The sequence below is a fragment of the Winogradskyella poriferorum genome (genome assembly GCF_036553625.1).
GTDB lineage: Bacteria > Bacteroidota > Bacteroidia > Flavobacteriales > Flavobacteriaceae > Winogradskyella > Winogradskyella poriferorum.
Genome location: NZ_JAZHOU010000001.1, coordinates 807401 through 1268773, shown reverse-complemented (window position 1 = coordinate 1268773; position 461373 = coordinate 807401). Strand labels below are relative to the sequence as shown.

Below are 461373 nucleotides of genomic sequence, written 5' to 3'. Positions count from 1 at the left end.
TAGCAGATCAAGAAGAAGAATAAAAATAACATTTAGAAAATATATAAAAGTCGTTTAATTCGTTTCTTCGCAGAACATTAATTATTCGACTTTTTTAAATTAAACACTATGGAAAATACTGTAAAAATTACAGCAGCAGAAGTAAACAAGCTAAGACAGGCAACTGGTGCTGGTATGATGGATTGTAAAAAAGCTTTAGTTGAAGCTGGTGGTGATTTTGATAAAGCCATTGAAGTATTACGTAAAAAAGGACAAAAAGTTGCAGAAAAGAGAGCTGACAGAGATTCGTCTGAAGGTGCTGCTGTGGCTAAAATAAATGCAGACAACACTTCTGGTGTTGCTATTGTATTAGGTTGTGAAACTGATTTCGTAGGTAAAAATGAAAACTTCGTGAAATTAGCTAACGATCTTGCTGAAGCTGCATTAAACTTTGACTCTAAAGAAGATTTCTTAGCTTCTGATTTTGGTGGTATGACAGTTGCTGAAAAATTAGTTGAGCAAACTGGTGTCATCGGTGAAAAATTAGACATCACTTCTTTTGAAAAATTAGACGCACCATTTGTAGGACAGTACGTTCACATTAACAAAATTGCTGCTTTAGTTGGTTTATCTGCAAAAGTAGATAACGCTGATACTTTAGTAAAAGATATCGCAATGCAAGTAGCTTCTATGGGAGCAACTACATTATCTTACAAAGATTTTGATCCTGCTTATGTAGCTTCAGAAACTGAAGCTCGTATTGCTGTAATCGAAAAAGAAAACATAGAATTAGGTCGTTTAGGTAAAACATTAAAGAATGTTCCTAAGTATATCTCTATGGCACAATTAACTCCAGAAGTTTTAGCACAAGCAGAAGAAGATGCTAAAGCTGAGTTAAAAGCTGAAGGTAAGCCAGAACAAATCTGGGATAGAATCTTACCTGGTAAAATGGAGCGTTTTATTTCTGACAACACAACTTTAGACCAAGAGCAGTGTCTATTAGATCAAAAATTCATTAAGGACGAAAAGAAAACTGTTGCTGAATACGTTAAGACATTTGGAGATGTTGAAGTAACTGGTTTCAAACGTGCTTCAGTAGGATAATTAATTATCCTAAATAATTTATAAAGTTAAAAGCCTTTCAATTTTTTGAGAGGCTTTTTTTTGGCTTTTTTTTCACTTTTACAGATGCTAATAATTATGTAGCTTTGTTCAACTTTCAAAATAACCATGAAATACAAAAGAATTTTACTTAAATTATCTGGCGAAGCCTTGATGGGAGAGCGTCAATACGGTATAGATCCACAACGTTTAGCAGAATATGCTCAAGATATTAAAACAATTACCGACTTGGGTGTAGAAGTTGCCATTGTTATTGGTGGCGGAAACATATTTAGAGGAGTTGCTGGTGCCAGTAATGGAATGGACCGTGTACAAGGAGACCATATGGGAATGCTTGCAACTGTTATCAACGGATTAGCATTGCAAAGTGCTTTAGAAGACGCTGATATACCAACTAGACTTCAAACTGCCATAAAAATAAACGAAGTAGCAGAACCTTTTATAAGACGTAAAGCGATGCGTCATTTAGAAAAAGGGCGTGTGGTTATCTTTGGTGGTGGAACAGGTAATCCATATTTTACAACAGATTCTGCAGCTGTACTAAGAGCAATAGAAATTGAAGCAGATGTTATTTTAAAAGGCACACGTGTTGATGGTATCTATACTGCAGATCCAGAAAAAGATAGTAGTGCAGTAAAGTTTGATCATATTACTTTTGATGATGTTCTTAGAAAAGGATTAAAGGTTATGGACACTACCGCGTTTACACTTAGTCAAGAAAATAAATTACCAATTATAGTATTTGATATGAACAAAAAAGGGAACTTACTAAAAGTAGTTTCTGGTGAGACCATAGGTACAGAAGTTAACCTTTAGGTTTTGGCTTAACTTTTGATAACTCACAATTAAAATTTAAAAATTATGGACGAAGACATTCAATTTATATTAGATTCTGCAAAAGAAGCAATGGATAATGCTGTAAAGCATTTAGAAAAACAATTGGTAAACATTAGAGCTGGCAAGGCAAGTCCTGCTATGTTAGGCAGTGTAATGGTAGATTATTACGGATCTCAAACTCCTTTAAACCAAGTTGCAAACGTTAATACACCAGATGGAAGAACAATTTCTGTACAGCCTTGGGAAAAAAGCATGTTACAAGAAATTGAGCGTGGTATTATGTTAGCCAACTTAGGTTTTAATCCTATGAATAATGGTGAAACCATCATAATCAATGTTCCGCCATTAACAGAGGAACGAAGAAAGGATTTAGCAAAACAAGCTAAAGCCGAAGCTGAGGATGCTAAAGTTGGTGTTAGAAATGCACGTAAGGATGCTATGAATGATATCAAAAAATCTGATGTTTCGGAAGACCTACAGAAAAATGCAGAAATCGATGTACAAGAACTTACTGATTCTTACGTTAAGAAAATAGATAAAATCCTTGATGTAAAAGAAAACGAAATTATGACGGTATAATAAGCCTCATTTTTTTCTTTTTTTAATTGGTAAGAGTAATACCAATCTGAAATTTGTTTCAGGTTAAAAGCAACGTGTTTTATTTAGCTTTTAATATTAATCCATTTGCATGCTTAAGCAGTCTCTTGCTATTATTTTATTTTGCTTTGCGACATTTTGCATGGCACAGAATCCTGTTTCTAAAAAAAGTGATTCTGTTAAAATAGCCAGAGACTCTATAAAAAAAGCTGAATTTCTTAAGAATTTAGGAAATGGCTTTTTACCTACTAATTTTTTTGATTTAGACTTAAGGTATCTCATAAAGTTTAATCAATATGAAGGTTTTAGAACTGGTCTAGGAGGTACCACCAACAAAAGCTTTTCTGATCGTTATAGAGTAAACGGATACCTTGTTTATGGATTTAAAGACACTAGGTTTAAATATAGTATTGGTGGAGGATTTAGAGTTAATGAATCTACCAACACATGGATAAATTTATCGTATACTGATGATCTAAAAGAAACTGGTAGCTCAACGTTTTTAACAGACAAACGCTTCTTTACCTTTTTTGAGCCCAGACTTCTAAACATTGACTTATTTCACAGACACATCACAAAATCTATTGGTGTACAGCACAAAATATCTAACCACTTATTATCTGAAACGCAATTTTCAGCAAGCAAAATCAATCCTACATACAACTACAGTTTTGTATTAGATAATGAGTCTTTTAACACTTTTGATTTAAGCACAGCTAAATTTAGTTTGCAATGGAGTCCTTTTAGCAAATTTGAACTAAAAGAAGATCAAATTGTAGTAACCAGAGATGGTTATCCTAAATTTACATTACAATTCACTCAAGGTTTTAAATCTGTTTTTGGTAGTGACTTTAATTTTTCTAAACTAGATTTTAGGACTATTCAACAATTTACGCATAGTAATGAATCTAAAACGAATATTACGCTTGTGGCAGGTATTGCAGGCGGCGAAACACCACTAACACATTTGTATCATGCCTATCCAAATAATATTACCAAAGAAACCATATTACAACGTTTTTCTGTAGCTGGTCTTAATAGCTTTGAGACCATGTATTTTAATGAATTTTTTAGCGACAAATTCTCTACCCTTCAGCTAAAACATTTCTTTAGACCATTTAAGATTACAGAGCGTTTTAAGCCTCAATTAGTACTTATTTCTAGATATGCGCTAGGAGACATGAAAAGCATCAATAGACACCAAGGAATAACCTTTAATAGGCTGAATCATCTCTATTCTGAATCTGGTTTTGAGATTAACAGACTTCTACTTGGTTTTGGATTGAGTTTTGCCTATCGATATGGTGCATATCATCTTCCTAATTTTGAAGATAATATTGCTTTTAAGTTTACTTTTAATATCTCTTTATAGAAGAATTATAGTAATAAAAAAAGCCCTTCCAAGTTCTGGAAGGGCTTTTCTAATAGATATTATTTGATTTTGTTACCATCTTTATCAAAAAAATGATATTCAAGATATGTGTAAGCATCTCTAGGTATAATTTTTACCCATTTTTTGTGTTCAAAGAACCACTTTGTACGTACTGATGGATACCCTTTGGTTAAAAAGGCTGCTATAAAAGGATGTGCATTTAAGGTTATCTTTTTATAGTCTTTTTTAATAATCCTTTCTAGGTCTTGCTTAATACGTTGCACTACTTTAATTGGTGCTTCTATTTCGTCTCCACCTACGAGATTAGGATTTTCTTCTTTAGTTTTAATATTGCGCTCTGGCCTAACGCGTTGTCTGGTAATTTGCACTAAACCAAACTTACTCGGCGGCAATATTTTATGCTTTGCTTTGTCATCTTTCATCTCTTCACGGAGATGGTTGTAAAGTTGTTTTCGGTTTTCTGCTCTGCCCATATCTATAAAATCAACTACAATAATTCCTCCCATATCTCGGAGGCGTAGTTGACGGGCAATTTCTGTTGCAGAAATTAAATTTACTTCTAAGGCTGTGTCTTCTTGGCTTTTTTCTTTGTTAGAACGGTTACCACTATTTACATCTATAACATGCATAGCTTCGGTATGTTCTATAACAAGATAAGCACCTTTAGCCATAGAAACGGTTTTTCCAAAAGAAGTTTTTATTTGGCGTTCTATGCCGTATTTTTCAAAAACCGGAATACCATTTTTGTAGTACTTTACAATTGACTCTTTTTTGGGTGCAATTTTTTGCACGTAATCTTTTACTTGTATGTACAATTCTTCATCATCTACAACAATACCAGAAAATGAATCATTAAAAATATCTCTAAGAATAGAAGATGCTTTATTCATTTCACCTAAAACTTTTGTTGGGTGATGTGCTTTGTACAACTTTTTACACATTGCTGTCCATCTCGTCAGCAAGTTCTGTAAATCACTGTCTAGCTCGGCAACTTTTTTGCCTTCTGCTACAGTACGAATAATAACACCAAATCCTTTGGGAGTAATACTTTTTACTAATCGTTTTAGTCTGTCTTTTTCTTCTTGAGATTCAATTTTTTGAGAAATCGAAATTCGGTTAGAAAAAGGTACCAAAACAATATATCTACCTGCAATAGACAATTCTGAACTAATGCGAGGTCCCTTTGTAGAAATTGGTTCTTTTACTACTTGTACTAAAATTGATTGATTAGACTTAAGCGCATTGGCAATACTGCCATTTTTGTCTAAATCTTTTTCAAACGGAAAGTCTTTAAGACTGTAATCTCTTAATTTTCCTGTGCTTACACGTTTAATGAATTTTAAAAGCGAAGGTAATTTTGGCCCAAGATCATGATAGTGTAAAAACCCATCTTTTTCGTAGCCTACGTTAACGAAAGCTGCGTTAAGTCCTGGAATAACTTTGCGGATTTTAGCAATAAAAATATCACCTACTGCAAAGTTATTATCCTCTTCATCTTTATGTAATTCAATAAGTTTTCCATCTTTTAATAAGGCAAAATCAACAATATCTGAACTCGATCTTACGATTAATTCTTTGTTCATGATGTTAATTTATATCTATCTCTTAATTGAGGTAGATGGATTTTACTAAATTATTTGACACAGGATTCCGATAATATATATCGGAAAATCCAAACAAATTAAGATGTACTCTATTAAATACACTTAATTTTATATCAAAGAACGTTTTTTAAAACTGAAAAAAGTAGTCTAAAAACTACTTTTTCCCAGCTTATTTCTTTTTGTGACGATTAGCGCGTCTACGTTTTTTACGCTTATGCGTCGCTACCTTGTGTCTTTTTCTTTTTTTACCACTTGGCATAATGAATAATGCTTTTTAAATTAATATTTTTTTTAATGTTTTTAGTTTACTTCAACATTAGATTTTACACCTTCTAAAAATACTTTAGCTGGTTTAAAAGCTGGTATGTTGTGAGCAGGAATCTTAATCGTAGTATTTTTTGAAATGTTACGACCTGTTTTCTCAGCTCTTGTTTTAATTATAAAACTTCCGAAACCTCTTAGGTAAACATTATCTCCACTTTCTAGTGATGATTTTACTTCTTCCATAAAAGTTTCTACCGTAGCTTGTACGTCACCTTTCTCCATACCTAATTTATCAGATATCTTAGCTACTAAATCGGCTTTTGTCATTGTTATTAGTTTTAGGGTTACTATTAAATCTTAAGGGATGCAAATATAGGTAATTTAATTTCAATATTTCAAGCGTAATTAATTAAAATTTAACGTAATAAAGATTTAATTTTGTTGAAGCATTTAAAAATTCAATGGATTTTAAAAACAAACTAACTTACTGGTATTCAAACAATAAAAGAGATTTACCTTGGAGGAACACTCAAAATCCATACCATATTTGGCTCTCAGAAATAATTTTGCAACAAACACAAGTTAAGCAAGGATTACCTTATTATGATGCTTTTATTAAGCAATATCCTACTGTTTTTGATCTTGCGAATGCCTCTGAAGAAGAGGTTTTGAAATTATGGCAAGGGCTTGGTTATTACTCCAGAGCAAGAAACCTTCATACTACTGCCAAGCATGTAGCTTCTGAATTAAATGGTCATTTCCCTAATAATTATAAAGACTTATTAAAGCTTAAAGGTGTTGGCGATTACACTGCAAGTGCTATAGCCTCAATTGCATTTAATGAAGTGGCTGCTGTAGTAGATGGTAATGTCTATAGGGTTCTATCTCGTTATTTTGGTATTAAAACTCCGATAAATTCAACCGATGGTATAAAAGAGTTTAAAAAATTAGCCTCTAACCTTATTGATAAAGAACAGCCTGCAAAATTTAATCAAGCTATTATGGAATTTGGCGCTACGCAATGTAAACCCAAAAATCCTAATTGTACTGTTTGTCCGCTAAACGATAGTTGTATTGCGCTTCAAAAAGATATGATTGAGTTTTTACCTGTAAAGCTGAAGAAAACAAAAGTGAAAACCCGATTTTTTAATTTCTTAGTATGCATAGACAACAATAAGAACACATTTCTTGAAAAAAGAACCTCAAAAGGTATTTGGCAAAACTTATATCAGTTTCCTTTATTAGAATCTCATAAAAGTTTGTCTTCAGAAGAATTTCATTTGCTTAATACAGAAGATTCTGTTTTAAATAATTTAAAATTTGACTATTCCTTATACAATACAGAAGATAAAGTTCATAAACTATCGCATCAACATCTCTATACCAAATTCTGGATTATTGAAACCAAAGAATTACCAAATAATAGTATTGCCATAAAAGAGATAAAAAATTATCCCGTCCCTGTATTAATTAGCAGCTTTATTGAAGCTTTTAATTTCAATGATCTATAAGAATCACATTTTTTTCTTAATTTTAAATGTGTGATTACAAATTAAGTAACTTTGTAAGCTAAAACAATTTATAATTATGTCAGGAACATTGAATAAAGTAATGCTAATTGGGCATTTAGGAGATGAAGTAAAAATGCATTATTTCGATGACAAAAACTGCGTTGGTCGCTTTCCTTTAGCAACAAACGAAACCTATACAAACAAAACCACTAATGAGCGTGTTACTAACACTGAGTGGCACAATATAGTGGTAAGAAATAAGGCGGCAGAAATCTGCGAAAAATATCTTACTAAAGGAGATAAAGTATACATTGAAGGACGAATTAAAACCCGAAAGTGGACTGATGATAAAGGTATGGAGCGTTACTCTACAGAAATACAGTGTACAGACTTTACTTTCTTAACAAATAAAAATGAACAGCAACAGACACAGTCATCTGGTGCTCAACAACAATCTCAACCTCAACAACCTGTGCAAAATAGCGTTACACCAGAAGAGGATGACGATTTACCATTTTAATTAAATTAGTTTTATTTTGGATCCAGAACCCTCGGTTTTAATTTCAAATTTAATAGTCACCAATACATCTTTTATAACCAGTATTATTCTGCTTGTTATATTATTAGCTTGTTCTGCATTGATTTCTGGTGCCGAAGTAGCACTTTTTTCATTAACCAAATCTAATATTGATGAAGGTCTAGAAAACAAATCTGTAAACATGCAGATTATTGCCAATTTATTAGAACGCCCAAAAAAACTATTAGCAACTATTCTTGTTGCCAATAACTTTATAAATATTGCCATAGTATTACTATTTGCATTTATAGGCGAAACACTTTTTAAAGATGTTACCAATACAATTATGCGATTTCTATTAGAAGTGGTCTCTGCTACTTTTCTCATTTTATTATTTGGTGAAATTATCCCTAAGATATACGCAAGTAGAAACAGCGTAAAGTTCGCTTCATTTATGGCAAGGCCTTTAAGAGTATTAGATGTTATATTTTCTCCAATAAGTCTTCCTATGCGTTATACTACGCTCAAAATTCAGGAACGATTTGGTAAACAGCGTTCTAATCTTAGTGTAGACCAACTATCACAAGCTTTAGAACTCACTAACGATGAAGATACCACACAAGAAGAACAAAAGCTTTTACAAGGTATAGTGTCTTTTGGTAATACAGATACTAAGCAAGTAATGCGACCTCGAATGGACTTGTTTGCCTTAAATATTGACACTCCTTTTGAAACTATCATAAAAGAAATAGTAGACAATGGGTATTCAAGAATCCCTGTTTACGAAGAAAGTATAGACGATGTTAAAGGTGTTTTATATGTTAAAGATCTTTTACCTCATCTCAACAAGAAAAAGTTTAATTGGACAACGTTATTAAGAGAACCATTCTTTGTACCTGAAAATAAAAAGTTAGATGATTTAATGGTAGAATTTCAAACTAAAAAAGTACACTTAGCCGTAGTTGTTGATGAGTATGGTGGTACCTCTGGTTTGGTCTCTCTTGAAGATATTATTGAAGAAATCGTTGGTGATATAAGTGATGAATACGATGATGAAGACTTAGTCTTTACAAAGCTTGATGATGACAATTACAGTTTTGAGGGCAAAACACCTCTTAAAGATGTGTATAAAATACTTGATTTAGAAGATAACGAAGCAGAGAATTTTGAAAATAGAAAAGGAGAAGCAGAAACATTAGCTGGTTTTGTTTTAGAAATATCAGGTGGCTTCCCAAGAGTTGGAAGTAAAATAAATTTTAAAAATTACGTTTTTACTATTGAAGCCCTTGAACGCAAACGCATAAAACAAATTAAACTTACAGTTTTAAGATAAACATTCAAGTTTAAATTTATAAAGACTTCTGCTACAGTAAAAAATTATATGAAACGTATAGTACTACCAATAATTAGCTTGTTTATATTAGGTTGTGGCAATGATCCAATACCAAAACCTAAAGCATATTTGCGCTTAGAGTATCCAGAAGCTGAATATAAAAAAGTTGAATCTTCATTACCTTTCACTTTTGACAAAAATGCTTTGTCTGCTTCGGTTTCAAAAGCTAAAAACTCTGGAAACGTTAAGGGTATAAATGTAAAATACCCTTCTTTAAAAGCTACAATTTATCTCAGTTACAAAAATGTTAATAAGCGTAATTTAGATAGCTTATTAAGAGATGCCCAAAACCTTACACAAAAACACACAATGAAGGCAGATGAGATAACTTACAAGCCTTTTGAAAACCCTAAAGAAAAAGTCTATGGTATGTTATATGAGGTAGGTGGAGATGCGGCTTCTCAATCTCAGTTTTATGTTACAGATAGTACAAATCACTTTTTAAGTGGTTCTTTATACTTTTATGCTAAACCTAATTACGACTCTATTTATCCTGCGTCTGAATATCTTAAAAAAGATATTAAACGCTTGATGGAATCTATAGAATGGACAGAGCATTAATAATGAAAATATACAAATAAAAAAAGCAGCCAATTGGCTGCTTTTTTTATTTGTATAATGATGAGAATACTTAGTCTTGATAAACCCATTCACCACCCATTTTTATAACAGCAAAATCTTCAGTACCGTTACTACCATTGTATATATCAATAGTAACAATATATTTTTGCTCTTCTTCCGCAGATGGGTCTAATTCGTCTAAAACAACACTTATAGCATCTAAAACCATAGCATTAGTCCACTCTGCTGGGTTTCCTGATCTTCTGTCCATATTACCATAGTTTTCCATACTTGTTGTAGCTTCTGGATAAACAGAACCTAATTCTGCAACTATAGTAGCATAATCTCCAGGAGTCATTGTGTATCTTATTGTGTTGTCTGGTACCCAAACACCATCTTCGAAACCAAATTGTAAAGTTGTAGAAACTACACTCTCGTGACCTGACCATACACCATTCATGTACATGTAAGAATTACCTCTTATTTGAGCTCCACTTGAACTTGAGTAATAATCATAGATTACTAATAACTCATCTTCTTCTTGAGCATAAGGGAATGTTAATTCTAAGAATGTTGGTAAGTAATTGTCTGGCGGAATAGAACTTCCGAAATTATCGTACTGACCTGGTTGACCAGAACCTTCACCCATAGAATCAAAATCATTAGAGCTTAAGTAATAAACACCTTCAACAGCTTCCCAAGCACCACTTGTATACACAAAGTACTCACCTTTAGAGTTTGTATCTCCAGTAGCACCTAATGTCTTTATTTTTAAGCTTTCGATTCTCCATCTTGCAGCATCAGAATCCGTAGACTCGTATCTAAAAGCAACATTAACAACTTGTCCGTCATATGCAGAAAAATCATAATCTTCTGAAGATGCCATATCACCTGTTGCAGGATTTGCTAAAGTAATTTCGTCCCAAGTAGCAGCTAATACATCACCTGAATAATCTGTAGATACATATATCTTTAATAAAGATGCATCACCAGCATAATCTAACTCTTGAGTAATTTGAAACTTAAGATCACTTTCTCCTGTTAAATCAATTGTTGGAGATACTAACCACTCTGTGTTTGCAACTTGACCACCGAAGTAACTGTTACCTTGAACATAACCTGATTGAGAAGTCCAAACTTCGTCACCACCAAATTCTTCAGCAACTGTCCAACCCTCAAAACTTCCTGCAAAGTTATAAGATACTAAGTCTGCTAAACCAACTTCTGGCTCTTCAGTATATTGGTCATATTTAGCTAAAACTATTTGTCCTTCTACTGGACTAGCAACTTGTGCATCAAGAATTGCTGGTATTTCATTTGTTGCATCTACATCTGGATAAAATCCAAAAGCATCACTTCCTGCAGTTGCATAATCTGAGTTTGTAAACTCGTATATGTCAGCATTTGTGTAATCACTAACACCTTCTGCACTACCAATATATAAGTCGTATCCAACTAATACTTGAGAACCTTCTCCCCAAAATGGATACATTTCCTCTAATAATTGAGGTATAGAGTCCTTAGCTTGTTGTTCTGAGTCGAAACTTCCAAAACCTAAACCTAAGGCATCATAATCATCACTAGTTAACGTGTAACTATCAGTACCAACAATTGGATCAGCACTAGTATCTAAGCCATCATAGATGTCTTCCATTGGATTACAACCTACGAAGATTGTTCCAAAAATTGCTAAGCAATAAAATATTCTTTTCATTTTAATTGTTTTTTTTAAAAGTTAACTCTAAGACCTACACTGTAAGTTCTTCCTGGACCAAAATAAACTTGCGCTGTTGAAGCTGTACCGTCTATATCATTAGCATCTGAAACATACTCTGTGTTAAACACGTTGTTAATTTTACCTGTTAAAGTAGCTTCAAATGATCCCATTTGGAAGGTATGTCTCATACCTAAATCAAATAAGCCAAAATCAGGAAGTTTCCAAACATCATTTGTATTACTACTACTTCTATTAGTAACATCATAAGAAGCATAGTTATCACCTGCAAAATTATAATCTAAATAAATATTAGATTTTGGTGCTAATTTGTAATCAGCTCCTAAAGCAAATGTAGTTTGTGCAGCATCACCTACTTTAATACCATCTGCATATACTTCTATAGGATCTCCTACTTGCTCACCTGCCTGGTCTCTAACAATTGCAGAAACATTACTTTTCCACTTCCAATCTCCTAAAGAAGCCATACCTGTAACTGTTAAATCATCAGTTGCTTTATATCTGAAATCCAATTCAATACCTTGGTGTAATGCATCTATACCTAAAACATTGTAAAAGAAGATATCATCACCTGTTCCTATTGATCCAGAATAAGATTTATCTAACCAATTTGTGTAGTAAATATTAACATTAGCACTTAATTTCTCACTACGGAAACCATATCCTAACTCAGCACTAAATACCTTCTCATTAACTGCATCTTCGTTAGCATCAATACCATCTTCATCTAAAAATACAGAATCTAAAAATGGAGGTCTTGAGAAGTAACCTACATTAACAAATATATTGTTTTTAGAATCTAAATTGTAGTTACCACCACCTTTGAAACCGTATCCTACAAAATTAACAGCATCTGATGATCTACTACCAGTTATAGTATTGTTCATATATTCTTTTTGTTTGTAACTACTGTTAGAAACATCAGCTGCTACAAAAATATTGAAGGCATCAGTAACTTGATATTCCGCTTGACCAAAAAGTCCATATCTTACTACGACACCATCATAGTCTTTATTATACTTATCCCCAACTTTTAATGGTTTTCCGAAAGCAAAAGTATCTGTTTCATTATCTAAAAAGAATTGACCTCCTAATAAATCATCAACTTGGTACCAGTGAGATCCAACATAGTAACGACCATCAAAACCACCAGAAATAGTCAAGTTATCATTAACTCTATTCTTATATGTAGATAAAACTCCATACCATTCGTGAGAGTTTCTAGAAGAAGATATGATATCTGTTGAACCATTTACACCATTAGCTCTGTTCTCTTCAACAATTCTATCGAAATCAATAGGTTGTAAACCTGATGATCCTATTCTGTATTCATCCGAACCAATCTTAGTACCTTCATCCCTTCTACCACCACCTGAACCGAAAGAAGCATACAATGCAGTAGATAAAGCCGATTTATCATTTATATTCCATAAGTGATTTATAGACATTTGAGGCTTGTGGTAAAAGTTGAATGATTGGTGGTAAACCTCTCCGTTTTTATATCCCCAATCTTTGTTTGCTCTTCTTGGACCTGAGTCAGTACTTTGAAGCTCTGCTATTGTAGAACGGTTATAACGCTGACCATGCTCTTGCTGAGCACCAAAGGCCGTAAAAGATAATCTGTGAGCATCATTTATTTGTTGAGATAAGCTAACAAAATAGTTATATCCTGAAAACTCTGTACCGTCTACATAACCTTCACCTCCGATTTTTGAGGCACTAACTGTAGCAGCAAATCCTTTGTCTGAAAGACCTGTTGAATAAGTCATTCCATATTTTAAATAACCATTGTTAGCTACGCTAGATATAATACTCCCACCTTTTACAGCATCGGTAGTTTTTGTGATAATATTTATAGTACCACCTACTGAAGACACTGCCACTTTAGAAGCTCCTAATCCTCTTTGAACCTGCATAGTTGACGTTACATCTCCTAAACCAGCCCAGTTACTCCAATATACTCTACCATTTTCCATGTCATTTACAGGAACACCATTAATCATTACAGCAACGTTTTCAGAATCAAAACCTCTTAAATTGATTCTACCGTCACCATAACCACCACCTGCTCTGGTAGCATAAACACCTGGTGTAGCTTTTAAAATTTCTGGAAATTCTTGAGTACTTAACTTTAAAGCAATCTCACTAGCTTTAATTGTAGAAACCGCTACAGGAGTCTTTCTGTCAACTGCAACAGAAGCTACAATCATTATTTCATCAAGACCAACCTCACTAGATACTAAAGTTATTGTACCTAAGTCTGCGTCTCCATTGTAAGCTATAGTTTGGCTAACATAACCTACATAAGAGATTACAACCTCACCAGAACCAGACTCTGCAGTAATTGTAAAATTACCATCAAAATCAGTTGTAGTACCATTGGTAGTCCCTTTTACTATAACATTAGCTCCAGGTAATGGCGAATTCATATCACCATCAATCACTTTACCTTTAATGGTACTTTGAGCATACATAACTGTTGAGAACAAAGTCATAACAGCAATACATAATAAATAATTAAATTTTTTCATTATAAAATTTAAGTTAATTGGTTTTTTATCAGCGCAAAATTACGCATTACTCTAGCTGTAACATTAACTTAATGTTAACAATTAGGCGATGTGAAGTTAATTATAATATTACCAGTATTATGCATGCATAATTAAAATTTGTTAATTTTTTTTAACAAATTTTAACAATTCTTCTTATAAAAGTCCACTAAATTTTGAGTTGATGCATCATGTGAACCCAAAAAGTTAGTATTTGTTAGCTCGTTTAGTATCGTCTTTGCTAATTGCTTACCTAACTCAACACCAAACTGGTCGTAGCTATAGATATTCCAGATGATACCTTGCACAAAGATTTTATGTTCGTACATTGCTATTAGCTTTCCTAGACTTTCTGGTGTTAGTTTTTGAATTAATAGTGAAGTTGTTGGCTTATTACCTTCAAAGATTTTAAACGGAAGTAATTTTTGTTTTTCTTCTTCCGAGAGTGTTGTTTTTTCTAGCTCTTCTAATACTTCCTCTTCTGTTTTGCCATTCATTAATGCTTCTGTCTGAGCAAAGTAGTTAGACATTAATTTATCATGATGATCTTTATCTCCATGAAGCGATTTGACAAAACCTATAAAATCAGCAGGTATCAATTTAGTACCTTGATGTATTAGTTGAAAAAATGCATGTTGCGAGTTTGTACCTGGTTCTCCCCAAATAATAGTACCTGTTTGATAGTTTACATTATTTCCTGCTCTATCTACATGCTTCCCATTACTCTCCATAATACCTTGTTGTAGATAGGTCGCAAACTGATTTAGATACTGCGTATAAGGAATAATTGCTTCACTTTCGGCATTAAAAAAGTTATTATACCACACTGTTAGTAATGCTGAAATAACAGGAATATTCTCTTCAAAATCGGCTGTTTTAAAGTGCTCATCCATTTTATGAGCTCCAGATAATAAGCTTTCAAAATTATCGTATCCTATTGCTAAACTAATAGATAATCCTACTGCACTCCATAATGAAAAACGACCTCCAACCCAGTCTTTCATTGGGAAGATATTGCCTTCATTAATACCAAATGCTTTTACACTCTCTATATTAGTAGAAACAGCAACAAAATGTTTAGCAATAGCATCTTCTGGCAATGTTTCTAAAAACCAAGCTCTAATAGAGTTGGCATTAGATAGTGTCTCTTGTGTTGTAAATGTTTTAGAAACAATAACGAATAAGGTTGTTTCAGGATTTAAGTCCTTAATAACCTCTTTGTAATGATCACCATCTACATTACTTACAAAATGTGTATTTAAATGATTTTTGTAATATTGAAGCGAGTCTACAACCATAGCTGGCCCAAGGTCTGAGCCTCCGATTCCTATATTTACAACATCTGTTATTGATTTCCCGGTGTGCCCTTTATGACTACCACCTAATACAGTATCGGTAAAATCTTTGATTTTTTGTTTTACTTCATAAATTTCTGGGATTACATTAACATCTTCTACATAAACTTTAGCATCTTCTTTAGCTCTTAATGCTGTGTGCAATACTGCTCTTCCTTCTGTTGCGTTAATGATATCACCTTCAAAATACTTTGAAATAGCATCTTTTAAATCCACCTCATTAGCCAGCTCAATTAGAGAATTGAGTGTTTCTTTGGTAATTCTATTTTTTGAAAAATCTACATAAAAATCTTCCCACTTAATTGTTAGTTCTTCTGCCCGTTTTGGGTTAGACTCAAAAAGCTCTTTTAAGTGTATGGACTTAATGGTTTCAAAATGGGCTTGTAATTTTTTCCAAGATTCTGTTGCGGTTGGGTTTGTAGATTTAAGTGCCATTATTGTATGTCTGTTGTTTTGTCTTCTGTTATTGTATTTTCAGCATTTTGAGTCTCAGTTTCTAAAAAGAAAATATTATCAAGTCGTTGCTTTACAGGCTTGATATACTCTAAATATTTAGTCTTTAGACTATCTGAAATTGGTTCTGCTTCAGGCAATTTTTGCTTAAAAGGATCTACTTGTTTTCCGTTTTTCCAAAAACGATAGCAAACATGTGGACCACCTGTATTCCCTGTCATACCTACCCAACCAATTATATCTCCTTGTTTAACATACTGCCCTTTTTTTACATTTTGAGCTTTCATATGAAGGTATTGTGTGGAGTATGTTGCATTATGCCTAATTTTCACATATTTACCATTACCACCTCGTCTTGTAGATTCTATTACTGTTCCATTTGCGGTTGCCATAATTGGAGTACCTACAGGAGCAGCAAAATCAGTTCCTTTATGTGGTCTTACTTTGTAGCCATAATAAGCAATTCGTCTATTAAGATTATATCTAGATGATAATCTACCAAATTTTACTGGCATTTTTAAAAACGCTCTCCTTAGGTTTTTGGCATCTTCATTAAAATAGTCTACAATATTTTTAATAGAATCTGTTTTAAACTGGAAGGCATACAATGAATCACCATTATGTTCAAAATAAGCCGCTTTTACATTATGCACACCTGCATAAATAGTATCGTTTATGTATTTGTCGGTATAAATCACCTTAAACCTATCACCAGGCTGTAAACGTCTAAAATCTATAGTCCAGGCATAAATATCGTCTGCCATTTTATAGGCTAACACCTGACTTAAACCCTTATTCTCTAAAGTCTCAGAAATATTATTTTCTATAACACCTGTAGCTGTTTTCTCTACGTAAGTAATAGGCTTTGTGCGTGTATATGCCTTAATAGAATCTTTAAAATCAATAACGACATAGTCTTCAAGATTTTGCTGATAAATAAACGTAGTAGGCTTTTTTATACTGTCATTAACTTTTTCCTTATCGTATAATAAAGCATAAGGTTTACCAACTTGAAGCTTTCTGGCAATATCAAAAGTGTCTTTAGCTTTCTCTGCTATTTGAAAAATCTCTGGGTAACCAATATTATTTCGCTCTAGAATTATACCAAAAGTATCTCCTTTCCTAACGGTATCTCTTTTAAACTCAAACTTTGTTAAATCAAACCCGAATTCTAATATTTTTTCTTCCTGTTTCTTCTCAGCAATTTCTTTTTTGTAGTTCTCTGCTGAATTATCTTCTTTACATGCAACGAAAAATACCGTAAAAACGGTAATTACTATTAATCCTTTTAAACGCATTAATTGCTAATTATATATTATTTCCCCAATTTTCTAATTCTTCTTCTGACCACAAATCTGGAAAGAAAATACGCCTTTGATATCTTGGATGCATGTATTTTTTCCAGTCACTTCCTCCAGTTGCTTCTCCATCTCCCATACCACTCTCAATATAATGTTTTGCAGCATTGTAATGTGCCATTACCCATGTTACGTTAACCGTATAATCATAATGACGCATTGCCTTTACCAAGTCTTCATCTTTTTGGTCTTCTTCTGGCAGTTCTTTAAAGCGCGTCCATAGATTTTTGGTGTTATACTTTTCCATAAATCTTAAGAACTCGTCTTTATAACGCTTTTCAAAATTAACTAAAAGTGTAGATTTTTTACCTGTACTATGATCTTTTCCTGCGGCTTGCCAATATAAATGCTCAAAGGCATGTGTATATGGTGTATTTCTATCAATATTAGCTCTAAATCTATAGTCTATTAAATTTATCAGTTCAGTAGAAGCGAACTCAATAAGACGATACTGAGCACTTTGAAAACCACTAGCTGGTGTTAGCGTATATCTAAACTTCATGTACTGCTCTACTTCCATACCTTCTCTCATAATATTGAAAGAGGTTGTAAGCATATCGAAATATCGACTAATACGCATTATTTTACTTTCAAAGAAAACAACATCGAGATTTTCTTTTTCTGCTACTTGAGAAATTTCCCAAAGTATCATTTTAAAAATAAGCTCATTGATTTGATGATATGCTATAAAAACCATCTCATCTGGAAGCGTAGTACGCTGTATCTGAAGGTTTAACAGTGCATCTGTTTGTATATAATCCCAATATGTAATCGGCTTGCTATATAGCAAGCCGTATAAATGGTCATCTGTATCTTGGTCTATTTTAACATACTTCTCTTGAAGTTGTTTTAAAATCTCATCGAAATTCGGTTGGTCTGGCATAAATTAATTATCAAATACTATCGGAAAGGAGTGTTTTAATCCTTTAAATTGCACTAAATCTGCACGCAGTGAACCAACTGCTAAATCTGCTTTTATTTTTAGTGGAATTTTATTTTTATCGGCACTTACCCACAAAGTTAAACTTTCTTCTTCTTTAAACACACGTCCAGCCATAACATATGGTCTAAACTTTAAAGACTTCACCTTTATATCAGAATCATTGATATCTACTTTAATGGTTTCTTTACCTAAATACTTAAGCTTAAAACCATAGTTTTCTTCATCAAAAAACATATTGGTTGTTATTTCATCTCCAATTTTTAAATCATCAATATTTATACTATTTCTTAGATAGTAATACATCGATACCATGTCTTGTACATCTTTTTCTGTTGATATCGTTTTTGTTTTTTTATGCTTTTTGTTGTTAACAATAGCTTTTTGTTCCTGATGATTAAACTCAATCTCTATATCTTTAGTGTGTCCACCTTCATCAATCTTTCTTATGAATTTATATGGAACACCTGTTTCTTTATCAAAATAACTCTCATAGCGATCTCTTACCTTAAAGAATAAATTAACCGCTCCTGTTGTTTTACCTTTTCCAACAACATGGTAAACGGTTTTACCATTAAGCTTTTTTTCATCAACTTTTAGAGTAGCTTCACCAGCCTTAAACCAACCACTATAGCTCATTTTAAACTTAAACCATTCACCTGATTGAAACGCAGGATCTTGCTGTGGGTTTGGTGCGTTGAGACTAACTAAGAAAACTAATATTGTGAGTAAATATTTCATAATTTTCGATTTGTAAATTTAACTAATGTAACTCAATTTTTATGTTACATTTATCTTAAATACAATTACTATTCCAAATCTATTAAAACCCTGAAATACAAGCAAAAACATTAGGTTAATTTATTGTTTCCTCGGTTTAATGCGCACATTTTAAATGTTTTTCAACAATAAAGAAGAACAAACCAAAGCGCAAAAAGTATTGAAGCAATTATTTTTAGTGTCGAAAAATTTAGGATTGGTATTCTATTTAGCGCGTTTAAAAACTCTATTTCTAAACGCGCTAAATTTTTATAATGTTCCTCGTTTTGCCTGCTCCCTCTCTATTGACTCAAATAAGGCCTTAAAGTTACCTGCACCAAAACCACGTGCTCCCATTCGCTGAATGATTTCGAAGAATAGGGTTGGTCTATCTTCAACCGGCTTAGTAAAAATTTGAAGTAAATAACCTTCCTCATCTGCATCTATCATGATACCAAGTGATTTCAAAGTTTCAATATCCTCTCGTAATTCGTGACTAAACTCTTCCAATCTTCCTGGCACAGCTCTGTAATATTCTTCTGGTGGAATGGACAAAAACTCCACTCCTCGCTTACGCATTTCTGATACTGTTTTTATTATATCATCTGTTGCGACAGCTATGTGTTGCACTCCTGGTCCTTCGTAAAAATCTAAATATTCTTCAATCTGAGAACGTTTTTTACCTTCAGCAGGCTCATTAATTGGGAATTTTATTCTTCCGTTACCATTACTCATCACTTTACTCATTAATGCTGAGTATTCAGTATGAATTTGTTTATCATCAAACGATAAAAAGTTTACAAATCCCATAACGTCTTCGTACCATTTTACCCAAGTATTCATTTCGCCCCAACCTACGTTGCCTACCATATGATCTACATATTTAAGACCTACTGGCTCTGGATTATAATCTGACTCCCACTTTTCGAACTTAGGCATAAAGACTCCGTTATAATTTTTGCGCTCTACAAACATGTGCACGGTTTCACCATAAGTGTAAATTCCTGCTCTTACAACCTCTCCAAACTCATCAGTTTCTACTGTTGGCTCCATATAGGATTTTGCTCCACGTTTTGTGGTTTCTTCGTAAGATTTGCGAGCATCTTCTACCCAAAGAGCTACAACTTTAACACCATCACCATGCTTTACGATATGATCGTTAATTGGATGCTGAGAATTTAATGGTGTCGTGAGCACTAACCTTATCTTGTCTTGCTTTAACACATAAGACACTGTGTCTTTACTACCAGTTTCTAAGCCTTTGTAAGCATACGACTGAAAACCAAATGCTGTTTTGTAAAAGTGAGCAGCCTGCTTGGCATTACCTACATAAAATTCCACATAGTCTGTTCCTAATAAGGGAAGGAAATCTTGTGCTCCTTCAAATATTTTTTCTAATCCGTAGTTTACTGATTTTATTTCTTTACTCATATCTTTTTAGAATAGAGAAGCTAGAATAGAGAAAAAAGATGACTTACAATTTGTTTTGAAAACTCATTGTCATTTTTTGAAATTCTGCTATTTTATCTTCAAGTGATTTTAATTGTTCTTTATTTAAATAATTTCTTTTGTTTGCTATTATTTTAGTTGTGTTTCAAGTTCAAATGATGAACCTAATGAAATATCTATAAAATGAGAAAATGACCTATCTGTTCTTGAAGAACCTTCAGCAATATTGCTCGGAATTGAAACTGAACACCTATTAATTTGAGATACCAACCCGAATTTTTCTTCGTTTGGAAAACTTTCAGTTGCTTTAAAAACATCATCTACAATCTCCATCCCTAAACTCCAAATCTTTAGATTCTTGTAGTTATGTCTTTTCATATGCTCTTTTCTATTCTCTCGTTTCTAAAATCTCAACTACTCCAGCCACGATTTATAATAATCTTCATCGGCAATTTTTAAGGCATCTTCTGTAACCTTTAACGGCTTAAAAGTATCTACCATAACTGCCAATTCATCTGTTTTTACTTTACCGATACTACGCTCCATAGCACCTGGATGCGGACCATGAGGTATACCTGCTGGATGCAAGGAAATATGACCTGCTGCAATATCATTTCTACTCATAAAATCGCCATCAACGTAGTACAACACCTCATCGCTATCTATATTGCTGTGATTATATGGTGCTGGCACAGCCAATGGATGATAATCGTACAAACGTGGCACAAAACTACACACCACAAAAGCATCAGTTTCAAATGTTTGGTGTACTGGTGGTGGTTGGTGCACACGACCTGTTATAGGCTCAAAATCATGTATAGAAAAAGCATAAGGATAGTTATAACCGTCATACCCAATAACATCAAAAGGATGCGAAGCGTAAACCATTTCTATAATTTCGTCTTGCTTTTTTATTTTTATTAAAAAATCACCAGACTCATTATAAGTTTCCAACTCTTGTGGCTGACGCAAATCGCGCTCACAAAATGGTGAGTGCTCTAACAACTGACCGAACCAATTTCGGTAACGTTTTGGTGTGTAAATTGGTCTGTAAGACTCTACTATAAATAGACGATTATCTTCGGTATCGAAATCCATTTTGTAAATAACACCTCTTGGTACTAGTAAATAATCTCCGTATTTAAAATCTAAATTACCCAACATAGTACGCAACTTACCTGTGCCTTTGTGCACAAAAATAAGCTCGTCCGCATCTGTGTTTTTATAAAAATAATCTCTTGTAGATTCTTTTGGTGCAGCCAGTATAATGTTACAATCGCTATTAGTTAACACTATTTTCCTACTGTCTAAATAGTCGTTTTCTGGCTTTACTTTAAACCCATGCAAACGGTACGATTGTATGTTATTTGCTTTAGCAATTTTTGGTGCTACACTGTATTGCTTTCTTATTTCTTTTACTTGCGTTGGTCTTTGCTCGTGGTAACTATTGGTTGACATACCATCAAAACCTATAGTACCAAATAACTGCTCGTAGTAAAAGCTGCCGTCTGGTTTTTTAAACTGCGTGTGGCGCTTTGGTGGAATTTTTCCTAATTTATGATAAAATGGCATTTTGTTTTCGTTTAATTGTTGATTTGTGTATTCGTTTAATTATCGTAAACGAACAACGTTTTAAAGGTACAAAAATTAAGAGATTTCTGGCTTAACAGAAAAAACAAAAAGGGTGTATTTATTCTGGATTCCTTTTGATAAGGAAGTGTAGATAAAGTTTTAAGTTTTCCCAGAATAGTGTCATTGTGTTACAAAGTTTATAAAATTTAGTTTAAAACCAAAACCCTAGATTAAAAAACCAGTAGTCTTCTCCTGTTTCTGGCGAATAAGTGTACTTAGCCTCTAAAGGACCTATAAATGTTTCTAGAGAATAACCCAATGCATAACCAGTATAGTCTGGTGACGTAAACCAGTTGCCTGTTTCAAATAATCCATTTTCTACATTAGCATAGTTTGCTGCTAAAATTATATGATGATTTTTTAGCCATTCATAATCTAATGTAAAGCAAGACTTTACAAAGCTATTACCTGCTATATCAAAGAAGTCGTAACCGTAGAAACTGTAAAAATTGTTTATAAAATTATCTGCATATCCGCCTAATGCAAAACCGAGTGTAGATATTGAATTATCACCTAAAGTAAACCCTCCACTCGCTTCTGTCTTTAGCGCAACTTTTTTACTAAAACTAAAAGCATAACCTAAATCTGCCTTTGCTATAGAAAAAGGCTCAAAACCTGAGATAAAATCTGATGCATTGAGATACCAATGAAAATCACCACTGAAATACGCACCACTTTTAGGAAAAATTGGATGACTGTAACTATCATATTTTAATTTTCCGAATACACTAAAATAATCAGTGTTTTCAAACTCAAAATCATCCTCTTGGTTTTCTGACAGTAGTGTTTCTGATGTTATTTTTAATCGCTTATGTTCACCACCTAAGCGTAAAGAGAAGTCTTTTCTAAATAGTGTTTGTACATATAATTGATTAGTAAAATCCTGAAGCTTTGCATCAATTTTATTCAGATTGTCTAAAAAAGGTGAATCTTCTTCTAATGCTAATTGAGGGTTTATGTTTTTACTAAATTGATTGAATCGCGATTTTACACCTAAACTTATATAAAATCCCTTGTCTATAAAATAATCGAAATTAAATCTAGAATTATCCCCAAGTATAATATCTAAGGATGCTATATCATTATCAAAAAGTAACCTTTTCTTTGTAAGGTTTGCTAAAATGGCACTTTTATACAACCCATCATAATGTATACCTAGTTTTAAAAATGTTTTTGCTTCTGATTCTTGGATTTTGCCATAAAGTTTAAATTTATTTACACTATCGGTTGGTTCAAGCTGATATCTAAATGTTTCAAAATTGTTTGTTGCTATAACATTGTTTATTCTCTTTTTAAAATCATCATAGCTTAATGTTTCATTTCCTCTCAGTTTTAGTTTCCCTAAAAGATATGATCTTGTGTAACGCTCATTACCGTCTATGGCAATTGACTCTATTTTTAAACTATCTATAATTTTGAGTTTAGGACGATTTGTACTTTTGGTTTGTGATTTCTTAATTTCATTAAGTGCATCTATATGATCTAGAGCAGCTGCCTCACCGTTTGCAATAATATCTTCCCCTTCATCAAAAGAAAGTACTGAAAAATTAGCAATATCTGGCTTTATGTAAATATCTGCCATCTTCGCTTTATCTTTCATGGCATTGATGGTTCTAAAATTATTAATCTGCAATAGTATTTCTGGTGCACTTTTTAAGGCTTCTCTATCTCTTAAATCATCTTGAACATCTACACCAATAATTACATCCATACCCTTAGCTTTCAATTCTTCAATAGGGAAATTATTAGTTACACCACCATCTATTAAAATTTTATCATCTATGGTTACCGGTTGAAAAATAGAAGGCAGCGCACCACTAGCAGTCACTGCTTCTGCCAATCTACCCTTGTCTAAAATTAAGGACTCACCTGTTTCTATATTAGTTGCCATACAGAAGAAAGGAATCGGTAGTTTTTCAAAATCTCTAACTTCATTCACTGGAAGCATTAATTGATATAAAAGATTATATACATTCTGACCTCTTGACAAACCTGAAGGCAACTTAATTTTGAAATTATCAAACGGTAGACTTACTACATACTTCTCTTCACTTTGCCGCTCATAAAAAGATTTTGATTCTCTGGGAAACTCATCATTAATAAGTTCATCAAAATCTACTGTATTGAATAAATCTTCTAACTGCTGACCAGAATATCCTGTAGAATATAAGGAACCAATTATAGCTCCCATACTCGTACCAGCTACATAATCTATTTTTATACCTAAACTATCTATGACTTTTAGAGCTCCAATATGCGCAAATCCTTTTGCTCCACCTCCACTTAGCACCAGACCAACTTTTGGTTTTTTAGTCTCTTGAGCATTTACAGTATTGTTACCAAAAAATATTTGAAAGAACAACAGTACATAGAAGCCTGTTTTAAGATAATATGTTAGGTTTTTTTTCAACTTATTCTTTATGATAATAATTATAAACTTTACTAGCTCTAGAGACACCAACCACAGCTTCTAGTTCATCTAGTTTAGCATTAGCAATTCGCTTAACGGTTTTAAACTGCTTCATTAAATCGATAATGGTTTGTTCACCAACACCAGGAATGTTTTCGAGTTCTGTTTTTAGAGCTCCTTTACTACGTCTGTTCCTATGATGTTCTATCCCAAAACGATGTGCTTCGTTACGTAATTGCTGTATTATTTTTAGTGTTTCGCTTTTTTTATCTAAATATAAGGGAATTGGATCATCTGGATAGAATAATTCTTCTAAACGTTTTGCAATTCCTATAATAGCTATCTTTCCTCTCAACCCTAAGATATCAAGACTCTTTAAAGCCGATGATAATTGCCCTTTACCTCCATCTATAATTATAAGTTGAGGCAATGGCTCATGTTCGTCTAGCAAACGCTTGTAACGTCTGTACACCACCTCTTCCATTGATGCAAAGTCATCTGGACCTTCAACTGTTTTTATATTAAAATGACGATAGTCTTTTTTACTTGGTTTCCCATTTTTAAAAACCACACAAGCTGCTACCGGATTTGTTCCTTGTATGTTTGAGTTGTCAAAACATTCAATATGCCTTGGCTCTTCAGACAATCGTAAATCAGCTTTCATTTGTGCCATTATTCTATTGGCATGACGGTCTGGATCTACTATTTTTATTTGCTTTAGCTTATCCATTCTGTAATACTTAGCATTACGTTGCGATAAGTCTACCAAACTTTTTTTATCACCTAGTTTTGGTACTGACACCTTAACTTCTTCTCCTAAATCTACCTTAAACGGCACAAATATTTCTTTAGAATTAGAGTTGAAACGCTGTCTTATTTCAGTTATGGCAATTTCCAGCAATTCTTTATCAGATTCCTGCAATTTTTTCTTCAACTCTAAAGTGTGCGACCTTATTATGGAACCATAGCTTAATTGCAAAAAATTGATATAAGCATATGTCTCATCACTTACAATTGAAAACACATCAACATTGCTAATCTTAGGATTCACAATGGTAGATTTTGCCTGGTAATTTTCTAAAATTTCTAGTTTCTCTTTTATTTTTTGAGCATCTTCAAACTGCATAGCTTCAGCATATTGGCGCATTTGCACTCTAAACTGTTGTAATGAATCTTTAAAATTACCTTTCAAAATTTCGCGTATAGCAACAATATTAGCATGATACTCTTCTTCTGTTTCATAGCCTTCACAAGCACCTTTACAATTTCCGAGGTGATACTCTAAACAGACTTTGTATTTACCAGCTTCAATTTTTGATTCTGACAAATCATAATTACACGTTCTTAATTGATACAAACCTTTAATTAAACCGAGTAAGGTTTTAACGGTTTTCATGCTTGTGTATGGCCCAAAATATTCCGATCCATCCTTAATAACGCGACGCGTTGGAAAAACTCTGGGAAACCGCTCTTTTTTTACACAAATCCAAGGGTACGATTTATCATCCTTAAGCATTACATTGTACTTAGGCTGATACTTTTTTATAAGGTTATTTTCCAACAACAAAGCATCGTTCTCAGTTTCGACCACTATGTGCTTTATAGAGGCTATGTTTTTCACCAAAACACGTGTCTTCCCATACTCGTGATTTTTTGTAAAATAACTACTTACTCTTTTCTTGATATCCTTCGCCTTTCCTACGTAAATCAGCTTATCGTTAGCATCAAAATATTGATAAACACCAGGTTGGTGAGGTAGTGTTTTTATCTGTATGTCTAAGGTGGTTTCTGGCATTATTTCAAAGGTAACAATTCATTAAAGTAATTATGTATTTTGAATTAACTTTATGACTATCTTGCGCAACTTTTTTAAAAAATAAAATAGACTATGAAGAAAGTTTTGGGACGTGTTGATAAAATTGACTTCCCCGAATTACATCTAAGAAATATTGATGTAAAAATAGATACTGGTGCTTACACCTCTGCCATACATTGCTCTAAAATAAAAGAAGAGGATGGCAAGCTTTATTGCACTTTTGAGAGCAAAGAACATCCTAACTTTAACGGCAAAGAAGTCATCTTTGAAAATTATTCTTTTACAGATGTTAAGAGCAGTAATGGGCACAAAGAAAATCGTTATAAAATTAAAACTACTGCGATATTCTTTGGAAAAAGCTATAAGATTAACTTAACTTTAAGCACTCGAGACGATATGAGATTTCCAGTCTTAATTGGCCGCCAATTTCTAAAACAAAAATTCTTAATCGATGTAGATTTAGAAAACCAATCGTTTAAAAAAACTACTGATGAACATAGTCATTCTATCGCGTAATTCGCAATTATATTCTACTCGTCGTCTTATTGAAGAAGGCGAAAACAGAGGGCATGATGTAGAAGTTATAGACCCTTTAAAGTGCGACATAATTATAGAACAAGAAAAGCCAACCATATACTACAAAGATCGTTATTTAGATTATGTAGATGCGGTTATTCCTCGCATTGGTGCTTCTGTAACTTTCTATGGTTGTGCAGTTGTAAGACAGTTTGAAATGATGAATGTTTTTACGACAGTAACTTCTGATGCTATTATAAGAAGTAGAGATAAACTACGTAGTTTTCAACGGTTATCTAAAGCAGGTGTTGGTATGCCTAAAACTGTTTTTACTAACTATTCTAGAGATGTTGAAGAGGTTTTAGACCATGTTGGCGGACCACCTGTAATTATAAAATTACTTGAAGGTACACAAGGACTTGGAGTTGTTTTGGCAGAATCTAAAAACGCAGCAGAATCTGTACTAGAAGCCTTTAACGGACTACAAGCCAGAGCACTAGTACAAGAATTTATAGCTGAAGCAAAAGGTGCAGATTTAAGAGCATTGATTGTAGATGGGCAGGTTGTAGGCGCAATGAAACGACAAGGAAAAGAAGGCGAATTCAGATCTAATTTACATAGAGGTGGTAAAGCTAATTTAATTAAACTAACAGAAGAAGAGTTGAAGCTAGCCATAAAAGCAGCACGAGCATTAAAACTACCTGTATGTGGTGTAGATATGCTACAATCTACCAGAGGACCTTTAATTATGGAAGTTAACTCAACTCCTGGACTAGAAGGTATTGAAGGAGCTACACAAAAAAATATCGCTCGAGCAATTATCACATACATTGAAAGGAATAGAAGGTAATTTTTATTAAAAAGAGACTCCTGTTATAACGGAAAAAGGGCTTATGAGCGAAAAGGAAGTACTACATATTTTAGGAAAAAAAGTTGCACTTGGTGAAAGTGCCAAAGTTAGTTTTAGTGTTGCTAAACTACACACGCAAAACACCATTGAAGTTCCTGTTATCATTGAGCGCTCAAAAAAACCAGGACCAACCGTTTTAATTACTGCTGGCATACATGGTGATGAAGTTAATGGTGTAGAAGTTGTGCGTCAAATCATTTCTAAGGGTATTAATAAACCTAAAAAAGGAACTATTATCTGTATTCCTGTTATCAACGTTTTTGGGTTTATACATATGGATAGAGAATTCCCAGACGGACGTGATCTTAATCGTGTGTTTCCAGGTGCTAAAAGTGGCTCGTTAGCAAGCAGAGTTGCTCATAAACTGATGACGGAGATTGTACCTCACGCAGATTTAATATTAGATTTTCACACAGGCGGAGCAGACCGTTTTAATGCTGCTCAAATTCGAATTATTAAGAATGAAGTTATCTTAGATGAACTTGCTCAAATTTTTGGAGCTCCTATAATCTATTACACTAAAAATCTTAATAAATCCTTTAGAAATACCTGCTACAAACTAGGCATTCCTATGCTTTTGTTTGAGGGTGGTAAATCTTTTCATATAGACAATACCGTAACAAACACAGGTGTTAATGGCACTAAACGTATTTTGAATCATTTGGGTATGCTCAACCGAAAATTCAAAGTCTCTAAACCTAAGAAAAACTGTATTAAAATTTTAGACAGTAAGTGGATAAGAGCTAATCATTCTGGCATGTTTAAAGCTACTGTAAATGTAAATACAGTTGTAAAAAAAGGTGACGTCTTAGGACATATTACAGATCCTTATGGTAGTTTCAATCATTTTGTGAAAGCACCTAACAGTGGTTATATTTTCAATGTGAATGAGTCACCAATCATTTATCAAGGAGATGCCATTTTTCATATTTCTACAAAGCTGCAGCAATGACAAAATCTGAGCTACGCAAAAAATACAAAGCTTTACGAAAATCGCTTAGCTTAGACCAAATTGATGACTTCAGTCTTGCCATTGCAAATCGATTACTTCAACTTGATATTTGGGATAAATCCTTCTACCATATTTTTTTGAGTATCGAAGAACAGAAAGAAGTAAACACAGAATACATCTTAAACATTCTAGCAGGAAAAGATAAAAACATTGTAATATCTAAAAGTAATTTTGAAGATGCTTCTATGACCCATTTTCTTTTAACGGATAATACCACTATTAGAAAAAACGACTACAACATTCCTGAACCTGTAGATGGTATAGAAATTAATTCAACTCAAATGGAAGTTGTTTTTGTACCGCTTTTAGCATTTGATAAAACCGGAAACCGAGTAGGTTATGGCAAAGGTTTTTATGACAGATTTTTAAGTGAATGTAAACCCGAAACTATAAAAATCGGGTTATCGTTTTTTGAAGCTGAAGAAGAAATCTTTGAAACTTCAGAGAAAGATATTAAGCTAGATTATTGTGTAACTCCGAATCGAGTGATTCAGTTTTAGAATTAGACTCTTCCTTAAAAGCCTTCTTATTAAACACAATTAAAATACCTATTCCTGTACTAATAGCAACGTCTGCGACATTAAAAACAGGATCAAAAAAAGAAAAGTACTTTCCACCAATTATTGGCAACCATTCTGGCAAAACACCACTCCAAATTGGGAAATGCAACATATCTACTACATTACCGTAAAAAACACCTGTATAACCACCATCTTCAGGAAGAAAATCAGCCACTTGCATGTGACTATCTCCAAATAAAACTCCGTAAAAAACAGAATCTAAAATATTACCCAAAGCACCAGCAAAGATTATAGAAATAGCAAAGATTAATGTTCTAGATTTTTTCTTTTTGGTGACATCTACTAACCAAAAAGCAATACCTGTAACAGCAACAATTCTAAAAAGTGTTAAAATAAGTTTTGCTGATTTATCTGAAATAAAAGTAAAGAAATCACTCAGTTTAGTTCCCCAAGCCATGCCATCATTCTCCACAAAAGCGATTTTAAACCATGAAAACACAGTGACATCATCATTTAAAGCAAAATGTGTTTTGATATATATTTTACTAATCTGATCAACTAGTAAAATAAGAATAATAATTAATGAGGCTTTTTTTAAAGACATAATAAAAAAGCTTTGAATTCAATCCAAAGCTTAGGTTTTTCTATATAAAAATTCTAAAATAGAATTTGTGTTTATTTCTGCATATTCTTAGCTTCGATACTAAGGGTTGCGTGCGGTACTAACTTTAATCGTTCTTTGTTGATTAACTTACCTGTTACACGGCAAACACCATAGGTTTTATTTTCAATTCTAATGATAGCGTTTTTTAAGTCTCGAATAAACTTTTCTTGGCGAATCGCCAAAGCCGAGTTTGCTTCTTTACTCATAGTCTCACTACCTTCTTCAAAAGCCTTGAAAGTTGGTGACGTATCGTCTGTACCATTGTTATGGTCGTTCATATAAGCACTTTTAATCAATTCTAAATCGTGCTCAGCTTTATCAATTTTTTCTTGAATTAAAACTCTGAATTCTTCTAAATCCTTGTCAGAATATCTGTTTGTAGTATCTGTTGCCATAGTGTTTTTAATGTTTTTGTATGAACAATTTAGTATTTACCTCATCAAAAGCAATTTCTATACCATCATTCAAATTGTCCATTAATTGTAATTCTTCGGTCAATGTCTCCGACTTAATATAATCTTCGTTAGAAGCGATTGCTGCTGCTACTTGTGCATCATTTTGCAACTGAACATCAATGCGGTCTGTAACTTCAAATCCAGAATCTTTACGTAAATTTTGAATACGGTTTACGAGCTCACGTGCAATACCTTCCTTACGCAATTCTTCTGTGATTGTAACATCTAAAGCCACCGTTAAAGCACCTTCATTTGCAACAAGCCATCCTTCAATATCTTGAGACGTAATTTCAACATCATCAAGTCCCAAATTAATGTTTTTTCCGTTAATTTCAACGTCTAAATTTCCGTTTTGCTCGATTTTTTTTATGTCTTCTGCCGAAAACGCACTTATTGCACTGGCTATCAACTTCATATCCTTACCAAAACGTGGCCCAAGTGCTTTAAAATTTGGTTTTATTTGTTTTACTAATATGTCCGAAGCGTCTTCTAAAAGCTCAATATTCTTAATATTAACTTCGTGTTTTATTAAATCTTCCACAGCTTTTATTTCTTCCTTTTGTTGTTGATTATCAATAGGAATCATAATTTTTTCAAGTGGCTGACGAACTTTGATTTTCTCTTTTGCTCTTAACGACAATACTAAAGAAGATATTGTCTGTGCATTTTCCATTTTGCGCTCTAATACTTTATCTATAGCACTTTCATCTGCTTTAGGAAACTCTGCTAAGTGCACACTCTCAAAACCTTCTTTTTGGGTAACTGCATTAAGGTCTAAATACAATCTATCCATAAAGAATGGCGCAATTGGCGCACCAAGCTTAGCGATGGTTTCCATACACGTATATAGCGTTTGGTATGCCGAAATTTTATCAGCTTGGTAATCACCTTTCCAGAAACGTCTTCTACTTAAACGCACATACCAGTTACTTAGATAATCTTGTGTAAAGTCTGAAATGGCTCTCGCAGCCTTTGTTGGCTCATACTCGGCATAATATTCATCTACCTTTTTGATTAAGGTATTTAATTCTGAAAGAATCCAACGGTCTAACTCCGGTCTTTCATTTAGAGGAATATCTGCTTCTTCATATTTAAAACCATCTAAATTGGTGTATAAACTGAAGAATGAATACGTATTATATAACGTTCCGAAGAACTTACGTTTTACCTCTTCTACACCTTCAATATCAAATTTTAAGTTGTCCCAAGGGTTGGCATTACTAATCATATACCAACGTGTAGCATCTGCACCGTGATTTGCTAGAGTTTCGAACGGATCTACAGCATTGCCTAAACGCTTAGACATTTTTTGCCCATTCTTATCTAAAACCAATCCGTTAGATACAACATTTTTGTATGCCACAGAATCGAAAACCATTGTTCCGATAGCGTGCAATGTATAGAACCAACCACGTGTTTGGTCTACACCTTCTGCAATAAAATCTGCAGGAAATGCTTCTTTCTTGTCAATGAAATCTTTGTTTTCAAACGGATAATGCCATTGCGCATAAGGCATAGAACCAGAATCGAACCAAACATCTATTAAGTCGCTTTCGCGTTTCATTGGTTTTCCTGAAGGTGATACTAAAACGATTTTATCAACTACGTTTTTATGCAGATCTATTTTTTCATAGTTTTCTTCAGACATATTACCGACTTCAAAATCGGCGAAAATATCTTCAGACATCACACCTGCTTCAACAGCTTTTGCAATTTCAGCTTTTAACTCTTCAACAGAACCTATGCATAATTGTTCTTTACCATCTTCAGTTCTCCAAATTGGTAATGGAATTCCCCAAAAACGTGAACGTGATAAGTTCCAATCGTTAGCATTAGCCAACCAATTACCAAAACGACCTTCACCTGTTGATTTAGGTTTCCAGTTTATGGTTGTATTTAACTCGTGCATTCTACCTTTTACGTCAGTTACTTTGATGAACCAAGAATCTAACGGATAGTATAGAATTGGCTTATCTGTTCTCCAACAATTTGGGTAGCTGTGCTTATATTTTTCAACCTTAAAGGCTTTGTTTTCTATTTTTAATTTAATGGCAAGTTCTACATCTACAGATTTCTCTGGTGCTTCGCCTTCATTGTAATATTCGTTCTTTACGTACTTACCTGCAAACTCGCCCATTTCTGGTCTAAATCGACCTTGTAAATCTACAAGTGGCACTAAATTTCCATTGTCGTCCTTAACCAACATTGGCGGAATTTCTGGTGTTGCTTGTTTTGCAACCAAGGCATCATCTGCACCAAAGGTTGGCGCTGTGTGTACAATACCTGTACCATCTTCAGTAGTAACAAAATCTCCAGAAATTACTCTAAAGGCATTTTCAGGATTATCGTTTGGCAACGCATAATCTAGCAGTTGTTCGTACTTAATGCCAACTAAATCTTTCCCTTTGAATTCTTTAACGACGTAGAACGGAATCTTTTTATCGCCTTCTTTGAATTCTATAAGTTCTGGCTTGGTTTCTACTTGCTTGTATTTTCCATCGAACTGTTTGCCGACAAGACTCTTTGCCAACACCACATTTATTGGTTTGAATGTGTATTGGTTGTATGTTTCAACTAAAACATAATCAATCTTTGGCCCAACCGTTAAAGCTGTGTTACTTGGCAACGTCCAAGGTGTAGTCGTCCAAGCTAAGAAATGAATATCGCCTTCATCTTGAAGGAAATCTGGTAATGTTTCCGCTATCGCTTTAAACTGTGCGACAACTGTTGTATCTGTAACGTCTTGATATGTTCCTGGTTGGTTAAGCTCGTGCGAACTTAAACCTGTACCTGCTTTTGGCGAATATGGCTGAATGGTGTAGCCTTTATACAACAAATTCTTATCATAAATCTGCTTTAACAACCACCAAACGCTCTCCATATATTTGGATTTGTAGGTAATATATGGGTCATCCATATCTACCCAATAGCCCATCTTTTTGGTAAGGTCGTTCCAAATATCTGTATAACGCATTACGGCTTTTTTACACGCTTCGTTGTATTCTTCAACCGTAATTTTAGTCCCAATATCTTCTTTGGTAATGCCTAATTCTTTTTCAACACCTAACTCTACTGGCAAACCGTGTGTATCCCAACCAGCTTTACGCTTCACTTGGAAACCTTTCATTGTTTTGTAACGTGGAAAGATGTCTTTAATAGCACGTGCTAGTACGTGGTGTACGCCTGGCAAACCGTTAGCAGAAGGTGGTCCTTCAAAAAACACGTAAGGTTCTTTGCCTTCTCTGGTAGTTACACTTTTTTCGAAGATATTATTAGCTTCCCAATAGCTGTTGATATCCTCAGCAACTTTTGGCAAGTTAAGTCCTTTATATTCAGGGAACTTTGTACTCATTATTCGCATTTCTTTTCGAGGTGCGAAATTAAGGATTTATGCGTAAATGATAGGTCTTAAACCAAAAAAAAGCTATCAGATTTGTCTCTGATAGCTTTTTTAATTAGTTCTTAGGGTGAAAAATTTACTTTACTATTACTTTTTCTGTAATTGTTTTATTTTCATCAGATAATTGAACAACATAAACACCACTCATGTAATTCATTGTACTTAACGTATTTTGAGTACTATATGCTTTTAAAGTTTGTGTTAAAATCTTACGTCCTTGGATATCAAACAAACTCAATTCTGTATTATTTGATATTAGACCTTTTATAATTATTTGATCTAAGGCATTATCACTGAGTATATCTATATTTTCTAAATTAGTTTCATTAACAGACAACACATTATTTTCAAACCTTAAGTAAAAGCGTCCTATACCTGATAAATCAGAATTAGGTGTAAATGTATAATCATTAGTATTTAACAAGGTAAAGGTATTTGTCTGAGCGTCCTCTAAATATACATTTGATGTAACATCAGAATCTACCATACTAATTGTTAACTGCTCTCCTTGAGCAGCATTAACACCCAATGGCACAATGGCATTATTAGAAACATCACTGTAACTAATAGCCTGTACAGCCATATTTTCACCGAGGTTGTCCTCAACTAACATTGAGTAGATTGAAAACGTTGATGACACTTCACCAAGGTGCGCTGCATCATATCCTACATCTAAACCTAAACTCGCATTGTTTGTGATATAAAAATCAGTAATAAATGCATCTGTATTTTTACTTAGTTTTATTCCTGTATGTGAAATTGTAGTCATTGTTCTTCCTGCAATAAAGTCGTCTGAAGAACCATTAGCTCTCATTGAAGGTGTAAAGGTTATATTTCCGCCACCTGTCTTTGAGGACACGAAGAAACCTTGACCTGGTGCAATTAATGCATTTGGATTTGCATCTGAATAACTTAAGTTCCAGATTTTCCAATTACTTCCATCACCATCATCTGCATCGTAACCATAAACACCGGCTGTTTGCGTTTCAAACTCAGACATATTAGCCGCTAAGAAATCTGCCAATTTGATATACGATGTATAAGGGTTACCTATAAGATTCCATCTTTGGTAAGCTGGTCCTGAATTTGCAATAGCAACGTCTGTTTGATCCGTCTTAGCTGATCCATTAAACGTAAATGTACTAGCATTTGTAGAGGCTGCTCTGTATCCACGAGCTGCTTCTAAATTAAGTACATCTGATGTAGAATAGGTAACATAAGCGCCTGTAGTTTTATCAAAATGACCAAACAGATATAATGTTTCTTCAGGATTCATAAGAATATTACTGTTATTAGCTGCAAAGTCGCTGAAGCTTTCACCATTAACAGGCGGAGCTATTAAATCATTACCGTTAGTGTTTGAATTAACAAAACGATGATACTTTAAATTACCCGTTACACTTCCTTCCACTAATAAACTTGCAAATTCATTTGAATCTGAGTTTAAAACAAACTCTCCATTATTAACAATATTACCGTTTACGGTAACTGAATTTGCTTTGTCGATATTTAATGTCGCACCAGATGCTACATGTACGTTATTTACGTTAATATCTGAAGTTACATTAAAAGTACCATCTAAAATAAAAATATCTTCTGTAGCGGTTAGGTTGCTCGGTGGATTTGGTGACCAAGTACTGCTACTATAAAGCAAGCCACTGAAGATATTGACTGTATAATCTTCATACTCACCACCATTATTTCCATCGTAGCTCATCGCACAAGGATCATTTGGTGTCCAATAAGTTCTTGAAGCTACACGCATACGTGTATTACCAGACAATGCTGATACAGGCACAGCAAAACTACCTGTAACTGTAGAATTATGAGGAAATAAATCATCACCTTCTGTGGTACCCCAAACACGCTCACCAGAATCTTCGAAATCTCCATCTTGATTAAAATCAATCCAAATACTGTGTCCTGACGTTTTGTTCCATGGATGCGTATTTACCAGTGTTATTTCAATATTAAAATTATCACCTGTTCTTAAGTTTGGAATTGTTAATCCATCATCTGTATGATCTGAATAACCATTTACATCGTCATTTTGATTACTTGAATTTGATAAAATATTGGTAAATCCAGAGTCACTAAGTTGAAAATTACTCATGTAAAAATCATCTGGATAATATGCAACTACAGGATCACAATAGTTGATTGCTGTTGTTGAAAAATTAGCTACTGAACTATAGGCTGATTCACCCGTACCACAGTCTGCATTAACTTGTAATTCATAAGTTGTAGAAAGTGTTAAACCAGAAATTACAATTGAATTTGTAAATGCTGTCTCTGTTATCCAAGAGGTTGACCCAACCTCTCTATATCTTACATTAAAAGTTACATCATTTATATCATCCCATGAAACGTTAGCCGTTGTTGTACTTGGAACAACATTTATGTTCGAAGGTACTGACAGTGTATTTACCGTAACATTTTGTGTTGCTGTATCTGTACTTGTTCCATCATCAAAAGTCCATGTAATGGTACCTGACTCACCAGGATTATATGTTACAGCATCTGTTGTTGTTGCTGTTACTTCCACACAAGCATTATTTATTAACGTTGGAGCTTCAACCGTAATACTGCAATTACTTACAATATCATCTAAAACTGGCGCAACAAATGGACTTGGTGATGCATTAGGTTGCACAGTAACTGTTGCTGTACATTTGCTTTCATTACCGTCATTATCTGTTACTGTTAAGGTAACTTCTGTTATTTCACCTACATCAGAACAGTCAAAAGTATCATCACTAATCTCTAATGAAGCAATACCTGCTGATCCACCTGTAGAACCATTATTAATATCTGAAGCTGTAATTGAAGCCGTACCATAAGAATCTAAAGTAACCGTTATATCTTGACAGCTTGCAACTGGCGGATTTGTAACTAAAGCTCCTACATATTCTATTTTGACAATCATACCAGGATTTGTAACAGACACACCACTCGTAGAAGAAGGTCCTGAAGTACCACCACCATTATCGGTAACAGCATAAATTGTTAATCCATCTGGTGAAACTGCCAAATCTCTATATCTATCGTTAGAAGAATGCCACTCATCATACACGTCGCCAACAACATCATCTCCGTTAGCAGAAAGTTTTGCTCTATAAATAGTACCTTTCTTTAAGGATGTTACTAGTAAAGATCTTCCCCATCCTGGAATATTTCCATTTTCATGTATATCTATACTTGATGGAGCAACGGTTGGCCATGTAAACCAACCACCTGAAGGATCTGTTGCAATAGTACTATTATACGTACCGATTGGTGGCTGAAAATTTGTTGGTACATCATTTGCTGTTGGATAAGACTCATATTCTGTTGCAGTTTCAGCTCCTGCCGGACAGTTATGATCGCTAAAAGAACCAGCATTACAACCACCTCCTAAAGAAGACCAGTTACAATAAGTATAAGCCATGTTATCATAATAACCTGCTATTTCTGGCCATCCGTAATTTTTTCCTTTTTCTACAACATTAATTTCATCATCTACTTTTGCACCATGCTCTGAATTAAAAAGTGTACCGTCGGCAGCAAAAATAATCCCTTGAGCATTTCTATGTCCATAAGTATAAACATGGCTTTGAACACCATCTAGAATTGGATTGTCTGACGGAATACTTCCATCTAAATTTAAGCGTAGCGTTTTCCCAGGATAATTATCATAATCTGTTGAAGATGTTGGTAAAACTTGAGATAAAATAGGGTCACAAGAATAATCGAACTGATTTGCTCCTTGATCTCCAATGGTATAATATAACTTTAAATCTGGTCCAATAATTAAACGGCCAGAGTTATGATCTGCACTACCAGGCAAGCCTTCTATTATTGTTCCGTTAGCGTCTAACGATGTATCTTCTGATAAGCTATTTGTATTATTATCATATACTAACCTTACAATTCTTAATTTAAGACCTCCATCGTTGTACGTATAAGCTGCATAAACGTAATTATTGGTTGTGGTCGTTATGTCTGAATACAATGCTGGATGTATTGCCATTCCCATAAGACCTCCTTGTTTAGCATTTGCCACTTTACTAGACAAATCTATCATCACGCTAGGCGAGCTTGTATAGCCATTAGGATCTACTCTAACTATTTTTTCACCAACCCTTTCAGTTACCCATAAATAATCATCTGGTCCGTATGTAATTTCCCAAGGATAATCCAAGGCATTGTCTGGAGTTATTTTAGTTGTATTCCAGTCTGAACCAGCCGTTGTAGCTGTTGGACTTGGCGAAAAAGCGGTTTGAGCTAATAAAACATTAGTACAGACAAGCCATATTAATAGTAAAGGTTTTTTCATTTTTATATTTTAGATTAAGAAGATTTTCAAAAGTTATTTAATAATTATTTTTTTTGTAATTACCACCTTGTTAGAGGTTGTCATTTTAACAACATATGTTCCTGTACTCAATTCCTCCAAATTATACTCTGAATACTCTGAATTAAAAGCCGTAGCTTTCTCATATACCAATTGACCAAGGGTGTTATATACCGTTATATTATCAATATCTAGTCTATTAGGATTTAAGACTATTATCTTATTATTATCTGAAGCAAATATTAATTTGACATTTTCAAGTTCTTCATCTGATAGCGTTAGTGTGCTTGAATTGTTTTGAAAAACAATATCGAATCGATTATTAAATTCACCTGATTCTGATGTAAACACATAAGCCTGATTAGACGTTAAGTCGTGATAATTATCGGTTAGATTATCTCTTAAATAAACGTCTTGATCTTCAGGAAAATCCTCAAAATCTGTTGCTTTTATTTCAAAGACGCCTTCGCTTCCTACAGATAGATGTAAGTCTATTATCTTATCTTGATTGATTTGGCTATAAGCCTGAATCATCATTAGTTCTTCATCTAACATTAAACTTAAATCTGTTGCGTAGGACTCAGTATTTCTTGAGTCATATCCATAATCATAGTCATCTGTTGTTTCTTCACTAAAACCAAGTAAAAGTTCACGTCTAAAATCATTACCGATTTGCGATTTGAACTCTAATCTTATTTTGCTCATAACATATTCGTCTTCGACAGATGAACTACTATCTGTACTTTGAGTAATACCTCTAAAAAACACAGATCCATTATTGTAGCTGCCATCTGCATCAGATTCTTTAATAAATACACGTTGCGAATTATTAAACTCTATATTACCATCAGCAATGACTTCTGTAATAAATCCTTGCCCAACTGGTAAATATCTTGTAGGTATTTTTGTTCCGTCTTGGTTTCCGTTGTTTGCACCTTCTATACCAACAAACTGATATGCTCTTACTGAACCTGTTTTATTTACGGTAGCATACCCTCCGTTATACTCATTTAAGATGTGTGATGATCCACTCCATTGTTGCCATAAATACAAAGTACCCTCTATAACACCAATGTTATCATCAATAAATTGATGTATGTCTAATGCACTTGGATAAGGGTTTCCTAATAAACAATCTGTTCTTGATACTGCTGGCACAGAGCCTAACCCTCCCGTATCTGTAACACTTATCAAAATTGTTCCATTATTTGGCTTTCCTTCAAAAGTATATTCCGTAAAAGCTCCTGTTCCTTTTTGAGTATAACCAACACCAGGAGACAACTGATAGTTCTCATCGAAAGATAGCCAATCATAATAAGTAACACCACTTATAAAAGAATAAAGCCAATACGTACTTACTTTTCCATTCTCATGGTAAGCAGAAGTAAATTCCAATGGATTTCCAAGAGCATCTTTTAATGTATTTAGGGCAAAAGATGAATTGTTAGCATTATGAGAGGATCCATTATTATCTGTTAGGGAGGTACTACTTTCCGCACCAACAGGTGATGCCCAATAATTGTAATAGTATTGGCTGATTACACCATCTTGTCTTCTAAAGATTTTTCCGGTAGACGAGCTTGTTAAATCGCTTTCTGTAGTCTGAATCAATTGTGAATCGCCCTCCAAATCTATAGTTCCATTTAATGCTAAATACCACGAGTTTGTTAATGCATTATCTCCACTTACGGTAAGAAGGTCATTTACAATTAGACCAAGGTTGCTATGAGATTCTGTAGTAGATATTTCGTTATCTATCTGAACTACACTCCATGATTTATTTGAGCTTACATCTTCTATATCCCAAACATCTCCGTGCTCCCAAGTGGCTTCGTCTGACCAATTACCGTCTTGTATGGTTTTATAAGGAAGTGGTGCTGTTTGAAAATAAATATTTTTAATGTTATAGAGTTTTGCACCTGTAAGGTCTAAAGACGGTGAGACTTTATTATCTGTAACATCATCCTTATAACCATCCATTTTAAAATATCTTACTAGGTTGCCTCCTATTGAACCTATATCTTTTGGCACAATCATTCCTTGATCAAAACCAAGAGCATCATTCAATTCCTGATAAACCATTTTCTGAAGTTCTTCATTAGAAAGGGCTATGTTAAAAACTCTAGCCTCATCTATTTCTCCTTTGAAATAAAGCTGCGAGCCAGTATTTAAAGGTTTCCTTCCTATTCTATATATAAAGTCTGGTGAGGAACTTAATACCGCACCTGTTTCTGATGCGTTAGAAGCTACTTCTTCACCGTTAATATATACTCTTAGTGTATCTCCTGAATCTAAACCATTATAGGTTACTGAAACATGCACCCACTCGTTTAAAGGAAGAGTCTCTGTTGTCGTTATCGTAGAACTTCCGTTTAGATACACCTGAACGCTTCTATTACCCAGAATAGATATGTAAAAATTGGTTTGTCCCATAATTACACCTTCTGTACTAAAATCACTATCTAATTTGACCCAAGCCATCTGTGAGACTTCGTTAATACCTTCAACAAGGTTAACCAATTCCTCAACATAGTCATTTCTACCATCAAAATACAAGCTGTAAGAGTCTTCAAGATCTCTTGGAGATCCAAAAACTGATTCATCCGTGTCAAAAGAACTTAAAAGCCCATCTTTGTCGGCATCTATTGAACCATCAATAACACCATCATTATCTGCATCAAGCGCAGTATAAATTGTAGTATCAATATCACTACCATTAGTTGTATCATTTAATGGGTCATTGCTGTCAACGTCTAAATAATCGGGAATTCCATCTCCATCTGTATCTACAGGATCTGGATATGTAAATGTACCATGATCATTGGTTGAAATTGTATCGACATCGTCATCATTATCATCCATTATAGAAAGAATACCATCACCATCAGGATCATCATTCTTAATATTTTCAACCGTATCTTGATAGTCTGTACCATCACCTATTCCATCTCCTGAAACGTCTATATCACCAAAACCATCATATTCAACATTATCAAAAATACCATCATTATCACTATCTAAATCTAAATAATCAGGGACTCCATCTCCATCACTATCTATAGGAACAAGAGATTCGTATGCATCGTGTACTCCATTTCCATTAGCATCTACCCATGGATTTGTTGTGTCATTGAAAACGGTAGCATCATAATTGTCATCAATTAGTCCAAGTTCTACAACATTAGGTATACCATCATTATCGTTATCTAAATCAATTGCATCCGCAACACCATCACCATCTAAATCGCATAATGTTTGCTTAACAAAAATATCATCAATAGCTAGATCATTTCCTAAACCACCTAAATTTGCGTTACTTAATTCTACTGTAAATTGTGTGTATGTAGTAGTAAAACTAGCTGAGACCTCTACCCAATCTCCTGCAGGACTTGTAGGTGGTATTTCACCTGAGGCTTGTGAAGCTATTACATTACCGTTAGGGTCATAAATGGTTATAATTACATTTGGTCGCTCTCGAGTAGCTAATTCTGTTGGGTCTATATCATCTCTGTCAATATTTATTGCGTAAAAACCAAATTCAATAGGAACATTTGCTGTAGCTCCTGTAATCATCTGACTATAAAAGACACCAGGATTTTCGTCTGCATTAAAAATTGCCATCCTACCATTAACATCTCCAGGTGTATGATCTTCACCAGCATACCAATAATCTTCTGCCCAATTTGAAATATCGGTATCGATACCATCTGCTACATCATCATCGTTTGTAATTGTATAATGAACAGTATAATCCCCATCATTAACACTTTCTGGATTAAAGGTTGATGGGCACGCAACGCCTGTTCCATCCTCATAACAATAGGTTGTGGTAACACCTGCATAGTTACCGTTAATTTGTACACGATTTGTACCTGCACCAAAGGTTTCATTAAGAAACACCAAATCTGTAGTTGTGGCATAAGGATAGGTTGTACAAGTATTAGTTTCTTCGGTATCAGTAATCCCGTCATTATCGTCATCTTCATCTATATTATCTGGCACCCCATCTCCATCAGTATCTGGGAAAGTCTGAGCGCCTTCTCCTTCAATTAAAAACGTAAATGGATTCTCGTCTGGATCATCAGATAATACAGAAACAGTACTTGAGATTGTTCCAATTGTAGATGGATTGAATGCTAAAACAAATGTTGTAGACTCATAAGGAGCTAAGACTGTAGATGCTGGTTGCTAACAACAGTAAAGTCGGCTGAGCCAGCAAGCGTTACATAAGGTGACGTTAAGGTTAAATCCAAAACACCATCATTTGTAATTTCGAAGGTTCTTTGTAATGCACCAGAGTTAATATCATATATACCAAAGTCTGTAAAGTTATTGGTTGAAGTGGTTACTGCACCAAAAGCAATACTATTTCCATTACCTAATAACTGAATATCTTGTGTTGTAGCATCATTCAGTATTTCAACTTGATAATCTTCGAATTCTTCAGGCTCAGCTCCATTACCACAAGGTTGGTTAGAAGAATAGTATCTTCTTGCTCCAACTCTCATTACCGTATTACCAAGTAATGCACCATTGGGTACTGTGAAGGTTAAATCTGTTAAACCTTCACCACCAATATCTCCAACTAATTCTCCAGCATCTAAAAATGATCCATTTTGATTATAATCAATATATATAGACCAACCCATATTACCTCCATTAACAGTTATAGACCCTGTGTAAGATGTATTTCTTGTAAAGTCTGCTGGCGTTAGATCTAAATAGCTTGCATAACCTCCATCATCTCCCGAAGTATTATTTATAGTATTAGTATCTCCCGCTATAGTAAAATTAGTTATGTAATGCGTACCACCAGAAACACTTGTTGGCTCACAATGCCCCAAGTTAACCACTACATTAACTGTAGCGGTATCACAATCGTTATTAGCATCGCATAAATTATATGTAAAGCTATCAGAGCCCATAAAATCTGCGTTTGGTATGTATTCAAAAACACCGTCAGAAACTTCAGTTACAGTTCCGTTTGTAGGTGCAGTATTCAGAGCATAGTCGTCTCCGTCAGTACCATCAGAAGTTCCAATATTGTCATTAGCACTTACATCTACCTGATTAGATACACCTGACGTACTATTTTTAATCACAGTAAGAGAATCATCTCTCGTAAAAGGGTCTAAAATAGTTGCACCCGTAATATTAAGAGTATAATCTTCAACTTCTGCTCTATATGTAAAATTACATGCATCTGATGACATCACACCTTCATTACCACTGCATGAGGAACAATATGAAGCCGCAATCCTTAAAACAGCGGAACCCGTTAACGCACCAAAATCAATAGTTATATTTCCAGTAAAGGTTTGCGAAGCGGTTCCGTTATTTACATAACCACCAGAGTCATATACTTCCACATAATTTCCTGTTCCATCATAATCAATCCAGAAACGCATTTTAAGGTCTCCCCAAGTTTCTTTGGTATTTGTAGCTGAAAACGCATATGTGTTTCCTGCCGTAACATCAACTGATAATGCTGTATGATCTGAGTATTGACCTTCGGCAACACTATTATTATTTATTGTAGAGGCAGCGTCACCTGTAATGGTGAAATTACTTATTCCAAAGTTATTCCAGTTTACCATCCCAGAAGGTGTACACTGTGCGTTGGTTTTAAAAAAAGTAAGAAAAGAGAACAGCAGAATAACTGTCCTTATATAGAAAATATAATTCTTTTTCATAGGCTAAGCGATTTAGTGAGGGATGAAACAAAAATATGTAATCGATTGTAATTTTAACACTTTAAGCCTTAGGAAAACACGTTAACCTGTTAATTTTTTCCGATTAAATACCTATTTCTGATTTTCAATAAATTTTTCGCAAAAAAACTCTGATTTATTGAGAATTACTCAACGAATAACACCTTTAATTTCAGACTTTTACCTAATTTTTAAAAAAATCATCGAAAATTAGCCTAGTAAATTGTAAAAACAGCCCTTTTTTCTCCTGAAACAAAAAGGTCGTTTACTTTACATAAACGACCTTCGATTTTAACTAATTGATTATAATTTTCTTACTAAGATTGAGATTGTTTTCCGTAATCAATTGAACGACATACACACCTGTACTTAAGTTTGGTAAATTAAACTCATTATAAGACTGGCTAGTTATATCTGAAAATGAATGCACTATTTTACCTGAAACATCTATAACATTTATACCCTTTAATTGTTCGGAATTTGGATTTAAAACCACAAGTCTTTCTCTACCACTAGAATAGTAAAGCTTTAATGACTGTAGTTCTTCATCTATTTGAGAGAGTGTATTTGATGGGTTTTGAAAAACTATTTCTAGACGATTGTTATACTCACCATTTTGAGTATAAAATTCGTAAGGTTGATCATTTCTTAAATCATAATACTCATTAGTAAGATTATCTCTTAAATATATTTCTTGATCTTCATCAAAATTTTCTAACTCAGTTAACTTTATAGTATAGTTATGATCTCCTGATGACCTCAATACTAGCGGAACAACTTTATCTACAGTAACTTCTGCAAACGCCTGTATAGCCATAAGCTCGCCGTCTAATACAGTTGCTAAATCAGAATCATTAAATCCAGCATTTTTAGCATCATATCCATAATCATAATCATCTGAGGTATCACTACTAAAACCAAGTAACAATTCTCTTCTGGTTTGTGGTCCGTCAACAGAATTAAACTCTAATCGCATTTTTTGCATAAGAGCTTCATTAGAGTTTACGGTTGTTTTTGCTATAGCTTCCGATGAGTTAGGGTTACCTCTAAAAAATACAGAACCCGAGTTGTATGAACCATCTGCATCCGATTCTTTAACAAATACACGTTGATTATTATTAAAAACAACATTACCATCTGCCACAATCTCTACAATAAAGCCTTGAGATACTGGCAGATATCGAGATGGTGTTTTGGTACCATCTTGGTTTCCATTAGAATCTCCTTCTACACCAACAAACTGATAAGCCCTTACAGCTCCAAGCTTATTAACTTGCGCATAACCTCCATTGTAGTCATTTAATATATGAGAACTTCCACTCCATTGTTGCCACAGTTGCAATGTACCATCTATAACACCTTCATTATCATTTATAAATCTATGGATATCTAATGCTGATGGATAAGGATTTCCTAACAAATAATCCGTTTTGGAAACTGCGGGAACTGAACCATCACCTCCAGAATCTACTACAGGAATTACTATAGTACCATTATTTGGTTTGCCTTCAAAAATATACTGCTGCTCTGAGTCCGCAACTCCGGTACCTTTTTGTGTATATCCTATACCAACTCCAATAGTATCATTTTCATTAAAGGATTGCCAATCGTAGTATGTCACTCCATTGATATACGTATACAACCAATATCTACTTATTTTTCCTGTTTGATTGTAAGAATTAGTAAATTGAAAACTAGAACCATCACCTTTTTTCAGCATATTTAATTTAAACCCTGAGTTATTTGAGTTATTGGTTTCTAAGTTATTATCTGAATATGCTGTAGCACTCATAGAACCAACAGGAGATGACCAATAGTTATACCAATAGGCACTTGAAGCTCCCTCTTGTCTTCTTTTTATTTTTCCGTTAGAAGATGTGACTAAATCACTTTTTATACTTTGAAGCAATTGTGAGTCTCCTTTTAGGTCTAATACCCCTTTGAGGCTAAGCAACCAAGTATTGTTTATTACATTATCCTCTTCAACATTTAAAATACCATTTTCATTAATTATTAAACCAGAACTTGTATATGACGCTGATAGGTTGATCTCATTATCTATTTCTACAATACTCCAATCTTTAACACTATTTAAATCTGTTATATCCCACACATCTCCGTGTGTCCAAGTATCTACAGAAGTCCAATCTCCATTTTGTATTGTACTATAAGGTAATGGCGCAGATTGATTACATAAATTTTTAATATTATAAATTACTGCACCAGAATTTACGTCTATAGAAGGTGTTACTTTATTATCTAAAATATCATCTTTAAAAGTATCCATTCTGTAATATCGAATAAGGTTGTTCCCAATATTATTAGCAGAAATATCTTTAGGTATTATTTTACCTCTATTAAAGTTTTGACTCTCATCTAATTCTTGATAGACAATCTTTTGAATTTCATCCTCTGATAAACTGGTATTAAAAACTCTAACCTCATCTATTTCCCCTTTAAAATACTGTTGTTGACCGGAGTCAAAAGGCTTTCTTCCTATTCTATAAGTATCTTCCGCAGAAACTGGAATGCTACCAGAAGCATTATTACCTGAAGCTACTTTTTCTCCGTTAATGTATATCTTTAGTCTTTCTTCTGAAGCCTCACCATCATAAACCGCAGTAACGTGCGTCCATTTATTATACTCAAGTTTTGCAGAAGAAGGTACTTGAATTTGAGCATTACTAAACATTTTTAGTCTAACTTTCCTAGAAGCATTCACAAAAACCCGAAAGTTTCTCTGACCCATAATTGCTCCTGTAGAACTAAAATCTTGGTCAATCTTCACCCATGCCATTTGCGTTACTTTAGTTAAACCTTCTACAACATTAGACGCTTCTTCTATGTAATCGTTTCGTCCATCAAAGCTTAAACTCAACGAGCCATTTTCTATGTCTCTTGGCGACCCAAAAACAGTACTGTTTGTATCAAAACTATCCAATATCCCATCTGCATCTGTATCGGTAGAACCATCTAACAAACCATCATTATTATCATCTAGATACCAATAAATAGTATTGCTAATATCGCTACCGTTAGAGATATTATTACTAGCATCGTTGCTAAATAAATCTAGATAGTCTGGTATGCCATCACCATCTGAATCTAAAGGAATCGAATAGCTTGAAGTTCCATGGTGACCTGTATTATTATCTAACAAATGAAGTATGCCATCTCCATCCTGATTATTATCTATTGTATCTGTAGAAGCATCAATGTAGTCTCTACCATCACCTGCTCCGTCTCCATTAACATCAATATCTCCTAAACCATCGTATTCTACAGAATCAAAAACACCATCATTATCACTATCTAAATCTAAATAATTTGGCACTCCATCTCCGTCAGAATCAATAGGGTTTACATTCTCGTATGCATCATGCACTCCATTTTGGTTAGTATCAGACCAAGGATTTGTTGAGTCGTTATAAACTGTAGCATCAAAATTATCATCTATAAGTCCTAATTCAACAACATTAGGAATACCGTCATTGTCATTATCTAGATCAAAAATATCTGCTACTCCATCACCATCTAAATCACACAAAGTTTGTTTTACAAAAATATCGTCTATAGCTAAGTCGTTTCCGATACCACCTAAATTAGCATTACTCAATTCTACAGTAAATTCAGAATAAGTAGTCGTAAAACTTGCACTTACTTCAACCCAATCTCCAGCAGGACTTGTTGGTTCTATTAAACCTGAAGTCTCTGAGGTTATAACATTTCCATTAGGGTCGTAAATCGTAATTACAACCTCTGGTCTAATTCTAGAAGTTACGTCTGGCGCATCATCTCTATCAATATTTATAGCATAAAATCCAAATTGAACAGGCACATTAGGTGTAGCACCAACAATAGACTGGCTATAAAATACACCTGGTTCTTCGGTTGCATTAAAAATTGCCATTCTACCATTAGTATCTCCTGGAGTATGATCCTCACCAGCATACCAATAATCTTCTGCCCAGCTTGCTATATCTACATCTATTCCATCATTCACATTATTATTATTAGTAATGGTATGGTGTACTGTATAATCTCCGTCATTAACACTTGTTGAATTATATGAAGAAGAACAAGAACCTGTGCCATCTTCGTAACAATACGATGTTGTTACACCAAAATAATTACCATTTATTTCTACTCTGTCTATACCAGCGCCAAATGTTTCATTTAAGAACATTACATCTGTTGTAGTAGACAAAGGGTTTGCATTGCACAAAGAGCTTTCTACACTATCTAAAACTCCATCGTTGTCATCATCTAAATCAACTATATTCGGAACACCATCTCCATCAGTATCTGGAAACGTGTTACGTCCCTCACCTTTTATCGTAAATGTAAATGGATTTTCATCAGGATCATTTGACTGAACAGACACTTCTGCAAAAACAACTGTTGTGGAAGATGGATCAAATTCTATAACGAAACTTGTAGATTCTCCATTAGCTAACACCACTTGTGATGGTTGACTAATTATAGAAAAGTCTGAAGATCCACTTATCGACACATACGGAGTAGTCAATGTTAAATCTGACTCACCTTCATTAGTAATTTCGAATACTCTTTGAATTGCACCTGAGTAAACATCGTAAGTTCCAAAGTCTGTAAAATTTGAATCAATAGTTGAGGTATCTCCATTAGAGATTGAATTGTTATTACCAAATAGAGCAATATCTGGATCACTTGATGAAGATGAAGACCCAAAATTTATTAGATAATCTTCTACCTCTCCATTTACCCACTGAAAATCACATGATGTAAAATTTGTATCACTTCCACCTCTTACAGCTACTCGCATTTTTGACAAAACCTCATCTGCTGTATTCGGTACAGGTATACTAATTGGCACGGTTACCGTTTTATTTCCACCAACATTATTTGTATCCTGAAATGTAAACAAGAATCTTTCTCCAGCATCCTCATAATCGTTATCAGAACTTTCATTAAAATTTAACCAAACTGCAACTGTATTGACATTTGTGTTCCATCCATTTAAAGTAACATTTATACTACCTGTTAAAGTTTCACCCGTAGGAATATCTGATGCCGCAATACCTGAATAATATGTGTAGCTTCCTGTAGAGCCAGAACTACTGTTATCAATTCCTGCTAAAGAAACATTTGAGATATAAAGTGTATTGTAATTATTAATATTGGCAGGTTCACAAAACAAAGGTGCTGTTTCGGTAGATGATCCACCACCTCCAACAAAATTAACGTCATAATCTTCCACCTCACCTGCTTCCCAACCATAATCACAAGATGTAAAGGATGTTCCGCTTCCTGTTCTCATGCCAACGCGCATTCTTGCCAGACCATTTTGAACATTAGAAGGAATAGGAATACTAATAGGTACAGTTATGTTTTTCTTTCCTCCAGTACTATTAGTATCTTGGAAAGTGAATAAGAAGCGCTCTCCACTATCTTCAAAATCATCATCTTCTTCATTAAAATTAAGCCAAATCACTACAGTATTAACATTTGTATTCCAGCCATCAATTTTCACTTTAACAGTACCTGTCAATGTTTCTCCTGCAGTTATGTCTGTCGGCGACACATTTGAATAATAATTATATGATCCGGTAGGGCCACCACTACTTTTATTAATCGTACCAATTGAAACATTAGAAATGTAGTTGGTATTGTAGTTATTAATATTTACTGGTGTGCAGTACTGAGCATTTAACTTTAGAAAGGTTAGGGCACAAAACAGCGACAATAACCAAACTAATTGATTTTTAGCAGTTTTCATAGGTCAAGATAATAGCAATAAGGATGAGATACTTGAGGGAGAGGACTATCCTTTTAATAAACAAAAAAATATAAATTCTTCAATTATGGGAACAATTATAGGAATAAAAAAGATGAAATTCTAATAAAATCGGCATTTTTTGTCGATAAAAAGCATTATTTATCCGATTAAGTGTTTTGTTTGTAGGAAAAATAAATCATAAAACACTACAAATCAGACTAATATATTTACTAAGTCTTCAATTTTAGATATTAACTGAATTTTTATAGACGTATGCTTTAAACTTATTTTATTGTATTTAGATACAAAAATTGTTGAAAAGCCCAATTTTTCAGCTTCAAGTATGCGTTGCTCCACACGTTGTACTGGTCTTATTTCGCCAGACAATCCAACTTCTGCTGCAAAACAATAATCGCTAGGCAAGGCTACATCTTCATTAGAAGACAAAATTGAAGCTACCACCGCTAAATCTATAGCTGGGTCATCAACAGAAATACCACCTGTAATATTTAAGAAAACATCTTTAGCACCCAGTCTAAAACCTGCACGTTTTTCTAAAACAGCCAATAGCATGTTTAATCGTTTGGCATTAAAACCAGTAGCTGATCTTTGTGGTGTACCATAAACTGCTGTACTCACCAAAGCCTGCACTTCTATCATTAAAGGTCTTAAACCTTCTAAAGTAGCAGCAATTGCATTACCAGATAATTCCCCATCTTTTTCTGAGATAAGTATTTCTGATGGGTTTGAAACCTCACGTAAACCAGAGCCTTGCATTTCGTAGATACCAAGTTCGTTTGTTGAACCAAACCTATTTTTATGAGCTCTCAAAATTCTAAACACATAATTTCTATCTCCTTCAAACTGCAAAACCGTATCTACCATATGCTCCAAAATCTTAGGACCAGCAATGTGCCCATCTTTGGTTATATGACCAATTAAGAGCACTGGAGTTGCTGTTTCTTTGGCAAACTTTATGAGTTCTGTAGTACATTCTTTTATTTGTGAAATGCTTCCTGCTGAGGATTCTATATAATCGCTATGTAAGGTTTGTATAGAATCTATAATCACCAAGTCTGGCTCTACAGCCTCTATTTGCTTGAAGATGTTTTGAGTTTTGGTTTCTGTAAGAATGTAACAGTTGTTCTCTTGAGGATTAATACGCTCTGCTCGCATTTTTATTTGTTTCTGGCTTTCTTCCCCAGAGACATAAAGGGTTTTATAAGGCAAGCTCAACGCTATTTGAAGCAACAATGTACTTTTACCAATGCCAGGCTCACCACCTAATAGCGTTAAGGACCCTTGTACCATCCCACCACCTAATACACGATTAAACTCTGCATCTTGCATGTTTAATCTTGCTTCTTGTGCTGTATCAATCTCATTAATCTTTAGTGGTTTTGACACTCGCTTTGAGGTTGATGAAGAAGCTGTTTTCCAGCTACTTTTTTCTGGTTTTTGAATGACTTCTTCTGCAATGGTATTCCACTCCTTACAAGAAGTACATTGTCCTTGCCACTTGGCATATTGTGCACCGCAGTTCTGACAAAAAAATGTTGTTTTAACTTTAGCCATTAAATTTCTCTGCTTAATTACCCTCCTTTTCTTTGTTTTCTTTCTCGGCTTTAGCTTTCTGTTCTTTTTCTGCCTTAGCAGCCTCTTTTGCGGCCTCTTTTTCTTCCTTTTCTTTTTGCTTTGCTAGTTTACGCTCTTCTTTTTCAATCTCTTTTTCTAATTCCATCAACTCAATAGTACCATTAAGCTCTTCTAATTTTGAAGTTATATAGTCTATAGTTATAAGTTGTGTTTCTTCTAGCTCTAAAGCGTCTTCGTAATGCTTAATGGCTTTTTTTGTGTCTTCATTTTTTTCTGCATACATAGCTAAATAATGACTGCCTAAAACAGACTCTGGATATAACTTTTTTGCAAGCTTACCTATTGCCTCTAAAGATTCTAAATCTTCACGCTCTGCTGCAGCTTTCCTTATTTTTTCAAACTCTTCTTCTTTTATAGGCTTTACTATACCAAAAAGATCTTCAATTCTATCATAACGCTCTACCAGATAATCATCTAAAGTTCCTTCATAAGGGATTACTTTCTCTTCTAATTCTTTTTCACGAAGTGGTTTGTATAGCTCAAAAATTTTATCAAAAGATCTTGCTATTGCACTATTTACTAGAGTATAATGTGTTTCGTTTTCAAAATCATCGAAATAATAAGTTAAATACTGATTTTTTACCGCAGAAATTTGCTCATTGGCACTTAAGACAGCTTCCCTTATATATGGCAAATCCTTATCTGATGTTGCCATGTAGTAAAAAATATCATCTTTAAAAAACTCTAAACGCTCGCCTAAATAATCTCTAACAGTACCAGATAAATCGGGACTTATACATACATAAGCGTTAAACAACGGATCCTCTTTAAACAGGAAAGAATTGATAAAATTACCCATTAAGTCGTGCCCAACTGCTATTTTAAATTTACTAAGGTTATATCGTTCTTCTAAAAAAGGAATTAATTCTTGAGATACAAAATTGTGAAATCTTAAACCTGATTCTTTTGGCAAACCTGTAACTTCATCACAATAGCCATCATACCGTCTATCACTACCTTGTACCACACCGACTACTATTGAGCCTGGCATATCGTCAAAGTAGGTTTGAAAATCTACTTGACCAGCAATAGGCTCAAATAAATAATCGCCATCAAAAACAATGATTAAAGGATACATAACCTCTGACGATGGATCATAATTTTTAGGTAATTTTATTTTTAGTTTTCTTACACTATTAAGATTAGATGAGTTAATTTCTTTGTAACTAATCTGCGCAAAAAGCGGTAAGCCTATAAGCAATATAAGTACTATTATAACGGTTTTTGTAAACGAAATGAAGTTTGGTTTTTTATTATAAAACATTTCAGAATTTTTAAGTATTGTTATCATTTCTGTTTCGTTTTAGTTTTTTAATTCATCTTGAATTTGATACATCTTATCTAACATCATTTCTTTATCAATATATTGAGAAGGCTCTAGCATTAAACCAGACTTATATTGTAATAGTGCTTTACTAAGACTACCTTCTTTCTCATAGTACATACCCATATAATATGCGCTTAACATTGATTTTGGGTACTCTTCTTTTACTAATAGAGCAAGATTTTCTAAAGATGTTAGGTCATCTTTTTTCTTGGAAGCCGCAGCAATAGCTCTAATATCGTTTTCTGTAAGTTGTTTTTTAAACCCATAGAAGTATTTAATATCATCGTACTTTTTTATAAGGTAGTCGTAAGGTGACCCTTCGTAGGTTAGTATTTTTTCTCTGTATTCTTTGCCATCTATTGGCTTATAGAGAGTGAAAATTTTCGTTAATGCCTTTGGTATACCCATACCTACTAAAGAATAGTGATTAGCATCATCAAAGTTGTGAAATGTATACTTTAACTTCTCGTTTTCTACAGTTTTTAGTTTTGCATCACACTCTACCACTTCTGATTTTATCGCTTTAAAATCCTCACTTCCTGTAGCTAGATAATAGAAGGTTTCCTCTTCTAAACTTGCAAGTTGTGGTTTGATTTTATCTACAACACCTTCTTCTAAATCTGGGCTTAAACTAATATAAGCTCTAAATAAATCTTTATTTTTTAAAAGAAAATTATTAATAAAATTAGCACCTTCATCATGGCCCACAACAACTTTAAAGGCAGACACTCTATATTTACTTTCTAAATAAGGAATTAATTCTTTTGCTAAAAACATATAGAATTTTTCACCATTTTCTGTAAGATTGCCTGCATCATCATACTCAAAGTCTGTGCTTCTATATATTTCTTGGTTAACACCCACAACAAAACACTCTGGTATATCTTCCCAATATGCTTGATAATCTACATTACCTGCAACTGGTTCAAAAAGGTAGTCTCCATCTAAAACAATAATTAGAGGATAAACACGCTCTGCTTTTGAATCGTAATTTCTAGGTAATTGAATTTTTAACTCTCTTGGACTATTTAATTGGCCTGAGTGTACTGTTTCCATTTCACCTTGTGCAATACCGTTAAAAAAAACACATGTAAGAAAAAGAATATTGAAGAATTGCTTCATAGTAGGTTGTGATCTTAAAAGTTAAAGCAAGGTAAAAAATATTTCTATATACCTACTTTCTTTCTATTGTAGATTGGGAGATAGATTAAAGAAAATCCTCCAAGTATAATGATTATTATAGTTTGCGTAGACCACATTATCCAACCAAAAGCTCTACTTGGATCTTCGGCTACACTAAATAAACTAAAGGCTATTACTATAGCTTCCGGAAAAGAACCAATGCCACCATTGGTTGCTGCAATACTAAAACTTGCTAAAATAAATCCTATTAAAATTGCAGCTAAGGGAATATTCGCTATTTCTGGCAATGCAAATGTGGTAATATAAAACATAGACAAATACATTACCCAAATAAAAATGGTGTGCAAAATAAAAGGCCATTTTTTCTTCATTTTAAAGATACTAAGCACACCTTCTACCAAACCACCAATAAATTCTTTGATTTTTAAAGCAATTTTTGAGCTACTTCGAATAATAAAGAGATATATTAAAACTGCCAAGCCCAACAAGATTAACGCTCCAAATATTAATGTTGAAGAATTAAACTTATTGGCAAAAAAGCTATAAATAAAGTCAAATTCTAGCACCAAAGCTAAACCTATAATTAAAAAAAGCATTATGGTGTCTGCAACACGCTCAGCAACTATTGTTCCAAAACCTTTTTCAAACTGTATCCCTTCATAATTTGTTAAAATTGAAGCCCTTGCCACTTCACCTGCTCTAGGTATCGTTAAGTTTATTAGATAAGCTGAGTATACAGACATAATGCTATTTACTAACTTTGGTTTATAGCCCAAAGGCTCTGCCATAAAAAGCCAACGATGCGCTCTAGACAAATGACTTAATACACCACAGATTATACCAGTGACTATCCAAAAATAGTTAGCATTCTTAAAATACTGAATTAGCTTTGAAATTGATATTTGAGACAATGAATACCACACCAAAACCACACCTAAGAGCAAGGGTATAATAACTTTTAGGATGGACTTGAGTTTGCTCAAACAATATTACTTTAGAAGATTGTTAGCTTCATTTGGAAACACTAAAGATGGTTTAAAAACTTTAGCTTCTTCAATATCCATAAAAGCATAAGTAATTAAAATTAGAATATCTCCAACAGCTACCTTACGTGCTGCGGCACCATTTAATGTAATTTCACCACTGTTTCTAGGCCCAGGAATACAATAGGTTTCTAGACGCTCACCATTATTATTATTAACAATTTGAACTTTTTCTCCTTGTATAATATTTGCAGCATCCATTAAATCCTCATCAATAGTTATACTACCAATGTAATTTAGGTCTGCTCCTGTACATTTTACACGATGAATCTTAGATTTTACAACTTGAATTTGCATGAGGCAAAGATAATTAATTTAAGGCGATATTATCTATAAGTCTTATATCACCAGCATAAGCAGCAATAAACGCTCTGTATGTCTTTTTTGTTGATTTTCTTTTTACTGGTTTTAAGGTGTCTGTGTCTGCAATAATAAAATATTCTAGCTCTAACAAAGGCTGTTTCTTAAATTGCTTTTCAACCCATTCCGTTACATTTTTAGCACTTTTTGTGCCAAACTTAATTTTGGCAGACTTTAATGTTTCATAAATAAATGGAGCCACCTTACGATGATTTTCTGTCAACCTCGTATTTCTAGAGCTCATAGCCAAACCATCATCTGCTCTATGAATTGGGCATCCTATAACCTTTACTGGCATATGATTTAATTCTACAAGCTTCTTTATAATCTGTAATTGCTGAAAGTCTTTCTCTCCAAAATAGGCTCTATTAGGCTTAATAATTTCAAATAATCGCTTCACAATAGTACCTACTCCGTCAAAGTGGCCATCTCTAAAAGCACCTTCCATTTCATTTTCAAGACCATCAAACTTAAAAGACTGTGATTTTACATCGTCTCCATAAATATCATCCACTGTAGGTGCATAAACAATAATTTTGTCGTCACTTACTGTCTTTAACAAAGCCACATCTGCCTCCAAAGTTCTAGGGTACTTCACTAAATCTTCTTGGTTGTCAAATTGGGTCGGATTTACAAAGACACTAACTACAGCAACATTGTTTTCGGATAACGCCTTCTCAACTAAAGATAAGTGACCTTCGTGGAGTGCTCCCATAGTTGGCACAAAACCAATAGCTCTGTTTTTGGCTTTAAAACCATCTATAATTTTAGATAATTGAGATTTATTATGAAAAACTTTCACTTTAGTAACAAAAAATTAACGCGTGCAAACATAATATTTTACTGGCAATCTGCACAAATTTTTGTAATTTTGCATGTTTTTTACTCTTAATTTACAAAAGCAGAAGATTTTATGAAAGATAAACGAATATTGTATGTGTCCTCGGAAGTAGTTCCATATTTACCAGAAACAGAGATTTCTTCAATGTCATTTGAAGCTCCTAGAATGGTAAACAAACAAGGAGGGCAAATACGAATATTTATGCCACGCTTTGGTAATATTAACGAGAGAAGGCATCAATTACATGAAGTAATTAGACTCTCAGGTATCAACCTAGTTATTAATGATTTAGACATGCCATTAATCATTAAAGTTGCTTCTATACCAAAAGAGCGCATTCAAGTCTACTTTATTGACAATGAAGAATACTTTAAAAGAAAGGCAACTTTAACAGACGAGGACGGAAAACTTTTTCCAGATAATGATGAGCGTGCTATTTTCTTCGCTAAAGGAGTTATAGAAACTGTGAAAAAATTAAACTGGGCACCAGACATAATTCATGTAAACGGATGGTTGGCGTCATTATTACCATTATACCTTAAAGAATTTTATAAAACAGAACCTTTATTTACAGAAAGTAAAATAGTTACCTCTGTATACAATCAAAACTTTGAAGGCACGTTAGATAAAGGTATGATAGATAAGGTGAAATTTGATGGTTTGGAAGAAGATGTTATAAAACCATTAGAAAAACCAGATTACATTAACCTAATGAAAGTTGCAATAGACAACTCTGATGCTGTAATTAGAGGCTCTGAAGAATTACCAGAAGCATTAGACAGCTACATTAATGATTTAGAAAAACCTGTATTAGATTTTCATTCTATTGAAGAATTTGCCGATCCTTATACTGAATTTTACAAAGAAGCTGTACTAAACAGTTAATTATATTTATGAAGAAGAATAAACTTGCCCTTAACTTTGCTGTTCTTGCATTAATCGTAATGAGTTTTATAGCTTGTGATAGCGATTTTAATAATTTAGAGTCTGACGTTTTAAATAGCGGTGTAGCAACTAATTTTGATATTTTAAACAACAATTATGATGTCATTACATACTCCAACACTTTAGGACCAGTTCAAACTAATAATGGTATAGGTCTTAGTACACTTGGGTTATATGACGACATTTACGGTAGAGTAACATCTAGCTTTGTATCTCAAGTTGGTTTGTCTTCTTACTCACCAACTTTTCTTGGTAATGCAAATGAATTACAGATAGATTCTGTTGTTTTAACTCTTCCGTATTTTTCAGGAGTTACTGACATTGACGAAGACAACAACATAACCTACAATGTAGACTCTATTTTTCCAGAAGGCAGCTCCTACAGTCCAATAAAATTAAGTATCTATGAGAATAATTATTTCTTAAGAGATTTTGATCCAAGTGCAGAATTCAATGAAGCACAAGCTTATTTCTCAAATAAAACAGCCTCGACCTCAGAGGCAATTGCTCCACTTGAGGGAACAGAATTAATTTTTATAGACAACCCTAACGATGTTGATCACGTATCTCTTAACTCATTAGGAAACATAAATATTAACAAACAAGGTTTTATATTAACTCAGACTATAGAAGGCGAAGACGGAGAAGAAGATACCACTACAACAACATATGCACCTCCTGGTATTAGATTAAAATTAGACCATCAGTTTTGGCAAGAAAAAATAATTGACAAAGAAGGAGAAGCTGTATTAAGTAATGCTAACAATTTTTCAGAATATTTTAGAGGACTTTATTTTAAGGCAGAGGCTGTAAATAATGACGGAAGCTATCTTATTCTAAACACAAACTCATCAAATGCAAATATTACCATCTATTATAGGACCACTACAATAACCCAAGATGATGACGGAGAAGATATAATTACAGAAGAAAGACAAAATTTCGAACTAAACTTTAGTGGTAATAAAATTAATTTTTTAGAAAATAATTTTAATGTATCAATTCCTAATGGAAATGAAAATACTGGAGACGAAAGGCTGTTTTTAAAGGGTGGAGAAGGCTCTGTTGCTAAAATCAAATTATTTAATGGCGAGAATATAGATGACGATGATGATACAATGAACACCTTTGAAGACTGGAAAAATAAATTTGTTGAAACCGAAAACGGAAAATTTAAAAGTATTAAGCGATTGGTTAATGAGGCCAATTTAGTATTTTATGTAGACCAAGACTATTTAAGTCAATCAGGTTTATACGGACCAGAAAGAGAGCCAGACCGTTTATATATTTACGATGTTGAGAACCAAATTCCACTAACAGACTTTTTTGTAGACGTAACTAATAATAGCCTACCTTATTTTTCAAAATATAATCATTTAGGTCCACTACAACGCGAAGGAGATGAATCAACAGGCGAAGGAATAAAATACAAGTTCAGAATCACAGAACATATTAACAATTTACTTATTAATGATTCCACAAATGTTGAGCTAGGCATTTCTGTTTCTTTAAATGTTAATCTGGAAGAGCTCGTTCAACAACAAGTTCAAACCAATGACGGCTCAGAATTAACAGTTCCAATAAGTTCAGTCTTATCACCTAGAGGAACAGTTTTACATGGAAATAATACTGCAGATGAAAGTAAAAGAGTATATTTAGAAATATATTATACATGTCTAGATGAAGACTGTGATGACGAGTAGTTATCAAACCAACAATAATCAAAGTATTTAAAATTAATCTATGTGTGGAATAGTCGGATATATTGGTCATAGAGAGGCTTATCCTATTGTAATAAAAGGACTTCAAAGATTAGAGTATCGTGGTTATGATAGTGCTGGTATTGCACTTTATGACGGTACAGACATAAAACTCTCAAAAACAAAAGGGAAAGTATCTGATCTCAAAGAAAAATTAGAAAATGAAATTTCGACTAGCGGCACCTTAGGCATTGGTCACACACGATGGGCTACTCATGGTGTTCCAAATGACGTAAATTCGCATCCACATTATTCAAATTCTGGTGATTTAGTTATAATTCACAACGGAATTATAGAGAATTATGATTCTCTAAAAAAGGAGCTCATTAAACGTGGCTATACATTTAAATCAGATACTGATACCGAGGTTTTAGTAAATCTTATTGAAGATGTAAAGAAAAATGAAAATATTAAACTTGGTAAAGCCGTTCAAATCGCCTTAAACCAAGTTATTGGAGCATATGCAATAGCGGTTTTTGATAAGAACAAACCAAACGAAATTGTAGTAGCTAAACTTGGTAGTCCATTAGCTATAGGTATTGGAGAAGATGAATTTTTTATTGCCAGTGACGCTTCTCCATTCATAGAGTTTACCAAAAATGCTGTTTATCTCGAAGATGAACAGATGGCTATTATTAGAAGAGGCAAAGATATTAAGGTAAGAAAGATTAAAGGGGATTCACTTGTAGACCCTTATGTTCAAGAACTTCAATTAAATCTTGAGCAAATAGAAAAAGGTGGCTATGACCACTTTATGCTTAAAGAAATATACGAACAACCGGAAGCTATATTAGATACTTTTAGAGGAAGACTCCTCAGTTCTGAGGCAGTAATAAAACTTGCTGGTGTTGAAGACAACATGAAGAAATTCCTAGCAGCAGACAGAATCATTGTTGTTGCTTGTGGTACCTCTTGGCATGCAGGTTTGGTTTCAGAATACATTTTTGAGGATCTAGCTAGAATACCAGTAGAAGTTGAATATGCTTCAGAATTTAGATACAGAAACCCTGTTATTACTGAAAAAGATATTGTTATTGCCATCTCTCAATCTGGAGAAACTGCAGACACGCTAGCTGCAATTAAATTAGCAAAATCAAAAGGAGCTTTTGTTTTTGGAGTATGTAATGTTGTAGGATCTTCAATTGCCAGAGAAACAGATGCTGGTGCGTACACGCACGCTGGGCCAGAAATCGGTGTGGCTTCTACAAAGGCATTTACCACTCAAATTACGGTATTAACACTGATAGCTTTACGATTAGCTAGAGCAAAAGGAACTATATCAAGTTCTGAATTTAGACACCATTTAATTGAGCTAGAAACTATACCAAGTAAAGTAAAAGAAGCTCTTGAATCTGATGGCTATGTTGAAACTATAGCAGATATATACAAAGATGCCAAAAACTTCTTATATCTAGGAAGAGGATACAACTTCCCTGTAGCTTTAGAAGGAGCATTAAAACTAAAAGAGATTTCTTATATCCATGCAGAGGGTTATCCAGCTGCAGAGATGAAACATGGGCCTATTGCTTTAATTGATGAGCAAATGCCTGTAGTTGTTATCGCAACAAAAAAAGGGCACTATGAAAAGGTTGTAAGCAACATCCAAGAAATAAAATCTAGAAAAGGTAAAATCATTGGTATAGTTACCAAAGGTGATCAAAGTGTAAAAGAATTAGCCGACCACGTTATAGAGGTACCAGAAACTATCGAATGTCTTACACCACTTTTAACCACAATTCCTTTACAGTTACTGTCATATCATATTGCAGTAATGTTAAACAAGAATGTAGATCAACCTCGAAATCTTGCAAAATCTGTTACGGTGGAATAGATTATTAGAATTTAAAATTATTTAAAATAAGCCTTAAAATTGTGAATTTCGCAATTTTAAGGCTTTCAATTTTCTAAATATTACTATGCACGCATAATTTTTTGAGAAATTCTTACCTAATTTTCATATATTTATTTAAATTGGCATCGAATAAATTAACTAATTCTCTAAAATGAAGACAATCTTAAAGCTTTTTACATTACTTTTTTGTGTGACATCTTTTGCTCAGACCACAGTAAAAGGTAAAATTTCTGATGACACTGGGTTACCCTTACCTGGTGCTAATATTGTAATAGTAGGCACCAGCACTGGTACCGTTTCGGATTTTGATGGCAACTACACCTTATCTGTAGATCAAAACCCACCATTTTCAATTCGTGTAAGTTATACAGGTTTTGAAGCTCAAACTATCGAGATAACTAGTAATGAACAAACTGTTGATGTCACTCTCAAAGAAGGCAACTCATTGGATGAAGTTGTTATTTCTGCTTCTCGTACACCAGAGCGTATTTTTGAATCTCCTGTTACAGTAGAGCGTTTTGGACTAAAAGAAATTAAAAATACGGCTTCAATAGATTTTTATGATGGTTTAGAAAATCTTAAAGGCGTTGACATAAACACTAACAGTTTAACCTTTAAATCCATAAACACAAGAGGTTTTGCTACATTCGCTAATACACGTTTTATGCAATTGGTAGATGGTATGGACAACACTGCCCCGATCTTTAATTTCCCGCTTGGAAATTTAATAGGTATGACTGAAACCGATGTACAAAGTGTAGAGTTACTACCTGGTGCTGCTTCGGCATTATATGGTGCAAATGCTTTTAATGGTATATTATTCATGCGCAGTAAGAACCCTTTTGATCATCAAGGCATAAGCGGATACCTTAAAAGAGGAATTACATCTCAAGAAGCAGCAGGAGATAATGACTATACAGATTTAGGTATTAGAATGGGATATAAATTCAGTGAAAAATTTGCCGCTAAAGTTAATTTTGGTTATCTAAAAGGAACTGATTGGTTTGCTATTAATGAAGCTGACAAACTCAATCGAGGGTTAAGTAGATCTGACACAGACTATGACGGAATTAATGTATATGGTGATGAAGTGTCTACAAATATTAGAGACGCTTCAGGTCTTGGTATTATCCCTGATGTAGAAGTTAGTAGAACAGGTTACAATGAAAGGGATTTAACCAACTATAATGCAGAAAGTATTAAAGCTGATTGGGGACTTTACTTCCGCCCGTGGGAAAATGATTTCGAAATCCAATATGTAGGTAAAGTAGGCTCTGGTAATACTATTTACCAAGGAGCTAACAGATATAATATCAAAAACTTTTTCTTACAACAACACAAACTTGAAATTAGAAATGACAACTTCTTCGTAAGGGGTTACGTAACCGAAGATAAAGCTGGTGATTCTTACGATATGGTTTTTACAGGTATTAATATTAATCGTTCATGGAAAAGTGATGCTGATTGGTTTGGTGATTATATTCAAACCTATGCTGGCATTGAGCTTTCCGGAAACCCGCAAGGTTTAACAGAAGCGGAAAAACATGCAGCAGCAAGAGCTGTGGCTGATACAGGTAGACTCATACCTGGTACACCAGAATTTCAAGCTGCGTTTAACAGAATTACGAATGACCCTGACTTAACTACAGGATCTAAATTCCAAGACAATTCAAAAATATATCATGCAGATGCCAATTACAATTTTGGAGACTTAGTAGACTTTGCTGAAATCCAAGTTGGTGGATCATACAGGAGATACCGTTTAAATTCTTTTGGAACAATTTACACAGATAATGACGGCCCAATTAACTATTCTGAAGTGGGTGTTTATACACAATTACAACGATCTTTAGAATTATCTGAAAGTGTAGAATTAAAACTTACAGGTTCTTTAAGATATGATAAATCAGAATTATTTGATGGATTTTTCTCACCTAGACTATCGGCAGGTTTTACAATCAATCAAGACCACAACATAAGAGCTTCGTTCCAAACAGGATTTAGAAACCCAACAACACAAGATTTATATATTGGATTAGATGTTGGTAGAGCTATCTTAATAGGTGGTGCTTCAGATAACCCAACAAGAGATATAAGAAATTACGACCTTAGCACAACTGGGACAGCTATCACTGGTCAGACAAACATTGATTTTGATGGTACTGGTGCATATAATAATTCATTCTTAGCATCATCTGTTTCAGACGGATTTGCTAATACCGGAAACCCAGCAGATCTAGTTATAGGAAATTCTAACTTAGCAAAACCAGAACAAGTAAGTTCAATCGAAGTTGGTTATCGTGGTAAATTAGATGGTATAATCATAGATGCTTCTGCGTACTATAACCAATACAAAGACTTCCTGGCTAACGAAACTGTAATCGCTCCTTTTTATGGTGATGTAGAACTAACTCAAACATTACCAGATGGTACGCCATTAGCTGTAGCGGCAATTGCAAGTGGTGATTTTCAAGCTTATCAAACATACACAAACTCAGACGAAACTGTAAGTTCCTATGGTGCAGCAATTCAAGTTTCTGCAAAAGTATTTGATGATTTTGACATAAGCGCAAACTATACTTACTCTAAATTAGATTTTGATGTAAAACAAAATCCTGATTTTAGAACTAACTTCAACACACCAGAACATAAAGTAAAAGCATCTTTTGGTAAAACAGAACTATTCAAAAACTTTGGTTTTAATGTGTCTTGGAGATGGAGTGATAATTATTTCTGGGAAGCGTCTTTTGGTGACGGAGATGTACCTTCTTTTAATGTTCTTGATGCACAAATCAACTTTAGAGTACCTAGCTTAAAATCTACTTTCAAAGCGGGTGCCACTAATTTATTACAGGACGAATACTTTACTGCATTTGGCACAGGTTTTATCGGTTCTCAATATTACGTGTCTTGGACTATTAATAATTTATAATAACGGAAAAGAAAATTATGATGAAAAAAATAAAATATATCACTCTATCACTACTAACCTTGGGTATGGTAGCTTGTGAAAACGAACTAGTAGAAGATTTAAGAGACAGAAATAGCTTTGACTCTGAACCATTGCCAGAATTAACTGCAGGATCAGCAGATTTTTCAAACTTTGTTTCAATTGGTGCTTCTTTCACAGCTGGTTTTACAGACAATGCCCTTTTTATTGCTAGTCAAGAGAATTCCTTTCCAAACATAATGGCTAATAAATTTGCTAATATTGGAGGAGGTACATTTACGCAACCTTTAATGAATGATAATTTTGGTGGTTTAGCTGTTGGTGGAATGAGAATAACTGACCCTAGATTAGTATTTGGCGGAGCTGGCCCAGTTCCTCTTGAGGCTGTTGTCGGACCAGTTACCGTTTCAACAGATATAGCATTGAATAATCCAACAGGTCCATTCAACAACTTAGGAATTCCTGGTGCAAAAAGCTTTCATTTAGTAGCTCCTGGTTATGGTAATTTGGCCAATTTCCCTACGGCAGCTAATCCTTACGCTGTTCGTGTAACAGGTAATGCACCTAATGCTAGTATTTTAGAGCTAGCTATGGCTCAAAACCCAACATTCTTTTCAATTTCTGAAGTTGGAGGAAATGATGTTTTAGGTTATGCGTTGTCTGGAGGTGATGGGTCAAACCCAATAACCGATACTGCAACCTTTAATGCATCTCTTAATGCTCTTGTTGCTGGTTTAACCTCTACTGGTGCTAAAGGTGTTATTGGTAACTTACCTAACATTACAAGTTTATCACATTTCACAACCGTACCTCACGATCCGCTAGATCCAACTAATGAGACTTTTGGACCTTTGATTCCTACATTAAATGGAATTTTTGGACAAATAAATTTAGTTTATGAAGCTCTTGGGCAACCAGACAGAGCCATTGTTTTCTCAGAGAATTCAGCTAGCCCTGTTGTTATTAAGGATGAAAGTTTGGTAGATATATCAGCTCAAATGACAGCTGCATTTAATGCTAGCCCTACATTCCCGTCTTTTATTCAATCTTTAGGATTGCCAGCAGCAGCAGCACCATTAGTAGCAAATCTATTAGGTTCTACATATGGACAAACGAGACAAGCAACTACAGAAGATTTATTAGTTTTACCTAGTAGCTCTGTCATAGGTACTGTAAACTCAGATTTCTATACGTTTTTAACATCGCAAGGAATACCAGCTACTCTTGCTGGTCAGTTTTCTGTTGAAGGAATTACATATCCATTAGATGATAAATGGGTCTTGTTACCATCAGAACAAGCTGAAATTGCTACCGCAACTCAAGCGTATAATTCTACAATTTCTAATGTAGCCAGCTCAAATAATTTAGCATTGGTTGATCTAAACTCAATATTGGAGCAAGCTTCAACCTCAGGAATTATGTTTGATGACTATAATTTAAACACAGACCTTGTTTTTGGTGGTCTGGTAAGTTTAGATGGTGTACACTTAACAGCAAGAGGCTATGCTTTAATGGCTAATAGATTTTTACAGGCTATTGATGCAACTTATGGCTCTAATTTTGAGGCTTCAGGAAACATGGCAAAAGCTGTTGATTTTCCAACAAGTTACTCGGCAACATTACAATAAAAAATATTTTACCATGAGCATAAAAACGCACTCTGTTCGAGTGCGTTTTTTTTATTTAAAAAAGCGGTGGTTTTTTTAAATAAAACTATATCTTTGCAGCGCGAAAAATGCACGTATTCAACATAAAAGAAAAGTGGTGTTTTTCAGATTTAAATTATTGCAAAACAAAAACATATAAGTAATGTCAAAAGTTACAGGTAAAGTTGCACAGATTGTAGGTCCAGTTATCGATGTAGAATTCGATTCTGGTGCAGAACTTCCAAAAATTTATGATTCGTTAGAAATTAGCAACCCAGATGGTTCTAAGCTAGTATTAGAAGTACAATCTCACATTGGTGAAGACACTGTGCGTACTATTGCAATGGACTCTTCTGATGGTTTAAGTAGAGGAACTGAAGTTGTAGCAACTGGTGCTCCTATCCAAATGCCAATTGGTGATGATGTTTACGGACGTCTGTTCAATGTAATTGGTGATGCAATTGATGGGTTAGGTGATTTACCTAAAGCTGGTGAGGCAGGTTTACCTATTCACAGACAAGCTCCAAAATTTGAAGAATTATCAACTTCTACTGAAGTTCTATTTACAGGTATTAAAGTAATTGACCTTATTGAGCCTTATGCTAAAGGTGGTAAGATTGGATTATTTGGTGGTGCTGGTGTAGGTAAGACAGTATTAATTCAGGAGTTGATTAACAATATAGCAAAAGGTCACGGTGGTTTATCAGTATTTGCTGGTGTAGGTGAAAGAACTCGTGAAGGAAATGACCTTTTAAGAGAGATGTTAGAGTCTGGTATTATTAAATACGGTGATGACTTTATGCACTCTATGGAAGAAGGCGGATGGGATCTTCAAAAAGTAGATAAGTCTGCTATGAAAGATTCTAAAGCAACTTTCGTTTTCGGTCAGATGAATGAGCCTCCTGGAGCTCGTGCTCGTGTAGCATTATCAGGTTTAACTATCGCTGAGTACTTCCGTGATGGTGCTGGCGACGGGCAGGGAAAAGATGTATTATTCTTCGTTGATAATATCTTCCGTTTTACACAAGCTGGTTCTGAGGTATCTGCATTATTAGGTCGTATGCCTTCTGCGGTAGGTTACCAACCAACATTAGCAACTGAGATGGGTGCAATGCAAGAGCGTATTACATCTACTAAAAAAGGTTCTATTACATCTGTACAAGCGGTATACGTACCTGCAGATGATTTAACAGATCCTGCTCCTGCAACAACGTTTGCTCACTTAGATGCAACAACTGTATTATCTCGTAAAATTGCTGAGCTTGGTATTTATCCTGCGGTAGATCCTTTAGATTCTACTTCTCGTATTTTAACACCAGAAATTTTAGGTGATGAGCATTATGCCTGTGCACAACGCGTAAAAGAGTTATTACAACGTTATAAAGAATTACAAGATATTATTGCTATCCTTGGTATGGAAGAATTATCTGAAGAAGATAAATTAGCCGTATCTAGAGCAAGACGTGTACAACGTTTCTTATCTCAACCTTTCCACGTAGCTGAGCAGTTTACTGGTATTCCTGGTGTATTAGTAGATATTAAAGAAACTATTAAAGGTTTTAATATGATTATGGATGGTGAGTTAGATCACTTACCTGAAGCAGCATTTAACCTTAAAGGTTCTATCGAAGAAGCTATTGAAGCTGGTGAGAAAATGTTAGCTGAAGCGTAAACTAATAGTGCGATATGAGATTTTAGTTGTGAGAACTTCTAATTACTCATTACTCTATACTTAATACTAAAAATTATGTACTTAGAAATTGTATCACCAGAAGCGACTTTATTTAGTTCAGAAGTTGACTCTGTAGTAGTACCAGGTGTAAATGGTGAGTTTGAAATGTTATCTAATCACGCGCCTGTAGTTTCTATCTTAGGTGAAGGTATTATTAGAATAAAAACTCACTCGCAAAGTCATCTAGTATTTGATGAATTACATGGAGATGTTGTTCCTCACATCGATGACAAAAAAGTTCTTACAGTAAGTATTAACTCTGGAACTATTGAGATGAAAGACAACAAGCTAATTATATTAGCTGATTAAGAAATAACATTCTTTCAACATAAAAAAGCGCTAAACACTATGTTTGGCGCTTTTCTTTTATAGCTGATTTAAAATAGAATCCATTATCCATGCAGTGTGTGTTGCGGTTTTACCTGTAGAAGGATGCTCAATACCTAATTGTAAATGCTTCACCATATTTTCAACATGATATTGTTGAATGTGCTTAGGGTTTTCAATATAAACTTGTTCTATTTTATCATTCGTTATTATTTCAATTGGCTCTTCACCAAATACAGAAAATGATAACTCACCATCACTACCAACAATCCTAACTTTATCTTCGCGTTTATAAGTACCAAAACTCCACATTCCAGTTCCTATTATACCTTTATCATGTTCCCAAGATGCTGAAATAATGTCTTTTGCCGAATACAATTGCTGTTGATTAGACGAAATACCTTTTGCTTCTTTTACGTCGCCTAATAAATCTACAAACAGGTCTAATCCATGACTAGCCAAATCATCAAAATAACCTGCTGGTGCAATGTTAGCATCTGTTCTCCAATTATAGGTCTTTGATATATCTAATTCGCTTGGCGTGCGACTTAAAGACCAACTTATATGCCTTACACTACCTATTACCTTTTCTTCTAATAGCTCCTTTACTTTTTTAAATCTTGGCAAGGATCTGCGATAATAGGCTACAAATAATGGAAGCTCGCGTTTTTCGAAGATCGTTTGTATTTCAAGACACTCTGCATAACTCGGTGCCATTGGTTTTTCAATACAACATATTTTGTTTGCTTGCGCAACCTTCATGGCATAATGAAGATGCGTATCAGGTGGTGTGGCGATGTAAATTGCATCAATTTCAGAATCATTTATCAATTCATCTGCATCATTATAGTAGCGTGGTACATTATGTCGTTCAGCATAATCTTTAGCTAGCTCAAAGTTACGTCGCATAACAGCAACAAGCTCAAAACCTTCAGCCATTTTATAGGCTGGTCCACTTTTAACTTCAGTGACATTGCCACAGCCAATAATTCCCCATTTAACAGTTTTTGCCATTCTACAACTGCTTTACAGCTTCTAATTCTACCTTAAGTTCTTGAAACATGGTCATAATACTACTTAACTTCAACTCCTTCTCATCGTACTCTTGCGTATTAATACAACATGTAAATTCCCAAAGTTCTAAAATCGTTTCTTTTGACACAAAATAAGGTTTGTAAGATTTATTATCTGAGCTTAATAATAGTAGATTCTCATCATCCGTACTATAAACACGCTTATAGACCAAACCATCATCCTTTGTTAAAACAATATATGTTCTGCCGTTTTTAATATCATTAATATTTTCGACATACTTTGCTACGACAAAAGCACCATCCTTAACCGGTAACATAGAGTCGCCTTTTATAGGAAAGGCACGGTGTGTTCCCGTAGGTAAAAACGGTAACTTTATTTTTTGAAGTTGTTCTATATATTCCGGATCATCATAACCAGATAAATATCCTGCCGAAGCCTTTGCCGGAATGATTTCGATTAAATCTTCATTGTCTTCATTAACCGTTACAGGAAACAACACGCGCTTATTGCCTATCTCAATAAAAGAAGTATCCTTCGCCTTCCGTAAATCTTTACGAACGAGAATATCTATAGGAATATTAAAATAATTTGACAGGTCTATTAAACGCTCAATTGGCGGTTCGCTTCGTCCTTCTTCATAAGATCCTACCATTGAGCGTGTCCATCCTAAATCGTCTGCAAAACGCTCTTGAGATAGCTTCTTTAAAGACCTAAGGTGTTTTATGTTGGCTTGTATTGGCTTCATCGAAATAATCTTAACATCATTTACTACAAATATAAGCAATATCAACTACATATAGTAGCTAATTTTGTTAGTCCCATGTATTTAAACTGTCATACATATTACAGCCTGCGTTACGGCACCATAAAACCTGAGCAATTGCTTGCTATTGCTTCAGAAAATGGTGTTCAGACTTTGGCGCTAACCGATATTAACACGACCTCAGCATGCTTAGATATTGTACGATTATCAAAAAAATACAAGGTAAAACCTGTACTTGGTGTAGACTTTAGAAATAAGGCAGAGCAACAATTTATTGTCATCGCAAAAAACAACCAAGGCTTTCAAAATATAAACGCATATCTATCAAAATTTCTTCATAATCAAGACTTAAAAATTCCTGAGCAACCTGACGACGTTTTAGAAGATTGCTTCATCGTCTATCCTTACCAAAAAGGAAAGCATTTTGAACTTAAGCAAAACGAATTTTTAGGAATTACACCTAAGGACCTCAACCAATTAAAATTTTCTAAATGGAATACGCATAGAGATAAGTTAGTCGTTTTAAAAACGGTGTCTTTTCAAGATAAAAAAGGATTTAATACACATCGTTTACTTCGTGCCATAGATAACAATACGTTATTGAGTAAACTCCCAAAATCTGAAGAAGGAAATGTCAATGATATAATGCTACCTTATGATGAATTATGTCAACTTTATAAAGATTACCCTTCTTTATTAAAAAACACGGAACAGCTATTAAACACTTGTGCTATTCATTTTGATTTTGAAAACCCACAGCCCAAAAATCAGAAATGTCTAACCGCTAACGAAACCAACGATTATACATTATTAGAGCAATTAACCTACAAAGGCATTTCTTATAGATATGGAGATAATCCAGATCCTAAAATATTCGAGCGCATTAAAAAAGAGTTAGATATTATTAAACAAAAAAGGTTTGTCTCTTACTTTTTAATCAATTGGAAAATTTTAGAATATGCGCGCAGCAAAGGCTATTACTATGTTGGTCGCGGTAGTGGAGCCAATAGTATTATCGCTTATTTATTGCGTATTACAGATGTAGATCCTATTGAACTCGATTTGTATTTTGAGCGTTTTATCAATCTTTTTAGGCAAAACCCACCCGATTTTGATATTGATTTTTCATGGAAAGACAGAGATGATATTACTGAATTTATATTCAAAACCTTTAAAAATACAGCTCTTATTACAGTCTATAACACCTTTAAATTTAAAGCTTCCGTACGCGAATTAGGTAAAGTTTTTGGGTTACCAAAATCTGAAATGGATAACCTAACACGTGGTAAGTTTAATTTTAATCAATTAGATCAGCTATCTCAACTCGTACTCAAATACAGTAAATATATTGAAGGTTTTCCGAATTATTTGGGCATACATGCTGGCGGCATTTTAATTTCAGAACAGCCCATTCATTATTATGGAGCAACGTTTATGCCTCCAAAAGGATTTCCTACCACACAATTCGATATGGTTGTAGCAGAAGATATTGGTCTGTATAAATTCGATATTTTAAGTCAACGTGGCTTAGGAAAAATTAAAGATGCTGTAGAAATCATAGATCAAAATTATAACAATCAATCCCCTTTAGACATTCATGACATTAAACGTTTTAAAGAAGATGAGCGTATAAAATACTTACTAAAAAACGCCAAAGCTATTGGTTGTTTTTATGTAGAATCTCCTGCCATGCGTATGCTGTTAAAAAAATTACAGGTAGATAATTATTTGGGGCTAGTAGCCGCAAGTTCGGTCATTAGACCTGGTGTTGCAAAAAGTGGCATGATGCGACAATATATTTTGCGCTATCGCTATCCTGAAAAACGAAAAGAAGCGCATCCTGTATTACAAAATATTATGCCAGAAACCTATGGTGTTATGGTCTACCAAGAAGATGTTATAAAAGTTGCTCACATGTTTGGCGGATTGGACTTGGGAGAATCCGATATGCTACGACGTGGTATGTCTGGTAAATTTAGATCTCGCGAAGAGTTTCTTAAGGTAAAACAAAAGTTTTTTGATAACTGTATTGCTCGTGGTGAATCTAAAGAACTTACGACTGATATCTGGCGGCAAATAGAAAGTTTTGCTGGTTACGCATTTGCAAAAGGTCACTCAGCTTCTTATGCCGTAGAAAGTTATCAAAGCTTATTCTTAAAGGCATACTATCCGCTCGAATACATGACAGCTACCATTAATAATTTTGGAGGTTTTTATAGCACGGAACTTTATGTACACGAAGCGAGAATGCATAACGGTATTATTGAAGCTCCTTGTATAAATAACTCATACAACCAAGCAATTATCAAAGGTAAAACTATCTATCTGGGTTTTATGTTTTTGCATGCCTTAGAAGCTAAAACTGTACAGCGTATAGTTACAGAACGTGAGAAAAACGGAAAGTTTCAATCTTTAGATGACTTTATAGAACGTATTCCTATTTCCGTCGAGCAAATTTCAATTCTAATAAAAATAAATGCTTTCAAATTTACAAAAATCAATAAGCGTGAACTGCTTTGGGAAGCTCACCTAAAAATTAGCAAAACCATAATTCAAGAGCATGTCGTAACGCTATTCAAAACCAGACGCATTAATTATAATACTCCAGAATTGCCTAGTACAGCTTTAGAAAATGCTTTTGATGAATTAGAACTATTAGGTTTTCCCCTTTGCAATCCTTTTGAGCTTTTAGAAAACACCTCTTTAAGCAAATTAAGAGCTAAGCATTTGGAAAAGTTAGAAGGCAAACTAGTAATCATAGAAGGTTATTTAATTACAACCAAAAACACCAAAACAGCAAATGGAAAATTAATGCACTTTGGCACTTTCTTAGATCGCGATGGAGATTTTTTAGATACAGTACATTTTCCTCCAATTGCCTCTAAGTATCCTTTTAGAGGAAAAGGCATTTATGCCATTACAGGAAAGGTGATGATAGAGTTTGATTGTGTCTCTATTGAAGTTTCAAAATTAGAGCGTTTAGCAATTATTGAAGACCCACGTTACGCTGTAAAATCAGCAAATCCAACATTTCAAAGAAAGAAAAGTTTTAACGATTTGAAAAAGACACATGATCCGATTGGATTTCAAAATAGAATATCAAAAAATAATACCACCAATGTCACTTCGAGTGATTTGTGAAGCATGAGCAAATTGTATCGAGAAGTTTTTATCCATAGCGAAATTCTCGATACAACAACTTTTTCGCTAAGGCTACAAAATTGCCACTCGAACTGACGTCAATTGTAAAATATAAGAATGAACAACAACCGTAGCATCGTGCATATGGATTTAGACACTTTTTTTGTGTCTTGCGAACGCTTAAAAGATAGTCGTCTTAATGGTAAGCCTGTGCTTATTGGTGGCACGAGTGATAGAGGTGTCGTGGCTTCGTGCAGTTACGAAGCTCGTAAGTTTGGTGTACATTCTGCTATGCCTATGCGTATGGCAAAACAGCTTTGTCCAGAAGCTATTATTCTAAGGGGTAATTCTGGTATTTACACCAAATTTTCTAATGATGTTACCGACGTCATCAAAGAAAGCGTACCGTTTTATGAAAAAACCTCTATTGATGAATTTTATATAGACCTCACCGGAATGGACAAGTTTTTTGGATGCCACAAATTAGCTTCAGAACTACGCCAACGTATTATTAAAGAAACCGGACTTCCTATTTCGTTTGGATTATCGCTCAACAAAACCGTTTCAAAAATTGCAACAGGCGAAGCCAAACCTAATAATGAAATTAGAATTCTTGCAGGTACCGAAAAACCATTTTTAGCACCTCTTTCTGTAAAGAAAATTCCAATGGTAGGTAATGTCACTTACAAAGCACTTTGTGATTTGGGTGTGAAACGCATTAAAACCGTCCAAGATATGCCTATGGAATTAATGCATAAAGTATTGGGTAAAAACGGGCTTTCTATTTGGAAAAAGGCCAACGGTATAGATAACAGCCCTGTAATACAATACCACGAACGCAAATCTATTTCTACAGAGCGCACCTTTGGGCAAGACACCACAAATATTCATAAGCTTAAAGGACTCGTTATTGCCATGGCAGAAAACCTGGCTTATCAGCTAAGACGTGGTAATAAACTAACAGCCTGTATTACCTTTAAGATTCGGTATTCCGATTTTCAGACCTATACACAGCAAAAGCAAATTCCATATAGCGCTATGGACCATAACATCATTCCTGTGGTTTTAGATTTGTTCCAAAAACTTTATAACCGTAGATTATTAGTCAGACTTATTGGTGTAAAGTTTAGCCATTTGGTAGAAGGAGGTCATCAAATCAACTTGTTTGAGGATAATGAAACACACCTCAACTTAAGTAAAGCTATGGACAAAATGCGTGAACGTTTTGGTGACAGAGCCGTAATGTCTGCTGCAGGAATGGAAGCCAAAACCATTAGTCGTTGGAATCCATTTACTGGTGAGCCTCCTCCTCTACTTGCTAATAGACATCGCTAGTTAATCCTCTACATATTCTAAGATATCCCTCGGTTGACAATCTAGTGTTTTACAAATAGCTTCTAAAGTTGAAAATCTTAAAAAAGCACCGAATCTTGCTATCTTTACAAAATGCAAAACACATTTTCCACCATAGCACGTTACACCTACTCTTCTGAAGCCGAAATCATAAAAGGTCGTCTAGAAGCTGAAGGCATTAAAGTTTTTTTAAAAGATAATATTACCATAGATACCGATCCATTAGTGAGTCAGGCTATAGGTGGTGTAAAATTGAAGGTTTTAGCCAAAGATGAAAGCAAAGCGAAAGCTGTTTTAAATTCTATTTCGGCTTATGCTTTAGATGATAATGGCAATGCTGTTGCCTGTTCTAATTGTGGTAGCAATAAAATTAGCCTCTACTCTACTATTAATAGTTTTAAATCCTTGGTTCATTTTATAATAGGTTTTGTTTTTGGCTCACTTCCGCTAAGCGCACGTTACGAGTATAAATGCGATAATTGCAACACTATTGTTAACTTTAAAAAGCAATAATCCTATCATAGGCTTGTTTTAACCTAGACACTACAATCTCAATTTCATCTTCATCTAAATGCCCAAAACCAAACCGAATAGCACAAGTATCTTTATCTTGGTATAAAATTGTTTTTGGTAAAAACACATCTAAAACTTCAGCTTCATTTGCTAATTGTACCAGAGAAATCTGCTTTATAAATTTCAACCAAATTGCTAAACCTCCTGAAGGTTTTTCAAACTGAATAACATTTTTAAATTGTTGTTTTAGAGCATCACACAAAACATCTCTTCGTCTTTTGTAGGTTACAATATTCTTCTTTAAAAGCCTGTAAATTTCACCTTCAGCAATTAATTCCGATAGCATTTGCTCTTGTATAATATCGCCTTGCTCATCTAAAAGCGTCAAATAATTATGAGCTTCTGCAATAAGATTTTCGGGAGCTACAACAAATCCAGATTGAAAACTTGGAAAAAACGACTGTCCCATTTTACCCAAATAAATCACCATACCATCAGAATCTGCCGTTGCCATTGGAAGCATTGCAGAACCATCGTACTGAAAATCATAATCGTAATCGTCTTCAATTATGGCAAAACCATAATCTTTAGCTAGCTCTAATAATTGAATACGTCGTTCTGCACTTAACGTTTTTGTAGTTGGGTAATGCCTATGCGCACTTACATACACACATCGAATTCGATTTTTCACAAAATGCTGCCTTATATAATCTACATCGAGACCGTCGTCATCCACAGGAATTGTTCTAATCGTAGCTCCTGCTTCCTGAAAAATAGTGTTAGACGCATAATGACTCAATTGACCAACCAAAACCAAATCGTTTTGCTTTATCAGCAATTGCGATACTATGTAAAGACTCATTTCAGAGCTGCGTGTATTCAGAAGGTTACTGGGCTTTATATGAAATCCTCGTGTGGCATTGAGATAATTACACAATTGTGTTTTAAATACTGAAGTTGATGACGTTGTGATTCTGTTCCATTTTTGAATTAATGGTTTACGCTTCATAGCTGCGCTATACCATCTCGAAAATTGATGTGTTGGATGCAAGCGTAAATCTGGCTTACCATCATTAATAATGTATTTAGCTTGTGTTTGTTGAAGATTAGTCGCCAAATGAAACGACTGTTGAAACGGAAAACCAGCTTCCTTAGGATAATGATACGCCTGATGCACTTGCTGTGTAGAGGCTTTAATTTTTGCTGTGGCTTGCTCTGGTAGCAACACAAAAGTGCCTTTATTCGCAATGATTTCTACCCAACCTTGAGATGCCAACTCATCGTAGATTGCAACGGCTGTGTTTCGATGGACCTTTAATAGTTGACTTAATATCCTTGTGCCTGGTAATTTTGTACCTTTTATCAGATAACCACGCTGAATAGCATTTATAATTTGCTGAGAAACTTGAACATAGACAGGTTGCACGATAGTTTTATCGAAACTAATAAGCTGTTTTAAAACTGCTTCAACCGGACTATTCATTCTTTTAAAAGTGGACTATTTTAATCGTCCGGAAAGTTACGACTTTTGCACTTTCAATTTAAAACAAGATATGAGAAAAAAGATTACCCCTTTTGCATTACTAATTATGGCTGTTTTTCAGCTTAATGCACAAGAAGTTACACAACAATTAGATTCTGTTACTTTAACTGGTACACGTATCGATTTACCTTTTAAAGAAAACTCAAGAACGATAAACATCATTACATCAGATGCTATTAAAAAAAGTGCAGCTGTAAATCTTGCAGATCTATTGCAGCAAGTGGCTGGTGTAGACATCAGAAGACGTGGTACAGGTGGCAGCCAAGCCGATCTTTACATAAGAGGTGGTGGTTTTGACCAAACACTTCTACTAATAGATGGTATAAAAATGGATGATGTACAAACCGGTCATCATAGCATGAATGCTGCTTTACCAATAGAAGTTATTGAGCGCATAGAAATTATCAAAGGTCCTGCCGCCAGAGTTTTTGGTCAAAATGCTTTTAACGGAGCTATAAATATTGTGACTAAGAAAAACCTGAAAAATTCAACATCTGCAACTATTGAAACTGGATCTTTTGGACAACTTAACGGTAATGTTACTGCTGGTGTAGATTTAGAAAACTCATCGCATATTGTTCATGTTGGCAGAGTGACTTCTGAAGGTTACCGAATTAATACGGATTACGACAATGCCAATTACTACCTAAAAAGTACGTTCAATAAAAATGCACAAGCTATTGAAATGACAGCTACATTTCTTGAACGCAAATTTGGTGCACAAAACTTCTACACAACCAATCCTACGTTTAACGAGTACGAAGAAACGCAGAATAGCTTAATTGCATTTGGTACAACGTTTAGAACTGAAAAATTTAAAATTCAGCCAAGAGTTTACTGGAAACGTAATCAAGATATCTTTCTATTACGACGAGATGAGCCAGATTTTTATAGAAACATGCACATTTCTGATAAAATTGGCGCGGAAACAAATGCCTCTTACACTTCAGAATTAGGTGTAACTGGTTTTGGAATAGATCTTTCTAAGATTTACCTAAGAAGTAACAACTTAGGAGACCGTAACCGTTTTATGGCTAATGCATTCTTAGAGCATCGCTTTAGTTTGCTAGACAACAAACTAGACATTACACCTGGTGTTGCTTTAACGTATTTTTCCGATTTTAAATTTCATGCATTTCCTGGTTTAGATGTTGGTTATGACATTACCAACAACTTCAAGGTTTATGGTAACATTGGTTATACTTACCGAGTACCAACCTACACCGACTTATACTATAACGATCCTGTAACCACAGGAAATGAAGATCTAGAACCAGAAGAAGCGTTTGCACAAGAGCTTGGTTTAAAATACATCTCACCAAAACTTACAGCTAGTATCGCTGTATTTAACAGAGATGCAGATAACCTAATCGATTATGTAAGAACATCTGTAACCGAAGATGTATTTACTGCACAGAACATTACCGAAGTTAACACCAAAGGTTTAGAGTTTGATGCTGCATACAACTTTAATATGAGCAACTACAAACAAACTTTAGCGTTTGGATACTCGTACTTAGATGATAATATTTCAGATCAAAATGAAGAATTATCACGCTATTCACTTAATACGTTGAAGCACCAATATATTACGCGATTAAGCACTCAGTTGTTTAAAAACGTAAGTCAAAACATTGTTTACAAATATGCTGAGCGCACCACAGGACAAACCTATAATGTTTGGGATACCTCAATTGCTTTCAGATTTAATCAAGCGGAATTTACAGTAACAGCTAGCAACATTTTTGATGCTGACTATATTGAATCTGGCTTTACACCAATGCCTCCAAGCAACGTGTTATTTGGTTTACGATATACGTTTAAATAGATAGAAAACAACATATCCCACTATAAATCCTGTCCTAACCGACAGGATTTTTTTGTTGCTATTGTAACAAAACTCAAATAAGTGCTACATATTATATGTAAGCTTATCGCTACATCCGGAATAGCGATAAAATTCAACCATCACATTCTTATCAAGGCTTTTATCCTTTAAAAATGTATCCTTTAGTTTAGAATTTATTGTAAGGTATTTCAATTAAAAGTACTAGATTTAACGCTATGAACATCTTTAGAAAGCTATTCAATTTTTTTCAGGCTAAAGCTAATACCATGATTGATAATCAGTATGAGCTTGAAGATGCCATTGAAGAACAACTGAATCGCTTAAAAGAAGAACTTTCTTACACTACCGAGCATCTAAATAAAGTAAAAGCGCTAGCAATTCGTGTAAAAAATGATAATGACGAATATGCCACTAAAGCAAAAAAAAGCGAAGATGAAGCTGTTGCTATTTTAAAAAAAGTACAGCTCAATCAAATTGATGTTTATGAAGGAGATCGCTTAGCCAGAGAAGCTTTGATAAAAAAAGAAGCATTATTAGCAAAAGCGAAAGCTACAGCAGCAGAACGCGATAAATTAGATTATAAAGTTGAATTGTTAAAAGGTAATGTAGCGATGATTCAATCAAACATATCAGACTATGAAAAAGAGCTCGATACTTTAAAAGCTGAAATTAAACTAATTGAAGCTGAACAAAACATAAACAAACAAATGACACATCTTAATGCTCAAAGTATTGATGATAGATTGAAATTTTTAAAAGAAAAAAAACAAGAATTTCAAGACTTAAAAGAGCAACCAGATGATTATATAAACTTAGACAACGATATTGATTTCACACTAGATGATTCGGTATCTAAAGCTAACGAAGAACTAAAAAAATTAAAAGAACAATTAGGTATAAAAAACAATAATTAATCCGTTATTTTACCAAACTCACTCAAAATGAGTTCATTTTAAAACATAAAACATTGGAACAGTATTTAGACATCGTATTCTCACAAGTTAACATTACGCTCAGCATTTTGTTAATCATCTTGATTTTATATTGGCTCGTTACCATGTTTAGTGGTATTGATTTCGACTTAGATGTCGATGTAGATATCGATGTAGACATTGATGCCGATGTAGATATGGAAGTCGAAAGCGGACTGGAAAGTGGCAACATAGATTTTCAAGATGTTAGCAATGTAGAAGTAGACCGTCAGCATGTCGTAAACAAAAGAACACGCAATTTAAAGTGGTGGCAGGTTGTATTAATCTATTTCAACTTTGTTGGCTTACCATTTATGTTCACCTTTACTTTCTGGATTTTTAACTGGTGGCTCATATCTGTTATAACAACGACGCTAACCAACAGTTACGATACCAGTTTTGGATATGCTATTGTTTTACTGGCAATAATACCATCATTGTTTCTTACAAAAATCGTAACCGTTCCTTTTAAATCCTTCTTTAAAAATTTAAATAAAGACGGTGATAAAGCTATTGACTTCATAGGTTTAGAAGCAAAACTTCTATCTACTATTTCAGGAGAGAAAATGGGCAATGCCGAAGTTATAGTCGATGGAAACGTTATGACGATCTATGTAAAATCTTTAGACACATCAGAACTTAAATTTCATGAAAAAGCACTAATAATTAAACAATCCGAAGACAAAAACTACTATTTAGTTGCAAAACCAAACCTTAATTAACATTTAAAAACCAAATAAAAAACCATGGAAGGAATCTTACCTCTTATTTTAACCGGACTGGGAATTATTTTATTCCTAATCATTGTGTATTTCGCAATCATTGCGATGTTTTACAAAAAAGTACCACAAGGCCAAGCACTTGTCAGAACAGGTTTTGGTGGCACAAAAGTAGCCACAGACAAAGGCTTGTACGTGGTTCCTGTATTTCATCGTGTGGAGATTATGGATGTCTCTGTAAAGAAAATTCAAATAGAACGTTTGGGCACAGAAGGTCTTATCTGTAAAGACAATATGCGTGCAGATATCAAAGTTGCCTTTTTTGTTCGTGTAAATAATGAAGTAGAATTTATTAAGAAAGTAGCACAAACTATAGGTGTAGATCGTGCCTCTCGCATAGAAACTTTAGAAGATCTTTTTGAAGCGAAATTCTCTGAAGCCTTAAAAACAGTTGGTAAGAAGTTTGAATTCATCCAATTATATGAAGCGCGTCGCGAATTTAGAGACGAAATTGTAGACATTATTGGTACAGATCTTAATGGTTACACGCTAGAAGATTGTGCTATCGATTATTTAGAGCAAACAGCAGTTACACATTTAAAACCAGATAACATCCTAGATGCAGAAGGTATTAAGAAGATCACTGATCTTACTGCTGAGCAAAATATTAAAGCCAATTTAATAAAGCGTGATGAAGAAAAAATCATCCGTAAACAAGATGTAGAAGCACAAGAAGCTATCTTAGAATTAGACAAGCAATTGGCTGAAAAAGAAGAACAACAAAAACGAGAAATTGCTAACATAAAAGCTCGTGAAGAAGCTGCAACTTTAAAAGTAGCAGAAGAAGAGCGTTTAAAATCTGAAACTGCACGTATAGCAACCGAAGAAAAAGTAAAGGTTGCCGAAGAAAACATGCAACGTCAAATCATTGTTGCAGAGAAAAACAAGCAACGTACAGATGCTATAGAAAGCGAGCGTGTAGAGAAAGACCGTTTATTAGAAAGAACCGAAAAAGAGCGTATTGTAACGTTAGCTCAAATTGAAAAAGAGAAGGTTGTTGAAGTTGAGAAAAAGAACATTCAAGATGTTATTAGAGATCGTGTTACGCTTGAGAAAGGTGTGGTTGAAGAGCAGGAAAACATGAAAGACATCGAAGCTTTCAAAACTGCTGACAGAGCAAAACAAGTGGCAATAACTAACGCTGAAGCGGCTGCACAAGAAGACTTAATAAAAACGATTAAATCTGCTGAAGCACAGAAAGAAGCTGCAAAACAAAAAGCTGAGGAATTAAACATAGAAGCACAAGCGCAAAAAGAAGCGAGCGAAAAAGAAGCTGAAGCTCGTAAAACCCTTGCGGAAGCAAAAGCAAAAGAGGAAGCTACAATTGGTATGTCTGAAGCACAAGTGATGCATGCAAAAGCTGAGGCTAGCGAAAGACAAGGTGTTGTTGATGCTTTAATCATTCAGAAAAAGGCAGAAGCAGAAGCGAGCGGAATTACTGCAAAAGCAGAAGCTAAACGTTTAGAAGGATTGGCAGAAGCACAGGTTATTAAAGAAAAAGCGATGGCAGATGCTTCAGGAATTGAAGAAAAAGCTGAGGCTATGAAGAAGTTAGATGGTGTTGGTAAAGAGCACGAAGAGTTCAAACTTAAACTTGATAAAGAATTACAGGTTGACCTTGCTAAAATCAATATCCAGAAAGAAATTGCTGATGCACAAGCTCAAGTAATTGGTGAAGCGTTAAGAGCTGCTAAAATTGATATTGTTGGTGGTGAGACTATGTTCTTTGAGCAAATTATAGGACAAATAACAAAAGCCAAGGGTTATGATCGTTTGGTACAACACTCAGAAACTGTAAGCGAAGTAAAAGACGCCATACTTAGTAGCGATGATGTAAAAGGAAACCTACTCGATAAAGTAAAATCCTTTGCAGATAAATATGGTATAAGTTCAGAGGATATTAAAAACTTAACCATCGCCAATTTACTGAGCAATCTACAAGATAAATCTGATGATAAAAGTGAACAAACCATGTTAAGTAATCTATTCAACCTTGCAAAAGGCATGGGATTATCTAACAAAAAGATGAATGATTTATAAAAGTTGTAGGGCTGTTTAAAAAAGAGAACTTTTTTAAACAGCCCTTTCTATAAACCTTTAAGAGACGAGTAGTTAATTATGTCTCCTCGAGCGCAGTCGAGAGGTTTTAATTAAAATTTTAAACATAATTAGGTCTCAACTTTAGTTTATCCTGAGCGCAGACGAAGGGCTCGACCAGACATCAAATTTGTGATGATATTTTGAATGCACTATAAAGAACTTTTATAAAAAATGGCAGACAACCAAACTGATGATAATATAGCTTTAGATTCTGGAACTTACGAAATCATTCAGAGTCGTTTACTAAAGCAAAAAAACGATTTACAAAACCGTTTACATCGCCTTAACGAAGCGCGTAAAACCGTTTTTGGATCCTTAGAAACACAGCTTATTGCTAACGATCGCATCAATACGGAGAACAACTGTATTGCCAGAGATATCGTTTCTATAGGAAACCAAAGCTTATTTGGGTATAACGTGCATTTTGGACTACGTACGTCTATTTCGTTGAGTGATGTTTTTAGCGTTTATCAGTTTCAGCGACAAGAGGATGCTCTTAGGTTTGAAGAAAGTCCGACAGGATTGCAAATTATTGATGATCCTGTGTTTAAAAACGACTTCGAAAATCTATATAAATATTATCGAAATACCATTTTTTCAAAGTTTGCCATTATTGGTAATTACCTCCACATGGTATTTCAGTTAAGCGAATCGGTTTCGGATATAAAAACATTCAAATGGCTTATTAAAGGTAACACTTTAGAATATGTAGATAACCGCAGTGAGCACGAATACAAATATCCTAAACAATATGATTTTATCTGGAATGAAGCTGGTCGTGATCATCAACGCAATGGAAAACATGCACATGTTTCTATACTAGATAAGGTTTTTGTTGAAACTATTGGTGGAGATTTAACTATTAAAGTCGAAGATAACACAGACGATGGCAAAGGTATTTACAGCGAAGATGTTGAGCATAAAGACCAAACCTTAGATGATGGTCAGTACCGTTATGCCGATTTGGGAAATCTTATTGTTTTAGAAATAAAACCATTTCAAGAACAACCACGATATTTTGTTTACAACCATAAACTTAAAGTTGTTGAAAAAGTGGATTCCATAGCACAATCTGCTGTTTTATTACCAGACGATCAAGGTATTATTTTCCCGAGTGGCTACTATTTACAAACTGGTGAATACAATGTGTTTTCAAACACAACGTTTCAATTAAAGTTTCAACAAAAAATAACCTCACCTAACGGAGAAGATCACCTATATATTTACTACGATCCTAAAGAGGCTGTTTATGTCTTAATGTCCTACAACGTTATTGAACAGGAAGTCAAAACACCTATTATCTGTAATGGATTTACAATTTTAGATAATGGTGAACTGTGTTATTTCCGCACTGAAGAAGAACAAACCAAGCATCACATGATGCAAATATGGCAAACACCATATTTAAAAGGCGATATTATGCCTTCAGAGCATCAAGACACGTTACTTTATAAAATTGGGAATAAGGATATTGTTAAGGCCATGGCCGAAACCAATGAGCTTATCACTCTACTAAATAAAGAAGATAGCTATGATGGGTTGTATGATGATATTGCACGAGTATCTAAAGATATCTTAGATGCTTATTATTGGATTTCTAAAGAAGAAACTCAACAGCTCAATATACCTTTGGCTGAAATTAATAAAGCCTCTAATGCTGCCATAGATGAATTTGAAAAGGTAAAACAATTACGCAAACAAGCTGAGCAAGAAACCCTTTCCATTTCTAAGAAATCTGAAGAGCTTTTCAGTAAAATTAAAAGCACGTCTTTTAAGTCCATTAACGATTTTGTAAATCTGCTAACACAATTGCGTTCCATAAGAGGTGAGGCTATTGGTTTGTACGAAGTTCGTTATGTCGATCATGATTTCATTAAAGGCATTGAAGCTCAAATTTTGGAGCAAAACGACACCATTTCTAGGCGTGCAACGACATTTCTTCTAGATGATAAAGCGTTAGAACCGTACCACAATGCCATTAACGAAAAGCAAAAAACATTAGAGGAGTTAAAAAAGGTTATTGAGATAAAAGCCTTAGAGGAAGAGGTCAATAAAATTGCAGAAGATTTAGAACTGCTTATCGATATTGTATCAAATCTCGATATTGAAGACACCTCGCACTCCACTAAAATTATTGAGAATATCTCTCTGATTTTTGCGACAATCAATCAGGTTAAAGCAGCAATTAAAAATAAATTAAAGGCTGTTGGTAAAAAAGAAGCGCAAGCCGATTTTACTGCGCAACTCAAGCTTATTGACCAAAGTATCATCAACTATATTGATATAGCCAACACACCTGAAAAATGTGATGAATTTCTCACTAAGGTTTCTATTCAACTTGAAGAATTAGAAGGTAAATTTTCAGATTTTGAAGAATACATTACTCAAATTATTGAAAAACGAGAAGAGGTTTATTCGGCTTTTGATAATCGTAAATCCAGCCTTGTAGAAGCTCGAAATAAAAAAACAATTGCCCTACAAAATGCTGCACAACGCATTATAAATGGCGCACAAAAAAAGGCACAATCTTTAGAAGATATTGCTGCAATAAATGGCTATTTTGCCAGTGATCTTATGATAAATAAGGTACGTGACATCATTGGTCAATTAAAAGACCTTGGCGATATTGGTAAATCTGAAGCCATAGAAACAGCGCTTAAAGTCGCGCGTGAAGATGCATTACGAAAACTAAAAGATAAAAACGAACTCTACGAAGATGGAGACAACGTTATAAAATTAGGAAAGCACAAGTTTGGTGTTAATAAACAGCAATTAGATATAACTATCGTTTTTAAAAATGATGAATTATACTATCATCTTACAGGTACTGATTTTTATCAAAAATTAAATCATGAAGTGCTTAATAACTCAAAAGACATTTGGAATCAAGAATTAATTTCTGAAGATCAACAAGTCTATAGAGCGGCTTATCTTGCCTACAAGATGTTCTCTACTGGTGATAAAACAGCACTAAATAAGCTAAATGATGCTGAGTTACTAAGCCATGTACAAGATTACATCAGTGGTGATTATTCAGGTGGTTATGTTAAAGGTGTTCATGATTTTGATGCCACGCAATTTCTAAAAGTTCTATTACAAAAACATCAGGAATTAGATTTATTAATCTATCCACCAAACGTGCGTGCTGAAGCGCAATTTTTCTGGAATAATCTTTCAGAAGAAAACCTAAAAGCATACAACCATGACTTAAAAAGTGCTGGTGAGGTTTTGGCTGTTTTTCCAAACAGCAAGGAATATGATTTTATCATTGATGAGCTAGCTGAAGACATTCAAACTTCAAGAAAAATTGAGGCTAATAGTGCCAAAACTATTGCAGAATACCTTTTTAACGAACTCAAAGACAATGACACATTTACGATTAGTAGCGAAGCTATAAAACTAAAAGATGCTTTTGAAAAGGAATTAAAAACTCAGAAGGCTACCGAAAAATTCAAACAACGTCTTAACGATAGTGCTACTCAAAAAGATCGCATAGAATTGGTAAAGCATTGGGTTTCGGCATTTGCAAAAGCAAATGAAAATACATTAGTTCCTTATGTAAATGAATGTGTAGCCTGTATTCTATATAAAAACAATAGCGCTTCTAATACTGCTGTTGCAGAAACTGAAATTAAAGATTTAAAAGGCGTTCATCCTAGTATTGTTGATGGCACCTTTCAATTTAGCTATCATAAATTCTCTGAAGAACTAGAGCATTTTAATAGTGTAAAAGTTCCTGCATTTTCAGCCTTTAAATCGGCTAAACATGAGGTTATAGAACAACTCAAGGAACAGTTGAGATTAGATGAATTTAAACCTCGCGTATTAAGTTCTTTCGTAAGAAACAAACTTATAAATCAGGTGTATTTCCCACTTATTGGAGATAATTTAGCAAAGCAATTAGGTACAGTTGGCGACACCAAGCGTATAGACCGCATGGGTTTATTGTTACTGATTTCACCACCTGGATATGGTAAAACGACATTAATGGAATATGTAGCCAACAGACTTGGCTTAATATTCATGAAAATTAATGGTCCTGCCATAGGCCACGAAGTTACCTCTGTAGATCCTGAAGCTGCAAATAATTCTGCTGCCAGAGAAGAGCTAAAAAAACTAAACTTAGCTTTTGAAATGGGTGATAACGTAATGTTGTATTTAGATGATATTCAACATTGCAATCCTGAGTTTTTACAAAAGTTTATCAGTCTATCCGATGGTACACGTAAGATTGAAGGTGTTTACCAAGGTAAACCTAAAACTTACGATTTAAGAAGTAAGAAGTTTTGCGTTATCATGGCTGGAAATCCATATACCGAAAGTGGTGAAAAATTCCAGATACCAGACATGCTTGCGAACCGTGCAGACATATACAATTTAGGTGACATTATTGGAGACACAGCCCATTTGTTTGAGTTAAGTCTTATTGAAAATGCCTTAACAAGCAATCCTGTTTTACAACAATTAAGCACCAAATATTTTGATGATGTGTATACCTTAATTGATCGTGTACAACATAACACAGCAGACGCAGAGCTTAAAGGTAATCATAGTAACCAAGAGGTTGCAGATTATGTTTCTGTGATTGAAAAAGTTATTAAAATAAGAAACACAGTCCTCAAGGTTAACGAGACCTATATTGCCAGTGCAGGTATGGAAGACAGTTATCGTACAGAGCCTAGTTTTAAGCTACAAGGATCGTACAGAGACATGAACAAATTAGTTGCCAAAGTAGTGCCTATAATGGATGATAAGGAATTACAAACCTTAGTGTTGTCGCACTACGAAAACGAATCGCAAACCTTAACTAGCGCTGCGGAAGCCAACCTTTTAAAGTTTAAAGAACTAAGCAACTCGCTTACTAAAGAAGAGCTACAACGTTGGGAAGACATTAAAGTGATTTTTGCAAAAAACAATAAACTGAATATTCTAGGTGGACAAAACCAGATGTCGCAAATTATAGCACAGATGGCTGACTTTACAGATAATATTGAAGGTATAAAAGAGATACTGAGACAAGGATTTTTAGACAAAAAATAGGATTTGATAATAAATACAAGAGGTTGTCAGGTAAGTTAAGTTTTGTCAATCTGAATTTATTTCAGATTCTAAAAAAGTATAAAATCAATTCTCTGAGATTCTGAAACGAGTTCAGAATGACAGATTATCATAATTTTCAGACAACCTCTATCTTTTCACCATAGGATTTACTAATCAGCAATAAGTTATTTTTTATCATACAATTTAAACCAATTGGTAACGTTTTCTTAACTTTGGCACTCTAAAGTTTTAACTGTTGCAATTAGACCTTCAAGACATACCACGCGTAAAGACAATTACGAAAGAAGATTTCATTAAAAATTACTTCAAACCACAAAAGCCTGTGGTTATTGAGCGTTTTATTGAAGATTGGCCTGCCTACTCTAAATGGAGTTTAGATTACATGAAAGACGTTGCAGGAGATAAAACCGTACCGCTTTACGACGATAGACCTGTAGATTACAAAGATGGTTTTAACGAAGCTCATGCTAAAATGAAAATGAGCGATTATGTAGATCTTCTAAAACGTGAGCCTACAAAATTCAGGATTTTTCTTTGGAATATTTTGAAAGAAGTACCTCAACTACAAAAAGATTTTAGCTATCCAGATTTTGGATTACGATTAATGAAGGGCTTACCAATGCTATTTTTTGGTGGTAGAGATTCGTACACTTTTATGCACTACGATATTGATTTAGCTAATATCTTCCACTTTCATTTTGAAGGTAAAAAGCAAGTCATTCTTTTCGATCAAAAGCAGAACAAATATTTATATAAAGTTCCGCATTCGCTTATAACCAGAGAAGATATTGACTTTGCTAATCCAGATTTTGAAAAATGGCCAGCATTAAAGCATGCCAAAGGTTGGGTTTGCGATCTTAATCATGGAGAGGTATTATACATGCCAGAAGGTTATTGGCATTACATGCGCTACTTAACACCTGGTTTTTCTATGAGTTTACGTGCCATTGCGCGTAATCCTAAAAATCTAGGAAAGGCCCTTTATAATATCTTTTTAATGCGAAATTACGACAACCTAATGCGTCGTATAAAAGGGCAAAAATGGATTGATTGGAAGAATGAAAAGGCCATAACCAACACAAAGCCTTACGTTTAATTTTCTGACATACAATCTATTTGTATATTTGCGCACATTTTTTAAAAAACTCAAATCATGAAAAATATTGTTTTAATAGCAGCATTGTTATTATTTAGTTTTGGAAATTCTCAGGCATTTGAAGGTAAAGGAGATCAAAAATTTCAAGTTGGTGCTAACTTTCAAGATGAAGCTACAGGTATTAACCTTACTTACGATTACGGATTAGGAGAAAATATCTCTATTGGTGTTTCATCGTCTTACGCTTTAGGTGTTGATGATGTCATAGCTGATGTTGCTGATTTTGGAGATCGTTTTGACTTAAAAGCAAGATTTAACGCTAACCTTGGCAATGTTATAAACATTGACCCAAACTTTGACCTTTATCCAGGACTTAGTCTTAGCTTAAAGAATTTTGGTGGTCACATAGGTGCACGCTACTTCTTTTCTGATGGTTTTGGTATTTATACCGAAGCGGCTTTCCCACTAGCAAAGTATGATGAAGACGTAGATTTATTTTACAACCAATTTACATTTAATATTGGTGCAAGTTTTAATTTGTAACTACTGTGATTCTGAACTTGTTTCAAAGAATCTGAGACACTACAGAAGTAAGATGCTGAAATATACTTCGACTTCGCTAAGTGACCAAAGCTCATTGGAACAATTCAGTATAACACAATAAACTCAAAAGAGGCTGTCTTAAAAGTCTAAAATCTGTTATTCCGAATTTATTTTAGAATGACAGATTTTTAGTTTGTTTTAGAATCTGAAACGAGTTCAGATTGAGAAAACACTGACTTTTTAGACGGCCTCTTTTTTTTATAAATATTCATTGAGTTTTTGATAAACAAGATGGCTTTCCCATCCTCTATACAGTAAGTAATCTGCTACTTTTTTCTTTTTCTTGTATATGTTTTTTTCGTTGACTTGTGCTATGCGTTTTTGGGTAAGTTCGTTTAAAGTTTCAAAATAATCCGCTTCATCAATTTCTTTTAGAGCTACATCTATGGCGTACTTTGATATGTCCTTAAATTTCAATTCTCTAACCAACCGGTTTTTTCCCCATTTTTTTATTCTGAATTTTCCACGTACAAAAGCCTTTGCAAACCGTTCTTCATTCAAAAAATTGTGGTCTATAAGATGAACCATAATTTTGTCTATAGCCTCAGGAATCATTTTCATATCCTTTAACTTTTTCCTTACGTCTTTATGGCAACGCTCTTGATATGCGCAGTAATTTTCTAGCTTTTTTTGCGCTTCATCGACAGTATAGGTGGTTTGTAGGTTCATTTAGCGAAAATAACAATTTGTTAATACCTTGCAAAAGTATAACTACCTGCTAATAAGGTAACTTTAATTTGCATTTGTTAATGGTTAATAGTTAATCCGAATCCCTATGAAAAAAAATTACTACCTATTCCTCTTACTATTTTTATGTGCTTTAAATTTTGGTTTTTCACAAGTTAAAATTGCAGAAGTAAATTTTGAAATCCCAGGAGGTTATACAACAAGTATACCCGAGTTTACTGATTTAGATCAGGACTATTTTATAAGGACAGATGGCTCCAATACAACAGGAGAAGTATTTACCAATATTCAAGGAGACTTTTATTTTCATGCTCAAGATATAAATGGGGAAGACGCAACTCTAACCCTACCTGTCAGTCTATTAATTGATGATGTCAATATCATTGGATATGAAAATTTGGAATTTCGCATTTATTTGGCAGAAGATGATGATGGAGCAAATGAAGATTGGGATGAACCTAATTATGTGCATTTTAAATATGATATCGATAACTCTGGAACATTAACAGATTTGCTTTGGATTGAAAATGATGGATCTCAATTTAATTCCGCACCATTAATTGATACGGATTTTGACGGAACAGGAGACGGAATAGAAATAACTGATAATTTTGAACAATTTATCGAGACTATTGTTGGCAGCGGGAACTTACTAGATATTGAAATTGAATTTAATTTAGATGACGGAGATGAGGATATAGCTATTGATAGCATTGAAATTTGGGGAACACTCGCAACATGCACAGCAACAGCCACTTGGGATGGAACTGCATGGGATAATGGAGTAGGTCCAGATGCTAGTACTGCTGCTATAATAAATGGTCCCTATTCTACAGGAGTCTCTGGGAGTTTTACTGCTTGCAACTTGGAAGTTAATGCTAATTTAACCATTGACAATGGAGACTTCGTTGAGGTTGTAAATGATGTAACCGTTAATGCCGGACAACTTACCACGGAAACTCAAGGCAGTTTTGTACAACGAGGAAATAACTTTGTTCTTGCCGGAACTGGCCAGGCAGTTGTCATTAAATCTACAACTCCAAACACTGAGGAGGATTACACTTACTGGAGTAGTCCAGTTGATAATATTACTATCTTAGAAGGTCTTACAGATGCAAAACCAAATCGACGTTACACGTTTAATGCAAACAATTATTTAGATACAGATGGAGATGAAATAGACGATGACGGTAATGATTGGCAACCCGTAGGAGACACTGACATAATGGTGGCTGGTAAGGGTTATATTTCTATGCATGGCCTATTCATACAACCATTAGGCACATCCTATGATTATTTATTTGAAGGTGCATATAACAATGGAGACATTACTCAGACTGTACCATTTAATGCACTTAACACCTTAAACCATTGGAATTTATTGGGTAACCCATATCCTTCTGCCTTGGATGCATCTGCATTCTTTACAGCAAACAGTTCTGTGGTTGCTTCTGAACTTTTCATGTGGTCACAGGTTAGCCCACCCGATGGTGCAAATCCTGGTAATGAAATATTAAATTTTAATTTAGCCGATTATATTACCATTAACTCCTTAGGAACTGCAGGTAATGGTACAACACCAGCACCTCAACCTAGAGTGCCTTCAGGACAGAGCTTCTTTATTTCATCAACCAGTCCTGGAAATGTTACATTCACTAATTCCATGAGAGTAGGTGGTACAAATGTAAATAACGACTTCTACCGTATTAATCAACAAAATAATTATGAAGATATAGAAAGGCTCTGGATTAACCTTAGTTCTGATATTGGTGTTTATAGCCAAATATGTGTAGCTTATGCTGATAGCGCCACAGATGGTTATGATGGCAAAGGTATTGATACGGAACGTAACTATGCAGGCAATGCAGGTTTATTGTACTCTATGGACAATAATAGCGGAGGATTTTATGTCATTCAAGGAAAATCTAAAAATAGCCTTAATGAGAATGAAGTTATTAACCTTGGTTTTGCTTCTTATTTATCAACAGCTGAACTATATTCTATTTCCTTATCAGATTTTGAAGGTGAGTACTTAGAAAATAATTCTATTTTTCTCAGAGATAATCAACTAGGTATTATTCATGATCTTAAGTCTAGCGACTATCAATTCTTATCTGCGGGAGGTGATTATGCAGATAGATTTGATATTATTTTTAACGAAAGTACTCTATCTAATACAGAGTATACTAACTTGGTTGATAGTTTTACAATTACTGAGATGCCTGATAGTTTAGTCAAATTTTCATTATCTAATAGTTCATTGACTTTTGATAAGATTGAAATATATGATGTGAAAGGAAGAAGAATATATAGTCTTAATGGCACTTCTAACTTAGAAGTACATAAGTTATCAAATATTACAAATTCTATTTTTATAGTGAAAGCTCATATCTCTAACGGTAAGGTCATTACCAAAAAAGCGATAATGAAATAAAAACCCAAAAGAGGAAAACTAAAGAAAAGTCTCATCTCAACAATGAGGCTTTCTTTATTAAAAACTATAATTCACAGCTACTATTAAGTTACATCCTGCAGCAGATATGCCAGAGGAATAAGGTCTGTAACGTTGGTCTGTAATATTTTCTAGACTTGCTGTTAAAGTTAACTTATCTTTCCATTGGTATTGTGCTCTTAAGTTCAGCGTATACCAAGAAGGCGAATACGGCTTTCCATCGTCATCTTTAGCATATAAATAATCTTTAGAATACTCTGATGGCGCTAACTGATTAAAAGACAGCTCGCTATTATATACCGCAAAGACATCAAATTGTAACTTTTCTTTTTTCCACGTAAGGTGAGTGTTACCAAAATTAGGAGCCACATGTCTTACAGGAACTTCTATACCATTATCATCTTCAGTACCACCAATAACATTATACTGTGACCGTAGCTTTAATGCCTTAGAGAAATTTACTTCTGCACCAACTTCAAAACCATAAATCCAGGCTTTAGAAGCATTTTGTATGGCTTGCACTGAGCTTAATTCTCCATCATACACTATTTCAGTTTCGCCATTAATATCAAAATCTCTTCTAATTAGTGCGTTGTCTAAAAAGGTGTAATAGGTCGCCATGTCTAATACAACTTTGTTTTCAAAATTTAGCTTTAAACCTAATTCTCCTCCATAGGCGTATTCTGGTTTTAAATTGTTGTTTGGCACTACCACAGATCCTGGTTCTGAGTCAAACACCTTTCCAATATCATCTATATTAGGTGCTCTAAAAGCGGTTGAAGCATTTAGCTTCCATTGAATCATTTTGCTTGGCGACCAGGTGATACCTGCTGTACCTGTTAATGCTCCTGTATTAATATCGGCTTTATTAAATGGAAGATTTAAAAAGACATTGTTTTCAGTAAAATCTGCTTTAGCAATTATTTGATTGTACCTTAAACCTGATTGAAACACAAACTTAGAGTTAGGTTTATATTTTAAACTTGTATATGCTGCAATAGACTGCCAAGTAGCGCCATCTGGATAACGTGTTACGGTTGCTGAATTTTCATTTGTAATGATGTTTTTATCATACCCATCAGAGTTTACAGTATTGTGCAAATATTCTATACCATAAAAAAGGCTTGTTTTACTACTTAAGTCCTTTTCTAAGTCTACATTAAACGAAATTGCATCTACATTCTCTGCACGTACAGATCTAATATCGGATTGAAAATCTCTGTCTTCTCTACTCTCTTTAAAGTTTTGATAGGCTAAGGTAGTTTGAAGCTTGTCATATAAATTAGAGCTACTACTGGTTTTTGTAACCTGAAAATTACCCATAAACCATTGCTGTGGACCATAATTCCATTCGGCAGAACGTAATATTTCACCTCGTGGCCTTATCAACCTGTCATACCTTGAATAGTCTGAAGTTGTGGTAAAAAACAACCCTAAATCTAATTTAAGATTGTCTTTAGGTTCGTACCTTACCTTTTGCATAAGGTTTATCTGGTCGTAGCCAGTAGGTTTCTGCACCTTTGGGTTACTATTGGTTACAATAACATCCTCACCGTTTTGCCTTATGACATATTCTGGTCTTAGGTATTCATTTGGTCCATGGCTTCCCATTCTTAAGTCATCAAAATCTGTATAACTAACGTTAGTTGAAAAGGCCCATTTTTTATAGCCTAAGTTAAAATCTAAATGTGTTGTTTTTTCGTTATTAGCACTAGCGTAACGAAGCATGGTATTTCCACTTATTACAGACTCATCTCTATATGACAATTGTGGTTTTTTAGTATAAAAACTCATAACACCACCAATAGCATCACTACCATAAACAACAGAACCAGCTCCAAGCGTTACTTCGGTATTTTGAACAGATAAAGGATCTATTGATATAACATTTTGTAGATTACCTCCTCTAAAAATGGCATTATTCATTCTTACACCATCTACACTAATAAGTAATCTATTTGTAGAAAAACCGCGTATCATTGGGCTACCACCTCCCATTTGACTTTTTTGAATAAAAACGTTGCCAGTATTATCTAAAAGATCTGCGCTTGTTTGCGGATTGGTAAAGGCAATTTCTTTAGCGTTTACCGCAACAATAGATTGTGGAATATCTTTTTTGCTTTGCTCGAATTTAGATACTGAAATTACAATTTGCTTAAGCCCTTCTACTTTAGGTATTAGATATATAATGTAATTGTTTTCAGAAATCTCTACTTTTCTTAGCTGCAATGGTTCATATAATAGGTTTTTAAAATAAATAACTTCCCTATCATTAAACTTATTTAGATTAGCATTACCATCAAAATCTGTAACTTCATATTTTGTTTGTTGCAAATTATATAATGAAACACCAGAAATTGGTTGGTTTGTACCCTCTTCTAAAACCGTAATGGTTTGGGCATTTATACCATTATAACATAGGTACAAAATGGCACTAAAAATGACACTAATTTTTAGTTTTATATACTTGGTCATTAAAATCTTTTCGTAAAAATTAGCTCAATGAAATACTTCATTTAACACTTGTAATGATTTTGGTTTCTTAAATCCATCCAAATGTAACTCAAAATAATGCAATAGGACATTTAAAAACTCTCGCCTTTGTTTTGCATTGATTTTAATACCGTTTAATGCATCAAAATTTGTGCCCAATAATCGTTTTAAGAGTGTTAAATTTTCGCCAGAAATAGAGTATATACCATGATTGATAGATTCAAAAATCCCAGACTCCATATTAAAATATGGATAGTCTATATTTTTACTGTCTGGCAAAAAGCCAAGGTAGCGCGTTAACTTTAACAAAAACAATAAATGAAAATTAGAAAATTGATCTGCGCTATCGAGATATTGTAAAGCTATTTCGAGATAATTAAATAATGCTTCGTTTTTTTCTTCTTCCTTTAAAGTATTAGAGAGAACTTCTGAGAGAAACAGTGCTATAGAGCTTTTGTATATATTGGAATGTACTGAGTGATATATGAAGCTAAACTTTACTTCTTTTATACCCTGTAGTGATCTGTTGGTTTTAAAATTTTCTTCAAAATAAAGTTGAGATAAAGCTTGATAGTAAACTGTTTTGCTACTACCTTTTTTTGATTTTAAAACACCTCTTAAAATATAAGTTACAACACCTCGCTCTTTAGTGTAACATTTTACAATAAGATCATTGTCCCTGTATTTTAATTTTGAAAGAACAATACCTTGATTTTTTGTTAGCATGTTATCTTACTATGAGAACCTTTAAAACTTTAGTTTCAAATGAATCTAAATCTGAAATCATTATTAGGTAAACACCTGTTCTTACAATAGAGTTACCTAAATTTTTACCATTCCAAACGGCTGTACCACCATCTATAGCAAAATTATAATTTGCACTCGAGGATCTAAGGTTTATATTAGACTGAGCTTCAGCAACGAGGTTACCTTCGATATCAGTAATCTTAATGTTTACATTTTCAGTCAACCCACTGATTTTAATACCTTTATTAATATCATTCAAATCATTAAAACCAAGTACATTATACTCTGGTCGTACTGGGTTTGGGTATACAAAGGCATCTTCTAACGTTTCTTCTGGCTTTGATCCACCCGCTCTAAATGAGAGCATACCTTTTATTGTAGCAATATATACTATGCCGTTATTAGGATCTAAAGAAATATCTGTAACACTATTAGATGGCAATGGAGAGTTATCTTTTGTAAAGTGATATATGGTATTTTGACCATCTGGTGAAAAATAAAACACGCCAGAATCTACTGTAGCTACCCATTTATTATTAGAACCATCTGCCTCAATATCTGTTATGGTCTGGGACTCTAACAATTCTTGTGCAATACCATCTTCTAGAATAATTATTGAGTTTAGAGTAGGGTTAGGATCGTCAAAAAAGCCAGATGTATTAAAAAGTACTCTAAGTCCTGAGAAGGTTCCTATCCATAGTTGATTCCTATTATCTATTTCTAGAGCTGTTACTCTGGGAAAGGGAAGGTTTTGTTCTTCCGATGTTAAATTTTTAAGTGGATTAGCTAAGTTCTCATTATAAGCATACAAACCATTAGAATAACCTCCAATCCATTTTGTCCCATTATTATCTATAGCTATATCAAAAAAGCCAAACTCCCCTAACAATTCGTCTTCAATAATAGATGAAAAATCGAAACCTTGCCAACTTCCGGAATTTGGATCATAAGACTTTAAAGGATTAGGTGCTCTCGCAGTCATAGTCCATAAAACACCTTCATCATCAAAAGTAGAAGCCGAAACTCTTACGCTTATAACCTGTGGAGCGTTTGGTACCACTAAGGACTCTAAGCCACTGTTCTCTTGATTATATAGTATAGTTGGTTGAAAGTCATTTATTTCTAAAATTCCATTTTGAAAGGAACTTACAAAAACTTGATTTGGGTTAAAGGGATTTACAGATATTTGTGATAAGTTCCTTGCCCCAAAAACACTATCAAAAGGTATATTGTGCCAGACCTCATCTTTTAGATAACTTAATCCTCTAGCTCGTTGTGGCGCAGGATCAAAAGCAGTAGTGTAGTCCCCAAAGCTTGCCCAAACGACTTCAGACTCAGCATTAAGCTTAAATATTTCATTCATTAGAGGTCCGTTTGGTTTAACTTCTGTGTATATTAAACCTGCTTCATTACTGGTTTTTAAAACCCCAAATTTTTCTGTACCTATATAAATTTCATCATTAACTTGAGCGGCAGAAGTAAAACGAGTATCAAAATCATCATTGTTAGAATATGTCTCTATGAGTTGTGCAGCCTCATTATAAACCTGAACTGTGTTAATACTTGAGATAATAAGATTATTATCATTAACCTCTGTATCTAAGGGTGTGAATGGTAAAACAAAAAGTTGGGTAAAACTCGTATTTGTTATTTCAAAAAAGGCCCTATTTGCTCTAATAGCATAAGCTAAATTATCTACCGTATTAATCTTTAAAAAATTACCACCTATAACAGTTTGCCACTGCGAGAAGTCTATGAGGTTAGGGTTGTTTAAATCTGCCTTTTTTAATCCATTTCCACTAGAACACGCTGCAAAAATTTCGTCATTTAAAATTGTAACCTGATTTACTATAATTTGTGAACCTCCACCTCCTATGTAATAAGTATCCCCAAACTCTAATCTTGCTAAATCATAAACAGATATACCATAATCTGTTGATATGTATACTAAACCATCGTACTCATAGAAGTGATTGATAGATTTATTATCTGGTGTAATGTTTTCTTTTTCTAAAATATCAACCACAGACAACACCGAGTTATCTGTTTCAGAGTATACTTCTATTAAACCTGTTTCATAACCGACAACCAAGTATTGAAATTCTTCACTATAAAGAATAGTTGTAATCTGCTCACCAGACAACCCTTCTACGGTAGTAATTGTTTTTATTTCCTCAGTTAATGTATCATATTCAAAAACAGCATTTTGAGCCGCAGCATATATCTTGTTAGTACCACTAACAACATCTACAATATCGTTATAAGAAAAATGTGCTTGCCATAATGTAGAAAAATCTTGTGCGCTAAGATTAAGAGATAAACTAAGAAAGAATAGTAAAAATTTAAAAACAGTTTTATGCATTATAAATTGTTTGCTCAAATATATTTAATAGTAACGATAATATTGCACTAATCATATAATATGTAACAAAAAAAAGCTTCCACTAGTAGTGGAAGCTTTTCATATTTTAATTTTATAAATTATATAACTCCTTGAGCTAACATTGCATCAGCAACCTTAACAAAACCAGCTATATTAGCCCCTCTTACATAGTCAACCGTACCATCATCGTTCTTACCATACTCAACACAAGAATCATGTATATCTTCCATGATATCCTTTAATCTTGCATCAACTTCTTCTCTTGTCCAGCTTAAACGTAGTGAGTTCTGACTCATCTCCAATCCAGAAGTTGCAACACCACCTGCATTCGATGCCTTACCTGGTGCAAATAATATTTTTGCTGCATGAAACTCATGTATAGCTTCTGGAGTAGACGGCATATTAGCACCTTCAGATACGCATATACAACCATTATCAATTAAAGTTTTAGCCTCTTCACCATTTAACTCATTCTGAGTAGCGCAAGGAAGTGCTATATCACATTTAACAGACCAAGGTCTTTCTCCTTTGAAAAATTTAGCGTTTGGATACTTATCAACATACTCACTAATTCTTCCGCGTTTGTTGTTTTTAAGATCCATTACAAATTGTAATTTCTCTGTGTTTATTCCTTCTTCATCATAGATATAGCCGCCAGAATCAGAAAGTGTAAGTACTGTTGCTCCTAACTCTATTGCTTTTTCTGCCGCATACTGTGCTACATTACCAGATCCTGAAATAACTACTTTTTTACCATCAAACGAATCGTCTCTAGTCTTAAGCATATTTTCAGCAAAATATACATTACCATATCCTGTTGCCTCTGGTCTAATTAAAGAACCTCCCCAAGATTGTCCCTTACCAGTTAAAACTCCTGTAAATGTATTTCTCAATTTTTTATACATCCCAAACATAAAACCAATCTCTCTTGCTCCTACTCCTATATCACCAGCTGGAACATCGGTATTATGTCCTATATGCCTGTATAATTCTGTCATGAAGGCATGGCAGAAACGCATAATTTCGTTATCTGATTTTCCTTTAGGATCAAAATCAGAACCACCTTTACCACCTCCCATTGGTAAAGTGGTTAAACTATTTTTAAATACTTGCTCAAATGCTAAAAATTTAAGAATACTAGCATTTACTGTAGGATGAAAACGCAAACCACCCTTGTAAGGTCCAATTGCAGAATTCATTTGCACTCTATAGCCTCTGTTGACCTGAATTTCGCCAGAATCATCTACCCAACTTACTCTAAACGAAATTAGTCTCTCTGGCTCTACCATTCTTAAAAGAATGTTTTTACCATTATAAATTTCGTGCTTGGCAATGTAAGGAATAACTGTCTCAGCTACCTCTTGAACCGCCTGTAAAAACTCAGGTTCGTGCCCATTTCGCTCTCTTACAAGATCTAAAAAAGCTTCAATTTTATCTTTCATATAAAAAATCGTTAAGAAATTGTGATTTATAGGGTGCAAAGATACAGTATCTTTAAAAATAAAGGCTTATTTTTTTTATATTCTCAAATATTTTTTAAATATTCGAACTTTGTAATAAAATTCTTCTCCTTAAAAGAAATCTGCATTTTATCCGTTTTATTTTGTAGTTCGTCGAGTTTTTATATATTTGTTCGGCAATCGCTTAATCACAAGTGTTTTATGGTAAGACATATTAAAAAATTAATAACGTTGTTTGGATTGATATGTGTAGTTCAAACCTCTACAGCCCAATTGGGTTTTTCTCACGAAATAGGTGCATTTGTTGGAGCGGTTGCGTTTCAATCTGACTTTGGTGTTAGAAACAATTTTGAAACTAATTCTGGAAATACAGGTATTGCCTTAGGGATTGTTCACTACATTAATTTTGCTTACCGAGCAGATTGTAACTGCTACACAACTGACACTTATTTTAATGACCACTTTAAGATTAGAAGTGAAATATCATGGAATAAAACATCTTTAGAACATTTTGGTGAGTGGGTAGAAGATTCTAGAAACAGCATACAAGCAGACCAATTAAGAGCACACACTGGTGAAGCTCAAAATTGGGATATTGGTATGCAATTAGAGTATTTTCCTAGAAGTATTAGAGCTTTTTCTGCTGGTGAATTTTCTTTTGCTCCCTTTGCTGCACTTGGTGCTCACTTTGTATCCTTTAATCCAGATGTAGAAACAACTTTTGGAGATGGTAATCCTCAGAATAATGCTAATTTTTACAGCTATTGGAACGATGTTTCTGGCGGCGATCCTTTCATTAGTACAGAATCTGGCTCTACTTGGTCTGTTGTTGCTAGTGTTGGTACACGTTACAAACTAACTGTATTGTCTGACTTATTCGTAGAATTAAGATGGCAGTATTATTTTGATGATTTTATTGATGGTCTAAATCATAAGTTACCTTCTAACAAAGCAGATGATTGGAATCTTTGGCTAAACTTTGGTTACATTTACTACTTAGATTAACATTGAGTATTTAACCAATTGCCTGTTTTAAATCATTTATAAGGTCTCCCTTATCCTCTATTCCAACACTCAATCTAATTAAGGAATCTACTACTCCTGTTTTTTCTCGTTCTTCTTTTGGTATACTTGCATGTGTCATACTTGCAGGATGACCAGCTAAAGACTCTACTCCTCCTAGAGACTCAGCCAAAGTGAAGATTTTGAGGTTTTCAACTATTTTAATGGCTTCCTCATAATTGTTTCCCTTTGTGGTAAATGAAACCATACCACCAAAATCTTTCATTTGCGATTTTGCAATGTCATGATTAGGATGATTTTCAAAGCCTGGCCAATATACGTTTTCAATTTTTGGATGACTCATTAAAAACTCAGCAACTGTTTTACCATTTTCACAATGACGCTGCATCCTAACATGTAATGTTTTTATACCTCGTAAAACCAAAAAAGCATCCTGTGGACCACAAATAGCACCACTTGCATTTTGAATAAAAAATAGCTTCTCTGCTAATTGTTTATCTCTAACAACTAAAGCTCCCATTACCACATCACTATGTCCACCTAAATATTTAGTTGCTGAATGCATTACAATATCTGCACCCAAGTCTAATGGTTGTTGCAGATATGGAGTTGCAAACGTATTATCCACCGCTAACAACAGTTTATATTTTCTAGAAATTTCTGAAACAGCTTTTATATCAATGATATTCATCATTGGGTTTGTTGGAGTTTCCACCCAAATAAGTTTGGTCTTTTCATTTATATAATTCTCAATTTTATCTAAATCACCCATTCCTATGAAGTGAAACTTGATTCCAAAATCCTCATATATTTTGGTAAAAAGTCTGTATGTACCACCATACAAATCATTTGTAGAAATCACCTCATCACCTGGCTTTAATAACTTTAATACTGCGTCAATCGCTGCTAATCCTGAACCAAAAGCCAATCCATAATTTCCATTTTCTAAACTTGCGAAAGATTGTTCAAGAGCATGTCTTGTAGGATTATGCGTTCGAGAATACTCATAGCCTTTATGGTTACCTGGTGATTTTTGAGCATATGTAGTGGTCTGATAGATTGGTGGCATTACAGATCCATAAGCTGCATCGTGCTTTTGACCTCCATGAATAGTTTTTGTGTTAAATTTCATTATAATTTCTAAATGGTTTATCTTAATCGTGGTAACTTTACAGAATAAAGATTCTTTAAGGCATAACAAATTTAATCTATAATTCGTTCTTAAATAAGCACTACAACACCTTTAATGAATGATTAACAAAAACCACATTTCGCTTTTATTTCTATTCTTAACTTTAATTTTTTCATGTAGTAATGAAACTAAGACTGTAAGTTTTGAAAACAATTCATATGAAAATCATTACGAAGCTGATATTTCTGTTTCTATTGATGAGGCTATTGGCAATAGTGAAGTAAGTAAGATTATAAACTTTAAAATAAAAGAAGCTATCATTTCAACACTAAGTGATGTCACAAAAAAAACTAGTCTAGAGTCTGTCTTAGAAGATTTTGATACTGAATTTATAACTTTCAAAAAGCAATTTCCTGAAGCGTCTCATCCTGCTTGGGAGCTACATATAGAAACCGAAAAGGTATATCAATCTGAAGAAATTATAACTTTATCCATTAACACCTATGAATTTAAAGGTGGTGCTCACGGAAATGATAAAATTAAGTTTTTAAATCTTAATGCTAATACAGGCGAGGTTTACAAACTTAGTGACATTATAGATAATTCAGACGATTTTAAAGCACTTGCGAAAGACCATTTTTTAAAATCTATTGATGCCGCTAAAGAAAATAATCAAATAGAAGATTACTTTTTTGGGAAACCATTTCAGTTACCTGAAAATATTGGCTTTAGTGACGATGGTTTAGTATTCTTATACAATGTGTATGAAGTTGCCTCTTACGACCAAGGTTATACCGAGTTTGTTATTCCGTTTGATGCGGTTGAATCTTATCTAAAAGTTGAATAAGCATTCTATAAATATTAGCATTAAAAGTCCGTTCTTTGCAACGCTATAAATACAAGCTCATTAAGCTATGAAAAAAATCTATCATCTAAGTACTTGTGACACTTGCAAAAGAATAATTAAAGAACTTAATCTACCTGAAGATTTTCAGTTTCAGGATATAAAGACCGAAGCTATTACAGAAAAACAGATTGAAGAAATGCGTAGCTTAACTGACAGTTACGAAAGTCTTTTTAGTAAACGTGCGAGACTGTATAAAGAGCTAGATTTAAAGAACAAATCTCTTACAGAAGACGATTATAAAAACTACATAATAGAGCACTATACTTTTCTTAAAAGACCTGTAATAATTTTTAATGGTACTATTTTTATTGGCAACTCTAAAAAAGTAGTTGAAGCGGCAAAAAAAGCAATACATGGATAGTAGAAAGTATGCGTTAGTTGCACTGTTTACGGTACAGCTTTTATACGGTCTTAACTATACTATTGCTAAAACCGTGATGAACGAAAATTATATTAAACCGTTTGGTTTTGTACTCCTTAGAGTTATAGGTGCAACGGTTCTATTTTGGTTAATAAGCTTCTTTTTTCCTAAAGAAAAAATTGAAAAGAAAGATTACATCAAATTTGTAGTTGCCGCAATATTTGGTATGGTGGTTAACCTCTTATTCTTTTTTAAAGGGTTAGAATATACATCACCTATACATGCCTCTTCTATAATGACTATTATTCCGGTGATTATCCTTGTACTTTCCTCCTATTTTCTAAAAGAAAAAATAACATCAAAAAAAATTGTAGGTATCGTCATTGCACTATGTGGTGCCCTTGTTCTAACCATTTACGGAAAATCTGGTAGAGCAGGCGACAATGTACCATTGGGTAATTTACTTATACTAATCAATGCTATTTCGTATAGTATATACGTCATTCTAATAAAAAAACTAACCGAAAAATATCATCCTGTAACATTTATAAAATGGTCTTTTTCAATTGGTTTAATAATGCTAATTCCTTTCGGTTACAGTGAATTAGGAGAAGTACAATGGAATTCATTTACACCTTATATTACATTCTCTGTAATCTTTGTTGTTATTGGAGCAACATTTGGCACTTATCTATTAAACCCATACGCACTCAGTCAGTTAAAAGCCTCAACTGTTGGGACTTTTATTTACCTTCAACCTGTTATCGCTGCACTTTACGCTCTTGCTGTTGGAGCAGACTTTATAGATGCTATAAAAATCGGTGCTATGGTTCTTATTTTTACAGGTGTTTATCTGGTATCTGTAAAACGAAAGCAAAAAAAGTAGTTTGTCTCTTAATTCTGAAATATTTAAAACCGTTGATTCTATTCCTAAATTCTATTGGGACAGTCTTAATTGTACAAACAATATTTATTATTCTCCAGAGTTTTTAAAGGCTTTTGAAATTGCAAATACAGATATTGAGTTTAATTATATTTTTATTTTAAAAGATGGAGAAGCTGTAGCTTTTGCTAACACTCAGATTGTAACTATTGGTATAGAAACTATTACAAAAAACATTGCTATGTCTCATAAATTGAGGAACATAGTGAATAACCTGTTTTGTAATAATCACATCAAAGTGTTGTTTTGTGGCAATGTGTTTTTAAGTGGTGAATATGGCACATTTTTAAAGGAAGGCGAACCTAAGGTAGAAACTTTTAAAGCCATTGCAAAAGCTGTAAAAAAACTCTATTGCTGCAAACGTCTCAGTACTATCTTTATTAAGGATTTTGAAGACGAATCACTCTACATTACAGATCATTTAAAAGCTTTTGATTATGCATCTATGCATGTGGAGCCTAACATGATTATTTATCTCGATCCTACCTGGAAATCTTTTGAAGATTACACTTCTGCATTAAAATCAAAATACAGAGTAAAAGCCAATAGAGCTGATGCAAAAAGTGAGTTACTAGAGGTTAAAAATTTCAGCAAAGAAGACATCGAATTCTACAAAGACGTATTACAAAGCTTATACCAAAATACCATAGATAATGCAGATTTTAATGCGCAAATACTAAATCTAAACACCTATACACATCTAAAAAACACTTACAAAGACAACTTCATTGTTAAGGGTTATTTTCTGGATGGAAAGCTTGTAGGTTTCTTATCTGCAATGCAAAATGCTGACCATCTTGATGCGCATTTTATTGGTATAGACTACTCAAACAATAAAGAATATGCAATCTATCCTAGAATTCTAAATGACTATGTTCGCTTAGGAATAGAAACTAAATCCTCTCAAATAAATCTTGGTAGAACAGCTTCTGAAATTAAGAGTACACTTGGCGCACAACCCAAGACTTTAACCTGTTATTGCAGGCATAAGTACGCATTACCAAATAAAATTCTTAAGCAATTTATAAAGAATGTTCATATAAAAACATTCAAGCAGCATCAACCGTTTAAGTAACCTTAAATCTCAAGTGGTTTCGGTCTCACACCATGCTTCCTAGTATCTTCTTTGGTAAGCACTTTATAGTTTTCAGACTTAGGAAATGTATGTGCCAACTTTAATAATTCGTCTGGCAAACCTGTCAGTTTTCTAGCCTTTAAATCTATCCATGCACCTTGCATTTCGCAGTAAGCCAAATTCTCTCCTTTATGGTTATAAAAATTATGTTCAAACATAAAAAGCATACCATCTTCACTCAAACCAGAAACTTCAATAGTAACTGTAATTGGCGTACCAATAAAGGACTCCTTAAAATAGTACATATGTTCATAGAATACTACAGGTCCAATATTATGCTTCATAATTTCTGGCATAGAAAAGCCTTGTTCGCTAAAAAAAGACATCCTTGCATGACTCATAAAATTAGTATACGCAGAATTGGCTAAGTGACCATTGGCATCAACATCGCTCCAACGGATTTCAAATTGTTTTTTGTACATGGTAAATTTTTGGTTTTGATAAACAAAGTTAACAAACCTTATTATGCACGCATAAGAGTTTCTAAAAAATTTAAAATAATTTCAGAACCGCTGATTTTTGTACCTTTGCCCAACTTTAATCGCATCTTTTAATGATACAATCCATGACTGGTTATGGGAAATCAGTTTTACAACTCCCAACCAAAAAAATATCTATAGAACTAAAATCACTTAACAGTAAAAATTTAGACGTTAATGCACGCATGCCTTCTATGTATCGTGCCAAAGAATTAGATATAAGAAAACTTCTGGCTAAACATTTGGTTAGAGGAAAGGTAGATTTTTCACTTTATGTTGAAATTACTGGTGAAGACACCAGCTCTAAAATCAATAAAACAGTAGTAAAAGAATACATAAAACAACTGAAGGATGTGGTTGATGGAGATGACGTTGAGCTGCTAAAAATGGCTGTTCGTTTACCAGATGCTGTAACTACAGAGCGTGACGATATTGATGAAGAAGAATGGTTGAAAATTGCCGAAGGTATCAATGAAGCTATCTCTAAAATTGTAAACTATAGAAAAGACGAGGGCGCAATTTTGAAACAAGATTTTACCGATAGAATTACAACATTAAAAGAATTACTAAACCAAGTTATTGCAATGGATCCTGAGCGTATTGAAGGTGTTAGAGCGCGTTTAGAAAAAGGCATTGCAGACATTAAGGAGAAAGTTGATGAAAATCGTTTTGAGCAAGAGCTAGTTTACTACATAGAAAAGTTTGACATTACCGAAGAAAAGGTAAGGCTAGACAATCATTTAGATTACTTCATTAAAACCCTGAACTCTGATGATTCTAACGGAAAAAAACTAGGCTTTATCTCTCAGGAAATAGGTAGAGAGATCAACACTATTGGTTCAAAATCTAACCATGCACCTATGCAAAAGCTCGTGGTGCAAATGAAAGATGAGCTCGAAAAAATAAAGGAACAGTTATTGAATGTGCTTTAATTAAAAACAAACTACGTGTCTAAAGAAGAATTAACAAAACAAGGCAAACTTATCGTGTTTTCAGCACCTTCAGGTTCTGGTAAAACCACAATTGTTCGTCATTTATTAAAACAGCCCGAATTAAATTTAGAGTTTTCAATATCTGCCACCTCTCGTGAACCTCGTGGTAACGAAGAGCATGGTAAAGATTATTATTACCTCTCGCTAAAAGAATTTAAAAATAAAATTAAAAATGACGAATTCTTAGAGTGGGAAGAAGTATACAGAGATAACTTTTATGGCACTCTAAAAACGGAAATTGAACGTATTTGGGCACAAGGAAAGCATGTTATTTTTGATATTGATGTTTCTGGAGGCTTGCGTATAAAACGAAAATTCCCAGAGCAAACCTTAGCAGTTTTTGTAAAACCACCAGACTTAAACGAATTGGTGAGACGTCTGAAAGATCGTGGCGAAGAAAGTCCAGAAAAAATTAGTATGCGTGTTGCCAAAGCACCAGCAGAATTAGCAACTGCTCCACTTTTTGATACAATTGTTGTTAATTCTAACTTAGACGAAGCTCTAGAAAATGCTTATAAGTTAGTATCTGATTTTATTAAAAAATAAATATTAATCTGTCACTCTGAACTTGTTTCAGGGTCTTAATTTTTTAAATAGATGCTGAAACATGTTCAGCATGACAAAATATTATGAAAATAGGTCTTTACTTCGGAACATTCAATCCAATACACATTGGTCATTTAACGATTGCAAACCATTTGGCTGAACACAGCGATTTAGACCAAATTTGGTTTGTAGTAACACCTCAAAGTCCATTTAAGAAAAAAAGTAGCCTTCTAGATAATAGACAACGCTATGAAATGGTTTACCGAGCAACAGAAAGCTATTTAAAATTAAAACCTAGCGATATAGAATTTGGATTAAAACAACCCAACTATACCATAGACACACTTATCTATCTTGAAGAGAAATTTCCTGATTATGAATTTGCCCTAATCATGGGGGAAGACAATTTAAAGAGCTTTCATAAATGGAAAAACTATGAGTTAATACTAGAGAATTACAGCGTTTATGTATATCCTCGTATATCTGAAGGTAAAACAGATACTCAGTTTAAAGATCACCCAAAAATTCATCATGTGGCAGCTCCAATAATGGAATTATCTTCAACATTTATTAGAAATTCTATTAAAGAAGGTAAAAACGTTCGTCCTATGTTACCTGACTCAGTTTGGGAATACATAGACGAAATGAATTTTTATAAGTAAAATTTCTACGCAGGCAGGAATCTCTTAGCTTTAAGACTTATACCATTTGAGATTTCTGGTATTGCTTTAATGAAAGTTTTGAGATAAAGGATAGAGATACTGAAACAAGTTCAGCATGACAATTTATACTTAAAAATGATAAAAAGCATTTTCTAAATGCTCAATCTTATAGGCTTTGTTTTCTTTAACAATGGCAATAATATCGAACCTAACCTCAACATCTAAGTCGTTTTCGGTTACATATTCATCAACTGCTTTTACCAGGTTTTTTATTTGTTTTGGCTTTACAAAATCTTGAGGATTTCCAAATTCTAACGAACTTCTGGTTTTTACCTCAACAATTGCCAAAATATCATCTTTTTGAGCAATAATATCAACTTCAGCTTTGTCAAAACGGTAATTACGCTCTACAATATCGTAGCTATTTTCAACTAGAAAATCTACTGCTAATTGCTCACCTTTTTTACCAAGTTCGTTGTGTTGTGCCATTTTATTCCTGCGAAAGCAGGAATCTCTAGCCTACTTTCTTAATTTACAAAAACACTTATTTAAAGTGCAAATTACTTTTATCTTTCCCAACCTTCAACTCCACTTCTCTACCCAGCACTAATGCTCTATTATCTTTTTCATGTCCGGCTGGCATATTAAAAGCTATTGGAAAATCATATTCTTCAAGAGCATCTAATATCAATTGCTCTATCGATGTGCCCCAAAGCGTTGTGTTTTTTCTCAACTTAGACATATCACCAACAACTAAACCTTTAAGGTTTTCAAAATAACCTGCACGCTTCATACTTTGTAGCATACGATCTATATGATATTTGTACTCACCTATTTCTTCAATAAAAAGAATTTTTCCAGAGGTATCTAAACTTGTATCAGAACCTAACATAGTGTGCAACATGGTTAAATTACCACCAATTAATTGCCCTTTTGCTTCACCTTCTCTATTATATTTAGAACCTTCTAAATCATAATTTTTAGGCTTACCGAATAGTGCTGCTTTAAACGTATCTACAGACTCTTGCACTTCTGAGATATCTTTTGTTAAGCTCACACACATTAAGGCATGCAAAGACTCAAAACCTTGGTTGTGTAACTGATTATGTAATGCCGTAATATCACTATAACCGATAATCCACTTAGGATTCTCTTTTAGTTTTGTGTAGTCTAATTTATCTAAAATCCTTACTGTACCGTAGCCTCCTCTTGCACACCAAATGGCACTAATTGTTGGATCGTCCATAGCTTTTTGCAAATCTTCGCAACGTTCTGCATCAGTACCTGCAAAATGATTAGCCTTGCTAAACACATGTTTACCAACAGTAGCGTGCAAATCCCAACTTTTTAGTAAATCGACAGCCTGTTGCACTTCTCGTTCTCTGTTTTTTAGTATTCCTGAAGGTGCTACAATAGCAACTGTATCTCCTTCTTTCAGGTATGGAGGCCTAATTAATTCTGATGTCATTTTCAAAGTTTCCTCTTGTTTATTTTGACCATGTAAAACCAAACACAAAACTAGTGTAGCTGATAACAATATATACAAAAAGCGTTGTCTATATATCATATTTTGGGCTTTATGTAAATGTACATTTTTTTTCTAAATAGCCTTTATATTACGTACTTTTGTGGCTTCAAAATTTTCTAAAAACATGTCAAAGAGATATACCATAACAGCTGCTTTACCTTACACTAATGGTCCAATTCACATTGGTCATTTAGCAGGTGTTTATGTACCAGCAGATATTTATTCGAGATATTTAAGATTAACAGGTAATGACGTTGCTTTTATTTGCGGTAGTGACGAGCATGGTGTTCCTATTACCATTAAAGCAAAAAAAGAAGGTGTTACACCACAAGATATCGTCGATAAGTATCATGCTATCATCAAAACTTCATTTGAAGATTTTGGTATTTCTTTTGACAATTATTCGCGTACCTCAGCGAAAATTCATCATGATACAGCTTCAGAATTCTTTAAAACACTTTATGACAAAAATGAGTTTGTAGAAGAAGTTTCCGAACAACTTTATGATGAAGAAGCGAATCAGTTTTTGGCTGACCGCTTTGTTATTGGTACGTGTCCAAAATGTGGTTTTGAAGAAGCCTATGGTGACCAATGTGAGAATTGCGGAACCAGTCATAATGCTACAGACTTAATAAATCCGAAGTCTGCCATTACAGGAAACACACCAACGTTGAAAGAAACCAAACATTGGTTTTTACCTTTAAATAAGCACGAAGAATTTTTACGTGAATGGATTTTAAAAGGACATAAAAAAGACTGGAAACCTAACGTTTATGGTCAAGTAAAGTCTTGGATTGATGACGGATTACGTCCAAGAGCTGTAACCAGAGATTTAGATTGGGGAATTCCTGTGCCTGTAGAAGGTGGAGAAGGTAAAGTACTTTATGTTTGGTTCGATGCTCCTATTGGCTACATCTCTGCCACCAAAGAATGGGCAGAACGCGTAGGCAAAAACTGGGAAGATTACTGGAAAGACGAAGACACCAAACTGGTACATTTTATAGGTAAGGATAATATTGTGTTTCACTGCATCATTTTCCCATCAATGCTAAAGGCTGAAGGCTCATACATTCTACCAGATAATGTGCCTGCTAACGAGTTTTTGAATTTGGAAGGCAATAAACTTTCAACTTCAAAAAACTGGGCCGTTTGGTTACCAGAGTATTTAGAAGATTTTCCAAATCAGCAAGATGTGTTGCGTTATACCTTAACGGCTAATGCACCAGAAACTAAAGACAATGATTTTACCTGGAAAGATTTCCAAGCCAGAAACAACAATGAGTTGGTGGCTATTTTTGGTAATTTTATTAATCGTGTTGCTGTACTGACCAATAAATATTATAATGGCGAAATTCCACAACCAGCAGAATTTAAAGCTATAGATGAAGAGACCTTGGCAGCTGTTAAAGCGTATCCTGCTGTTATTTCTAGTTCTATTGAACGTTACCGTTTTAGAGAAGGTAGCCAAGAACTTATGAATTTAGCACGACTTGGTAATAAATATTTAGCAGACGAAGAGCCTTGGAAAACTATAAAAACAGACGAAGAACGTACTAAAACCGTAATGTTTGTCGCTTTACAAATTGCTTCGGCATTAGCTGTATTAAGTGAACCGTTTTTACCGTTTACGTCTAATAAATTAAAATCAATTTTAAACCATCCTGAACTTGATTCTGAACTGACTTGGGAAGACATTTCAACAAAAGATGTTTTACTTCCTGCAGGTCATAGCATTCAATCTGGAAAACCAGAATTATTATTTTCTAAGATTGAAGATGAGACCATACAGAAGCAATTAGATAAACTTGAAGCTAGCAAAAAAGCCAACGAAGCTGCTAACAAAAAAGTAGAGCCTCAAAAAGAGGAAATTACTTTTGATGATTTTACAAAATTAGACCTTCGCGTTGGTACTATTTTAGAGGCTGAAAAAATGCCAAAAACTAAAAAATTACTGGTTTTAAAAGTCGACACTGGTATCGATACACGTACTATTGTTTCTGGTATTGCAGAAAGTTTTTCACCAGAAGATGTTATCGGCAAACGTGTTACGGTTTTAGTCAACTTAGCACCAAGAAAATTGCGAGGAGTAGAAAGTCAAGGTATGATTTTAATGACTGAAGACGAAAGTGGCAATTTAGTGTTTGTAAATCCAAATATCGACGGAGTTTCTAATGGATTGAAGATTAGTTAAGGATGGAACATCTTGTTAATTTCGTTTGTGGAAAAACACAGCTTTCATCATCTTCTATAAAAAACACGATAAAACTACTCAACGAAGATTGCACTATTCCTTTTATATCTCGTTATAGAAAAGAAGCAACTGGCAATTTAGATGAAGTTGAAATTGGCCTGATTGTTAAGTTTAAAGAAGAATTTGAAGCTTTAGAAAAACGAAAAGCATCCATTCTAAAAGCATTAGAAGAACAGGATGTCTTAACGGAAAAATTGAAGCAAAGTATTGAGGACGCTGAAGACTTAACCACGCTTGAAGACTTATACTTACCCTACAAGAAAAAGCGAAAAACTAAGGCTGAAACTGCTCGTAAAAACGGCCTAGAACCTTTGGCTAAAATTATAATGAGCCAAAATGCTAACGATATAGAATCTATTGCTTATAAGTATGTAAAAGGGGACTTATCATCTACAGAAGACGCATTAGAAGGTGCCAGACATATTATTGCCGAATGGATTAACGAGCGTACAGATATTAGAAACGTATTAAGACAGCAACTAGAACGGTTTGCTCAGATAAGCACTAAAGTTGTTAAGGCAAAAGAAACCGAAGAAAAAGCACAGAAATTCAGAGATTATTTTGATTGGTCTGAAAGTTTAGGTCGCATTCCATCTCATCGCTTGCTCGCTATATTACGTGCAGAAAGCGAAGGTTTTATTAGAGTAAAAATTGAAATTGATGACAATAAAGCCTTAGAACGTATAGACAGAAAAATTATTCGAAGCAACAATGCTTGTGCAGACCAGTTAGAATTGGCAATTTCTGATGCTTATAAGCGCTTACTTTTTCCATCGCTAAGCAAAGAAGCCTTAAATGCCGCTAAAGAAAAAGCAGACGATGCTGCTATTTCTGTTTTTGCGAAAAATTTAAGACAGCTTTTATTAGGTTCACCTATTGGCGAAAAACGTGTTTTAGCTATAGATCCTGGATTTAGAACTGGTTGTAAAGTGGTTTGTTTAGATGAAAACGGTAACTTAAAACACAATGAAACCATCTATCCGCACGCACCAAAAAATGACTGGTCTGGTGCTTTAAAAAAACTGGCTTCCCTTACCGAAGCGCATAAAATTGAAGCCATTGCTATTGGTAATGGTACAGCATCGAGAGAAACAGAAACTTTGGTTAGAAAAATTCAGTTTAAGAATGACGTTCAGGTTTTTGTAGTCAGCGAAGCTGGTGCAAGTATTTACTCGGCTTCAAAAATTGCACGAGATGAATTTCCTAATTACGATGTTACTGTAAGAGGTGCCGTTTCTATTGGTAGACGTTTACAAGATCCTTTAGCAGAATTGGTAAAGATTGATGCCAAATCCATTGGTGTTGGCCAATACCAGCACGATGTAGACCAAACAAAACTACAAAAACAACTTGGTGTTGTGGTAGAAAACTGTGTAAATGCTGTTGGTGTTAATATTAATACAGCAAGTGTTTCGCTATTAAGCTATGTATCTGGTATTGGACCTAAATTGGCAGAAAATATCGTCAACCACAGAACTGAAAATGGTGCGTTCTCATCAAGAAATTCAATAAAAAAAGTACCGCGTTTGGGTGGAAAAGCTTTTGAGCAATCGGCTGCTTTCTTAAGAATTAAAGAGGCTAAAAACCCATTAGATGATTCTTCTGTACATCCTGAAAGTTATCCTATTGTTGAAAAAATGGCTAAAGACGAAGGCATTTCAATTAAAGAATTAATAGGAAACAAAAGCCGACTTCAAAATATCGATTTAAAAAAATACTATACTGAAACCGTTGGTTTACCAACACTACAAGACATTGTAAAAGAGCTTGAAAAACCTGGTTTAGACATTAGAGAGGAAGCGAAAGTTTTTACTTTTAATCAAAACATAAAAACTATAAACGATCTTCACGAAGGGCAACTTTTACCAGGTATTGTAAATAACATTACCAACTTTGGTTGCTTTGTAGATATTGGCATTAAAGAAAGTGGCTTAATTCATGTTTCAAACCTAAGCGATAGCTTCGTCAAAGATGTTAATGAGCACGTACATCTGCATCAACAAATTATAGTAAAAGTGCTAGATGTTGATGTGAGCAGAAAACGCATTCAATTGAAATTGCATAAGTAGAATTTTGGGAAACAACGCAATGATTTTTATTGTCTGTAAATTCTTATATTGAAACTTTTATCAACCATCTTAAATTAACTAATGGACGGAATAAGAATAATACTCATCGTCATTGCTGCTCTGATTATAATCATGAATCTATTTATTAATTTTTCTAATATTTTTAAAATAGTTTCTTACTGCTTTAAATCAAACACTTTAAACCAATACTGGAGTTTATTTTTTAAAAACTGTGTTAGTGGTAGAGCTCTTATCTCTTCGATATTTGCCATAATTATAGCTGTTGTAATTTTTATTATTATTACACCTTTTGTTCTTTTTAGACGTGCTACTATTGGCAAAAAGACTGCTGCCTTAATTGAAGAAGGCATCTTATTTGAGTATCAAGATTTAAACTTAAGCGATAAAAACGTTCATTTTAATTCTAACTTAGAATCGCTTACAGGCATTTCTTTAACTAATGATTTAGCAGCAACAGGAAATGTAAAAATAGACGCTACTTTGGTTATTAGCGAAATACAAACCAAAGTACAAGCTGAGGACAAGACATTTTCTTTTAAAGCTATGCATAATATTACCTTGAATGATGGTAAAGATGCTATTGTACCTGTTTTTATAACAATTGACCAAAAAAGTCATCCTGTTTACTTTGTTTATAATGAAATGCACAAAAATCAATTCAATAAGATAAATAGCAAACTTTACAGCAGAGGATTTAAGTCTATCTATTTTTCAATTTTACCGATGTAAGTTTTTTTCGATTAAAAAAAGAAGCCACTCAATTTTAAATCTAAAAGTCTTTTAGGTCTTTACACAAAAGCCATAACCAATGATGGTACTTTCATTTCTGAAGAGAAAACCATATCTTTAGAATAAAAATAATTTCTATGAAATCAACAGTAAGACTCGGTTTTAATTCATTTTTTTCGGTAATATTCTTATGTATATTAAACTTCTCTTTCAGCCAAGAAGAAGAAAAACTTGTTAAGTCATACACAGACTATCATAAAACTGCCAGAGAGATCGTTTACTTACATCTCAATAAGTCTACTTACATAAAAGGTGAAGATATTGGCTTTACAGCTTATGTTTTAGACAAAAGAAATAAAAAACCTTCAATCTACACTTCTAATCTTTATGTGATCATTGAAGATTCTAACAATACCATTGTAAAACAAAAGTTAGTACGTGTAAATGAAGGCGTAGCTTCTAACATTTTTGAAGTTGATTCTTCTTTTAGTTCTGGCACATACAGCATTAAAGCCTATACCAATTGGATGCTTAACTTTAATGAAAAGAACTATTATACAGAGACTATACAAATCATTGATCTTGAGGACAATGTTAAAAAAAGTACCGCTTTAGATGAAGAAGATATCGATGCTCAATTTTTACCCGAAAGTGGTCATTTACTGAATAATGTAACTAATGTTGTAGGTGTTACTATAAAAGACCAAAACGGCTATGGTATACCAAATGCAAAAGGTGAAGTTATTGATAGCAACAAAGATCTTATAACAACCTTTGAAACCAACCAATTTGGTATAGGTAATTTTCAACTAATGCCAAAAATTGGAAACACCTATTCTGTAAAAATTAAGACAGAGAGCAAAGACTATGAGGTTAGTCTCAATCAGAAAATAGAGCAAAAAGGCATCATTCTGAGTTTAAATAAACTAAAAGATAAAATATACATCTCTCTGGAGACTAACAATGAAACCTTTAATACCATCAAAAATCAAAGGTACACGTTAATGATTCATAACGGTGTTAGTTATAATTTAATTGATGTTTATTTTACAGACAATACGGTTATAACTAGTGTTCTTGATAAAAACACTACCTCACCTGGTATTAATATTGTTACGCTACTCAATGCAGAAGATAAGCCTATTGCAGAACGCTTATTTTTTAATCATCATGGTATAAATGTGTTAAAATCCAGTACCATAAACACTTCTAAAACAAAAGACTCTGTTACGTTTAATATAAACTTTAAATACTTAGATCCAAGCCTTAAAAATTCCTTTAGTGTTTCTGTTTTACCACAAGAAACCAAAGCATACAACAGAGAAAATAATATTATTTCTTCAACTTATTTAGAACCCTATGTTAAGGGAGTTATTGAGCAGCCTAAATACTATTTTACAGATACAAACCAAAAAAAAGAGTATGAGCTAGACAACTTATTAATTACACAAGGTTGGAGTAGTTATAATTGGGATGATATTTTTAAAGGTGCACCAAAATTAAGCTATGAGTTTGAACAAGGTATTACAGTAAAAGCCAACGCAGCACCTAATAGCAATGGTACTAATGACCAATTGATGTATAGTTTAAATAATGAGGGATTTATGATTTCTGAAGTAAATCCAAAAGACTCCTATTATTGGATATATGGATTATACCCAGAAGACAATACCACCATTAAAATGTCTAAAATTACTGAAGCAGATGGACTGAAACCTGCATCTATGTATGTGCAATTTTTTCCTAGCACAATACCGCAGCTCAATAGCGATGATTCCGATTTAAATTTTATTGAGGAAAAAACACTTAAACTAAAACGAAATAATTACACTAAAAATAACTTTTTGAAGAGCTCAAAAAATCTACAAGAGTTAGATACTGTTACCGTAGTTTCTAGCCCAATACTAGAAAAAAGACTTAAGCAACATGAGCTGAGCACAGACAGGTTTGGAAGAGTTACTGTAGTTGATGAACAAGATGAAAACAATCTCATTATGCTAACTGACTACATAGACCAAAGAATAAAAAGCGAAAGAATAAGAACCCAAAACAGTAACGACTCCTCTTTTGCTATAGGCAGGTTTCAAATAAACTATTTTTTAGACGATGTACTCTTAACAGATCCAACCATTTTAGAAGGTATATTTTTAGCTGATATTGAGTCTATTGAGTTTAATAGATTTGGTATCGGAGATGGTTATAGAAGTCCTAATGGTTTTGTGAAAATTTACACAAAAAAGTTGCCTTCAACAAGGTATGACAAGAAAACTACCAAAGCATACGAATTTCCTTTAACCTTTAGTGCTGATAAAAAGTTTTATATTCCAAAATATAAACTATATCAAAATGATTTTTTCAAAAATTATGGTGTTATAGATTGGAAAACAAACCTTACAACTAATAAAAATGGTACAGTGACTTTTAAAATTGCAAAACCAAAGGTACCTGTAAGTATCTATATAGAAGGCATTGCAAATGATGGGTCTCTCGTAGCTGAAGACAAAAAAATCTCTTTAGACTAACTAGATTTTATAAGGAGCCTTAATGCTAAAAATAGCATACCACCCAATCTACAAACACCCATTACCAGAAGGGCATCGTTTCCCTATGGAAAAATATGAATTATTGCCACAGCAATTACTCCACGAAGGTACTTGTAGTGGCCATAATTTTTTTGAACCTGAGAAACCAAATGACAAATACATTGTTGCAATACACGATCCGGAATATTACTATGAACTAGTTAATTTAACATTAGATCAACGAGCAGCTAGAAAAATAGGATTTCCATTGAGCAGAGCATTAGTGGAGCGCGAAGTCATCATTGCAGATGGCACCATAAAAGCCAGTGAGTATGCCTTAAAACATGGTATAGCAATGAACATTGCTGGTGGCACGCATCACGCCTATACCAATCGTGGTGAAGCGTTTTGTTTACTCAACGACCAAGCAATTGGAGCTCGATTTCTTCAAAACAAAGGATTAGCAAACAAAGTTCTTATTGTAGATTTAGATGTACATCAAGGTAATGGTACTGCAGAAATTTTTCAGAATGATGATTCTGTATTTACATTTTCTATGCATGGCAAAAGTAACTATCCATTTAAAAAAGAATTGAGCGATTTAGATATCGCATTAGACAATGACACCAACGATTATACCTATCTCAAGATTCTAAAAGATACACTTCCTAAACTTATAGATGAGCAACAACCAGATTTTATCTATTATCTTTCTGGTGTAGATGTTATTGCTTCAGATAAATTAGGAAAACTCGGCATGAGTGTAGAAGGCTGTAAAGAACGTGACCGTTTTGTTCTACAAACTTGCAAAGACCATAGTATTCCAGTAATGTGTAGTATGGGAGGAGGATACTCAGCAGACATAAAAATCATTGTAAATGCACATGCTAACACCTACCGATTAGCACAAGAAATTTTCTTTTAAAAATTAACTCTAAAAATGAGATTTGGCGTAATCCCTAAGGATTGCTGTTTCACTTCTGTTACAGCATTATTATTAATACGGTAAAAACTATTTATAATATTTTCACGATTTAAAAGATTCCATACAGAAAGTCCCAGATTAGCATTGGTAGCTGTGCTTAATCTAAAATTATACAATGCTGAAACATCTACTCTTAGATAATCTTTAAGTTTTGAAGAATTAGTCCTATTGTAATTAATTTCGCCATTACTAAGTTCGTTTCCTTCAATAGGTATTGTTGTTGGTCTGCCAGAATTCCAATTTAAACCTGCAGATACTTTTAACTTACCTGAAGTGTAATTTGTACCAAGTGTAATAGCGTGCCTAATATCATAGTTACTTGGAAAAGTAGACTCTGGTGAATCACTAAATGTATAATCGCTATTCATAAATGAATAACTAAGCCATGAATTGAAATTATTTAAACGTTTTCTAACTATAAAATCGAGACCTCCCACTTCATTAAATCCGCTTGTTCTTACAAATTCATATTGATTTTGAAATCCTTGGCTTTGCGTAGTAATTCCCTTAATCTTTTTATAATATCCTTCTGCACTAACCAACCATCCATTTTGGCTGTAAGACAAACCCAACGACGCTTGACGACTTAGTATTACAGGAATATCGTTATCGTTAGACAACTGCCATCTACGCTTTTCTATACCTAAAAAATCATTCTGAAAATTTATAATCTGAGAACTATTTTGATGTTTAAATTCACCTAAAACTTCAACAGAAAAGAAGTCTAAAAACTTATGAGAAAAACTCAATCTTGGCTCTAACAGATGTTTGCTAAACTTATCTATGTAATTGTACCTTATTCCAGAAGTTATATTCGTATTTTTATCATTAGACTTATATGAAAGCTGCGAAAACACACCATGCGTTCTCACCACCTCAGACACCAATAACTTAAAACGTGGTACATCTACATCATCTAAATTGGTCATCTTAGTTTCTACAAAATGGTAACCACTTAGTAATTGAAACCTGCCATTAAATTTATGATTTGCCTTTAGTTTTAAACTGGTTTCAGATATCTTATTTTCCTGCAAAAATCGTTGCGAATCTAAGAGATTGGCATTAATAGATTTTAGCTTATAATCTGTTTCATAAGCTTCAAAAACGGTTTGCCATTTAGTGTTCCAAACCTTGGAATACGAAATCGCTCCTGCAATACTATGTTGAGACAGGCTACTTTCTCTGGAATCCTCAATAGCATCAATCGTTGTGTTTTCATTAAAAACCAACTCATTGGTTGCGTTTATAAAATTGACTCTTAGTATTTCGTTTTTATTTATCTTATAAATCCAACGTAAGGAGGCATCATAAAAATCGAAAGTTTTATCAGAGTTTGTAATACTCATGGTATTATTTTCTACTTCTGTGTCTTGGGATATGCGCTCAAAAAAGTTATTGTAGGTAGGAGTCTCAGTAAAATCGCTTAAAGCTTTTCTGGCCGCAACTTGCAATGAAGATTTTTTGCTAATAGGAACATCTACAAAGCCATTGGCATCAATAAAATTTACACCAATGTTTCCATTAAAAACCTTATTAATATTTTTATCGGTTTCCATAGAAATTGTTCCCGAAACACCATCTGTAAATTCTGTAGACGACCCATTTTTGGTTAAAGAAACGCGTTGTGTTATCTGAGGATTAAACATGGAAATAAGGCCGAAAAAATGACCAGATTGATACATTTTTATATCATCCCACAGAATTAAATTCTGGTCGTGAGATCCGCCTCTTATATTAATATTAGAAACCGTTTCATTAATACTTTGTATGCCAGGAAACGCTTGTACAGCTTGTAAAACATCAGTTTCTACCAAACCAGGTAAGATGTCAAATTCAGAAACCTTAATCTCAAAAGAACCATTACTTAGTTTATTGATTCCTTTTACGATGTAACCAGACACCATTACTTCTGAAAGTTTTTGCAAATCAAAAGCTGGATTGTTAGCTATAACCAAAATCATATTATCTTCAGTAATTTGATACTGAAAATCGGTTTGAATTTCTAAATAGCTCAACGCTTCATTTAAGGAAAGTGTACTCTTTGGTGGCTCAACCAAAATACCAGAAACAGCATCTTCGGCATAATTAAACTGAACTTTATAGTGCTGTTCTAATATTGATAAAATTTCGGACAAAGATATCCTGCTCTCAGTCTCTTGTGAAAAAGCACAGAAAGAAAAATTAAAACTAAGAAGTAGTACTAGTATGTACTGCCTAATCTGTATCGCCATAAATTAGCACTTGGTTGGATGAACTAATTTTATAGGTTAAATTCATGGGTTGAGTTATGGCAGAAAGGGCTTTTTCTAAATTTTTGTGAGTAAATCCACCTGAAAACAATCGCGTTGTTTTGGTGTCTTTAAAAGTGACTTTTACACTAAATTGACGCTCTAACTCAGAGACAACTTCTTTTAAAGGAACAGATTTAAAGCTACTTCTATTTTCAATCCATTCTGGCTGGGTAGCTCCTACCTTATCTTGACTAAATTTATTGTTTAATATGCGATACGTATCGCCTGCCAACAACTGTCTTGTAATGGTATCTGATGAGACTTTTACGATACCTTCATAACAAATAACTTCAAAATAATCTGGTCTTGCTTTTACATTAAATTCAGTACCAACAACCGTTACAACACCTTGTTTTGTTATAACATCAAACGTTTTTCCTTTGGCTACTTTAAAATAGGCTTCACCTTTAAGATTTAGCTGCCTATTATCATACCACGAGTCTTTATCATATGTAATTTCTGAATCTGCATTCATTGTTACACGAGACAAATCAGGAAGTTTAATAGTAGTTTTTTCAGCGAATTGCGTATGTTGTTCAACTATGCTATCATTCATAAACATGGTAAAATAAATTGCCAAGCCAATAACCAAAACACTTGCAATTCTTAACGCTGGTTTTAACCAGTTAAGACGTTTTACAGACGATCTTAATTTATACTTTGCTTTAAAGGTTTCAAAATCGTCAACCTTTGAAAATTCTGAAGCTTTAAAGTACTTAGCTTTATCAATAATTTCTTGATTGAAGGCAAAGTCTTCTCGCTTACTAAATGCGTCTTTCTCAGTATCTGTAAGGTCGTTATTTAGCCATTTATTTAATAACTTATCTTCAATCATAAATTTGCTCATTAAACATATAACAACTCAGATTTCAAATCTCCTGATTATTTTATTTTAAAATTTTCAAGCTCCTTTTTCAAAATATTAAAAGCGGTATAAATTCTATATTCCACTACCTTTTGGGTAACTCCCAGCATATCGGCAATTTCACTGTGCTTCTTTCCTTCAACCTTACTTAATAAAAAAGCCACACGCTGCTCTTCCTTTAAACTGGCGAGTACACTTTTATATTTTTCCAAATATTGCTCTTGCTCCATAATAAATTCTGGAGTTTCGTTTGTGTACTGTTTTGATTTGGTTTTTTGGTAGTTTAAAACCACTTTTTGATGTTTAATTTCGTTAAGCATCAAATTATTTGCAACCGTAAACAAAAAAGACTTAGCCTTAGCAAAAGTTACCTGCTTGCAATTATCCCACAACTTTATAAAAGCTTCTTGTGCTTTGTCTCTTGGATTATACTGAGAGCCGTATTTATAATATAGAAAATTGTGAACATCATCTGAGTATTTATTATAAACACGCTCAAATGCCGCTTCTTCACAAATATTATCGTTAAGACTTTTAGACAAGGTTAAAAAGTTTTGTCTAAAGGTATATAAATATTTTTTTGAAAAAAGTTCAGTAGTTTTTAAAAGTGAGTTGTTATATATTAAATGGCAATAAAAACTTTAGTCATTATGAAACTCAAAACATTTTTAATCCTTTTTGTTATCACTTTCGCTTTTTCGTCTTGCAGAAAAGAAGAAAGAGAGTTTATTCAAACACCTGAAGAAGAAATTTTAGAGGCCAATACAAATGTCGCTGCTCTTATTAAAAGAACTGCTTCTAATGATGGCTCTTTAGATAATATAGTTGATAGAGCAAATTGTTTTGATATTGCTTTTCCTTACACTGTAAATGTTAATGGTGTGGAAATAGACGTAAATTCGGCAAGTGACTATGCCGTTATTGAGTGTGTTTTTGACCAATCTGAAATTGACAATACATTAAACATTGAGTTTCCTATCACAATTGTTTTATCAGATTACTCAGAAGTAACCATAAACACTTTGGCAGAATTTGAGTCGTACACTGATAGTTGTAATGGAGAAAATGAATATGATGATGATATAGAATGTATCGATTTTACATTTCCTATTGAAGCTTCAATATTTAACCCAAATAATGAACTATTAGAAACTATTACAATTGAAAATGATAATCAACTTTTTGATTTCATAGATGATCTTGATGAAGACAATATAACCACCCTAAATTTTCCCTTAACGTTAATCTTATTTGACAATTCTGAAGTTGTAATCAACAATTTTGATGAATTGGAAATAGTGATAGACTATTCTATTAATTTATGTGATGAAGATGATGACTATGATTATAGCGATGATGATTGTGATGACTGTACACCATCACAATTAGAAGATTTACTTATTAGCTGCACCGATTGGGAAGTTGATAAACTTGAGCGCGATGGAAATGATTACGACAATGCATACAATGGCTACGAGTTCAACTTTTTTAGCGATGGCACTATGTCTGTGTATTGGAACTCCATAATAGAGTATGGTACATGGACTGCTAGTGGCTCTGGCAATACTCTCGAAGTTTTAATTAACGTCCCAGCTTTACCATTATGCAATAACAATTGGATTTTGCACGAAATAGAAAACTGTTCTGACGAAACAAAAATAGACCTAAGAGTTGGCGATGAAGACAGATTACGTTATGAAAATAACTGTAATTAATAACAAACCTTAAAATCAATTAATTATGAAAACAAGATTTTTTTACAGCATTTTATTAATGATGAGTTTTTCATTAATGTCTTTTACATGTTCTGATGACGATGATGGAAGTAATTCGGATAATTCGCAAGAAATAGCTCAAATTGAAACAACCGTAGAATCTGGAGATTGGGTAATTACAAGCTACATAGACTCAAGCACAGATGAGACCAACGACTTTAATGGTTACACTTTTACTTTTGGAACCAACGGTAGTATTACAGCCACTAACGGTAATACAACTTACAATGGCACTTGGTCTGTTACCGACAGTAATAGTAATGATGATAGTCCAGACAGTGACATAGACTTTAATTTATCATTTCCTGTACCTGATGATCATGATTTTGATGATTTAAATGACGATTGGGATATCATTAGTCACAGCAATAACATGATTAGCTTAAGAGATGTTAGTGGTGGAGATGGAAGTGTAGACACTTTAATATTTGAAAGAAATTAATTAGAAAGCACCAAGCAATGCGCAAGTGGATACTAATATTGGTTATTGCAATAGTTGTAGCAATTTTTGGCTACAATTATATATACCAAGACCACAGAGATATTGAAAGTGAACAAGCAGAATTCACGATGACTTCTTCGGAAATAAATCAATTATTTTCTGAAAATTCTACTTCCGCTGAACAAAAATTTTTAAACAAAACTATTGAGGTTTCAGGATTAATAACAGATATCAATAGTAATGATATAACTATTGACGATAAAATATTCTGTCAATTCTCAAACAATCTTGAAACCTCATTAGAAAAAAATGAAAACATAAAAATAAAAGGACGTGTTATTGGTTATGACGATTTGCTAGAACAAGTAAAACTAGACCAATGCACTATTATTAACCAATTAAAATAAAAAATCATGAAGAACAATTACTTTCTAAAAACAACTGCTCTACTAGTGTTAGTCTTGCTAAGTTTTTCAAGTCTTAACGCTCAAGTAAGAATTGCAAAGCTAGATCCTGCAACAAATTCTGTTACATTAAAAAACTACGGTAGTACAAACGTCCCAATATCTGGTTATTGGTTTTGTAACTTCCCTGCATACGGACAAGTTAGCTCTATGACTTCTGTGGCTAGTTTAGATCCTGGTGAAGAAGTAAATATTGCGAGCTCAATAAACTTTGCAGTAGCCGATGGAGAATTTGGTCTATACAACACCAATAGTTTTGGTTCTTCAACTGCAATGGAAGATTACATGCAATGGGGAAGCGCAGGTCACCAAAGAGAATCTGTTGCCGTTGCTAAAGGGATATGGACAGCAGGTACATTTGTAGATCTTACTGCACCTTTTGCTTATAGTGGCTCAGGCACAGAAAATGGTGCTGAACAATGGATAACGTTCAGAAGTGTTAGAATCTCTAAACTAGACCCAAGCACCAACTCAGTAGCGCTTAAAAATTTCGGATCATCAACTGTAGATATTTCAGGATATTGGTTTTGTAATTTCCCAGCCTACGGACAAGTTAGCTCTATGACAAGTACAGTAATGTTAAATCCAGGAGAAGAAATAAATATTGCAAGCTCAGTTAATTTTGCCGTTGCTGATGGAGAATTTGGACTTTACAACACTAACAGTTTTGGGTCTGATACCGCAATGGAAGATTACATACAATGGGGAAATGCAGGTCACCAAAGAGAATCTGTAGCAGTAGCTAAAGGTATTTGGGATGCTGGCACTTTTATAAATGTTGCTCCTCCTTTTGAATATACAGGTAATGGTTCGCAAGATGGTGTGGCTTATTGGAGTACACTTGGCATTGAAGATTTTGAGCAAGTTGGGAATATAACACTATATCCAAATCCTTCAAATTCTATACTCAATGTTCTTGTTCAAACCACTGGAGGAAATAGTACTATAGAGGTTTATAATATTCTTGGTGAAAAGGTTATAAGCCAGGAATTACTAAGCGCAGCAACAAAAATTGATGTTTCTGATTGGAATAGTGGTGTATACTTAGTTAAAATTTCTTCTGATAACGGAGAAGAAACTAAACGATTTGTAAAGCAATAAACCAAACAGTTTTAGCTAGAGAATAATCCGAATTACATAATTTAATTATTTAAAAATGAGATGCTTACATATACTCATCATGCTATTGCTATGCCAAATTTTAACGGCTCAAGGAGATGATTTACTTAGCGAAATTGACACAGATTCTAATGGAGACCAATATGCAACAGCAGCTTTTAAAGGTCTAAAAATCGTAAACTTTGAATCTACCAAACTCGTTGCAAAACAAGAGTTGACCTTCATGGTTTCGCACAGATTTGGTAGCATCGAAAATGGATTTGATAGCTTCTTTGGACTAGATGATGCTGTTACCAGACTAAATTTTGTTTATGGTATCACTGATGGAGTAAATATTGGTGTATCTCGTAGCTCATTTCAAAAAATTTATGAAGCTTCAGCTAAATACAGACTAGTAAGACAAAAAGAAAATGGGTTTCCATTTACCATAGTTGCCTATAATTCGATTTTAATAAATACCGCATTAGAAAAAGAAAATTTACCGAAGTTAGAATTTAGGGATCGTCTAGGATATACAGCGCAATTGCTTATATCTAAAAAAGTAAGTTCAAAATTGTCATTGGAAGTGGCACCAACATTTTTTCATGACAATTTTGTGGCTTATGACGAACAGCACAACTCGCAATATGCTATTGGTTTTGGAGGACGACAAAAATTAGGCAAGCGTTGGTCTATAAACCTAGATTACGGATGTCATCTTAACAGAGCTGATGGCTCACCTTTTAAAAATCCACTTTCTATTGGTTTTGATTTAGAAACTGGAGGACACGTATTTCAAATGCATTTTTCTAACGCTCAAGCCATGAATACCAATGGTTTTTTGGGGCAAGCCACAGGAGATTGGAGCGATGGCAACATCTATTTTGGGTTTAACTTAAGTCGTGTGTTTTAAAATTAATAGTTATGAAATTTAAATACCTCTTATATTTTGCAAGTTTATTCTGCTTTACAAACTGTTCTTACAACAGTGAAGATGACTTAACAGAAGCTATTATTATTGAAGAATTTGTAACCTACGAAGACAATATAAAATCTATAATAAACACCAATTGTATTTCATGCCACAATAGTCCTCCAATTAACGGAGCTCCAAATTCTCTAGTAACCTATAACGATGTGGTAGATGCTATAGAAAACAGAGATTTAATTGGACGTATTTCTACCACAGATGCTGGTTTTGTAATGCCGTTTGGAGGTCCAAGATTACCACAAAACTTAATAGATCTTGTTATTCAATGGGAACAGGAAGGTCTACTAGAAAACTAAAGTAATATGTTATGAAAAAGATCATATTTTTAGCACTATTCTCAATAAGCATAAGTGCAATCGCTCAAAGCAAATACCTAACCAAAACAGGTCAATTAAATTTTGAAGCCTCTGTACCTTCTTTTGAAGAAGTTGCTGCAAAAAACGAATCTGTAACAGCTATATTAAATACCGAAAATGGGGAATTTGCAGCCTTAGCTTTAGTAAAAGGCTTCCGATTCAAAAATGCTTTGATGGAAGAACACTTTAATGAAAATTATGCCGAATCTGATGAGCATCCAAAAGCTACTTTTAAAGGAAAAGTTGATGGCCTAGATTTTGACAATTTAAGTAATGAAGAAAGTAACACTTCAATTGATGGTTCATTAACATTTCATGGAGTCACAAAACAAGTTGAAGGCATTCCTTTAACCCTAAAAAAGGAAGATGAAAAAATTATTATTTCAGGTAATTTTAAGGTGTTAGCATCAGATTTTGAGATTGAAATTCCAAAAATTGTTGCTAATAAATTATCTAACGAAGTTGATATAGATTTTAGGTTTGAATTGGTTAAAAAGTAGAATTCTATTCTAAAACCAAAAGCGCTAGTTAGTACTAGCGCTTTTATAAAATCTAACGTTTATTACGTTTTCTATGCTCTCTACGCTTCTTCCAAGGTGCGTTTTTCTGCCAGTCACCAGCCATAATACAACCGTAAGGCATCACTTCGTCAATGACATTGCCTAAACCAAATTCGTTCATTTGTGCTCTAACAGCTTTCGCATTTTTATAAGCACTAGGTAACTCAGTAATATCAATTTCCTCAGAAAAGAACCTCACATCCAATCCTCGTGTCTCTTCTTTAAAGATCTGCATTATGCTTCCTGTTTTGCTTTTTCTATGTTGAGTTCTACTTACATTTCTACCAGCTCCATGTGGTGCAAAACCTAAATTGGTTTTTGTTGTAGCACCTTCAACAATCAAAACAGGTTCAGACATATTTAAGGGAATCAATCTCGGACCAGTAATGTCTGGCATAAACTTAGCATCCAATGGTGTCGCTCCTTTAGCATGGTAAAACAAGTCACCATCCTTAAATACAAAGTTATGCTCGTTCCAATATCTGTTTTCAACTGCAATCTCTAAGGTTTCAGCTACCGCATTATGAATCACTTTGTGATTGGTTTTGGTCCATTGTCTTATCACCTGTAAAGCATCCCAATAGTTTTGCCCTTCTTCAGTATCAAAAGGAATCCAAGCATTTTGCGCTTTAGTATCCGGAGATAAATCGCGTCTAAAACGTTCTGCAATTTTCATCCCTTTACCATACAATTTCGCACCAGGACCTCTAGATCCGTGATGGGTCACCAACATAGTATTTCCTGTCTTTTTAGACCTACCAACAAATAAGAAATGATTACCATCACCTTGAGTCCCTAAATGCGAGCGTGCTATTTTTATCATTTCCTTATCATTCAATAACACATTATCCTCAAAAGCATTTAATAATTCCTTAGGGAATCTAAATTGTGTATTTCTATCGCGTCCACCTGGTCCAAAATGTGTGTTGGTATGCGCAGCATCTAATACAGCTTTAGGATCTGACTTACCAAAATCCGTCAACATTACCGAACAACAAATATCGGCACTATGCATTCCTGGATGAATGGCGTTTTTAGCTACAGCAACACCTCCAACAGGAATGGTACCGTCTGGTCCTGCAGGGCAGGCATCTGGCATAATGGCACCATCAACCAAGGTTGGAGTTTTCATTAAAGTCTGCATAGAATTTATGACTTTAGATACATTGTCTTCTTCCAATTCATTTTCAGCTTTTATATTGATGGAAAACTCAATTGGCTTTTGATGCAATCTCATAGGATCTGGCAACTTAAACTGTTCTAAGTAGGCAGATAAAGCTTCACCTTCTAGAGCATTGGTATTAATATGTTCTATAGCCTCTTTCATCCATTTTCCTTGTCTGTAACCTAAAGCGATTAAATCGTGTCCTGTTATTTTAGTTTTCATATTTCTATTTTCTATTAAGCTCTGCCAGCTCCTTAGTCTGGCAGAGCACTACTTTGAAGTCTGATTCCAAAAGACTTCTTCTAAATTATTCTATAATTATTTATACAACTTTATCTGCACAAGACGAACTTGCAAATGCATAAGGTTTGGCCTTAAACACAAAGCCCATTCCTAATATGTAACCCATAGCATCTTTCAGTGCCACGTTAGATTGAAACTTAGGGTCTGTATTTATATCAGCATGTACTTCAAGTTCTACGTTGTAAGCTTCAAGAATATTGCATATAGCATAAGCTACTTCAACAGACATTGTTACCTCTTTAAGCATACGTTCTTTAAGGCCAATTTTTGTGTTACCCTTTAGGTTTCTGATAAACATAAAACCACCTTTACCTTCGCGTATCACCACAACTACTGTTGCATAAGCAATATAATCTTGGTACGCTTGTGAATCCGAACCCACACATATCTTTAGGCGATGTCCTGCCTTTTGCTCTCTAACAATAGCATCTTTCACAAGTTTGGTAATAGGCTCATCAAATACCTTACCGCTCATGTTTCTCCATTTTTGCTGAGTTAGTTTCATGATTTCCACTTTTTAGTTATACAATTTATTAGCGGAACAGACAGGAATTGAACCTGTATCGCCAGATCTTCAATCTGGTGCATTGACCAACTTTGCTACTGTTCCTTTTTAAGCGTCTATCAAGGGTCGAACTCGATCTTAGAGGATATACCTCTTGTGCGATGAACTTGTACTGAGCTCAGTCTAAGTATTACACTATAGACACTATTTTTGATAACCTGAATAAATTTGAACCATTACCTCAAGAGTCAAAGTCTTGAATGCTGCCATTACACCACAGGTTAATATTGTAAGCTCAATAGGATTCGAACCCATACCTCAAAGTCCGTAGCTTTGAATGCTATCCATTACACCATAAGCTTATTGTACTCCACCCAAGACTCGAACTTGGACTTAAAGGTGCTTAAAACCTTTGCCTCTTCCATTTGGGCTAGTGGAGCATTTGTACAGGAAGAGAGATTAGCTCACATCATTTCCATTGTTTTATGTGTTCGTGAATGCTGTGCATTTCGAACTCCCAATTTCTCGATTCTAAATCGAGTGCGTTTACCATTTCGCCATTACTGCAAACTGTTGAGGTAATAGGGATCGAACCTATGACTTTCACGATGTAAGCGTGACGCTCTTCCACTGAGCTATACCTCATTTTGTACTCCGTAAGGGAATTGAACCCTTAATTCCACATAGAAAGTGCGGCGTCTTAAACCATTTGACCAACGGAGCGTTTCGCAGTACCGACGAGATTCCCTTCGACTGCGCTCAGGGTAAACTTCTCATCTCTTGTTCTGTTTTGCAGTACCGACGAGATTCGAACTCGCAACTTCTCGGGAGACAACCGAGTGCTCTACCATTGAACTACGATACTATATTGTGGGAATTGAAAGATTCGAACTTTCTAAGTACAATACAACTGTTTTACAGACAGTCTCAGCTCTCCAACGCTGACGAATTCCCAAATTTGAGACAAGAATGAGATTCGAACTCATAAAAAACAGAGTTGCAGTCTGTTGCCTTAACCCTTCAGCCATCTTGTCTTTAAAATCGGCAAACCAAGGTCTGCCGATTTGTTATTCCGCTTTCTTTTTAATTACAAGAAATTATTCAACCGATTCTGAAACCAACTTTTTGGTTGTGTTTCAGTCTCTTTTTTGGCCTGATTTTCTAATATTCTGTTTTCGTTTGCCTGTGCTTTTCTTTTCTTTTTTACACGAGACAACACATTTTCAACAAAACTTATAAAATCATCATTCAACGCTAACTGCTTTGCTTCTTTTAAAGCACGTTCTGCGTCTTCAAACTGAGCCATACTTTCAAACAATTGGCCTTGTGCCAACGCTATACCAGCCTTATCTATACCTTTTACAGTTTTGGCAAAATCAATAACTTTTTGAGCTTCTTCAAAGTCCTCATTATTGGTTAATAACCGTATGTAGTCTGGATAAATATCTGTTAAATCCAATCTGCTCGCTAAAGCACTTTCGAAATATGTCTTGGCTGTTTCGTAATCACCCAATTGCTCTGCATATACTTTTGCCATTAAGTGCAACGCTTTAGCATTTTCTGGGTCGTAAGACAAAGCGTAGTGTAATGCTTCTACTGCTTTTTCTAATTCCCAAGGGTAAGCTTCAATTGCTCTAAACAAGTGTATATTTTGTAATATATTTCCCATTTTTCCTTTATTCAATAGTTAATACTGTCTTAAACGCATCGCCTTTAATGGATGCTTTTAAAACTGTTTGTTTTTGATTAAATCTTAATATTGAGACATAAAAAAATCCGAAACAGTTTTATTGCTTCGGATTTTTTTTCTGGAAGATGATCTGTCTATTTATAAGCAGATATTTCAGAAATATACCGAAGCCATTTTTTATACGACTCGAGGTCACGTTCAACCATACTTGTTGGCTGGTTAAAATTTTGAAATGCTATACAATACTTTAGCATGGCTTCTTGTTTTTGTTGTTATTGTTTTAAATGCGAATCTGTTTGTTTGATTCTGCGGTGCAAATATAAAGTTGAATTTTTGAAACTTCCAAATAAAATTTCAATTTAATTTATTGATTATCAGATATTTATATTTGTTTTTAAGCAAAGAAAATCCTGTCCGCTTTATGCAGATACTTGAAGGTTTTTCGCAAACGTTTGTCTCCCAATTGCTTAATCTTCAAAGCTTATATTTTAGTTTTTAAAATCTTGTTTCAATTAGTTTCGATTTTTTTTTCAGTTTTCATGTTTATTCCTATCAATCGCTATGTTTTTAGATAAAAAAAGCGTCCAATTTCTTGGACGCTTGTAATCTATAATAATGGTTTAAGTCTAAATCATCTGTTAATGATGACTAAAATAGATACATAACGTCCTTTCTCGTTGAAATAATTCGATACTATTTCCGCGATAATCCCACTGACACATCAGTGATTTTAGTGCTTTATGTACTATTGTTGTTCTCATTAGCGCTACAAATATGAAATAATTATGACGTAAAATCAAAATTCATGTCCAAATTAGATTAAATATGAATAATCAAAATCATCAACTATTAACTAAGTTTTAAGTTATTAGTTATTATTTTTATAGAAAACTAAAGGGTTATGTTATCAAAATCAATAGAAGCTGCATTAAATAAACAAATACGTATTGAGGCAGAATCGTCTCAGGTATATTTAGCAATGGCCGTTTGGGCCGAAGTAAAAGGGTTAGAAGGCATCTCAAATTTTATGTACGATCAGTCTGATGAAGAGCGTGAGCATATGCTGAAGCTGGTGAAATTTGTTAATGAGCGTGGTGGCCATGCACATATTTCTGAGTTAAACGCACCTAATGTAACCTTCAATTCGTTTCAAGAAATGTTTCAAAAGCTTTTAGAGCATGAGGTGTTTGTGTCTGAGAGTATTAACGAACTTGTTCATATTTCTTTACAAGAAAAAGACTATGCCACACACAACTTCTTACAATGGTATGTCGCTGAACAAATTGAAGAAGAAGCTGTTGCCAGAACCATCTTAGACAAAATAAATATGATTGGAGATGATAAAGGAGGGCTCTATTTATTTGACAGAGATATACAGCAATTAACCGTAAGCTCTGCTGCTCAGACACCTGGAGCAGGTATTTAATGTTAAAGTTTATTTAGAACAAATTAAAATAGTTATTTTTGCCCAGTTGATTTTTAGTCAATATGGGCAAAAAGAAAAAAGATAAGAAGCTTAAAAAAGAACGCATTAAAGTTCTTGAAACTTCTGGTATAGAAACTTTAGGCAAAGTAAAGTCTAAATGCTGCAAGAAATATAAAAAGGCAGAACACAAACGTTGCAAAAAGTGCCCTTGCTTTGATCTTCTTAAAAAAGTTGCATAAAGACGTTTAGTTCTGTAATGTTTTATGGTGTATATAGACTTACATATACATGAAATATACTTTTAGCGAATTTTCTACAGGTGCAATTTTTAATATTGGTAATTCCGATGACCTTACTCCATTTAAAAAAGCGCAACAAATTAATCTTTACACATTTATCTGGGCCAACTCTCAACCTGTAGAGCTTGTAATAGACAGTGTTCCTATTACGCTACCAGCAAATCATATTTTAGCACTTACACCTATACAATACATACAGTATATTAGTGGTAGAGATGTAATTTTATATCAATTTAACAGAGAATTCTACTGCATAAAAGATCATGACCAAGAAGTGAGTTGTGCTGGAATGTTATTTTTTGGAAATACTAATATTCCAATAATTAGTCTAGACGAAAAAGAACAACAGAAATATAAAACATTACATGAAATCTTTATTGACGAGCTAGAAACTAAAGACAATATACAAGCCGAAATGCTTAGAATGTTGATGGGTAGATTTATAATTAAAAGTACACGATTACTTAAAGCAAAAGAAGGCATTATCGAAACTCCAAAAAGTTCTAAAGTAGATTTGTTGAGAGCTTTTAACGTATTAGTAGAACAGCACTTTAAAGAAGAACATAGTGTGTCTTTTTATGCTGAAAAACTCTTCAAGTCACCCAAAACGCTCTCTAACAATTTCGCAAAGCTTAACCGTAGTCCGTTACAAATTATTCATCAAAGAATTGTTTTAGAAGCTAAACGATTACTTACCTACACAGATAAATCTGCAAAAGAAATTGCTTACGACATCGGTTTTGATGACGCTTCTCACCTCAGCAGATTATTTAAAAAATACACCTCTCAATCGCCTTCTGAATTCAAAAAAACACTTACCACTCTTGCTTAGGAAAAATTGACAAGATTAAGGGTAAATTCTTCATTCTATTATATTACCTCATACTTCATCTTTGTAGTGTAATTTTTAAACTATAAAAGATGAAACATTCCATTAAATCAATATTCAATCTTATTGAAATATTCGCAAAAAGCCCTAGACGTATTGCAACAAGCAAATTATCTAATACGCATTGTGAGCATGAGCAATTGCATGATTATTACTGCGACGCAGAAAAACCACACATTAACCCTTAAGGAAATAATGACATGTACAAGGGAAGTATTTTCATTCTATTACTTCCCTTTCTACTGCAACTTTGTACCATCAAAAAAAATTAAATAACAATCGCTGATTCATTCAGCATAAAAAATTAAAATTATGAGCACATTTAATGTACCAACAAGAGAAAACGTTAGTGAAAACAACCAAGCAATTTTTGACAACCTTAAAAAAGCTTTAGGATTTGTACCAAATTTATACGCAACTTATGCGCATAGCGATACTGCTTTAGAAAACTACTTAAACTTTGCTAATGCAAAGACATCTTTATCTGCAAAAGAAAAAGAAGTTGTAAACTTAGCGGTAAGCCAAGTAAATGAGTGTATTTACTGTTTGTCTGCCCATACAGCGATTGGTAAAATGAATGGTTTTACTGATGAACAAATTTTAGAGTTAAGAGCTGGTTTTTCTACTGTAAATAGCAAATTAGATGCTTTAGCAAAATTAGCAAAAAACATTACAGAAAATAGAGGTCGTACAGATGCTGATGTTTTAGAAAACTTCTTTAACGCTGGCTACACCAAAGCTAATTTAATAGATACCATTTCTTTAGTTGGTGACAAAACCATCTCTAATTATGTACATAGTACCACACAAGTACCTGTTGATTTTCCAGAGGCACAGCCACTGGAAACTGAAACTGTATAAAAAGAAAATTCAGAAGTATTCTTTATAGCGCAACTTTGATTGAGTTGCGCTATTTTTTTTAAAAGTCACACACCTATTTATATTGAATTTTATTGATATTTAACTAAAATAATTTATATACAATTAATAGTCACACTATATTTATGCGAAAACATTATCTATTAGTTATAGATTTCTTTTTTATTTGTTAGTAAGATACTTTATAAATATGATAGCATCAGACCAATGGGTAACCTACATGTGTATTTTACTAGCAGTTTATGCTTTAGTTATACTCTATTTTGTAGTACGTGGGGCACGTAAAAACATAGATATTAAAGACTATGCTGTTGGCAATTTAGGTTTTCCAGCTTGGGTAGTTGGTTTATCTTTAGCTGCGTCTATGACGAGTGCAGCCACGTTTATAATCAATCCAGGTTTTATTGCACTTTATGGTTTTTCAGGCATTATTTCTTTTGCACTTGTTTTACCTATTGCTGCATTTATTTCGCTCATTGTATTTACTAAAGGTTTTGTAAAGCAAGGGAATGCAGTAAAAGCAACAACAATGGCCCAGTGGATTGGTAAACGCTACAATAGTAAAAACTATGCCTTTTTCTTCGGAATTATTGCCTTGCTTTTAATCACTTTTATTGTTCTGATTAATGTAGGATTAACACAGGTTATTTCTAAAGCATTGAACGCAGATCCTTTTTATGTTTTACTTTCTATCACAGCTTTTGTATTTGGTTATATGATGTTTGGAGGTGCAAATTCTATGGTTTACACCAATACCATTCAGGCTATAATTATGTTTATTGTGGCTTTGATTTTAATAGGTTCTGGTTGGGAGTTCTTTTCAGGAGGTATAAGTGGTATAGTAGAAAAACTCAATGCAATTGATCCAAATCTCACCAAACCAACTAATGAAAGTAGCTTTCTTTTTAGAGATTATTTTGAAATTATTGTTACACAAATCGTCATTGGTGTTGCTGTCGTTTGTCAACCTCATATTATCACCAAATCGCTTTTATTAAAAGATTCAAGTAAAATAAACACCTATTTAGCTAGTGGAATTATCTTTATGATTGTATTCTTTTTGGTAGTAGTTGTAGGCCTTTATGCAAGAATCAGTTTCCCAAATTTTATGGTGAACGGCAACACATTAAAAATGGATGAAATTATTCCAACCTATGTGGTTACCAAGTTTTCGGTTGGTGTAGGTTTAATAATTGTTGTTGGCTTAATTTCAGCAGGACTTTCAACTTTAGAAAGTTTAATTCAATCGTTGTCCATTACTATTACTTCAGATATTATTGATCCTATTTCAAAACATAAGCTAGGAAACAAAACTATAATGGTAAATAAAATAGTGATTGTAGGTCTGGCAGTTGTGAGTTTTGTTTTAAGCTGGCAACAAATTAAGTCACCAGATGTAAGTGTAGCTATTTTTGCTCAAAATGGTGTCTATGCCTATTTTGCCGCAGCTTTTGTTCCTGTATTGTTCGGCACGTTCTTAAAAAATGTAAGCACGCGCTCTGTACTTATAGCTAGTATTATAGCAATTATCGTGCACTTTGGCATTTACTACGGAAGATTAACACCTTACATGCAAGAACCTGTAAACAACCCTGGAGTATCTGCTGCTATCGGCATCGTTTCTTCGTTAATTATAGGATTCGTATTTTACAAACTAGATTTAAACAAACAACGTGAACACGCTAGACTGGACAGCTAAATGGGCAGATTACACGCCAAATAAAATTGCACTTACCTCTTACGATAGTGGTGAGCAGTATTCCTTTAGCGATCTTAATACTTACGCTAATCGTTTAGCAGAAAAGTTTAAAAGGATAGGGCTGCAAGAAGGAGATAGAGTCGCCATTTTAGCTGAGCATGGCTTAGAATACATTGTTTTATTTGTAGCTTGTCAACGCCTTGGGATTATTCTGGTGCCTTTGAATTATAGGTTTCCAGTTAACGAAATTCAGAAGCTGATTTTAGACTGTACTCCTACGCTTTTTATTTATAGTTATAATCATTTTGAAAAATTTGAAGAGCTTAACATAACAAGTAAGCACATTTTCAACATTAAAGATGTAAGACATTTTTATCTTGACGACACTATAAATGTTGAACCTAGAACATACAAAATAAAGGAAAGTAGTCCCCTATTTATATTCTATACTTCTGGTACAACAGGTCGCCCAAAAGGCGTCATCTACACCAATAAAATGCTGTTTTGGAATAGCCTGAATACGTCCATGCAATTGGGTATTACGTTTAGAGATTCTACCATAAACACGCTTCCACCCTATCACACTTCGGGTTGGAATGTGTTTTTAACACCATTGTTGCATAAAGGAGCACATATTGGAATGCTAGAAAAATTTGACCCAAAAAAGGTACTTCAGCTTTTAGAAGCCAATAAAACAACACTTTTTATGGCATTGCCGACTATGTTGTTAATGATGCAAAAAGACCCAAGTTTTAAAGCCATTAGCTTAAAAAAATTACGATACATAATCTCTGGCGGTGAAAAGGTCCCGCCAGAATTAGTGTCGCACTGGAAAACCGAAAAGAACATTTATATAAGGCCTGGTTATGGACTCACAGAAGCAGGTCCGAGTATTACCTCGCTTCACCATAAAATGGCACAATTAAAACCTAACTCCATAGGAAAGCCTAACTTTTATCTCGAAACTAAAATTGTAGATAAAAACGGAAAAGTAGTAAAAAACAACACGATTGGTGAGCTCTGTATTAAAGGAAACATTGTAACTCCTGGTTATTGGAACAATTCGGTAAAAACCAATAACAACATTAAAAGAGGTTGGTTGTTTACAGGTGATTTTGCCTACAGAGATCATGAAGGCTATCTTTACATAAAAGGGCGTAAAAATGATATGTATATTTCTGGTGGAGAAAACATTTACCCTCAAGAAATTGAAACACATCTTGAAGCTCTTGATGGTATTAGAAAAGCAGTTGTACTGAGCGTAAAAGACGAAAAATGGGGCGAATGTGGCATTGCTTTTGTAACCCCTACCAATAAAGCGTTAACAGCTAAAGATGTTAGAGCACTTTTAAAAGATAGATTAGTAGCTTATAAACATCCTAAATATATCTTTTTCTTAGACGATATTCCATTAACAAGTATTGGTAAGGTGTCTAGAAAAAAATTATTGAAATATTTCAATTCGGTAAAAATATAACACAGATGAAACAACTAAAATTAGTTCTATTATTCACACTAATTAGTACTTCAATTTTTTCACAGCAAGAAACAAAACCCATGAAAGAAGTCCTTTCAGAATACAAGTTCGAAACAAAATCAATCACCTTAGATAGCTTAAATATTAGCTATGTAAAGGAAGGTAATGGAGAAAAAACACTGTTGTTTTTGCATGGCTTAAGTAGTAATTCTGATGCGTGGTCTAAAAACATTGAAGCCTTAAGTAAAAACTACACGTGTATTGCTTTGGATTTACCTGGCTATGGCAAGTCTTCTAAACCAAAAGCAGACTATACATCTACATTTTTTGCTGATGTTACTTACCAATTTCTGCAAAAATTAAAATTGAAAAACGTTGTTTTAGTGGGTCACTCTATGGGAGGACAAGCCAGTATAAAACTTGCAACTACACACCCAAATGTTATTGATAAACTCATTTTAGTGGCACCTGCAGGTATAGAGAAGTTTACTAAAACCGAAGGAGATATGATAAAAAGCATCTACACCGCAGATATGGTGAAACATACTACAAATGAACAAATAAGAAAAAACTATGCCCTGAATTTTTATAAGCAACCAGAAGATGTTTCTAAAATGATTGAAGACAGAATAAAGATAAAGTCCTCTTCTGATTTTGATGCACATTGCGAAGCTATTGTAAAAAGTGTTTCTGGAATGATTGACGATCCTGTTTTTGAAGACTTAAAAGATATCAGCCAAAAGACATTAGTCCTCTTTGGAAAAAACGATATGCTTATTCCAAATCGTTACTTTCATCCAACTTTATCTGTGGAAAAAGTTGGCGAAATTGCAGAAGAACAAATCAAATCGGTAACTGTAAAATACATTGATGAATCTGGTCATTTTGTTCAATTTGAAAAACCTGAAGACGTTAATTTATTAATTAGGGAATTTGTAGAAGAGGATTAATTATTAATCATATAGCGAAAATGATAATGAGATGTTCCATGTGACCATTGAAAAACAATAAATATTAACACATGAAACAAAAACTCAAAAAATTTACAGAGTTTAGCAAAACCATTCTACCTCACGAAGCTAATTACCTTAAGTCCGTAATCCAATTTACTGACGACGAAAAACTTAAAATTATAAATCTTTTAATCTCTAACGCTTTGTCTAAGTTAGAATTTAAAGATTTTGATACCGCAATAAACAAAAGAAAGTATTCCTACATTAAGGACTGGGTAGAAAAAAAGCTAGCCAATATCGATGTAGATGCCACCATAGACTGGCTCATTACCTTAAAGAAGAAAATACTCACGGATGCCATTACCTCAAATGAGGAACTAGAGTTTCTTCAGTATGTTATACAGTATAAAACTGTTGAATATAATTTTCAAAGTCTTTACGGACTTGCTAAAGAATACAAATCTTATTTATTGGTAAGAATGCGCTATAAAGACCATGAGATCATCGCAGATTTTTTGAACAATTACGAATCAGCCTATAAAAAATCTATTGCCATACATGAAAAACTTTATGCAGCAACTACCGAAATTACAAACCAATATACACTAAATAACAATGAGACAAAGCACTTAGAATCTTGGCTTTTCGAAGTGTTTAATGACGAAACTCTTGATGGAAAAAACAGATATCAAGCCTTTGTTCTATTAGCTTTTATGTATACTAACTATAACGAAAACAACAAGTTAAAATCTTTGTTCGATGAGATAGATGTTCATTTTAGTAAAGGCGAAATGTACTCCAGACGTCTACTCTCAAATTATTATGCTAGTAGAGTGTTGCTGCATTCAAAACAAAATGAATTTAAGGAAGCAGAATATTACGGATACCTCTCTATTCGTCAAAACAATAATGATACTTTGATGTATGTAAACAATTTGGCAGCAATTTTACTTCGTAATGGCAATCCAAAACAAGCTTTTACACTTTTTGAAAACTATAAAGACTTGTATAGAGATGTCCACAATTACCACCAAAAAATTGGATTTTGTTCGTATTTAATAAGAATTCATGCTGAATTGGGTAAAGCTGAACTCGCAGAGGCTACTGCTAAAACCTTTCTGAAAAAATATAAGAGCGAAGTGCTTCAACATCGCTGGCATCATTTTTTCACCTCTTATATTAATATTTTAATTGCTAAAGAGAAGTATGATGAAGTCTTAAAATTGTCTTCAAAATTCAACCTTATTGAAAGAGAAAAAGAACGTTCAAGAAAAATAAATTATGTGCCAAATGTTTCATGGAGTATTTCGCTTTCAAGATACATGGAAGGTAAAATAAATTCAGATCGTTTGCTTGATGAAATCAAAGAACCGCTAAAGCATATTCAACCTACTTTAAACCAAAAACAATTGATGTTTAAGGTTATAGATAAGCTATCTAACAACCTTCCTGAGGCGTTTTTAAAACTAAAGTCACACATCTAAAAACACCCAGCAAATCACTGTTTAACAAGTGCTTAAATAAGTTTTGTTTTTAACAACGTAGATAAAGTCACATTTTATTACTCACTTTTTTAAGCGTACATGTTTACGATTTCATAATAGATTGCAGTAAAATGTAACTAAACAACTAATCTATAATCATGAAAAAATTATTACTATTACTAACCTTTATTGGCTCTCTGTTGGCTGGTGCTCAAAACACCGGAAAAATAGAAGGGAAAATAACTCTTGAAGATGGCATGCCATTATCTGGTGCCACTGTTTACATTAAATCTTTAGACAAAGGAACTGTAACTGATTTTGATGGAAAATATACCATTGATGATGTTACTGCAGGTACTTATGATATTTCCTTTTCTTATGTTGGATTTGAAACTATAACTCAAAGTGTAACAGTCACTGCAGGACAAACCACAACTACTAACGTTTCTTTAAAAGAGTCTGACAGTATGCTCAATGAAGTTATTATCACTTCGAGCAAGCAACCACAAAAAATTACAGACGTGCCAGCATCTGTAAGTGTTATTAGAGCAAAAGATATAGAAGAGTTTCCGAGTTTTAATATTGGTGAACTTGCTGCAAGACAAAAAGGTGTAGATTTTGTTCGTACAGGTGTACTAGGTACAGGTATAAATATCAGAGGGTTTAACTCGGCTTTTAATTCTAAAAATCTTCAGGTAACTGACGATCGTATTTCTATGTTAATTGCAACAGGTTTACCATTTGGTACATTTTCTACAGTAACAAAAGATGATATAGAGCGCGTAGAAATACTTTTAGGACCAAACGGAACATTATATGGGCCAAATGCACATAATGGTTTGGTAAGTACTATTACAAAAAACCCAAGAACATCAGAAGGAACCACCTTAGTTTTTGGTGGTGGTAGCCAAAACGTTATTACTGGTCGTTTACGTCATGCTCAGGTAATTAATGATAAGCTGTCTTATAAAGTACATTTAGAAAGAACAGCTGGTAGAGAATTTCAGTATGTAGATTCTGTATATGTTGGCACAACAGCTTACACAGAGAAGAACTTAGATAGAGATTTTGACTTATTAAGATATGGAGGTGCAGTACACTATAAAACAGGTAAAAAATCGGAATTAATAGGATATTATGGGCACAGTAACAATACTAATTTAGGTGTTACTAATGCTGGTAGAAACCAAATAAAAGACTGGACTATGGATTTAGCTCAGTTAAAATTTGTGTCAGATCGTTTCTTTGCAAATGCATATTATACTTGGAGTAGAACTGATGAAACGTACGCTATAAATCAACGTACACAAAACTACGTGTCATTTATTGAGAACGGTTTTTCTGAAGAAGAATCTTGGAGACGTGCGTTATATGAGCAATGGGTACCCGCTTTTGGTATAGCTATTCCTAGAGGAGCTTTATTCAAAGATGCTTCAGAGCGTTTTAATGCAGAAGCCCAATACAACAATAATTGGGGAGATTTTTATCTTACTGTTGGAGCACAATATCAAAAAGATATGGCAGACTCAGAAGGTACTTATTTATTAGACCAAGATGGCCCTATAGATATAGCTCAAACAGGTGTTTATGGCCAATTTGAATACAAAATGGATTCTGGTTGGAATTTCTTATTAGGTTTACGTGCTGATAACCATGATTTATATGGAACCAACTTCTTACCAAAAGCTGCCATTACTAAATCTATTGACGCAGGTACATTTAGATTAACTTATGGACGAGGTATGGCTGTACCATCTATCCTAAACCTAAAAGGCAACTTATTTGGTGGATTAGTTTTAGGTAACGGAGAAGGTTTTACATTAAGCAACGGCAATACTGTGGATGCCCTAGAAGTAGAAACTATAAACTCTTTTGAAGCTGGTTTTAAAGGTCAATTATCGGATAAATTATTTTTAGACACAAGTGTGTACTATAATATGTCTGAAAATTTTATTAGTCCACTTCGTAATATTGTAGATGCAGCAAACAATGTATATGCAACGCACATAGGTGATACACCAATAGATGAAGTATCACCAGGTGCAAGTGCGTCTCCTTTTCTATTAACGTACAGCAATTTTGGTAGTGTAGACACTTACGGATTAGACATAGGGTTAAATTACTATTTCTCAGACGCTTTTAGAACTTCTCTTAACTACTCTTACTTTGGCAGAAATTTAGATACTGATGATTTAGCAAATGATGGAAACCTAGACGGTGTGGTTTTAGAAAGTGAATTACCGATTAACACACCTGCTAACAAATTTACTTTAGGTTTACATTATAATAAGAATAAATTCTATGGCGCAGTTTTTGGCCGTTGGATAGAAGATTATGACTTCTTTTCTGGTATTAATGTAGCTGCTGAAACACAAGACTTAGATGGAGACGGTGTTAATGAAATTGTAGAAAATGCCAGAGTTGGAAGAACATGGAACTATGGTCCTTTAGGAGGATTTGTTGTAGATGCCAACATAGGGTACAGCCTTAACGACAATGTATCTTTTGGTCTAAATGTAACAAACCTATTTGATACTGATATGAGAGAGTTTGTGGCATCACCTGCTATAGGACGTTTAATTTCATTCGAACTTAAATACAACGTTAACTTTTTTAAAAACAGAAAAAATAACGACGATTAAGTTTTAAAAGATGTCAAAAATTAAAGTCAATGACATAAGCCTAGACTATGAAGATTATGGTAGTGGTAAAGTACTACTTATGCTTCATGGTTTAGGTTCTACAAAAAAAGACTGGGATGCCCAAGTACCGTTTTTCTCTAAAAATTTTAGAGTTATAGCTGTAGATCTAAGAGGTCATGGTAATTCTACAAAACCACAAGATGCATACGGTGTACCTTTAATGACTGAGGATATTAAATGCTTTTTAGATGCTTTGGGTATTAAAAAAGCAACTCTAATAGGTTTCTCTATGGGAGGAGCTGTAGCTTTTGACTTTGCAGTAAAGCATCCGGAGTATTTAGATAACCTTGTAATAGTCAACAGCGGTCCAGATTTTAATGATATGGGACAAATAGGCGAAGACTTACTCAATGGTCGAACAAAGTTTCTAGAAACCAAAGGTCTTAATGCTCTAGCCAAAGAAATTTCATATAACATGTTTCCTGAGGCATCTCAAGTAGATTTAAGAAACGAATTTGAAGAACGCTGCAAACAAAATGACTACAATGCTTATTACAAATCCTTTACCACTTTAATGAATTGGGGTTTAGGCAAAAAGCTAAAAGAGATAAAAACTAGAACATTAGTAGTAGCTTCAGACATGGATTATACACCAGTTTCTTTTAAAGAAGAGTATGTCTCAAGACTACCAAACGCAACATTAGTAGTCATAAAGAATTCAAGACATGGTGCTGTTATAGATCAACCAGAGGCTTTTAATAATGTGTTGCTAAATTTTTTAAATGATGAATAGAGTTGCACTAATTACAGGAAGCACAAGTGGTATAGGTCTTGGGATTGCAAAACATTTTGCAAAAGAAGGTTACGATATTATGTTTCATGGCTTAGAAAATAATGGTGGTGAGATTGCGCAATCTGTAGCTAAGGAATACAATGTTAAAACTTCTTTTTCTAATGCTAATATGTTAGAAGCAGAAGCGATAGAAAATCTGGTAAAACAAACTATTGAAACATTTGGTGGGCTTCATATATTAATTAATAATGCTGGTATTCAATTTGTATCTCCTATTGAGGAGTTTCCAAATACCAAATACGAGAACATCATCGCTATAAATATGAATGCCGCTTTCTATGCATCTAAAGCTGCTTGGTCTCAAATGAAATCGCAAAATTTTGGAAGAATTATTAATATTTCTTCGGTTCATGGTTTAAGAGCTTCAGAATACAAAACGGCTTATGTAGCAGCAAAACATGGTGTTATTGGCATGACCAAAGTAATGGCATTAGAAGGTGCAAACCATAATATAACATGCAATGCCATTTGTCCTGGTTACGTAAAAACACCTTTGGTAGAAGGACAAATAAAAGATCAAGCCAAAGCGCATGACATGTCTGAAGAAGAGGTTGTAGAAAAGGTAATGCTAAGAAAGCAAGCTGTAAAAGAGTTTGTACCATTAAAAGCAATAGCAGATATGGCATTATTATTAGCAAAAGACAGTTCTACAACAATTACAGGTACATCCTTCGCATTAGATGGTGGTTGGAGTGCTCAATAATGAATAATAATAGGTATTCTATAATTTGATTAAGAGTTAGTTAATTGGCAAAAAGTATTATTTCAAATTATTAAATACAATTTGCAAGTAAAAAGCTTGCAATATACAAGACATCAGAAGAATCTTTTAAGTGTTTCATTTATCTTCTGATGTCTATTTTTATGTGATTATACCTTTACTTTCCTAACATTAACAGTTCATTACAAACTACTTCAGTGGTGTAGCGTTTCATGCCATCTTTATCCTCCCAGGAGCGTGTTGTTAGTTTACCTTCAATGGCTACTTCTCTGCCTTTGGTTACAAATTTTTCAACGATTTGAGCCGTTTTTCCCCAAGCTACAATATTGTGCCACTGCGTATCTGTAACTTTTTCTCCATTGGCATTTTTGTAACTTTCGTTAGTAGCGATAGAAAATTTTGCAAGCATTTTACCAGACTCAAGGTTAATGATTTCTGGGTCGTTTCCTAAATTACCAATCAACTGTACTTTGTTTTTTAATGTGTTCATGTGTTCTAAATTTTATATGTTAAACAGTTAATACAATTGAACCTTCAATGATTCAACACTGCAAAGATGAGATGACTAACAAATTTTAGTCGGTAGTTACCTATTTAATTTCGTTTGTAAATGTTTGTAGTCGTTTGTAAATGGTTAACACTTTGTTATTATAGGCTTTTATTGTAGATTTCAGTTTATTTTATAATACTTCCGTTTATTCGGTAGTTGTGAGCAAGCTAACCAAAAATATGGAAATAAAACCTAAGATTGGATTTGACAAAATAAAATTCGGAATGTTTAGAAATGAAATAATTGAAATTTTAGGCAGACCTGACCGGATATTGACGGATGAATATGACGAGAACGAACAAAAACTTGAATGGAATAAATTAAAAATACGTCTTACTTTTCAGCTGGACGAAAATGACCGATTAACTTACCTCGTATCTAAAAATCCAAATTTAAATTATGCTGGACAAAGACTTATCGGGATTGAAACAGAAATCGCAAAAAATAAAATCCTAAAGGAATTAGCAACTCAATGGGAAGTTGAGAATTATGATTTTTTTCAAACGCACTTCCACGAACCGAATTGGTTAACTCTTCATTCGGAATTTGGAGAAATTGATGAAATCGAAATGGGAGTTCCATTTAAAAACAAAAACGAATATGATTGGCCTAAATAATTGACTTTATGACTACTTTCTTAAAAATATTGAGAATATTATTGATTTTGATTTTAGGATTTATCGTAATTGTATCTTCGATTTTCATTTTTGATAGATATGTTACGAATCCGCATATGAAAGGTATAAGTCCAGTAGATATAAAGCATATAATCATTTATCTCGTTTTACCATTGTTAATAATGATTTTCGGAATAAAATTTATAGAAAAGAAACGGAGAAAAGCCAGCTCACAACAATAGCTATACACAATGGCTTGGGTTAGGGCTGAAATGAAAGGTTTGGTTTTTTTTACTAATTTTACGATTGAAAAATAACGAAAGTGCTTATTTGCACGCCACTGTGCATAGCCAGACCGTTAGCAACAAGCTGAAAACATCCCGTAAAAATAAAATGAATAGAATTCTAATAATATTATTTCTGACTTTTAACTTTTGTGCTTTTGGACAAACTCAGCACGAAATGCACAAGGAAGCGAGTGAAGAATATAAAAAGTCTGATATTGAATTAAATAATGTTTATCAAAAAATACTGACTGAATATAAATCTGACTCAACTTTTATTGACCGACTAAAAAAGACACAAAGAATTTGGATTACTTATAGAGACTCTGAATTGGAAATGAAATTCCCAGCTGAAAATAAACAAGCCGAATATGGAAGTGTTTATCCAATGTGTGTTTCTTTGTTTTTAAAGGAACTGACTGAAGAGCGAACTGAAAAATTACGGATTTGGTTAAATGGGATTGAAGAAGGCGATATGTGTTCAGGTTCAGTTAAAACGAATTAAAAGCCAGTTGCCAACAATGTATAACCGCAATTACAGCAAATTCGACTATCCTTCGACTATGCTCAAGACAAACTTAAACAAATCCACTCGGAATTAGCTACACTGAACCCAAAGGTTTGCTAACGTCAGTTCTTAACCGAAAATCATTAGCTTTAAAACCGTAACTAACTTTTATACAATACCTTTAGCAGTAATTAGAATGAACAAAACAGATAAATCAAAACATAATATTTCAATTGCTGCGATTAAGCGTTCTACGTTTAAGCCATATGACTATGAATTGACAAAATTCTATGAATCAAATTCTGAATTCCCATACCGTGGAATGGAACTTGACTTGACTGAAAATGAACTGATTATTTGCTCAACAGTTGTTGATTCCGAAAATTATAGTGTTTTGACAACTCAAAAATTAATAACTAAAGAAAACGGAATTAAAAATATTGGGAATTTAATTGGCGCAAAAGACAAACTTTATGGAGATTTTAAAGGCTACAAAGACAAGTCATACACATTTGGATTTGTAGAACTGAATAATGGTATGGATTTTAAATATTTTATTGAAACAGGAAAAGCTTCTATGATTATGATTTACGGAGTTAGAACTATCATTCGAACAGAAGAAATGACTGAAAAAAATATTCAAAACTCTATAAGAAATTGGAATAGACAAAATGAAAAGAATGAAAAATAACTACCGCCAACAATGTATAACCGCAATTACAGCAAATTCGACTACCCTTCGACAAGCTCAGGGCAGGCTCAAGCGAATCCACTCGGAATTAGCTACGCTGAACCTAAAGGTTTGTTAACGTCAGTTCTTAAACGAAAATCATTAACTTTAATACCGAAATTGACGGTTATACAATACCGTTGTAACGCATTTAAATAAATCACAATTGAACAAAAGTCATAAATTAGAAACTCTGACAACTGAAATAATAAAGCGGGATTTTATGCTGATTAATTCATCATATTTTTCAGAAATTGTTTATGACGAAAACCGCAGATTTTTTGACTTGTATTTGAATGTAGGTACTAATGGAATTCTAGAAAATCATGTAAAAAAATTTAATGAACTAATTGAAAATCTGAACGAATATCTGATTAAAATTAGTATGTATTTAAAATCGACTTACTCAAACTCTGAAAAAAAGAAAGCGGCTGAACTGAATGAAAAAAAGCTGAATATTAGTGTTGTTCAGATTTTAGACGACAACAAAGACTTCGATACGGTTATAGTTTGCGAAAAAGAATACAAATATTTTGGAATTTTCAAAAGAAACATTTCTGTAAGAACCGAAATTAAAAATAGTCGAATTATAACCATGGAAAGAAAAAAAGATACTTTAAAGGAAAATTAGAGATGACTGAATTTATAATCATACTAATTTTAATCATCGTTTTTGGAGCTTTTTTATATTGGGCTTATTTGCCAGATTATAGGAGAAATCCAAAAGAGTTTTGGCGAACTTTAATCGGAATGCCAATTGGAATGTTATTTGGTGGAATTGGATTTAATGATTTAAACGAACGAATCAAAAAATGGGCAGTTGGAGATAAAAATGAAAAAAAAAGAAAAATAAAAACGTGTTACAACAATGTATAACCGCAATTACGGCGGATTCGACTACGTCCGAATCCACTCGGAATTGCTAACGTCTGTGCTTAACCGAAAATCATTAACTTTAATCCCGTAACTGACGGTTATACGAGACCGTTGTAGACAATTATCCCATATGAGAATATTACTAATTATCCTATTAGCTGTTCTTTCCCTTAATTCGTGTATGAATGAACAAAGCAAAGAATTGGAATTAAATGACCGAATAGCTGAACTCGAAAAAATGAATAAAAAGTTGTCTGATTCGTTGAACAAAATGATGGAAAACAGAATTTACAATACACAACTTATTGCAATACCTGAAAAAACAGAGGTAACTATGGGTGTGCCCAACAAGTTAAATATAGTAATGCATACTTTTCTTCCTTATCCTAATTATAAGGTTTACCGTATGAAGGGCAATAATGAAAAAGAAATTCTAAAAGAAAATCTAACTAAACCAAGTTTTGACTTAGAGTTTATTCCAAGAGCAAATGAAAAAACTATTGTGAATTATTCGGTAGTAATTGACTTTAATGGCAAGAAAATTGAAATCCCAAGTCAAGTTTCTTATGAGCCAGAAAAATAAAAAACTGGTTACAACAAAGCCTATAATTAATTGCAGCTTAATTTACTCACGGGAGTTTCAATCTTATTCATTATCTTTCGATTACGGCAAAAAAATCACAACTACTTTTCCGTTAGCGTTACACACTAACACATTGTAAGCAGTTAGAATACATGAACAAAAAAATTAAAAGCACCATAATTGCAATTGGGATTCCGGTTGTTTATGCAATCCTCGTCCGAATGGCATTTGGGATGAGACTAAAGACCTGGGATGATTATTTTCAGGTAATGTCTACAACTTTTTTATTTTTCCTTCCTACAATAATTGGTGCTCTAACCGTGTACCTATCAAGCCAGGAAAAAGCAAAAAGTATTGCTTACAGAATATTTACACCTTGGGTTCCTGTTTTATTATTCTTATTTCTAACATTGGCTTGGGGAATTGAAGGTTGGGCTTGTTGGATAATGATTTTGCCTGTCTTTTTATTAGCTGCATCCATTGGAGGACTATTTGGTGGTTATTTAAAAAACTACAAAAAAAATGACCGACTAAACATTTCGCTATTAGTATTATTACCGTTTTTAGTTGGGCCAATAGAAAGTATTATTGAAACGATTCCGGCAACCTATAAAGCCTATACCTACATAGATATTGATGCTCCTGCAGAAAAAATCTGGAATAATGTAACACGTGTAAAAGAAATTCCTGTAGAACAAGATAAAGGCTATCTTACAAGAATGCTTGGCTTTCCCAGACCTGTAAAAGCAGAATTGAATTTTGAAGGAGTTGGTGCATACAGAGAAGCTATTTTTACAAAAGGGCTTGTATTCCACGAAACTGTAACAGACTACGAAGACAACAAAAAAATGGTGTTTTCTATAAAGGCATATCCACACGAAATACCATCAACCACTTTAGATGAGCACGTAGTTATTGGTGGAGATTATTTTGACGTTTTAGATGGCACCTACGAACTCGAAAAACTACCAAACGGACTACATCGTTTGCATTTATACAGTCACTTTAAAATGAATACAACTTTTAATTTCTATGCTGGTTGGTGGGGAAAATGGATAATGAAAGACATTCAAAACAACATTTTGCAAGTAGAGAAAAAAAGGTCTGAGATTGGATAATGTCTACAAATAATAAAAATATAAAACTGCAATTGTACTTTAAAACCCTAAAGAAATAGTATTCTTATAGCCTTACTTTTAACTTTATAATGAAACGTTTGCTCAGCTACATCTATCCCGTGACCAAAACCATCGAATCCAAATACAGCGGAAAGCTAGAAATTACATGGTATAACGGAAAAAAACATCTTAACTCAGCGAACGCTAATTATAGTTATGGTTCGCTACAACGCATTTTAAAGTTTGGGTTAAAAAAGATAGATCTTTCCAAAGTAAATTCAGTTTTAATTTTAGGATTAGGAGGCGGAAGTGTCATTGAAACTTTACGACAAGACTTTAACTATTCTGAACTAATTGAAGCTGTAGAACTTGATCCGGTAATAATAGATATCGCCAAAACAGAATTTGGTATAGAACAGAACGAAACATTAAAAATTCATTGTGCAGATGCCTATGAATTTGTTAAAGACCACTCAAAAACATTCGACCTCATTATTGTTGATCTTTATATAGATTTAGATGTTCCAAATAAATTTCTGGATTTTGAATTTTGGGATCATATTTTGGCACTAAAAAATTCATCTGGCTCCATAATTTTCAATGCTGCAGTTAAGATTTCAAAAGCTGATAAAATCATTTCGATTTCAAATTACCTGAAAACAAAAGTATTCAAGGTTGAGCTTTACGACAATGTTAACAAGACTAATACCCTCATTATTGCAAAAGGCTTGTAAATATTTAAAAATTACAAAATATTGATACTAGCATTCTGTAATTACAATTTACATTTATAAAAAATAAAGACATCGTAAAACTAAACTTAATCTTGCAGTAGCAAAGTATTAATTATTAACTTCACTACCTCAAACGAACTAAAAACCAATGAATTTTTTAGAAAAATTACCAGACTTAATCCTCTCTGGTATATTACTTTTCTTTTGGAATAAATATATAGTAACAACATTAGTGAAAAAAGTTGTACAACTAAATCCAGATAATGATTGGTTGGCAGCAAATCAACATATTTTTATAAAAGGATTTCAAACTTTTTATTGGACTTCTTATATAATGATAATAATCGCATTTTTAGTATCCGAATAAGTACATATGAAAACGTATTACATAAAAAAAGAAGGCATTGATGACTATGTAAACAGAGAAACAAAGAAAAAAATGAGGATTAGTGCAATTGGCTTTTTCATTTTTTTCATTCTAATGTTTGCTTTTACATATTCGTACGGAGTACACAAAATTCTAATGCTGCCACTTGTTATCTTTTTTCTAATCATTTTGGGTGTACTCTACACATCGAGTTTGTCTCAAAATAAAAATTTAATAGACCTTACTTGCTTTGTTTTTTCAGAGGAATCAGTATCAAAATTACTAGATAAAGAACAGCTTAATTTAATGAACAAAGTAGGCGTCTCAAGAAACGAGCATAGGTATGGTGTAAAGTTTAACAAAACCATTAAGTTTAGCAATATTGAATCTACTACGATAAAAGCAAATGAAATAGTTATAAAATCTAAAGATTACGATTTTACAACTGGTAATGGTAAAATTTCAATACCTAAAGAAATTGAAGATTACGAGACTATTAAAGCCGAAATTATAAAAAATGCTGCTACTTACAAGTTGAAATTAACTGAAAACACTAATGGTTAGAATTCTAATATTTATATCCTTTTTAGTTTTTAGTTGTAAACGTAAAGACAACCATAATATTGACGGATTAAAGTCTACAAAAGGTATTACAGCATTAAGCATTGTAAAAAAAGCTACAGACACCATAACTAACTGGCAGCTTTACAAAGATTCTGAGTTATTGTTTAAAAGCAACATTATAGAATCTAATCGATATACTGCAAAAATTAAAAAATCGGATGCGTACAAGAGCCTTACTCTTAAACTCTTTTCGGACTGTAATAACGACATTATTAATCGAGAAATAGTTTTAGCACTCAACGATAAGCGATTTGCTACTTTTAGAAATGAAAATACAGTACGCTCTCCCTTCCCAATCGAAAAACATATTATAGATAGAATAAGAATGGTAAAGCCAAAGGAAACCTTTGAAATTATTTATTCAGACCCATATTTTAAAAATGGAATTTCTATTGGTTTTTTAGAGCTGACAGAAGAATAAGACATAAAAAAAGCACCCCTTTTTAGAGGTGCTTTGTGTTGGCTATTAATTTTAATAGTTCAATGGATTATATTAAGATTCCCCTTAAAAATCTTAACGTTTCAAAGATATAGAATAATACCTAGATAAATGGTAATATTCTATAAGAAAAGTCTTTCATATTTTTTTGTAAACATTTGTAAGCTAATATTTTGTAATTTGTGTTATTACTAAAAACAAGCCTATGCAAAGAAAATGTCCTGAGTGTGGAGATAGAATAATTGGTAGAGTAGACAAAAAGTTTTGTAGTGACAGTTGCAGAAATGCACATAATAATCGCATTAACAAAGACTCTAAAAACCTAATTAGAAACACTAATAACAGACTCAGAAAAAACTATAGAATCTTAGAAGCACTCAACCCAAATAAAAAGACCAAATGCTCTAGAGCCAAACTTATAGAAAAAGGGTTTGATTTTAACTATTTTACAAGCATATACACCACAAAAGCAGGAGCTATATATTACTTTGTGTACGACCAAGGATATTTACCTTTAGAAGGAGATTATTATGCTTTGGTAAAACGAGATGATTAGCCTTTCGTTGTGCTGTTCCAGTTTTCTCCTTTAAGCTCTAAAGCTGCCTTAAGAATATCTTTTTGACTAATCTGACCTACCAATTTACCATTTTCTACTATTGGAAAACGTCTGCGCTTAGAGTTTAAAAATTTATTAGCAGCATCAAAAACATCCATGTTGCCATCAATGGTTTCAACATCTCTCGCCATACGTTTTTCTACATTATCGTGTTCTAAAGGCATGTTATAATAACGACTTTCACTAAGTTGTTTAAGACAATCCCCTTCAGAAATAATACCAACCAATTCTTGCCTGTCATTAACTACTGGGCCACCAGAAATCTTATACCTTATCAAAGATTCTACAACCTCTTGTACCGTTTGGTCTGGTTTAAACGTTATAAGATTTGTAGACATGTAGTCTCGTACTTTTAATGCTGTTGCTGGTGCAGTATTCTGTTGTTGCTTACGTGCACCTTGAAAACTTTTTATTCCCATAACATTTAAATTTTAGTGTTTATTTAAAGTTACTGAAAATTAATTGGTTAGCAAAATGAAAAAATTCTTAAGCAATTGTTACGTATTTTTAACTTAAAATTATTCTCAAATTTTGAAGAAAAAAATTAGCATCATTGGTTGTGGTTGGTTGGGTTTTCCACTTGCAAAAACCCTTGTAGATAAAGGCTATATTGTAAAAGGTTCTTCAACATCAAAAGAAAAACTAAAAACGATTAGTGATGCCAATATTGAAGCTTTTCATATTGTATTAAATGAGGATGGTGTAAGTGGTAATTATATTGATTTTTTAAAAGGAAGCGAATCGGTTATCATTAATATTCCACCTGGCTTAAGAAGAAATCCTAATAAAAATCATGTCGCAGAATTACAGCATTTAATTCATGCTATTGCATCTTCCAACATTAAAAACGTTATTTATATAAGTTCTACTTCTGTTTTTAAAGATGAAACCCACTTTCCTGCTTATAATAGCAATTCTATACCAAACGCAACCTCTAATAGCAGTAAACAACTTATTGCGATTGAAAATTTGTTAAAGAAAAACAACAATTTTAATACAACTATTATTCGGTTTGGTGGCTTATTTGATTCGGAAAGACACCCAGCAAAATACTTAGCAGGTAAAACAAACCTCTCTAATCCAAAAGCTCCTGTAAATCTTATTCATAAAGAAGACTGTATTAACATCATTACCTTAATACTAAAACATAATATATGGAATGAAGTATTTAATGCAGTACATCCTAATCATCCAACAAAAAAAGACTACTATACATCCTATTGTAAAAAGCATCAATTAGACTTGCCAAAATTTAACGATGCAGAAAAAAATGAAGGAAAAATAATAGAAAGTACAAATTTGGAACAGCTTTTGACATACAGTTTTAAACAGGCACTATAGAAATTAATAGTTTATTAAGAGCTATATTCTCAAAATTTTATAGTTTTAGCCCTCAAAATTTATATTTATAATGAAACAAATTACAATTGCAATTGTTATGCTTTTCTCGGTAAGTGTTTTTGCCCAGACTAATGCAGATTTAAAAGCACACTACGAGACTTATTACAAGGAGATGAAAAAGCAAGGTGATGTGCAAGGTATTATTAACGCCTTAACACACCTTAATATTTTAGAGCCTTCTGTAGCAAGAAAAGACACCTTAGCATATTTATACCTTTCTGAAGGTAAATACTTGCAAGCACTTAACACTATTGGTGTAGAAAAAAACGATTCAGACTCTGATATGAATGTTGAAGTAAAAGCTTTAGCACTCAAAAATCTTAATCAGCCTAAACTAGCTTTAGAACACTATGAGGTTTTATTTAAAAGAGAACCAAGCGTTTATTTAGCTTATGAAATGGCAGACATGAAAATTCAGGTAAAAGATTTAGCTGGTGCAAGGTCTAATATTGAGTATGGTCTTGCTAATGTAAAAGATGACATGAAACGTGCTTTTTACGAAACACAGCAACCTTATGAGACCTCTATGAAAGCTGCACTTTTATGCTTAAAGGGGTTATTAACGTTTACCGAAAACAGAACAGCGAATGTTGATGCCGCAATTAAACTTATGAATGATGCATTAGCTATTGATCCTAATTTTAACCTTGCAAAGGTTAGCAGACAAGGTTTAGAAAGCCAAAAAGCTCAGCAAGCACAAGCTGCTGCAAACAAAAAGAATTAAGTCATTTTTTTAAAATGCTTTAAATAAAAAATGCTGCCAAACTAGGCAGCATTTTTTGTTTTACTATGTAGTTTTTTAGTATTCAGATTGTATTTTCTCATAGAAATCACGTTCTAATTTTTTATTAATCTGATAATTAAGATTAGAAAATGCAACCAGTACCTCTTTCACACTTTCAAGTTTTAGCTGGTTATCAATATTGTCTAATGTTAAATTTTCGTTTAGTCTTAAAATCGACGTTTCAATAATTGCAGTTCTAGAAATTATTGGATTTGTAGAAAGTATTGGAGGTGTTTTTAACTTAAGAGTATCTATAAACCCTTTTAAAAGCGCCTTATCTCCATTAAAGAAAGACAAATCTGCTTTTTTAAGATAATTAACTTGTATTGCTAATTCCTGATATTTATCCCAAGCTGAAACAGCATTTTCACCTCTCGTACTCAATACGTAATCTGTATATTTAAAGCCTTCAATAGCTTTAGCGTTTATAACAGGCTGTTGTGCTTTATCTTCTTCAGTCTTAAGTTCAGAAGATGGCTTGTCCTCACCACAATTGAAAAGAAAAAGAAAACATAGATTAAGAAGAATAAGCCCAACTCTCATAAAACAAATTATTTGCTGTAAATATACTGAAACTAATATTTTCAAATTATAGTATATTCTTAAAATATAGATTATCAACTTTTTACTTAAACATTGATTTTTTTGAAAATTTTAATTTTTGCACACCTAAATTCTTCATATTTTTGAGAATACTTTAATTACACTTATGTCTTCTAGAATATTAATTATAGGTGCTTGCGGCCAAATAGGCACGGAACTCACCTCAAAGCTTAGAGAAATACATGGCGTTGAGAACGTTATAGCCAGCGATATCAATACCAGAAAATTAGATTTGGTTAACTCTGGCCCTTTTGAAATCATTGATGCCAAAAATTTTAATGCCATTAAAGATTGCTGTATAAACTATAATATAGATACAGTCTATCTTATGGCTGCGCTTCTAAGTGCTACTGGAGAAAAATATCCTATGGAAGCATGGGATCTTAATATGAATTCGCTTTTTCATGTTTTAAACCTAGCAAAAGGAGGCACTATTAAAAAAGTATATTGGCCTAGCAGCATTGCTGTTTTTGGTCCTACGACACCTAGAGACAACACACCTCAGCATACAATTTGCGAACCAACTACAGTCTATGGTATTACCAAACAAGTTGGTGAGCGTTGGTGCGAATACTACTATAAGAAATACGGTGTTGATGTAAGAAGTATACGCTATCCTGGTATTATAAGCCATAAGGCTATGCCTGGAGGAGGTACTACTGATTATGCAGTAGAAATTTATCACGAAGCCATTAAAACAGGAAACTATAATTGTTTTCTATCTGAGAATACAAGTTTACCAATGATGTTTATGGATGATGCTATAAAAGCAACGGTAGATTTAATGGAGGCTCCTGCAGACAATTTAACTATTAGGTCTTCTTACAATCTTTCTGCGATTTCATTTACACCAAAAGAGATTTTTGAAAGCATAAAACGTCATATTCCAGATTTTAAAATTACTTACAGCCCAGATTTTAGGCAAGCCATTGCAGATAGTTGGCCATCTTCTATTGATGATTCTATAGCACGAAACGACTGGAACTGGCAACACAGTTTTGACTTAGATGCTATGACAGAAGTGATGTTAAAGGAATTAAATAAAAGATATGCTAATGACTAGACTTAACTGTCTAGTTTACATAATTTTATTATATTTGGCGCTTTAAAGCCTCAAATGTTTGCAAAAGTTAGAAAAAGAGAGGTGTTAATCCCTTTTTTTTCCTTTTTACTTCTCAACCTACTTGTTCTATTTCTATGGGACCAATCTGTTACTGCTCAAAAATTAGCATTACAGAGACGCGTGCACAACTCTGGCGAACTTCTTTCTAAAAAGTTTCTTTCTATAATTAAAAGAGATATACAAAGTCTTGAGAACTTAAAATATAGGTTTGAGATTACCAATGGCGACTATTTTAACTACTGGGAAAATGATGCCGAATTACTTTTACAACAAAATGCATCCTTTAAATTCATTGAGTGGATAGATGACTCAATGATAATTAGAAAAATAAACCCAACAAAAGGGAATGAGGCTGCAATTGGTTTAGATATTTCTAAAATAGACTATCGACGCGACGAGTGGATTAGACATAGTAAGGATGGCTCAACAAACATTACACCTTGGTCTAAAATGACTCAGGGTGGACATGCCTTTTTAGTAGATGTACCTGTTTATTTTGATAATAAATTTAGAGGTACAATAACTGCTGGTATGGATTTTAAAAACAATCTTGATGCCTTTGCAGAAAATCTACCAGATTATAGTATTGAAATGCGAGACGAGAACAATAGCGTTTTTTATACACAAAATCAACCTCAGGAACAGGTTATGAGCCAAGACTTTGTTTATACTAACGTTTTTAAAATAGATACTTTAGATAATCAAAATTGGTCGATTAAAGTTACTCCTGCCTCAGCAAGTTTCTTAAGCGATAAAAGCTCATCCATTAACTACATGTTGCTTTTTGGTTTAATCTTGTCTACCTTAATGAGTTTACTCATTTATTTCTATTTAAGAGCAAAACGAGAAGCCTTAAGAGCTCTTAGAGCTAATAAAAGATTAAAAGTAACAAACGAGAAACTTAGTAAACAGAGAAATAGAGCTGAAAAAGCCTCTAAAGCTAAAACAGAGTTTCTATCTAATATGAGTCATGAAATAAGAACTCCACTAAATGGTATTTTAGGATTAATACAATTAGTGAAGAACTCAAATAAACGTGATAATTATGATCATTATATAGATTTAATGGATCAATCTTCTAAAAACCTTTTAGCCTTAGTGAACGATGTTTTGGAGATAGATAAAATTGAGTCTGGAAAAGCTAGCTTAAACGAGGTTACCTTTAAACCAAGTGAAGCGGTATCTACCTTAGTAAGTCAGTTTAAAGATGAATTTGAAACTAAAAATCTTTACCTAAACCTTAGCTCTGTTTCTAACTCTAATCTCTCTGTAATTGGAGACCAAGGTAAGTTCAATCAAGTCATTATAAACCTAATAAAAAACGCTTTAAAATTCACAAGTACTGGTGGTACCACAGTAATTTACGAAGAGACTTTAAAAAATGATGGTGTATTTATAAGTATTAAAGTATCTGACACAGGCATTGGAATTCCCCAACACACACTTTCCAAAATTTTTAAAAGATTTACACAAGTAGATCAAGGTATTAAGAAAAAGCATGAAGGTAGTGGTCTTGGCCTTGCTATTAGCCAAAATTTAGTTGAGTTAATGGGCGGAAAAATTTCTGTCGAAAGTAAACTTGAAGAAGGAAGTACATTTCAAGTTAATATCCCTTTTAAGCTATCAGATATAGAGGCGAGTGATATTAATAATGATAAAATTTCAGATCTCAATTTTTCTGAATTAAAAGTATTAGTCGTTGATGATAACAATATTAATATCCTTGTCTTAACCAAGCTTCTGGAAAACCTTGGAGTTAAATCAGAGCAAACCAATGATGGTATTTCGGCAGTAAAGATGGCAAAAAATAAAAATTACCAACTAATTTTTATGGATATACACATGCCGCAAATGGATGGCTATGAAGCTACAAAACTCATAAAAGAGAATAATCCTGAAACACTAATTATAGGACTTTCTGCAGATGTTACGACACAAACAATCAACAAATCCTTGTTATATGGTATGCAGGATTATTTAGCAAAGCCCTTATCTCAGGAGAAATTACATCAATTATTAATTAAGTACTTCTCGAGCAACAATAACTAACTTATAGGACTTATTGTTTTGGGTTGACTTATAAAGGATATGAAACTCAATTTTTAATATTAGTTGCGCGGATAATTAAAATGTAGAAAAACAAAAAAGCCTGATAACATTATCAGGCTTTTTTTGCTCCTCAGGTTGGGCTCGAACCAACGACCCTCTGATTAACAGTCAGATGCTCTAACCAACTGAGCTACTGAGGAAGGTATTTTTTCGCTTTAGCGAGCGCAAATATAAATTATTTTTTAATCTCTGCAATATGAAATCTAAATTTTTTTATTGAGTAATTGCTTTAAAAATATCATTTCCGTTTGCAAATAGTACTAACGCTATTAAAATAAAGAAACCAACGATTTGTGCACGCTCTAAGAATTTCTCACTTGGTTTACGACCAGAGATCATTTCATACAGTAAAAACATTACGTGTCCTCCATCTAATGCAGGTATTGGTAATAAATTAAGTATGGCTAGCATAATTGATAGGAAGGCTGTTAATCCCCAAAAATAAGGCCAACTCCATACAGGTGAAAATTGATCGTAAATAGCTTTAAAACCTCCTAAGCCCTTATAAGCTCCTGTGCTTGGGTTAAAAATAGCCATTAATTGGTCACCATAGTTACTTATGGTTTTAGTAAACTTTCGCCATCCTGCCCCAAAACTTTCACCAAAGCTGTACTCTTTTCTAAAAATATCATAATATCCTAATTCTTCAAATCGCTTAGGATTATTATAAGGTCTAATACCAAACTTACCATCCTTATCAAGCTGAAGTTCCATGGTAGATTTGGTGTTGTCTTCATGCAGAATTTCGGCAGTTACGCTTGTGTTCTTTAAATCTTTTACTATTCCTTTAAGTTGATCGTAATATTTTAATGGCTTTCCATTAATACTTGTAATAACATCTCCTTGTTTTAAACCTTTTCCTTTGTTTAAAGAAGAATCTGCAACTTTACCAACCATAAAAGGAATTCGGTACTCAAAATTAGTTTTTACACCACTTGCAGAATACTGTCCTAAAAAATCTTCCGGTAAATTAATAGTTTGTTTTTTACCATCTCTGTTTATTGTAATAGTCTGCGCCTTTATTAAATTATATCCTATATCAGAATCATTAATTATAGGTTCATCATTAATGGCAATTACCTTATCTCCGGTCTTAAAACCAAGGTCACTTAATAACGGGTTTTCTATAGAATAACCATCTTTTAAGCTATCTACCTTAACATCTGAATCTCCATACGTAAAAGATACAGCTACGTATATAACATAAGCCAAGATAAAGTTTACCGTAACACCACCAAGCATAATAATTAAACGTTGCCAAGCTGGTTTAGATCTAAATTCCCATGGTTTGGGTGGCTGTGCCATTTGTTCCTTATCCATGCTTTCATCAATCATTCCGGCTATTTTAACATAACCTCCTAAAGGCAACCAGCCAATACCGTACACGGTATCTCCTATTTTCTTTTTGAAAAGCGAATACTTTACATCAAAAAAGAGATAAAATTTTTCAACCTTAGTTTTAAAAAGCTTTGCTGGTATAAAGTGGCCCAACTCGTGTAGTACGATAAGAAGGGATAAACTTAGTAAGAATTGGGATATCTTAATTACAAATTCCATGTAGTCATTTTCAAATTTCGATTGACAAAAGTAATGTTTTAAAGGCATTTAGAAAATAAATGTATTTCCAAACAGAATATTTTTAACAATGAATTATAAATCATACCGTTACAGTCGTATATTTCTGTTAAAAAAATTCACGAAAATTTACCTTAATCGTATCTTTGCAATTCATAATTTTTGAAGCTTAACTTATGTCTTTCCTCTCATTCTTTAAAGAGTATAAAAAGTTTGGAATATTCTTTTCAGTATTGTCTATTATCATATTGGTAATAATTTATAATATTTTAAATGTTGATAAACCCTTACCCATCTACCAACCTGTAAATTTTGAAGCAAAACTGGTAGATAGCTCAATTCAGCACATAGAGAAATACCATACCGTTGCAGATTTTAAGTTAGTAAATCAAAATGGTGATACAATAACCCAAGACACCTACAAAGACAAAATTTATGTCGCTGATTTTTTCTTTACAACTTGCAGAACCATTTGTCCTATTATGACAGAAAATATGGTAACAGTGCAAGAAGAAATCCTTAAGTATGATGATGTTATGCTATTATCACATTCTGTAACTCCCGAAATTGATAGTGTTGCGCAACTAAAAAAATACGCTAAAGAAAAAGGTGTTAATGATAATGTCTGGAACTTAGTTACAGGAGACAAAAAACAAATCTATGATTTGGCAAGAAAATCTTATCTTGTAGTAGAAGATGATGGCATGGGTAATTATGGAATGGTACATACCGAAAATTTTGCCCTAATAGATAAAAAAAGACAAATTAGAGGAATTTACAATGGAATCAGCCAAGGTGGCATTGATTCTTTACTTCAGGATATTGAAATTCTGAAAAAAGAGTACACACAATAGTTTCTTAATTCTTTTTAAGGCTGAAATTTTTGCCTTATTTTTGCTTCTTTAAATTCAATCTAAATAAGGATAAGCTTGACACTTGCAGACTTAAAACGTGGCGAACAAGGTATCATCAAAGATGTATCTTCTATACATATTCCATTAAAACTTCTTGAAATGGGTTGTTTACCTGGTAATGCTGTAGAGCTTGTACAAGTTGCACCTTTTGCAGACCCAATGTACCTTAACATTAACGGTACCCATTTGGCAATTAGAAAAGAAACTGCAATACACATCGTAATAGAAATAGTTAATGGGTAAGCAGATAAATGTTGCATTAATAGGAAATCCTAATACAGGTAAAACTTCGGTGTTTAACGCTTTAACTGGCCTAAACCAAAAGGTTGGTAACTATCCAGGTATAACAGTTGAAAAAAAAGAAGGTATCTGCAAATTACCACGTGGTGTTAAAGCGCACATCATAGATTTACCAGGAACGTATAGTCTAAATGCATCTTCTCTTGATGAAAATGTGGTGATTGAGTTACTGCTTAACAAGAATGATAAAGATTTTCCTGATGTTGCTGTTGTTGTAAGTGATGTAGAGCACCTTAAACGCAATCTGTTACTATTTACCCAGATAAAGGACTTAGAAATACCAAGCATATTGGTTATTAATATGTCTGATAGAATGGCTTACAAAGGAATTTCTCTAGACATTCCTTATTTAGAAAAGCAACTAAACACCAAAATTGCACTCGTAAGTACCAGAAAGAACAATGGAATTTCCGAACTAAAAGAACTAATCACCAATTATAAAGAGCTTTCAACTGAGCCCTGTATGAATGCATCTTCTATAGACGAAGCTTATTTTAATAACCTTAGAGAAGCATTTCCAAATCAATTGCTTTATAAGTTGTGGTTAGTCATTACTCAAGATGTAAATTTTGGTAAAACGGATAGGAAAACCATTGAAGATGTTTCTAATTTTAAAACAAAAACCAATGCAGATTTAAAACGTCTGCAACAAAAAGAAACCATTAAACGGTATCAGTTTATAAACGATACGCTAAAAAAAGGGCAAACTATTGACCTTAAATCTGCCAAAGATCTAAGAATTAGGTTCGATAGAATTTTAACGCACAAAGTTTGGGGTTATTTAATATTCGGAATCATATTACTAACCATTTTTCAGGCAATTTATGATTGGTCTGGTGTACCAATGGATTTTATAGACGAATCTTTTGCTTCATTAGGTGAATGGGTAAAAAGTATTTTACCAGAAGGAGCTTTCACAAATTTGTTAGCCGAAGGCATAATACCAGGTTTGGGTGGTATCGTAATTTTTATACCTCAAATAGCCTTTTTATTCTTGTTTATTTCCATTTTAGAGGAAAGCGGTTATATGAGTCGCGTTGTGTTTTTAATGGATCGAATAATGCGCCGCTTTGGACTTAGCGGAAAAAGTGTCGTACCATTGATGTCTGGAACAGCATGCGCAATTCCTGCTATTATGGCAACACGTAATATTGAAAGTTGGAAAGAACGCCTTATCACTATCTTGGTAACACCTTTTACAACTTGTTCTGCAAGATTGCCTGTTTATCTCATCATTATTTCACTGGTAATACCTGAAGGAAGAGTTTTAGGACTGAGTTACCAGGCACTTACACTTATGCTTTTGTATTTAATAGGTTTTGGCGCTGCTGTTGGATCTGCCTGGATATTAAATAAAGTTCTAAAGATTAAAAGCAAATCATTCTTTGTAGTAGAAATGCCTAATTACAAAGTACCGCTCATAAAGAACGTAGCGTTAACCGTATTAGAAAAGACAAAAGCCTTCATTTTTGGCGCTGGAAAAATCATTTTAGCGATTTCTATTGTGCTTTGGTTTTTGGCTTCTTATGGACCTGGAGATGATTTCAATAAAGCAGAAGAAATTGTAACAGAACAACATGCGTCTGATAATCTTTCTGAAGAAGAACTTGAACAAAAAGTAGCTTCTTACAAATTAGAACATTCTTTTATTGGCATTACAGGTAGAGCTATTGAACCTGCCATAAGACCTTTGGGTTACGATTGGAAAATAGGTATTGCTATTGTTAGCTCATTTGCCGCTAGAGAAGTATTTGTAGGTACACTTGCAACTATCTATAGTGTTGGTAGTGATGAAGAAGAAACCATAAAAAACCGAATGGCTGGCGAAGTGAATCCTATTTTGGGTGGACCATTATTTAATTTCGCATCAGGAATTTCCTTATTATTATTTTATGCTTTCGCAATGCAATGTATGAGTACACTCGCCATTGTAAAACGTGAAACCAATTCTTGGAAATGGCCTTTGTATCAGTTAGTAGTAATGAGTGCTTTTGCTTATATTGTAGCATTGGCGGCTTTCCAAATCTTAAAATAAGTGAACGACATTATTCAGAACATACTAGTATTTTCAGCATTGCTTGTCGCTGTAGGATTTTTGGTTAGAAAATTCATCTGGAAACCTAAAAAAGCATCGAGCAAGTCCTGTGGCTCTGATGGTTGTGGGTGTAGTTAAACAATTACTTCTCTATAAACCTTTCAGGAATAGCAAAGGTTGAAGCATCCACATCAACAAATTCAACGTTGCTCAAATTTGCAAAACCTATTTCTTTACCAAGCCCTTTTTCTTTGGTCCACTCGTAGTATTTCCAACTGTGTGGCACAGGAATACCATCAATAGTTTTGTAATCCTCATAACCAATAGCATGTGGATCAGCCTCTGCGGCTTCTAAAGATTTATTTGCCGTTACTATGTAACCAGCGTAATCAATTAAGCTGGTTTCAGGATGACTGTAAATAACATACCAATCATCTGGCGCATCGCCAACATCGCCTTTAAATGATAAGTGCTGCGCATTGTAAGCCACATCATTTAATTGCAATTGTCCTAAATCTTTTAAAACCGCACCATCATCACCTATTTTTGATGGAAACAACAAGAAATACATCCATGTGTAAGCATCAAAACGTACTGCTTTCTCATTTTTTAAGTCTGGTGAGTGAAAGACCTCACTTCCATAAAAATAGATGGCAGTTCCATCGTTTAATTCAATTTTTCCTCTGGTTGAATTGGTTAAAAAAGTCATTCTACCATTCAGTCGTTCATTGCCACCAAAGTTAATCACCATATCAAGTGCGATAGCATCGTGAGACAAGAATTCTGATTTTTTATGTGCTTCTTCAATCTTATCTAACCAAGTCAAATCTTTTTTAGTTTCGACTATTTCAGTTTGAGTTTCGATAATCTCCTTTTTTTCTGAAGTTTCATTCTTACAGCTTACAACACTCAATAAGACAAAGAATAAAAATGGTAATAGTTTCTCTTTCATAACATTTAAATTGAAAGCTAAAATTATAGCACACAAAATAATTAAAGGCATTCAGGTCTTGTTTTATGAAAACTTTAGTACATCCTGCCTCTCTTTTAAATCGCATTGCTTTCTATAAAATAACAAATCTCATAAATTACTTCTCTAAAATTCATTAACTTTGTTAACGTGAGTAAACTGATTGCCATAGTAGTATCAGGAATTGTACTTATCCAAAGTTTTCAGATAAGTATAGATGATATTATGCAATTAGATGAACTCATTGAGCACGCTCAGTTTCACAAACAAGAGTATGGAGACAACTTTTTTGTGTTCCTTTCTAAACATTATGGTGAGCAAAAAGTTACACATACCGAACATAATCATAAAGAACAAAGTGAGCATGAACAATTGCCGTTTCAATGTCAAGGCCACTTCGTCTCAATTTTAGCAATTGTTCAAACTTCATTTCAACCTTCTATCGACACTTTTGAAATTGCCACTAGTTCTGAAACTAATTTTCATTATTTAAATCTTTACGCTTCCTTAAGCGATACACAGCTTTTTCAACCACCAAAACACGCATAATTCATTTTAAAATTCATCCTGTTTTCAATTATGGACAGGTACTTTTCAATTTTATTATTATGAATTATGTTAGAAAAAATCATAAAATCAAGCTTAAATAATAAGCTTATTATTTTCCTTTTTACAGCATTTATTATTGGTTTCGGAATTTTCTCTTTGACCCAAATTCCTATTGGCGCTGTACCAGATATTACCAATAACCAAGTACAAGTGATTACCACATCACGAAACTTATCAACCCAAGATGTTGAACAGTTTATTACCTATCCTGTCGAGCTAGAGATGGCAAATTTACCAGGCGTAGAAGAGATAAGATCAGTTTCAAAATTTGGTCTTTCTGTGGTAACCATTGTTTTTGAAGACAATATGGCACCTATCTACCAAGACAATTAATTGCCGAAAAAATCAAGTCAGCTTCAGAAGTAATTCCAGATGGTTTTGGCTCGCCAGAAATGGGACCAATTACCACTGGTTTGGGCGAAATATACCAATACATTTTAGATGTAAAACCTGGTTACGAAGACCAATATTCCATTACCGATTTGCGCACCATCCAAGACTGGATTGTAAAACGACAACTCTCTGGTATTCCTGGTGTAGTAGAGGTTAATACTTGGGGCGGATATTTAAAGCAATACGAAGTTGCCATTAACCCAAACAAGCTAAATGCTATGAATATTTCGGTGTCCGAAATTTATGAGGCTTTAGAAAAAAACAATAGCGTTGCTGGTGGTGGATATATTGAAAAAACTAATGAAGCCTATTTTATTCGTGGCGAAGGTTTGGTTAAAAACCTCGAAGATATAGAGCAAATCGTAGTCAAAAACGAAGGCGCACCAATTTACATAAAAGACGTTGCTAAAGTAGGTTTTGGAAGCGCTACACGTTTTGGTGCTATTACTGGTAACGGTGAAGGCGAAAAAGTGCTTGGGCAAATAATGATGCTTAAAGATGGTAACTCTAAAGCTATTATAGACGCTGTAAAAGAACGTGTAAAAGACATACAAAAAAGCCTACCTGAAGGTGTTTATATCAACGGATTTTTAGAACGTAGCGAACTGATTGGTAAAACGACCTTTACCGTATCAGAAAATCTAATTTTAGGATCATTAATCGTCATTTTTGTTGTGGTTTTATTACTCGGTAATTTACGCTCAGGTTTGGTCGTTGCGTCTGTTATTCCGTTGAGTTTATTATTCGCCATTTCACTAATGAACATTTTTGGTGTAGATGCCAATTTAATGAGTCTTGGCGCGATAGATTTCGGAATTATTATTGATGGCGCAGTGATTATTGTCGAGTTTATTGCTTTTAGAATAATTACCGAAAGTGAAAAACTAAAATTACTCACAAAAGAAGCAAAACAGTCAGAAATCGATCAAATTACATTAAAAAGCGCCTCAAAAATGATGAATTCTGCCATTTTTGGACAATTAATCATCTTAATAGTCTTTATTCCAATTTTATCATTAAGCGGTGTAGAAGGTAAAATGTTTAAGCCTATGGCGTTGACATTCAGTTTTGCGTTAGTTGGTGCAATGTTACTTTGTCTCACTTATGTTCCAGTAATATCATCATTGTTTTTGAAACCAAAAAAGCCGAGCGAAAAAAACATTTCCGTTAGGTTAATGAAAGCACTTAATTCTTGGTACAAACCTTCTATTAATTGGGCTTTGCACCACAAGAAAACAGTGGTAAGTTTAGCCGGAATTTTACTAGCTATCAGCATCTTTTTATTTAGTAAAATGGGTGGTGAATTTGTGCCAACTTTAGATGAAGGTGACTTCGTGATTCAACCTGTTTTAAAGACAGGAACATCGCTTGGAAAAACCATCGAAATTACCACCAAAATCGAAAAAACACTGTTAGAAAATTTCCCTGAAGTAGATCAGGTAGTAAGTCGTATTGGTGCTGCCGAAGTCCCAACAGATCCAATGTCTATGGAAGAAAGTGATGTGATTATAAAACTGAAACCAAAGGACGAATGGGTAAGTGCCAAAAGCAAAGACGAATTAGCCGATAAATTTAAAGAAGCACTAAGTATAATACCTGGAATGGAAGTCGAATTCACACAACCTATCGAAATGCGATTTAATGAGTTAATTACTGGTGTTAGAGCTGATGTAGCTATTAAAATTTTTGGGGAAGATTTATCCATTTTAGCCAATAAAGCAGACGAAGTCAAAGAATTAATTAAAGATGTTGAAGGCGCTTCAGATATCATCATTGAAAAAGTTGAAGGTTTACCACAGATGAGCGTGTCTTTCAACCGAAGTAAAATTGCGCGTTACGGACTGAATATTTCGGATATTAATCAAATAATTTCAATGGGATTTGCTGGCGGAACTGTTGGACAAGTATTTGAAGGCGAAAAGCGTTTTGATTTAGTGATGCGTTTAGACCAAAACAATAGAAAAAATTTAGCCAGTCTTCAAAATTTATATGTCGATACACCAAGTGGAACGAAAATTCCGCTTAGCGAATTAGCAGAAATCACATACACCACTGGACCTGCAAAAATTTCAAGAGATGACACTAAACGTCGTATTGTTGTTGGTATTAACGTGCGTAATCGAGACCTTCAATCGGTTGTAGATGATGTTAGAACTATTCTTGATCAACAACTCAAATTACCTGTTGGCTACAACATAACTTATGGCGGACAATTTGAAAATTTACAAAGCGCCAAAGCGCGTTTAATGATTGCTGTGCCAATCGCTTTAGCATTAATTTTCTTACTGCTGTATTTTGCATTTGGCTCAGCAAAAGAAGCTTTATTAGTATACTCGGCTATTCCATTATCTGCTGTTGGTGGCGTATTGCTTTTATGGTTACGTGATTTACCGTTTAGTATCTCGGCAGGTGTTGGTTTTATTGCGCTTTTTGGTATTGCCGTACTTAATGGTATTGTACTTATCGAGCATTTTAAAGAACTAAAAGATCACGGTATGGATGATATTGAAGAACGTATAAAACGTGGTACTTCAGAGCGTTTGCGACCTGTTTTACTAACCGCAGCAGCTGCTGCTTTAGGGTTTTTACCTATGGCGGTTTCGACCAATGCTGGTGCCGAAGTTCAGCGTCCGTTAGCAACCGTAGTGGTTGGCGGATTAGTTACTGCAACCGTATTAACCCTAATCGTATTACCTGTTTTATATGCGAGGTTTGAAACTAAAAAAGAAATCAAAATGAATAAAACTGCAATCGTTACCATTATCGGTTTCTTTTTTATGATGAATGCTAACGCTCAAAATCCATTAACCATTGAAGAAACCTTAGCGTTAGCTATAGAAAATAACGCTAGTTTAAAAGCTTCAAATCTTATGGTAGACGAAAGTAATGCTTTAATAGGAAGTGCTTTTAGTTTTGAAAAAACGTCAATTTATTACAATTATGACGAAAATAATTTAGCCATAAATAACCAACCCTTAAAGGTGTTTGGTGTTGCTCAAGATTTTAAGTTTCCAACGGTATATTTTGCCGAAAAGAAAACCAATAAAGCAAAAGCTAGTTTAGAAAAAACACATTACAATCTTCGGTTTTTGCAATTACAGCAAGCTGTTTATGCCAACTATTATCAGTTGAGTTACGCTAAAAACAAAGCGAAAACTTACAAATACTTAGATAGTCTGTATCAAGATTTTGCCAATAAATCTAAACGTCGTTTTGAACTTGGCGAAACCAATTATTTAGAAATGATTACCGCCAAATCCAAACAAAAACAGTTAGAAACCTTGTACAAACAAGCCTTAAAAGAAGTTGCTTTTTCTAAAGAGCAATTAAAAAGTGTTGTACAAGTAGATAGTTTAGAGATTGTAGACCAACCACTTGAACAGTTACAAATTGAAACTATTTCAATACAAAACAATGTTGGTTTTCAATACTTTGAACAAGCTAAAAACTATCAAAACGCCATCTATCAACAGGAAAAACAAAACTTGTTACCAGACATTAGTGTAGAGTATTTTCAAGGTACAAATGACCAATTAAATACCAATTTAAAAGGCTATCAATTCGGGTTAAAAATTCCGTTGTTGTTTTCTGGCAATGCTTCAAAGATAAAAGCTTCAAAAATTGCTAAAGACATTATTACAGAGCAACAGCAAGATTACAAAACCAAGTTAAACACTAAGTACAATGCACTTTTGGCGACTTTAGCACAATATGAGGAAGCTGTCAATTACTATAATAATGAAGGTGAAGAGCTTAAAAATCAAATTATAAAAACCGCAAACCGTACGTTTAAAGAAGGTGAAATTGACTTTTTTCAATACATACAAAGTCTTGAAACCGCTAGCGAAATTGAATTATCGTACCTAGAAAATTTAAACGCTTACAATCAAACGGTAATACAAATTAACCACTTGACATTAAATATCAACTAAAATGAAAGCCCATAATGAGCATTTGACAAATAAAGACCAACAACTTTAGAAAAGTAAATAACCGAACCAATGGTTCTTGAAAATTTTAAATCTATGAAACATATATATATACTTCTTTTTTCGTTTTTATTTTTAGCCTGCGGAAACAAAGAAAACAACACTGAAACCGTTGAAAACACAGCAACAAAAAACAATATTATAACCGTAACTAAAGCTCAATTTAAAAGCGAGCAAATGGTTTTAGACACTTTAAAAATACTTGATTTTTCAACAGGAATTGCCGTTACGGGAATGATAGACGTGCCGCCAAAAAACAAATCGAGTATCACAACTTTTATTGGCGGATATATTACAAACACACCTCTTTTAGTTGGTGACCAAGTAAGAAAGGGACAACTTTTAGTGAGTTTAAAAAATCCTGAGTATGTTGAAATTCAGCAAAACTATTTAGAAATCGCAGAGCAACTTAATTACTTGAAAGCTGAATTTAACAGACAAAAAACGTTGTTTGATGAAAAAATAACTTCAGAAAAAAACTACCTAAAAGCACAAAGCACTTACAAAAGTAGTTTGGCTACTTACAACGGACTAAAGAGAAAATTACAAATGATGAATATTAGTCCAACTGCTGTAGAACAAGGAAATATGACCTCAACCATTAGTCTTTACGCACCAATTAACGGAAATGTCACTAAAGTAAATGTAAGTAATGGAGCTTATGTTGCGCCAAACGATGTGATATTAGAAATTGTAGATATTGACCATATTCATTTGGAATTATCAGTCTTTGAAAAAGACATTATGCACATTAAAAAAGGTCAAAAAATACTCTTTAAAATTCCTGAAGCTTCAGAAAAAACTTTTGAAGCAGACGTGCATTTAGTTGGAACTACCATTGATGAAACTACAAGACGAGTTAAAGTTCACGGACACGTAGATAAAGACTTAGCCAATTTTATTGTTGGTATGTTTGTAGAAGCTAACATTATTACAGACAGTAAAAAAGGTGTTGGCTTGCCAAACGAAGCTATTGTAAGTGAAGACAAAAATAATTATGTGCTTGTTTTAGATGAAATAACTACTGATGGCTATCAATTTAAAAAGCTAAAAGTAAACATAGGTCAACAGGATGAAAATACTTCAGAAATTTTAAACCCTAAAGCTATACAAAACAAACAAATATTAGTTAAAGGTATAGGAATGCTACTGGAAGAAGGTGGCAAAGGTGGACATAGTCATTAAATGTAACTATAAAATTAAAAAGTCATACACCTTCTTATTTCTTAAAAAACTTAAACCTTCTTTAAGTAGAGGTTTTTTGCGACACTTTGCGACACTACAATTTCTGTGTCTTTAAGTTGAATTTTCACAGAGTTGTCATAAGGCTCTTTGTGTATTACTGTGATCATAGTACCAAGCGCAATACCATTACTATCTAAATACTGAAGAAATGCTGTTGAAGTATCATCTACACCAACACATTTATAAGCAACACCAATGTTAGCCTTAGCCAATACAATTTTGTCTATATGCTGAAAATTACCATCCTTGTCTGGTATTGGATCTCCATGAGGATCGTGTGTTGGGTGTTCTAAAAACGCATCGAGTTCATCAATGAGTTTATCAGACTTTATATGTTCTAGATGTTCTGCAACTTCATGCACTTCATCCCAAGTAAAATTTAGTTTTTCAACCAAAAACACTTCCCAAAGCCTATGCTTTCTAATAATATTTACAGCAACGCGTTTCCCTTTTTCTGTCAGCGTAACACCTTGATACTTTTTGTAATCTGCATAATTTTTTTCAGACAACTTTTTTATCATGTCTGTTGCAGAAGATGCTTTGGTGCTCATAGCCTCTGCAATTGCATTGGTATTTACGTTTTCTGTACCATTGCTACTTAAATGGTATATGGCTTTAATATAATTTTCTTCGGTAAGTGTTATCATCGTTTTTTCGCTATACACAAATATAGTAAAGTTATTATTCTTAAATAATTTTTAGACTTATCTAAATTTGTTTTTATATTTGCTAAAAATATAATTTACGTGAGGCGATTAATAGTTTTTTTTCTATTCTCTTTTCTGCAAGTTCTTGCAGCACAGAACACCTACTCTATTTCTGGAAAAGTAACGAGCGAAAATCTGCCGCTACCTTATACTAATGTTATTTTAGATGGCACTACTAAAGGTGCTATTACGGATGAAAATGGAAAATTTATCATCACAAATGTTTCTCAAGGCACATATAATATTGCCGTTTCGTTCACAGGATTTACAACTCAGAAAAAGAAAATAGTAGTTTCTAATAGTGATGTTGTCATTAATTTTGAACTTAACCAAAGTGACGCACTAGATGAAGTAATTGTTACAGGAACACTAAAAGCAGTATCACGTTTAGAAAGTCCTGTACCTGTTGAAGTTTATTCAACAACATTTTTAAAAAAGAACCCAACTCCAAATATTTTTGAAGCATTACAAAATGTTAACGGAGTAAGACCTCAACTAAATTGTAATGTTTGCAATACAGGCGACATTCATATTAATGGTTTAGAAGGACCTTACACCTTGGTAATGATAGACGGAATGCCTATTGTTAGTGGTCTATCAACCGTTTACGGCTTATCTGGTATTCCTAACTCGTTAATCGAACAAGTTGAAATTGTTAAAGGTCCTGCTTCTTCACTTTACGGTAGCGAAGCTGTTGGTGGACTCATAAATATTATTACCAAACTGCCCGAAAATGCACCACGCTTTTTTGCCGATGGCTTTGTAACGGGTTGGGGAGAAGCCAATGTAGATGTTGGTTTTAAGTCTAAAGTTGGCGAAAAAGCCACAGTTCTTTTTGGCGCCAACTATTTCAATTACAGCAATCCTATAGATAACAACAATGATAATTTTACGGATGTTACCTTACAAGATCGTATTTCAATTTTTCAAAAATGGAACTTTGAACGCGCAAACAATCGGAAATTTTCATTAGCAGGTCGCTATTTTTACGAGGATCGTTGGGGCGGAGAAATGCAATGGAATCCTAGCTACAGAGGTGGAGACGAAGTTTATGGAGAAAGCATCTACACGTCTCGATTTGAGCTTTTAGGAAACTACCAACTTCCAATAAAAGAAAAGGTAAACTTTCAATTTTCATACTCAGACCACGACCAAAATTCGGTATATGGTAACACGCCATATTTAGCACAACAACGTATTGGTTTTGGTCAGTTTATTTGGGACAAAAAAGTAAACAAACACGATTTACTTATTGGTACTGCCCTACGCTACAACTATTATAATGATAATACCACAGCTACCGTAAATGCAGATGAAGTTACCATACCTTCTCTATTTATTCAAGATGAAATAAATTTTACCAAAAAGCAAAGCGTATTACTAGGAATGCGATATGATTATGACAGTAGGCACGGAAATATTTTTACACCTCGAATTGCTTACCGTTTTAAGCCTACAGAAGATGATATTATTAGGTTGAATGCTGGTACAGGGTTTAGAGTTGTCAACTTATTTACAGAAGATCATGCTGCATTAACAGGCTCAAGAGAAGTTGTTATAGAAGAGGCTTTAAAACCCGAAGAATCCTATAACATTAATCTCAATTATCTAAAAAAACTCTACCTCAACAACGGAATGATGTTTACGTTTGACACATCTGTTTGGTACACCTATTTTACCAATGCTATTTTACCAGATTACGATACCAACCCAAACCAAATAATCTATGATAATCTTGATGGTCATTCCACTTCAAAAGGGATAAGTTTTAATGCTGATGCTGTATTTGGCAGTGGTATAAAAGCATCTCTTGGCGCTACCTACCAAGATGTATCACAAACCGAAAATGGCACAACCACAAGGCAAATCCTTACAGAACGATTCACTGGAGTTTGGTCGTTTTCATACAAACACTATCCAACAAACTTAACCTTAGATTACACAGGAAATATATATGGACCAATGCGATTGCCATTACTTGGTGAGCTAGATCCAAGACAAGAATATTCGCCAACATGGAGCATCCAAAATATTCAACTGACTTATGATGGTTTTAATAATTTTGAAATCTATGGAGGTGTTAAGAACTTACTCAACTGGACACCTAACAAAGGAAATCCGTTTATAATAGCAAGAGCTGATGATCCATTTGACGAAAATGTACAGTTTGATAATGATGGTAATGTTGTACCAACTGCTAACAATCCGTATGCCTTAACTTTTGATCCTTCGTATGTGTATGGTCCAAACCAAGGCATAAGAGCATTTATTGGATTACGATATAAATTAAATTAATAAATGAATTTTAGTACTTTCACATTAAATTTTAAACCATGAAAAAAGCATACTATCTTATATTACTTATTGCAACATTTTTTAGCTGTAAAAATGACACCAAAACTAACGGTAAGCTAAACGTTGTCACAACAACAACAATGATCACAGATTTGGTAAAAAATATTGGTGGAGATGCTATTAATCTTCAAGGTTTAATGGGTAGTGGAGTCGATCCACATCTATACAAAGCCAGCGAAGGTGATGTTTCTAAACTAACCAATGCAGATATAATATTTTTTAATGGTTTACATCTTGAAGGAAAGTTGGTTGATGTTTTTGAGAAAATGGAAGGTCAAGGCATAAAAACTATTGCCCTCGCCGAAAAAATACATAAAAACGGATTGATTGGATCAGAAAATTTTGCCTCTAGTTACGACCCTCATGTTTGGTTTAATATTGAATATTTTAAAGAATTCACCAAGCAGGTAACCAATGCGCTTTCTGAAGAAGACCCAAAAAACAAGGACCTTTACAAAGCCAATGAAAAAGCTTATCTTTCTGAATTAGATAAACTTGAAGAGGATATAAAAGAAACAGTAAATGCTTTACCTAAAGAAAAAAGAATATTAGTTACTGCTCACGATGCTTTTAATTATTTCGGCAGAACTTATGATTTTAAAGTTGTGGGCTTACAAGGGTTGTCTACTGTAACTGAAGCTGGTGTACAAGATGTACAAAAGTTAGCTTCATTTATAATAGACCATAAAGTCAAAGCTATTTTTGTTGAAAGCTCTGTTCCTAAACGTACTATTGAAGCTCTTCAAAAAGCTGTAGAATCCAAGGATTATGAAGTCATCATTGGTGGCACACTTTATTCTGATGCTTTAGGAAATGCCGGAACTCCTGAAGGTACTTATCTTGGGATGTACAGATATAATATTAAAACGATTGTAAAAGCTCTACTTTAAATGAAAACATTAGCCGTAAAAGTAGATGACCTCACTGTAGCTTACAACTACAAGCCAGTACTTTGGGATATCGATCTAGAAATTCCAGAAGGTGTACTTATGGCTATTGTTGGGCCAAATGGTGCAGGAAAATCGACTCTTATAAAATCTATTTTAGGGATTCTTAAGCCTATTGCTGGCAGTGTAAGCATTTACGGAAAACCTTATGAAAAACAACGCAAACTTGTAGCTTACGTGCCTCAAAAAGGTAGTGTAGACTGGGATTTTCCTACTACAGCTTTAGATGTTGTAATGATGGGAACTTATGGCAGTCTAGGCTGGATAAAACGACCAGGACAGAAAGAAAAAAAAGCAGCGCTTGAAGCCTTAGAAAAAGTTGGAATGCTTCCTTTTAAAAACCGACAAATCAGTCAGCTTTCTGGCGGACAGCAACAACGTATTTTCTTGGCCAGAGCCTTGGTGCAAAACGCATCTATCTATTTTATGGATGAGCCGTTTCAAGGTGTGGATGCTTCAACCGAAATAGCAATTATTAATATTCTAAAAGCCTTACGAAAAGCAGGAAAAACTGTTATTGTGGTGCATCACGATTTACAAACTGTACCAGAATATTTTGATTGGGTTACTTTCTTAAACGTGAAGAAAATTGCCACAGGACCAGTTAAAGACATCTTTAATGATGATAACCTCACTAAAACTTATGGTATTAATTATAAAGTGAGTATACAAGAGTAGTGGTTAGTAGGTAGTCATTAATGGATAGTCTGAAAGCGAATAATTATGAAGAATATTAAATTTCAATTTGAAGATTTAAAGGTTTACAACAAAGCGTTAGACTTTATAGACTTAGTCTATAAAATCGCTGACACATTCCCTAATTCAGAGAAGTTTGGTCTTTCTTCTCAATTTACAAGAGCCTCTGTTTCTATCGCATTAAATATAGCGGAAGGCTCTTCTGATACCGACAAACAATTCAATAGATTTCTGCAAATGGCTTTAGATTCAGTAAATGAGTGCGTTGTTTGTTCTACTATTGCTAAAAGACAAAACTATATTTCAGAAGACATAGAAAATCAACTTAGAGAAAGACTAGTTGAATTATCAAAAATGATTACAAGTCTCCAAAAATACCTCAAAACAAAAATATCCTCTAACGACTAACCTCTAATAACTACATAAAACTATAGACTTAATAGAATACATAGAACTCGTCTTTACAGACTACACACTAAGAACCATAACACTTGGTACTGCCATCCTTGGTGCAGTAACAGGAATGTTGGGAAGTTTTGCTGTGCTTAGAAAGCAGAGTTTACTTGGTGACGCTATTTCTCACGCGGCTTTGCCTGGTATTGCAATTGCGTTTTTAATTACTGGTGCAAAAGACACAAATACATTACTGCTTGGTGCTTTAGTCAGTGGTCTCATCGGTACATTTTGGATTAGAGGCATTGTCACCAAAACGCATTTAAAATCAGACACAGCTTTAGGTCTAATTCTATCCGTCTTTTTTGGCTTTGGAATGCTATTACTCACATTTATTCAAAAGCAACCCAATGCCAACCAAGCTGGTTTGGATAAATACCTTTTTGGCCAAGCTGCAACTTTGGTAGAAAGCGATGTTTGGATGATGGCTATCGTCACAGGAATTTGTCTTATTGTAATGCTAACCTTTTGGAAAGAATTCAAAATATTACTTTTTGATGCTGACTACACCAAAACCCTGGGTTTTAACACTAAAACCATAGATATTCTCATAACCAGTTTCATTGTACTGGCTATTGTACTTGGGCTTCAAACCGTTGGTGTAGTTCTAATGAGCGCTATGCTTTTAGCACCTGCTGCTGCTGCAAGACAATGGACCAACAGTTTGTCTAAAATGGTATTTTTAGCTGCTATTTTTGGTGCATTTTCAGGTGTGTTTGGTACAGCTGTTAGCGCAAGCCAAAACAATTTATCAACTGGCCCTGTAATTGTTATTGTTGCAGGTGTTTTTGTATTGTTTTCTTTTGTTTTTTCGCCTAAAAGAGGACTCTTATTTAAGCAAATTAGATTTGTGAAAAATCGTCGAGATTTAGAACTTCACAAAACCTTGGCGTTTATGTATCACATTGCCGAAACACACGATAATATTTCACATCCGCACACCATAAAAATCTTGAATAACTTTCAAGGATATACAAAAGGTACGCTTCAAAAATTAGTGGATAGAGGTTTTGTAGAACTCGATGGCAATATGTGGCACCTTACGGAAGAAGGTTTTAAAACTGCTTCAAATTTATACAACCAACAAAACGCATCTGATGAATAACGCTCAGTTAGAAATACAATTAATTGCAAGTTTGGTTGCCATTGCCTGTGCCATTCCAGGTACATTTTTAGTACTTAGAAAAATGGCTATGATAAGCGATGCTATAAGTCATTCCATCTTACCAGGAATTGTTATTGGCTTCTTTATTTCGCACGACTTAAATTCGCCATTACTCATTCTATTTGCTGCCTTAACTGGTATAATTACAGTTGTGATTGTTGAGTATATTCAAAAAACAGGATTGGTAAAGGAAGATACTGCCATTGGCTTGGTGTTTCCTATTCTCTTTAGTATTGGTGTTATATTAATTGCTAAAAACGCCAATGATGTGCATATAGACACTGATGCTGTTTTGCTTGGCGAACTCGCTTTTGCGCCTTTTGATAGGTTGATTGTTGGCGGAACTGATATTGGCCCAAAATCACTTTGGATAATTGGCACTATTCTTCTTGTTACTGTCACGCTTCTTATTACCTTTTTTAAGGAACTAAAACTTAGTACTTTTGACAAAGGTCTTGCTGCTTCACTTGGGTTTTCACCTGCCATTATTCACTATGGCTTAATGTCTGTATCTTCTGTAACTACTGTTGGTGCTTTTGATGCTGTTGGTGCTATTTTGGTTGTTGCTTTAATGATTGCACCTGCTGCTGCGGCTTATCTTTTAACTACAGATTTAAAAAAGATGCTGGCCTTGGCTATAGGTTTTGGTGTACTGAGTGCTGTTTTAGGCTATTGGGTTGCACATTGGCTAGATGCTTCAATTGCTGGCTCAATAACTACCGTTTTGGGCTTAGTTTTTCTTATGGTATATCTTTTTGCGCCTTCAAAAGGTATTATTGCTGTGATGTATAGAGAAAGGCAACAGCGCACAGAAGTTTCTTTGCTTACATTTTTGTTGCATTTAAAAAATCACGATGACCTTTCTGAGCGTCACGTAAAACACCTTAACGAGCATATTAATTGGCAAAAAGTACGCTCTAAAACTGTGTTGGATTTAGCTCAAAAAAACAATATGATTGTTATAAAAGACGATATCGTTTCACTTACCGAAAAAGGCGATGCCTTTACCTCTAAAGCTATAGATTACATCATTACCAACGAAGATGCACAGATTGAGGATATGAAAGATGATTTCTTTTTGTTTAGAGGTTAAGTGTTATTCAAACTGCATTTCAAAAATAATGTAATGTTCAAGGTTGAATTTATCTCCCCATTCTTCTGGCGGAATACCTTCTTTTGTTAACTCACAATAAAATAAATAGCCAGGATATTTAGGGTCTTTATAAGGCAAAGTATAAACCAATAACGGAAATGATTTTCCTAATTGAAAATTCGTTTCATTTCCATTAGATAAATCTCTTGCAGAATAGCTATTAGTCTCTGTCGTTTTATATTTTCTATTAATGCTTAAAAGCCCTTTAAATTTAACAAACAACTGCAAACTATCATTACTCACTTTTTCAGTTATAATATTGAAGGAAAGTGTATCTGACTCTATTCTTCTTGGATGATTTTTTAGATTAATAATAGTATCTATTTTTGTTAATTTTTTATTCCAGTATTCTTTTGAAACAAGTGTAAAGGTTTTTCCTTTTAGATTTTTGTTTGAAATATTCACTTTATAAAAATCAATATTCTTCATAAGCAAATAATCTTGAAATTCTTCAGATGCTACTCCGTAATCGATCTTTAGTTTTAGTGAGTCTTGATTTTGAGAAAAGCAAACCGTAAAACTCAATAAGCTTAATAAAAACAATGCTTTCATAGTATATTTTTTTTAGAAATTAGAATTAAGTTTTATGAGCTCCTTTTTCAGTTCGCTTAAAGACACCTCCTTAAAATCAATATCCTGTTTTGAAGTCGCTCTTATTCTTAACTCTTTAAGACCTAAAAATATTTTATCGCCCTTTTTCTTTATACCTAGTAGAATAACCTCTTCGTTAACAGGCACTAAACCAAAATCGTAAAATCCGTTTGATGTTCTACTTGGCAGAATTGAGCTTATCGACTTAAAAATCAGCTTAACATTGGCATCTTCAGCATTACTAATGTTAATGTTATATTTAATCTTACTTTTTCTGCTGTTTATAAAACGGTCGCAATTAATCCAACCAAGGCTCGTGGCTGAAAGTGTATAACGCTCAAGGTCTGATTTGCTAATTTCTGAAATGGATTTTTCTTCAATCTCTTTCTGAACTTCTTTTTTGTTTCCAATGATTAATGCAGAATCTTGTTGAACAATCATTCCAGATGTTCTGGTGACAGGTGTTGAGTTTTCACTACCAAATATTCTATAAGCTATAGGAAAACGGTATTTAACAGCAACATACCTGCTATTTTTTTTGCCAGGAACTACTTTTGGAAACAATTCTAAAACTCTTATTGCTTCTTTAGCAAGCGCATCATACTGAGATCTGGCTTCTATTTTACCGATGTTTCCTCGCCTATCAATTTCAAAGGAAACGTATATATTTTCTTTGGTTGTTAGGTTTAGCCTCTCTCCTATTTCATAATTAAATTTTCTAGCTACAAACTTTGTTATTTCTTCATTAAAACATTGCTTTAATTGTTCATTATCTCCTGGCTCGCAATTAGGATGTCTAGGCATTACATCTAAAAGCTCAAAGTTTGAATAGCTGTCAGTATTCTCATAGTATTCACTAGACAAACTAACTTCTTGTGATGTACTTTTAAATTGACCTGTGATAATCTCTGTAGATTCTGGCAAAATCCAATTCATCACTCCATTAGTTTTCAATCCATTAAAAAGTTGCATATCCTTCTTCCCCTTATTGTTAAACACAATCTCTAATTCTTTGCCTGGTTTTAATTTTAAATTAGAATCGTTCTTTTTGGCTTCTATATATAACATTCCACCTGTTTCTAGAATTTGGTCATCAGATTTTGTACTCAAATCTGCCAAGATTATATCTGAGAGTTTATAATACTCCGTAACTTCTAAGCTAACATTTCCTGTCACCTCTTTTTGGGTTTTAGAATTAATAAAGGCATTGGCAGGTATTGAAATTTCGGTGCCTTCTTTTAAGGTGACTATATAATCTTCACTAGCATTAAAAGATGTTATTTGTGCTTCCTTTTTAATTGAATTGAAAAAGGATTCCGTGTTTTTGGAAACTAGTTTGGTAGCTTTATCAGCCTTACTTTCTTTCTGAACTTTTTGCTGTGCTTTTTCTATCTCAATAAGAAGATTTGGATTGACAAAAATGGTGTCGCTTTCCTTTTTAAAATCATCATTTTCTGGAAATGCTAATTTGAATTCTTCTATCGTGTAACGACCAATTACTTCTTTTATAATGGTATCTTTTACAATTTCAACACCGCCAAAAGCTTTGGTTTTTTCTTCAAGAAGAATCTGCTTTTTATAATATTTAACTGCAATATATTTTGGGATAGAATCTGCTAAAGTTTCATTTACAACTGAGTCCTTAACAATCTCAAAAGAGCTATTGTTATCGCTTTGCTTTTCTTCGCTTTGGGCACTAAAAAACAAACTGTATGCTACTATTGAAATTATAATTAATAGAGCAAATCCACCAATATATTTTAGCCATTTGCTTATGAGATACTTATTCTTCGAGGTTTTTATTTCTTCAAGCAATTCTACACGCTCAATCCCTTTTATAATTGTTTGGTGTTCTTTAAAAATCTCATAGAATGTTACGTCTGTTTTAAGTCTGTTTTCAAAAACCAATCTTTCAGTTTCAGAAAGGCTATTATTTAAATATGCGTTGATTAAATCTATATCTTTTTCCATAGTATTTCCGAATTAAGATTGAACAGTTTTTGTTTGAGTTCTGTAGATGTCTTTTGCCTTTTGTAGGCATTTGTACTTTTGGTTTTTTGCAACTTTTTCGCTTTTAAATCGCATTTGCTCTGCAATAACCTTAAAGGTCATTTTCTTTACATAAAACCATTGTAGTAACTGTTGACATCGTTCTCCTAATTCGCGAAACGCTTTTTCTGCCGACTTGTATTTTTGCTCTTCTAAAACAGCATCAAATATTGAAACTTCTTCACTCTGTAAATTATGTAGTTCTTGTTTGGTGAATTTTCTTTGCGTGTCTTTCCAAACAAATCGAGATACTGAGTAGAGATAGGTGTAAAATGAAGATGTAAGTTTAAAATCTGATTTTTCCAGATTTCTGTTTAGAATGATTAACGCTTCCTGAAAAACATCATTAGCATCTGATTTTGTTCCATTGTTGGACAGGATGAGTTTTTCGATACGTGGATAGAGTTTGTACAACTCCTTAAACGCTTTTTCGCGTTTGCCATTTTTAAACAATGCCATTATTTTGTCGTCGCTCATAAGAGTGGTTTATTTATTAATGGCGTTTTGTTTAAAAGGTCACCTAAAAATTATTTTTTATTCGATAAAGAGTCGTTATCCACCATCTCAATATCTGGCTTTTTATAAGTACTTGGATGCTCTAATATTCCTAAGTTAGAATCTGGATTTTCTTTAGTATTAATAGTCAGCTTTATAATTACATAAGCTAACACAAAAACAAATATTATACTACTGATAAACCAATACATTGCTTAATTTTTGGGTTATTCGTCATCTCTGTTACTTTTTATTTTATTGTAAATTCTTTCAATAAATAGAAAAGCAATTAAAACAACGACAGTAACAAAAGTTAATACTACGAGCTTACTAGAATTTATTATACCTTCATTTTTTAAATCTTCATAAATAGATAAGCCACAAAAGAGCACATATAAAATAAGACCTATTTGAACAGAGACATATTTTTTAATGAAACCCATTACTCGCACTTACTTAGACTACTTAAACCCTCTCTCTTTCTGAATGTGCTCGTAAGCCTCTTGTACTTGTCTAAATTTTTCTTCGGCACCTTCCTGGTGTTCTTTCCCTAAATGACCTACACGATCTGGATGGTATTTTTTAGCCATTTTTCGGTATGCTCTTTTAACCTCTTCATCCGAAACCGACTTGTCAACTTCTAAAATTTTGTAAGCATTATTTGTCATGTCATAGAACATGGCTTTGATACTTTCAAAATCTTTTCTGCTAATGCCTAGATAACCAGACATGGTATAGATTTGCTTTATCTCTACCTCTGCTACATGACCATCTGCCTTTGCGATACCAAATAAAAAATGAAGTAATTGTAAACGCGAAGCATGATCCATCATTTGTTTAATCTGCAAGCATACCTGACGCATAGATATATTTTGCTTAGAAATACGTTTAAATAATTCAAAAGCATGATTGGCTCTCTCCTTACCATACATATTTCTGAATTGCTGACGCACAAAGTCTAGTTCTCTTTGGTCTTGTTTTCCATCTGCTTTTATAATGATTGATGCTAAAATCAATAAACTAACCTCAAAATCTCCAGACTGCGTTTGTGGTTTTTGATCTCTGCGTGTTTGTTTTGGTCGCTGACGATATGGATCGCGATTTCGGTTTCTACCTGTTTGTCGTTCTCCTATTAGAGGTGTTCCGTTGTCAGATAAATTATCTACAAAACTACCTAAAGCTAGTCCTATAATAGCTCCTATTGGTCCTCCAAAAGACCAACCTATTGCTCCTCCTATCCACTTTGCAAAACTCATATATTAACTATAGATTTTATGAATGCATAAATATACTATTAGTTAGTGTATTACTTCTATTAATTGTTACACATTTGGTATCTTTGCACTTTAAAATTGATAATTAAAAAGAATAAGATATGTATCCAGCAGAATTAGTAAAACCAATGCGTGAAGATTTAACAAACGTAGGTTTTGAAGAATTACATACAACAGAAGCCGTAGACCAAGCCATAGCAAAAGAAGGTACAACATTAGTGGTTGTTAATTCGGTTTGTGGATGTGCTGCTGCTAATGCAAGACCAGGTGCTCGTATGAGCCTAGAAAATGCAAAACGTCCTGATAATTTAGTGACTGTTTTTGCCGGTGTTGATAAAGAAGCAACTAACAAAGCTAGAGAGTACATGATACCTTTTCCACCGAGCTCACCAAGTATGGCATTATTCAAAGATGGTGAATTGGTACACATGCTAGAGCGTCACCATATTGAAGGAAGACCTGCGGAATTAATAGCAGAAAACCTTATGGATGCTTACAATGAGCATTGTTAATAAACAAAACACTTTATAACAAAAACCACGAATAGTTTCGTGGTTTTTTTGTGCTTAATAGGCATTGATTTACTTTTGTGTTATGCAAAAAATTTTGGCGTACCCTCTTACTATTTTATATTTTATTTGCTTTGGATTAACCTTGGTAATATTTCATCCTATACAATGGTTTTGCAAAAATGTGTTCGGATACCAAGCTCATAAAATTAGTGTAGATTGGCTTCAGTTTTTTATAATGCGAAGTCTTAATGTACTAGGCACCACATTTTATTTTACTAACCCTTATACTGTAGAAAAGGATACTCCGCTAATTATTGTAGCCAATCACCAAAGCATGTATGATATACCACCATTAATTTGGTATATGCGAAAACATCATGTGAAATTTATTAGTAAAAAAGAACTTGGCAAGGGCATACCGAGCGTATCTTACAATTTAAGACATGGAGGTTCTGTACTTATAAATAGAAAAGACGCATTAGGCTCTATAAAAGCTATTGAGGATTTTGCTCAACGCATTGAAAAAAATAAATGGGCTGCTGTTATTTTTCCTGAAGGTACAAGAAGCCGAGATGGTAAACCAAAAAAGTTTAAAACAAAAGGCTTACTAACAATGATAAAGCATGCTCCAAATGCTTTAATTGTACCCGTTACCATTAACAATTCTTGGAAAACACTTAAATATGGGAAATTTCCAATGGGTTTAGGCGCAAATATTTCTTTTTTAGTTCATAAACCAATACAGGCTAAGCAATACGAAGATAAGCTTGAGTTAATTCGTATTGTTGAAGCCCAAGTTATAAGCAGTATTGATAGTGAATAAAAATAACATAATAGCATCAACGAAACTCTTTGTAAAAAATGAGCTTAAATATGCTGAAGGTGGACACGATTGGTTTCACATCTTAAGAGTATATAATAATGCCAGATTAATTGCAAAAAATGAAAATGTTGACCTTCTGGTAGTAAAACTAGCCGCTTTACTTCATGATATAGCAGATCCTAAATTTAATAATGGAGACGAATCCATTGGCCCAAGAAAGGCAAGTGAATTTTTATTAAGTATAAATGTAGACAGTGTTATTATTGAGCATGTAACTCAAATTATCGAAAACATGTCTTTTAAAAATTCGTTTGATTTAAATACGTCCTTTACCTCCAAAGAAATGGAAGTCGTACAAGATGCAGACAGGTTAGACGCCATTGGAGCTATAGGTATTGCACGCTGTTTTAATTATGGTGGATTTAAAAACAGAGCTCTGTATAATCCTGATATTTCACCAAATCTTAATATGACTAAAGACGAATATAAAGCATCCGAAGCACCAACTATAAACCACTTTTACGAAAAACTTCTTCTTCTTAAAGACCAGATGAACACAAAAACAGGAAAACGTATAGCCTTAAACAGGCATAAGTTTATGGAAGATTATCTAAAACAGTTTTATGCAGAGTGGGAAGGTGAAAAATAAAACCTATTACTGAACCATTAATTTTACTTCACTTCTATATTTTGAAGCGCTTTTACCTGTAAATTCTTTAAACAATTTATTGAAATGTGAGAAGTTATTAAAGCCACACTCAAAACTAATATCTGTTATACTCATTTGACTTTCTGTAAGTAGTTTAGTTGCATGTACAACTCTATATTCATTTACAAGTTTGGTAAATGTTTTTCCTGTTACTTTTTTGAAATATCTACAAAAAGCAGGAACCGTCATACTCACCTTATCTGCTATTTCATCTAGACTTATGTGTTCTTTAAAATTTTCGTTTATGTGTTTAAAAATTGTGTCAATTTTTGCGCTGTCTTGTGGTTCTGTTTCAAACCTATAACCATCTGCATTTAGAATCGTATAATCTTCTGCCTTAGCTAAACTGTGTAAAATTTCAAGAAGAACAAGTATTTTTTTGAATCCTTCTTTTTCAGATAGCTTTTCAATTTTTTTACCAAGCTTTTGTTTAGTAGGAATACCGAAAAGTATTCCACTCTTTGCTCGTTCAAATAAACTATTAATTTTTTCCATCTCCGGAATATCAAAAAAATGCTTACCTAAAAACTCTGGTTTAAACTGAACAATAGTTTCTGTTCCATATACAGTAAGTCTGTCTGTAAAACCATTATGAGGTAAATTAGATCCAATAAGTAAGAGTTGACTGTTATTAAAGTAAGATAAATGATTACCTATATGTCGCTTTCCCTTTCCTTTATTAACATAAACCAATTCAATCTCTGGATGAAAATGCCAAAATGGTTTCTTTTCACCTACATATGCTCCATGCTTAATAACTTTCATAGAGCTCCCAAATTCTGGGCTAATTTTTTCTAGTATAGGTTTTCTTGTACTCACTGCTAATATTTTAGTACAAAGTTACTGTATTAAAAAAATCAAACATATATAAAATTACCACTATTATATACTATTTTAACCACATACCTCTTTAAAATTTTATTTTGGGTTAATTTTACATATAAATATGCCAAAATTGTTGTTTTCAGCTACCTCCTATCATAATACATTTGTAGTGTTAATTCAGTTTAACCTTAAAAAAGGAAAAAGATGAAAACATTAATTAAAAGTATTTTGGTAGTAGCAGTGATGTTGGGAACATACACAAGCTATGCAAGCGAGACCTTAAAGGATTTACCAACATTTAAATTTGTAAATGAAGGGCATAATCTTTCTGTAACTAATGATTCGGGTGAAGTTATTTTTAGTGGTCGTATTAAGCATGATGGAAATCTAGTTAGACTTTTTGATTTTAGTCAACTAAGCAATGGAATATATACTGTAGAAATCAGTAAAGATTTTGAAATTGAAGTTGTTGATTTACAAGTAACTAACAAGAGTGTTAAAATCTTAAATGACACCCAGACAAAAATTTATAAACCTGTTGTAAGAGCCGAAGAGGGAGTTGTTATCGTTTCAAAAATTGGTCTTGACACCAATAACATGGACGTAGAACTTTACTTTGAAGATGAGCTAATACATAGTGAAAATGTTGAAGGTAAAGATGTCTTAAACAGAGTTTATAAATTAGATAAAACCGTTAAAGGTGAGTATACAGCTGTTATTAAATCTAATGGCAGAGTATACACTAAGAATTTTAGGATATAAATTTTGATTGTTTATATATTAGTTATTTTTTTACTTCGGAAGTGGGCTTTATGCCCACTTTTGTTTTTTAGAATAGTTTCATTTGACCATCCTTGTACTGCTGGTGCAAACTGGTATTGAGCTTAGGCATAGTCTTCCCTCTAAAGTATTTTAACCTTGCCAAAGCCATCAAATCACTAATTTGTTTTGCCATTTTCCCTTCTCCTTTCATTCTTACACCGTATCTACTCTCGTTTAGGGTTCCTCCATGACAGTTTTTAATTTGATGTAAGACTTTATCTGCTCTATCTGGCATCTTTTTTTTAATCCAGTCTGTAAAAATTTCACCAATAGCTCCATTTAGTCTAACAACTGTATGTGCAATACTTAAAGCTCCAGATTCAGACACAGCCTTAGCCATTGGTAAAATTTCATGACTATTAATAGAAGGGATTATTGGAGCTAACATTACATTTACAGGAATACCGTTATCACTCAGTTCTTTAATGGTTTGAAGTCTTCTTTTTATAGTTGCGGTTCTTGGCTCTAAAATGCGTCTTGTGTCTTCAGATAGCGATGTTATAGAGATATTTACTGCAATTAAATTGTCTTTTGCTAGTGCTCTTAGAATCTCAATATCTCTTAATATTAGCGCATTTTTTGTAATAATCCCTACAGGATGTTTGTATTTTAAAAACACCTCTAAGCACTGTTTAGTTAATTGAAACTTCTGCTCTGCTGGCTGGTAACAATCCGTATTACCAGACATGACTATGGTATGTGCTTTCCAGCTTTTCTTTTTTAGGAGATTTTCCAAGAGTTTTGGCGCGTCTTTTTTTACTAAAATTTTACGTTCAAAATCTAAACCTGCACTAAAACCCCAAAACTCATGACTATTGCGAGCGTAACAATAAATACATCCATGCTCGCAACCTTGATACATATTCATAGAATATGCCATACCTACATCTGGGCTCTCTACTTTGTTGACTATGGTTTTAGGAAATACATTAAGATATTGTGTCTTATTCTTATCTACAACCTCGCCTTCTTTATGGCAATATTCTAAGAAATCATCACGCATTTCGTGAGATAACTCAAAAAAACGGTTATGGATGTTTCGTTGGGCACCTCTACCTTTAATCACATCTTTCCTTTTCATATTGTAAAAGTAAAATGAAAGACACAGGATAGTGGCTACAGAATGTAGTATTAACGATAACAGAATCTCTTAAAAAAAGTCTGTTTTAAAAAAAAGAGTTTTATTTATTTCCCAGGAAAATCAGCTTTGCGCTTTTCTAAGAATGCTGTTGTACCCTCTGTAAAATCTTCTGTACCAAAACAGTCTCCGAAGGCTTTTATTTCTACATCATAACCATTAACACCATCTTTGTAATTGGCATTCACAGCTTTAATAGCCTCTGAAATTGCAACTGATGAATTACGCATTATTTTACCTGCAATACCTTGGCAAAACTCTATCAGTCCTTCTTGCTCTACAACATGGTTTACCAAACCGTAACTCAAAGCCTGATTAGCATCTATCATGCCAGCTGTCATAATCATTTCCATAGCTCTACCCTTACCTACTAACTGAGATAAACGTTGCGTACCACCATAACCAGGTATTACTCCCAATGATGTTTCTGGTAAGCCCATTCTGGCATTGGTACTTGCAACCCTAAAGTGACAAGCCATTGCTAATTCTAAACCGCCTCCAAGTGCAAACCCATTAACGGCTGCAATAACAGGAGTACTTAAATTTTCTACAAAATCGAATAGAAGTTTCTGACCTTGTGCTGCTAATTTCCCACCTTCTTCTACATTAAAATCCGCGAATTCACTAATATCTGCTCCTGCTACAAATGCTTTTTCTCCACTTCCGGTAACAATAATAACCTTGGTGTTTTTGTCTTTATTAGCCTCGTCAAAAGCATCGTGCAGTTCTTGTATTGTCTCTTTATTTAACGCATTAAGCTTTTTAGGTCTATTAATAGTGATGATTGTTGTTCCGTTTTGATAGTCTGTAAGTATATTGTTATAAGACATAATATTTTATTGATTTAATATGTAAAAACCTGAAGATATTCAGGATGATAAGGTCATTCTTTAGGAAACGCCACAGTAAACGTCGTACCTTTTCCTTCTTGTGATGTAAAGGTAATACTTCCTTTGAAGGTTTCCACAATATTTTTTACCATTGCCAGTCCTAATCCCATACCACTTGACTTTGTGGTAAATTTAGGCTCAAATATTTTTGATTTTGTTTCTTCTGCAATACCATTACCATTATCTTCTACAGTGACTTTTACTTCAGACCCTTCAGAAAATACTATAACTTTTATACTTGGATTTTCTTTTTCTTCAGGTATGGCCTGTATTGAGTTTTTAACCAAATTAGTCACAACCCTAATAAGCTGTGTACGATCAAACTTAGCTATAATCTCATCTTCTTTAGCTTCAAAAGAAATATAATCTTCATTAAAAATGTCTAATGCCAGTTTTACAATATGAACAACATCGAGATTTTCAGATTTTTGAGCTGGCATTTTGGCAAAGTTTGAAAATGCAGATGCTATAGAGCTCATAGTATCTATCTGTTGAATTAACGTATTACTGTACTCATCTACTTTTTGATGAATATTCTCATCGCTTGGGTCAAATTTACGCTGAAAGCTCTGTACACTCAACCGCATTGGTGTTAGTGGATTTTTAATTTCGTGCGCTACTTGTTTTGCCATTTCTCTCCAAGCTTGCTCACGTTCGCTTGTAGCCAGTTTCACAGCACTTGCCTCAAGCTCATCTATCATACTATTATAAGAGTTTACAAGTGTTTCTATCTCTTCGCTAGTAGCTTCAACTTTTATTTTTTTATTTCGCTTTTCGAGTCTTGTTTCATTCATCTTATCACTTATTGTTTTAAGTGATTTTGTTATATATTTTGAGATAAAATAAGCAAATACAATAGCTGCTAATATCATTGCTAAATAGGCGTAGCCTAGACGCATTAAAAACTCATTGAGCTCTTTATTCAAAAAATCATCATTTTCTAAATACGGCAGATTGAGTATAGCTAAATTTTTAAACTTACCATCTGTGATGTAAGAGTAAGAAGATTGAAATATTTGTCCGTTTTTTTCTTTTTTAAGAACATAACGATGCTCTGCTGTGTTAGATAATGCATTAAGAACATCTGCATCTAAACACTGTTCTGTAGTATCTCTTTGAATGGTGCGCTTAGAACTTTTAAGTAATTGACCATCTAAATTGTACAAATTTACTTGTAAGCTATGTATGGCGTCAATATCAAAAATAGCATCCTTAAAAATTAATGGAATATTTTCTGTAGTAACAGGATAAGTAGTCTCTTGTACAATAAATTCTATACTCTTCCTAATAGCCTTTTCTTTACGCTCTAATCGCTCTCTATGGTAATCTCTAGCCTCTTCGTTGTACTGATATATTGTAACTGCCGCAATTAATACAGATGCTAATAATACCAGAAGTATCATAGCAATAAATATTCGAGATCTTAAAGAGAGTTTTTTAATCTTCATCAGCTTATTAATGGACTAAATATAGCAATAATCAAGCCAATTAGACATCTGGATTTTTTTCGCGTATGCGTTTATAAAGTTTAAACCCTAACATTATAAGTATCCCAAGAACTACGATACCAACAACACCAAAAATCCAATTAATGGTACTTTTTAAAATAACCAAAAAGACTACTGCAAAAAGAATAAAGGTTGCTCCCTCATTCCATATTCTCATAAAATTTGAAGTTACTTTTACTTCATCATTTTGAAGTTGCTTATAGTAAATATGAGTTTTGAAGTGGTAAATAAATAGTAAAACTACAAAGGCTAATTTTACATGCATCCATCCTTGCTGAAACCAACTAGGCATTAAAATCATTAGCCAAATCGCAAATAACGTTGCAAGAATTGCTGATGGCCAAGTAATAATAAACCACAAGCGCTTCGCCATAAGCTTTAGCTGCTTTCCTAGAATTTCCTTTTCTGGTGATGGTTTATGAAACGCTTCTATTTGATATACAAACAATCTCGGAATGTAAAACAAACCTGCAAACCAAGTGATAACAAAAATGAGATGTAGTGATTTTATGTAATTGTAGTATTCCATAGATTTATTTTGTCACCCTGAACTCGTTTCAAGGTCTATCTTATTTTTTTATTAGATGCTGAAAATAAATTCAGCATGACAAATTTAGACTTAATCCTCAACAAACAAATAATTCAACTGTTTAGAATTAAAGGCTGCATTAAATGCTTTAATTTCGTCATTAAGAATTGTGTTAAACTGAGACAATTGGGCTTCAATTTTTGAAGTCAATTCATTTTTAACAGCAACGTCTTGGTCGGTTGGCGCAAAATCTCCCATGCTTACCAAAGCATTGAGATGCCCTAATTTATTGGTCAACTTAATCGGAAAATTCAAAGGATCTTGACCACTTCTATTTTTAGTTTGGTATAATTCCTTTTCAATGTTTGAAAGTTGCTCTTCTAAAGCTTTGGCTTTTTCCACCAGATCTTTCACATTTTCATCGTCTTTGTATTGTTTTTGAAATGCACTTAACTGACCATTAATATTTCTAATTTTTTTGATAGATTTATGTGCTTTGTCCATAGTTTCGTTAACATCTTTTACAAACTGAAACTGTTTTTCCATATCAGCAAGCGTGCTTTCTGCCCTTGGATCTGCAAGAATCGTAAATGGCTTTGATTGCTCATTTCCATTGACATTTAAACTCACTTTATACTCACCAGGAATTGCTCTTGGTCCTTCTAAACTTGCCCACCACAATATCATACCTGGTAAACGTTCTGCTCCATCATAGGTCATATCCCAAACAAACTGATTTGCTCCATTTTCAACTTTAAGCATATTCTTTTTGTCTTTGGTTGAAAATGTTTTAATAGTGTCTCCTTTTGTATCGAAATAGGTTAGAGATACTTCATCGTCTTCCTTATAATCTTTTAAATTGAAATACGTGATAACACCATTTGGATGATTAGCACCAGACGTTAAACTACCACTTCTTCCTCCACCTCGCATTCTGTAAGTGTCTTTTGGTTGAAATAAAACTGTTTTACTTAAATCTGCATCGTATAATTGATGAATTACGGTTAAATCATCTATCATCCAAAGACTTCTACCTTGAGTCGCCACTATTAAGTTATTGTCTTTTATGGTTAAATCGGTTATTGGCACTATTGGTAAATTCAATTGAAATGGCTTCCAGTCTTTACCATCGTTAAACGAAATATACATTCCTGTTTCGGTACCTGCATACAGTAACCCTTTACGTTTTGGATCTTCTCTTAAAACTCTCGTAAAATGCTCTCCGTTAATACCATTAGTGATTTTTTTCCAGGTTTTTCCGTAGTCTGTGGTTTTGTATAGATAAGGTGCAAAATCACCTGTTTTGTATTTTGTACCAGCGACATAGCAAGTACCTTCATCAAAAGCACTTGGCTCTATACTATTAATCATCATCCAATCTGGCATACCTTTAGGTGTGACATTGTCCCAGGTTTTACCACCATCTTTAGTAACATGAATTAAACCATCGTCACTACCAACCCAAAGTAAACCTTCTTTTAAAGGGGATTCTTGTGCTGCAAAAATAGTACAGTAATATTCTACTGAAGTATTGTCTTGTGTTATTGGTCCTCCTGAAGATTTTAATTTTTCCGGATCGTTTCGAGTTAAATCTGGACTAACGATATCCCAAGATTGTCCTTCATTTTCTGTAACATGAACGTGCTGAGAAAAGGTATACAGTCGGTTTGGATTATGCTTAGAAAAAATAATCGGAAAATTCCATTGAAAACGATACTTCATGCCTTCTGCACCATGACCCATTGGGTTGTCTGGCCAGACATTAATCGCTCTTACAGTTCCTGTTTTATGATTCACTCTTGTTAAGAATCCATCGTAACTTCCTCCATAGACAATATCGTTATCCTCAGGATCTACAGCAATGTGTGCAGATTCTCCACCCGCTGTACTTTCCCAATCGTCTTCCGTAATAGCATAACCATCGGTACGATGCGGAATTCTTATTGTAGAATTATCCTGCTGAGCCACATATATACGATACGGAAAGGCATTATCTGTTGTTACTCTGTAAAACTGTGATGTTGGTTGATTGTGATAGGTACTCCAGGTTTCACCACCATCGTAAGTAACTTGTGCTCCTCCATCGTCACCAATAATCATTCGGTCTGGATTTTCTGGAGCAATCCATAGATCGTGATGATCTCCGTGTGGTGCGTTATAGGTGTTAAAATTTTTGCCGCCATCAGTACTTTTATGATAGCGCACGTTAAGCACATAAACTGTATTTACATCTTTGGTATCTGCATAGACTCTGGTGTAATACCAAGCGCGCTGACGTAGTTTTCTTTCATCATTAACTTGTGTCCATGTTTCACCACCATCATCACTGCGATATAAACCACCTTGGTCTTTATTTTCAACAATCGCCCAAAGGCGTTGGTTATTTATTGGCGAAACTGTTATACCTATAATACCCAAAATGCCTTCAGGAAAACCTTTATTAACCGATATTTCTGTCCAAGTTTCTCCACTGTCTGTACTTTTCCACAAAGCTGAACCTTCACCACCAGAACTTAAACTGTAAGGTGTTCGTTGTACGCGCCAAGTTGAAGCATACAAAATCCTAGGATTTGTAGGATCCATGATTAGATCTACAACACCAGCATGTTCATTTGAAAACAAGGTTTTTTCCCATGTTTTTCCGCCATCTGTACTTTTATAAACTCCACGCTCTTGCGTTGGTTTGTAAATATTACCTAAAACACCAGCATAAACAATATTGTGATTGGTAGGATGAATTACTATACGAGGTACATGTCTACTTTTAGACAAACCAGATGCTTTCCATGTTTTACCAGCATCTACACTTTTCCAAATACCATAACCAGAAGACACATTACCTCTTACTGTTTTTTCTCCACCACCAACGTAAATAACATTTGGGTCGCTCTTAGAAACAGCTATGGCTCCAATGCTTCCTCCAAAATATCCGTCTGATATGTTTTCCCAGGCACGACCTCCGCTTGTAGTTTTCCAAATACCTCCACCAGTAGCTCCAAAATAATATAAGTTAGGTTGATTTGGCACTCCTGTAACAGCAGCACTTCTTCCACCTCTAAAGGGTCCGAGCAATCTGTATTCTAAGGCTCCATAATCGGATTCTTGAAAGTCTTGTGATTGAAGATTTAAGCTAAAACATGCTATTAAAACAGCTAACAAATAAGGTGAAAATCGCATAAAAATTAGTAGTTGGTTAAAGAACACTAAAATTACGGATTTAAAATTATTATACTTCCTTCGGTATTAACTTTAACTTTACTTCTCTGTGTAAAAAGTAAACGGTAACTATGGTTGCTAAAACGTCTGAAATTGGAAAAGACATCCAAACACCAAGTTCACCATAGAATCTTGGTAGAATAAAAATTAAAGGTATAAAGAAAATTCCTTGGCGAAGTAATGTAAGTAATAAAGCTGGTGTTGCTTTACCTATAGCCTGAAAATATGCTGCGCCAATAAGCTGAACACCAATGATTGGTGTTGCTGCAAATACCCATCGCATGGCTGGTGGAGTTTCTTTTAATACTTCTGTATCTTGTGTAAAAAGTTGAGTTATAGTATCTGGAAACAACATTAAAAAAACAAATATGATGGCTGCTAAAGCGACTCCGTACTTAATGGCTGTAAGAATAGATTCTCGTACACGCTTATATTGTTCTGCTCCATAATTATAGCCTGCAATTGGTAAAAACCCTTGTGTGATTCCATAAACTGGAAATAATGCAAACATGAGCATTCTACCTACAATTGCGTATGCTGTTACAGAAGTCTCACCTCCCAAATTGAATAAAATATTATTCATTAATAAATAAGTAACGCTCACTATGGCTTGTCTAGCTAAGGTTACAAAACCTAAACTTCCTATCTCTCTTATAATTGGAAAGTTTAACTTGTAAAAACAATCTGTTATTCTCAGCTCTGAATTTTTAGATAAAAAATACCAAGTTATAAACGCCAAACACAGCATGTATGAGCCTGTTGTTGCCCATGCCGCACCATGCATACCATAGCCCAAAACTTTTATGAAGATATAATCCAAAAGTAAATTGCCAATAGATGGAATCATCATGGCATACATAGCAAACTTAGGCTTTCCTTCTGCTCGTATTACGGTGTTTCCCATCATACAAAGCGCCAAAAAAGGCACACCATACAATACGATGATATAGTAAATCCGAGCAGGATCAAAAATAGCTCCTTTACCACCAAATGCTGGTATTATAGAATCTACAAAATACAACCCTGGAATAACAAATGAAATTGTAAATAAGAGCGTTAAGGTTATTTGATTTCCAAATGTAGTTAGTGCTTTTTCTCTGTTATTTGCTCCAAGTGCTCTAGAAATAATTGAAGAACCACCAATACCAATAGCCATACCCAAAGCCGCAATAAAAAACGACACTGGCAAAACCACATTTATCGCAGCAATAGCATTAGGCCCAATCCAATTACCAACAAAAATAGTATCTACAAGAATGTTGAGTGACATTACCAAAATTCCGATAGAGGCTGGTACAGCTTGCTTTACCAGCAATTTACCTATTGGTTGACTCCCTAAATCTTGTGAGGACACTTTAGCCATTTATTACACTGCTAAAGTTTCAGATGTTGCCCATTCTTCAATCATATTAGTTAATACTTGTGCAAAATCATCTCTGTCATTAAGACAAGGAATTACCGTAAACTCCTTTCCGCCTACTTCGTGGAAGATTTCCTCACCTTCCATGGCGATTTCTTCTAAAGTTTCTAAACAGTCACTAACAAAGGCTGGAGTTACAATGGCCATTTTTTTAACACCTTCTTTTCCCATTCGCTCAATGGTTCTATCAGTATATGGTTTTAACCATGGATCGAAACCTAATCGAGATTGAAAGGTTGTAGAATACGTTCCATTTTTAAGTTTTAATTTTTTGGCCACATTTACTGTTGTAATTTCGCATTGATGACGGTAACAAAACTCATGTTGAGGGCTACCCATTTTAAAACAACATTTACCATTCATTTTGCAGTTGCCATTGGTAATATCGCTTTTTCTTATGTGGCGCTCTGGCACACCATGATAACTGAATAATATGTGTTCGTAATCTAAACCGTCTAGTTTTTCGGCAATACTTTGCGCTAAAGCTTCTTTGTAATCTTCTCTATGATAAAATGCAGGAGTTCTGGTTATTTTTAATTGCGAAAAGTGCTCTGCAACCAACTCGTCTACCTTTACGTCAATCGTTTCAGTAGTTGCCATAGCAAATTGTGGATATAGTGGGATTGTCTTTACTTCGGTACAACCTTTATCAACCAGTTCTTGCAGTCCTTTTTTAATACTCATACTTCCGTAACGCATGGCCAAAGCAACTGGATAGTCTACCTTATTCTGTACTTTTTCCTGAAGTCTTTCAGACAACACAATTAATGGCGAACCTTCTTCCCACCAAATTTTTTGATATGCTTTAGCCGAAGCCTTTGGTCTGGTATTTAAGATGATTCCTTTTACCAATAATGTACGTGCCCAAAGTGGAAGATCTATAACGCGTTCATCCATTAAGAATTCATCCAAATACTTTTTTACATCTTTTGGATTAGGACTATCTGGCGAACCTAAATTAACTAGTAAAACTCCTTTTTTCATATTCACTTTTTCTTATAACAAAAATACAACCCTTTCGTAATAGAATAAAATCACTTGTATTAGTTTTATTTATAATGCTATGTTAAATACTGTTTTCACTTTTTTTGAGTTGTTATATTTAACAAGGAATATCCATGATTTTAGTTTTTAAACGAGTTTTGATGATGGAGCATGGCTATTTCAATGATTTAAATATCTTTACAAGTCCTGATTATAAAGTACAAAATGAAAAAAATTCTTACAGCCCTAATATTTACAATTTCAATAACAGCTTTTTCTCAACAACAATATCAAAGTCTACTTTGGGAGATTTCCGGTAACGGCTTAGAAAAAACGTCGTACTTATATGGCACAATGCATGTAAGTAAAAAAGTAGCTTTTAGATTAGATGACGTGTTCTACAAAGCGCTTAATGAGAGTGAGTGTGTTGCATTAGAATCTGACCCTATCACATGGCCAGGTTTTAACTATGACATGATGATTGATGAAATAGCCTTTTATAGCAATTACAGGCAAGGGTTTTACACCAATCTTTTTAAGCTTACTCATCCTGAAGAAATGGCTGTTAGAGCTTCGGTTAGAATGGATAATGGCGCTGTAAATGCTTATTTGTATAGAAAAAGTAATGCCGCAGATAATTTTGAAGAAGAAACGTATCTGGACATGTTTATCTATCAGGCAGGAAAGAAAAATGGTAAAGAAATTTATGGCTTAGAAGATTTGGCAGAGTCTCGTTACCTAACCACCAAAGCAGCATACAACACCAATAAAAAAGATATAGATCCTTGGTTACAGAAACTATACGCTAAAGAGAATCCTTATCTCATACAAGAAAATCTTTATCGCGACAGAAACTTAGATCTTTTAGACTCTATAGGAGCAGGTTCTAACACAGAGTTTTACAGAGAAAACATGCTCTTTATCAGAAACGAGAACATGGTAAACTCATTGGTGGATTTAATGCCTAAAAAATCTGTTTTTGCTGGTGTTGGCGCAGCACATTTACCAGGTGAAAAGGGAATGATTAATATGCTTCGTGAAAGAGGTTATACTGTTAAAGCTTTAACATCTGAGCAAACTGATTTTAGTAAAACCGAAAAAACAAAGCTAGACAGCCTTTTTATAGAACCTATTCTAAAAAAGCACATTACACCAGACGGTTTTTTAAGCTTAAATACTTATGACGAATTACGCGAATTCTCTTATGGTGGACAAAAGTATTATTTAGATCCAGATATGACAAATGGTGCTTATTTAACAGTAAACAGAATTAGTCGTTTCACTTATTTGCCAAACGAAAAAGAGAACATGACACTTAAGGAAATAGACGATTTATTGTATGAAGATATACCTGGTGATATTGTAAAGAAAGAAGAATTAAAAGAGCCTTATCCTGGACTAAGTATCGTAAATAAGACTAAAAAAGGTGAATTTCAGAAATACCATATTTACCAAACACCTCTTGAAATCATCATTATAAAATATGCAGGTCGTAGCGATTTTGTGCTTAAACATGAAGCCAAAATATTTAACTCAATAGATATTAAAACACCTACAGATTCTATAATAACGTTTGTGTCTCCTGCTAAAAAGTTTCAAGTTAAGTTTCCTGAATATTACGTTACCAGTAACATGGCTAATAAAGGAAAAAAGCTATTAGAAGGTTATAAAGATGATGCTTACTATTTTGTTGAAGAATCCACACTTCATGACTTAAGCTATATCGAAGAAGACAGCTTTGAAGCTAAGTACTTCCATCATGCGCTTTATTTAAATTATAAACTTGAAGAAGCTGAAGGTGGATTCAAAAGAGGTGATTATAAAACTTATGAGTCTCGTGCTGTCTTAGATTCAACATCTGGTAAAAATTTACACTTAAAAACAATTGTAAAAGATGGTAGTTACTACCTTTTAGGTTATGTTGGCACTAATACTGATGACAAAACTGAATTTTTTAAATCTTTTAAGTTCAATAAAACAGATTATTCAGGGTTTGAGAAATTGGTAGATACTTCACTTCATTTTACAGTAAACACCAATGCCAAATCTCCGTTACCAAATCCTTATGGTTATGGGTACTATGGCTCTAATAAAGACGATAAAGATTACGAAGAAAAAACAAAATCTACTACCTACTCTACAAAAGCCAATGAGCAAATAGAAATTACCCGAACCAAATTTCATGACCTACAAATGTTTCACAACATTGATAGTCTTTGGCAAGATGTAGAGCGAAAAGCTAATGGTGCTACACGTTACTACACACCACGAAAGAAATTTAGAATTTTCAATAGGTCTAAGGCTAAAAAAGATGACATCTATTCTTACTCGTTTAAGTATACAGATAGCAATAGTGCTAAGCAGGTTATGGTGAAGAACATCCTCAAAAAAGGTGTTCTTTTTGAGCTAAAAACATTAATAGATTCTATTAGTGGACCCTCTAAATTTGTAACTGAATTTTACGATTCTTTTACTCCAATAGATACCTTAATGGGTAAAGACGTACTTAAAGATAAAACCCGTCAATTTTTTGAGGCTCTAAAAGAAAATGACAGTATTATTTTAGAATCTTATAGTCTTATTAAATTCAAAAAATACAACAGTAGAGACATCGTTTCTGTTTTAAAAGATTTTGAATTCGATAAAGAACGTTTAAATATAAAGTCGTACTTAGTAGGTCAACTTGTTGAGATAGATCTTAAAAACAATCTAGACTTTATAAAACAATTGTACTACGATAGCTACTCAGATCCACAAACCCAGTCTGCGATATTAGAAGGTTTATTTGACACCAAGAAGAAAGAAAACTTTGAGTTGGCTATGGATTTAATGGAACGCGATTTACCACTTGGTGGTATTGGTAGCATTTTTTATAGCTACGCAAAGAAAGATTCTTTAGAACTAAAAGCCGATTTGTTTCCTGAAATTTTACAGTACAGCACTATTAGCGAATACAAGGAAGCACTTTACGGATTGTTGGCTCGTGTTAAAGATTCTGGCTTGGTTAAGACAAAAGATTACAAAAAATATAAAAACCAGATAATAAATGACGGTAAGATTGAAGTAAAACGCAGTCTAAGTAACAGTGGTTATGGTTACTACTCTGATGATCTATCGACTTACGTTGATTTAATTTTTCCTTATAGAAATGAACGTACTGCCAAAGACTTTTTTGATAAAATGCTCAACGTAGAAGACACATCAGCACTAACAAGGTATTATGTGCTATTGGCTAAAAACAAAGAAAAAATCCCAAGCGAATTAAAGGAGAAGTTGCTAGAGGATGAAGAAAATCAATACAAACTTTTAGAAGAACTGGACGAGGCCAAGCTCTTTAATTCTATAAAGTCACTTAATATTAGTCAGCAACAATTTGCAAAATCTAAACTGTTAGGTAATGCAGATTATGAGAAAGAAAAGGACTCTCTCGTCTTTTTAATGAAACGCGATTTTAAAACTGATAAAGGCAATAAAGATGCCGTGATGTACTTCTTTAAAATAGATAAAGATGATGACTACTCTGGTAAGTCCGAAGTACTACATTACATCTCTTTTATAAAACCTAAAGACGGTAAAAAACTCGTTGTAGATTATTATGATATCAGTAATAGTTATGGTACCACAGTTGATGAAACCAAAGAACTAGACGAGCAAATTGAAGAAATTATTAATCTTGCCATTTACAAAGACCGAAAACGGGTAACACCAACCTCACGTGGTTATAATGGGTATTATGATTACTAACAACGTTAAATCTTAATATACAGAACGAAACTATGGAAAAAATATTAATCTTTATTTGTCTATATATAGGATTAATTTTCTTCCTAAAACTCATTAAGTTACTGATTCTAAAGAACCTTTCAAAAAAGCAAAATAGAACTTTTAATATAGCCTATTTCATTTTATGCTTTCTTGTTCTTTATCTATTAATCATTTTTTAATAAAAAAATGTAATCTATAATTTCTAACTAGAAGCCGTAATATACTTTTTAGGCGTCGTCCCAAACTTCTTTTTAAATGCCGCTATAAAATGACTGGCTGTACTGTAACCTACCTTTAACCCAACCTCATTAACATTATGGTCGCCAGACTCTAAAAGTTTGCGAGCCACTTCCATTTTATAGTCTAATAAAAAGCCATAAACTGTATCACCATAAATCTGCTTAAAACCTTCTTTTAGTTTTTTGAGGCTTAATCCAATAGTTTCTGATAACTCTTGTAAAGTTGGAGGTTCAGCCATATTAGCTATAATAATATCTTTTGCTTTTTTAAGTTTTGCCACATTAACCTCATCGACTAAAAATGGACATTGCTCAACATCCGCATCTTCATTTCTGTTAAAATACAAACTCAAAAGCTCATAAACTTTGCCTTTAAAATACAGTGGTTTTATCGTTTGGTTAAGGTTAAAACTTATCATCTGATTTAGCACCACTGCCATAGATGGATTGATATTTCCGTCTGTATAGTACTTTTTGTTTTTATTCTCATCCGATAAAAAGGTTACATAGTTAGCATCTTGAGAAAAGAGGCTATGAAACTTTTTTATAGACATTACAAAAGATACTAACCAAGAGTGTGGCTGCATTTCTAAATGAATTGGCAAATCGCGTTGCGGATTATAGAGCAGTAAAGATGTTTCTTCTTTAATATTTAGTGTATACGTTCCGTTATTAAACACAAAATTAGCTGAACCTTTAGTGCAAAAATGAAATTGTATATAGGTGCTATCAATCTCACGCTCAAGAATTTCAACAGCATTAGCTTCATTTTTGTGTGTTAATACAAAAAAGCCCTCCTCAATAAAAGTTTCATCAAAAGTACCTTTAGCGACACTTTTCGATGGCGAATTTTCTAATTTCATTTTCTTCTTATTTAGATTCGTTCTAAACAAAAGGCTATAAAACCCTTGATTTTACTGTAAAAATATGACAAATATCATGTTTTTTGAAAAAACAACCGTAAAAAACCAGAAACGACATTTAAAGTTCTTTTAGCGTTATTTTTTTTGTAGCATCAAACATAAATTTGCTTTGTTAATTTCCGAGTCAGGTAAACGAGCGAATGCAACAATACAAAAACACATACTTTTATGCTATTGGTCTCAGCTATCAAAAAGCTGATGCCGAAGTGCGTGGTCATTTTAGCCTAAGCGATTCTGCGAAGCAAAACCTATTAGCAGAAGCCAAGCAAAATGGGATAGAAAGTCTTATTGTAATTTCTACTTGCAACCGAACAGAATTATACGGTTTCGCAGAACATCCATACCAACTTATACATCTGCTTTGTGAAAACACTAAAGGTACTGTAGAAGAGTTTCAAGATGTGGCTTATGTACATAAAGGTAAAAGCGCCATACATCATATGTTTAGAGTTGGCTCTGGTTTAGACAGTCAAATCTTAGGTGATTTTGAAATTATAAGTCAGTTAAAATTTGCTGCAAGAGCTTCAAAAAAAGAAGGCTTATTAAATTCGTTTACGGAGCGTCTTGTAAACTCTGTAATTCAGGCAAGCAAACGCATCAAGAACGAAACCGAATTATCCTCTGGTGCAACATCAGTATCTTTTGCCTCTGTTCAGTACATTATGAACAATGTAGAACGTATTTCAGAAAAAAATATTCTACTTTTTGGTACTGGTAAAATAGGACGAAATACTTGCGAAAACCTAGTAAAACACACTAAAAACTCGCACATTACGCTTATTAACAGAACAAAAACTAAAGCTGAAGAAGTCGCAGGAAAATTCAATCTTATTGTAAAAGATTACGAAAATCTTGAAACAGAAATTAACAACTCTGATATTGTTATTGTAGCTACAGGTGCTCAGAATCCAACGGTTTTTAAAGATTTAATTACCACAAAAAAACCACTATTAGTTTTAGATTTATCCATCCCAAAAAATGTAAACGAAGATATAACAGAGTTAAAAAATGTATCTTTAGTACATATGGATGATTTGGCTAAAATTACGGATGACACTCTAGAAAATCGAAAAGCTTTTATACCAAAAGCCGAAGCTATTATTGAGGAAATTATGGCCGATTTTAATACATGGCTAAACACCTTAAAGTTTGTACCTACAATACAAGCCTTAAAACATAAACTTACCGATTTTAAAAATTCGGAATTAAATACACAGCGCAAAAAATTAGCCGATTTTAATGAAGATCAGGCAGAACTGATTACCAACAACATTATTCAAAAAATAACCAATCAGTTTGCGCACCACTTTAGAGAAGACAACGATACGTCTGATGAGAGTTTAGAACTCATCAAAAAAATATTTCAGCTAGAAGAAACTTCACAGAATGAACTCACTTAGACTTTTTGAATTGAAGCGAAAATTAGATATTTTTTGTTCTTTTGAAAGCTTTTTTGAGTTACATAGCCTTAGCTACGGAAGAAAAAAAGATAAAAATAGGGCGAAAAAGAGCAATTTTTTAGCCGATTGAAAAAGTGTAAATGAGTTCAAAATCTAAAATTATTCGCATTGGCACACGCGATAGCCAATTAGCACTATGGCAAGCTAAAACTGTACAATCACAGTTAGAACGCTTAGGCCACAAAACCGTATTAGTACCTGTAAAATCAACAGGAGATATTGTACTTGACAAACCGTTATACGAATTAGGTATCACAGGTATTTTTACCAAGACTTTAGATATTGCTATGCTCAATGAAAGCATTGATATTGCAGTACACTCACTAAAAGATGTTCCTACAGTTTTACCAAAAGGTATTGTACAAGCTGCTGTTATAAAACGCGGCAATGTTAACGATACCTTGGTGTTTAAAAACAATGAAGAATTCTTATCTGCCAGAGACGCTGTTATAGCTACAGGTAGTCTTCGCAGACGTGCACAATGGCTTAACCGCTACCCAACACACAAGGTTGAAAACATACGTGGCAATGTTAATTCAAGATTGCAAAAACTTGAGGATAACGAGCATTGGAATGGTGCTATTTTCGCTGCAGCTGGTATTGGCAGATTAAATATAAGACCTGAAAACGCTATCAATTTGCATTGGATGATTCCTGCACCTGCGCAAGGCGCCATTATGGTTACTGCTTTAGAAAAGGATGAAGAGATCCTAGAAATTTGCCAGGAAATTAATCATGAAGAAACTCAAATTTGCACAGCAATTGAGCGCGAATTTTTAAATAGATTAGAAGGTGGTTGTACAGCACCAATTGGAGCCTTAGCCTTTATTAAAAATGAAGAAGTCAACTTTAAAGGCATTCTTCTAAGTAAAGATGGTACCAAAAAAATTGAAGTTGCTAAAGTTGTGCCTTTAGGAAAGCATAACGATTTAGCAGAATTTTGCGCAAACTATATTATTGGTAAAGGTGGCAAAACACTTATCGACCAGCTTCATAGAAGCAAGCAAGAAACCAATATCTATTCAACAAAAAAATTAACAGACGACCAATTGTTATTGTTTCATAATGACGTTGTTGCAGACAGTAATGATGCGATTAAAATCAGCCTAAATCGTATTCCAAAAACAGTTGTCCGTAATGAAATTAAAAATGTAATTATTACCAGCAAAAATGCGGTTGAAGCTTTGCTTCATAATTTTTCGGCAATAGAGTTACAATTCAAAAATATTTACTGTGTAGGCAGACGTACGAAGCGTTTGGTTGAAAAACGAATAGGCAAAGTCACACACACAGAATCTAATGCTAAAAAATTAGCCAACTATTTGGTTGAATATATAGAAGGCACAGAGGTTACCTACTTTTGTAGCGACTTACGTTTAGATGATTTACCTAATATTCTATCTGAAAACAATATTACAGTTAACGAAGTTGAAGCCTACCAAACCAAGTTTGATGCTGATAAAGTTGAAGCCAATGTAGACGGAGTTATGTTTTATAGCCCTTCAACTGTTGAAAGCTATTTAAAACAAAATAAAGCTTCTGGTATAGCATTTTGTATTGGAGAAACTACCGCAAAAGCGGCAAGTCAGTATTTTGAAGATGTTCGTATTGCAAAAGTACCGACTGTTGAGAGTGTTATTGAGTTGGTGAATGAGCACTATGTATAAGCCCATCCCAACCTTCCCATTGGGAAGGAGACCAGACCTAGCAGGTTTTTTAAACCTTGCAGTTCTATAATCTTAGATTAACTAAGGTTAAAATAAATTGCTAAATCATGCTAAAAAAGCTTGAATGCAATTATAAAAATGTTTAAAACTAAGACCTAATTAAACTAGATTCTTGCTGAAGTTTATCTTGAGCGATAATCGAAAGGCAAGAATGACAGAACTATGATAAAGAACGATTTATACCTAAGAGCATTAAAAGGAGAAACTGTAGAGCGTCCACCAGTTTGGATGATGCGTCAAGCTGGTAGATACCTTCCAGAGTTTATGGAAATTAAGGCTAAATATGACTTTTTTACGCGTTGTCGTACTCCAGAATTGGCAAGTGAGATTACCGTGCAACCTATTCGTCGCTATGGTATGGATGCTGCTATTTTGTTCAGTGATATTTTGGTGATTCCACAAGCCATGAATATTGAAGTAGAAATGAAACCTAATTTTGGTCCTTATTTACCAAACCCTGTGCGTTCTCAGAAAGATGTGGACAATGTTATTGTTCCAGATGTTCATGTTGAGCTAGATTATGTAATGCAAGCTATAAAAGCTACCAAAGAATTACTTAACAACGAAATTCCGCTTATTGGTTTTGCAGGTTCGCCATGGACAATTTTATGCTACTGCGTGCAAGGGCAAGGTTCTAAAAACTTTGATAAAGCTAAAGAGTTTTGTTTTACAAATCCTGTTGCAGCTCATAATTTACTTCAAAAAATAACAGACACTACTATTGCTTACTTAAAAGCGAAAGTAGCTGCTGGTTGTAATGCCGTTCAGATTTTTGATTCTTGGGGAGGCATGCTTTCTCCTGTGGATTATCAGGAATTTTCTTGGCAATACATTAACCAAATCATTGAAGCTTTAAAAGACGATGCTCCTGTAATCGCTTTTGGTAAAGGCTGTTGGTTTGCTCTAGGTGAAATGGCAAACTCTAATGCGTCTGCTTTAGGAATTGACTGGACATGTTCTGCTAAAAACGCACGTTACTTAACTGGTGGAAATATTACATTACAAGGTAATTTTGACCCAACACGTTTATTTTCACCTCCTAGTGAAATTAAGAAAATGGTGCACCAAATGATTGATGAGTTTGGAAAAGATAAATACATTGTAAATTTAGGCCATGGAATTTTACCAAACATTCCGCTAGATAACGCCAAGGCTTTTATTGATGCTGTGAAGGAATATAGAAGCTAGCCCATCCTAACCTTCCCTGAGGGAAGGAGCTGTTATTACTACTAAATTTTAAATATCTTGTAGGCTATAAATAAAGATTTGATAGATCTGATTTATGTAACATAGTAGAGCTCAAAACGTCTAGTTATATAGAGCTAAAGTTTAATTAAAAAGATTCCTGCCTTCGCAGGAAGTATTATGATACAAGACATATTTAGAGGACTTCAGGTTTATACAGATGCTTACGGATTAATTTCAAAATTAAAATTGTGGAAATACTTCGTTATTCCTGTAATAATAAGCGTTGTTGTATTTGCTATGATTTTTGTTTCAGCTTACGGATTGTCAGATAATCTTGGAGAATGGATGGCTGGCATTTGGATTTGGGAAACCGGAAAAGCAACGTTTACAGCCATTTCAACATTTATTGCTGGCATTGTCATTTTTGCAATAGGCCTAATCCTCTACAAGCACATTATAATGGCATTGTCTTCGCCTTTTATGAGTCCAGTTTCAGAAAAGATTGAAGCTTACTTTACAGGCAAACCTGCCAAGAATTATGTGAGTACTAATTTTAGCAAACAACTGGTTAGAGGCATTAGAATTGGTTTACGAAACCTATCTAAAGAACTGCTTTATACATTACCAATATTAATACTTAAGCTTATTCCTGTTGTAAATATTTTTTCAACCGTTTTACTCTTTTTAGTTCAGGCATATTATGCAGGTTTTGCCAATATGGATTACACACTCGAGCGTCATTTTAAGTATAAAGAAAGTGTTGCGTTTATAAGACAGCATAGAGGTTTGGCTATTGGCAATGGTATTGGTTTTTTACTATTATTACTCATTCCTGTGGTTGGTGTTATTTTAGTGCTGCCTTTGAGCGTAACCTCAGCGTCAGTAATTGCTGTAGACTTATTGTTTGATGATGACGAAGAGATTGGTTTTGAACCTTTTGACAAAATAGATCTTAGCTAATGATATTACGTTTTAACGATTTTGAAATTAGTGCTGTACACGAAGGTGATGCCTGGAAGATTTGCGACTTTTGCGTTGCGAATTCAGATCGATTAAAACGCTTTTTTCCATTAACGTTGCAACAGAATTTAAACCCAACTTTATCACAATTATTCGTAGATAAAAAGGTGAAACAATTCAGAAATAACGAAGAATTTTTATTCACCTTAAAGCATTCTGTAAGCCAAAAACTAGTTGGCCTTATCTACATTAAAGAACTGAATTGGGACGCCAAACAAGGCGAATATGCATATTGCATAGACTACATTCAAAAAGGCAAAGGGCTAATGTCTAAAGCCATTGCAGAACTCAATAAATACGCGTTTAACACACTGGGTTTAAAAACCCTTCAAATTATAACGCACAAAGACAATATTGCCAGTGCTAATGTTGCTAAAAAAAATAATTTTGTGTGGCAAAAAACACTCATAAATGAATATACTCCTCCTGGTGAACAACCTTTAAATATGGAGTTATATGAATTATATAAATCATAGATTTTGAAAGACAAATTTTACAACTATATACAAGAATTACAAGATACCATAACCTCTAAACTTGAAGCTATTGAGGGCAAAGCAAAATTTCAAGAAGACCTTTGGAAACGACCAGAAGGTGGAGGTGGCAGAACTCGTGTGATAGAAAATGGTAATGTATTTGAAAAAGGCGGAGTTAATATTTCTGCTGTTCATGGTGCGTTACCAAAAAGTATGCAAGCCTATTTCGGTGTTAAAGATGCTGATTTTTTTGCTTGTGGATTGAGTCTTGTTATTCATCCTAAAAGTCCAATGGTGCCAACCGTACACGCTAATTGGCGCTATTTTGAAATGTATGACAAAGACGGCAATATTGTAGATCAGTGGTTTGGTGGCGGACAAGATTTAACGCCTTACTATTTGTTTGAAGAAGACGCAAAACACTTTCACCAAACTTGTAAAACTGCTTGTGATAAACACAACACAGACTTCTACCCAAAATACAAAGCACGTTGCGATGAGTACTTCCATAATGCACACCGTAATGAAGCTCGAGGCATAGGTGGATTATTCTTCGATTATTGTAAAGCAAATGATGAAATGACCATGGAAAACTGGTACAATTTCATTACTGAAGTTGGTGATAGTTTCTTAGAAGCTTATGTCCCAATTGTTGAAAAGCGTAAAGATTTGTCATACACTCAAGAACAACGCAATTGGCAAGAAATACGTCGTGGTCGTTATGTAGAATTCAATTTAGTACACGACAAAGGCACACTTTTCGGACTTAAAACCAACGGACGAATTGAAAGTATTTTGATGAGTTTGCCACCACATGTACAATGGGTTTACGACCATCATCCTGAAAAAGGAAGCGAGGAAGAAAAACTGATTGATGTTTTACAAAATCCTAAAGAGTGGGTTTAGTTCTACTGCCAAACTGTAGAAGTATCTAAATTATTTTTTAGTTCGTTAGATCTGTGGAATAATCTGGCTTTTAATAGCAATCGTCTGCCTTCAGGTTGCCTTGTGTAAACCAATTTGGTTTTTCCCATGTGTTTTACCCAATGCTTCAGAAAGCACTGTGCATCCTCTTTATTTTTACCAAAAACTTCTGGAACTGGATAGAAATTTTCAATATTAAATCCCTTTTTGAAAAAATTGGTGTTAATGATGATATATCTCGGAGATGCCACTGGCTCTAAAAGTTCAGTTAAGGTTTTAACAAAAAAGGCTTCTTCATAATTACTAGCACCTTTTAAATTACAAACCACAGCATTAGAGACTAATTTGTGCGTGTAGACTTTAATACTATTTCGATCTGTATTTAAAAGTTGCATCTCATCCATAGTATCTACAATTGCTAATCCCATATTTTTGATTTTTCTGTGTAAAAATCCATGTCTTAAGTAGTAGACTGTAGCCTTGTAAAGTTTATAACCGAAATAAGCCAAGGCAATACAGCCAACAACCTTTAATCCAGAAAGAATCTCTGGTGGAGCTGTGAGATTAAAAGCTAACAAAATACTACCGAAAAAGAATACCACTAAAGCCAAAACTATCTCGATGACAATTAATTGAGATGCTTTTGCAAAATAGAACTGTCGTTGTGCTTTAAACTGAGGCGTTTTAAAATCTTGAAGTTGTACTTGTCTGGTTAATTTATTGCCTTCACCTATTGAGTTTTTCCAATTCACAAAGGTCTGCGCTCTTCCCACAGCATTGGTCACACTTGATGCATTTAAAGTCTCTAAATCTTCTACCGATATTTCATTTGGAATACCCAAACGTTCAAAACCATTTGTGATATATGGTAATTTTGTGTTGGTAATACCAACAAAGGCCTCAAACCTTCGCTTTAATAATTCTAACTCTTTTCCTCCATATTTATCCGTAGGATCAATGCAAGCCAAATGCCAAATGTTACTGGTTTTTTGAGGATTATTTGCATCTCTTCTAATGGCTCTTCCTCTCATTTGGTTAGACGACACAAAAGACCCAACAAAAGAAGCCAATATTAAACTGTTTATAGATGGTGCGTCCCAACCTTCGCCAAGCAAGGCTTTTGTTCCTATTAAAACTTTAAAAACACCATCTTCAAAAAGCTTCGTAATGATGCCTACAAGGGCTTTTCTTGCTTTATCATATCCTGTAACTAAAACAAAATTATCGTCACCTTTTAAGGTTGTAAATACATACGAATTTTCATTACCATAGGATTCAATAGCGTGCATTTTTGAGTAATGAATTACAACAATAGTACCTGTAAGTACTGCCAAATCCTTGTTATCTACAGAGCTCGTTCTCAGATAATGAAAAATAGGAACAACACCTATCTTATTAATTTGCTCAAAATCTTGATTTGAAGTGTTTAAGAATTCTTTCCGAACATAGTCCGTTAACACCACACAGCGTAAGTCATCTTTAAGCAAGAGTCGTTCTGAGTTTACAATTTCTACAATACTTTCAAGCTTACTAGGACTAAAGGCCAATGATTTGTAAACTGTATCATTACCTGATAAATTAACCTTGTTTTTTTCTAAAAGATTAAGTTGTCTTAATTGTTTTTCGAGTTTTGAAAGATATTCTTCATAATCTTTAAGTTGTTCTCTGTCTTCAACTAAAAGGTTTTGCAACAGAATTTCTAACCATTCAATATCTAACTTTGGGAAACTAACATTATCTGTTTTACTCAATCCTAAAATGCTCAATCTATAATTATCTACAGGAATATTAACGGCATTAAGCGTTATTAGTAGTGATGAAAAAAACGTGGTATTGGCATAAATTGCATCTTCATAATCTTCTGGATTGGTGTAAAAGCGATGATTTTCAATAAGCGAAATAAACGTCTCATCACTTAACAAATCTGCTTTTAGCGTTTCAATATTATCTCTATATTCTTGAATGTGATGCAAATCAGAATCATACGGTTTTGAGAAGTAAACAAAATCTTGATGTGGACTCAAATCCTTTTCTCTTATAAGACTTGGTACTGAGATTTCATCATCAACATCACCACAGAGCGTAAAATATTTACTCACCTCTAAACTCGAACTATCATAAGGTGGTGTTGCTGTTAATGCCACTATAAAATAAGGTTTGCTCTTTTTTAGAGCGATTAAACAGTTCCACCATGCATTTTTTAAATGATGTGCCTCGTCTAAAACGAGTGTTTCAATATTGTGCGTTTTAAAAAATTCAAGAAAATCCGTTTTATCCTCAAATGATTTGTAAAATGAATGCAGAGACTGATAGGTAGAGAATGTAATATCGCTTGGATTTTTCACATCAAACGAAAAGGCTTCAAACGCCTTGTTATCTGTAAAAAACGACTGCAATCTATCTTGCCATTGATCTCTAATAGTTAATGTTGGCGCAAGAACAAGCGTCTTTTTTCCTATTCGCCTTAAAATTTCAATACCTAAAATAGTTTTACCAGAACCAGGTGGTGCAATAACATGAAAATGCTGATCTGAAATGTGTGTCTCAAAATTATCTAATAGTTGCTTTTGGTAGCTTCGCCAAGGAAATTGAAATTGTAAAAGACTGAGACGTTCTGACACTCTTAAATGGGTTATATTGATTAACTTTGTATTTGCTAAAAATAAGCATATTCACTTTTATATTCAGATTTACAATTATGTTCCCAATACGAAGAAACCGAAGATTAAGAACAAGCGAAGCCATTAGAAGTTTAGTTAGAGAAACTTATATAACGCCAAATGATTTTTTGGTACCGCTTTTTGTGGTTGAAGGCAATGGTGTAAAGGAAGAAATTGCTTCTATGCCTAATTACTATCGTTTTAGTCTGGATTTACTTAAAGACGAAGTAAAAACACTTTGGAGTTTAGGGTTAAAATCGGTTTTATTATTCGTAAAAGTTGATGATAAATTAAAAGACAATAAAGGTACTGAAGCATTAAACCCAAATGGATTGATGCAACGCGCTATACAAACTGTAAAAGCCGTTTGCCCAAATATGTTGGTAATGACAGATGTGGCTTTAGATCCGTTTTCATCTTATGGACATGATGGAATTGTAGAAAATGGTAAAATTATCAATGACGCTACCGTTGAAGTTTTAGCCGAAATGAGTATTTCTCATGCTGAAGCTGGAGCAAATTTTGTAGCACCAAGCGATATGATGGATGGTCGTATTCTTGGTATTCGTGAGGCATTAGATCAATCTAACCTAATTGATGTTGGGATAATGAGCTATTCGGCAAAATATGCCTCGGCTTTTTATGGTCCTTTTAGAGATGCTTTAGATTCTGCACCTGTAGATATGGTAGATGTGCCAAAGGATAAAAAGACGTATCAAATGGATTTTGCTAATCGTGAAGAAGCGCTTAGAGAAACCGAAATGGATATTAACGAAGGAGCAGATATTGTTATGGTAAAACCAGGACTTTGCTACTTAGATATTGTGAGAGATATTAAAAATAATTTTGACGTGCCTTTAGCTGTGTACCAAGTATCTGGCGAATATGCTATGCTAAAAGCCGCAGCAGAAAAAGGCTGGTTAGACCATGATGCTGTAATGCTAGAGCAAGTTACATCTATTAAGCGTGCTGGTGCTGATATTATAGCAAGCTATTTTGCTAAGGATGTTGTGAAATTGATTTCGTAACTTAGCATTAACTTAAACCAAAAAAATTAATGGGCTTACTCATATTCTACGCTATAATTTCTATTTTCTTTTCCTTTTTGTGTTCCATTCTCGAGGCTGTATTACTCAGTATAACACCAACATTTATTAATGTAAAAAAGAAAGAAGGCAAAGCTTATGCCAGCGATCTAGAAGAATTAAAAAAAGATGTAGACCGTCCGTTAATTGCTATTTTAACCCTAAACACGATTGCACACACAGTAGGCGCAATATTGGTTGGTGTACAAGCTAAAGTGGCCTATGCAGAACTTTACGGAAACACTAAAAGAAGTATTCTTGGTATCGAATTAACTGAAGATGTTATGGTAGGTATTGTTTCTACTGTAATGACTATACTAATTTTAGTTGCTTCAGAAATTATCCCTAAAACCATTGGTGCAACCTTTTGGAAACAACTCGCCAACTTTACAGCAAAAGCACTTAATGTTTTAATATTTCCATTAAAATGGACTGGTATTTTGTGGGTTTTACAGCTTACCACAAAACTAATTGGAGGTAAAGGTCATGGCAGTGTTTTGAGTCGCGAAGGATTTGTTGCAATGGCAGATATAGCTCACGAAGAAGGTGTGTTTGAAGAAAGTGAAAGTAAGGTCATTAAAAACCTTCTTAACTTTAAAGAAGTGCAAGCCAAAGACATTATGACTCCTCGTACAGTCTTAAAAACTGAAAACGAAACGATGACCGTTAGAGACTTCTTTGAAGCCAACTCTAATATTCGTTTTTCAAGAATTCCAGTGTATACAGAAAATCCTGATAATATTACTGGCTTAGTTTTAAAGGATGAAGTGTTTAAAGAAATGGGATTAGGTAATGGTGATAAATTACTGTCTGAAATTAAGCGAAGTATTATTATCGTAAACCGAAGCCTTCCTATTCCAACATTGTTTGAACAACTTGTTGAAAGTCGAAATCACATGGCTCTTGTAGTAGATGAATATGGCTCTGTAAGCGGCATCGTAACTATGGAAGATGTGATTGAAACCTTACTTGGACTAGAGATTATGGACGAAAGCGATAACGTATCAGACTTACAAATGCTTGCCAGAAAAAGTTGGGAAAGCAGAGCAAAGCGTCTTGGCTTAATAGACAACGACAATCCTGAAAATTAATGGACACCTGCTATGTTGAAACTCCGCTTGGTATTACCAAAATTGTTGGTGACCAAGATGGCATTACTCACGTTTCAATATTAGATAACTCTGAGAACACTTCCGATAATATTCCTGAATCGCTTTTAGAATGCGTCACTCAGCTTAAAGCCTATTTCAACAACCAGCTCAATACTTTCGATTTAAAATTAAATCCTGAAGGCACAGATTTTCAAAAAAAAGTCTGGAAACAACTATCTAAAATCCCTTACGGAAAAACCATTTCTTATCTCGACCTTGCCAAACAACTTGGTGATGCTAAAACCATACGTGCTGCGGCAAGTGCTAATGGCAAAAATCCGCTTTGGATTATTGTACCTTGTCATCGTGTTATTGGCACAGACGGAAGTCTTACGGGTTATGCTGGTGGTTTACACCGTAAGCAATGGCTGCTCAATCACGAAAGCGAATACAAGCAACAGACGCTTTTTTAAATCCTATTTTTACTATATTTAGAATTCTTAAATCAATCAGATGAAATGAGCCTAGACAATAAATTTGATATCAACAGAAATAATAATGGCGAATTCCATCTGACATTTAAAAAACAATAAATTTTAGCTGATGAAATTCTTAAAAAAACTACTTAAATTTTTAGTTATACTTATTGGACTAACTGTCGCTATACTTTACATAACAGATACAGATTACCTACTAAAAGCGGTACGTACAATTTACTTAAATGGTCATAGCACAGCCTTCCTTGAAGACTACAAGTACTTTGATAATAAAGAAGTAAAAGCCAGCGATAATCCAGAACCTTGGCCAAACCACAAAGATTATAATTCTGTAAAACCAACAGATGAACTCTCTAAAGCCAACAAAGATTGGGGAACTATAGCGTATGTAATCATTAAAAATGATAGCATTTGGTTTGAAGAGTACTACGATGGTTTTGGCGAAGACTCTAAATCTAACTCTTTCTCAATGGCAAAAAGCTATGTGTCTGGAATGTTAGGTAAAGCTATAATGGATGGTTATATTAAAAGTTTAGATCAGCCTGTTTGTGATTTTCTTCCAGCATTTTGCGATGATAAAGCCAAAAAAATGACCGTCGGAGACTTAAGCAGTATGGCATCTGGCACCAACTGGGACGAAGCTTATTATTCTCCATTATCTATTACAACTCGCGCTTATTTTGATGATGACTTAGCCAAAGTAATGAATGGCCTAAAAATGGATACAGAACCAGGACAAGCCTTTAAATATGCTAGTGGTGATACACAAATGCTAGCTATGGTTATTGAAAAAGCAACAGGAAAAAAACTATACAAATATTTAGAAGAAAGCTTCTGGAAACCTCTGGGAAGTGAAAACGATGTGCTATGGCAAGTTGATAGCGAAGATCATGACTTGGTAAAAGCCTATTGCTGTATTGCCGGAAATGCAAAAGATTTTGCGCGTTTTGGAAAGTTATATAAAGACCATGGCAAATGGAATGGGAAACAAATCTTAGACTCAGTCTTTGTTGCTAAATCCATTACTCCTCGTTTTGCTGAAAGTCCAGAATATGGTTACGGATGGTGGATGAAAGATGTTAATGGAAAAAGCTTTAAAATGATGCGTGGTCACTTAGGTCAGTATGTTATCGTACAACCAGAGGACAATGTAATTATTGTAAGGTTAGGACACCAAAAATCACCAGACGCAGGCATTGGTGCTTTTACTTATGATATTAGTTTATACATTGATGAGGCTTATGAAATGTTAGGTTTATGATTTCAATACTAAATTGATTTAATGGAAAAACCTCTTTCAAATAAAAATGTTTACTATTTATTAATAGGAGCATTTTCACTATTCCTTTTTATTGAATTGAGCTATTTTTTAGGTTTTATTTTCAGAGATTTACTTATAATTTCTAATCAAAATCCCCTTTTAATTTTCATCTTAAATGAAGGTTTAGAATTTTTTTCTTTTATATCATTTGTAATATTTGGCTTAAGATTTTTATCTAGAAAGAGTTTTACAAATAAACAAATTCGATCAGTGACAATTTTTGTGATTATGTCATTTGTACTAACCCATGTATTACAAGCTTTTTTTAGAGCTTTTGTTGATTTAGAAAAAACAAGCTTAGAACGTTTTGAAAATTACGTAAGCTACTTGAATAAGCACTCCATATTATATCTTATAGCTTCTTTACTAAGTTATTCTAAATATATAATTTTTGCTTTAATTTTATTTAACTACCTTAGAGTCAATGATTTCAAAACTCAATCTTGAAAACATATTATTCTTAGATATTGAAACTGTTCCTGAGACGGAACACTTTTCAGATTTAGACACAACCAAACAGAGTCTTTGGGAAGCTAAATCTAGATACCAACGTAAAGAAGAGTTCTCGGCTGAAGAGTTTTATGACAGAGCTGGCATTTGGGCAGAGTTTGGTAAAATCATCTGTATTTCTGTAGGGTATTTTAAAATGGAAGGTGATATCCGGAATTTTAGAGTAACTTCTTTCTATGGTGAAGAAGATAAAATTCTAAAAGATTTTAAGAACCTCATCATTTCTCATTTCAGCCAAAACAAGCATTTGCTTTGTGCGCATAACGGTAAGGAATTCGACTTTCCTTACATAGCAAGACGTATGATTATTCATAATATAGAATTGCCATACAAACTCAATCTATTTGGCAAAAAACCTTGGGAAGTACCTCATCTAGATACTTTAGAGTTATGGAAATTTGGTGATTATAAAACCTATACTTCTCTAAAACTACTAACCAATGTATTAGGGATTCCTTCACCAAAAGATGACATAGATGGTAGTGAAGTTTACCGAGTGTATTACGAAGAAAATAATATTGACAGAATCATAACTTATTGCGAAAAAGACACTGTGGCTGTGGCTCAAATTTTCTTGCGCTTACGAGGAGATGAATTGCTTCATGACAATGAGATAAAGCATATATAATTAATTATATCGCTCTAATTAAATTATACTAATTCGATATTTTTCATACCAAAAGCCTGAAAGTAAATTTTCCAGGCTTTTTGATTAACAAACTAATAAAAAAGATTACTCTTTAATAAATCGTTCTATTTTGGTCTTTTCTCCAATATTCACTTGAAGTATATATAATCCATTTTCAAGATTAGAAACATCAACTGTAGACGTATAACGACCTTTAGCAACTGTTTGCCCTAACATGTTTATAATTTCGAATGTCTGAGCCTCATAGCCTACTAAATCTACATTTAGTATGTCTTTTACAGGATTTGGACTCAATTTTAAATATTGATTAGGGTTATCTAAAACTATACCTGTGTTATATAATTGATTAGAACTTGTTGAACCTAAACAGAAATTAGTAGTCTCTGAACTTGTAAAAGAACCTCCAGATGCTAATGTTGCACCTGTGTCGGAATTTGTAAGTGTATAGGACCCATTTCCATAAGCACAGCAAATACCATCACCATAAGTATCAGTAATTACAAAATCATAACAACCAGAATCTAAACACCCAACATTAATATTTAATGTAGAACCATCTGCTTGCGAACCATAAGTTCCTCCAGAAGCTACTGTACTTCCAGAATCATCAATTAGACTCCACGCTGTTTCTTCTGGATAGTTGTCAAAGGTTATTGAAAGTGTTACATTAGAACAAGACCCAGAACCTCCACCTGTAGAAAGGCTAACAGCATCTACAGCCATATCTCCTTGCCAGGTTGTTCCTGTAACTCCATTAAATCTTAATTGAATACTTCCTCCAACGTAAGCGGCTAAGTTTACGCTAGCTGTTTGCCAAGAATTACCTTGGTTACCAGATTCACTCCAAACGCTAATCCAAGTTGACCCATCGTCATCACTTAATTCTAATGCCAAGCTTCCCATAGAAGTTGCACCATACATATGATAATCAAATTCAAATGTTGCCTGACTTGCAGAAGTTAAATCAAAACATGGAGAATTTAAAATCGCACGTTTTGTAGAGTAGTTTGGTGATGAAGACTCCATGTAAATATAATATGAACCAGAATTTGCACTTGAAGGTCCTGTATTACTTGATGGAGTACTACCACTTCTTAAAGTCCAATTGAAATCATCTCCAGAACTTTGTGACCAAGCTCCCAGTGTATTTTCGAAACTCTCAGAGTATGGGAAAGAAGAGATTCCACCCGAACAACCTGATCCACTAACTGGATCTAATGTTGTAACATTAATCGTATTACTAGCTGATGATACATTACCTTCAGCATCAAAAGCTGTAACATAAAAAGAGTAGGTGGTACTCTCTGATAAACCTGTTATGTTTGCAGATGTCGAAGTAACAGTACCTATTGAAGAACCATTTGAAAACACTTCATAACCTGTTACACCAACATTATCTGAAGACGCATTCCAAGATAAATCAGTTGTAGTTTGCGTTGTGTTTGAAGCTGTTAAGCTCGTTGGTGCTGTTGGTGCTTGCGTATCTGATGCGTTATCAAAAACATTAATATCATCTATAGTTGCATCTCCTGTGTATGAAGTTCCTGTAGTATTTTGAAAACGTAACTGAACTGTACTGTAACTTGCTAAACTAACTTCGGCTTCTTGCCAAGAATTACCTTGATTTCCAGAAAGGCTCCAGATGGTTGTCCAAGTCGACGACCCATTTACTTTAGCTTGTAACCTTAAGGTTCCCATAGCCGATCCATACATATGATATTGAAAAGTCATTGCTGGATTGGTAAGACCACTTAAATCAAAACAAGGTCCTTCTAAAATTGCTTCTTTTGAAGGGTAGTTTGGACTTGAAGCTTCAGTATAAACGTAATAAGTACCTTCTACAGCACTTGAAGGTCCAGTACTACTTGATGGTGTTCCAGCAGAATCTCTGGTCCAATCCATATCATCATCAGAGCTTTGAGACCACGCTCCTAAACTACTCTCAAACCCTTCAGAATATGGAAAAGAAGATACTGTTGTACTACAATCTAAAACAGACTGCGTTGTTGTAACATTTAACACAGAAGACTGAGCAGAAGTGTTTCCTGCGGCATCATAAGCCGAAACTCTAATAGCATATGTTGTATCTGGGGTTAATCCTGATATCGTAATTGATGTTCCTGATACGCTTCCGTATAAAGACCCATTAACATAAACATTGTAACCTGTAACACCAACATTATCTGAAGAAGCATTCCAACTAACGTCAAATGAAGATGAACCTATGTTTGATGCCGCAAGACCAGATGGAACACTTGGAGCCTGATCATCAACACTTCCTCCTGCAGCTAAAACTGCCGCATAAGCATTAACAAGTCCTGCTCCAAATTGATTGGCATCACCTACACTTTTAGTAGTTGTGTATAATATATTTTCAACTTCACTCTTAGTAAGGTTTGGATTTACAGAAAGTACCAGTGCAGCAACCGCAGAAACCTGAGGAGTAGCTCCCGAAGTACCACCCATAGAATCGCTATAATCACCACTATACCAACCAGCACTACCTACTCGATCTAATGTTCTTAAACCATGAGTACCTGTAGAATACCATTGACCTCCTTGCTGTACCCAATCATCATCACTTGGCGCAGCAATATCTAAAGCAGGACCATAATTACTATACATACTTCTTCCTCCATCACCAGAAATACCACCAACTGCCATAACATTTGGCAAATTGGCAGGATAACTTACACATGTCTGAAAATCATTACCAGACGCAATCATTATTAAACATCCTTTTCCATTACGTCCACTATTTGCAGCGTAAGTAAATGCATCTGTTATAGAAGATACATTGTAAGTACAAGAACCAAATCCCCAAGAATTAGAAAGTACATCTGCTCCTTGATTTACAGCCCAGGTAATACCATCAGCAACATCGGCATTTGATGTATTAGGATCAAATATATTTATACTAAAGGTACTTGCACCTGGAGCAATTCCTGCTGCACCAATAGTATTGTGCTGTGCACTAATTAAACCCGAAACTTGTTGACCATGACCATCTCCACTTGTAGAAGGTGTTCCGTTTCCATTATTTGCTGGTGTATAACCAGTTAAAAGAGTAGGCATATCAGGATGAGCCTCTACACCATCATCTATAACCGCAACAACGATACTAGAGTTTCCTGTTGTAATTCCCCAAGCTTCAGGAGCGTTAACATCTATATCAGCTACTAAGGCCTTACCATCTACTGATCCACCTGTGTTATTTAAGTGCCAGGAATCGCTATACATAGGGTCATTAGTGGATTTTACCAACTCTACTTTAAAATCTGGTTCACCCCATTTTAAAACATCCATTTCATGAAGTTCTTGTATAAGATTTAGTTGATTTTCAATTTCGTCAACTTTAAGCAAATATGTATCCTTATTAACAATATTCTTTATTAATTGGGCACCATATTCATTTAAAACTGATGAAATGTCTTCCAAATCTACTCCTTCATTTAAACGAATAGTTACTCTTTTGGTAAACCAAGCCTGCTTATCACCAATCATAAATGCTGGTAACACATCGTACGCACCTTCATTTTGAAGTCCGTAAGAATTTAAAAAAGCTTTACGCTCTTCAAGAGTTTGAATAGAATTTAAGTTGTTGGTAGATTTTAAAATAATCACCCCTTTTTTATCCATTACGCTAACTTCTTTAGAATCTCCATTAAGCGAAAGTTTATTTATAAAATTTTGCTTTGTGCTTTCTGGTACTATATCATTGTTAAAATAAATAGCTACTGAACTATAGTCTGGTTGCATATAAACCTTACCATTTGTATCTATATAATATAGGTCTGAATTTTCTTTAGTCCAGTCTTGAGCATTTATATTAAATATAATGCCTAATAAAAAGGTAACTGCCAAAAATGATTTGAGATTAGTAAAAGCTTTTTTCATAAAAATAAATAGTTTAATGGTTAATATTTTAATAATTCTTTAACAAATTATGAAAATTGTTAAAGAATTTTAGTTTTTACGAAAACGTTTTCGACAAAATACATTCGCTTTAATTATTATTGCGTTTTTACCGTAAAGCATTTGAAGAAAATGACTACATTTACTTATGACACATAAAAAATTGTTGAGCATAAAGGACTTAAACATTTCTGCATTTAAGTCTCGTCAAGAGCACAAAATTATCAGTAACATTTCCTATGATTTATTTGAAAATGAAATTGTAGCTGTTGTTGGTGAATCTGGTTCTGGAAAATCCGTCTCATCTCTAGCTTTAATGGGCTTATTACCAAAGCAAATCTTAAAAATAACATCGGGATCTATCACTTTTGAAAATAAAGAATTAGTACAACTTTCGGATAAGAACTTTCAAAAGATTCGAGGTAATCAAATCTCAATGATTTTTCAAGAACCGATGAGTTCTTTAAACCCTTCTATGCGATGTGGCAATCAAATTGAAGAGATTTTGAAACAGCACACTAACTTATCTAGACTTGAAATTAAAGATGAAATCATTTCACTTTTTGAAAAGGTAAAACTGCCCAATCCTAAAAGGATCTATAAGTCTTATCCACATGAAATCTCAGGCGGTCAAAAACAAAGAGTTATGATTGCTATGGCCATAGCATGTAAACCGCAAATCCTTATTGCAGACGAGCCCACAACCGCATTAGATGTTACCGTACAAAAAGAGATATTAATGCTCCTTAAAGAAATACAGAAGGAAACAAAAATGAGTGTTTTGTTTATTTCTCATGATTTATCTCTTGTTTCTGAACTTGCAGATAGAGTAATGGTAATGTATAATGGTGAAATTGTTGAGCAAGGTGCAACGTCTTTAATCTTTAACCAACCAAAGCATATATATACAAGAGCGCTTATTAACGCGCGACCTTCAACAAAAACGAGATTAAAACAATTACCTACAATTTCGGATTTTATAAACGGAGAGATTAATAATGATATTATCTCAAAAGAAGAACGAACTGCCAACCATAAAAAATTATATGCTAAGGAACCTTTACTTGAAGTTGTCGATGTCGAAAAAGTTTATCTTTCTAATAAAGGATTGTTTTCAAAAGACACAGCCTTTAAAGCTGTAGATGGAGTAAGCTTTAAGGTATATCCTGGAGAAACTATTGGTTTGGTTGGTGAGTCTGGTTGTGGCAAATCCACTTTAGGCAATGCCATACTTCAATTAGATAAAGCAACTTCTGGAAGTATTAAATACAAAGGAAAGGATATAACCAATCTAAAAAAATCTGAATTAAGAGCTTTAAGGAAAGACATTCAAATTATATTTCAAGATCCATTTGCATCACTAAATCCAAGGATGACTGTGGGCAATGCCATAATCGAACCCATGAAAGTTCATAACATTGGCAATTCTTTTGAAGAAAGAAAAGAAAAGGTTCTGGATATCTTAACAAGAGTAGGATTAGATACTTCTAGTTTTTATAAATATCCTCATGAGTTTTCTGGAGGCCAAAGACAACGTGTTGGTATTGCCAGAACTATTGCGCTACAGCCTCAACTTATTGTTTGCGACGAATCAGTTTCTGCTTTAGACATTTCTGTACAAGCACAAGTACTTAATCTATTAAATGATCTAAAAGCTCAGTTTGGATTTACCTATATTTTTATTTCTCATGATCTTGCTGTTGTTAAATACATGGCAGACCAATTACTGGTAATGAATAAAGGTAAAATTGAAGAAATTGGAGATGCTGATAAGATTTATGCTTCTCCTGAAAGAGAGTATACTAAAAAATTAATTCATGCTATCCCAAAAGGGTTATAGCATGAATATTTTCTTAGTTAACTTTAAAACACCCGAAATTACCTTCATAGTGTTTCTTAAGTTTGAAAACATCACGTTTTCATTTAAAGTAGGTTCTGGTAGATTTGATTTGGTTTTCATAAGCTTTGGTTTATGCTAGATTTGGGGCAAAATCTGTAAATTAAGTTTATGGTAAATTAGGGTTAATTTAGTTTTTGATTTGGGATGACTAATATCTAATTAATTTTTATTTTTTCTGTTTAAAAGCACTATAAATCGATGAAATGCATTTATTTTTAACATTTAAGAGTTTATTCGCTCTTTTTTAAAAGAAAGTTGAACAGTTTTGTAGCGTAATTTTCTCCACCTGTATTAAACAAACCATAATGACCTCCTCCTTCAACGGCAACAAATTCTTTTTCTTTTGATGCTAAATTTGAAAATAAAGCTTTACCATATTCAAAACTGATATTTTTATCTGCATTACCATGAGCAATAAGTACTGGTTGATTAATGTATTTTACAGATTCTAAGGGCTTAACTTTATCTGGATTAAAATCTGTAAGTTCACTTGCTTTATCTAAGGTTAAATCGCATATCCACTTTAATCCTATTCCAAAAAAATATCTCGCTTGATAGTCATATACAATTTGTCTTAAATCGGTAAATGTACTTTCTATAACTCCAAAATTTAGCCTTTTATCATACTCCATAGCCTGCAACGCAATTGCACCTCCTAAAGAATTTCCCCATATACCAACTTTTGCATCTTGCCTTACTTTTTTAATTTCATCAATTATTATTGAAATGTCTTTCTTTTCTAAATATCCGTAGGTAGAAAATTTCCCTTCACTTTTGCCATGAGCTCTATTATCAAAAATCCAACTTTCAAATCCCAACTCAGCAAGGGAAATAGCTAAACTTGTAAAGTGCTCTTTACAGCCTCCAATTCCATGTACCAATATGATTGATGCTCTTGTAGAATCTGCTAAAGATGTCACACGATAACCCGTTAAATTAATACCATCAAAAGATTTTAAATTAACTACTTCGTAAGGTATGTTATTAGAGTCTAAGTGATTTTCGCTATTTACTCTTTGAGGATGTAAAATAGCATAGGGTAGGACATGTTGTGTTATGACATAAATAGATATGCCTATAAAAAATATGAGCCCAATTAGTATTTTGTTACGTCTTTTCAAACGTTAAATAGCCATCTCAGGAATATCTCCTTCTATAATTAAATGTCCTTCTGTTGCTTTTTGGATCTCTTCTACAGAAACACCTGGTGCACGCTCTAACAATTTAAAACCTTCAGCTGTTACCTCTATTACAGCCAGATTGGTTACTATTTTCTTTACACAACCAACACCTGTTAAAGGTAAAGTACAGGATTTTAAAAGTTTGGATGCTCCTGCTCTATTGGTATGCATCATAGCTACAATAATATTTTCTGCACTTGCTACCAAATCCATAGCGCCTCCCATGCCTTTTACCATTTTACCTGGTATTTTCCAGTTGGCAATATCTCCATTCTCAGCAACTTCCATTGCGCCAAGAATTGTTAAATCTACATGCTGGCCTCTAATCATAGAAAAACTCATTGCCGAATCAAAAAAGGAGGCTCCTGGCAATGTTGTTATGGTTTGTTTTCCTGCATTAATAACATCGGCATCTTCTTCACCTTCAAATGGAAATGGTCCCATACCAAGGACTCCATTCTCACTTTGAAACTCTACTTCTATATCGTCTCTTACAAAATTAGCCACCAAAGTTGGTATACCTATACCAAGGTTTACATAGTAACCATCTTTTACTTCTTTTGCAATTCGTTTTGCTATTCCGTTTTTATCTAACATAACTAACTTCTTTGTCTTACCGTTCTTTGCTCTATTCTCTTTTCATAATGCGCTCCCTCAAATATTCTTTGTACAAATATGCCAGGAATATGTATCTGATTTGGATCTAACTCTCCAACAGGAACCAGCTCTTCTACCTCAGCAACTGTAATGTTAGCGGCACCACACATATTAGGATTAAAATTACGAGCTGTACCTTTAAAAATAAGATTACCTGCAGCATCACCTTTCCAAGCTTTAATAAACCCAAAATCGGCTTTAAAAGCATGCTCTAACACATACATTTTACCATTAAATTCTCTCGTTTCTTTGCCTTCTGCAACTTCGGTACCATAACCTGCTGGAGTAAAAAATGCAGGGAAACCAGCCTGAGCGGCTCTTGCTCGTTCTGCCAATGTACCTTGAGGTATTAATTCTACTTCAAGCTCTCCTGAAAGCATTTGGCGTTCAAATTCGTCATTTTCTCCTACGTATGACGATATCATTTTTTTGATTTGTTTTTGCTGAAGTAATAAGCCTAAACCAAAATCATCTACACCTGCATTATTAGAAATACATGTTAAACCTTTTACATTTAATTTTACGAGCTCTGCTATTGCATTTTCTGGTATACCTGATAAGCCGAAACCTCCAAACATAAAGGTCATGTTGTCCTTTACGCCTTGTAAAGCTTCAGTAACATTAGCTACTTTTTTATTAATCATGATTGTATATTTTTCCTTTTGGAAAAATACAAAACAATGCTATAAATTAATAGTTTCTTATAAAATAAATAAGGGTGTGACTATGTTGTATTTAATCGAAATCTATTTCAATTTCATTGTCTTCGCTACTCTCACTTTCATCAATTAAATCGCCCTCATCTTTTGCGGTACAATCTATATTAATCGATAATTCTGAAGGCTTTTCGAACTCGTCTTTAGAGACATTAAGTGTTTTATCTGCATAACAAGCTTTCATATACAATCCCCAAATCGGTAATGCCATAGAAGCTCCTTGACCATAAGAAATACTTTTAAAATGTGCTGCTCTATCTTCTGCACCAACCCAAACACCTGTTACCAAATTTGGCACCATTCCCATAAACCAACCATCACTCTGATTTTGAGTTGTACCTGTTTTTCCTGCTATTGGATTTGTTAATTCATAAGGGTAGCCTGTGATAATTTCTTTATAAACAGCATTCCATTTGTCAAACCCTTTATGTCTTAATCTACGACCAGAACCAGCTTGTGTTACACCTTCCATTAAATTCACAGTAACATATGCCACCTCTTCACTTAACACATCTTTACTTTCTGGTGCTACTTGATAAAGTACTGTGCCGTTTTTATCTTCAATACGTGTAACCATTACTGGTGTATTGTAAACACCTTTATTAGCAAAGGTTGAATACGCTGCGACCATTTCATATACACTAATATCTGGTGTACCTAGAGCTATTGCTGGTACTGGTAAGATATCTTGCTCTACTCCTAATTTTTTAGCCATTTCAACTACAGGTTGCGGACCAATCTCGTTCATTAAACGAGCTGTAATGGTATTTGTAGAACTTGCTAATGCATCCTTTAGGGTTTGCTTACCCGAGTAATTTCCATCCGAATTCTTAGTCGTCCATGGTTCTGGATTTCCAAATTTATTAGCCTCTATAGTAATAGGTGTTCTTGGGAAAGAATCGCATGGAGATACTTGCAATTGGTCTATTGCTGTGGCATAAACAAAAGGCTTAAAGGTAGAACCAACTTGTCGTTTTCCCTGCTTAACCATATCATATTTAAAATGCTTATAATTCATACCACCAACCCATGCTTTTACATGACCATTAGATGGGTCCATAGACATCATACCAGGACGTAAAAAGGATTTGTAATATCGCATAGAATCTATTGGCTTCATTACGGTATCTACCTCACTTGGTTTACCATCTGTCCATTTAAACACTGTCATTTCAACAGGTTTATGAAATGATGCTTCTATTTCTTTATCAGATTTACCTTGTTCCTTTAGAATTCTCCAACGCTCACCTCTTCGCATTCCTGCTTTAAGTAGATTATTAACTTCAGATTTTGACAACTCTAAAAATGGAGCTGTAGGATTTCTATCTGGTGTATTTTGGTGATCAAATTCTGCTTGTAACCTAGGCATATGCAGTGCAATAGCTTCTTCGGCATATTTTTGCATACGCGAATCAATGGTAACAAACACCTTTAACCCGTCACTATACAAGTCGTATTTAGAACCATCTGGTTTTCTATTAGCTTCTTCATTTGCCCAATCTTTCATGAAAGCTCTTAGGTATTCTCTAAAATAAGTTGCAATCCCTTCTCGATGTGATTCTGGAGTATAATTAAGATCTAATTCTGTGGCTTGTAAAGAATCTTTTACCTCTTCTGTAATATAGCCGTACTTATGCATTTGAGCCAAGACAACATTACGTCTATTTTTAGTTCCAACAGGATTTTTATGAGGTCTAGGATTGTATAATGAAGAATTTTTGAACATCCCAACTAACATAGCTGACTCCTTAATGTCTAAATCTCTTGGTTCCTTTCCAAAATAAATTCTAGATGCCGAACGAATACCATCTGCATGATTATTAAAGTCGTAAATATTGAAATACTGAGTTATTATTTCCTCCTTGGTGTATTGACGTTCTAGACGGATAGCAATAATCCACTCTCTTACTTTTTGAAGCGCTCGTTCAAATTTATTTTGAGACACCTGATCCGTGAATAACTGCTTTGCCAATTGCTGAGATATTGTACTCGCTCCACCTCCGCTTCCTAATTTAAATATTGCTCGAAGTGTTCCTCTTCCATCAATTCCTGAATGGTCATAAAAGCGAATATCTTCAGTAGCAACTAAAGCATCAACTAAGTGTTTTGGTAAATCGTCATATCCCACAGGTGTTCTATTATCATCAAAATAAAACTTACCTAGTGTAACACCATCTGAAGAAATGATTTCTGTTGCTAAGTTCGTTTCAGGATTTTCTAATCTGGTATGATCTGGCATCTCTCCTAACAGTCCCCAAGACGCAAAAAGAAATAACAATACTACAGCAAGAACACCTCCTGCAAATAGCATCCAAAACCATCTTACATATTTTGAAAAATCTACTGTTTCTGCTTTAGATTTTGTTGTCTTCTTTTTTGCCATAACACCTAATTTTGAGCTGATTCTACCCTAAAACCTATATCTGTAATTCCTTCTAAATTTTCAACACCATTGACCTCTCCGTTTTTTCGCATAGCATGTTGAATATTTACGCTATAATCTCCGTTTTCTGTAAATTTAAATGGAGATTTATAACCTCTATACCAAAGTTTATTTTCTTTTATATCTGTAAATCCCGAACCCAAAAGTTCACCGTTTTTTGCAGCCATTTTATATTCTAATGTATCTGTAATGGCTTTACCATTAGGATAATTTAATTCTACAATGAGAAACAAATTGCTATATGCATAGTCATTATTGTTTCTTAGATTAACGTAAAGATTATAATTATTTGTAGTGTCTGGTGCTTTAAAATAAAACGTTGCTATTGAATCTTTATGCCACTGATTTGGAACAGATTTATACTCATCAAAAACGGCTTTAGAATCGCAGCTTGTACCCAAAAACAAACTTACAAGGGCTAGCAATAACCAATTAGTTCTTCTTTGCATTTTGTTTTTGATTGCGATTTTTGTTACGGTTTTTATTTCTGTTCCTATTCTTATTACGTTTCTTTTTAGGTTTTGGATTATCGAAACGTGTTAAACTGTCTTGACCTACAACGTTTTCAAACTCTGTTTTAGTGTCTTGTATGTGCTCTGCAGCATATTCTTCAAGACTTGCGACTTTTTCTCTTTTCTTGTTTTTTGAAATAATCTCATTGGCTTGCGCTGCAGTAATTACATGCCAATTCATCCATTCTCCCTCATATGCATACCACATAAGACCTTTAAAGATATCTGTCTTTTGGCAAACTGCTGTTCCCTTTTCTGTATATAGTTTTGTATCGTTTTTTGGGAAAGCTTTTAAGGCATCTAAATAAGCATCTAGTTCGTAATTAAGACAACACTTAAGCTTACCGCACTGTCCTGCTAACTTTAATGGATTTAATGACAATTGCTGGTACCTTGCTGCTGAAGTACTCACCGATCTAAAATCGGTTAACCAAGTAGAACAACATAATTCTCTTCCACAAGAACCAATACCTCCAAGTCTTGCTGCCTCTTGTCTAAAACCAACCTGACGCATTTCAATTCTTGTTTTAAATTCTCTTGCAAAGACTTTAATTAGTTCTCTAAAATCTACACGTTCTTCTGCAGTATAGTAAAATGTAGCCTTACTCCCATCTCCTTGATATTCGATATCAGAGATTTTCATTTTTAGGTTAAGGTCTATAGCAAACTGTCTTGCTTTAACCTTCATTGGTTCTTCCTTATCTCTAGAACTAGACCAAATATCTATATCCTTTTGAGATGCTTTACGGTATATTTTTAAAACATTTTCTGAATCTTCAATATCAATTTTTTTGCGTTTCATTTGTACACGCACCAATTCACCCGTTAAGGTTACCATACCAATATCATGACCAGATTTTGCTTGAGTGGCAACAATGTCGCCAATACTTAATGTGAGATTTTCTGTATTTTTATAATATTGTTTTCTTCCATTTTTAAAACGTACTTCAACACCTATAAAAGGTTCTTGTCCGTTTGGAAGTGACATATTAGCCAACCAGTCAAAAACAGTAAGTTTATTGCAGCTATCTGTGCCACAAGTCCCATTGTTTTTACATCCTTTTGGCTGACCGTCTTTACCAGTTGCGCAACTGTTACAAGCCATATAGAATTATATATATTGAATCTAGACTACTTAAAGCCTAAATAAAGGATTCATAAAATTATTAAAGAGTAAAGATATGATTTTTTAGTGTTTTATATAGATATCCTTAAAAGATGTATTTTAGAATCTAAACTTGCTTTACGCTAATAATATTAACAGGACATGCTTTTGAAGCATTCTGACTTGGCTCTAAAATTTCATAATCCTTAGATTTTAGTGTGTAAAATCCTTTCTTTTCTTCCGCATGTAACAGCACTGATTTTCCATCTCTCTTAGACATCTGAAATTGTTGTGGCGCCAATTCTACACAGTAATTACAACCAATGCACTTGTTGCGTTGTAATGTAATAATAACCATTAGGCTTCAACTTTATTTTCTACAATTTTGTAGAGTTTGTCTGATGGTCTTACCCTAAAATCTAATGGAATGGTTATAGCATCTCCTTTAGTACCTTTTTCTTGTGGCTTGTCATTGACCAGCATTTCTTTTAATTCAAATTCTTTAGCTCCAGTTGTAGGTCCTGTAATTAAAATTGTATCACCAAGAGAAATGTCGTAAGCCTCAATCTTAAACTCTCCGATTTTAGCCTTTGGAAAATAATGCACACCTTTACCTATATAAACTTTCTTTTGGGTAGCGTGACTGCCTGAGCCTTTGCTCCACTCTCCTAGCTTCTGCCCTAAGTAATAGCCACTCCAAAATCCTCTATTATAAACTTTTTCTAAGTCTTGCATCCAAGAGATAACTTGCTCTTTAGAATACGTTCCATTTTCTAAACTATCTATAGCTTCTCTGTAGCACTTAATTACTTTAGCTACATATTCTGGTGCTCTACCTCTACCTTCAATTTTTAAAACCTTAATACCTGCATCTGCTACTTGATTTAAAAAGTCTATGGTACATAAATCTTTTGGTGACATTATATACTCATTATCCAACTCCATTTGTATACCTGTTTCCTGATCTACAACCGTATACTTTTTTCTACAGTTTTGCTTACAAGCACCTCTATTAGCAGAAGAATTATAAGCATGTAAACTCATATAACATTTACCAGAAACTGCCATGCAAAGTGCTCCATGACCAAAAATTTCTATCTCTACCAATCTACCTGAAGGCCCTTTGATTTGTTCTTTCTCTATTTGCTCAGTTATGTGTTTTACCTGGCGCAAACTTAACTCTCTACTCAAAACCATAGTATCTGCAAACATGGCATAGAACTTTACAGTTTCAAGATTGGTGATGTTTATTTGAGTTGAGATATGTACTTCCATATCAAACTCCCTCGCTATGGCAATAACCGCTTGGTCCATAGCTATAACCGCTGTAATATCTGACTCTTTTGCCTTTTTAACCAAGGTTTTTACGATAGATAAATCATGATCGTAAATAATGGTATTTAGCGTTAAATAGGTTCTTACATTTTTGGCCTTACAACGTTGAGCAATTTCTTCTAAATCGTCTAGTGTGAAATTTATCGATGCTCTAGCACGCATATTTAACTGCTCTACACCAAAATATATAGAGTCGGCTCCATTATCTAACGCTGCCTGAAGGGATTCAAAATTTCCTGCAGGCGCCATAAGTTCAATCTTTTGCATCTCTTTGTACTTTACTCTTAATTAAATTCTATCTCGTAGTTGAGTTTATTGGATAGTGATCTAAGCTTGGATTTAGTTTTGAAAACATTAGATAACAATAATTTACTCCATCCTATCTTCTTGGAGAACTCATTAAAGGACTCTTCACGCCAATTAAAGCCTTCTTTCCAAAATTTATTAGGAGATATGTAACAAAAGGTATAATCGAAAACAAAACTAGAGTCATTTTCTCCTTTTAATATAGATAAACTATCTGGCGCCATTAACGTAATGCGATGGCTAGAGCACTGCTGCCTAACATTTTTTATGAGGTCTAAATAATCATCCTCTAAAGAAGAAACATCAAAATCGTTATACTCTGTGTTACCAATCTTTTGAATTGGTCTTAATTGAAGAATATCGAAACTTTCACCATTAAAATGCTTAAAGAAATCCTTGAGTTCGTAAAAGTTGTCTTTATTAAAGGTGTAGTTTATTCTTACTTTAAAATCGTAAGTCTTTTTAAGTTCAACAAAGGCATTTAAAGCATTCTGAAATTTTTCGTAACTCGCCTTTTTCATAAAACTTTCATAACTCTCTTTGGTCACTCCATGAAGCGAAATTGTAAACTCATTAAGTCCCGCTTTTAAAAGCGGTTCAATGTTTTCTTTAGTTAATAAGTTTGCGTTTGTAGTTATAGAAATATACGGTACTTTATATTGTTTACCTAATTCTACAATTCTTACTAAATTTTTATACAATGTTGGCTCGGTACCACAGCCAATTTGCAATTTTAAAGCACGATTAAAAATCGTTTTTGCAACCTTCTCTAAATCGTCTTCCTTAAACTGTCCTTTAAGTGTTTTTACATAGTCTGCGTCTGTGAAATAACACATTTTGCAGCGTAAGTTACAAGCTAGTACAGGATCTAAATTCACCGCTAAATAGCGCTTGTTGAATTTATGTAGCAGATAAAGCCCTAAAAACTTAATTCTATGGCTTTTTATTTTTCTGTTGAGCTGTAATAGCTTATAAATATTCATTTATTTAGAGGTATTGCTTTGTGCTTCAAAAATGTTTCGCAAATCCTTTTTGTATGGTAAGTGATCGGCTCTACCCTTTTTAAATATATCGTTGCTGTTACCCTGTCCTTTGCGTAATGCTTTTTGTTCCTCGTAAGGCAGTTTTATGATTTCCTGGCAATGTGTAGAACAGCAGTTATCCATTTTTTCTTTACACTCATCACATTGAATAAATAATAAATGGCAAGCCTCATTTACACAATTAGTATGTGTGTCTGCCGGTTTTCCACATTGGTGGCAGTTAGCAATAACATCATCACTAATACGTTCTGAGCGTCTTTGATCGAACACAAAGTTTTTACCTATAAACTTGTTTTCTAAACCCTCAGACTCTACCTGACGGGTATAATTTATAATACCTCCTTCTAGCTGAAACACATTTTTAAATCCCTTGTGTTTGTAATAAGCACTGGCTTTTTCGCAACGAATCCCACCAGTACAATACATCACTAACTTTTTATCTTCCTTGTGCTCTCTAAGATCTTCTTCAATTAAATCTAAAGATTCTCTAAAGGTGTCTACATCTGGTGTAATGGCATTTTTAAAATGTCCTATCTCGCTCTCATAATGATTTCGCATATCTACTAAAACCGTATCTGGATCTTCAATAAGCGCATTAAATTGCTCTGCATCTACATGAACACCTTTGTTGGTTACATCAAACGTATCGTCATTAAGACCATCAGCTACAATTTTGTGACGCACTTTTACTTTTAATTTCAAAAAGGCAAAATTATCATGCTCTATGGCAATGTTTAATCTTACATTTTCTAAAAAAGTGATTGTGTCTAAGTGGTTTTTGAAAGCCTCAAAATTTTCTGCTGGAACAGATAGTTGGGCATTAATACCTTCGTGGGCTACATAGATTCTACCCAAGACGTCCAAAGCGTCCCATGCCAAAAACATGTGATTTCTAAATATCTGTGTGTTGCCAATTTTGGCGTACTTATAGAAAGAGATCGTTAAGCGCTCTTTTCCCGCTTTTTCGATAAGTTCTGCTCTTTCTTTAGCACTTAAGTTATTGTACAGTTGCATGCTATACTAATTTTTAAGGTTAAAGAATTTTGTGCAAAGGTATTATTTTTAGCTAAGTAGCATAAAAAAAGCACTTTGAATTTATCAAAGTGCCTTCCAACTAAAATATTATTATGAAAAAATATTTCTACTTTAGTACCAGGCTGCTAACCCTATTAACAGCCCAGTAACTAAATACCTTAAGATTCAATTGTAAACTAATTGAAAAATAGTTAGAGAAATTTTCGGCCAAACTCTAACTTTTCAATAAGATATTCATAGCAATTTTTTCCATTTCCATAAAGTAGATGTGAAAAGTGTAAAATGGTTGCGTCATAAAATTGAAAAAATTAAAATAAGTGGTATTTTTGATATCAATTTAAATAAGAAACAAGAAGAAATGAGTAGTGAAAAAGATGCCAAACTAAAAGCGCTAAAATTAACGCTAGACAAGTTAGATAAAGCCTACGGAAAAGGAACCGTAATGAAAATGAGTGACCAAGCGATTGAAGATGTAGATGCTATATCATCTGGTTCTTTAGGCTTAGACATTGCTTTAGGTGTTGGTGGTTATCCAAGAGGAAGAGTAATAGAAATATATGGTCCTGAATCTTCAGGTAAAACAACGTTGACCTTGCATGCCATTGCAGAAGCTCAAAAAGCTGGTGGTATTGCAGCTTTTATTGATGCAGAGCATGCTTTTGATCGTTTTTATGCAGAAAAGCTTGGTGTAGATTTAGAGAACCTAATCATTTCTCAACCAGATAATGGTGAGCAAGCATTAGAAATTGCAGATAATCTTGTACGTTCTGGTGCTATAGACATTGTAGTTGTAGATTCTGTTGCCGCTTTAACACCAAAAAGTGAAATTGAAGGCGAAATGGGAGACTCTAAAATGGGTTTACATGCACGTTTAATGTCTCAAGCCTTAAGAAAGCTTACAGCATCAATTAGTAAGACTAATTGTACCATGATATTTATTAACCAATTACGTGAAAAAATTGGTGTAATGTTTGGAAACCCAGAAACTACTACAGGTGGTAACGCTCTTAAATTCTATGCATCTGTTCGTTTAGACATAAGACGTTCTACTCAGATTAAAGATAGTAACGGAGATGTAATGGGTAACAAAACCAGAGTTAAGGTTGTAAAAAACAAAGTTGCACCTCCTTTTAGAACTGCAGAATTTGATATTATGTATGGAGAAGGTGTTTCTAAAGTTGGTGAAGTTTTAGATTTAGCTGTTGAAAAAGATATTGTAAAAAAGAGCGGTTCATGGTTTAGTTATGGTGACACTAAACTAGGTCAAGGACGAGATGCTGTTAAGTCATTAATTAAAGACAATCCTGATTTAATGGACGAATTAGAAGAAAAAGTTCGGTCGTTAATCAATGAAAATCAATAAATTATAAAAAAATCCTGCTAAAAACAGGATTTTTTTATTTTTTGGACGCAACCCTTTTGCAATTTCTGCATCTAATGGGTGGAATTAATTTTATAGAGTGATGAAAAAGTATGCCTTTTTGCTCCTTATGTTTGTTGGATTATCAACGTCGTGTAGCGTAGAGAATGATGACCCTGTGATTCACACAGAGTTTATGCCTATCACAAATGTTGAATTACCAGAGTATTTTATTCAAGGTCAAACTTATGAGATTAACATGTCTTACATAAAACCTAGCTCTTGCTATGTTTTTAATAATATCATTTTTGATATTGAAGGACATGAGAGAACCGTAGCCATTCTGAATACAGTTTACGAAAACACCAACTGTATTCCTGAAGGAGAATCAACTACAGTTAGTTTTGATCTAACGATTTCTGGAAATGAAGTATACTTGTTTAAATTTTTCCAAGGCACTCAAGACGGTGTAGATCAATATCATTTAGTAGAAGTACCTGTTGTTGACGGCAGAGACTCTATAGTGGTAGAAGAAGACTAATTATTAATTAATTCCAACAATAATGTGAGTTTAGAACAACTCATAAAAAAATGTATAAACCAAGATGCTAAAGCTCAGAGCCAATTATACAAGCAATATGCAAGTAAATTATTTTCGCTCTGTCTTAAGTACTCTAAAAACTATGCTGAAGCAGAAGATAATCTGCACGACGCATTTATAACTGTATTTAGTAAAATAGATCAGTATAAAAACAAAGGTTCTTTTGAAGGTTGGTTAAAACGTATAGCAATTAATACATCATTGCAACGCTACAGAGAAAACGTTGGGGTGTTTGATATTGTTAACGAAGGTAATATTGAAGATGTTACGGTAGACATTAATGATGAAGATATTAATATAGATTTTTTGCTTCAAATTATACAAGAGTTACCAGATAGATATCGATTAGTATTTAACCTATATGTTCTAGACGGATACTCACATGTAGAAATAAGTGAATTAATTAACATTTCTACAGGAACCTCAAAATCTAACCTAGCAAGAGCTAGAATGATTTTAAAAGAAAAAATAGAAGATTACAAAGCGAGTTTAAATTCGCAGTCGTTATAAAATGAACGAAGAAAAAAATATAGACAGACTTTTTCAGGAGAAGTTTAAAAACTTTGAAGTAGCTCCTAACGATGCTGTTTGGGATCGCATAAGCGAGAGTCTTCCTAAGAAAAAGAAAAAACGCAGAGTTATTGCGCTATGGTGGCAAGTTGGTGGTGTCGCTGCAGTCATAGCTTTACTCTTAACTGTTGGTACCTCTTTATTTAATTCATCTGACGATAATGAGGTTGTACCTACAATTGTGGATACCGAAAAAACAGAAGGCAACTCTAAAAAAGATACTGAATTAAAAAGCTCTAACGGAGACAACAACAGTTTAAACAATAATAAACAAGACATAAATGTTGCAGATTCTAACGAGAAGGAATTATCTAATCCTAACGGAAATGAAAAATCTTCAACAGAACAAGACAGTAGAAAAGAATTAACTTCTTCTAAAACAAATAAGTCGAATGCCGTTGCTGATTCAAATGAAAATAAATCAACTTCTAATTCGCATAAGAGTTTAACAGAATTAAATAACGAAGAAAACAACAGTGCAGTCGCTTCAAACAATGAGAATACTGAAAACAAACTAGAAGATGAAATCATTAATGATTCTGAAATAAAATCTGTTATAAAAAATACAGTTGATAATAAAAACTCAGCAGTAACAGATAATGCATCATCTAATGGTACTGAAAATGCTTCTAATACTGAAAAGAATAAAGAAGAGTTAGAAAAAAATACTTCGTTAAAAGAAGACAACGACAAAGAATCTATTCTAGATGCAATTGCCGACAACAGCAATAGCGAAGAAATTATTGATGAAAAAGAAAAAGAAGATGAACAAAACAGGTGGAGCATTGCACCAAATGTTGCGCCTGTTTATTACAGTTCTCTTGGTCAAGGCTCATCAATAGATCAACAGTTTAACAACAACTCTAAGAGTGGTAATATTAATATGAGCTATGGTATTACAGGTTCTTATGCTGTTACCAGTAAATTAAAAGTTAGAGCTGGTATTAATAGAGTTAATCTTAGTCAAAGTACCTCTAATGTTTTTGCACTAAGTGGTAGTGAATTTGCCTCGAGAAATGCAGAAGTATCCATAATGGGTAATATTAACCCAAGAGACGGTTTTGAAAACATCTCATTAATGAGCACAAATATGTTTGACAGAAGTACAACTCCTGAAGTTTTCAACTCAAGATCTTCCGGAAATATAGATCAACGTTTTGGGTTTATTGAAGTACCTCTTGAATTAGAATATCGTCTTCTAGACAAAAAATTTGGGATTAATGTCATTGGTGGTTTTAGTACATTTTTCTTAAATCAGAATGAAGTCTATGCAGATATCGATGGAGCTTCTACATTAATTGGAGAAGCCAATAATATGAATTCAACAAGTTTTAGTGCCAATTTTGGTTTAGGGCTTGATTATAGTTTATCAAAACAATGGAATTTTAATCTTGAACCACAGTTCAAGTATCAAATAAACACATTTAGTAACACGTCTGGTAATTATAGACCTTTCTTTATTGGTTTGTATACTGGATTAAGTTACAAGTTTTAGGTTTAAGTTAGTTAGTTTAGGTTATTGCAAACAAACATAAAAGCAATGATGAATGCAATGATGACAAAAGCTGCTCTTGGTTAGAGTGGCTTTTCTTTTTTATCTACGCTCTGGTAAATTCTTACTAAGCTCAGTTAAGATAATTGCTCTTGCTTTTTGATTTAAAGCCTTAGTATCTGCAACATTTAAATTTTCTGTTTTAAGAAATTGATGAATTTTTGTTCTCATTGCACCAGGACCACCACTAAAAAAAGTATATGAAAATCGCTTTTTGTTATCATAAAATGTTAGTGGAACAATAGGAATTTGATGATTTATAGCTAATCGGAATGCTCCATCCTTAAACTCATCTAACACTATATGCTCTTCTGGCACACCTCCTTCGGGAAATATACAGATACTTAACCCTTGTTTTAACCTTCTTTGCGCTCTTAAAAAAACAGCTTGCCTGCTCTTAGCACTACTTCTATCTACCAAAATACATGTACGCTTATAAAAGAACCCAAACAATGGAATTTTTGCCAATTCTTTTTTTCCTACAAATACAAAAGGATTTTTTACAGCCACCAACATTAACATAATGTCTGTCATAGATGTATGATTGGCAATAAACATATAGCTCTTCTTCGGGTTAGGAACCTCTTCCTTTATAATCTTATAATTAAAGCCCATTCCAATAAGAATAAACTTTGCCCAAATACGAGCTAACTTAAAAAAGAATGGATACCACTTTTCTCTAGATATTGAAATTAAAAGAATAGGAAACATTACAATAATTGGTAATGCTACCAATATATAGAACCAAATGCGATACAAAACCCAAAACGGATACTTTACTATTGCCATGGCACCAAAACTAAGTATTTAATTCAAATCGCTTCTCATAGTGTTGCTAAAAATTTATCTTTGCTTTCTAATTAAAAATTAAGTTTAATAATAAAGAGATTGCTGCTTATTAAATGTTACCAGACTGAATCTATTAAAGTCTTTTAGCAAATAGAGTAGAATTAAAAAGATACCTGCCTTCGCAGGTAATATTATGGCAAGAATATTAACAGGCATACAAAGTACAGGAACACCTCATTTAGGGAATATTTTAGGTGCAATTTTACCAGCAATAGAGCTATCTGAAAAGAGTGATAATGAATCTTATTTATTTATTGCAAATCTGCATACACTAACTCAGATAAAAAACGCTGAAGAATTAAGACACAATACTTATTCTGTAGCAGCCACATGGTTGGCATTAGGCTTAGATGTAGAAAAATCTGTATTTTACAGACAAAGCGACATTCCGCAAGTAACTGAATTAGCTTGGTATCTCAATTGTTTTTTCCCTTATCAACGTATGAAACTCGCTCATGGTTTTAAGGATAAAGCAGATCGACTAGACGACGTTAACTCTGGTCTGTTTATGTATCCAATGCTTATGGCTGCGGATATTTTGTTGTATGATGCTGAGATTATTCCTGTTGGAAAAGACCAAGTTCAGCACATAGAATTCACTAGAGATGTTGCTTCTCGTTTTCATACAAAAATGGGTGAAGCTTTTGTTTTACCAGAAGAAAAATTACAAGAAAACACAATGCTTATTCCTGGTACAGATGGTGAAAAAATGAGTAAAAGTAGAGATAACTTTATCAATATCTTTTTACCAGAAAAACAGCTTCGCAAAAAAGTAATGTCTATACAAACCGATAGCACGCCTCTAGAAGAACCTAAAGACTGGAAAACCTGTAATTGTTTTGCAATCTACAGTTTACTGGCTTCAGATGAACAAATAGCAGAAATGAAAGCTAATTACGAAGGTGGTAATTATGGTTATGGCCATGCTAAGCAAGCACTATACGAGCTTATTTTAGAGCGTTTTGCTGAGCCAAGAGAGCGATACAATTATTACATGAATAATCTTGAAGAATTAGATGCAATCCTAGCTAAAGGTGCTGCTAAAGCCAAATTAGTAGCTGATGATGTACTGCAACGCGTAAGAGAAAAGGTTGGGTATTAAATAACCTCAAATAGTTTTCCTGGCAAAGGACGTATGACTCCCTTTAATTCCATATTGAGTAATATTCCTGCTAATTTATAAGTAGGAATATTACACTCTAAGGCAATAACATCCAATATCTCTTTGCCTTTGTCTTTCAAATAATTATATATAACTTTTTCGTCTTCATTTAACTCAACAAAAAGTTGCTTTTGCACAGCAGGTTTCTTCTCATCCTCTAATTGCCAATTTAAAATATAAGGAATATCCAGAGGGTTAGATAACAGATGTGCTTTCTGAAATTTAATTAGATTATTACAGCCAACACTCTGGCTATCTGTTATCCTTCCAGGTACAGCAAAAACCTCTCTATCGTAAGAGTTAGCTATATCAGCTGTAACGAGACTTCCTCCTTTTTCTGCAGATTCAATGACTATAGTAGCTTCACTAAGTCCAGCTATAATGCGGTTTCGTTTCAGAAAATTTTTTCTATCAAATACGTCTGTACTCCAAAAATCGGTATAAAAACCACCATGATTTTCTACTTCAACAACATACTTTTTATGAACTTTAGGATATATTTGATTTAAGCCATGCGCCAGGCAACCAATAGTTTGCAAATTGTGTTTTATGGCTGCCTTATGTGCTGTAATATCTGCTCCATAAGCAAAACCAGAAACAATCACAGGATTATAATGCGATATTTCCTCTACCAATTTTTCGCAAAAAGCAATACCATTAGTTGTAATTTTACGAGCACCAACAATACTTATTATTGGTCTGTTATTCAAGTTTATATTTCCTGACTGAAATAACACTATTGGTCCATCAATACAATGTTTTAATCTTTCAGGATAAGTGTCTTCGATAAAATAATGTGGCTCTATGTTATTGTCTCTAATAAAGCGCAACTCATTGGTGGCTTCTTCAATGTGAATGGCATCGAAAAGTCCTTCAATTGTAACTGTACCTATACCATCAATTTTAAGAAGACTCGACTTTTTCTCTTTTAGTACAGCTTCAGCAGAACCACAATGATTAATTAATTTTTTAGCTGTTGTTGCACCTATTTTTGGTACATGTTGAAGCGCTAAAGCATAAATTAAATCTTGTTCTGTCATTTAAACTATTGATTTTCAAAACTACAAGAAACTAAATTTTTATGATGTTAATAAATAAACTAGAGCAAACTTTTATCGAAAACAAAAATTTTTAACTTTGTTTCTGTATGCAATTAGAAACTTACATTAGCGACCTTTTATACCGATACGATTGTATAACTGTACCTCAACTGGGTGCTTTTTTAACAAACCGTGTATCGGCAAGAGTACATGATACTACTCATACTTTTTATCCACCAAAAAAAGTATTGTCTTTTAACGAGCAATTACAACACAATGATGGGTTATTAGCAAATTATATTGCTGAAGTAGAAAAAGTACCGTACGCTACTGCTAACGATAAGATTTCTAAGCAAGTAAAAGCCATAAAATCTTACCTTATTGAAGGGGAAACTATTCAATTTGAAAACATTGGTGAACTTGTTCTAAATACTGAAGGAAAAATTGTTTTTAATCCTTCTAGTCATATCAACTACCTAACAGATTCTTTTGGTTTATCGCACTTTACATCGGCAGATATTAAGCGTGAGGTTTACAAAGAAGAAGTAGAAACGATTGAAGAAACAGCTCCAATAGCATTTACACCAGAAAAACGTTCTAACAATAATTGGTTAAAATATGCTGCAGCTGCTGTAATAGTTTTAGGTCTTAGTGGATTTGGTGCTGCTAATTATTATAACAACAGCGTTGAAAATCATAATCAATTAGCACAAGAAGAAGCTAATGCTCAACTCGATGCCAAAGTACAAGAGGCAACCTTTGTTATTAGTAATCCATTACCTGCGGCTACCTTATCTCTAGAAAAACAAACAGGTAATTATCATATTGTAGCTGGTGCTTTTAGGGTTGAAGCGAACTCTAATAAAAAGGTAGAGCAACTTAGAAGTATGGGCTATAAAGCCAGAAAAATTGGTAAAAATCGCTATGGATTGCATGAAGTAGTCTATGAAAGTTTTGAAACTAGACTTGATGCTCAAAGAGCACTCAACAAAATTCGTAGTGAACACAATAAAGATGCTTGGTTATTAATTAAGAAATTAGATTAACCTTTTCTTATCCTTCTATTTACTTAAATCAACATATCTTTGCACAAATTTTAAAAATTTATGCAATCAAGAACCGCATTTCAGTCTAAAACTGTTGTAACAGACCTTGTTCTTCCAAGTGAAACCAACCCATTAAACAACCTTTTCGGTGGTGAACTATTGGCTCGTATGGATAGAGCAGCTAGTATTGCAGCAAGACGCCACTCGAGACGTATTGTTGTAACTGCTTCGGTAAATCACGTAGCATTTAATAGATCTGTTCCATTAGGTAGTGTTGTTACTATAGAAGCTAAAGTGTCTCGTGCTTTTACATCTTCTATGGAAGTCTATATGGATGTTTGGATAGAAGACAGAGAATCTGGCGAGAGCATAAAAGCCAATGAAGCCATCTATACCTTTGTTGCTGTAGATGAAACAGGAAGACCAGTAAAGATCCCAGAATTAGTACCAGAAACTGATCTTGAAAAACAACGTTTTGATGCTGCTCTAAGACGTAAACAATTAAGTCTTGTTTTAGCTGGTAAAATGAAGCCTGCGGATGCTACTGAATTAAAGGCGCTTTTTGAGTAGTAGATTCTGAATCAAGTTCAGAATGACAAAACTGATTTAAAATGTATAATTGCTATGCTGAATTCATTTCAGCCTTAGTTTTAATCCTATTAAACCTTTTCAAAAACTCTTAGTCTTAACATTAACCAAATGTATTAATGATGAGATTAATAGTTTACACCTTAGTATTTGTTTTTACACTCAGTTTAAGTTCTTGTGCAAGACGTATTGTTGTTGCTCAACCAACAACTGTAACAGTAGTTAAGAAACTACCTAGACAATATAAAGTAGTTAGAGTAAAAGGAAAGCGCTATTACTTCTTTAATGGAAGACATTATAGAAAAACAAGAAATGGCTATGTAGTTGTAGAACTTTAATTCTTAGCTAACCAATATTCAGGATTAAGCTTTTGGTTGTTTTTAAACAGCCTAAAATCCAGTAGACTCTCTCCTGTTACTTTACTGGTAAACACCTTGCCTATTACCTGCCCTGTTGAAATTTTATCTCCTGGTTTTACAAAAACTTTAGAAAGGTTGTAATAGATGGTAACATAATTACCATGACGCACCATAATACCTGGATTAGCATTCTTTACTATTATAATTTTTGAAACCTCACCATTAAACACTGCCTTTACATCAGCATCAGTTGTGGTAGCTATTTTAACACCAGAATTATTTACCTCAACGGTATTATCGGTCAGAGACCTAGTTTTGCCAAATTTACCTTTAATTATACCTCTTTCAACAGGCCAACCTAACCTACCTTTGTTGGCTTCAAAATTAGATGCTAACTTCTTGGCTTCGGGTGTTAAAACAAACTTTCCGGTAGATGTTTTTTTTCCTGCTTTTTCATTAGATGCAGCAATCGCTTCACGAATCAGTCTATTAATTTCTTCATCTAAACGGTCAGCCTCTTGTCTCTTTTTCTTAATCTGAGCCGTATACTTACTCAGGTCAGCTTTAATAGAAGCCATTAACTCTTCCCGCTCTTTAAGTTCGTTTTCAAGCTCTCGTTTAGCAATTCTGTTTTCTTTAATTAACTTATCCTTATCTGCCTTTTGTCTAGACAACTGAAGGTTTAACTCTTGGAGTTCTTTTGTCTTCTTTTTTATGTTTTCCCCTTGTTCTTTTTGGTAATTAGCATATTGCCTAATGTATTGTAATCGCTTGTAGGCTTGCTTAAAATTACTAGAAGACAGTAAAAACATCACCTTACTTTGCTCCGATTTACTTTTATAAGACTTTACAATCATAGCCGCATAATCGTCTTTTAGTTCTTTTAATTGAGCTCTTAAACTTGTTATTTCTTGTTGGTTTACACTAATTTCTCTGGTAAGCAAGTTAGCCTGCTCATTAGTTATCCTAATTAGGTTTTGTCTGCGTTGCACCTTGTAATTAAGGTCTTCTATAAGTGTAATTTCAGATTTTTCCTCTTTCTTTTTGCCTAAAACAAAAGCTTGAAATTGCTTTATTTCTTTAAGTATTTGCTGACGTTGTGCTTCAAGCTTTTTCTGTTTATCGCTTTGTGCAATTAAAGACATTGAGGACAATAAACATCCTAAAAAGAATACTATGTAAAAACGTTTATTCATTTATTCTACTTAATAACTATTTCTTTATATCCTGTAGGTATGTTAAAAGGAAATCTAACGTCTTCATTTAGTTTCAGAGATTTAAATTCCATGGTAATTTTAACCTCGTCATAATCTTCTACCGCAATTATTCTTATATCTTTTGGGAGCACTTCTTTATTCACTTCTTGATACGATTTATAATCTACCTGAAGAACACGCTTTTTTAATTGCTGAAACAATTGCAAACTATCCATTTTAAAATGTGATGGATTGATTAAATAAAACAACTCTAACAATGCATTTTGGTCTTTAGGTTGTAGCACATAAGAGTTCTCGTTTACAGAAACCTTGTGTGGTTCCTCCTTTAAATCAAAAATAGCTTGACCTAACAATATATTCTGTACTTTGTTGAAATCTAAATCTACACCCACAAAATCACTCAACAATTTATAATCTCCATCAAAGTACTCATTATCGAGTTTGTTGTAAAAGCGCACTTTTTCTGGAGTAATCATCATACGAGCTAAGCCAAGCTTAGCACTTAACCAAATCACTTTATCTTTTTCTATTCTAAGGTTAAACGTTGAGCCTTGTTCTTTTTGGTTTTGTGTAATATCAATTTTAACCTTCCCTTGAAGCGTCTTAAAATCTGCATCGCTTTTTTGATGTTGTTTTATTACTTGCTTAGCCGAAAGCTTATCACTTGCTTCACCTGAAGCCACAATGCTTTTGGTAGACTTACAGTTTGTAACAAAAAAAAGCATTGCTAAAGCAAGTACGATTTTGAATGTATGATGTTTTTTATTGTTTAGTTTTTTCATTCTCTAATGAGATTCCCACTTTCGTGAGAATTTTATTGTTGTGCTTTTAAGTCTCTTGCTTTTTTAGCAAACGCTTCAGACTTACTTATATTATTAAGGCCTTTGTGAGCTATGCTTAATTCTGTATAAAAATCAGATTCCATTTTTGGGTTTTCTATTAAGAAATCTAATCCCATTTCTAAGTTATCAATCGCGTCTTTAAAATTGCCTTGTTTATTGTTTGCTACTGCATTTACTAGATATAAAATAGGTTGTGCAGGATACAACTCCAATGCTTCTTTACTACCCTTAATCACTGCGTTATAATCTTGAAGATCTATTTGTAACAACAACACATCTTTTATGAGTTTAAAATCATTTGGGTCTTGCTTAAGCGCTTCTTTAAAGTTTTCTAATGCTTTTACCTTATCGCCTGATTTTAAATAGTACTGTCCTAAGTCGTTATGAGTTTGCGCATCTTTATTATCATCTATCAACGCTGTGATCTCAACTAAATCTGCTTCGTACTCTGGATTTTTACCAACAAACCCAACAAAATCTTTTAATACTTTAGCCTTAGCATCTGCATTAATTTCTGGACTTGTTAGAGCTATTTTTACAGAGTTGATGGCATCTTCTACTTTACCGTCTTGTAAATAGAATTTGTACAATGCCAAATGCACAAACTTTGAGTCTGGCTTAATCTTTAAGAGATTCTGTGCGGCCTTGTAGGCCTTCTTTCTATCACCAGATTGGCTGTATCTGTAGATGAGTTTAAGATGATTTTCTTCGTTGTTTGGATTACTAGCCACACGTTCTTCTAAATTTTCAATTCGGTCGTCTGCATTACCTGTAATATTGTAAATTTCATTACGCATGGCATCTCTGGCTTCGCTAACACCCAATTCCTCATCTAACTCATCTAAAAGGTTCAACGCTTGTCTGTAACGCTTCTCTCTAATGTATAGACTTGCTAAATCTTCTTTATAATCTGGGTGATATTTCACCAACTGTTTTATGGTCTTAATCGCATTATCTATGTCATCTTGCTGAAAATACACGTCGTACAACTCATCTAAAAACCACTCGTTGTCTGGTTGCATACTAATGGCTTTTTTAAGGTTGTCCTCAGCAGCACCAAAGTTTTTGAGTTTGTTGTAGTTTTTACCAAGCTCAAAATAAATGACAGGTTTTTTAGAGTCTAGATTTAAACATTTATGAAGTGCCTCAACAGCCCTATCATAATTTTCGATGCCTTTTTGTTTTAAGGCTTCAAAAAAATGCTCTTGAAATTCGTCTTCAACATTACCTAAATCATCATCCGGTCGTTTGTTGAAATCGACTTGGGCCATTGCAAAGCTTGGTACTAAAAATAGTACCAGTAGAAGTTTTGCTATGTGTTGTTTTAATTTCATATTTAGATTCTACGATTTGGCTTCGACAAGCTCAGCCTGACAACTGCTTGATTTCAAAAGTTGTTCCAAACGTTTGATAATGAGATTCCTGCTTTCGCAGGAATACTATTCCATCACAGTATAATCTCCAATACTGATTTTAGTAAACTCGCCATTATACTTTACGTGGTTACCAATCATAGCTTCGTCTAAATTAGCGTTTTTAATAGTCGTCTGATTCTGTATTAAGCTATTTTTAACGGTTGAATTTTCAATAACGCAATCTTTGCCTATAGAAACGTTAGGGCCAACCGTAGCGTTCTTTAAAACCGTTCCTTTGGCGATGAAACACGGTTCAATTACTTCTGAATTCTCTAAAACGACAGAATCGTCAACTAATTGCTCTTCTCCGTCTGCTTTTAAAAATCCTAGCATCTTGGTATTGGTTTCTAGCGTTACGTTTTTATTTCCGCAATCCATCCACTCATCAACTGTACCTGTTTTGAAGACTTTACCATCCGCCATCATACGTTTTATACCATCGTTGATTTGGTATTCGCCGCCATTCATTACATTTTCGTCTAAAACTTCTTGAAGCTTCGCCTTTAAAACCGCAACATCTTTAAAGTAGTAGATTCCGATTACAGCTTGGTCGCTTACAAAAGTTTCTGGTTTTTCTACAAGTTCAACGATTTCTTGATTGTCATTGAGTTTTACCACACCATAAGCCTCAGGATTATCAACTTGTTTAGTCCAGATCACACTGTCTGCACTTGGATCTAAATCGAACTCTGCTCTTATCAAAGTATCTGCATAAGCGATGACTGCAGGACCAGAAAGTGATGGTTTAGCACTCATAATAGCGTGGCCAGTTCCTAACGGTTGGTCTTGTCTGTAGATCGATGCCTTAGCGCCTAAATCCTCTGCCAATTCCGTTAAACTCTCAACCACATCATCACCAAAAAATGCTGGGTCTCCAAGAACAAAAGCTACCTCTTCAATAGGTTGCTTTAATACTTTTGCAATGTCTTTTACCAAACGATGTACGATGGGTTGACCTGCTACCGGAATTAATGGTTTTGGAACTGTTAAACTATGTGGTCTAAGACGTGAGCCTCGACCTGCCATTGGTACTATTATTTTCATTTTTACTGCCTGCGAAAGCAGGTATCTTTTTATGTGTTAAACTTAATTCCTACGAAAGTAGGAATCTCTTATTCTCTTAGTTGATTGAAATTTAGATTCCAATTGGTACTCATATCTATCCAATTAGGATTCATTTCTTCTATCAATTCAATTTTCCAATTTCTTTTCCATTTCTTGAATTGTCTTTCTCTCTTTTCGGCATCTATTCCGCTTTCAAACTCTTCAAAATAAACAAGCATAGTACAATTATACTTGGCTGTAAAAGATTTTGGATAAACTTTTAATTTATGCTCTTTTACTCTTTCTTCAATATTATCAGTAACTCCAATGTACAAAACTCCATTAGCTCTATTGCTCATTATATACACATACCACAGTTTCATACTCAAGTACCTGCGAACGCAGGTATCTCTTCTTTAAATTATACTTCCTTTCCTCATTTAATAAAATCCATCTAGATTTGTTTATTATGATATAGGCACCTTCAATGTCCAATGCTTATTTATTATGAGATTCCTGCGTTCGCAGGAATTTATTTGGTGCCAGTACTTCCAAAGCCACCTTCTCCTCTATCAGTTTCAGAAAGTTCTTCAACTTTTATCCATTCTGCGCGTTCGTGCTTTGCGATTACCAATTGTGCTATTCGTTCTCCGTTTTGTATAGTGAATTCCTCATTAGAAAGATTTACTAAAATCACTCCTATTTCACCTCTATAATCAGCGTCTACTGTTCCTGGTGCATTAAGCACTGTGATTCCTTTTTTTGCTGCCAAGCCGCTTCTTGGCCTTACTTGTGCTTCATAACCGATTGGTAATTCAATAAATAGGCCTGTGCCTACTATTGTTCTTTCCAATGGTTTAAGGATTCTGTCTTCTGTTAGGTTGGCTCTTAAGTCCATACCTGCTGAAGCTATGGTTTCGTAATGTGGTAAATCGTGAATAGATTTATTTATGATTTTAATTTTCATATTTCTATAAAATAACCTTTCGACTACGCTCAAGGTGACATTTGTTTTATCTTCTTAATAATTGTTTGAGTTCTTTTCTTTCGAATAAAGCAATACCTGCAATAAAAATAAGCATTAAAGCAACGTTGAAAAAATAGTTGCCTCTTAGATATTTAAAAGACACGTAAGATAGTGCTATTGCAAATCCTATATAACCTAAAATTCTTGAAACTTGATAAGGGATTTTATAATGTTTTTGACCGTATACATAAGACGTTATCATCATTATGGAATATGCTACTAATGTAGTCCATGCTGCTGCTATAAAGCCATATTTTGGTAACAAAATTACATTAAGCGCAATCGTAATAACAGCTCCTACAATTGAAAAATACATTCCAAACCGTGTTTTGTCTGTGAGCTTGTACCAAATTGCTAGATTAAAATAGATACCCAAAAATAAATTAGCCAATAACACAATTGGTACAATTTCTAAAGCAACCCAATATGCTTCGTCTCGCACAATTAAAGCTTTAAAAACATCTATAAACCCAACTATGAACAATAGCATTAATGCACCACAAATAACGAAGTATTTCATGATTAGAGCATAGGTGTTTTTGGCATTTTTCTCTTTTGCATGATTAAAGAAAAAAGGCTCTGCTCCTAGCCTAAAAGCTTGAATAAAAATAGTCATAAACACAGCTAGCTTATAACAGCCAGAATAGGCTCCATTAATGTCTTTTCCTAGTACATCTGGAATTAACCATTTATCAAAATTCTCGTTAATGACATAGGCAAGACCTGCAATCATAATTGGCAAGCCATAATTCAGCATTTGTTTGAATATCGCTTTGTCAAAAACCCATTTCGTTTTTAAAAAATACGGCAACAAAAACAGTATTGTAACTGCACTTGCAGCAAGATTTGCAATAAAAATATACTTAACTAAATCTGTTTTGTCGTATCCTGAAAACTCAATATTAAACTTTGGAATTGCCCAAAGAAAAAAGAAATTAAGAACCACATACGTAAATATGTTACTTAGCTTAATAAATGTGAATTTAATAGGCTTTCCTGTTGCTCTTAAATAGGCAAATGGCGCTACTACTAAGGTATCTAAAACCAATACACCAATTAGATAATTAAAATAGTCTAAGCGAAGATTTACAAATTCTGCCAAGGGTTGATTAAAAATCATCACAACGGCAAACACAAACAATGTAGAAAGCAACAGACTTATTAAAGTAGTAGAATACACTTTATCTTGATCCTTCTGCTTGCTGAAAAACCTAAAAAATGCTGTCTCCATACCATATGTAAGCAATACATTAAAAAATGCAGCATACACATAAAAATAGGTGTTGTCTGAATAGCTGGCAGTATCTAATGTGTCTGTGTGTAGCGGTACAAGGACAAAATTCATGAGTCTAGGCAACACCGTTGCTAAACCGTAAATTATGGTGTCTTTAAAAAAGGATTTGAGTACGCTCAATTGCTTAATAATGAAATCACTTCAAAAATATTAAATATAAATGGGTCTACAGTTAGATAAACAAAAAAGCCTTACTTTTTAGTAAGGCTCTGGAGAAAAAATTGTTATAATTTTAATTGTCATCTAAGGCTTCATCTAAAGTTGCCATGCTATTAGAGTTACTTCTTGAGTAAATAGATGGTGGTCCGTTTTCGTAGTACGTACCTGCAACTTCGTTTAGAGAAACTATTTTATGATACTTGATTTGACCATTTTCTGAATAGCTTATTACACATTCATCATCTTTAAGGTCAAAAGGGTAATCAATAGGTTTTTCTGCTTTTTGAAATGTATAGTTTCGTGATGGGTGTTTAAGTACAGCTGTGTACTTATTTCCCCTTTTAACAAGCTTTCCTTTTAAGTTTCTAAAATAAACCTCGTTAAAGGCTATATTATCATTAACATGAGAAACCGGAACAAAAACATTAATTCCTGTACCACCAACTTTGATTCCTGCATACCATTCTTGAAACACTACAGACTTCACCGTAAAAGGTGTTTGTTGTTCAAAATTGGTTGTAGCTACCTTAGGACTAGCACACTGAAATAAAGAAGACAATGTACAAGTAAAAATAATGGCATATACTGCCTTTTTTAGATTCTTCATTATAAGTAGGTTAAGATTTGGAAAGACAATATATATGAAAATAATTTATTTTATCGTTTATTTTTATATATAATCGACTAAAAGCAATTTTATGTAAGATATTATTTCAAAAAATAAAATGTTTTAAAGTCGTATAAATATTCTATTTTAACGGAAATAATTTTTTAATACATGATAGGTCCAGCAAAACGATTAATTACAGAAGAAAAAGTAAATAACTCCTCTTGCTCTCAGTGCGGAGAGCAAAACACTTTATTGGCTAAAGTATTTTCTAAAATGTTTATTTTGAAAATATTGCCTTTTGTTTATGGGAAATCAACAGAGTTGTCTTGTTCTAACTGCGAGAAGATTTACGATAAAAATGATGCTGTAGATCCTATTACACAACGAAGAGTAGATATTATAAAAGACGATGCAAAACACGTCTGGTATTTATACTTAGGATACGTTTTTATTGTTGTTGCTTTTATTGTTACCCTTTTTAGAGATAAATAAAGCAAAAAACCCAACTCTTTGAGTTGGGTTTTATTTTATATCACTGTGAATTCTTACAATCACAGAAACTATTAGTTGTTCAAGGCCTCTGCACCACCAACAATCTCGAGTATTTCGTTAGTGATTGCTGCTTGTCTCGCTTTGTTATATGTTAATTTTAACTGATCTCTAAGCTCTGTTGCATTATCCGTTGCCTTGTGCATCGCAGTCATACGAGCTCCGTGTTCTGAGGCAAAAGAATCTCTAATTCCCTTATACAATTGAGTTTTAAGAGACTTAGGTATTAAGGTTTCAACTATTTCTTGCTTACTTGGCTCAAAGATGTAGTCTAAGTTAACGTTAGCATCACTTTCAACAGGAACTATTGGTAAAAATTGTTCTGTCATTACAACTTGAGTTGCGGCATTTTTAAAGTGGTTATATACCAACTCTACTTTATCATACTCTCCGTCTACAAACTTATCCATTATCATTTGAGCTATAGCTGCCACATTATCGAAAGTTAAATCGTCAAAAACTTCACTTTTGTTAGCAATAACATTACCTTGTTTAACAAAAGCATCATTAACTTTTTTACCTATTGTAAGGATAGAAACGTCTTTACCAGCATATGTATCTGACAACAGCACATTAACTTGTTTTATGATATTAGAGTTAAACGCACCAGCTAAACCTCTGTTCGAAGATATAGCAACAATAAGCACCTTTTTTACTTCTCTTTGCTCAGCAAACTTACTTCCGCTATCAGCATCTAATGTAGCGCTTAAGCTTTGAAGTAATTCTGTTAACTTATTAGAATAAGGACGCATTGCAGTAATAGCATCTTGAGCTTTCTTCAATTTAGCAGCAGATACCATTTTCATAGCACTAGTAATCTGCATCGTTGAAGATACCGAAGATATTCTATTACGTATTTCTTTTAAGTTTGCCATTTTCTCTTTTTTGTCATTCTGAATTTAGTTCAGAATCTTTATAAACCTAAATTAGATCCTGAAACAAGCTCAGGATGACAATTAATATGATTAAGCTTTAAACTTCGCAGAAAGATCTTTTGCTACTTTTGTTAAAGTATCAATAACCTCATCTGTTAATTTACCAGCCTTTAATGTATCTAAAGTATCTCTATGCTTAGCATTTAAGTACTCTATATAATCTCTTTCAAATTCTTTCACCTTCTCTACAGGAACATCTCTTAATAAGTTCTTAGAACCAGCATAAATGATTGCTACCTGATCTTCTACAGTAAATGGATCGTTTTGAGCTTGCTTTAAAATCTCTACGTTACGCTTACCTTTTTCAATTACGTTTAATGTCGCAGCATCAAGATCAGAACCAAACTTAGCAAACGCTTCTAATTCACGGAATTGTGCTTGGTCTAATTTTAATGTACCTGCTACCTTCTTCATTGATTTAATCTGAGCAGAACCACCAACACGAGATACAGAAATACCTACGTTAATTGCAGGACGCACACCAGAGTTAAATAAATCTGACTCTAAGAATATCTGACCATCTGTAATAGAAATTACATTTGTTGGAATATAAGCAGAAACGTCACCTGCTTGTGTTTCGATAATTGGTAATGCAGTTAAAGAACCACCACCTTTTACGATTGGCTTTAATGACTCTGGTAAGTCATTCATATTTTTAGCGATTTCGTCATCAGCAATCACTTTTGCAGCACGCTCTAATAATCTAGAGTGTAAGTAGAAAACGTCACCTGGATACGCCTCACGTCCTGGTGGACGACGTAATAATAAAGATACCTCACGATACGCAACGGCTTGCTTAGATAAATCATCATAAACAATTAAAGCAGGACGACCAGTATCTCTAAAATACTCACCAATTGCAGCACCTGCGAAAGGAGCATATACTTGCATTGGTGCAGGATCTGAAGCATTTGCCGCTACAATAACTGTATAAGCTAAAGCACCTTTATCTTCTAATGTTTTTGCAATGTTTGCTACTGTCGACGCTTTTTGACCTACAGCAACATATACACAGAATACAGGCTCACCTGCATCATAAAATTCTTTTTGATTTAAGATGGTATCGATACAAACCGTAGTCTTACCTGTCTGACGGTCACCAATTACCAACTCACGCTGACCTCTACCTACAGGAATCATAGCATCAATAGATTTGATACCTGTTTGCATTGGCTCATCTACTGGCTGACGGAAAATTACACCAGGTGCTTTACGCTCTAATGGCATTTCGTATAAATCACCACCTATTGGTCCTTTACCGTCTATTGGGTTACCTAGTGTATCAACAACTCTACCAACCATTTCTTCACCTACTTTAATAGATGCAATACGATTAGTACGTTTTACTGTTGCACCTTCTTTAATCTCTTTTGAAGGGCCTAATAATACGATACCAACGTTATCTTCTTCAAGGTTAAGTACGATACCTTCTAAGCCACCTTCGAATTCTACTAATTCTCCGTATTGTGCATTAGAAAGTCCATAAGCACGTACAATACCATCACCAACAGTTAATACTGTTCCTACTTCGTTTAATGAAGCACCTGCTTCAAAACCTGAAAGTTGTTGTTTTAAGATTGCTGATATTTCAGCTGGTTTTACTTCTGCCATTTTATTTATTATTTAATGCTCACTTCGAATACGCTTGGTGACCACATAAATTTAGTTTAATGTAAATTCTCTTTTTAAATTATTTAGTTTGTTAGCGATACTTGCATCATATTGCAAATCACCAACTCTTAGGATAAAACCTCCTAAAATAGATTCATCAACTGTGTTTTCTATTTCGGTAGTTTTTCCTGTAAGCTCTTTTACTTTAGCCAACACTTTTTCTTCTAATTCCTTAGTTAATGGTGTTGCTGAAGTTACCTTAGCTATTTGTGTATCCCTTAACTGATCGTATAATTGTGTGTATTTATTGGCAACATCACCTAATAATGCCACACGATTATTTGCAATTAAAGTATCTATTAAGTTTGTTGTAGCAGCATTAGTATTTTTAAACACTGAAGTTAATACTGCTTTTTTGTCTGCAGATCTAACAATAGGATTTACCAAAACTGCATTTAACTCACTGCTTTCTGCAATAGCATTTGCAATTTGCTTCATATCAGTATTAACAGCTTCAGCCACCTTATTGTCGGTAGCTAAACTTAGTACTGCTTTTGCATAACGTATTGCTGCTCTAGATTCTGCCATCTATAATTAGTTTAAAGTGGTTTCACCTAACATATCTTCAACAAGTTTTAATTGCTTGTCTTTGTTAGATAACTCTTCGCGTACAACTTTTTCTGCAATCTCTATAGATAAACCAGCTACATGACTTTTTAATTCTGCCATAGCAGCTTTCTTTTCAGTCTCAATAGCAGCCTGAGCTTGCTCTATCATTTTGCCAGCTTTTTCTTGCGCTTCGTTAGTAGCATCAGAAATGATTTTATCTTTCATCTCTCTTGCTTCCTTTAAAAGTGCTTCTCTTTCAATACGCGCTTCTTTTAATAAACGCTCGTTATCTGCGTTTAGGTTTTCCATCTCTTTTTTAGCATTCTCAGCTGCATCTAATGCACTTTTAATACCTTCTTCTCTATCATTTAAAGAGTTAAGAATTGGCTTCCACGCAAACTTCACCATTAAAAAGATTAATAGCAAAAACAGTATTGTTTGTACTATAAATAATCCTGGTGAAAAATCGTTTAATAATTGCTCCATTATATATTTACTTTGATTTTTTTAATTTTTGTAAAACACGCTCCTGCAACCAACCGTTGCAGGAATTCGTGTTTATTAGTTTACATTTTCGATTCTTATTTTCCTAAGAATAAAGCACCGAATGCTAAACCTTCTAATAATGCAGCGATAATAATCATCGCAGTCTGGATCTTACCAGTTGCTTCAGGTTGACGCGCAATACCTTCCATTGCACTTCCACCAATTTTACCTAATCCGATACCAGCACCGATTACAATTAAACCTGCACCTACTAAATTTGGAACTGTCATAGCCAAATAATTTAAATTAATTAAACAAATCTATTAGTGATGATCGTGCTCTTCAACAGCCATACCTATAAATAATGCTGAAAGCATTGTAAAGATATAAGCCTGTAAGAACGCAACCAGAACTTCTATTAACGTGATAAAGAATGACAATACAAGCGACAAACCTGTCGCTCCTACTGTACCTAATTCATTCTTTAATGTGAACATAATCGCAATTAAACTCATTACTACAATGTGACCTGCTGAAATGTTCGCAAACAAACGCACAAGTAACGAGAATGGTTTAATTAAGAAATGTCCAGCTAATTCTATTACTGCCAATACTGGTTTTACAAAAATTGGCACTCCTGGCATCCATAATACGTGTTGCCAGTAATCTTTTTTAGCACTAAATGTGTATATTATTAAGGTTAATACCGCTAAAGCTGCAGTAACTGCTAACTGACCAGTTACGTTAAAACCAAATGGCATTAAACCTACTAAATTCATTATCCAGATGAAGAAGAACACTGTTAATAAGTAACCTGTAAATCTTCTGTAATGTTTATCTCCAATGTTTGGTCTTGCGATTTCGTCACGCACATAAACCACAAGTGGCTCTAATACTCTACCAAAACCTGTTGGGATACTTTTATTTTTATATTGCTTTGCTAATCTAGAGAACCACAATAACATTAATAGACCAATAATCAAAATACCAAACACACTCTTTGTAATAGAAAAATCTAATACCTTGTGAGCGTTTATTGGGTGATGGTGGTCGTCAAAATTAACTGTAGTTGCACCTTCTTCTAATTCGTAAATTTTGCTGTGAATTTTAACAAATCTAGAGTCATTTTTCTCTACAATAACATGACCAGCATCATCATGGTGAAACGCAGAAGACATAAATGTTGTTAATCCATTTTCTCCCCAAACAATTACAGGAAGCGGAAAACCAACATGCTTTCTTTCACCATCGCTAGTGTATGAAAACAAATGAAAGTCGTGAGAATCTTTTAAGTGATGAAGGATGTAATCTTTAACCTCTTGCTCAGTATCTACAATTCCTCCGTCTTGCGATTTTACAGGATCACTAGCATAACCAAAAAATGTTGTTAACGCTAATACAATCAGTAAGTAAGATTTGATAGGTTTGTTTGCTATCTTCATTTTTTTCTTTTGAAAAATATTACTCTAGATAAATTCGGCGCAAAAGTACATAATTTATTAACAATTAAACCAATTTTATTGAGATAAATTAGAAAGAAGTTTTGTTTAGGATTTTTGCTACCAAAAACACCTCTATAAATAAGAAGATTGCCATAGGAATAATTAGTGCAATTCGTTGAGCATTAGTAAGGTCTACAGCAAAAACAGACTTATAGAAAATGACCGCAAAAACTGTGATTTTAAAAATTATAGTGCCTAGATAAATAAAGCCTAGCTGTTCTTTAATTTTGTTAATAACGCTTCCTACTTTGAATAAAAAACAGATAACTAAGGAAAAAAGCACGAAAAACAGATATACTTTTTTTAATGAAAAAGGGAGGAAAATGTTTTTTTCTTCAATAAAATTACTGTGAAGTAAATAGGTTGATACTCCAGCAATAGTAAAAATCAGAATGTAAGTGATTAGATTTTTAAGCATTACTCTTTAGAAACTTTTATAACCTGAGCAATTACCATATACATTGATGCAAAAACAGCCAACAATGTAATGCTCGGTTCAAATTTGTCTGAATTGTATTTAGAATCTAACCACATACCTAGTAGATTACCTGCATAAATGGTAAGTCCCATTTGCAACGCAACACCTGTAAATCTTATAAATTTATTGTATTTACCCTTGTTGTCTTTGGGTGATTTGTTCTGGTTGTTTAAGTTTTGCCGGTTCATTAGGTAATGCTTTTACAGTGCCTTTCATACTACAAGTGGCATTAAAGGTTGCTCCTGGTTCTACTGCCAATTTACTTGTGTGCACCTCCCCTTCAATATGCGCAGTAGACTTTAAAGATAATGTGCCAGATAAGATTAATTTTCCAGAGAACTTGCCTTCAAAATCAGCATTCTCTCCTTGTAATGTCCCTTTAATAAAACCTGATTTACCAATAACCACCTTACCCGAAGTTTTTACATTACCTTCAACAGTACCATCAATTCTAAATGGCCCTTCACTAGCAATGTCACCAACTATCTTGGTGCCTTGTGCTATTATGTTTTGTTGTGTACTTGTTTCCATACTTAATGCGTATTTAGATTTTTTATTGTCTGAGGAAAACATTGTTGATTTGGTATTAATTTATTCTAATTTGAGGTATGCGTTTAAGTTTTTATGACGTTGAATAATAGCATAGTTAGGAGATGAAATAGCAAAGTACTCTTTTGTAATCTTAGGTTTTACTGGTCTACCTCTGCTATCTCTTTCATCTGTTTGTAATAATTGAGCAAAACCACTTGCTCCTTGTATACTTGTAAGACCATGTACTACAACAAATGTTGTGTTTTCATCATATACATCAATTGATGTTGTTAGGTCGAAATATTTAATCTTTTTCTCAATCTCTTCGTTGAGTGTTTTTACAAAAGCATCGATATCCTCTCCTGAACCATTTTCAAATTGATATACTACGTTGAAGTGAGTAGCCTTATCATCTTCTGTAAATTCTTTTTTTGCTAAAACAGGAATGGCATTTTGAAGCAACTCTTGCGCTTTTTTCCCCTCCTCTGTATTTGGATACGTTAATGCTATGTAATCTATTCCCTTTTTATACTCTTCAAATCCGTATAGACGTCCTTTGGCAGAGGCTTTTAAAATTTCAAACTTCGGTAAGAAATCATCTCCTTCTAAGCGTTTTATTTGTATGTTAGACTCAGTAATAACCTCAGCATATTCTTCATTCTCAAATTTCTTGTACAGATTTGTATAGATAAATTCCGGACTGTTTTCATCTTTTGATAATTCGGACTGAGGATTTAGTATTATCTCAGCATAGCGTGAATCTGGATAGTTAGAAACAATATCGTTCTTCATTGCTTCTGCCTTGTTTGACATGCCTAACTCTGTATATATTTTATACAAATTGTATTTAGATGGCAATATAAGTCGCTCCTCTGGGTCGTTTTGCAATAAATCCTCAAACCTTGATTTAGAAAGTAGAAGTTCTTTGAACTTCTCTCTATAAATAATGCCCAGTTGGTAATACGCAAAGTTTCTTTCTTTAGAAATACTATCTAAAACTTTTTGATCTGTAGGCAATGAAGCGATATAAACATCAGGATTGTACTGATCTTCTTTTCCTGTAATTGATGATACACTTTCTGTTTTTCCTGAATTCGTTATTCCTGCTTTTTCATTAGATAACCTCCAATTATCTTGAAGTTTTCGATCTCCCCAAAGTTTTATAAACTCATTTTTTCCATAAGCTACAGTGGTAGAGTTATAAAAGTAAAAACTGCTACCATTATCATTCCCTTTTGAAGCAAAAGCACCTGGCAACCCTCTTGGATTTAAGTTTGCCCTAGAAGTTTTATTATTTGACGCATTAAGCGCTAAATTTTGTCTAGACGCTTGCTTCTCCACCTCTTCCTCTTTACGCTTTTCCGCTTCTAAAGCTTTTTCTTTTAGTTCTTCTGCATACTTGGTGTAAATGGCTAACTGCTCTTCTTTTGGTAAACTAACCATGTAAAGAATACTGTCATTTACTTGTGCTACTCCTTCGTAATAAATAACATCATCTAAGTTTTCGCGCTTACGTTTTAGAATTCTATAAGGTTTGGTGTTTGGGGTCATTGCTGTAAGTGTACTATCGTAGTAAGCTCCTGCTGTTTTGTACACGTTCTTATCAAAATACATGTTCCCTACGGTCTCGTAATTAAGCGCCCTTAAATACTTGTCTGATGTAATTTTTCGTAACGATTTATTGTAGTATACCTCTGCTAAACTATCTGAAGCTTTATTACGATGAAATTCCGCTATTCGGTAATAAATCTTATCTAAGAAAGGTCTGTTTTCTCGGTTTTCTTCTAGATCTGTTAAGTACTCTAAAAACTCAACTTCATTACCTTTATCAGCATCAAAATTATAAGACTTTTCAAGATGAGCATTAATGTAAAACGCTCTAGGAATTTGTCTATGCATATCTATAATGACATCAAATTCCATATTGGCACTGTCCTTTTCCTCAAACTCATTGTAGAGTTGCCCTCTTATATAATGAAAGCGTGCCTTTTCGCTTTTTACTTTAGTATTTTCAGCAGCAATACCTAATAAAGTAATTGCACTATCTTTAGCTTTTATATTAATATACGCCTGAGCTAAAGTCGCTGTGGCATCTGCTAAATCTTGGTCTTCTAACTCTTCTTCTTCAAGTAAGCGCTTTAATTTTTTAATAGCGCCTTCATTATTATCTAATCGCATATTAGATTTTTCACGCCAAATCTTTACTTGGTTAATCTTATCGCTTGTAGGATACTTATTTAAAATGTTATTGAAAGCCGCTAAAGCAGGCACAAAACGCTGATCGTAATATCTTGCCTTACCTAATAACAAATAAGCTTCATCTATTTGCGGATTTTTTTCTTTCCCGTTAATATTCATACCGTGCTTTTGAATGGCTTTAATGGCCTTTTCCTCTGCACGTTCAAAATCAGCATTTTTAGATTGTCCTGGTAAGAAAACATCTTCACTTACTTGCATACGCTCTACTGGCAATAACTCCCAGAAGTTTTCAGTGTAAGCATCATTTACAGCGAGCTTACCTCGGTCTAAAGCAATGTTACCATTATATAGAATGTTGTACTTTGTACCTAAGGCATGAAAGTTTCTATTGATAAAAGTGTCCTTTTTTCGTGAGCAACTTTGAGCAATAATCACTACCAAAAAAAGATATAATATGTGCTTAATTTTGAATTTCAACGTTGTTTCTATTTAATGAATAGATAACTAAATTATAGCACATTTAGTGTGCTAAGTGGTAAAAATACGCATCTTTTTGAATTTATAATGTTATTACATCGTTTTTCGGGAACAGACAAAGTTCACCTAAACAAAAAAGCCTGTGAATTTTTAAATCTTCACAAGCTTTTTAAAATTGATTGATTGGGTAATTTATTCTTCTTCTTGAGCAGCCATACTGCCAGAAAAATGAGCTTCAAGTTCTTTTAAGGTTGTTGGATTGGTTTCCAAATCTTTTACAATATTTCCTTTTTCTAGCACGACAATACGTTCGCAAACATCTGTAACGTGCATTAAATCGTGACTAGACACCAAAATAGTAACACCTTGTTTTTTTGCTAAGTCTTTGAGAATTTGCTTTAAACGTATTTGGGTTGTTGGGTCTAAATTGGCAAATGGTTCATCTAAAATAATAACCTCAGGATTTCCTATAAGCGCAGCTACAATACCTGCTTTCTTTTGGTTTCCTTTACTCAAATCGCGCAAGTATTTTTTCTTCCCAAGGATTTCTCCGTTAAAGAAATCTTCAAATTGAGACGTTAATGCATCGACATCTGCTCTGTTTTGCCCTCTTAAATCACCTATAAAATAAAAGTATTCTTCTGGTGTAAGATATCCTATTAAAAAGCTTTCGTCTATAAATGCAGATGTAAAAGGTTTCCAATCTTCACTTTTATCTACTACAACATCGTTACTTGTAATGCTTCCTGTCGTTGGCTTTATTAAATCTAGCAGCAAACTAAAGTAGGTGGTTTTTCCTGCTCCGTTATTACCTACTAAACCAAAACTTTGGCCCTTAGGAATATTTAACTCTTCGATATTTAAAACGGTTGTTCCGTTATATGTTTTTGAAAGGTCTTTTGTATGTATCATGGTTGTGTTGTGTAATTAGTTATCTTGACTAAAGGCGTCAATCATTTTGTATTTTGAATCTAAGTAACGTTGCGTAATGGATTTCATGAGTTTTTTATGAAATACTATGCCTGCAACACCCAATAAAATGAGTAATGCTATACCGGCTTCAAAACCGACTAACCAGTTCATAAGCGCAAAAATACCCATTGGTAAAATCATTAATGGTAAACCAATAATCCACTGTACTGCTCCTGTACCTTGATAGTTAAATGCTGCACGCTGATTGAGGTCTATTTTCTTTCTGTTGAAAGATCCACCATATAGCATTATATGAGAATTAACTCCAATATTATATATGGCTGCTGCAAAATGTGCAATCAGAATTTTCCAACCAAAATATACATATGGAATACTCAAAACAAACATAATCACTACACTAAGTATCATTAATACAAATTTAGATCTCAAGTATTGTTCATACTTAATGTTCTGACTCATTAGCATTTTGTAATAACCGCTATCCCAAGCAGGAATGAATTGTCCAAAGTTTATTAAGAAAATTCCTGTAACGAATATACCGATGAAAGGAAACAACCAAACCATATCTCTATATATTGGTTGCGGATAGAAAAATAAACCATAAACGAGTCCTATGACCATTATAAATACTGATGACTTTGTGCGTTTATTTCTCCAAATTAACTTTAAATCTAACTGCATAAATGGCGCAATATCTCCAAAACGATTGGTCCAAGATAAATCTGCTGCCTTAACCTCTGTAACCTTAGATTTTAATCCACTATCTAAAAATAGTTTTTCTCTTAAAATTTTAAAATTGAAAGCGTAAGCTATCGCTAATAATGCTATTGGAATTAAGATTAAAGCTGGATTGTTAGAAATACCCATAAAAGCATTACCGACCAAAGACGTCATTGATACAATATTGAAATACTCTAAACCATATAGAACACCAACAGTTGCTAATAATGGTAAAAATGGTAAATCGGTTTTTGAGGATAGCGCTTCAATAATAAAGTTTAGGAAATTAATAATGAGTACCACAATTATTAATGCAAACATCCAAGGCAGTATCTGAGAAGCTTCGTAACCCTCCTTAATAAGCATTATGCTAAATGGAATAATCGCAAAAAGTGGCAAAAAGTTAAAAAACGACAGTGCAGATTTACCCAACACAAAATGTACAATGGTAGAGCGTTTTATTGGTAACGTTAGTAATGGTTTTACACTCATTACCGGTAGCTTTTGCAAAAAGAAACGCATCATGAGGTCTACCATAAGCCAGTAGAATAAAAGTCCGTTAGCTATTACAAATGGGTCTTGATCTGGATATGTTTTCTTCAAAACAAAAAGCAATCCAAATCCTAAACTTAAAAACATAACAATAAACCATAATGCAAAAAAGACTAATAGAACATTTAACCCTAAACTCTTTTGCCAGTACGACGAACGGAAATACTGTTTCCATTCTAAATTAAGAAAGTGCTTTATCATATTTGTGGTTAGTTTTTTCTATTAGTAAACTTAAACGTTAATTTGTTACAAACAAATTTAACTATACAATCATCCTTCCTTATTTTTGCAGAAAATAATAGTAATGGCACAATTTCATACCCTAAAAATAAAGTCAGTAGAAAAAGTTACCGAACATGCTGTAGCGATCTCTTTTGAAATTCCTGATTCCTTAAAGGCTAATTTTGCTTTCAACGCAGGACAATACATCACACTAAAAACCACAATTAATGGTGAAGACATACGTCGTGACTACTCTATTTGCGCATCAAAAAACAGTGGTGATTTAACCGTTGCTGTAAAATCGGTTGATGGTGGTACATTTTCCGTTTATGCTAATACAGAGCTAAAGGTAGGAGATACTATTGAGGTTGCTGAGCCTAACGGTCGCTTTGTCTTTGAACCAAACGAAGCTAAAACAAGAACAGTTGCTGCCTTTGCTGCTGGTAGTGGTATTACACCTATTTTAGGCATTGCTAAAACACTACTTGAAGAAGAACCGTTTAGCAATTTTATTTTGGTTTATGGTAATAAATCTTCAAAAGACACGATGTTTTTTACCGATTTGGTAGAAATGCAAGCCAAGTATGGTAATCGTTTTCATGTACATTTTATATATAGTCAATCTCGTGAAGAAGGTGCTTTGTTAGGACGAATAGAAAAAAGTACTGTTAATCTTATGGTCAAAAATAAGTACCAAGGTGTAAACATTGAATCTTTTTACTTGTGCGGACCAGAAGCCATGATTCATACTGTAAAAGACACATTAGTTGAAAACGGCATTAAAGAAAAGGCTATTTTCTTCGAGTTATTTACAGCACCTGTTGTCGCAGAAAACGAAAATTCGGTTGAAGATTTATCTGGTAACACCAAAATAAAAGTATTAGTAGATGATGAAGAGTTTGAGTTTGAAATGTCTAAAGAGCAATCTATTCTTGAAGCGACTCTGAAACAAGATATTGATGCTCCGTATTCTTGCCAAGGTGGTATTTGCAGTAGCTGTATTGCACGCTTAACTGAAGGTGAGGCTAAAATGAGACAAAACAATATTCTTACAGATAACGAAGTGGCTGAAGGCTTGGTATTAACTTGCCAGGCGCACCCTACATCTGCAACTATTGTTGTGGATTATGATGATGTATAATCTAGATACTTAGATTTTTAGACCTATTAGACTATTAGATTCCTGCCTTCGCAGGAATTACAGACTTTATTTTTGACACAATAGCCTCAAAAGCAACACTTCCTGCTGCGTTTTCGTAGCCTTCAGGATATTTATTGCCGTAAATCGATGTTGGAATTTTTGGATATTGGTCGCGATCCGCTGTAAGTTGAAAATCTTCAGGTTGATTAAAGGGTACAAAACCAGCGAAAGGGTGGGTAACTCCCCAAATCGTAATCACTTTTACACCAAACATTGCAGCTAAATGGCCATTCCCAGAATCCATGGCAAGCATCAATTCTAAATTTGAAATTAGTGCCAATTCATCTTTAAAATCAAGTTTTCCTGCAACAGAAACCACATTATCATATTTCGCTTCAAAGGTATTAAGCGCTTCTATTTCTCTATCTCCACCTCCAAATAAGATAACCTTATAATCTTTGGACAATTCCGAAATAACCGCTTCCATGTTCTCTAGTGGATACATTTTACTTTCGTAAGCTGCAAATGGAGCAATACCAACTAAAGTTTCATTAGTACTAATTCCTAAGTCTAAAACGGCTTTGGATAAAGGCTTTGCTTTTGGATATTTTGGCTGAGACAAATCAATCGGAAAATCCAAAGTCTTAAAAACATCAGCATAGCGTTGGTGTGTGGTTTTTAGTTGTTTTACTACTTCACCAGAAACTAAAACCTTCTTCTCTGCTCTTCCCTTATCTATCTGAATTACTTTTTTTCCGAAGAAAAACAATTTCAAAATTTTACTTCGTAAAACGTTGTGTAAATCTGCAACAACATCAAAGCCTAACGTTCTAAGTTCTTTTGATAGTTTATAAAGCCCTAAAACGCCTTTGTGTTTGCCTTTAAGATCCGCGACATATACCTCAACATTTGGAATGTCTTCAAAAAAAGGTTTAAAAAACGCTCTGGTAACAACCGTTACTTTTACTTGCGGATGTTGTAAGGTTAATGCACGCAACACAGGCACTGTCATAGCAACGTCTCCCATTGCCGAAAACCTTATGACGAGTATGTGAGTGGCTGCTGACATTTATTTCAGAATAGAGATCCTGAAACAAGTTCAGGATGACAACTTATTTTTGCCCTCTTAAAACAGGATTCAACTCATCGTCGTTGTACATTTTCATTTGTTTGTAAACTTTCATGTACTTATCTCCGTTAGCTATATCTGTCAATAAATCGTCAATCGCTGTGCTAAGGTCTTTACGTTGTTCTAGTAAAACGTCTAATTTCTTTTGGCAAGCTGCTTTATGATCTTCTGTAGCGTCCTCTCTCACAGTTTCTAGATGCATATGGTAGATTTTTAATGCCAAAATAGAAAGTCTGTCTATAGCCCAAGCAGGACTTTCAGAATTGATTTTTGCATCTGGCTTTACCTCAACATCTTTGTATTTGTCTAAGAAATAGCTATCAATATATTCAACCGTATCGGTTCTGTCTTGGTTAGAAGCATCAATCATACGTTTTAGTTTTAATGCTGCAACAGGATCGATATTTGGGTCTCTAATAATGTCTTCGTAAGCCCATTGTACAGTATCTATCCAACATTTTCTGTATAATAAATGAGCGATTAGATCTTCATTTTTATCATACTTATTTGTAAAAGGTTGTTCTACCGTATTTAAAACTTTATAGGTTTTAATAACATCTTGAAATATACTGTTTGCTTTATCTGAAAACATATCGAATTATTTAGTTTGAATATGCAAATATACTTTGAATTATTAACTTAGCCATTCAAGAAAAACACTTCATTATGCAAATTCATAACCTTTCTGAAAGCCCTTCAATTTTAAATACTTTTATGTCTGAAATTAGAGATGTGAACATTCAAAATGACCGAATGCGTTTTAGACGAAATATTGAACGTATTGGTGAGGTTTTGTGTTACGAATTAAGCAAGTCACTTCATTTTGAAACTCACACCACTAAAACACCTTTAGGAAATCATGATACAACATTGTATAAAAACGATATTGTATTATGCTCAATCTTAAGAGCTGGAGTTCCTCTACATAGTGGCTTATTGAATTATTTTGATTCAGCCGAAAACGCATTTATTTCGGCTTACAGACATCATAAACACAATCCTGAAAGTTTTGAAATCATTGTTGAATATTTAGCCTGCCCGAGTCTAGAAGGTAAAACTCTAATTCTTGCAGACCCGATGTTAGCCACAGGACAATCCATGGTAGCAACTTACGAAGCACTTAAACCTTTTGGCACACCAAAAGATATACATTTGGTTAGTGTTATTGGCGCACAGGAAGGTGTGGATTTTGTTGCTAAGCATTTTGATACAAATGCACACCTGTGGATTGCAGATATTGATGATACACTAAACGAAAAAGGTTACATTGTACCTGGTTTGGGTGATGCAGGTGACTTGGCGTTTGGTAATAAACTACAACAATAAACTAATAATAGGTACTATTATTAGTAATGAAATAAAGACTTCTTTAAACCATTTTTCTGAAACCACTTCTATATAATTTGCCATAATTATAGAAAATGGCGCAAACAGAAAAATGAACTCACTTCCATTTTTTACTGGTGCAATTATGGCTATTAAAATGGCTATAACCGATGACCAAGCTATGAGAAAAAAAGAAGGTTTTAATTTTTTGTTTTTGTCTTGAATATTTTTGAAAAAGTAAATCAGCGTCCAAACAAGCGAAGTAAATAAAACAGTCAGCTCTAAAATAAATTCACTACTGTTATAAACAGAATAATCTACACTTGCATAACGACTAAAATTAGTAGGCTTTATGTAAGTATCATGAACAATGATATTGTAAGCGACAAGTAATAAGATTACAGTGGCAACACCAACAAAAGGGATAATAACATTCTTTAAGTTGTTTTTTGAATGGTAGATTAATGCTACAATTACAACGGCAAAGAACAAAACAGACCAAAAGTGAAATAACGTAGCCATCATAACCCAAAAACCAGCATCGAAAAACTTTTTCTTAGTATGGAGGTTTGTTTGCAAACTAATAAGGCGTCTCAATGCAAAAAGCACAAATAAATTAGCAAAGAGCAGATCTGAATATCTTAAAGCTTCTGGAAACAATCCAAACAGTAATCCAAACGTCATTATTGCATAACCATTTTTTTTAGTAAGGTTATTTTTTGAAATGATAAAGTCTAAAAGAAAAACAAAAAAGACTGCTACTATTAGCCTTACAGAAGTTTTTAAAGCCGTACTTACATCTGCAAATAGTTGATTAAAATTAGAAGTTACAAAAAGGACAATAACAAAACCAGCAACCATTATAAAGTTTATAGGCTTAGATTTACTAAAAATGCTTGTAATCATTTACTGTTTTTGTATTTTTGCTATCCAATTGAGCCTTTCGTCTAATTAGTGAAGCTAAATTGGATGTGAGTATAAATATAATTTAAATCTCGCTAGCCGAGTAAATTTATAAAGTTATGAAGGATTTCTTTTACGCAATACAAGATTTATTTGTCAACGTATTATTTGCACCATTAGATTATTTAAGAGAGCTAGAGCTTTCTTCTTGGTTTGCTGCAAACACTATGTCATGGATTTTTATGGCTATTGGCTTTGTTGCATTTGTTTATTGGATGAAGCAATTAGCTAAATTCAACGCTAACAACGAAGAAGATAAGAGTATTTCTTCGCACTCTTATTTATAAGTCAAAACCAATATCTTTACGATAATACATCTTATCAAAATGTAGATTTTCTATATTTTGATAAGATTTTTTTATGGCTTCTTGGTACGTATCGCCATAAGACGTTACAGCCATAACACGACCACCAGAAGTTACCACCTTACCATCTTTATCTTTTGCTCCTGCATGAAATACGATAGAATCTTCAATCTTTTCTAGTCCTGTAATTTCTTTACCTTTTTCGTAAGCTTCTGGATAACCTCCAGACACCAACATTATTGTTGTTGCAGCACGCTCATCTATATCTATAGCAACGTCTGCTAAGGTACCATTTGCCATAGCCTTAAAAATAGTTACCAATTCGGTTTTTAATCTTGGTAAAACGACTTCCGTTTCAGGATCTCCCATTCTTACATTATACTCAATAACTTTTGGGTCGTCACCAACTTTAATCAGTCCTATGAAAATGAAACCTACATATGGTAAGTTGTCTTTTTGTAAACCTTCAACTGTTGGCTTAACGATTTGATTTTCAATTTTACTTAAAAAATCGTCTGTTGCAAATGGTACTGGAGACACAGCTCCCATTCCACCTGTATTTAAGCCTGTATCACCTTCTCCAATTCTTTTATAATCTTTAGCCGTTGGAAGTATTTTGTAATCCTTTCCATCTGTAAGTACAAAACAACTCAACTCAATACCGTCTAAAAACTCTTCAATAACAACTTTAGCACTTGCATTACCAAACTTTGCATTTACGAGCATATTGCTTAATTCTGCCTTTGCTTCGTCTAAGTCATTAAGAATTAAAACCCCTTTTCCGGCAGCCAAACCGTCTGCTTTTAAAACATATGGTGCATTTAGAGTTTCTAGAAACTTGTGTCCTTCTTCTACATTGTCTTTGGTAAAACTTTGATATGCTGCAGTTGGAATATTATGACGCGACATAAACTCTTTTGCAAACTCCTTAGAACCTTCTAGCTCAGCAGCAGCCTTTTGAGGGCCAATTACTGCAACATTTTTTAACGCTTCATCTTCCAGAAAAAAGTCATGCACACCTTGTACTAATGGATCTTCTGGACCAACAACAACCAATTCTATATCATTAGCTATTACAGCATCTTTAATGGCTTTAAAATCGGTAACCGAAAGGTCTAGGTTAGTTGCTATTGCACTTGTACCTGAATTTCCTGGTGCAACATAAAGGTTAGTGCATTGGTTGCTTTGCGCAATTTTCCATGCAAATGTATGTTCTCTTCCGCCAGATCCTAAGACTAAAATATTCATGATTGTGTTTTGTTTGCGCAAAAATAATTGGTTTTACGATGAAAAAACAATTAATTTACAGAAACCTTTTGGCCTTTATTCATCTTGCAATTATTCGATTTTTCATTAAAATTCAATGGCTTTGATATTAACAAGGCAAAATCTGCTTTGAAAGACATTAATGCGCTTAATGAAGAGGCATTTATTCCTTATTTAAACAGTAAACGGCAAGACATTTTAGATTTTCATTTAGAAAATAATGACTTTTATAAATCATTTGTAAAATCGGCAGATGTTGCTAGTTGGAACTCAATACCTGTTATGACCAAGCGTCATTTACAACAGCCCTTAGAGCAACGCTTAAGCAAAGGTTACACTGCAAATTCTGTATATGTAAACAAAACCTCTGGCAGCTCTGGAGATCCTTTTATTTTTGCGAAAGACAAATGGTGCCATGCACTTACTTGGGCAGAAATAATGAATCGTTTCGGTTGGTTTGGTATAGATTTTAACACCTCTAAACAAGCTCGATTTTATGGGATTCCTCTCGACAAAAAAGGCTATTATAAAGAACGTTTAAAGGATTGGTTTAGTAATCGTTATCGGTTTTCGGTTTTTGATTTAAGTGATAATGCTTTTGAAAGCGTATTAGCCAAGTTTCAGTCTACTCCTTTTGACTATATCAATGGTTATACAAGTCCAATAGTGCAATTCGCCAAATTTCTTAAAAGAAAAAAGATCGTTTTAAAATCTGTTTGCCCAACTTTAAAAGTCTGCATAGTCACTTCTGAAATGCTTTTTGATAATGACAAAACACTATTAGAAACACAATTTGGAGTGCCAATTGTAAACGAATATGGAGCATCTGAATTAGACCTCATTGCCTTTCAGAATACCGAAGATCAATGGCAGGTTAATAGCGAAACGCTGTATGTTGAAATTTTAGATGACAATGACAATATACTGCCTTATGGGCAAGAAGGGCGAATTGTAATTACCTCACTTTACAACAAAGCGCACCCTTTTATTCGATATGATATTGGAGATATTGGGATTTTAAGTGAAGAAAGCACCTTACAAAAGCCTATTCTAAAAAAATTAATAGGTCGTACTAACGATATTGCTCGCTTACCAAGCGGGAAAAAAGCTGCTGGACTAACCTTCTATTACATTACAAAAAGCGTTATTGAAAATGATGGTAATGTGTCTGAATTTGTAATAGAGCAATCAGAATTGGATGCTTTTAAAATAAAATATGTGAGCAAAAATGCGCTCTCTAATGATGAAAAAGAAACGATTAGTAAAGCAATGATTCAATATTTAGAGCCGGAAATTTCTATTACTTTTGAGCGTGTTGCAAAACTAGATCGTTCAAAATCCGGGAAACTAAAGCAGTTTACATCGTTCATAAATTAAGCCTATGAAAGCCCATAATGGGCATTTGGAAAATAAAAGTTTTTACCAACCATAATAATTAAATAATTAAACCTGTGGTTCTTATAAATTATTAAATAGATGAAAAATATAATGATAATAACGAGTTATTTCCCACCAGAAATTGGTGCGGCTTCTAACCGTATTTTTCATTTAGCTGAAGGCTTACAATCTGACTATAATGTTACTGTTGTTACTCCTTTACCAAATTATCCTACGGGTAAAATTTTTGATGCTTACAAGGGTAAATTCAAAGTAAAGTCTCAAGAAAACAATATTAATATTGTTAGGCTTTGGCTATATGCAAGTAAATCTAAAAACAAATTTGTTAGGTTGTTTGCTATGCTATCTTACAGTATGAGTTTGGTTTGGTTTTTTATGTGGAATAAAATTCCTGATAAAGTAATTGTTCAATCTCCACCGCTTTTGGTTGCTTTTACTTGTATGCTTTTTTTAAGATCTAAAAAACGAAAACTCATCTTAAATGTTAGTGACCTTTGGCCTAGTGCTGGTTTTGAACTTGGCGCTTTAAAGCAAGGTTTTAGTTATAAATTGTTGCAAAAGCTAGAACGTTTTAATTACAAATCTGCTGATTTAGTCTTAGGACAGAGTAATGAGATCTTAACTCATGTTGGTAAGATTACCTCTAAACCGGAATTGTTTCTTTATAGAAACTATCCAAATATCAACAGACAAAACATTACTGAAACATCCTTAGATAATGATACTTTGAAGATTGTATATGCTGGTCTTTTGGGTGTTGCACAAGGTATTTTAAAGCTTTGTAAAGAACTTGATTATAGCAATATAGAACTACATATCTACGGTTCTGGCGCTGAAGAAAACGACATCAAAACATTTATTGAAAATAATAAAGACCTCCCTGTACACTTTTATGGAAGGGTTGATAGAGCTGAGCTTTATAGTGAGCTTAAAAAGTACGATATTGTGATTATTCCGCTATTAAATAGAATTTATGGTTCTGTGCCTTCAAAAATATTTGAGTACGCTAAATTAGGCCTACCTATGCTTTATTTTGGAGGAGGTGAGGGTGAAGATGTAATTAATGAGAATAATTTAGGGTGGGTTGCTAAAGCAGGTGATTATTCTCATCTTAATTCAACAATAAAATCTATAGAAAAAGAAAAACTGAATGTTGATTTAAAACAAAAGATTCAACAAACAGCTTATAAAAATTTTGATTTTAACACTCAGCTAGAATTACTAAAAAGAGAACTCTAATATGCTTTTTCTTCTCCTTTTATAGCATTAACAAACGTTTGTGTGATAATTTTTATATCGAGTAGTAGTGACCAGTTTTCAATATAAAAGATATCATATTTTACACGCCCTATAATATCTTTGTCTGTTTCTACCTCTCCTCTAAAACCACTTACTTGAGCTAGACCTGTGATGCCTGGCTTTACAAAGTGTCTTACCATAAATTTATCAATTTTTTTGGCATACATATTTGTGTGACTCACCATATGTGGTCTAGGTCCAACAACCGACATATCGCCGAACAATACATTGAAAAACTGAGGAAGTTCGTCTATACTGGTTTTCCTAATAAATTTACCAACTTTGGTAACGCGTTGATCTCCTCTTGTAGCTTGATGCAAATTAGCTCCCTTATTAGGAGTCATAGACCTAAATTTATAACAATCGAACTCCTTGTAATTGAAGCCATTCCTAGATTGTTTAAAAAATACTGGGCCTCTTGATTCTAGTTTTATCAGTATAGCAATGATTGGTGTAAGCCATGATAAAATAAATACAATTACAATACTAGAAAATAAAATATCAAACGTACGTTTTATAATCATATTTACTGAATCCTCTAATGGAATATTGCGTAAAGTGAGTATGGGAATATAATCGTAGTACTCATATCTCAATTTTTTAGAATAAATCTCCTTGCTATCTGGAATAAACTTTAAAATTTTAAGATTATTATCCGAAAAATCTACTATGTCTGCTATCTGAGCATTGGTAAGCTCTGATATTGAACAATATATTTCATCGATTCCCTCCTTTAATATATAATCAAAGCATTCAGTTAAAGAATCTGCTTTTTTTCTGAAGTTAAATGTTCTTTTGTGTAGGTAACCATATTCCGGATTCTTGTTAAAAAAATTCTCAAGCGCTAAGGTTTTTTTATTGTATCCAAAAATCACTGTAGACCTATAATTTCCTCCAAAAGAAACTCGATACTTTTGAAGGAGATAGTATACGGTAAATTTTAATATTCCAATTATAAAAAAACAAAGCAATGTATATTTTACAATCGGTCTTGGATAGATATTTAACTCATGGTATAACCCAGAAAAAGCAAATACAAATAGGCAGAAAAGTATCAGTTGCCTTAATATAAGTGATAAAATATTAACAGGTCTTGTATATCTATATACCTCATAAAACTTTGAGTAAACAGATAATAATATCCACCCTATAGAAATATATAGTGAAAAAATAAGGAGGTTTTGTTTAGGTAATAAATATAAAAAACCTATCCCGTTTATAATACTCAAATCTATTAAGTAAGATATTGGTCTTAAGTAGCCTGAATATCTTCCGTGTTTAAATAAGCTCAATCTTTAAAATTGATTTTATAAAATTAGTAGTGCAAAAATAACTGCCTTTTTTGAATATAATCTAAAAAAATGTAGTTATAAATAATAATTATAACAAAAACTAATTCAATCTTATACAAAAAAGGTCAGTAGGCCATAAATATACTAATGAATAGTAATTTTTTTTAAAACTTTAATCATCTTCTATGTTCTTAAAAGAATAGTAATTGATTAAAAAGGAAAATAAAATAACCCCATTCTGCCTTTCTAAAACATTTTCAAACAGAAAATTTGTAGTATAGAAGATTAAAATACTTAAAAAAATAATGTTTTTAGAATTTAATGCAGCTCTATAATTATATAATAAAAACAAAAAGAAAGAAAGCAAACCCAGTGTGCCAAATCTTAATAAAATCCCTAGGTATTGATTATGGGTATTAAATTTATTCTCATAGAGGTAATAAAGATTTTCTTTATAGCAGTCGTAAAGTTCTTTTCTATCCCTTCCTATGCCGTAACCCAAAATTGGCTTTTGTTTTATTAATTCTACAGCACATTTATATATCTGAATTCTATTGTTTGTTGAATTTGTTTCATTTTTTTCGACATAAGTTTTTGGATTTAAGACCTCAAAAACTCTTTTTTTTATGGGTTTAACTAATAAAATAATTGTAATAGCCGAAACAATCGCTCCAATGCCTAATTTCATAAACAAACTCTTTCTATTAGAACTTTTGTATAGTTTATATAAAACAGGTATTAATGCTAAACATAATGCAAAAACAGGTCCTCTTCTAGATAAAAAAAGAATTGTAGCGAAAACAATAAATACAGCAATTAATAATACTATTTTTTCATAATACTTGCTTATATTAAGATAAATATTATATGAAAACAGAATAGCAATACTCAACGCTATTGATATGTATATTGGGTGATCTGCCAACAACGGAAGTTTATTTGTTAGTTTAGACAAACAGTAGCCATATGTTTTGACCCCTGTAAAATAGCCTAAATTCATAAAATAAATCAGTATTATTAATGAGAATAATACTGCTGAAAACACAAACACCTTCTGCATCAAAATCTCAACTTTTTTATTGAATATTTCTTTATTGATTATCGCAAAAATTAGAGGTAACACTATAATTGACAATCCTGTTTCTAACTTCTTTGGTGTTTGTTCTGGATCAAAGTAAAGTAAAAGACTTAAGAGATAAATAATGAACGGAAGTGCATTTATTAGAAATAATTTTAATGTTTTTATTTTTGGATATTGAGGCGAAGTTATTACAGCTATTAAGGCAAACAGAATAACAAGAATCCCTCTCTTTTCTGAAGGAATCAGAATAAAAAGAGAAAACAGAATTAAACTAACTTTTAGAAGCTTTTTTTTCATTTAAGCAAACTATTTATCTCTTTTATAAAATTATCTAAAACAACGTGTTTTGAATAATTATCTATTACAAAGTTCTTGGCAGATTCACCCAACTGTTTTTGAAGACTTTTGTTCTCTTTTAACTCTAAAACAGTCTTTTCCATTTCATCAATTTGATTATTACTAAAATAAAAACCAGCTGACGATTTATCAAATATTTGTTTTACTTCAGATTCCATATTACCAGTAACTAATGATGGTTTACCACTACCCATCATACCCAAGATTTTTGATGGCATTACTGTATCTATGACATCGTCTTTTTGAAACAATACATGTAAGTCTGCACTTTTTAACATTTTAGGAAGATCTTCAAATGGTACAGGCTGATAATAGCTTGCAAAATCATAATCATTCAGCTTAGATTGTACTTGTTTTCTGTTTGCTCCCTCACCAACAACCACAACTTCTACATCATCATGCCCTTTTAACTTGTCTAAGAAACTGAAAAAAACCTCCCAATCTTGCTTTGCTCCTATATTCCCTGAATACAATATTTTAAATTTACCTGCATCGTTAAGAAATGGATGAGCCTCTTCAAACTCCATTTGGAATTTACTTGTATCTAACCAATTTGTTAGGTAATAACCTTCTCTAGAGACTTTGCTTTTTAGCTTACTTAACATACCATTGCTAATAGTGCTTATAACATCTGCCTTTTTTAGTAAAAACCTTTCTATATTAAATAATAGCTTAAATATTTGCGCCTTATTTTTGCTAATCAAACCAGATTCAAAAGCTGCATCAAATTCAAAATCTTGTATATGTACCCATAATCTGGATTTGTGTTTTCTCTTTAACAACCATCCCAATAGTATACCAGATGTAAAAGGAACAATAGAAATTACAAGATCTGGTTTCTCTACTTTTTTTAAGTTAAAATAACTTCCTTTAGTAAAGCTAATAATATGCTTTATTCTTTTAATAAAGGTTGGGTTCTCTGGCACATATTGTTTGTAACGGTAAACTTTTACACCATTAATCTCTTCAAATAAGAACTTATTTTTATCTATATAGTCCTTATTTATTTTCCAATGAGGGTAATATGGAAAGCCTGTTATTACAGAAACATTAAACCCTTTACTGCTTAGGTATTCAGCCTTTTGGGTAGAATATAGTCCTATAGCACTATCTTCAGGGTAATAGTTTACACCGATAATAGTTATATTCTTCATCTTCTTTTTATCATTTTGCAAGGAGAACCTACATTCACTGTTCCTTCTTCAACATCTTTTAATACAGTGCTACGAGAACCTACGACAGCTTTGTTTCCTATTGTAAGTCCTGGTGCTACAAATACGTCTGTAGCTAACCAACACTCATCGCCAATTGTTATTTTTTTTTGATAAATAGGAAAACTAATATCTGTATAATCATGAGATCCTGTACATATGTATGATCTTTGGGAAATAACCGTATTAGAGCCAATTTCTATTTCTCCTAAAGAGTACAATACTACTTCATCTCCTATCCAAGAATTATCTCCTATTTTCACTTTCCAGGGATAAGTTATCTGAACGGAAGGTCTGAGTAAAACGTTTTTACCAATTTGTGCTCCAAAACTTTTTAGAAGAAATCTTCTCCAGCCATAAAGAAATTGTGGTGAAGGTTTAAATAAAATTGAATGTACCAGCCACCACAACTGTACTACAACAGCAGAACGCCCTCTAAACCCTTTGGGGTTTTTGTATTTACTTAAATCTTGTTTCATTGTCTTACTAACTTTCAAGTATGTCTATAAAGTTATCAATAAAATGATGTACTTTATATTTGCTCTTTGCAATCTCTAAGTTATTCGTCCTTATTCTTTTCGATAATTCTGGGTTCTCTAATACTTGTATTAGTGTGTTAGCAATACTCTGAGGGTTTCGTTTTTCAACATAAAAGCCATTTTCGCTTTCTGTAAAAATATCTGGAATTCCTGCGTGTTTAGTGGTGACTATTAAATTACCCGAAGCCATTCCTTCTAAAATAGAAATAGGCTGACCTTCCATAATGTAATACGTTGGCAGTATAAATACATTTCCCCATTCTAACAAGTCTTTTTTGTTTTTTCCATAGACAACACCGAGATACTTTGTATTAGACAATTCATTAAAGTATTTATCTACCCTTTCTTTATGTTTAGCATCTATATTGCCAGCTATTTTAGCCTCATAGTTTATATTGTTTTTTTCTAAAATTAATAACGCTTCTAGTAGATCGAAGATACCTTTCTCTTCCATTAGATTACTTAGAAAAATTATTTTTAATTCATTATCTAATAGTTTTTTAGAGAACGCATGTTTATTAATAAAGTTATTGTCTTGAACAAAATTATAGAGTACATAAATGTTTTCTTCATTTGTAAAAGGCAACATATTGCTTCTTAATGATTCTGATAATACAACACCCTTAGAAACTGTACTTACCAATGCTTTAAAAATCTTCTTTTTTGCGCCTTTTAATAAATGGTATTCTTTTCCTAAGTAATTGCCATGCACGTGTATAATTATCTCCTTACTCAATAGCTTAGCAAGTAATATAAAAAGTGCATATTTAAGGACTCCAAAAAAAGTTTGTCCTGGTGTTATGTAAACTACATCAAACCTAAATATTTTATAACTAAAAAAGTTTAACTTTAAAAAAAACCATGCTTTGGATATTGAAAATGCCCCTAAGTCTTCTTCAAATTTGTTGTAAGATGTATTAATAGCATCTATTCTATAGTTTTTCCTTTTTTTCAAACCATCATAAACAACTTTATTAGCTAATGACACTCCTGTTGTTGGGTTTGGTAATGGGCCTATTAGTAAAATTTTCATTGCGTTTTCTTTTTAGGGATGTACCTCCATAAAGACTGAAAAAAATAAACACTTAATAAAACAAAATACGCATAATAAATATATCTAAAAGCAGATCTAAGATGATACTCAAAACTATAAAAAATAAATAGTGATAAAATTAAAGTAAAAAGAACAGCTGTTCTTTTTTTGTCATTAATTAAAAACTTTCTAATTTTTTTTTCAAAAAAAGAAAAGAGCGAACCAATCAAGAGAAAAAAGAAAACTAAAAAACTGTATCCCATCTTAAAAACCTGACCGTGCAGAGTAAAGGGCATAAACTTAGTTAGTTTAAGGTTTTCCGCTACTTCTGGCCAACCAACCATACTACCTGGCAATGGATTAAGGCTTACGTACATGTAGTACCAATTAGGATCTGCTTCTCTTATAGTTCTAGCAGTAGCAAAAACACCGAAAATAAATGAATAGTAAATATTAAAAGCTACAGACTCTATTATATCAGAATCTTCCGAAAACAATGTTGCTATGTATGGAACTACACCATGTTCTTTGAGTTGCCTCAGTGAAATTAAATAAGATAAAAACACAAACGAGATTACTATCTGAAATAGAAATCTTAATTTGTTCTTTTTAGTATTTCCAGACATTTGGAAAATAGTCAAAAAATAAAGCATCAAAATTAAAAATGTAATTCTGGAGCCGGTTGCAAATGTAAATGCGGTAATTACTACAATAAGAAACCAGCTGGAATATTTATTTTTATTATGAACTAAGCCCAATATAATTGATCCAATAAGGGAAATAACTTTTGCGATTGTAATTAAGAATTTGTTTTCAAACTCTGGAATATAATCCTCTCTGACAAGAAGTAATTTTCCATATGTAAATAAGTAACAAACAACAACCAATAGTGTTAATGTGTAAGCTATCTTAATGAAATATTCTGGGATTATATACTTTGTAAATAATTTATGGTTTAAATCACTTTTATATAAGTTTCGTATTTTGGGCGTGGAGACTTGATGATATAACAGAAACCCAAAGATAAATGCGATATTAGCAATCAAATACATATTTAAAACACTCCAAAAGTCTTTTGCCATAATCCAATCTACCTCGGCAATTGAAAATTTATTGTCGTAAAAATAAAAATACGGCACCGTAAGTATAACAACAACTACATTGAAGATAAGATAAATGTATGTAGGGCTAATGATAAGATATCTTAAAACTTTAAATAAAAAGAATATTAATCCTAGAAAAATTACGAAAAGAACAGCACCTAATAGCACGAAAAAAGAAATTTATGGATTTATTTTAGAATATCTATTTTCAATCCTGCTGTTTAAATTATCTTTTGACACCAACTCTGCCTTTTGATTTGCTGAAATTTTTTCTAGTATTAACTTTTTCCCTTCAAACTCATGTTTTAAATTTTTAAGTTCAAAGTAAACTAGCAGAGCAGAGTCTCTAATTATTATCCTATCATTTTTACGGTTTAAAACGATTTTATCAAACTTTATCTTATTACTTTCGTTGTTATTTAAACTCAACCTAAAGGAATAAGGAATAGATTCCTCCGGAAAACTAAAAGAAATTCTTTGCCAACGACTATCAGAACCTTTAATTTTTTTAGAAAGATGGTTCTCCCCTTCAATATCTTTAAAAGCAAGTTGTATCTCATCGTCATTCTGAATTGTGCCGTCAAAAAATAATTTCAAATTATTTTCATCATTTATCTTTTTATTTTCTTTGGTTTTTTTTTCTGAAGGAGTATTGTCCGTAGCCTTATTATCTTCTTTCTTTTCATTCTTACATGCTGAAATAAAGAATGTTAAAAGAAGTGTAAATATAATAGTACTTTTTAGGGTGCTTGTTTTCATTTTTATTGGCTTTGTTTAATTAATATACAGGTATTTTACCAAGGTAACTTTTTTATTTCCAAAAGTTCTCTAAGATGTCCTAATTCTTCTTTGTAATCTTGCGATAACTGATTAACTGTTTCTAGGTCAAATCTATTGTCAACGACATCTTTCGTATTAAATTTTTGATATAACGGGCTTAAAGTGTTTTTTAAAAAATTACCAAAACGAACACCTGCTTTACCTTTAAAGAGGTGTTGCATATAAAACGATCTAAGACTTGCATAAAACCAAGATATGGTCTTAAACCTTACTTTTATAGTTTTATTGTATTGCTTAAAATCATAATCTTGATAAAATTCGTTATTTAATTTCAGTTTCTCTGAAAACTTTATCATAAAGCTCTTGGGGTCAGAGATTAATTCTTCATAAAAAAATATATGAACCCTTTTCTTATCAAATGAGCGATAAAACTCTTTAATGTAATTACTATAAAACCCTGTTTCATATGCTAGTAGGGCTAAATTATCGTCTCCTTTGTATTCTTTTGCCTTTTTATAATAGCTAGGGAAATCAACTGAATCATCCAAAAGATTTTGCTGCTTACCATAATTAAACCAAGATTTAAATCTTGATACTGGTTCTCTTAGTATCATTACAACATCACCTTCATTACTTTCTAAAAACTTCTTTATTTTATTTATAGCACCTGTATAATTCATGTAATCAGGTGAGGCTTCAAGTCTATATTTTTCTGAGCCATTACATTTATAAAAATTTAAATAGGTCTTAGCGTCCTCATCATATCTTTCTATGGATTTCAAGTCTAACCTTTCTTGATCGGAACTATCTAAAAAATAATTTGTCTGCTTAACATATGAAGGGCAAACTTCTGGGTGATCTGCAACATACTTAAACAAAGATGTAGTTGCAGCCTTACTAGTGCCTGATATTATAATATAATTAGGTTTCATTAAAATGATTCTTAATTTAATTCATTGATCCAGTCGTTACTATCAATATAACCAAGTTTTTTCATGGCCTCAGCATTATACTTATTAAAAATTAAGCCACTCTCTTTAGTAAAATAATTTTTCCAATCTCCAGAAATTCCCTTTCGTAAAAAACTCTTTTTGTTTTCCTCGCCTTGTTTTCTTTTGGCTTGATTTTTAAATGAGAACTTGTTTACAGCTGATGAAACTTTATCATCATCAATTGCGTCAATTCCAAGAAACACTAATGCTTTTTTCAATTCTTCTTCGCCGTTATGGAGCATATCTTCATATCTTACAATATGAACATCTTCTTTATCTAAATATGTTTCAATAAAATCTGACCACCTGTGCCTATTAATTCGTTTGGTATATTTTTCGTTTAAAAAAGTTATAAACTCAGGTAAATTTTCTTTTACATTCTCATAGTCTGTAAACCGTACTTTACTTCTATAATGGTTGATAATACTTTGCGGTGTACGGTCATTACCTAAAAGTAAATGGTGATAATAAGAAACCGCAACGTCTCTTCCATCTCTAATAACTAAAATCGTTTTATTAAAAGCTGGACTATATATATAATGACCATGAATTACAGCTTTTTTAAATTTTGGAATCACATTTCTGGGATAATACATGTCTAAATAATCTGCAAGAAGCTGTGTCATCCATGTTCCCCCAGATTTCGGGTATTCTACAACATGTATTAAGCCAAGTTTCTTTGCAAAAAAATGCCACATTAGATAACGCTTAAAACTACTATACTTCTGCTCTATAAAATTCATTCTATTTTTTTAATAACTTTTTATGTGGTCTTATATCCAACTTCCTTTTTTGTACTCTAAGCGCAAAATAATTTACACAGGACAGATACAATAACATGTTTATTGCAATTATATAAATGTCAAAAAATTTAGCCAAAATAAAAGTTGAAAATACTAAATACGCCCCAAAGAGCATAGTGATTCTATTAAATATTTTCTCATTATTAGTTACTTGTAAAACAATACCCACGGGACCTGTCCAATTGTTAACGAGTTGTCCAGCAACCAAAACAGCAAAAAGCAACCAATAGTCTTTAAGTGTTATATTAAAATAAAAAGAGTACACTATAAAAAATATACTAACACCAATAGCTGCTAACGTACTCACTATAATCAACATCCTAGTTATATTATGAATATAAGATCTAAGCTCATTCATTTTATCGTTATTAAAATATTGAGCCGATAATGTCATTACTCTACCTGAGGCCGCAATTAATGGCAGAGAAACTATCATAGCAAATTTTAAAACGGTATCATAAACACCCAGCACCTCAGAGGAGTAATTTTCTTTGATTATTACATATAAAATACTGATTGACAAAATATTGGTTGAGTTAGTTAAAACAAAATGAAACCCCTTTTTATAAACAGAATAGAGATTTAAAAAAGTTATTTTAATCGTTTCAATTACACTCTTGTTTATCTGAGATAAGATTTTAGGCAATTTAAAAGCCGCTAAAAATACAATAACTAAGAGGCTTAAAATATTGATTATAGTTTCAAAATTAAAACCATTGAAAATAAAATTACTACAAATAATACTCGTTAGTGCAATTAACTGAAATATTACAAATTCAAAAAAACCATAGAGAACCATACTGTCTTTTCCTCTGTAATAATGCCCTGTAAATCTCCATACAGACATAAAAATAGTCCAGTAGAAAATATTCATGTCTAAATCAAATATTAGGTGACAGAAGGAAAACAGAAGGAAAAATAAAAAATTATTAACCAAAAAGGTTCCGAGTAAAGATTCTAGCCCTCTATTTTGCGTGTTAATTGATGTTAACTCCTTTACCAATAAATAATCAAGCCCAAATACAACAAATACTTTTAGACCTCTTGCTAGTTCTAATACCACCGCATACTCACCGTTTCCTTTAAAATCATAGAAATGAAGTATTAGTAGAAGAATAAAATAATTTAATCCTAATCCTAAAAGTTTAAGAATAAATAAGGTGCCAGAGTTTTTAATACTGAACTGAATGAATTCTTTTATTTTATTTTTCTTTTGAGACAAGGAAAATGATTAATTAAGTGTTTTATTTAGTAGAATATAATTATGCTAATCTTCTAATCGTTTTGTTCAACGGTTTTTCGATAGCATAAAAAATTATAATCGAAATAATTACTAAACAAACTGAATAGATATAGAAACCATTATCTGTGGCAAAGAAATCTGGCGAGAATTTTTTTATTACTATATATAATGGCATATGAAAAACATAAACCCCATAACTTGCTTCACCTAATAATTTAAATACCTTATTACCCAAAAATTCATTAATCTTATTTTTGGTAAAAGCTAAAGCTATAATAGGAACTGCAAATATTGGTGCAAGAAAACTAGAACCCAAAGGTATTTTATAACCAAGAATGTTCTTTAATGGATGCTGTAAAATCAAATAAATTAACAAGAAGGACGCTAAAACTAACCATGGCTTTTTATACTCAATTCTTTTGGAATTCTCTGTATATATAAGTCCTACACTTATACCTAAAACAAAACTACACAGGTGGGATGGAGGGAAATAATTTACCAACTGTTTTATTACTAAACTATTTTCAGAATTAAAAAGATTTATTAAAACTAATTGGGTAAAGAGCCAAAAAGTAATTGCTATTATAAAAAGCTTTTTAGGTGAAACTTTACTTTTCTTAATAACAAATAATAACATCGGAAAAGTGATATAAAAAAACATTTCAACCGCTAATGACCAAGAAGGAAAGTTAAATGCAGTTGAGTATGTAGGAAACCATGATTGTACTAAAGGTACGGATAGTAGTAAACCTGTGAGATTATTTTTACTATTGATTCCATAGTTAAGCCATACAACTATTATTAATGCCAATATATGAATAGGATATATTCTACCTACTCTGGCAAAAAAATACTTCCTTGTTGAAAATTTTCTTGTTGACTGAGAAATCCATAACACAAAACCAGATAGCACAAAAAAAAAGGTAACCATTTCTGAGCCAGATGTAAGAAAGGGTTTTGATAAATTAGCTAGACCTGTTTTGCTTCCAAAGTGAAAAATAACAACAATATATGCTGCTATAAAACGTAAGAAAGTTAATGATTCTAATCTCAAACTATTGATTCAAAAGATTTTAAATTATGATATTAAACTATCATACCTGCCGCAACCGTCTCATTAGTGGCATCATCTACTAAAATAATGCTACCTGTAGTTCGGTTTTCTCTATAAGGATCTACCATTAATGGCTTTGTGGTTCGAATTTTAACTTTAGCAATATCATTCATTGATAAATCAGTATCGTCACTATTTCGCTCCAAGGTATTGATATCGTATTTGTAAACCACTTCTTTAATCATCGCTTTTTGGTCGTTAGAAGTATGCTTAATAGTATATTTTGCTCTAGGTTTAGCCGCACTATTATTTAACCAGCATAACATCACCTCAATGTCTTGAGAAGGCTCTGGTTTATTGTTTGAACGTACAATCATATCACCGCGACTAATGTCTATATCGTCTTCTAAAGTTATAGAAACTGACATTGGTGCATAAGCTTCTTCTAATTCTTTATCATGAAGATTAATACTCTTTATTTTTGAAGTAAAGCCTGAAGGCATTATAGTAACCTCGTCACCTTTTCTTAAAATGCCACTTGCTACACGACCTGCATAACCTCTATAATCTATAAAACCTTCACGTTGTGGTCTTATTACAGTTTGTACAGGAAAACGCGCATCTACTTTATTAATATCACTACTAATATGCATTGTTTCTAAAGTATGTAGCATAGGTGCTCCTTGATACCAAGGCATATTTTCTGATTTGTTTACAACATTATCTCCTAAAAGCGCAGACATTGGTATAAAACGAACGTCTTTAACAAGCATTTTTGAAGACACTTCTTCAAATTCTGAAACAATATTATTAAATACTTCTTCAGAAAAATCAACCAAATCCATTTTGTTTACACAAACAATAATGTGTGGTATTTGCAATAACGACGCTATAAATGCATGACGTTTAGTTTGCTCAATTACACCATGTCGTGCATCAATTAGAATGGTCGCCACGTTAGCTGTTGATGCTCCAGTAACCATATTACGTGTATATTGAATATGTCCTGGTGTATCAGCAATAATAAATTTACGCTTTGGTGTTGTAAAATATCTGTAGGCAACATCAATAGTAATACCTTGCTCTCTTTCGTCTCTTAAACCGTCTGTAAATAGTGCTAAATCTACACCTTCATGACCTTTTTTCTTACTTGTGTTTTCTATAGCTTCAAGTTGGTCTTCAAAAATGGATTTAGAATCGTATAGCAAACGCCCTATTAATGTACTTTTTCCATCATCTACACTTCCTGCAGTTGTAAAACGTAATAATTGATTGTTGTCTAACATGTTATCTTTATATGAGATGCCAAATGTAATTTGGCATGACAGTTAATTTTTTATTTAATATTGATTAAAAGTATCCTTGACGCTTACGGTCTTCCATAGCAGATTCTGATCGCTTATCGTCACTTCGGTTACCACGCTCGGTATTTCTCATACCAGCAACTTCAGCAGCAATTTTCTCTAATGTATCAGCATCAGATTCTACACCTCCTGTAATAGTAATATCACCTAGTGTTCTAAAACGTATCTTTTTAGTCACCACTTCTTCATGATCTTCTAATACTAAAAATTCAGAATTTGGAATCCAAGAGTCTTGTCTCCAAACTACTTCGCGCTCGTGTGCAAAGTACAATGATGGAATTGCAATATTCTCGCGTTTTATGTAGTTCCAAACATCCATTTCTGTCCAGTTACTTATTGGAAATGCTCTAAAGTGCTCTCCTTCAAAATGTTTACCATTGAAGATATTCCACAGTTCTGGTCGTTGGTTTTTAGGATCCCATTGTCCAAAATCATCTCTATGAGAGAAGAAACGCTCTTTTGCTCTTGCTTTTTCTTCATCACGACGTCCTCCACCAATTGCACAATCAATCTTATTTGCCTCAATAGCATCAAGAAGTGTTGTAATTTGAAGTGCATTACGCGTAGCGTTTTTCCCTTTTTCTTCAGCAACACGACCTTCGTCTATAGATTCTTGTACAGACCCAACAATAAGCTGGGCGCCTAATTCTTTAATAATGTCATCTCTAAACTGAATGGTTTCTGGGAAATTGTGACCAGTGTCAACATGCATTAATGGAAATGGTATTTTAGCAGGATAGAATGCTTTTTTTGCTAAATGCGTTACCAAGATAGAATCTTTTCCTCCTGAAAATAAAATTACTGGGTTTTCAAATTGTGCCCAAACTTCACGTAAAACAAAAATTGCTTCACTCTCTAATTCATCTAAATAATTTAAATAATACTTACTCATTGTTGCTTTGACAATTTTGGTGTAATATAATCTACGATTCGTTGAGCTGCTGCTTCAACGGATTCGTTTTCTGTTTTTATTTCAATGTCAGGGTTTTCTGGCGCTTCATAAGGCGCTGAAATTCCTGTCATGTTTTTTATTTCTCCAGCTCGTGCTTTTTTATAAAGCCCTTTTACATCGCGTCTTTCACATTCTTCAACGCTGGTATTAACAAATATTTCGACAAAGTTAACATCTTTAACGATACTTCTAATGTTCTCTCTATCTTTTTTGTAAGGTGATACAAAAGCTGCAAGTGTCACTAAACCAGCATCAACCATTAAATTGGCCACTTCTGCAATTCTACGGATATTTTCAGTTCTATCTTGCGGTGAGAAGGTTAAGTCTTTATTAATTCCTTTTCTAATGTTGTCACCATCTAGCGTAAAGGTCTTAATACTGTTTTGATGTAATTTCTGTTCAACCACATTGGCTATAGTAGACTTACCTGATCCTGATAAGCCTGTAAACCATAATAAAAAAGAATTGTGTCCATTTTGCTTTCGTCTATCTTCTATGGATATTTGATAATCGTGAGGTATTATATTGTCTCTCATAAATAATTTTAATTTCTTTTAGACAAGCCAAAGTTAATTTTATACCAAGCTCTTTCATGTAAATAATATAAAACCATCTTAGTGATTACCTCAGCAAAACCTATTTGTAATGCTGCAAGTGGATTACCGGAAATAATCCAGGCTAAGGTCATAGTATCTATTGTTCCTATAAAACGCCATGTAAAGGTTTTTGCTATGTGTCTTTTTCTACTTTCTAATAATACACCATCTTTCGATAGATTTATTTTATACCATACGCGCTCGTGTAAGTAATATAACACGGTCTTGGTTGTGACCTCTGCCAAACCTATTTTCAATCCAGCTAATGGATCTCCTGTGATAAGCCAAGACAAAAGTATTGTGTCTAAAGTGCCAACTAACCTCCAGGTAATTGTCTTTGCAATATGCCGCTTATATGAAACGTCTGTTGCCATATCACTTACTAACTAAAAAATAACTGTTTAATAGGTTTTCTTTGTTATATGCTAGTGGTTTGTTTGTTTCTTTTGAAATAACCTGTAATCCAACTGCGTTACAAATGGCTTGTCCTGCAGCTGTGTCCCATTCCATTGTTGGCGCATAGCGTGGATATACATCCGCATTTCCTTCGGCTACCAAACAAAACTTTAAAGAGCTTCCTTTTGACACTATTTCAACTTCTTTGCCAGCTGCTTTCAAGCTTTCTACATAATCTAGCGTATCTTGGTTCATGTGCGAACGACTGCCAACAACCTCTACTCTGTCTGAAATGTTATTCTTTGGTTTTAATGGTTTAGATTGTTTTAATATAGTTTCAACAGTAACATCATGAGACTCTAAATCTGCCTTAAACGCTTCATTGTTATCTACATTAGCAAAGTATATCGTTTTTACTGCAGGTACATAAATAACTCCTAAAACTGGTTTTCCGTTGGTTACTAACGCTATGTTTACAGTAAATTCTCCGTTACGCTTTATAAACTCTTTAGTACCATCTACTGGATCTACAACCCAACAGGTTTCCCAAGTTTTTCTAATATCGTAATCCGTTTGCTTATTCTCTTCTGAAATTATTGGAATTTCTGTAGGAATCAAATACGAATTAATAACATCGTTAGCTTTTTTATCTGCCTCTGTCAAAGGTGATTTGTCATCTTTTATTTCTACATCAAAAGCTGTATCATATACGTCCATGATAACTTTTCCCGCTTCGAGTGATGCTTTTAATGCTAATTCTAAATTTTTATTTAACATACCAATCGTATATTTTTTTTATACCTTCTTCTAATTCTATTTTATGCTTCCAACCTAAGCCTCGAAGTTTAGACACATCTGTTAACTTCTTTAAGGTTCCGTCGGGTTTGTTTTCGTTGAAAACAAAATTACCATTGAAACCGATAACCTCTTTTATTATTTGAGCTAAATTCTTAATTGAAATATCTTCTCCTGTACCGATATTTATATGTGTGTTTCTAATTTCCTTTTGATTTTTTGAATATGTATCCTCAAAATCTCTATTCTCCATTATAAACACACAAGCATCAGCCATGTCTTCTGACCATAAAAACTCTCTCATTGGTTTACCTGATCCCCAAATTTCAACTGAGTCTTTATCCACTCCAAATTTTGAAAGATATTTTTTAGCTTCTTCAATATTAGAAACTTGTAAATCCGAAACTACTTCATCATACCTATTTTCTGATAATAGTTTCGCCAGATGTATTTTTCTTATTAATGCTGGAAGTACATGAGATTTTTCTAAATCAAAATTATCATTGGGCCCATACAGATTTGTCGGCATAACAGATATGAAGTTAGTACCATATTGTAGGTTATAGCTCTCGCACATTTTTATACCAGCTATTTTAGCTATAGCATAAGGTTCATTTGTGTATTCTAAAGTATCTGTTAGCAAATACTCCTCTTTCATGGGTTGTGGGCAGCTCTTTGGATAAATGCACGTACTACCCAAAAAAAGAAGTTTCTTTACACTATTGGCGTAACTATAATGAATAACATTATTCTGTATCATCAAATTCTGATGAATGAAATCTGCCCTATACACATTATTAGCAACTATTCCTCCTACTTTTGCTGCCGCCAAAAAAACATATTCTGGTTTTTCTGTTTCAAAAAAAACCTTGGTATTATTTTGATTGGTGAGATCTAATTCCTTGTGTGTGCGTGTAATTATATTGTTATAACCTTTTTCTTTGAGGCTATTTAAAATTGCACTACCAACAAGACCACGGTGACCAGCTATAAATATTTTAGAATCTTTATTCATTCTTTTTTATTCAAAGTAATTGTTAATTCTATAACCACCATCTTTAAGGAATTGATCTTTCTTCATTAGTTTTAAATCACTTGTCATCATGTCTTCAACTAAATCTTTTAAATCATATTTTGGTATCCATCCCAATTTTTCTTTGGCTTTGGTTGCGTCACCAATTAACAAGTCAACTTCTGTTGGTCTGTAATATCTTTCATCTACTGCAACTACTTCTTGCCCAATTGGTAATTGATATTGTTCCTCAGAACATGATTTTACATATCCCTTTTCTTCTGCACCTTCCCCTTTGAATTCTAACTCAACACCTACATGGTTAAAACACATTTTTATAAAGTCGCGAACTGTAGTTGTTTTACCTGTAGCAATTACCCAATCTTCTGGTTGGTCAGCCTGAAGAATCATCCACATCATGCGAATATAATCTTTGGCATGTCCCCAATCTCTTTGTGCATTTAAGTTTCCTAAATACACTTTGTCTTGCATGCCAAGCACTATCCTAGATGTTGCTCTTGTAATTTTCCTTGTAACAAAAGTTTCTCCTCTAATTGGTGATTCGTGATTAAATAAAATACCATTACAAGCATACATACCATAGGCTTCTCTATAGTTGACTGTAATCCAATACGCATACATTTTTGCTACAGCATAAGGGCTTCTTGGATAAAAAGGCGTTGTTTCTGTTTGGGGTACTTCTTGTACCTTACCATATAACTCAGAAGTTGATGCCTGATAGATTCTAGTTGTTTTTTCTAGACCCAACATTCTAACCGCCTCTAATATTCTAAGCGTCCCTATACCATCTGCATTAGCAGTATATTCTGGTGTTTCAAAAGACACATGAACATGGCTCATTGCCGCGAGGTTGTATATTTCATCTGGTCTTACATCTTGAATAATTCTAATTAAATTAGTACTATCTGTAAGGTCACCGTAATGCAGATAGAAATTTTGATTATCTACGTGAGGGTCTTGATATAAATGATCTATTCTATCGGTATTAAATAAGGAAGACCTTCTTTTTATTCCGTGAACTATATATCCTTTTTTAAGAAGAAACTCACTTAAATAAGCTCCATCCTGTCCTGTTACTCCTGTAATTAATGCTACTTTATTCATATTAAATGTCTTATCTTTATTCTATTTGGGTTTGCAAAGGTAAAATTTTATTCAAATTACCATAGATAATTATAGAACTGCATCTTTTTTTATTTCTTGAATGACTGTCTTAAGGCTCTCTTTCCAATCCTTTAAATTCTGATATATTAATTCTGTCTTTTCTAGATTTAAAACACTATACTTTGGTCTATTAGCTAAAGTTTTATAGCTACTTGTTGGTGAAATTTTTGAAACATTGTTAGGGAAGACATTACGGGCAACCTCTACAGCAAATAAATACCAATTAGTGCTTCCTTTTGCAGAGAAATTATATATACCATATGGCACATCACCTTTTTCTATAATTGAAATAATAAAATTTGAAAGGTCTATACAACTTGTAGGGGTGCCCTCTTCTTCTGTTGTTATTTTTAAATCAATATCTTCTTTAACCTTCGAAAGAATTGTTTTTACAAAATTTTTACCATAAGGAGAATACAACCAAGATGTTCTTATTATATAATACTTTTCTAGCTGCTTTTGAACATGACATTCACCATCTAGTTTCGATTTACCATATTGATTTATAGGATTAGGTTTATCGGTGGTTTTGTAAGGTAAAGTCGCTTTTCCTTCAAAAACATAATCAGTTGATATATGAATAAGAATTACATTGTGTTTTTTACAGATTTCAGATAAGTTATTTACACCTTCTGAATTAATTTTAAAAGCTATATCCTTATTTTGTTCGGCACCATCAACATTGGTGTAGGCTGCGCAATTAATGCAGTATTTAAAACTATTATTGCTGAAAATTTTATGTATTTGATCCCTGTTAGTTATGTCTGCTTCTTCTTTATTAAAAAACTCATAAGATTCAATTTGATTATGAGCTTGGTTTTGAAGCGTTTGTCCTAACTGACCATTTGCACCAAAAACTGCTACTTTAGTCATAACGCTATATCTTTAAAACCAGATAATTTTAAATCTTTGTCTGAAAGAATTAAATCTTCTGCAGACAATTTCCAGTCTATTTGCAAGTCGAGGTCGTTATACATTATTCCACTTTCAGCGCTTTTGTTATAATAGTTATCACATTTGTAACTGAAAATTGTATTGTCTTCTAAAACCACAAAACCGTGAGCAAACCCTTTTGGGATATATAGTTGTTTTTTATTCTTACCTGATAAAAGAACCGAAACATGTTGTCCGAATGTTTCAGAATTTGGTCTAATATCCACTGCCACATCCATAACACTACCTCTAACAACTCTGACTAATTTTGCCTGTGCATACTCTCCTCTTTGAAAGTGTAAGCCCCTTAGTACTCCTTTTGAAGAATTAGATTCATTATCTTGGACAAAATTGGAAGATATTCCTGTAAGTCTTTTAAAGGTCTCTTTATTAAAACTTTCTATAAAATAACCTCTTTGGTCCCTAAAAACTTTTGGCTCTAATATAAAACAGCCCTTTAATTTTGTTTCTTTAGCTACCATATTATTCTGATAGGATATTTAATAAATACTTTCCATATCCGCTTTTAGTTAATGGTAAAGCAATCTGCTTTAATTTTTGATCGTCGATATAGCCCATTCTATATGCTGTCTCTTCAATTGACCCAATTTTAAGCCCTTGTCTGTCTTCAATTACCTGAACAAACTGTGAGGCTTGCATTAATGATTTAAAAGTCCCTGTATCTAACCATGCTGTTCCTTTATCTAATACACTTACCTTTAAATTACCTCTTTCTAAGAATGTTTTATTAATATCTGTTATTTCTAGTTCTCCTCTTTTGCTTGGCTTTATGTGCTTTGCAATCTCAACAACTGAATTATCATAAAAATAAATTCCAGGTACAGCATAATTAGATTTTGGGCGTTCTGGTTTCTCTTCTATTGAAACTGCTACACCATTTTTATTAAAATCAACCACACCATATCGTTCTGGATCGTGAACATGATACGCATAAATTATTCCACCATTAGGATCATTGTTTTTTTGGAGTAACTCTGACAAACCTGTTCCATAAAAAATATTATCACCAAGTATTAATGCAACTTTGTCATTACCAATAAATTTCTCACCAATTAAAAACGCTTCAGCTAATCCGTTTGGTTTTTTTTGAACAGCATATTGAAAATTACACCCATACATTTCACCGTTTCCCAACAAATTTTTAAATAAAGGTAAGTCTTGTGCTGTGGAAATAATCAATATATCCCGAATACCAGACCACATGAGTGTTGATATAGGGTAATAAATCATTGGCTTATCATATATTGGCATTAGTTGTTTACTTACCGCCAAAGTAAGAGGGTGTAAACGCGTACCTGAACCACCTGCTAAAACAATTCCTTTCATCTGTTTTCGTACTTATTTAAATACCAATTTATTGTTTTAAGTATACCTGATTCAAAATTTTCTTTTGCCTTCCACCCAATTTTATTTTCAATCTTTGATGCATCAATGGCATATCTAAAATCATGACCTGGCCTATCTTTTACAAAGGTTATTTGCTGAGAATATTTGCTTCCCTTAGGTCTTATTTCATCTAGTATCTCACAAATCTTGTTAGCAATATAAAGATTATCTCTTTCATTTTTACCTCCTATATTATAGGTTTCTCCTGATTTTCCATTAGAAAAAACTAAATCTATACCATTACAATGATCTTCTACATATAACCAGTCTCTAATATTATTACCCTTGCCATAAATTGGGATATCCTCTCCGCTTATCGCTTTTCTTATTATTGTAGGGATTAATTTTTCATCGTTTTGTCTAGGTCCATAATTGTTGCTGCAGTTTGTAGTAACGACATTCATACCATATGTATGATAGTAACTACGAACAATAAAATCTGAAGAGGCCTTCGAGGCGCTGTAAGGACTATTAGGTGCATAGGAAGTCTCTTCTGTAAATAAGCCTACCTTATCTAGACTACCGTATACTTCATCAGTTGAAATATGATGAAATCTATTATTCTCACAACCCTTCTTGAATAAGAACGGTTCATGCATCCAATGATTTTTGGCTGTATTTAATAAATTAAATGTGCCATACACATTTGTATTAATAAAATCATCTGGGTTTTTAATAGAGTTATCTACATGAGATTCTGCGGCAAAATGTATAACTCCATTAAAATTGTATTTACTAAAAAGTTGATTAACAAGTTCCTTATCGCAAATATCACCTTTTACAAACTCATAATTTGAGTTGTTTTGAATCTGCTTCAAATTAGAAAGCTCACCTGCATAGGTAAGCTTATCCAAGTTAACTATTTTAATGTCTGAGAATTTTTCTAAAAGATAAATAATATAGTTTGAACCTATAAAACCAGCTCCTCCTGTTATTAAAAATCTCTTATCCTTCATACGAAACAACGTACTTAATTAACTTATTAAATAGATAAATTAAACATAATAATACAAATGCAATTATTGGAAGAATAAGTATATATAAATTCCAAATACTTGTATATTTTGCACCAACATCTTGAAAACTAGAAAGTGTATCAAAATATACATCTTCTTCAACCTTTTTAGCCTCTAAATTACTCAGTTCTTGTCTTAATTTATTTTCTTCTTGTAATAAATCATATTCTCTAGTCTTTGTCTTTTCTTGTATAAAAGATAAACCATCTTTAGTTGTATAAGACCCTTCTTTTATTTTAGACTCTTCTTCCATTACTCTCAAGTAAACTTTCTTTAAAGAATCTACCTCTTTAATAGATGCTAAAATCCGTTTTCTTTCTATTGAGATTAAAGAATCCCTTTTCTGCATTTTCTTTACAGAATACGTATTTGTAAAGGTTGTATTTAACCCTTTTTCTAATGACCTAAAAATATCCTTTTTAAAAGATCTAACGTTTATTTCAAAAACATCCCCAGAATAAATACTTCTATTTTCAATAAATTCATCAAAGCTTATATCTTGTGCTCTTACACTATCAATTGATTTAACAAAACTATCGTATTGCTTAATCTTGTCATTTTCATTTTCTGGTCCAGGATGAATATCAAATTCAATGATTTGTTTAGCAGACTCTTGGTCTATATCAAAAATAGACATTAATTGATTATAATCTTTTTCTCCAATTAGTGCATTGTAATAGTTGATATTTGTTACTAATTGAAATTTAGAGTCGAAATATGGCTTCACTAGCATTTGTGATTCATATATGTCTTTTTGTGTTCGTTGCAAAACAAACCCTAAAACTGCAGCTAATACAAGTACAACTGCAATTATTTTAAAATTAGTAATTATTGCTTTTAAAGCATATATAAAAACTGAATAAATAGCTTTAAATATTGAACCAACAAAGTTGAAAAATTTATCAAATAATTTTCCAATCATGTTAAACAATTGCCCTAAATCTACTTCCTCGTTTTGAGAACCTTGTGGTACTTCTTGACTCATTTATTATGAATTAAATATTTGTTCTAGTATTTTTTTTGTAATTACGTATGTTGGTTTTACTCCTGATGTACCTAAACCACCAGATGCTAAGGTGCTTCCTGTTTCTAAAGGATTATCACTAGCATAATAAGCGTATCTAACTTTTACATCTTCGTTTATACTTCCTCGTACTTTTGATGCAGCTTGTATCGCTTTTTGATAATGTGCCCCTTCCATTTCTAAACCGATAACATTCCAAGTAGATTTTTTAAAGAATTTTAAAATCTCTTTATTCTGTAACGATGTACCTAATACTGTTATCATAGTTCCTTCATAAACATCTACACCACAGTCTAATAGATCTTCTTTACTTAGCTCATTCTTGAAAGGGTAATTATCAGCAGTACCTTCAAAAATATGAGCAGACGGTATCATTACATCTCCTTTACCACCTTCTAAAATCCCAGCTTTACCCATTATAGAAATAGATTTTACATCTAAATGTATTTTTTCTCCATCTGCTTTAATTGGTTTTAAAAACTCATCTAAAGTCTCATAAGCCTGTTCCCCAAAGGCATAATCCATGACAAAAATTACGGCTTTGTCTTCTACTTTTGTTTCTAAGTATTTAAAGTCTGTCTTAGAAAAATCTATTTTATCAGTATCAAAAATCTGAACATCAATGTTGGTTCCAGAACTATCTTTAATATAGATCATTCCGTTTTGCAACGCAGATTTCTCTACTTTATTGCGCATTAAAGAACTTTTTGGATTACTTAAGGATTCGTAAATCTCAAAAATGTTCTTTTTGGCGTCTGATCCTTTAAGAGTTCCTTTAGCAAATAAAGAATTCATAACACTATGCATATTGGCACTAATGATATGAATTGGCCTTTGTAATAAACCGTGTTTATGCAAAATAGATTTAATGTTATCGGCCCACACCTCACCGTGAATGTGATGCCCTAAGCGCTCTCTTAAAACCGGACTAAAAGTTATTGTTCGTTTGTTGCCATTTACTACTTCTTCAATAGCCAATTTGCCCAGCCAGTAAACAATGTGTAATAAGCGTTCGGGTTGGTTTTCGGTTGCAAATTTTGAGTAAGACTCTGTCAACTCATTAAAGGTTCTACCTAAAATATTTGCTGTATGCGTTATTGCTATTTCTCTTTCTTTCTGAGTTAATTTTTTTGTAGATGTAACAGCATTTTCAAGCTTTTGCCAATCTCTAACGGTTGTTCCTTCTTCATCAATAAGTACTCTTTTACTTATTTTATGCGACTCTACAAATAAAAACGTGAGATGTGTTAAAATATCATAGATTTCAGAGCGTCCTCGAGTAATCTCTATATTCATTTGCTCATCATCTATTCTGTAACAATTACGTCTTCTTTTAGGTGGAATTATAGGCTTAAAGTGAGAGTTAGCATAACCTTCATCACTTGTTAAATTAATGAATGTACACTCTTCTATACCTTGAGGTAGGCGATCAATTACATAAAGAAGTCCGTCAATTTCTGCCTTTTCTTCTCCTATTGAACCATAAATTTCTGGTCTTAAAAGAAGTAACGCTTCTCTTAAAGTTTCTCCAGAAACACCCATTGGTTTGTAAAATCCACGATTAAACAAGTGGCGCATTGTTATATACATGCGCTCAATAGCACTAGAGCTCTCCTGGGCTCTAGTTCTTTCGTGTTTTTTATTTGTTGTACTCATACCTTTATTTGGCGTGCAAATATAGTTTTATTTAGTTAATTTTAGGTCATTTAAACTGTCTGCTATTTTTCGGTCATTTGATAGTCTTGGTATTTTATTTTGCCCTCCAAGCTTTCCTATTGACTTCATATAGGACTGAAAACCATCTTTTTTTATTCTTGTGATTACTAAAGGTCTTAAAACTTTCCCTTCTATTAAATCAAAATAATAACTGTTTTGTTTTTGAAGAGAAGCTTCTAAATCTTGAATAAACCTTAATTCATCTTTCGGTTCGTTTTCAAACTCAATAAACCATTCGTGATATGGCAATCCTTCAGAAGGGTTAATTTGAGGCGCTACAGTAAATTCGTTTACTGTAATATCAGTATTTGCAGTAGCTTCTTTTAGCGCTTGCTCTACTTCTTTGCCAATAACGTGTTCTCCAAAAGCAGAGATAAAATGTTTTATTCTTCCACTTACAATAACTCTATAAGGTTTTAATGATGTAAACTCTACTGTATCGCCAATATTATATGCCCAAAGACCAGCTGTTGTAGAAATAAGCATAACATAGTTAACTCCAAGTTCTACATCTTTAATTGTAATACGTTCTGGATGATCTTCAAAAAAATCTTCTGCTTTTATAAACTCGTAAAAGATACCTGAGTTTAATTGCAACAACATACCCTTTTGATCTTGCTTATCTTGAAATGCAAAGAAGCCTTCACTTGCAGGATAAAGTTCTATACTGTCAACTTTTCTTCCTATTAAATTTTCAAATTTTGCTCTATAGGGTTCATAGTTAACCCCTCCAAAAATGAATAGATTGAAGTTTTTAAAAATTTCGCCTACTTTTTTTCCTTTCTTTTCTATCAATTTTTCAAAGTACATTTGTACCCAAGATGGAATTCCGGATATGATACTCATATCTTCATTTACCGTCTCTTCTACAATAGCATTAACCTTAGTTTCCCAATCTTCTATACAATTGGTTTCTAAGCTTGGCATTCTGTTTTTTTGAAGATATTTTGGCACATAATGTGCTACAATACCTGAAAGTCTTCCTAATTTTATACCATGCTTTTCTTCTAAAATTGGACTTCCTTGGAGAAAAATCATCTTACCATCTACAAATTTTGTATTGCCAGTTTCGTGAATATACATTAGGATTGCATTTCTTGCAGCTTCTACATGTGTAGGCATGCTTTCCTTTGTTATAGGAATATATTTTGCGCCAGATGTTGTTCCTGAGGTTTTAGCAAAATAAATAGGTTTTCCTTTCCAAAGTATGTTTTCTTCGCCTTTTACTACACGTTCTACATAGGGTCTTAGAGCCTCGTAATCTCTTACCGGAACTAAATTTTTGAAGTCTTCATAAGACTGAATCGTATTAAACTTATGATCTTTACCAAAAACCGTATTTGAGGCTTCCTTAATGAGATTTTGAAACACCTTATCTTGGGTTTCTACTGGTTGAGAAGCCCATTTATTGATGCGCTTTGCTATTAGTTTAGCAAATGGTTTTGATAGTGCTGCTTTAATCGAAGGCATTACTGAAAATCAATAAAATTAGTTGGATTTACTGGATAACCTTTACTCCATAATTCAAAATGAAGGTGTGGTCCTGTGCTTAATTCTCCTGTATTACCAGACATGGCAATAACCTCGCCTGCTTTTACCAAATCTCCCTGAGATTTTGTTATAGCAGAATTATGCTTATATACAGATATTAACTCTTGATTATGCTCTATTATAACAACATAACCTGTTTCTACCGTCCACTCAGCAAAAATTACTGTACCGTCTGCTGTAGCTTTTACAGGCGTGTTAGTTGCTACAACGACATCTACAGCATAATGCTTATCTTTTAAATTGTAATTTTGTGAAATGGACCCATTTACTGGCGGAAAAAGCACAATATTATTTTGGTCTGAAGTATCTTCAAACAAATTGTATTTATCTTCTTTTTCAACCTTTTCTCTTAATAGTGAATCTGGTTTATTGGTTGTTATTTGTAAAACCTCTGGATCGTTTTTTGCAGCTTCAATAACAGAATCTCTATTGAACTCTACCGTAGAAACTTCTCCTGTAAGTACTTTTTTGATTGAAGCATAGTAGCGTTGTTTTGATTCTATTTCCCTTACCAAAGAGTCCGTTTTATAATTTAGCATTGAAGCTTCCTTTTTTAATTTTGCGGAAGAATAACCAGGAATATACTCTCTTAATGGAGTAAAAGCTATTAGAAGAATGGTGAAAAAAACAAGCAAAATAGCAGATAATGAGGTTAACACAAATACATTGAGTCGTGTTAATTTTATTGCAAATCGTTCTTCAAAAGTGTCCTCATTAAGTATAACCAAGCGATACTTATGAAGTAGTTTTTTAGTAAACTTCTTTTCTTTTTTCTTCTTTTTTGCCATTAAAACAAAATTAAATAAAATAGTGAAACGGTATTCCCAATAGTTATTAAAGTTGAGAATACAACGTTATATTTAAAGTTTAATTACTAACTTTGCGGTCTAAATTTGAAGTTATGATTACTAGTAGTATATTTTTAGGTGCAATAGGTCCAGGTTCTTGGGTATTAATTGCTTTAGCTGTCTTATTATTATTTGGCGGAAAGAAAATTCCTGAATTAATGAGAGGTTTAGGAAGTGGAATAAAAGAGTTTAAAGACGCAAGTAAAGACGAGACTTCTGAAAAGAAAGAAGAACAATAGACGTTTTATTTAAAAAACATAAAAAAAGCCAACTTTTTCAAGTTGGCTTTTTTATTATTTAATCTTTATTGATTTTATCATCGACTCTAATTCGAAGACATATTCTGCTTTGCTTAATGATGGTGCATAAACGTAGCCATCTGCTATGAGGAAACGTTTGTTTACTTTATCTTCTATAGCGTAGGTTATAAATGGTCCTGCCATAGTAAAGCCTTTCATTTCCCAAATACCTCTTACCTCGTAAGCTGGTTTATTATCTATTATAGTTTCAAACATTGCAGGTGCGTAAGCATCTTCTACTGCCATATAAATACCATCTTCTCCCGGAATTTTTGTTTTAGTAATATGATCTCGCATTTTTATAATGTCTACTACTGTGCTATCTCCTTCTGTAATTGTTTCTAGTGGCACTTCATAGAACATTAATTCTATAGTTTTTGAATTACTTAGATTTTTTCTTATCCAGAAAAAGTCGTCTTCTGCTTTAGCAATTCTGTATGCTGATGGAATATTTACGCTAAAGCCCATTTTTTTCTGTATTGCGCTTACATCAAGTAGGTCTAGCTTTATTCTTCTTTGCTTTTCTTTAACTTCTTCTTTGTTAAATGCATCAATAATTTTAGCCTTGTTTTCTTGTAGCTGACTAATTATTTCTTCATTCGTTTTGCCTCCAACAACGGCTACTGTTTGCGGTTTTGCAAAAGCATTATTAGCTATTTTGGTTGTGGGAGTTAAATTGGCTTTTTCAATTTTAAGAATTATTCTACTGCGTGTTGCAAATCCATCAAAGACTTGAGGTGGAATTTGTCGAAGCTTAAACATTGGCTCATCAACTGGTAAACCATTCAGTGGTGCTGCAAAAATCTTTCTAATATTTTCTCCAATACTTCCTTCCCATAAATCATTATCTACAACTACAGAAATACTATTTAGATTTCCATTAGATTCTGGAAGAAATATCCTGTTATCTTCCTCTTTTTTGTCTCCACAAGCTGTTAGCAATAAGCAAAATAAAAGTGCATATAGCGTTCTCATAAATTAATTTTTTTGTTGGTTTATTACTCAGACACAATAAGTGTCATTCCTATTTTGAGTTTACTACCACTAATATCGTTCCAATCTTTAAGATTTTGAATAGAAACTCCAGAAAATTTTTGTGAGATGCTCCAAAGTGTATCACCAGACTTTACTACATATGTCCTCTTCCCTTTTGTATTAACGGTTGTTTTTGGCGCTTTTGGTTTTGAATCTACAACCGGTTTTCGCGGATAAATTGTTAATCGTTGTCCTATTCTAAGGTTATTGTTCCTTAATCCATTCCAACGTTTTATCTGGCTAACCCTAACGCCATATCTCCTTGCTATTTTTCCTAGGTAATCCCCACTTTTAACACGATATCTTATTTTTGTATCTGCGTTAAATAATTGCGGTAAGGGTTTTTCTCGTTTATCGAATTCCGCTTTAGCAAATGCATATATTTTTTCTTCGTTAGACGTAAAGACACCTATTGCTTCCCTAGGTAAACGTAGTACATAAGTTTTACCTTCAATCTTTGGAATAATATCTAACTTGTATGATGGATTTAAAAACTGAAGTTCTTCTATTTTAACACCTGTAGTTTCTGATACCTGATCTAGCGTAATCATTTGCTTAACATGTACTGTATCGGTTTGAATCATTTGAAAAGGCGGCCTTTCTGGTTTAAAACCGTGTTCTTCTGCATACTCAAAAATATACATAGTTGCTAAAAATGCTGGTACATAACCTGCTGTTTCACGTGGAAGATTTGGTCTAATATTCCAATAGTTTTTGTAACCTCCAGATCGTCTTATGGCTTTGTTTACATTTCCAGGACCAGAGTTATATGCTGCTAATGCTAAATCCCAATCTCCAAATATTCTGTAGAGCCTAGACAGATATTTTGCTGCTGCAGTAGTTGAACTTATAGGGTCGCTGCGCTCATCTACATAACTACTTACATCGAGACCATATTCTTTTCCGGTTCCGAACATAAACTGCCATAAGCCTGTAGCTCCTACTCTAGATCTTGCTTTTGGTTTTAACGCAGACTCTACAATAGATAAATACTTCATTTCTAAAGGAATGTTGTGATTGTCAAATTCAGCCTCGAACATTGGGAAATAAAAATGACTTAAGCCCATTAAGCGCTCTAGAGATGTTCTTCTGTGCTTTAAATAACGCTTTATTACACTTTCTAAAGACGGGTTATACTCAACATTAAAAGGTGTTCTCGCATTGAGACGTGCTAACCTTGCTTTTAAGGTATCTGTTGATAGTTCTGGATAATCAATAGGCTCATACGTTAACTCTGATACGGATTTGTAGATTGTATCATACAATGAGTTACTGTATAATTCTTCTAACCATTTTTGATCTAATTCTGCCGCTTCAGGATGGTCTTTAAGATTTTTAATATCTAATGTATCTTGTTCCGCAGGAATTATTTTTCCGTTCACAATTGATTTTCCATCAATGATAGAATCACCAACTTTAGTAGTTGATGAAATAGAGTCTGTCTTCGTTTGCGAAAAACCAAGCGAAGCAAAAACACAGACTAAGAATAAAATTTTAAATTTGTATTGCATATAATAATAAAGACCTACCACTCTTAACGTTAGTAGGTCTAAAAATAGTACTTTTTATGACTTATACTCAATTTTAAATAGTTGAGTATCTATTTTTTATGAATTGATTATTCTAGAATAGCCGCAATTCCAGGTAATGTTTTACCTTCTAAGCTTTCTAGCATAGCTCCACCACCTGTACTCACATAACTTACTTTATCTTCAAAACCAAACTCTTTTACGGCAGCTACAGAATCTCCACCACCAACTAAAGAAAAAGCACCATTTTTAGTAGCGTTAGCAATAGAATTTCCAAGCGCTATTGTGCCTTTAGAGAAGGTTTCCATTTCAAACACTCCTAGCGGACCATTCCATAAAATGGTGTTACACTTGTTGACTACGTCGTCAAAAATCTCTAAAGATTTTGGTCCAGCATCCAAACCTTGCCATCCATTAGGAATGTGATAAACATCCACATGCTGTGTATTGGCATCGTTGCTAAAAGCATCTGCAGCAATAACATCTACAGGTATATGAACTTGCACACCTTTAGCCTCTGCTTGTTTTAATATATCTAAAGCCAATTCCATTTTATCATCTTCGCAGATAGAATCTCCAACAGATCCTCCTTTAGCTTTAATGAATGTAAATGTCATTCCGCCACCAATAATAAGGTGATCTACTTTGTCTAAAATATTTTCGATAACGGTGATTTTTGAAGATACTTTAGCTCCACCAAGTACAGCTAAAACAGGCTTTTCACCATCTTCTAATACTTTTTTGATGCTTTCTATTTCTTTTGCCAATAAGCTCCCGAAGCATTTAGCATCTGGGAAAAATTCTGCAACAATTGTCGTAGAAGCGTGTGCTCTGTGCGCAGTACCAAAAGCATCATTAACATAGATATCTCCTAGCTTAGATAATTGCTTTGCAAAGTCTTTGTCTCCTTTTGTTTCCTCGTCATGAAAACGCAAGTTTTCAAGTAATAAAATTTCACCAGGTTGTAAGTCATTTGCCATTGCTTCAGCCTCTTCTCCTACACAGTTGCTGGCAAATTTTACTTCTACTCCTAAAACATCTTTAATTTCTGAAACAATATGTTTAAGAGAAAATTCATCTTGTACACCTTTAGGTCTGCCTAAATGCGACATTAAAATACAGCTTCCTCCATCTTCTAAAACCTTTATAATTGTTGGTTTTGCCGAAACGATTCTTGTGTTGTCTGTAACTTCAAAATTGTCATTTAAAGGCACATTAAAATCTACACGGATTAATGCTTTTTTGTTTTCAAAATTAAAATCGTTTAGTGTCTTCATCTGTTTTAAATAAGGAATATGTTTCTCTGTTTTGAATAACAAATATAAAGATTAGAAAGCATAAAAAAATTACATAGTTTTGCTTTATGTTATTTTCTGAAGTTTTAGGGCAAGAACACATTAAAAATCACCTTACAACAAGTGTTGATCAAGGTAGAATTGCACACGCACAACTTTTTGTTGGACCAGAAGGTTCTGGCACTTTACCAATGGCCATAGCTTATGCACAATACATTTTATGCAGCAACACTGGTGGCGAAAACACTGGCGGAAATGAATCTTGTAATCTAAAATTCAAGAACGTATCGCATCCCGATTTGCACTTTGCGTTTCCTGTTACTACAAGTGATAAGGTAAAAAGTAAACCTGTTTCTAATTTTTATCTCGAAGAATGGAGACAATTGTTAGAACAGCAACCTTACGGCAATCTTTTTGATTGGTACAAATTGTTGGGTGTGGACAATAAACAAGGGCAGATTGGTGTTGATGAAGCTTTTGAAATTGTAAAGTCCCTTTCACTTAAATCTTATGAAGGTGGTTACAAAGTAATGCTAATTTGGATGGCTGAAAAAATGAACACAGCATGTGCCAATAAGCTCTTAAAACTCATTGAGGAGCCACCAGAAAAAACCATTTTCATTCTCATTGCAGAAGACGAAGAGCAAATTATTAATACCATTCGTTCGCGATGTCAAATACTAACATTTCCTCCACTAGCAGAAGAAGCAATTACTGAAGCTTTGGTGAGAAATTATCATATTGAAAACGCTGTTGCTACCAAAATTGCACATCAAGCTAATGGTAATTATAACAAGGCTTGCGATCTTATTTATCAAGATAGTGAAGACATTCTGTTTGAAAAATGGTTTATTCTTTGGGTACGTTCGGCTTTTAAGGCTAGAGGCAATAAAAGTGCTATTCATGATTTGATATCCTGGAGTGAAGAAATTGCAAAAACCGGAAGAGAAACACAAAAGAAGTTTTTAGCGTTTTGTCTCAATTATTTTAGACAAGCCATGCTTATGAATTATAAAGCTGATTCTTTGGTGTATTTAGAACCAAAATCCGAAGGTTTTAAACTTGAGAATTTTGCACCCTTTGTGCATGGCAATAATATTTTGGAGATTAGTGATGAGCTTCAAGATGCTATTTATCACATAGAACGAAATGGGAATTCTAAGATTATCTTAACCGATTTAAGTATAAAACTTACTCGTTTACTACATAAAAAAGCTGTATGAATAGCATGAGAATCTGTCATTCTGAATTTATTTAAGAATCTCAAAAAACTGATTTTTAAATTGTTTTAGAATCTGAAACGAGTTCAGATTGACAAAACATTAACTTTTCAAACAGCCTTTATTTTTATTCAAAAGTATAGGACGTTACATTGACTTGCGTTAGCCTAAAATACCCAAAAGCATATTGTTCTGGATTTGTAGGATTAATACAATTTCCTCTAATTAAAGCAGAATTAGACGAAAACGGATCACCACCACTGTAATACTGTTCTATCAATAGTCTCATGTAGTTGTAATACTGTTCAGAAATGCCATAAAGCTCAATATCTACCACATCTCCAGGTTGAAACGCAGCTTCACCATTATCTTCATCATCATCTTTTTCAAAAAAATCGTGGATTTCATTACCGTTTACAAACTCGTCTGAAATATCTTCAAAATAAGGAAACAAATCTCCATCTTCATAATAACGAATAAGGTAATAGTTTTCTTCATCTACAGGATCGTCGAAATAGACATTCACCTCTAGTAATTCATCATCAAAACCTCCTTCAATACTTTGTGTAATACTATTGATGTCTGAAACGGACATTAATGTTTCGGTTGCTTCATAATTTTCGCCATTATAGCTAACCTCTAAATGATAAGTGTCTCCAATAACAGGCACAAAATTATCTATAGTATAACTGCCATCATTTTCATCTACAAAATTGAATATGGCACCCGAATTTAAATTTGTAACTGTAACCGTTGCTCCGCTAACACTTGTATCTTCACCTGTATTAAAATAAGGTGTAGACATGCTTAAGTTAATGGTTTGCTCGTTGCCTGCTGTGCCTTTTTCCCAATCTAAAGATGCTTCTATAACCAAACGTGGTTCGGCATTATTTACATCAACATCTATGACATCTTCGCACGATGCAAAAACAGTTAATGCAATTACTAGTAAGCTTTTTATATAGTTTTTCATGATGCTAAAATTTAAAGTTATAGGTTACCGAAGGAATGATTCCAAAAATTGAAATTCGAGTGGCTTCGTTTAATCCTGTTTGATTGTTTTGGTTAAAGCTAACTGAAGCGGCATTTCTTCTGTTATAAAGGTTGTAAATACCAAAAACCCACTCGCCTTTCCAACGTTTTTCATTGTCTTTGTTTGGGGTGTACGTTGCCGAAATATCTAATCTATGATATGAAGGCAAACGATCCTCGTTTCGGTTAGAATATGTTGCAATAGACAAGCCTTCGTAAGTATATTGTCCGTTAGGATAGGTTACAGGACGACCCGTTTGGAACACAAAATTAGAACCAAACCTCCATTTATCACTGAGTTTGTAAGATCCTGTTAAGGAGATATCGTGTGTGCGATCGTAAGGCGTATTGTACCAATCGCCATTATTTATTCCTGGTCCGCCAGCATTTCCTCCTAAAGCACGTTGTTCGGACTTTGATAAGGTATATGCTAACCAACCTGTAAAATTGCCTTTGTTTTTTCGAAATAAAACTTCTAAACCGTAGGCTCTTGCTTCACCGCTTAATATTTCGGTTTCAATATTATTGTTTCCTATTAAATCAGAGCCATCAATATAATCTATGCGATTGTCAACTGTTTTGTAGTAGGTTTCCAGCTCTAAAGTATAAGCATTGTCTTTAAGGTTTTTGTAATATCCTAAAGCAAACTGATTAGATATCTGAGGCTTTATATACTGTCCACTTGGTGTCCAAACATCCAGAGGTGTTACCGAAGCTGTATTAGATAAAAGATGTAAATATTGTGTAGATTTAGTATAACTGGCTTTTATTGAAGAGGCTTCATTAAGCTGATAAGAAACGCCTAATCTTGGTTCAAAATTTCCAAAGGTTTTTATGCTTTCACCCTTGTTGTAATACGTTTCACTTTCTGCTTCTCCACGTTCGTAAATGCCTAAATCACTATTGTAAATTACAGGTTGGTTGTTGACATAAGTCTTCATGCTTTGTCCACCCAATCTCGAAAAAGTGCTGTAACGTAAGCCATAATTGAAAGCCAATTTTTCAGAAATTTGATGCTCTGCACTTATGTAAGCTGCACCTTCAAAAGCGCGCTTTTCGTCTAACTTTAAATAGTTAATTGCAGAGGTTTCAGAAGATGGTCTTACTTCACCAGGATTAAGGTTATAAGTTAAACCGCTAATGCCAAAATCTAACGTAAGGTCATTGTTTACGTAGTAGCCTAAATCATATTTTACATTGAAATTGGTGATGTCTGCATTCCAATCTAATTCAATAAAATCTAGTAAAATTCGATAATCGTATTTGCTATAGATGAAAGATAAATTAGAAAATAACTTGTCGTTAAACACGTGGTTCCAACGCAAGTTTCCTGTCGCATTACCGTAGTTATTTTCAATGACTTTAGACAAATTGAAAATATCACGACCAAAATAACCCGATAAATACAAACGGTTATTTTTATTGATTTCGTAATTGGTCTTCAGGTTAAGGTCGTAGAAAGATATTTTATCGTCTTTAACATCTTCAATAAGTGGCATAAACAAATGTGCATAAGACGCTCTACCAGCTATTAAAAATGATCCTTTATCATTAAAAATTGGCGATTCTGCGGTCAATCTACTTGAAATTAAACCTATACCTCCAGTCAATCCAAATTGTTTGCTGTTGCCATCTTTTTGCCTGACGTCGAGCACAGAAGATACTCTGCCCCCATATTTTGCCGGAATATCCCCTTTATACAACTTAATGTTTTTAATAGCATCTGCATTGAATACCGAGAAAAATCCGAAGAAATGGGACGTATTATAAATTATAGCTTCATCTAAAAGCACCAAGTTTTGATCGGCTGCTCCACCTCTTACATGGAATCCTGCAGAACCCTCACCATTGTTGGTAACTCCAGGCAGTAACTGAATAGATTTTACAACATCAACCTCACCTAAAACCGCTGGCATTTCTTTAATTGTATTAGCGTTAAGTTTCGCTACGCTCATTTGTGGCTTTCTAATACTAACCCTTTCAGACTCTTCTGCTACAATTACAATTTCATCTAGAGATGTTGCCGTCTCTTCTAGTTCAAAATCTAGCTTTTGATCTTTGTTTAATGAAATTTCTCGTGTTATGGACTTAAAACCTATAAAGGATACAACCAAAGTATAAGTGCCTTCCGGAGCGGTTAAAGAGAAAAAACCGTACTCGTTTGTCGTTGCACCATAATTGGTGTCTTTTAAGTAAACGGTTGCACCTAAAAGCGTTTCACCGTTATTAAGGTCTTTAATGGTTCCGCTTATACTATACTGTTCTTGAGCCTGACACAAAAAGCCTGTAAATAGGAAAATGACTAAACATAAATGTTTCATTAGTGATTGTTCTATTTTTTGATTGATAAAATTAAGGTTTGAAATGGTATGAAATTCGATTTTTACTTTATGTCTTTGTTAACGCAAATAAATTTCAAATATTAGCGAAACACGCTATGGAGACGCTTATTTGGTGCGAATTGTTACAACTTTGGAGTGAAAATCTTAAAAACAAACTTAAAGCTAAAACTTATTAGGCTTCAAAAGCCTTCTTAATTGCTTCTGAAAATGATTTTGAAACCGGAATTTTCACTTTAGAATCAGAAGTCTCAATAATTAAAAAAAGCTTTCCACTAATCTTTTTCATGCTATTCACCTTGAGCAAATTTACCGCAAAAGATCTATGACATTGCTCAATAGGCAGATCTTCTGTTTGTAAAAGAATATGTTTTAATCGGTTTCTTATGATGTGTTTTTTAACATCGTCAGACTTACCATAATATACCAAAACATATTGATTACTAGATTCTAAGTACAATATATCCTCTAGATTTAGTTTTAAATCTGGGTGATTATTTTCATCATAGAAAACGACTTGTTTTGTGGTGTCTAACGTAGTGAAACGTTCCTTAAAATTCTTAAGCCGATGATCTAATTCTTGTATTTCAGATTGCATTTGTATAATTGCGACATATACCACACTTCCTAGGAAAGGAAACAATAAAATCATCAGCACTTTTGGGTACATTTTCAACTGAAACCAAATATTAAGTTCTTGTTCAAAATCATTACCTAGATCTGGAATGATAAAGGAAAGTCCAAAGTTGATAACTAACAATAATAGGGCTTCAAAAAGTACCCAATACAAGTATTTTTTATTATTAACTTTTTGATAATCAAAAACTTGCCTCAAAACAAACTGAGATAAACCTAAAGCTAAAAACGTACTGATAGCTATAGAAAAGAAGAATAAAAACTTATGAAAAGTAGGATTTGCTGGGTTGGACATCTCTTCTGAGATGCCGTAGGGTTGAAAGAAAAGCAGAAAAACATGAGAAAATACAACAGCGCTTACAATGTAAATCCATTTAGACCTTTTATCGTTAAAGTAGAAAAACGGCTGTTCTAAGAATTCACTAATTTTCATTACTTTATTGAGTTAATCAACGAACTTAAAAACAAAAAAGCCAGATGTTTATTGTATCATCTGGCTAATTCTATTATTCTTTAGTCGAAAGTTTATTCTTTTTCTTTGCTTTCTTCTACTTCTTTACTATCTCCATTTAAAGCCTTAATCACAGCATCAGTTATGTCTTTATCTTCTGCTCCGTACATTACGCTTCCTGCTTCATTAGCACCAAGAATAAAAGTGTATCCGTTCTTTTTTCCGTAATCCTTTACAAAAGCTTTAACTTGTTTAACTAAAGTATCTATTTCTTTCTGTCCTTCTGCTTTAAGCAATTTTTCTTCGTTACCTAATTGGTAATCTTGCATCTGCTTTTTCTGAACCAGAGCTTGATATTCTTGCTCGGCTTTAGATTGATTCATTTTTTGGGCTCTAGTTTGAAAAGCTTGAGCCTCCATTTGGATTGCTTTATCTAAACTATCTGCTTTTTTATTGAAAGCATCTATTTTAGTTTGAAACTTAGCTTCAAAATTCTTTTTCTTGTTAAACTCCTTTACAACTTTTGCATTATCTACAAAAGCTATTTTATCTTGTTTTTGGCAAGATGTAAAAATCGCTAAGGTTACTAAAGCAACAACTATTTTTTTCATGATATTAATCTATTATTGTTTTTTGCAAATGTAAAAAAGTTAACCTGTGATTTTCATTATTTTTTATATATAAATAAATCTTATAGTTAGATCTATCTATTATTTTAAAAATCTATAAAAAACAAGCTCAAATAAGGCGTTTTAAGCGCTTTTATAATTTTAGCAACCCAATTACCTTGTTCAACAAGAGATGCAAGACACAGATTACCTAATTCTAATTATTTTTAGATTTTAGGACATAAATATGGGAAGAATACTCCTTTGTACGATTTCCTTTGAGATTTGAACGCCATCCTATCCAAAAAGCTTTAATGGGATTCATAAAACCAGATTTGTATTTTTCTGAAAGTAGACTCACATAGTAAGCATCAAATTTCATTGGTAAGATTTTTACCAATTTTAATTGTTCCTCGTGAAACAATTTTTCAATCGATGTTTTTGAAAAATGCCAAAGATGTCTCGGCACATCATAAGCCGCCCAAAAGTTTTTATAATATTGCGCATCATAACTTTTAAAGTTTGGAACTGCAATTACCAAAGTTCCGTTTGGTTTTAATAAATGCTTAAAAAGCTTAACGTGCATTTCTAAATCTGGTAAATGTTCTAAAACATGCCAAAGTGTAATAACATCGAAACTGTTCTCTTTTAAAGTTTCTAAATGTTGTATATCGAAAACCGAATTGTTTGTTTTAGAATTTGCAATCGCTCTTGCTTGTTCGTTTGGTTCTACTCCAACAACAATCCAACTATTGTTTTTTGCGATTTCTAAAAAATCGCCTGTACCACATCCAACATCTAAAAGTGTTTTTTCTTCAGATTGAAATGAATTAATCAGTTTCAATTTTCGTTTTAAAGAAATCGTTCTGACTAAATGATACACTTTTTCAAACAGATTTCGCTTGGCGTCTGTGTGAGAAATGTAGTCTTCGCTTTTGTAATATTCTGAAAGTTTTTCGCCTTGAGGTTGTGGAAATGTTTCCAACAGATCCAATGTCTCATTATGCAATAATTGAAATTCCTCTCCAGAAATGGAATGGTCTTTTACGGTTAGATATGTTGGTTTTTCTTTTAACACTAAATCAGTTTTAGATTCCTGCCTTCGCAGGAATGACAGCAAGCAAAAAAAACACTTAACGCTGTTTTATTTAATTATAAATCAATAAAAAGATAATTAGCAATTCTTTTATCTAATTTAGATTTCAAACACTTTCTGTGACAAAGAAAACCTTGCTCTTCTACTGCGTCAATATTATCTTTAACGGAAAGGCTTATAGCCTCTTTAACGAGTACTGATTTTCCACAAAAACAACAAACTGCTTCTTTATTCACTAATGCTAACTTGAACGTTCCACGTGGAACATATATGTTTTAATTTTTGAGACTCCTGCTTTTGCAGGAATTTTATCTACCCAAATACACCAATAAAACTGAAATATCATTAGGCGATACTCCACTAATTCTTGATGCTTGCGAAATGGTTACTGGCTGAATTTCGGTTAACTTTTGTCTTGCTTCCATACTCATAGATTTCAGTTTAGAGTAATCAAAGTTAGATGGAATTTTTACATTTTCAAGACGGTTTAACTTATCTGCATTATTCTTTTCCTTTTCAATATAACCAGCATATTTAACCTGAATTTCGGTTTGCTCTATAATTTCAGAATCTAAATTGTTCTCAGAAATATAAGCATCTACTGAAGCTACTTTTTGCATATCTTCAATCGTGATATTTGGTCTCGCATACAACTTAAACATCTTGTCTTGCTGCTTCACTTTAGCAGAATCTTTTGATTCTAAAATCGGATTTATTTCATCTGGCGTTACACTGGTATCCTTAAAAAACTGAACGAAATTTGAAGCTTTTGATTGCTTCTCTTCCATTCGTTTTAATCGCTTTTCAGAGGCTAAACCAAGTTCGTATCCCTTAGGTGTTAATCTAAAATCTGCATTATCTTGCCTTAAAAGCGTTCTATATTCTGCACGAGATGTAAACATACGATAAGGCTCTTCTGTACCTTTTGTAATTAGATCATCTATTAAAACACCGATATAAGCTTCATCTCTTTTTAAGGTAAATGGATCGCGCTCTTGTACTTTTAAGCTCGCATTTATACCTGCAATTAACCCTTGAGACGCTGCTTCTTCATAACCTGTTGTTCCGTTAATCTGACCAGCAAAATATAAACCCTCAACCAACTTTGTTTCCAAAGTATGCTTTAATTGTGTAGGTGGAAAATAGTCGTATTCTATCGCATAACCAGGTCTAAAAAACTTCACATTTTCAAAACCGGCTACAGAACGCAAAGCATTAAACTGAACATCTTCTGGTAAGGATGTTGAGAAGCCATTCACATAAACTTCAACTGTATTCCAACCTTCTGGCTCTACAAATAATTGATGTCTGTCCTTATCAGCAAAACGATTAATCTTATCTTCTATTGATGGACAATAACGAGGTCCAACACTTTTAATTCTACCATTAAACATTGGCGACCTATCAAACCCTTCTCGAAGTAAATCGTGCACTTCTGGACTTGTGTAAGTCATATGACAAGAACGTTGTTCAGTCAAAGGTTTTGTAATATCTAAATATGAAAACTTCTCTGGATTTTCATCACCAGGTTGTTCAATCATTTTAGAATAATCTAAGGACCTGCCATCTACTCTTGGTGGCGTTCCTGTTTTCATTCTCCCAGAATCGAAACCAAGTTTAATAAGGTCTTCTGTGATTCCTGTAGCAGCTCTTTCTCCTGCTCTACCTCCACCAAAGTTTTTGTCACCGATATGAATTAAACCATTTAAAAAAGTACCATTTGTAAGCACAACAGTTTTGGCTTTTACTTCTATTCCTAAAGAAGTTTTTACACCAACTATTTTGTGATTTTCTATAATTAAACCAGACACCATTTCTTGATAGAAATCGAGATTCGGTGTTTGCTCCAACAACAACCTCCAGTCCTCAGCAAAACGCATTCTGTCGGATTGAACTCTAGGACTCCACATTGCAGGTCCTTTAGATTTATTAAGCATCTTGAATTGAATTGCAGAGGTGTCGGATACAATTCCGCTGTAACCACCAAGCGCATCAATTTCTCGCACAATTTGACCTTTTGCAATTCCACCCATTGCAGGATTACAAGACATCTGTGCAATATTTTGAAGGTTCATTGTAATTAACAACGTCTTACTTCCCATATTGGCAGCAGCAGCAGCAGCTTCACTTCCTGCGTGACCTGCACCAACTACAATTACATCGTAAACTTCATTAAACATTGTTGAATATTTTTAATGTTCCACGTGGAACAATTAGAATTTCATTAAATTTAAACGTGCAAAGATACATCGAAAACACAAGACTAAGAACGCGTACTCAAATAGTAGTCTTCCTTAGAACGCATCAGCTTAGCATCTTCTTCACTCTTGTCTTTATATCCACAATAATGTAGAATCCCGTGAATCATTACTCGTGCCAATTCATCTTCAAAAGTCACATCAAAATCTTTGGCATTATCTTCTACACGTTCTACTGAAATGTAAATATCACCGTGTAGTTCTTTTCCTACTGAATAATCAAAGCTGATGATGTCTGTTAACGTGTCGTGATTTAGAAAATCGACATTGATTTTATGTAAATAATCATCGGAACAGAAGATGTAATTCAATTCTCCTTCTTTACAATTTTCTGAATTGATGGCTTTAGAAATCCACTCTAAAATCTTGGTTTCATTCTCTAGTTTAAAATCGGTTTCGTAATTAAAACTAATCATTGCTTTTGAAATATTCTTGAATCTTTTTCTTAAAATGATTCTGCAAAGGTAGTGCTTGTCTATTTAATATTTCAGTAGTATTAAAGTATTGTTTTGCCGTTGGAATTTGACTAGGATTGTTAGTATTGAAATCCTTCTTATTTGTTTCAGATTCACGCTTGGTATCCTGACCTTGCATAAAGGTAGCATTTTCTAATTTTAATAATTGATGTTGTACATCCATCATCTTTTGAAGCGTTTGGTTTGTGAAACCATAGTTCAATAAATCCAACTCTATGTCTTCCATTTGCTTTATCAATTCGCCAGCAGATTCAATCTTTCCTTCCTTAGATAAACGGTCTTCTAGTGCCTGACGTAATTGTTGTTGTTGCTGATAAATTTTGAATAATTCTTCATTCTGTTCTTCTCTTCCTCCTTCACCATAACCATCGTTTTGTTCTTCTCCATTACCATCTCCATTAGAACCATTTCCGTTTTTACCATTTTTCCCTCCTTTTCCATTTTCACCTTCGCCGTCTTTTCCATTTTGGCCCTCACCTCCTTCTTGATTACCTTCTCCATTCTGTTGGCCATTCTTTCCGTTTTGTCCTCCTTTGCCCTGTTGTTCTCCAGACTGTCCATTCTCACCACTTTGTCCACTTTGACCTTGATTACCACTCTGTCCTTGCTCACCTTGTTGGCCTTGTTCTCCTGGTTGTTTTCCCTCTCCTTCTTTGCCTACACTACCTTCTTGTCCTGGTTTTTCACCTTCGCCTTGTTGTCCCTCTTCCCCTTGTTTTCCTTGCTCGTTCTTTTTTACTCCTTCTTCCATTTGCTTATTAAGCTCTTCTTGACTCATAATAATATCCGGAAGTTGCTGACCTCCTCCGCCTCCAGAACCCGAAGCAGAGTTCATTTGCATCTCCATATTATCTAAAACATCACTGAGAAAACTGGCCAATTCATTACTCGCTGTAATGACATATTGCTGAGAAGACACACCTTGATATAAACGATTTTCAGTTAATTGACCAAGTGCTTTATCTATATTGAAATACACTTCTGTGATTTGCTCATTTACCTTCTCAGAAATCTTAGGCTGACGTAAAGACAAGGCAAACAAACTATCATCAATATGCTCAAAGTGCTCTCTTAAATTACTTTGGTTAATGATGTATTTACCGTATTTGTTATTATTGATATCAATACTCTCAAAAGTATTCATCAGCGCTTCTTGGTCGAAAGAAAACAATAAAAGATTCTCAAGAATTTGACGTAAAGCATCAGCGTCTTCAGAAGCTTGGTCGCCTCCACCTCCGCCTCCACCAGACATCATTTGCATCATCTGCTCACTCATCTGCTTCATCTTTTTAGCAGCTTTTTTCTGCTTTTCCTGAGCGTTTTGCTGCTGTTCTTGTGCTTCACTAGGCTTACCCTCATTTTCTTTCTCTTCCTTATTCTCAAGCGCTTCTTTAGCTTCCTTTTGGTCAAACTTTACGCCATCTTCTAAAAACTCGTCAACGGGAACATTCATTGGTTTTTGTAAACGTCTGTCCTCTTGTTTTAAATCTTCGATATCTTTTTGAAGCTTTTCAAATTCTTTATTTAATTCATCTTGCTTTTCTTTGGTATTCTCTTTGTCTTTGTTAGAAAGTTCTTCCTGCCTCTTCGCTAAATCGTCTAACTGATTGGCAATTTTTTCAGCCTTTTTCATTACATAAAAACGCTTGGTCAACTCTAAGAGTTGCTTCATACTGCGTTTTTTGTTTTTGTTTTGTTTGGCTAATTCTTCAAGCTTTTGGGTAAACTCTTCTTTGTTGATTTTATCTTTCAGCTTTTCTAATTCTTCAAGCAACTTTTCATCTTGCTTTAGCTTTTCTTCGTTCTCTTTAAGACGCTCTTTTAAATCTTCTTTGAATTGGTCTTCTTTCTTTTCTTCTTGAAATTCTTCTAAATTATCCTGCAGCTTTTTGTTGAAATTTTTCATCAACTGCTCTTGCTGTTTTTGACGTTTCAGAAAGTCTTCAAATTTCTTTTTATCGTTGAAATTAAGTTCTTGTTTTTCCTTTTGGGTTTTAGAAAATTCTTCAAGCTTTTTGTCTTGCTCTTCTAATTTTTCAAACGTTTTTCCAATATCTTTTATCGTTTCATTCTGCTCTTGTAACTGCTTCTGTTCTTCTTCGTCCTTAGTTAATTTTCGGTAACTAAACACACTACTTTTTGTGCGCTTGTAATTATGAATAGCATCGTTATCATAAACCTCAAAATACAATTGGTAGCTAACACCTTCTTCTAAATTAAATTGATTTGGAAACGCGCTCACAAACTCACTAAAATTAGATTTTGAAATGCTTATCGGCTCTACAACTTTCTGAGTTTCATCTTCTGTTGGATAGTACACCAAATTCAGTTTTGCCAGACCAAAATCGTCACTCGACTGACCATAGAAATACATACTTTGCTGGTCTAAGGAATCGATTTGCATTTTAATATTGAGCTCTGGATGTAAATCCTTAACCACAGAAATATTGTATGCTAAATTTTCGTAATCCTTTAAATTCTCGTTACTGGTTGAAATACTGTAATTATAGTTTCTGAATAATCGCTTGGTCGCTTCAAAATTGTTATTGTCTTTTTTTGAAAACGCTAAGGTATCTTCAGCATAAATATGAACAGCATTTGTGGCTTTGGTCATTGCTTTCCAAGTGACTTTTGTCCCTTCTGGAACAACCGCAGAACCTGTGCTTTTTAATACCTCATCTTGTTTTTGTGTGTAAGATGGATAGTCTAACAGCATTTCAAAATTGACCAAGTTGGGTGTGTTTACCACTTGTAACTGGTACGATTTTGAATTGACGTCGTTAGCTGATAAACTGAATTCTATATTGCTTTTCGGAAGATTGAACGTGTATTGAAATTCGCCTGGTGCAATCTGTTGTAAATAATACGATTGACCATTGAATTGAATCTGAGCATTCTCTGGAATGACATCGCCTGCTGTTTTCACCTTTAACTTAAAATCCTCACCTTCAATAGCTTGTAAATTTTCATTCAGAACAAAAAATTGAAAAGGTGCTGGTGGTTCATAAGCTGTTTTGTAGTTGACCACACGCTCGTAGCTATCACTGAACCAATCGATTTTTCCTGTGATGTAAGACAACAAAATGATGACTACAGGAATAGCCGCATACTTTAAATACTTGGTATTGGTCTTAAAATTGATTGCCGATTTAAACGGAATGGGTTGCAACTCTTGCGACTTCTGCTCTATGCTTGCCAATAATAAATCGGATTGTTGTGGACTTTGGTTCAGCTGAAGTACATTCAACAATTTATCATTGACTTCAGGAAAATGATTACCAATCAATTTTGAAGCAGTTTCGTAATCAATGCCTTGTCTAAGATTGAATAAATGGGCTAACGGAATGGCAATAAACTTAACAAACAACGCGACCTCAACGGCCACAAATACCCAAAACAAAATGGTTCTTGCTGTTGGATTGAGCCAAAAGACATATTCTACAAATAACGTAATAATGAGGTATAACAAGCCTATGGCGAAAAATAAAATTGCGCCTTTTAGCAATTCATTAGTGTAATATTTTTTAATGAATTGCTGTAGTTTGTTTTTTATGGTTTCGAAATTGCTCATCAATACTATTCTAACTTACTAAACTACAATTTTATTTTAATTGATGATTTCCTAAATTTGGTAAGATTGTGTTAATTTAGAGGGTTACAGTGTTAAATCACAGTCGTTTTAATGTAGAAATAGATTCCTGCCTTCGCAGGAATGACAAATAAGATTATGAAAGACCTTAAATATTTAGCGGCATTTTCAATCCCAGTTATGGCTGTTTTAGGACTTAGTTTTCAGAGCTATTGGGTTTGGGCAACACCTTTTTTTGCCTTTGTTTGTATTCCTGTTTTAGAGCTTATTTTTCCTGTAGATACTACTAATCTCAAATCTGAAGAGGCAGATAGCAAACTAAAACGTAAGATTTTTGATTGGCTGCTTTACCTCAACTTACCCATTGTTTATGGTATTGTAACCTATGCTTTGATTTTAGTTACTCGTCAACCTTTGGAAACTTATGAATTTGTTGGACTCATTTTTTCCGTCGGTATTGTTTTAGGCGTTAACGGCATTAATGTTGGTCACGAGTTAGGCCACAGACAACAAACCAACGAACGCTTTTTGGGCAAGGCTTTGCTTCTACCCTCTTTTTATATGCATTTTTATATTGAACATAATTTTGGACATCATCTTCACGCTGCCACACCAGAAGACCCAGCAACCGCAAAATACAATCAAAGTGTATATTCGTTTTGGTTGACGTCTACGATTAGACAGTATTTTAATGCGTGGAACATTCAAAAAAAACTATTAAAGAATAATAAACAATCCTTCTTTTCTTTTAAGAATGATATGTTGTGGTATACCATTTTTCAACTGTTGTATTTGGTTTCTGTTACACTACTTTTAGGAACTACAGCCTTATTATTTGCTGTTTGTGCAGGTGTAGTTGGCTTCATTCTACTAGAGACCGTCAACTATATTGAACATTATGGATTACTGCGTTTAAAAACAAAGTCTGGTCGTTACGAGCGTGTAAAAGAAATACACTCGTGGAACTCTAATCACGTTATCGGTCGTATTGTGTTATATGAATTAACACGACATAGCGACCACCATTTTAAGTCTTCAAAAAAATATCAAATCTTAGATTGCCACGATGATAGTCCGCAAATGCCCTTTGGCTATCCTACTTCAATGGTATTAGCAATGGTGCCACCTCTTTGGTTTAAGATTATGAATAAGCGCGTGCCGAGAGAGATGATTTTTTAAGGTATGGATTTAAAGCATAAAATAATCTTCACTGTTCTCTTTCTGGTTGCAATTCCTCTATGGTTTTTCATTCATAAGTTTAATAACCGTAATTTAAAGAATGGTTTGCTTAAGAAAAATCCAAATCTTGTTGAGAGTGCTAATTGGTTTTTCTCAAAAAAGAAAGAAAAGTTTATACTTCGATTAATGGTTATAATGATTTTGATATTTCTTCTAATGATGTGGTTTGATGTAGTTATAATTCCTGTAGAAAAATAAACTAGTCCATTAAATTTCTTTGTTCGCAGTTTACATCACACTATCTTTGCCAAGATTCTGAAATACTGAAACGAGTTCAGCACAAGCAATTTCTGAATGACAAACTATTGAGCGTTTATCAACTATGTCAAAAAAAGTACGTGTGCGCTTTGCGCCTAGTCCAACAGGACCTTTACATATTGGTGGTGTAAGAACTGCTTTATTCAATTATTTATTTGCCAAAAAGCACAATGGTGATTTTGTGTTGCGTATAGAAGATACCGACCAAAACCGTTATGTGGAAGGTGCAGAAGATTACATTGTAAAATCTTTAAACTGGTGTGGTATTCCGTTTGATGAAGGTCCAGGTAAAAACGAGAAATTTGGTCCTTACAGACAAAGTGAGCGCAAGCATTTGTACAAACAATATGCTGATCAATTGATTGCTGAAGGTAAAGCCTATTATGCTTTTGATACTTCTGAAGAACTAGACGCACACAGAAAACAACACGAAGCTGAAGGCAAAACCTTTATCTACAACTGGCACAATCGTGAAAAAGGACGTTTGGTAAATTCTTTGGTACTTTCTGAAGAAGAAATCCAAGCAAAGATTAATGCTGGTGAGGATTTTGTTGTGCGTTTTAAATCGCCACAAGATGAAACTTTGCAATTAAAAGATATTATTAGAGGTGATATTTCTATAGATACTAACATTCTTGATGACAAGATTTTGTTTAAAAGCGATGGAATGCCAACCTATCATCTTGCAAATATTGTAGATGATCATTTGATGGAAATTACACACGTTATTCGTGGTGAAGAATGGTTACCATCACTAGCTTTGCATAAATTATTGTATGATGCTTTTGGTTGGGACGCACCAGAATTTGCGCATTTACCTTTAATCTTAAAACCAACAGGAAAAGGAAAATTAAGCAAACGTGATGGTGATAAATTAGGATTTCCTGTGTTTCCATTAGCTTGGACAGACCCAAAAACCAACGAAGTTTCCAGAGGTTATAAAGAGGATGGCTATTTTGCTGAAGCTGTAGTGAATTTCTTAGCCTTTTTAGGTTGGAATCCAGGTACAGAACAAGAAATTTTCAGTTTAGAACAATTGGTGAATGATTTTGATTTAGCGAGAGTTAACAAAGCTGGCGCACGTTTTGATCCTGATAAAACAAAATGGTTTAACCATCATTATATGCAACAGCAGTTAGATTTGGAATTGGCAACAGAATTTCAAGCAAAGAACATTTTGTTGAAAGATATTGATGTGAATTACATTGCTCTAGTTGTTGGGTTAATTAAAGAACGTGCAACGTTTGTAAGTGATTTTTGGGAATTGAGCCACTTCTTCTTTGTGTCGCCTACAGATTATGACGAAAAAGCGTCTAAAAAGGCTTTAAAAGAAGGTACTGATGATATTTTAAATAAAGTAATCGAATTGGTGAATTCAACCGAAGATTTTACGGTAGAAAATCTTCAAACCAATATAAAAGGCTGGATTACTGATAACGAAATTGGTTTCGGAAAAGTGATGATGCCATTACGTTTAGCGCTTGTAGGTGCTTTACAAGGACCAGATGTGTTTGATATTATGTATATGATTGGTAAAGATGAAACCGTTAAGCGTATTGCCGCTTTGGTAGAGACGATTTAAATTAAATTGAGATCCTGAAACAACACTTCGATGCTTCGACTGCGCTCAGCACAGGCTTACTCAGTGAGACAGTTCAGGATGACAATTCATAAATTACTAAAATGTAATAATAGCAGTAAAGGCAATCATAGACTGGTTGCCTTTAAATTTGTTATCATTTGTACCAACGCTAAGGTCTTCATCATTTAATTTTCCTAAAATATTAGTAAAACCATAAATGTATTGTGCTCTTAGTCTAAACGCACCAAAACCAGCTGATAAACCTACTGCTCCATTCACATTAAAGTTTGAAATATTAGAAATATCTTCTGTTAAAAGTGTATCGTAATCTGATATTATATAACCTTCTTTAGAGCTATCTTTGAGTTCTAAATCTCCATTGTATTGAAGCATTGGGCCTAAATCTAAGGTTAAATTACTTCCTATCAACTTAGCATGAAACAAAAAAGATAATTGTGCTGTAAGCATTTTATATTCTACGAATTCCTCTGTAGGATTTGACAGTGAAAATGCAGCAATATCTATGTTATTTTCAGATAGAAGAATGTTGTAACTTACGTTATACCATTTGTGAGGAATATCTACTGAAGCCGATAAACCACCTATAAAACCAGTATTTTTTTTAGTCACAAAATTATCAGTAATGATATCAAACTGGGTGACTCCTCCTTGTATACCAACACCATTTTTTATGGCATAACGCTTATGTTGTGCATGGGTAAGTGTAACAAAAGTCATACTAATGACTACTAATAAGAAGTATTTAAGTTTTTTCATGATTTACCGAATTGCCGGCAAATATAGTTTAAATTAGTACAAACATATTTTCTAACCATTATTTAATAAAATCACTATGGATTTTCCTATTTATTTAGTTCCAATTATATTTTTTGGACTCGTTATTTTAATTTCATCTTTCTTTATTGTAAAGCAACAAACTGCAGCAGTTATAGAGCGTTTTGGACGTTATCAAAGTATTAGACACTCTGGTTTACAAATAAAAATTCCTTTGGTAGACAGAATTGCTGGTAAATTGAGTTTAAAAATTCAGCAGTTAGACGTTATTGTTGAAACCAAAACTTTAGATGATGTATTTGTACGCTTAAAAGTGTCTGTACAATATATGGTCATTAAGGAAAAGGTTTATGATGCATTCTACAAATTAGACTACCCTCATGAGCAAATTACAAGTTATGTATTTGATGTGGTACGTGCGGAAGTACCAAAAATGAAATTAGATGACGTTTTTGTACGTAAAGATGATATTGCCATTGCCGTAAAATCTGAATTGAATGATGCAATGATGGATTATGGTTATGACATCATTAAAACCTTAGTAACAGATATAGATCCTGATGCACAAGTAAAAGCTGCTATGAACAGAATTAACGCTTCTGAGCGTGAAAAAATTGCAGCGCAATACGAAGGTGATGCACAACGTATTTTAATTGTTGAAAAAGCTAAAGCTGAAGCAGAAAGTAAGCGTTTACAAGGGCAAGGTATTGCAGATCAAAGACGTGAAATTGCGCGTGGTCTGGAAGAGTCTGTTGAAGTATTAAACAGAGTTGGTATTAACTCACAAGAAGCTTCTGCACTTATTGTTGTAACACAGCATTATGATACGCTTCAATCTATTGGTGAAGAAACAAATAGTAACTTAATTTTATTACCAAATTCACCACAAGCTGGTAGCGATATGTTGAACAACATGGTAGCTTCTTTTACGGCTAGTAACCAAATTGGTGAAGCTATGAAAAATGCTAAAAAGAAAAACGATGACGAATAGTCTCTTCTATTATAAACAAAAAACCGAAGTTTTCACTTCGGTTTTTTTTTGCTTTAATTTATTATTTCCAACCACAAAGTATGGCTCCCATAATCGCTAAGGTAACTACCCAATAACCTACATTGATTAAAATATACTTCCATCCTTTTCTTTCAAAAAGTGCATTAATTCCCAAAACTGGTAATGCAAAAAAGAAAGCTCCTATCGCACCATGTAAAGCTCCATGGCCATAGTTGCGATGCATGTTTCCAAACTCAGCCATAAATGCTTGAAATGATTCTGCATCAGGATTTGTAAAGGCTAATTGTTGCGCTGCTACTTGATGAATTACCATACCATTTACAGTAAAGGCTAACATAAAAGATAAAATCAAAGTAACACCAAAGATTACAGCAATGTTACCTGTTTTCATTTTTTCTTCAGTCATTCCTGAAGCTTTCATCCAAGCAGTTCCTAGTACGCTTGGGTTGTACCAAATTGCACCGATTAAAAGTGGTACGATAGCTGCAACCACAATGGCTAAAAAATTTAACTCCATAATGTTGTTGTTATAGTTAGTATTTTAAATGTACAAAAAAACCTCTAAGTCTATAACAAAGAGGTTCTGTTAGGTAATATTATATTGCTACTTTATCAGCTTTTAGAACTTTGATTTTCTAATAAAGATTGCAACTGCTCTAGATAATTCTGTAAGTCTTTATTATCTAAAGTAGCCTGACCAGAATTATTTGGTAAAGTACTTCTGGTTTCATCAAGATACTTTATCAATTCTGGGTGATGATCTTCAATTTCTCTGGTTAATGCTGCTATTTTAGTGAGTATTTGTTGTGTTGTATCCATAATCTTTCACTTTTACAAAAGATAAACATTATAAACAACAATCTCTACTAAACAATTGTTAAACCTCAGAAGCTTCAGCAACTAAAAGTTCATTTTTATCTTCAAGAGCTTTCTCTATAAACTCATTAATAGCATCATTTCGTTCTAAGCCATTTTTAAGCAATTCTTTTAACGTAATCATCACAGCGATACGTGTACCTGCTTTTTTTACAGCAGTTCCAAATAATGGCTCTAATTCGTCATAAGTAACATCTTTTGCTAAAGCTTGTAATTCAGCTTTAACCTTTTCTTGCTTTTCTGGTGGGTAATTAGTGTATTTCTTACCTAATTGCTGTACCACATTAATAGCTTTTCGTTGTTGTTGAGGCTTATTATTTTGTGATTTTTGAGGACTGTTTTGCTTTGGCTTTTGTTTTGCCCAACTATCTCTTAAACCAACGGTTTTATTAAATACTAAAGCGTCAGCTTTAGAATCGTCATCTACATTAAAATAGCCTAAACGTTGAAACTGAAACTGCTCTCCTACTTTAGCTTCTTTTAAACTTGGCTCAACAAATGCATTAATGATGTTTAAAGAATTTGGATTTAAAAATTCCATAAAATCTTTACCATCATGACTGTCTGGCGCTTCATCCATAAACAATCTATCGTATTCTCTAACTTCTGCTTTTACAGCATGTTTAATAGAAACCCAATGTAACGTTCCTTTTACTTTTTTAGAGGTATCTGTATCATAGGTACAATGTACTTCGGTAATATTTCCTTCAGCATCTTTTACAACGCTTTCAGCTGTGATGATATAGGCATTTTTTAAACGTACCTCACCGCCTAATTTCAATCTAAAAAACTTACTTCCAGCTTCTTCTTTAAAATCTTCTTTTTCAATATAAATTTCTTTTGAAAAAGGTACTTTTCTAAATCCAGCACTCTCATCTTCTGGATTATTTTCTGCTTCTAACCATTCTTCTTTATCGTCTGGATAATTAGTAATGACCACTTTTAAAGGATCTAAAACCGCCATAACACGTGGTGCAGTTTTGTTTAAATCCTCACGTACGCAGAATTCTAAAAGTGCCACATCAATCACGTTTTCACGCTTTGCAACACCAACTTTTTCTATAAATTGTCTAATCGAATTTGGTGTATAACCTCTACGACGTAACCCAGAAATGGTTGGCATTCGCGGATCGTCCCAACCAGAAACTACCTTCTCTTCTACCAATTTAAGCAACTTACGTTTACTCATAATGGTATAAGACAGATTTAAACGCGCAAATTCGCGTTGTTTTGGCTGTATAGGATAGGTTTCCTTAGCGTAGTCATAAACTTGCTCTTTAAACCAATCGTAAAGCTCTCTATGCGGTTTAAATTCTAAAGAACATAAACTGTGCGAAATTTGCTCGATATAATCACTTTCGCCATGCGTCCAATCGTACATTGGGTAAATGCACCAATCGTTACCAGTACGGTGATGATGCTTCTTTAAAATACGATACATAATAGGATCACGCATTAACATATTAGGATGTTGCATGTCTATTTTTGCACGTAAAATATGTTCACCTTCATTGAATTCGCCATTTTTCATGCGTTCAAAAAGGTCTAAATTTTCTTCTACAGATCGGTTACGATAAGGACCATCTACACCAGGTTGTGTTGGTGTTCCTTTTTGTTCTGCCATCGCTTCAGAAGATTGACTATCTACATACGCCTTTCCGTCTTTAATCAGTTGTACAGCCCAATCGTATAATTGTTGAAAATAATCTGAAGAATACAGCTCGTTTTCCCATTGGTAACCTAACCAAGCCACATCATTTTTAATCGCATCTACATATTCTTGCTCTTCTTTTGCAGGGTTAGTATCGTCAAATCTAAGATTAACAGGTGCATTATACTTTAATCCTAAACCAAAACTAATACCAATAGCTTTGGTATGACCAATGTGTAAATACCCGTTTGGTTCTGGCGGAAAACGAAAACGTAATTTATCCTTAGCTAATCCATTAGCTAAATCTTCTTCTATAATATGCTCAATAAAATTGAGTGATTTTGTTTCTTCAGACATTACAAAAAATTAAAGTGTAAAATTACATAATTTGTAACATTAAAATAGTATTATCTACTTATAGAATGAACCAAAAAAACTTAAATAGAATGAATTACAAATGTCCAAAATGCGATAATACAACCTATGAACTTGGTGAAATGAGAGCTACAGGCGGAACCCTATCAAAAATCTTTGATGTGCAAAACAAAAAGTTTACCTCTGTAACATGCAAAAAATGTACTTATACTGAGTTCTTTAAGGCTAAAACCAGTGCTATGAGTAATATTTTTGACTTTTTTACGAATTAAACCAAGTTATGAACTAGGCAACGCTTCTCGATACAAATTTCTTGTAGAAATTCACTCGAAGTGACAGAAGGTTTATCTTTGCAGCATGGGAATAATAAAAGTTGAAAATATCCGTGTTTTTGCTAACCATGGTTGTTTAAAAGAAGAAACAGCTATTGGTAGTGATTACCGTGTAGATATAGAGGTAAAAGCTAATCTTAAAACTTCTTCTGAAACAGATGAATTAAAGGATACGGTAGATTACGTATTTTTAAATAAAGTGGTTAGAGAAGAAATGGCAAAACCATCAAAACTACTTGAAACCGTTGCGCAACGTATTATAGATAGAATACTTAACGAGGATAAACTTGTTTTAAAAGTTATTGTTTCTGTTAGCAAAATTAATCCACCCATAGGTGGTGATGTTGAAATGGTAACGATTAAACTTTCTGAAAAACGAAAAAAGTAAGTCTGTATAGGGTAAAACATTAATAATTTATATATTTGCCCTCGCAATAAGGTGTCGTGGCCGAGTGGCTAGGCAGTGGTCTGCAACACCATCTACAGCGGTTCGAATCCGCTCGACACCTCAAAAAAACCTCTGATAATTCAGAGGTTTTTTTATGCTTAATTTTTAATATTACTAATAAATTTAAATTCACTTTTTATTTCTACAAAACCTATTGTTACTCCATAACGAAATAATCAAAAACCAGAATAAAGCAGAATAAAAATATACCTATCGTAAATATGAAAGATCCATAAGGCCAATGTTGTATCTTAAACAGAGCACCAGCAAAAAGTGATAAAGCAACAAAACCAACTAGGATAAAGTAGATAATTTTAAGCCATCCTTTTTTCTTAAACTTTCTTCTTTTAAAATAATAGAAACCCTCTTCTATTATCCACCAAAAGAATAAAATCATTGTAATTATTTCTATTAAATATGGTAAATTATAAAGATGAAAGACTTTAATTAAATAACCTAAAGACCACAATAAAACAAGACCTAATTTTACAAAATCTAATCTTGACTTATCCGTTTTAGATAAAAATCGAATAGTATATAACAACGCTATAGAAATGCCTCCAACAAACATTAGTTCTTTATAATGAGGCCAATGCATTATTTTGAATAAGGCTCCTATAATTAGTAAAACAAGAGCTATTCTTAGTAAAAAAGTTACTATTCTATTATTTTTCAAAATCTAATTAATCTAAAGGATTTACCTTTTCAATTTGTTCTTTACCCTTTTCGTAAAGCTCTGGAAACAGTCCTTGAGAAAGCAATAATATACCAAAACCTAAAATGACTAAAGCAACAATCTTTTTGGTTTTAAAAATACGTCTTGGTGTTAGTTTGTTTTTTAAACGTTTTGCTGCTGCAATTTTAAATAAATCGCATACAAAATAAGATACTAACATAGTAACAATAAATACTGTTACACCATTTTCTGATTTGGTTATAGAAGTACCTATTACAATAAAACCTAACCAGCCTAATAACACACCAATATTTATAAAATTGAGTAAAAATCCTTTGATAAAAAGCTTACCATAATCTTTCTTAGGAAGTTTAATTCTGTGATGTTCTCTTACAATAGATCTAAAGGATTTTGAAACTTTTACAAAGGAAATTAATCCATAAACAACAAGTAAAACACCACCAAATACTAATAATTTTGGATCATCCTTTATCTTCTCCAGAAGTGTATCGGTACTCATAAAAATGAGTAGTATAAAAACAATATCTGCTAATATTACACCAAAATCAAATGCAAGTGCACTAGTAAAACCTTTAGTTGCACTGGTTTCTAATAATACAAAGAAAACAGGGCCAATTGTAAAAGCTAAAATTACACCAAAAGGAATGGCTGTTAAGATGTCGTCTAACATGTAAACTTGCAGTTTACACAAAAGTAGTAAACTAATTAAGAAATGCTAAACTATAGCTATTGAGATTTTTAAGTTGTTAATGTATTAAAAATGAATATATCTACATGCGCTTTACCTTACCACCTAATACTTTACTTTCATTAATTTGTTTAGGTTCTCCATAAATGTATACATTTCCACCAGCTTTTATCCTAACATCTACAAGTTCTGAAGCATTAACATAAGCTTCTCCACCAGCATTAACACTTACTTCTGTTTGTTCTGTAGTAAGTTCTTTACCATTAAAAATACCACCTGTGTAAATAGAAATATCTTGATTTTTTGAACTTCCTGAAACATTAATTATTCCACCTGTAACTGCTCTAAAATTAGCATAAGTAGTTTTTAATTCTGCAGTAATTTCAGCTCCTTCTTGAGTTTTTAAGTCAATTTCAAATTGTTCTATTGGTTCACTTACTTCTACATTAGCACCTTCATTAGCATCTATAACATCTACAGAAGTGTAATACAAATTCACGACAATATCATTACCATCATAGCTTTCTTCAAGTTTCATTCTTATTTTTAACTTTCCGTTGTTGTTTATGACCTGAACATCTTCCTTATTATCACCTGATATAATTACTTTATTTTCGTCAGATTTTATCATCTTAAGATTGATTAAATCATAGACTTTTACTGTAGAAAATTCGCCTGTAGTTTTCTCTATGGTATCTTGAGCATTTGCTGTTAATCCTAATACAAATGCTAATACTAACATATAATTTTTCATAAAATAGAGTTTTAAAAAAAATGCTTAAGCTGCAACTTGTACAGCCGTTCCTGTTACAGAAACCATAGCATAATTACTTGTCATAAGTTCTATCTCAACTTTAATGCCAACAACAGCATTAGCATTGAGTTTTTTAGCATTTTCTTGTAATTGCTGAAATGCTTTTTCTTTTGTGGCATCCACGCTATTTCTTATAGAGTTTAAATATTTAGACATACTAAAACCCATTACTATCTTTTCTTCGGCTAGTGCTACACCTGTAACTATACCAAGATAATCTACTATTTTGAAGTTTTCTATTGAATTGGTTGTGGTAAGAATCATTTTAAAAAGATGTTAGATATTAGACCGCTTCGCTATTAGAATTTAGAATAAAATTAATCGTTTTACTTAGATTTACCAACTAGGTAAAAATCTAAATGTTTTTTTACTAAATCTGTATCTTTTACTTTAACAATAACCTCATCTCCAAGTTGATACATTGTTTTGGTATTACGACCAATCATAGCATAATGCGACTGATCAAAATCGTAAGTATCATCTTTCATATCTCTAACACTTACCATACCTTCACATTTATTAGACTCTATTTCTACGTAAATTCCCCAATCTGTAACTCCAGAAATAACACCTAAAAATTCTTCGTCTTGATGATCTTGCATAAAACGAATTTGCATGTACTTTATAGAATCACGTTCTGCTTTTGTTGCCAGATATTCCATATTACTACTGTGTTTACATTTTTCTTCGTAAACTTCTTCGTTAGCAGATTTACCACCATCTAAGTAGTGCTGTAATAATCTGTGCGCCATAACATCTGGATAACGACGAATTGGCGAGGTAAAATGACTGTAATAATCAAACGCTAAACCATAATGACCAATATTATGTGTGGTATATTCTGCCTTAGACATGGTTCGTATTGCTAATGTGTCTACCAGATTCTGTTCCTTCTTACCTACTACATCTGTTAAAAGTTTATTTAAAGATGACGCAACACTATTTCTGTCTTTAAAATTTAATTGATGACCAAAACGGCCAACTACAGTTTGTAACTGTGCAAGCTTAGCTTCGTCTGGCTCATCGTGTACACGATACACAAAGGTCTTTTTTGGGTTTTGCTTACCAATAAATTCTGATACTTTACGATTAGCTAACAACATAAATTCTTCAATAAGTTTGTTAGCATCTTTACTGGTTTTAAAGAATACTCCTACTGGATTAGCTTCTTCATCTAAATTGAATTTTACCTCAACTTTATCAAAAGAAATAGCACCAGTTCGCATACGTTTTGATCGCATTTTTTTAGCTAAACGATCTAAAACCATAACAGCTTCTGCAATTTCTGGTTTAGTGTTATACTCATCACCTGTTAGCGATACTTCCTTAGGAATTGTAGTATTTAATTGAGATGCTTCTATTGAATTTAGTGTGACTTTAGGATTGTTTTCAATTATAGCTTGTGCTTCTTCATAAGCAAAACGTGCATCAGAATACGTTACTGTTCTACCAAACCATTGGTTTTTAATTTCGCATTTATCATTCATTTGAAACACTGCAGAAAAGGTATATTTTTCTTCGTGTGGTCTTAACGAACATGCTCCGTTAGATAAACGTTCAGGCAGCATTGGAACCACACGATCTACTAAATAAATGGATGTAGCACGTTCATAAGCTTCATCATCTAAAACTGTTCCTGGTTGCACATAATGCGATACGTCTGCAATATGGATTCCTATCTCATATAAGCCGTTTTCTAAAACTTTAAAGGATAATGCATCATCAAAATCTTTTGCGTCCTTAGGATCTATCGTAAAGGTTAAATCCTTTCGCATATCTCTACGCTTAGCAATTTCTTCTTCTGTGATAGAAATATCTAGATCGTTGGCAAATTTTTCTACTTCGTAAGGAAACTCATGTGGTAAACCATACTCGGCTAAAATGGCATGTATTTCGGTATTATGTTCACCTGGTTTCCCTAAAACTTCTAGTACTTTACCATAAGGTGAATCAGCTTTTTCTGGCCAGTCTGTAAGTGTTACCAACACTTTATCTCCATCTTCAGCTTTCTTAGTTTTATTAATTGGTACAAAAATATCTTTGTACATTTTACTGCTATCTGCAATTACAAAAGCAAAGTTTCGGTTTTGTTGAATTTGAATGGTACCAACATATTCGGTTTTAGCACGCTTAATAATATTAGTAATTTCACCTTCAATTTTACCACGTTTTCTCCGTTTGTAGGCATAGAATTCTACTTCATCTCCATCTAACGCTTTGTTAATATTATTAGATGCTATAAAGACATCTTCTTCAAAATCGTCTGAAATAACGTAACCGTTTCCTTTAGAAGCTAAATCTAAAATACCTGTATGATACTCAGCTGTAACAACTGCTTTAAACTTACCACGATCTACTTGTTCTATTTCTTGCTTGGCAGCAAGTTTTGCTAAAGTTTTTATAATCTGGTTACGGCTACTAGCGTCGTTAACACCAATAATAGCTGCTATTTGTTTATAGTTAAACGATTTGTTTCGTTCTTTTTTTAAAATACTTAGAATTGTATTTGTAAGGTTAGAAATCTTGTTTTTACCGGATTTCTTTTTTCTTTTTCTTGTCATTTAATTTGTAATCATATTCATTTCCTAAAAAGTGTTAGGAATTCTTCATTTAAAACTTAATAAAGGTGGAAGTGAAGTTATTAAGTTTATTACAAAGCTACACTATTAAAATTTAAAAGTGTTTAGATAAGGTTAAATAAATGAAAATTCACTTATTCACATTTATATATACTATTATCATTTTTCTTTTAAATTTTAAAAAAATAAATAATGGTTATTATAGGGTGTTAATTACTAGTATAACTTTTTTAAATTTTATTTTGATAAGTTGAAGTTTACACTTTATTACGGTTTAGTTAACATTAAATTTACATGTAATCGCTTGATTTTTAAGAAAAGTAAAATTATTGTAAACAAGTGTTAATAACTTATGTTAATAGAAATGACTCATATTTTATTTTAAAAACACTGTTAATTTCGTCTGTTAGGAGTATGAATAACTTCCTCGAAAAAAGTGATTATTAAATTTTGATTTTAGAATTCAATTCTTGTTTGAAAAAATTCTGCAACAATCCTAATTTTTATTTTCAAAACTTGTGAACACTTATTAACAAGTAATGAGAAATTGTATTAACCAGATTTTATTATTCGTAATTTTGTAAAGCAAAACAAACACTTATTAACATGACAATTTCTATCGGTAACGATCACGCAGGACCAGAGTATAAACAAGCTATAATACAACACCTTGAAAGTAAAGGGCATACTATTACTAATTATGGTACAGACACAACTGATAGTGCCGACTATCCGGATTTTGTACATCCTGTTGCAAAAGATGTTAATGATGGAAAAGTAGATTTTGGAATCTTAATTTGTGGTACAGCTAATGGTGTAGCTATGACCGCTAATAAATACCAAAATGTTAGAGCTGGTGTTTGTTGGATTGGAGAAATTACAGAATTGACACGTCAGCATAATGATGCTAATATTATTTGTATTCCTGCACGTTATACGTCTATTCCGCAGGCTATAAAAATGGTAGATATTTTTCTTAATACAGAGTTTGAAGGTGGTCGTCATAAAAGACGTATTGATAAAATTCCTTTATCTTGTTAATACCAATCCTTATTTTGGTATGACATGAGTCATTCTCACTCACATAATCACTCAGATTTAAAAGGTAAAAAACTTTTAATAACAATAGTACTAAACATTGTTATAACAGTAGCCCAGGTTATTGGTGGTTTGGTATCTGGAAGCTTATCATTATTAAGTGATGCATTGCATAATTTTAGTGATGTACTCTCGCTAATAGTAAGCTATGTTGCCGCAAAATTATCGCAACAAAAAGCGTCTATTAACCGAACCTTTGGGTATAAACGTGCCGAAATATTAGCAGCTTTTATTAATGCCTCAACCTTAATTATTATTGCTATTATTTTAATAAAGGAGGCTATAGAGCGTTTTCAGAATCCTCAACTTATTAACTCTAATTTAGTGATTTGGCTATCTTTTATAGCTATAATAGCTAATGGACTTAGTGTATTATTATTAAAGAAAGAATCTACAAATAATATTAACATGCGCTCTGCTTATTTACACTTATTAACAGATATGTTAGCGAGTGTAGCTGTATTGGTAGGTGGTTTATTAATGAAATATTATCAGCTGTTTTGGGTAGATAGTTTATTAACGTTGTTAATAGCATTGTACTTAATATATGTTGGTTACGATTTATTAAAAACATCTACTAAGATGTTAATGCTTTTTACACCAGAGCACATTAATATTAAAGATGTTGTACGCGCTGTTAATAAGCTACCAAAGGTTAATAAACTACACCACGTACATATTTGGAATCTTAGCGATCATGAGTTGCATCTCGAAGCACACCTGGACCTTACTGAAGATATTAGCACTACTGAATTTAATGATTTGCTATTAAAGATTGAAGAACTTCTTCATGAAGAGTTCGACATAAATCATGTCACTATTCAGCCAGAATATAATAAGGAAGATCCTAAAGAAGTAATTGTACAAGACTAATGTTAGATATACAAACAAAAACATTTAATCAACTCAATACGACTGAACTTTACGATTTGCTTCAACTAAGAAGTGAAGTTTTTGTTGTAGAACAAGATTGTGTTTATCAAGATATTGATGGAAAAGATCAAAAAGCTTTACATATTTTAGGTTACAAAGACGAAAAATTAGTAGCCTATACACGTGTTTTTCATCCAGGTGATTATTTTGAAGAAGCAAGTATCGGACGTGTTTTAGTTAAAGAAAATCAGCGACAATATGGTTTTGGTTATAATATTATGAATGCTTCGATAAAAGCTATTAAAGAGCATTTTAAAACTTCAGAAATAAGAATATCAGCTCAAACTTATCTAATAAAATTTTACAATAATTTAGGTTTTAAAGCAGTGGGAGAAGAATATCTGGAAGATGGAATACCACATATCAATATGATTTTAAGGACTTAATTTTTTACTTTAGACATTATTAAACCCCAAAGATTAGTAGATTCATTATAATCAAGGGCTGTGATTTCAAAACCATCTTTCCATCCTTTTTCAATTTCCTCTTTAGGAAAATAAGATCTAGTTCTCCACCTTTGTTTTGAATACTTGGTTCCTTTAGACATTACAACAATCCAATTACCATCTCCATAAGTAAATGAAGTGATATATTTTCCTTCATCCCATCCTTTTTTTATTTTTTCTCTGGGTAATTCTTTAGCTCTTACAGTACTTTGAGCATAAAGTCCAGTTCCTTTAGACATTATTAAAACCCAAAGACCATCATGATAACTAAGTTGAGTTATTTGCTTACCTTGTTGCCAAGCCTTGTCAATTTCTTCTTTTGGGTATAATTTTCTTGTTCTCCAAATTTGTTCATAATAGCCAGTTCCTTTTGACATATTAACAGCCCATACACCATTACCATAAGTAATAGAGGAAATTGTATAGCCATCTTCCCAGCCTTTACCTATGTTTTCCTTAGGAAACTCTTTGTTAGTAGACCATTTTTGGCTATTGTAAGTTTTCTTTTTTGTAAAATCTATTATCCATTTATTCTTACTGTAGGTTAATGAATTAATATCATAACCACTATTCCATAAGTCATTTATATCAGTTTTAGGAAATTTGGATCTTATTATCCATTTTTCTTTGTAAGAGCCAATAGTATAATTAGAAATCGATCCTAAATCACTATCTTCTTGAATAGTAGTATTAGGTGAAGACTTTTTATTTGTATTGTATAAAGAATAAATATCTGTATTGTATAAAGAATAAATACTATCGTTATATGGTGAATTTTTTGGATTTGAACTGTTTGTTAATTTTAACATCAATAGTTTGTCGTAATAATTTTCATAGGAGTAGAAAAAACTAGATACATAACTTTTAGTAAATCTATTAGGTTGAATTTCTTTCCAATAACTAACTTTATTATAGTAATTAGCTTTATTACTTTGATTCATTCCATAGTCATCTATGTGCATAGGTTTAGAGTAATATCCACCTTTATCTATAAAGTAAAAATTGTCTGCATTATAGCTTGATCCGTTGCCTTTAACTAATTTAGCATTTCTACCATCCCAATAGTAGCCTTTTATATCTCCATCACTAAAGGGAATTTTATAACATTTAAACTCTGCTACTTTATTTGAATTATTAACAGAATATTTTACACGCATTAATGCATCATTATCATTGTTATATATTAATAATCCTGTATAGGTTATATTATTGGATTTCCAGCTTGTTTCGTAAAATTTTTGTTGAGCAAAACCAAAATTGCAACCTATAAAAAGCACTATAAAAAAGTAAAAGTGTTTCATTTTCAGTGAAATTAATAATCTAGATTAGAATATTGTTTATAAAAAGAATATCGTTAATTTTTAGATTTGATAATTCGTGTTACAACAATTTCCACACGTCTATCTAATTCTGGTTCGCCTCCAAGTGGAAATTTACGTCTTTGGCCTACAAACTTCATTCTGTAGCGTTTAACTCCTTTCTCTGCTAGATAATCATAAACTGTTTTTGCTCTGGCTAAAGATAAATTACGCTTTTTAGTTTTTCTGTCTATAGCGTCTCTAGATCCGTGTGTACAACATACATGTCCTTCTATATTAAAATAAATATCGGTACGTTCTACCAGTATTTTTGCAATCTCATCTAATTTAGCTTTAGATTCTTTGGTAAGATAGCTATAGCCTGTACGGAATAAAATATTTTCTAATTGAATTTTATCTCCTTCCTTTAGTTCGCCACGTAATAAATCTTCTGTAGTTTCCTTTTTAGGTGCCTCTACTATCTTTTCTCTAGGTGGATCGTAGGGTTGAACTATGATTTCAACTTTTCTATTAAGACCGCGAATTTTATAGAGATCGTTATCATTAATAACATTAAGTAAAATTTTACCTTTACCATCTACATTGGTAATTACAGACTCATCAAACTCATTATTAGAAAAAACTTCTTTTATAGCATCTGCACGTTGCTGAGATAAAACTAAGTTATAAGAATCACTACCTCTATCATCACAAAAACCATATATAGATATTTTTTTAATATCCATATTTTCTATTTCAGAAAGGAATAAAAGGAGTCTACTTTCTTCTGTTTCAGGAATTTCATATTCATCAGTTAAAAAATAGACCTGATGCTTTAATTCTTTTTGAGCAAAAGCAAACTGAAAACTTATTAGGTATATGACAATGAGTAGGGACTTCATTTTATTAAAAAATTTTCCAATATTTTGAAAATTCATGCAACATTAAATATATGCAATTTTTTATTATTCATTTATTTGATTAATAACTAGGTAGTTACAAATTATCTTAAAATACTGGCATATTGACCGGGATTATTAAGTATGCTAATTGCTTTTTTAATTTCAGGATTATTTGCTGTGTAATATGTATATAGGCCTTCGCTATAAAAGTAGCGTTTAATAATTTCGTCCGTTAACAATGATTTTAATTGGGTTTTATTAGCATCTATAGCATTGGATTTATAAGCTTGTAATGCTGCTGATAAATTATGATATTCTGAATTTATAACTCCCTCTAATTCCTCTTCTTTAGCGATTTCCATTGCATCACTAATAGCTTTTTCTGTTTTAGTTTCAAAATTAAAACCAGTAGTTTTTAGATAATTTTTAAATGCTTTAAATTCACTATCAGACAATTTAAAATCCTTTAAATTTTCAACTGAATTACTGTAGTAGTAATCTGTAGCAAAATTAAAAACTAAGTTTTCGTTTAGGATAGCTTTTGTTATTGGTGTTTGTTTAGCAAATTCTACTTCAACATCTGGTTCTACTCCACCACCATCATAAACTGGTCTTCCGTTTCTGGTTTTAAACTCGTTATAGTTTTCTTTTTTTACACGAGTAGCTTTACCGTTTTCATCTCTATTCCAATAATCTAAGGCTTGTATACAACGACCAGAAGGTGTGTAGTAGCGCGATATTGTAATTTTCATTTGTGTACCATAGGTTAATGGTTTTGGACGCTGTACTAAGCCTTTACCAAAGCTTCGTGTACCTACAACTACTGCTCTATCCATATCTTGTAAAGCACCAGATACTATTTCACTTGCAGATGCACTACGACCATCTATTAAAACCACTAAAGGAATTTCTGTATCTATAGCATCGCGCTTTGTGTAGTAAGTTTTATTATATTTTTTTACCTTAGATTTTGTCGTAACAACAAGCTGATTCTTTGGTACAAATATGTTTGTTACATTAACAGCTTCACTTAACAATCCACCAGGATTTCCTCTTAAATCTAAAATAAGTTGTTTAGCTCCTTGATTTTTTAGTGCTCTAAGTGCTCCTAAGGTTTCAGAAGATGCCTTATTATTAAACTTTCTTAGTACAATGTAACCTGTTTTATCATCTATCATTGCGTAATGAGGTACCGCTTTAATCTCTAAAGATTCTCTAATAATTTTTACAGTATTGGTTTTTCCTTGTCGTTTATAAGTAATATTAACTTCAGTACCTGCAGCACCTTGGAGTAAATTTGCGGCATCATCTTTAAAGTCTGAAACTAGGACATTGTCTACTTTTACAATTTCGTCTCCAGCTTTTAAACCTGCTTTATCTGCAGCATAATTTTTATAAGGTTCTACAATGACTAATTTGTCTTTTAGCGTTAAAACTTTGGCACCAATACCTGTATAATCTCCAGCATTATTAATTCTAGAAGCTTCAACATCTTGTTCGTTATAAAATTGGGTGTAAGGATCTAGATCATCTAGCATACTTTTTATTGCAGTATCCATTAAATCACCAGGATTGGTTTCATCTACATAGTTCATGTTTAATTCTTTAAACATGGTAGTAAAGATTTCAATCTGTTTTGCAATTTCAAAAAAGTCATTTCTAAAAGCGGAGGTGGTGAGAAATATAACTACTGCAATTACTGGCAGTATTATTCTTTTATGTAGGATTTTCTTCATTTTTATTAGTTTTATTTAAGAACTTCTCAAATAACAATTTCATCTTGCTATCAATTGCATCAAAAGTTGTTACATCCTTACTAAGATACAATATCATAAACGTATAAGATGTTGAACTATTGTTAAAATATAAAGGCTTATTAAGTCTGTAGGCTTCTCTGAGTAATCGTTTTATTTTATTTCTTGCTACAGCTGTTTTATGTAGACGCTTGCTTACTGATACTCCTGTTTTTAAAATACAATCATCTTCAAATTTAGTTTTAAGATAAATTAGTTTTAAAGGATAAACTGTTACAGATTTTCCCTCACTAAACAATTGTTCAATAAGTTTTTTACTTTTTAGCTTGTCTTTTTTGCCGTATTTAAATCGCATATTTTAAAATAAGTAGCTCGTAAAAATAGAATTGTATTTTCTCTTTACCAAAGGAAATGGACCCTGAAGCCATGATAAAAATCATGTTTTAAACATTTTATTTAGAGTAACTTACAAGATACTAATCAAATGAAGCTTTATTATTATGGGACAGTTAGATGTAAAACAACTTAAAAAGCCCAAAGATAAGGCATTATATATTCGGCATCTTATTAGAGATTTAGAAGCTTTAGATATAATGCTAAAACAAGATTTGATTGAGAAAGAACCTATTAGAATTGGTGGAGAACAAGAATTTTGTATTACAAACAACCAATTTTTTCCCAACAACAATAATATTGAAGTTTTAGAAGCTATTAACGACGATCACTTTACTACAGAAATAGGAAAATACAATCTCGAAATTAACTCAGACCCTTTACTGCTAAAAGAAAATTGTTTTTCACTTCTACAACAACAGCTCGAAGATTTACTCACGAAAGCAAAAAAGGGAGCTAAAGCAAGTAACTCTAAAGTTGTATTGACAGGAATTTTACCAACATTAAGACTAAAACATATCGGTGAAAATTACATGACTGATAGACCTAGATATCACGTATTAAATAATTCGTTAAAATCCTCTAGACGCGAACATTTTAATATTCATATAAAAGGTGTTGATGAGCTTAATTTAATACATGATTGTGTAATGTTAGAAGCCTGCAATACGAGCTTTCAAACCCATCTACAAATTAATCCAGATGAATTTGTAGATAAGTATAATTGGGCGCAAGCTATAGCAGGACCAGTACTTAGTATATGTACAAATTCGCCTATTCTTTTTGGTAGAGAATTATGGGCAGAAACACGTATCGCTTTGTTTACACAAAGTATTGATACTAGGAGAAATTCATTTATACACCATGAGAAAGAGTCGCGCGTTAGTTTTGGTGCCGATTGGGAAAGAGGCACTGTAACAGATATTTTTAGAGATCATATTTCGCGGTTTAGAAGTTTGCTAACCTCAGATGAGCACGATGATAGTTTAGAAAAATTAGAACAAGGAGACATACCAAAGCTTAGAGCGCTACAGCTGCACAACGGAACCGTTTATAAATGGAACCGTGTTTGTTATGGAGTAGGTGGTGGAAAACCACATCTTAGGATAGAGTGTCGCTATATTCCTGCAGGACCAACACTAACCGACGAGATTGCCAATATGGTGTTTTGGGTTGGCTTAATGCTAGGTCATTCAGAAGCGTATAATAAAATTCACGAAAAGATGGATTTTAAAGATGTAAAAAACAACTTCTTTAAAGCAGCTCGCAATGGCATGGAAACACAATTTAAGTGGAATAACAAACTCATTTCTTCCCATGACCTTATTTTAAACGAGCTTTTACCAATGGCCATAAAAGGCTTAGAGAAAGCAAATATTTCTTCCAACGATATTTCAAAATATTTATCTGTAATTGAAGCTCGAGCAAAATCACATACAGGTGCACAATGGATGGTAGATAATTATAGAAATCTTCAAAAAACGAAAACCAATTTTGAAGCCCTTCAGAATATTACAGCATATATGTATAAGCATCAGTTTGACGAGAAAACAGTTGATCAATGGGCTATTTTTAATCCTGACGATAATTTAAAAATTGATACCAGCCGAATCGTAAAACACAATATGAACACAAAGATGCTACTTGTAGACCAAAACGATAGTTTAGAGTTGGTAAGCAGTATAATGCAATGGAAAAATATTCATCATATACCAGTAATAAACAAAAAGAAAGAACTCACAGGATTATTAACCTGGACGGATTTAATAAAACTTGGCGATAAAGATTTAGACCTAAGGGTTAAGGATGTAATGACGACAGATTTAATTACCATAACTCAAGAAGCGCCATTAAATAAAGCAAAAGACCTAATGCAAAAACACAAAATTAATTGTTTACCTGTAGTTAGAAAAAAGGAACTCCTAGGCATTATAACATCTAGTGATTTTTGAAAGATGAGCGTTAACCTACAAGAACATATCAAAACATTGGAAGCTTCAAACCGCATTTTTCATCATATAAAAGGAAAACAGCCAGGAGCAACAGTTGTATTTTTTGCTGGTATTCACGGTAATGAATTTGCTGGAGTTAGCGCACTAAATGCCGTTATTCCAAATCTGAATAAAAATTTCATCAGAGGAGAAATATTTGGTATTTATGGAAATATAAGAGCGCTTAAAGCCAACAAGCGATTCATAGACTTAGACCTAAACAGATTATGGACAGCTAAACAACTTGAGCGCCTAGAAGTAGAAAAGAATCCTAAAAACGAGCTGCAAGAGCAAATAGATTTATTCAAGTTTATAAAAGGTGTTTTAGCGTCTACAGATAATCCAATTTATTTTATTGACCTGCACACCACATCTAGCAAAACCTTGCCGTTTATAACCATTAATGACGCTCTAATCAATCGTAAATTTTCATCCTGTTTTAATATACCTGTAGTACTTGGTATCGAAGAATATTTAGAGGGACCACTTTTAAGTTATTTAAATACGCTTGGCTATGTGTCTCTCGGTTTTGAATCTGGACAACATACAGACCCACAAGCTGTAAAGAGCTCTGAGGCGTTTGTTTATTTGGTTTTGAATCATACCAACAACTTACTTAATCCTGAAAGTGATAAGATAAATGTGTATAAAAATGAATTAAAAAGCGCTTCAAAATCAATAGATTCTATTTTTGAAGTTGTTTATAAATACCATATTGAGCCAGAGGAAAATTTTAAGATGTATCAAGGTTTTGAAAGCTTTCAATCTATCAAAAAAGGAACACTTTTAGCTAGTTCTGACGGTCAAGATATTTACTCAAATTATTCGGCAAAACTCTTTATGCCATTGTATCAAAAATCAGGAAATGATGGTTTCTTCATTATTAAAGTCATTCCACAATTTTTTTTAAGATTATCAGAACTTTTAAGAAACTCAAAAGCAGATCAAGTATTAACCTTTTTACCTGGTATTAGTTGGTATGATAAATCTAAAGGAATTTTAAAAGCTAATCTAAAAGTCACACGATTTTTAGCGAAATCTATATTTCACTTGTTTGGCTACAGAAACAAGCAAATAGATAAAAATTACTTGTTGCTTTACAACAGAGAGCGTGTAGCTAAAAAAGCCATGTATAAGAACGAAAAATGGTATAAAAAAACCGTAGCTAAATAACTACGGTTTTAAAATTTTCAGTAATACCAAAATTACTCTACAGTAAATGTATTGTTTTCGCGTTTTACATCTGCCATTAATTTTGAAGCATCAATTTCTACAGATTTAACAGTTTTCTCAGTATTAAATGAATACGTTGGCATAGCCCAAGCCCAATCTTTTATAACCGTTGCTGAGGTTGGTTTTTCCCCACGCATCATTTGTAGCGGAATGTAAAATTCTTCGGTAGTTCCATCCGTATATGTCACCGAAAGATCTATTGGCATAGCCATTAAACCAATACGTTCTAAGGTAATTGTATTGCCTTCAACAGATTTTACACCGTAGTCAATGGTGTTTGTGGTTTGTGCAAAATCGATAAGGTACCAATCCAATTCAAGATCAGTTACACGTTCTGCTGTACGGATAAAATCCATTGGTTTAGGATGCTTAAACGAAAAGTCTTCGAAGTACTTTTTAATGGTTTTGTTTAAATTTTCTTGTCCAATGACGTATCCTAATTGTGCAATAAATACACCACCTTTATTATAAGCAGCGGCACCATATACTTGATTATATTTGTAACGATCTGCATGTGTTGTTAATGGTTGCTCATAACCAGAATTAGCTAAGGCAATATAACCTCTATAGACATAAGATAGTGGATTGTCGCTTTTAGAGTCACCAAACTCATTTTCTGCTAAAGTAGAAATGTAAGTGGTAAAACCTTCATCCATCCACTCGTGCTTCGCTTCATTAGTTGCTAATAAAAACTGAAACCATGTATGAGCCATTTCATGAGCTGTTACTCCTAATAGACTTCCGTAGCTGCGTTGTCCTGTAATTAGTGTACACATAGCATATTCCATACCTCCATCACCACCTTGTATTACAGAATATTGCTCGTAAGGATATTGACCTATATTTTCACTAAAATAGGTCATAAGCTTAGCAGTATCTGGCTGAAGCTTTTTCCAATTTTCTAAATATTTTGGTTCAAGATCCTTTTTGTAGTAGAAATGTAAGGTTGGCCCATTTGGCATTTGTAATGTATCATGAATAAAATCTGGATCTGCTGCCCAAGTAAAATCATGAACATTAGGAGCTTTAAAATGAATTGTTTTTTTACCTTTTTTAGCCTTGGTTTCACTTTGAATATAACCTGTACCACCAACAACATAATCTTTATCAATAGTAAGTTTTACATCAAAATCTCCCCAAACACCATGAAACTCCCTGGCAATGTAAGGATCTGCATGCCAACCTTCATCGTCATATTCTGCTAATTTAGGATACCATTGCGCCATGGATAGCGCTACACCTTCTTTGTTATTTCTACCAGAACGACGAATTTGAACCGGAACCTGAGCATCAAAATCCATATCAAACGTTACACTTTCACCTGGTTGAATAGGTTGGTCTAACTTTACTTCAAGTACGGTTCCTACAGTTTCGTGAGCGATTACTTTTCCATTTTGTTTTAAAGAATTTACTTTTATATACCCAATTTCATCTGGTTGAAGCTTGCTAATGCGATCACCAATTTTAGGGCTAGGATCTCCTATAGTTCGAGAACGTACATCCATTTCACTACCAGGTTGAAATGCATTAAAATACAAGTGGTAGTATACACGATTAAGAATATCTGGTGAGTTATTAGTGTATACTAGTTTTTGCATTCCTTTATACTGATAGGAATTGACATCCATATCAATTTCCATTGTATAATTAACGTGCTGTTGCCAGTATCCATAAGAAGAGGTGTTTTCACTAGTTTTAGAAGTGTTTTTAATAGGATCTTCAGTTGCACCACATGAAAAAGCTAAGGCAAAAAGCGTTAGGTTAAAAAGCAATTTTTTCATATCAAAATGATTTAAAATTAAAAGGTAACTATTCCAAATATGACGGAATAGTTACCTTATAGAATTCCCAAAAAGGGTTTATTTTATTTTAGAAGCCATAATTAATGCATTGAATGCATTGGCAATTTTTCCAGATTTAGATAAATCAGCAAATGGCTTTACGTTTGAAGCATCTCCTCCAACAACAACTTTAGTTGTTAATGGTAAACCAGAATCTAAGATTACTTGTTTTACCTGGGCTGCTGTTAAATTTGGATATTGAGAACGAATTAACGCTGCAATACCAGCAACACCAGGTGCTGCCATAGATGTACCACCTTTAAAGTCATATTCGTTTTCTGGAGTTGTTGAGTAAATTGAAGAACCAGGTGCAAATACGTCTACGTTTTTCTTTCCGTAGTTAGAAAAACCAGATACCATTTTAGAACCATAGTTTTGAGTCAATGAACCAACTCTAATGTAATTATCAGATACTTCAACGAAGTCCACATTATCATCAGGAAAGTTAGGTTCTTCATCGATATTATTGCTGTCATTTCCTGCTGCATGTACAAAAACAACGTCGTTATCTGCAGCATACTTAATAGCGTCTCTTACCCATTTGCTATGCGGAGAAAATGACTTACCAAAACTACCGTTAATAACTTTTGCTCCATTATCAACTGCGTAACGAATAGATAAAGCAACATCTTTATCGTATTCATCTCCGTTTGGTACTACACGTAATGCCATAATCTCAACATTATTAGCAACTCCGTTAGCACCTAAACCATTGTTACGTTCTGCGGCAATAATACCAGCCACGTGTGTACCATGAGATTCTGATTTTTTCACATGCTTTACGTTACCATTTCCATAACCAACATCAGATAAATCATTGATGTCGTCTTTGGTGGTTCTTCCAGAAAAGTTGATGTTTAAATTATAGTTTAAACGCTCATTAATAGACTCTAAAGCCTCTTTAATTTCTTTTTTGGCATCTGCCATAGATTCTATACCGTTGCTGTACATGTATTGGGCAATACCTTTAGCTTGTTGTACATCAGCATCTTCAGACGTTATAGCGTTAACATCTTCGTTAGTGTAGTCTTTTTTGCCTGTAGCTTTAACTAAAGTTTCGTCTGCAGAAATAACTTGCTGATAAATTTGCTCATATTGTGTTTTACGGCCCAACCATTTTTCATATTCAGAAGCTTGTAAAGCTACGGCTTCGTCATATCTTGGGTTAGAAGTGTCTTTTGCAGCAATCATACGTACGTATTCTAATTGTTCGTCGTAAGCATCTCCTAAGAAATTCCAACCGTGAATATCATCGATGTAACCGTTTTTATCATCATCTTTTCCGTTGTTAGGTATTTCGTCCTCATTGGTCCAGATAACATCATCTAAATCTTCATGATCGATGTCTATTCCAGAATCGATAACGGCTACAATAACCTTTTTACCTTTCTTTCCTTTAATAATTTCCTCGTAAGCTCTATCTACTGCCATACCAGGAATAGTATCTTTTTCTAAATCTAAATGTCCCCAGTTTTTCTTTTCGGCTTCAGTTAATTCTGTAACTTTTAGTGGAGAAGTATCAATATTTTCTATCGGAGTAGAAATAATATCTGCTGTACCACCACAACCCATAAATAGTGCTGAAGAAACAAATAGGTACGCTAATGGTCTAATGTTAAATTTCATTTGTTGATGTTTAGTTTTAATTAAATATTTCTTTACAAGTATAATTTTCGTTAAGTCTTACACCTTTTTCGGTGTGTTTTACGGTTATAATTTCATTATGAGCATCGTGCTCTAAGAAGAGATAATAATTTTCATCTGCTGCCATATTTAAAAACAGCTCTTTTTCATCTAAGGTCAGTAATGGCCTAGTATCGTAACCCATTACAAATGGCAGAGGTAAATGACCTGCAGTTGGCAATAAATCTGCCATAAAACAAATGGTTTTTCCTTTATAGTTAATCATAGGAATCATTTGCTTATCTGTATGGCCATCTGCAAAGAAAATATCAAATCCTAATTCGGAGTTTTTTAAAATCTTATCTTCAGGTAGTGCTGTAAACTTTAATTGTCCACATTCTTCCATTGGAAGAATATTTTCTTTTAAAAAGGATGCTTTTTCTCTTCTGTTAGGTTCGGTTGCCCATTTCCAATGATCTGCATTACTCCAAAAATTTGCATTTTTAAAAGCAGGTTCTAAGACTGTTCGGTCTTTATTCCATTGAATGCTTCCACCACAATGATCAAAATGCAGATGTGTCATAAATACATCAGTAATATCATCTCTATGAAAACCATATTCGGCAAGCGACTTATCTATAGTATCATCTCCCCAAAGATAGTAGTAGCCATAAAATTTATCGCTTTGTTTGTTTCCCATTCCTGTATCAATTAATATCAATCGATCTCCATCTTCAATCAACAAACAACGTGCCGCAATGTCTATCATGTTGTTGTTATCTGCAGGATTAGTACGTTGCCACAACGATTTTGGTACCACACCAAACATAGCACCACCATCGAGCTTAAAGTTACCAGCGTTTATAGGATATAATTTCATAATTACGCAATTTACCAAATTAGCTTGTAAAACATAATAACCTTTTGAAATTATTAGGATTTTTACGGTTATAAAAAAAAGGCTATTTTCGAGATGATTTTAAAAACAAGGTTATGGTTGAATTAGCAGGTATAATTATACTGGGAATTTTAGCACAATGGTTTGCTTGGAAATTTAAGATTCCAGCTATTTTACCATTAATACTCATAGGACTATTAGTAGGACCAATTGCTGCCGAATTTATAAACGCTGATGGTACAAAGTGGATAGAACCGATTTGGAATGAAGAACATAAGAAAGGGTTGTTTCCTGGCGAAGGCTTATTCTATTTTGTGTCTTTAGCCATTAGTATCATTCTTTTTGAAGGAGGTTTAACTTTAAAACGAAGCGAAATACGAAACGTTGGACCTGTTATTACGAAGCTAATTACAGTTGGTGCTGCAGTGACATTTTTTGGTGCTGCGGTTTTGGCACATTATTTATTTGGTCTTAGCTGGGATTTATGTTTCTTGTTTTCTGGATTAATTATTGTTACGGGTCCAACGGTTATAACACCAATTCTTAGAAATATTCCTTTAAAACGAGATGTGTCTACTGTTTTAAAATGGGAAGGAATACTCATTGACCCAATAGGAGCTTTAATTGCAGTATTGGTTTTTGAATTTATTTCGGTAGAAGGAGAAGTTGGTTTTACAAAAACAGCTTTAATAGAGTTTGGTAAAATTATTCTATTTGGAACAACATTTGGGTTTACGTTTGCGCATGCATTAGTGTTTGCGATTAATAAAAAATTCATTCCACATTATCTTCTCAATGTTGTATCCTTATCTGTAGTTCTCTTGGTATTTATTGAGTCTGAGATTTTTGCTCACGAGTCGGGATTATTGGCTGTTGTAGTAATGGGAATGGTTATAGGAAATAGCAAGTTAGACAATATAAAAGAGCTACTTTACTTTAAAGAATCATTGAGCGTGCTATTGATTTCAATACTTTTTATTCTTTTAGCAGCAAATATAAATTACCAAGATTTAATGCTATTATACAGATGGGAAACTTTAGCATTGTTCTTGGCTGTAGCCTTTGTTATAAGGCCAATTGCAGTTTTTATCAGTGCACAAGGATCAACACTTAGAACTAACGAAAAAATGTTTATTAGTTGGGTAGGACCACGAGGTATTGTTGCTGCAGGTATAGCTTCACTTTTTGGTAGTAAGCTCAGAGCAGGAGGCGTTGAAGGAGCAGAATATATTACTCCTTTAGTGTTTATGATTGTGCTGGGTACAGTATTACTTAATGCAACTACAGCACGTTTATTTGCAAGAATTTCAGGGGTTTTCTTATCTAAATCCGAAGGTATTTTAATTATAGGAGCATCTAGAGTATCTCGTCTTGTAGCCCAATATTTAATAGATAATGGAAGACATGTGGTTTTGGTAGATAGTAATCAAAACAATGTTAGTGAAGCCGAAAAAATGGGTATTGAGGCGCATACAGAGAATATTTACTCTGAGACATTGAAAGATAACGTCGAGTTTAATGATATTGGATATCTGTTAGCATTAACCGGAAACGCAGACATTAACCGTTATGCTGTGGAAAAATTTGGAGCACAATTTGGTGAAAACGGATCGTTTAGATTAGCCTCTAAAACAGAACTAGAGAATAGTTCTATTTCTTCAGAAGATGGTGTATTTACATTATCGGACGACTTTAATAATCTAATGGAAGTAACGGAAGAATATCCAGAAATTCATGAGAAAGCCGTTAAGGATTTAGACTCTTACCATGATATTTTAGAACGAATAAAGTCGGATAAAGATCAAATACCTCTATTCCTTAAAACCAGTAAGGGTGAAATACATATAATTCCTTCATTAGACGAAGACCTAGAAAAGGAAATAGATGCAAAAAGCCAATTAGTATATCTTGGTAAAGAAATTACAAATTAATCGTTTAGCTTTAAAACGGCCATAAAAGCTTGTTGAGGGATCTCTACGTTACCGACTTGTCGCATACGTTTTTTACCTTTTTTCTGCTTTTCAAGAAGTTTACGCTTACGCGAAATATCACCACCATAACACTTGGCCGTTACGTCTTTACGAAGTGCCTTAATGGTTTCACGAGCAATAATTTTTGCTCCAATAGCAGCTTGCACAGGAATATCAAACTGTTGTCTTGGTATAAGCTCTTTTAGTTTTTCAGTCATCTTTTTACCAATAGTATAGGCATTGTCGGCATGTACTAAAGCAGAGAGCGCATCAACAGTTTGAGCATTTAATAAGATATCTACTCGCACCAACTTAGAAGCACGCATACCAATTGGCGAATAATCAAAAGACGCATAACCTTTAGATACGGTTTTTAAACGGTCATAAAAATCGAATACAATTTCAGCTAAAGGCATATCAAAACTCAACTCAACACGTTCAGTCGTTAAATATGTTTGATTAGTTATCTGTCCACGCTTTTCTATACAAAGACTCATTACAGGACCAACAAAATCGGCCTTGGTTATAATAGTTGCTTTTATAAAAGGTTCTTCAACACGGTTTAAAGTTGAAGGTTCTGGTAAATCTGATGGATTGTTTACAATAACAATATCATCAGGATTTTTATTGGTAAAAGCATGGTAACTTACGTTTGGTACTGTAGTAATTACGGTCATATCAAACTCACGTTCTAGACGCTCTTGGATAATCTCTAAGTGAAGCATGCCAAGGAATCCGCAACGAAATCCAAAACCTAAAGCCGCAGAACTTTCTGGTGCAAATACTAAGGAAGCATCATTAAGCTGAAGTTTTTCCATAGAGGCACGTAATTCTTCGTAATCTTCTGTATCAACAGGGTAAATACCTGCAAATACCATTGGTTTTACATCCTCAAATCCAGAAATAGCATTTTTGGTTGGTTCCTTTGCATCGGTAATGGTATCACCCACTTTTACTTCGCGAGCATCTTTAATTCCTGTTATCAAATAGCCAACATCACCTGCTTTAATCTCTTGCTTTTTAACCTGAGTAAGTTTTAAAGTCCCTACTTCATCAGCAAAATATGTTTTCCCAGTATTTATAAATTTTATGTTTTGCCCTTTTTTAATAGAGCCATTTATAACTCTAAAATAGGTTTCTACACCTCTAAAAGGGTTATAAACCGAATCAAAAATAAGTGCTTGTAAAGGCTCGTCTGGATTGCCCTTTGGAGCCGGAATGCGTTCTATAATTGCAGATAAAATATCTTCTACACCAAGACCTGTTTTTCCACTGGCCGGAATAACTTCAGAAGGGTCGCAACCTAGTAATTCTACAATATCATCGGTTACTTCTTCAGGATTTGCACTAGGTAAATCTATTTTATTTAGAACAGGAATTATTTCTAAGTCGTTCTCTAAGGCTAAATATAAGTTTGAAATAGTTTGCGCTTGTATACTTTGTGCAGCATCTACAATAAGAAGCGCACCTTCGCATGCAGCAATAGAACGAGAAACCTCATAAGAAAAATCTACGTGGCCAGGAGTGTCAATAAGATTAAGAATGTATTGCTCTCCTTTGTAGGTGTATTCCATTTGAATAGCATGAGACTTTATGGTAATACCACGCTCGCGCTCCAAATCCATGTTATCCAATAACTGATCTTGTTTTTCTCTATCGGTTACAGAACCTGTAAAATCTAATAAGCGATCAGCTAGTGTACTCTTTCCGTGGTCTATATGTGCAATGATGCAAAAATTGCGAATATTCTTCATTTCTCTTATTCTAAGGCGACATTAAGTGTGCAAATATAATTGATTTCTTATGCTTTGTGGCAACAAAAAATAACAATTAAACAACTATAAACTGCGCAAAAACCATAATATAAAATAAAAAACAATGTTTATATTGCAGTTACAAACCTAACTAATGATTATTTACCTACGTTCTCTTTTTTGCACAATGCTCTTTGTGCTTTCATTAAATGCTTTTGCTCAAGAACTTTCTATTTTAGGTAAGGTGATTGATGCTAACAACAACCCTATAGAATTAGCCAATATTATTCTCTTAGAAGGGGAGGAAAAGACTTTTTTAATTGGTACATCAACAGATGATAATGGTTACTTTAATTTAGTTAACCTAAAACAAGGCACTTACTACCTTAAAATAAGTTACATTGGTTTACAAGAGTTTGAGCAGAAAGTTATTCTAACAGGAAACTTAGATTTAAAGAGTATAATTCTCAACGAAATACCTGAAAGCTTGGATGAGGTTACAATTATTGCCAAGAAACCTACAATTACTAGAAAGCCTGATCGTTTAGTTTTTAATGTTGAAAACACAGCACTTGTAGAAGGGTCTACGCTCGGTGTTCTTAAAAGTACACCAGGAGTTATTGTTAGCGAGGGCGGTATAAATATAAAAAGTGCACCTGCGGCTATCTATATCAATAATAGAAGGGTTCAATTAACTTCTGATGAGTTAATGCAATTGTTAGAAAGCGCACCTGCAAACAGTATTAAATCTATAGAAGTTATAACCAATCCACCAGCGAGTTATGATGCAGATAGTGGTTCGGTTATAAATATTGTAATGAGTAAGAACTTAGTAACAGGCTACAGAGGTAATGTTGTCACTAATTACACACAGGGTGTTTTTCCAAGGTATAATGCAGGTACAAGCCACTATTTTAAAAATGACGATATTAATTTTAATCTAAATTATAGTTACACCAATAAAAAAATTAACAGAGATCAAGACAACACAATAAATTATTTAAATGACTCAGGAGGTATAGATGAGATATGGAAATCTAATGTAAATAGAAATACGTGGTCAGAAAGTCATAATCTTAATCTTAATTTAGATTATTTTATTGATGAGTATAATACTTTAAGCCTAACAAGTACAGGACTATACACACCTTATTTTAAATATAGAATAAATAATATTACCGATATTTTTGATGCTAATAATAATTATCTATCAGGTTTTAGAGCAGACAACCTGTCTAGAGATAATAAATTTAATATTGGTACAGATATAATTTACAAGCGCGATTTTAAAAATGAATCGAGTATAGCTTTTAATGCACATTACACCATTTATGATTACGAGCGCGACCAAAATGTATTTCAAGATGAACCTGTAGATACAAATGATTCACAGTTTAATACCCTTGCTAATCAAGACACTAAAATTTTAACCGGAAAATTAGATTACACGCTACCTCTTAAAAACGCATCTAGTTTTAGTGCTGGTTTAAAATTTTCTAACGTTAGCACAGAGAGCGATATTACACGTCTAGATATTATAAATGGAGAAGAAGTAATAAACACTAATAATACAGATGCCTTTAACTACGATGAAAATGTTTTTGCAGTCTACGCCAATTACAGCAAATCATGGGATAAGTGGAATATAAATGTAGGATTAAGAACTGAGCAAACCAATATTGAAGGTAAGTCAATATCTCTGAACGAGACCAATACCCAAGACTATCTTAACTGGTTTCCTAATGCTAGTTTAACTCATAATATTTCCGATGATGTTAGTCTATCTGCTAATTATAAAAGAAGCATTACAAGAGCAAGTTATACAGATTTAAATCCATTTACCTTTTTCCTAAATGAAAATACTGTTGTTTTAGGAAACCCTAATTTACTACCAACATATATAGATAACTATAAGATTAGCTTAGATTTTTTGAAAAATTTCACGTTATCAGCGTATTACACAAATTATGATGGAGAAATACAAGAATTACCCAGACAAAATAACGAAACCAATCTCATTGCTTTTACACCAACAAATCTAGATAAGCGTGTGGATTATGGTTTTGATTTAGAGTTTAATTATTATCCATCAAATAGATTTTATATTTATGCTGCATCTTCTACATATAATATTAATGAAGAAGTAAATTTTGGAGAGGATTTTGTTGAATTAAATCAATGGTCTCAACTATTTATTGTGTCTCCAGGATTTTCACTTCTTAAAGACAACAGTCTAAAAATTAACGCTACTTTCTGGTGGTTTGGGAGAAATCTTCAAGGATTGCAAGTAGCAGAAGACAGGTTAGTTTCAACAATTGGTGTTTCTAAATCGTTGCTAAATAACAAAGCCGTTTTATCTTTAGGTATTGATGACCCATTCAATATGCAAGACTATAAAACAACTATTGATTATTTAAATCAATCTAGCATAAGACTAGATGATATAGATAATAGATTTATAAGACTTGGGTTCAGTTATAAATTTGGAAACACAAAGCTTAACACCAATGAGCGTTCAACCTCAGAAGAAGAACGCGAGAGATTAAAAGACCTAAACTAATCCTGCCACTCAGCAATAAATAAATTAGTATCTCTTGTACCACCATTATTTCGGTTAGAAGAGAATACTAAATATTTACCATCATTAGAAAACACAGGGAAAGCCTCAAAGGTATTGCCGTGTGTAACGCGTTTTAGGTTTTTACCATCTATATCAATCATGTATAGGTTAAAAGGAAAACCTATTTCACTTTCAAAATTAGAAGAAAACAATATTTTTTCTCCACTTGGATGAAAAAACGGACTCCAATTTGCTTTACCTAATTCTGTTAGCTGTCTCATATTGCTACCATCGGCATCACAGATAAAGAGTTCCATATCACTAGGTTCTACCAAACCTCTGGCTAATAGATCTTTATATTCTTTTTGTTCTTTTTCTGTTTTTGGGCGAGAGGCTCTAAAAATAAGTTTGCTTCCATCTGGAGAAAAGAATGCACCACCATCATAACCAAGCTCGTTGGTAATTTGTTTTACATCAGACCCATCAAGATTCATAGTGTACAATTCTAAATCTCCACTTCTGGTAGATGTAAATACGATTTTATCACCTTTAGGAGACACTGTTGGCTCTGCATCATAACCATCTTCAAAGGTTAATTGTTTAACAATATTACCCTCTAAATCAGAAACAAAAATGTCATACGTATCATAGATTGGCCAGATATATTTACCGTTTTCTTTAACAGGAACTTCAGGACATTCATCACCACCCAAGTGTGTAGAAGCATAGATAATGTGCTTATTGTCTGGTAAAAAATAAGAGCAAGTGGTTCTGCCTTTTCCTGTGCTTACCATTGGTGGAGCAATACTGTCTGAAAGCGTTTCGTCTGCATTCATTAAAAACATTTGATCACAATTAACTCCCCATTTTGCGCTGTTAGATTGAAAAACCAGTTGTTTATCATCAAAACTCCAGTAAGCTTCAGCATTGTCACCTCCATAGGTAACTTGTCTTAAAGTTTTAAAGTTAGTTTCTTCAGGATAAATCAGCGATTCATTCATTTTAGTTGCACCAGAATAGCCATCAGTATCAGAAGATTTTTTATCGTTTTTACATGATACAAAAGAAATGCAAATAAGAAGGGTAACAACAAGTCTGTTCATGGGTAATAATTATAATATATGAGCATTAATATTTAATTTTGCAAAAATAGTATTAAACGATGAGAAAAATAATGTTTTTGTTTCTTTTAGCAAGTGTATTCGCTTGTAAGAAAGAACCTAAGGTTGCAGAAAATAAGATAAAAGAAGATGTTTATTTTTTAGCAGATGATAAATTAGAAGGGAGACAAACCGGAACAGAAGGCGAGAAGAAAGCATCAGAATATATTGTTAAGCGTTTTAAAGAAATAGGTCTAGAGGCAAAAGGGACAGAGGGTTATTTACAACCTTTTTCTTTTAAGCCAAAAACAGATCCACATAAGGAGGTTGAGTTTACAACTAATGCAGATAGCACAATCACAGGAAACAACGTTATAGGTTTTATTAATAATAATGCAGAAAAAACCATTGTAATTGGTGCTCACTACGATCATTTAGGTTATGGAGGAGAGGGTTCACTTTATAGAGGTGAAGAAAAAGCGGTACACAATGGAGCAGACGATAATGCAAGTGGTGTTGCCATAATGCTAAATTTAGCTGAACGTCTAAAGGTAAAGAACGATAATGCTGAAATAAAAGATAAAAACAACTATCTGTTTATGTCCTTTTCAGGTGAGGAAATGGGCTTATTAGGCTCAAACTATTTTTCTAAAAATCCAACTATCGATGCCAAGTCTATAAATTATATGATAAATATGGATATGGTCGGACGCTTAAAAGCAGACAGCACTTTAGCAGTATATGGTTTAGGAACATCTCCAATGTTTAAGCAAACTATAAAATCAAATAATGACAAATTTAAGCTGGTTGAAAATGAAAGTGGAGTTGGACCTAGCGATCACACATCTTTTTATCTTATAGATGTTCCGGTATTACATTTCTTTACAGGTCAGCACGAAGATTATCATAAACCAGGCGATGACTCAGAGAAGTTGAATTATGAAGGAATGAATCTAATTTCGGATTATATTTTTGAAATTATTTCTGATTTAGATGACAATGGAGAACTGGTTTTCAGAAAAACTAAAAACGAAAGCGAAGAAACACCGCGATTTAAAGTTGGATTAGGTGTTGTACCAGATTACTTATTTGATGGCAAGGGAATGCGTATTGATGGTACAAGAGAAGAAACACCAGCATATAATGCAGGTTTACAAAAGGGTGATATTGTTGTAAAATTAGGCGATAGTACCGTAACAGATATGATGAGTTATATGCGCGCACTATCAGTTTTTGAAAAAGGTGATGAGGCAGCTATAACTGTGAAACGTGGCGAACAAACCATTGATACTAAAGTGAATTTTTAGAAACTTTCAGTACAGATTAACTTGTAAAGGCTTTTTTATAAACACACTATGTGTGTGAAAAAGATGTAATTTTGCTCCAAAATTTTAGATTTGGTAAAAATAGGTGACATAGAGTTAGGTGAGTTTCCGTTGTTGTTAGCACCAATGGAAGATGTGAGTGATCCTCCATTTAGAGCATTGTGCAAAGAACAAGGAGCAGACGTGGTGTACACAGAGTTTGTATCTAGCGAAGGCCTTATCCGTAATGCTGCTAAGAGCGTTATGAAGCTAGATATCTATGAAAAAGAGCGTCCTGTTGGTATTCAGATTTTTGGTGCCAATATGGAAAGCATGTTGCAAACCATAGATATTGTAGAAAAATCTAATCCAGATATTATTGATATTAATTTTGGCTGTCCTGTAAAAAAGGTAGTTTCTAAAGGAGCGGGAGCAGGAATCCTTAAAGACATTTGTCTTATGGAGCAACTTACTGCCGAAATGGTAAAACGCACCAATTTGCCTGTTACTGTAAAAACCAGATTAGGATGGGACCACGACTCAATAAAAATTGTTGAAGTGGCAGAACGACTTCAAGATGTAGGTTGTAAAGCAATTGCAATTCATGGTCGCACAAGAGCGCAAATGTATAAAGGTAATGCCGATTGGAAACCTATAGCTGAGGTTAAAAACAATCCAAGAATGCATATTCCTGTATTTGGAAATGGGGATGTTAATACTCCAGAACGTGCTGTAGAAATGCGAGATGAGTATGGCCTAGATGGAGCTATGATTGGTAGAGCAACTATTGGTAACCCTTGGTTTTTTAAGCAAGTAAAGCATTATTTTAAAACAGGTGAGCATTTAGCACCAATATCTATGCAAGAACGTGTAGAAGCCGCACGTCGTCATCTACAAATGTCTATAGATTGGAAAGGTGAAAAGCTAGGTGTTTTTGAAACCCGAAGACATTATACTAACTATTTTAAAGGTATTCCAAACTTTAAGGAGTATCGTATGAAAATGGTAACAAGCGACGACTCTAAAGATGTTTTCGATACTTTTGATGAAGTATTAGAGAAATTTTCAGATTATCAGTTTATCTAAGACTGTATTAGTTTTTTTGTTATTCTTTGCGAAGCAATACGAGATGCTACTATTCCTAAAGCAAAAATTGTAGCCAATACAATAAATACATTAAAGATATTTAAACCTACAGGATAGGCTAAATCTGGTGTTAGCATTATCAATCCAAAGCTTTGCTGCACAAAGACAGCAATTAAGCCTATAACAACACCTATAATACCACTTATTACAGTCATAAGACTACCTTGCCAAAAGAAAATAGATTTTATTGATTTTGGTTCTGTGCCTAAATTAAAAAGCGTGTTTAGAGATGTTTTTTTATCTAAAATCATCATTATAATAGCACCAACAACATTAAAAAGCGCTATAATAATTACTAAGGTAAAAATGAGATAAATCGCTAAGTTTTCAGTGTTCAACATTTTGAACAAAGCTTCATTAAGTTGCTCTCTATTTTTAATGGTAAATCTACCATTAAAAGAAGTGTTGATTGCCTTTCTAACATTATCTTCATCTGCATCAGCGCTAATTCTTAGTTCTATTGCGCTAATTTTTTTGTCGTTGTAATTTAGTAGTTGTTTCGCCAGGTTTATATCAGAAAACACATACTTATCGTTAAGTTCTTCATTTATATCAAACAAGCCAACATTGTTAACATATACAGCATTGTAAGCACTTTTTATAGAGCTTATTTGTCCTTTTCCTGGTTTTGGTACATATATAGATAAAGCTTTTCTAAAGTCTAAAATTCCGAAGGAAAGATTATGAGATATTCCCCATCCAGAAACAACCTCATTACTGTTTGGTGTAAACCAATATCCTTTGGTAACCATAGAGTCTATATGAGTTACATTTAGAAAATTAGAGTCAACACCTTTAAGGGTTGCAAGAAGATTTTTGTTTTCAGATTTAATAATAATCCGCTCTTCTATCACTTCAGAAAAAGAAGCTATACCTTTTATGTTGTTTAATTTGTTTTTATCAACATCAGTAAACTCAAAAGATTTTCCTTCAGCAGGAAGTATTTTTAAATCAGGATCAACAAATGACGAAAATTGAAGGCTATAGTTTTTTAATCCAGCAAAAACCGACAACACTATAAATAGAGCAGCGGAAGCAATAATAACACCTGCAGAAGCAATAAGTGTCATAATATTTATAGCGTTATTACTACTTTTAGAAAGCAGATAACGTTTAGCTATGTATAGCGAGAAATTCACTTAGGATTTTTTGCGCTTGTCTAATAAATCGTTGTTTTCAAGCGGATTGTCTTTACCTTTAAGAGAACGTTCTATACCATCAATATATTCTAAAGAGTCATCAATAAAGAATTCTAATTGAGGCATACGTCTTAGTTGATGACGCGTTCGCTGAGACAGCTCGTGTCTAATAAGAGGTGTGTTAGAGCGTATACCTTCTAAAAGTTCTTTAGCCTCTTTATTAGGAAAAATACTAAGATAAACTTTAGCAATGGATAGGTCTACTGTAACATTAACTTTAGATACAGAAATAATAACACCTTTTAATCCACCAGAAGAAGCTGCACGTTGCAACACTTCTGCTAAATCTTGTTGTAAAATACCAGCTATTTTCTTTTGTCTATTACTTTCCATAGTACAAAAGTAGAGCATATTTAAAGATTATGGTATTTTTATATAACAAAAATCATAGTTTGTACACAAAGGAATTCATTTCTTTGACAAAATTTTAAATTAATAGAATGAAAAAAATTGAACATATTGGCATTGCGGTAAAAGATATAGATGCTTCAAATCATCTTTTTGCGTCATTGTTTGGAAAAGAGCATTATAAGATTGAAGATGTAGAAAGTGAAAGTGTAAAAACATCTTTTTTTGAGTGTGGACCAAACAAGATAGAATTATTACAAGCTACAAATAAGAATAGTCCAATAGCAAAATTTATAGAAAAGAAAGGCGAAGGCATTCATCATATTGCTTTTGCAGTTGATGATATTGAAAGTGAAATAGCCAGATTAACAGATGAGGGTTTTAAGATGATTCACGAAAAACCAAAAAAGGGAGCAGACAATAAATTAATAGCTTTTTTACATCCAAAAGCAACAAATGGCGTACTAATAGAGTTATGTCAAGACATTAGGGAATAATTTTCTTGTAGAGTTTTAAAATATATAGTAATATTGCAAACTCTTTTTAAAAGAGTATTGTTAGCAACATGCTAATGGGTCCTATAACTCAGTTGGTTAGAGTATCTGACTCATAATCAGAAAGTCCCTGGTTCGAGCCCAGGTGGGACCACAAAAAGCCCTTCTAATCTAGAAGGGCTTTTTTGTTTTAACTCTATTTGTAGAATTTTGCTTGGTTTAGCCTTTCTGAGAATAATAATTAGTATTATATTTACGTTAAATATAGATAAAATTTGTGCGTATCTTCCCTAATTTTAGCACAATTTAGGTATTTCGTCGAAAATATTTACCGTTTAAAGACGTTTTTTGATTGATTTTATTTTGTTAGATAGGTTTTTTTATTACATTTACGAACCCTTAATTGATAATATGAACAATAGAAAGGTAATTGTCCTAATCTTATTTTTATCCATGGGTTATGCCTCAGTAGCACAAGGAGCTACGCCACCGCCACCTATGCCACCACCACCACCAGGTCTCCCAATTGATGGTGGAATATTGTTATTGTTTATTCTCGCTTTAAGTTTTGGAATTTACAAAGCCTATAAAATAACTAAGAAAACAACTTAATTTCTTAAGTCATTAAGGCGTTTTACGTATTTACCTATTACATCAAACTCTAGATTTACGGTATCACTTACTTTTAGTTTATTAAAGGTAGTATGTTTGTAAGTGTATGGAATTATAGCTACAGAAAACTCATCTGTTTTAGAGTTAACAACCGTTAGACTCACTCCATTTACTGTAATTGAGCCTTTTTCTATAGTAATATTATTCAGAGATTTATCATACTTAAAGGTAAAAACCCAGCTCCCTTTCTCTTCAACAATAGATACACATTTTGCGGTTTGATCAACGTGGCCCTGTACGATATGACCATCTAAACGATCTCCAAGTTTCATGGCGCGTTCTATATTTACAAAATCGCCAAGTTTTAAAGTTCCCAAATTAGTTTTGTCTAAAGTCTCCTTAATAGCGGTGACTATATAATTTGCTGCATCAATAGAAACTACAGTTAAGCATACTCCATTATGAGCTACACTCTGGTCTATTTTAAGTTCTGAAGTTATAGAAGTTTGCACTGTAATGTGAAGATTTTCTCCTTCAACTTCAAGATTTTTAATAATTCCTAAATCTTCTATTATACCTGTAAACATAGTATCCGCTTTATTTAGTTAAATTTGCATTTGCAAAGTTAAGTACACAAATTAACACCATTGTACGTTTTAATAAAAAAATAGGATAATTGTAGTATGAAGAAAGACGAAAAAGTGATTGTAGGTATTTCGGTTGGAGACCTCAATGGTATTGGGCCAGAAATTATTATAAAAGCTTATGAAGATAACAGATCTCTAGAACTAAGTACTCCGGTAATTTTTGCATCAGGAAAGACCATGCAGTTCTTTAAAAACCACTTCAAGAGCAAGATAAATTTTTTCAGTATAGATAGTCTAGAAAAAGTAGTTCATGGTAAGGTAAATGTGGTTAATGTTTGGAAAGAACCTGTTAAAATTGAATTTGGAAAAGAAGACAAAAAGATAGGTGAATATTCAATAAAGTCACTTGAAGCAGCTACAAGTGCGTTAAAAAAAGGGGCAATAGACGTTTTGGTAACGGCTCCAATTAACAAACACAACATCCAATCAGAAAAGTTCAATTTTCCTGGGCACACTGATTATCTTGCAAAAGCGCTTAACGGAAAAAGCTTAATGTTTATGGTTGCAGGTGATTTGCGTGTAGGCTTACTTACAGACCATGTGCCACTTAAAGATGCAGCTAATCATATTACAGAGGATTTAATTAGAGAGAAAATAGCAACGGTTACAAAATCGCTAAAGCAAGATTTTGGTATTAGTAAACCCAGAATTGCTGTATTGGCTATTAACCCTCACGCAGGTGATAATGGTGTTATAGGCAAAGAAGACGATATCGTTTTAAGACCAACACTAGAAAAGATAAGAGAGGAGGGAACCCTAGTATATGGTCCATATTCTGCAGATAGTTTTTTTGGGTCTAATAACTACAAAAGTTTTGATGCTGTAATTGCCTCTTACCACGACCAAGGGTTAATACCATTTAAAACTATTGCGTTTGGAGGTGGTGTAAATTATACAGCAGGTCTCAATAAAGTTAGAACATCTCCAGATCATGGAACAGCTTATGAAATTGCAGGAAAAGGGAAAGCAGATGAGAATTCTTTTGTGCAAGCAATTTACACTGCAATAAGCATTTTTAAGAACAGAACCGAGTATAATTTTTATTCAAAAAACCCTCTCAAAAAAGCCTCAAAATAGATATTAACAAAATTTGTTGATATCTAGCCTTTAAATAAGGAAAAATTTATATATTTGCAGGCTCAAAATGGGTGTGGTAATGAAGGCATTAAAAGATTTTACAATTCAATTTGTTGGGTTAAAAGAAGGAGAGCACCAGTTTGATTATAATATAGATAGTACGTTCTTTAAAAATTTTGAGTATGATGAGTTTAATGAGGTTGATGTAAATATTGACTTAAAACTCATTAAAAAATCAACATTATTAGAGTTATATTTTGATGCATCTGGTTTTGTAAATGTTAATTGTGACCTTACAAACGAACCTTACAATCAAGAGATCGAAGATGAATTTAAACTTGTTGTGAAGTTTGGTGCGGAATATAATGATGACAATGAAGACATCTTAATTATACCACATGGAGAGTACGAAATTAATGTTGCTCAGTATATTTATGAACTCATTGTTTTAGCGGTACCAGCTAAACGAGTACATCCAGGTATAGAAGATGGCACATTAAAATCTGAGATACTTTCAAAATTAGAAGAATTGAGCCCTAAAGAGGTGAATGAAGATAAAGCATCGGAGGAGATAGACCCTCGTTGGAATAATTTAAAAAAACTATTAACGGATAAATAACATTTAAAATGGCACATCCAAAACGTAAAATATCTAAAACAAGAAGAGATAAAAGAAGAACACATTACAAAGCTTCTGTACCTCAAATAGCTACTTGCCCAACAACTGGTGAGCCACACTTATACCACAGAGCACACTGGCACGAAGGAAAATTATACTATAGAGGACAAGTATTAATTGATAATTCTGCAGAAGAAGAAAATTTAGCATAATTATTATGCATGCATATAATAAAACGCTCACTTGTGGGCGTTTTTTTTGTTTAAATTTTCTGAATAGGTGAAAAACCACTTAATTTGCATAATTATTTGCCAAAAAATGATAAAAACTGAACAAAAACGGTTCTTTTTTTATCATTTTTAAATACTTTTAATTAATCTAAAAGCTAATAATGAGTAAAATCACAGCGGCAATAACAGCTGTAGGAGGTTATCTACCAGACTACGTGCTTTCTAATAAAATATTAGAAACCATGGTAGAAACTAACGACGAATGGATAACTACGCGTACAGGTATAAAAGAGCGTAGAATTCTAAAAGAAGAAGGTAAAGGAACATCATTTTTAGCTATAAAAGCAGCTGAAGATTTAATTCAAAAAACAGGATTAAATCCCGAGGAAATAGATTTGGTTATTGTTGCTACAGCAACACCAGATATGAAAGCAGCCTCAACAGCAGCCTATACAGCTACTCAGATAGGTGCGGTAAACGCATTTTCTTACGATTTAGAAGCAGCGTGTTCTAGTTTCCTTTTCGGAATGTCTACCGCTTCAGCATATATAGAATCTGGGCGATACAAAAAGATTCTACTTATCGGCGCAGATAAAAATTCATCTTTTATTAATTATAAAGATAGAGCCACATGCATCATTTTTGGAGATGGCGCAGGTGCTGTGCTATTTGAACCTAACGAAGAAGGGTTAGGACTTCAAGATGAATTATTAAGAAGTAATGGTGAAGGACGAGAGTTTTTACAAGCTACTTACGGAGGTTCATCATACCCTATTACACAAGAGGCCTTTGACGAAGGAAAGCATTACGTTTTTCAAGATGGAAGAACGGTGTTTAAGAATGCGGTATTCAACATGGCAGATGTAGCAGAACGCATCTTAAAAAGAAACAACTTAACAAATAACGATATTTCTTGGTTAGTTGCACATCAGGCAAACAAAAGAATTATTGATGCCACAGCACAACGAATTAACTTAGAAGAAGAAAAAGTAATGATGAATATAGAAAAGTATGGAAATACGACTTCTGCAACTTTACCATTATTACTAAACGATTACGAATCTCAGCTTAAAAAAGGCGACAACTTAATATTTGCTGCCTTCGGTGGAGGGTTTACTTGGGGTTCTATCTATTTTAAATGGGCTTATACCCCTAACTAAAAACTAACTAACAAAAACTATTTAAATATTATGGATTTAAAGGAAATTCAGAACTTAATCAAATTTGTAGCTAAATCTGGCGCAAGTGAAGTTAAGTTAGAAATGGATGATGTTAAAATAACAATCAGAACAGGATCAGACAATGAAACAACTATTGTACAACAAGTACCTGTTCAAGCGGCAGCACCAGTTGTTCAACAGCAAGCGGCAGCTCCCGTAGCAGCTGCTCCAGAAGCACCTGCAGCAACAGCTCCTACAACAGACGATTCTAAATATATTACTGTAAAATCTCCAATTATAGGAACATTCTATCGCAAACCAGCTCCAGACAAGCCTGTTTTTGTTGAGGTTGGTACCGAAATTAAAGAAGGGGACGTTTTATGTGTTATCGAAGCTATGAAATTATTCAACGAGATAGAATCTGAAGTTTCTGGTAAGATTGTGAAAGTTTTAGTAGACGACTCATCTCCAGTAGAGTTTGATCAACCGTTATTTTTGGTTGACCCATCATAACAATTGAAAATTCCAATCCACTAATCCCAAACCCAATTATTTGGAATTTGGTGCTTGGAAGTTGAATTTTTAAACTAAAAGTTATGTTCAAAAAGATACTTGTTGCAAATAGAGGAGAAATAGCACTCCGTGTTATTAGAACGTGCAAAGAAATGGGTGTTAAAACCGTTGCAGTTTATTCAACAGCAGATGCAGACAGTCTTCATGTTAAGTTCGCAGACGAAGCTGTATGTATTGGTCCAGCACCTAGTAACGAATCTTATTTAAAGATTTCAAATATAATAGCAGCTGCAGAGATTACAAATGCAGATGCCATACATCCAGGATATGGTTTCCTATCTGAAAATGCAAAATTTTCTAAAATATGTGAAGAACACGGTATAAAATTTATCGGAGCTTCTGAGGAAATGATTTCTAAAATGGGAGACAAAGCAACAGCAAAAGCAACAATGAAAGCGGCTGGTGTACCTTGTGTTCCTGGTAGTGATGGGATTATCGCAGATTACGAAGAGTGTGTTGTACTTGCCGAAGAAGTAGGCTATCCTGTAATGTTAAAAGCTACAGCAGGTGGTGGAGGTAAAGGTATGCGAGCTGTTTGGAAAAAAGAAGATTTAAAAGCAGCTTGGGACTCAGCTAGACAAGAGTCTAAAGCGGCCTTCGGAAATGATGATATGTATATGGAAAAACTCATTGAAGAGCCAAGACATATCGAAATTCAAATAGTAGGTGATTCTAGAGGTAAAGCATGCCATCTGTCAGAAAGAGATTGTTCTGTTCAAAGAAGACACCAAAAGCTAACAGAAGAGGTGCCTTCACCTTTTATGACAGATAAGCTTAGAACGAAAATGGGTAAGGCGGCAGTTAAAGCAGCTGAATTTATTAAGTATGAAGGTGCAGGAACTGTGGAGTTTTTAGTAGATAAGCATAGAAACTTCTACTTTATGGAAATGAATACACGTATTCAGGTAGAGCACCCAATTACAGAACAAGTTATTGATTTTGATTTAATTAGAGAGCAAATTTTGGTAGCTGCTGGTGTTCCAATTTCAGGAAAGAATTATACACCAAACTTACATTCTATTGAGTGTAGAATTAATGCTGAAGATCCTTTTAATGATTTTAGACCATCTCCGGGTAAAATTACTACATTACATGCTCCAGGAGGTCATGGAGTGCGTTTAGACACACATGTATATGCTGGTTATAGCATTCCACCAAACTATGACTCTATGATTGCTAAGTTGATTACAACAGCGCAAACAAGAGAAGAGGCTATCAATAAAATGAAGCGTGCTTTAGATGAGTTTGTAATAGAAGGTATAAAAACGACGATACCGTTCCACAGACAGTTAATGGAACATCCAGATTATTTAGCTGGTAATTATACCACTAAGTTTATGGAAGACTTTAAAATAAAGCCTGAAGAAGAATAAAAAAAAAGCGACCAATTGGTCGCTTTTTTTGTTTTGTATATCCCCAAAAACCTTCAATCATTATTCTTTATTTTACATTTCAATTAAGAATATTGCAATGAATTAGGCTTTTTTTTGTAAAGTCATAGGATAACCAATACCTTTGCATGCATAATTAAAATTGTTCTATGATGAAAGATAATTACCCTAAATTCCTTTTAACCCTTTTTCTAGCATTATTTTTTGTGTCTCCTGGTATGGCACAAAAAAACGACATCTTGTGGTCTGTAAATAAAGACCAAATAAAAAAAGACGATATAATCTTTTATAAGTCTAAACCAAAGTATTCAACTATAATCAATATTAATATTGAAGCATTAAAGCAACAATTGGTAAATGTACCTAAGCGTCAATTTTCAAGTAAAAATCGAGGCATAATACTCCAATTTCCTAATCAAGAAGGAAAACCAGAATCTTATTTAGTACAAGAGGCTTCAGTAATGGAGTACGATTTACAAATACGTTTTCCTGAAATAAGATCTTTTGTTGGAAAGGGAATTGATAATCCTGCAGCAACAATGAGATTCAGTCTTTCACCACAAAAAGGATTTAGTGGTATGGTTTTATCAGATGGAAAAACGGTGTTTATAGAACCATACACCCAAGATTTAAAAAGCTATATAGCTTTTATTAATTCTGATGAAGACGGTCCAAGAGGAAGTTTCGTTTGTGAAACAGAATATGATCCTGCGGATTTTAAAATTTCTGATGAGGAGTTTATTACGTCTAAGAATGCTAATGATGGTACACTAAGAACTTATCGCTTAGCATTAGCTTGTACAGGTGAATATGCTCAGTTCCATGGTGGTACAGTTGCAGGTGCTTTAGCTGCTATGAATGCTACCATGACAAGAGTAAATGGTGTGTACGAAAGAGATTTAGGGTTAACAATGGTTATCATTGCTAATAATACGGACATTATTTTTCTAAATGCAGCAACGGACCCTTATACGAATAATAGTGGTGGCACAATGCTTGGGGAAAATCAGGCAGAGTGCGATAGTACAATAGGGTCTGCAAACTATGATATAGGCCATGTTTTTAGTACTGGTGGTGGCGGAATTGCACAATTACGTTCACCTTGTACAATAAACAAGGCTAGAGGAGTTACGGGTTCGCCAGTTCCTCAAGGAGATGCGTTTGATATTGACTATGTTGCACATGAGATGGGACATCAATATGGTGGTAATCATACACAGAATAACAATTGCCAAAGATCGAGTGTATCGGTAGAGCCAGGAAGTGCTTCAACAATTATGGGATATGCAGGTATTTGTGCACCAAATGTTCAAAACAATAGTGATGATTATTTTCATGGTGAAAATATTAAAGAAATGTGGGCAAATATTTCCTCAGGACCTAGTAGTACTTGTTTTACAGGAAGTGCAACCAACAATGCAGCACCAGTTGCTAATGCAGGTGCCGATTTCACAATTCCTTTATCTACTCCTTTTGTGTTGAGAGGTATGGCAACAGACGCAGATACAGCGGCTGGGTTAACGTACTGTTGGGAGCAAACAGACGCAACACCAGCAACAATGCCACCTCAATCTACTAATTCTGCAGGACCTTTATTTAGATCTTTAGACCCATCTTCATCTCCAGACAGATATATGCCTACTTTAAGCACTGTTTTCTCGGGTAATTTAGCTACTACTTGGGAGGTTGTCCCTTCAGTAGGAAGAACGATGAATTTTTCATTAACAGTAAGAGATAATGAAGCAGGAGGTGGATCAACAGATTCAGATGAAATGACCGTAACTGTTCAAAATTTTTCTACACCATTTACAGTTAACACTCCACCAACTTGGGGTGCAAACTCGAGTCAACAAGTATCTTGGGTAGTTGGTCAAACGAATTCAGCACCAATAAACTGTCAAACAGTAAATATTTTATTTACTACTAATAATGGTTTTTCGTTTACCACTCTTGCCTCTGGTGTTCCTAACACCGGAACAGCAACAATAACAGTTCCTGGTGTTGGTAATACAAATAACGCTAGAGTTTTAGTAGAAGCCGCGGATAACATTTTTTATGCGGTATCTGAGGCATTTTCAATCTCAAATGCTCAGGATTTTAGTATAAACTCAACTAACGGAGATGCTTTTGTTTGCGGGCAAGACACAGCTTCAATAGATTTTAGTTATGTAACCTCTAATGGATTTTCTGAAACAACCTCATTTAGTATATCTGGTTTACCTGGTGGTGTGGGTTCTACGTTAACACCTATGTCCTTAAATTCTGATGGTACAGTAACACTTAATTTAACAGGCTTAAATTCTTTAGCCACTAATACATACACAATAACGCTTACAGCTACTTCTCCATCAATTACTAAACAAACCACAGTAGATTTAATAATTGCAGATGGAGTTTGTCCTTCAGAGGGAGATTTAAGTTTTCAAACAAGAACAACAGGTGTTATCTTTAATACAATAAATAACTTAGATGCTGGGCCAAAAACGGCTCCGTATTCAGATTTTACATCCATCTCTACTGATGTTGAAGCTGGTATGGATTATGATTTATCAGTAAGAGCTGACTCGGATGGTCCTTACAGAATTAGTACTAGAGTATGGATTGATTGGAATCAAAATTGCTCATTTAATGATCCAGGTGAAGAGTATGATTTAGATTTAGGTACAACAGCAAATATTGCCGACCAATTAACGGATGCATCACCACTAACAATTACTGTTCCTACAGATGCTATTGCAGGTACAACATTAATGAGAGTAAGTACTAAGTACTCTCCTCCATCTCCAGATCCTTTAGATTTTCCAACATCTTGTGAAATTGGTTTTGATGGAGAGGTAGAAGATTATTCTATAAACGTTATTAATGATTTGAGTATAGATGATAATGAGTTAAATAACCTTAGTGTCTATCCAAATCCTAATAATGGCACTTTTTCAATTGGTTTTAATCCTAGATCTGGAGAGGATATAAATGTAGAAGTCTATGATATTAGAGGTAGAGCTATTTTTACAAAGACGTTTAATAGCACAAATAGATTTGACGAAGTTATTAGATTAAGTAATGCACAATCAGGTGTATATTTATTAAATATTTTTGACGGATCTTATAAGGTAACTAAGAAAATAGTTGTTGAGTAATCATCAATATAAAAAACCAAAAGCTCCTTAAGATAGGAGCTTTTTTTTGCTATGAATTTATCATATTGGGAAATAAAAACGTGGTTTACTAAAGTAGATTTTACAATAGTAGGAAGCGGAATTGTTGGACTTACTTCGGCCTTATGGTTAAAAAACAGATTTCCAAAATCTAATATTCTAATATTAGAAAAGGGTATTTTACCACAAGGAGCAAGCACAAAAAATGCTGGATTTGCTTGCTTCGGAAGCCTTAGTGAAATTATAGACGATTTAAAAAGTCATTCAGAGCAAGAAGTCTTAAGCCTTGTTAAGAAACGAGTTGATGGTTTATCATTGCTTCGAGAAACGTTAGGAGATGCTGCAATTGACTATAAAGAATTGGGTGGATATGAATTATTTCCAAAAGAAAATGAAGAACTATTTAATACTTGTATAGAGCAGCAAAAAAATATCAATAAGCTTTTAAACCCTGTTTTTAAAGAAGATGTGTTTAGTTTTAGAGAGAACAGCTTTAATTTTAAAAATATTCAAACAGAGTATAGTTTTAATAAGTATGAAGGGCAAATAGACACCGGAATAATGATGTCAGCACTTCTTAAAAAGGTTTTGAGTCTGGGAGTAAAGATTATTAACAGCTGTGTTGTTGAGTCGTTTTCCGAAGATCTCAACACCGTGAAAATAAAGACTAATCATATAGAGTTTCAAACATCAAAACTTTTAATTTCTACAAATGGCTTTGCCTCAAGATTAATAGATGAAGCAGTAAAGCCAGCCAGAGCGCAGGTTTTAATTACCAAGCCGATTAATAATTTACATATCAAAGGAACATTTCACTTAGATAGAGGCTATTATTATTTTAGAAATATTGATAATAGAATTTTATTTGGTGGCGGAAGACATCTCGATTTTAAAACAGAAGAAACAGAGGAGTTTAATGAAACCGAGCGTATTCAAAATAGCCTTGAGACTATATTAAAAGAAACTATATTGCCTGATACAGATTTTGAAATAGACCATAGATGGTCTGGTATAATGGGTGTTGGTAAACAAAAAAATGCAATAGTAAAGCAACTTGGTAATAATTTGTACTGTGGTGTAAGACTAGGAGGAATGGGTGTAGCAATTGGTAGTATTGTTGGTAAGGAATTAGCAGATTTAATAGAGTGATTTTAAAAGAACAACTATACCGTAAATGTAATGAGGCATTACAAGAGCGTTTAATGCATGTTAAAAAGAGTATTTTAGACCTAGAGCAAGCTTTACAGTCCGAAACCAAAAGTAGTGCAGGAGATAAGCACGAAACAGGTAGAGCTATGATACAAATAGAACGCGAAAAAGCAGGTCAGCAACTTATAGGAATTCAAAATAATCAAGAATTACTTCAAAAAATAGACTGTAAAGCTAAACACAAAAACATAGCCTTAGGAAGCGTGGTATATACATCGCAACATAACTATTTTATAAGTATTAGTGAAGGTGAAATAAAACTAGAAGACGTTTCGTTTTATGCTATTTCGCCACATTCTCCTATTGCTCAATTATTGTTAGGAAAGACAGAGGGAGACACTATTAGTTTTAGAAACAACCCTTTTACCGTTTTGAAAGTGATATAGTTTTCTTCGGTTTTATTGAATGACGTTAATCTGAAATTTTAAAATAAATCACTTCTTCCTGATTAATAGATTCATTGTTATTAAGATAAATAATAGTCCCATTATGTTCGGCTTCAATTAACCATGAATTACCATTAAAGTAAGATTGTTTTACTGTTGCTTTAAGATCGGAGTGTTCTACAATTTTAAGTTGATGTGCGTAGTATATTTTGTTTTTAATAACATTAAACTCTTCAAAGAAAGAAGCTATTAAGGGCAATCTCGGATTTTTATAAAGCTCTTGGGGTTTATCCTTAGCAATTATTTTTTTGCTATTTAGTACTAGTATTTCATCTGCAAACCCGAGAACATCATTTTTATCGTGGGTAGCTACAATACAAGAAATATTTTTCGTTTTAAGATAGTTGAAAACATTTCTGCGAAGCGTTTGTTTTTTAAAGTTATCGATGTGACTAAAAGGTTCGTCCAGAAGTAGAATTTCTGGCTCATTAGCCAAGGCTCTTGCTATAGCAACACGTTGCTTTTGACCTCCACTAAGGTTTTTTACTTTAGTTGTGGCAAAATCTTCCAGTTCAACAATTTTTAACAGCGCTTGGGTTCTCTGTTCTTTTTCCTCAGGATAAAATCGCGATAAATGTTTACCAATGTTATTTTTAACTGAAGTATATGGCATTAGGTCAAATTCTTGAGATACATATTTCATAAAATCATAACCAATAACCAAATTGTGTTTAGGTCCAAGTATTTCAATGTTTTTCCAGAATATTTGGCCTTGCTCTAAGTCGTATTCACCAAAAATAAGCTTTAGTAGTGTACTTTTTCCGGAACCACTTTTACCAATAATAGCAAGATTTTCTCCAGAATTAACTGTGAAGTTTATGTCCTTTAGGACAATGTCTTTAGCGTAACTGAAACTAAGTTTTTTAACTTGAAGCATATGGCAAAAATACCATAAAAAAGCCGCTTGATATTCAAGCGGTTTAGTGTATTTGAAGGGAAGTCTATTTTTTAATAAACTCTCGTCTTAAACTTCTACCATTAGATTCTATCCTTAGGAAGTAAATACCGCCTTGAAGATTTGAAACATTAAGCTCATTATTAATAATCATTTGGTTGAAAACACGTTTTCCTGTAACATCAAAAATAGTTGCAATCTTTTCGGTTAAAATTTCTGAAGTTTTAATCTTTAAAACGTCTTCAACAGGATTAGGATAAATAGAAATATCTTCAAAAGTTTCATCACTTATACTCAAAGGTGCTGTACCTTCAACAAGAACATGTGTGCTGTTTATGCTTGGGTTTTCAAAAACATCAACTATACCAGAAGGCCAATACACTCTAATTTCTGTAATAGAAGTTTCTGCACCAAGACCAAAGTGCGTATTAAGAGAACTCATAAATTCAAAACCTTCACCGCTTCTTACATCTCTAATTTGGGTTCCAGATGGAGTAACTAATTCAACTCTTGCTCCAATACCATTTCTATTACTATAGTTTGGTGTCATATGAGCCATTCCTACGGTGTTTATCTTAACCCAGTTGTTACTATTACCTTGGTTGTAATATCTTACACCACTGTAATAGACATCAATAAACCCATCATTGTTTAAATCACCGAAGCTTCCATTTTTATAGTTAATTTGAGCATCATCAGCATCTTCAAAAGTCATATCTCCGTTACCATACATTATGGATCCGTTGCTTATAATATCTAAATAACCATCATTATCTATATCGTGTACAGAACTTTCCCAGCCTGTTGGCGCAACAATGCCTGCACCAGCTGTAACGTCTGTGAAAATATAGTCGTTATTAGGATTTCCATCATCTGAGAATCCACTATTTTCCATTAACTTATGGGTTCCAGAGCTTGCACCAACAAAAACATCCATGTCGCCATCGTTGTCAAAATCTCCCCAAGCGGAAGACCAAGTTTGCATAGGGTCAGCTAAGCCTATGGCTGCAGCATTTTCTGTAAAAGTATCATCTCCATTATTTGTAACCATCATGTTGGTTCTACGATCTGTAGAGCCTCCACATTTTGCAATAAACAAGTCAATATTTCTATCATTGTTATAATCTATCCATATAGAGCCATAGTCACCACCAGAAGGGAAGTTTCCTAAAGAATAAGGTGCACCAGGAGTTACATCAGATTGATAAAAAGTAAAATTACCAGTACCGTCATTTATAAAGTAAACGTTTGGTTGTACATCATGGCAAACAAAAGCATCAAGGTTTCCATCATTATTGATATCTACAAAATTGGAGCGTTGAGAGAATACATATTCTGTGGTAGATTGCTTAGTGAAGCTAGTGCCATCTGCATTTGATTGCATAAACGTTACACCGCTACCAGCACCATATAATAAGTCTGTTTTTCCATTTGCATCAAAGTCAGCTGCTGCCATACTCCAGCTCGGTAAGTAATCAGCACTTGGTGTTGTAATATTTTTATTTGTAAAAGAGCCATCAGGATTTTGTTCCTGAATATTAACATTTGTTGAAGTGACACCAACTATGTCATCTAAAAAGTCACCATTCATATCAACTACAGCTAAGTCATAACCATTAACAGTTATAGGTTGTTGAATGAAATTTATCCTGGAAGGGGCTTGAGTCATAAAAGTGAAGGGTCCGGTAAAGCCAGAGGTTTCACCAGTACAATTAGATTGCACATAAAAGTCATAACTAGTTCCTGAAGATAAGCCCATTAAGTTATAGTTAGTTGCACCAACATTGTTAATAAGATTCCCTGAACCTAAAGTGAAGCCTGAAACTCCCCATTCAATATTCCAAGAAGAAGCAATTCCGTTTTCTACCCAGTTTAGCATTGCTGAATCTAGTGTTACAGAAGTCACATCCAAACTACTTGGGTCTGGACAGCTAGCGCCTTCTTCTATACAGACATCTGCTGTTCCACTTTGTAAATCTCTCCAAATCACAGCGTAATAGGTTGCGCCAGGAGTTAAGCCACCTATAAGACCAGAAGTATCACCTGAGTTTAAAATATTATTAGAGCAAGTTGAGGCAGATGTTCCGCCACAAGACTCATAAACTTCTAGTCCAATACCATTAGCTGCTCCGCTAAAATTAAATATTACAGAGCCTATTGACGGAGCTGTAAAACTCACAAAATATCCATAATTACCAGAAGCATCACAAGTAGGGTTTTCATTATTTGCATCAATGTCTGTTGCTAATGAAAAATCAAATGTTGTTGGTGTTGCACTAGAGCAATCTGTTTCTACTTGCATAGAAATTGCTGAAATGCAAGTGCCGCCTGGCATTGAAGTAGTAAAATTAAAAGGACCAACATAATTAGAGGTATCACCACCACTACAGTTTGCTTGTACATAAAAATCATATGAAACTCCTTGAGAGAGACTATTTAAATTATAAAAGGTAGAATTTACATTGGATATCACAGTACCTGAACCAAGAGCAAAACCAGCAGTTCCCCATTCAATATTCCACGACATAGAAGATCCTGCTTCAGTCCATTCTAAAACAGCACTAGTTTCGGTAACAGCAGAGACACTTAAATCTATTGGATTGGGACAAGCAGGTGGATTTTGCGATATAATTGTTGGAGAGTCGAAACAAAATCCATAACCCCAAGACCCATTGTCTTCATAGGAAATACGATATCTAAAACCTGATAATTGATTGTTTGAAAAAGATGAAATATCTAAAAAAGGAACGTCTAAACTATAAAACGTACCATTACAATAATCTGATGTTGGTGCACCAGCGGTATCAGTATCATAAGGATTTCCCCAAGTCACCCATTGAGAACTATCATCATCCCAATATTCTATCGTGAATATCTCATTTTGGTATACATTAAATACATAATTTGTATATAAGTATATGTGTGTTTCGCCAGCACCACTTGCTGCAGATAAGTCTATTACTGGAGATTCTGCTGCTATATCACTATCTGTTCCACTTCCTGCATCATCATCATCATATGAGAAATTAGTAGAAGTTGTTATTGGGTTTTCGTAGAGGTAAGTAGCATCATATGTTCCTGTTAGTGACCAATTGCTATTTGGCCAGTTAGCACTTTCATTTAATACTTGTGAGTAGCCTAAGCTAAATGTAAAAATAGCAATAAGCAAGAGGGTAGTTTTTTTCATATTTTTTTTGGTGTTATTCACAATTATCTAAAGAATTTATCCATTCTTCTATGAGATTTATGCCTTCTACATGATTTGTTGTTCTTCCTAAGAGAGGCATTCTAAATGATTCATCGGTAGTACTTATTCTGTAATAAAGTATGGATAAATCTGTATCATTGGGCTTTACAATATAAGAATTTGGAATGAATTGAGTTTCTGGTTCTACACAAACACCAATGTTTTCGGTGTTTTCTGTTAAGTTAAAGGCAAATCTCATCGGTCTATAATTACAATGTCCTTCGTCAGAGTGGCAGTGTGCGCAATTAATATCAAGATAAGAGCGTACTCTTGCCTCTAGCGTTTGAGAATCATCATCCCAAGCAACAGAAGAATTTATATTGTCTGGAATATCAGAGTTTAAGTAGCCAAACTCTACCAGTTTTCGAAGCTGATTTGCTGGCCCATCAATGTAGTTATAATCTTTGTTGAGGTTTTGAGGTTTTAAGCCAATAGGAGTAGGATCTTCCAACTGATTGTGACATGTAAAGCACTCTGCCCTAGAAGGTATTCTGTAGTCAGTTGTTTTTATACTTTCGCCTTCTATCCAACTTAGGTTTACAATACTTCCTGCATTAGTAAAGTAGGCTTCAGTTTGTTCTTCGTTCCATACATAATTTGCAAAATCCCATTCGGTTTCTTTTTTGTACATAAGTCGCGTTTCAATAATTTTTGTAGAATTATCTGGCTGTACATTGTAGTAAAAAAAGTTTTTTATAATTACACTTCCGGTAGGAAACTCTAAAGGAGTATAATCGTTTATATAATTTGCTTTAACACCATTTGGCATCCATATAAATCGTTTTTTCTTGGCATAGTCGGTAAAGAGAGGCGTGTTGAGATCGTAAGGAAAAACACCAAATGAAGGATTGAGGTCTTTTAAAACCCCTTGAAAGAAATTATATGAAGATAATGTTTCATGAGGTGTCTCATTATCAAACATGTTTACAATAGATAAAGATGTAATCGTTAAAGTGATACTTTCTGATTGACAGTTATTTGAAGCGTCACATATTGTATATTGAATAGAGTCTTCTCCAATAGTATTTGTATTTGCTGTGTAAACCAAAAAGTCGTCGTTTACATTATTGGGAGTATTATTATCATTAATTACTACTGAGCCTAAAGACGGCTGGCTTATAGATAGTGTACCAGATTGAGGGATATTAGAGTCGTTGTTAAATATAAATATTTCAATCTGTGAGTTTTGATCTAAATAGACGTCGTCTGGACTTGTTTGAATAGACAAAGGTGTTGTATTGTCATCTGATTCACTACAAGATGAAAGTAATACCAATGTTAGTAAAAGTAATTTTAGAATGTATTTTTTTTTCATGTATAAATGACAGTACATTAGTAGAACAATCTCAATAAAAAAACTCCTACTTTTTTAACAAAAATAGGAGTAAATCTAAGATATTTTAATTAAATCGTTTATAATCAAATAAAAAAAGGCAAATGACTATAAAGATTGGTCAGCTTAAATAGAATTTGGTTAACCCTTAACTTTTTCTTTCGTTTTACTTGGTAAGACATCAAAACCCATATTATAAAGAGTAAACCCAAAGATATCCGCATATTGTTCAATGGTTTTGCTTACAGGTGTACCAGCACCATGCCCAGCATCGGTTTCAATTCTTATAAGTGTTGGATTATCGCCAGTTTGCTTGCTTTGCAATTCTGCAGCAAATTTAAAACTATGCGCAGGTACAACCCTATCATCATGGTCTCCTGTGGTTACTAAAGTTGCAGGATATTTTACTCCTTCTTTTACATTGTGTACAGGAGAGTAGCCTTTGAGGTATTCAAACATTTCTTTACTATCTTCTGCAGTACCATAATCGTAAGCCCAACCTGCACCAGCTGTAAATGTGTGATATCTTAGCATATCTAAAACTCCCACAGCAGGTAATGCAACTTTCATTAAATCTGGTCGCTGTGTCATTGTTGCTCCGACTAATAAACCACCATTAGAACCTCCTCTGATAGCTAAATAATCTGATGAGGTGTATTTTTCAGAAATTAAATATTCAGCAGCAGCTATAAAGTCGTCAAAAACATTTTGTTTTTTCATTTGAGTACCTGCATCATGCCATTTTTTTCCGTACTCACCACCACCACGCAGATTAGCTACAGCATATATTCCACCTTGCTCCATCCATACGGCATTAGTAATACTAAAACTTGGTGTAAGAGATACATTAAATCCTCCATAACCATATAGTATTGTAGGGTTTTTACCGTCTAATTTTAAGCCTTTTTTATGGGTGATAATCATTGGGATTTTTGTACCATCTTTAGAGGTGTAAAACACTTGCTTACTCTCGTAGTTTTCTGGGTTGAAATCTATTTTTGGTTTTCTATATAGCTCAGAGGTTCCTTTCTCTATGTCATACTTATAGATACTGCCAGGTGTTACATAATTAGTAAAAGAATAATAAAGTTCTTTTTCTTCTTTTTTAGCACCAAACCCACCAGCACTTCCTACACCAGGCAATTCTACTTCTCTTACAAGTTTGCCATCATAGTCGTATTGTAAAACTTTAGATACAGCATCTACCATATATTCAGCAAAGAAATAGCCACCACCTGTTGAAGGACTTAAGACATTCTCCGTTTCTGGAATAAAATCTTTCCAGTTATCGGGAGTTGGGTTAGAGGCATCAACAGTAACGATTTTTTGATTAGGTGCATTAAGATTTGTCATAATGTAGAGCTTAGAGCCTACATTTTCTATAATGTTAGAGTCCGAATCTGTATGGCCTAAAATCTCTACTAAAGGTGCGTTAGGCACAGTAAGGTCTTTGATGTAAAGCTTATTTCCTGATGTAGACACTCTAGGTGTTATTACCAAATATCTATCATCTTCTGTAACTCCTGCATATATATAACGGTGTTTTTCTTCTGGAGTACCTCCATAGATTAATTGATCTTCAGATTGTTTGGTGCCTAACTTGTGATAATATACTTTGTGTTGGTCTGTTCTGGCAGAAAGCTCACTACCTATTGGTTTATCATAGCTAGAGTAGTAGAAACCATCATTTTTATACCAAGACATACCGCTAAATTTAATATCTACTAAGGTGTCTTCAACAATTTCTTTGGTTTCAGCATTCATTATTAGAATTTTTCTCCAATCACTACCTCCTTCTGAAATTGAGTATGCTAATGTTTTTCCATCTTTTGAAAAGCTCAATCCTCCTAACGAGATTGTTCCATCTTCTTTGAAGGTATTAGGGTCTAAAAATACTTCGGCAGTTGAAGGGTCTGCATCATTTTTGTACCTGTAAATAACGTACTGGTTTTGTAAGCCATCATTTTTATAGAAATATGTATAGTCTCCTTCTTTAAAAGGTGCTCCTATTTTTTCATAGTTCCATAGTTTTGTTAGACGCTCTTTTAACTCTTCTCGGTAAGGTATATTATCTAAATAACCAAAAGTAATTTCGTTTTGAGATTTTACCCAAGCCTCTGTTTCTGCACTTCGGTCATCCTCCAGCCAGCGGTATGGGTCTGATATATCTACACCAAAGTAATTATCAACAGTATCGACTTTTTTAGTTTCAGGGTAAGTTATATTAATAGGTTTCACTTTTTCAGATTCGTTTTTACAGGACATAAAAATACTGAGTAATGCTGTTGTTAGAAGTAATTTTTTCATAATAAGTTTTTGGTATTAAACCTCAATAAAAGTCAAAATTAAGACTGTATTGCGTTAATTTTTAAACATAAATAATGCTCTAACATCTCGTTAAATCATATGATGAAAGGTACAAAATTTAGGTATAGTCTAAAAACTATTAAAAAACTAAACTAAACCGTTATTTACTAGGTACTCTGCAATTTGAACCGTGTTAGTAGCAGCTCCTTTTCTAAGATTATCACTAACAACCCAAAGGTTTAGAGTGTTTGGTTGAGAACCATCTCTTCTTATTCTACCCACAAAAACATCATCCTTTCCATTAGCATACATTGGCATTGGATAGACATTAACATCTAAATTATCTTGTAATGTAACACCATCTGTATTATTAAGAATTTGCCTTACTTCGGTTAAATCAAAGTCATTTTCAAACTCAACATTTACAGCCTCACTGTGTCCACCTGCTGTCGGTATTCTTACAGCCGTTGCCGTTACAGCAATTGTTCTATCATCAAGAATTTTTTGAGTTTCTCTAACCAGTTTCATCTCCTCCTTTGTATAACCGTTTTCTTCAAAAACATCACAATGAGGGATAGCATTTTTATGAATAGGATAATGGTAGGCCATGTCTCCTTTTTTGCCAGCGATTTCATTTTCTAGCTGCTCTACAGCTTTTACACCAGTACCAGAAACAGATTGATATGTAGAAACAACAATGCGTTTTATTTTATATTTATGGTGAAGTGGAGCTAAAGCCATTACCATTTGTATTGTAGAACAATTTGGATTGGCGATAATTTTATCTTCTTTAGTTAGTTGATTGGCATTAATCTCTGGCACAACAAGTTTTTTAGTTAAGTCCATTCTCCAAGCAGAAGAGTTATCAATAACTGTAGTGCCTACTTCTGCAAATTTTGGAGCCCATTCTAAAGATGTACTTCCACCAGCTGAGAATAGTGCTATATCTGGTCGTTTTTCAATAGCAGAAGGGATGCTTATCACCTCATATTGTTTTCCTTTAAATTCCATTGTTTTACCAACAGAACGTTCTGATGCTACTAATAGTAATTCATCTATTGGGAAATTTCGTTCTTTTAGAACGTTTAACATAACACTGCCTACCAAGCCAGTTGCACCTACTACAGCTACTTTCATTTTTAGTGATTTAATTAAATATCGTGCAAAATTACGTAAAAAAAAGACCTTACTTTCTATTAGGAGTGGCCTTTTAACAACAAAAAACAAATTGTTAAATATTTAACTTTTGTGTTTTTTAGTAAAGAAAAACCCAGACAGCTCGTCTGGGTTTGGTTATTAAATATGTAGTATAGCGGTAGCTATATTCTATTTACTTTTTTAAAGAATCTCTGATTTCCATTAATAAATCGATTTCAGATGGTCCTGCTGGTGCTTCTGGTGCAGGTTCTTCTTTCTTCTTCATTTTGTTAACACCTTTTACAACCATAAACATTACAAATGCAACGATTATAAAATCAATAACGTTTGTTAAAAACGTTCCGTACTCTAACCATACTTCTCCTACCATTTCTCCTGCGTCGTTTAATGCTCCATCTTTTAATTTGTATCTTAATGCTTTAAAATCAGAATCGAATATCATACCAATTAGAGGTGATACAATTCCTCCTGTAAATGAAGCAACTACTTTATTGAAAGCAGCACCCATTACAAAACCTACAGCAATGTCTACAAGGTTACCCTTCATTGCAAATTCCTTAAATTCTTTTAACATAATTCAGTGTTTTAAATAGTTAGTATATATGTTAGTTAGATACTAAAATAAGTAAAAAGTCACAAATTGTTAAAAAAATCTTAAGTCGAGATAATATTTCTTTTAACGCGTTGAGATATTGCGGTAATAATTTCATAAGAAATTGTACCTGAAGATTCTGCAAGATTAGAGGCTTTATGTAAGCCATCAAAGATAATAACCTCGTCCCCTTCTTTACAGTCTATACCAGTAACGTTTACCATAATCATATCCATACAAACATTGCCAATTATAGGTGCTTTCTTTCCATTAATAAAAACATATCCTTTTCCTTTTCCATAAATTCTTGTAATGCCATCTGCATGACCAATTGGAATGGTGGCTGTTGTTTCATAATCTTTGGCTTTATGCACTCGGTTATAACCTACGGTTTCACCTTTTTCTATGGTATGAATCTGTGATATTACAGACTTTAAACTCGCTATAGGTTTTAGTTGCTTATCTTCTGCTACAGAATTCCCAAAACCATAAAGACCTACACCACTTCGTACCATATCCAAATGGCCTTCAGGATAGTTTATAATACCAGAAGTATTACATAAATGCAGCCATGGATTATAGTTTATTTTAGACTTAAATACTTTGGCTATAGATTTAAATGTTTCTATTTGGTGTTTTGAGAATTCTGTTTCATTTTTGTCTTCACTGGCAGCTAAGTGCGAAAAAAGTGATTTTACTTTTATTGATGTGGTTTCTTTTAGTTTTGAAACAATATAATCTACATCATTTTCCCAAAAACCTAGACGATTTAAACCTGTATTAAATTTAATATGAACAGGATAGTCTTTTTGTGATTGCTCTTCTGCAACCGAAATAAATTCACTTAAAATTCTTGCGCTATAAATACTTGGCTCTAAACAGCGTTCAATTATGGTTTTAAAATTTACTGGCTGCGGATGAAGCACTAAGATAGGAGTTGTAACGCCAGCATCTCTGAGTAAAACACCTTCTTTAGCGTATGCAACAGCCAAATAATCAATATTTAAAGTTTCTAGGTGTTTAGCTATTGCAACAGAATCACTACCATAAGCAAAAGCTTTTACAACAGCTAAAAATTTAGTGTTGGGCTGTAATTTAGATTTTAAGTAATTGAAATTATGTGTTAAGGCACCTAAATCAATTTCGAGAACGGTTTCATTCGCTTTTGGCATCCGACTTATTTTCTTTAGCATTGATCTCTTCAGCATCTTTCACTTTCATTTGTCTTACCTTATCTCTAAGCATAGATTTGTAAAAAGCAGCACGACTCAAAGGCTCGTATTCTTCAACCTCTCCGAGTAAAACCAAATCATCACTCTGTGCTTTTCTATAACTATACTGTGCTAAATTTCCTGTTTTGGTACAAATGGCATGAACTTTTGTAACATACTCTGCTGTTGCCATAAGATAGGGCATTGGGCCAAAAGGATTGCCTTTAAAATCCATATCCAAACCAGCTACAATGACACGAATGCCTTTGTTGGCCAAATCATTACAAACCCTTACAATTTCATCATCAAAAAATTGAGCTTCGTCAATACCAACAACATCACAACCGTCTGCTAAAATGGGAATGTTAGCAGCAGCAGGTACTGGAGTAGATCTGATTTCGTTAGAATCGTGAGAAACTACCATTTCGTCATCATACCTCACGTCTACTGCAGGTTTAAAAATTTCAACTTTTTGTCTGGCAAATTGGGCGCGCTTTAATCTTCGTATGAGTTCTTCGGTTTTACCAGAGAACATAGATCCACAAATAACCTCAATCCACCCAAATTGTTCTTTATGATTTACCGTATTTTCAAGAAACATTTCGTAATTTTAGCACTAAAACGTAGTTAATTTTCGTTTGTATAAAGGTCAATCAAAAATATTAAAAATCAAAAGTAATTAGGATGAAACATCTACTATTTATTTACAAATAATAATAGTGAAGTATACAGGTGTTTCATGAAACTTGCTTAACAATAAACTTAGATCACATGAAAAAGAAATTAGAATCAGAATTAATCAGCATAGCACATAGGATTCTAAAGTTAAAAGGAAGAGAAGATGTGGACAGAATGCACGAGGAGGTTACTAAGCTTTATGAGAAGTTGACGGTTTTAAAATTTGCACAAGAAAATTTTGAAGATGACATGCCAACCATAGGTAATGACTCTTCTTTTTTTGGTATGTTAGATACAGCGTTTAACAATACAGTAAGTGATAATATTGAAATTGGAAATAAAACTTACGTTAACGTAGATGAGGTAGAAGATGATGGTATTATGGAGCCTGTGATGGATAAAATAAAAAACATGGTAGCGCATATGCCAGAAAATTTGGAAGAGGTAGACGCAGTTTTAGAAACAATTAAACCTACCGAAGAGACTAAAACCATAGATTTTGAATCTATAACGTCTGATTTTGCTGATATTCCAGAGTTTGAACCCATTGAAGATGCAAAAAAACGAGAAGCCGAACAAGCTAAAAGATCTTTGAACGATAAGTTAAAAGGCAACGGACTTCAGATAGGATTGAATGATAAGTTGGCCTTTATAAAACATCTTTTTGAGGGTAAAAATGAAGACTACGATCGTGTAATTTCTCAAATAAACACAGCAGATTCTATTGTAGAAGCCAGAACACTTATTTATGAAATGGTAAAACCAGATTATAATAACTGGGAAGGCAAGGAAGACTACGAAGAGCGCTTTATAGAAATCGTTGAAGGTAAATTCAGTTAATAATTAAGATAGACATACCCTTGTAATGGTTTTGCAATACCATTAATTTCTAAAATGTAGAAGTACGTACCAACAGGCAATAAACCAGATGATTCTGGTATACCTCTATTTGCTCTACCATCCCAAGTATTATTGTAATTATTGGCTTCATAGATTAGCGTACCATAACGGTTATAAATTTTAATTCTATTATCAGAAAAGCGTTCTATGCAAGGAATAACCAAATAGTCATTTTCTAAATCTCCGTTAGGAGAAATTCCTTCAGGTACAGACAAGCAATTAGATATTTCTACAATGGCTTTATCTTCATTGTTAGTGTCATCTCTATCTACTTCATTTAAAGTATTGAGAAAAGCAACATTCAATAAATTGGTTGACGAAACTACCAAGACCGTAATCTGTAAAGTTTCGGATTGATTAGGGTCTAAAATCGGAATTGACCAAGACAACATACTATCGTTAAAAACACCAGAGCTAACTGTATAAGAAATGTATTCATACCCAATAGGAAGTGCATCTAAAACTTCAACAGCAGTTGCCTGAGTTGTGCCTACATTTGTTGCTGTAATAGTAAATGTTACTTCTTGGCCAACAATAACTTCGGTAGGCTCAACAGATTTTAGAATTTCAATATCTACGTTAGAAGTATCTACAATAACATTTAATGTGGCACTAACTTGAGATGCATCTAAGTTATTAGTATCACTTATATTTTGAAAGTCGTTAAGGTATGTTCCTTCAACATCTGCTGTTACCATTACCGAAAATGTACAACTTTCCACACCATTCGGAAAAGTTAAATCTGTAACTCCCACAAAAGTATCACCTGCAATCCCACTAAATGTCGCTGTACAACCATTGTCTTCTATCCAAACAGGAGTTGAGGTTAAAGTGACTCCTGCAGGTAAATTATCGGTAAACCCTATGCCGTTTTGAGTAGGACTTGAAGCAATGTTGTATACGGTAAAAATTAATTCGCTTTCACCTCCTTCAAAAATTGTATCTGGGAAAAAGATCTTATCAAGTATTGGCGAAACTACCTGTACACTATTAACTGAAATATTGGTTTCGGGAGTTAACTCTTCATTGTTTGAAGCACTAGGAAAGGCTTCAGCAATATTATTAAAAGCGCCACCAAAGCTTGGAGCTATTACAGGAATTGAAACTCTGACTGTTGAACCTGCTTCCATGGTTGGTATTATACCTGTTATTGTATTTCCGGAAGTGTTAAAAGAAGAAATACATGTTGCATTACCAGAAGTTATACTACAGGTAGGTGTGCCAATAATCGTAAAGGCATTGTTTAAAACATTTTCAAACGCTATATCTATAGCATCAGAGCTGGTTGTGCTATTGCTTATATCAACAATCCAGTTAAAAGACGCTCCTGTATCTACTTGAGCAAATTCAGGATAAGTTTGTACCACTAAATCTATACATGGAGCAAAAAAAGTTTCTACAAAAGTTACATTATTGGCACCATTAGAATCAGGTACGTCATTTACGTAATATGCTCTTACATAGTTTGTACCAATCATTGGTAGGGTAGAACATTCGGGTTGCCAATCTACAGTAACAGTAAAGGAAACCGAACTATTGGCAGGAAGTACCCAGTTATCTTCAGGTAAAATTTCCCAAAACGTATCAAAACTTCCATCTTCGGTAACACCATCAAAAGGAACACCAACATAAGCATTGTTAATTGAAAAACAAGAAGCTGTTCCTGTGGTTCCTGAACACTCAATACTGACTAAAGTTCCAGTGATAGGCACGTCATCACCCAATGGAACAGGCATATGATCTTGCACTTGTATAGGTTCATCTGTGTCTCCATTGTTGGTCACCGTAATTTCATAAGTAATTTCTCCCCATTCAGCAGTATTTGTTTGAGAACTTCCTATGGGTAATTCAGGAAATATTTGAGTTTTAGAAACTTGTAAATCAGAAAGGTCTTCATCATCACAAATCTCCGCAGGTGGAAGGACTAAGTCGTTATAATGATAATTATTATCTAGGTTTACGTCTATAGTTTGAGTTGGTAATAGTGAAACCTGACTTTTAACGAGACCTTCTCCAACAGATGGAAATGGACTACAAAGAGGCTCAATGAATGTAACAACTGTCTCAATAGTTATGGTTGTATTAGGTTGAAGTATAAATTCACTACTTACCCATATCTGACCATTATCTGAAATCGTGAAATCTCCGCAGGCTACAGGTCCTGTTGTTGTTATACAGTTTACAGAAACAATACTCCAGTTTATAAATGGAGACAAATTTTGAAGATAAAAAAACAAAGGTACCTCAGCCGGTCCATTGTTACACACTGTTGTTTCAAAAGTTACCTCTTCATCATAATCGATATCTGTTGAATCTACAGGATCAATAAGTTCGGTTTCAATGCATACATCAGTAACAGGACACACATCGGCATTTAACAAAATAGTTTCCACAAAGTTTGAAAGGTTTGAGGAAACATTAGCGTGATTTAATTCAATTTCAATAAAGCTATCAACCGTTATTGGCATTGGTTCTGTTGAACATGAAAAATTATTATAGCGATAAACCATTTCAAAAGTTACACTACCTCCAGAGGTAATTTCAAAATTGTTAAACCCAAAGAGGGAAGGTGCAGAGGTGACAGCAGTGGTATAAATAGTTTCTGTGTAACCATTAACAGTGCTTAGATCTGGGCAAAGCGTTCCATTGGTTGCTCCTAAACATTCTAGAGAAACAAATTCCACAAAGGGTTGTCCATTACCAATAGGTGAGGTTAAGATAAGACGACCATCAATAGCCTCAACAGGAAAATCTATCTCACTATTATTAGTTATGGTAAATTGATAGGTAACTTCGTCTCCCCAAGCACTTATTGGTGTACCTGGAGCAGGTTGAATTTGGGTATGTGTAACTACAAAATCAATAACAATATCTAATACATCAATAGAAATTATAGACTGGTTATTACTGGTGTTAGTATCTGTAGTTCCATTTGGTGGACTTATGCTGCCATTAACAGCAATTCCACCTAAATTGGTTGGTGCAGAAACCAGGACCAAGAGCTCTACACTAGAATTGTTGGGCATATTAGCTACTGTGGCAGTGAGCATATTACCTGTAATAGAAATAACCGAAACATCCGATGCACCATTGATGGTATTCTGAGAATTTGTGGAAATGATGGTAATATCATCATCAAAATCTACTGAGATAGTTGCATTATTTACAGCATTACCTGAGTTAGATAGTGTAATCAAATACTGAAAATCTTCATAAATATCTACTTGAGAAATTGCTGTTCCGCTGAGGTTTTGAGCTTCAATATTAATGGATAAATCTGCGGTTTGACTAAGTAAAAAAGAGGCATTACACAAAAAGAGTAATAAAAGATAAAGCGGTTTCTTCACAGGTTGGTTTTATATCTAGATGTAGATTCTTACAAATGGTTGCGTTAAGATATACAAAAGATTGTAAATTTGAGATTAAGATTTATGATACATGAAACTATACCTAGTCCCAACACCAATAGGAAATTTAAAGGACATTACGTTTAGAGGCATTGAAGTTTTAAAAGAAGCAGATTTAATACTTGCTGAAGATACCAGAACTTCTGGAAAACTATTAAAGCATTTTGAAATTTCCACACACATGCAAAGTCACCATATGCATAATGAGCATAAAACGGTGAATAGTCTTATTGAAAAACTAAAGTCCGGACTTACAATTGCTGTGATTAGTGACGCTGGTACACCTGCGATTTCCGACCCTGGTTTTTTATTAGTTAGAGCTTGTGTAGAAAACAATATTGAGGTTGAATGTTTACCTGGAGCAACAGCCTTTGTGCCAGCATTGGTAAATAGTGGTTTGCCAAACGATAAGTTTGTGTTCGAAGGCTTTTTGCCAGTAAAGAAGGGTCGCCAAACTAGACTGTTACTCTTAGCAGAAGAAACCCGAACCATGATTTTTTACGAAAGTCCGCATAAGTTAGTAAAAACTTTAGGGCATTTTTGTGAGTATTTTGGAGAAGATAGACCAGTGTCTGTATCGAGAGAACTTACTAAACTTTATGAAGAAACAGTAAGAGGAACAGCAAAAGAAGTTTTAGAACATTATACCAACAAACCTCCAAAAGGTGAGACTGTTATTGTGGTTGGAGGGAAAACTGATAAAAAATGAAGTTAAGTTTATTAATTATAGTTTCATTGGTCTCGTTATTAACTGTTACCAATGAACAAAAAACAATTAAAACAACAACTGAAAACGCAAAACAGGTAGATTGCGATTTATTACCAAGTGTTAGGTCTAATCATCCTGTTAACTTTCATATAAATGAAATTGATTCATCTAAATATAACCCTCGAGCATTTCAAGATCCTTACAAATTGACAATTTTTGCCAATAGTGATTCTATCGAAAAAATTTATCAAGAAGATTATCCTGAAATTTTTAAGAAAACAGATAAAGGATACAAGTTTAAAAACAGCCAAGGACAAGAGATTATTGCAGAAAATAATTTAGAACAAGAAAAGTTGTATTCAAAATATGAGTTTAAGGCAGGTTTTGAGAACTATGTTATGATTCTCTTGACATACTTTGAAGGAAGTCAAGTAGTAATTATTGACCTAGAAACAGGATTAGCCTTCACTACATTAGATAAGCCTAGATTTATAACAGAAACTAAACTATACAGCTTTGCAGATTATTATGGCGATTCAGATATTCACTTTTATAATATTGAGACGAAAGAGTCTGTTCATTTTTCTTTTCAAAATCTCAGCATAGTAGATTCTTATAATGTTTCTAATCACGTCTTTTTTAAGGCAATCTGTATGACTACAATGGAAGAGAAGTATTTTGAAATACTAAATTAAATCAAACAATTATAGTTTACTGTAACATGGTTTGACTTATTCTTATTTATATAACGAAAAACGCCTACTTCTGTTAGAAAATAATTTTCACTTTTTTTCAATAAAACAAAAACCTCACCATTTCTGATGAGGTTTTTTCAACTTTAAAGTTATCGAGAGCTTAAACTATTTTAATCTTTAATCTCAACTGTATTTCCTGAGATCCAAGTTTTGTTTTCATCTCCATAATACAGATAAGCAGTACTTGCAGGTGCTTGGTAATGGCCAGCAATATCAGCTTTTAAGTCTAGCCTAATATTTTTGGTTTCAGAAGCTTTAAATTCTCTCCAGTAAAACACTAGATAATTATCAAAAATCTCATAAAAAGCCACCTTATTTTCTTCTAAAATCTTTTTTAATTGCCAAGGTTGAGCTGTTGTTCCAGAAGGTATGCCAACAATTGTGGTGACCATGCCTAAGGGTTCTGCATTGGTGTTTGCAACAGCGATATTAAAACTCACATTATCGCCAACCGCATAGTTTTGCCCAGTAATTGTTGTTTCGAGCTGCAAAGGACAAGCCTTTGAACTATCTGGTAACGTGCTATCCCAATTCACATTCAAAGTATAAGGAAATGTTGTCTTTGGGTTATTAAACTTAACTGCAATGGTCTGTTTTCCTTGTTTTAGATAGTTCTCAAAACCGTTAATGGTAATTTTTCCATCGTCTGAAAGTTCTAATTTTTTAGTTATGGATTTACCATTTATTATTAAGGTGATGTCATCGTTTTCCTTAAGTATTTTTTTCTTTTGACTTTTCGTGTAATTAATCAGAGCTTTAAGAGCCATTGCAGTTGCTTGTGTAGAGCCAAAACGGTTGTGTTTACGTTGCTTAATCAGATAATCTACACCTTCTGTTACAAGAATTGCATTTTCGTTTTTCTCGTCCATTAAAGCCAATGTTGTAAGCGCCACGGTTTCTATCTGTTTAGAGTTGCCGTAAGATCTGGTAATTGTATTTTCTACAGGTATTTTCTCAAAACCATACTCCTCAATATTTGCTTTTATTTTGGCTAAAAGTGTTTTAAAGTTTTCTTCTTTATTGAGGTTATGACTAGCCATAGCTAGTAGTGCCATTTTATAAGTGTCATTACTTTTTATAGCATCTGCATAGGCTGTATTATATTCTAGCATATAATCTGCATTGACACCAGATTCGCTTAATGCATAGACAATGTAAGCATTGGCAACATCTGTTGGTGAACTGGCAAAGCTATCATAGCCTTTTTTACTTTTTTTGAAACCACCTTTACCGTCTTTTCGGCTTAAAAGCCAATCTACAGTTCTGGAAATCATTTTGTCACTTACACCATCGTATACTTCTTTCATTTCGGTAAATTCCAAAATGCCATAAGCGGTTAAGGTTTCGTGTGGTGGAGTATGACCAAACCATTCAAAACCACCTTCAGAAGTTTCAAAACCAATAAGCCTTTTATAGCCTTGTTTTATAAAATCTAGAGCTTTAGCTTCAATTTCAGGATTGCTTTTGCCTGCTTCCTTCAGGTATTTTAAAACCATAATATTAGGATATGTTGAAGATGATGTTTGCTCAAAACATCCATAAGGCTGACGGATTAAAGACTCAATACCATCCATAACATCACCTACAATGTCTGTATAAATATTAAACTCTGTGGTAATACTATGTTTAACAGCATGGTTAATTTCAAAGTCAAACGTTTGAGTTTCTGAACCAGACAATGATATTGATGTTGGGAAATAAGGGCTTAAAATTGTTACCTTTTTCTTTATGATATCTTTATAGTCTTCAGATTCTGCCAGAATGGAAATGTCTAAGTCTTTACCCTTTTCAATAGGTATAACTATTATGGTTTTGGTGACAGCGTTTTTAGCTTCCACATTTAGTTTTTCATCAATAGACGATACCAACTTTAAATGTTCAGGCAAAAGAAACTTTAAATTAGTTTCCATGGCTTTTTCAGTTTCATTTGTAATGGTAATTGGTAATGAAATGGTATCATTCAGCACCATGTAATTAGGTGTTTTAATGTCTATGTTCAATAATTTCTTGGTAGCGTATAATTTGTCAGCTTTGCCTACAAGGCCATTATAACCAATGCCTTCAGCAGAAATTTTAAACGACGTTACAGCATCAGAATTATAAAATTCAATTTCGGCAATGCCATCAGCATTGGTTTGTACTACTGGATTCCAGTATATGGTTTGTCTAAAATCGGTACGCTCTTCTGGTAGATTTTTTCCTTCATAGATTGGCATGTAGAAACTTCTTGGAGTGTCTATGTGGTTTCCAATATAGTGGTAAAATTGCTTTACAGCATAGTTTTTATAATCTCGGTTATTTAATCGTTTTGTGGCTCCTTTATAATAAGGATAGCTATCGTTTTTGGTGGTAATGATAATAACTCCGTTAGAGCCTCTGCTACCATAAATGCTGGTTGCAGTAGCATCTTTTAGGACTGTTACGCTGTTTACTTGTTGAGGGTTGATGTCGCTCAAAGCAGACCTATCGTAAGGTACACCATCTACTACAACAAGAGGTTCGTTATTACCAGACACACTGCCAAAGCCTCTGATTCTAACGTTTGGAGCACTACCAGGTTGTCCGTTAGCATTTGTTACGTTAACACTAGCCACTTCGCCAGCCAAAGCATTGATAACAGAATTGCCGTTTGATGCTATTTCTTCTTGTGAAATCACTTTTACAGAACCCGTAAGGCTCGCTTTACGTGTTGTACTATAACCCACAACGATAACTTCATCCAAACCATTTCCACTTTCTTGTAAACCAACAGATATTTTTGCCTTTTGTTTAATAGTGTTTTGTAGTGGTTTTTCATTTTTGTCAAAAGACTTAATATTCTCTTTGTTTTCTACATTTTTAGTTGGTGTTTGGCTGTAGTATCTTCCTTCTTCTAAGGATGTTTCTTCAATAGTAACACGTTCTCCATTGTCTTTGTAAGCCAATAAAGTAAGATTGTAATTATTGTTGAATTTAAAAGCGAAAGAGCCATCTTCTTCGGTGTCAAAAACCAAAACTTTATTACCATCTCTATCAAAAAGCAGTAAATGTGCTTGTGTTGGTTTTCCTTTTTTGTTGAGTACAACACCAGTTTGTATAGCACTCTGTTCTGGTAGATATTGTGCATTTTCCTTAGTAACGGTAGGTGCATTGATATAGTCTCTCCAACCATGCGTTAGCATCACATAATCTATTGCTGTTTTTGATTTAGGCTCTTTTGGATTCAAGTAAAAATCTGGCTTATGAATTTCACCTTTCAATTCAGAAGACACCAATAAGTAGGATAAAATATGGTCTTGCTTATCATCCGCAAAGGACAGTAATTTATTATCCGCAACGGCTAATGATAAGTTTGCAGGAATAGGATTCTGCTTCTCATCGTATGTTTTTATAGTGAGTTTTACTTTTTCTCTGGTATTATACACTTCCTTATCTAGGCTGAGGTCTACATGAAGTTTTTTGTGAGGATTTAGAAACACCAAACGCTGTGCGAATGTACTTCCATATTCATTTTTAAGACTGAATTTGGTAATACCCATAGGATATTCTGAAGTGTTTAAGCTTATATTGTTTTTGAGACCAATTTCCTTTTTTAGGAGTAATGTACTTGCATTAGAAACCTCAAGAAATAAAGGTGTGCTATAGGTTGAAAAAATTTCTAAATTGGTTGATAGACTATCTGTTGTAACAGAAAACCGAACACCATTTTCATGCACTTTTGGTAGCTGAATTAATTCCTCAGATCGGAAAGGTTCTGTAATCTTAGCATAGTAAACCTCGTCTTTAATTGGGTTAAAATTGAAGCTTCCCATGCCATCATGAAAACTTTCAAAGTTTGAAACGGTTTCTCCTTTTGCATTAACAATATCGCCTTTGAGATCTACAGGTTTTCCAAATTCATTAAGAGCTTTAAAAGCAACTTTGTTTAAAGTGCCAGCTACAATTTTGCCACTTTCTGGTAAAAACTGAAGGTCAATAGTATTTAAAACCACAGGGACAGCTCTTGAGATAGATTCTGTGGATCCTTTGTGATATACCAAAGCGTTTAAAACCACATCAACGGACTCTAAGTCTTCTGGTAATGTAAAGCTAGGTTTGGCTTTACCGTCTTTGTCTGTAACCACAACATCATTTATAATGTCTGTGCCTTTTACACTCACTTTATACGTAACTTCTGTGTGTGATAAAGGTTGATTTTTTAAATCCTTAACCTCAAGATTTGCTATAACTTCAGAGGATTTTCCGTACCCTTCTTTTTCGAATTTTAAATTAAGTAACAGCTTAGGTTTTACCACTTTTTGAATAGTGATTTTTTTGGTAAAAAATGAATCTTCACCATAATTACGCATCCAATTGGTGTAGCATTTTAAAGTGTAAATGCCACCAACCCAATCCGAGCTTATATCAAAATTTCCGTAAGCATATCCTTGTTTCACATTAAGATTTAAGGATGTTACAACAGCGCCTTTAGGCGAAATTAATTCCGCATGCATCACGTCACTGATGGTCGTAATAGTATTGTCTGTATCGACGATGTAAGATTTAAACCAAATGGTTTCTCCAGGAAAATAGAATGGTCTGTCCGTTTGTGTGTATATCTTCTCTAATGGATTATTAAATGCTTCAAAAGCTTTATAGGACAGCAACGTGAAGAAGCAAAGTCCGGCAATTACCAAAAGTTTGGTGTTTTGTATAAGTTTTTTCATAGTATTTATATTTTTAAGTTGACTTTTAGCCCAACTTCACTCATTAAAGGAGTATTGAAAAAGTTAAGATTATGCCCAGAATTGGTATCAAAAAGTGATGAATAAGGAGATGCTCCTCTGTATTTTGTAAATGTGATGAGGTTATGAGCGTAAAGTCCTATTTCAACTTGCCTGAAAAAATCATAGTTACTTTTAGCAAAATCATAAGAAAGCTCAATGGTTCTTAAGTTAAGATAACCAGCATCTTCAATGGCTTCTTCTGCAACACCACTAAAACCGTAGCGAACAAATCGGTTATTTTCAATACCATCTTCAGGGTTATAAAAATCTACAGGAATTGTGTTTGTATTTCCTTGTACGTTTACACCATTAAAAACATAATTTGTAATGTTTCTTTGATCTGCAGATTGTTGTGATGTACCAAAATAATTGAGTACATTTTGGGTTCCATTCCATGTATCTCCACCCTTTTGGTAGTCTAACGTGAAATGAAATTTTAATTTCTTCCAGGTAAAACGATTAGAAAAGCCAAGTGTAAAATCTGGTACAGGATTACCTATAATTTGTTGATCTGTATCTACAATTGGGTAGCCATTGCTATCTATAATGATATTGTTTTGAGTATCTCTTGCAAAAGCAGTTCCTACAATGACACCAGCAGGTTGGCCAACGATTAAGTTTTTAGACACATTTTGAAAACCTGCAATTGGTACGCGCTCTTCATTATTGTATAGCTTGGTAACCTTGTTTTGGTTAGTCATAAAGCTTAGTCTGCTATTCCAATGAAATTTGTTAAACCATTCAGAAATTTCTAATTGTAACTCTAGCCCTTTATTGGTAATATCTGCAATATTTTGAAGTTGAAATTGATCATCTTCTAAAACAGGAAACACACTTCCTTTCGTTATTGAACCAAAATAACTAGCGTTGAAATACCAATTAACATCCCATAAATAGAAATCTAAATCGAGATTAAAGGAATAATCGTGTCTTTCTTCTAAATCTAAATCTTCATTTATGAATAAGTCAATGTTACTAGTGTAACCAAGACTTTCTGAAGGTAATAATTGCAGACTATTGTGGCTTTGATTGTTGTAAAAAAGAGGCATTTCATTAACATCAAAAGCACTTGTTGCGCTAAGCGAGAAATCATAAAAATCATAGATGTCTAAAATATCTGCTAAATCAACTTTTATAATAGATGAAGGTAAAAGCAATTTGTTTTTCTGAATGGAAGATATATATGAAGTATTACTAAATACAATTTTAGAGTGTCTCTTGTATTCTAGAGTAACAGACTGATTTGGTCGTAGCACATTTCTATTAATGCGATTAGAGATTTCAGTGGTGTTATTTGGATTTGAAAATGTAAAGGCATCAAAACCTTCAGATTCTCTAAATGTATAATCTAATTGCTCATTTTTAAATCTAGTAATGGAACGCACATCTATGGAAAAATCTCCCAAGTATTTGTCATAGTGTAAGTCTAGCATCGCATTGAAGCTATTGTTTTTTATGGTTTTGTTGCTTAGATAGCCGTTTTCAAAACCTATAGTATTGGTAAACAAACCAAAGTTTTGCTCGTTTTCTGCTGTTTTATAGCTTAGTTGACTTCCTATTGAAAAGTCATCACCAACATCTATGTCATTTTCTAGGTTGGCTACAAATAAGGTGTTGGCATCATAGTTTTTATTGTTAAACAGCCATTCAGGATTGTTATAGTTGGTTGGGCTAAAACTGCGTTGTGTATTGTCTGGTAAAACGCTGCCTTGACCATTATTAAAAGACACAGGTGTTACCCATGAATTTAAAAGGAGGTTATTTCTAAATCCATTAATGTTAGGTTGGTTGTTTTTCCAGTGGCTGTATTTAACAAAGGATTTCCAACTTAGTTCTTCACTGTTACGATTAAGGGTTTTAAAGTTTAACGCGAGATCGTTATTTATTTTTTGTGCTCTACCAAAAATGTCTTCAGTATTTTTCTGACTAAAGTCAAGTCCTGTAGTCCATTCATCTGTGTCAACATCAAAATACACATTGGTAAATCTACTAATGGCAGTGTTTAACACGCTATTGTTGTATTGCTTAGAGCTAACACCATTTCCATTGCCTAGTGTAACCAGTTTGCCGTTGTTGTCGTATATATAATTACTTCCATCAAACTCCAAAGTATTTAGGTTTGGTCCATAAGAAAAGACATTTCCTGTTTCTGGCCCTAAAAAAGCAATAGATCCATTTTCGGTGGCTCCTTGGCTATATGAAGATTGTAACTTTGGTAAGTTACTTTCCTTAACAAACAGAAAACTTAAGTTAGATTTTACTCCAACCTGAAAATAAATATCCGGATTAAAATAGGTTAGGATTACATGTTCTGGGTCAAGGTGAATGTCTTTAATTCTATGCAAAGCGTTATAGTAACCTTTTTTATTGTAGAGATGTTTTGAATCTGCTATAGAAGGTATTTTAAAACGCTCCTTTTTTTTATTTTTTAAAGCTTCACTATACGCGTCAGTTTCAATAGGTTTTACTTTTACTCGCTTAACCTCTGTTTTTTGGACGGTTCCAAACATATCAGCTGTTACTGTAATTTCCTTTGGGTCCATACCAACATAGCTAATAACTATAACATCACCTACATTACATTTTATACTGTAATTACCATCAAAATCGGTTTGAACTCCGTAGGTCGTTCCTTTAACAATTATAGAGGCTCCAGGCAAAGGCAAGCCGTCTGATGAAGTGGTGAGTGTTCCTGTTACCGTTCCTTCTTGAGTGAAGCAGAACACAGGGAATACTATGAGCAATACGAATATTTTGAATGTAATTTTATTCATAATTGTGTGTGTTGGTTGATTTCAAATGTATAACCAACATCATTGGCTAGAAATAAGGAATGAGTAAAGTGCCCAAATGAATGAGTAAAGTGTATAAAACAAAAAACCTCACCATTTCTGATGAGGTTTGAATCCAATTTATCTAAAAATCGAATTGTCTAACAATCTAGTATTTGCTTCCATCGTGCTTCCCCTTCTCCCAACCATGTTTACCTAAATATTGATCCGCACTTTCTACGGCTCCAGTTTCAATATCGGTTCCCATAGAGTCATTCCAGCGGTTGAGGTAACCAAAAAGTGAAATCACTCCAAGCATTTCTACAATTTCTCCTTCGTCCCAATGTTGGTATAAGCGTTCTTTTATTTCTTTATTAACTGCATTAGGCACTTGGCTAGCCGCCAAACTAAAATCTAAAGCAGCACGCTCAGCCTCATTAAATGCAGGATGCGTTTTGTATTCCCAAATATTATCGAGTTGTTCTTGTTCTGCACCATAACGCTCTGCGGCTCTAATGGCATGTGCTTGGCAATATCTACAACCTGTAGCATTACTGCTAACCCAAGCAATCATTCGCTTTAAAGCAGAGGTTACGCGACCTTCATTTGACATTACAGCTTTATTCAAATTTATAAACGCTTTACTTATGGCAGGTCTGCGTTGCATGGTTAAAACCGAATTAGGGCAAAATCCTAAAGTTTCATTAAAGAATTCTGCTAATTCCTTGGTTTCTAAATCGTGCTCTGGAGATAACGGAGTTACTAGTGCCATAGTTATTTTTTTAGTGGTATTTTTGAATGTACAAGATAGCAGTTCTATAAATTAAACTAAAACAAAATGGAACATAAAATAGTAACACATTGGCAAGGAGGGTTAACATTTGAATCAGATAATCCTAGTGGAAAAACCGTAATAATGGATACTAATATAGAAGGTCAAAATGAACGTTTTGGACTTTCGCCTAAAGCTATGATGTTGTCATCTTTGGCTGGTTGCTCTGGCTTAGACGTAATTTCTATCTTGAATAAAATGAATGAAAAGATAGATGATTTCAAAATTGAAGTTTCAGGTGAATTAACTGAAGAACATCCAAAGTTTTACCACGCAGTAAAGGTAGATTACCATTTTTATGGTTCAGATTTAAATAAGAAAAAATGCGAACGTGCTGTAAATCTTTCAGTAGAAAAATATTGTGGAGTAATGGAAATGTTTAGGCAGTTTGCAGAAGTAGAAACCGAAATATTTTACCACGTAGGAACTAAGCATAATATGTAATCTTGTATGCGTTGGACCTTAAAACCAAAACCAGAACCTTCAAAAGTTGAAGCTTTAAAAAATGCACTTCAGGTTGATGATATTGTAGCAACATTATTGTTGCAACGTGGCATCGAAACCTTTGAAGATGCCAAGACGTTTTTTAGACCAAGTTTTAACGATTTACACAATCCGTACCTCATGAAGGATATGGACAAGGCTGTTGCACGCATAGAGCAAGCCATTGCAAAAGGTGAAAACATTTTGGTTTATGGAGATTATGATGTGGATGGTACTACGTCTGTAGCATTAATGTCTTCATATTTAAAAACCAGAACAGCTAATGTAGCTACATATATTCCAGATCGTTATGAAGAAGGTTATGGAGTGTCTTACCAAGGTATTGATTTTGCAGATGATAATGGTTTTAACCTAATTATTGCTTTAGACTGTGGTATTAAAGCCATTGAAAAAGTATCTTATGCTAAAGAAAAAGGCATTGACTTTATCATTTGCGATCACCACAGACCAGGAGATACAATACCAGATGCATTTGCGGTTTTAGATCCTAAACGAGACGATTGCGAGTATCCTTTTAAAGAACTTTGTGGTTGTGGAGTTGGTTTTAAGTTAATTACTGCTTTAGCTTCTAAACAAGGACAAACCGTAGAAGATTTAACCGAATATCTCGATTTGGTAGCCACAGCAATTGGTGCAGATATTGTACCTATTGTTGGCGAAAATAGAGCATTAGCTTATTTCGGTTTACAGATTATAAATACCAATCCAAGACCAGGAATAAAAGCAATTATTGCTGAGGTTAAAAAAGAAGAATTATCCATTATCGATTTGGTTTTTATTGTAGCTCCACGTATTAATGCAGCTGGCAGAATGAAACATGGTAACCATGCTGTAACCTTATTAACCGAAACCGATTTTAATCTAGCAGCTAGTTATGCTGTAGATATCGATCAATTTAATACAGACCGAAAGGAAACAGATCGACTTATTACTGAAGAAGCCTTACTTCAAATTGAAAAAAATGAAGAACAAGACCGATTTACAACTGTAGTTTATGACGAAAATTGGCACAAAGGTGTTATAGGCATTGTAGCATCTAGACTAACCGAAACGTACTATAGACCGACACTGGTATTTACAAAAAGTGGAGAAAAACTAGCTGCTTCAGCACGTTCTGTAAAAGGTTTTGATGTGTATAACGCATTAGAAGCTTGTAATGAGTTTATAGAACAATTTGGTGGCCATAAATATGCCGCAGGTTTAACATTGTTGCCAGAAAATTACGAACCATTTAAAGCCAAATTTGAAGCTGTTGTAAAAGACACTATAGATCCAAAGCTATTAACACCAGAGTTGAAGGTGGATTTGCAGATAGAACTTATTCAGATAGATCATAAACTTTATAGAATTGTACGCCAGTTTGCGCCATTTGGACCAGGAAATATGACACCGGTTTTTATGACACAAGGAGTAAAAGATACAGGTTGGGGAAAATGTGTAGGTGAAGATGATAAACACCTGCGTTTTACTGCAAAACAAGCTGATAGTAATCCCATAGTTTGTATAGGATTTGGATTGGGTGATAAACTAGATATTATAAAAAATAGAAATACCTTTGATGCAGCTTACACCATTGATGAGAATCACTGGAATGGTAATGTAAGTTTACAGTTAAAGTTGAAAGACATAAAAGCATAATCCTTGGCAAAAACAGACCCATACGCAGCGCTCCGCTTTAAGGAATTTAATATATTTTTATTAGTAAGATTTGCCTTAGTTTTTGGTTGGTCCATGCAGTTTTTAGTTATAGAATGGCAGGTTTATGATCTTACAAATTCAAAATTGAGTTTAGCACTTATTGGTGCATGCGAGTTTTTGCCTGCATTTTTTTTAGCACCTTTTGCAGGACATATCGTAGATAAAAAAGAAAAGCGAAGCCTTTTTACACTTTGTATCGCGTTGTTTTCGTTGATTAGTTTTGGGCTGTTTTGGTTAACATCAGATCAGATTGAAAACAACTGGAGTACCAATAGCATTTTAATTGGTATTTATAGTTTAGTGTTTTTTGGTGGTGTTTTACGAGCATTTTTCGGGCCAACTATTTTTTCATTAATCGCTTTAATTGTACCTAAATCAGCTTATCCAAATGCCGCAACGTGGAGCAGTAGCACATGGAAAGGAGCAAGTGTATTTGGTGCACTTTGTAGCGGTTTCCTTATTGCATGGATTGGAGTACATTATACTCTAGGAATTATATTTGGATTGGTAATGCTGGCTCTGATTTTAGTTTTTCAGATAAGTAAAAAACCAGTTTTAAATAAAGCAACTAACGAATCTATAAAAGAAAGCCTTAAATCCGGAATTGATTTTGTGTTTAATGACAAAGTCATTTTAGGAGCTTTAACCTTAGATATGGTGGCTGTACTATTTGGAGGTGCAGTTGCTATTTTTGCGGTGTTTGCCAAAGATGTTTTAGATGCTGGTCCTCGAGGTTTTGGGATTTTAAATGCATCATTATCTTCTGGAAGTATACTTGCCATGGTGGCAACAACGTATATTCCTATTACCAAAAATACAGGTAAAAAACTATTGATTGCTGTGTTTGGCTTTGGGTTGTTTATGATTCTTTTTGGAGCGTCTAAATTATTATGGCTAAGCGTTATTGCGTTGTTTTTTTCTGGTGTGTTTGATGGCGTTTCTATGGTCGTACGTCAAACTATTCTACAGCTTAAAACACCAGATCATATGCGTGGACGCGTAGGAGCTGTAAACTCTATGTTTGTTGGGTCGTCTAACGAGCTTGGTGCAGTAGAAAGTGGTGTTGCAGCCAGAATTTTTGGTGCACCATTAGCTGTAATGCTAGGTGGTTCTGTAACACTTTTAACCGTGTTGGTTATAAACTATAAAAATAAGCCACTAAGAGAACTTGATTTACAAGAGGACGTGGAAGAGAAATTTGACGAACTAAAATCTTAGTATTCCTTTAATTCAAAAGACTGGCCATCAAAAACACCATAGGTGTAATATTGAATCCAATCACCAAGGTTAATGTATTTTGAACCCTCGTTGAGTTGTATATCTAATGGCAAATGCCTGTGGCCAAACACAAAGTAATCACGATGCTTTTCTTCGAGTTTACGTTTGCAGTAGGCAACTAACCACTCGTTGTCTTCACCTAAAAACTTTGCATCATCATCACCGGAAATCAATTTGTTTTTTACCGAAAAGTATTGCGCAATTCTAACACCAATATCTGGATGCAGCCATCTAAATAACCATTGAAAAAATGGATTGGTAAAGACTTTTTTCATGCGCTTATAGCCTTTGTCATCAGGACCCAAACCATCTCCGTGACCAATAAAGAAAGATGTGTTATTGAAAGTGAATTCTTGTGGTTTATGAAACACAGGAATATTGAGTTCATCTTCAAAATAACCATTCATCCATAAGTCATGATTACCAACAAAGAAATACACTGGAATTCCTGAATCTGTAATCTCAGCCAATTTGCCTAAAGTCCTGGTAAAACCTTTTGGGATAACCGTCTTATATTCAAACCAAAAATCGAATAAATCTCCCATTAAGAAAATTGCAGCGGCATCTTGTTTTACTTCATCTAACCAAGCGACAAACTTTTTTTCACGAGGTCTTGACTTGTCACTCGTTGGCGCACCAAGATGATTGTCTGAGGCAAAATATATTTTTTTGCCTTTCGGGATTTCTATGTGGTGATTGTTACGCATTATCAGAAGCATACCATTCTGCAAAGCTGGTTGCTGTCTCTTGAAGTTTTAGTGAGTGTAACTTTATGTTATCTGGTAATCTTTTTTTAATTTTTTTAGCAAAATCAATGACCATCATTTCGCTTGTTGGCTGATAATCTACTAACAAAACATTGTGTCCTCTAACTTGTAATTCTTTTGCCAGCTCTACATGCGGAGTATTTTTGTTAAACACTGTTGCGTGGTCAAAAACATCAACAATTTCATCTTTTACAATCTTTTTAAGGTCGCCAAAATCTATGACCATTCCAAACTTTACATTAGCATTGTCTGCTATTGGTTGGCCAATAACGGTAACGTATAAATTGTAACTGTGGCCATGTACATTTTTGCATTTGCCATCATAGCCGTAAAGGGCATGACCTGTTTCAAAAGAGAATTGTTTTGTAATTCGGATTTTACTCATTCTAAAAAAATAATACTGCAAAGATATTATAAATGTAAAACGAATAGCTTTTTAGACTACATTTGCGCGCTTTTTTAGAAATTAAATATAAAGTCAAATGAAAACTACCCTTCTTTTTTAGACGATATTGGAAAGTCTATTTGAATCTATTCCGTTTGCAGAAAACGTTCTGTACGAGAATATTATAGCAGATCTAGGATTTAAACAATACAGTGTCATTGACGATTTTTTTACTGCAGATGAGGTAAAGGCCTTAAGGGCTTCATTGTTGCAAAAATATGATGAGGACAGCTTTAAAAAATCGGCAATTGGCAATCGTACCAACGAGATTATAAAAACCAAAGTAAGAGGTGATATTATTCTTTGGATTGATGAGCAAAACATTAATCCGTCAGAGCAGTTATTTTTCAACAAAATAAATGACTTAAAGGATTATCTCAACAGGACTTGTTTTTTGGGCATAAACCAAAAGGAATTTCATTATGCCATTTATCCCAAAGGTACATTTTACAAAAGGCATCTAGATACATTTCAGAATGATGACAGACGAAAACTCTCTTTTGTATGCTATCTAAATGAAGAAAACTGGAAGCCTGAAAATGGTGGCGAATTGGCGTTATATTTAGAAAATGGTGAAGAAACAATTTATCCTTTTCCTGGTAAGGTTGTCATTTTTGAAAGCCAAATTCTGGAGCACGAAGTAAAACCTGTTAATACTCCAAGATTGAGTATAACAGGATGGTTAAAAACGCGCTAATTAACGACGCTTGCGATTATAGAAATAAGCAATTATAAGAACAATAGCTAAAATTAAAAACAAGCCGTTTCCACCTAAAAATTGAAGTATATCCATATTTTATTTTTTTGATTTCTTTTTTACAACCTTAATGATAAGGAATATTATAGCTCCAATTATAGCAAAAGGAAATAATAAACCTAATATGTAACCAATATCAAATCCGGTTTCATGGGCTTGACTATTTTGTAATGTAGTTGCTATAAGTAAACTAATCATTATTCACTCTTTTTTTATTGTATCTATAGATGGCATATGCAATAATCACTAAAATTATAAAAGGCAGCATTGAGCCAATAAATACACCAATGCCATAGTTGTCGTCAGGTGCATCTTTTAGTTTTTGTTCTATGTCTATCTCTTGAAGTAATGTAACAAGCAAATGCATATGATTTGTTTTAAAACCCAAATTTAAACGTTTTCAACAAGAGGTTTAAAGGTTTTTCTGAATTTTATAATGAGTGGTAAACCTCGTGCTATAATCCAGATAGTAAAGGCTATGAAAATTCCGTATAGCTTATAGTCAAAATAATCTAAAGCGAGTATTACTGGTGTAAAAACCAAAAGAGACGAGAACAATAGGACATCTCTCAGATATTTCATTTCGCCAAGACCTTTAAAAACACCATCAAAAATAAAGGCTAATGCACATAAGGGTTGCATGGCTAAAACTATCCAAAAGACCTTATAAAACTCATGTAACACTTCAGGATCGTTACTAAAAATGTTGCCAATAGGATAGTAGAGTATACCTCCAATAACCGCTATAATAATTCCGACAACAATGCCATATTTTATAAGTTTGTTACTTAGATCAATAAGATTTTTATAGTCTTTTGCACCAAGCAGTTTTCCTGATAAAATATTGCCAGCACTAGCATAACCGTCAATTACGAAAGCACCCAAAAACCAAAGGTTAATGGCTATGGTGTAAGCGGCAATATAGTTTTCACCATATTTTGTAGCAAAGCTAGTGGCCAAATACAGTGCTAAATTTAATGCTAATGTTCTTATAAACAGATTGACGATCATTAGAAGAAATCGCTTTATCTCTGGATTAAACGGGAATTTTACTAGAAGTGGAATATCAGTTTTCTTCAAAATATATACAGCCGAAAGCACAGCCATAATAATTTGAGCCAAGACACTTGCGTAGGCTGCATCTTCAATATTGTAAGCAGGAATGAAGCCATCTATACCGTAAACAAAAATAATATCGAGAATAATGTTTGCAAGCGCACCTACAATAGCAATAATCATAGGGAAAAATGTGTTTTGTAAGCCTCTAAACGTTCCAAAGACAGCAATGGTAAACAATGTAAAAGGAAACCCAAACACGCGTATGCGATAATAGTTTACACAGAAGTTAAGTATATCATCCGAAGCATTATAAAGTTTAAATATCTGAGCAGCCAAAGGATATGTGACGGCAATAATAATAAGGCTCAACGATGTTATAATAAAAATGGCTTGAGCAGGTAGGTTTTTTACGGCATCAATTTTTCCTGCTCCCAAGTATTGAGATACAATAGAAGAAATAGCGCTACGTGTCTGACCTAAAACCCAAATTAGCATCGAAAAAAAGGTGCCAACAATACCAACAGCCGCTAAAGATACAGTCGCGTTTTTATCCATATTACCAATGATAGCAGCATCTGTCAATGATAAAATAGGCTCAGCCAAACCAGAAATTAAAGCAGGTATAGCAAGTTTGTTGATGTGTTGTAATGTAATTTTTGTACTCAAAGCATTAACTCATAACAATGAAAAGGATATTCACTTTGTTTTGGAAAATAAATATCTCCCAATCGTTTGTAGCCGCGAAGTTCGTAAAACTTTTGGTTTCTTTTGTTCTGGGAAAAGGTGTCTAATCTTATAGAGCTATAGTTGTTATCTATGGCATAATTTTCGGCAAAGTCCATAAGTTGTTGTGCATAGCCTTTGCCTTGCAGGTTAGGATGAATTGCTAAACGGTGGATGTAGAGATTGTTATCGTTTTTTGTTAACCATCCTATAGGTTTGTATTCTTCGTCCATAAGAGTTGAAATGACTATTGTACCGCTTATATCAGCGTCGATTTCTAAAACGTAAAGTTCATTTCTATCAATATCATTTTTAAATGCAGAAGGATTGGGATAATGCGCGTTCCATTGGTAAATGCCTTTAGCTATCATAGCTTTTGCACAAGCTTTGGTTAAATTCATTATAGGGTTTATATCTTCAATCTTACCTTTTCTAATCATTTATAAATTGTATTTTTGTTTGAAAGCGTTATTAATATGAAAACAATTTTAGTTCCTGTTGGTTCTTCAAAAAATGCAAAATCACATTTACAATATGCGGTAGATTTTGCTAAAGCATTTGGTGCAAAGTTATATGTTATTCAAATATATAATGTCTATACCAAAGCAGGAACTATGATAAAAGTAGATCATATATTAGAACGAGAGTCTAAAGCTTTTTTAGAGTCTCACGTCGCGGCAATAGACACAAAGGGTGTAGAGGTAATTACTAAAACATTTAAAGGAAAACTGATTGATACTATTGAAAAAGTATCTCATGCTCTAGATGTAGATTTAATTATATTAGAGCCAAGAACTAATTCTATAAAAGATGAGGTTTATTTAGGAAAAACATCAGGTAAAATCATTAAGCGTACGCAAATACCTGCTTTAATTGTACCAGAGGGTTATACTTATAAACCGATTGTAAAAATGCTGTTAGCCGTTAAATCAGCTGTAATTAAGCGAGAAGGAGTATTGCAACCTATACGTGCTATAAAAGACCAATTTAAGGCAGTTCTTAATTTACTTTTGGTAAAAACGCAGTATCATAATCCTGAAGATTTTGAAGTAGATGAAGAACTAAAGGCAATGATAACTAACACAACAAAGGCTGAAAGTCCAACGACGTTTCAAGCTGTGTTAGAGCACTATAAGAATCATAGTCCAGATTTATTGTGCGTAGTTAGACGCAAACGTGGTTTTTTCTCAAAGCTTTGGGAAGATGATGTCATTTTGAAAAGAGATTTTCATAGTTCTACCATTCCTGTTTTAGTGTTGAGCGGACTTAAATAATTTGGGGGCATTAGCTCAGCTGGCTAGAGCGCTACGCTGGCAGCGTAGAGGTCATCGGTTCGACTCCGATATGCTCCACTTTTTAGGTTTTCACTTTTTTAAAAAGGGCTAAAAAAAACCGACTTCATTTTTTTTTCGTATGTTGTAAACTGAATAAAGCCCCTAAAATGAAACCAATCCTTCTAATAACCTACTTATTAGCGTTATTTTCTTATGCGCAAAAACCAGCTTTTGACCCTGAAAATCCTTCTGGCAAATTATTTGAATATGCAGAATATGTTCAGATAGATGAAGGCAAGAGTTTTTCAATGGATGACATAACTAATGACAATGATTTAAAATTCAATGATTTAAAATCTGAAAATCATGATCTTGGTTTTACTTCGGATACCTATTGGGTAAGATTTAGATTAAAAAATTCTTCAAGCCAGGATAAACTTTATTTTCTACAAACTGCAAGAGCTATTACAGATGTAGCGAATCTTTATCAACTGGGTGATAAACTATTAAAACATAAAAGTGGAGACCAGATTAATTTTAAAGATAGGGATGTAAGCCACAGAGAAACTGTTTTTAAAATTATTTTACCTGCAAATACAGAGCAACAGTTTTATCTAGAACTTTCTAGTGATGGGGAAACTATTAATGTACCATTAAACTTATATGATGGAGTAACTTTTTTTCTTAGTAACTATAAGCAGCAATTATTTTTAGGCCTTTTTTATGGTGTTCTACTTTTGGCGGCATTAGTTTATCTCTTTTTCTATGGTAGTCTTAAAAACAAAGCGTTCTTATATTACAGTGTCTATGTGTTTTCTATCGCTTTAATGCAAGCAGCTTTAGATGGTTTTATATATCAATTTATATTCCCTTCAGGAGGTTTTATAAATAGTAGAATGGTTCTGATTGCAGCATTACTTTCTAATCTGTTTTTACTAAAATACTGTGAATATTTCTTAAACATAAGAAAGAACCTTAAAGGGTTTAAAAAGGCTTATAATATGATATATGGAGTAATAGCAGTTCTGTTTGCTATGATTTTTATAAGTCCTCAAACCTTAGAATTAACTTATCCTATAAGTAATCTAAACGGATTGATAAGTTTATTGCTTATTCTAGCTTCAGTATTTACCATGAGCTTTAAGAAAATTAAAATTGATCCATTTTTTTCATTTGGAATCTTATTCTTAGTTATTGGTCTCTTAGGTTTTGTGATGAACAATTTAGGATTATTACCAAGTAACTTTTATACATTAAATAGCTCTAAGTTTGGTTCTGGTTTAGAGGTTGTTTTCCTGTCTTTATCTATGACGAATTTGATTAAACGTTTAAGGCAAGATAATGAGAGAGCACAAAGGCTAGCCCTAAAAAAATCTGAAGAAATTAGTGGGCTCAAAACCTACTTTATGTCTAATATAAGCCATGAGTTAAGAACACCAATTAACGCTATAATGGGTGTGGTGGAGACAGAATTAGCTAATAAAGATAACTCTAAAGAGAACAGAAGAAAATATCAAATAGTACGTAATGCATCTATTAGTTTATTGAGTAATGTAAATGATATTTTAGATTTTGAGAAGATGGAAAAGAAAGAACTTGTCTTGAAGAAGGAAGTTTTTAATCCATCGTTATTGCTAAATCAAATCAGTGAAAACTGGAAAGCAGAAGCTCAAAAGAAAGGGTTAGACTATCGTTTTGAAATGGATTCTGAAATTATTACCAAAGTTGAAGGAGATGTGGATAGATTGCTGCAGATTATAAATAATGTTTTAAGTAATGCCATCAAGTTTACAAATTCAGGGGAAGTTATATTTAAGCTCAAATGTGTAACACAGCCAAATAATTTTAGCAAGTTTATATTTCAAGTTTCAGATACAGGTGTTGGGATGGATAAAGAGAGTTTAGAAACAGTTTTTGATAGTTTTAATCAAATGCGTAAAAACCATAAGCGTCAATTTGGTGGTATTGGACTAGGATTAAATATAGCTAAGCATTTAGTAGATTTATTTGAAGGCACAATAAAAATAGAAAGTGAACCTAATGAAGGAACAGATGTATTTATAGAAATACCATTAAAAATAGTTGATGAAGGGAGAATTAAGGTTGCATCTAATCAGAGTAAAGAATTAAAAAATCCAATGCATATATTGGTTGTAGAGGATAATAAACTCAACCAAATGGTAATGCGCAAGCTGTTGAGTAGTTTTGATAATGTAACCTTCTCTGTTGTAGAAAACGGAAAGGAAGCTATTGAAGCATTAAAGCAAAGCGTCTATGATTTAGTGTTAATGGACTTACAAATGCCAGAAATGGATGGCTATGAAGCTACAGAACTCATTAGAGGTGGAGAGTTGGGAGAAGCTGTTGGAAGCATACCAATAATTGCAGTTACAGCAGATGCTATGCAAGAAACAAGACAGCGTGTTCTAGACCTTGGTATGAATGATTATATGACAAAACCCGTTAAGAGAGATTTACTTTTTCAAAAAATTAAAAACTGTTCTGAAATTAATACTAATCTTAACATTGTTGCTTAGTATTATCGTAAAGTAAATGCTATAACGAGATCAACTACTTTTTGTAATTCAATACTTAAAAAGTTCTTTTCCCAAGGGTGTTTTACGTTAAACACATGGTCTGCTGCTTCAATAATTTCTAGTTGACTATTTGGATTCCATTTGTGTAAGGTATAAGCCTCGTCAATAGATACAGAAGTGTCATTATTACCATGAATTATTAAATGTGGTACTTGCAGTTGTTTTTCTGCTGCTTCTATATCTAATAGTTTCTTGTTAGCTTTAAAATCTTCGTAAAATTGATAATAGTGCGGCATTTTTTGTTTAGTTCTGCCATTAAGAACATATTTTACACCATGCTCTTTCCACTCTTCGAGGTTTCCTATTGTAGAAGTTCGTTTTGCAAAGTCACAAACACTAGCTAAGGTGATTAGTTTTTTAATTCTTTCGTCTTTAGATGATTTTAAAATTGTAATACCACCTCCACGACTATGACCAATAAGAACGAGGTTGTTTCTATCTACAAATGGGTTGTCTTCAAATGTTTTTGTAACCCAATTGATGACATCGTTAAGATCATCCAGCTCTAAAGAGTAATTATTGTTGCCAAAGGCTTCTAAATCTGGAAAATCGATAGGATTTTCCATGGTACCTCCATTATGCGAAAAGTTAAATTTTATGACACAAATACCTGCTTCGGCAATAGATTTTGCCATAAGATTCCATGCTCCCCAATCTTTAAAACCCTTGTAACCATGACAAAATATAATAATAGGTTGATTAGAGATTTTTTCAGAATAGAATGTATCTAATAGTATTGGTTTTTTATTGGTTCTATGTAATACGAAATTCTTGTCTATTTGCATTAGTCTAACTCTTTTTCAATAAAATCTATATTAGGGTTGCATATTTCTGTTATCAGTTTTTTAAGTTCAACCTCAAAATTGTTTAGTGTTTCTTCAGTGATCAGCTGATTTTTTTTTCGGCTATAAGTAGACTCTTTTATACCAAATTTAAGGAAACCACTATTTAAATTTTTAAATGAAATAATACCAGCTTCTATGGGCAAATCAATCAGTTTTTTCTTGTGCATCATGTAAGCGTAACACAATACTTGAAAAGATTTACTATACTTATCATAATCTGTTGTAAGGTCTTCCCAATCAACAATTTCTACTTTGCCTTGGTCAACCTTTCCGGATTTGTAATCTATAACTCTAGTGACGCCATTAAATTGATCTATTCTGTCCACTTTACCAGTGAGGTGTACTTTATATGGAATATTATCAAAATTCAACTCGATTTTTTCACCAGCTTCTATTGCTAGTATTTTTATTTGGTTGCCAGCTTCAAGTTGTTCAATTTCAGAATTAATAAAATTTGAAATATAGCGTTGCGCAATTTCAAAAATTATAAGATTTTTCCCAGAGCTAAAATTACCATCTTTATATAATGCTTTAAAATGGTGTGTAACAGAGTTTTTTATCTCAGACTTAAATGTTTTAAGCACATCTACAGTAAGCTTTTTGCCAACAAAAGGTTTGTAGAAGTCCTCTAAAGTATTGTGTATTACAGAGCCTAGAGTGTTTGCAGCAATGTTTTCTTCTACATCTTCAAATTCTTTAATACCCAATATTTTTTCATAATAGAAGTCTAATGGATTTCTAATGTAATTGGTTAAAGATGATGGCGAAAATCCATAATTGGAGAGATCTTCTAACTTAGAAATTATAGCCTTTGTTTTAGATATTTTTTTCAAGCTGTTTTCTATGATAGGTACATCTGGTGAAACAATTGTATGGTTAATGTTATGTATGCCTTCAACCTCCAATTGAGTTATAAATCTGCTTTTTTCACCACCTTTTAGTGCATCTATTTCTGTGTTATAGAGTATGTAAACGTTTTTTGCACGTTGTATTAATCTGTAAAAGTGATAGGTGTAGACTGCGTCTTTTTCTTTATAAGTTGGAAGTTTGTTTTGAAGTTTAACATCAAAAGGTATAAACGAATTATTTGTTTTTCCCGAAGGAAGTATGCCTTCGTTTACAGAGCTTATTATTACGGTTTCAAAGTCTAGAACACGAGACTCTAACATACCCATAATTTGAAGCCCTTCTAAAGGTTCTCCTTTAAAATCTAAGGTTTCGTTTTGTAAAACATCGTTATAAATTCGATATAAGCTTTCTATTGAGTTTAAATAATGGTAATTAGTATTTAGGTCTGTTAGTTGATTGAATAGTACATGAAATCTATATAAATACTCAAGTTCTAAACCTTTATTGCTCATCGTATCATTGATGCTATCTTTTATTAAATAGATGAGATTAGAACAGTGATTTAGTGCTTTTTCAGGATTATTTTCCCATGATGAAAACATTAAATCTATAATACTATGTACATCCTTGTGTGCAATTTTTTTAAGTTCTGCAGAAGACAGATGTACCAAATTGTTTTTTTGAATATGACTTGAAATTTCATTCAGATAATTGCCATCATCTGTTTCAAATAAACTGTAAATAGATGGATGAGAAATAAGATCTATTACTTCTCTAAAATAATATGTATTGGTGTTCTTTTTATGAATTGAAAACAGTAAATCAAACAATGAAGCCAAGGGTACAAATTTTAGGGGCAATCCCATTGTAACGTTAATTTGACTAATTTCTTTTGGAATAGAATTTAAAACAGGAATTAATAGGTTTTCTTCTCCAAGAACGACTGCAGTATTTTTTAAGTTGTTATTGTCTACACCTATTTTTTCTAAAATTTGCCCAATATATTTTGCCTGACCTACCAATTTTGGAACACCCACGACCTGAATATTCTTCTTTTGGCTGTAATATGAAGTTACCCAATTAAAAGGCTGTTTTTTGAAGTAATTCCAATTGGCTTTGTGCTGTCTAATAAATAGTCCAGCGTCGTGTATATTGTCGTTTAAATAACTCTCGTCAGCATCCCAGTATATGTTTGCAGAACCATTTTGAAGTAACCCTTGAATAATTAACGACTCACATGTGTTAAGGGCGTTAAATCCTAAAAACACATGGTTTTTATTTGTGTTGTTTTCTATGTACGCTTCAAGGTTTTCTACAGCTTCTCTATAAACCAGTCCTTGGTATCCTTGCTTGTTTTTTAGTAGGTTATCAGAAAATACTTGATAATATGTTTTTAGTTGTTTCCAAAATTTCAAGTAAGACTTTACCAAGTTTGTTGGTTCGGTTTCTAAGGACCAATGATCTAGCTCTTTAATGGCGTGTAAATAGTCAAAAATAGTATCTTGATTACCAAGGTATCTGTCTATTTCATTAAAATCTTGTATGAGTATCTGTGCCCAATTCGAAAAGACCTCAAATGGTTCTCGACTCTCTTTTGGAGAAACTTCAACGTAGGCGTTATAAAGTTGAAATAAAGTATCAGTATTAGAAAGCGTCTTAAGACCAGATATCTCTTCTACAAATTCTTCAATACTAAGAATATGCGGAGCAAATATTGGTTTTTGAATTAGTGTTGAAAGATGATGTTTTAAAAAGACTCCCGCTCTTTTGCTAGGAAGTATAAAGTATAAATCTTCTAGGTTATTGCCCTTGTCTTTAAGGTCCTTTAAGACGGATTGTATAAAAGTACTCATTATATAAAAATAAAAAACGCTCCGAATTTCGGAGCGTTTTTCAAATATATTTTAGAGTGTATTATAATTAGTTTTTCAACTTAACTTCTACACGTCTATTTTCTTTTTTACCAGCTCTTGTATTATTGCTAGCAATTGGGTTGTCTTCACCATAACCTTTAGCAGTTAATCTCTCAGCGCTAATTCCGTTAGCGATTAAGTAATCTCTTACTGCGTTAGCTCTTCTTTCTGATAAAGATTGGTTCATTTTTCTAGAACCATCGCTATCTGTATGACCTTCTATAGAGAAGTTAGCTTGTGGATATTGCTTAAAGATAGCAACCATTGCTTGTAATACTTGGTCAGTTTGCTTTTGGAAAGTTGCCTTACCAGAATCAAATAAGATTGATCTAGAGTAACTGTTTAAAGTTTCCATAACCTCTTCAGTAGGCTTAACTTCTGGACAACCATTGTTAGCAGCTACACCAGCTTCGTTAGGACACTTATCGTCTTTATCTAAGATACCGTCACCATCAGTATCTGGCCAAGGGCAACCATTGTTAGCAGCAGGACCAGCTTCGTTAGGACAGTTATCATCACCATCAGCAACACCGTCACCGTCAGCATCTGGACAACCAGCTAAAGATTTTAAACCAGCAGTATCAGGACAATTATCATCTTTATCCATTACACCATCACCATCTGAATCAGGACATCCATTAAATTCAGCTAAACCAGCAACGTTAGGACAATCATCTTTAGAATCTTGAATTCCATCGTTATCAGAATCAGGACAACCATTGAAAATCTCTAAACCTGCTTCTTCTGGACAAGCATCGTCTTGGTCATAGATACCGTCACCATCAGTGTCAGTACCACCAAACTTAAGTACTAAACCAACTGAATGTTGGAAGTGCTTTGGTAAATAATCTTCAAATGCGTGTTTGTATGTTGAATTAACATCAATACCTAATTTCTCAGTGAACCATACTCTGAAACCTAATGAACCGTTTAAAGTACCAGCACCTATATCGTCAACCCAAGTGTAACCACCACCAACACCAAGATATGGGTCGATAGTTTTTGAGTTGATTAAATTCATAAAACTGTAAGAAACTCTACCATCTAAGCCGTAGTAAGTCAAATCATCTGCTGTTGCAGTAGTTTCCTCACCAGTCATAGGGTCAGCGAATGAACCTATTTTGTCAATTCTGTTTAAAGATCCAGTAGCAGTGAATGTAAATCCATCACTTAAGTATCTAGAAACCGAAATTGTAGATAAAGAAGGGAAAATATTCCAATGATCAGTAACGTTGAAATATTCATCAAAGTAATCACCTTGAGGCATATCTTCACCTACAGGGTATAAATCAACTGCGTTAGCACCAATTGTTACAGCCCAAGGATTGTTTTGGTCCTGAGCATTTGCAGTAAAGCCTATAAGAAGTACCGCAACAAAAAGTAATCTGCTAAGATTTTTCATATTCTAATTAATTTTAATTTTAAGTGTTAATTGTTGGCAAATGTAAGTTGTTAAATGTTATTAACAAAGACAAATATATAAAAATATTGTTACAATGCCCTAAAATAAAGAGTTTGTAACGATTTTAAATAATTTCAAGCTTTTTGCCAACTTTAATAAATGCTTCAATAGCTTTGTCTAATTGTTCTTTTGAATGTGCTGCTGAAAGTTGTACGCGAATTCTTGCTTTTTCTTTAGGAACAACCGGATAAAAGAAACCTATGACGTAAACTCCTTCTTCTAATAGCATGTTTGCCATAGTTTGTGAAAGCTTTGCATCATATAGCATTACAGGTACAATAGCAGAGTCACCGTCAATGATGTCAAAACCAGCTTCTTTCATACCTTTTTTGAAATATTTAGTGTTCCAATCAACTTTATCTCTGAGGGTTGTATCATTTTTGAGCATGTCAAAAACTTTGATGGAGGCACCAACAATTGCAGGTGCTAAAGAGTTTGAAAATAAATACGGACGTGAACGCTGACGTAAAATTTCTATAACTTCTTTTTTGGCTGTTGTGTATCCTCCCATTGCACCACCTAATGCTTTACCAAGTGTTCCGGTGATAATATCAATTCTTCCTAAAACTCCTTTTTCTTCAAGTGTGCCAATACCTGTTTCTCCAATAAAACCAGTAGCATGGCATTCATCAATCATTACCATGGCATCGTATTTATCTGCTAAATCACAAATCTTGTCTAAAGGTGCTACTAATCCGTCCATAGAGAATACACCATCAGTAACAATGATTTTAAAACGCGCGCCATTTTCATTAGCAGTAATTAGTTGCTTTTCTAAGTCTCCCATATCGTTGTTTTGGTAGCGATATCTTGAAGCTTTACAGAGTCTTACTCCGTCAATAATAGAGGCGTGATTTAAAGAATCGGAAATGATAGCATCTTCTGCAGTTAAAAGTGGTTCAAAGACTCCTCCATTTGCATCAAAAGCAGCTGCATATAAAATGGTGTCTTCAGTACCATAAAAATCCGCTATTTTTTGTTCTAATTCTTTGTGTATGTCTTGCGTACCGCAAATAAACCGAACAGATGACATTCCAAATCCATGAGTGTCTAAAGTTTCTTGAGCGGCTTTTATAACTTCAGGATGAGAAGAAAGTCCTAAGTAGTTATTTGCACAAAAGTTAAGGACTTTTTGCCCAGTGTTTAAAGTAATTTCTGCACCTTGAGGCGAAGTAATAATTCGTTCTTCTTTAAAAAGACCTGCGTCTTTAATAGCTTCAATTTCTTGTTGTAAATGCGCTTTAATATTTCCGTACATAATTTTTGTGTTAGTTGTTTCGCAAAGATACTATCTTGAAATTAGACTTCAACAACTTCAACAGTATCATTTATGTAAACAAGAAATTTATGAGTTACTCGGTGGTTCATTGTTTTTAGAAGAGAAGCATAAGTGTTGAGTTGAGATTTGTGAGATGCCATTTGATCTCCCGTTTTGTAGTCAATTATTGTAACTTCATTTTTTTGATTGATATTGATACGATCTGGTCTGTGTAGTTCACCAGATGGTGTTACAATATCTCTTTCGTTGTAAACTTTGTGGTCGTTGTTATAGTATAATTTAATTTTTGGATGCTCTATAACTTGCATTACAATTGTTCTAAGAGCTTCTTCATCTGAGGCTGTTATATCGCCAGAAGCTAATAAATCGTCAATGGCAAAGTCAATATCTTCTTGTGTTACGATTTTAGAGAGTAAAAGATGCACCAAATTACCACGTTCTATGGCTTTTCCTTGTTTGGTATCCCAAAGTTGACCGGCTTTTGTTATGATTTTTAAATTATGATCTTCTTTTGGTACAGAGATTAAATTAATAGAAGATGTGTCTGCTTCTGGTTCTGTTTTTTTGTTTAAGTTTTTTGATGTGCCAAAATTGTATGTAAGTGTACTGTCTGACCATAAGCCTTTGTCTTGTAAGTAAGAAATAAACATACCAGCATATGTTTTTTCGCTCACAACACCTTTAGCGTTAATGTCTTTTTTTGTTATGATATATAACTGCTCTACAGCTCTGGTTAAAGTTACATAGAGAAGATTAATGTTATCTAATTCTAATTGAGATTTTCGAGTTTCATAGAGCGTTTTACCATCATCACCAAAGTGTTCAACATCACTATTGTAGTTGAGTAATAATGTTTCAAAATTATTGTAATTATTTTGCTCTACAGGAAACCAAACTTTTGGTTCTATTTCTTGATAAATATTTAGATCTGCAAATGGAAAAATAACCACAGGAAATTCTAACCCCTTAGATTTATGAATGGTCATAATCTGTACAGCATTATTATTTTTTGGCGAAATAACACTGAGACTGTCTTTTTTCTTTTCAAAATAGTTAATGAACGACGACAAATCTGAATTTTGCTTTTGTGTAAATTCTAAAATAACATCTAAGTAAAATTGAAGAAAGGCATCAGATGAGTTGTGAAGATTAAATGTCCTAATAAGTTCTTCAACAAGATCGTATAGAGGAACTTGTAGTAGTTTGTTTTTGTTTATGTAGATGTTTAAATCTTCAAATTTTTTGAGCATTTCATCAAAACCAATGGCTAAATGAGCGCTGTAAAATGAATGCTTGTCCTCTACATTGTGTTGATTCGCAATAAAAGTTAAAACATCAATTTTTAAAGTATCATTATCAGGTTGAATTAATAGTTTAAGAAAAGCATCAAGAAACTGAACTTTGTCAGAGTTCTTTAAGAGTAAGGTTTCAGAAGAGGTAATTTTTATGCCTTTTTCACTCAAGAATTTAGCTATCTCAACACCTTCTTTTCGTTTTCTTACAATGATACAAATGTCGTCTAATGAAAACCCATTTTTCAGGCATTCTTCAATAGTTTTTAAAGTGCTATTGGTGTACATTTCATTAGCATTATCCTCTTTTGAAATGTCTAAAAACTCAATGTTAACGTAACCTTCTGTATTTTGAAATGGTTTTTGTTTAGAGTTTAAGTAAAGTTCAGCATATCTACTATCGTTAAAATAAATCTGACTCAAAAACAGAAAAAAAGCGTTATTAAAATCTATAATTTCTTTAGCACTTCTGTAGTTTGTATCTAAGCTTAGTACTTCTGCTTCAACCTGAAAAGGTTTGCTAGATCTGTTATATAAGTCGATAAACTGTTCTGGTTCACCACCTCTCCATCTATAGATAGACTGTTTGGCATCTCCCACAAGCATAGCAGAACCATTAGATGCAGAGAGCGCATTATCCAGAAGTGGCACCAAGTTTTCCCATTGCATTTTTGAGGTATCTTGAAACTCATCTATAAAGTAATGTTTAAACTTTTCGCCCAAACGCTCATAAATAAATGGTGTCGGTTGGCCTTTTATTTCATTGCTTATAATTTTATTAAATTCTGAAATAAGCATTTTGTTTTGCTCCTCTTTTAAGAAGTTTAGTTCTTTCTGAATGGCATTTAATACAGAGAGCGGAGTTATATTTTTATAGAGACCTTGTTTTAGTTTTAATTCAAAAACTAAGTCTTTGGTTTTTACAAATGCTTCAGATAGATTTGGCTGAATGCTGTTTATAGTACTTGCAATTGTGTCCGTAACACGTTTTGGGTAAAGCTTATTTCCTTCTATTAAATCGTTTTGCCATGCAGAGGAAAAAGAAATGCCAAAATTGCCTTGCGCTAATTTGTAAAAGTGTTTAGGTAGATATGATCTATTAAAATCATCAAACTGTAAGCCACACTCTTCAATTAGAGCAAGTACCGTTTCGGCTGTAGTTACAATATCCTTTTCTATTACAACACTATCCTTTATTAAGGTAGATTTTAAGGTTTTAAAGTCTTCAATCGTTTTATTTTTTAACGTTTCAATGGCTTCCAAGTCATTTTCATTAACAAGAAGCTTCGCTATTTTATTGAAGTCGTAGCTAATGTCCCAGCTTTTATCATCGTCAGCTTTTTCAATAGCAAAATCAACAAGTGTTTGTGTTAAGGTTTTGTTTTCTCCTGCTCTAGAAATTAAATTATCTACAGCTTCATTAAGGAGTCGTTCTTGGTCTAATTCAACTTCAAAATTTACAGGAAGTTTTAGATCGTGAGCAAAAGTTCTAATAACTCTGTGTGTAAAACCATCAATTGTAGAAATATCAAAAGCACCATAGTTGTGCATGATGTGTTTCAATATAGTTTTAGAACGACTTATTAGAAACTCTGGAGGTATTGATAACTCATCGCATATTGCGCTAAACATAGGATGAGGTGCTGTAAGGCTCTTTTCCTGGGAAAAGATTTTTAGCATTTCTATAATTCGTTCTTTCATCTCACCAACAGCCTTGTTGGTAAATGTTATAGCCAAGATGGACTTAAACTGTTCATTATTCTTAGACTGAACAAGAATTTTGATGTAAGTCTTTGCTAGGGTAAATGTTTTACCACTACCTGCAGAAGCATTGTATATTTTGAGGGCTGAGTCTTCCAAAAGATAAATTTTATACCAAAATAGGGAATCTTAATAATTTATTTAGAACTTCTTGTTTTCAAAATCGTAAATTTGTTAGAAATAAAATAGTAACACTAAAAAACATATACATTATGGCTTTTGAATTACCAAAATTAAAATATGCATACGATGCACTAGAACCACATATTGATGCACGTACAATGGAAATACACCATACAAAACATCATAACGGTTACACAACTAAGTTAAATGCTGCTATTGAAGGCACAGATTTAGAAGGTAAATCTATAGAAGATATCTTAACTAACCTAGATATGAATAATGCTGGTGTTAGAAATAATGGTGGTGGTTTTTACAATCACTCTTTATTTTGGGATGTTATGAATCCTGAAGACAAAGGTTATTTATCTGGCGAATTAAAAGATGCTATTGAAGCAGAATTTGGTTCTAAAGATGCCTTTATTGAGGCTTTTTCTAAAGCTGCAGCGACACAATTTGGTTCTGGTTGGGCTTGGTTGTGCGTACACAAAGGAGGTAAGGTAGAGGTTTGCTCTACTCCAAATCAAGATAACCCACTAATGCCTGGCGTTAGTTGTGGCGGTACACCAATCTTAGGATTAGATGTTTGGGAGCACGCATACTACCTAAACTACCAAAACAGAAGACCAGATTATATCGATGCTTTTTTCAAGGTTATTAATTGGAACGAGGTTGAGCGTCGTTATGCTGAGGCTAAATAATATTTTATTACATAGTAGAAAAGCCAGGCTATTAAGTCTGGCTTTTTTTATGATGTTAAATTGGAATTTGCACAAGAATTAAAAATGAAAAAAGGTGAACAGAGAGTTCACCTTTTTTGCCCCAAATCTACCATAAACTTAACCTACTTATGTTATGGTTGGTCAAATATAAGTTTACAATAAATTAATATTTAAATTTTTCGGATAAACGACCTATATATTAGTCTAAGCGTGGATACTAAGGTTATTGCCTAAAATTAAGCTTAAAACGAAGATTGATTTAAGCAAAACGAGTTAAAGTAATGCTTTAATAAAGTTCATAAAAAAAGGTGAACACTGTTCACCTTTTTTTGCCCCAAATCTACCATGAACTTAACCTACTTATGTTATGGTGATACCAATGTAATTTTAATTTGTTAAAACAGATGTATATATTAGACGAAAAGCATTTTTAACCGATGAAATACATAGTTTTTCGGATTAAAAGCCTATTAATGTGGTAGTTAGTAAGCGCGCTCTTTATTACCTTCGAAGAAATTAATAAAGGCTCTATTTACTACTCTGTTGCCTCCAGCTGTTGGATAATCTCCTGTAAAATACCAATCACCTAAGTTTTTAGGACAAGCTTTGTGCAGGTTTTTAACAGGTTGAAAAATTATCTTTACTTCGGCATTTACAGATTCGTCACTTAATAACTCAGAAATTTTATCTGAAATTTGTTCATCTGTGAAATTATCATAAATCTCTTTCACATAGTTAACCACATTTTTATCTTTAAGATTTACTTGCTTTAAACATTTTTGATAGACTTCCTCGACGATGTGGTATTGATTGTTGTCTTTCAATAGTTCTAAAGCAGCTCTAAAAGCAACCAAGCCTTCGAGGTTAGCCATGTCAATTCCGTAACAATCAGGATAGCGTATTTGAGGAGCAGAGGATACCACAATGATTTTTTTAGGTTTTAATCTATCCATCATTTTTATAATACTCTTCTTCAGAGTGGTACCTCTTACAATACTATCATCTATAATAACCAGATTATCTGTTGGCTTTATAACTCCATAAGTTACGTCGTATACGTGAGCTACCAAATCATCTCTACTGCTATCTTCTGTTATAAAAGTTCTTAGTTTAACATCTTTAATAGCAATCTTTTCTATTCGCGGTCTCTCTGAAAGAATTTCTTCAACTTTTTCTGAAGAAAGTTCTCTTTGGCCATTTAAAATAGCTTGTGTTTTTTTATGATTGAGGTGTTCTTCTACAGTGTCTATCATTCCAAAAAAGGACGTTTCTGCTGTATTAGGGATAAAAGAAAACACCGTATTTTTGGTATCATTATCAATAGCTTCAAGAACTTTCGGCATCAATAGTCTTCCGAGTTCTTTACGCTCTTCATAAATTTCAGCATCACTTCCTCTCGAAAAATAGATACGCTCAAATGAACATGCTTTTCGTTCTAGTGGCTCTAGAATTTTCTTTATTTGAGTTTCGCCAGATTTTTTAGTAATTATTGCATGTCCAGGATCTAGTTCTATAACCTCTTCAAAAGGCACGTTAAACACAGTCTGTATTACAGGTCTCTCTGATGCAACTACAACAACTTCATCATCTTTATAATAGTAAGCAGGACGAATTCCTGCTGGATCTCTAAGTACAAAAGAATCTCCATGGCCTAATAAACCAGCCATAGCATAGCCTCCATCCCAATTTTTTGCAGCACGTTTAAGAATTTTCCCAACTTTTAATCGTTCTGCAATTAGCGGTGAACATTCTCTTTTGTTATAACCTTCTTTTTTTAAATCTTTATAAATCTTACTAACAGCATCATCCAAAAAGTGACCTATTTTTTCCATTACGGTAATAGTATCAGCTTTTTCTTTAGGATGTTGGCCAATATCAACTAAATTATCAAAGAGCTCATTAACATTAGTCATATTAAAGTTACCTGCAACAATTAGATTTCTGTGCATCCAATTGTTTTGTCTGAGGAAAGGATGAACACTTTCCACACTGTTTTTTCCGAAAGTGCCATAACGAACATGTCCAAGTAAAAGTTCACCCACATAAGGAATATATCTTTTTTGAAGATCAACATTATCTTGGTATTCAGGGTGCTTTGTAAGCTCTGCATTAATACGTTGGTTAATTTGAGCAAAAATGTCTTGTATAGGTTGCTGAGCAATAGATCTTACTCTACTAATGTAACGCTCACCAGGATGAGTGTCTAATTTTATACTAGCAAAGCCAGCACCATCTTGTCCTCGATTGTGCTGTTTTTCCATCATCAAATACATTTTATTTACTCCGTAAAATGCACTTCCGTATTTTTCCTTGTAGTATTCTAATGGTTTTAAAAGCCTTATAAGTGCTATACCACACTCATGTTTTAAAGCATCACTCATATTTATGAAATAAAAAAACGCGCTAAAAATTAAGCGCGCTGGTTTTTAAGTTAATTCTATATCAAACTGTGTTAGACTCTTAAATTGTTCTAAGCGTCTGTGCACTTCTTCTGTTTTTAAATTCTCCATACGTTCTGTTCCAAATTTTTCAACACAAAACGAGGCTAAAGTAGAACCGTAGATTACGGCTGTTTTTAAGTTTTCAAAAGAGTAATCTCCTGTTTTTGCTAAATAACCAGCAAATCCTCCAGCAAATGTGTCACCTGCACCTGTAGGATCAAATACTTCTTCTAATGGTAATGCTGGTGCAAAGAAAACACTATCGTCATGAAACAATAATGCTCCGTGCTCACCTTTTTTAATAACAACATACTTTGGTCCCATTTCATGAATTTTTCTTGCAGCAACCACTAAAGAGTATTCACCTGTTAATTGTCTTGCTTCCTCATCATTTATGGTTATCACATCGATATGCTTAATCGTATTGTGTAAATCTTCTAATGCACAATCCATCCAAAAATTCATGGTATCTAAAATCACCATTTTTGGTTTAGTTGTCATTTGATTAAGAACACTCATTTGAGTTAATGGGTGTAAATTACCCAACATTACTACCTCTGCATCTTTATAATTATCTGGGACAACAGGTTCAAAATCTGCTAAGACATTAAGTTCAGTTGCTAATGTGTCTCTAGAATTCATGTCGTTATGGTATCTGCCACTCCAAAAGAAAGTTTTACCATCTTTTACGATTTCTATCCCAGATACATCAATATTTTTATTAGACATAAGGTCTAAATATTCTTGCGGAAAATCTCCACCAACTACCGAAACTACAGCAGAATCTACATTAAAATTTGAAGCAGCAAGGCCTATAAATGTGCCAGCTCCTCCAAGGATTTTATCGGTTTTACCAAAAGGTGTTTCAATAGCATCAAAAGCTACTGTACCAACAATTACTAATTTACCCATTAAAGTAAGTTTGAATTAAGGTGCAAAAGTACATAAAATATATTGCTGATGAAACATACATGGCATCATCTAAATTAAATTATTTTCTTCCAAAATCCGCTGGAATTTCTCCCCAAGCTTTAGTTTCCCATTTAACAATAGTGGTAGAATAATCATTTTCTTTTAACCACTTTACAGCTCTGTCTACCAAATCAAAAACAGATTTGTTTTTGGCGTTGCGTTCTAATTTAGAATTGCACATTTTTTTTCTTACCCAACTCATTGCGGTTTTAGAGTCGGTATAAATGATTCGGTCGCTATTATGCTGTTTTAAAAATGCTAATCCGTGAACGATAGCTAAAAATTCGCCAATATTGTTGGTGCCTTCTTCAAAAGGCCCTTGTATAAAGAGTTGTTTTTTTGTTTTGGTATCTACACCACGATACTCCATTTTACCAGGATTACCAGAAGATGCAGCATCTACTGAAATTGAATTATAATTGGGTTGCCCTATTTTTTTTAGTTGTTCGTCAGACAGTTCGCTTTTAAAACTTTTTGATTTACCTATGTAATCTTTTGGACCATCTTTAAGAGCTTTTTTTGCAGCTTCAAAGGTGGCGAAAGATTTATACTGAGCTCCTTTAAAATCGTTGATTTGGGCTTTGCAGTCGTCCCATTTCTCAAAAACTCCGGTTTTATGGCCTTTCCAAACGGTGTAATATTTCTTTTTCTTTTTTGACATTTTTTGTCATCCTGAACTTGTTTCAGGATCTTGATATAAAATTCTACTTAAAGGTTGTTTAACAATCCCTCAACAACCTTTGGAAAATGCTCCATTTCCAATTCATGGATTTTAGCTGCAACATCATCAGCTGTATCTAACGCTTTTACTTCACATTTTGCCTGAAAAATAATCGCTCCTTCGTCATAATTTTCGTTTACGTAGTGAATTGTGATGCCAGTTTCAGTTTCTTTATTTTCTACAACAGCATTGTGTACATGCATACCATACATGCCTTTTCCACCATATTTTGGAAGCAAAGCAGGATGAATATTTATGACTTTGTTTTCAAACTCTTTAAGAATAAATTCAGGAAATTTCCAGAGAAAACCTGCTAGCACAATTAAATCTGGTTGTGATGATCTTAAAACATTAAGAACATCTTCAGACTTGCTGAATGCTATTCTGTTAAATGACAAAGCGCTAACATTTAGTCTTTTACATCGATCTAGTACTTTGGCATGAGGATTGTTAGTCAGTACCTGAATAACAGACGCATTATCGCTGTTTTGAAAAAACTTAATTAAATTTTCAGCATTAGATCCGCTACCGGACGCAAAAATTACAATACGCTTCATTTACAGTTATATTGGGTTATTATTCAGAAACAAAAAAAAGAATAATAATTAACAATTAGGCGCAAAACTTAAATTCTTCTACCGATTTTTTAGCATTGATATGCACATTTTATCGGTAAAGGTGATTTTTAAAATAAAGTTTTTTATTTTTGCGGTCTAATTAAAACTTAAAATTAAAAGATTATGTCAGACATTGCATCAAGAGTAAAAGCGATTATCGTAGACAAATTAGGTGTTGATGAAAACGAAGTTGTAACTGAAGCAAGCTTCACTAACGACTTAGGTGCAGATTCATTAGATACTGTAGAATTAATCATGGAATTTGAAAAAGAATTTGATATTCAAATCCCAGACGATCAAGCTGAAAACATTGCAACAGTTGGTCAAGCTATCTCTTATATAGAAGAAGCAAAATAAGACTTTATTTTTATGGAATTAAAGCGAGTAGTAGTTACTGGTCTAGGTGCACTTACACCTATTGGCAATACCAAAGATGAATATTGGAATGGTCTTGTTAATGGAAAAAGTGGTGCTGCCCCAATCACGCATTTTGATGCTGAGAAGTTCAAAACGCAATTCGCTTGTGAAATAAAAAACTTTGAAGTTACTGACTTTATTGATAGAAAGTTAGCGCGTCAAATGGATAAATTTTCGCAATATGCAATGGTGGCTTCAGATGAAGCGATAGCAGATTCGAAATTAGATCTAGACACGATAAATAAATACAGAGTAGGAGTAATTTGGGGTGCAGGTATAGGTGGCTTAGAAACATTTCAAGAAGAAGTGCTTAACTATGCTGCTGGTGACGGTACACCTCGTTTTAGTCCTCGTTTCATCCCCAAAATGATTGCGGATATAGCACCAGGAAACATATCTATTAAATATGGTTTCATGGGCCCTAACTATACAACGGTATCTGCTTGTGCCTCTTCTGCTAATTCAATGATTGATGCTCTAAACACTATACGTTTAGGTCATTGTGATGTTGTTATTACTGGTGGAAGTGAAGCAGCGGTAACAATTGCTGGTATGGGTGGATTTAATGCTATGCATGCTATGAGTACTAGAAACGATAGTCCTGAAACTGCCTCAAGACCTTTTGATGCAAATCGAGATGGTTTTGTACTAGGTGAAGGAGCAGGTTCTATTGTTTTAGAAGAGTATGAGCACGCTAAAGCAAGAGGAGCTAAAATCTACGCAGAAGTTGTAGGTGGAGGCTTGTCTTCAGATGCATATCATATGACTGCGCCACATCCTGATGGAATTGGTGTTGTTGCGGTGATGAAAAACTGTTTAGAAAATGCTGGTTTAAAACCCGAAGATGTAGATCATATTAATACACACGGAACATCCACACCATTAGGAGATGTTGCCGAATTAAAAGCTATATCAGAAGTGTTTGGAGACCATGCTAAAAAGATTAATATTAATTCTACTAAGTCTATGACTGGTCATTTGTTGGGCGCTGCTGGTGCAATAGAAGCTATTGCCTCTATATTAGCACTAGAAAATGGTATTATACCACCAACAATTAACCATGAAACTGCGGACGAGAATATAGATTCAGAATTAAATTTAACGCTCAATAAAGCTCAGAAACGAGATATTAAAATAGCAATGAGTAATACATTTGGATTTGGCGGACATAACGCTTGTGTATTATTTAAAAAATTAGACTAAATCCCGAATGAGTTTCATTCGTAACATATTAAAAAATTCCCGTTCATTCGATGACGGGAATTTTTTTTTAAAACTTAAAGATATTCTTGGATTTAAGCCAAGATCCCAAAATTTATACATCAAGGCTTTTACGCATCGTTCGATGAATATTAAGGATAAAAAAGGAAATCCTATTAATTACGAACGTTTAGAATTTGTTGGTGATGCTATGATAAGTTCAGTTATTGCTGCTTATCTCTACGAGCAAGTACCACACGGAGACGAAGGTTATCTTACCAAAATGCGCTCTAAAGTAGTAAGTAGAGAGCATCTTAATGAATTAGGTAAAGAGTTGAATCTTATAGATTTAGTGCAAAGTAGAATACCAAAGTCTAATTTTGGAAACAATATTCACGGCAATCTTTTTGAAGCTTTGGTTGGTGCTATTTATTTAGACAGAGGTTATAAGGCTTGTGAAAAGTTTTTGTACAGGAGGGTTATAAATCCGCACGTAGACATAGAGACTTTAGAAGGTAAAGTTATTAGTTATAAAAGTCTGTTAATTGAGTGGTGCCAAAAAGAGAAAAATACCTTTGACTATGAAGTGTATGAAGATACCGGAAATGATGAGTTAAAGCACTTTTCTGTAAGGCTCAGTATTAATGATAAAGTAGTATCTAAAGCTAGAGCTACCTCTAAGAAAAAAGCAGAAGAAAAAGCATCCAAGCGCGCATTCTTTGCGTTTCAGAAACAAATCACAAAGCTCATATAATTTAGAGTTTATAGAGATCGTATAGAAAAGTAAAATCTACAACGTTTTCGTAGGTTTTTAGGGTTAAGATTAACCAAAAGTTGACATTAACAATCTATTATTGTACTATATTTACCTTTTAAAGTTATAATTGTATGGCGTTGCATAAACTTTTGGTTGATGATTTTTATGACGATACCTACAAGCTCATTGCTATACATTGTGGGTTAGAAGATTATCGTTTAGCCTATCTACTCAATCAAAGTTTAGGCCTTAGATTACAACGAAAAACAGAAGATTTAGATATGCAATATTTAAAAGCTTCGTACAGTATTTTTGAGTGGAATAATGTTTCGCAATACGTTACTTGGAATCTAGTTTCAAATGTTTGCAAAAAAGAAGAAGATAGTTTGTATAGTACAGGCTTGTTTCAAACAAACGAAAAAGTAATTAAAACATTGAATCTTGTTCCAGAGTATAAGAAGGTAGATTATTTTATTAAAATTTCTGATGAAATCCAGAATGTTAACGAAAAACTTATTTTAAATAAGCTCCAAAATATACCACACATTATAACAAGTTATACGGTTAACCCGACTAAATTAAAATCTAAAGATCATTTAATTTTTTGAATTAATGCCAAATAAAAAGACCAAAATAGTGGCCACATTGGGCCCAGCAACTAGTAATAAGGAAACCTTAAAAGCAATGCTTGATGAAGGAGCTAATGTGTTTCGAATTAATTTCTCGCATGCTAATTACGATGATGTAAAAGAACGTATAAACATGATACGCGAACTCAATGAAGAGTTTGGGTATAATGCTGCAATATTAGGAGATTTACAAGGGCCTAAGCTTAGAGTAGGTACTATGAAAGGTGAGGTAATCGTAAATGAAGGGGACGAAATAATTTTTGCTACCGGAAAACGATTTGAAGGTACAAAAGAGCGTGTTTACATGACTTATGAGAAGTTTCCTCAAGACGCCAAGCCAGGTGAACGTATTCTGTTAGATGATGGGAAATTAATTTTTGAAGTTGTTTCTACTGATGGTAAAAAAGAAGTTAAAGCTAAGGTAATTCAAGGAGGACCACTAAAGTCTAAAAAGGGAGTTAACCTACCTAATACAAACATTTCTCAACCAGCGTTAACAGAAAAGGATATTGAAGATGCCATTTTTGCTATCGAACAAGAAGTAGATTGGATTGCACTATCTTTTGTAAGACATGCTGAAGATTTAATGGAGCTAGAAGAACTCATTAAAGAGCATAGTAATTATAAAATTCCAATAATAGCTAAGATTGAAAAACCTGAAGCTGTAGAAAATATAGACAAAATTGTTGCCTATTGTGATGGTTTGATGGTTGCACGTGGTGATTTGGGAGTAGAAATACCTGCAGAAGAAGTTCCGCTAATTCAGAAGCAATTGGTATTAAGGGCTAAGCGAGCAAGAATTCCGGTAATTATTGCAACGCAAATGATGGAGACTATGATTACCAGCTTAACTCCAACGCGTGCAGAAGTAAATGATGTAGCTAACTCGGTTATGGATGGTGCAGATGCTGTAATGCTTTCTGGTGAAACATCTGTAGGACAGTATCCAGTTCAGGTTATACGTCAGATGGCAAATATTATTCGTAGTGTTGAAGATTCACCATTAATAGAGGTGCCACAATCACCTCCTCATATTCGTACAAAACGTTACATAACAAAATCTATTTGTTATCACGCTGCCAATATGGCTAACGAGATCAATGCAAAAGCTATTTCAACACTTACTAATAGTGGTTATACAGCTTTTCAAATTTCTGCATGGAGACCTCAAGCACATATTTTAGTTTTTACTTCTAACAAGAGAATTCTTTCTCAATTAAGTCTTCTTTGGGGAGTTAAAGCCTTCTATTATGATAAGTATGTAAGTACGGATGAAACTATTGAAGATGTAAATGCCATTGCTTGCAAAAAAGGCTATTTAGAAGTAGGTGATATGTTAATTAGTTTAGCTGCAATGCCAATTAAAGATAGAGGTATGGTTAATACCCTACGTGTTACAGAGATTGAGAGTTGTAGTTTTTAAACAAGAAATTAGAATTAAATATACTAGGCTTAATGATTTCATTGAGCCTTTTTTAGTTTAAAATTCAAACCTTAACTGTACACTAACAGATTTTTTATCCTCTATATTTGGTTTAGAGGATTTGTTTTTATCTGTATTTAGATTAGACAATGATATTCCTAAAAGACGAACCGAATTGTTCAATTTTTCTTGATATAAAAGCTCTTTCGAAGTTTCTAAGATTATAGATTTGTCACTTACAAAATAGGGAAGTGTTTTGCTACGCGTTTGTAAAGTAAAATCGCTGTATTTAATTTTTAGTGTTATCGTTTTTCCTGCTACTTTGCTTTTTTCTAATCTACGAGAAACTTCTTCAGCGATATGATCTAGTTTTTCTAACATAAAGACCTCAGAAGAAAGATTCTCACTAAAAGTACGTTCTGCAGCTAATGATTTTCTAATGCGGTTTGGTTTTACTTCGCTATTGTGAATACCTCTGACAATATAATAGTAGTAACGACCAGATTTTCCAAAGTTTTCGTCTAAATATTCCAGGCTTTTAGCTTTTAAATCATTTCCTGTAAATATGCCTTTTTGATACATTTTTTCGGCAGTAACCTTACCAACACCATAAAACTTTCTAATGTCTAAATCTTCTAAAAACTTTAGCACATCTTCGGGATTTACAGTTTTTTGTCCGTTGGGCTTGTTATAATCACTTGCTACTTTGGCAATAAACTTATTAATAGAGATGCCTGCCGACGCTGTTAAGCCCACTTCTTCATAAATACGTTGTCTTATTTTCTTAGCAATTAAAGTTGCACTAGGAAGCCCTATTTTGTTTTCAGTAACATCTAAATAGGCTTCATCTAAAGACAAAGGTTCAACCAAATCTGTGTAGTCAAAAAATATTTTACGCACACGGTTAGAAATTTCCTTATACCTTTCAAATCTTGGTCTAACGAATATAAGTTCTGGGCAGAGTTTCTCAGCCAAACGACCAGACATGGCACTTTTTACACCAAATTTTCTAGCTTCGTAGCTAGCAGCACTAATTACACCTCGTTTTCCGCCACCACCAACAGCAATCGGTTTACCTTTTAGCTCAGGATTATCCATTTGCTCAACTGAGGCATAAAATGCATCCATATCTACATGAATTATCTTTCTAATTGGTAAATCGTTTAGCATAGTGTAAATTTAGACATTAAATACCGTTTAATGACCGTAGAAATAGAACGTAAATTTTTAGTAACTTCTAATGATTTTAAAAAAGAAGCCGTTAAAAGTTACAGCATAAAACAAGGATTTTTAAATAGCTATAAAGAGCGCACCGTTAGAGTTAGATTAAAAGAAGACATTGGATATTTAACCGTAAAAGGAAAATCATCAGATGATGGTTTAGTTCGTTTTGAGTGGGAAACTGAAATCACAAAGCACGAAGCTGAACAACTTTTAAGGTTATGCGAAGATGGTATTATTGAGAAAAGGCGGTACGAAGTAAAGCTATACAACCATACTTTAGAAATAGATGAATTTTATGGAGACAATGAAGGTCTAGTCATTGCTGAGGTAGAATTGCAATCTATAAATGAAGAGTTTAACAAACCAATTTGGTTAGGTAAAGAAGTTACAGGAGATATACGATATTATAATTCACAATTAAGTAAACAACCATTCAAAAATTGGAATAAATGAAAAACCTATTATTAATATTAATTTGCTTTTTGGTATCATGTAAAAATGAGCACGAGCCTAGTAAAGTAAAGGACACAGTTATAGAAAAAGAGACTATTGAGGCACCAATTGAAAAGTCTAAACCCTTGAAGGAGGAATCCGGAAAGTCCGTTGCGGAATTAAAGGCAGAACTCATAAGTAAAGGTTATAAGGTGTTTGACTATGTGGATGAAAAGACTCAGGATACAACCTTAATGCAACAATATTTTATGGCTTTTTTAAAGAATGGGCCAATTAGAAATCAAAATGAAGAAGAAGCAAATCAGTTGCAAAGTGAGCATTTGGCACACTTAGGTAAAATGTATGAGTTAGGTTATGCAGATATATCGGGTCCTTTTGGTGACGACGGTGAAATAAGAGGAATTACAATTTACAATGTGCCAACATTAAAAATGGCAGATAGCTTAGCAAATGCTGACCCAATGGTAAAAGCAGGACGCTTGGTTATAGAAATTCATCCTTGGTGGGCAGCCAAAGGTTATCCATTACGATAATAAAAAAAAACGCCCTAAATACCTAAATACTGTTAGGGCGTTTTTTATATAAAGATTTCGATTTATTTACTGTTGTTCTTGCGGGCCTCCGCTAACAATTTTAAACTCCGATCGTCTGTTTTGAGCATGTTGCTCATCGGAGCAATTAGCACCACAATCAATTTTAGGTTCGGTTTCACCTTTACCTTCAGCAGCGATACGCGAAGCATCAATACCTTTAGAGATGACGTATTGTTGTGTGCTCTTAGCTCTACGTTGCGATAGTCTTTGGTTATAAGAGTTAGAACCTCTACTATCTGTATGAGATGTCGCATTGATAACCAAATCTGGATATTTGTTCATGATTTGAACTAGTTTATCCAATTCAAAAGCTGCCTGAGCAGTGATATTAGATTTGTCGAAGTCAAAATAGATAGGGTTAAGTACGATTTCATCAGGAGTCATAATTTTTTCAATAGGATCTAAAGAAATTTGAACCGCTAGCTCTTCCTCGCTTGTCCCTTTAACAGGCACTTTTTTGCTTTCAAAGTCTTCCATGACCACCTCAAGTTCAGAGTCCTGCTCGCACTCAACAATAAATTCAGCAACACCTTCTTCGTTTGTGGTTTTTGTAACGACCTTATTACCTTCAGCATCGTATAACGAAACAGAAGCTCCGTTTAAAGGCGCTCTGGTAACATCATCCAATACAGTAGCCGTAATTAAAACATCACAAAGTGGTTGAAGTTTTTTAAATGCGTAGACGTCATCACTACCTTGCCCACCATCTCTGTTAGAAGATACAAAACCTTCTTCGGTTTCTTCATTAATAGAGAACGCAAAATCATCACCATTACTGTTAATAGGAATACCAACATTTCTAACAGGTGCCATTTTACCATCTATAACTTTGGTATAAAACACATCCATACCACCTAGACCTAAATGACCATTAGAAGAGAAATAAAGGGTGTTGTTGCTACTTATGTAAGGGAACATTTCTTGTCCTTCAGTATTCACTTTTTGCCCTAAGTTTTCAGGCTCACCAATAGTACCATCTTCATTGATGGCCGCTTTGTAAATATCAAAGTTACCATAGCCGCCAGGCATGTTAGAAGAGAAATATAATGTAGCACCATCTGCACTTACAGACGGATTTTTAACAGAATAGTTTTCGCTATTAACAGCCAAACTTTCAATAGTGTCCCAATCGTCACCTAACTTAGTAGCTTTAAATAAGTACAATTGGCTATAACGCACCTTGCTTAAAGAGTCTTTTTCAAAATCTTTTTCAAAATAGCTTTCTCTAGAGAAGTACATGGTCTTACCATCAGGTGTAAAAGAAACCAAACCTTCATGGTATTTTGTATTGATTTTATTGTTCATTAAAGTAGCAGTACCATACGAGCCGTCAGCATTTTTAGTTAATGAGTAGATATCTAAGAATGGCTGCTCATTCCAACCGTAATTTTTACGATTGTCGTTTCTGGCAGAAGTGATGTAAAGTTTACCATCGTGTTCTATACCACCAAACTCTGATTGCGCGGTATTAAAACCAGCATCTTGCACATTAAACTTTTTACCTTGCTCTAAAATTTTTGGCAAATAGTTAGGGTTTTTTCTAAAGGCAGTTGCTCTGTTGTCTGAAGGACGCATAGAAGCAAATTTTTCCATTTGCTTGTTAGATTCTTCATATTTTCCGTTTGCTTTAAGCATTTCAGAGTATTTGTAGATCATTTCAGGATTATCTTCAGACTCTAAAGCTTTGGCATACCATTTCTCGGCTTCAACGGTATTGAAGATGTTGTAATAACATTCAGCCAATTGTCCATAAACATAGGCAGAACCTTCTCCTTTGTCAATGAGTTTTTTGTAGCTTTCAGCGGCATCAACGTATTCGAACCTAGCGAATTCCTTGTCAGCCTTTTTAGTGTTTTTGTTTTGAGCAGTTAAGCATAAACCACTCATTAACATGATAAATAATAGTGTTTTTAAGTTTTTCATAATAGTTTAGCTTAACGGATTAAAAGTATCTAGGTGAACGTGAAACTCGTTTCGGGAAATTAAGATCGAACAACAACATTACCTCGTGAGATGCAGGAGCAAAAGCTTTAATGTCTGAAGACACAGCGTCGTAAGCATATCCAACCCTTAGAGACGGAGACAGCGCAAAATTAACTAAACCAGAAAAGGAATCGTCCAATCTGTAAGAAGCACCAATTTCAAATTTTTTGAAGAACCTTGCATTAAGGTTCACATCAAAAGATGTAGGAGCATCAAAAGCAGACTTAACCATAAAAGATGGTTTTAATTCTGTGTTAGGCGATAGGTCAAACACATAACCACCCGTTAGGAAATAGTGCTGTGTTTCAGAACCGATTTTATTTCCGTTAGCATCAAGATGTACAGAGGATAACATATTAGGCACCGACAGCGATACATAATATTTATTGGTGTAATAGAAGAAACCAGCACCAATATTTGGTGTGGTCTCATTGATTTGCATACCAAAGAAAGGGTCACCCTCATCAATAACATCTACATTACCACTGGTAAGGTTAATATCATGGAAGGTTGCCCCAGCTTTAACACCAAAGGCCAGTCTATGTTCGCCACCCAACTTTAAGGTATAGGATAGATCAACATAGGCATTAGTTTCTTTAACGGGACCAATCTGGTCAGCAATAAGTGATACGCCCAATCCAAGATTACTTCCTATGGGAGCATGCCCAAAGAACGTTCCTGTTTCAGGGCCACCATCTATTTTGGACCATTGGTTTCTGTATAATAATCCAAAAGAGAGGTTTTCTCTAGAGCCTGCATATGCAGGATTCATAATGTTCATATTATACATGTACTGGGTGTACTGAGGGTCTTGTTGCCCATACATTTGCAATGCAAGGAAGAAAACCGCTATTATCGTGAGTTTTTTCATTATAAATTAAGTTGATTCAGTTAGTTGATTATCTGTTAATATATACCCATGCGCTCTTTTGCTTGGCACCACCTTCGTAGATTACGGTATAGAAATACGTACCTACAGGCAGTTCCTCACCATCATTGGTCTGGCCTTCCCATTCGTCCACATAGTTGTTTTTAGAATAAACCAATGTTCCGTTTCTGTTGAAAATTTCTAATCTTACAACATTAAAAGGACTAAGGTCGAAACTATCGTTTAGGTCATCATTGTTAGGTGATATACCTTGTGGGAACTCACAGAATTCTAATTGAGTCACATCAGCATAAAATGTATTAACACAACCAGTATCGTTGAACATGATATCTACAGAATACTCGCCGCCAACAAGTACTTCGCTATCAAGAACCAGTTCGTTTTCATTAGGGATTAGAACATCTTCATAGTACCAGCTAATAGTAACATCTTCAACATTAAAGTTGGTAGGTATAATGCCAATTTCTATAGAAACTGTTGCGTTAGGACACACTTCATAATTGTATTCTGGATCAAATGTGGCCTCAGGAAGTGTGCCAACGATTAATTCAAAACTATTAGTAACATAACATCCTTCATAACTTGTAGATTCAACACGTACAAAAACTGTTTCACCTGTACTCATGTAAAAGTCTGGTAGTGCATTTTGGTCGTTTTGAGCATCAACCTCTGATGTATGGTATGTAACGACAAATTGTGAAGCATCTTGACCGTTTAGAATATTAATAGAATGTGAAGCAAGATCAAATTCAGCTTCGATACCATCGCCGCACTCAGTATAGTCTACACTTTCAGCAGTGTGACTAGGTTCTGAAACGATTAAATCAAACGAAGCTACACTATGACATCCTGTTGTATTATCTTCCACTCTAACATAAATTGTTTGTGGGTTAGAGATGTTAGTGTATGGATTATCTGTGATAGGATCTATGTTTCCTTCAGCATCACTTTCAGATAGGTGATAAGAAATAGTATGGTTATTAGGATCTAAACTACCTAACACAACACTGTCATTATCACTAAGACTAAAAGGTGCTACACCAGTTGCGGAGCAACTTTCTAAATCTGAAGGGTCTTCATTAAGAAGTGGTGGTTGAAGAAATTCAACAAGTATTTCGTCCATCAAGAAACATTGACTAGAGAATATTACTTGAGCTGTATATAAATCTGGTTCTGTAACAGTTAAAGTTGACGACGTTTCACCATCAATAAGGATACCGTTTCTAAACCAATAATGCTCAAGGTTAGGTGCGCCAGTGTCTAGAACTACAGGTTCTCCTAAGCAGGTTGCTCCGCCAGAAGCAATAGTAATATCATCACCTAAGTTAAGTTCTCCAAGGTCAAAACTTCCGGCTTTTAAGAAAACACCAGAGTCAAATGCAGAGTCACTTTGGTCAGCAATAACCAATTTAATGTGGTATGATTCACCAACATTTACAGGTGATTGCGCTGTAAACACAGTTGTTCTACCATCAAAAGATATAGGTGGTAAATTGTCTGGGATATATCCACCGAAATATTGTTCATTTTGGGCGCCACAACTTGTGTTGGCTTGGTGAATATTTGTAACCAAAATAGGTGTTGTTGTATTTGGTAATACAGCAAGGTTGGTTGTATTACCACTCGAGTCGGTCAAAAGGAATGCAAATGCATCAGAGTAGTTACATTCAAAAGACCCTCCATTATATTCTTCAGATGCCATTAAGAAATCAAAACTAATTTCTTGAGCAAGAGGAACGAAGTCAAATTCAATTATGGTAGCGTTATTAGTTACAGTAATACCTACTGCATTTTCTAGGTCTGTGTCACCAGGCCATGCAGTACTACCATCGCTTATAGCGTTAGTGTTTGGTCCAGATGCTAAACTTGCGTCACCAGAGGTAAGAACAATCCCTTCGTCAAATGGGAAACCAACACCGTCACCATCCATTGAGAAATATCCGATACCATTTTGTTCACCAAAATCAGTTCCTGTAGAATAAGTAATATTCGATATTTGTGCACATTCGCCACCAATTAAAATATCCTGAACTAACTGCTCTACAGTATAAGTCGTTTGATCTACTATTACATTATCAAGACCAGGTCTTATACATAAGTCAAATGTAGTGTCTTCGCTACCAGAGCCAGCAGAAAATACTCTTACATAATAGGTGTTCCCAACAGTTAGTGTTGGTGATGTTATAGCATCATCGGTTGAACAATATATTTCTGTAAGAGAACCGCATGCTCCTTCATATAGACCATGATCCAAGTTCGTAGATGATCCAACAATATTTTCTAAACTAATAAGGTGTGTGTCATCAGTTGCAACAAATTGAAACCAAACATCGTCATCTGGATTACCAGTACAAGAACCAGAAGGAGTATTCGAAGGAGTTGCTTCGAGCAAAGTTCCAGGTGTTACAACAGTACATTCTCCATCAGTGTTAACAGCTGCAACTGTGGCATTGTCACAATTATCGTTATCTGGAGGACAAGCTAACAACTCAAAAGTGTTACTACTTATTGTACAGTTATTATCTTGTTCACTCATCACAAATACACTTACTGAAGTACCAAAGGCAAAAGGACCTACTTGATATACACCTGTAGAAAAGGCTTGTACAGTATTTGTATCAAAGTCATTTGAAATTTCTAAAGATGTAGCATCTCCCATACTTGTTATGTCTACATCGATGAAGAATTGATTACCAGCACAATCTGGTGCAGTTGCATATGTAGCTTCTGGTAGTGTACATAATAATTCTTGAATATTTATAGTAAAGTCTAACGTAACGCCCCAAGTACCATTGTAACATGGCTCAGGTGTTGCCTGACCCGAATCTGCTGTTCCAATGCGCATTCTGTGCTGCCCAAGAGTAGCAGTAGCAGGCATTATAAAAGAAGCATCGAGTATGTGAGGATTATTTAAACCTACAGACTCACCTTGATAAACCAGCTCAGAGGCATCAAATACCAAATCGTCATTAAAGTCTATCCAAATATTTGTATAGTAAGTAAATGTATGTCCAAATTCAATTTCAACATTGGTTTCTATACCTTGGAAAGCATTCACAACAGTTGATGTATGATCTTCGTAAGTTACATCACCAAAACTAGGGAAATTCACAATTCCTAAGGTAACATAGTTAACACCGTCTCCATCATTACTAGAAGGTTCAGACTGACAGTAGCCAGTATAGAAAGAGCCTGGTCCAGAGAAAGAACTTAAGTTAGTAGGGTCACATTCTGCCTGCACATAGAAATCATAGTCTGTATCAGACGTTAAACCTGTTAAAGTATATGGGTTAGTAGTTACACCAGTAACTAAAGTACCTGTTCCCGGCGTAAATCCAGCAGGACCATACTCTATATTCCAAGTAGTAGATGTGCCATTTTCAGTCCAGCCTACTTCAGTTGAAGTTAAACTTAAGTTGTTAGACGTTAAGTCAGTTGGCTCAGGACATGTAGGAATTCCTCTTACGCGGAAATTATCAACAAAAACATCGTTGTCTTGTGGGTCATCTACAGTACCCTCAGAGCCCAATATTCCAAATTGAACAACCTGACCAGCATAAGCCTCTAAAGTAACTACAGGATGTTCACCTGCCGCAGAAACGACAGAAGAGCTATCATAAGTTAATAGAGGTGTCCATGTTGCACCATTATCATTAGTTATAAGTAACTGAACAATATCATCAGAACCAAGTGTGCCAGCATTTGTAGTACTACCAAATTCCATGATTCCAAAGTCAAATTCTACCTGGAAAGGTCCTCCTGTTAGGTCAAATTGAGGAGATAATATCCAATCGCTCTTAGCAGCAAGCCATAAATTAATTTTATAAGCACCTGTAAAACCGTTGTTAAGGAAACCGTCAGCTAACCAACCGCCAGCTCCTAAATCACCAGGTCCAGTTGTAGCGTCACCACTATCAGCTTCGTCCCAACAGTCTGGAATTATTGTATCAAATTGTTCTAGATAATCAGGAACATAAATATCACATAATGTTTCGAAAGTAAAAGGGCCAGTCCAACCGCTAAACTCACTTCCACAATCAGCTTGAACATAATAGTCATAAGATGTTACAGCTGTTAATCCTGAGACTGTGTAAGGGTTTGTAACACCTGTATGAGTTGGTGTTCCAGTAGGAGGTGTACCAGATGTAACTATTTCAATATTCCATGCTGATACAGTGCCATCTTGATTCCAACTTAATTCAGCACTATTAGCCGTAATTGCAGCCGCAGTTAAAGAAGTAGGATTAAAACAAGAAGGAGCTTCATCAAAAGTCACATCATCTATAGCGATGTCATCATAAAAATCGCCAGTTACTATTTCAGAGAATATAAAACGAGCTTGAACGTCTCCTGTAATTGTCAATGTACTTAAATCTAGAACAATTAAGGTCCACCCACTAGTATTGGTATTAAAAGTACCCATACTATTCCAAGCAGCACCATCCCATACTTCTACATCGAGCTGAGAGTTGGCATTACCTTCATTATCACTAATTTCATAAAAAGATAGTGCAGGTGTTGTTAAGCCAGAAACATCAACCAAAGGGCTTGTTAAAGTTCTTGGACCTTCATCGCCTGAAGAGTCACACCATGCAAAATAATCATTAGTAGATGTTGTACCAGTTATGGTTCCGTTATTTCCAATATGATTAAATCCTGGATCGTTGTCAAAAAACCAATCTTCATTGCCGTCCATAGTCCAACATTGTGGAATTGTTCCACCGTTTTCAAATCCTTCAGAATATGGTGCAACAAAAGTTACACATTCAGTAGTAAATATATATGGACCAACCCACAAACTTTCATCGCTAGGACCGCAATTAGCTTGATAGTATACATAATATTCAGTAGCTGGGTTTAAAGAAGTTAAAGAAACATTTGGCGAACCTGTAGGCGAAATAGAAGATTCGGCTTCACCATTTCCAGGAGTAAAATCAGCACCGCTATTATATTCAATATTCCAATCGGTTTCAGATAGACCGACTGTCCAGTCTAAATTGGCAGAAGTAGCAGTTATTGCGCTAGCCACCATATTAGAAGGTTCTATACAAGTTGGCGCTTCAAAAAGCGTAACTACGATGTTAGACCAATCTGCATCTGAGCCACCGTAACTTTGATTTAGTACTATATCTATATATCCATCCGTTGTTGGATCGTAGACACCTGCTAAATCCCCAGAAAAGGTAAGTGTTGCATCAGCACCGCTGTTAGCGCTACCAGTAGTTGCGGGATCTATGATTACCGAACCAGCACTTGTGGTAAAAGTAATGTCCGCTTCAGAGGACCATGGGCCACCACCTCCGGCGCTCCAGTCTACAGTAACAGTAAAAGAATCATAAGCACCAGAAGAGGAAGCTGGAACCCCAACTGAATTTGCTACGTCGTTTATACTGATGGTAACAGGAGTCCCTTCAGCTACGTTTGTAGGCCCTATAATTGTGCTAAAATCATATTGGGCGCTTGCGGTAATGCAGAACCCTAGCATAATAAGAAATAAGGTAATCTTTTTCATAGTTTTAGGTTTGTTATTAAATAATTAAACCTTTCTAATTTGAAAATTAGAAAGGAATATTTGTTTTTAAGTTAGTATTCAGAAGCCGTTCAATATATAGTGAAAACGCTACTCTAGCTTTTTCTGAAATGTGAATTTATAAAAAATGACTATTAAGATTATATTAACATTGTGATAATAGATTAAATGCTCTTATTTCCGATTAAAGGAGAGTGATTTTGAGTTTTTTTCATAAAAAAAAGGCTTTGGGTTTAAATCCAAAGCCTTTTTAACATTTTATCTAAAGATTATTCGTTTTCTGAAGTTTTTAGAATTTTAAACTCAGAACGTCTGTTTTGGGCATGTTGCTCATCGGAGCAATTGGTACCACAATCAATTTTAGGTTCGGTTTCACCTTTACCTTCAGCAGCGATACGCGAAGCATCAATACCTTTAGAGATGACGTATTGTTGTGTGCTCTTAGCTCTACGTTGCGATAGTCTTTGGTTATAAGAGTTAGAACCTCTACTATCTGTATGAGATGTCGCATTGATAACCAAATCTGGATATTTGTTCATGATTTGAACTAGTTTATCCAATTCAAAAGCTGCCTGAGCAGTGATATTAGATTTGTCGAAGTCAAAATAGATAGGGTTAAGTACGATTTCATCAGGAGTCATAATTTTTTCAATAGGATCTAAAGAAATTTGAACCGCTAGCTCTTCCTCGCTTGTCCCTTTAACAGGCACTTTTTTGCTTTCAAAGTCTTCCATGACCACCTCAAGTTCAGAGTCCTGCTCGCACTCAACAATAAATTCAGCAACACCTTCTTCGTTTGTGGTTTTTGTAACGACCTTATTACCTTCAGCATCGTATAACGAAACAGAAGCTCCGTTTAAAGGCGCTCTGGTAACATCATCCAATACAGTAGCCGTAATTAAAACATCACAAAGTGGTTGAAGTTTTTTAAATGCGTAGACGTCATCACTACCTTGCCCACCATCTCTGTTAGAAGATACAAAACCTTCTTCGGTTTCTTCATTAATAGAGAACGCAAAATCATCACCATTACTGTTAATAGGAATACCAACATTTCTAACAGGTGCCATTTTACCATCTATAACTTTGGTATAAAACACATCCATACCACCTAGACCTAAATGACCATTAGAAGAGAAATAAAGGGTGTTGTTGCTACTTATGTAAGGGAACATTTCTTGTCCTTCAGTATTCACTTTTTGCCCTAAGTTTTCAGGCTCACCAATAGTACCATCTTCATTGATGGCCGCTTTGTAAATATCAAAGTTACCATAGCCGCCAGGCATGTTAGAAGAGAAATATAATGTAGCACCATCTGCACTTACAGACGGATTTTTAACAGAATAGTTTTCGCTATTAACAGCCAAACTTTCAATAGTGTCCCAATCGTCACCTAACTTAGTAGCTTTAAATAAGTACAATTGGCTATAACGCACCTTGCTTAAAGAGTCTTTTTCAAAATCTTTTTCAAAATAGCTTTCTCTAGAGAAGTACATGGTCTTACCATCAGGTGTAAAAGAAACCAAACCTTCATGGTATTTTGTATTGATTTTATTGTTCATTAAAGTAGCAGTACCATACGAGCCGTCAGCATTTTTAGTTAATGAGTAGATATCTAAGAATGGCTGCTCATTCCAACCGTAATTTTTACGATTGTCGTTTCTGGCAGAAGTGATGTAAAGTTTACCATCGTGTTCTATACCACCAAACTCTGATTGCGCGGTATTAAAACCAGCATCTTGCACATTAAACTTTTTACCTTGCTCTAAAATTTTTGGCAAATAGTTAGGGTTTTTTCTAAAGGCAGTTGCTCTGTTGTCTGAAGGACGCATAGAAGCAAATTTTTCCATTTGCTTGTTAGATTCTTCATATTTTCCGTTTGCTTTAAGCATTTCAGAGTATTTGTAGATCATTTCAGGATTATCTTCAGACTCTAAAGCTTTGGCATACCATTTCTCGGCTTCAACGGTATTGAAGATGTTGTAATAACATTCAGCCAATTGTCCATAAACATAGGCAGAACCTTCTCCTTTGTCAATGAGTTTTTTGTAGCTTTCAGCGGCATCAACGTATTCGAACCTAGCGAATTCCTTGTCAGCCTTTTTAGTGTTTTTGTTTTGAGCAGTTAAGCATAAACCACTCATTAACATGATAAATAATAGTGTTTTTAAGTTTTTCATAATAGTTTAGCTTAACGGATTAAAAGTATCTAGGTGAACGTGAAACTCGTTTCGGGAAATTAAGATCGAACAACAACATTACCTCGTGAGATGCAGGAGCAAAAGCTTTAATGTCTGAAGACACAGCGTCGTAAGCATATCCAACCCTTAGAGACGGAGACAGCGCAAAATTAACTAAACCAGAAAAGGAATCGTCCAATCTGTAAGAAGCACCAATTTCAAATTTTTTGAAGAACCTTGCATTAAGGTTCACATCAAAAGATGTAGGAGCATCAAAAGCAGACTTAACCATAAAAGATGGTTTTAATTCTGTGTTAGGCGATAGGTCAAACACATAACCACCCGTTAGGAAATAGTGCTGTGTTTCAGAACCGATTTTATTTCCGTTAGCATCAAGATGTACAGAGGATAACATATTAGGCACCGACAGCGATACATAATATTTATTGGTGTAATAGAAGAAACCAGCACCAATATTTGGTGTGGTCTCATTGATTTGCATACCAAAGAAAGGGTCACCCTCATCAATAACATCTACATTACCACTGGTAAGGTTAATATCATGGAAGGTTGCCCCAGCTTTAACACCAAAGGCCAGTCTATGTTCGCCACCCAACTTTAAGGTATAGGATAGATCAACATAGGCATTAGTTTCTTTAACGGGACCAATCTGGTCAGCAATAAGTGATACGCCCAATCCAAGATTACTTCCTATGGGAGCATGCCCAAAGAACGTTCCTGTTTCAGGGCCACCATCTATTTTGGACCATTGGTTTCTGTATAATAATCCAAAAGAGAGGTTTTCTCTAGAGCCTGCATATGCAGGATTCATAATGTTCATATTATACATGTACTGGGTGTACTGAGGGTCTTGTTGCCCATACATTTGCAATGCAAGGAAGAAAACCGCTATTATCGTGAGTTTTTTCATTATAAATTAAGTTGATTCAGTTAGTTGATTATCTGTTAATATATACCCATGCGCTCTTTTGCTTGGCACCACCTTCGTAGATTACGGTATAGAAATACGTACCTACAGGCAGTTCCTCACCATCATTGGTCTGGCCTTCCCATTCGTCCACATAGTTGTTTTTAGAATAAACCAATGTTCCGTTTCTGTTGAAAATTTCAAGTTTTACAACATCGAAACTACTAAGATCGAAGGTGTCATTTAGATCATCATTGTTAGGTGATATACCTTCAGGGAAAACACAAGACTCAGCTTCTTCAACGAATGCTGTTACGGTATTTGAACATTGTGTGTCATTAAATACAATTTCTGCAGAATAGTCTCCCGAAACTAAAACAGTATCTAATGTTAAACCACTTGCACCAGGAATATCAACTCCATCTAACGACCAAGTTACAGAAACATCTGTAGCAGTGAAGTTATCTGGTATAATACCTATTGAAACAGGCACTGTTGCATTTGGACAAACTATGTATTCAAATTGTTGATCGAAAGTAGCTAAAGGAACTATATTAACTACTAAATCGAAAGATGTAGTTTCATAACATCCTGTATTGATATCTTCAACTCTTACAAATACTGTTTCACCACTACTTGTATAAGGGCTTGTTAATGCTCCAGTACTATTATCTGCATCGGCTTGAGATGAGTGATATGTAATCGTAACATCTGAGCTTGCACTCACTTCATCATCTATTGAAGTTAAATCAAACTCAGTAGAACCATCTACATTACCGTCTGAATCATCACAAACAACAAAGTTTTCAGGTTGGTTAACCACTGGTCTAGGGTTAACAACTAACTCTACTTCAGACAACTGGCGACATCCTAAGAACCCTTCACTGGCAGCTGTTGCATCTTCAATTCTTATTATTAATGTTTCACCAGAGCTAGTGTAAGGAGAAGATACAGCATTAATAGCTTGGTTAGCATCATTAATATTAGTGTAATAACTTACAACAAAATCTTCTCCTAAGTCTAATGAGGCAGTTAAGGCATCTAAATCAAAGTCTTCAACGCCATCAGAACCAGGTCCATCACAAACTGTAATGTTTTGAGGATCTACAGACGGAGCTTCATCAAATAATCTAACATCAATTAAAGCGGAGAAATATGTTTCACTTTGATCACAAATTCCACCAAGAACTTGAACTTGATAAGTTCCAGACTCAGTAACTGTTAAATTAGGTTGGTTATAATCTGCAATAATAAATCCATCTCTATACCATCTAAATTCATCAACACTATAGAAAGTACTAGCTGTTAACTCTACGCTTGGATATCCACAGAATTCAAAAGTTTCATCAGGTGTTATAGGGTCTTCTATATCATCTTCAACTTCACCACCTTCTATAGATAGAACAACGTCACAAACAACATCACAGTTTGTTCCGTCTGGTGGTCCAGAATCTTGAGTAAATGTATAGAAACCAGGATCCTGCGAGAAGTTAGTTATTAATATAACATACACAGAGTTTGCAGGAACGTTAGTAAGAGTAATGGTTTCACTCGCTGTAGCAGAATAACTACAGTCTGCAATAGATTCAGGTAACAAATCTACACAACCACCTTGTTGGTCAACAAAAGGTCCCCAAACAATAAAGTCAATATCTATAGGATTTCCAGATAAATCAACCTGATCTAAACTAAAGACATAATCACCTGCCACATCAAAATTAATAGTATTCCATTGAGGGTCTGGTTGAGATCCTAAACAATCGTAATCTAAATAAGGAGGTGCTGTTTGATCTCCAACAATACTTTCATATTGTATAGAAGGGTCAGCACAAATTGGTAATGCATCTAAACAATAGGTAGGAGTACCAAGTGTACTGATACATAAATCAAAGGTACTTGTTTCACTTGCACTACTAGCAGAGAAAACTCTTATATAATAAGTGTCTCCAACAACTAATGATGGTGTTAAGCTAAATGTATCATCAGAACAATAAATTTCTACAAGGTTACCGCAATCACCACCGTATAGAGCGTGGTCTAAATTGGTAGTTCCACCAGTTATATTTTGAATGTCTATAATTTGTTGGTCACCTGCAGCTGTAAATTGGAACCAAACATCATCATCTGGATCTCCACCACAAGATAATGGCACTCCTGACGGAGTTGCTGCTAAAATGGTTCCAGGTGTGGTAACACTACATGATTCATCAGTATTTACTGACGCTACAGTTGCACCATCGCAATTGTCATTGTCTGGTGGACATGCGAGTAATTGTATAGCTTGACTATTGATAATACAGTTTACATCATCATCATTACTTACAGAAACTATTACATCTTGAAGGAACGGGAAAGGACCAACTTGATAAACACCTACTGCTGTTACAGGAACAGTATCACTATTAATATTATTTGAAATTGTAAGGTTGGTTGCATCTCCTAAACTTGTAATATCTACATCAATTAAGAATTGATCTCCATTTTCACAGTCATCAATTACAGTATAAGTTGCTTCAGGATTTATACATGTAGCACAAGAAACAGTATAATTTATGCCATCAGCGTATGTAGCACTGCCACTACCACAACTAACACTTCCATCAGAGTTTATATAAAAAGAAATTGTATCTCCGGTAGATTGAAATGATAAACCTCCAATATTACCACCATTTCCATAATTGTCATCAGCTGGTGCGTAACCAGGGAAAGGGTTGCCATCAGAATCTAAGACAACTAACTCATCCCAGTTATTTTCTACAAACCCAGAATTAAATACAAGGTTTAAAGGTGTACCATCATTACTTGTAAAAGTAAATATAAGTGGATTTGTAGCACCTCCATTGTCATAACAATAATCTATTGTTAACGGACCGTCATTAGCACAATCTAATGTAAAATCAGTTTGAATTGGTGTGTCAAATACAACAGGACCCACCCATTCACTAAATCCATTAGCATCACAATTAGCTCTCACCCAAACCTCGTAAGAACTAGAGAATGATAAGCCTGTTTCGTTCACAGAAGGTGAAAAAACCTCTGTTCCAGGTCCTGTAGGTTCACCTGTACCTGCAGGTACAACAACATATTCCCAAGAGCCTTCTCCGCCAGTTCCAATCCAATCAATATCAGCAGAACTACCAGTTATATTTGTTATGGTTATACTACTAGGAGGAATACAATCTGGTGCTTCGTCGAAAGTTACATCATCAATAGCGATATCATCATAGAAGTCTCCTGTAACGATTTCAGAAAAAATAAATCTTGCTTGCACATCTCCAGTAATAGTAAGACTGCTAAGACCAATAATCTTTAATTCCCATCCTGAAGTATTAGTATTATATGTTCCCATATTATTCCAAGCTGCACCGTCCCATACTTCAACATCTAGTTGACAGTTAGCATTGCCCTCATTGTCACTTATTTCATAAAAAGATAAAGCAGGAGATGTAAGTCCAGATACATCAACTAATGGACTTGTTAATGTTCTAACACCATCATCACCAGATGAGTCACACCAAGCAAAATAGTCATTAGTTGCCGTAGTACCAGTTATGGTACCGTTATCACCTATATGATTGAAACCAGGATCATTATCAAAAAACCAATCTTCGCCACCATCCATAGTCCAACAAAGAGGGATGGTTCCTCCATTTTCAAAACCTTCAGTGTAAGGTGCTGTAAAAGTTGTACACTCAGTAGTAAAGGCAAAAGGTCCTACCCATCCACTGAGTTCGCTACCACAATTAGCCTGAACATAATATTCATAATCGGTAACAGCTGTAAGACCACTTACGGTATAAGGGTTTGTAACTCCTGAGTCTGTTGCAGTGCCTGTTGGAGGCGTACCCGCAGGAACAAGTTCTATATTCCAGTCTACTACAGTGCCACCTTGTGTCCATCCAAGTTCAGCAGAGGTAGAAGTAATCGCACTAGCGGTTAAAAAGGTAGGGTCAAAGCAAGTAGGCGCTTCATCTAAAGTAACGTCATCTATTGCAATGTCATCATAGAAATCGCCTGTTACAGGCTCTGAGAATATAAACCTTACCTGAACATCACCAGTTATAACTAAACTAGAGAGATCTATTAATTTTAACTCCCAGCCAGCGGTGTTCGTATTATAAGTTCCCATATTGTTCCAAGCTGCACCATCCCATACTTCAACATCCAATTGAGAATTTGCGTTACCTTCGTTATCACTTAGTTCATAGAAAGAAAGAGAAGGATTGGTAAGTCCAGAAACATCAACAAGAGGACTTGTTAAGGTGGTTACACCATCATTTCCAGAAGAGTCAACCCATGCAAAGAAATTATTTGAAGATGTTGTACCTGTTATAGTACCGTTGTCACCTATATGGTTACCAGCACCTGTATCACTAAATTGCCAATCTTCTCCACCATCCATAGTCCAACATAACGGAATAGTTCCTCCATTTTCAAATCCTTCTGTATATGGAGCTGTAAATGTTACACATTCTGTTGAAAAAGCAAAAGGTCCTACCCAAGAACTAACATCTCCACCACAATCTGCTTGTATGTAGTATACATAATTAGAAGCGGGAGTTAATCCAGTAATAGTAAAAGGATTTGTATTAGCAACGTCGGTAGGAGTTTCCGTTTGAATTCCTCCATCAAGAACAACTTCAATATTCCAACTAGTAGCAGTGCCATTTTCTGTCCATGATAATGTTGCACTATCAGAACCTGTACTTACAATTGCTAAATCAGATGGTTCTGGGCATGTAACTTCAAAAATATTAATGTCATCAAAACCAAAACCTTCATCTACAACGGATCCGTCAGAGCCAAACGCAATTCTAAAGATTACATTAGATTGACCTCCTAAACCTGTAAGCGCATGTCTTGCAGTGACCCAAGCATTTGTTCCTGCTGCACCAGTCCCAGACCAACCTTCTTGTTGACCACCAGGATTACCTCCAATGGTATCGTCTGTATACCAGTTGTTTGGGTCTCCGTTAGCACCAACATTAACCCAGGTGGTACCTCCATCGATAGAAGACTGAAGTACAGCTCCATCCCAACTAAATTCAATATCATACCAAATACTTAATTCAATTGAAGGAGCAGAAAGGGATGAAAAGTCAAAAACAGGACTTGTAACCCAAGAGTCTTCGTTAGTATTGTAATTACCTGAGAGATTGGTCACCCAAGCGTTGGTTCCAGATGCAGCACTATTAATAATAGCACCAGTTGGTGTACCTAAAGCCCAAGTACCATTTGTTGTGTTGTCGGCAACCCAACCTCCATCACCAGACTCAAAGTCTTCAGTGTATGGAAAAGTAGTTATTTGTGCTTGTACACTCGTAATTGCAATGGACGAAAGCAAAAATAAAAATAGAGTAATCTTTTTCATTATTAATCGGTTTGTTAGAAATTATTTAACCCTTTACAATACATTGATTATAAAGGATTTATTTTTTTTAATTTTTTGAGGCTTTGGGAAGCATATATTTACGCTGATTAAACGTTCTTTTTATGCTCACCCGAAGATATAAAAAATGCCTATTAACGTACTGTTAACATTGCTATAATAGATTAACGACATTATTCATCGATAAATGGTTTAGGGCGTTCTAAATTGAATATAAACAGGGAAATGATCGCTATATCCTCCTTTATATTTCTTACCTGCGTAAGTTCTAAAAGGTTGCCCTTTGTATTTGCCGTGATATTGTGTTAAGAACTTTGAATTAAATACTTCAGCCTTTATAAATTTTAATTTTGTACCATCAGGATCAAAAAAATTACCACTAATTAGTATTTGATCAAACATATTCCATTGAAAATCATGATTCAAACTCCCTTTATTATAGGATAAGACCGTACTAAAAGGATTATATAAATGACCTTCCTTTTCTAATAGCATTAAACTCTCATTCTCTGGGTTGTCATTAAAGTCTCCCATAACAATGACTTTAGCATTTGCTTGTTCTTTTTTTAACCTTGCGATAACATTGTTTACAACATTGGCTGCAGCAATCCTTTTATGTTCGGTTTCTTTTTCACCTTCGCGACGAGACGACCAGTGGTTAACAATAATATTAATGTCTTCCTCATGAAGTTTCCCTTGCACAAGCAAAATATCTCTGGTATAGTCTCTTTCACCAGTTTCTGATTGAAGGTAGACTGAAAATGTTTCAGAATTTTCAACTTTAAAAAATTCGTCTTTATATAATAGAGCAACATCGATGCCGCGTTCGTCTGCAGAATCATAATGTATATAGCTATAGGTTTCAGAGATTAGATTTTCACTTCTAACAAGATCAGAAAGTACTTTTTTGTTTTCTACTTCTGCTAAACCAACAATAATAGGAGCTAGGTTTGTTTCTTCTTTACCTATTTGAGATATAACTTTCCCTAATTTTTTTAGTTTGTTATCATAGCGTTTTGGTGTCCATCGTTTAGCAGATGTTGGTAAAAAGTCATCATCATTAGTTAATGGATCATTTTCTATATCAAATAAATTTTCGATATTATAAAAAGCTATTGTGTGCGTGTTAGAGTTTTTAATCATGCAATAAAAATATAGCTTTTTAAAAATATACTGAGGAAAATCCATTTCCTTAACTTTGTACTTTATTTAATATATGCTAGAGAAAAAAGATATAAAATTAGAAAGTGTTGTACTTATTGGTATTATCACTCAAGATCAAGATGAAGAACAGTCTAAAGAGTATTTAGATGAGCTTGAGTTTTTAACCTACACTGCAGGTGGTGATGTTGTAAAACGATTTACTCAAAAAATGACGCAGCCAAACCCTAAAACCTTTATAGGTACAGGTAAGATGGAAGATGTCATGAACTTTGTAAAAGAGAATGAAGTTGGTACTGTAATATTTGATGATGAGCTTTCGCCAGCGCAAGAACGCAACATCAGTAAAATATTGAATTGTAAAATTTTAGATAGAACCAATCTCATCTTAGACATTTTTGCGCAACGTGCACAAACCAGTTATGCCAGAACTCAAGTAGAGTTGGCGCAATGCGAATACTTATTACCACGACTAAAAGGAATGTGGACACACCTTGAAAGACAAAAAGGTGGTATTGGTATGCGTGGTCCTGGTGAAACGGAGATAGAAACAGATAGACGTATTGTGCGCGACAAAATTGCGTTGCTAAAAGCTAAGATAAAAACCATCGACAAGCAAATGGCAGTGCAGCGAGGCAACAGAGGCAAGATGGTACGTGTGGCTTTAGTAGGTTATACCAATGTTGGTAAGTCTACTTTGATGAATGTGATTAGTAAAAGTGAAGTCTTTGCCGAAAATAAACTCTTCGCAACTTTGGACACTACTGTTAGAAAGGTTGTTATAGGAAACTTACCATTTTTGGTAAGTGATACGGTAGGGTTTATCAGAAAATTACCAACGCAATTGGTAGAGTCTTTTAAAAGTACTTTGGATGAAGTTAGAGAAGCCGATTTATTGTTGCACGTGGTGGACATCTCACATTCTAATTTTGAAGAACATATAGAATCGGTAAATCAGATTTTAGATGAAATTGAAAGTAAGGATAAACCTACCATTATGGTGTTTAACAAAATCGATGCTTACGAGCCAGAACCTTTTGATGAAGAAGATTTATTAGAAGAGCGAACTAAAGCAAACTTTACGATTGATGAATGGAAAAAAACCTGGATGTCTAGAGTTGGCGATAATGCCCTTTTTATTTCGGCATTGAATAAAGAAAATATGGACGAATTTAGAAAACGTGTCTATCAAGAAGTGCGAGAAATTCACGTCACTCGTTTTCCATACAATCATTTTCTATATCCAGACGTTGAAGATATAGAGTAAATTATCTTCAAGATGTCAGCAAACACCAACCAATTCAAAATTCGGATAAAAAAGATTTTTAAAAACAAGTGGGTAAAATGGCTTTCTGTTTGTGCAGGTGCCATTTTACTGTTTTTGGTTGGTCTTTATATCAGTATATATTTAGGATTCTTCGGGAAGCTGCCAACCACAGAAGAACTAAGTTCCATAAAGCAAGAGCAAGCCACCCAACTTTTAGACCACAACGGTAAGTTAATTGGCAAATATTACATCTATGATAGGCAACCTGTAGAATTCAAGGATTTTCCGAAGCATTTAATAGATGCATTAGTTGCGACTGAAGACAGCCGTTTTTACGAGCACGATGGTGTAGATAATATCAGTCTAATGCGTGTGTTTGTAAAGAATTTAATTCTCAGAGATAAAAGCGCTGGTGGTGGAAGCACGATAACGCTTCAACTTGCCAAGAATTTATATGGCAGAAAAAATTATGCGCTATTTAGTATGCTCATTAATAAGTTCAAGGAATCTATTGTAGCCAAGCGTATTGAAGATATTTATTCTAAGGAAGAAATTTTAACGCTTTACCTAAACACGGTTCCGTTTCCGGATAATACTTATGGTATAGAAAGTGCTTCTTTAAAGTTTTTCGACAAATCTGTAAAAGACTTATCGCTAAACGAAGCAGCCACTCTAGTCGGAACACTAAAAGCCAACACCTACTACAATCCAAGAGTGCATCAACAACGTAGTGAAGACAGAAGAAATGTAGTGCTCAACCAAATGCTTAATTATGGCTACTTGGCAAAAGATTCTTTAGAGTTTTATAGTAACGAAACGTTGGAACTCAATTACAAATCCTACAATCACGATTTAGGGTTGGCACCTTATTTTAGAGAAGCTGTTAAACAAGAGCTTTCAAAAATATTAGATACGCTAAAAACACCAGATGGCGAAACCTATGATTTGTATAAGGACGGATTGGTTGTGCATACAACGTTAGACTACCAAATGCAACAATATGCTGAAGACGCAATGAAATCGCACCTTACAAAATTGCAAAGTGATTTTGAAGCTTCTTACGGAAAGTATGCACCTTGGAACGATAACTCTAAAGTTTTAAAAGTAGCAATTCAAAAATTGCCAATCGTTAAAAAATATAAAGAAGCAGGTTTGTCTGATGCGCAGATTAAAGATTCTTTAAACGTAAAAAGAAACGTTGAATTATTCGGTTGGAAAGGAGATACAATCAAAAATGTTTCTGTAGTAGATAGTTTGAAGCATTATTTGAAGTTTTTAAATACAGGAATGCTATCCATAGACCCAAAAACTGGTGCAGTTAGGACTTATATTGGTGGCATTGATTATCGTTTCTTTAAGTACGACCATGTTTCCCAAAGCGAACGACAAGTTGGCTCAACCTTTAAACCTTTTGTCTATACAGCAGCAATTGAAAATGGTTTAGACCCTTGTACTTATTTTGCACTTAGCGAAGTGACCTATACCAATTATGATGATTGGACACCAAGTAATGCTGGTAGCGATGAAGAAGACCCTCATATTAATTATACTTTAGAAAATGCCTTGAGTAATTCTGTAAATACCATTGCTGTTAAGGTGTTAGAGGAAGTTGGTATACCAAAAACCATAAAACAAGTCGAAAAATTAGGCATCACACACGAGTTGCCTAACAAGCCATCGTTGGCATTAGGTGTTTCAGAAATAAATTTGAAAGAACTCACAGGTGCTTATGCGAGTTATGTCAATAAAAGCAAGCCAGTAAAACCATTTTTAATCACAAAAATTGAAGATAAAAATGGAAATGTCATCGCTAATTTTGAGCCAGAAGTTGCCGAAGCGCAAGCTTACAATGATTATACAAGGCAAGTAATGCTTCAAATGATGAAATCTACTGTCAATTCTGGTACAGCAACACGATTGCGAAACACCTACGGATTACGAAATGACATTGCAGGAAAAACAGGAACAACACAAAATAATAAAGACGGTTGGTTTGTGGCATTAACGCCAAAATTAGTAACCATTACTTGGGTAGGTAACGATAACCATAGTATAGGTTTTAAATCAACAGGAATAGGGCAAGGTGCAAATTCGGCATTGCCAGTTTTTGCGAAGTTTTATCAAAAGCTCAATAAAGATTCAGACTACAAGTATATAACAAACGCTAAGTTTGAAAGTTCGTCTGAAGAGGTCATAAACGATTTGGATTGTGAGCCAACCAAACGCGATGGGTTTATAAAGCGTTTGTTTAAAAGGAAGAACAAAAAGAAAAAGTTTGATTAAAAGAGAAAAAGGTTGTTTAAAAGTAGAAAATCTGTCATTCTGAATTTATTTCAGAATCTCATTTAAATAGATTTTCAAAGTGTTTAGAATCTGAAACGAGTTCAGATTGACAAAACATAACTTTTAAACAACCTTTCTTTATATGCTAAAAAGTCTTAGAACTTATAGCTTAAACCAATTGTATAATACGTTTGTAAATCGTTGTCTACATTATCAAACGTTGGTTCGTCTGCAGTTCCCATTGGGTCAAACTGACCAAGAGCATAGTTAAGCGCTTCTTGTTTGTTGCTTCTTAAACCAAAATCGAAACCAACACCAATCATTTTCCATAAGGTGTAGCTAAAAGAGTTAGTCCACGTCCAGTTAGACAAGTCGCTAGACTTGTAACTTTGGAATGTAGAGAAGTTAGATTTAAAAGCTATAGCACCAATTTGTCTTGTATAATCTGCTACGATTTTAGCACCCATAGATGAGTCGAAAATAGCATCATTATCAGCAAATACAAAGTTGTAGTTTAATGGGTGAATAACCACGATTAAATTATCTAATGGTGTCCAAGTAGCACCAACACCAACGTCTAAGTAGCCTGGATCGTTAAAGTTGTTTAGTAATGTCGTTCTGTATTCCATTAAACCAGAAACAGCCCACTTTTCGCTTAACTTACGACCGTAAAGAGATGATAAGTTAAATACATCTGTAGTAGGTTCAAAATCATCGCTATCAGTATCGATGTCTTTGTTGTCTAATTTTACCCACGCTAAGTTTGTAGTTAAGGCATTTCTCCAAAAATATTTGTCTTCAATTTTGTTGGCAAAAGCATTAAAAGTAAAACCAATATTACCAGAAGAGTTATTTGGTGCGCCTTGCGCATACCAGTTGTTAAAGTTAGATAGGCTTCCTCCAATAGTACCAAAAGCACCTACTCTCCAGCCTGGTAAAGCATCTATTTGTGCTTGTAAGGCGTTAGCTTCAGCTTGAAATTTGTCAGCCTCAGCTTGTTTTTCAGCTTTTTGTGCTTGTAACTCTTCTTTTGTTTGAGAAAAACCAAACGAAATTGCAAGCATTAAGAATGCTGTTAAAAGTAATTTTCTGTTCATAATGAATTAAATTTTAGTAATTTAAGTTTTTTGAATAATTTACAAATATACGTGTTTATTGACCTTTTTGGATGTCAGAAAACAGCTAATCAATATTGATTAGACCTTAAATTAAACAATAAGTCACAATTATTTTTTCTTTTTAAAAAGAGGAACAGATGAACAAGCCTCTCCAAACATGATAGATTTTGCGATTGGCTTTAGTTTTTGAGACAATAAAACTAAAGCATTTGCAGGCACAGGTTTATTAGAACAACCTTTGATAATTACAGGCATATCTTGATAAATACTAAGGTCTAATTCCGCAATAATTGAAGAATAAATTAAAGACTCTAAATCCTCCAAAGTACCAATTACTGTGAGTTTAGAATAGTTTTGAAGCTCTAAAGCAATAAGCATATAAGCCCAATCTGGCACTATAGCATCTGTAGAGCAGTGTAGCGCAACATAGCAATTATTGTACTGAGACCAATCATGCTCAGCAACATGTGTTCTAAATTCTTTTTCTCTGAGGACTAAACCTTCAAGCAACCAATCTTTTATGTCAAACAGAATACGTTGACCATTTGGGTAATAATCCTCTAAGTCAATAACTTTCAGTTTACTATTAGCGACTCTATTTATAATTTCTTCTGCCATAAATTATTTTACGCTGTAGCGTCTTAAGCCATAATTAGTTTCATCACGTTCTATGTATTCTAAAGAAATTTTACTACCATTTTCTACAGGTTGCTCTAGCTTAGAGCGATGAATACTTTCATAAGTGTCTACACTGATAGCTGTTCTGTTTTCAAGAGTTTCAAAGAGTTTAATATCTTTAATTTTAGACATCCAGTCGTTTTGTACAACGCCTTCAAACACTTTGGATTTAGAGCCACTTCCATAAGCTATAAAACCTACAGGATTACCTGCAATATCTTTATTGTTTCTGTAGTTATCAGATAAAAAGCTCAATAAGGACATAAAAATTGAAGCCGTATACATATTGCCGATTTCTGAAGAAGCCAATTCGCCTTGTGCAATTCTTGAGTTTACAAAATCACTGTATAGCTTCGATTTATAGGCTTTTTTAGACCAGTCTTTTGGGTCTGAATCTTCAGGTTTACCAATTTCATTTTCTAAGTCTTGTTGAAGGTTTGAATCTTTAATCCAATGTAACCAATTGTTGAAAATGATACGTCTTCCGTGAAAAGCATAAGGCAAATGGAATACAATATGCTGCCATTTTTCATTAAAATCTGTTGGTTTATTTTGGTTGAAATGATCTAAGGCTTCAGTAATTCTATCACTATAACAAGCATTAGAGAATTGACCATCAAAAACAGGTTCTTCTTTAAAAACCTCGACAACTTCATTGCTGTCTGACCAAAATTCAGAATTTGTAGTAGATATAAATTTAGCAATCTTTTCGCTTGAAGCTTCTAAATCTAATTCGCTTAGAATAGATTTTAGTAAATCTACTTTTTTGTAAGTGCGTCTGGGTTTAAAGAAGTCTCCTTCGCTCTTAAAAGCCACTCCCCAAACATCATTAATTGTAATGATAGAAGGCTTATGACTAATTAATACTGCAATTGCACCAGCACCTTGAGTGTATTCTCCAGTAGAATTGATATCGTATTTAGACACATCTGAGGCGATGACAATGGCTTTTCTGCTTTGGTCTTGTTTAACCCAGTCAATACTATTTTGTAAAGCATCCACAGCACCAACACAGGCAAATGTTAAATCAACTACATCACAGTTTTTAAAGCTACGCTCGCCATAGGTTGCTGCTAATTCTTTTTCAACAATTTCTACAGCGTAAGTTGCTGTAGGTTTAGAACCGTCAATAGCACTTTCGGTACCTAGATATACACGACCAATTTCATTTGGATCGATGTTGTTTTGTGTAATTAAGTTGAGTAAGGCATTAGCCGCAAAGGTTGCAGCGTCTTCGCCAATGTTTGGTACTGCCATTTTTTGCAGACCAAGTCCTCTTTTTAATTTTTCTGCTTCAATACCTCTGGCTTCTGCCAAGTTATCCATTGTTACATAGAGTTGAGGTACATAAAATGCGATAGCGTCAATTCCTGTTGCAGTCATAAAAAAATGTCTTTATAGCATTCCTAATTCTAGTTTTGCTTCTTCGCTCATTAAGTCTTGAGACCAAGGTGGATCAAAGGTAATTTCTACTTCGGCATCTTTAACCTCGTTAATAGATTTTACTTTTTCTTCAACCTCTAAAGGAAGGGTTTCCGCTACAGGGCAGTTTGGTGTTGTTAAGGTCATTAAGATTTTTACTTCATAATCTTCATTAACAAAAACATCATATATTAATCCTAATTCGTAGATGTCTACAGGGATTTCAGGATCGAAAATTGTTTTTAATACACGAACAATTTTATCGCCCAAAACATTTGTGTCTATTGTTGTTTCGCTCATCTTAATTCAACTGTGTTTGGTATGCAATAGCATACATTTTTAATTGTTTTATCATGCTAACCAAACCGTTAGCTCTTGTAGGAGATAAGTGGTCTTTAAGTCCTATTTTGTCAATAAAATCGGTGTTAGCTTCTATAATATCTTTTGGGTGTTGATTAGAAAACACTCTAATTAAAATAGCAATGATGCCTTTAGTGATAATGGCATCACTATCTGCAGTAAAAGCTACTTTATCGTCGTTCATTTCGGCATGTACCCAAACTTTGCTTTGGCACCCTTTTATGATGTGATCTTCGGTTTTGTATTGTTCATCAATTAAAGGAAGTGTTTTTCCTAAGTCTATCATATATTGATAGCGTTCTTCCCAATCTTCAAACATAGAAAACTCATCTATAATTTCGTTTTGAATCTCTTCAATAGTCATAATCAAATTCATTTAAAACAAAGTTACAAAATAGCTACTGTTTAGTTGCTATTTCTACCATTGATAATATCTTATTAACTATTGATTCTATTTCTTTTGGAGGATTACCATGATCAAAAGTAGGTGTCATCATTTCTACATCTCCCTTTATAACAGATAATGTTGCGTGAGGTGCTCCATCGTGTAGGCGCGTATCTGTAGGTGCTTTTAATAAGTCTAAATTTTCTACTATTGAATTACTGAGCATGTTCTTAAGCATTTTCCAATCTTGTGCGTTGCAGGCATAGGTACTTAGGTTTTTTAAACTTCTTTCTTTTGAAATTTTTATTTGTGTTTTTGAAACTTCAATATGTTTAAATGATCCTCTAGTTGAGGTTTCATAGATAACAACAAACTTTTTATAATTATCTTCTACAATGCTGTTTTTACTAGGTCTTGAGGCCTCATTTTTTATTGCTGTAAAAACTTTTACATCGTTATTTAAGAAAGTAAGTGTATCATTTTTTAAGACAAATGAAGTCGCTTCATTCAATGCTTTTAAAAAGCTCTTTTCTAGATTGTTTTTCTTAGGTTCACAGAGTTTTTTTGAACTTGCGATAGGACCGAACTTAATAGTGTTTTCTTTGAGTGTATAATTCCCAAAAAAGGTATTACAACCAGAAAAGACTGAAGCATGATTTATTGAGTCATTAAAGGTTATTGTGAGTCCTTCATACGATATGTCCGTGGCTTCTAATTGACTAATGCTATAGGTTCCTGATAGGCTAGATTGTGCCATATTCTCTTTTTGTTCAGTCACTGTTGACTTAGCAGAATTGCAAGATCCTGTAAGTGTAACTAAAGTAAGAATACTTAGTAAAAATTTCATAAATAACGATTTTATTAAACTAAGTTACACTTTTGATGCCAAACTCTGGATAATTAGGCATATAAGTATTTCTATACTTTAATAAAATTTAGGATAACATCATTACAGCCTTCTTTAAGGAAGCAATAAATGTGTCGATTTCTTCCTTGGTATTATAGAACATAAATGATGCTCGTACTGTTCCTGGTATTTTAAAATAATCCATTATCGGTTGCGCACAATGATGACCTGTGCGGACAGCAATACCCATTTTGTCTAAAATAGTACCAATATCGTAAGGGTGAATATTGCCAACATTAAAAGATATTACTGATGTTTTGTGTCTAGATGTGCCATAAATTTTTACACCTTCAATGGCTTGTAGTTTAGAGGTAGCGTATTCCAGCAGCTCGTTTTCGTAATTGGCCAGAGTATTAAAGCCAACTGTATTCATGTAATCCAGAGCTGCGCCAAAAGCAATTCCACCACAAATATTAGGTGTTCCCGCTTCAAATTTATGAGGTAAATCAGCGTATGTAGTTTTTTCGAATGTTACTTCGGCAATCATTTCGCCTCCTCCTTGGTAAGGAGGTAATTTCTTTAACCATTCTTCTTTTCCATAGAGCATTCCAATGCCAGTTGGACCACACATTTTGTGAGCGGAACACACATAGAAATCTACATTTAATTCTTGTACATTGGCTTTAATGTGCGGAGCAGCTTGTGCGCCATCAACCAAAACAGCTGCACCAACGTCATGAGCTTTTTCTATTATGGTCTCAATAGGATTTATTGTACCAAGAGCATTAGAAACATGGTTGACAAAAACAAGTTTGGTATTAGGGTTTAAAAGCTTTTCAAATTCTGAAATTACTAATTCACCATCAGTATTCATAGGAATTACTTTGAGAATTGCACCTGTGCGTTCGCAAAGCATTTGCCATGGTACAATATTACTGTGGTGTTCTAAAGCAGAGACAATGATTTCATCTCCTTTTTTTAATAATGAAGAAAAACCATTAGCAACTAAATTAATACCATGCGTTGTTCCAGAAGTAAAAATTATTTCGTGAGACTGCTTAGCATTAAAATGCTTTTGAATTTTTATTCGTGCTTGCTCATAAGCATCGGTAGCTTCTTGGCTTAACGCATGAACTCCTCTGTGAATATTAGCATTGTAACCAGAGTAGTAGTCTACAATAACATCAATTACCTGTTGAGGTGTTTGCGATGTTGCTGCATTATCCAAATATATTAAAGGCTTGCCATTAACTTCTCTCTTAAGAATAGGGAAATCCTTTCTTACTTGTTTTACATCGAGAGTGGTATGGCTTAAGACTTTATTCATTTATAAATCAAACCCAATATTTACACCAAGCTTATTGGCAATTATTTTGGTAATTCTATTTTTTATTTCTGGAATTTTTACAGAGTCTAAAACGTTATTACTAAACGCAAACATTAATAAACCTCTTGCTTCCTTTTCTGGAATACCACGAGATCTTAAATAGAACATTGCACTTTCGTCTAACTGCCCAATTGTACAACCGTGAGAACACTTTACATCATCTGCAAAAATCTCTAATTGAGGTTTTGTGTTTATAGTAGCTTTATCGCTTAATAAAATATTGTTATTAGCCTGAAAAGCATCAGTTTTCTGAGCCTCTTTTTCAACTAAAACCTTACCGTTAAATACACCTGTTGCGCTATCGCCAAATATACCTTTGTAATCTTGGTGACTCTCGCAATTTGGCTCAATATGGTGTACTAAAGTATTATGGTCTACATGCTGTTTGTTACCAATTATGGTAATACCTTTCATAGTAGAATCTATACGCTCTCCGTTTTGATAGAAGTTAAGGTTGTTTCTTATAATTTTTCCTCCAAAAGAAAAGGTATGCACCTTAGCAATACTCTCTTGCTTTTGATTAATGAAAGTGCTATCTATTAACGAAGCAGTTTCTCTGTCGTTTTGAATTTTGTAATAATCTACGATAGCACGTTTGTTGGCAAAAATCTCAGTTACAGAGTTGGTTAAAACAGGATTGTCTGTTAAACTCTGGTGACGTTCTATTATCTGAACATGAGAATTTTCATCAACCACAACTAAGTTTCTAGGTTGAAGCATTAAAGCTGCTTCATTACCAGTAGAAAAATGTAAAATCTGAATTGGCTTTTCAACCAGTTTGTTTTTAGGTATATGAATGTAAGCTCCTTCTGCAGAGAATGCTGTGTTTAATGAAGACAAACCATCTTTTGATGCTATTTTATTAAAATAATTTTCAATAACCAACCTATATTTTGGTTTGCTAAGGGCAGCAGACATTAAACAAACATCTATACCATCGTGTGTGGTTTGAGATAAGTGCGAAGAATATTTACCATCGATAAATACAATTTTGTATGAATCGATATCATGAATAAAATACTTCTTAACGTCTTTAAATTCTAAAGCGTCTTCGTGTTTAGGAAACACACTATAATCATGCTTTAATACTGAATTTAATGAAGTGTACTTCCAAGCCTCTTGGCGCTTGGTTGGAAACCCTTCATTTTCAAAATGTTTTATAGCCTCAGTTCTAATATCATGGACAGGCGAATCTACATCGACTGTATCTTCGAATGCCATAAATGAGGAAACTAACTTTTCTTTTAATTCCATTTAGCTTATAAATTAAGCGTTTACTTCTTCTTTAATCCAATCGTAGCCTTTGGCCTCTAACTCGTGTGCTAGTTCCTTAGAACCAGACTTAACAATTTTGCCATTGTGTAATACGTGTACAAAATCTGGAACGATATAATCTAATAATCTTTGGTAATGAGTAATGACAATAACAGCATTATCCTTAGATTTTAGTTTGTTTACACCATTGGCAACAATTCTTAAAGCATCGATATCCAGGCCAGAATCTGTTTCGTCAAGGATAGCAAGTTTTGGTTCTAACATTGCCATCTGAAAAATTTCGTTACGTTTTTTCTCACCACCAGAAAATCCTTCGTTTAAAGAACGTGATAAAAATTTACGGTCTATTTCTAAAAGTTCAGACTTTTCACGAATCATCTTAAGCATTTCGTTAGCAGGCATATCTTCTAAGCCTTGAGCTTTTCGAGTTTCATTAATTGCTGTTTTCATAAAGTTAGTTACACTAACTCCAGGAATTTCTACAGGATATTGAAATGAAAGGAAAATGCCCTTGTGAGCTCGTTCTTCTGCAGCTAATTCGTCAATGTTTTCACCTTCAAGTAAAATTTCACCTTCTTCAACTTCATACTCTTCTTTACCAGCAATGACTGAGGCTAATGTACTTTTACCAGAACCATTAGGTCCCATAATAGCATGTACTTCGCCAGGTTTAACTTCGAGATTAATACCTTTTAAGATTGCTTTATCTTCTACGCTTGCGTGTAAGTTGTTTATCTTTAACATTGTCTTAGTTTGATAATTTTATAACGTCTTCTTTGTTTGGGTTTGGTTTTTCTACCTTCAAGACTTCTTTAATTTCTAAGGCTTGTTCCCACTTAATATTTGGATTTGTATTTTTAATTTTTTTTACTCTAACTGTAACAGGGACAGAGGTGTATTTGTGTTCTTTAAAAGGTTGCACTTCCTTGTTAAGTTGATGCATATTATCATCTACAACTACCGAGTAAATTGTACCATTTGGTGACTCAAAGACTGCGGCATTTTGGTCAGCATCGAATACAAATTCGCCTTTGATAGTTATGTAGCCATCATTTTGGTCGTAAGATTTAGCTCTGTTTTCTTCTAATGTCGGTTCGGTTTTAGTATTGTCCTTACAACTCATAAAACTTACCATAGCCAGTAAAATGAATACAATTTTTTTCATAACCTTATCCTACAGAGCCTTCTAAGCTGATTTCTAATAATTTTTGAGCCTCAACTGCAAACTCCATCGGAAGCTTATTTAGTACCTCTTTACTAAATCCATTAACAATTAAAGCAATTGCTTTTTCAGTGTCTATACCACGTTGGTTACAATAAAAAATCTGGTCTTCACCAATTTTGCTTGTTGTAGCTTCGTGCTCAATTTGTGCAGTTTTGTTTTTAGCTTCTATGTACGGAAATGTATGTGCACCACACTCGTTACCCATCAATAAACTATCACACTGTGAGAAGTTACGAGCATTTTCTGCTCTTGGGCTTATTTGCACTAAACCTCTGTATGAATTTTGTGACTTTCCTGCAGAGATACCTTTTGAGATAATGGTTGACTTGGTATTCTTACCTAAATGAATCATTTTGGTACCTGTGTCTGCTTGCTGAAAATTGTTAGTAACAGCAATAGAATAAAATTCGCCTACAGAGTTATCTCCTTTAAGTACACAGCTTGGGTATTTCCATGTTACAGCAGAACCGGTTTCTACCTGTGTCCAAGAAATTTTTGCATTATTCTCGCACAATCCACGTTTGGTAACAAAGTTGAAAACCCCTCCTTTACCTTCAGCATTTCCTGGGAACCAGTTTTGTACAGTAGAGTACTTTATTTCGGCATCTTCTAAAGCAATTAGCTCTACAACAGCTGCGTGCAATTGATTCTCGTCTCTGCTTGGTGCAGTACAACCTTCAAGGTAACTTACGTAACTTCCTTCGTCTGCAATAACAAGCGTTCTTTCAAACTGACCAGTTCCTGCTTGGTTAATACGGAAATAGGTAGAAAGTTCCATTGGGCAACGCACTCCTTTAGGAATGTAGCAAAATGAACCATCACTAAATACTGCTGAGTTTAAAGCCGCATAGAAATTGTCTTTCTGCGGAACAACAGTACCAATATATTTCTTTACAAGTTCTGGATGCTCTTTAATAGCCTCAGAGATACTCATAAAGATGATGCCCTTTTCAGCAAGTGTTTCTTTAAAAGTTGTAGCTACAGACACTGAATCTACTACTACATCCATGGCAACACCAGCTAATTTCTTTTGCTCATCTAGGGAAATACCAAGTTTCTCAAAAGTAGCTAATAACTCTGGGTCTACTTCGTCTAAGCTGTTGTATTTTGGTTTACTGTTTGGAGCTGAATAATACGAAATTGCCTGAAAATCTGGCTTTTCGTAATTAACGTTAGCCCAATCAGGCTCTTCCATATCTTGCCACACCTTAAAAGCTTCAAGTCTCCATTCGGTCATCCATTCTGGTTCTTCTTTCTTCTTGGAGATAGCTTTTATAATATCTTCGTTAAGTCCATTAGGAAAAGTTTCAGATTCTATATCTGTATAAAAACCATATTCATATTCTTTGGTTTTTAATTCTTCTCTTAAATCGTCTTCAGTATACTTACTCATTGCTTGTTTTTATAATGAAAATGATTCGCCACAACCACATGTTCTGTTGGCGTTAGGATTATTAAATACAAATCCGGTTCCGTTTAATCCTCCTGAATATTCTAAAGTAGTGCCAATAAGGTACAGGAAACTCTTTTTGTCAACAATGATTTTTACTCCATTGTCTTCAAAAACTTTATCTCCGTCAATTTGCTCTTTATCAAATTTTAAATCATATGATAAACCAGAGCACCCACCACTTTTAACACCAACTCTAACATAATCGGTATCAGGATTATAACCGTCATCATTCATTAGTTCGATGACTTTTTTCTTTGCTTGTTCAGAAACTTTAATCATATATTAAAGCAGATTAATTCTAAATTGAATGCAAATATACGATTTAACTAAGGTTTAACCATACTAACTAACATTATATTAGCATATGATTTAATAGAGTTTTCTTATAGATTAAGAAAATTTGGGTTTATTAGTTTGAAGCTTAAGATGAAATAATTGCCTTAGTGTAGTTTGTATGTGCTTATTGGATACGCTTAAATCCTCAAAATTACCGCTGGCATCTGTTTTTACAACAGTGTTACAGTGAGAACAGGTTAATTCAGCTGTTTGGTCAGAGTTTGTTTTAGACTTCACATAATTATGACCAAACACAGCACAGGGCAATGCTTTGCTTGTGGTAGATTTCATTTAATAAGATTTGGGACTGAAAATGTAAGTAAAATGAAAGTAAGAAAATGATTAAACTCACTATTTTTCGATGAAAAACACCTAAAAACAAGAATAAACTTACAAATCTAGTTTTGGAAGTCAGGATTGTTTAAAAAAGAAGGGTCTGAGAGTGTTAGTAGAAAAGCCTTTAAGTCAGCTTTTTCTTGAGGTGATAATTGTACACCGCCTTGTGCTACTTTTTTCATTAGAGGATCTATAGTTGGAGAATTTTGAAGTCCTTCACTGTAATGATCTATAACTTCATCTAGAGTAGCAAACCTGCCATCGTGCATGTATGGTGCTGTATATGCTAAGTTTCGGAGTGATGGTGTTTTAAATTTACCGTTATCATTAGGGTCACCTGTAAAAGCTCCTAAGCCTAAATCTGTAAGAGTTGCGTCGAGTCCATTGTTATGAAAATCGTTATCTGTCCATAACGGATTATTTGGGTTGCCATGGCAATGAAAACAATCTCCCTTATCTTCTCTTAAAAAAATGTCTAAACCATTAAGTTCTTGCTGTGTTAAAGAGGCTTGGCCTAATGAGTATTGATCGAATTTAGAGTTTGCGGAAATTAAAGTGCGCTCAAACTGGGCTATGGCCTTTGTAATTAAGTCTTTGCTAATTGTTGAGGTGTTAAAGGCTAATTCAAACAATTCTGGGTATTCAGGGTCATTTTGTAAACGTTCAACAACATCTTCCCAGTTGTTTTGTAGTTCAATAGGATTTGTTACAGGCCCTTCGATTTGTCGCTCTAAACTTAGTTCTCTTCCTGTCCATGTAAAACGTTCATTATAATTCCATGCTAAATTAAATAAAGGCATAGAGTTGCGAAAACCAGCAACTCCTGCAACACCTATACTGGTTGGTGTGTTATCAGAAAATGCATTTTGAGGAGAATGGCATGAAGCACAAGATTTTGAACCATCAGAAGAAAGAATTCCATCAAAAAATAGTTTTTTTCCTAAAGCAACTCCTTCAGCTGTTTGAGGATTGTCTGTAGGAATAACAGGAGGAATAATGTTGTTTGAAAATATTTCAGGAATATCAAGAGATAATGAAGCGGGTTGGTAGCCTGAATCGTCGCTGGAACAACCAGAACAAATAATAATAAAAGCGATAAGGATGAGTCCATTTTTCATCTTAAAATTTTTATTGAATTACATCTCCTAAACTAAAAACATTTTGTCCGTTTTCATACATCATAATCTGTGCTGTAGAATTAGGCATAAGCGTTTGGTTGTATATATTTAAATCCCAAAGATTAGGTGTGCTAAACCATTCTGCTATATTCATTTTTACTTCAATTTCTACATCGTTAGTAATAGCTATAGCGCCAAGGTTTACGGTAAAAAATGTATCTTGTGGAAATGTTGGATTAGCACCTAAATTATCAACAGCTCTTATAGCATGGTAATTAAAACCTTGCTCTTCGTTATTGGAGTTAATAAACTTACCATCAAATTGCATATAGTGATAACCACCTCCCATCATCTCTGGTACATTAAATGAAGCCGAATTTAAATCGGTGTAATTTTCGGCATTATCTTCATTATCTAAACCAAAAGTAAAAGACACATTTGTGTAATTGCCAGTAGGAATCTGATTATTTGGAGTATACTCTAAGTTTATTTCATTGGTGAGATCTACTAAATTATAGACATCAAGTTCAATTTCCTCACCATTAGCTTTTGTGAATATAATATCTGAAATCACATAGCGAAGTCGCTCAAATCCAATGGATTCACCATTTTCATTTACATATTGAATCGGTCCAAAATCAAAATTTCTTACAAGTGCGCCATTCCAATTATGTGTAAACTTAAATGTTGCTGAAACCTCAGATGGACTAACAGAATCATCACTAGAGTTGCATGAGATAAATAACAAGATTAAACATAAGATTGAAACGGTTTTTTTCATTTTGATACTATTTTTAATCTATTTTGATGATTAGTAAATCTGTAAACCCTTTATTGTTTAAGATATCTCCATCTGTACTGTTTGTGTCACCTACAGCTATAATTGAGCCACTTGTGAGTTCAGCAACATCATAAGAGAAATCTATGTTAGAACCACCAATAGTAGTTTCCCATATTAGGGTTCCACTATTGTTTGTTTTTAAAACCCATGCATCATTTTGTCCCTTGTTTTCAGACACATCTATGTCGCTACTTCGTGAGCTTCCTGAGAGTAAAAAGCCGTTATTTTGAGGTTTCTTTATCGCTCGGGCTACATCAAAACTAGAACCACCAAGGGTCTTTTCCCAAATTAGGTTTCCTGTAGGTGATATTTTTATTAACCATAAATCAGCCGCTCCTTTGTTTTGAGATATATCATTATCGCTACTACGTGTATCACCAGCAATGATGTAATTACCATCGTCAGTTTTTGAGATAGCTCTGGCTTCATCGATTTGAGAACCTCCAAAGGACTTTTCCCAAACTAAATCCCCAAACTCAGAAATTTTAATAATCCAAAAATCATAGGTGCCAATATTGCCAGAAATATCTGTGTCTTCACTGTCCGAACTTCCTGCAATTATAAAACCGTTATCATCTGTTTGAACTGCTCCATAAGGTGTATCGGTAAAGTTTCCACCAAAGTAACGACTCCATTCTAAATTACCAGAATTATCAAGCTTTAAAGCCCAGTAATCTCCACCAGCATGTCTGTTAGCTGTTCTTTGAGAATTGCCTTCACCTCCTGAGGCTGTGACATCCAAAACACCAGTGATTAAATATCCTTGATTATTTGTTTCAATTACAGAAATACCAGTATCTGTGCCTTGGTAACCAAACGATTTTTCCCAAGAAATATTTCCATTAGAATCTAATTTTACTAACCAGTAGTCTTGTAATCCTGAATTAACTGAAGTATCACCATCATTACTAAAACTGTATCCTAAAATAGCATAACCTCCATCTGAAGTTTGAATTATATCATAACCTCTGTCGTCTGCTGTTCCACCATAGGTTTTTTGCCATTGCAGTTGGTCGTTAGCGTCAAATTTTAAAACCCAATAATCAAAACTTTCATCTTGCTTATCAGTAATGTCGTTATCGTTGCTTTGGGTATAGCCTAAAATAGCATAACCTCCATCTGAAGTTGCTGTAATAGACTGTGCACTATCATTTTTGGTGCCACCATAGGTTTTGACAAATGTTAATTGGCCAACGTTATTCACAGCTAAATTATCATCGCTACTACAATTTAGCAGTAGTAAAACCAAAATACAATATGCGACTTTACTAATCATAAGTATTAATTAGATGGTCTTACTATAAACAATCCACCATTAATGTCACTTACTACTATATTTCCACTTTCAAAAAACGGATAAATATTCCATGCTCCATTAAAGGATGTGTTATCATCTGGAATGTAAGTATCTATAAAACCAGTTTCAATCATAACGCCTGAGTCTATACTGGAAATATCAATAGCTCTAAGTCCTGCAGTATAATTAGCTACGTAAAACGTATCGCCAACCACATAACCGTTATGGTCTATTGCTGCGGTTGGACCAAAGTATTCCATATGGTATAATGGGTTATCCAAGTCACTAAAATCAAAGACAATAGTTCTAGAGTTAATCCCAAAACTTATTTCATCAACCTCATCACCAAGTAAAAAATATACCATATCTTCTGTAAACCAACCTTGATGTGCGTATCCTAAGTTACCATAATCTATAGTTGAAATTTGAGTGGGATTTGCTTTGTCAGTGACATCTACAATTACGACTTCATTCTCATTACTACCAATTAGAATTTCTCTACCTGTATAGTCTGCATCTGGTCCGTTGTAAGTTATAACCTGAGCATCATGAGAGTAGGCATCGTCAGCATAACCACCAGCAAAAACTGGAGATGTTGGGTTTTGGATATTAATAAAATGCGGACCTCCATTAAAGGTGTCAGATCCTACAGCGTATGCAAATCCGCTATCTTCATTAATTACAATGTTATGAGCCTTGCCAAATTCATTATAGTTGGCATCTGCTGTAAATGTTTCAGGAGGATTGGTCACATTTCGTAGTCTAGTTAAGTCAAATACTTGCATACCATGACCAGGTGCTTCGCTAACTATAAATGCATGATTATTATAAACCTTTATATCTCTCCAAAGACTATTCACTGTGGCAGTTGGTAATGTGCCTAACAAAATTGGGTTAGAAGAATCTGTAATATCTACAAATGCTGCGTTTGTTGTGGTGCACACTAAAGCATATTCATTTCCTGTTTCAGGATCTGTCCAGCCCCAAGAATCGTTGCCTTCAGCACCATCACCTCCTAAAACATCAATAGGTATATGACTCATAAGGTCAAAACCACTGCAAGGGTGACCATTGGCTAATCCATTTTCACAAGGAAACTGAGGTAAAATAGTATTATCATCACAAGCATCACCTATACCATCATTGTCGGCATCTTCTTGTAAAGGATTAGCTGTTAATGGACAATTGTCGTTTATGTCTAAAATTCCGTCATTATCGTCATCTTCGTCACAAGCATTTCCAAGTCCGTCTCCATCTGTGTCAAGTTGGTCTTCGTTAGCTATTGTTGGGCAGTTATCAATACTGTCTAAAACGGTATCATTATCTGAATCCAAATTACCATTACCATCATCATTAGAACATCCTATTGCCATAACAGACAGAAAGACGCATGCAATTAGCTGAAAGAATAGTCTTTTTAGGGCAAACAAATTCATATATTTTTTTAAGCAATTTACGGTAAATTTCACACATTGTTAAAATTACCAAATAATTAACGCTCTTATAAATTCCTTTATTTAAAAAAGCATAATATTTTTGCAGTATGATAGAAGATAAGAACCCTAAAAGAACTCCTTTGAGCGAGTTAGGTGAGTTTAAGCTAATAGACCACTTAACTGAACATTTTAAGATTAATCATAAGTCTACTGTAAAAGGTGTTGGCGATGATGCGGCAGTTTTGAGTTTTGGAAAAAAACAAATTGTTGTGTCTACAGATTTATTGGTAGAAGGAGTACATTTCGATTTAAGTTATGTGCCTTTAAAACATTTGGGTTATAAGGCTGTTATGGTTAATCTTTCAGACATTTATGCCATGAATGCTAAAGCGACACAAATCACAGTTTCTATAGCAGTGTCTAATCGTTTTCCATTAGAGGCTTTAGAAGAGTTATATGCTGGTATTACAACTGCTGCTGAGCTTTACAAAATTGATGTTGTTGGAGGTGATACTACATCATCAACGTCTGGTTTAATTATTTCTATTACTGCGATTGGTGAAGTTGAAGAAGGGAACGAGGTCTTACGTTCTGGCGCAAAACCAAATGATTTGTTAGTTGTAACTGGCGATATTGGTGGAGCTTATATGGGGTTGCAAGTCTTAGAACGCGAAAAAGAGGTTTTTAAAGTAAACCCAAATTCGCAGCCAGATTTGTCAATGTACACGTATATTGTTGAAAGACAATTAAAACCCGAAGCACGCAGAGATATTATAGAGTTGCTTCAAAAATTAGAGGTGAAGCCTACGAGTATGATTGATATTAGTGATGGTTTATCTTCTGAAGTTATTCATTTATGCAAGCAAAGTAAAGTTGGTGTAGATATTTATGAAAATAAAATTCCCTTAGATCCACAAGTAATTTCTACATGCGAAGAATTTAACATAGACAGTACAACTGTAGCTTTAAATGGTGGAGAAGATTATGAATTGTTAATGACAATTTCACAAGAAGATTACCCTAAAATTAAAGGAAATCCTAATTTAACTGTAATTGGTTATATGACGGAAGAAGAAAGAGGAATGCACTTAGTAACAAGGGCAGAGCAGAAAATACCGATTATTGCAAAAGGGTGGAATGCGCTTAATAATCAATCATAAGAAGCTTCTGGCTTCTTTCTAAGCGCTTATTATGTACGCGGTTTAAAACCGAATTAATTTCTTTGTATTTTGGTGTTAACGGAATGAATTTTCCGTTTCCATCAATTGTCATTTCAGAGCTGCAGCGTTTGCATTTATATTCTTTAACATGATAGGTTACTACTTTAGAAACTTCAAAATCATGTCCTATTAAAGAGCATAACACATTCTTCATTGTGAGTACTTTTTTCTTAGTTAAGGGATTATTTAATTAAGGATTTTAAATATAAGAAAAAGAGTTATTCACAGGTTGTTAACACTTAACAAATCGACGAATTGAATGTTTTTCGCTTTAAACGCATCATTCTGTTATTGTATATGCGCTCCAAAGCAGAATTTATCTCCTGATATTTTGGCGTTAATTCCGTAAGCTGACCATTGCTGTTTGTTGTCAATTGCTTTTTGCAACAAGAACAAGTATATTCTTTAACATGGTTTGTTACTTTTCTTGTCATCTTGTAATTGTGACCGAAGAAATCACAGTATAGTTTAGTTGCTGACATAGTAGGTTAGGATTTAAGGTAAACATTTTGAGTTGGTTAAACTTAATAAATAAATTACTCAAAACGTCAAAAAGTATTATTTTTCGATGAATTGTAATAAAAAGTAAGTTAATTCTGATAAATTCTCTATGTAACTCATATGCCCTTCAGAAAATTCAGCAACATTTATATCTGTATTTTCAATTTTTGAAAGAAGTTGCTCTCTATTGATTAGTGTGTCTTTTTTGCCAATGATTATCAGTTTATCAGCATTAAGAGTATTAAAAACTTCAAATCGGTTCGGTCTAAGCTTCATACCTTCATTAGCAGCCATGTAGCCTTGAAGCGATGTCTTAAGTGCAATATCTAAAGCCCATTCGTATTCTACTTTGAAGCTAATCCTACTTTCAGGCGCAAAAAGATTAGCAAAAGACATACGCACTAAATTTTCAAAATTAGTCTTTGCCATGTCGTTGGCACGTGTTCTTAACGCTTTACGTTCTTCACTGTCAGCTTCAAACGTAGAATTCATCAAACAAAGTCCATCAAAAAGTTGAGGTTGTTGTTCTGCCAATGCTAAAGCCACATAGCCTCCCATAGAATGACCAATAAACTTTGCTTTTTTAACTTCTAAATGTTGTAAAACTGCAAACACCGCGTCAGCCATGTCTTCCATTGTGTGTACATAGCCTAAAGATGCTGTTTCTCCATGTCCTAATAAATCTATGCAAACTACTTTATGTGTTCTTGCGATTTCAGGAACTAAGTCGCGCCACATTTCAGATGTTTCTAAAAATCCGTGCAACAAAACAACAATTTCACCTTTGCCAGAAACTGTAAAATAAACACTAATGTTTTTGTAGTCTATAGTCATATTTGCAAAGTTAATTTTTGAAATTGGTTAGCGAAGCAATCCCTTTCATATTTGTTATATTTACCGCTCATTATTGTTATTATTATACGTCAGTTCGAGTGAATTTCAATCAAGATATGGATTGAAATTAGTATCGAGAACAGGTATTGAATAGTTCTCGATACTATTCCGAATGAATTCAGAATCACTCGAACTGAAGAAAAAATAAAATTTCTATGCTGTTAAAACGACTTTTTATCGCCCTTCTTTTAGTAAGTAGCACTAGCCTTTCTGCTCAATTGAATGAGGCTGAAATTGATAAATTAGTAAAAGAAACGCTCATAACTTTTGATGTGCCAGGCATCTCGGTTGGTGTGTTTAAAGATGGAAAAGAGGTCTATGCAAAAGGACATGGAGTACGATCTTTAACCTCTAAAAAAGACATGAATTCTGAAACCTTAGTCGGTGTAGCGTCTAACAGTAAGGGTTTTACCTGTTTTGCTTTAGCGATGTTGGTTGACGAAGGGAAATTAGATTGGGACGATCCTGTGCGTAAGTACATTCCAGAGTTTCAATTACATGATCCTTGGGTTACCGAGAATTTTACGGTCAGAGATTTGGTAACACACAGAAGCGGCATGGGATTAGGTGCTGGTGACCTTATGTTTTTTCCTGAAGGGAATGATTTTACGGTTCAGGATATCATTGATAACGTGAAATATTTAGAACCTGAAACATCCTTCAGAAGTAAGTTTGCCTATAACAATAATATGTTCATCATTGCTGGTGAAGTTTTAAAACGCATCAGTGGATTGTCCTGGGAAGATTTCATTGAAACTAAGATTATGAAACCTGTTGGCATGACGAGTTCTAAAGCATCCTACAACAGAGTAAAAGATAAGTCTAATATTATTGATGCACACACCAGAGCGGAAGGTAAGGTGATTCAAATTCCACACGATTGGAGCGAAACTGCAAATGCAGCAGGTGGTATTGTTAGTAATGTGCATGATATGATGACCTGGGCAAAGTTTTTAATGAATGACGCTGTTACAGAAAAGGGAGAACGTTTATTGAGCGAAGCACAGTTTCACGAGCTTTGGCAATTGCAAACACCATTAAAAGTCAGAGCCAACGACTCTTACGATTCTAACTTTAGAGGTTACGGATTGGGTTGGTTTGTAACTGATGTGAAAGGTGGTCACAAACAAGTGTATCATACAGGTGGATTGATTGGCACTGTGACGCAGTTTACCATGATACCTGATTTAGATTTAGCGATTGTAGTATTAACCAATCAAATGAATGGTTCTGCATTTACGACAATCACAAACACTATTAAAGATTCATACTTAGGGTACGAAAATCGTAATTGGTTACAGCGTTTAGGGCAGAATAATGCTGACTATTTAAAGTATAACGACAGTATAAAAACAGAAGTTTTTGCTCAGGTAGAAAAGGCGAAAACGCAATTAACAACACCAAGTCCAGAGCAAATAGTAGGTACTTATACAGATGATTGGTTTGGAGATATAACCATTGCACACAATGGCAAAAAATACAGCATCAAATGTGAGCGTTCACCACGTTTATTTGGGGAATTGTTACCATACAATGCTACAACATTTGTTGCCAAATGGAATGATAGAAGCTACGATGCTGATGTATTTGTGCAATTTACATTTAATGAAAAGGAAGAAGCGGTTTCAGCAACGATGAAGTACATTGCACCAATTACCGATTTTAGTTTCGATTTTCACGACTTAGAACTTAAAAAGACCAAATAGTGAATATTCAACGCAAAGAACTTTTAGTCACAAGTTTCGCTTTGTTTTCCCTTTTTT

388 protein-coding genes, 11 tRNA genes and 2 pseudogenes (2 of these 401 only partly in view) are annotated in these 461373 nt (G+C 33.8%); 176 read left to right on the top strand and 225 right to left on the bottom strand.

What is annotated here, in order from left to right:
* The 5 genes from rpsB to V1468_RS05645 all read left to right on the top strand — a co-directional run.
* On the top strand, positions 1-23 hold the final stretch of the coding sequence (rpsB, locus tag V1468_RS05665; RefSeq protein ID WP_278004424.1) for a 30S ribosomal protein S2. It extends 742 nt beyond the left edge of the window; the window shows 23 of its 765 coding nt (coding positions 743-765); the start codon falls outside the window, past its left edge; its stop codon occupies positions 21-23.
* A gap of 85 nt (positions 24-108) precedes the next feature.
* Positions 109-1083 (top strand): translation elongation factor Ts, encoded by a 975-nt coding sequence (gene tsf, locus V1468_RS05660; protein WP_331809252.1) that lies wholly within the window; start codon positions 109-111, stop codon positions 1081-1083.
* 126 nt (positions 1084-1209) lie between these two features.
* Entirely contained in the window at positions 1210-1917 is a 708-nt protein-coding gene (pyrH, locus tag V1468_RS05655) for a UMP kinase (RefSeq protein WP_331809251.1), read from the top strand.
* A gap of 45 nt (positions 1918-1962) precedes the next feature.
* The gene (gene frr, locus V1468_RS05650) at positions 1963-2517 is read left to right on the top strand and encodes a ribosome recycling factor (protein WP_331809250.1); all 555 of its coding nucleotides are present in this window, start codon (positions 1963-1965) and stop codon (positions 2515-2517) included.
* A 160-nt stretch (positions 2518-2677) separates the two neighbouring features.
* The gene (locus tag V1468_RS05645) at positions 2678-3907 is read left to right on the top strand and encodes a DUF5686 family protein (RefSeq protein ID WP_331809249.1); all 1230 of its coding nucleotides are present in this window, start codon (positions 2678-2680) and stop codon (positions 3905-3907) included.
* A 59-nt stretch (positions 3908-3966) separates the two neighbouring features.
* On the opposite strand, the gene V1468_RS05640 is transcribed toward V1468_RS05645, so the two are convergent.
* Positions 3967-5511 carry a ribonuclease E/G gene (locus V1468_RS05640; protein WP_331809248.1) on the bottom strand — a complete coding sequence of 515 codons (1545 nt, stop codon included), beginning with the start codon at positions 5509-5511 and terminating at the stop codon, positions 3967-3969.
* Positions 5512-5832: 321 nt separating this feature from the next.
* Entirely contained in the window at positions 5833-6123 is a 291-nt protein-coding gene (locus V1468_RS05635; RefSeq protein ID WP_076619727.1) for an HU family DNA-binding protein, read from the bottom strand.
* Between the two features lie 134 nt (positions 6124-6257).
* Between V1468_RS05635 and mutY the strand changes: the two genes are divergently transcribed.
* From mutY to gldD, 4 genes are all read left to right on the top strand, one after another.
* Positions 6258-7307 carry an A/G-specific adenine glycosylase gene (mutY, locus tag V1468_RS05630; RefSeq protein ID WP_331809247.1) on the top strand — a complete coding sequence of 350 codons (1050 nt, stop codon included), beginning with the start codon at positions 6258-6260 and terminating at the stop codon, positions 7305-7307.
* 76 nt (positions 7308-7383) lie between these two features.
* Positions 7384-7827: a single-stranded DNA-binding protein gene (locus V1468_RS05625; protein ID WP_331809246.1), complete on the top strand. Its 444-nt coding sequence runs from the start codon at positions 7384-7386 to the stop codon at positions 7825-7827.
* A 16-nt stretch (positions 7828-7843) separates the two neighbouring features.
* A complete protein-coding gene (locus tag V1468_RS05620; protein ID WP_331809245.1) occupies positions 7844-9157 on the top strand; it encodes a gliding motility-associated protein GldE in 1314 nt (437 codons plus the stop codon).
* Positions 9158-9205: 48 nt separating this feature from the next.
* A complete protein-coding gene (gene gldD, locus V1468_RS05615; protein ID WP_331809244.1) occupies positions 9206-9778 on the top strand; it encodes a gliding motility lipoprotein GldD in 573 nt (190 codons plus the stop codon).
* A 70-nt stretch (positions 9779-9848) separates the two neighbouring features.
* Here gldD and V1468_RS05610 read toward each other — a convergent pair whose 3' ends face one another.
* The 11 genes from V1468_RS05610 to uvrC form a co-directional block, all read right to left on the bottom strand.
* Positions 9849-11492 (bottom strand): choice-of-anchor J domain-containing protein, encoded by a 1644-nt coding sequence (locus V1468_RS05610; protein ID WP_299096054.1) that lies wholly within the window; start codon positions 11490-11492, stop codon positions 9849-9851.
* A gap of 14 nt (positions 11493-11506) precedes the next feature.
* On the bottom strand, positions 11507-14044 hold the full coding sequence (locus V1468_RS05605; RefSeq protein WP_331809243.1) for a TonB-dependent receptor: 2538 nt from the start codon (positions 14042-14044) through the stop codon (positions 11507-11509).
* A gap of 161 nt (positions 14045-14205) precedes the next feature.
* Positions 14206-15852: a glucose-6-phosphate isomerase gene (gene pgi, locus V1468_RS05600; protein ID WP_331809242.1), complete on the bottom strand. Its 1647-nt coding sequence runs from the start codon at positions 15850-15852 to the stop codon at positions 14206-14208.
* A complete protein-coding gene (locus V1468_RS05595) occupies positions 15852-17168 on the bottom strand; it encodes a M23 family metallopeptidase (protein ID WP_331809241.1) in 1317 nt (438 codons plus the stop codon). Before V1468_RS05595 ends, pgi begins: the two co-directional genes overlap by 1 nt.
* A 10-nt stretch (positions 17169-17178) precedes the next feature.
* Positions 17179-18111, bottom strand: coding sequence for a tryptophan 2,3-dioxygenase family protein (locus tag V1468_RS05590; protein ID WP_331809240.1), 933 nt, complete (start codon positions 18109-18111; stop codon positions 17179-17181).
* A 3-nt stretch (positions 18112-18114) separates the two neighbouring features.
* A complete protein-coding gene (locus V1468_RS05585) occupies positions 18115-18909 on the bottom strand; it encodes a DUF3108 domain-containing protein (RefSeq protein ID WP_331809239.1) in 795 nt (264 codons plus the stop codon).
* A 288-nt stretch (positions 18910-19197) separates the two neighbouring features.
* Positions 19198-20358 (bottom strand): 4-hydroxyphenylpyruvate dioxygenase, encoded by a 1161-nt coding sequence (gene hppD, locus V1468_RS05580; protein WP_331809238.1) that lies wholly within the window; start codon positions 20356-20358, stop codon positions 19198-19200.
* A gap of 147 nt (positions 20359-20505) precedes the next feature.
* Positions 20506-20754 (bottom strand): four helix bundle protein, encoded by a 249-nt coding sequence (locus V1468_RS05575; RefSeq protein ID WP_331809237.1) that lies wholly within the window; start codon positions 20752-20754, stop codon positions 20506-20508.
* 36 nt (positions 20755-20790) lie between these two features.
* Positions 20791-21948, bottom strand: a complete 1158-nt coding sequence (locus V1468_RS05570; protein ID WP_331809236.1) for a homogentisate 1,2-dioxygenase — start codon at positions 21946-21948, stop codon at positions 20791-20793.
* Positions 21949-22159: 211 nt separating this feature from the next.
* The gene (locus tag V1468_RS05565; RefSeq protein WP_331809235.1) at positions 22160-24418 is read right to left on the bottom strand and encodes a patatin-like phospholipase family protein; all 2259 of its coding nucleotides are present in this window, start codon (positions 24416-24418) and stop codon (positions 22160-22162) included.
* Between the two features lies 1 nt (position 24419).
* A complete protein-coding gene (gene uvrC, locus V1468_RS05560; protein WP_331809234.1) occupies positions 24420-26213 on the bottom strand; it encodes an excinuclease ABC subunit UvrC in 1794 nt (597 codons plus the stop codon).
* Between the two features lie 93 nt (positions 26214-26306).
* On the opposite strand from uvrC, the gene V1468_RS05555 reads away from it, so the two are divergent.
* The 4 genes from V1468_RS05555 to V1468_RS05540 are packed head-to-tail and all read left to right on the top strand — an operon-like array spanning position 26307 to position 29172.
* Positions 26307-26750, top strand: coding sequence for an ATP-dependent zinc protease family protein (locus V1468_RS05555; RefSeq protein WP_331809233.1), 444 nt, complete (start codon positions 26307-26309; stop codon positions 26748-26750).
* The gene (rimK, locus tag V1468_RS05550; protein ID WP_331809232.1) at positions 26725-27600 is read left to right on the top strand and encodes a 30S ribosomal protein S6--L-glutamate ligase; all 876 of its coding nucleotides are present in this window, start codon (positions 26725-26727) and stop codon (positions 27598-27600) included. Before V1468_RS05555 ends, rimK begins: the two co-directional genes overlap by 26 nt.
* Positions 27601-27643: 43 nt before the next feature.
* Positions 27644-28612 (top strand): succinylglutamate desuccinylase/aspartoacylase family protein, encoded by a 969-nt coding sequence (locus V1468_RS05545; protein ID WP_331809231.1) that lies wholly within the window; start codon positions 27644-27646, stop codon positions 28610-28612.
* Entirely contained in the window at positions 28609-29172 is a 564-nt protein-coding gene (locus V1468_RS05540) for a 5-formyltetrahydrofolate cyclo-ligase (protein WP_331809230.1), read from the top strand. Before V1468_RS05545 ends, V1468_RS05540 begins: the two co-directional genes overlap by 4 nt.
* Here V1468_RS05540 and V1468_RS05535 read toward each other — a convergent pair.
* The 13 genes from V1468_RS05535 to panC all read right to left on the bottom strand — a co-directional run bounded on the left by V1468_RS05535 (position 29126) and on the right by panC (position 55845).
* Positions 29126-29797, bottom strand: coding sequence for a lipoprotein signal peptidase (locus V1468_RS05535; protein ID WP_331809229.1), 672 nt, complete (start codon positions 29795-29797; stop codon positions 29126-29128). The two genes, V1468_RS05540 and V1468_RS05535, sit on opposite strands and share 47 nt — an antisense overlap.
* Before the next feature lie 71 nt (positions 29798-29868).
* Positions 29869-30252: a TraR/DksA family transcriptional regulator gene (locus V1468_RS05530; protein ID WP_331809228.1), complete on the bottom strand. Its 384-nt coding sequence runs from the start codon at positions 30250-30252 to the stop codon at positions 29869-29871.
* A 7-nt stretch (positions 30253-30259) separates the two neighbouring features.
* Positions 30260-33664 (bottom strand): isoleucine--tRNA ligase, encoded by a 3405-nt coding sequence (gene ileS, locus V1468_RS05525; protein ID WP_331809227.1) that lies wholly within the window; start codon positions 33662-33664, stop codon positions 30260-30262.
* 124 nt (positions 33665-33788) lie between these two features.
* Positions 33789-38027: a PQQ-dependent sugar dehydrogenase gene (locus tag V1468_RS05520; protein ID WP_331809226.1), complete on the bottom strand. Its 4239-nt coding sequence runs from the start codon at positions 38025-38027 to the stop codon at positions 33789-33791.
* A gap of 33 nt (positions 38028-38060) precedes the next feature.
* A complete protein-coding gene (locus tag V1468_RS05515) occupies positions 38061-42047 on the bottom strand; it encodes a LamG-like jellyroll fold domain-containing protein (protein ID WP_331809225.1) in 3987 nt (1328 codons plus the stop codon).
* A 164-nt stretch (positions 42048-42211) separates the two neighbouring features.
* Positions 42212-43738 carry a GEVED domain-containing protein gene (locus V1468_RS05510; protein ID WP_331809224.1) on the bottom strand — a complete coding sequence of 509 codons (1527 nt, stop codon included), beginning with the start codon at positions 43736-43738 and terminating at the stop codon, positions 42212-42214.
* A 313-nt stretch (positions 43739-44051) separates the two neighbouring features.
* Entirely contained in the window at positions 44052-49514 is a 5463-nt protein-coding gene (locus tag V1468_RS05505; protein ID WP_331809223.1) for a LamG-like jellyroll fold domain-containing protein, read from the bottom strand.
* 213 nt (positions 49515-49727) lie between these two features.
* Complete coding sequence (gene radA / locus V1468_RS05500; RefSeq protein ID WP_331809222.1) at positions 49728-51089, bottom strand: DNA repair protein RadA; 1362 nt, start codon at positions 51087-51089, stop codon at positions 49728-49730.
* A 13-nt stretch (positions 51090-51102) separates the two neighbouring features.
* Positions 51103-52461: an alpha/beta hydrolase-fold protein gene (locus V1468_RS05495; RefSeq protein WP_331809221.1), complete on the bottom strand. Its 1359-nt coding sequence runs from the start codon at positions 52459-52461 to the stop codon at positions 51103-51105.
* Between the two features lie 12 nt (positions 52462-52473).
* Positions 52474-53619, bottom strand: a complete 1146-nt coding sequence (locus V1468_RS05490; protein ID WP_331809220.1) for an alpha/beta hydrolase — start codon at positions 53617-53619, stop codon at positions 52474-52476.
* Positions 53620-53663: 44 nt separating this feature from the next.
* Entirely contained in the window at positions 53664-54623 is a 960-nt protein-coding gene (locus tag V1468_RS05485; protein ID WP_331809219.1) for a lysylphosphatidylglycerol synthase transmembrane domain-containing protein, read from the bottom strand.
* A 6-nt stretch (positions 54624-54629) separates the two neighbouring features.
* The gene (gene panD, locus V1468_RS05480; RefSeq protein WP_278004459.1) at positions 54630-54980 is read right to left on the bottom strand and encodes an aspartate 1-decarboxylase; all 351 of its coding nucleotides are present in this window, start codon (positions 54978-54980) and stop codon (positions 54630-54632) included.
* 13 nt (positions 54981-54993) lie between these two features.
* Positions 54994-55845 carry a pantoate--beta-alanine ligase gene (gene panC, locus V1468_RS05475; protein WP_331809218.1) on the bottom strand — a complete coding sequence of 284 codons (852 nt, stop codon included), beginning with the start codon at positions 55843-55845 and terminating at the stop codon, positions 54994-54996.
* A gap of 111 nt (positions 55846-55956) precedes the next feature.
* On the opposite strand from panC, the gene V1468_RS05470 reads away from it, so the two are divergent.
* The 7 genes from V1468_RS05470 to V1468_RS05440 all read left to right on the top strand — a co-directional run bounded on the left by V1468_RS05470 (position 55957) and on the right by V1468_RS05440 (position 67078).
* Positions 55957-56769, top strand: coding sequence for a glycogen/starch synthase (locus V1468_RS05470; protein WP_331809217.1), 813 nt, complete (start codon positions 55957-55959; stop codon positions 56767-56769).
* 8 nt (positions 56770-56777) lie between these two features.
* The gene (locus tag V1468_RS05465; protein ID WP_331809216.1) at positions 56778-58532 is read left to right on the top strand and encodes a DUF4270 domain-containing protein; all 1755 of its coding nucleotides are present in this window, start codon (positions 56778-56780) and stop codon (positions 58530-58532) included.
* A gap of 40 nt (positions 58533-58572) precedes the next feature.
* Positions 58573-60420 carry a glutamine--fructose-6-phosphate transaminase (isomerizing) gene (gene glmS / locus V1468_RS05460; RefSeq protein WP_331809215.1) on the top strand — a complete coding sequence of 616 codons (1848 nt, stop codon included), beginning with the start codon at positions 58573-58575 and terminating at the stop codon, positions 60418-60420.
* A 172-nt stretch (positions 60421-60592) separates the two neighbouring features.
* Positions 60593-63373, top strand: a complete 2781-nt coding sequence (locus tag V1468_RS05455; RefSeq protein WP_331809214.1) for a TonB-dependent receptor — start codon at positions 60593-60595, stop codon at positions 63371-63373.
* A gap of 17 nt (positions 63374-63390) precedes the next feature.
* Positions 63391-65019 (top strand): G-D-S-L family lipolytic protein, encoded by a 1629-nt coding sequence (locus V1468_RS05450; RefSeq protein WP_331809213.1) that lies wholly within the window; start codon positions 63391-63393, stop codon positions 65017-65019.
* 181 nt (positions 65020-65200) lie between these two features.
* Positions 65201-66709 (top strand): F0F1 ATP synthase subunit beta, encoded by a 1509-nt coding sequence (gene atpD / locus V1468_RS05445; RefSeq protein WP_331809212.1) that lies wholly within the window; start codon positions 65201-65203, stop codon positions 66707-66709.
* Between the two features lie 75 nt (positions 66710-66784).
* Complete coding sequence (locus tag V1468_RS05440) at positions 66785-67078, top strand: F0F1 ATP synthase subunit epsilon (RefSeq protein ID WP_331809211.1); 294 nt, start codon at positions 66785-66787, stop codon at positions 67076-67078.
* Positions 67079-67135: 57 nt separating this feature from the next.
* Here the strand turns inward: V1468_RS05440 and V1468_RS05435 are convergent, their stop codons facing one another.
* Together V1468_RS05435 and V1468_RS05430 are read right to left on the bottom strand one after the other, a co-directional pair.
* Positions 67136-68110: a Gfo/Idh/MocA family protein gene (locus V1468_RS05435; RefSeq protein ID WP_331809210.1), complete on the bottom strand. Its 975-nt coding sequence runs from the start codon at positions 68108-68110 to the stop codon at positions 67136-67138.
* Between the two features lies 1 nt (position 68111).
* On the bottom strand, positions 68112-68876 hold the full coding sequence (locus V1468_RS05430; RefSeq protein ID WP_331809209.1) for an XRE family transcriptional regulator: 765 nt from the start codon (positions 68874-68876) through the stop codon (positions 68112-68114).
* A gap of 75 nt (positions 68877-68951) precedes the next feature.
* On the opposite strand from V1468_RS05430, the gene V1468_RS05425 reads away from it, so the two are divergent.
* Positions 68952-72035 (top strand): DNA polymerase III subunit alpha, encoded by a 3084-nt coding sequence (locus V1468_RS05425; RefSeq protein ID WP_331809208.1) that lies wholly within the window; start codon positions 68952-68954, stop codon positions 72033-72035.
* 117 nt (positions 72036-72152) lie between these two features.
* Entirely contained in the window at positions 72153-73370 is a 1218-nt protein-coding gene (gene dinB, locus V1468_RS05420; RefSeq protein ID WP_331809207.1) for a DNA polymerase IV, read from the top strand.
* Here the strand turns inward: dinB (V1468_RS05420) and V1468_RS05415 are convergent.
* Positions 73371-73451: pseudogene (locus V1468_RS05415) on the bottom strand (helix-turn-helix domain-containing protein); the annotation flags it as partial.
* 30 nt (positions 73452-73481) lie between these two features.
* Here V1468_RS05415 and V1468_RS05410 point away from each other — a divergent pair.
* A complete protein-coding gene (locus V1468_RS05410; RefSeq protein WP_331809205.1) occupies positions 73482-73901 on the top strand; it encodes a putative signal transducing protein in 420 nt (139 codons plus the stop codon).
* Here V1468_RS05410 and V1468_RS05405 read toward each other — a convergent pair.
* Complete coding sequence (locus tag V1468_RS05405) at positions 73888-75384, bottom strand: aminotransferase-like domain-containing protein (protein ID WP_331809204.1); 1497 nt, start codon at positions 75382-75384, stop codon at positions 73888-73890. The genes V1468_RS05410 and V1468_RS05405 overlap by 14 nt on opposite strands.
* Positions 75385-75454: 70 nt before the next feature.
* Between V1468_RS05405 and V1468_RS05400 the strand changes: the two genes are divergently transcribed.
* The 7 genes from V1468_RS05400 to V1468_RS05370 all read left to right on the top strand — a co-directional run bounded on the left by V1468_RS05400 (position 75455) and on the right by V1468_RS05370 (position 87843).
* On the top strand, positions 75455-77272 hold the full coding sequence (locus tag V1468_RS05400; RefSeq protein ID WP_331809203.1) for a TonB-dependent receptor plug domain-containing protein: 1818 nt from the start codon (positions 75455-75457) through the stop codon (positions 77270-77272).
* Positions 77273-77508: 236 nt separating this feature from the next.
* Positions 77509-78207, top strand: coding sequence for a PspA/IM30 family protein (locus tag V1468_RS05395; RefSeq protein ID WP_331809202.1), 699 nt, complete (start codon positions 77509-77511; stop codon positions 78205-78207).
* Positions 78208-78260: 53 nt separating this feature from the next.
* Positions 78261-78986, top strand: a complete 726-nt coding sequence (locus tag V1468_RS05390; RefSeq protein WP_331809201.1) for a hypothetical protein — start codon at positions 78261-78263, stop codon at positions 78984-78986.
* 24 nt (positions 78987-79010) lie between these two features.
* Positions 79011-81083, top strand: coding sequence for a flotillin family protein (locus tag V1468_RS05385; RefSeq protein ID WP_331809200.1), 2073 nt, complete (start codon positions 79011-79013; stop codon positions 81081-81083).
* Positions 81084-81314: 231 nt separating this feature from the next.
* Positions 81315-86183, top strand: coding sequence for a DNA repair ATPase (locus tag V1468_RS05380; protein ID WP_331809199.1), 4869 nt, complete (start codon positions 81315-81317; stop codon positions 86181-86183).
* Between the two features lie 256 nt (positions 86184-86439).
* Positions 86440-87300, top strand: a complete 861-nt coding sequence (locus tag V1468_RS05375; protein WP_331809198.1) for a cupin-like domain-containing protein — start codon at positions 86440-86442, stop codon at positions 87298-87300.
* A 57-nt stretch (positions 87301-87357) separates the two neighbouring features.
* Complete coding sequence (locus V1468_RS05370) at positions 87358-87843, top strand: DUF6646 family protein (protein WP_331809197.1); 486 nt, start codon at positions 87358-87360, stop codon at positions 87841-87843.
* A 258-nt stretch (positions 87844-88101) separates the two neighbouring features.
* Here V1468_RS05370 and V1468_RS05365 read toward each other — a convergent pair whose 3' ends face one another.
* On the bottom strand, positions 88102-88572 hold the full coding sequence (locus V1468_RS05365) for a regulatory protein RecX (RefSeq protein ID WP_331809196.1): 471 nt from the start codon (positions 88570-88572) through the stop codon (positions 88102-88104).
* Positions 88573-88678: 106 nt separating this feature from the next.
* Between V1468_RS05365 and V1468_RS05360 the strand changes: the two genes are divergently transcribed.
* Complete coding sequence (locus V1468_RS05360) at positions 88679-91024, top strand: hypothetical protein (RefSeq protein WP_331809195.1); 2346 nt, start codon at positions 88679-88681, stop codon at positions 91022-91024.
* A 57-nt stretch (positions 91025-91081) separates the two neighbouring features.
* Here V1468_RS05360 and V1468_RS05355 read toward each other — a convergent pair whose 3' ends face one another.
* From V1468_RS05355 to gdhA, 4 genes are all read right to left on the bottom strand, one after another.
* Complete coding sequence (locus V1468_RS05355; RefSeq protein ID WP_331809194.1) at positions 91082-93517, bottom strand: TonB-dependent receptor plug domain-containing protein; 2436 nt, start codon at positions 93515-93517, stop codon at positions 91082-91084.
* Positions 93518-93541: 24 nt separating this feature from the next.
* Positions 93542-94261 (bottom strand): DNA repair protein RecO, encoded by a 720-nt coding sequence (recO, locus tag V1468_RS05350; protein ID WP_331809193.1) that lies wholly within the window; start codon positions 94259-94261, stop codon positions 93542-93544.
* Position 94262: 1 nt separating this feature from the next.
* The gene (gene porZ, locus V1468_RS05345; RefSeq protein ID WP_331809192.1) at positions 94263-96644 is read right to left on the bottom strand and encodes a type IX secretion system anionic LPS delivery protein PorZ; all 2382 of its coding nucleotides are present in this window, start codon (positions 96642-96644) and stop codon (positions 94263-94265) included.
* Positions 96645-96763: 119 nt separating this feature from the next.
* Entirely contained in the window at positions 96764-98107 is a 1344-nt protein-coding gene (gene gdhA, locus V1468_RS05340; protein ID WP_331809191.1) for an NADP-specific glutamate dehydrogenase, read from the bottom strand.
* Positions 98108-98326: 219 nt separating this feature from the next.
* On the opposite strand from gdhA, the gene V1468_RS05335 reads away from it, so the two are divergent.
* On the top strand, positions 98327-99130 hold the full coding sequence (locus tag V1468_RS05335; RefSeq protein WP_331809190.1) for a THC0290_0291 family protein: 804 nt from the start codon (positions 98327-98329) through the stop codon (positions 99128-99130).
* A gap of 10 nt (positions 99131-99140) precedes the next feature.
* On the opposite strand, the gene V1468_RS05330 is transcribed toward V1468_RS05335, so the two are convergent.
* Positions 99141-100280 carry a cystathionine gamma-synthase gene (locus tag V1468_RS05330; RefSeq protein ID WP_331809189.1) on the bottom strand — a complete coding sequence of 380 codons (1140 nt, stop codon included), beginning with the start codon at positions 100278-100280 and terminating at the stop codon, positions 99141-99143.
* A 118-nt stretch (positions 100281-100398) separates the two neighbouring features.
* On the opposite strand from V1468_RS05330, the gene V1468_RS05325 reads away from it, so the two are divergent.
* The 4 genes from V1468_RS05325 to V1468_RS05310 all read left to right on the top strand — a co-directional run bounded on the left by V1468_RS05325 (position 100399) and on the right by V1468_RS05310 (position 103566).
* Positions 100399-101127: a DUF3298 and DUF4163 domain-containing protein gene (locus V1468_RS05325; RefSeq protein WP_331809188.1), complete on the top strand. Its 729-nt coding sequence runs from the start codon at positions 100399-100401 to the stop codon at positions 101125-101127.
* 67 nt (positions 101128-101194) lie between these two features.
* Positions 101195-101548 carry an arsenate reductase family protein gene (locus V1468_RS05320; protein ID WP_331809187.1) on the top strand — a complete coding sequence of 118 codons (354 nt, stop codon included), beginning with the start codon at positions 101195-101197 and terminating at the stop codon, positions 101546-101548.
* Positions 101541-102434, top strand: a complete 894-nt coding sequence (locus tag V1468_RS05315; RefSeq protein ID WP_331809186.1) for a DMT family transporter — start codon at positions 101541-101543, stop codon at positions 102432-102434. The genes V1468_RS05320 and V1468_RS05315 overlap by 8 nt, the downstream gene beginning before the upstream one ends.
* 1 nt (position 102435) lies before the next feature.
* Positions 102436-103566: a hypothetical protein gene (locus V1468_RS05310; RefSeq protein WP_331809185.1), complete on the top strand. Its 1131-nt coding sequence runs from the start codon at positions 102436-102438 to the stop codon at positions 103564-103566.
* Between the two features lie 2 nt (positions 103567-103568).
* On the opposite strand, the gene V1468_RS05305 is transcribed toward V1468_RS05310, so the two are convergent.
* On the bottom strand, positions 103569-104048 hold the full coding sequence (locus V1468_RS05305; protein ID WP_243473226.1) for an acyl-CoA thioesterase: 480 nt from the start codon (positions 104046-104048) through the stop codon (positions 103569-103571).
* 131 nt (positions 104049-104179) lie between these two features.
* Between V1468_RS05305 and V1468_RS05300 the strand changes: the two genes are divergently transcribed.
* From V1468_RS05300 to nadD, 3 genes are all read left to right on the top strand, one after another.
* Positions 104180-105037 carry a YicC/YloC family endoribonuclease gene (locus V1468_RS05300; RefSeq protein WP_331809184.1) on the top strand — a complete coding sequence of 286 codons (858 nt, stop codon included), beginning with the start codon at positions 104180-104182 and terminating at the stop codon, positions 105035-105037.
* Between the two features lie 15 nt (positions 105038-105052).
* Complete coding sequence (gmk, locus tag V1468_RS05295; protein ID WP_331809183.1) at positions 105053-105643, top strand: guanylate kinase; 591 nt, start codon at positions 105053-105055, stop codon at positions 105641-105643.
* An 83-nt stretch (positions 105644-105726) separates the two neighbouring features.
* Positions 105727-106305: a nicotinate (nicotinamide) nucleotide adenylyltransferase gene (gene nadD, locus V1468_RS05290; protein ID WP_331809182.1), complete on the top strand. Its 579-nt coding sequence runs from the start codon at positions 105727-105729 to the stop codon at positions 106303-106305.
* 129 nt (positions 106306-106434) lie between these two features.
* Here nadD and V1468_RS05285 read toward each other — a convergent pair whose 3' ends face one another.
* Together V1468_RS05285 and V1468_RS05280 are read right to left on the bottom strand one after the other, a co-directional pair.
* Positions 106435-106794, bottom strand: coding sequence for a YraN family protein (locus V1468_RS05285; protein WP_331809181.1), 360 nt, complete (start codon positions 106792-106794; stop codon positions 106435-106437).
* Between the two features lie 55 nt (positions 106795-106849).
* Positions 106850-107773 carry a S66 peptidase family protein gene (locus tag V1468_RS05280; protein ID WP_331809180.1) on the bottom strand — a complete coding sequence of 308 codons (924 nt, stop codon included), beginning with the start codon at positions 107771-107773 and terminating at the stop codon, positions 106850-106852.
* Positions 107774-107957: 184 nt separating this feature from the next.
* Between V1468_RS05280 and metG the strand changes: the two genes are divergently transcribed.
* The 5 genes from metG to V1468_RS05255 all read left to right on the top strand — a co-directional run bounded on the left by metG (position 107958) and on the right by V1468_RS05255 (position 116350).
* Positions 107958-110024, top strand: coding sequence for a methionine--tRNA ligase (metG, locus tag V1468_RS05275; RefSeq protein WP_331809179.1), 2067 nt, complete (start codon positions 107958-107960; stop codon positions 110022-110024).
* 2 nt (positions 110025-110026) lie between these two features.
* Complete coding sequence (locus V1468_RS05270; protein WP_331809178.1) at positions 110027-112153, top strand: Tex family protein; 2127 nt, start codon at positions 110027-110029, stop codon at positions 112151-112153.
* A gap of 81 nt (positions 112154-112234) precedes the next feature.
* Complete coding sequence (locus tag V1468_RS05265; RefSeq protein WP_331809177.1) at positions 112235-112903, top strand: hypothetical protein; 669 nt, start codon at positions 112235-112237, stop codon at positions 112901-112903.
* A gap of 137 nt (positions 112904-113040) precedes the next feature.
* Positions 113041-115425, top strand: coding sequence for a hypothetical protein (locus V1468_RS05260; protein ID WP_331809176.1), 2385 nt, complete (start codon positions 113041-113043; stop codon positions 115423-115425).
* A gap of 22 nt (positions 115426-115447) precedes the next feature.
* Entirely contained in the window at positions 115448-116350 is a 903-nt protein-coding gene (locus V1468_RS05255) for a histone deacetylase family protein (protein WP_331809175.1), read from the top strand.
* On the opposite strand, the gene V1468_RS05250 is transcribed toward V1468_RS05255, so the two are convergent.
* From V1468_RS05250 to V1468_RS05240, 3 genes are read right to left on the bottom strand one after another with little or no spacing between them, the layout of a single operon-like run.
* Positions 116347-118641 carry a TonB-dependent receptor plug domain-containing protein gene (locus V1468_RS05250; protein WP_331809174.1) on the bottom strand — a complete coding sequence of 765 codons (2295 nt, stop codon included), beginning with the start codon at positions 118639-118641 and terminating at the stop codon, positions 116347-116349. The genes V1468_RS05255 and V1468_RS05250 overlap by 4 nt on opposite strands.
* Positions 118625-119536 carry a FecR family protein gene (locus tag V1468_RS05245; protein WP_331809173.1) on the bottom strand — a complete coding sequence of 304 codons (912 nt, stop codon included), beginning with the start codon at positions 119534-119536 and terminating at the stop codon, positions 118625-118627. The genes V1468_RS05250 and V1468_RS05245 overlap by 17 nt, the downstream gene beginning before the upstream one ends.
* A 47-nt stretch (positions 119537-119583) precedes the next feature.
* Positions 119584-120108 carry an RNA polymerase sigma factor gene (locus V1468_RS05240; RefSeq protein ID WP_331809172.1) on the bottom strand — a complete coding sequence of 175 codons (525 nt, stop codon included), beginning with the start codon at positions 120106-120108 and terminating at the stop codon, positions 119584-119586.
* 108 nt (positions 120109-120216) lie between these two features.
* Here V1468_RS05240 and V1468_RS05235 point away from each other — a divergent pair, with 108 nt between their 5' ends.
* The 7 genes from V1468_RS05235 to V1468_RS05205 all read left to right on the top strand — a co-directional run bounded on the left by V1468_RS05235 (position 120217) and on the right by V1468_RS05205 (position 125192).
* Positions 120217-121281, top strand: coding sequence for a hypothetical protein (locus V1468_RS05235; RefSeq protein WP_331809171.1), 1065 nt, complete (start codon positions 120217-120219; stop codon positions 121279-121281).
* Between the two features lie 25 nt (positions 121282-121306).
* Complete coding sequence (locus V1468_RS05230; protein ID WP_331809170.1) at positions 121307-121783, top strand: hypothetical protein; 477 nt, start codon at positions 121307-121309, stop codon at positions 121781-121783.
* Between the two features lie 17 nt (positions 121784-121800).
* Positions 121801-122190 carry an OB-fold protein gene (locus tag V1468_RS05225; protein WP_331809168.1) on the top strand — a complete coding sequence of 130 codons (390 nt, stop codon included), beginning with the start codon at positions 121801-121803 and terminating at the stop codon, positions 122188-122190.
* Between the two features lie 6 nt (positions 122191-122196).
* Positions 122197-123348: a T9SS type A sorting domain-containing protein gene (locus V1468_RS05220; protein WP_331809166.1), complete on the top strand. Its 1152-nt coding sequence runs from the start codon at positions 122197-122199 to the stop codon at positions 123346-123348.
* 79 nt (positions 123349-123427) lie between these two features.
* Positions 123428-124258: a DUF5777 family beta-barrel protein gene (locus V1468_RS05215; RefSeq protein WP_331809165.1), complete on the top strand. Its 831-nt coding sequence runs from the start codon at positions 123428-123430 to the stop codon at positions 124256-124258.
* Positions 124259-124269: 11 nt separating this feature from the next.
* Positions 124270-124632, top strand: a complete 363-nt coding sequence (locus V1468_RS05210; protein WP_331809164.1) for a hypothetical protein — start codon at positions 124270-124272, stop codon at positions 124630-124632.
* An 11-nt stretch (positions 124633-124643) separates the two neighbouring features.
* Entirely contained in the window at positions 124644-125192 is a 549-nt protein-coding gene (locus V1468_RS05205) for a YceI family protein (protein WP_331809163.1), read from the top strand.
* 52 nt (positions 125193-125244) lie between these two features.
* Here the strand turns inward: V1468_RS05205 and V1468_RS05200 are convergent, their stop codons facing one another.
* The 10 genes from V1468_RS05200 to V1468_RS05155 form a co-directional block, all read right to left on the bottom strand.
* Positions 125245-126639 carry an RtcB family protein gene (locus V1468_RS05200; protein ID WP_331809162.1) on the bottom strand — a complete coding sequence of 465 codons (1395 nt, stop codon included), beginning with the start codon at positions 126637-126639 and terminating at the stop codon, positions 125245-125247.
* Positions 126640-126739: 100 nt separating this feature from the next.
* Positions 126740-127225 carry a ribonuclease H-like YkuK family protein gene (locus tag V1468_RS05195; RefSeq protein ID WP_331809161.1) on the bottom strand — a complete coding sequence of 162 codons (486 nt, stop codon included), beginning with the start codon at positions 127223-127225 and terminating at the stop codon, positions 126740-126742.
* A 32-nt stretch (positions 127226-127257) separates the two neighbouring features.
* Positions 127258-127330: transfer RNA gene (locus V1468_RS05190), tRNA-Phe, on the bottom strand.
* 261 nt (positions 127331-127591) lie between these two features.
* Positions 127592-127665, bottom strand: a tRNA-Leu gene (locus V1468_RS05185).
* A gap of 5 nt (positions 127666-127670) precedes the next feature.
* Positions 127671-127792 (bottom strand) — tRNA-Leu (locus V1468_RS05180).
* Positions 127793-127798: 6 nt separating this feature from the next.
* Positions 127799-127870, bottom strand: a tRNA-Val gene (locus V1468_RS05175).
* A 5-nt stretch (positions 127871-127875) separates the two neighbouring features.
* Positions 127876-127948 (bottom strand) — tRNA-Glu (locus tag V1468_RS05170).
* 70 nt (positions 127949-128018) lie between these two features.
* Positions 128019-128090, bottom strand: a tRNA-Asp gene (locus tag V1468_RS05165).
* Between the two features lie 96 nt (positions 128091-128186).
* Positions 128187-128259: transfer RNA gene (locus V1468_RS05160), tRNA-Cys, on the bottom strand.
* Positions 128260-128312: 53 nt separating this feature from the next.
* Positions 128313-128894, bottom strand: coding sequence for a tetratricopeptide repeat protein (locus V1468_RS05155; RefSeq protein WP_331809160.1), 582 nt, complete (start codon positions 128892-128894; stop codon positions 128313-128315).
* Positions 128895-129816: 922 nt separating this feature from the next.
* Between V1468_RS05155 and V1468_RS05150 the strand changes: the two genes are divergently transcribed.
* From V1468_RS05150 to V1468_RS05100, 11 genes are all read left to right on the top strand, one after another.
* Positions 129817-130341 carry a ferritin gene (locus V1468_RS05150; protein WP_243473265.1) on the top strand — a complete coding sequence of 175 codons (525 nt, stop codon included), beginning with the start codon at positions 129817-129819 and terminating at the stop codon, positions 130339-130341.
* Positions 130342-130629: 288 nt separating this feature from the next.
* Entirely contained in the window at positions 130630-131472 is an 843-nt protein-coding gene (locus tag V1468_RS05145) for a helix-turn-helix domain-containing protein (protein WP_331809159.1), read from the top strand.
* Between the two features lie 89 nt (positions 131473-131561).
* Complete coding sequence (locus V1468_RS05140) at positions 131562-131717, top strand: hypothetical protein (protein ID WP_331809158.1); 156 nt, start codon at positions 131562-131564, stop codon at positions 131715-131717.
* Between the two features lie 124 nt (positions 131718-131841).
* On the top strand, positions 131842-132390 hold the full coding sequence (locus V1468_RS05135) for a carboxymuconolactone decarboxylase family protein (protein ID WP_331809157.1): 549 nt from the start codon (positions 131842-131844) through the stop codon (positions 132388-132390).
* 208 nt (positions 132391-132598) lie between these two features.
* Positions 132599-134107 (top strand): sodium:solute symporter family transporter, encoded by a 1509-nt coding sequence (locus V1468_RS05130; protein WP_331809156.1) that lies wholly within the window; start codon positions 132599-132601, stop codon positions 134105-134107.
* Positions 134082-135584, top strand: a complete 1503-nt coding sequence (locus V1468_RS05125) for a class I adenylate-forming enzyme family protein (protein WP_331809155.1) — start codon at positions 134082-134084, stop codon at positions 135582-135584. The genes V1468_RS05130 and V1468_RS05125 overlap by 26 nt, the downstream gene beginning before the upstream one ends.
* Before the next feature lie 5 nt (positions 135585-135589).
* Positions 135590-136534: an alpha/beta fold hydrolase gene (locus V1468_RS05120; protein WP_331809154.1), complete on the top strand. Its 945-nt coding sequence runs from the start codon at positions 135590-135592 to the stop codon at positions 136532-136534.
* A 71-nt stretch (positions 136535-136605) separates the two neighbouring features.
* Positions 136606-138021 (top strand): tetratricopeptide repeat protein, encoded by a 1416-nt coding sequence (locus V1468_RS05115; protein WP_331809153.1) that lies wholly within the window; start codon positions 136606-136608, stop codon positions 138019-138021.
* 158 nt (positions 138022-138179) lie between these two features.
* Positions 138180-140663: a TonB-dependent receptor gene (locus tag V1468_RS05110; protein WP_331809152.1), complete on the top strand. Its 2484-nt coding sequence runs from the start codon at positions 138180-138182 to the stop codon at positions 140661-140663.
* A 10-nt stretch (positions 140664-140673) separates the two neighbouring features.
* Positions 140674-141456, top strand: a complete 783-nt coding sequence (locus V1468_RS05105; protein WP_331809151.1) for an alpha/beta fold hydrolase — start codon at positions 140674-140676, stop codon at positions 141454-141456.
* A complete protein-coding gene (locus V1468_RS05100; protein WP_331809150.1) occupies positions 141446-142219 on the top strand; it encodes a 3-hydroxybutyrate dehydrogenase in 774 nt (257 codons plus the stop codon). Before V1468_RS05105 ends, V1468_RS05100 begins: the two co-directional genes overlap by 11 nt.
* Before the next feature lie 175 nt (positions 142220-142394).
* Here the strand turns inward: V1468_RS05100 and V1468_RS05095 are convergent, their stop codons facing one another.
* Positions 142395-142727, bottom strand: coding sequence for a single-stranded DNA-binding protein (locus tag V1468_RS05095; protein WP_331809149.1), 333 nt, complete (start codon positions 142725-142727; stop codon positions 142395-142397).
* Between the two features lie 239 nt (positions 142728-142966).
* On the opposite strand from V1468_RS05095, the gene V1468_RS05090 reads away from it, so the two are divergent.
* The 12 genes from V1468_RS05090 to V1468_RS05035 all read left to right on the top strand — a co-directional run bounded on the left by V1468_RS05090 (position 142967) and on the right by V1468_RS05035 (position 150223).
* A complete protein-coding gene (locus V1468_RS05090; protein ID WP_331809148.1) occupies positions 142967-143404 on the top strand; it encodes a hypothetical protein in 438 nt (145 codons plus the stop codon).
* A gap of 306 nt (positions 143405-143710) precedes the next feature.
* The gene (locus V1468_RS05085; RefSeq protein WP_331809147.1) at positions 143711-144193 is read left to right on the top strand and encodes a lysozyme inhibitor LprI family protein; all 483 of its coding nucleotides are present in this window, start codon (positions 143711-143713) and stop codon (positions 144191-144193) included.
* Positions 144194-144392: 199 nt separating this feature from the next.
* Complete coding sequence (locus tag V1468_RS05080) at positions 144393-144887, top strand: hypothetical protein (protein ID WP_331809146.1); 495 nt, start codon at positions 144393-144395, stop codon at positions 144885-144887.
* Positions 144888-145149: 262 nt separating this feature from the next.
* On the top strand, positions 145150-145557 hold the full coding sequence (locus tag V1468_RS05075; RefSeq protein ID WP_331809145.1) for a hypothetical protein: 408 nt from the start codon (positions 145150-145152) through the stop codon (positions 145555-145557).
* Between the two features lie 2 nt (positions 145558-145559).
* Positions 145560-145802, top strand: a complete 243-nt coding sequence (locus V1468_RS05070; RefSeq protein ID WP_331809144.1) for a hypothetical protein — start codon at positions 145560-145562, stop codon at positions 145800-145802.
* 130 nt (positions 145803-145932) lie between these two features.
* Entirely contained in the window at positions 145933-146385 is a 453-nt protein-coding gene (locus V1468_RS05065; protein WP_331809143.1) for a hypothetical protein, read from the top strand.
* Positions 146386-146537: 152 nt separating this feature from the next.
* The gene (locus tag V1468_RS05060; protein ID WP_331809142.1) at positions 146538-147503 is read left to right on the top strand and encodes an SRPBCC family protein; all 966 of its coding nucleotides are present in this window, start codon (positions 146538-146540) and stop codon (positions 147501-147503) included.
* A gap of 89 nt (positions 147504-147592) precedes the next feature.
* Positions 147593-148237: a spermidine synthase gene (locus tag V1468_RS05055; RefSeq protein ID WP_331809141.1), complete on the top strand. Its 645-nt coding sequence runs from the start codon at positions 147593-147595 to the stop codon at positions 148235-148237.
* Positions 148238-148385: 148 nt separating this feature from the next.
* Positions 148386-148604, top strand: a complete 219-nt coding sequence (locus V1468_RS05050) for a hypothetical protein (RefSeq protein ID WP_331809140.1) — start codon at positions 148386-148388, stop codon at positions 148602-148604.
* Positions 148605-148610: 6 nt separating this feature from the next.
* Complete coding sequence (locus tag V1468_RS05045) at positions 148611-149168, top strand: hypothetical protein (protein ID WP_331809139.1); 558 nt, start codon at positions 148611-148613, stop codon at positions 149166-149168.
* Positions 149161-149649 carry a hypothetical protein gene (locus V1468_RS05040; RefSeq protein WP_331809138.1) on the top strand — a complete coding sequence of 163 codons (489 nt, stop codon included), beginning with the start codon at positions 149161-149163 and terminating at the stop codon, positions 149647-149649. The genes V1468_RS05045 and V1468_RS05040 overlap by 8 nt, the downstream gene beginning before the upstream one ends.
* 223 nt (positions 149650-149872) lie before the next feature.
* The gene (locus V1468_RS05035) at positions 149873-150223 is read left to right on the top strand and encodes a hypothetical protein (protein ID WP_331809137.1); all 351 of its coding nucleotides are present in this window, start codon (positions 149873-149875) and stop codon (positions 150221-150223) included.
* On the opposite strand, the gene V1468_RS05030 is transcribed toward V1468_RS05035, so the two are convergent.
* Positions 150220-150702: a CBS domain-containing protein gene (locus V1468_RS05030; RefSeq protein WP_331809136.1), complete on the bottom strand. Its 483-nt coding sequence runs from the start codon at positions 150700-150702 to the stop codon at positions 150220-150222. The genes V1468_RS05035 and V1468_RS05030 overlap by 4 nt on opposite strands.
* A 112-nt stretch (positions 150703-150814) precedes the next feature.
* On the opposite strand from V1468_RS05030, the gene V1468_RS05025 reads away from it, so the two are divergent.
* Entirely contained in the window at positions 150815-151624 is an 810-nt protein-coding gene (locus V1468_RS05025) for an NAD(P)H-binding protein (protein WP_331809135.1), read from the top strand.
* 70 nt (positions 151625-151694) lie between these two features.
* A complete protein-coding gene (locus V1468_RS05020; protein ID WP_331809134.1) occupies positions 151695-152408 on the top strand; it encodes a hypothetical protein in 714 nt (237 codons plus the stop codon).
* Positions 152409-152483: 75 nt separating this feature from the next.
* Here the strand turns inward: V1468_RS05020 and V1468_RS05015 are convergent, their stop codons facing one another.
* Positions 152484-153011, bottom strand: a complete 528-nt coding sequence (locus V1468_RS05015; RefSeq protein ID WP_331809133.1) for a hypothetical protein — start codon at positions 153009-153011, stop codon at positions 152484-152486.
* 166 nt (positions 153012-153177) lie between these two features.
* Between V1468_RS05015 and V1468_RS05010 the strand changes: the two genes are divergently transcribed.
* Complete coding sequence (locus V1468_RS05010) at positions 153178-154134, top strand: NAD-dependent epimerase/dehydratase family protein (RefSeq protein ID WP_331809132.1); 957 nt, start codon at positions 153178-153180, stop codon at positions 154132-154134.
* Between the two features lie 54 nt (positions 154135-154188).
* Positions 154189-156243 (top strand): ATP-binding protein, encoded by a 2055-nt coding sequence (locus tag V1468_RS05005; protein WP_331809131.1) that lies wholly within the window; start codon positions 154189-154191, stop codon positions 156241-156243.
* A 126-nt stretch (positions 156244-156369) separates the two neighbouring features.
* Here the strand turns inward: V1468_RS05005 and V1468_RS05000 are convergent.
* Both V1468_RS05000 and rseP read right to left on the bottom strand, forming a co-directional pair.
* A tRNA-Asn gene (locus tag V1468_RS05000) sits at positions 156370-156443 on the bottom strand.
* A gap of 73 nt (positions 156444-156516) precedes the next feature.
* Positions 156517-157860, bottom strand: a complete 1344-nt coding sequence (rseP, locus tag V1468_RS04995; RefSeq protein ID WP_331809130.1) for an RIP metalloprotease RseP — start codon at positions 157858-157860, stop codon at positions 156517-156519.
* A gap of 194 nt (positions 157861-158054) precedes the next feature.
* On the opposite strand from rseP, the gene V1468_RS04990 reads away from it, so the two are divergent.
* The 4 genes from V1468_RS04990 (at position 158055) to V1468_RS04975 (ending at position 161265) form a co-directional block, all read left to right on the top strand.
* Complete coding sequence (locus V1468_RS04990; protein ID WP_331809129.1) at positions 158055-158732, top strand: SCO family protein; 678 nt, start codon at positions 158055-158057, stop codon at positions 158730-158732.
* A 69-nt stretch (positions 158733-158801) separates the two neighbouring features.
* The gene (locus V1468_RS04985; RefSeq protein WP_243473859.1) at positions 158802-159035 is read left to right on the top strand and encodes a FeoA family protein; all 234 of its coding nucleotides are present in this window, start codon (positions 158802-158804) and stop codon (positions 159033-159035) included.
* Complete coding sequence (gene feoB, locus V1468_RS04980; protein ID WP_331809128.1) at positions 159028-161127, top strand: ferrous iron transport protein B; 2100 nt, start codon at positions 159028-159030, stop codon at positions 161125-161127. The genes V1468_RS04985 and feoB overlap by 8 nt, the downstream gene beginning before the upstream one ends.
* Positions 161128-161265 (top strand): FeoB-associated Cys-rich membrane protein, encoded by a 138-nt coding sequence (locus V1468_RS04975; protein ID WP_331809127.1) that lies wholly within the window; start codon positions 161128-161130, stop codon positions 161263-161265.
* Positions 161266-161269: 4 nt separating this feature from the next.
* Here the strand turns inward: V1468_RS04975 and V1468_RS04970 are convergent, their stop codons facing one another.
* Positions 161270-162079 (bottom strand): hypothetical protein, encoded by an 810-nt coding sequence (locus V1468_RS04970; protein ID WP_331809126.1) that lies wholly within the window; start codon positions 162077-162079, stop codon positions 161270-161272.
* 168 nt (positions 162080-162247) lie between these two features.
* Between V1468_RS04970 and V1468_RS04965 the strand changes: the two genes are divergently transcribed.
* The 3 genes and pseudogenes from V1468_RS04965 (at position 162248) to V1468_RS04955 (ending at position 168273) form a co-directional block, all read left to right on the top strand.
* A complete protein-coding gene (locus V1468_RS04965) occupies positions 162248-162646 on the top strand; it encodes a hypothetical protein (RefSeq protein ID WP_331809125.1) in 399 nt (132 codons plus the stop codon).
* A gap of 66 nt (positions 162647-162712) precedes the next feature.
* Positions 162713-167031: pseudogene (locus tag V1468_RS04960) on the top strand (CusA/CzcA family heavy metal efflux RND transporter).
* Between the two features lie 93 nt (positions 167032-167124).
* The gene (locus V1468_RS04955) at positions 167125-168273 is read left to right on the top strand and encodes an efflux RND transporter periplasmic adaptor subunit (RefSeq protein WP_331809124.1); all 1149 of its coding nucleotides are present in this window, start codon (positions 167125-167127) and stop codon (positions 168271-168273) included.
* Between the two features lie 50 nt (positions 168274-168323).
* Here the strand turns inward: V1468_RS04955 and V1468_RS04950 are convergent, their stop codons facing one another.
* Positions 168324-168980, bottom strand: coding sequence for a metal-dependent transcriptional regulator (locus V1468_RS04950; RefSeq protein WP_331809123.1), 657 nt, complete (start codon positions 168978-168980; stop codon positions 168324-168326).
* 99 nt (positions 168981-169079) lie between these two features.
* Here V1468_RS04950 and V1468_RS04945 point away from each other — a divergent pair, with 99 nt between their 5' ends.
* Genes V1468_RS04945 through V1468_RS04920 form a run of 6 tightly spaced genes read left to right on the top strand, consistent with a single transcriptional unit; the run spans position 169080 to position 175749 of the window.
* A complete protein-coding gene (locus V1468_RS04945) occupies positions 169080-171335 on the top strand; it encodes a TonB-dependent receptor (RefSeq protein ID WP_331809122.1) in 2256 nt (751 codons plus the stop codon).
* 38 nt (positions 171336-171373) lie between these two features.
* On the top strand, positions 171374-172285 hold the full coding sequence (locus V1468_RS04940; RefSeq protein WP_331809121.1) for a metal ABC transporter solute-binding protein, Zn/Mn family: 912 nt from the start codon (positions 171374-171376) through the stop codon (positions 172283-172285).
* Positions 172286-173020 carry a metal ABC transporter ATP-binding protein gene (locus tag V1468_RS04935; protein ID WP_299095879.1) on the top strand — a complete coding sequence of 245 codons (735 nt, stop codon included), beginning with the start codon at positions 172286-172288 and terminating at the stop codon, positions 173018-173020. It begins immediately after the preceding gene.
* A 45-nt stretch (positions 173021-173065) separates the two neighbouring features.
* Positions 173066-173446, top strand: coding sequence for a four helix bundle protein (locus tag V1468_RS04930; RefSeq protein WP_331809120.1), 381 nt, complete (start codon positions 173066-173068; stop codon positions 173444-173446).
* Between the two features lie 22 nt (positions 173447-173468).
* The gene (locus V1468_RS04925; RefSeq protein ID WP_331809348.1) at positions 173469-174596 is read left to right on the top strand and encodes a metal ABC transporter permease; all 1128 of its coding nucleotides are present in this window, start codon (positions 173469-173471) and stop codon (positions 174594-174596) included.
* Positions 174589-175749 carry a metal ABC transporter permease gene (locus V1468_RS04920; RefSeq protein ID WP_331809119.1) on the top strand — a complete coding sequence of 387 codons (1161 nt, stop codon included), beginning with the start codon at positions 174589-174591 and terminating at the stop codon, positions 175747-175749. The genes V1468_RS04925 and V1468_RS04920 overlap by 8 nt, the downstream gene beginning before the upstream one ends.
* Positions 175750-175752: 3 nt before the next feature.
* Here the strand turns inward: V1468_RS04920 and V1468_RS04915 are convergent, their stop codons facing one another.
* Genes V1468_RS04915 through V1468_RS04890 form a run of 6 tightly spaced genes read right to left on the bottom strand, consistent with a single transcriptional unit; the run spans position 175753 to position 180200 of the window.
* Complete coding sequence (locus V1468_RS04915) at positions 175753-176361, bottom strand: hypothetical protein (RefSeq protein ID WP_278004563.1); 609 nt, start codon at positions 176359-176361, stop codon at positions 175753-175755.
* A 12-nt stretch (positions 176362-176373) separates the two neighbouring features.
* Positions 176374-178371, bottom strand: a complete 1998-nt coding sequence (locus tag V1468_RS04910) for an energy transducer TonB (protein ID WP_331809118.1) — start codon at positions 178369-178371, stop codon at positions 176374-176376.
* Between the two features lie 12 nt (positions 178372-178383).
* The gene (locus V1468_RS04905; protein ID WP_278004565.1) at positions 178384-178926 is read right to left on the bottom strand and encodes an RNA polymerase sigma factor; all 543 of its coding nucleotides are present in this window, start codon (positions 178924-178926) and stop codon (positions 178384-178386) included.
* Positions 178927-178976: 50 nt separating this feature from the next.
* Positions 178977-179156 (bottom strand): hypothetical protein, encoded by a 180-nt coding sequence (locus V1468_RS04900; RefSeq protein ID WP_331809117.1) that lies wholly within the window; start codon positions 179154-179156, stop codon positions 178977-178979.
* Positions 179157-179171: 15 nt separating this feature from the next.
* The gene (locus V1468_RS04895) at positions 179172-179387 is read right to left on the bottom strand and encodes a hypothetical protein (protein WP_331809116.1); all 216 of its coding nucleotides are present in this window, start codon (positions 179385-179387) and stop codon (positions 179172-179174) included.
* An 18-nt stretch (positions 179388-179405) separates the two neighbouring features.
* Positions 179406-180200, bottom strand: coding sequence for a TerB family tellurite resistance protein (locus V1468_RS04890; RefSeq protein ID WP_331809115.1), 795 nt, complete (start codon positions 180198-180200; stop codon positions 179406-179408).
* 119 nt (positions 180201-180319) lie between these two features.
* Between V1468_RS04890 and V1468_RS04885 the strand changes: the two genes are divergently transcribed.
* From V1468_RS04885 to V1468_RS04875, 3 genes are all read left to right on the top strand, one after another.
* On the top strand, positions 180320-180730 hold the full coding sequence (locus tag V1468_RS04885) for a BrxA/BrxB family bacilliredoxin (RefSeq protein ID WP_138432420.1): 411 nt from the start codon (positions 180320-180322) through the stop codon (positions 180728-180730).
* Between the two features lie 82 nt (positions 180731-180812).
* Positions 180813-181553 carry a lysophospholipid acyltransferase family protein gene (locus tag V1468_RS04880; RefSeq protein ID WP_299095863.1) on the top strand — a complete coding sequence of 247 codons (741 nt, stop codon included), beginning with the start codon at positions 180813-180815 and terminating at the stop codon, positions 181551-181553.
* The gene (locus tag V1468_RS04875; protein ID WP_331809114.1) at positions 181546-182202 is read left to right on the top strand and encodes an HD domain-containing protein; all 657 of its coding nucleotides are present in this window, start codon (positions 181546-181548) and stop codon (positions 182200-182202) included. Before V1468_RS04880 ends, V1468_RS04875 begins: the two co-directional genes overlap by 8 nt.
* 6 nt (positions 182203-182208) lie before the next feature.
* Here V1468_RS04875 and V1468_RS04870 read toward each other — a convergent pair whose 3' ends face one another.
* Positions 182209-183027, bottom strand: a complete 819-nt coding sequence (locus tag V1468_RS04870; RefSeq protein WP_408647355.1) for an AraC family transcriptional regulator — start codon at positions 183025-183027, stop codon at positions 182209-182211.
* Positions 183028-183291: 264 nt separating this feature from the next.
* On the opposite strand from V1468_RS04870, the gene V1468_RS04865 reads away from it, so the two are divergent.
* Complete coding sequence (locus V1468_RS04865; RefSeq protein WP_331809112.1) at positions 183292-183849, top strand: hypothetical protein; 558 nt, start codon at positions 183292-183294, stop codon at positions 183847-183849.
* Between the two features lie 67 nt (positions 183850-183916).
* Here the strand turns inward: V1468_RS04865 and V1468_RS04860 are convergent, their stop codons facing one another.
* The 7 genes from V1468_RS04860 to hemH form a co-directional block, all read right to left on the bottom strand.
* Positions 183917-184990, bottom strand: a complete 1074-nt coding sequence (locus V1468_RS04860; RefSeq protein ID WP_331809111.1) for a PA0069 family radical SAM protein — start codon at positions 184988-184990, stop codon at positions 183917-183919.
* 104 nt (positions 184991-185094) lie between these two features.
* On the bottom strand, positions 185095-185877 hold the full coding sequence (locus V1468_RS04855) for an enoyl-CoA hydratase/isomerase family protein (protein WP_331809110.1): 783 nt from the start codon (positions 185875-185877) through the stop codon (positions 185095-185097).
* Between the two features lie 53 nt (positions 185878-185930).
* Entirely contained in the window at positions 185931-187385 is a 1455-nt protein-coding gene (locus V1468_RS04850) for a sensor histidine kinase (RefSeq protein WP_331809109.1), read from the bottom strand.
* Positions 187386-187425: 40 nt separating this feature from the next.
* Entirely contained in the window at positions 187426-187974 is a 549-nt protein-coding gene (locus V1468_RS04845; protein ID WP_331809108.1) for a CopD family protein, read from the bottom strand.
* Between the two features lie 90 nt (positions 187975-188064).
* Positions 188065-191151 carry a VPS10 domain-containing protein gene (locus tag V1468_RS04840; RefSeq protein ID WP_331809107.1) on the bottom strand — a complete coding sequence of 1029 codons (3087 nt, stop codon included), beginning with the start codon at positions 191149-191151 and terminating at the stop codon, positions 188065-188067.
* Between the two features lie 49 nt (positions 191152-191200).
* Positions 191201-192553, bottom strand: a complete 1353-nt coding sequence (locus V1468_RS04835) for an MATE family efflux transporter (RefSeq protein ID WP_331809106.1) — start codon at positions 192551-192553, stop codon at positions 191201-191203.
* A 3-nt stretch (positions 192554-192556) separates the two neighbouring features.
* Positions 192557-193594 (bottom strand): ferrochelatase, encoded by a 1038-nt coding sequence (gene hemH / locus V1468_RS04830; RefSeq protein ID WP_331809105.1) that lies wholly within the window; start codon positions 193592-193594, stop codon positions 192557-192559.
* Between the two features lie 225 nt (positions 193595-193819).
* Here hemH and V1468_RS04825 point away from each other — a divergent pair, with 225 nt between their 5' ends.
* Complete coding sequence (locus tag V1468_RS04825; RefSeq protein WP_331809104.1) at positions 193820-197338, top strand: TraB/GumN family protein; 3519 nt, start codon at positions 193820-193822, stop codon at positions 197336-197338.
* A gap of 223 nt (positions 197339-197561) precedes the next feature.
* Here V1468_RS04825 and V1468_RS04820 read toward each other — a convergent pair whose 3' ends face one another.
* Positions 197562-198461 (bottom strand): AraC family transcriptional regulator, encoded by a 900-nt coding sequence (locus V1468_RS04820; RefSeq protein ID WP_331809103.1) that lies wholly within the window; start codon positions 198459-198461, stop codon positions 197562-197564.
* A gap of 200 nt (positions 198462-198661) precedes the next feature.
* On the opposite strand from V1468_RS04820, the gene hemA reads away from it, so the two are divergent.
* From hemA to hemF, 6 genes are all read left to right on the top strand, one after another.
* On the top strand, positions 198662-199921 hold the full coding sequence (gene hemA, locus V1468_RS04815) for a glutamyl-tRNA reductase (RefSeq protein ID WP_331809102.1): 1260 nt from the start codon (positions 198662-198664) through the stop codon (positions 199919-199921).
* 140 nt (positions 199922-200061) lie between these two features.
* On the top strand, positions 200062-201648 hold the full coding sequence (gene hemC, locus V1468_RS04810; protein WP_331809101.1) for a hydroxymethylbilane synthase: 1587 nt from the start codon (positions 200062-200064) through the stop codon (positions 201646-201648).
* A 222-nt stretch (positions 201649-201870) separates the two neighbouring features.
* Positions 201871-202896, top strand: a complete 1026-nt coding sequence (hemE, locus tag V1468_RS04805) for a uroporphyrinogen decarboxylase (protein ID WP_299095839.1) — start codon at positions 201871-201873, stop codon at positions 202894-202896.
* Between the two features lie 177 nt (positions 202897-203073).
* Positions 203074-203856: an EI24 domain-containing protein gene (locus V1468_RS04800; RefSeq protein WP_331809100.1), complete on the top strand. Its 783-nt coding sequence runs from the start codon at positions 203074-203076 to the stop codon at positions 203854-203856.
* Positions 203856-204392 (top strand): GNAT family N-acetyltransferase, encoded by a 537-nt coding sequence (locus V1468_RS04795; RefSeq protein WP_331809099.1) that lies wholly within the window; start codon positions 203856-203858, stop codon positions 204390-204392. The genes V1468_RS04800 and V1468_RS04795 overlap by 1 nt, the downstream gene beginning before the upstream one ends.
* A gap of 3 nt (positions 204393-204395) precedes the next feature.
* On the top strand, positions 204396-205298 hold the full coding sequence (gene hemF / locus V1468_RS04790; RefSeq protein ID WP_331809098.1) for an oxygen-dependent coproporphyrinogen oxidase: 903 nt from the start codon (positions 204396-204398) through the stop codon (positions 205296-205298).
* Between the two features lie 2 nt (positions 205299-205300).
* Here hemF and V1468_RS04785 read toward each other — a convergent pair whose 3' ends face one another.
* Positions 205301-207937, bottom strand: coding sequence for a DEAD/DEAH box helicase family protein (locus V1468_RS04785; protein ID WP_331809097.1), 2637 nt, complete (start codon positions 207935-207937; stop codon positions 205301-205303).
* A 77-nt stretch (positions 207938-208014) separates the two neighbouring features.
* Between V1468_RS04785 and hemB the strand changes: the two genes are divergently transcribed.
* The 6 genes from hemB (at position 208015) to V1468_RS04755 (ending at position 213108) form a co-directional block, all read left to right on the top strand.
* Positions 208015-209004: a porphobilinogen synthase gene (hemB, locus tag V1468_RS04780; RefSeq protein WP_331809096.1), complete on the top strand. Its 990-nt coding sequence runs from the start codon at positions 208015-208017 to the stop codon at positions 209002-209004.
* 29 nt (positions 209005-209033) lie between these two features.
* Complete coding sequence (locus V1468_RS04775) at positions 209034-210152, top strand: hemolysin family protein (RefSeq protein WP_331809095.1); 1119 nt, start codon at positions 209034-209036, stop codon at positions 210150-210152.
* Positions 210152-210625 (top strand): methylated-DNA--[protein]-cysteine S-methyltransferase, encoded by a 474-nt coding sequence (locus V1468_RS04770; protein ID WP_331809094.1) that lies wholly within the window; start codon positions 210152-210154, stop codon positions 210623-210625. The genes V1468_RS04775 and V1468_RS04770 overlap by 1 nt, the downstream gene beginning before the upstream one ends.
* A gap of 130 nt (positions 210626-210755) precedes the next feature.
* Positions 210756-211910, top strand: coding sequence for a serine hydrolase domain-containing protein (locus V1468_RS04765; protein WP_331809093.1), 1155 nt, complete (start codon positions 210756-210758; stop codon positions 211908-211910).
* A 21-nt stretch (positions 211911-211931) separates the two neighbouring features.
* Positions 211932-212417 carry a hypothetical protein gene (locus V1468_RS04760; RefSeq protein ID WP_331809092.1) on the top strand — a complete coding sequence of 162 codons (486 nt, stop codon included), beginning with the start codon at positions 211932-211934 and terminating at the stop codon, positions 212415-212417.
* Complete coding sequence (locus tag V1468_RS04755; RefSeq protein WP_331809091.1) at positions 212395-213108, top strand: 3'-5' exonuclease; 714 nt, start codon at positions 212395-212397, stop codon at positions 213106-213108. Before V1468_RS04760 ends, V1468_RS04755 begins: the two co-directional genes overlap by 23 nt.
* A gap of 105 nt (positions 213109-213213) precedes the next feature.
* On the opposite strand, the gene V1468_RS04750 is transcribed toward V1468_RS04755, so the two are convergent.
* Positions 213214-217026: a S8 family serine peptidase gene (locus tag V1468_RS04750; RefSeq protein WP_331809090.1), complete on the bottom strand. Its 3813-nt coding sequence runs from the start codon at positions 217024-217026 to the stop codon at positions 213214-213216.
* Between the two features lie 166 nt (positions 217027-217192).
* On the opposite strand from V1468_RS04750, the gene V1468_RS04745 reads away from it, so the two are divergent.
* The gene (locus V1468_RS04745) at positions 217193-218884 is read left to right on the top strand and encodes an ABC transporter ATP-binding protein (RefSeq protein ID WP_331809089.1); all 1692 of its coding nucleotides are present in this window, start codon (positions 217193-217195) and stop codon (positions 218882-218884) included.
* 1 nt (position 218885) lies between these two features.
* Entirely contained in the window at positions 218886-219023 is a 138-nt protein-coding gene (locus tag V1468_RS04740) for a hypothetical protein (RefSeq protein WP_331809088.1), read from the top strand.
* A gap of 151 nt (positions 219024-219174) precedes the next feature.
* On the opposite strand, the gene V1468_RS04735 is transcribed toward V1468_RS04740, so the two are convergent.
* The 10 genes from V1468_RS04735 to trhO form a co-directional block, all read right to left on the bottom strand.
* Positions 219175-220065, bottom strand: a complete 891-nt coding sequence (locus tag V1468_RS04735; protein ID WP_331809087.1) for an alpha/beta hydrolase — start codon at positions 220063-220065, stop codon at positions 219175-219177.
* 3 nt (positions 220066-220068) lie between these two features.
* Positions 220069-220722: a CoA transferase subunit B gene (locus tag V1468_RS04730; RefSeq protein ID WP_331809086.1), complete on the bottom strand. Its 654-nt coding sequence runs from the start codon at positions 220720-220722 to the stop codon at positions 220069-220071.
* Between the two features lie 2 nt (positions 220723-220724).
* Positions 220725-221426 carry a CoA transferase subunit A gene (locus tag V1468_RS04725; RefSeq protein ID WP_331809085.1) on the bottom strand — a complete coding sequence of 234 codons (702 nt, stop codon included), beginning with the start codon at positions 221424-221426 and terminating at the stop codon, positions 220725-220727.
* A gap of 91 nt (positions 221427-221517) precedes the next feature.
* Entirely contained in the window at positions 221518-223881 is a 2364-nt protein-coding gene (locus V1468_RS04720; protein WP_331809084.1) for a penicillin-binding protein 1A, read from the bottom strand.
* A 5-nt stretch (positions 223882-223886) separates the two neighbouring features.
* On the bottom strand, positions 223887-224390 hold the full coding sequence (locus V1468_RS04715; RefSeq protein WP_331809083.1) for a gliding motility lipoprotein GldH: 504 nt from the start codon (positions 224388-224390) through the stop codon (positions 223887-223889).
* Positions 224374-225558, bottom strand: a complete 1185-nt coding sequence (locus V1468_RS04710) for a PSP1 domain-containing protein (protein ID WP_331809082.1) — start codon at positions 225556-225558, stop codon at positions 224374-224376. The genes V1468_RS04715 and V1468_RS04710 overlap by 17 nt, the downstream gene beginning before the upstream one ends.
* A gap of 127 nt (positions 225559-225685) precedes the next feature.
* Positions 225686-225916 carry a ferredoxin gene (locus V1468_RS04705; RefSeq protein ID WP_331809081.1) on the bottom strand — a complete coding sequence of 77 codons (231 nt, stop codon included), beginning with the start codon at positions 225914-225916 and terminating at the stop codon, positions 225686-225688.
* Positions 225916-227160 carry a peptidase U32 family protein gene (locus V1468_RS04700; RefSeq protein WP_331809080.1) on the bottom strand — a complete coding sequence of 415 codons (1245 nt, stop codon included), beginning with the start codon at positions 227158-227160 and terminating at the stop codon, positions 225916-225918. The genes V1468_RS04705 and V1468_RS04700 overlap by 1 nt, the downstream gene beginning before the upstream one ends.
* A 17-nt stretch (positions 227161-227177) precedes the next feature.
* Entirely contained in the window at positions 227178-228182 is a 1005-nt protein-coding gene (locus V1468_RS04695) for a radical SAM protein (RefSeq protein WP_331809079.1), read from the bottom strand.
* The gene (gene trhO, locus V1468_RS04690) at positions 228183-229256 is read right to left on the bottom strand and encodes an oxygen-dependent tRNA uridine(34) hydroxylase TrhO (protein WP_331809078.1); all 1074 of its coding nucleotides are present in this window, start codon (positions 229254-229256) and stop codon (positions 228183-228185) included.
* A gap of 379 nt (positions 229257-229635) precedes the next feature.
* Here trhO and recA point away from each other — a divergent pair, with 379 nt between their 5' ends.
* The 4 genes from recA (at position 229636) to V1468_RS04670 (ending at position 233303) form a co-directional block, all read left to right on the top strand.
* On the top strand, positions 229636-230640 hold the full coding sequence (recA, locus tag V1468_RS04685; RefSeq protein ID WP_331809347.1) for a recombinase RecA: 1005 nt from the start codon (positions 229636-229638) through the stop codon (positions 230638-230640).
* Between the two features lie 100 nt (positions 230641-230740).
* Positions 230741-231178 carry a hypothetical protein gene (locus V1468_RS04680; RefSeq protein WP_331809077.1) on the top strand — a complete coding sequence of 146 codons (438 nt, stop codon included), beginning with the start codon at positions 230741-230743 and terminating at the stop codon, positions 231176-231178.
* Between the two features lie 24 nt (positions 231179-231202).
* A complete protein-coding gene (locus V1468_RS04675; RefSeq protein WP_331809076.1) occupies positions 231203-231748 on the top strand; it encodes an RNA polymerase sigma factor in 546 nt (181 codons plus the stop codon).
* Position 231749: 1 nt separating this feature from the next.
* Positions 231750-233303, top strand: a complete 1554-nt coding sequence (locus V1468_RS04670) for a hypothetical protein (protein ID WP_331809075.1) — start codon at positions 231750-231752, stop codon at positions 233301-233303.
* A 99-nt stretch (positions 233304-233402) separates the two neighbouring features.
* Here the strand turns inward: V1468_RS04670 and V1468_RS04665 are convergent, their stop codons facing one another.
* The gene (locus tag V1468_RS04665; protein ID WP_331809074.1) at positions 233403-234149 is read right to left on the bottom strand and encodes a lysophospholipid acyltransferase family protein; all 747 of its coding nucleotides are present in this window, start codon (positions 234147-234149) and stop codon (positions 233403-233405) included.
* Between the two features lie 193 nt (positions 234150-234342).
* On the opposite strand from V1468_RS04665, the gene trpS reads away from it, so the two are divergent.
* Positions 234343-235311, top strand: coding sequence for a tryptophan--tRNA ligase (gene trpS / locus V1468_RS04660; protein WP_331809073.1), 969 nt, complete (start codon positions 234343-234345; stop codon positions 235309-235311).
* Here the strand turns inward: trpS and dprA are convergent.
* Positions 235308-236411 carry a DNA-processing protein DprA gene (dprA, locus tag V1468_RS04655; RefSeq protein ID WP_331809072.1) on the bottom strand — a complete coding sequence of 368 codons (1104 nt, stop codon included), beginning with the start codon at positions 236409-236411 and terminating at the stop codon, positions 235308-235310. The two genes, trpS and dprA, sit on opposite strands and share 4 nt — an antisense overlap.
* A 107-nt stretch (positions 236412-236518) precedes the next feature.
* Here dprA and V1468_RS04650 point away from each other — a divergent pair, with 107 nt between their 5' ends.
* The 3 genes from V1468_RS04650 (at position 236519) to V1468_RS04640 (ending at position 238383) form a co-directional block, all read left to right on the top strand.
* Complete coding sequence (locus V1468_RS04650) at positions 236519-237457, top strand: HU domain-containing protein (RefSeq protein WP_331809071.1); 939 nt, start codon at positions 236519-236521, stop codon at positions 237455-237457.
* A 60-nt stretch (positions 237458-237517) separates the two neighbouring features.
* Positions 237518-238027, top strand: coding sequence for an acyl-CoA thioesterase (locus tag V1468_RS04645; protein ID WP_331809070.1), 510 nt, complete (start codon positions 237518-237520; stop codon positions 238025-238027).
* 137 nt (positions 238028-238164) lie between these two features.
* Complete coding sequence (locus V1468_RS04640; protein ID WP_331809069.1) at positions 238165-238383, top strand: DUF6515 family protein; 219 nt, start codon at positions 238165-238167, stop codon at positions 238381-238383.
* Here V1468_RS04640 and V1468_RS04635 read toward each other — a convergent pair.
* The 8 genes from V1468_RS04635 to V1468_RS04600 form a co-directional block, all read right to left on the bottom strand.
* Entirely contained in the window at positions 238380-239600 is a 1221-nt protein-coding gene (locus V1468_RS04635; RefSeq protein ID WP_331809068.1) for a murein hydrolase activator EnvC family protein, read from the bottom strand. The two genes, V1468_RS04640 and V1468_RS04635, sit on opposite strands and share 4 nt — an antisense overlap.
* A 5-nt stretch (positions 239601-239605) precedes the next feature.
* Positions 239606-240403, bottom strand: coding sequence for a DUF4292 domain-containing protein (locus V1468_RS04630; RefSeq protein ID WP_331809067.1), 798 nt, complete (start codon positions 240401-240403; stop codon positions 239606-239608).
* Positions 240404-240435: 32 nt separating this feature from the next.
* On the bottom strand, positions 240436-241797 hold the full coding sequence (locus V1468_RS04625) for a tetratricopeptide repeat protein (RefSeq protein ID WP_331809066.1): 1362 nt from the start codon (positions 241795-241797) through the stop codon (positions 240436-240438).
* A 105-nt stretch (positions 241798-241902) separates the two neighbouring features.
* On the bottom strand, positions 241903-242922 hold the full coding sequence (locus V1468_RS04620) for a sugar phosphate nucleotidyltransferase (RefSeq protein ID WP_278004621.1): 1020 nt from the start codon (positions 242920-242922) through the stop codon (positions 241903-241905).
* Positions 242923-242990: 68 nt separating this feature from the next.
* Positions 242991-243305 carry a GIY-YIG nuclease family protein gene (locus V1468_RS04615; protein WP_331809065.1) on the bottom strand — a complete coding sequence of 105 codons (315 nt, stop codon included), beginning with the start codon at positions 243303-243305 and terminating at the stop codon, positions 242991-242993.
* Between the two features lie 149 nt (positions 243306-243454).
* A complete protein-coding gene (gene dut, locus V1468_RS04610) occupies positions 243455-243889 on the bottom strand; it encodes a dUTP diphosphatase (RefSeq protein ID WP_331809064.1) in 435 nt (144 codons plus the stop codon).
* 46 nt (positions 243890-243935) lie between these two features.
* Positions 243936-245363: an oligosaccharide flippase family protein gene (locus tag V1468_RS04605; RefSeq protein ID WP_331809063.1), complete on the bottom strand. Its 1428-nt coding sequence runs from the start codon at positions 245361-245363 to the stop codon at positions 243936-243938.
* Between the two features lie 112 nt (positions 245364-245475).
* A complete protein-coding gene (locus tag V1468_RS04600) occupies positions 245476-246009 on the bottom strand; it encodes a hypothetical protein (RefSeq protein WP_331809062.1) in 534 nt (177 codons plus the stop codon).
* Between the two features lie 171 nt (positions 246010-246180).
* Here V1468_RS04600 and V1468_RS04595 point away from each other — a divergent pair, with 171 nt between their 5' ends.
* Positions 246181-246504 (top strand): hypothetical protein, encoded by a 324-nt coding sequence (locus V1468_RS04595; protein WP_331809061.1) that lies wholly within the window; start codon positions 246181-246183, stop codon positions 246502-246504.
* A gap of 71 nt (positions 246505-246575) precedes the next feature.
* On the opposite strand, the gene atpG is transcribed toward V1468_RS04595, so the two are convergent.
* From atpG to V1468_RS04535, 12 genes are all read right to left on the bottom strand, one after another.
* Positions 246576-247436, bottom strand: a complete 861-nt coding sequence (gene atpG, locus V1468_RS04590) for an ATP synthase F1 subunit gamma (RefSeq protein ID WP_331809060.1) — start codon at positions 247434-247436, stop codon at positions 246576-246578.
* Positions 247437-247526: 90 nt separating this feature from the next.
* The gene (atpA, locus tag V1468_RS04585; protein ID WP_138432482.1) at positions 247527-249107 is read right to left on the bottom strand and encodes a F0F1 ATP synthase subunit alpha; all 1581 of its coding nucleotides are present in this window, start codon (positions 249105-249107) and stop codon (positions 247527-247529) included.
* A 51-nt stretch (positions 249108-249158) separates the two neighbouring features.
* On the bottom strand, positions 249159-249695 hold the full coding sequence (atpH, locus tag V1468_RS04580) for an ATP synthase F1 subunit delta (protein WP_331809059.1): 537 nt from the start codon (positions 249693-249695) through the stop codon (positions 249159-249161).
* Between the two features lie 6 nt (positions 249696-249701).
* Complete coding sequence (locus V1468_RS04575; protein ID WP_138432484.1) at positions 249702-250202, bottom strand: F0F1 ATP synthase subunit B; 501 nt, start codon at positions 250200-250202, stop codon at positions 249702-249704.
* Between the two features lie 95 nt (positions 250203-250297).
* Positions 250298-250492 (bottom strand): ATP synthase F0 subunit C, encoded by a 195-nt coding sequence (atpE, locus tag V1468_RS04570; RefSeq protein ID WP_014032715.1) that lies wholly within the window; start codon positions 250490-250492, stop codon positions 250298-250300.
* A gap of 33 nt (positions 250493-250525) precedes the next feature.
* Positions 250526-251644, bottom strand: a complete 1119-nt coding sequence (gene atpB / locus V1468_RS04565; protein WP_331809058.1) for a F0F1 ATP synthase subunit A — start codon at positions 251642-251644, stop codon at positions 250526-250528.
* Between the two features lie 88 nt (positions 251645-251732).
* Positions 251733-252122, bottom strand: a complete 390-nt coding sequence (locus tag V1468_RS04560; protein ID WP_331809057.1) for a DUF6168 family protein — start codon at positions 252120-252122, stop codon at positions 251733-251735.
* Positions 252122-252370: an AtpZ/AtpI family protein gene (locus tag V1468_RS04555; protein WP_331809056.1), complete on the bottom strand. Its 249-nt coding sequence runs from the start codon at positions 252368-252370 to the stop codon at positions 252122-252124. The genes V1468_RS04560 and V1468_RS04555 overlap by 1 nt, the downstream gene beginning before the upstream one ends.
* Positions 252315-252755 (bottom strand): bactofilin family protein, encoded by a 441-nt coding sequence (locus V1468_RS04550; protein WP_331809055.1) that lies wholly within the window; start codon positions 252753-252755, stop codon positions 252315-252317. The genes V1468_RS04555 and V1468_RS04550 overlap by 56 nt, the downstream gene beginning before the upstream one ends.
* Positions 252756-252773: 18 nt before the next feature.
* On the bottom strand, positions 252774-255389 hold the full coding sequence (porW, locus tag V1468_RS04545; RefSeq protein WP_331809054.1) for a type IX secretion system periplasmic lipoprotein PorW/SprE: 2616 nt from the start codon (positions 255387-255389) through the stop codon (positions 252774-252776).
* 192 nt (positions 255390-255581) lie between these two features.
* Positions 255582-256301: an ABC transporter ATP-binding protein gene (locus tag V1468_RS04540; RefSeq protein ID WP_331809053.1), complete on the bottom strand. Its 720-nt coding sequence runs from the start codon at positions 256299-256301 to the stop codon at positions 255582-255584.
* Positions 256302-256316: 15 nt separating this feature from the next.
* The gene (locus V1468_RS04535) at positions 256317-257795 is read right to left on the bottom strand and encodes a DUF5687 family protein (protein WP_331809052.1); all 1479 of its coding nucleotides are present in this window, start codon (positions 257793-257795) and stop codon (positions 256317-256319) included.
* Between the two features lie 103 nt (positions 257796-257898).
* On the opposite strand from V1468_RS04535, the gene V1468_RS04530 reads away from it, so the two are divergent.
* The gene (locus V1468_RS04530) at positions 257899-258957 is read left to right on the top strand and encodes a ferredoxin--NADP reductase (RefSeq protein WP_331809051.1); all 1059 of its coding nucleotides are present in this window, start codon (positions 257899-257901) and stop codon (positions 258955-258957) included.
* A 34-nt stretch (positions 258958-258991) separates the two neighbouring features.
* On the opposite strand, the gene V1468_RS04525 is transcribed toward V1468_RS04530, so the two are convergent.
* Together V1468_RS04525 and V1468_RS04520 are read right to left on the bottom strand one after the other, a co-directional pair.
* The gene (locus V1468_RS04525) at positions 258992-260026 is read right to left on the bottom strand and encodes a glycosyltransferase family 9 protein (protein WP_331809050.1); all 1035 of its coding nucleotides are present in this window, start codon (positions 260024-260026) and stop codon (positions 258992-258994) included.
* Positions 260027-260069: 43 nt separating this feature from the next.
* The gene (locus V1468_RS04520) at positions 260070-260678 is read right to left on the bottom strand and encodes a DUF4254 domain-containing protein (protein ID WP_331809049.1); all 609 of its coding nucleotides are present in this window, start codon (positions 260676-260678) and stop codon (positions 260070-260072) included.
* Between the two features lie 74 nt (positions 260679-260752).
* Between V1468_RS04520 and upp the strand changes: the two genes are divergently transcribed.
* Positions 260753-261412, top strand: coding sequence for a uracil phosphoribosyltransferase (gene upp / locus V1468_RS04515; RefSeq protein WP_331809048.1), 660 nt, complete (start codon positions 260753-260755; stop codon positions 261410-261412).
* On the opposite strand, the gene V1468_RS04510 is transcribed toward upp, so the two are convergent.
* The gene (locus tag V1468_RS04510; RefSeq protein ID WP_331809047.1) at positions 261401-262318 is read right to left on the bottom strand and encodes a DUF6427 family protein; all 918 of its coding nucleotides are present in this window, start codon (positions 262316-262318) and stop codon (positions 261401-261403) included. The genes upp and V1468_RS04510 overlap by 12 nt on opposite strands.
* Positions 262319-262434: 116 nt before the next feature.
* On the opposite strand from V1468_RS04510, the gene V1468_RS04505 reads away from it, so the two are divergent.
* Complete coding sequence (locus V1468_RS04505) at positions 262435-262662, top strand: DUF6341 family protein (protein ID WP_331809046.1); 228 nt, start codon at positions 262435-262437, stop codon at positions 262660-262662.
* Here the strand turns inward: V1468_RS04505 and purD are convergent.
* Positions 262657-263928, bottom strand: a complete 1272-nt coding sequence (purD, locus tag V1468_RS04500; RefSeq protein ID WP_331809045.1) for a phosphoribosylamine--glycine ligase — start codon at positions 263926-263928, stop codon at positions 262657-262659. The genes V1468_RS04505 and purD overlap by 6 nt on opposite strands.
* A gap of 84 nt (positions 263929-264012) precedes the next feature.
* Between purD and V1468_RS04495 the strand changes: the two genes are divergently transcribed.
* Complete coding sequence (locus V1468_RS04495; RefSeq protein WP_408647349.1) at positions 264013-265323, top strand: phenylacetate--CoA ligase family protein; 1311 nt, start codon at positions 264013-264015, stop codon at positions 265321-265323.
* A 99-nt stretch (positions 265324-265422) separates the two neighbouring features.
* Positions 265423-266583, top strand: coding sequence for a glycosyltransferase family 4 protein (locus V1468_RS04490; RefSeq protein ID WP_331809044.1), 1161 nt, complete (start codon positions 265423-265425; stop codon positions 266581-266583).
* On the opposite strand, the gene V1468_RS04485 is transcribed toward V1468_RS04490, so the two are convergent.
* The 26 genes from V1468_RS04485 to V1468_RS04360 form a co-directional block, all read right to left on the bottom strand.
* Positions 266580-267872, bottom strand: a complete 1293-nt coding sequence (locus V1468_RS04485; protein WP_331809345.1) for an undecaprenyl-phosphate glucose phosphotransferase — start codon at positions 267870-267872, stop codon at positions 266580-266582. The genes V1468_RS04490 and V1468_RS04485 overlap by 4 nt on opposite strands.
* Before the next feature lie 235 nt (positions 267873-268107).
* Positions 268108-269313, bottom strand: a complete 1206-nt coding sequence (locus V1468_RS04480; RefSeq protein WP_331809043.1) for an O-antigen ligase family protein — start codon at positions 269311-269313, stop codon at positions 268108-268110.
* Entirely contained in the window at positions 269310-270527 is a 1218-nt protein-coding gene (locus tag V1468_RS04475; protein WP_331809042.1) for a WcaI family glycosyltransferase, read from the bottom strand. The genes V1468_RS04480 and V1468_RS04475 overlap by 4 nt, the downstream gene beginning before the upstream one ends.
* Positions 270524-271063, bottom strand: a complete 540-nt coding sequence (locus V1468_RS04470; RefSeq protein WP_331809041.1) for a putative colanic acid biosynthesis acetyltransferase — start codon at positions 271061-271063, stop codon at positions 270524-270526. Before V1468_RS04470 ends, V1468_RS04475 begins: the two co-directional genes overlap by 4 nt.
* 7 nt (positions 271064-271070) lie before the next feature.
* A complete protein-coding gene (locus tag V1468_RS04465) occupies positions 271071-272156 on the bottom strand; it encodes a glycosyltransferase family 4 protein (RefSeq protein ID WP_331809040.1) in 1086 nt (361 codons plus the stop codon).
* Positions 272153-273238: a hypothetical protein gene (locus tag V1468_RS04460; RefSeq protein WP_331809039.1), complete on the bottom strand. Its 1086-nt coding sequence runs from the start codon at positions 273236-273238 to the stop codon at positions 272153-272155. Before V1468_RS04460 ends, V1468_RS04465 begins: the two co-directional genes overlap by 4 nt.
* Positions 273239-273439: 201 nt before the next feature.
* Positions 273440-274018, bottom strand: coding sequence for a hypothetical protein (locus V1468_RS04455; protein WP_331809038.1), 579 nt, complete (start codon positions 274016-274018; stop codon positions 273440-273442).
* A gap of 35 nt (positions 274019-274053) precedes the next feature.
* Positions 274054-274971, bottom strand: a complete 918-nt coding sequence (locus V1468_RS04450; RefSeq protein ID WP_331809037.1) for a sulfotransferase domain-containing protein — start codon at positions 274969-274971, stop codon at positions 274054-274056.
* 11 nt (positions 274972-274982) lie between these two features.
* Positions 274983-275774: a sulfotransferase domain-containing protein gene (locus V1468_RS04445; protein WP_331809036.1), complete on the bottom strand. Its 792-nt coding sequence runs from the start codon at positions 275772-275774 to the stop codon at positions 274983-274985.
* A gap of 1 nt (position 275775) precedes the next feature.
* Positions 275776-277056 carry a lipopolysaccharide biosynthesis protein gene (locus V1468_RS04440; protein WP_331809035.1) on the bottom strand — a complete coding sequence of 427 codons (1281 nt, stop codon included), beginning with the start codon at positions 277054-277056 and terminating at the stop codon, positions 275776-275778.
* A 40-nt stretch (positions 277057-277096) separates the two neighbouring features.
* Positions 277097-278131, bottom strand: a complete 1035-nt coding sequence (locus V1468_RS04435; protein ID WP_331809034.1) for an acyltransferase family protein — start codon at positions 278129-278131, stop codon at positions 277097-277099.
* Between the two features lie 32 nt (positions 278132-278163).
* Positions 278164-279417, bottom strand: coding sequence for a sulfate adenylyltransferase subunit CysN (gene cysN, locus V1468_RS04430; protein WP_331809033.1), 1254 nt, complete (start codon positions 279415-279417; stop codon positions 278164-278166).
* Between the two features lie 64 nt (positions 279418-279481).
* Positions 279482-280387: a sulfate adenylyltransferase subunit CysD gene (gene cysD, locus V1468_RS04425; protein ID WP_131506372.1), complete on the bottom strand. Its 906-nt coding sequence runs from the start codon at positions 280385-280387 to the stop codon at positions 279482-279484.
* A complete protein-coding gene (cysC, locus tag V1468_RS04420; protein ID WP_331809032.1) occupies positions 280384-280983 on the bottom strand; it encodes an adenylyl-sulfate kinase in 600 nt (199 codons plus the stop codon). The genes cysD and cysC overlap by 4 nt, the downstream gene beginning before the upstream one ends.
* 8 nt (positions 280984-280991) lie before the next feature.
* Positions 280992-281417: a DUF2061 domain-containing protein gene (locus tag V1468_RS04415; protein ID WP_331809031.1), complete on the bottom strand. Its 426-nt coding sequence runs from the start codon at positions 281415-281417 to the stop codon at positions 280992-280994.
* A 1-nt stretch (position 281418) separates the two neighbouring features.
* Positions 281419-282216, bottom strand: coding sequence for a 3'(2'),5'-bisphosphate nucleotidase CysQ (gene cysQ / locus V1468_RS04410; protein ID WP_331809030.1), 798 nt, complete (start codon positions 282214-282216; stop codon positions 281419-281421).
* Positions 282206-283249 carry a GDP-L-fucose synthase family protein gene (locus V1468_RS04405; RefSeq protein WP_331809029.1) on the bottom strand — a complete coding sequence of 348 codons (1044 nt, stop codon included), beginning with the start codon at positions 283247-283249 and terminating at the stop codon, positions 282206-282208. Before V1468_RS04405 ends, cysQ begins: the two co-directional genes overlap by 11 nt.
* 6 nt (positions 283250-283255) lie before the next feature.
* Positions 283256-284371 (bottom strand): GDP-mannose 4,6-dehydratase, encoded by a 1116-nt coding sequence (gene gmd / locus V1468_RS04400; protein ID WP_331809028.1) that lies wholly within the window; start codon positions 284369-284371, stop codon positions 283256-283258.
* Between the two features lie 69 nt (positions 284372-284440).
* Positions 284441-285304, bottom strand: coding sequence for a dTDP-4-dehydrorhamnose reductase (rfbD, locus tag V1468_RS04395; protein WP_331809027.1), 864 nt, complete (start codon positions 285302-285304; stop codon positions 284441-284443).
* Positions 285301-285846: a dTDP-4-dehydrorhamnose 3,5-epimerase gene (gene rfbC, locus V1468_RS04390; protein ID WP_331809026.1), complete on the bottom strand. Its 546-nt coding sequence runs from the start codon at positions 285844-285846 to the stop codon at positions 285301-285303. Before rfbC ends, rfbD begins: the two co-directional genes overlap by 4 nt.
* Position 285847: 1 nt before the next feature.
* Positions 285848-286711: a glucose-1-phosphate thymidylyltransferase RfbA gene (gene rfbA, locus V1468_RS04385; protein WP_331809025.1), complete on the bottom strand. Its 864-nt coding sequence runs from the start codon at positions 286709-286711 to the stop codon at positions 285848-285850.
* The gene (rfbB, locus tag V1468_RS04380) at positions 286708-287727 is read right to left on the bottom strand and encodes a dTDP-glucose 4,6-dehydratase (RefSeq protein WP_331809024.1); all 1020 of its coding nucleotides are present in this window, start codon (positions 287725-287727) and stop codon (positions 286708-286710) included. The genes rfbA and rfbB overlap by 4 nt, the downstream gene beginning before the upstream one ends.
* Positions 287717-288772, bottom strand: a complete 1056-nt coding sequence (locus tag V1468_RS04375) for a hypothetical protein (RefSeq protein WP_331809023.1) — start codon at positions 288770-288772, stop codon at positions 287717-287719. The genes rfbB and V1468_RS04375 overlap by 11 nt, the downstream gene beginning before the upstream one ends.
* A 3-nt stretch (positions 288773-288775) precedes the next feature.
* On the bottom strand, positions 288776-290467 hold the full coding sequence (locus V1468_RS04370; RefSeq protein ID WP_331809022.1) for a DUF6909 family protein: 1692 nt from the start codon (positions 290465-290467) through the stop codon (positions 288776-288778).
* Positions 290468-290494: 27 nt separating this feature from the next.
* Entirely contained in the window at positions 290495-291997 is a 1503-nt protein-coding gene (locus tag V1468_RS04365; RefSeq protein ID WP_331809021.1) for a GH3 auxin-responsive promoter family protein, read from the bottom strand.
* Entirely contained in the window at positions 291997-292866 is an 870-nt protein-coding gene (locus V1468_RS04360; protein ID WP_331809020.1) for a M23 family metallopeptidase, read from the bottom strand. Before V1468_RS04360 ends, V1468_RS04365 begins: the two co-directional genes overlap by 1 nt.
* A 113-nt stretch (positions 292867-292979) precedes the next feature.
* On the opposite strand from V1468_RS04360, the gene tatA reads away from it, so the two are divergent.
* Entirely contained in the window at positions 292980-293165 is a 186-nt protein-coding gene (gene tatA, locus V1468_RS04355) for a twin-arginine translocase TatA/TatE family subunit (RefSeq protein ID WP_331809019.1), read from the top strand.
* A gap of 54 nt (positions 293166-293219) precedes the next feature.
* Here tatA and V1468_RS04350 read toward each other — a convergent pair whose 3' ends face one another.
* The 3 genes from V1468_RS04350 to V1468_RS04340 all read right to left on the bottom strand — a co-directional run bounded on the left by V1468_RS04350 (position 293220) and on the right by V1468_RS04340 (position 297066).
* Positions 293220-294200 (bottom strand): DUF4837 family protein, encoded by a 981-nt coding sequence (locus V1468_RS04350; RefSeq protein WP_331809018.1) that lies wholly within the window; start codon positions 294198-294200, stop codon positions 293220-293222.
* Between the two features lie 23 nt (positions 294201-294223).
* A complete protein-coding gene (locus V1468_RS04345; RefSeq protein ID WP_331809017.1) occupies positions 294224-295771 on the bottom strand; it encodes a LysM peptidoglycan-binding domain-containing protein in 1548 nt (515 codons plus the stop codon).
* Positions 295772-295878: 107 nt separating this feature from the next.
* The gene (locus tag V1468_RS04340) at positions 295879-297066 is read right to left on the bottom strand and encodes a phosphoglycerate kinase (RefSeq protein WP_331809016.1); all 1188 of its coding nucleotides are present in this window, start codon (positions 297064-297066) and stop codon (positions 295879-295881) included.
* An 86-nt stretch (positions 297067-297152) separates the two neighbouring features.
* Here V1468_RS04340 and V1468_RS04335 point away from each other — a divergent pair, with 86 nt between their 5' ends.
* Positions 297153-298307, top strand: coding sequence for a DNA polymerase III subunit (locus V1468_RS04335; RefSeq protein WP_331809015.1), 1155 nt, complete (start codon positions 297153-297155; stop codon positions 298305-298307).
* A gap of 124 nt (positions 298308-298431) precedes the next feature.
* Here V1468_RS04335 and V1468_RS04330 read toward each other — a convergent pair whose 3' ends face one another.
* The 9 genes from V1468_RS04330 to V1468_RS04290 form a co-directional block, all read right to left on the bottom strand.
* Positions 298432-299277: a DUF4249 domain-containing protein gene (locus V1468_RS04330; protein WP_331809014.1), complete on the bottom strand. Its 846-nt coding sequence runs from the start codon at positions 299275-299277 to the stop codon at positions 298432-298434.
* A 4-nt stretch (positions 299278-299281) separates the two neighbouring features.
* The gene (locus V1468_RS04325) at positions 299282-301657 is read right to left on the bottom strand and encodes a TonB-dependent receptor (RefSeq protein WP_331809013.1); all 2376 of its coding nucleotides are present in this window, start codon (positions 301655-301657) and stop codon (positions 299282-299284) included.
* 193 nt (positions 301658-301850) lie between these two features.
* Positions 301851-302744 (bottom strand): LytTR family DNA-binding domain-containing protein, encoded by an 894-nt coding sequence (locus V1468_RS04320; protein ID WP_331809012.1) that lies wholly within the window; start codon positions 302742-302744, stop codon positions 301851-301853.
* Positions 302745-302836: 92 nt separating this feature from the next.
* Positions 302837-303373, bottom strand: a complete 537-nt coding sequence (locus V1468_RS04315; protein ID WP_331809011.1) for an OmpH family outer membrane protein — start codon at positions 303371-303373, stop codon at positions 302837-302839.
* 214 nt (positions 303374-303587) lie between these two features.
* Entirely contained in the window at positions 303588-304448 is an 861-nt protein-coding gene (locus V1468_RS04310; RefSeq protein WP_331809010.1) for a class I SAM-dependent methyltransferase, read from the bottom strand.
* Between the two features lie 74 nt (positions 304449-304522).
* The gene (locus V1468_RS04305) at positions 304523-304702 is read right to left on the bottom strand and encodes a hypothetical protein (RefSeq protein ID WP_331809009.1); all 180 of its coding nucleotides are present in this window, start codon (positions 304700-304702) and stop codon (positions 304523-304525) included.
* Positions 304703-304774: 72 nt separating this feature from the next.
* On the bottom strand, positions 304775-306646 hold the full coding sequence (gene mnmG, locus V1468_RS04300) for a tRNA uridine-5-carboxymethylaminomethyl(34) synthesis enzyme MnmG (RefSeq protein ID WP_331809008.1): 1872 nt from the start codon (positions 306644-306646) through the stop codon (positions 304775-304777).
* 83 nt (positions 306647-306729) lie between these two features.
* Positions 306730-307140: an rRNA maturation RNase YbeY gene (gene ybeY / locus V1468_RS04295; protein ID WP_331809007.1), complete on the bottom strand. Its 411-nt coding sequence runs from the start codon at positions 307138-307140 to the stop codon at positions 306730-306732.
* Entirely contained in the window at positions 307133-310771 is a 3639-nt protein-coding gene (locus V1468_RS04290; protein WP_331809006.1) for a DUF4175 family protein, read from the bottom strand. The genes ybeY and V1468_RS04290 overlap by 8 nt, the downstream gene beginning before the upstream one ends.
* A 156-nt stretch (positions 310772-310927) precedes the next feature.
* Between V1468_RS04290 and V1468_RS04285 the strand changes: the two genes are divergently transcribed.
* Positions 310928-311968, top strand: a complete 1041-nt coding sequence (locus tag V1468_RS04285; RefSeq protein ID WP_331809005.1) for an alkane 1-monooxygenase — start codon at positions 310928-310930, stop codon at positions 311966-311968.
* Between the two features lie 382 nt (positions 311969-312350).
* The gene (gltX, locus tag V1468_RS04280; RefSeq protein WP_331809004.1) at positions 312351-313868 is read left to right on the top strand and encodes a glutamate--tRNA ligase; all 1518 of its coding nucleotides are present in this window, start codon (positions 312351-312353) and stop codon (positions 313866-313868) included.
* A 96-nt stretch (positions 313869-313964) separates the two neighbouring features.
* Here gltX and V1468_RS04275 read toward each other — a convergent pair whose 3' ends face one another.
* Positions 313965-314645, bottom strand: a complete 681-nt coding sequence (locus V1468_RS04275; protein ID WP_331809003.1) for a hypothetical protein — start codon at positions 314643-314645, stop codon at positions 313965-313967.
* A gap of 76 nt (positions 314646-314721) precedes the next feature.
* On the opposite strand from V1468_RS04275, the gene V1468_RS04270 reads away from it, so the two are divergent.
* On the top strand, positions 314722-315654 hold the full coding sequence (locus V1468_RS04270; protein WP_331809002.1) for an SPFH domain-containing protein: 933 nt from the start codon (positions 314722-314724) through the stop codon (positions 315652-315654).
* Positions 315655-315715: 61 nt separating this feature from the next.
* On the opposite strand, the gene V1468_RS04265 is transcribed toward V1468_RS04270, so the two are convergent.
* The 3 genes from V1468_RS04265 to V1468_RS04255 all read right to left on the bottom strand — a co-directional run bounded on the left by V1468_RS04265 (position 315716) and on the right by V1468_RS04255 (position 318559).
* Positions 315716-316192 carry a DUF1761 domain-containing protein gene (locus tag V1468_RS04265; RefSeq protein WP_331809001.1) on the bottom strand — a complete coding sequence of 159 codons (477 nt, stop codon included), beginning with the start codon at positions 316190-316192 and terminating at the stop codon, positions 315716-315718.
* Positions 316193-316287: 95 nt separating this feature from the next.
* Positions 316288-316494, bottom strand: a complete 207-nt coding sequence (locus tag V1468_RS04260) for a hypothetical protein (protein WP_331809000.1) — start codon at positions 316492-316494, stop codon at positions 316288-316290.
* Positions 316495-316552: 58 nt separating this feature from the next.
* On the bottom strand, positions 316553-318559 hold the full coding sequence (locus tag V1468_RS04255) for a glutamine--tRNA ligase/YqeY domain fusion protein (protein WP_331808999.1): 2007 nt from the start codon (positions 318557-318559) through the stop codon (positions 316553-316555).
* 89 nt (positions 318560-318648) lie between these two features.
* Here V1468_RS04255 and V1468_RS04250 point away from each other — a divergent pair, with 89 nt between their 5' ends.
* The 3 genes from V1468_RS04250 (at position 318649) to V1468_RS04240 (ending at position 319418) form a co-directional block, all read left to right on the top strand.
* Positions 318649-318849 carry a zinc ribbon domain-containing protein gene (locus tag V1468_RS04250; protein WP_076619245.1) on the top strand — a complete coding sequence of 67 codons (201 nt, stop codon included), beginning with the start codon at positions 318649-318651 and terminating at the stop codon, positions 318847-318849.
* Positions 318850-318934: 85 nt separating this feature from the next.
* A complete protein-coding gene (gene folB, locus V1468_RS04245; protein ID WP_331808998.1) occupies positions 318935-319297 on the top strand; it encodes a dihydroneopterin aldolase in 363 nt (120 codons plus the stop codon).
* Between the two features lie 50 nt (positions 319298-319347).
* Positions 319348-319418, top strand: a tRNA-Cys gene (locus tag V1468_RS04240).
* 96 nt (positions 319419-319514) lie between these two features.
* On the opposite strand, the gene V1468_RS04235 is transcribed toward V1468_RS04240, so the two are convergent.
* From V1468_RS04235 to V1468_RS04215, 5 genes are all read right to left on the bottom strand, one after another.
* The gene (locus V1468_RS04235) at positions 319515-320033 is read right to left on the bottom strand and encodes a GldL-related protein (RefSeq protein ID WP_331808997.1); all 519 of its coding nucleotides are present in this window, start codon (positions 320031-320033) and stop codon (positions 319515-319517) included.
* A gap of 7 nt (positions 320034-320040) precedes the next feature.
* Positions 320041-320724: a LysE family translocator gene (locus V1468_RS04230; protein ID WP_331808996.1), complete on the bottom strand. Its 684-nt coding sequence runs from the start codon at positions 320722-320724 to the stop codon at positions 320041-320043.
* A gap of 100 nt (positions 320725-320824) precedes the next feature.
* Positions 320825-321496 (bottom strand): head GIN domain-containing protein, encoded by a 672-nt coding sequence (locus V1468_RS04225; protein WP_331808995.1) that lies wholly within the window; start codon positions 321494-321496, stop codon positions 320825-320827.
* A 24-nt stretch (positions 321497-321520) separates the two neighbouring features.
* Positions 321521-321820, bottom strand: a complete 300-nt coding sequence (locus V1468_RS04220) for a YbjQ family protein (protein ID WP_331808994.1) — start codon at positions 321818-321820, stop codon at positions 321521-321523.
* 62 nt (positions 321821-321882) lie between these two features.
* On the bottom strand, positions 321883-324117 hold the full coding sequence (locus V1468_RS04215) for a ribonuclease R family protein (RefSeq protein ID WP_331808993.1): 2235 nt from the start codon (positions 324115-324117) through the stop codon (positions 321883-321885).
* 624 nt (positions 324118-324741) lie between these two features.
* Here V1468_RS04215 and rpiB point away from each other — a divergent pair.
* Genes rpiB through V1468_RS04200 form a run of 3 tightly spaced genes read left to right on the top strand, consistent with a single transcriptional unit; the run spans position 324742 to position 326552 of the window.
* Positions 324742-325176, top strand: a complete 435-nt coding sequence (gene rpiB, locus V1468_RS04210) for a ribose 5-phosphate isomerase B (RefSeq protein ID WP_331808992.1) — start codon at positions 324742-324744, stop codon at positions 325174-325176.
* Between the two features lie 24 nt (positions 325177-325200).
* Positions 325201-326106 (top strand): cation diffusion facilitator family transporter, encoded by a 906-nt coding sequence (locus V1468_RS04205; protein WP_331808991.1) that lies wholly within the window; start codon positions 325201-325203, stop codon positions 326104-326106.
* Positions 326106-326552 (top strand): GNAT family N-acetyltransferase, encoded by a 447-nt coding sequence (locus tag V1468_RS04200; protein ID WP_331808990.1) that lies wholly within the window; start codon positions 326106-326108, stop codon positions 326550-326552. Before V1468_RS04205 ends, V1468_RS04200 begins: the two co-directional genes overlap by 1 nt.
* Here the strand turns inward: V1468_RS04200 and V1468_RS04195 are convergent.
* The 4 genes from V1468_RS04195 to rnpA all read right to left on the bottom strand — a co-directional run bounded on the left by V1468_RS04195 (position 326549) and on the right by rnpA (position 330921).
* Positions 326549-327913 (bottom strand): DUF7477 domain-containing protein, encoded by a 1365-nt coding sequence (locus V1468_RS04195; RefSeq protein ID WP_331808989.1) that lies wholly within the window; start codon positions 327911-327913, stop codon positions 326549-326551. The two genes, V1468_RS04200 and V1468_RS04195, sit on opposite strands and share 4 nt — an antisense overlap.
* Before the next feature lie 53 nt (positions 327914-327966).
* The gene (locus V1468_RS04190; protein ID WP_331808988.1) at positions 327967-328812 is read right to left on the bottom strand and encodes an OmpA family protein; all 846 of its coding nucleotides are present in this window, start codon (positions 328810-328812) and stop codon (positions 327967-327969) included.
* A gap of 101 nt (positions 328813-328913) precedes the next feature.
* Positions 328914-330548 carry a S41 family peptidase gene (locus V1468_RS04185; protein WP_331808987.1) on the bottom strand — a complete coding sequence of 545 codons (1635 nt, stop codon included), beginning with the start codon at positions 330546-330548 and terminating at the stop codon, positions 328914-328916.
* A complete protein-coding gene (gene rnpA, locus V1468_RS04180) occupies positions 330529-330921 on the bottom strand; it encodes a ribonuclease P protein component (protein WP_331808986.1) in 393 nt (130 codons plus the stop codon). The genes V1468_RS04185 and rnpA overlap by 20 nt, the downstream gene beginning before the upstream one ends.
* Before the next feature lie 145 nt (positions 330922-331066).
* Here rnpA and V1468_RS04175 point away from each other — a divergent pair, with 145 nt between their 5' ends.
* Complete coding sequence (locus tag V1468_RS04175) at positions 331067-332911, top strand: CBS domain-containing protein (protein WP_331808985.1); 1845 nt, start codon at positions 331067-331069, stop codon at positions 332909-332911.
* 3 nt (positions 332912-332914) lie between these two features.
* The gene (locus V1468_RS04170) at positions 332915-334123 is read left to right on the top strand and encodes a succinylglutamate desuccinylase/aspartoacylase family protein (protein ID WP_331808984.1); all 1209 of its coding nucleotides are present in this window, start codon (positions 332915-332917) and stop codon (positions 334121-334123) included.
* Positions 334124-334155: 32 nt separating this feature from the next.
* Here the strand turns inward: V1468_RS04170 and V1468_RS04165 are convergent, their stop codons facing one another.
* The 3 genes from V1468_RS04165 to V1468_RS04155 form a co-directional block, all read right to left on the bottom strand.
* Entirely contained in the window at positions 334156-335964 is a 1809-nt protein-coding gene (locus tag V1468_RS04165; protein WP_331808983.1) for a M1 family metallopeptidase, read from the bottom strand.
* A 78-nt stretch (positions 335965-336042) separates the two neighbouring features.
* A complete protein-coding gene (locus V1468_RS04160; protein WP_331808982.1) occupies positions 336043-337650 on the bottom strand; it encodes a S8 family peptidase in 1608 nt (535 codons plus the stop codon).
* A gap of 16 nt (positions 337651-337666) precedes the next feature.
* Positions 337667-338527 carry an MBL fold metallo-hydrolase gene (locus tag V1468_RS04155; protein ID WP_331808981.1) on the bottom strand — a complete coding sequence of 287 codons (861 nt, stop codon included), beginning with the start codon at positions 338525-338527 and terminating at the stop codon, positions 337667-337669.
* A 113-nt stretch (positions 338528-338640) separates the two neighbouring features.
* Between V1468_RS04155 and V1468_RS04150 the strand changes: the two genes are divergently transcribed.
* On the top strand, positions 338641-340476 hold the full coding sequence (locus tag V1468_RS04150; protein WP_331808980.1) for a cation:proton antiporter: 1836 nt from the start codon (positions 338641-338643) through the stop codon (positions 340474-340476).
* On the opposite strand, the gene lepA is transcribed toward V1468_RS04150, so the two are convergent.
* The gene (gene lepA / locus V1468_RS04145; RefSeq protein ID WP_331808979.1) at positions 340473-342269 is read right to left on the bottom strand and encodes a translation elongation factor 4; all 1797 of its coding nucleotides are present in this window, start codon (positions 342267-342269) and stop codon (positions 340473-340475) included. The genes V1468_RS04150 and lepA overlap by 4 nt on opposite strands.
* Before the next feature lie 154 nt (positions 342270-342423).
* Here lepA and V1468_RS04140 point away from each other — a divergent pair, with 154 nt between their 5' ends.
* Positions 342424-344829 (top strand): outer membrane beta-barrel family protein, encoded by a 2406-nt coding sequence (locus V1468_RS04140; RefSeq protein WP_331808978.1) that lies wholly within the window; start codon positions 342424-342426, stop codon positions 344827-344829.
* Here the strand turns inward: V1468_RS04140 and V1468_RS04135 are convergent.
* The gene (locus V1468_RS04135; RefSeq protein WP_331808977.1) at positions 344826-345932 is read right to left on the bottom strand and encodes a TolB family protein; all 1107 of its coding nucleotides are present in this window, start codon (positions 345930-345932) and stop codon (positions 344826-344828) included. The genes V1468_RS04140 and V1468_RS04135 overlap by 4 nt on opposite strands.
* Positions 345933-345991: 59 nt before the next feature.
* Between V1468_RS04135 and V1468_RS04130 the strand changes: the two genes are divergently transcribed.
* Together V1468_RS04130 and dusB are read left to right on the top strand one after the other, a co-directional pair.
* Positions 345992-347236 carry a M28 family peptidase gene (locus tag V1468_RS04130; RefSeq protein WP_331808976.1) on the top strand — a complete coding sequence of 415 codons (1245 nt, stop codon included), beginning with the start codon at positions 345992-345994 and terminating at the stop codon, positions 347234-347236.
* Positions 347237-347326: 90 nt separating this feature from the next.
* Positions 347327-348319 carry a tRNA dihydrouridine synthase DusB gene (gene dusB / locus V1468_RS04125; RefSeq protein ID WP_331808975.1) on the top strand — a complete coding sequence of 331 codons (993 nt, stop codon included), beginning with the start codon at positions 347327-347329 and terminating at the stop codon, positions 348317-348319.
* Here dusB and V1468_RS04120 read toward each other — a convergent pair.
* Positions 348316-349518, bottom strand: a complete 1203-nt coding sequence (locus tag V1468_RS04120; protein ID WP_331808974.1) for an ABC transporter permease — start codon at positions 349516-349518, stop codon at positions 348316-348318. The two genes, dusB and V1468_RS04120, sit on opposite strands and share 4 nt — an antisense overlap.
* The gene (rbfA, locus tag V1468_RS04115) at positions 349519-349911 is read right to left on the bottom strand and encodes a 30S ribosome-binding factor RbfA (protein ID WP_331808973.1); all 393 of its coding nucleotides are present in this window, start codon (positions 349909-349911) and stop codon (positions 349519-349521) included.
* Between the two features lie 107 nt (positions 349912-350018).
* On the opposite strand from rbfA, the gene mce reads away from it, so the two are divergent.
* The 3 genes from mce (at position 350019) to V1468_RS04100 (ending at position 351032) form a co-directional block, all read left to right on the top strand.
* Complete coding sequence (mce, locus tag V1468_RS04110; RefSeq protein WP_331808972.1) at positions 350019-350423, top strand: methylmalonyl-CoA epimerase; 405 nt, start codon at positions 350019-350021, stop codon at positions 350421-350423.
* Positions 350424-350500: 77 nt separating this feature from the next.
* Positions 350501-350574: transfer RNA gene (locus V1468_RS04105), tRNA-Ile, on the top strand.
* Positions 350575-350831: 257 nt separating this feature from the next.
* Positions 350832-351032 carry a PID-CTERM protein-sorting domain-containing protein gene (locus V1468_RS04100; RefSeq protein WP_331808971.1) on the top strand — a complete coding sequence of 67 codons (201 nt, stop codon included), beginning with the start codon at positions 350832-350834 and terminating at the stop codon, positions 351030-351032.
* Here the strand turns inward: V1468_RS04100 and V1468_RS04095 are convergent.
* Positions 351029-351619: a riboflavin synthase gene (locus tag V1468_RS04095; RefSeq protein WP_331808970.1), complete on the bottom strand. Its 591-nt coding sequence runs from the start codon at positions 351617-351619 to the stop codon at positions 351029-351031. The two genes, V1468_RS04100 and V1468_RS04095, sit on opposite strands and share 4 nt — an antisense overlap.
* 96 nt (positions 351620-351715) lie before the next feature.
* Between V1468_RS04095 and pdxA the strand changes: the two genes are divergently transcribed.
* The 9 genes from pdxA (at position 351716) to V1468_RS04050 (ending at position 361479) form a co-directional block, all read left to right on the top strand.
* On the top strand, positions 351716-352756 hold the full coding sequence (pdxA, locus tag V1468_RS04090; protein WP_331808969.1) for a 4-hydroxythreonine-4-phosphate dehydrogenase PdxA: 1041 nt from the start codon (positions 351716-351718) through the stop codon (positions 352754-352756).
* A gap of 79 nt (positions 352757-352835) precedes the next feature.
* Entirely contained in the window at positions 352836-353375 is a 540-nt protein-coding gene (locus tag V1468_RS04085; RefSeq protein WP_331808968.1) for a YceD family protein, read from the top strand.
* Between the two features lie 8 nt (positions 353376-353383).
* On the top strand, positions 353384-353587 hold the full coding sequence (gene rpmF / locus V1468_RS04080; RefSeq protein WP_331808967.1) for a 50S ribosomal protein L32: 204 nt from the start codon (positions 353384-353386) through the stop codon (positions 353585-353587).
* Positions 353588-353766: 179 nt separating this feature from the next.
* A complete protein-coding gene (locus V1468_RS04075) occupies positions 353767-354765 on the top strand; it encodes a beta-ketoacyl-ACP synthase III (RefSeq protein WP_331808966.1) in 999 nt (332 codons plus the stop codon).
* 30 nt (positions 354766-354795) lie between these two features.
* Entirely contained in the window at positions 354796-355278 is a 483-nt protein-coding gene (gene accB / locus V1468_RS04070) for an acetyl-CoA carboxylase biotin carboxyl carrier protein (protein ID WP_331808965.1), read from the top strand.
* An 83-nt stretch (positions 355279-355361) separates the two neighbouring features.
* Positions 355362-356711, top strand: a complete 1350-nt coding sequence (accC, locus tag V1468_RS04065; RefSeq protein ID WP_331808964.1) for an acetyl-CoA carboxylase biotin carboxylase subunit — start codon at positions 355362-355364, stop codon at positions 356709-356711.
* A gap of 167 nt (positions 356712-356878) precedes the next feature.
* Complete coding sequence (locus V1468_RS04060) at positions 356879-359866, top strand: zinc-dependent metalloprotease (RefSeq protein ID WP_331808963.1); 2988 nt, start codon at positions 356879-356881, stop codon at positions 359864-359866.
* A 51-nt stretch (positions 359867-359917) separates the two neighbouring features.
* On the top strand, positions 359918-361033 hold the full coding sequence (locus V1468_RS04055; RefSeq protein WP_331808962.1) for an NAD(P)/FAD-dependent oxidoreductase: 1116 nt from the start codon (positions 359918-359920) through the stop codon (positions 361031-361033).
* Positions 361030-361479 carry a 3-oxoacyl-ACP synthase gene (locus V1468_RS04050; protein ID WP_331808961.1) on the top strand — a complete coding sequence of 150 codons (450 nt, stop codon included), beginning with the start codon at positions 361030-361032 and terminating at the stop codon, positions 361477-361479. The genes V1468_RS04055 and V1468_RS04050 overlap by 4 nt, the downstream gene beginning before the upstream one ends.
* A gap of 25 nt (positions 361480-361504) precedes the next feature.
* Here the strand turns inward: V1468_RS04050 and V1468_RS04045 are convergent, their stop codons facing one another.
* From V1468_RS04045 to V1468_RS04010, 8 genes are all read right to left on the bottom strand, one after another.
* Positions 361505-362416: an ABC transporter ATP-binding protein gene (locus tag V1468_RS04045; RefSeq protein WP_331808960.1), complete on the bottom strand. Its 912-nt coding sequence runs from the start codon at positions 362414-362416 to the stop codon at positions 361505-361507.
* A gap of 64 nt (positions 362417-362480) precedes the next feature.
* Positions 362481-365621, bottom strand: a complete 3141-nt coding sequence (locus V1468_RS04040) for an FG-GAP-like repeat-containing protein (RefSeq protein ID WP_331808959.1) — start codon at positions 365619-365621, stop codon at positions 362481-362483.
* Positions 365622-365634: 13 nt separating this feature from the next.
* On the bottom strand, positions 365635-366996 hold the full coding sequence (locus tag V1468_RS04035; protein WP_331808958.1) for an Ig-like domain-containing protein: 1362 nt from the start codon (positions 366994-366996) through the stop codon (positions 365635-365637).
* 159 nt (positions 366997-367155) lie between these two features.
* Positions 367156-369321 (bottom strand): prolyl oligopeptidase family serine peptidase, encoded by a 2166-nt coding sequence (locus V1468_RS04030; protein WP_331808957.1) that lies wholly within the window; start codon positions 369319-369321, stop codon positions 367156-367158.
* 147 nt (positions 369322-369468) lie between these two features.
* The gene (locus V1468_RS04025) at positions 369469-370458 is read right to left on the bottom strand and encodes an aspartate-semialdehyde dehydrogenase (RefSeq protein ID WP_331808956.1); all 990 of its coding nucleotides are present in this window, start codon (positions 370456-370458) and stop codon (positions 369469-369471) included.
* 193 nt (positions 370459-370651) lie between these two features.
* Positions 370652-371053 carry a large-conductance mechanosensitive channel protein MscL gene (mscL, locus tag V1468_RS04020; protein ID WP_331808955.1) on the bottom strand — a complete coding sequence of 134 codons (402 nt, stop codon included), beginning with the start codon at positions 371051-371053 and terminating at the stop codon, positions 370652-370654.
* An 80-nt stretch (positions 371054-371133) separates the two neighbouring features.
* Entirely contained in the window at positions 371134-372243 is a 1110-nt protein-coding gene (gene alr / locus V1468_RS04015; protein WP_331809344.1) for an alanine racemase, read from the bottom strand.
* On the bottom strand, positions 372227-372883 hold the full coding sequence (locus V1468_RS04010; protein ID WP_138432612.1) for a thymidine kinase: 657 nt from the start codon (positions 372881-372883) through the stop codon (positions 372227-372229). Before V1468_RS04010 ends, alr begins: the two co-directional genes overlap by 17 nt.
* Positions 372884-373053: 170 nt before the next feature.
* On the opposite strand from V1468_RS04010, the gene V1468_RS04005 reads away from it, so the two are divergent.
* Positions 373054-373800, top strand: a complete 747-nt coding sequence (locus tag V1468_RS04005) for a hypothetical protein (protein ID WP_331808954.1) — start codon at positions 373054-373056, stop codon at positions 373798-373800.
* Here V1468_RS04005 and V1468_RS04000 read toward each other — a convergent pair.
* Entirely contained in the window at positions 373797-377207 is a 3411-nt protein-coding gene (locus tag V1468_RS04000) for a DUF7933 domain-containing protein (RefSeq protein ID WP_331808953.1), read from the bottom strand. The genes V1468_RS04005 and V1468_RS04000 overlap by 4 nt on opposite strands.
* Before the next feature lie 91 nt (positions 377208-377298).
* On the opposite strand from V1468_RS04000, the gene rsmI reads away from it, so the two are divergent.
* A complete protein-coding gene (gene rsmI / locus V1468_RS03995; protein ID WP_331808952.1) occupies positions 377299-377976 on the top strand; it encodes a 16S rRNA (cytidine(1402)-2'-O)-methyltransferase in 678 nt (225 codons plus the stop codon).
* Positions 377973-378671: a hypothetical protein gene (locus V1468_RS03990; protein ID WP_331808951.1), complete on the top strand. Its 699-nt coding sequence runs from the start codon at positions 377973-377975 to the stop codon at positions 378669-378671. Before rsmI ends, V1468_RS03990 begins: the two co-directional genes overlap by 4 nt.
* A gap of 170 nt (positions 378672-378841) precedes the next feature.
* Here the strand turns inward: V1468_RS03990 and V1468_RS03985 are convergent, their stop codons facing one another.
* The 3 genes from V1468_RS03985 to V1468_RS03975 form a co-directional block, all read right to left on the bottom strand.
* Complete coding sequence (locus tag V1468_RS03985; protein WP_331808950.1) at positions 378842-383416, bottom strand: TonB-dependent receptor plug domain-containing protein; 4575 nt, start codon at positions 383414-383416, stop codon at positions 378842-378844.
* 5 nt (positions 383417-383421) lie between these two features.
* On the bottom strand, positions 383422-386250 hold the full coding sequence (locus V1468_RS03980; RefSeq protein WP_331808949.1) for a carboxypeptidase-like regulatory domain-containing protein: 2829 nt from the start codon (positions 386248-386250) through the stop codon (positions 383422-383424).
* 166 nt (positions 386251-386416) lie between these two features.
* A complete protein-coding gene (locus V1468_RS03975; RefSeq protein WP_331808948.1) occupies positions 386417-387019 on the bottom strand; it encodes a carboxymuconolactone decarboxylase family protein in 603 nt (200 codons plus the stop codon).
* Positions 387020-387085: 66 nt separating this feature from the next.
* On the opposite strand from V1468_RS03975, the gene V1468_RS03970 reads away from it, so the two are divergent.
* Genes V1468_RS03970 through V1468_RS03960 form a run of 3 tightly spaced genes read left to right on the top strand, consistent with a single transcriptional unit; the run spans position 387086 to position 390499 of the window.
* Positions 387086-387523 carry an OsmC family protein gene (locus V1468_RS03970; RefSeq protein ID WP_331808947.1) on the top strand — a complete coding sequence of 146 codons (438 nt, stop codon included), beginning with the start codon at positions 387086-387088 and terminating at the stop codon, positions 387521-387523.
* 6 nt (positions 387524-387529) lie between these two features.
* Positions 387530-389221: a single-stranded-DNA-specific exonuclease RecJ gene (recJ, locus tag V1468_RS03965; protein ID WP_331808946.1), complete on the top strand. Its 1692-nt coding sequence runs from the start codon at positions 387530-387532 to the stop codon at positions 389219-389221.
* Positions 389222-389224: 3 nt separating this feature from the next.
* Positions 389225-390499 (top strand): MFS transporter, encoded by a 1275-nt coding sequence (locus tag V1468_RS03960; RefSeq protein ID WP_331808945.1) that lies wholly within the window; start codon positions 389225-389227, stop codon positions 390497-390499.
* Here the strand turns inward: V1468_RS03960 and V1468_RS03955 are convergent.
* Together V1468_RS03955 and V1468_RS03950 are read right to left on the bottom strand one after the other, a co-directional pair.
* On the bottom strand, positions 390496-391248 hold the full coding sequence (locus V1468_RS03955; RefSeq protein ID WP_331809343.1) for a UDP-2,3-diacylglucosamine diphosphatase: 753 nt from the start codon (positions 391246-391248) through the stop codon (positions 390496-390498). The two genes, V1468_RS03960 and V1468_RS03955, sit on opposite strands and share 4 nt — an antisense overlap.
* A 10-nt stretch (positions 391249-391258) precedes the next feature.
* On the bottom strand, positions 391259-391711 hold the full coding sequence (locus V1468_RS03950; RefSeq protein ID WP_278004755.1) for a 6-pyruvoyl trahydropterin synthase family protein: 453 nt from the start codon (positions 391709-391711) through the stop codon (positions 391259-391261).
* 127 nt (positions 391712-391838) lie between these two features.
* On the opposite strand from V1468_RS03950, the gene V1468_RS03945 reads away from it, so the two are divergent.
* Positions 391839-392468: a 2OG-Fe(II) oxygenase gene (locus V1468_RS03945; protein WP_331808944.1), complete on the top strand. Its 630-nt coding sequence runs from the start codon at positions 391839-391841 to the stop codon at positions 392466-392468.
* Positions 392469-392718: 250 nt separating this feature from the next.
* Here the strand turns inward: V1468_RS03945 and V1468_RS03940 are convergent, their stop codons facing one another.
* Genes V1468_RS03940 through V1468_RS03930 form a run of 3 tightly spaced genes read right to left on the bottom strand, consistent with a single transcriptional unit; the run spans position 392719 to position 394750 of the window.
* Positions 392719-392895: a hypothetical protein gene (locus V1468_RS03940; protein WP_331808943.1), complete on the bottom strand. Its 177-nt coding sequence runs from the start codon at positions 392893-392895 to the stop codon at positions 392719-392721.
* Between the two features lie 23 nt (positions 392896-392918).
* Entirely contained in the window at positions 392919-394253 is a 1335-nt protein-coding gene (locus V1468_RS03935) for an MATE family efflux transporter (RefSeq protein ID WP_331808942.1), read from the bottom strand.
* Entirely contained in the window at positions 394250-394750 is a 501-nt protein-coding gene (locus tag V1468_RS03930; RefSeq protein WP_331808941.1) for a GNAT family N-acetyltransferase, read from the bottom strand. Before V1468_RS03930 ends, V1468_RS03935 begins: the two co-directional genes overlap by 4 nt.
* A 36-nt stretch (positions 394751-394786) precedes the next feature.
* Here V1468_RS03930 and V1468_RS03925 point away from each other — a divergent pair, with 36 nt between their 5' ends.
* The 3 genes from V1468_RS03925 to V1468_RS03915 all read left to right on the top strand — a co-directional run bounded on the left by V1468_RS03925 (position 394787) and on the right by V1468_RS03915 (position 398121).
* Entirely contained in the window at positions 394787-395584 is a 798-nt protein-coding gene (locus V1468_RS03925) for a universal stress protein (RefSeq protein ID WP_331808940.1), read from the top strand.
* A 4-nt stretch (positions 395585-395588) separates the two neighbouring features.
* Positions 395589-395662 (top strand) — tRNA-Ala (locus tag V1468_RS03920).
* An 89-nt stretch (positions 395663-395751) separates the two neighbouring features.
* Entirely contained in the window at positions 395752-398121 is a 2370-nt protein-coding gene (locus V1468_RS03915) for a hybrid sensor histidine kinase/response regulator (RefSeq protein ID WP_331808939.1), read from the top strand.
* Positions 398122-398123: 2 nt separating this feature from the next.
* On the opposite strand, the gene V1468_RS03910 is transcribed toward V1468_RS03915, so the two are convergent.
* The 5 genes from V1468_RS03910 to V1468_RS03890 form a co-directional block, all read right to left on the bottom strand.
* Positions 398124-398966 carry an alpha/beta hydrolase family protein gene (locus V1468_RS03910; RefSeq protein ID WP_331808938.1) on the bottom strand — a complete coding sequence of 281 codons (843 nt, stop codon included), beginning with the start codon at positions 398964-398966 and terminating at the stop codon, positions 398124-398126.
* Entirely contained in the window at positions 398966-401728 is a 2763-nt protein-coding gene (locus V1468_RS03905) for a PD-(D/E)XK nuclease family protein (protein WP_331808937.1), read from the bottom strand. Before V1468_RS03905 ends, V1468_RS03910 begins: the two co-directional genes overlap by 1 nt.
* Before the next feature lie 67 nt (positions 401729-401795).
* A complete protein-coding gene (locus V1468_RS03900) occupies positions 401796-403190 on the bottom strand; it encodes an OmpA family protein (RefSeq protein ID WP_331808936.1) in 1395 nt (464 codons plus the stop codon).
* A 124-nt stretch (positions 403191-403314) separates the two neighbouring features.
* Positions 403315-404508 carry a glycine C-acetyltransferase gene (gene kbl / locus V1468_RS03895; RefSeq protein WP_331808935.1) on the bottom strand — a complete coding sequence of 398 codons (1194 nt, stop codon included), beginning with the start codon at positions 404506-404508 and terminating at the stop codon, positions 403315-403317.
* A 41-nt stretch (positions 404509-404549) separates the two neighbouring features.
* A complete protein-coding gene (locus tag V1468_RS03890) occupies positions 404550-407681 on the bottom strand; it encodes a UvrD-helicase domain-containing protein (protein WP_331808934.1) in 3132 nt (1043 codons plus the stop codon).
* A gap of 113 nt (positions 407682-407794) precedes the next feature.
* On the opposite strand from V1468_RS03890, the gene V1468_RS03885 reads away from it, so the two are divergent.
* Positions 407795-408403 carry a superoxide dismutase gene (locus V1468_RS03885; RefSeq protein WP_138432633.1) on the top strand — a complete coding sequence of 203 codons (609 nt, stop codon included), beginning with the start codon at positions 407795-407797 and terminating at the stop codon, positions 408401-408403.
* Between the two features lie 503 nt (positions 408404-408906).
* On the opposite strand, the gene V1468_RS03880 is transcribed toward V1468_RS03885, so the two are convergent.
* The 4 genes from V1468_RS03880 to purN all read right to left on the bottom strand — a co-directional run bounded on the left by V1468_RS03880 (position 408907) and on the right by purN (position 413115).
* Positions 408907-410805: an amidophosphoribosyltransferase gene (locus V1468_RS03880; RefSeq protein ID WP_331808933.1), complete on the bottom strand. Its 1899-nt coding sequence runs from the start codon at positions 410803-410805 to the stop codon at positions 408907-408909.
* Positions 410806-410850: 45 nt separating this feature from the next.
* Positions 410851-411777, bottom strand: coding sequence for a PfkB family carbohydrate kinase (locus V1468_RS03875; RefSeq protein ID WP_331808932.1), 927 nt, complete (start codon positions 411775-411777; stop codon positions 410851-410853).
* A gap of 79 nt (positions 411778-411856) precedes the next feature.
* On the bottom strand, positions 411857-412498 hold the full coding sequence (locus V1468_RS03870) for a ribonuclease H family protein (RefSeq protein WP_331808931.1): 642 nt from the start codon (positions 412496-412498) through the stop codon (positions 411857-411859).
* A gap of 47 nt (positions 412499-412545) precedes the next feature.
* Complete coding sequence (purN, locus tag V1468_RS03865) at positions 412546-413115, bottom strand: phosphoribosylglycinamide formyltransferase (RefSeq protein WP_331808930.1); 570 nt, start codon at positions 413113-413115, stop codon at positions 412546-412548.
* A gap of 183 nt (positions 413116-413298) precedes the next feature.
* Here purN and V1468_RS03860 point away from each other — a divergent pair, with 183 nt between their 5' ends.
* From V1468_RS03860 to pyk, 5 genes are all read left to right on the top strand, one after another.
* Entirely contained in the window at positions 413299-413532 is a 234-nt protein-coding gene (locus V1468_RS03860) for an acyl carrier protein (RefSeq protein ID WP_008269813.1), read from the top strand.
* Between the two features lie 12 nt (positions 413533-413544).
* A complete protein-coding gene (gene fabF / locus V1468_RS03855; protein ID WP_331808929.1) occupies positions 413545-414795 on the top strand; it encodes a beta-ketoacyl-ACP synthase II in 1251 nt (416 codons plus the stop codon).
* A gap of 7 nt (positions 414796-414802) precedes the next feature.
* Positions 414803-415546: a ribonuclease III gene (rnc, locus tag V1468_RS03850; RefSeq protein WP_331808928.1), complete on the top strand. Its 744-nt coding sequence runs from the start codon at positions 414803-414805 to the stop codon at positions 415544-415546.
* A gap of 134 nt (positions 415547-415680) precedes the next feature.
* Positions 415681-416157, top strand: a complete 477-nt coding sequence (locus tag V1468_RS03845; protein WP_331808927.1) for an IPExxxVDY family protein — start codon at positions 415681-415683, stop codon at positions 416155-416157.
* A gap of 4 nt (positions 416158-416161) precedes the next feature.
* Positions 416162-417601: a pyruvate kinase gene (gene pyk, locus V1468_RS03840; protein WP_331808926.1), complete on the top strand. Its 1440-nt coding sequence runs from the start codon at positions 416162-416164 to the stop codon at positions 417599-417601.
* 57 nt (positions 417602-417658) lie between these two features.
* Here pyk and dinB (V1468_RS03835) read toward each other — a convergent pair whose 3' ends face one another.
* Positions 417659-418771: a DNA polymerase IV gene (gene dinB, locus V1468_RS03835; RefSeq protein WP_331808925.1), complete on the bottom strand. Its 1113-nt coding sequence runs from the start codon at positions 418769-418771 to the stop codon at positions 417659-417661.
* Between the two features lie 30 nt (positions 418772-418801).
* Here dinB (V1468_RS03835) and V1468_RS03830 point away from each other — a divergent pair, with 30 nt between their 5' ends.
* Both V1468_RS03830 and V1468_RS03825 read left to right on the top strand, forming a co-directional pair.
* Positions 418802-419278 carry a CYTH domain-containing protein gene (locus V1468_RS03830; protein ID WP_331808924.1) on the top strand — a complete coding sequence of 159 codons (477 nt, stop codon included), beginning with the start codon at positions 418802-418804 and terminating at the stop codon, positions 419276-419278.
* Positions 419275-419811, top strand: a complete 537-nt coding sequence (locus V1468_RS03825; protein WP_331808923.1) for a YciI family protein — start codon at positions 419275-419277, stop codon at positions 419809-419811. Before V1468_RS03830 ends, V1468_RS03825 begins: the two co-directional genes overlap by 4 nt.
* A 66-nt stretch (positions 419812-419877) precedes the next feature.
* On the opposite strand, the gene V1468_RS03820 is transcribed toward V1468_RS03825, so the two are convergent.
* The 7 genes from V1468_RS03820 to V1468_RS03790 all read right to left on the bottom strand — a co-directional run bounded on the left by V1468_RS03820 (position 419878) and on the right by V1468_RS03790 (position 437913).
* On the bottom strand, positions 419878-421794 hold the full coding sequence (locus tag V1468_RS03820; RefSeq protein ID WP_331808922.1) for an OmpA family protein: 1917 nt from the start codon (positions 421792-421794) through the stop codon (positions 419878-419880).
* A 19-nt stretch (positions 421795-421813) separates the two neighbouring features.
* The gene (locus tag V1468_RS03815) at positions 421814-422725 is read right to left on the bottom strand and encodes a PorP/SprF family type IX secretion system membrane protein (RefSeq protein WP_331808919.1); all 912 of its coding nucleotides are present in this window, start codon (positions 422723-422725) and stop codon (positions 421814-421816) included.
* A gap of 28 nt (positions 422726-422753) precedes the next feature.
* A complete protein-coding gene (locus tag V1468_RS03810; RefSeq protein WP_331808921.1) occupies positions 422754-428255 on the bottom strand; it encodes a choice-of-anchor L domain-containing protein in 5502 nt (1833 codons plus the stop codon).
* 287 nt (positions 428256-428542) lie between these two features.
* Positions 428543-430453 (bottom strand): OmpA family protein, encoded by a 1911-nt coding sequence (locus V1468_RS03805; RefSeq protein ID WP_331808920.1) that lies wholly within the window; start codon positions 430451-430453, stop codon positions 428543-428545.
* Positions 430454-430472: 19 nt separating this feature from the next.
* Positions 430473-431384, bottom strand: a complete 912-nt coding sequence (locus V1468_RS03800) for a PorP/SprF family type IX secretion system membrane protein (protein WP_331808919.1) — start codon at positions 431382-431384, stop codon at positions 430473-430475.
* 28 nt (positions 431385-431412) lie between these two features.
* Positions 431413-436752: a T9SS type B sorting domain-containing protein gene (locus V1468_RS03795; RefSeq protein WP_331808918.1), complete on the bottom strand. Its 5340-nt coding sequence runs from the start codon at positions 436750-436752 to the stop codon at positions 431413-431415.
* A 210-nt stretch (positions 436753-436962) separates the two neighbouring features.
* Entirely contained in the window at positions 436963-437913 is a 951-nt protein-coding gene (locus V1468_RS03790) for an endonuclease/exonuclease/phosphatase family protein (RefSeq protein WP_331808917.1), read from the bottom strand.
* A 73-nt stretch (positions 437914-437986) separates the two neighbouring features.
* On the opposite strand from V1468_RS03790, the gene hflX reads away from it, so the two are divergent.
* Both hflX and V1468_RS03780 read left to right on the top strand, forming a co-directional pair.
* Positions 437987-439198 carry a GTPase HflX gene (hflX, locus tag V1468_RS03785; RefSeq protein ID WP_331808916.1) on the top strand — a complete coding sequence of 404 codons (1212 nt, stop codon included), beginning with the start codon at positions 437987-437989 and terminating at the stop codon, positions 439196-439198.
* 12 nt (positions 439199-439210) lie between these two features.
* A complete protein-coding gene (locus tag V1468_RS03780) occupies positions 439211-441481 on the top strand; it encodes a penicillin-binding protein 1A (RefSeq protein ID WP_331808915.1) in 2271 nt (756 codons plus the stop codon).
* A 155-nt stretch (positions 441482-441636) separates the two neighbouring features.
* Here the strand turns inward: V1468_RS03780 and V1468_RS03775 are convergent, their stop codons facing one another.
* From V1468_RS03775 to V1468_RS03695, 17 genes are all read right to left on the bottom strand, one after another.
* Entirely contained in the window at positions 441637-442578 is a 942-nt protein-coding gene (locus tag V1468_RS03775; RefSeq protein WP_331808914.1) for a DUF3078 domain-containing protein, read from the bottom strand.
* Positions 442579-442707: 129 nt separating this feature from the next.
* Complete coding sequence (locus V1468_RS03770; protein ID WP_331808913.1) at positions 442708-443217, bottom strand: DUF2480 family protein; 510 nt, start codon at positions 443215-443217, stop codon at positions 442708-442710.
* A 3-nt stretch (positions 443218-443220) separates the two neighbouring features.
* Entirely contained in the window at positions 443221-444660 is a 1440-nt protein-coding gene (locus V1468_RS03765; protein WP_331808912.1) for a hydroxymethylglutaryl-CoA synthase family protein, read from the bottom strand.
* 12 nt (positions 444661-444672) lie between these two features.
* On the bottom strand, positions 444673-444999 hold the full coding sequence (locus V1468_RS03760; protein ID WP_278005616.1) for a DUF59 domain-containing protein: 327 nt from the start codon (positions 444997-444999) through the stop codon (positions 444673-444675).
* 1 nt (position 445000) lies between these two features.
* The gene (locus tag V1468_RS03755; protein ID WP_331809342.1) at positions 445001-445423 is read right to left on the bottom strand and encodes a SufE family protein; all 423 of its coding nucleotides are present in this window, start codon (positions 445421-445423) and stop codon (positions 445001-445003) included.
* Positions 445424-445457: 34 nt separating this feature from the next.
* On the bottom strand, positions 445458-446291 hold the full coding sequence (locus V1468_RS03750; protein ID WP_331808911.1) for an META domain-containing protein: 834 nt from the start codon (positions 446289-446291) through the stop codon (positions 445458-445460).
* A gap of 88 nt (positions 446292-446379) precedes the next feature.
* A complete protein-coding gene (locus V1468_RS03745; protein ID WP_331808910.1) occupies positions 446380-447618 on the bottom strand; it encodes an aminotransferase class V-fold PLP-dependent enzyme in 1239 nt (412 codons plus the stop codon).
* Positions 447619-448932 (bottom strand): Fe-S cluster assembly protein SufD, encoded by a 1314-nt coding sequence (gene sufD, locus V1468_RS03740; protein WP_331808909.1) that lies wholly within the window; start codon positions 448930-448932, stop codon positions 447619-447621. It abuts the gene before it with no gap.
* Positions 448933-448944: 12 nt separating this feature from the next.
* Positions 448945-449697, bottom strand: a complete 753-nt coding sequence (gene sufC / locus V1468_RS03735) for a Fe-S cluster assembly ATPase SufC (protein WP_331808908.1) — start codon at positions 449695-449697, stop codon at positions 448945-448947.
* A 4-nt stretch (positions 449698-449701) separates the two neighbouring features.
* Positions 449702-450118 carry a hypothetical protein gene (locus V1468_RS03730; RefSeq protein ID WP_331808907.1) on the bottom strand — a complete coding sequence of 139 codons (417 nt, stop codon included), beginning with the start codon at positions 450116-450118 and terminating at the stop codon, positions 449702-449704.
* Between the two features lie 4 nt (positions 450119-450122).
* Positions 450123-451571 (bottom strand): Fe-S cluster assembly protein SufB, encoded by a 1449-nt coding sequence (gene sufB / locus V1468_RS03725; protein ID WP_331808906.1) that lies wholly within the window; start codon positions 451569-451571, stop codon positions 450123-450125.
* Positions 451572-451580: 9 nt separating this feature from the next.
* Entirely contained in the window at positions 451581-451910 is a 330-nt protein-coding gene (locus V1468_RS03720) for a HesB/IscA family protein (protein WP_331808905.1), read from the bottom strand.
* Positions 451911-452021: 111 nt separating this feature from the next.
* Positions 452022-452258 carry a hypothetical protein gene (locus tag V1468_RS03715; RefSeq protein ID WP_331808904.1) on the bottom strand — a complete coding sequence of 79 codons (237 nt, stop codon included), beginning with the start codon at positions 452256-452258 and terminating at the stop codon, positions 452022-452024.
* Positions 452259-452365: 107 nt separating this feature from the next.
* Positions 452366-453421: a cytochrome-c peroxidase gene (locus V1468_RS03710; RefSeq protein WP_331808903.1), complete on the bottom strand. Its 1056-nt coding sequence runs from the start codon at positions 453419-453421 to the stop codon at positions 452366-452368.
* Between the two features lie 10 nt (positions 453422-453431).
* Positions 453432-454202 carry an MbnP family protein gene (locus V1468_RS03705; protein WP_331808902.1) on the bottom strand — a complete coding sequence of 257 codons (771 nt, stop codon included), beginning with the start codon at positions 454200-454202 and terminating at the stop codon, positions 453432-453434.
* A gap of 13 nt (positions 454203-454215) precedes the next feature.
* Positions 454216-455538, bottom strand: a complete 1323-nt coding sequence (locus tag V1468_RS03700; protein WP_331808901.1) for a hypothetical protein — start codon at positions 455536-455538, stop codon at positions 454216-454218.
* 5 nt (positions 455539-455543) lie between these two features.
* Positions 455544-456995, bottom strand: coding sequence for a choice-of-anchor B family protein (locus tag V1468_RS03695; protein WP_331808900.1), 1452 nt, complete (start codon positions 456993-456995; stop codon positions 455544-455546).
* 107 nt (positions 456996-457102) lie between these two features.
* Here V1468_RS03695 and thiL point away from each other — a divergent pair, with 107 nt between their 5' ends.
* On the top strand, positions 457103-458155 hold the full coding sequence (gene thiL / locus V1468_RS03690) for a thiamine-phosphate kinase (protein WP_331808899.1): 1053 nt from the start codon (positions 457103-457105) through the stop codon (positions 458153-458155).
* Here thiL and V1468_RS03685 read toward each other — a convergent pair.
* The 3 genes from V1468_RS03685 to V1468_RS03675 all read right to left on the bottom strand — a co-directional run bounded on the left by V1468_RS03685 (position 458139) and on the right by V1468_RS03675 (position 459550).
* A complete protein-coding gene (locus V1468_RS03685) occupies positions 458139-458369 on the bottom strand; it encodes a hypothetical protein (protein ID WP_331808898.1) in 231 nt (76 codons plus the stop codon). The two genes, thiL and V1468_RS03685, sit on opposite strands and share 17 nt — an antisense overlap.
* Positions 458370-458454: 85 nt before the next feature.
* A complete protein-coding gene (locus tag V1468_RS03680; protein WP_331808897.1) occupies positions 458455-458697 on the bottom strand; it encodes a hypothetical protein in 243 nt (80 codons plus the stop codon).
* A 76-nt stretch (positions 458698-458773) separates the two neighbouring features.
* Positions 458774-459550: an alpha/beta fold hydrolase gene (locus tag V1468_RS03675; protein WP_331808896.1), complete on the bottom strand. Its 777-nt coding sequence runs from the start codon at positions 459548-459550 to the stop codon at positions 458774-458776.
* Positions 459551-459765: 215 nt separating this feature from the next.
* Between V1468_RS03675 and V1468_RS03670 the strand changes: the two genes are divergently transcribed.
* Positions 459766-461316 carry a serine hydrolase gene (locus V1468_RS03670; protein ID WP_331808895.1) on the top strand — a complete coding sequence of 517 codons (1551 nt, stop codon included), beginning with the start codon at positions 459766-459768 and terminating at the stop codon, positions 461314-461316.
* Positions 461316-461373, top strand: the start of a protein-coding gene (brnQ, locus tag V1468_RS03665) for a branched-chain amino acid transport system II carrier protein (RefSeq protein ID WP_331808894.1). Its footprint extends 1247 nt past the window's final position; the window shows 58 of its 1305 coding nt (coding positions 1-58); its start codon is at positions 461316-461318; its stop codon lies beyond the right edge, outside the window. Before V1468_RS03670 ends, brnQ begins: the two co-directional genes overlap by 1 nt.

What these genes read in the sequence shown, in the direction of transcription:
- V1468_RS04860 (WP_331809111.1), bottom strand. Translation starts at nt 184,990, where the DNA reads ATGAAAAGGAAAGATGTGATTAAAGGTAGAGGTGCCCAACGAAACATC.
- V1468_RS04855 (WP_331809110.1), bottom strand. Translation starts at nt 185,877, where the DNA reads ATGTCTTATAACAATATACTTACAGACTATCAAAACGGAACAACAATC.
- V1468_RS05260 (WP_331809176.1), top strand. Translation starts at nt 113,041, where the DNA reads ATGAAATCAACAGTAAGACTCGGTTTTAATTCATTTTTTTCGGTAATA.
- V1468_RS04175 (WP_331808985.1), top strand. Translation starts at nt 331,067, where the DNA reads ATGGGACAGTTAGATGTAAAACAACTTAAAAAGCCCAAAGATAAGGCA.
- sufD (WP_331808909.1), bottom strand. Translation starts at nt 448,932, where the DNA reads ATGGAATTAAAAGAAAAGTTAGTTTCCTCATTTATGGCATTCGAAGAT.
- V1468_RS04940 (WP_331809121.1), top strand. Translation starts at nt 171,374, where the DNA reads ATGAAAAAAGCATACTATCTTATATTACTTATTGCAACATTTTTTAGC.
- V1468_RS05060 (WP_331809142.1), top strand. Translation starts at nt 146,538, where the DNA reads ATGAACAAAAAAATTAAAAGCACCATAATTGCAATTGGGATTCCGGTT.
- V1468_RS04865 (WP_331809112.1), top strand. Translation starts at nt 183,292, where the DNA reads ATGAAAACATTAATTAAAAGTATTTTGGTAGTAGCAGTGATGTTGGGA.
- V1468_RS04630 (WP_331809067.1), bottom strand. Translation starts at nt 240,403, where the DNA reads ATGAAAAAACTAAACAATAAAAAACATCATACATTCAAAATCGTACTT.
- cysC (WP_331809032.1), bottom strand. Translation starts at nt 280,983, where the DNA reads ATGAGAGACAATATAATACCTCACGATTATCAAATATCCATAGAAGAT.
- V1468_RS03710 (WP_331808903.1), bottom strand. Translation starts at nt 453,421, where the DNA reads ATGAAAAATGGACTCATCCTTATCGCTTTTATTATTATTTGTTCTGGT.
- V1468_RS05575 (WP_331809237.1), bottom strand. Translation starts at nt 20,754, where the DNA reads ATGAAAAGACATAACTACAAGAATCTAAAGATTTGGAGTTTAGGGATG.
- V1468_RS04170 (WP_331808984.1), top strand. Translation starts at nt 332,915, where the DNA reads ATGAGCGTTAACCTACAAGAACATATCAAAACATTGGAAGCTTCAAAC.
- V1468_RS04645 (WP_331809070.1), top strand. Translation starts at nt 237,518, where the DNA reads ATGCAATCAAGAACCGCATTTCAGTCTAAAACTGTTGTAACAGACCTT.
- V1468_RS05545 (WP_331809231.1), top strand. Translation starts at nt 27,644, where the DNA reads ATGAGCGAAAAGGAAGTACTACATATTTTAGGAAAAAAAGTTGCACTT.
- V1468_RS04600 (WP_331809062.1), bottom strand. Translation starts at nt 246,009, where the DNA reads ATGAAGAATCTAAAAAAGGCAGTATATGCCATTATTTTTACTTGTACA.
- hemE (WP_299095839.1), top strand. Translation starts at nt 201,871, where the DNA reads ATGATAAAGAACGATTTATACCTAAGAGCATTAAAAGGAGAAACTGTA.
- V1468_RS04405 (WP_331809029.1), bottom strand. Translation starts at nt 283,249, where the DNA reads ATGAATAAAGATTCTAAAATATTTATAGCTGGTCACCGTGGTCTTGTT.
- V1468_RS03990 (WP_331808951.1), top strand. Translation starts at nt 377,973, where the DNA reads ATGAAGTTAAGTTTATTAATTATAGTTTCATTGGTCTCGTTATTAACT.
- V1468_RS04955 (WP_331809124.1), top strand. Translation starts at nt 167,125, where the DNA reads ATGAAACATATATATATACTTCTTTTTTCGTTTTTATTTTTAGCCTGC.
- V1468_RS04820 (WP_331809103.1), bottom strand. Translation starts at nt 198,461, where the DNA reads ATGAAATTAGAAAATTCGCCATCGAAAAGTGTCGCTAAAGGTACTTTT.
- V1468_RS04680 (WP_331809077.1), top strand. Translation starts at nt 230,741, where the DNA reads ATGAAAAAGTATGCCTTTTTGCTCCTTATGTTTGTTGGATTATCAACG.
- V1468_RS03875 (WP_331808932.1), bottom strand. Translation starts at nt 411,777, where the DNA reads ATGGGTAAATTAGTAATTGTTGGTACAGTAGCTTTTGATGCTATTGAA.
- glmS (WP_331809215.1), top strand. Translation starts at nt 58,573, where the DNA reads ATGTGTGGAATAGTCGGATATATTGGTCATAGAGAGGCTTATCCTATT.
- V1468_RS04130 (WP_331808976.1), top strand. Translation starts at nt 345,992, where the DNA reads ATGAGAAAAATAATGTTTTTGTTTCTTTTAGCAAGTGTATTCGCTTGT.
- V1468_RS04870 (WP_408647355.1), bottom strand. Translation starts at nt 183,027, where the DNA reads ATGAAAGTTATTAAGCATGGAGCATATGTAGGTGAAAAGAAACCATTT.
- dprA (WP_331809072.1), bottom strand. Translation starts at nt 236,411, where the DNA reads ATGACAGAACAAGATTTAATTTATGCTTTAGCGCTTCAACATGTACCA.
- V1468_RS04555 (WP_331809056.1), bottom strand. Translation starts at nt 252,370, where the DNA reads ATGAACCGGCAAAACTTAAACAACCAGAACAAATCACCCAAAGACAAC.
- accB (WP_331808965.1), top strand. Translation starts at nt 354,796, where the DNA reads ATGGATTTAAAGGAAATTCAGAACTTAATCAAATTTGTAGCTAAATCT.
- V1468_RS04480 (WP_331809043.1), bottom strand. Translation starts at nt 269,313, where the DNA reads ATGAAAAAAAAGCTTCTAAAAGTTAGTTTAATTCTGTTTTCTCTTTTT.
- V1468_RS05645 (WP_331809249.1), top strand. Translation starts at nt 2,678, where the DNA reads ATGGCACAGAATCCTGTTTCTAAAAAAAGTGATTCTGTTAAAATAGCC.
- hemC (WP_331809101.1), top strand. Translation starts at nt 200,062, where the DNA reads ATGAGTTCAAAATCTAAAATTATTCGCATTGGCACACGCGATAGCCAA.
- V1468_RS05440 (WP_331809211.1), top strand. Translation starts at nt 66,785, where the DNA reads ATGTACTTAGAAATTGTATCACCAGAAGCGACTTTATTTAGTTCAGAA.
- V1468_RS05435 (WP_331809210.1), bottom strand. Translation starts at nt 68,110, where the DNA reads ATGGCAAAAACTGTTAAATGGGGAATTATTGGCTGTGGCAATGTCACT.
- V1468_RS05430 (WP_331809209.1), bottom strand. Translation starts at nt 68,876, where the DNA reads ATGAAGCCAATACAAGCCAACATAAAACACCTTAGGTCTTTAAAGAAG.
- V1468_RS05555 (WP_331809233.1), top strand. Translation starts at nt 26,307, where the DNA reads ATGAAGAAAGTTTTGGGACGTGTTGATAAAATTGACTTCCCCGAATTA.
- V1468_RS04455 (WP_331809038.1), bottom strand. Translation starts at nt 274,018, where the DNA reads ATGAAAACAAGCACCCTAAAAAGTACTATTATATTTACACTTCTTTTA.
- V1468_RS03870 (WP_331808931.1), bottom strand. Translation starts at nt 412,498, where the DNA reads ATGTCAAAAAAGAAAAAGAAATATTACACCGTTTGGAAAGGCCATAAA.
- V1468_RS04450 (WP_331809037.1), bottom strand. Translation starts at nt 274,971, where the DNA reads ATGAAACCTAATTATATTATAATATCAGGCACTAGTAAGGCTGCAACT.
- V1468_RS04165 (WP_331808983.1), bottom strand. Translation starts at nt 335,964, where the DNA reads ATGAAAAAATTGCTTTTTAACCTAACGCTTTTTGCCTTAGCTTTTTCA.
- V1468_RS04335 (WP_331809015.1), top strand. Translation starts at nt 297,153, where the DNA reads ATGTTATTTTCTGAAGTTTTAGGGCAAGAACACATTAAAAATCACCTT.
- purD (WP_331809045.1), bottom strand. Translation starts at nt 263,928, where the DNA reads ATGAATATTTTAGTCTTAGGATCTGGCGGAAGAGAACATACATTTGCA.
- V1468_RS04265 (WP_331809001.1), bottom strand. Translation starts at nt 316,192, where the DNA reads ATGGAGTTAAATTTTTTAGCCATTGTGGTTGCAGCTATCGTACCACTT.
- V1468_RS04755 (WP_331809091.1), top strand. Translation starts at nt 212,395, where the DNA reads ATGATTTCAAAACTCAATCTTGAAAACATATTATTCTTAGATATTGAA.
- V1468_RS04270 (WP_331809002.1), top strand. Translation starts at nt 314,722, where the DNA reads ATGGATTTTCCTATTTATTTAGTTCCAATTATATTTTTTGGACTCGTT.
- V1468_RS04375 (WP_331809023.1), bottom strand. Translation starts at nt 288,772, where the DNA reads ATGAGTCAAGAAGTACCACAAGGTTCTCAAAACGAGGAAGTAGATTTA.
- V1468_RS03885 (WP_138432633.1), top strand. Translation starts at nt 407,795, where the DNA reads ATGGCTTTTGAATTACCAAAATTAAAATATGCATACGATGCACTAGAA.
- V1468_RS05045 (WP_331809139.1), top strand. Translation starts at nt 148,611, where the DNA reads ATGAAAACGTATTACATAAAAAAAGAAGGCATTGATGACTATGTAAAC.
- V1468_RS04525 (WP_331809050.1), bottom strand. Translation starts at nt 260,026, where the DNA reads ATGTCAGCAGCCACTCACATACTCGTCATAAGGTTTTCGGCAATGGGA.
- V1468_RS05095 (WP_331809149.1), bottom strand. Translation starts at nt 142,727, where the DNA reads ATGAACACATTAAAAAACAAAGTACAGTTGATTGGTAATTTAGGAAAC.
- nadD (WP_331809182.1), top strand. Translation starts at nt 105,727, where the DNA reads ATGAAAATAGGTCTTTACTTCGGAACATTCAATCCAATACACATTGGT.
- V1468_RS04730 (WP_331809086.1), bottom strand. Translation starts at nt 220,722, where the DNA reads ATGTTAGATAAAAACGGAATAGCAAAACGAATTGCAAAAGAAGTAAAA.
- pyrH (WP_331809251.1), top strand. Translation starts at nt 1,210, where the DNA reads ATGAAATACAAAAGAATTTTACTTAAATTATCTGGCGAAGCCTTGATG.
- lepA (WP_331808979.1), bottom strand. Translation starts at nt 342,269, where the DNA reads ATGAAGAATATTCGCAATTTTTGCATCATTGCACATATAGACCACGGA.
- V1468_RS04930 (WP_331809120.1), top strand. Translation starts at nt 173,066, where the DNA reads ATGAAGAATATTAAATTTCAATTTGAAGATTTAAAGGTTTACAACAAA.
- V1468_RS05610 (WP_299096054.1), bottom strand. Translation starts at nt 11,492, where the DNA reads ATGAAAAGAATATTTTATTGCTTAGCAATTTTTGGAACAATCTTCGTA.
- V1468_RS05410 (WP_331809205.1), top strand. Translation starts at nt 73,482, where the DNA reads ATGCAAAACACATTTTCCACCATAGCACGTTACACCTACTCTTCTGAA.
- V1468_RS03825 (WP_331808923.1), top strand. Translation starts at nt 419,275, where the DNA reads ATGAAAAACCTATTATTAATATTAATTTGCTTTTTGGTATCATGTAAA.
- V1468_RS04330 (WP_331809014.1), bottom strand. Translation starts at nt 299,277, where the DNA reads ATGAAAAACTATATAAAAAGCTTACTAGTAATTGCATTAACTGTTTTT.
- V1468_RS03930 (WP_331808941.1), bottom strand. Translation starts at nt 394,750, where the DNA reads ATGATTAGAAAAGGTAAGATTGAAGATATAAACCCTATAATGAATTTA.
- V1468_RS05200 (WP_331809162.1), bottom strand. Translation starts at nt 126,639, where the DNA reads ATGAAAACTAAAATAACAGGACACGATTTAATCGCTTTAGGTTACAGA.
- V1468_RS05075 (WP_331809145.1), top strand. Translation starts at nt 145,150, where the DNA reads ATGCTGATTAATTCATCATATTTTTCAGAAATTGTTTATGACGAAAAC.
- V1468_RS05065 (WP_331809143.1), top strand. Translation starts at nt 145,933, where the DNA reads ATGAGAATATTACTAATTATCCTATTAGCTGTTCTTTCCCTTAATTCG.
- V1468_RS04950 (WP_331809123.1), bottom strand. Translation starts at nt 168,980, where the DNA reads ATGATAACACTTACCGAAGAAAATTATATTAAAGCCATATACCATTTA.
- V1468_RS04970 (WP_331809126.1), bottom strand. Translation starts at nt 162,079, where the DNA reads ATGAAAGAGAAACTATTACCATTTTTATTCTTTGTCTTATTGAGTGTT.
- V1468_RS04595 (WP_331809061.1), top strand. Translation starts at nt 246,181, where the DNA reads ATGATAGGTCCAGCAAAACGATTAATTACAGAAGAAAAAGTAAATAAC.
- V1468_RS04160 (WP_331808982.1), bottom strand. Translation starts at nt 337,650, where the DNA reads ATGAAATTTAACATTAGACCATTAGCGTACCTATTTGTTTCTTCAGCA.
- rfbB (WP_331809024.1), bottom strand. Translation starts at nt 287,727, where the DNA reads ATGAAGGATAAGAGATTTTTAATAACAGGAGGAGCTGGTTTTATAGGT.
- V1468_RS04040 (WP_331808959.1), bottom strand. Translation starts at nt 365,621, where the DNA reads ATGAAAAAAACTACCCTCTTGCTTATTGCTATTTTTACATTTAGCTTA.
- V1468_RS04885 (WP_138432420.1), top strand. Translation starts at nt 180,320, where the DNA reads ATGTATCCAGCAGAATTAGTAAAACCAATGCGTGAAGATTTAACAAAC.
- V1468_RS04150 (WP_331808980.1), top strand. Translation starts at nt 338,641, where the DNA reads ATGGTTGAATTAGCAGGTATAATTATACTGGGAATTTTAGCACAATGG.
- rseP (WP_331809130.1), bottom strand. Translation starts at nt 157,860, where the DNA reads ATGGAATTTGTAATTAAGATATCCCAATTCTTACTAAGTTTATCCCTT.
- V1468_RS04220 (WP_331808994.1), bottom strand. Translation starts at nt 321,820, where the DNA reads ATGATTCTTACCACAACCAATTCAATAGAAAACTTCAAAATAGTAGAT.
- recA (WP_331809347.1), top strand. Translation starts at nt 229,636, where the DNA reads ATGAGTAGTGAAAAAGATGCCAAACTAAAAGCGCTAAAATTAACGCTA.
- cysD (WP_131506372.1), bottom strand. Translation starts at nt 280,387, where the DNA reads ATGAGTAAGTATTATTTAAATTATTTAGATGAATTAGAGAGTGAAGCA.
- gltX (WP_331809004.1), top strand. Translation starts at nt 312,351, where the DNA reads ATGTCAAAAAAAGTACGTGTGCGCTTTGCGCCTAGTCCAACAGGACCT.
- V1468_RS04765 (WP_331809093.1), top strand. Translation starts at nt 210,756, where the DNA reads ATGAAATTCTTAAAAAAACTACTTAAATTTTTAGTTATACTTATTGGA.
- V1468_RS04905 (WP_278004565.1), bottom strand. Translation starts at nt 178,926, where the DNA reads ATGAGCGACGACAAAATAATGGCATTGTTTAAAAATGGCAAACGCGAA.
- V1468_RS04445 (WP_331809036.1), bottom strand. Translation starts at nt 275,774, where the DNA reads ATGAATTTTATAGAGCAGAAGTATAGTAGTTTTAAGCGTTATCTAATG.
- V1468_RS04575 (WP_138432484.1), bottom strand. Translation starts at nt 250,202, where the DNA reads ATGGAGCAATTATTAAACGATTTTTCACCAGGATTATTTATAGTACAA.
- recO (WP_331809193.1), bottom strand. Translation starts at nt 94,261, where the DNA reads ATGCTAACAAAAAATCAAGGTATTGTTCTTTCAAAATTAAAATACAGG.
- rfbD (WP_331809027.1), bottom strand. Translation starts at nt 285,304, where the DNA reads ATGACTAAAGTAGCAGTTTTTGGTGCAAATGGTCAGTTAGGACAAACG.
- V1468_RS04060 (WP_331808963.1), top strand. Translation starts at nt 356,879, where the DNA reads ATGATGAAAGATAATTACCCTAAATTCCTTTTAACCCTTTTTCTAGCA.
- V1468_RS04935 (WP_299095879.1), top strand. Translation starts at nt 172,286, where the DNA reads ATGAAAACATTAGCCGTAAAAGTAGATGACCTCACTGTAGCTTACAAC.
- V1468_RS05625 (WP_331809246.1), top strand. Translation starts at nt 7,384, where the DNA reads ATGTCAGGAACATTGAATAAAGTAATGCTAATTGGGCATTTAGGAGAT.
- V1468_RS04365 (WP_331809021.1), bottom strand. Translation starts at nt 291,997, where the DNA reads ATGCCTTCGATTAAAGCAGCACTATCAAAACCATTTGCTAAACTAATA.
- V1468_RS04745 (WP_331809089.1), top strand. Translation starts at nt 217,193, where the DNA reads ATGACACATAAAAAATTGTTGAGCATAAAGGACTTAAACATTTCTGCA.
- V1468_RS05225 (WP_331809168.1), top strand. Translation starts at nt 121,801, where the DNA reads ATGCGCAAGTGGATACTAATATTGGTTATTGCAATAGTTGTAGCAATT.
- V1468_RS04620 (WP_278004621.1), bottom strand. Translation starts at nt 242,922, where the DNA reads ATGAAAATAATAGTACCAATGGCAGGTCGAGGCTCACGTCTTAGACCA.
- atpB (WP_331809058.1), bottom strand. Translation starts at nt 251,644, where the DNA reads ATGAAGATAGCAAACAAACCTATCAAATCTTACTTACTGATTGTATTA.
- V1468_RS05155 (WP_331809160.1), bottom strand. Translation starts at nt 128,894, where the DNA reads ATGGGAAATATATTACAAAATATACACTTGTTTAGAGCAATTGAAGCT.
- V1468_RS03695 (WP_331808900.1), bottom strand. Translation starts at nt 456,995, where the DNA reads ATGAATTTGTTTGCCCTAAAAAGACTATTCTTTCAGCTAATTGCATGC.
- V1468_RS05100 (WP_331809150.1), top strand. Translation starts at nt 141,446, where the DNA reads ATGATGAATAGAGTTGCACTAATTACAGGAAGCACAAGTGGTATAGGT.
- V1468_RS03685 (WP_331808898.1), bottom strand. Translation starts at nt 458,369, where the DNA reads ATGAAGAATGTGTTATGCTCTTTAATAGGACATGATTTTGAAGTTTCT.
- mce (WP_331808972.1), top strand. Translation starts at nt 350,019, where the DNA reads ATGAAAAAAATTGAACATATTGGCATTGCGGTAAAAGATATAGATGCT.
- V1468_RS03820 (WP_331808922.1), bottom strand. Translation starts at nt 421,794, where the DNA reads ATGAAAAACTTAAAAACACTATTATTTATCATGTTAATGAGTGGTTTA.
- V1468_RS05005 (WP_331809131.1), top strand. Translation starts at nt 154,189, where the DNA reads ATGTTTGCAAAAGTTAGAAAAAGAGAGGTGTTAATCCCTTTTTTTTCC.
- V1468_RS04615 (WP_331809065.1), bottom strand. Translation starts at nt 243,305, where the DNA reads ATGAAACTGTGGTATGTGTATATAATGAGCAATAGAGCTAATGGAGTT.
- frr (WP_331809250.1), top strand. Translation starts at nt 1,963, where the DNA reads ATGGACGAAGACATTCAATTTATATTAGATTCTGCAAAAGAAGCAATG.
- V1468_RS05070 (WP_331809144.1), top strand. Translation starts at nt 145,560, where the DNA reads ATGACTGAATTTATAATCATACTAATTTTAATCATCGTTTTTGGAGCT.
- sufB (WP_331808906.1), bottom strand. Translation starts at nt 451,571, where the DNA reads ATGAGTAAGTATACTGAAGACGATTTAAGAGAAGAATTAAAAACCAAA.
- V1468_RS04490 (WP_331809044.1), top strand. Translation starts at nt 265,423, where the DNA reads ATGAAAAATATAATGATAATAACGAGTTATTTCCCACCAGAAATTGGT.
- V1468_RS04825 (WP_331809104.1), top strand. Translation starts at nt 193,820, where the DNA reads ATGAAAAAAATTCTTACAGCCCTAATATTTACAATTTCAATAACAGCT.
- V1468_RS04030 (WP_331808957.1), bottom strand. Translation starts at nt 369,321, where the DNA reads ATGAAAAAATTACTTCTAACAACAGCATTACTCAGTATTTTTATGTCC.
- V1468_RS04920 (WP_331809119.1), top strand. Translation starts at nt 174,589, where the DNA reads ATGAATAACGCTCAGTTAGAAATACAATTAATTGCAAGTTTGGTTGCC.
- rpmF (WP_331808967.1), top strand. Translation starts at nt 353,384, where the DNA reads ATGGCACATCCAAAACGTAAAATATCTAAAACAAGAAGAGATAAAAGA.
- tsf (WP_331809252.1), top strand. Translation starts at nt 109, where the DNA reads ATGGAAAATACTGTAAAAATTACAGCAGCAGAAGTAAACAAGCTAAGA.
- rnc (WP_331808928.1), top strand. Translation starts at nt 414,803, where the DNA reads ATGAGTTTCATTCGTAACATATTAAAAAATTCCCGTTCATTCGATGAC.
- V1468_RS04340 (WP_331809016.1), bottom strand. Translation starts at nt 297,066, where the DNA reads ATGAAGACACTAAACGATTTTAATTTTGAAAACAAAAAAGCATTAATC.
- V1468_RS04025 (WP_331808956.1), bottom strand. Translation starts at nt 370,458, where the DNA reads ATGAAAGTAGCTGTAGTAGGTGCAACTGGCTTGGTAGGCAGTGTTATG.
- V1468_RS04990 (WP_331809129.1), top strand. Translation starts at nt 158,055, where the DNA reads ATGTCTTTCCTCTCATTCTTTAAAGAGTATAAAAAGTTTGGAATATTC.
- V1468_RS05490 (WP_331809220.1), bottom strand. Translation starts at nt 53,619, where the DNA reads ATGAAGCAATTCTTCAATATTCTTTTTCTTACATGTGTTTTTTTTAAC.
- radA (WP_331809222.1), bottom strand. Translation starts at nt 51,089, where the DNA reads ATGGCTAAAGTTAAAACAACATTTTTTTGTCAGAACTGCGGTGCACAA.
- V1468_RS03705 (WP_331808902.1), bottom strand. Translation starts at nt 454,202, where the DNA reads ATGAAAAAAACCGTTTCAATCTTATGTTTAATCTTGTTATTTATCTCA.
- V1468_RS04205 (WP_331808991.1), top strand. Translation starts at nt 325,201, where the DNA reads ATGAGTCATTCTCACTCACATAATCACTCAGATTTAAAAGGTAAAAAA.
- trpS (WP_331809073.1), top strand. Translation starts at nt 234,343, where the DNA reads ATGGCAAGAATATTAACAGGCATACAAAGTACAGGAACACCTCATTTA.
- V1468_RS05595 (WP_331809241.1), bottom strand. Translation starts at nt 17,168, where the DNA reads ATGCGTTTAAAAGGATTAATAGTAATTACCGTTTTTACGGTATTTTTC.
- V1468_RS05540 (WP_331809230.1), top strand. Translation starts at nt 28,609, where the DNA reads ATGACAAAATCTGAGCTACGCAAAAAATACAAAGCTTTACGAAAATCG.
- V1468_RS03815 (WP_331808919.1), bottom strand. Translation starts at nt 422,725, where the DNA reads ATGAAAAAACTCACGATAATAGCGGTTTTCTTCCTTGCATTGCAAATG.
- V1468_RS04470 (WP_331809041.1), bottom strand. Translation starts at nt 271,063, where the DNA reads ATGAAACAAGATTTAAGTAAATACAAAAACCCCAAAGGGTTTAGAGGG.
- V1468_RS05635 (WP_076619727.1), bottom strand. Translation starts at nt 6,123, where the DNA reads ATGACAAAAGCCGATTTAGTAGCTAAGATATCTGATAAATTAGGTATG.
- V1468_RS04155 (WP_331808981.1), bottom strand. Translation starts at nt 338,527, where the DNA reads ATGAAATTATATCCTATAAACGCTGGTAACTTTAAGCTCGATGGTGGT.
- V1468_RS04720 (WP_331809084.1), bottom strand. Translation starts at nt 223,881, where the DNA reads ATGGCAAAAAAGAAGACAACAAAATCTAAAGCAGAAACAGTAGATTTT.
- V1468_RS03970 (WP_331808947.1), top strand. Translation starts at nt 387,086, where the DNA reads ATGGAACATAAAATAGTAACACATTGGCAAGGAGGGTTAACATTTGAA.
- purN (WP_331808930.1), bottom strand. Translation starts at nt 413,115, where the DNA reads ATGAAGCGTATTGTAATTTTTGCGTCCGGTAGCGGATCTAATGCTGAA.
- V1468_RS04915 (WP_278004563.1), bottom strand. Translation starts at nt 176,361, where the DNA reads ATGAAAGCATTGTTTTTATTAAGCTTATTGAGTTTTACGGTTTGCTTT.
- V1468_RS03950 (WP_278004755.1), bottom strand. Translation starts at nt 391,711, where the DNA reads ATGAGTAAAATCCGAATTACAAAACAATTCTCTTTTGAAACAGGTCAT.
- atpD (WP_331809212.1), top strand. Translation starts at nt 65,201, where the DNA reads ATGTCAAAAGTTACAGGTAAAGTTGCACAGATTGTAGGTCCAGTTATC.
- V1468_RS05570 (WP_331809236.1), bottom strand. Translation starts at nt 21,948, where the DNA reads ATGCCATTTTATCATAAATTAGGAAAAATTCCACCAAAGCGCCACACG.
- rfbC (WP_331809026.1), bottom strand. Translation starts at nt 285,846, where the DNA reads ATGGTAGCTAAAGAAACAAAATTAAAGGGCTGTTTTATATTAGAGCCA.
- V1468_RS04010 (WP_138432612.1), bottom strand. Translation starts at nt 372,883, where the DNA reads ATGTTTCTTGAAAATACGGTAAATCATAAAGAACAATTTGGGTGGATT.
- V1468_RS05590 (WP_331809240.1), bottom strand. Translation starts at nt 18,111, where the DNA reads ATGCCAGACCAACCGAATTTCGATGAGATTTTAAAACAACTTCAAGAG.
- V1468_RS04135 (WP_331808977.1), bottom strand. Translation starts at nt 345,932, where the DNA reads ATGAACAGACTTGTTGTTACCCTTCTTATTTGCATTTCTTTTGTATCA.
- V1468_RS04320 (WP_331809012.1), bottom strand. Translation starts at nt 302,744, where the DNA reads ATGAAAATTAGTGAATTCTTAGAACAGCCGTTTTTCTACTTTAACGAT.
- trhO (WP_331809078.1), bottom strand. Translation starts at nt 229,256, where the DNA reads ATGCAACTGTACAATAACTTAAGTGCTAAAGAAAGAGCAGAACTTATC.
- porZ (WP_331809192.1), bottom strand. Translation starts at nt 96,644, where the DNA reads ATGCATAAAACTGTTTTTAAATTTTTACTATTCTTTCTTAGTTTATCT.
- V1468_RS04640 (WP_331809069.1), top strand. Translation starts at nt 238,165, where the DNA reads ATGATGAGATTAATAGTTTACACCTTAGTATTTGTTTTTACACTCAGT.
- rimK (WP_331809232.1), top strand. Translation starts at nt 26,725, where the DNA reads ATGAACATAGTCATTCTATCGCGTAATTCGCAATTATATTCTACTCGT.
- V1468_RS04475 (WP_331809042.1), bottom strand. Translation starts at nt 270,527, where the DNA reads ATGAAGAATATAACTATTATCGGTGTAAACTATTACCCTGAAGATAGT.
- gmd (WP_331809028.1), bottom strand. Translation starts at nt 284,371, where the DNA reads ATGAATAAAGTAGCATTAATTACAGGAGTAACAGGACAGGATGGAGCT.
- V1468_RS04045 (WP_331808960.1), bottom strand. Translation starts at nt 362,416, where the DNA reads ATGCTTCAAGTTAAAAAACTTAGTTTCAGTTACGCTAAAGACATTGTC.
- V1468_RS04345 (WP_331809017.1), bottom strand. Translation starts at nt 295,771, where the DNA reads ATGCAATACAAATTTAAAATTTTATTCTTAGTCTGTGTTTTTGCTTCG.
- V1468_RS04705 (WP_331809081.1), bottom strand. Translation starts at nt 225,916, where the DNA reads ATGGTTATTATTACATTACAACGCAACAAGTGCATTGGTTGTAATTAC.
- accC (WP_331808964.1), top strand. Translation starts at nt 355,362, where the DNA reads ATGTTCAAAAAGATACTTGTTGCAAATAGAGGAGAAATAGCACTCCGT.
- V1468_RS03975 (WP_331808948.1), bottom strand. Translation starts at nt 387,019, where the DNA reads ATGGCACTAGTAACTCCGTTATCTCCAGAGCACGATTTAGAAACCAAG.
- V1468_RS05220 (WP_331809166.1), top strand. Translation starts at nt 122,197, where the DNA reads ATGAAGAACAATTACTTTCTAAAAACAACTGCTCTACTAGTGTTAGTC.
- V1468_RS04670 (WP_331809075.1), top strand. Translation starts at nt 231,750, where the DNA reads ATGAACGAAGAAAAAAATATAGACAGACTTTTTCAGGAGAAGTTTAAA.
- V1468_RS03700 (WP_331808901.1), bottom strand. Translation starts at nt 455,538, where the DNA reads ATGATTAGTAAAGTCGCATATTGTATTTTGGTTTTACTACTGCTAAAT.
- V1468_RS04325 (WP_331809013.1), bottom strand. Translation starts at nt 301,657, where the DNA reads ATGAAACATTTATGTTTAGTCATTTTCCTATTTACAGGCTTTTTGTGT.
- V1468_RS03720 (WP_331808905.1), bottom strand. Translation starts at nt 451,910, where the DNA reads ATGATTAAAGTTTCTGAACAAGCAAAGAAAAAAGTCATCGAACTAATG.
- V1468_RS05150 (WP_243473265.1), top strand. Translation starts at nt 129,817, where the DNA reads ATGTTATCAAAATCAATAGAAGCTGCATTAAATAAACAAATACGTATT.
- V1468_RS05370 (WP_331809197.1), top strand. Translation starts at nt 87,358, where the DNA reads ATGAAAAATATTGTTTTAATAGCAGCATTGTTATTATTTAGTTTTGGA.
- rbfA (WP_331808973.1), bottom strand. Translation starts at nt 349,911, where the DNA reads ATGGAAAGTAATAGACAAAAGAAAATAGCTGGTATTTTACAACAAGAT.
- mutY (WP_331809247.1), top strand. Translation starts at nt 6,258, where the DNA reads ATGGATTTTAAAAACAAACTAACTTACTGGTATTCAAACAATAAAAGA.
- V1468_RS03900 (WP_331808936.1), bottom strand. Translation starts at nt 403,190, where the DNA reads ATGAAAAATCTTAGCAGATTACTTTTTGTTGCGGTACTTCTTATAGGC.
- V1468_RS05050 (WP_331809140.1), top strand. Translation starts at nt 148,386, where the DNA reads ATGAATTTTTTAGAAAAATTACCAGACTTAATCCTCTCTGGTATATTA.
- V1468_RS05335 (WP_331809190.1), top strand. Translation starts at nt 98,327, where the DNA reads ATGGTAAGACATATTAAAAAATTAATAACGTTGTTTGGATTGATATGT.
- V1468_RS05040 (WP_331809138.1), top strand. Translation starts at nt 149,161, where the DNA reads ATGGTTAGAATTCTAATATTTATATCCTTTTTAGTTTTTAGTTGTAAA.
- V1468_RS03940 (WP_331808943.1), bottom strand. Translation starts at nt 392,895, where the DNA reads ATGCATTTGCTTGTTACATTACTTCAAGAGATAGACATAGAACAAAAA.
- V1468_RS05055 (WP_331809141.1), top strand. Translation starts at nt 147,593, where the DNA reads ATGAAACGTTTGCTCAGCTACATCTATCCCGTGACCAAAACCATCGAA.
- V1468_RS05210 (WP_331809164.1), top strand. Translation starts at nt 124,270, where the DNA reads ATGAAATTTAAATACCTCTTATATTTTGCAAGTTTATTCTGCTTTACA.
- V1468_RS05080 (WP_331809146.1), top strand. Translation starts at nt 144,393, where the DNA reads ATGAACAAAACAGATAAATCAAAACATAATATTTCAATTGCTGCGATT.
- V1468_RS05215 (WP_331809165.1), top strand. Translation starts at nt 123,428, where the DNA reads ATGCTATTGCTATGCCAAATTTTAACGGCTCAAGGAGATGATTTACTT.
- V1468_RS04275 (WP_331809003.1), bottom strand. Translation starts at nt 314,645, where the DNA reads ATGAAAAAACTTAAATACTTCTTATTAGTAGTCATTAGTATGACTTTT.
- feoB (WP_331809128.1), top strand. Translation starts at nt 159,028, where the DNA reads ATGGGTAAGCAGATAAATGTTGCATTAATAGGAAATCCTAATACAGGT.
- V1468_RS04895 (WP_331809116.1), bottom strand. Translation starts at nt 179,387, where the DNA reads ATGGGTTTCATTAAAAAATATGTCTCTGTTCAAATAGGTCTTATTTTA.
- V1468_RS04510 (WP_331809047.1), bottom strand. Translation starts at nt 262,318, where the DNA reads ATGATTACAAGCATTTTTAGTAAATCTAAGCCTATAAACTTTATAATG.
- V1468_RS03750 (WP_331808911.1), bottom strand. Translation starts at nt 446,291, where the DNA reads ATGAAATTTTTACTAAGTATTCTTACTTTAGTTACACTTACAGGATCT.
- V1468_RS04190 (WP_331808988.1), bottom strand. Translation starts at nt 328,812, where the DNA reads ATGAAGTCCCTACTCATTGTCATATACCTAATAAGTTTTCAGTTTGCT.
- V1468_RS04350 (WP_331809018.1), bottom strand. Translation starts at nt 294,200, where the DNA reads ATGAGAACGCTATATGCACTTTTATTTTGCTTATTGCTAACAGCTTGT.
- V1468_RS04700 (WP_331809080.1), bottom strand. Translation starts at nt 227,160, where the DNA reads ATGCAAAAGATTGAACTTATGGCGCCTGCAGGAAATTTTGAATCCCTT.
- metG (WP_331809179.1), top strand. Translation starts at nt 107,958, where the DNA reads ATGTCAAAGAGATATACCATAACAGCTGCTTTACCTTACACTAATGGT.
- thiL (WP_331808899.1), top strand. Translation starts at nt 457,103, where the DNA reads ATGATAGAAGATAAGAACCCTAAAAGAACTCCTTTGAGCGAGTTAGGT.
- V1468_RS04225 (WP_331808995.1), bottom strand. Translation starts at nt 321,496, where the DNA reads ATGAAAAATTATATGTTAGTATTAGCATTTGTATTAGGATTAACAGCA.
- V1468_RS04850 (WP_331809109.1), bottom strand. Translation starts at nt 187,385, where the DNA reads ATGAAGATTAAAAAACTCTCTTTAAGATCTCGAATATTTATTGCTATG.
- atpG (WP_331809060.1), bottom strand. Translation starts at nt 247,436, where the DNA reads ATGGCAAACTTAAAAGAAATACGTAATAGAATATCTTCGGTATCTTCA.
- V1468_RS04005 (WP_331808954.1), top strand. Translation starts at nt 373,054, where the DNA reads ATGAAAAAGAAATTAGAATCAGAATTAATCAGCATAGCACATAGGATT.
- mscL (WP_331808955.1), bottom strand. Translation starts at nt 371,053, where the DNA reads ATGTTAAAAGAATTTAAGGAATTTGCAATGAAGGGTAACCTTGTAGAC.
- V1468_RS05520 (WP_331809226.1), bottom strand. Translation starts at nt 38,027, where the DNA reads ATGAAAAAACCTTTACTATTAATATGGCTTGTCTGTACTAATGTTTTA.
- V1468_RS05020 (WP_331809134.1), top strand. Translation starts at nt 151,695, where the DNA reads ATGAAACAAATTACAATTGCAATTGTTATGCTTTTCTCGGTAAGTGTT.
- V1468_RS04900 (WP_331809117.1), bottom strand. Translation starts at nt 179,156, where the DNA reads ATGTATTGGTTTATCAGTAGTATAATATTTGTTTTTGTGTTAGCTTAT.
- V1468_RS04075 (WP_331808966.1), top strand. Translation starts at nt 353,767, where the DNA reads ATGAGTAAAATCACAGCGGCAATAACAGCTGTAGGAGGTTATCTACCA.
- V1468_RS04840 (WP_331809107.1), bottom strand. Translation starts at nt 191,151, where the DNA reads ATGCGATTTTCACCTTATTTGTTAGCTGTTTTAATAGCATGTTTTAGC.
- V1468_RS05305 (WP_243473226.1), bottom strand. Translation starts at nt 104,048, where the DNA reads ATGTACAAAAAACAATTTGAAATCCGTTGGAGCGATGTTGATGCCAAT.
- V1468_RS05455 (WP_331809214.1), top strand. Translation starts at nt 60,593, where the DNA reads ATGAAGACAATCTTAAAGCTTTTTACATTACTTTTTTGTGTGACATCT.
- rfbA (WP_331809025.1), bottom strand. Translation starts at nt 286,711, where the DNA reads ATGAAAGGAATTGTTTTAGCAGGTGGTTCAGGTACGCGTTTACACCCT.
- V1468_RS04650 (WP_331809071.1), top strand. Translation starts at nt 236,519, where the DNA reads ATGCAATTAGAAACTTACATTAGCGACCTTTTATACCGATACGATTGT.
- V1468_RS03845 (WP_331808927.1), top strand. Translation starts at nt 415,681, where the DNA reads ATGGCGTTGCATAAACTTTTGGTTGATGATTTTTATGACGATACCTAC.
- hppD (WP_331809238.1), bottom strand. Translation starts at nt 20,358, where the DNA reads ATGAGTAAAGAAATAAAATCAGTAAACTACGGATTAGAAAAAATATTT.
- V1468_RS04520 (WP_331809049.1), bottom strand. Translation starts at nt 260,678, where the DNA reads ATGTTTTCAGATAAAGCAAACAGTATATTTCAAGATGTTATTAAAACC.
- V1468_RS05385 (WP_331809200.1), top strand. Translation starts at nt 79,011, where the DNA reads ATGGAAGGAATCTTACCTCTTATTTTAACCGGACTGGGAATTATTTTA.
- V1468_RS04695 (WP_331809079.1), bottom strand. Translation starts at nt 228,182, where the DNA reads ATGAATATTTATAAGCTATTACAGCTCAACAGAAAAATAAAAAGCCAT.
- V1468_RS04625 (WP_331809066.1), bottom strand. Translation starts at nt 241,797, where the DNA reads ATGAAATTAAAACAACACATAGCAAAACTTCTACTGGTACTATTTTTA.
- V1468_RS05510 (WP_331809224.1), bottom strand. Translation starts at nt 43,738, where the DNA reads ATGAAAAAGAATTATATTTTCTATATAAGGACAGTTATTCTGCTGTTC.
- V1468_RS04560 (WP_331809057.1), bottom strand. Translation starts at nt 252,122, where the DNA reads ATGCTTAAAAATCTAATCACTTACATTCTGATTTTTACTATTGCTGGA.
- V1468_RS04835 (WP_331809106.1), bottom strand. Translation starts at nt 192,553, where the DNA reads ATGGCTAAAGTGTCCTCACAAGATTTAGGGAGTCAACCAATAGGTAAA.
- mnmG (WP_331809008.1), bottom strand. Translation starts at nt 306,646, where the DNA reads ATGTTTAATGAAGTTTACGATGTAATTGTAGTTGGTGCAGGTCACGCA.
- V1468_RS03910 (WP_331808938.1), bottom strand. Translation starts at nt 398,966, where the DNA reads ATGCAAATAGACAAGAATTTCGTATTACATAGAACCAATAAAAAACCA.
- V1468_RS03770 (WP_331808913.1), bottom strand. Translation starts at nt 443,217, where the DNA reads ATGGCAGAAGAAATTATAAATAGAGTCGCTAATAGTAAACTGAAAGTT.
- ileS (WP_331809227.1), bottom strand. Translation starts at nt 33,664, where the DNA reads ATGAGTACAAAGTTCCCTGAATATAAAGGACTTAACTTGCCAAAAGTT.
- V1468_RS05405 (WP_331809204.1), bottom strand. Translation starts at nt 75,384, where the DNA reads ATGAATAGTCCGGTTGAAGCAGTTTTAAAACAGCTTATTAGTTTCGAT.
- folB (WP_331808998.1), top strand. Translation starts at nt 318,935, where the DNA reads ATGGGAATAATAAAAGTTGAAAATATCCGTGTTTTTGCTAACCATGGT.
- V1468_RS03670 (WP_331808895.1), top strand. Translation starts at nt 459,766, where the DNA reads ATGCTGTTAAAACGACTTTTTATCGCCCTTCTTTTAGTAAGTAGCACT.
- tatA (WP_331809019.1), top strand. Translation starts at nt 292,980, where the DNA reads ATGATTACTAGTAGTATATTTTTAGGTGCAATAGGTCCAGGTTCTTGG.
- V1468_RS04315 (WP_331809011.1), bottom strand. Translation starts at nt 303,373, where the DNA reads ATGAAAAAAATAGTTGTTGCTTTAGTAACCTTAGCGATTTTTACATCT.
- pdxA (WP_331808969.1), top strand. Translation starts at nt 351,716, where the DNA reads ATGAAGAAAGACGAAAAAGTGATTGTAGGTATTTCGGTTGGAGACCTC.
- V1468_RS04635 (WP_331809068.1), bottom strand. Translation starts at nt 239,600, where the DNA reads ATGAATAAACGTTTTTACATAGTATTCTTTTTAGGATGTTTATTGTCC.
- cysN (WP_331809033.1), bottom strand. Translation starts at nt 279,417, where the DNA reads ATGTTAGACAACAATCAATTATTACGTTTTACAACTGCAGGAAGTGTA.
- hflX (WP_331808916.1), top strand. Translation starts at nt 437,987, where the DNA reads ATGCTAGAGAAAAAAGATATAAAATTAGAAAGTGTTGTACTTATTGGT.
- V1468_RS04370 (WP_331809022.1), bottom strand. Translation starts at nt 290,467, where the DNA reads ATGAGTACAACAAATAAAAAACACGAAAGAACTAGAGCCCAGGAGAGC.
- fabF (WP_331808929.1), top strand. Translation starts at nt 413,545, where the DNA reads ATGGAATTAAAGCGAGTAGTAGTTACTGGTCTAGGTGCACTTACACCT.
- V1468_RS04770 (WP_331809094.1), top strand. Translation starts at nt 210,152, where the DNA reads ATGGACACCTGCTATGTTGAAACTCCGCTTGGTATTACCAAAATTGTT.
- V1468_RS03745 (WP_331808910.1), bottom strand. Translation starts at nt 447,618, where the DNA reads ATGAATAAAGTCTTAAGCCATACCACTCTCGATGTAAAACAAGTAAGA.
- upp (WP_331809048.1), top strand. Translation starts at nt 260,753, where the DNA reads ATGCAAATTCATAACCTTTCTGAAAGCCCTTCAATTTTAAATACTTTT.
- V1468_RS04140 (WP_331808978.1), top strand. Translation starts at nt 342,424, where the DNA reads ATGATTATTTACCTACGTTCTCTTTTTTGCACAATGCTCTTTGTGCTT.
- V1468_RS05140 (WP_331809158.1), top strand. Translation starts at nt 131,562, where the DNA reads ATGAAACATTCCATTAAATCAATATTCAATCTTATTGAAATATTCGCA.
- V1468_RS05195 (WP_331809161.1), bottom strand. Translation starts at nt 127,225, where the DNA reads ATGAAACTAACTCAGCAAAAATGGAGAAACATGAGCGGTAAGGTATTT.
- V1468_RS05355 (WP_331809194.1), bottom strand. Translation starts at nt 93,517, where the DNA reads ATGACCAAGTATATAAAACTAAAAATTAGTGTCATTTTTAGTGCCATT.
- kbl (WP_331808935.1), bottom strand. Translation starts at nt 404,508, where the DNA reads ATGTACGGAAATATTAAAGCGCATTTACAACAAGAAATTGAAGCTATT.
- V1468_RS04360 (WP_331809020.1), bottom strand. Translation starts at nt 292,866, where the DNA reads ATGGCAAAAAAGAAGAAAAAAGAAAAGAAGTTTACTAAAAAACTACTT.
- dut (WP_331809064.1), bottom strand. Translation starts at nt 243,889, where the DNA reads ATGAAAATTAAAATCATAAATAAATCTATTCACGATTTACCACATTAC.
- V1468_RS04460 (WP_331809039.1), bottom strand. Translation starts at nt 273,238, where the DNA reads ATGGCAAAAGACTTTTGGAGTGTTTTAAATATGTATTTGATTGCTAAT.
- hemA (WP_331809102.1), top strand. Translation starts at nt 198,662, where the DNA reads ATGCAACAATACAAAAACACATACTTTTATGCTATTGGTCTCAGCTAT.
- V1468_RS05015 (WP_331809133.1), bottom strand. Translation starts at nt 153,011, where the DNA reads ATGAGAGTTGGGCTTATTCTTCTTAATCTATGTTTTCTTTTTCTTTTC.
- V1468_RS05365 (WP_331809196.1), bottom strand. Translation starts at nt 88,572, where the DNA reads ATGAACCTACAAACCACCTATACTGTCGATGAAGCGCAAAAAAAGCTA.
- V1468_RS04535 (WP_331809052.1), bottom strand. Translation starts at nt 257,795, where the DNA reads ATGATAAAGCACTTTCTTAATTTAGAATGGAAACAGTATTTCCGTTCG.
- rsmI (WP_331808952.1), top strand. Translation starts at nt 377,299, where the DNA reads ATGAAACTATACCTAGTCCCAACACCAATAGGAAATTTAAAGGACATT.
- V1468_RS04910 (WP_331809118.1), bottom strand. Translation starts at nt 178,371, where the DNA reads ATGGAAAAAGATATAGATTTAATCAACGCATATTTAAATAATAGCCTT.
- V1468_RS05585 (WP_331809239.1), bottom strand. Translation starts at nt 18,909, where the DNA reads ATGAAATATTTACTCACAATATTAGTTTTCTTAGTTAGTCTCAACGCA.
- V1468_RS03905 (WP_331808937.1), bottom strand. Translation starts at nt 401,728, where the DNA reads ATGAGTACTTTTATACAATCCGTCTTAAAGGACCTTAAAGACAAGGGC.
- V1468_RS05205 (WP_331809163.1), top strand. Translation starts at nt 124,644, where the DNA reads ATGAAAAAGATCATATTTTTAGCACTATTCTCAATAAGCATAAGTGCA.
- V1468_RS04890 (WP_331809115.1), bottom strand. Translation starts at nt 180,200, where the DNA reads ATGAGTTTTGCAAAGTGGATAGGAGGAGCAATAGGTTGGTCTTTTGGA.
- V1468_RS05325 (WP_331809188.1), top strand. Translation starts at nt 100,399, where the DNA reads ATGATTAACAAAAACCACATTTCGCTTTTATTTCTATTCTTAACTTTA.
- V1468_RS05250 (WP_331809174.1), bottom strand. Translation starts at nt 118,641, where the DNA reads ATGGCGATACAGATTAGGCAGTACATACTAGTACTACTTCTTAGTTTT.
- V1468_RS05105 (WP_331809151.1), top strand. Translation starts at nt 140,674, where the DNA reads ATGTCAAAAATTAAAGTCAATGACATAAGCCTAGACTATGAAGATTAT.
- hemH (WP_331809105.1), bottom strand. Translation starts at nt 193,594, where the DNA reads ATGAAAAAAGGAGTTTTACTAGTTAATTTAGGTTCGCCAGATAGTCCT.
- V1468_RS05425 (WP_331809208.1), top strand. Translation starts at nt 68,952, where the DNA reads ATGTATTTAAACTGTCATACATATTACAGCCTGCGTTACGGCACCATA.
- V1468_RS05130 (WP_331809156.1), top strand. Translation starts at nt 132,599, where the DNA reads ATGATAGCATCAGACCAATGGGTAACCTACATGTGTATTTTACTAGCA.
- V1468_RS03730 (WP_331808907.1), bottom strand. Translation starts at nt 450,118, where the DNA reads ATGAAAAAAATTGTATTCATTTTACTGGCTATGGTAAGTTTTATGAGT.
- V1468_RS04260 (WP_331809000.1), bottom strand. Translation starts at nt 316,494, where the DNA reads ATGGATACAACACAACAAATACTCACTAAAATAGCAGCATTAACCAGA.
- V1468_RS04250 (WP_076619245.1), top strand. Translation starts at nt 318,649, where the DNA reads ATGAATTACAAATGTCCAAAATGCGATAATACAACCTATGAACTTGGT.
- V1468_RS05235 (WP_331809171.1), top strand. Translation starts at nt 120,217, where the DNA reads ATGAAACTCAAAACATTTTTAATCCTTTTTGTTATCACTTTCGCTTTT.
- V1468_RS03775 (WP_331808914.1), bottom strand. Translation starts at nt 442,578, where the DNA reads ATGAACAGAAAATTACTTTTAACAGCATTCTTAATGCTTGCAATTTCG.
- V1468_RS04200 (WP_331808990.1), top strand. Translation starts at nt 326,106, where the DNA reads ATGTTAGATATACAAACAAAAACATTTAATCAACTCAATACGACTGAA.
- V1468_RS05360 (WP_331809195.1), top strand. Translation starts at nt 88,679, where the DNA reads ATGAAAAAAAATTACTACCTATTCCTCTTACTATTTTTATGTGCTTTA.
- V1468_RS03790 (WP_331808917.1), bottom strand. Translation starts at nt 437,913, where the DNA reads ATGATTAAAAACTCTAACACGCACACAATAGCTTTTTATAATATCGAA.
- panD (WP_278004459.1), bottom strand. Translation starts at nt 54,980, where the DNA reads ATGCAAATTCAAGTTGTAAAATCTAAGATTCATCGTGTAAAATGTACA.
- V1468_RS03810 (WP_331808921.1), bottom strand. Translation starts at nt 428,255, where the DNA reads ATGAAAAAGATTACCTTATTTCTTATTATGCTAGGGTTCTGCATTACC.
- V1468_RS05230 (WP_331809170.1), top strand. Translation starts at nt 121,307, where the DNA reads ATGAAAACAAGATTTTTTTACAGCATTTTATTAATGATGAGTTTTTCA.
- V1468_RS05315 (WP_331809186.1), top strand. Translation starts at nt 101,541, where the DNA reads ATGGATAGTAGAAAGTATGCGTTAGTTGCACTGTTTACGGTACAGCTT.
- V1468_RS04550 (WP_331809055.1), bottom strand. Translation starts at nt 252,755, where the DNA reads ATGTTTTCCTCAGACAATAAAAAATCTAAATACGCATTAAGTATGGAA.
- V1468_RS05245 (WP_331809173.1), bottom strand. Translation starts at nt 119,536, where the DNA reads ATGATTGAAGATAAGTTATTAAATAAATGGCTAAATAACGACCTTACA.
- hemB (WP_331809096.1), top strand. Translation starts at nt 208,015, where the DNA reads ATGTTCCCAATACGAAGAAACCGAAGATTAAGAACAAGCGAAGCCATT.
- ybeY (WP_331809007.1), bottom strand. Translation starts at nt 307,140, where the DNA reads ATGATTAGTTTTAATTACGAAACCGATTTTAAACTAGAGAATGAAACC.
- V1468_RS05120 (WP_331809154.1), top strand. Translation starts at nt 135,590, where the DNA reads ATGAAACAACTAAAATTAGTTCTATTATTCACACTAATTAGTACTTCA.
- V1468_RS05320 (WP_331809187.1), top strand. Translation starts at nt 101,195, where the DNA reads ATGAAAAAAATCTATCATCTAAGTACTTGTGACACTTGCAAAAGAATA.
- V1468_RS05265 (WP_331809177.1), top strand. Translation starts at nt 112,235, where the DNA reads ATGGACGGAATAAGAATAATACTCATCGTCATTGCTGCTCTGATTATA.
- V1468_RS03980 (WP_331808949.1), bottom strand. Translation starts at nt 386,250, where the DNA reads ATGAATAAAATTACATTCAAAATATTCGTATTGCTCATAGTATTCCCT.
- V1468_RS03860 (WP_008269813.1), top strand. Translation starts at nt 413,299, where the DNA reads ATGTCAGACATTGCATCAAGAGTAAAAGCGATTATCGTAGACAAATTA.
- V1468_RS05135 (WP_331809157.1), top strand. Translation starts at nt 131,842, where the DNA reads ATGAGCACATTTAATGTACCAACAAGAGAAAACGTTAGTGAAAACAAC.
- sufC (WP_331808908.1), bottom strand. Translation starts at nt 449,697, where the DNA reads ATGTTAAAGATAAACAACTTACACGCAAGCGTAGAAGATAAAGCAATC.
- uvrC (WP_331809234.1), bottom strand. Translation starts at nt 26,213, where the DNA reads ATGCCAGAAACCACCTTAGACATACAGATAAAAACACTACCTCACCAA.
- V1468_RS05255 (WP_331809175.1), top strand. Translation starts at nt 115,448, where the DNA reads ATGCTAAAAATAGCATACCACCCAATCTACAAACACCCATTACCAGAA.
- V1468_RS05010 (WP_331809132.1), top strand. Translation starts at nt 153,178, where the DNA reads ATGTCTTCTAGAATATTAATTATAGGTGCTTGCGGCCAAATAGGCACG.
- V1468_RS05505 (WP_331809223.1), bottom strand. Translation starts at nt 49,514, where the DNA reads ATGAAAACTGCTAAAAATCAATTAGTTTGGTTATTGTCGCTGTTTTGT.
- dinB (WP_331809207.1), top strand. Translation starts at nt 72,153, where the DNA reads ATGAACAACAACCGTAGCATCGTGCATATGGATTTAGACACTTTTTTT.
- V1468_RS04215 (WP_331808993.1), bottom strand. Translation starts at nt 324,117, where the DNA reads ATGACAAGAAAAAGAAAAAAGAAATCCGGTAAAAACAAGATTTCTAAC.
- V1468_RS05115 (WP_331809153.1), top strand. Translation starts at nt 136,606, where the DNA reads ATGAAACAAAAACTCAAAAAATTTACAGAGTTTAGCAAAACCATTCTA.
- V1468_RS05395 (WP_331809202.1), top strand. Translation starts at nt 77,509, where the DNA reads ATGAACATCTTTAGAAAGCTATTCAATTTTTTTCAGGCTAAAGCTAAT.
- V1468_RS04035 (WP_331808958.1), bottom strand. Translation starts at nt 366,996, where the DNA reads ATGAAAAAAAAATACATTCTAAAATTACTTTTACTAACATTGGTATTA.
- V1468_RS03805 (WP_331808920.1), bottom strand. Translation starts at nt 430,453, where the DNA reads ATGAAAAACTTAAAAACACTATTATTTATCATGTTAATGAGTGGTTTA.
- V1468_RS03760 (WP_278005616.1), bottom strand. Translation starts at nt 444,999, where the DNA reads ATGAGCGAAACAACAATAGACACAAATGTTTTGGGCGATAAAATTGTT.
- atpA (WP_138432482.1), bottom strand. Translation starts at nt 249,107, where the DNA reads ATGGCAGAAGTAAAACCAGCTGAAATATCAGCAATCTTAAAACAACAA.
- dinB (WP_331808925.1), bottom strand. Translation starts at nt 418,771, where the DNA reads ATGCTAAACGATTTACCAATTAGAAAGATAATTCATGTAGATATGGAT.
- V1468_RS05030 (WP_331809136.1), bottom strand. Translation starts at nt 150,702, where the DNA reads ATGGGAATAAAAAGTTTTCAAGGTGCACGTAAGCAACAACAGAATACT.
- V1468_RS04710 (WP_331809082.1), bottom strand. Translation starts at nt 225,558, where the DNA reads ATGGCTTGTAACAGTTGCGCAACTGGTAAAGACGGTCAGCCAAAAGGA.
- V1468_RS05465 (WP_331809216.1), top strand. Translation starts at nt 56,778, where the DNA reads ATGAAGAAGAATAAACTTGCCCTTAACTTTGCTGTTCTTGCATTAATC.
- V1468_RS04415 (WP_331809031.1), bottom strand. Translation starts at nt 281,417, where the DNA reads ATGGCAACAGACGTTTCATATAAGCGGCATATTGCAAAGACAATTACC.
- V1468_RS04880 (WP_299095863.1), top strand. Translation starts at nt 180,813, where the DNA reads ATGCAAAAAATTTTGGCGTACCCTCTTACTATTTTATATTTTATTTGC.
- V1468_RS05470 (WP_331809217.1), top strand. Translation starts at nt 55,957, where the DNA reads ATGAAAGATAAACGAATATTGTATGTGTCCTCGGAAGTAGTTCCATAT.
- gdhA (WP_331809191.1), bottom strand. Translation starts at nt 98,107, where the DNA reads ATGAAAGATAAAATTGAAGCTTTTTTAGATCTTGTAAGAGAGCGAAAT.
- V1468_RS04465 (WP_331809040.1), bottom strand. Translation starts at nt 272,156, where the DNA reads ATGAAAATTTTACTAATAGGCCCATTACCAAACCCAACAACAGGAGTG.
- V1468_RS03675 (WP_331808896.1), bottom strand. Translation starts at nt 459,550, where the DNA reads ATGACTATAGACTACAAAAACATTAGTGTTTATTTTACAGTTTCTGGC.
- rnpA (WP_331808986.1), bottom strand. Translation starts at nt 330,921, where the DNA reads ATGCGATTTAAATACGGCAAAAAAGACAAGCTAAAAAGTAAAAAACTT.
- V1468_RS05090 (WP_331809148.1), top strand. Translation starts at nt 142,967, where the DNA reads ATGGAAATAAAACCTAAGATTGGATTTGACAAAATAAAATTCGGAATG.
- V1468_RS05330 (WP_331809189.1), bottom strand. Translation starts at nt 100,280, where the DNA reads ATGAAATTTAACACAAAAACTATTCATGGAGGTCAAAAGCACGATGCA.
- V1468_RS04255 (WP_331808999.1), bottom strand. Translation starts at nt 318,559, where the DNA reads ATGTCTGAAGAAACAAAATCACTCAATTTTATTGAGCATATTATAGAA.
- V1468_RS05605 (WP_331809243.1), bottom strand. Translation starts at nt 14,044, where the DNA reads ATGAAAAAATTTAATTATTTATTATGTATTGCTGTTATGACTTTGTTC.
- atpE (WP_014032715.1), bottom strand. Translation starts at nt 250,492, where the DNA reads ATGACAGTTCCAAATTTAGTAGGTGCAGGTTTAATTGTAATCGGTGCT.
- V1468_RS03765 (WP_331808912.1), bottom strand. Translation starts at nt 444,660, where the DNA reads ATGACTGCAACAGGAATTGACGCTATCGCATTTTATGTACCTCAACTC.
- V1468_RS05285 (WP_331809181.1), bottom strand. Translation starts at nt 106,794, where the DNA reads ATGGCACAACACAACGAACTTGGTAAAAAAGGTGAGCAATTAGCAGTA.
- V1468_RS04055 (WP_331808962.1), top strand. Translation starts at nt 359,918, where the DNA reads ATGAATTTATCATATTGGGAAATAAAAACGTGGTTTACTAAAGTAGAT.
- pgi (WP_331809242.1), bottom strand. Translation starts at nt 15,852, where the DNA reads ATGGCACTTAAATCTACAAACCCAACCGCAACAGAATCTTGGAAAAAA.
- pyk (WP_331808926.1), top strand. Translation starts at nt 416,162, where the DNA reads ATGCCAAATAAAAAGACCAAAATAGTGGCCACATTGGGCCCAGCAACT.
- V1468_RS05270 (WP_331809178.1), top strand. Translation starts at nt 110,027, where the DNA reads ATGGAACATCTTGTTAATTTCGTTTGTGGAAAAACACAGCTTTCATCA.
- V1468_RS04740 (WP_331809088.1), top strand. Translation starts at nt 218,886, where the DNA reads ATGAATATTTTCTTAGTTAACTTTAAAACACCCGAAATTACCTTCATA.
- V1468_RS03715 (WP_331808904.1), bottom strand. Translation starts at nt 452,258, where the DNA reads ATGAAATCTACCACAAGCAAAGCATTGCCCTGTGCTGTGTTTGGTCAT.
- V1468_RS04195 (WP_331808989.1), bottom strand. Translation starts at nt 327,913, where the DNA reads ATGAAACACTTTTACTTTTTTATAGTGCTTTTTATAGGTTGCAATTTT.
- gldD (WP_331809244.1), top strand. Translation starts at nt 9,206, where the DNA reads ATGAAACGTATAGTACTACCAATAATTAGCTTGTTTATATTAGGTTGT.
- V1468_RS04290 (WP_331809006.1), bottom strand. Translation starts at nt 310,771, where the DNA reads ATGAGCAATTTCGAAACCATAAAAAACAAACTACAGCAATTCATTAAA.
- V1468_RS05535 (WP_331809229.1), bottom strand. Translation starts at nt 29,797, where the DNA reads ATGTCTTTAAAAAAAGCCTCATTAATTATTATTCTTATTTTACTAGTT.
- V1468_RS03780 (WP_331808915.1), top strand. Translation starts at nt 439,211, where the DNA reads ATGTCAGCAAACACCAACCAATTCAAAATTCGGATAAAAAAGATTTTT.
- V1468_RS03985 (WP_331808950.1), bottom strand. Translation starts at nt 383,416, where the DNA reads ATGAAAAAACTTATACAAAACACCAAACTTTTGGTAATTGCCGGACTT.
- V1468_RS05145 (WP_331809159.1), top strand. Translation starts at nt 130,630, where the DNA reads ATGAAATATACTTTTAGCGAATTTTCTACAGGTGCAATTTTTAATATT.
- atpH (WP_331809059.1), bottom strand. Translation starts at nt 249,695, where the DNA reads ATGGCAGAATCTAGAGCAGCAATACGTTATGCAAAAGCAGTACTAAGT.
- V1468_RS04800 (WP_331809100.1), top strand. Translation starts at nt 203,074, where the DNA reads ATGATACAAGACATATTTAGAGGACTTCAGGTTTATACAGATGCTTAC.
- V1468_RS03880 (WP_331808933.1), bottom strand. Translation starts at nt 410,805, where the DNA reads ATGAGTGATGCTTTAAAACATGAGTGTGGTATAGCACTTATAAGGCTT.
- V1468_RS03915 (WP_331808939.1), top strand. Translation starts at nt 395,752, where the DNA reads ATGAAACCAATCCTTCTAATAACCTACTTATTAGCGTTATTTTCTTAT.
- recJ (WP_331808946.1), top strand. Translation starts at nt 387,530, where the DNA reads ATGCGTTGGACCTTAAAACCAAAACCAGAACCTTCAAAAGTTGAAGCT.
- V1468_RS03755 (WP_331809342.1), bottom strand. Translation starts at nt 445,423, where the DNA reads ATGACTATTGAAGAGATTCAAAACGAAATTATAGATGAGTTTTCTATG.
- V1468_RS05640 (WP_331809248.1), bottom strand. Translation starts at nt 5,511, where the DNA reads ATGAACAAAGAATTAATCGTAAGATCGAGTTCAGATATTGTTGATTTT.
- rpiB (WP_331808992.1), top strand. Translation starts at nt 324,742, where the DNA reads ATGACAATTTCTATCGGTAACGATCACGCAGGACCAGAGTATAAACAA.
- V1468_RS04715 (WP_331809083.1), bottom strand. Translation starts at nt 224,390, where the DNA reads ATGCAAAGAAGAACTAATTGGTTATTGCTAGCCCTTGTAAGTTTGTTT.
- V1468_RS03795 (WP_331808918.1), bottom strand. Translation starts at nt 436,752, where the DNA reads ATGAAAAAGATTACTCTATTTTTATTTTTGCTTTCGTCCATTGCAATT.
- V1468_RS04665 (WP_331809074.1), bottom strand. Translation starts at nt 234,149, where the DNA reads ATGGCAATAGTAAAGTATCCGTTTTGGGTTTTGTATCGCATTTGGTTC.
- V1468_RS04085 (WP_331808968.1), top strand. Translation starts at nt 352,836, where the DNA reads ATGAAGGCATTAAAAGATTTTACAATTCAATTTGTTGGGTTAAAAGAA.
- V1468_RS05280 (WP_331809180.1), bottom strand. Translation starts at nt 107,773, where the DNA reads ATGACATCAGAATTAATTAGGCCTCCATACCTGAAAGAAGGAGATACA.
- V1468_RS04100 (WP_331808971.1), top strand. Translation starts at nt 350,832, where the DNA reads ATGAACAATAGAAAGGTAATTGTCCTAATCTTATTTTTATCCATGGGT.
- V1468_RS04845 (WP_331809108.1), bottom strand. Translation starts at nt 187,974, where the DNA reads ATGGAATACTACAATTACATAAAATCACTACATCTCATTTTTGTTATC.
- V1468_RS04775 (WP_331809095.1), top strand. Translation starts at nt 209,034, where the DNA reads ATGGGCTTACTCATATTCTACGCTATAATTTCTATTTTCTTTTCCTTT.
- V1468_RS05450 (WP_331809213.1), top strand. Translation starts at nt 63,391, where the DNA reads ATGATGAAAAAAATAAAATATATCACTCTATCACTACTAACCTTGGGT.
- V1468_RS03680 (WP_331808897.1), bottom strand. Translation starts at nt 458,697, where the DNA reads ATGTCAGCAACTAAACTATACTGTGATTTCTTCGGTCACAATTACAAG.
- V1468_RS05530 (WP_331809228.1), bottom strand. Translation starts at nt 30,252, where the DNA reads ATGGCAACAGATACTACAAACAGATATTCTGACAAGGATTTAGAAGAA.
- alr (WP_331809344.1), bottom strand. Translation starts at nt 372,243, where the DNA reads ATGCCAAAAGCGAATGAAACCGTTCTCGAAATTGATTTAGGTGCCTTA.
- V1468_RS04095 (WP_331808970.1), bottom strand. Translation starts at nt 351,619, where the DNA reads ATGTTTACAGGTATAATAGAAGATTTAGGAATTATTAAAAATCTTGAA.
- V1468_RS04725 (WP_331809085.1), bottom strand. Translation starts at nt 221,426, where the DNA reads ATGATTAATAAAAAAGTAGCTAATGTTACTGAAGCTTTACAAGGCGTA.
- V1468_RS04795 (WP_331809099.1), top strand. Translation starts at nt 203,856, where the DNA reads ATGATATTACGTTTTAACGATTTTGAAATTAGTGCTGTACACGAAGGT.
- V1468_RS05110 (WP_331809152.1), top strand. Translation starts at nt 138,180, where the DNA reads ATGAAAAAATTATTACTATTACTAACCTTTATTGGCTCTCTGTTGGCT.
- V1468_RS04285 (WP_331809005.1), top strand. Translation starts at nt 310,928, where the DNA reads ATGAAAGACCTTAAATATTTAGCGGCATTTTCAATCCCAGTTATGGCT.
- V1468_RS03800 (WP_331808919.1), bottom strand. Translation starts at nt 431,384, where the DNA reads ATGAAAAAACTCACGATAATAGCGGTTTTCTTCCTTGCATTGCAAATG.
- cysQ (WP_331809030.1), bottom strand. Translation starts at nt 282,216, where the DNA reads ATGTTAAATAAAAATTTAGAATTAGCATTAAAAGCATCACTCGAAGCG.
- V1468_RS04540 (WP_331809053.1), bottom strand. Translation starts at nt 256,301, where the DNA reads ATGATACATACAAAAGACCTTTCAAAAACATATAACGGAACAACCGTT.
- V1468_RS04760 (WP_331809092.1), top strand. Translation starts at nt 211,932, where the DNA reads ATGGAAAAACCTCTTTCAAATAAAAATGTTTACTATTTATTAATAGGA.
- V1468_RS04750 (WP_331809090.1), bottom strand. Translation starts at nt 217,026, where the DNA reads ATGAAAAAAGCTTTTACTAATCTCAAATCATTTTTGGCAGTTACCTTT.
- V1468_RS05035 (WP_331809137.1), top strand. Translation starts at nt 149,873, where the DNA reads ATGCAAAGAAAATGTCCTGAGTGTGGAGATAGAATAATTGGTAGAGTA.
- V1468_RS03830 (WP_331808924.1), top strand. Translation starts at nt 418,802, where the DNA reads ATGACCGTAGAAATAGAACGTAAATTTTTAGTAACTTCTAATGATTTT.
- V1468_RS05495 (WP_331809221.1), bottom strand. Translation starts at nt 52,461, where the DNA reads ATGATAACAATACTTAAAAATTCTGAAATGTTTTATAATAAAAAACCA.
- V1468_RS05380 (WP_331809199.1), top strand. Translation starts at nt 81,315, where the DNA reads ATGGCAGACAACCAAACTGATGATAATATAGCTTTAGATTCTGGAACT.
- V1468_RS04185 (WP_331808987.1), bottom strand. Translation starts at nt 330,548, where the DNA reads ATGAAGAAAATCCTACATAAAAGAATAATACTGCCAGTAATTGCAGTA.
- V1468_RS05400 (WP_331809203.1), top strand. Translation starts at nt 75,455, where the DNA reads ATGAGAAAAAAGATTACCCCTTTTGCATTACTAATTATGGCTGTTTTT.
- V1468_RS04530 (WP_331809051.1), top strand. Translation starts at nt 257,899, where the DNA reads ATGGCACAATTTCATACCCTAAAAATAAAGTCAGTAGAAAAAGTTACC.
- V1468_RS03925 (WP_331808940.1), top strand. Translation starts at nt 394,787, where the DNA reads ATGAAAACAATTTTAGTTCCTGTTGGTTCTTCAAAAAATGCAAAATCA.
- V1468_RS05300 (WP_331809184.1), top strand. Translation starts at nt 104,180, where the DNA reads ATGATACAATCCATGACTGGTTATGGGAAATCAGTTTTACAACTCCCA.
- V1468_RS04505 (WP_331809046.1), top strand. Translation starts at nt 262,435, where the DNA reads ATGAAGGATTTCTTTTACGCAATACAAGATTTATTTGTCAACGTATTA.
- V1468_RS04230 (WP_331808996.1), bottom strand. Translation starts at nt 320,724, where the DNA reads ATGTTAGACGACATCTTAACAGCCATTCCTTTTGGTGTAATTTTAGCT.